The 452,858-nt window shown below is 66.3% G+C and carries 408 protein-coding genes, 5 pseudogenes, 1 CRISPR repeat array and 1 riboswitch (1 of these 415 running past the window's edge); of the genes and pseudogenes, 189 read left to right on the forward strand and 224 right to left on the reverse strand.

The genetic code is table 11. The annotated features are described in order from the left end of the window. The 6 genes from AAFF19_RS00035 to AAFF19_RS00060 form a co-directional block, all read right to left on the reverse strand. Window positions 1–634, reverse strand: partial view of a benzoate/H(+) symporter BenE family transporter gene (locus AAFF19_RS00035; protein ID WP_008905903.1) — the 5' portion only. The gene continues 545 nt to the left of window position 1, outside the view; the window shows 634 of its 1,179 coding nt (coding positions 1–634); it begins with the start codon at window positions 632–634; its stop codon lies beyond the left edge, outside the window. Window positions 635–770: 136 nt separating this feature from the next. Then, on the reverse strand, window positions 771–2,639 hold the full coding sequence (locus AAFF19_RS00040) for a potassium transporter Kup (RefSeq protein WP_008905904.1): 1,869 nt from the start codon (window positions 2,637–2,639) through the stop codon (window positions 771–773). A 187-nt stretch (window positions 2,640–2,826) separates the two neighbouring features. Next, window positions 2,827–4,122, reverse strand: a complete 1,296-nt coding sequence (gene gshA, locus AAFF19_RS00045) for a glutamate--cysteine ligase (protein WP_182120660.1) — start codon at window positions 4,120–4,122, stop codon at window positions 2,827–2,829. Between the two features lie 87 nt (window positions 4,123–4,209). Continuing rightward, a complete protein-coding gene (locus AAFF19_RS00050; protein WP_182120659.1) occupies window positions 4,210–5,676 on the reverse strand; it encodes a potassium transporter TrkG in 1,467 nt (488 codons plus the stop codon). Between the two features lie 21 nt (window positions 5,677–5,697). Continuing rightward, window positions 5,698–7,152, reverse strand: a complete 1,455-nt coding sequence (gene trkA, locus AAFF19_RS00055) for a Trk system potassium transporter TrkA (protein WP_182120658.1) — start codon at window positions 7,150–7,152, stop codon at window positions 5,698–5,700. Between the two features lie 60 nt (window positions 7,153–7,212). Next, the gene (locus AAFF19_RS00060) at window positions 7,213–8,493 is read right to left on the reverse strand and encodes a glutamate-5-semialdehyde dehydrogenase (protein ID WP_182120657.1); all 1,281 of its coding nucleotides are present in this window, start codon (window positions 8,491–8,493) and stop codon (window positions 7,213–7,215) included. 86 nt (window positions 8,494–8,579) lie between these two features. On the opposite strand from AAFF19_RS00060, the gene AAFF19_RS00065 reads away from it, so the two are divergent. Further along, entirely contained in the window at window positions 8,580–8,858 is a 279-nt protein-coding gene (locus AAFF19_RS00065) for a hypothetical protein (RefSeq protein WP_182120656.1), read from the forward strand. A 99-nt stretch (window positions 8,859–8,957) separates the two neighbouring features. On the opposite strand, the gene holA is transcribed toward AAFF19_RS00065, so the two are convergent. Continuing rightward, window positions 8,958–10,013, reverse strand: coding sequence for a DNA polymerase III subunit delta (gene holA, locus AAFF19_RS00070; RefSeq protein WP_182120655.1), 1,056 nt, complete (start codon window positions 10,011–10,013; stop codon window positions 8,958–8,960). A gap of 187 nt (window positions 10,014–10,200) precedes the next feature. Between holA and rocF the strand changes: the two genes are divergently transcribed. Continuing rightward, complete coding sequence (gene rocF / locus AAFF19_RS00075) at window positions 10,201–11,154, forward strand: arginase (RefSeq protein WP_182120654.1); 954 nt, start codon at window positions 10,201–10,203, stop codon at window positions 11,152–11,154. A gap of 153 nt (window positions 11,155–11,307) precedes the next feature. Here rocF and lptE read toward each other — a convergent pair whose 3' ends face one another. From lptE to AAFF19_RS00105, 6 genes are all read right to left on the reverse strand, one after another. Beyond that, a complete protein-coding gene (lptE, locus tag AAFF19_RS00080; RefSeq protein WP_182120653.1) occupies window positions 11,308–11,808 on the reverse strand; it encodes an LPS assembly lipoprotein LptE in 501 nt (166 codons plus the stop codon). Between the two features lie 4 nt (window positions 11,809–11,812). Then, window positions 11,813–14,506: a leucine--tRNA ligase gene (leuS, locus tag AAFF19_RS00085; protein ID WP_342721013.1), complete on the reverse strand. Its 2,694-nt coding sequence runs from the start codon at window positions 14,504–14,506 to the stop codon at window positions 11,813–11,815. A gap of 124 nt (window positions 14,507–14,630) precedes the next feature. Next, entirely contained in the window at window positions 14,631–15,080 is a 450-nt protein-coding gene (locus tag AAFF19_RS00090; protein ID WP_182120651.1) for a biopolymer transporter ExbD, read from the reverse strand. A gap of 23 nt (window positions 15,081–15,103) precedes the next feature. Continuing rightward, window positions 15,104–15,787, reverse strand: coding sequence for a MotA/TolQ/ExbB proton channel family protein (locus AAFF19_RS00095; RefSeq protein WP_008903899.1), 684 nt, complete (start codon window positions 15,785–15,787; stop codon window positions 15,104–15,106). Window positions 15,788–15,919: 132 nt separating this feature from the next. Then, window positions 15,920–16,774 carry a 4-hydroxy-tetrahydrodipicolinate reductase gene (dapB, locus tag AAFF19_RS00100; RefSeq protein ID WP_008903897.1) on the reverse strand — a complete coding sequence of 285 codons (855 nt, stop codon included), beginning with the start codon at window positions 16,772–16,774 and terminating at the stop codon, window positions 15,920–15,922. A gap of 72 nt (window positions 16,775–16,846) precedes the next feature. After that, window positions 16,847–17,407, reverse strand: coding sequence for an outer membrane protein assembly factor BamE (locus AAFF19_RS00105; protein WP_008903896.1), 561 nt, complete (start codon window positions 17,405–17,407; stop codon window positions 16,847–16,849). Between the two features lie 89 nt (window positions 17,408–17,496). Between AAFF19_RS00105 and fur the strand changes: the two genes are divergently transcribed. After that, window positions 17,497–17,913: a ferric iron uptake transcriptional regulator gene (gene fur / locus AAFF19_RS00110; protein WP_008903895.1), complete on the forward strand. Its 417-nt coding sequence runs from the start codon at window positions 17,497–17,499 to the stop codon at window positions 17,911–17,913. Window positions 17,914–18,042: 129 nt separating this feature from the next. Here the strand turns inward: fur and hprK are convergent, their stop codons facing one another. From hprK to AAFF19_RS00130, 4 genes are all read right to left on the reverse strand, one after another. Then, entirely contained in the window at window positions 18,043–18,999 is a 957-nt protein-coding gene (hprK, locus tag AAFF19_RS00115; RefSeq protein ID WP_008903894.1) for an HPr(Ser) kinase/phosphatase, read from the reverse strand. Between the two features lie 34 nt (window positions 19,000–19,033). Further along, window positions 19,034–19,501, reverse strand: a complete 468-nt coding sequence (locus tag AAFF19_RS00120) for a PTS sugar transporter subunit IIA (RefSeq protein WP_008903893.1) — start codon at window positions 19,499–19,501, stop codon at window positions 19,034–19,036. Between the two features lie 114 nt (window positions 19,502–19,615). Continuing rightward, a complete protein-coding gene (gene raiA, locus AAFF19_RS00125) occupies window positions 19,616–19,951 on the reverse strand; it encodes a ribosome-associated translation inhibitor RaiA (RefSeq protein ID WP_008903892.1) in 336 nt (111 codons plus the stop codon). A gap of 238 nt (window positions 19,952–20,189) precedes the next feature. Next, complete coding sequence (locus AAFF19_RS00130; RefSeq protein WP_182120650.1) at window positions 20,190–21,416, reverse strand: MFS transporter; 1,227 nt, start codon at window positions 21,414–21,416, stop codon at window positions 20,190–20,192. 224 nt (window positions 21,417–21,640) lie between these two features. Here AAFF19_RS00130 and AAFF19_RS00135 point away from each other — a divergent pair, with 224 nt between their 5' ends. Then, window positions 21,641–22,567 (forward strand): phosphoribosylaminoimidazolesuccinocarboxamide synthase, encoded by a 927-nt coding sequence (locus tag AAFF19_RS00135; RefSeq protein WP_182120649.1) that lies wholly within the window; start codon window positions 21,641–21,643, stop codon window positions 22,565–22,567. A gap of 19 nt (window positions 22,568–22,586) precedes the next feature. Here AAFF19_RS00135 and AAFF19_RS00140 read toward each other — a convergent pair whose 3' ends face one another. Next, a complete protein-coding gene (locus AAFF19_RS00140; protein WP_182120665.1) occupies window positions 22,587–23,438 on the reverse strand; it encodes an META domain-containing protein in 852 nt (283 codons plus the stop codon). A gap of 10 nt (window positions 23,439–23,448) precedes the next feature. Continuing rightward, window positions 23,449–24,357 carry a thioredoxin gene (gene trxA, locus AAFF19_RS00145; RefSeq protein ID WP_182120648.1) on the reverse strand — a complete coding sequence of 303 codons (909 nt, stop codon included), beginning with the start codon at window positions 24,355–24,357 and terminating at the stop codon, window positions 23,449–23,451. A 155-nt stretch (window positions 24,358–24,512) separates the two neighbouring features. Here trxA and purE point away from each other — a divergent pair, with 155 nt between their 5' ends. The 4 genes from purE to AAFF19_RS00165 all read left to right on the forward strand — a co-directional run bounded on the left by purE (window position 24,513) and on the right by AAFF19_RS00165 (window position 28,242). After that, complete coding sequence (purE, locus tag AAFF19_RS00150; protein ID WP_055395445.1) at window positions 24,513–25,007, forward strand: 5-(carboxyamino)imidazole ribonucleotide mutase; 495 nt, start codon at window positions 24,513–24,515, stop codon at window positions 25,005–25,007. Next, window positions 25,004–26,179, forward strand: a complete 1,176-nt coding sequence (locus AAFF19_RS00155) for a 5-(carboxyamino)imidazole ribonucleotide synthase (RefSeq protein ID WP_182120647.1) — start codon at window positions 25,004–25,006, stop codon at window positions 26,177–26,179. The genes purE and AAFF19_RS00155 overlap by 4 nt, the downstream gene beginning before the upstream one ends. A 16-nt stretch (window positions 26,180–26,195) precedes the next feature. After that, window positions 26,196–27,212 carry an L-threonylcarbamoyladenylate synthase gene (locus tag AAFF19_RS00160; protein ID WP_182120646.1) on the forward strand — a complete coding sequence of 339 codons (1,017 nt, stop codon included), beginning with the start codon at window positions 26,196–26,198 and terminating at the stop codon, window positions 27,210–27,212. Between the two features lie 76 nt (window positions 27,213–27,288). Continuing rightward, the gene (locus tag AAFF19_RS00165) at window positions 27,289–28,242 is read left to right on the forward strand and encodes an SGNH/GDSL hydrolase family protein (RefSeq protein ID WP_182120645.1); all 954 of its coding nucleotides are present in this window, start codon (window positions 27,289–27,291) and stop codon (window positions 28,240–28,242) included. A gap of 137 nt (window positions 28,243–28,379) precedes the next feature. On the opposite strand, the gene ssb is transcribed toward AAFF19_RS00165, so the two are convergent. Together ssb and AAFF19_RS00175 are read right to left on the reverse strand one after the other, a co-directional pair. Further along, the gene (ssb, locus tag AAFF19_RS00170) at window positions 28,380–28,946 is read right to left on the reverse strand and encodes a single-stranded DNA-binding protein (RefSeq protein WP_008903883.1); all 567 of its coding nucleotides are present in this window, start codon (window positions 28,944–28,946) and stop codon (window positions 28,380–28,382) included. A 126-nt stretch (window positions 28,947–29,072) separates the two neighbouring features. Then, on the reverse strand, window positions 29,073–30,251 hold the full coding sequence (locus AAFF19_RS00175; RefSeq protein WP_182120664.1) for an MFS transporter: 1,179 nt from the start codon (window positions 30,249–30,251) through the stop codon (window positions 29,073–29,075). Window positions 30,252–30,401: 150 nt separating this feature from the next. On the opposite strand from AAFF19_RS00175, the gene uvrA reads away from it, so the two are divergent. Next, complete coding sequence (uvrA, locus tag AAFF19_RS00180) at window positions 30,402–33,449, forward strand: excinuclease ABC subunit UvrA (protein WP_182120644.1); 3,048 nt, start codon at window positions 30,402–30,404, stop codon at window positions 33,447–33,449. Window positions 33,450–33,514: 65 nt separating this feature from the next. Here the strand turns inward: uvrA and AAFF19_RS00185 are convergent, their stop codons facing one another. Next, window positions 33,515–34,477, reverse strand: coding sequence for an alpha/beta hydrolase (locus AAFF19_RS00185; protein WP_182120643.1), 963 nt, complete (start codon window positions 34,475–34,477; stop codon window positions 33,515–33,517). A 60-nt stretch (window positions 34,478–34,537) separates the two neighbouring features. Then, the gene (locus AAFF19_RS00190) at window positions 34,538–36,514 is read right to left on the reverse strand and encodes a methyl-accepting chemotaxis protein (RefSeq protein ID WP_182120642.1); all 1,977 of its coding nucleotides are present in this window, start codon (window positions 36,512–36,514) and stop codon (window positions 34,538–34,540) included. 249 nt (window positions 36,515–36,763) lie between these two features. On the opposite strand from AAFF19_RS00190, the gene AAFF19_RS00195 reads away from it, so the two are divergent. Next, entirely contained in the window at window positions 36,764–37,204 is a 441-nt protein-coding gene (locus AAFF19_RS00195; protein ID WP_008903878.1) for a hotdog domain-containing protein, read from the forward strand. After that, the gene (locus tag AAFF19_RS00200; protein ID WP_342721014.1) at window positions 37,201–38,166 is read left to right on the forward strand and encodes an EamA family transporter; all 966 of its coding nucleotides are present in this window, start codon (window positions 37,201–37,203) and stop codon (window positions 38,164–38,166) included. Before AAFF19_RS00195 ends, AAFF19_RS00200 begins: the two co-directional genes overlap by 4 nt. A 92-nt stretch (window positions 38,167–38,258) precedes the next feature. On the opposite strand, the gene pyrF is transcribed toward AAFF19_RS00200, so the two are convergent. The 9 genes from pyrF to def form a co-directional block, all read right to left on the reverse strand. Then, window positions 38,259–39,086 (reverse strand): orotidine-5'-phosphate decarboxylase, encoded by an 828-nt coding sequence (pyrF, locus tag AAFF19_RS00205; RefSeq protein ID WP_008903876.1) that lies wholly within the window; start codon window positions 39,084–39,086, stop codon window positions 38,259–38,261. Between the two features lie 167 nt (window positions 39,087–39,253). Continuing rightward, window positions 39,254–39,811, reverse strand: a complete 558-nt coding sequence (locus AAFF19_RS00210) for a FlgO family outer membrane protein (protein WP_008903875.1) — start codon at window positions 39,809–39,811, stop codon at window positions 39,254–39,256. Then, on the reverse strand, window positions 39,808–40,497 hold the full coding sequence (locus AAFF19_RS00215) for a hypothetical protein (protein WP_342721015.1): 690 nt from the start codon (window positions 40,495–40,497) through the stop codon (window positions 39,808–39,810). Before AAFF19_RS00215 ends, AAFF19_RS00210 begins: the two co-directional genes overlap by 4 nt. A 210-nt stretch (window positions 40,498–40,707) precedes the next feature. Continuing rightward, the gene (locus AAFF19_RS00220; protein ID WP_342721016.1) at window positions 40,708–41,907 is read right to left on the reverse strand and encodes a phosphoglycerate kinase; all 1,200 of its coding nucleotides are present in this window, start codon (window positions 41,905–41,907) and stop codon (window positions 40,708–40,710) included. A gap of 83 nt (window positions 41,908–41,990) precedes the next feature. Beyond that, entirely contained in the window at window positions 41,991–42,326 is a 336-nt protein-coding gene (locus AAFF19_RS00225) for an AzlD domain-containing protein (protein ID WP_008903872.1), read from the reverse strand. Next, a complete protein-coding gene (locus tag AAFF19_RS00230) occupies window positions 42,323–43,147 on the reverse strand; it encodes an AzlC family ABC transporter permease (RefSeq protein ID WP_342721017.1) in 825 nt (274 codons plus the stop codon). Before AAFF19_RS00230 ends, AAFF19_RS00225 begins: the two co-directional genes overlap by 4 nt. Next, the gene (gene fmt / locus AAFF19_RS00235; RefSeq protein WP_342721801.1) at window positions 43,144–44,133 is read right to left on the reverse strand and encodes a methionyl-tRNA formyltransferase; all 990 of its coding nucleotides are present in this window, start codon (window positions 44,131–44,133) and stop codon (window positions 43,144–43,146) included. Before fmt ends, AAFF19_RS00230 begins: the two co-directional genes overlap by 4 nt. A gap of 37 nt (window positions 44,134–44,170) precedes the next feature. Further along, window positions 44,171–44,692: a hypothetical protein gene (locus AAFF19_RS00240; RefSeq protein WP_342721018.1), complete on the reverse strand. Its 522-nt coding sequence runs from the start codon at window positions 44,690–44,692 to the stop codon at window positions 44,171–44,173. Further along, window positions 44,689–45,207 (reverse strand): peptide deformylase, encoded by a 519-nt coding sequence (gene def / locus AAFF19_RS00245; protein WP_342721019.1) that lies wholly within the window; start codon window positions 45,205–45,207, stop codon window positions 44,689–44,691. Before def ends, AAFF19_RS00240 begins: the two co-directional genes overlap by 4 nt. Before the next feature lie 198 nt (window positions 45,208–45,405). On the opposite strand from def, the gene AAFF19_RS00250 reads away from it, so the two are divergent. After that, entirely contained in the window at window positions 45,406–46,620 is a 1,215-nt protein-coding gene (locus tag AAFF19_RS00250; RefSeq protein ID WP_342721020.1) for a LysM peptidoglycan-binding domain-containing protein, read from the forward strand. 88 nt (window positions 46,621–46,708) lie between these two features. Then, window positions 46,709–47,896, forward strand: a complete 1,188-nt coding sequence (gene dprA, locus AAFF19_RS00255; protein WP_342721021.1) for a DNA-processing protein DprA — start codon at window positions 46,709–46,711, stop codon at window positions 47,894–47,896. A gap of 80 nt (window positions 47,897–47,976) precedes the next feature. On the opposite strand, the gene AAFF19_RS00260 is transcribed toward dprA, so the two are convergent. The 5 genes from AAFF19_RS00260 to AAFF19_RS00280 all read right to left on the reverse strand — a co-directional run bounded on the left by AAFF19_RS00260 (window position 47,977) and on the right by AAFF19_RS00280 (window position 57,535). Then, entirely contained in the window at window positions 47,977–50,349 is a 2,373-nt protein-coding gene (locus AAFF19_RS00260; RefSeq protein WP_342721022.1) for a DUF1631 domain-containing protein, read from the reverse strand. 17 nt (window positions 50,350–50,366) lie between these two features. Further along, entirely contained in the window at window positions 50,367–51,317 is a 951-nt protein-coding gene (secF, locus tag AAFF19_RS00265; RefSeq protein ID WP_342721023.1) for a protein translocase subunit SecF, read from the reverse strand. 15 nt (window positions 51,318–51,332) lie between these two features. Then, window positions 51,333–53,222 (reverse strand): protein translocase subunit SecD, encoded by a 1,890-nt coding sequence (gene secD, locus AAFF19_RS00270; protein WP_008903864.1) that lies wholly within the window; start codon window positions 53,220–53,222, stop codon window positions 51,333–51,335. 100 nt (window positions 53,223–53,322) lie between these two features. After that, on the reverse strand, window positions 53,323–53,658 hold the full coding sequence (gene yajC, locus AAFF19_RS00275; protein WP_008903863.1) for a preprotein translocase subunit YajC: 336 nt from the start codon (window positions 53,656–53,658) through the stop codon (window positions 53,323–53,325). A gap of 307 nt (window positions 53,659–53,965) precedes the next feature. Beyond that, window positions 53,966–57,535, reverse strand: a complete 3,570-nt coding sequence (locus AAFF19_RS00280) for an indolepyruvate ferredoxin oxidoreductase family protein (RefSeq protein ID WP_342721024.1) — start codon at window positions 57,533–57,535, stop codon at window positions 53,966–53,968. Between the two features lie 191 nt (window positions 57,536–57,726). Here AAFF19_RS00280 and AAFF19_RS00285 point away from each other — a divergent pair, with 191 nt between their 5' ends. The 3 genes from AAFF19_RS00285 to AAFF19_RS00295 all read left to right on the forward strand — a co-directional run bounded on the left by AAFF19_RS00285 (window position 57,727) and on the right by AAFF19_RS00295 (window position 60,642). Further along, complete coding sequence (locus AAFF19_RS00285) at window positions 57,727–58,212, forward strand: Lrp/AsnC family transcriptional regulator (RefSeq protein ID WP_008903861.1); 486 nt, start codon at window positions 57,727–57,729, stop codon at window positions 58,210–58,212. 154 nt (window positions 58,213–58,366) lie between these two features. Continuing rightward, window positions 58,367–60,106, forward strand: coding sequence for an MFS transporter (locus AAFF19_RS00290; protein ID WP_182120630.1), 1,740 nt, complete (start codon window positions 58,367–58,369; stop codon window positions 60,104–60,106). 104 nt (window positions 60,107–60,210) lie between these two features. Continuing rightward, window positions 60,211–60,642: a hypothetical protein gene (locus tag AAFF19_RS00295; RefSeq protein ID WP_246331064.1), complete on the forward strand. Its 432-nt coding sequence runs from the start codon at window positions 60,211–60,213 to the stop codon at window positions 60,640–60,642. Window positions 60,643–60,718: 76 nt separating this feature from the next. Here the strand turns inward: AAFF19_RS00295 and AAFF19_RS00300 are convergent, their stop codons facing one another. Both AAFF19_RS00300 and AAFF19_RS00305 read right to left on the reverse strand, forming a co-directional pair. Beyond that, window positions 60,719–62,737 (reverse strand): DUF2868 domain-containing protein, encoded by a 2,019-nt coding sequence (locus AAFF19_RS00300; protein WP_182120628.1) that lies wholly within the window; start codon window positions 62,735–62,737, stop codon window positions 60,719–60,721. A 63-nt stretch (window positions 62,738–62,800) separates the two neighbouring features. After that, entirely contained in the window at window positions 62,801–64,024 is a 1,224-nt protein-coding gene (locus AAFF19_RS00305; protein ID WP_182120627.1) for an MltA domain-containing protein, read from the reverse strand. Between AAFF19_RS00305 and AAFF19_RS00310 the strand changes: the two genes are divergently transcribed. Then, window positions 63,957–64,139, forward strand: coding sequence for a hypothetical protein (locus AAFF19_RS00310; protein WP_342721025.1), 183 nt, complete (start codon window positions 63,957–63,959; stop codon window positions 64,137–64,139). The two genes, AAFF19_RS00305 and AAFF19_RS00310, sit on opposite strands and share 68 nt — an antisense overlap. A gap of 137 nt (window positions 64,140–64,276) precedes the next feature. After that, window positions 64,277–64,921 (forward strand): OmpA family protein, encoded by a 645-nt coding sequence (locus AAFF19_RS00315; RefSeq protein WP_342721026.1) that lies wholly within the window; start codon window positions 64,277–64,279, stop codon window positions 64,919–64,921. Window positions 64,922–64,960: 39 nt separating this feature from the next. Here the strand turns inward: AAFF19_RS00315 and AAFF19_RS00320 are convergent, their stop codons facing one another. From AAFF19_RS00320 to AAFF19_RS00335, 4 genes are all read right to left on the reverse strand, one after another. Beyond that, the gene (locus AAFF19_RS00320) at window positions 64,961–65,590 is read right to left on the reverse strand and encodes a response regulator (protein ID WP_342721027.1); all 630 of its coding nucleotides are present in this window, start codon (window positions 65,588–65,590) and stop codon (window positions 64,961–64,963) included. Between the two features lie 94 nt (window positions 65,591–65,684). Further along, on the reverse strand, window positions 65,685–67,658 hold the full coding sequence (locus AAFF19_RS00325) for an ATP-binding protein (RefSeq protein ID WP_342721802.1): 1,974 nt from the start codon (window positions 67,656–67,658) through the stop codon (window positions 65,685–65,687). Between the two features lie 68 nt (window positions 67,659–67,726). Further along, window positions 67,727–68,545 carry a carbon-nitrogen hydrolase family protein gene (locus tag AAFF19_RS00330; protein WP_342721803.1) on the reverse strand — a complete coding sequence of 273 codons (819 nt, stop codon included), beginning with the start codon at window positions 68,543–68,545 and terminating at the stop codon, window positions 67,727–67,729. Then, window positions 68,545–72,714, reverse strand: a complete 4,170-nt coding sequence (locus AAFF19_RS00335; RefSeq protein ID WP_342721028.1) for a YhdP family protein — start codon at window positions 72,712–72,714, stop codon at window positions 68,545–68,547. The genes AAFF19_RS00330 and AAFF19_RS00335 overlap by 1 nt, the downstream gene beginning before the upstream one ends. A 98-nt stretch (window positions 72,715–72,812) precedes the next feature. Between AAFF19_RS00335 and glnE the strand changes: the two genes are divergently transcribed. The 15 genes from glnE (at window position 72,813) to AAFF19_RS00410 (ending at window position 91,742) form a co-directional block, all read left to right on the forward strand. Then, window positions 72,813–75,560, forward strand: coding sequence for a bifunctional [glutamate--ammonia ligase]-adenylyl-L-tyrosine phosphorylase/[glutamate--ammonia-ligase] adenylyltransferase (gene glnE / locus AAFF19_RS00340; RefSeq protein WP_342721029.1), 2,748 nt, complete (start codon window positions 72,813–72,815; stop codon window positions 75,558–75,560). A 113-nt stretch (window positions 75,561–75,673) separates the two neighbouring features. After that, the gene (locus AAFF19_RS00345) at window positions 75,674–76,414 is read left to right on the forward strand and encodes a CerR family C-terminal domain-containing protein (protein WP_342721030.1); all 741 of its coding nucleotides are present in this window, start codon (window positions 75,674–75,676) and stop codon (window positions 76,412–76,414) included. Continuing rightward, on the forward strand, window positions 76,411–77,793 hold the full coding sequence (locus AAFF19_RS00350; RefSeq protein WP_342721031.1) for an efflux transporter outer membrane subunit: 1,383 nt from the start codon (window positions 76,411–76,413) through the stop codon (window positions 77,791–77,793). Before AAFF19_RS00345 ends, AAFF19_RS00350 begins: the two co-directional genes overlap by 4 nt. Before the next feature lie 191 nt (window positions 77,794–77,984). Continuing rightward, window positions 77,985–79,190 (forward strand): efflux RND transporter periplasmic adaptor subunit, encoded by a 1,206-nt coding sequence (locus AAFF19_RS00355; RefSeq protein ID WP_342721032.1) that lies wholly within the window; start codon window positions 77,985–77,987, stop codon window positions 79,188–79,190. 12 nt (window positions 79,191–79,202) lie between these two features. Then, the gene (locus AAFF19_RS00360) at window positions 79,203–82,322 is read left to right on the forward strand and encodes an efflux RND transporter permease subunit (protein WP_342721033.1); all 3,120 of its coding nucleotides are present in this window, start codon (window positions 79,203–79,205) and stop codon (window positions 82,320–82,322) included. 93 nt (window positions 82,323–82,415) lie between these two features. Beyond that, complete coding sequence (locus AAFF19_RS00365) at window positions 82,416–83,621, forward strand: hypothetical protein (RefSeq protein WP_008903846.1); 1,206 nt, start codon at window positions 82,416–82,418, stop codon at window positions 83,619–83,621. Window positions 83,622–83,872: 251 nt separating this feature from the next. After that, window positions 83,873–84,460 carry a glutathione peroxidase gene (locus AAFF19_RS00370; RefSeq protein ID WP_342721034.1) on the forward strand — a complete coding sequence of 196 codons (588 nt, stop codon included), beginning with the start codon at window positions 83,873–83,875 and terminating at the stop codon, window positions 84,458–84,460. 244 nt (window positions 84,461–84,704) lie between these two features. Continuing rightward, window positions 84,705–86,015, forward strand: coding sequence for an FAD-dependent oxidoreductase (locus AAFF19_RS00375; protein WP_342721035.1), 1,311 nt, complete (start codon window positions 84,705–84,707; stop codon window positions 86,013–86,015). Further along, window positions 86,012–86,803 (forward strand): DUF1365 domain-containing protein, encoded by a 792-nt coding sequence (locus AAFF19_RS00380; protein WP_342721036.1) that lies wholly within the window; start codon window positions 86,012–86,014, stop codon window positions 86,801–86,803. The genes AAFF19_RS00375 and AAFF19_RS00380 overlap by 4 nt, the downstream gene beginning before the upstream one ends. A gap of 26 nt (window positions 86,804–86,829) precedes the next feature. Beyond that, window positions 86,830–88,053: a cyclopropane-fatty-acyl-phospholipid synthase family protein gene (locus tag AAFF19_RS00385; RefSeq protein ID WP_342721804.1), complete on the forward strand. Its 1,224-nt coding sequence runs from the start codon at window positions 86,830–86,832 to the stop codon at window positions 88,051–88,053. A 74-nt stretch (window positions 88,054–88,127) separates the two neighbouring features. Continuing rightward, complete coding sequence (locus AAFF19_RS00390; RefSeq protein WP_342721037.1) at window positions 88,128–88,643, forward strand: chalcone isomerase family protein; 516 nt, start codon at window positions 88,128–88,130, stop codon at window positions 88,641–88,643. Further along, window positions 88,640–89,932 (forward strand): MFS transporter, encoded by a 1,293-nt coding sequence (locus tag AAFF19_RS00395; protein WP_342721038.1) that lies wholly within the window; start codon window positions 88,640–88,642, stop codon window positions 89,930–89,932. Before AAFF19_RS00390 ends, AAFF19_RS00395 begins: the two co-directional genes overlap by 4 nt. Window positions 89,933–89,958: 26 nt before the next feature. Beyond that, window positions 89,959–90,501 (forward strand): DUF3833 domain-containing protein, encoded by a 543-nt coding sequence (locus AAFF19_RS00400; protein ID WP_342721039.1) that lies wholly within the window; start codon window positions 89,959–89,961, stop codon window positions 90,499–90,501. Continuing rightward, complete coding sequence (locus AAFF19_RS00405) at window positions 90,498–91,280, forward strand: SDR family NAD(P)-dependent oxidoreductase (protein ID WP_008903838.1); 783 nt, start codon at window positions 90,498–90,500, stop codon at window positions 91,278–91,280. Before AAFF19_RS00400 ends, AAFF19_RS00405 begins: the two co-directional genes overlap by 4 nt. Before the next feature lie 6 nt (window positions 91,281–91,286). Then, complete coding sequence (locus tag AAFF19_RS00410) at window positions 91,287–91,742, forward strand: nuclear transport factor 2 family protein (protein ID WP_008903837.1); 456 nt, start codon at window positions 91,287–91,289, stop codon at window positions 91,740–91,742. Between the two features lie 52 nt (window positions 91,743–91,794). Here AAFF19_RS00410 and AAFF19_RS00415 read toward each other — a convergent pair whose 3' ends face one another. Further along, window positions 91,795–92,409 (reverse strand): glutathione S-transferase N-terminal domain-containing protein, encoded by a 615-nt coding sequence (locus tag AAFF19_RS00415; RefSeq protein WP_008903836.1) that lies wholly within the window; start codon window positions 92,407–92,409, stop codon window positions 91,795–91,797. A gap of 129 nt (window positions 92,410–92,538) precedes the next feature. Between AAFF19_RS00415 and purB the strand changes: the two genes are divergently transcribed. Further along, complete coding sequence (gene purB / locus AAFF19_RS00420; RefSeq protein WP_342721040.1) at window positions 92,539–93,918, forward strand: adenylosuccinate lyase; 1,380 nt, start codon at window positions 92,539–92,541, stop codon at window positions 93,916–93,918. 79 nt (window positions 93,919–93,997) lie between these two features. Beyond that, on the forward strand, window positions 93,998–94,558 hold the full coding sequence (locus tag AAFF19_RS00425; RefSeq protein WP_342721041.1) for a YaeQ family protein: 561 nt from the start codon (window positions 93,998–94,000) through the stop codon (window positions 94,556–94,558). A 78-nt stretch (window positions 94,559–94,636) separates the two neighbouring features. Here AAFF19_RS00425 and AAFF19_RS00430 read toward each other — a convergent pair whose 3' ends face one another. Together AAFF19_RS00430 and AAFF19_RS00435 are read right to left on the reverse strand one after the other, a co-directional pair. Beyond that, entirely contained in the window at window positions 94,637–94,942 is a 306-nt protein-coding gene (locus AAFF19_RS00430) for a DUF2007 domain-containing protein (RefSeq protein WP_342721042.1), read from the reverse strand. Between the two features lie 45 nt (window positions 94,943–94,987). Further along, on the reverse strand, window positions 94,988–95,449 hold the full coding sequence (locus AAFF19_RS00435) for a DUF3717 domain-containing protein (protein ID WP_342721043.1): 462 nt from the start codon (window positions 95,447–95,449) through the stop codon (window positions 94,988–94,990). A 448-nt stretch (window positions 95,450–95,897) separates the two neighbouring features. Between AAFF19_RS00435 and AAFF19_RS00440 the strand changes: the two genes are divergently transcribed. From AAFF19_RS00440 to AAFF19_RS00450, 3 genes are all read left to right on the forward strand, one after another. Next, on the forward strand, window positions 95,898–96,626 hold the full coding sequence (locus AAFF19_RS00440; RefSeq protein ID WP_008903831.1) for a TerC family protein: 729 nt from the start codon (window positions 95,898–95,900) through the stop codon (window positions 96,624–96,626). A 118-nt stretch (window positions 96,627–96,744) separates the two neighbouring features. Next, window positions 96,745–97,197, forward strand: a complete 453-nt coding sequence (locus AAFF19_RS00445) for a hypothetical protein (RefSeq protein ID WP_342721044.1) — start codon at window positions 96,745–96,747, stop codon at window positions 97,195–97,197. Window positions 97,198–97,263: 66 nt separating this feature from the next. Further along, window positions 97,264–97,617, forward strand: coding sequence for a phage holin family protein (locus AAFF19_RS00450; protein WP_342721045.1), 354 nt, complete (start codon window positions 97,264–97,266; stop codon window positions 97,615–97,617). Here the strand turns inward: AAFF19_RS00450 and AAFF19_RS00455 are convergent. Beyond that, window positions 97,585–99,093, reverse strand: a complete 1,509-nt coding sequence (locus AAFF19_RS00455; protein ID WP_342721805.1) for a M48 family metalloprotease — start codon at window positions 99,091–99,093, stop codon at window positions 97,585–97,587. The two genes, AAFF19_RS00450 and AAFF19_RS00455, sit on opposite strands and share 33 nt — an antisense overlap. 157 nt (window positions 99,094–99,250) lie before the next feature. Here AAFF19_RS00455 and moaC point away from each other — a divergent pair, with 157 nt between their 5' ends. Then, window positions 99,251–99,751 (forward strand): cyclic pyranopterin monophosphate synthase MoaC, encoded by a 501-nt coding sequence (gene moaC, locus AAFF19_RS00460; protein WP_342721046.1) that lies wholly within the window; start codon window positions 99,251–99,253, stop codon window positions 99,749–99,751. Here moaC and tfpZ read toward each other — a convergent pair. The 9 genes and pseudogenes from tfpZ to sucC form a co-directional block, all read right to left on the reverse strand. Next, entirely contained in the window at window positions 99,748–100,524 is a 777-nt protein-coding gene (tfpZ, locus tag AAFF19_RS00465; RefSeq protein WP_342721047.1) for a TfpX/TfpZ family type IV pilin accessory protein, read from the reverse strand. The two genes, moaC and tfpZ, sit on opposite strands and share 4 nt — an antisense overlap. 45 nt (window positions 100,525–100,569) lie before the next feature. Continuing rightward, window positions 100,570–101,079: a pilin gene (locus tag AAFF19_RS00470; RefSeq protein WP_342721048.1), complete on the reverse strand. Its 510-nt coding sequence runs from the start codon at window positions 101,077–101,079 to the stop codon at window positions 100,570–100,572. A 207-nt stretch (window positions 101,080–101,286) separates the two neighbouring features. Next, complete coding sequence (locus AAFF19_RS00475) at window positions 101,287–102,078, reverse strand: 3',5'-cyclic-nucleotide phosphodiesterase (protein ID WP_342721049.1); 792 nt, start codon at window positions 102,076–102,078, stop codon at window positions 101,287–101,289. Between the two features lie 12 nt (window positions 102,079–102,090). Next, window positions 102,091–104,248: pseudogene (locus tag AAFF19_RS00480) on the reverse strand (adenylate/guanylate cyclase domain-containing protein). A gap of 86 nt (window positions 104,249–104,334) precedes the next feature. Continuing rightward, window positions 104,335–104,991, reverse strand: a complete 657-nt coding sequence (locus tag AAFF19_RS00485; protein ID WP_034693286.1) for an FHA domain-containing protein — start codon at window positions 104,989–104,991, stop codon at window positions 104,335–104,337. A 44-nt stretch (window positions 104,992–105,035) separates the two neighbouring features. Then, complete coding sequence (locus AAFF19_RS00490) at window positions 105,036–105,824, reverse strand: Stp1/IreP family PP2C-type Ser/Thr phosphatase (protein ID WP_085942508.1); 789 nt, start codon at window positions 105,822–105,824, stop codon at window positions 105,036–105,038. Window positions 105,825–105,841: 17 nt separating this feature from the next. Beyond that, window positions 105,842–108,433, reverse strand: a complete 2,592-nt coding sequence (locus AAFF19_RS00495) for a serine/threonine-protein kinase (protein ID WP_342721050.1) — start codon at window positions 108,431–108,433, stop codon at window positions 105,842–105,844. A gap of 393 nt (window positions 108,434–108,826) precedes the next feature. Next, window positions 108,827–109,723 (reverse strand): succinate--CoA ligase subunit alpha, encoded by an 897-nt coding sequence (sucD, locus tag AAFF19_RS00500; protein WP_008903818.1) that lies wholly within the window; start codon window positions 109,721–109,723, stop codon window positions 108,827–108,829. A gap of 15 nt (window positions 109,724–109,738) precedes the next feature. After that, window positions 109,739–110,899: an ADP-forming succinate--CoA ligase subunit beta gene (gene sucC / locus AAFF19_RS00505; RefSeq protein ID WP_008903817.1), complete on the reverse strand. Its 1,161-nt coding sequence runs from the start codon at window positions 110,897–110,899 to the stop codon at window positions 109,739–109,741. 163 nt (window positions 110,900–111,062) lie between these two features. Between sucC and argC the strand changes: the two genes are divergently transcribed. Continuing rightward, on the forward strand, window positions 111,063–111,995 hold the full coding sequence (argC, locus tag AAFF19_RS00510; protein WP_008903816.1) for an N-acetyl-gamma-glutamyl-phosphate reductase: 933 nt from the start codon (window positions 111,063–111,065) through the stop codon (window positions 111,993–111,995). A 126-nt stretch (window positions 111,996–112,121) separates the two neighbouring features. Here the strand turns inward: argC and recX are convergent, their stop codons facing one another. After that, a complete protein-coding gene (gene recX / locus AAFF19_RS00515) occupies window positions 112,122–112,586 on the reverse strand; it encodes a recombination regulator RecX (protein WP_008903815.1) in 465 nt (154 codons plus the stop codon). Window positions 112,587–112,676: 90 nt separating this feature from the next. Next, window positions 112,677–113,789 (reverse strand): recombinase RecA, encoded by a 1,113-nt coding sequence (gene recA / locus AAFF19_RS00520; protein WP_008903814.1) that lies wholly within the window; start codon window positions 113,787–113,789, stop codon window positions 112,677–112,679. Between the two features lie 141 nt (window positions 113,790–113,930). Between recA and AAFF19_RS00525 the strand changes: the two genes are divergently transcribed. The 4 genes from AAFF19_RS00525 to AAFF19_RS00540 all read left to right on the forward strand — a co-directional run bounded on the left by AAFF19_RS00525 (window position 113,931) and on the right by AAFF19_RS00540 (window position 117,748). Next, the gene (locus AAFF19_RS00525) at window positions 113,931–114,437 is read left to right on the forward strand and encodes a MarR family winged helix-turn-helix transcriptional regulator (protein ID WP_008903813.1); all 507 of its coding nucleotides are present in this window, start codon (window positions 113,931–113,933) and stop codon (window positions 114,435–114,437) included. Window positions 114,438–114,533: 96 nt separating this feature from the next. Continuing rightward, window positions 114,534–115,379 carry an N-formylglutamate amidohydrolase gene (locus AAFF19_RS00530; protein WP_034693315.1) on the forward strand — a complete coding sequence of 282 codons (846 nt, stop codon included), beginning with the start codon at window positions 114,534–114,536 and terminating at the stop codon, window positions 115,377–115,379. 162 nt (window positions 115,380–115,541) lie between these two features. Further along, window positions 115,542–116,216 carry a response regulator transcription factor gene (locus tag AAFF19_RS00535; protein WP_008903811.1) on the forward strand — a complete coding sequence of 225 codons (675 nt, stop codon included), beginning with the start codon at window positions 115,542–115,544 and terminating at the stop codon, window positions 116,214–116,216. Between the two features lie 80 nt (window positions 116,217–116,296). After that, window positions 116,297–117,748: a sensor histidine kinase gene (locus tag AAFF19_RS00540; RefSeq protein ID WP_008903810.1), complete on the forward strand. Its 1,452-nt coding sequence runs from the start codon at window positions 116,297–116,299 to the stop codon at window positions 117,746–117,748. Window positions 117,749–117,816: 68 nt separating this feature from the next. On the opposite strand, the gene AAFF19_RS00545 is transcribed toward AAFF19_RS00540, so the two are convergent. The 3 genes from AAFF19_RS00545 to AAFF19_RS00555 are packed head-to-tail and all read right to left on the reverse strand — an operon-like array spanning window position 117,817 to window position 120,039. Next, complete coding sequence (locus AAFF19_RS00545) at window positions 117,817–118,533, reverse strand: SPOR domain-containing protein (RefSeq protein ID WP_008903809.1); 717 nt, start codon at window positions 118,531–118,533, stop codon at window positions 117,817–117,819. A 46-nt stretch (window positions 118,534–118,579) separates the two neighbouring features. Then, window positions 118,580–119,440, reverse strand: coding sequence for a biotin--[acetyl-CoA-carboxylase] ligase (locus AAFF19_RS00550; protein ID WP_008903808.1), 861 nt, complete (start codon window positions 119,438–119,440; stop codon window positions 118,580–118,582). Next, on the reverse strand, window positions 119,437–120,039 hold the full coding sequence (locus AAFF19_RS00555) for an SET domain-containing protein-lysine N-methyltransferase (RefSeq protein ID WP_008903807.1): 603 nt from the start codon (window positions 120,037–120,039) through the stop codon (window positions 119,437–119,439). The genes AAFF19_RS00550 and AAFF19_RS00555 overlap by 4 nt, the downstream gene beginning before the upstream one ends. Window positions 120,040–120,170: 131 nt before the next feature. Here AAFF19_RS00555 and AAFF19_RS00560 point away from each other — a divergent pair, with 131 nt between their 5' ends. The 4 genes from AAFF19_RS00560 (at window position 120,171) to AAFF19_RS00575 (ending at window position 124,188) form a co-directional block, all read left to right on the forward strand. Then, window positions 120,171–123,113 carry a DNA topoisomerase III gene (locus AAFF19_RS00560; RefSeq protein ID WP_342721051.1) on the forward strand — a complete coding sequence of 981 codons (2,943 nt, stop codon included), beginning with the start codon at window positions 120,171–120,173 and terminating at the stop codon, window positions 123,111–123,113. After that, the gene (locus AAFF19_RS00565; RefSeq protein WP_008903806.1) at window positions 123,110–123,325 is read left to right on the forward strand and encodes a hypothetical protein; all 216 of its coding nucleotides are present in this window, start codon (window positions 123,110–123,112) and stop codon (window positions 123,323–123,325) included. Before AAFF19_RS00560 ends, AAFF19_RS00565 begins: the two co-directional genes overlap by 4 nt. 54 nt (window positions 123,326–123,379) lie before the next feature. Beyond that, a complete protein-coding gene (locus tag AAFF19_RS00570) occupies window positions 123,380–123,730 on the forward strand; it encodes a DUF4124 domain-containing protein (protein WP_008903805.1) in 351 nt (116 codons plus the stop codon). 134 nt (window positions 123,731–123,864) lie between these two features. After that, entirely contained in the window at window positions 123,865–124,188 is a 324-nt protein-coding gene (locus AAFF19_RS00575; protein WP_008903804.1) for a DUF2834 domain-containing protein, read from the forward strand. On the opposite strand, the gene AAFF19_RS00580 is transcribed toward AAFF19_RS00575, so the two are convergent. Then, window positions 124,164–124,997, reverse strand: coding sequence for an AraC family transcriptional regulator (locus AAFF19_RS00580; RefSeq protein WP_342721052.1), 834 nt, complete (start codon window positions 124,995–124,997; stop codon window positions 124,164–124,166). The two genes, AAFF19_RS00575 and AAFF19_RS00580, sit on opposite strands and share 25 nt — an antisense overlap. 128 nt (window positions 124,998–125,125) lie before the next feature. Here AAFF19_RS00580 and AAFF19_RS00585 point away from each other — a divergent pair, with 128 nt between their 5' ends. Next, window positions 125,126–125,881 (forward strand): tyrosine-protein phosphatase, encoded by a 756-nt coding sequence (locus tag AAFF19_RS00585; RefSeq protein ID WP_182120019.1) that lies wholly within the window; start codon window positions 125,126–125,128, stop codon window positions 125,879–125,881. A 36-nt stretch (window positions 125,882–125,917) separates the two neighbouring features. Here AAFF19_RS00585 and AAFF19_RS00590 read toward each other — a convergent pair whose 3' ends face one another. After that, window positions 125,918–127,234: an MFS transporter gene (locus tag AAFF19_RS00590; RefSeq protein ID WP_342721053.1), complete on the reverse strand. Its 1,317-nt coding sequence runs from the start codon at window positions 127,232–127,234 to the stop codon at window positions 125,918–125,920. A gap of 526 nt (window positions 127,235–127,760) precedes the next feature. Here AAFF19_RS00590 and AAFF19_RS00595 point away from each other — a divergent pair. Both AAFF19_RS00595 and AAFF19_RS00600 read left to right on the forward strand, forming a co-directional pair. Then, a complete protein-coding gene (locus AAFF19_RS00595) occupies window positions 127,761–128,270 on the forward strand; it encodes a DUF1993 domain-containing protein (protein WP_008903015.1) in 510 nt (169 codons plus the stop codon). A gap of 122 nt (window positions 128,271–128,392) precedes the next feature. Continuing rightward, entirely contained in the window at window positions 128,393–129,814 is a 1,422-nt protein-coding gene (locus AAFF19_RS00600) for a DUF2130 domain-containing protein (protein WP_034692577.1), read from the forward strand. A gap of 38 nt (window positions 129,815–129,852) precedes the next feature. Here AAFF19_RS00600 and AAFF19_RS00605 read toward each other — a convergent pair whose 3' ends face one another. After that, on the reverse strand, window positions 129,853–130,587 hold the full coding sequence (locus tag AAFF19_RS00605) for an SOS response-associated peptidase family protein (protein ID WP_034692556.1): 735 nt from the start codon (window positions 130,585–130,587) through the stop codon (window positions 129,853–129,855). 198 nt (window positions 130,588–130,785) lie between these two features. On the opposite strand from AAFF19_RS00605, the gene AAFF19_RS00610 reads away from it, so the two are divergent. Then, window positions 130,786–132,084 carry an acyl-CoA dehydrogenase family protein gene (locus tag AAFF19_RS00610; RefSeq protein WP_008903012.1) on the forward strand — a complete coding sequence of 433 codons (1,299 nt, stop codon included), beginning with the start codon at window positions 130,786–130,788 and terminating at the stop codon, window positions 132,082–132,084. A 53-nt stretch (window positions 132,085–132,137) separates the two neighbouring features. On the opposite strand, the gene AAFF19_RS00615 is transcribed toward AAFF19_RS00610, so the two are convergent. The 3 genes from AAFF19_RS00615 to AAFF19_RS00625 all read right to left on the reverse strand — a co-directional run bounded on the left by AAFF19_RS00615 (window position 132,138) and on the right by AAFF19_RS00625 (window position 135,398). Beyond that, complete coding sequence (locus AAFF19_RS00615) at window positions 132,138–133,292, reverse strand: diguanylate cyclase (RefSeq protein ID WP_342721054.1); 1,155 nt, start codon at window positions 133,290–133,292, stop codon at window positions 132,138–132,140. Window positions 133,293–133,431: 139 nt separating this feature from the next. Continuing rightward, entirely contained in the window at window positions 133,432–134,169 is a 738-nt protein-coding gene (locus AAFF19_RS00620; protein WP_342721055.1) for a 16S rRNA (uracil(1498)-N(3))-methyltransferase, read from the reverse strand. Between the two features lie 86 nt (window positions 134,170–134,255). Next, entirely contained in the window at window positions 134,256–135,398 is a 1,143-nt protein-coding gene (locus tag AAFF19_RS00625) for a phosphotransferase (RefSeq protein WP_342721056.1), read from the reverse strand. A gap of 145 nt (window positions 135,399–135,543) precedes the next feature. Between AAFF19_RS00625 and AAFF19_RS00630 the strand changes: the two genes are divergently transcribed. The 3 genes from AAFF19_RS00630 to rsmA are packed head-to-tail and all read left to right on the forward strand — an operon-like array spanning window position 135,544 to window position 140,120. Then, on the forward strand, window positions 135,544–137,913 hold the full coding sequence (locus tag AAFF19_RS00630) for an LPS-assembly protein LptD (protein WP_342721806.1): 2,370 nt from the start codon (window positions 135,544–135,546) through the stop codon (window positions 137,911–137,913). Between the two features lie 18 nt (window positions 137,914–137,931). Next, window positions 137,932–139,344 (forward strand): peptidylprolyl isomerase, encoded by a 1,413-nt coding sequence (locus AAFF19_RS00635; protein ID WP_342721057.1) that lies wholly within the window; start codon window positions 137,932–137,934, stop codon window positions 139,342–139,344. Then, window positions 139,341–140,120, forward strand: coding sequence for a 16S rRNA (adenine(1518)-N(6)/adenine(1519)-N(6))-dimethyltransferase RsmA (rsmA, locus tag AAFF19_RS00640; protein ID WP_182120013.1), 780 nt, complete (start codon window positions 139,341–139,343; stop codon window positions 140,118–140,120). Before AAFF19_RS00635 ends, rsmA begins: the two co-directional genes overlap by 4 nt. A gap of 375 nt (window positions 140,121–140,495) precedes the next feature. Here the strand turns inward: rsmA and AAFF19_RS00645 are convergent, their stop codons facing one another. The 6 genes from AAFF19_RS00645 to AAFF19_RS00670 form a co-directional block, all read right to left on the reverse strand. Then, window positions 140,496–140,921 (reverse strand): barstar family protein, encoded by a 426-nt coding sequence (locus tag AAFF19_RS00645; protein WP_008903005.1) that lies wholly within the window; start codon window positions 140,919–140,921, stop codon window positions 140,496–140,498. Window positions 140,922–141,060: 139 nt separating this feature from the next. Continuing rightward, window positions 141,061–141,468 (reverse strand): ribonuclease, encoded by a 408-nt coding sequence (locus tag AAFF19_RS00650; protein WP_008903004.1) that lies wholly within the window; start codon window positions 141,466–141,468, stop codon window positions 141,061–141,063. 242 nt (window positions 141,469–141,710) lie between these two features. Beyond that, window positions 141,711–144,032 (reverse strand): NADP-dependent malic enzyme, encoded by a 2,322-nt coding sequence (locus AAFF19_RS00655; RefSeq protein WP_342721058.1) that lies wholly within the window; start codon window positions 144,030–144,032, stop codon window positions 141,711–141,713. Window positions 144,033–144,317: 285 nt separating this feature from the next. After that, window positions 144,318–145,835 (reverse strand): CoA-acylating methylmalonate-semialdehyde dehydrogenase, encoded by a 1,518-nt coding sequence (locus tag AAFF19_RS00660; protein WP_342721059.1) that lies wholly within the window; start codon window positions 145,833–145,835, stop codon window positions 144,318–144,320. 70 nt (window positions 145,836–145,905) lie between these two features. Continuing rightward, entirely contained in the window at window positions 145,906–146,535 is a 630-nt protein-coding gene (locus AAFF19_RS00665) for a DJ-1/PfpI family protein (protein ID WP_342721060.1), read from the reverse strand. Window positions 146,536–146,564: 29 nt separating this feature from the next. Continuing rightward, window positions 146,565–147,926, reverse strand: coding sequence for an aspartate aminotransferase family protein (locus AAFF19_RS00670; protein WP_342721061.1), 1,362 nt, complete (start codon window positions 147,924–147,926; stop codon window positions 146,565–146,567). Between the two features lie 129 nt (window positions 147,927–148,055). Here AAFF19_RS00670 and AAFF19_RS00675 point away from each other — a divergent pair, with 129 nt between their 5' ends. Beyond that, window positions 148,056–149,006, forward strand: coding sequence for a LysR family transcriptional regulator (locus tag AAFF19_RS00675; protein ID WP_342721062.1), 951 nt, complete (start codon window positions 148,056–148,058; stop codon window positions 149,004–149,006). A 68-nt stretch (window positions 149,007–149,074) separates the two neighbouring features. Then, window positions 149,075–149,380 (forward strand): flagellar basal body protein, encoded by a 306-nt coding sequence (locus AAFF19_RS00680; RefSeq protein WP_008902999.1) that lies wholly within the window; start codon window positions 149,075–149,077, stop codon window positions 149,378–149,380. 200 nt (window positions 149,381–149,580) lie between these two features. On the opposite strand, the gene AAFF19_RS00685 is transcribed toward AAFF19_RS00680, so the two are convergent. Next, window positions 149,581–149,826, reverse strand: a complete 246-nt coding sequence (locus AAFF19_RS00685; protein ID WP_008902998.1) for a DUF2061 domain-containing protein — start codon at window positions 149,824–149,826, stop codon at window positions 149,581–149,583. Between the two features lie 268 nt (window positions 149,827–150,094). On the opposite strand from AAFF19_RS00685, the gene AAFF19_RS00690 reads away from it, so the two are divergent. The 11 genes and pseudogenes from AAFF19_RS00690 to AAFF19_RS00740 all read left to right on the forward strand — a co-directional run bounded on the left by AAFF19_RS00690 (window position 150,095) and on the right by AAFF19_RS00740 (window position 162,178). Further along, a complete protein-coding gene (locus AAFF19_RS00690) occupies window positions 150,095–151,153 on the forward strand; it encodes an SPFH domain-containing protein (protein WP_008902997.1) in 1,059 nt (352 codons plus the stop codon). 107 nt (window positions 151,154–151,260) lie between these two features. Next, window positions 151,261–152,751 carry a DUF4178 domain-containing protein gene (locus AAFF19_RS00695; RefSeq protein ID WP_342721063.1) on the forward strand — a complete coding sequence of 497 codons (1,491 nt, stop codon included), beginning with the start codon at window positions 151,261–151,263 and terminating at the stop codon, window positions 152,749–152,751. A gap of 41 nt (window positions 152,752–152,792) precedes the next feature. Continuing rightward, window positions 152,793–153,014: a DUF350 domain-containing protein gene (locus AAFF19_RS00700; RefSeq protein WP_034692548.1), complete on the forward strand. Its 222-nt coding sequence runs from the start codon at window positions 152,793–152,795 to the stop codon at window positions 153,012–153,014. Between the two features lie 138 nt (window positions 153,015–153,152). After that, complete coding sequence (locus tag AAFF19_RS00705) at window positions 153,153–153,947, forward strand: UPF0149 family protein (RefSeq protein ID WP_342721064.1); 795 nt, start codon at window positions 153,153–153,155, stop codon at window positions 153,945–153,947. A gap of 76 nt (window positions 153,948–154,023) precedes the next feature. After that, on the forward strand, window positions 154,024–155,169 hold the full coding sequence (locus tag AAFF19_RS00710; RefSeq protein ID WP_342721065.1) for a site-specific DNA-methyltransferase: 1,146 nt from the start codon (window positions 154,024–154,026) through the stop codon (window positions 155,167–155,169). Beyond that, window positions 155,166–156,722, forward strand: a complete 1,557-nt coding sequence (locus AAFF19_RS00715) for a polyamine aminopropyltransferase (protein ID WP_342721066.1) — start codon at window positions 155,166–155,168, stop codon at window positions 156,720–156,722. The genes AAFF19_RS00710 and AAFF19_RS00715 overlap by 4 nt, the downstream gene beginning before the upstream one ends. A gap of 228 nt (window positions 156,723–156,950) precedes the next feature. After that, entirely contained in the window at window positions 156,951–158,648 is a 1,698-nt protein-coding gene (locus AAFF19_RS00720; protein WP_342721067.1) for an NAD(P)-binding protein, read from the forward strand. Between the two features lie 133 nt (window positions 158,649–158,781). Beyond that, window positions 158,782–160,140: an esterase-like activity of phytase family protein gene (locus AAFF19_RS00725; RefSeq protein ID WP_342721807.1), complete on the forward strand. Its 1,359-nt coding sequence runs from the start codon at window positions 158,782–158,784 to the stop codon at window positions 160,138–160,140. Between the two features lie 77 nt (window positions 160,141–160,217). Beyond that, window positions 160,218–160,922, forward strand: coding sequence for a riboflavin synthase (locus AAFF19_RS00730; protein WP_008902991.1), 705 nt, complete (start codon window positions 160,218–160,220; stop codon window positions 160,920–160,922). Between the two features lie 38 nt (window positions 160,923–160,960). Next, window positions 160,961–161,761 (forward strand): annotated as a pseudogene (locus AAFF19_RS00735) (FAD-dependent oxidoreductase); the annotation flags it as partial. A gap of 108 nt (window positions 161,762–161,869) precedes the next feature. Next, on the forward strand, window positions 161,870–162,178 hold the full coding sequence (locus AAFF19_RS00740) for a hypothetical protein (protein WP_114656065.1): 309 nt from the start codon (window positions 161,870–161,872) through the stop codon (window positions 162,176–162,178). 59 nt (window positions 162,179–162,237) lie between these two features. Here AAFF19_RS00740 and AAFF19_RS00745 read toward each other — a convergent pair whose 3' ends face one another. Genes AAFF19_RS00745 through AAFF19_RS00760 form a run of 4 tightly spaced genes read right to left on the reverse strand, consistent with a single transcriptional unit; the run spans window position 162,238 to window position 164,600 of the window. Continuing rightward, the gene (locus tag AAFF19_RS00745) at window positions 162,238–162,927 is read right to left on the reverse strand and encodes a Crp/Fnr family transcriptional regulator (RefSeq protein ID WP_114656066.1); all 690 of its coding nucleotides are present in this window, start codon (window positions 162,925–162,927) and stop codon (window positions 162,238–162,240) included. Between the two features lie 4 nt (window positions 162,928–162,931). Next, complete coding sequence (locus AAFF19_RS00750; RefSeq protein WP_201740994.1) at window positions 162,932–163,564, reverse strand: hypothetical protein; 633 nt, start codon at window positions 163,562–163,564, stop codon at window positions 162,932–162,934. Beyond that, complete coding sequence (gene lepB / locus AAFF19_RS00755) at window positions 163,561–163,989, reverse strand: signal peptidase I (RefSeq protein WP_114656068.1); 429 nt, start codon at window positions 163,987–163,989, stop codon at window positions 163,561–163,563. Before lepB ends, AAFF19_RS00750 begins: the two co-directional genes overlap by 4 nt. Beyond that, window positions 163,989–164,600, reverse strand: a complete 612-nt coding sequence (locus tag AAFF19_RS00760) for a DUF6448 family protein (RefSeq protein WP_291478385.1) — start codon at window positions 164,598–164,600, stop codon at window positions 163,989–163,991. The genes lepB and AAFF19_RS00760 overlap by 1 nt, the downstream gene beginning before the upstream one ends. Before the next feature lie 226 nt (window positions 164,601–164,826). On the opposite strand from AAFF19_RS00760, the gene AAFF19_RS00765 reads away from it, so the two are divergent. Both AAFF19_RS00765 and AAFF19_RS00770 read left to right on the forward strand, forming a co-directional pair. Continuing rightward, window positions 164,827–165,288, forward strand: coding sequence for a hypothetical protein (locus AAFF19_RS00765; RefSeq protein WP_342721069.1), 462 nt, complete (start codon window positions 164,827–164,829; stop codon window positions 165,286–165,288). A gap of 81 nt (window positions 165,289–165,369) precedes the next feature. Beyond that, a complete protein-coding gene (locus tag AAFF19_RS00770; RefSeq protein ID WP_342721070.1) occupies window positions 165,370–165,873 on the forward strand; it encodes a GNAT family N-acetyltransferase in 504 nt (167 codons plus the stop codon). Here AAFF19_RS00770 and AAFF19_RS00775 read toward each other — a convergent pair. Further along, window positions 165,860–166,996, reverse strand: a complete 1,137-nt coding sequence (locus AAFF19_RS00775) for a DUF533 domain-containing protein (RefSeq protein ID WP_342721071.1) — start codon at window positions 166,994–166,996, stop codon at window positions 165,860–165,862. The two genes, AAFF19_RS00770 and AAFF19_RS00775, sit on opposite strands and share 14 nt — an antisense overlap. Here AAFF19_RS00775 and AAFF19_RS00780 point away from each other — a divergent pair. Further along, on the forward strand, window positions 166,953–167,438 hold the full coding sequence (locus tag AAFF19_RS00780; RefSeq protein ID WP_342721072.1) for an NUDIX hydrolase: 486 nt from the start codon (window positions 166,953–166,955) through the stop codon (window positions 167,436–167,438). The two genes, AAFF19_RS00775 and AAFF19_RS00780, sit on opposite strands and share 44 nt — an antisense overlap. Window positions 167,439–167,441: 3 nt before the next feature. Here the strand turns inward: AAFF19_RS00780 and AAFF19_RS00785 are convergent, their stop codons facing one another. Both AAFF19_RS00785 and AAFF19_RS00790 read right to left on the reverse strand, forming a co-directional pair. After that, on the reverse strand, window positions 167,442–168,959 hold the full coding sequence (locus AAFF19_RS00785) for a M20 family peptidase (RefSeq protein WP_342721073.1): 1,518 nt from the start codon (window positions 168,957–168,959) through the stop codon (window positions 167,442–167,444). A gap of 39 nt (window positions 168,960–168,998) precedes the next feature. After that, window positions 168,999–172,178: a DEAD/DEAH box helicase gene (locus tag AAFF19_RS00790; RefSeq protein WP_182119998.1), complete on the reverse strand. Its 3,180-nt coding sequence runs from the start codon at window positions 172,176–172,178 to the stop codon at window positions 168,999–169,001. Window positions 172,179–172,394: 216 nt separating this feature from the next. Between AAFF19_RS00790 and mnmA the strand changes: the two genes are divergently transcribed. Beyond that, a complete protein-coding gene (gene mnmA, locus AAFF19_RS00795; protein WP_342721074.1) occupies window positions 172,395–173,507 on the forward strand; it encodes a tRNA 2-thiouridine(34) synthase MnmA in 1,113 nt (370 codons plus the stop codon). 93 nt (window positions 173,508–173,600) lie between these two features. On the opposite strand, the gene AAFF19_RS00800 is transcribed toward mnmA, so the two are convergent. Next, window positions 173,601–174,662 carry a lipase family protein gene (locus AAFF19_RS00800; RefSeq protein WP_342721808.1) on the reverse strand — a complete coding sequence of 354 codons (1,062 nt, stop codon included), beginning with the start codon at window positions 174,660–174,662 and terminating at the stop codon, window positions 173,601–173,603. On the opposite strand from AAFF19_RS00800, the gene AAFF19_RS00805 reads away from it, so the two are divergent. Both AAFF19_RS00805 and AAFF19_RS00810 read left to right on the forward strand, forming a co-directional pair. Next, the gene (locus tag AAFF19_RS00805; protein ID WP_342721075.1) at window positions 174,633–176,513 is read left to right on the forward strand and encodes an adenylate/guanylate cyclase domain-containing protein; all 1,881 of its coding nucleotides are present in this window, start codon (window positions 174,633–174,635) and stop codon (window positions 176,511–176,513) included. The genes AAFF19_RS00800 and AAFF19_RS00805 overlap by 30 nt on opposite strands. A 17-nt stretch (window positions 176,514–176,530) precedes the next feature. Continuing rightward, complete coding sequence (locus tag AAFF19_RS00810; RefSeq protein WP_342721076.1) at window positions 176,531–177,331, forward strand: 3',5'-cyclic-nucleotide phosphodiesterase; 801 nt, start codon at window positions 176,531–176,533, stop codon at window positions 177,329–177,331. Window positions 177,332–177,456: 125 nt separating this feature from the next. Here the strand turns inward: AAFF19_RS00810 and AAFF19_RS00815 are convergent. Beyond that, a pseudogene (locus AAFF19_RS00815) lies at window positions 177,457–178,158 on the reverse strand (DDE-type integrase/transposase/recombinase); the annotation flags it as partial. A gap of 54 nt (window positions 178,159–178,212) precedes the next feature. Between AAFF19_RS00815 and AAFF19_RS00820 the strand changes: the two are divergent. Further along, window positions 178,213–179,317 (forward strand): annotated as a pseudogene (locus tag AAFF19_RS00820) (IS3 family transposase); the annotation flags it as partial. 73 nt (window positions 179,318–179,390) lie between these two features. Here the strand turns inward: AAFF19_RS00820 and AAFF19_RS00825 are convergent. The 3 genes from AAFF19_RS00825 to dacB all read right to left on the reverse strand — a co-directional run bounded on the left by AAFF19_RS00825 (window position 179,391) and on the right by dacB (window position 182,605). After that, on the reverse strand, window positions 179,391–180,689 hold the full coding sequence (locus AAFF19_RS00825) for a lipase family protein (protein WP_342721077.1): 1,299 nt from the start codon (window positions 180,687–180,689) through the stop codon (window positions 179,391–179,393). Window positions 180,690–180,816: 127 nt separating this feature from the next. Beyond that, window positions 180,817–181,086, reverse strand: a complete 270-nt coding sequence (locus AAFF19_RS00830; RefSeq protein WP_008902984.1) for a SemiSWEET transporter — start codon at window positions 181,084–181,086, stop codon at window positions 180,817–180,819. Window positions 181,087–181,135: 49 nt separating this feature from the next. Next, window positions 181,136–182,605: a D-alanyl-D-alanine carboxypeptidase/D-alanyl-D-alanine-endopeptidase gene (gene dacB, locus AAFF19_RS00835; protein WP_342721078.1), complete on the reverse strand. Its 1,470-nt coding sequence runs from the start codon at window positions 182,603–182,605 to the stop codon at window positions 181,136–181,138. A gap of 86 nt (window positions 182,606–182,691) precedes the next feature. On the opposite strand from dacB, the gene AAFF19_RS00840 reads away from it, so the two are divergent. The 5 genes from AAFF19_RS00840 to corA all read left to right on the forward strand — a co-directional run bounded on the left by AAFF19_RS00840 (window position 182,692) and on the right by corA (window position 186,903). Then, on the forward strand, window positions 182,692–183,708 hold the full coding sequence (locus tag AAFF19_RS00840) for a DMT family transporter (RefSeq protein WP_008902982.1): 1,017 nt from the start codon (window positions 182,692–182,694) through the stop codon (window positions 183,706–183,708). After that, on the forward strand, window positions 183,705–184,418 hold the full coding sequence (gene tsaB, locus AAFF19_RS00845) for a tRNA (adenosine(37)-N6)-threonylcarbamoyltransferase complex dimerization subunit type 1 TsaB (protein ID WP_182119993.1): 714 nt from the start codon (window positions 183,705–183,707) through the stop codon (window positions 184,416–184,418). The genes AAFF19_RS00840 and tsaB overlap by 4 nt, the downstream gene beginning before the upstream one ends. An 8-nt stretch (window positions 184,419–184,426) precedes the next feature. After that, entirely contained in the window at window positions 184,427–184,918 is a 492-nt protein-coding gene (gene rimI / locus AAFF19_RS00850) for a ribosomal protein S18-alanine N-acetyltransferase (RefSeq protein ID WP_008902980.1), read from the forward strand. Between the two features lie 41 nt (window positions 184,919–184,959). Next, window positions 184,960–185,718, forward strand: a complete 759-nt coding sequence (locus tag AAFF19_RS00855) for a uracil-DNA glycosylase family protein (RefSeq protein ID WP_246330959.1) — start codon at window positions 184,960–184,962, stop codon at window positions 185,716–185,718. Window positions 185,719–185,916: 198 nt separating this feature from the next. Beyond that, on the forward strand, window positions 185,917–186,903 hold the full coding sequence (gene corA, locus AAFF19_RS00860) for a magnesium/cobalt transporter CorA (RefSeq protein WP_008902978.1): 987 nt from the start codon (window positions 185,917–185,919) through the stop codon (window positions 186,901–186,903). Window positions 186,904–187,191: 288 nt separating this feature from the next. On the opposite strand, the gene AAFF19_RS00865 is transcribed toward corA, so the two are convergent. From AAFF19_RS00865 to AAFF19_RS00900, 8 genes are all read right to left on the reverse strand, one after another. Next, the gene (locus tag AAFF19_RS00865) at window positions 187,192–187,959 is read right to left on the reverse strand and encodes a 5'-methylthioadenosine/adenosylhomocysteine nucleosidase (protein WP_342721079.1); all 768 of its coding nucleotides are present in this window, start codon (window positions 187,957–187,959) and stop codon (window positions 187,192–187,194) included. 143 nt (window positions 187,960–188,102) lie between these two features. Continuing rightward, window positions 188,103–189,782: a long-chain-fatty-acid--CoA ligase gene (locus AAFF19_RS00870; RefSeq protein ID WP_008902976.1), complete on the reverse strand. Its 1,680-nt coding sequence runs from the start codon at window positions 189,780–189,782 to the stop codon at window positions 188,103–188,105. Between the two features lie 92 nt (window positions 189,783–189,874). Continuing rightward, the gene (gene pntB, locus AAFF19_RS00875; protein WP_008902975.1) at window positions 189,875–191,287 is read right to left on the reverse strand and encodes a Re/Si-specific NAD(P)(+) transhydrogenase subunit beta; all 1,413 of its coding nucleotides are present in this window, start codon (window positions 191,285–191,287) and stop codon (window positions 189,875–189,877) included. Window positions 191,288–191,314: 27 nt separating this feature from the next. Beyond that, complete coding sequence (locus AAFF19_RS00880; RefSeq protein ID WP_008902974.1) at window positions 191,315–192,916, reverse strand: Re/Si-specific NAD(P)(+) transhydrogenase subunit alpha; 1,602 nt, start codon at window positions 192,914–192,916, stop codon at window positions 191,315–191,317. Window positions 192,917–192,980: 64 nt separating this feature from the next. After that, on the reverse strand, window positions 192,981–193,697 hold the full coding sequence (locus AAFF19_RS00885) for a hypothetical protein (RefSeq protein ID WP_342721080.1): 717 nt from the start codon (window positions 193,695–193,697) through the stop codon (window positions 192,981–192,983). Window positions 193,698–193,991: 294 nt separating this feature from the next. Continuing rightward, on the reverse strand, window positions 193,992–195,056 hold the full coding sequence (fba, locus tag AAFF19_RS00890) for a class II fructose-bisphosphate aldolase (RefSeq protein ID WP_008902972.1): 1,065 nt from the start codon (window positions 195,054–195,056) through the stop codon (window positions 193,992–193,994). Window positions 195,057–195,138: 82 nt separating this feature from the next. Next, the gene (locus AAFF19_RS00895) at window positions 195,139–196,530 is read right to left on the reverse strand and encodes a histidine kinase dimerization/phospho-acceptor domain-containing protein (RefSeq protein ID WP_342721081.1); all 1,392 of its coding nucleotides are present in this window, start codon (window positions 196,528–196,530) and stop codon (window positions 195,139–195,141) included. Next, window positions 196,527–197,231, reverse strand: a complete 705-nt coding sequence (locus AAFF19_RS00900) for a response regulator transcription factor (protein WP_342721082.1) — start codon at window positions 197,229–197,231, stop codon at window positions 196,527–196,529. The genes AAFF19_RS00895 and AAFF19_RS00900 overlap by 4 nt, the downstream gene beginning before the upstream one ends. A 94-nt stretch (window positions 197,232–197,325) precedes the next feature. On the opposite strand from AAFF19_RS00900, the gene AAFF19_RS00905 reads away from it, so the two are divergent. Then, window positions 197,326–198,060, forward strand: coding sequence for a phosphatase PAP2 family protein (locus AAFF19_RS00905; RefSeq protein WP_342721083.1), 735 nt, complete (start codon window positions 197,326–197,328; stop codon window positions 198,058–198,060). Between the two features lie 30 nt (window positions 198,061–198,090). On the opposite strand, the gene pyk is transcribed toward AAFF19_RS00905, so the two are convergent. From pyk to AAFF19_RS00920, 3 genes are all read right to left on the reverse strand, one after another. Continuing rightward, on the reverse strand, window positions 198,091–199,527 hold the full coding sequence (gene pyk / locus AAFF19_RS00910) for a pyruvate kinase (protein ID WP_008902968.1): 1,437 nt from the start codon (window positions 199,525–199,527) through the stop codon (window positions 198,091–198,093). A 100-nt stretch (window positions 199,528–199,627) separates the two neighbouring features. Next, the gene (locus tag AAFF19_RS00915; protein WP_182119986.1) at window positions 199,628–200,368 is read right to left on the reverse strand and encodes a CPBP family intramembrane glutamic endopeptidase; all 741 of its coding nucleotides are present in this window, start codon (window positions 200,366–200,368) and stop codon (window positions 199,628–199,630) included. Continuing rightward, the gene (locus AAFF19_RS00920; protein WP_182119985.1) at window positions 200,365–201,753 is read right to left on the reverse strand and encodes an aminopeptidase P N-terminal domain-containing protein; all 1,389 of its coding nucleotides are present in this window, start codon (window positions 201,751–201,753) and stop codon (window positions 200,365–200,367) included. The genes AAFF19_RS00915 and AAFF19_RS00920 overlap by 4 nt, the downstream gene beginning before the upstream one ends. 206 nt (window positions 201,754–201,959) lie before the next feature. Between AAFF19_RS00920 and AAFF19_RS00925 the strand changes: the two genes are divergently transcribed. Next, entirely contained in the window at window positions 201,960–202,721 is a 762-nt protein-coding gene (locus tag AAFF19_RS00925; RefSeq protein WP_182119984.1) for a hypothetical protein, read from the forward strand. 19 nt (window positions 202,722–202,740) lie between these two features. Here the strand turns inward: AAFF19_RS00925 and AAFF19_RS00930 are convergent, their stop codons facing one another. Both AAFF19_RS00930 and AAFF19_RS00935 read right to left on the reverse strand, forming a co-directional pair. Beyond that, window positions 202,741–203,508: a nucleotidyltransferase family protein gene (locus tag AAFF19_RS00930; RefSeq protein ID WP_182119983.1), complete on the reverse strand. Its 768-nt coding sequence runs from the start codon at window positions 203,506–203,508 to the stop codon at window positions 202,741–202,743. Then, a complete protein-coding gene (locus tag AAFF19_RS00935; protein ID WP_182119982.1) occupies window positions 203,505–203,894 on the reverse strand; it encodes an S-adenosylmethionine decarboxylase in 390 nt (129 codons plus the stop codon). Before AAFF19_RS00935 ends, AAFF19_RS00930 begins: the two co-directional genes overlap by 4 nt. A gap of 120 nt (window positions 203,895–204,014) precedes the next feature. On the opposite strand from AAFF19_RS00935, the gene tkt reads away from it, so the two are divergent. The 3 genes from tkt to gap all read left to right on the forward strand — a co-directional run bounded on the left by tkt (window position 204,015) and on the right by gap (window position 208,351). Further along, window positions 204,015–206,081, forward strand: a complete 2,067-nt coding sequence (gene tkt, locus AAFF19_RS00940; RefSeq protein ID WP_182119981.1) for a transketolase — start codon at window positions 204,015–204,017, stop codon at window positions 206,079–206,081. Between the two features lie 35 nt (window positions 206,082–206,116). Further along, window positions 206,117–206,989: a hypothetical protein gene (locus tag AAFF19_RS00945; protein ID WP_008902961.1), complete on the forward strand. Its 873-nt coding sequence runs from the start codon at window positions 206,117–206,119 to the stop codon at window positions 206,987–206,989. Between the two features lie 363 nt (window positions 206,990–207,352). Next, window positions 207,353–208,351: a type I glyceraldehyde-3-phosphate dehydrogenase gene (gap, locus tag AAFF19_RS00950; RefSeq protein ID WP_008902959.1), complete on the forward strand. Its 999-nt coding sequence runs from the start codon at window positions 207,353–207,355 to the stop codon at window positions 208,349–208,351. Between the two features lie 192 nt (window positions 208,352–208,543). On the opposite strand, the gene AAFF19_RS00955 is transcribed toward gap, so the two are convergent. Next, entirely contained in the window at window positions 208,544–209,692 is a 1,149-nt protein-coding gene (locus AAFF19_RS00955) for a mechanosensitive ion channel family protein (protein WP_182119979.1), read from the reverse strand. A gap of 373 nt (window positions 209,693–210,065) precedes the next feature. On the opposite strand from AAFF19_RS00955, the gene AAFF19_RS00960 reads away from it, so the two are divergent. Both AAFF19_RS00960 and AAFF19_RS00965 read left to right on the forward strand, forming a co-directional pair. Next, window positions 210,066–210,443, forward strand: a complete 378-nt coding sequence (locus tag AAFF19_RS00960) for a DUF4398 domain-containing protein (RefSeq protein ID WP_008902957.1) — start codon at window positions 210,066–210,068, stop codon at window positions 210,441–210,443. Window positions 210,444–210,539: 96 nt separating this feature from the next. Beyond that, window positions 210,540–211,481: an OmpA family protein gene (locus AAFF19_RS00965; protein WP_182119978.1), complete on the forward strand. Its 942-nt coding sequence runs from the start codon at window positions 210,540–210,542 to the stop codon at window positions 211,479–211,481. Window positions 211,482–211,676: 195 nt separating this feature from the next. On the opposite strand, the gene AAFF19_RS00970 is transcribed toward AAFF19_RS00965, so the two are convergent. Beyond that, window positions 211,677–212,696, reverse strand: coding sequence for an aldo/keto reductase (locus AAFF19_RS00970; protein WP_182119977.1), 1,020 nt, complete (start codon window positions 212,694–212,696; stop codon window positions 211,677–211,679). A gap of 93 nt (window positions 212,697–212,789) precedes the next feature. Here AAFF19_RS00970 and AAFF19_RS00975 point away from each other — a divergent pair, with 93 nt between their 5' ends. Continuing rightward, window positions 212,790–214,106, forward strand: coding sequence for a flavin-dependent oxidoreductase (locus AAFF19_RS00975; RefSeq protein WP_182119976.1), 1,317 nt, complete (start codon window positions 212,790–212,792; stop codon window positions 214,104–214,106). A 124-nt stretch (window positions 214,107–214,230) separates the two neighbouring features. On the opposite strand, the gene AAFF19_RS00980 is transcribed toward AAFF19_RS00975, so the two are convergent. From AAFF19_RS00980 to AAFF19_RS01015, 8 genes and pseudogenes are all read right to left on the reverse strand, one after another. Further along, complete coding sequence (locus AAFF19_RS00980; protein WP_182119975.1) at window positions 214,231–215,193, reverse strand: Gfo/Idh/MocA family oxidoreductase; 963 nt, start codon at window positions 215,191–215,193, stop codon at window positions 214,231–214,233. A 1-nt stretch (window position 215,194) separates the two neighbouring features. Continuing rightward, window positions 215,195–216,106, reverse strand: coding sequence for a class III extradiol dioxygenase subunit beta (locus AAFF19_RS00985; RefSeq protein WP_050813774.1), 912 nt, complete (start codon window positions 216,104–216,106; stop codon window positions 215,195–215,197). 99 nt (window positions 216,107–216,205) lie between these two features. Continuing rightward, window positions 216,206–216,682 (reverse strand): annotated as a pseudogene (gene ligA / locus AAFF19_RS00990) (protocatechuate 4,5-dioxygenase subunit alpha); the annotation flags it as partial. Further along, window positions 216,576–217,511 carry an amidohydrolase family protein gene (locus tag AAFF19_RS00995; RefSeq protein ID WP_182119973.1) on the reverse strand — a complete coding sequence of 312 codons (936 nt, stop codon included), beginning with the start codon at window positions 217,509–217,511 and terminating at the stop codon, window positions 216,576–216,578. The pseudogene ligA and the gene AAFF19_RS00995, both read right to left, overlap by 107 nt. 20 nt (window positions 217,512–217,531) lie before the next feature. Continuing rightward, entirely contained in the window at window positions 217,532–218,539 is a 1,008-nt protein-coding gene (locus tag AAFF19_RS01000; RefSeq protein WP_182119972.1) for a tripartite tricarboxylate transporter substrate binding protein, read from the reverse strand. 98 nt (window positions 218,540–218,637) lie between these two features. Continuing rightward, complete coding sequence (gene ligK, locus AAFF19_RS01005; protein WP_182119971.1) at window positions 218,638–219,321, reverse strand: 4-carboxy-4-hydroxy-2-oxoadipate aldolase/oxaloacetate decarboxylase; 684 nt, start codon at window positions 219,319–219,321, stop codon at window positions 218,638–218,640. Window position 219,322: 1 nt separating this feature from the next. Next, window positions 219,323–220,357, reverse strand: a complete 1,035-nt coding sequence (locus AAFF19_RS01010; RefSeq protein WP_342721084.1) for an amidohydrolase family protein — start codon at window positions 220,355–220,357, stop codon at window positions 219,323–219,325. 35 nt (window positions 220,358–220,392) lie between these two features. After that, window positions 220,393–221,094, reverse strand: a complete 702-nt coding sequence (locus AAFF19_RS01015) for a substrate-binding domain-containing protein (protein ID WP_342721085.1) — start codon at window positions 221,092–221,094, stop codon at window positions 220,393–220,395. 178 nt (window positions 221,095–221,272) lie between these two features. Here AAFF19_RS01015 and AAFF19_RS01020 point away from each other — a divergent pair, with 178 nt between their 5' ends. After that, a complete protein-coding gene (locus AAFF19_RS01020) occupies window positions 221,273–222,220 on the forward strand; it encodes a LysR substrate-binding domain-containing protein (RefSeq protein WP_342721086.1) in 948 nt (315 codons plus the stop codon). 130 nt (window positions 222,221–222,350) lie between these two features. Here AAFF19_RS01020 and AAFF19_RS01025 read toward each other — a convergent pair whose 3' ends face one another. From AAFF19_RS01025 to AAFF19_RS01060, 8 genes are all read right to left on the reverse strand, one after another. Next, window positions 222,351–223,262 carry a DUF1932 domain-containing protein gene (locus AAFF19_RS01025; protein WP_342721809.1) on the reverse strand — a complete coding sequence of 304 codons (912 nt, stop codon included), beginning with the start codon at window positions 223,260–223,262 and terminating at the stop codon, window positions 222,351–222,353. A gap of 41 nt (window positions 223,263–223,303) precedes the next feature. Beyond that, entirely contained in the window at window positions 223,304–224,236 is a 933-nt protein-coding gene (locus tag AAFF19_RS01030; RefSeq protein ID WP_342721810.1) for a tripartite tricarboxylate transporter substrate binding protein, read from the reverse strand. 40 nt (window positions 224,237–224,276) lie between these two features. Beyond that, a complete protein-coding gene (locus tag AAFF19_RS01035; protein ID WP_342721087.1) occupies window positions 224,277–225,593 on the reverse strand; it encodes a TRAP transporter large permease in 1,317 nt (438 codons plus the stop codon). Continuing rightward, window positions 225,593–226,111 carry a TRAP transporter small permease gene (locus tag AAFF19_RS01040; RefSeq protein ID WP_182119966.1) on the reverse strand — a complete coding sequence of 173 codons (519 nt, stop codon included), beginning with the start codon at window positions 226,109–226,111 and terminating at the stop codon, window positions 225,593–225,595. Before AAFF19_RS01040 ends, AAFF19_RS01035 begins: the two co-directional genes overlap by 1 nt. 132 nt (window positions 226,112–226,243) lie before the next feature. Then, complete coding sequence (locus AAFF19_RS01045) at window positions 226,244–227,281, reverse strand: TRAP transporter substrate-binding protein (RefSeq protein ID WP_182119965.1); 1,038 nt, start codon at window positions 227,279–227,281, stop codon at window positions 226,244–226,246. A gap of 378 nt (window positions 227,282–227,659) precedes the next feature. After that, complete coding sequence (locus AAFF19_RS01050) at window positions 227,660–228,010, reverse strand: HPF/RaiA family ribosome-associated protein (RefSeq protein WP_008902940.1); 351 nt, start codon at window positions 228,008–228,010, stop codon at window positions 227,660–227,662. 143 nt (window positions 228,011–228,153) lie between these two features. Continuing rightward, window positions 228,154–230,154 carry an adenylate/guanylate cyclase domain-containing protein gene (locus tag AAFF19_RS01055; RefSeq protein ID WP_342721088.1) on the reverse strand — a complete coding sequence of 667 codons (2,001 nt, stop codon included), beginning with the start codon at window positions 230,152–230,154 and terminating at the stop codon, window positions 228,154–228,156. Continuing rightward, complete coding sequence (locus AAFF19_RS01060) at window positions 230,126–233,698, reverse strand: TonB-dependent receptor (protein ID WP_342721089.1); 3,573 nt, start codon at window positions 233,696–233,698, stop codon at window positions 230,126–230,128. Before AAFF19_RS01060 ends, AAFF19_RS01055 begins: the two co-directional genes overlap by 29 nt. 286 nt (window positions 233,699–233,984) lie before the next feature. Here AAFF19_RS01060 and AAFF19_RS01065 point away from each other — a divergent pair, with 286 nt between their 5' ends. The 4 genes from AAFF19_RS01065 to AAFF19_RS01080 all read left to right on the forward strand — a co-directional run bounded on the left by AAFF19_RS01065 (window position 233,985) and on the right by AAFF19_RS01080 (window position 237,824). Beyond that, the gene (locus AAFF19_RS01065; RefSeq protein WP_342721090.1) at window positions 233,985–234,860 is read left to right on the forward strand and encodes a type 1 glutamine amidotransferase; all 876 of its coding nucleotides are present in this window, start codon (window positions 233,985–233,987) and stop codon (window positions 234,858–234,860) included. Between the two features lie 151 nt (window positions 234,861–235,011). Next, window positions 235,012–236,286 carry a putative DNA modification/repair radical SAM protein gene (locus AAFF19_RS01070; RefSeq protein WP_342721091.1) on the forward strand — a complete coding sequence of 425 codons (1,275 nt, stop codon included), beginning with the start codon at window positions 235,012–235,014 and terminating at the stop codon, window positions 236,284–236,286. A 15-nt stretch (window positions 236,287–236,301) separates the two neighbouring features. After that, window positions 236,302–237,180, forward strand: a complete 879-nt coding sequence (locus AAFF19_RS01075; RefSeq protein WP_342721093.1) for a TIGR03915 family putative DNA repair protein — start codon at window positions 236,302–236,304, stop codon at window positions 237,178–237,180. Window positions 237,181–237,269: 89 nt separating this feature from the next. Further along, complete coding sequence (locus AAFF19_RS01080; protein WP_008902934.1) at window positions 237,270–237,824, forward strand: response regulator; 555 nt, start codon at window positions 237,270–237,272, stop codon at window positions 237,822–237,824. 36 nt (window positions 237,825–237,860) lie between these two features. Here AAFF19_RS01080 and AAFF19_RS01085 read toward each other — a convergent pair whose 3' ends face one another. The 6 genes from AAFF19_RS01085 to AAFF19_RS01110 all read right to left on the reverse strand — a co-directional run bounded on the left by AAFF19_RS01085 (window position 237,861) and on the right by AAFF19_RS01110 (window position 241,984). Beyond that, window positions 237,861–238,337 (reverse strand): peptidylprolyl isomerase, encoded by a 477-nt coding sequence (locus AAFF19_RS01085; RefSeq protein ID WP_342721094.1) that lies wholly within the window; start codon window positions 238,335–238,337, stop codon window positions 237,861–237,863. Window positions 238,338–238,426: 89 nt separating this feature from the next. Further along, the gene (locus tag AAFF19_RS01090; protein WP_342721095.1) at window positions 238,427–239,506 is read right to left on the reverse strand and encodes a pirin family protein; all 1,080 of its coding nucleotides are present in this window, start codon (window positions 239,504–239,506) and stop codon (window positions 238,427–238,429) included. A gap of 329 nt (window positions 239,507–239,835) precedes the next feature. Continuing rightward, window positions 239,836–240,204 (reverse strand): DUF1428 domain-containing protein, encoded by a 369-nt coding sequence (locus AAFF19_RS01095; protein WP_342721096.1) that lies wholly within the window; start codon window positions 240,202–240,204, stop codon window positions 239,836–239,838. Window positions 240,205–240,298: 94 nt separating this feature from the next. Continuing rightward, window positions 240,299–240,802, reverse strand: a complete 504-nt coding sequence (locus AAFF19_RS01100) for a DUF1579 domain-containing protein (protein ID WP_342721097.1) — start codon at window positions 240,800–240,802, stop codon at window positions 240,299–240,301. Between the two features lie 58 nt (window positions 240,803–240,860). Beyond that, on the reverse strand, window positions 240,861–241,559 hold the full coding sequence (locus AAFF19_RS01105) for a glutathione S-transferase family protein (RefSeq protein WP_342721098.1): 699 nt from the start codon (window positions 241,557–241,559) through the stop codon (window positions 240,861–240,863). Beyond that, window positions 241,556–241,984 (reverse strand): VOC family protein, encoded by a 429-nt coding sequence (locus AAFF19_RS01110; RefSeq protein ID WP_342721099.1) that lies wholly within the window; start codon window positions 241,982–241,984, stop codon window positions 241,556–241,558. Before AAFF19_RS01110 ends, AAFF19_RS01105 begins: the two co-directional genes overlap by 4 nt. A gap of 85 nt (window positions 241,985–242,069) precedes the next feature. On the opposite strand from AAFF19_RS01110, the gene AAFF19_RS01115 reads away from it, so the two are divergent. Beyond that, a complete protein-coding gene (locus AAFF19_RS01115; protein ID WP_342721100.1) occupies window positions 242,070–242,726 on the forward strand; it encodes a TetR/AcrR family transcriptional regulator in 657 nt (218 codons plus the stop codon). A 34-nt stretch (window positions 242,727–242,760) separates the two neighbouring features. Here AAFF19_RS01115 and AAFF19_RS01120 read toward each other — a convergent pair whose 3' ends face one another. Next, complete coding sequence (locus tag AAFF19_RS01120; protein ID WP_342721101.1) at window positions 242,761–243,633, reverse strand: hypothetical protein; 873 nt, start codon at window positions 243,631–243,633, stop codon at window positions 242,761–242,763. Between the two features lie 140 nt (window positions 243,634–243,773). On the opposite strand from AAFF19_RS01120, the gene AAFF19_RS01125 reads away from it, so the two are divergent. After that, on the forward strand, window positions 243,774–244,820 hold the full coding sequence (locus tag AAFF19_RS01125; protein WP_342721102.1) for a serine hydrolase: 1,047 nt from the start codon (window positions 243,774–243,776) through the stop codon (window positions 244,818–244,820). A 27-nt stretch (window positions 244,821–244,847) separates the two neighbouring features. Here AAFF19_RS01125 and AAFF19_RS01130 read toward each other — a convergent pair whose 3' ends face one another. Next, the gene (locus AAFF19_RS01130; protein ID WP_342721103.1) at window positions 244,848–245,432 is read right to left on the reverse strand and encodes a DUF1439 domain-containing protein; all 585 of its coding nucleotides are present in this window, start codon (window positions 245,430–245,432) and stop codon (window positions 244,848–244,850) included. Between the two features lie 141 nt (window positions 245,433–245,573). Then, entirely contained in the window at window positions 245,574–245,825 is a 252-nt protein-coding gene (locus AAFF19_RS01135; RefSeq protein WP_008903545.1) for a hypothetical protein, read from the reverse strand. 257 nt (window positions 245,826–246,082) lie between these two features. Here AAFF19_RS01135 and AAFF19_RS01140 point away from each other — a divergent pair, with 257 nt between their 5' ends. Further along, window positions 246,083–246,736 (forward strand): DNA-3-methyladenine glycosylase, encoded by a 654-nt coding sequence (locus AAFF19_RS01140; RefSeq protein ID WP_342721104.1) that lies wholly within the window; start codon window positions 246,083–246,085, stop codon window positions 246,734–246,736. A 30-nt stretch (window positions 246,737–246,766) separates the two neighbouring features. Here the strand turns inward: AAFF19_RS01140 and AAFF19_RS01145 are convergent, their stop codons facing one another. The 5 genes from AAFF19_RS01145 to AAFF19_RS01165 form a co-directional block, all read right to left on the reverse strand. Then, window positions 246,767–247,642: a PA4780 family RIO1-like protein kinase gene (locus tag AAFF19_RS01145; RefSeq protein ID WP_342721105.1), complete on the reverse strand. Its 876-nt coding sequence runs from the start codon at window positions 247,640–247,642 to the stop codon at window positions 246,767–246,769. A gap of 62 nt (window positions 247,643–247,704) precedes the next feature. Further along, on the reverse strand, window positions 247,705–248,451 hold the full coding sequence (locus AAFF19_RS01150) for a tRNA-uridine aminocarboxypropyltransferase (RefSeq protein WP_342721106.1): 747 nt from the start codon (window positions 248,449–248,451) through the stop codon (window positions 247,705–247,707). After that, window positions 248,448–249,056, reverse strand: a complete 609-nt coding sequence (locus AAFF19_RS01155; protein WP_182120965.1) for a class I SAM-dependent methyltransferase — start codon at window positions 249,054–249,056, stop codon at window positions 248,448–248,450. The genes AAFF19_RS01150 and AAFF19_RS01155 overlap by 4 nt, the downstream gene beginning before the upstream one ends. A 91-nt stretch (window positions 249,057–249,147) precedes the next feature. After that, on the reverse strand, window positions 249,148–249,543 hold the full coding sequence (locus tag AAFF19_RS01160) for a VOC family protein (RefSeq protein ID WP_008903540.1): 396 nt from the start codon (window positions 249,541–249,543) through the stop codon (window positions 249,148–249,150). A gap of 228 nt (window positions 249,544–249,771) precedes the next feature. Beyond that, on the reverse strand, window positions 249,772–252,834 hold the full coding sequence (locus AAFF19_RS01165) for an EAL domain-containing protein (RefSeq protein ID WP_342721107.1): 3,063 nt from the start codon (window positions 252,832–252,834) through the stop codon (window positions 249,772–249,774). Between the two features lie 188 nt (window positions 252,835–253,022). On the opposite strand from AAFF19_RS01165, the gene AAFF19_RS01170 reads away from it, so the two are divergent. Next, on the forward strand, window positions 253,023–253,577 hold the full coding sequence (locus AAFF19_RS01170; RefSeq protein WP_342721108.1) for an adenine phosphoribosyltransferase: 555 nt from the start codon (window positions 253,023–253,025) through the stop codon (window positions 253,575–253,577). Between the two features lie 40 nt (window positions 253,578–253,617). Here AAFF19_RS01170 and AAFF19_RS01175 read toward each other — a convergent pair whose 3' ends face one another. From AAFF19_RS01175 to rpmH, 7 genes are all read right to left on the reverse strand, one after another. Continuing rightward, the gene (locus AAFF19_RS01175; RefSeq protein ID WP_342721109.1) at window positions 253,618–254,541 is read right to left on the reverse strand and encodes a hypothetical protein; all 924 of its coding nucleotides are present in this window, start codon (window positions 254,539–254,541) and stop codon (window positions 253,618–253,620) included. Window positions 254,542–254,651: 110 nt separating this feature from the next. Further along, window positions 254,652–255,143 carry a cyclic nucleotide-binding domain-containing protein gene (locus tag AAFF19_RS01180; RefSeq protein WP_008904717.1) on the reverse strand — a complete coding sequence of 164 codons (492 nt, stop codon included), beginning with the start codon at window positions 255,141–255,143 and terminating at the stop codon, window positions 254,652–254,654. A 122-nt stretch (window positions 255,144–255,265) separates the two neighbouring features. Continuing rightward, window positions 255,266–256,690 (reverse strand): tRNA uridine-5-carboxymethylaminomethyl(34) synthesis GTPase MnmE, encoded by a 1,425-nt coding sequence (mnmE, locus tag AAFF19_RS01185; RefSeq protein WP_342721110.1) that lies wholly within the window; start codon window positions 256,688–256,690, stop codon window positions 255,266–255,268. A 146-nt stretch (window positions 256,691–256,836) separates the two neighbouring features. Further along, the gene (gene yidC, locus AAFF19_RS01190) at window positions 256,837–258,546 is read right to left on the reverse strand and encodes a membrane protein insertase YidC (protein ID WP_342721111.1); all 1,710 of its coding nucleotides are present in this window, start codon (window positions 258,544–258,546) and stop codon (window positions 256,837–256,839) included. Next, window positions 258,543–258,839 (reverse strand): membrane protein insertion efficiency factor YidD, encoded by a 297-nt coding sequence (yidD, locus tag AAFF19_RS01195; protein ID WP_034693951.1) that lies wholly within the window; start codon window positions 258,837–258,839, stop codon window positions 258,543–258,545. Before yidD ends, yidC begins: the two co-directional genes overlap by 4 nt. 2 nt (window positions 258,840–258,841) lie before the next feature. Then, complete coding sequence (locus AAFF19_RS01200) at window positions 258,842–259,354, reverse strand: ribonuclease P protein component (RefSeq protein WP_342721112.1); 513 nt, start codon at window positions 259,352–259,354, stop codon at window positions 258,842–258,844. A gap of 73 nt (window positions 259,355–259,427) precedes the next feature. Next, window positions 259,428–259,562 carry a 50S ribosomal protein L34 gene (rpmH, locus tag AAFF19_RS01205; RefSeq protein WP_005798102.1) on the reverse strand — a complete coding sequence of 45 codons (135 nt, stop codon included), beginning with the start codon at window positions 259,560–259,562 and terminating at the stop codon, window positions 259,428–259,430. Window positions 259,563–259,946: 384 nt separating this feature from the next. Here rpmH and dnaA point away from each other — a divergent pair, with 384 nt between their 5' ends. From dnaA to gyrB, 3 genes are all read left to right on the forward strand, one after another. Continuing rightward, window positions 259,947–261,371, forward strand: coding sequence for a chromosomal replication initiator protein DnaA (dnaA, locus tag AAFF19_RS01210; protein WP_008904712.1), 1,425 nt, complete (start codon window positions 259,947–259,949; stop codon window positions 261,369–261,371). Between the two features lie 130 nt (window positions 261,372–261,501). Next, a complete protein-coding gene (gene dnaN / locus AAFF19_RS01215) occupies window positions 261,502–262,620 on the forward strand; it encodes a DNA polymerase III subunit beta (RefSeq protein ID WP_008904711.1) in 1,119 nt (372 codons plus the stop codon). Window positions 262,621–262,764: 144 nt separating this feature from the next. Then, window positions 262,765–265,383 (forward strand): DNA topoisomerase (ATP-hydrolyzing) subunit B, encoded by a 2,619-nt coding sequence (gene gyrB, locus AAFF19_RS01220; protein ID WP_008904710.1) that lies wholly within the window; start codon window positions 262,765–262,767, stop codon window positions 265,381–265,383. A 152-nt stretch (window positions 265,384–265,535) separates the two neighbouring features. Here gyrB and AAFF19_RS01225 read toward each other — a convergent pair whose 3' ends face one another. The 6 genes from AAFF19_RS01225 to AAFF19_RS01250 form a co-directional block, all read right to left on the reverse strand. Next, window positions 265,536–265,967 (reverse strand): hypothetical protein, encoded by a 432-nt coding sequence (locus AAFF19_RS01225; protein WP_008904709.1) that lies wholly within the window; start codon window positions 265,965–265,967, stop codon window positions 265,536–265,538. Beyond that, window positions 265,955–266,533, reverse strand: coding sequence for a type II toxin-antitoxin system MqsA family antitoxin (locus tag AAFF19_RS01230; protein ID WP_008904708.1), 579 nt, complete (start codon window positions 266,531–266,533; stop codon window positions 265,955–265,957). The genes AAFF19_RS01225 and AAFF19_RS01230 overlap by 13 nt, the downstream gene beginning before the upstream one ends. A 13-nt stretch (window positions 266,534–266,546) precedes the next feature. Further along, window positions 266,547–266,978, reverse strand: a complete 432-nt coding sequence (locus AAFF19_RS01235) for a hypothetical protein (RefSeq protein WP_139019349.1) — start codon at window positions 266,976–266,978, stop codon at window positions 266,547–266,549. A 12-nt stretch (window positions 266,979–266,990) separates the two neighbouring features. Continuing rightward, window positions 266,991–268,670: a restriction endonuclease subunit S gene (locus AAFF19_RS01240; protein ID WP_008904706.1), complete on the reverse strand. Its 1,680-nt coding sequence runs from the start codon at window positions 268,668–268,670 to the stop codon at window positions 266,991–266,993. 11 nt (window positions 268,671–268,681) lie between these two features. Continuing rightward, entirely contained in the window at window positions 268,682–270,160 is a 1,479-nt protein-coding gene (locus AAFF19_RS01245; protein WP_008904705.1) for a class I SAM-dependent DNA methyltransferase, read from the reverse strand. Window positions 270,161–270,259: 99 nt separating this feature from the next. Continuing rightward, window positions 270,260–272,728 carry a DEAD/DEAH box helicase family protein gene (locus AAFF19_RS01250; RefSeq protein WP_342721113.1) on the reverse strand — a complete coding sequence of 823 codons (2,469 nt, stop codon included), beginning with the start codon at window positions 272,726–272,728 and terminating at the stop codon, window positions 270,260–270,262. 115 nt (window positions 272,729–272,843) lie between these two features. Between AAFF19_RS01250 and AAFF19_RS01255 the strand changes: the two genes are divergently transcribed. Together AAFF19_RS01255 and AAFF19_RS01260 are read left to right on the forward strand one after the other, a co-directional pair. Then, the gene (locus AAFF19_RS01255) at window positions 272,844–273,257 is read left to right on the forward strand and encodes a YkgJ family cysteine cluster protein (protein WP_342721114.1); all 414 of its coding nucleotides are present in this window, start codon (window positions 272,844–272,846) and stop codon (window positions 273,255–273,257) included. Between the two features lie 94 nt (window positions 273,258–273,351). After that, complete coding sequence (locus AAFF19_RS01260; RefSeq protein WP_342721115.1) at window positions 273,352–274,170, forward strand: DUF72 domain-containing protein; 819 nt, start codon at window positions 273,352–273,354, stop codon at window positions 274,168–274,170. A gap of 18 nt (window positions 274,171–274,188) precedes the next feature. On the opposite strand, the gene AAFF19_RS01265 is transcribed toward AAFF19_RS01260, so the two are convergent. Continuing rightward, entirely contained in the window at window positions 274,189–274,506 is a 318-nt protein-coding gene (locus AAFF19_RS01265) for an acylphosphatase (protein WP_342721116.1), read from the reverse strand. A gap of 77 nt (window positions 274,507–274,583) precedes the next feature. Between AAFF19_RS01265 and AAFF19_RS01270 the strand changes: the two genes are divergently transcribed. From AAFF19_RS01270 to AAFF19_RS01285, 4 genes are all read left to right on the forward strand, one after another. Further along, window positions 274,584–274,844: a 4Fe-4S binding protein gene (locus AAFF19_RS01270; RefSeq protein ID WP_342721117.1), complete on the forward strand. Its 261-nt coding sequence runs from the start codon at window positions 274,584–274,586 to the stop codon at window positions 274,842–274,844. Window positions 274,845–274,986: 142 nt separating this feature from the next. Next, window positions 274,987–275,424 (forward strand): OsmC family protein, encoded by a 438-nt coding sequence (locus AAFF19_RS01275; RefSeq protein WP_008904699.1) that lies wholly within the window; start codon window positions 274,987–274,989, stop codon window positions 275,422–275,424. A 70-nt stretch (window positions 275,425–275,494) separates the two neighbouring features. Next, on the forward strand, window positions 275,495–275,734 hold the full coding sequence (locus AAFF19_RS01280) for a hypothetical protein (RefSeq protein WP_342721118.1): 240 nt from the start codon (window positions 275,495–275,497) through the stop codon (window positions 275,732–275,734). 136 nt (window positions 275,735–275,870) lie between these two features. Next, window positions 275,871–277,256, forward strand: a complete 1,386-nt coding sequence (locus AAFF19_RS01285) for a homoserine dehydrogenase (protein WP_342721119.1) — start codon at window positions 275,871–275,873, stop codon at window positions 277,254–277,256. 183 nt (window positions 277,257–277,439) lie between these two features. Here AAFF19_RS01285 and AAFF19_RS01290 read toward each other — a convergent pair whose 3' ends face one another. Continuing rightward, the gene (locus tag AAFF19_RS01290; protein WP_342721120.1) at window positions 277,440–278,066 is read right to left on the reverse strand and encodes an FMN-binding negative transcriptional regulator; all 627 of its coding nucleotides are present in this window, start codon (window positions 278,064–278,066) and stop codon (window positions 277,440–277,442) included. A 1-nt stretch (window position 278,067) separates the two neighbouring features. Continuing rightward, window positions 278,068–278,547, reverse strand: coding sequence for an OsmC family protein (locus AAFF19_RS01295; protein WP_182120977.1), 480 nt, complete (start codon window positions 278,545–278,547; stop codon window positions 278,068–278,070). Window positions 278,548–278,613: 66 nt separating this feature from the next. Between AAFF19_RS01295 and AAFF19_RS01300 the strand changes: the two genes are divergently transcribed. The 4 genes from AAFF19_RS01300 (at window position 278,614) to AAFF19_RS01315 (ending at window position 283,145) form a co-directional block, all read left to right on the forward strand. Continuing rightward, a complete protein-coding gene (locus AAFF19_RS01300) occupies window positions 278,614–280,077 on the forward strand; it encodes a PLP-dependent aminotransferase family protein (protein ID WP_342721121.1) in 1,464 nt (487 codons plus the stop codon). Window positions 280,078–280,193: 116 nt separating this feature from the next. Further along, on the forward strand, window positions 280,194–282,062 hold the full coding sequence (locus AAFF19_RS01305) for a B12-binding domain-containing radical SAM protein (protein WP_342721811.1): 1,869 nt from the start codon (window positions 280,194–280,196) through the stop codon (window positions 282,060–282,062). A gap of 97 nt (window positions 282,063–282,159) precedes the next feature. Next, window positions 282,160–282,762 carry an N-acetylmuramoyl-L-alanine amidase gene (locus tag AAFF19_RS01310; RefSeq protein WP_342721122.1) on the forward strand — a complete coding sequence of 201 codons (603 nt, stop codon included), beginning with the start codon at window positions 282,160–282,162 and terminating at the stop codon, window positions 282,760–282,762. Next, entirely contained in the window at window positions 282,759–283,145 is a 387-nt protein-coding gene (locus AAFF19_RS01315; RefSeq protein WP_182120980.1) for a hypothetical protein, read from the forward strand. The genes AAFF19_RS01310 and AAFF19_RS01315 overlap by 4 nt, the downstream gene beginning before the upstream one ends. A gap of 97 nt (window positions 283,146–283,242) precedes the next feature. On the opposite strand, the gene AAFF19_RS01320 is transcribed toward AAFF19_RS01315, so the two are convergent. Then, window positions 283,243–283,539: a hypothetical protein gene (locus AAFF19_RS01320; RefSeq protein WP_342721123.1), complete on the reverse strand. Its 297-nt coding sequence runs from the start codon at window positions 283,537–283,539 to the stop codon at window positions 283,243–283,245. Between the two features lie 152 nt (window positions 283,540–283,691). Between AAFF19_RS01320 and dinG the strand changes: the two genes are divergently transcribed. From dinG to AAFF19_RS01370, 10 genes are all read left to right on the forward strand, one after another. Then, complete coding sequence (gene dinG / locus AAFF19_RS01325) at window positions 283,692–285,854, forward strand: ATP-dependent DNA helicase DinG (RefSeq protein ID WP_182119391.1); 2,163 nt, start codon at window positions 283,692–283,694, stop codon at window positions 285,852–285,854. A gap of 114 nt (window positions 285,855–285,968) precedes the next feature. Continuing rightward, window positions 285,969–286,475 (forward strand): pyridoxamine 5'-phosphate oxidase family protein, encoded by a 507-nt coding sequence (locus AAFF19_RS01330; RefSeq protein WP_182119390.1) that lies wholly within the window; start codon window positions 285,969–285,971, stop codon window positions 286,473–286,475. Between the two features lie 205 nt (window positions 286,476–286,680). Continuing rightward, window positions 286,681–287,103 carry a CopG family transcriptional regulator gene (locus AAFF19_RS01335; protein ID WP_342721124.1) on the forward strand — a complete coding sequence of 141 codons (423 nt, stop codon included), beginning with the start codon at window positions 286,681–286,683 and terminating at the stop codon, window positions 287,101–287,103. Between the two features lie 59 nt (window positions 287,104–287,162). Beyond that, window positions 287,163–288,368, forward strand: a complete 1,206-nt coding sequence (locus AAFF19_RS01340; RefSeq protein ID WP_342721125.1) for a PHB depolymerase family esterase — start codon at window positions 287,163–287,165, stop codon at window positions 288,366–288,368. A gap of 90 nt (window positions 288,369–288,458) precedes the next feature. Continuing rightward, window positions 288,459–289,307: a DMT family transporter gene (locus tag AAFF19_RS01345; RefSeq protein WP_182119388.1), complete on the forward strand. Its 849-nt coding sequence runs from the start codon at window positions 288,459–288,461 to the stop codon at window positions 289,305–289,307. Window positions 289,308–289,380: 73 nt separating this feature from the next. Beyond that, the gene (locus AAFF19_RS01350) at window positions 289,381–289,992 is read left to right on the forward strand and encodes a 3'-5' exonuclease (RefSeq protein WP_342721126.1); all 612 of its coding nucleotides are present in this window, start codon (window positions 289,381–289,383) and stop codon (window positions 289,990–289,992) included. Window positions 289,993–290,221: 229 nt separating this feature from the next. Further along, a complete protein-coding gene (locus AAFF19_RS01355) occupies window positions 290,222–290,479 on the forward strand; it encodes a DUF3297 family protein (RefSeq protein WP_008904685.1) in 258 nt (85 codons plus the stop codon). Further along, window positions 290,476–290,988, forward strand: coding sequence for a ribonuclease HI family protein (locus AAFF19_RS01360; RefSeq protein ID WP_342721127.1), 513 nt, complete (start codon window positions 290,476–290,478; stop codon window positions 290,986–290,988). Before AAFF19_RS01355 ends, AAFF19_RS01360 begins: the two co-directional genes overlap by 4 nt. Before the next feature lie 81 nt (window positions 290,989–291,069). Then, window positions 291,070–291,591: a C40 family peptidase gene (locus AAFF19_RS01365; RefSeq protein ID WP_008904683.1), complete on the forward strand. Its 522-nt coding sequence runs from the start codon at window positions 291,070–291,072 to the stop codon at window positions 291,589–291,591. 168 nt (window positions 291,592–291,759) lie between these two features. Next, window positions 291,760–292,860, forward strand: coding sequence for a 3-deoxy-7-phosphoheptulonate synthase (locus AAFF19_RS01370; RefSeq protein ID WP_342721128.1), 1,101 nt, complete (start codon window positions 291,760–291,762; stop codon window positions 292,858–292,860). A gap of 18 nt (window positions 292,861–292,878) precedes the next feature. On the opposite strand, the gene AAFF19_RS01375 is transcribed toward AAFF19_RS01370, so the two are convergent. Then, window positions 292,879–293,337 carry a PaaI family thioesterase gene (locus AAFF19_RS01375; RefSeq protein WP_342721129.1) on the reverse strand — a complete coding sequence of 153 codons (459 nt, stop codon included), beginning with the start codon at window positions 293,335–293,337 and terminating at the stop codon, window positions 292,879–292,881. Continuing rightward, a complete protein-coding gene (locus tag AAFF19_RS01380) occupies window positions 293,334–293,777 on the reverse strand; it encodes a MerR family DNA-binding transcriptional regulator (protein ID WP_342721130.1) in 444 nt (147 codons plus the stop codon). The genes AAFF19_RS01375 and AAFF19_RS01380 overlap by 4 nt, the downstream gene beginning before the upstream one ends. A 264-nt stretch (window positions 293,778–294,041) precedes the next feature. Here AAFF19_RS01380 and AAFF19_RS01385 point away from each other — a divergent pair, with 264 nt between their 5' ends. Beyond that, on the forward strand, window positions 294,042–298,931 hold the full coding sequence (locus AAFF19_RS01385; RefSeq protein WP_342721812.1) for an EAL domain-containing protein: 4,890 nt from the start codon (window positions 294,042–294,044) through the stop codon (window positions 298,929–298,931). Between the two features lie 943 nt (window positions 298,932–299,874). Here AAFF19_RS01385 and AAFF19_RS01390 read toward each other — a convergent pair. Then, window positions 299,875–300,510 (reverse strand): Spy/CpxP family protein refolding chaperone, encoded by a 636-nt coding sequence (locus AAFF19_RS01390; RefSeq protein WP_342721131.1) that lies wholly within the window; start codon window positions 300,508–300,510, stop codon window positions 299,875–299,877. A gap of 361 nt (window positions 300,511–300,871) precedes the next feature. On the opposite strand from AAFF19_RS01390, the gene AAFF19_RS01395 reads away from it, so the two are divergent. After that, complete coding sequence (locus AAFF19_RS01395; RefSeq protein WP_342721132.1) at window positions 300,872–301,909, forward strand: recombination-associated protein RdgC; 1,038 nt, start codon at window positions 300,872–300,874, stop codon at window positions 301,907–301,909. Window positions 301,910–301,940: 31 nt separating this feature from the next. Here the strand turns inward: AAFF19_RS01395 and AAFF19_RS01400 are convergent, their stop codons facing one another. The 11 genes from AAFF19_RS01400 to AAFF19_RS01450 form a co-directional block, all read right to left on the reverse strand. After that, the gene (locus AAFF19_RS01400; RefSeq protein WP_342721134.1) at window positions 301,941–302,669 is read right to left on the reverse strand and encodes a gamma-glutamylcyclotransferase; all 729 of its coding nucleotides are present in this window, start codon (window positions 302,667–302,669) and stop codon (window positions 301,941–301,943) included. 21 nt (window positions 302,670–302,690) lie between these two features. After that, on the reverse strand, window positions 302,691–303,464 hold the full coding sequence (locus AAFF19_RS01405) for a pirin family protein (RefSeq protein WP_342721135.1): 774 nt from the start codon (window positions 303,462–303,464) through the stop codon (window positions 302,691–302,693). Window positions 303,465–303,774: 310 nt separating this feature from the next. Next, window positions 303,775–304,953 carry an acyl-CoA dehydrogenase family protein gene (locus AAFF19_RS01410; protein WP_342721136.1) on the reverse strand — a complete coding sequence of 393 codons (1,179 nt, stop codon included), beginning with the start codon at window positions 304,951–304,953 and terminating at the stop codon, window positions 303,775–303,777. Between the two features lie 60 nt (window positions 304,954–305,013). Beyond that, window positions 305,014–306,201, reverse strand: coding sequence for an acetyl-CoA C-acyltransferase family protein (locus AAFF19_RS01415; protein WP_342721137.1), 1,188 nt, complete (start codon window positions 306,199–306,201; stop codon window positions 305,014–305,016). A 29-nt stretch (window positions 306,202–306,230) separates the two neighbouring features. After that, window positions 306,231–307,019, reverse strand: a complete 789-nt coding sequence (locus AAFF19_RS01420) for an enoyl-CoA hydratase-related protein (protein ID WP_342721138.1) — start codon at window positions 307,017–307,019, stop codon at window positions 306,231–306,233. Between the two features lie 68 nt (window positions 307,020–307,087). Then, on the reverse strand, window positions 307,088–308,908 hold the full coding sequence (locus tag AAFF19_RS01425) for a long-chain fatty acid--CoA ligase (protein ID WP_342721139.1): 1,821 nt from the start codon (window positions 308,906–308,908) through the stop codon (window positions 307,088–307,090). 172 nt (window positions 308,909–309,080) lie between these two features. After that, entirely contained in the window at window positions 309,081–309,902 is an 822-nt protein-coding gene (locus AAFF19_RS01430; protein WP_342721140.1) for an ABC transporter ATP-binding protein, read from the reverse strand. 161 nt (window positions 309,903–310,063) lie between these two features. After that, entirely contained in the window at window positions 310,064–311,212 is a 1,149-nt protein-coding gene (locus AAFF19_RS01435) for an ABC transporter substrate-binding protein (protein WP_342721813.1), read from the reverse strand. Between the two features lie 85 nt (window positions 311,213–311,297). Beyond that, on the reverse strand, window positions 311,298–312,335 hold the full coding sequence (locus tag AAFF19_RS01440) for a branched-chain amino acid ABC transporter permease (RefSeq protein WP_182119374.1): 1,038 nt from the start codon (window positions 312,333–312,335) through the stop codon (window positions 311,298–311,300). Next, window positions 312,335–313,213, reverse strand: a complete 879-nt coding sequence (locus AAFF19_RS01445) for a branched-chain amino acid ABC transporter permease (protein WP_008904667.1) — start codon at window positions 313,211–313,213, stop codon at window positions 312,335–312,337. Before AAFF19_RS01445 ends, AAFF19_RS01440 begins: the two co-directional genes overlap by 1 nt. After that, complete coding sequence (locus AAFF19_RS01450; RefSeq protein WP_182119373.1) at window positions 313,213–314,085, reverse strand: ABC transporter ATP-binding protein; 873 nt, start codon at window positions 314,083–314,085, stop codon at window positions 313,213–313,215. Before AAFF19_RS01450 ends, AAFF19_RS01445 begins: the two co-directional genes overlap by 1 nt. A 149-nt stretch (window positions 314,086–314,234) precedes the next feature. On the opposite strand from AAFF19_RS01450, the gene AAFF19_RS01455 reads away from it, so the two are divergent. Next, complete coding sequence (locus AAFF19_RS01455) at window positions 314,235–315,044, forward strand: TetR/AcrR family transcriptional regulator (protein ID WP_182119372.1); 810 nt, start codon at window positions 314,235–314,237, stop codon at window positions 315,042–315,044. Window positions 315,045–315,110: 66 nt separating this feature from the next. Here AAFF19_RS01455 and cueR read toward each other — a convergent pair whose 3' ends face one another. Together cueR and AAFF19_RS01465 are read right to left on the reverse strand one after the other, a co-directional pair. Next, window positions 315,111–315,632, reverse strand: coding sequence for a Cu(I)-responsive transcriptional regulator (cueR, locus tag AAFF19_RS01460; RefSeq protein WP_342721814.1), 522 nt, complete (start codon window positions 315,630–315,632; stop codon window positions 315,111–315,113). Between the two features lie 149 nt (window positions 315,633–315,781). Then, window positions 315,782–315,988, reverse strand: coding sequence for a cation transporter (locus tag AAFF19_RS01465; protein WP_182119371.1), 207 nt, complete (start codon window positions 315,986–315,988; stop codon window positions 315,782–315,784). 170 nt (window positions 315,989–316,158) lie between these two features. Between AAFF19_RS01465 and AAFF19_RS01470 the strand changes: the two genes are divergently transcribed. The 3 genes from AAFF19_RS01470 (at window position 316,159) to AAFF19_RS01480 (ending at window position 321,026) form a co-directional block, all read left to right on the forward strand. Next, window positions 316,159–318,492: a heavy metal translocating P-type ATPase gene (locus AAFF19_RS01470; protein ID WP_342721141.1), complete on the forward strand. Its 2,334-nt coding sequence runs from the start codon at window positions 316,159–316,161 to the stop codon at window positions 318,490–318,492. 117 nt (window positions 318,493–318,609) lie between these two features. After that, complete coding sequence (locus AAFF19_RS01475) at window positions 318,610–320,280, forward strand: methyl-accepting chemotaxis protein (protein ID WP_182119369.1); 1,671 nt, start codon at window positions 318,610–318,612, stop codon at window positions 320,278–320,280. 158 nt (window positions 320,281–320,438) lie between these two features. Beyond that, window positions 320,439–321,026: a hemerythrin domain-containing protein gene (locus AAFF19_RS01480; RefSeq protein WP_182119368.1), complete on the forward strand. Its 588-nt coding sequence runs from the start codon at window positions 320,439–320,441 to the stop codon at window positions 321,024–321,026. Window positions 321,027–321,174: 148 nt separating this feature from the next. Here the strand turns inward: AAFF19_RS01480 and AAFF19_RS01485 are convergent, their stop codons facing one another. Then, a complete protein-coding gene (locus AAFF19_RS01485) occupies window positions 321,175–322,278 on the reverse strand; it encodes an alkene reductase (RefSeq protein ID WP_342721142.1) in 1,104 nt (367 codons plus the stop codon). Between the two features lie 432 nt (window positions 322,279–322,710). On the opposite strand from AAFF19_RS01485, the gene AAFF19_RS01490 reads away from it, so the two are divergent. Next, entirely contained in the window at window positions 322,711–323,937 is a 1,227-nt protein-coding gene (locus AAFF19_RS01490) for a YbfB/YjiJ family MFS transporter (RefSeq protein ID WP_342721143.1), read from the forward strand. A 164-nt stretch (window positions 323,938–324,101) separates the two neighbouring features. On the opposite strand, the gene gstA is transcribed toward AAFF19_RS01490, so the two are convergent. The 6 genes from gstA to AAFF19_RS01520 form a co-directional block, all read right to left on the reverse strand. After that, entirely contained in the window at window positions 324,102–324,710 is a 609-nt protein-coding gene (gene gstA / locus AAFF19_RS01495; protein ID WP_008904658.1) for a glutathione transferase GstA, read from the reverse strand. 267 nt (window positions 324,711–324,977) lie between these two features. Continuing rightward, entirely contained in the window at window positions 324,978–325,751 is a 774-nt protein-coding gene (locus AAFF19_RS01500; RefSeq protein ID WP_182119365.1) for a class II aldolase/adducin family protein, read from the reverse strand. A 175-nt stretch (window positions 325,752–325,926) separates the two neighbouring features. Continuing rightward, the gene (locus AAFF19_RS01505) at window positions 325,927–326,388 is read right to left on the reverse strand and encodes a carboxymuconolactone decarboxylase family protein (RefSeq protein WP_182119364.1); all 462 of its coding nucleotides are present in this window, start codon (window positions 326,386–326,388) and stop codon (window positions 325,927–325,929) included. Window positions 326,389–326,512: 124 nt separating this feature from the next. Next, complete coding sequence (locus AAFF19_RS01510; protein ID WP_342721144.1) at window positions 326,513–327,451, reverse strand: RNA polymerase sigma-70 factor; 939 nt, start codon at window positions 327,449–327,451, stop codon at window positions 326,513–326,515. Between the two features lie 153 nt (window positions 327,452–327,604). Further along, on the reverse strand, window positions 327,605–327,895 hold the full coding sequence (locus AAFF19_RS01515; protein ID WP_342721145.1) for a YkgJ family cysteine cluster protein: 291 nt from the start codon (window positions 327,893–327,895) through the stop codon (window positions 327,605–327,607). Window positions 327,896–327,908: 13 nt separating this feature from the next. Continuing rightward, window positions 327,909–328,502, reverse strand: a complete 594-nt coding sequence (locus tag AAFF19_RS01520; RefSeq protein ID WP_182119362.1) for an NAD(P)H-dependent oxidoreductase — start codon at window positions 328,500–328,502, stop codon at window positions 327,909–327,911. 272 nt (window positions 328,503–328,774) lie between these two features. Here AAFF19_RS01520 and mnmG point away from each other — a divergent pair, with 272 nt between their 5' ends. The 13 genes from mnmG (at window position 328,775) to AAFF19_RS01585 (ending at window position 342,306) form a co-directional block, all read left to right on the forward strand. Next, window positions 328,775–330,760, forward strand: coding sequence for a tRNA uridine-5-carboxymethylaminomethyl(34) synthesis enzyme MnmG (mnmG, locus tag AAFF19_RS01525; RefSeq protein ID WP_182119361.1), 1,986 nt, complete (start codon window positions 328,775–328,777; stop codon window positions 330,758–330,760). 2 nt (window positions 330,761–330,762) lie between these two features. Continuing rightward, a complete protein-coding gene (rsmG, locus tag AAFF19_RS01530; RefSeq protein ID WP_182119398.1) occupies window positions 330,763–331,437 on the forward strand; it encodes a 16S rRNA (guanine(527)-N(7))-methyltransferase RsmG in 675 nt (224 codons plus the stop codon). 117 nt (window positions 331,438–331,554) lie between these two features. After that, window positions 331,555–332,169 (forward strand): LysE family transporter, encoded by a 615-nt coding sequence (locus AAFF19_RS01535; protein ID WP_182119360.1) that lies wholly within the window; start codon window positions 331,555–331,557, stop codon window positions 332,167–332,169. Between the two features lie 24 nt (window positions 332,170–332,193). Continuing rightward, window positions 332,194–333,006 (forward strand): ParA family protein, encoded by an 813-nt coding sequence (locus tag AAFF19_RS01540; RefSeq protein ID WP_182119359.1) that lies wholly within the window; start codon window positions 332,194–332,196, stop codon window positions 333,004–333,006. Between the two features lie 34 nt (window positions 333,007–333,040). Next, a complete protein-coding gene (locus tag AAFF19_RS01545; protein ID WP_008904648.1) occupies window positions 333,041–333,580 on the forward strand; it encodes an alpha/beta hydrolase in 540 nt (179 codons plus the stop codon). A 9-nt stretch (window positions 333,581–333,589) separates the two neighbouring features. Then, on the forward strand, window positions 333,590–334,507 hold the full coding sequence (locus AAFF19_RS01550) for a ParB/RepB/Spo0J family partition protein (RefSeq protein ID WP_008904647.1): 918 nt from the start codon (window positions 333,590–333,592) through the stop codon (window positions 334,505–334,507). A 363-nt stretch (window positions 334,508–334,870) separates the two neighbouring features. Next, window positions 334,871–336,226, forward strand: a complete 1,356-nt coding sequence (locus AAFF19_RS01555; RefSeq protein WP_182119358.1) for a hypothetical protein — start codon at window positions 334,871–334,873, stop codon at window positions 336,224–336,226. Between the two features lie 10 nt (window positions 336,227–336,236). Then, a complete protein-coding gene (locus tag AAFF19_RS01560) occupies window positions 336,237–336,980 on the forward strand; it encodes a class I SAM-dependent methyltransferase (protein WP_182119357.1) in 744 nt (247 codons plus the stop codon). Between the two features lie 333 nt (window positions 336,981–337,313). Next, a complete protein-coding gene (locus AAFF19_RS01565) occupies window positions 337,314–338,843 on the forward strand; it encodes a hypothetical protein (RefSeq protein ID WP_182119356.1) in 1,530 nt (509 codons plus the stop codon). A 39-nt stretch (window positions 338,844–338,882) separates the two neighbouring features. Continuing rightward, window positions 338,883–339,269, forward strand: a complete 387-nt coding sequence (locus AAFF19_RS01570; RefSeq protein WP_008904643.1) for a YcfL family protein — start codon at window positions 338,883–338,885, stop codon at window positions 339,267–339,269. A gap of 207 nt (window positions 339,270–339,476) precedes the next feature. Then, a complete protein-coding gene (lpoB, locus tag AAFF19_RS01575; protein ID WP_342721146.1) occupies window positions 339,477–340,091 on the forward strand; it encodes a penicillin-binding protein activator LpoB in 615 nt (204 codons plus the stop codon). A 188-nt stretch (window positions 340,092–340,279) separates the two neighbouring features. Continuing rightward, window positions 340,280–341,242 (forward strand): hypothetical protein, encoded by a 963-nt coding sequence (locus AAFF19_RS01580; RefSeq protein WP_008904641.1) that lies wholly within the window; start codon window positions 340,280–340,282, stop codon window positions 341,240–341,242. Between the two features lie 23 nt (window positions 341,243–341,265). Beyond that, complete coding sequence (locus AAFF19_RS01585) at window positions 341,266–342,306, forward strand: alpha/beta hydrolase (RefSeq protein ID WP_237707236.1); 1,041 nt, start codon at window positions 341,266–341,268, stop codon at window positions 342,304–342,306. Between the two features lie 25 nt (window positions 342,307–342,331). On the opposite strand, the gene AAFF19_RS01590 is transcribed toward AAFF19_RS01585, so the two are convergent. From AAFF19_RS01590 to AAFF19_RS01605, 4 genes are all read right to left on the reverse strand, one after another. Further along, complete coding sequence (locus AAFF19_RS01590; RefSeq protein ID WP_008904639.1) at window positions 342,332–343,435, reverse strand: calcium/sodium antiporter; 1,104 nt, start codon at window positions 343,433–343,435, stop codon at window positions 342,332–342,334. 119 nt (window positions 343,436–343,554) lie between these two features. Continuing rightward, entirely contained in the window at window positions 343,555–344,193 is a 639-nt protein-coding gene (locus tag AAFF19_RS01595; protein ID WP_034693892.1) for a flavin reductase family protein, read from the reverse strand. Window positions 344,194–344,574: 381 nt separating this feature from the next. After that, entirely contained in the window at window positions 344,575–345,894 is a 1,320-nt protein-coding gene (locus AAFF19_RS01600) for a hypothetical protein (protein WP_008904637.1), read from the reverse strand. A gap of 132 nt (window positions 345,895–346,026) precedes the next feature. Then, window positions 346,027–346,983 (reverse strand): helix-turn-helix transcriptional regulator, encoded by a 957-nt coding sequence (locus AAFF19_RS01605; RefSeq protein ID WP_182119355.1) that lies wholly within the window; start codon window positions 346,981–346,983, stop codon window positions 346,027–346,029. 65 nt (window positions 346,984–347,048) lie between these two features. Here AAFF19_RS01605 and AAFF19_RS01610 point away from each other — a divergent pair, with 65 nt between their 5' ends. Continuing rightward, the gene (locus AAFF19_RS01610; RefSeq protein WP_182119354.1) at window positions 347,049–348,320 is read left to right on the forward strand and encodes an MFS transporter; all 1,272 of its coding nucleotides are present in this window, start codon (window positions 347,049–347,051) and stop codon (window positions 348,318–348,320) included. A 167-nt stretch (window positions 348,321–348,487) separates the two neighbouring features. On the opposite strand, the gene AAFF19_RS01615 is transcribed toward AAFF19_RS01610, so the two are convergent. The 5 genes from AAFF19_RS01615 to AAFF19_RS01635 all read right to left on the reverse strand — a co-directional run bounded on the left by AAFF19_RS01615 (window position 348,488) and on the right by AAFF19_RS01635 (window position 357,167). Beyond that, entirely contained in the window at window positions 348,488–350,725 is a 2,238-nt protein-coding gene (locus AAFF19_RS01615; RefSeq protein ID WP_182119353.1) for an NADP-dependent isocitrate dehydrogenase, read from the reverse strand. Window positions 350,726–350,966: 241 nt separating this feature from the next. Then, window positions 350,967–351,674, reverse strand: coding sequence for a ligase-associated DNA damage response endonuclease PdeM (gene pdeM, locus AAFF19_RS01620; protein WP_182119352.1), 708 nt, complete (start codon window positions 351,672–351,674; stop codon window positions 350,967–350,969). Window positions 351,675–351,679: 5 nt separating this feature from the next. After that, window positions 351,680–354,403 carry a ligase-associated DNA damage response DEXH box helicase gene (locus tag AAFF19_RS01625; protein WP_182119351.1) on the reverse strand — a complete coding sequence of 908 codons (2,724 nt, stop codon included), beginning with the start codon at window positions 354,401–354,403 and terminating at the stop codon, window positions 351,680–351,682. Next, window positions 354,400–356,097, reverse strand: a complete 1,698-nt coding sequence (locus tag AAFF19_RS01630; protein WP_182119350.1) for an ATP-dependent DNA ligase — start codon at window positions 356,095–356,097, stop codon at window positions 354,400–354,402. The genes AAFF19_RS01625 and AAFF19_RS01630 overlap by 4 nt, the downstream gene beginning before the upstream one ends. Continuing rightward, window positions 356,094–357,167 (reverse strand): ligase-associated DNA damage response exonuclease, encoded by a 1,074-nt coding sequence (locus AAFF19_RS01635; RefSeq protein WP_182119349.1) that lies wholly within the window; start codon window positions 357,165–357,167, stop codon window positions 356,094–356,096. The genes AAFF19_RS01630 and AAFF19_RS01635 overlap by 4 nt, the downstream gene beginning before the upstream one ends. A 294-nt stretch (window positions 357,168–357,461) precedes the next feature. On the opposite strand from AAFF19_RS01635, the gene AAFF19_RS01640 reads away from it, so the two are divergent. Both AAFF19_RS01640 and AAFF19_RS01645 read left to right on the forward strand, forming a co-directional pair. After that, window positions 357,462–357,983: a BON domain-containing protein gene (locus AAFF19_RS01640; protein ID WP_182119348.1), complete on the forward strand. Its 522-nt coding sequence runs from the start codon at window positions 357,462–357,464 to the stop codon at window positions 357,981–357,983. 60 nt (window positions 357,984–358,043) lie between these two features. Beyond that, window positions 358,044–358,244 carry a hypothetical protein gene (locus AAFF19_RS01645; protein WP_008904628.1) on the forward strand — a complete coding sequence of 67 codons (201 nt, stop codon included), beginning with the start codon at window positions 358,044–358,046 and terminating at the stop codon, window positions 358,242–358,244. A 569-nt stretch (window positions 358,245–358,813) separates the two neighbouring features. On the opposite strand, the gene AAFF19_RS01650 is transcribed toward AAFF19_RS01645, so the two are convergent. Then, the gene (locus AAFF19_RS01650; RefSeq protein WP_182119347.1) at window positions 358,814–359,245 is read right to left on the reverse strand and encodes a hypothetical protein; all 432 of its coding nucleotides are present in this window, start codon (window positions 359,243–359,245) and stop codon (window positions 358,814–358,816) included. A gap of 374 nt (window positions 359,246–359,619) precedes the next feature. Between AAFF19_RS01650 and AAFF19_RS01655 the strand changes: the two genes are divergently transcribed. Continuing rightward, a complete protein-coding gene (locus AAFF19_RS01655) occupies window positions 359,620–361,146 on the forward strand; it encodes an ABC transporter substrate-binding protein (protein WP_246330879.1) in 1,527 nt (508 codons plus the stop codon). Between the two features lie 136 nt (window positions 361,147–361,282). Here AAFF19_RS01655 and AAFF19_RS01660 read toward each other — a convergent pair whose 3' ends face one another. From AAFF19_RS01660 to AAFF19_RS01690, 7 genes are all read right to left on the reverse strand, one after another. Further along, window positions 361,283–361,609 (reverse strand): YnfA family protein, encoded by a 327-nt coding sequence (locus AAFF19_RS01660; protein WP_182119345.1) that lies wholly within the window; start codon window positions 361,607–361,609, stop codon window positions 361,283–361,285. Between the two features lie 130 nt (window positions 361,610–361,739). Continuing rightward, entirely contained in the window at window positions 361,740–363,005 is a 1,266-nt protein-coding gene (locus AAFF19_RS01665; protein ID WP_342720204.1) for an IS256 family transposase, read from the reverse strand. 114 nt (window positions 363,006–363,119) lie between these two features. Then, a CRISPR array of direct repeats spans window positions 363,120–364,295; the repeat unit is 37 nt; unit sequence GTTGTAGCTCCCTCTCTCACCCCGGATAGCTACACTC. Window positions 364,296–364,359: 64 nt separating this feature from the next. Beyond that, window positions 364,360–364,692 (reverse strand): CRISPR-associated endonuclease Cas2, encoded by a 333-nt coding sequence (gene cas2, locus AAFF19_RS01670; protein ID WP_246330877.1) that lies wholly within the window; start codon window positions 364,690–364,692, stop codon window positions 364,360–364,362. 27 nt (window positions 364,693–364,719) lie between these two features. Then, a complete protein-coding gene (gene cas1, locus AAFF19_RS01675) occupies window positions 364,720–365,628 on the reverse strand; it encodes a type II CRISPR-associated endonuclease Cas1 (RefSeq protein ID WP_182119344.1) in 909 nt (302 codons plus the stop codon). Continuing rightward, window positions 365,615–369,007 carry a type II CRISPR RNA-guided endonuclease Cas9 gene (gene cas9, locus AAFF19_RS01680; protein WP_182119343.1) on the reverse strand — a complete coding sequence of 1,131 codons (3,393 nt, stop codon included), beginning with the start codon at window positions 369,005–369,007 and terminating at the stop codon, window positions 365,615–365,617. The genes cas1 and cas9 overlap by 14 nt, the downstream gene beginning before the upstream one ends. 369 nt (window positions 369,008–369,376) lie before the next feature. Continuing rightward, on the reverse strand, window positions 369,377–370,801 hold the full coding sequence (locus tag AAFF19_RS01685) for an FAD-linked oxidase C-terminal domain-containing protein (RefSeq protein WP_182119342.1): 1,425 nt from the start codon (window positions 370,799–370,801) through the stop codon (window positions 369,377–369,379). 185 nt (window positions 370,802–370,986) lie between these two features. Next, window positions 370,987–371,367: an EF-hand domain-containing protein gene (locus AAFF19_RS01690; RefSeq protein ID WP_182119341.1), complete on the reverse strand. Its 381-nt coding sequence runs from the start codon at window positions 371,365–371,367 to the stop codon at window positions 370,987–370,989. A gap of 318 nt (window positions 371,368–371,685) precedes the next feature. Here AAFF19_RS01690 and AAFF19_RS01695 point away from each other — a divergent pair, with 318 nt between their 5' ends. The 4 genes from AAFF19_RS01695 (at window position 371,686) to AAFF19_RS01710 (ending at window position 376,245) form a co-directional block, all read left to right on the forward strand. Then, window positions 371,686–372,258, forward strand: a complete 573-nt coding sequence (locus AAFF19_RS01695; protein ID WP_182119340.1) for a cob(I)yrinic acid a,c-diamide adenosyltransferase — start codon at window positions 371,686–371,688, stop codon at window positions 372,256–372,258. 115 nt (window positions 372,259–372,373) lie between these two features. After that, window positions 372,374–373,636 (forward strand): GGDEF domain-containing protein, encoded by a 1,263-nt coding sequence (locus AAFF19_RS01700; RefSeq protein ID WP_182119339.1) that lies wholly within the window; start codon window positions 372,374–372,376, stop codon window positions 373,634–373,636. Window positions 373,637–373,733: 97 nt separating this feature from the next. Further along, window positions 373,734–375,215, forward strand: a complete 1,482-nt coding sequence (locus AAFF19_RS01705; RefSeq protein WP_182119338.1) for a M20 family metallopeptidase — start codon at window positions 373,734–373,736, stop codon at window positions 375,213–375,215. A gap of 157 nt (window positions 375,216–375,372) precedes the next feature. Beyond that, the gene (locus AAFF19_RS01710; RefSeq protein ID WP_182119337.1) at window positions 375,373–376,245 is read left to right on the forward strand and encodes an alpha/beta hydrolase; all 873 of its coding nucleotides are present in this window, start codon (window positions 375,373–375,375) and stop codon (window positions 376,243–376,245) included. Window positions 376,246–376,321: 76 nt separating this feature from the next. Here AAFF19_RS01710 and AAFF19_RS01715 read toward each other — a convergent pair whose 3' ends face one another. Beyond that, on the reverse strand, window positions 376,322–377,512 hold the full coding sequence (locus AAFF19_RS01715; protein ID WP_008904616.1) for an MFS transporter: 1,191 nt from the start codon (window positions 377,510–377,512) through the stop codon (window positions 376,322–376,324). Between the two features lie 233 nt (window positions 377,513–377,745). Here AAFF19_RS01715 and AAFF19_RS01720 point away from each other — a divergent pair, with 233 nt between their 5' ends. The 7 genes from AAFF19_RS01720 to ubiD all read left to right on the forward strand — a co-directional run bounded on the left by AAFF19_RS01720 (window position 377,746) and on the right by ubiD (window position 383,739). Continuing rightward, window positions 377,746–378,801: a peptidase U32 family protein gene (locus tag AAFF19_RS01720; protein WP_182119336.1), complete on the forward strand. Its 1,056-nt coding sequence runs from the start codon at window positions 377,746–377,748 to the stop codon at window positions 378,799–378,801. Window positions 378,802–379,024: 223 nt separating this feature from the next. Further along, on the forward strand, window positions 379,025–379,987 hold the full coding sequence (locus AAFF19_RS01725) for a U32 family peptidase (protein WP_182119335.1): 963 nt from the start codon (window positions 379,025–379,027) through the stop codon (window positions 379,985–379,987). 18 nt (window positions 379,988–380,005) lie between these two features. Next, window positions 380,006–380,626, forward strand: a complete 621-nt coding sequence (locus AAFF19_RS01730) for a hemolysin III family protein (protein ID WP_182119334.1) — start codon at window positions 380,006–380,008, stop codon at window positions 380,624–380,626. A gap of 17 nt (window positions 380,627–380,643) precedes the next feature. Next, window positions 380,644–381,180, forward strand: a complete 537-nt coding sequence (locus tag AAFF19_RS01735) for an SCP2 sterol-binding domain-containing protein (RefSeq protein ID WP_182119333.1) — start codon at window positions 380,644–380,646, stop codon at window positions 381,178–381,180. A 2-nt stretch (window positions 381,181–381,182) separates the two neighbouring features. Beyond that, window positions 381,183–381,596, forward strand: a complete 414-nt coding sequence (locus AAFF19_RS01740; RefSeq protein ID WP_085942542.1) for a putative zinc-binding protein — start codon at window positions 381,183–381,185, stop codon at window positions 381,594–381,596. Continuing rightward, on the forward strand, window positions 381,589–382,185 hold the full coding sequence (locus AAFF19_RS01745; protein ID WP_182119332.1) for a UbiX family flavin prenyltransferase: 597 nt from the start codon (window positions 381,589–381,591) through the stop codon (window positions 382,183–382,185). Before AAFF19_RS01740 ends, AAFF19_RS01745 begins: the two co-directional genes overlap by 8 nt. Before the next feature lie 66 nt (window positions 382,186–382,251). Further along, entirely contained in the window at window positions 382,252–383,739 is a 1,488-nt protein-coding gene (ubiD, locus tag AAFF19_RS01750) for a 4-hydroxy-3-polyprenylbenzoate decarboxylase (RefSeq protein ID WP_342721147.1), read from the forward strand. Between the two features lie 8 nt (window positions 383,740–383,747). Here the strand turns inward: ubiD and AAFF19_RS01755 are convergent, their stop codons facing one another. Further along, complete coding sequence (locus AAFF19_RS01755) at window positions 383,748–385,733, reverse strand: monovalent cation:proton antiporter-2 (CPA2) family protein (RefSeq protein WP_342721148.1); 1,986 nt, start codon at window positions 385,731–385,733, stop codon at window positions 383,748–383,750. Between the two features lie 124 nt (window positions 385,734–385,857). Between AAFF19_RS01755 and AAFF19_RS01760 the strand changes: the two genes are divergently transcribed. The 4 genes from AAFF19_RS01760 (at window position 385,858) to AAFF19_RS01775 (ending at window position 389,010) form a co-directional block, all read left to right on the forward strand. Beyond that, complete coding sequence (locus tag AAFF19_RS01760) at window positions 385,858–386,859, forward strand: KpsF/GutQ family sugar-phosphate isomerase (RefSeq protein WP_182119329.1); 1,002 nt, start codon at window positions 385,858–385,860, stop codon at window positions 386,857–386,859. A 111-nt stretch (window positions 386,860–386,970) separates the two neighbouring features. Continuing rightward, a complete protein-coding gene (locus AAFF19_RS01765; RefSeq protein ID WP_182119328.1) occupies window positions 386,971–387,531 on the forward strand; it encodes an HAD hydrolase family protein in 561 nt (186 codons plus the stop codon). Window positions 387,532–387,574: 43 nt separating this feature from the next. Further along, window positions 387,575–388,201 (forward strand): LPS export ABC transporter periplasmic protein LptC, encoded by a 627-nt coding sequence (gene lptC, locus AAFF19_RS01770; RefSeq protein WP_008904605.1) that lies wholly within the window; start codon window positions 387,575–387,577, stop codon window positions 388,199–388,201. 26 nt (window positions 388,202–388,227) lie between these two features. Continuing rightward, window positions 388,228–389,010, forward strand: a complete 783-nt coding sequence (locus tag AAFF19_RS01775; RefSeq protein WP_182119327.1) for an SDR family oxidoreductase — start codon at window positions 388,228–388,230, stop codon at window positions 389,008–389,010. A 100-nt stretch (window positions 389,011–389,110) separates the two neighbouring features. Here the strand turns inward: AAFF19_RS01775 and AAFF19_RS01780 are convergent, their stop codons facing one another. Next, the gene (locus AAFF19_RS01780; protein WP_342721149.1) at window positions 389,111–389,683 is read right to left on the reverse strand and encodes an RNA-binding protein; all 573 of its coding nucleotides are present in this window, start codon (window positions 389,681–389,683) and stop codon (window positions 389,111–389,113) included. A gap of 270 nt (window positions 389,684–389,953) precedes the next feature. Further along, a complete protein-coding gene (locus AAFF19_RS01785; protein WP_342721150.1) occupies window positions 389,954–390,340 on the reverse strand; it encodes an RNA-binding protein in 387 nt (128 codons plus the stop codon). Window positions 390,341–390,586: 246 nt separating this feature from the next. Then, window positions 390,587–390,773, forward strand: a riboswitch (yybP-ykoY riboswitch). 12 nt (window positions 390,774–390,785) lie between these two features. On the opposite strand from AAFF19_RS01785, the gene AAFF19_RS01790 reads away from it, so the two are divergent. The 4 genes from AAFF19_RS01790 (at window position 390,786) to AAFF19_RS01805 (ending at window position 394,410) form a co-directional block, all read left to right on the forward strand. Beyond that, complete coding sequence (locus AAFF19_RS01790) at window positions 390,786–391,352, forward strand: TMEM165/GDT1 family protein (RefSeq protein ID WP_008904601.1); 567 nt, start codon at window positions 390,786–390,788, stop codon at window positions 391,350–391,352. Between the two features lie 132 nt (window positions 391,353–391,484). Then, the gene (locus AAFF19_RS01795; RefSeq protein ID WP_342721151.1) at window positions 391,485–392,615 is read left to right on the forward strand and encodes a homoserine O-acetyltransferase; all 1,131 of its coding nucleotides are present in this window, start codon (window positions 391,485–391,487) and stop codon (window positions 392,613–392,615) included. Next, window positions 392,612–393,196, forward strand: coding sequence for a methionine biosynthesis protein MetW (gene metW, locus AAFF19_RS01800; protein ID WP_008904599.1), 585 nt, complete (start codon window positions 392,612–392,614; stop codon window positions 393,194–393,196). The genes AAFF19_RS01795 and metW overlap by 4 nt, the downstream gene beginning before the upstream one ends. An 83-nt stretch (window positions 393,197–393,279) precedes the next feature. Continuing rightward, on the forward strand, window positions 393,280–394,410 hold the full coding sequence (locus AAFF19_RS01805) for a glycerophosphodiester phosphodiesterase (protein ID WP_342721152.1): 1,131 nt from the start codon (window positions 393,280–393,282) through the stop codon (window positions 394,408–394,410). On the opposite strand, the gene AAFF19_RS01810 is transcribed toward AAFF19_RS01805, so the two are convergent. Then, window positions 394,394–395,029 (reverse strand): NAD(P)H-dependent oxidoreductase, encoded by a 636-nt coding sequence (locus tag AAFF19_RS01810; RefSeq protein ID WP_342721153.1) that lies wholly within the window; start codon window positions 395,027–395,029, stop codon window positions 394,394–394,396. The two genes, AAFF19_RS01805 and AAFF19_RS01810, sit on opposite strands and share 17 nt — an antisense overlap. Before the next feature lie 59 nt (window positions 395,030–395,088). After that, window positions 395,089–395,571 carry a MerR family transcriptional regulator gene (locus AAFF19_RS01815; RefSeq protein WP_342721154.1) on the reverse strand — a complete coding sequence of 161 codons (483 nt, stop codon included), beginning with the start codon at window positions 395,569–395,571 and terminating at the stop codon, window positions 395,089–395,091. 192 nt (window positions 395,572–395,763) lie between these two features. Between AAFF19_RS01815 and otnI the strand changes: the two genes are divergently transcribed. Beyond that, window positions 395,764–396,576 carry a 2-oxo-tetronate isomerase gene (gene otnI / locus AAFF19_RS01820; RefSeq protein WP_342721155.1) on the forward strand — a complete coding sequence of 271 codons (813 nt, stop codon included), beginning with the start codon at window positions 395,764–395,766 and terminating at the stop codon, window positions 396,574–396,576. Between the two features lie 186 nt (window positions 396,577–396,762). Next, entirely contained in the window at window positions 396,763–398,757 is a 1,995-nt protein-coding gene (locus AAFF19_RS01825; protein ID WP_342721156.1) for a methyl-accepting chemotaxis protein, read from the forward strand. Window positions 398,758–398,820: 63 nt separating this feature from the next. Here AAFF19_RS01825 and AAFF19_RS01830 read toward each other — a convergent pair whose 3' ends face one another. Then, a complete protein-coding gene (locus AAFF19_RS01830) occupies window positions 398,821–399,243 on the reverse strand; it encodes a hotdog fold thioesterase (RefSeq protein ID WP_342721157.1) in 423 nt (140 codons plus the stop codon). Between the two features lie 201 nt (window positions 399,244–399,444). Between AAFF19_RS01830 and AAFF19_RS01835 the strand changes: the two genes are divergently transcribed. Continuing rightward, window positions 399,445–402,342 carry an EAL domain-containing protein gene (locus tag AAFF19_RS01835; RefSeq protein WP_342721158.1) on the forward strand — a complete coding sequence of 966 codons (2,898 nt, stop codon included), beginning with the start codon at window positions 399,445–399,447 and terminating at the stop codon, window positions 402,340–402,342. Window positions 402,343–402,391: 49 nt separating this feature from the next. On the opposite strand, the gene AAFF19_RS01840 is transcribed toward AAFF19_RS01835, so the two are convergent. Next, window positions 402,392–403,909 carry an acetyl-CoA hydrolase/transferase family protein gene (locus AAFF19_RS01840; RefSeq protein ID WP_182119317.1) on the reverse strand — a complete coding sequence of 506 codons (1,518 nt, stop codon included), beginning with the start codon at window positions 403,907–403,909 and terminating at the stop codon, window positions 402,392–402,394. 186 nt (window positions 403,910–404,095) lie between these two features. On the opposite strand from AAFF19_RS01840, the gene AAFF19_RS01845 reads away from it, so the two are divergent. Further along, window positions 404,096–404,854 (forward strand): zf-TFIIB domain-containing protein, encoded by a 759-nt coding sequence (locus AAFF19_RS01845; protein WP_182119316.1) that lies wholly within the window; start codon window positions 404,096–404,098, stop codon window positions 404,852–404,854. A gap of 192 nt (window positions 404,855–405,046) precedes the next feature. Beyond that, window positions 405,047–405,976 carry a class I SAM-dependent methyltransferase gene (locus AAFF19_RS01850; protein ID WP_139019345.1) on the forward strand — a complete coding sequence of 310 codons (930 nt, stop codon included), beginning with the start codon at window positions 405,047–405,049 and terminating at the stop codon, window positions 405,974–405,976. A 40-nt stretch (window positions 405,977–406,016) separates the two neighbouring features. Here AAFF19_RS01850 and ubiM read toward each other — a convergent pair whose 3' ends face one another. Then, window positions 406,017–407,291, reverse strand: a complete 1,275-nt coding sequence (ubiM, locus tag AAFF19_RS01855; RefSeq protein WP_034693914.1) for a 5-demethoxyubiquinol-8 5-hydroxylase UbiM — start codon at window positions 407,289–407,291, stop codon at window positions 406,017–406,019. 15 nt (window positions 407,292–407,306) lie between these two features. Here ubiM and AAFF19_RS01860 point away from each other — a divergent pair, with 15 nt between their 5' ends. Next, on the forward strand, window positions 407,307–407,447 hold the full coding sequence (locus AAFF19_RS01860) for a hypothetical protein (RefSeq protein ID WP_160165342.1): 141 nt from the start codon (window positions 407,307–407,309) through the stop codon (window positions 407,445–407,447). Between the two features lie 33 nt (window positions 407,448–407,480). On the opposite strand, the gene AAFF19_RS01865 is transcribed toward AAFF19_RS01860, so the two are convergent. From AAFF19_RS01865 to AAFF19_RS01885, 5 genes are all read right to left on the reverse strand, one after another. Then, window positions 407,481–407,915, reverse strand: coding sequence for a hypothetical protein (locus tag AAFF19_RS01865; protein WP_008904586.1), 435 nt, complete (start codon window positions 407,913–407,915; stop codon window positions 407,481–407,483). A gap of 226 nt (window positions 407,916–408,141) precedes the next feature. Next, window positions 408,142–409,701: a BCCT family transporter gene (locus AAFF19_RS01870; protein ID WP_008904585.1), complete on the reverse strand. Its 1,560-nt coding sequence runs from the start codon at window positions 409,699–409,701 to the stop codon at window positions 408,142–408,144. Between the two features lie 400 nt (window positions 409,702–410,101). Continuing rightward, a complete protein-coding gene (locus AAFF19_RS01875) occupies window positions 410,102–411,049 on the reverse strand; it encodes an alpha/beta fold hydrolase (RefSeq protein WP_008904584.1) in 948 nt (315 codons plus the stop codon). A 51-nt stretch (window positions 411,050–411,100) separates the two neighbouring features. Then, window positions 411,101–411,226 (reverse strand): hypothetical protein, encoded by a 126-nt coding sequence (locus AAFF19_RS01880; RefSeq protein ID WP_008904583.1) that lies wholly within the window; start codon window positions 411,224–411,226, stop codon window positions 411,101–411,103. Between the two features lie 156 nt (window positions 411,227–411,382). Next, complete coding sequence (locus tag AAFF19_RS01885; RefSeq protein ID WP_342721159.1) at window positions 411,383–412,006, reverse strand: helix-turn-helix domain-containing protein; 624 nt, start codon at window positions 412,004–412,006, stop codon at window positions 411,383–411,385. A gap of 150 nt (window positions 412,007–412,156) precedes the next feature. Between AAFF19_RS01885 and AAFF19_RS01890 the strand changes: the two genes are divergently transcribed. From AAFF19_RS01890 to AAFF19_RS01900, 3 genes are all read left to right on the forward strand, one after another. Beyond that, window positions 412,157–414,241: an acetoacetate--CoA ligase gene (locus AAFF19_RS01890; protein WP_342721160.1), complete on the forward strand. Its 2,085-nt coding sequence runs from the start codon at window positions 412,157–412,159 to the stop codon at window positions 414,239–414,241. 120 nt (window positions 414,242–414,361) lie between these two features. Beyond that, on the forward strand, window positions 414,362–414,988 hold the full coding sequence (gene pssA, locus AAFF19_RS01895) for a CDP-diacylglycerol--serine O-phosphatidyltransferase (RefSeq protein WP_182119315.1): 627 nt from the start codon (window positions 414,362–414,364) through the stop codon (window positions 414,986–414,988). A gap of 9 nt (window positions 414,989–414,997) precedes the next feature. Beyond that, window positions 414,998–415,840, forward strand: coding sequence for a PhzF family phenazine biosynthesis protein (locus AAFF19_RS01900; RefSeq protein ID WP_182119314.1), 843 nt, complete (start codon window positions 414,998–415,000; stop codon window positions 415,838–415,840). 73 nt (window positions 415,841–415,913) lie between these two features. Here AAFF19_RS01900 and AAFF19_RS01905 read toward each other — a convergent pair whose 3' ends face one another. Continuing rightward, window positions 415,914–416,840: a DMT family transporter gene (locus AAFF19_RS01905; protein ID WP_008904578.1), complete on the reverse strand. Its 927-nt coding sequence runs from the start codon at window positions 416,838–416,840 to the stop codon at window positions 415,914–415,916. A 196-nt stretch (window positions 416,841–417,036) separates the two neighbouring features. On the opposite strand from AAFF19_RS01905, the gene minC reads away from it, so the two are divergent. The 3 genes from minC to minE are packed head-to-tail and all read left to right on the forward strand — an operon-like array spanning window position 417,037 to window position 418,924. Then, window positions 417,037–417,831, forward strand: a complete 795-nt coding sequence (minC, locus tag AAFF19_RS01910) for a septum site-determining protein MinC (RefSeq protein WP_008904577.1) — start codon at window positions 417,037–417,039, stop codon at window positions 417,829–417,831. A gap of 4 nt (window positions 417,832–417,835) precedes the next feature. Beyond that, the gene (gene minD / locus AAFF19_RS01915; RefSeq protein WP_008904576.1) at window positions 417,836–418,654 is read left to right on the forward strand and encodes a septum site-determining protein MinD; all 819 of its coding nucleotides are present in this window, start codon (window positions 417,836–417,838) and stop codon (window positions 418,652–418,654) included. A gap of 3 nt (window positions 418,655–418,657) precedes the next feature. Further along, window positions 418,658–418,924 (forward strand): cell division topological specificity factor MinE, encoded by a 267-nt coding sequence (gene minE, locus AAFF19_RS01920; protein WP_008904575.1) that lies wholly within the window; start codon window positions 418,658–418,660, stop codon window positions 418,922–418,924. A gap of 81 nt (window positions 418,925–419,005) precedes the next feature. On the opposite strand, the gene AAFF19_RS01925 is transcribed toward minE, so the two are convergent. Both AAFF19_RS01925 and AAFF19_RS01930 read right to left on the reverse strand, forming a co-directional pair. Then, window positions 419,006–419,596 (reverse strand): MOSC domain-containing protein, encoded by a 591-nt coding sequence (locus AAFF19_RS01925; RefSeq protein WP_342721161.1) that lies wholly within the window; start codon window positions 419,594–419,596, stop codon window positions 419,006–419,008. Beyond that, the gene (locus AAFF19_RS01930) at window positions 419,593–420,114 is read right to left on the reverse strand and encodes a flavin reductase family protein (RefSeq protein ID WP_034693879.1); all 522 of its coding nucleotides are present in this window, start codon (window positions 420,112–420,114) and stop codon (window positions 419,593–419,595) included. Before AAFF19_RS01930 ends, AAFF19_RS01925 begins: the two co-directional genes overlap by 4 nt. Window positions 420,115–420,210: 96 nt before the next feature. Here AAFF19_RS01930 and AAFF19_RS01935 point away from each other — a divergent pair, with 96 nt between their 5' ends. Together AAFF19_RS01935 and AAFF19_RS01940 are read left to right on the forward strand one after the other, a co-directional pair. After that, window positions 420,211–420,999: an alpha/beta hydrolase gene (locus tag AAFF19_RS01935; RefSeq protein WP_342721162.1), complete on the forward strand. Its 789-nt coding sequence runs from the start codon at window positions 420,211–420,213 to the stop codon at window positions 420,997–420,999. Window positions 421,000–421,074: 75 nt separating this feature from the next. Continuing rightward, window positions 421,075–421,833 (forward strand): YdcF family protein, encoded by a 759-nt coding sequence (locus AAFF19_RS01940; protein ID WP_182119311.1) that lies wholly within the window; start codon window positions 421,075–421,077, stop codon window positions 421,831–421,833. 35 nt (window positions 421,834–421,868) lie between these two features. Here AAFF19_RS01940 and AAFF19_RS01945 read toward each other — a convergent pair whose 3' ends face one another. Beyond that, complete coding sequence (locus tag AAFF19_RS01945; RefSeq protein ID WP_342721163.1) at window positions 421,869–422,444, reverse strand: NAD(P)H-dependent oxidoreductase; 576 nt, start codon at window positions 422,442–422,444, stop codon at window positions 421,869–421,871. Then, complete coding sequence (locus AAFF19_RS01950; protein ID WP_342721164.1) at window positions 422,441–423,091, reverse strand: TetR/AcrR family transcriptional regulator; 651 nt, start codon at window positions 423,089–423,091, stop codon at window positions 422,441–422,443. The genes AAFF19_RS01945 and AAFF19_RS01950 overlap by 4 nt, the downstream gene beginning before the upstream one ends. Window positions 423,092–423,197: 106 nt before the next feature. Here AAFF19_RS01950 and AAFF19_RS01955 point away from each other — a divergent pair, with 106 nt between their 5' ends. Further along, window positions 423,198–423,884, forward strand: coding sequence for a hypothetical protein (locus AAFF19_RS01955; protein ID WP_342721165.1), 687 nt, complete (start codon window positions 423,198–423,200; stop codon window positions 423,882–423,884). Window positions 423,885–423,905: 21 nt separating this feature from the next. Here the strand turns inward: AAFF19_RS01955 and AAFF19_RS01960 are convergent, their stop codons facing one another. Next, a complete protein-coding gene (locus tag AAFF19_RS01960) occupies window positions 423,906–425,243 on the reverse strand; it encodes a D-amino acid dehydrogenase (protein ID WP_342721166.1) in 1,338 nt (445 codons plus the stop codon). A gap of 119 nt (window positions 425,244–425,362) precedes the next feature. Between AAFF19_RS01960 and AAFF19_RS01965 the strand changes: the two genes are divergently transcribed. Together AAFF19_RS01965 and AAFF19_RS01970 are read left to right on the forward strand one after the other, a co-directional pair. Continuing rightward, the gene (locus AAFF19_RS01965; RefSeq protein WP_034693911.1) at window positions 425,363–426,283 is read left to right on the forward strand and encodes a LysR family transcriptional regulator ArgP; all 921 of its coding nucleotides are present in this window, start codon (window positions 425,363–425,365) and stop codon (window positions 426,281–426,283) included. Window positions 426,284–426,415: 132 nt separating this feature from the next. After that, window positions 426,416–427,033, forward strand: coding sequence for a TetR/AcrR family transcriptional regulator (locus AAFF19_RS01970; RefSeq protein WP_342721167.1), 618 nt, complete (start codon window positions 426,416–426,418; stop codon window positions 427,031–427,033). 81 nt (window positions 427,034–427,114) lie between these two features. Here AAFF19_RS01970 and AAFF19_RS01975 read toward each other — a convergent pair whose 3' ends face one another. From AAFF19_RS01975 to AAFF19_RS01995, 5 genes are all read right to left on the reverse strand, one after another. Continuing rightward, the gene (locus AAFF19_RS01975) at window positions 427,115–428,056 is read right to left on the reverse strand and encodes a fasciclin domain-containing protein (protein WP_342721168.1); all 942 of its coding nucleotides are present in this window, start codon (window positions 428,054–428,056) and stop codon (window positions 427,115–427,117) included. Window positions 428,057–428,104: 48 nt separating this feature from the next. Beyond that, complete coding sequence (locus AAFF19_RS01980; RefSeq protein WP_182119307.1) at window positions 428,105–428,560, reverse strand: fasciclin domain-containing protein; 456 nt, start codon at window positions 428,558–428,560, stop codon at window positions 428,105–428,107. 174 nt (window positions 428,561–428,734) lie between these two features. Continuing rightward, entirely contained in the window at window positions 428,735–429,157 is a 423-nt protein-coding gene (locus tag AAFF19_RS01985) for a universal stress protein (protein WP_342721169.1), read from the reverse strand. A gap of 112 nt (window positions 429,158–429,269) precedes the next feature. Continuing rightward, a complete protein-coding gene (locus AAFF19_RS01990; protein WP_008904561.1) occupies window positions 429,270–430,115 on the reverse strand; it encodes a metallophosphoesterase in 846 nt (281 codons plus the stop codon). Window positions 430,116–430,141: 26 nt separating this feature from the next. Further along, window positions 430,142–431,098, reverse strand: coding sequence for a LysR family transcriptional regulator (locus AAFF19_RS01995; protein WP_008904560.1), 957 nt, complete (start codon window positions 431,096–431,098; stop codon window positions 430,142–430,144). A gap of 127 nt (window positions 431,099–431,225) precedes the next feature. Between AAFF19_RS01995 and AAFF19_RS02000 the strand changes: the two genes are divergently transcribed. Next, window positions 431,226–431,666, forward strand: a complete 441-nt coding sequence (locus AAFF19_RS02000) for a hypothetical protein (RefSeq protein ID WP_008904559.1) — start codon at window positions 431,226–431,228, stop codon at window positions 431,664–431,666. A 155-nt stretch (window positions 431,667–431,821) separates the two neighbouring features. Here AAFF19_RS02000 and AAFF19_RS02005 read toward each other — a convergent pair whose 3' ends face one another. The 8 genes from AAFF19_RS02005 to norR form a co-directional block, all read right to left on the reverse strand. Next, a complete protein-coding gene (locus AAFF19_RS02005; RefSeq protein WP_008904558.1) occupies window positions 431,822–433,693 on the reverse strand; it encodes a phosphoenolpyruvate carboxykinase (GTP) in 1,872 nt (623 codons plus the stop codon). Between the two features lie 266 nt (window positions 433,694–433,959). Then, window positions 433,960–434,670 carry a 7-cyano-7-deazaguanine synthase QueC gene (gene queC / locus AAFF19_RS02010; RefSeq protein ID WP_034693875.1) on the reverse strand — a complete coding sequence of 237 codons (711 nt, stop codon included), beginning with the start codon at window positions 434,668–434,670 and terminating at the stop codon, window positions 433,960–433,962. 90 nt (window positions 434,671–434,760) lie between these two features. Beyond that, window positions 434,761–434,907, reverse strand: a complete 147-nt coding sequence (locus tag AAFF19_RS02015; RefSeq protein WP_008904556.1) for a hypothetical protein — start codon at window positions 434,905–434,907, stop codon at window positions 434,761–434,763. Between the two features lie 86 nt (window positions 434,908–434,993). Beyond that, window positions 434,994–436,193 (reverse strand): threonine ammonia-lyase, encoded by a 1,200-nt coding sequence (locus tag AAFF19_RS02020; protein WP_008904555.1) that lies wholly within the window; start codon window positions 436,191–436,193, stop codon window positions 434,994–434,996. A 171-nt stretch (window positions 436,194–436,364) separates the two neighbouring features. Next, on the reverse strand, window positions 436,365–437,045 hold the full coding sequence (locus AAFF19_RS02025; protein WP_008904554.1) for an RNA ligase family protein: 681 nt from the start codon (window positions 437,043–437,045) through the stop codon (window positions 436,365–436,367). A 7-nt stretch (window positions 437,046–437,052) separates the two neighbouring features. Next, complete coding sequence (locus AAFF19_RS02030) at window positions 437,053–437,616, reverse strand: hypothetical protein (RefSeq protein WP_139019344.1); 564 nt, start codon at window positions 437,614–437,616, stop codon at window positions 437,053–437,055. Further along, window positions 437,609–438,898 (reverse strand): DUF3696 domain-containing protein, encoded by a 1,290-nt coding sequence (locus AAFF19_RS02035; protein ID WP_008904552.1) that lies wholly within the window; start codon window positions 438,896–438,898, stop codon window positions 437,609–437,611. The genes AAFF19_RS02030 and AAFF19_RS02035 overlap by 8 nt, the downstream gene beginning before the upstream one ends. A gap of 89 nt (window positions 438,899–438,987) precedes the next feature. After that, window positions 438,988–440,553 (reverse strand): nitric oxide reductase transcriptional regulator NorR, encoded by a 1,566-nt coding sequence (norR, locus tag AAFF19_RS02040; RefSeq protein WP_008904551.1) that lies wholly within the window; start codon window positions 440,551–440,553, stop codon window positions 438,988–438,990. Window positions 440,554–440,741: 188 nt separating this feature from the next. Here norR and AAFF19_RS02045 point away from each other — a divergent pair, with 188 nt between their 5' ends. The 8 genes from AAFF19_RS02045 to yjjJ all read left to right on the forward strand — a co-directional run bounded on the left by AAFF19_RS02045 (window position 440,742) and on the right by yjjJ (window position 450,032). Next, a complete protein-coding gene (locus AAFF19_RS02045) occupies window positions 440,742–443,033 on the forward strand; it encodes a nitric-oxide reductase large subunit (protein WP_008904550.1) in 2,292 nt (763 codons plus the stop codon). 75 nt (window positions 443,034–443,108) lie between these two features. Next, window positions 443,109–443,537 carry a hemerythrin domain-containing protein gene (locus AAFF19_RS02050; protein WP_008904549.1) on the forward strand — a complete coding sequence of 143 codons (429 nt, stop codon included), beginning with the start codon at window positions 443,109–443,111 and terminating at the stop codon, window positions 443,535–443,537. 219 nt (window positions 443,538–443,756) lie between these two features. Next, the gene (locus AAFF19_RS02055; RefSeq protein ID WP_008904548.1) at window positions 443,757–445,775 is read left to right on the forward strand and encodes a ribonucleoside triphosphate reductase; all 2,019 of its coding nucleotides are present in this window, start codon (window positions 443,757–443,759) and stop codon (window positions 445,773–445,775) included. Between the two features lie 97 nt (window positions 445,776–445,872). Further along, on the forward strand, window positions 445,873–446,085 hold the full coding sequence (gene nrdD / locus AAFF19_RS02060; RefSeq protein WP_008904547.1) for an anaerobic ribonucleoside-triphosphate reductase: 213 nt from the start codon (window positions 445,873–445,875) through the stop codon (window positions 446,083–446,085). A 31-nt stretch (window positions 446,086–446,116) separates the two neighbouring features. Next, on the forward strand, window positions 446,117–446,764 hold the full coding sequence (locus AAFF19_RS02065; RefSeq protein WP_008904546.1) for an anaerobic ribonucleoside-triphosphate reductase activating protein: 648 nt from the start codon (window positions 446,117–446,119) through the stop codon (window positions 446,762–446,764). A 177-nt stretch (window positions 446,765–446,941) separates the two neighbouring features. After that, on the forward strand, window positions 446,942–448,039 hold the full coding sequence (locus tag AAFF19_RS02070; protein ID WP_342721170.1) for a thiamine pyrophosphate-binding protein: 1,098 nt from the start codon (window positions 446,942–446,944) through the stop codon (window positions 448,037–448,039). After that, a complete protein-coding gene (locus AAFF19_RS02075; protein WP_008904544.1) occupies window positions 448,003–448,596 on the forward strand; it encodes a thiamine pyrophosphate-dependent enzyme in 594 nt (197 codons plus the stop codon). Before AAFF19_RS02070 ends, AAFF19_RS02075 begins: the two co-directional genes overlap by 37 nt. A gap of 83 nt (window positions 448,597–448,679) precedes the next feature. Next, window positions 448,680–450,032 carry a type II toxin-antitoxin system HipA family toxin YjjJ gene (gene yjjJ, locus AAFF19_RS02080; RefSeq protein ID WP_008904543.1) on the forward strand — a complete coding sequence of 451 codons (1,353 nt, stop codon included), beginning with the start codon at window positions 448,680–448,682 and terminating at the stop codon, window positions 450,030–450,032. 14 nt (window positions 450,033–450,046) lie between these two features. Here yjjJ and recQ read toward each other — a convergent pair whose 3' ends face one another. The 3 genes from recQ to AAFF19_RS02095 all read right to left on the reverse strand — a co-directional run bounded on the left by recQ (window position 450,047) and on the right by AAFF19_RS02095 (window position 452,731). Next, window positions 450,047–451,918, reverse strand: a complete 1,872-nt coding sequence (gene recQ / locus AAFF19_RS02085; protein ID WP_008904542.1) for a DNA helicase RecQ — start codon at window positions 451,916–451,918, stop codon at window positions 450,047–450,049. A gap of 126 nt (window positions 451,919–452,044) precedes the next feature. Continuing rightward, window positions 452,045–452,479 carry a type II toxin-antitoxin system VapC family toxin gene (locus AAFF19_RS02090; protein WP_008904541.1) on the reverse strand — a complete coding sequence of 145 codons (435 nt, stop codon included), beginning with the start codon at window positions 452,477–452,479 and terminating at the stop codon, window positions 452,045–452,047. A 6-nt stretch (window positions 452,480–452,485) separates the two neighbouring features. Next, window positions 452,486–452,731 carry a type II toxin-antitoxin system Phd/YefM family antitoxin gene (locus AAFF19_RS02095; protein WP_008904540.1) on the reverse strand — a complete coding sequence of 82 codons (246 nt, stop codon included), beginning with the start codon at window positions 452,729–452,731 and terminating at the stop codon, window positions 452,486–452,488. Between the last annotated feature and the right edge of the window lie 127 nt (window positions 452,732–452,858).

Below are 452,858 nucleotides of genomic sequence, written 5' to 3' on the forward strand. Positions count from 1 at the left end.
CCAGGCTGAATTGCGGCGCCGTGAATACCGGCATGGCCAGTTCCAGTTGCACGGCGGACCAGGCCATCTGCCCTCTCACGGCCACCAGCGCAACCGCCGCCGCCAGTGTGATGACAACCGCATAGCGGGCCGCCAATTTGCGGGAGACCAGATACACCACCAACATGGTCAGCACCAGGGGCAAGGCTGTCTGGGCGGCAGCAAACGCCTGCAGACCAAAGCGCGCCAGCACACCCGCCAGAAGCGCCGCCGCGATCTCCATGGGAATGCGGTTCATGACTCGCTCGAACCAGCGCGTCACGCCCACCAGGGTGATGAGCGCTGCGCTGACCATGAAGGCCCCCACCGCCTCGCCCATGCTGAAGCCACCGGCCAGGCCCGCAGTGGCCAGCACGGCCGCACCGGGTGTAGACCATGCCACCATGACCGGCTTGCGCAAGATGAGTGAGGGCACCAGGGAGCACAGGCCCATCCCCAGCCCCAGCGCCCACATCCACGATGTGACCTGCGCCGGGGTGGCGCCAAACGCCTGCGCGGCCTGGAACACAATGGCGACAGAACTCGTGAAGCCCACCAGTACCGCGACGAAGCCTGCGGTGAACGCCGACAGGCTCAGGTCTTTGAAGAATTGCATGGGCGCGATTCTGTCATTCCAGCCCGCCGCCGAAGTTCTTGACGTGCCGGCGTTCTGCAACAGTATTGCTACTATTTTAATAGCATGTGGCGCAACAGGGACAAGCGCCAGGGGCCAAAAAGACCAGAAACTCTGTTCAAAGCTCTATCTTCGATCCAAGTTCCACCACCGCATTGTTGGGCAGGTGCAGAAAGTCTGCCGCTCCGCTGGCGTTGTGGTGCATCTGAGCGAACAGCTTCTCGCGCCAGGGCGCCATGCCGCCGCCCATGGTGGGGATGACGGTATCGCGCGAAAGGAAGTAGCTGGTGGTCATGACCTCCAGCTCGCAACCCCGCCCGCGCAGCAGCTCCAGTGCGCGGGGCACGTCGGGGTCGTTCTTGAAGCCGTAGTGGATCGCCACCTGCCAGCAGTCGTGGCCCAGCGGTTCGACCTGCAGGCGTTTGTCCAGGCCGATCCACGGGGTTTCATGGTTGTGCACCGTCACAAACAGGTTTTGCTGGTGCAGCACCTTGTTGTGCTTGAGGTTGTGCAGGAGCGCATTGGGCACCGCACCCGCCTCGGCCGTGAGAAACACCGCCGTGCCCTCCACCCGGGTGGGCGGGCTGATGAACACGGATTCCAGAAAGTCCTTGAGGTCGATGGCATCGGCACGCAGCTTGTTGTTGAGCAGCCTGCGCCCTTCCTTCCAGGTCATCATGAAGGCGAACATGACCCCGCCGATCATGAGCGGGAACCAGCCCCCCTGGAACAGCTTGAGCAGGTTGGACGCGAAGAACGCCAGATCCACCACAAAGAAGCACCCCGTGGCGGCCAGGCACAGCGCCAGCGGGTAGCCCCAGCCGTAGCGGATCACAAAGAACGTGAGCGTGGTGGTGATCAGCATGTCCAGCGTCACGGCAATGCCGTAGGCCGCAGCCAGGTTGCTCGACGAGCGGAACATCACCACCGCCAGCACGATGGCCACAAACAGCCCCCAGTTCACCAGCGGCATGTAGATTTGCCCGGTGTCGCGCACGCTGGTGTGCTGGATGTTCAGCCGGGGCAGGTAACCCAGCTGAATCACCTGCTTGGTGACGCTGAAGGCGCCGGTGATGAGCGCTTGCGACGCGATCACCGTGGCCATGGTGGCCAGCACCACCAGCGGGATCAGCGCCCAGTCTGGCGACATCATGTAAAACGGGTTTTTCACGGCCTCTGGCTCGGCCAGCAGCAGTGCGCCCTGGCCAAAGTAGTTGAGCGTGAGCGCCGGCATCGCCACGCCAAACCAGGCCAGGCGGATGGGGCGCTTGCCGAAATGCCCCAGGTCTGCATAGAGCGCTTCGGCACCCGTCACGCACAGCACCACCGCGCCAAGGATGATGAAACTGGTGCCCGGGTTGGCCCACATGAAGCCCAGCGCGTGGTGGGGGCTCAGGGCCCAGAGTATTTCGGGGTGACCAACGATGTGCGAGATGCCCAGCAACGCGATGCTGACGTACCACACCAGCGTGATGGGGCCGAAGAATCTGCCGATGCCGCCCGTGCCGCGCTTTTGCACGGCAAACAGGCAAAACAGCACGACCAGCGTGATCGGGATCACATACTGCTTGAAGTTCGGTGCCACCACCTCCAGGCCTTCCACCGCCGACAGCACCGAGATGGCCGGGGTGATCACGCCATCACCATAGAACAGCGAGGTGCCAAAAATACCGACCGCGAGCAGTACGCCACGCAGCCTGGGCTTGTCCTTGACGGCCTGCGAGGCCAGCGCCAGCATGGCAACGAGACCGCCCTCACCGTGGTTGTCCGCCCGCAGCACCAGCACCACGTACTTGAGCGAAACAATGACCGTGAGGGTCCAGAAAAAGATCGACAGGATGCCGTAGATGTTGTCCGGGGTGAAAGGCACATGCCCCGAACCAAAGACCTCCTTGACGGCATACAGCACGCTGGTGCCGATATCGCCATACACAACACCGATGGCGCCCAGCGTGAGCGCTGCGAGCGAGGATTTGGAGCTTTGCACTGACGGCACCCGGCATCCAGAGGCTGCCGGGGTCTGTTACTTTTGGGAACGCTATTGTGCGCCTGCCCCCGCCTGTAAATGCGGGAGAGCAGTCTATGTTGCAATGCAGCAACTGGCCTTGGCAGCGCGGGTCAGACGTGGCAGGCCCGGTACCCGCAGGCCGGCGCCATACCTCTGGGCGACGTCCTCAGTCGTACACCTCGGCGTCGGGGTTGGTGGCCTCCAGCTCATAGCTGGCCGCCAGCATGGCCAGCCGTCCCACCACGCCATACATGTAAAAGCGGTTGGGCGCGCTCACGCCCGGGCGCACGCCGGGCTGGGGCATGTGTGTGCTGTGCTCGAACGCCAGCGGCACAAAGCTCGCGCCCGGAGCGTTCAGGTTCTCGTCCACGCCGCGCTCTGCGTGCATGCGGTAGAAGCCACCCACCACGTAGCGGTCCATCATGTAGACCACGGGCTCGGCCACGGCCTCGTGCACGCGCTCCTGCGTCAGCACGCCTTCCTGGATGATGAGGTCGTTGACCGGCTGGCCGTCCTTGATGACGGCCATCTTGTTCTTGGTCTTGCGGTTGACGGCGTCCAGCTCCTTGGCATCGCGCACCGTCATGATGCCCATGCCGTAGGTGCCGTTGTTGGCCTTGACAATGACAAACGGCTTTTCGTTGATGCCGTATTCCTTGTACTTGCGACGCACCTTGGTCAGCAGGGCATCCACCGTGGTCTGCAGCTTGTCCATGCCTTTGTCTTCGGCAAAGTCCACGCCGTCGCACTGGCTGTACATGGGGTTGATGAGCCAGGGGTCGATGCCCAGCATCTTGCCGAAGCGCTTGGCCACCTCTTCGTAGTTCTTGAAGTGGGTGCTCTTGCGGCGCACGCTCCAGCCCGCGTGCAGCGGGGGCAGCAGGTACTGCTCGTGGATGTCTTCCAGGATGCCCGGGGCGCCGGCCGAGAGATCGTTGTTGAGCAGGATGGTACAGGGATCGAAATCCTTGAGCCCCAGGCGGCGCTTGGTGCGCACCACGGGCTCCAGCGTCACGGTGTCACCGTTGGGCAGCTCGATCAGCGTGGGTTTCTTGATGTCGGGGCTGATGGAGCCCACGCGCACGTTGAGCCCGGCCATGTTGAAGATGCGCTGCAGCTGCACCACGTTGGCCAGGTAGAAGGTGTTGCGCGTGTGGTTCTCGGGAATGATCAGCAGGTTGCGCGCCTCGGGGCAGATCTTTTCGATGGCGGCCATGGCGGCCTGCACCGCCAGGGGCAGCATTTCCTTCGTCAGGTTGTTCCAGCCACCGGGGAAGAGGTTGGTGTCCACCGGCGCCAGCTTGAAGCCCGCGTTGCGGATATCGACCGAGGTGTAGAACGGCGGCGTGTGCTCCATCCACTCCAGGCGGAACCAGCGTTCGATGGCGGGCATCGAGTCGAGAATGCGCTGTTCAAGCTCGTTGATCGGCCCGGTCAGGGCGGTGATGAGATGCGGAACCATGGATAGCCCTCGGGAAGCGATTGCGACGAATTGTAGAGAGATGGGGTGACGCGCCGGTTTCGCAAGGCAGCCCGTTCGCGCGCTGCCTCAGCGGCGCCAGAACGCGGGGGTGAGCAAGGCCATGAAACTCAGGATCTCCAGGCGCCCCAGCAGCATGGCCAGCGTGCACACCCAGATCTGGAAATCGGTGAGCACTGCAAAGTTCGACGCCGGGCCCACGCTGCCCAGGCCCGGCCCCGCGCAGTTGACGCTGGCGAGCACGGCAGAGAACGCGGTCACCGGGTCCAGGTCGGTGAGCAGCAGCACCATGCTGAGCCCGAAGATCGTGGCGCCATACACCAGCATGAAGGCCAGCACCGAGAAGATCACCCGGTTGTCCACCACGGCGCCGCCCAACACCACCGGCTGCACCGCCCGGGGGTGCACCAGGCGATTCATCTCACGGCGCGCCTGCTTGACCAGGATGAGCATCCGCACCATCTTGATGCCGCAACCCGTGGATCCTGCACTGGTGGCCACGCCCGACAGCAGCAGCATGAACACCGGTGCAAACACGGGCCAGGCCAGATAGTCCACGGTGGCGTATCCGGTGGTGGAGGCCAGCGACACCAGATTGAACATGCCGTGGCGCAGCGCATCGAGCGGCGCATAAACCCCCTTTATCCACAACAGGCCCGCCACCAGCAGGCCGCCGCCCACCAGAGTGAGCAAGGTGGCGCGCAACTCCGGGTCATGCCAGAAGCCGTGCCAGTTCCCCTTGCGAATGGCCACGAAGTACAGCGCAAAGTTGCAACTGGCCACCAGCATGAAAACGATGCAGATCGCCTCCAGCAGGGGCGACTGGAAGTGCCCGAAGCTCTGGTCATAGGGCGACAGCCCGCCCAAGCTTACGGTAGAAAACATGTGCATCATGGCATCCAGCGGCGCCATGCCGCCGGCCCAGTACGCCCCGGCGCACAAGGTGGAAAACAGCGCATACACGCCCCACAGGCCCTTGGCCGTGCCAGTCATGCGCGGCGTAAGCTTGGTGTCCTTGAGCGGCCCGGCCGCCTCGGCCTTGAACAGCTGGCTGCCGCCCACGCCCAGCAGCGGCAGCACGGCCACGGCCAGGATCAGGATGCCCATGCCGCCCATCCACTGCAGGAAGGTGCGCCACACGTTCAGCGACACGGGCAGGGTGTCGAGGTGCGACATCACCGTGGAGCCCGTGGTGGTCAGCCCCGACACCGCCTCGAAGTACGCATGGGTGAACGACATCGGGCGCCCGATGGCATGGCCTGCGAGCATGAGCGGCAGGGTGGCGCACAGGGGCAGCATCAGCCACACCAGCGACACCAGCATCACCCCGTGGCGCGGCTGCAGCTCCTGGCGGAACAGCCGCAGCCGCCACCACAACGATGCGCCCAGCGCCAGCGTTGCCGCCATGGCCTGCGGGTACACAGGCCAGATGCCGTCCTGGTTCCACAGCGACACCGCCAGCGGCAGCCCCATGGACAGCGAAAAGATCATCAGCAGGATGCCCAGCACGCGCAGGACGGGAAACATGTCCACCATGGTTGTCGTGCAGGCTCTGCGTCAGAAAAAGGTCGCGCTCACACGGAAGAGCTTTTCCACGTCACGCACCAGCCGCTTGTGCGGCAGGAAGAACACCACGTGGTCGTTGCTCTCCAGCACCGTGCTGCTGCGCGGAATGATCACCTGCGGCTCGCGCAGATCGTCGGCCGAGACCTCGGGCGACTCGGGCAGGCCGCGCACGATCAGGCCGATGTGCACATCGCGTGGCAGGCTCAGTTCGCTCACCTTGCGCCCCACCACGCGCGAGGTTTTGCGGTCGCCGCGCACCACAATCTCCAGCGCCTCGGCCACGCCGCGGCGCAGGCTGTGCACGGCCTGCACATCGCCCTGGCGCACATAGGCCAGCAGCTCGCCCAGCATGGCCTGCGCGGGCGACAGGGCAATGTCGATCTGCGTGCCGTGCATCAGGTCGGCATAGCTGCGCCGGTTGATGAGGGCCAGCACGCGGCGCGCGCCCATGCGCTTGGCCAGCAGGCAGGACATGATGTTGTCCTCGTCATCGTCGGTGAGCGCCAGGAAGAGGTCGATCTCGTCGATGCTCTCGTCGCCGAGCAGGTTTTCGTCCGTGGTGTCGCCCTGCAGCACCAGCACGTCGGACGGCAGGCGCGAGGCCAGCTCGATGCAGCGGGCGCCGTCGTCCTCGATGATCTTCACCAGGTAGCGCCCCGGCTCCTTGCCCAGCGCGAGCGCCAGGTGCAGGCCCACCCGACCGCCCCCGGCAATCATGATGCGCCGCACCGGCCGCACCGCCGTGGCGCCACGCCGGTGCAGCGTGGCCAGCACATGGGCAATGTGCTCGCGCGCGGCGAGCACGAACACCTCGTCGCCCGGCTCGATGCGTGTTTCACCGGCGCAGGCCACAAAGCGGTCGGGCTCATCCGGAAAGCGGCGGTAGATGGCCACCAGGCGCACCGCCACCTCGGGCGTGCCGTTGCGCATTTCCGCCACCGTGTGCCCCACCATGGGTGCGCCCGCCCGGGCGCGCACCGACACCAGGCAGGCGCGGCCCCCGGCAAACTCGCGCACCTGCATGGCCTCGGGGTATTCGATGAGCTTGCCGATGTAGCTGGTGAGGGATTGTTCGGGGCAGATGATGCGGTCCACCGCAAAGCCCTCGGGGGCCACCAGGCGCTCCTCGGTCTGAAAGCCGGTGGAGCGCACCCGCGCGATGCGCTTGGGGATGTTGAACATCAGCTGCGCCACCTTGCAGCACACGAGATTGGTCTCGTCCTGCGCAGCGCAGGCGATCAGCAGGTCGGTGTCCTGCGCACCCGCCTCGGCCAGCACCGAGGGCTCGATGCCGTTGCCCACCACCCCCCGCAGGTCGTAGCGCGATTCCAGGTCGCGCAGCCGGGCGGCGTCGGTGTCGATGACGGTGATGTCGTTGCGCTCCGACACCAGGCTGTCCGCCACACTCTGGCCCACACGGCCCGCGCCGAGGATGATGATTTTCATGAGAAATCAGCCTCTAGGGCAATACCATCAAGCGCAAGCAGCTATCAAAATTGCAGCAATTCAACTGCGCACCTCGCCCTCGCCCAGCACCACGTACTTGAGCGATGTGAGGCCTTCAATGCCCACCGGCCCGCGCGCGTGGAACTTGTCGGTGCTGATGCCGATTTCGGCGCCCAGGCCGTATTCAAAGCCGTCGGCAAAACGCGTGCTGGCGTTCACCATCACGCTGGCCGAATCCACTTCGCGCAGAAACTGCTGGGCGTGCATGTGGTCGCGCGTGAGGATGGCGTCGGTGTGGTGGCTCGAATACTGGTTGATGTGCGCAATGGCTTCATCCACGCCCGCCACGATCTTCACGCTGATGATCGGGGCCAGGTATTCCTCGCTCCAGTCCTGCTCTGTGGCGGGCGTGAGCAGCGCGCCCGGCACGTCGGCCAGCAGAGCCATCGCCTCGGGGCAGCCGCGCATCTCCACGCCCTTGGCGGCATACACCACGCCGATCTGCGGCAGAAACTCCGCCGCCACGCCGCGCGCCACCAGCAGGCCTTCGCTCGCATTGCAGGGGCTGTACTTGTTGGTCTTGGCGTTGTCGGCCACCTTCACGGCCATGGCGATGTCGCAGGGGTCGTCCACATAGGTGTGGCAGTTGCCGTCCAGGTGCTTGATCACGGGCACCTTGGCGTCGCGGCTGATGCGCTCGATGAGGCCCTTGCCGCCGCGCGGGATGATCACGTCCACATACTGCGGCATGGCAATCAGCTGGCCCACGGCCTCGCGGTCGGTGGTATGCACCAGCTGCACGCCGTGCTCTGGCAGGCCGGCCTCGGCCAGCGCCTGGGCCACCAGCCGAGCCAGCGCCTTGTTGGAATCAATGGCCTCCGAGCCGCCGCGCAGGATGCAGGCGTTGCCGCTCTTGATCGACAGCGACGCCGCCTCGATGGTCACGTTGGGGCGGCTCTCGTAGATCATGCCGAACACGCCAATCGGCACGCGCATCTGCCCCACGCGGATGCCGCTGGGTTGCTGCTTCATGCCGATGATCTCGCCAATGATGTCGGGCATGGCGGCCAGCTGCTCGCAGCCTTCGGCGCAGGTTTCCAGCACCTTGGGGGTGAGTTTGAGGCGGTCCACCATCGGCTCGGCCAGCCCGGCGGCGCGGGCACGTTCCAGGTCGCGGGCGTTGTCCACCTGCAGCGCGTCCACGTTGTCGCGCAGCAGCCGGGCCAGGGCCTTGAGTGCTTTGTTTTTGATAGCTGCTGGCGCTTTGGCCATCAGCGCGGAGGCCGTTTTTGCCTGCAAACCCAGGGTGTGCGTGTATTCGGCGACGTTAAGGGCATTCATCCGGCGATTTTGCCGCAGATGCCCTGGCACCGGGGACTTCACTGCGGTTACCCTTGCAGCCCCGGCCAACCTGCTCCCACCCTTCCATGACCCGATCCCACCTCGTCACCCCGGTGCAAGACGCACTGACCTCGTTCAGCCAAGGCAGCCTGACTGCGTCTGCCCTGAGCCACACCGCCCGCGAACAGACCGACCTGCTCGCCGCCCTGCCGCCACGGTATGCCGAGGTGCTGCACGGCCTGCTGGACAGGCTGGAATCGAGCGCGCTGTTTTCGGAAGAAAGCTGCTCGTTCAGCCAGAAAGACCTGGTGGACAGCCTGCAGATGTGGGTGGACAAGGCCCGGGCCCTGCTGGAACAGGCCTGAGCACCACAGCCTGACGCTATTCGCTATTTAATTAATAGCTGTCAGCGCTTACCCAGCAAGCGCCAGAGCCCAAAAACCCTAAAATTTTGGCTATATCTCTCACCGCGCCGCCTGCGTCAGCCTGCACATCTGAAACGCCAGCCGCTGCAGCGCCTGCCAGCCATCCGTGGGCCAGTCGGGCTGCTTGAGCCCTTTGACGATGCCGTCCACCGTGTGGGCCGACTGCAGCAGCCGCGCCAGTGCGGCGTCGCTGGCCTTGGGCAGGATGCGCTCGAACAGCTTTTCCTTGGCGCCCCAGATGCGGTTTTCGCGCAGGGCCATGGGCAGGGGGCGGCCGGCGTTCATGGCGTCTTTCACGCGTTTCAGGGCGCGGATGTCTTCGGCCAGCGCCCAGTGCACCAGCACTTCGGCCTCGCCTTCGGCCTGCAGGCCGTCGAGCATGCGCTGCACGCGAGCGGTATGGCCTGAGAGCACGGATTCAGAGAGCTTGAACACGTCGTAGCGCGCCACGTTGAGCACAGCGGCTTCGACCTGGGCCTGCGTCAGTTCACCCGCCGGGTGCAGCAGGGCGAGCTTTTGGATCTCCTGGTGCGCGGCCAGCAGGTTGCCTTCCACGCGGTCGGCAAAGAACTGCAGGGTGCGCTGGCCTTCCTCGCCCGCCACCACGCGCTGGCCCTGGGCGGCCAGGCGCTGGGCGATCCACTGGGGCAGCATGCCGCGCTCGATGGGGTCGATCTGGATCGAGGTGCCGCAAGATTCCAGCGCCGCAAACCACGCGCCGGTGCGGGTGGCCTTGTCCAGGCGGGGCAACATCACCAGGGTGAGCGTGCTGTCGTTGCCGCGCGCCGATTCGGCCACCTGCTGCAGGGCCACGCTGCCGTCCTTTCCGGGCTTGCCCGATGGGATGCGGATTTCGACGATCTGCTTGTCGGCAAACAGGCTGAGTGACCCGCCCGCAGCCAGCACGGCGCTCCAGTCAAAGTGGGCCCCGGCCACGGTGTAGCTGCTGCGTTCGGTGTAGCCCTGGGCCCGGGCCGTGGTGCGGATGGCGTCGGCCGCCTCCTGCTGCAGCAGGGGCTCATCGCCGTGCAGCACATAAAGCGGCGACAGGCCCCGTTGGAGATGCGATGAGAGTTGGGCCAGGGCGACTTGCATGCGGCAAAGTTTATCGCCTGACCCCGGGGCGCCTTGTGCAAACCGCCAGCACCGCAGCGCACATTGCACAGCGGTGGACGCAGACTGGCCAGCTGTTTCGCTGTTCATTGGCGTCCAAAGCCCCGAGAATTCCCCACGGGCGCCTGCGCCCACCCTTTCGCCCACCGCACCAGAAAGCCCGACCACCATGCCACCCAATGCCCTGCGCAGCGCCCAGCCCACCAGCCTGATCGGCGCCCCCACCGATATCGGCGCCGGGGCGCGCGGGGCCTCGATGGGGCCCGAAGCCCTGCGGGTGGCGGGGCTGCAGGCGGCGCTGGAGTCCCACGGGCTGCAGGTGTTTGACCGGGGCAACTTGAGCGGCCCGGCCAACCCCTGGCAGCCTCCCGTGGACGGCTACCGCCATCTGCCCGAGGTGGTGGAGTGGAACCAGCGCGTGTTCGACGCCGTATATGCCGAGCTGCAGCTGGGCCACCTGCCCATCCTGCTGGGCGGCGACCACTGCCTGGGCCTGGGCAGCATCAGCGCCGTGGCGCGCCACTGCGTGGAGGCGGGCAAGAAACTGCGCGTGCTGTGGCTCGATGCGCATGCCGACTTCAACACCAGCGAGCTCACCCCCAGCGGCAATGTGCATGGCATGCCCGTGGCCTGCCTGTGCGGGTTTGGCCCCGAGGCGTTGACCGGGCTGGCCCGGATGCCCGGCGGCGGCCCCGCACTGCGCCCCGACCAGATCCGCCAGATCGGCATCCGCAGCGTGGACGCGGGCGAAAAGCGCTTTGTGCACGCGCAGGGCCTGGAGGTGTTTGACATGCGCGCCATCGACGAAGTGGGCATGCGCCAGGTGATGGAGCGGGCCCTGGCGGGCATGGACGCCCACACGCACCTGCATGTGAGCTTTGACGTGGATTTTCTGGACCCCGACATTGCGCCCGGCGTGGGCACCACCGTGCCCGGCGGCCCCACTTACCGCGAGGCGCAACTGTGCATGGAAATGATTGCCGACAGCGGCCGCCTGGCCTCGCTCGACATCGTGGAGCTGAACCCGGCGCTGGATGTGCGCAACCGGACGGCCGTGCTGGCGGTGGACCTGGTGGAGTCGCTGTTCGGCAAGAGCACGCTGATGCGGAACCGGCCGGTGTGAACGGAATCGGTGCGTACGCGGCAGCGCGAATGCTACCAAAATAATAGCTTATAACGCTTACCTATCCTGCCCAAAGCACCGATTTTGCCCTGATCCATCGGTGCAGCGGCACCGCTCATGGCTCCCGCGGGAAGCAGGCCGGGCAGGATCCGCTCACGCCAAACGGGCCGCAGCCAGACGCCGCATCAGCTGCTGCACCAGATCGGTCTGCATGTTGCGGAACAGCAGGGCCTCTTCGGCCTCCTTGGCCAGCGCGATGGTTTCGTTGTAGCTGATGTCGCGCTGCTGCAGCAGTTCGGTGGGGGCAATGAGCTCGGTCCCCTCCTGCGTGCGCAGGCGGAACCTGATGCGCAGGCGCAGCTGCAGTTCGCGCACCTGGCCCGAGGCGTTCTGGCCCACCACCACGCGCTCCTGCTGCTCCTGCAGCAGGTCCATGATGGCCTCTGCCGTGGGCAGGGCCGCGGGGTCGCGCAGCACCTTCAGCGGACTGCCCGAGCCCTCCAGCGTGCGCTGCAGCTCCCGCGCCAGCGGCGAGCCGGCGGGCGCGGCAATGTACAGCGAGCGGAACCCGAACTCGGGCACGCCCCGCAGCCGGAAACCGCAGGCGGACAGCAGCGCCACGGGCGCGAGGGAGAGCAGCGTGCGCTTGTTCATGGGGCTATACCACCACGTTGACCAGGCGACCCGGCACCACGATGACGCGCTTCGCAGCGGCGCCTGCCGCCTGCGCGATGAAGGCCTCGCTGGCCAGGGCAATGCGTTCGATCTCGGCCTTGTCGGCCTGTGCGGGCACCTGGATGGAGCCGCGCAGCTTGCCGTTGACCTGCAGCATGAGCTCGATTTCGTCCTGCACCAGCGCGTTCGCATCGACCTGGGGCCAGGGCGCATCCAGCAGGTCGCCCAGTTCGGCCGCGTAACCCAGGCCGCTCCAGAGGCTGTGAGCAATGTGCGGGGTGGCCGGGTACAGGCAGCGCAGCAGGATGCCGAAACCCTCGATCAGCGCCACCTGGGCACCGGCCGAGTCGTTGGCCTTGAAGTCTTCGAGCGCGTTGATCATCTTCATCGCGCCCGAGACCACGGTGTTGTACTGCATGCGCTGGTAGTCGTAGTCCACCTGCTTGAGCACGGTATGGATCTCCAGCCGCAGCGCCTTGGCTTCCTTGCCAAATTCAACGTCTTTCAGGCTGCTGGCGCTTGCCACGCTTGCGGTAGCAGCTTCCATATCCATAGCAGACAGCTTGAGGCCGAAGTTCCACACGCGGCGCAGGAACCGGTAGCTGCCTTCCACGGCCGCGTCGTTCCACTCCAGCGTGGCTTCGGGTGGCGAGGTGAACATGGTGTACAGGCGGGCGGTGTCGGCGCCGTACTTTTCGATGAGGTCCTGCGGGTCCACGCCGTTGTTCTTGGACTTGGACATGGTGCCCACGCCCTCGTAGTCGATGGGCGTGCCCACAGGCAGCATGCCATCACCGCTGGTGGCTTGGTTCTTGAGCCGGGCGCCGATGATCTTGCCGTCATCGCCCAGCACATGCTCCACATCGTGCGGCCAGAAGTAGTCCTTGCCGCCCTTGGCGGTGCGGCGGCTGTAGATGTGGTTGAGCACCATGCCCTGCGTGAGCAGCTTGGTGAAGGGCTCGTCCACTTTCACGAGGCCCAGGTCGCGCATGACCTTGGTCCAGAAACGCGCATACAGCAGGTGCAGGATGGCGTGCTCGATGCCGCCGATGTACTGGTCCATCGGCATCCAATAATCGGCGCCCTCCGCGACCATTTTTTCAGCGTTCTTGGGATCGCAGTAGCGCATGAAGTACCACGAACTGTCCACGAAGGTGTCCATGGTGTCGGTCTCGCGCCGTGCGGGCTTGCCGCACACGGGGCAGGTCACGCCGGCGTGAAAGCCCTCGTGCTTGTGCAGCGGGTTGCCCGAGCCGTCGGGCACGCAGTCGGTGGGCAACACCACCGGCAGGTCTTTTTCGGGCACCGGCACGGCGCCGTGTTCTTCGCAATGGATGATGGGAATCGGCGTGCCCCAGTAGCGCTGGCGGCTCACGCCCCAGTCGCGCAGGCGCCAGGTGGTCTTCTTTTCGCCCTGGCCCTTTTGCTGCAGCGCGTGGGCCACGGCGTTCACGGCTTCCTTGTAGGAAAGGCCGCTGAAACTGTCGGAGTTGATGGTCACACCGCGCTGTTTGTCGCCATACCAGTCGTGCCACTGGCGGTAGTCAAAGTGCTCACCATCGACCAGCACGACCTGCTTGATCTCGATGCCGTACTTGAGGGCGAACGCGAAGTCGCGCTCGTCGTGCGCGGGCACGCCCATCACGGCGCCGTCGCCATAGCCCATCAGCACGTAGTTGCCGACCCAGACCTGCACCTTCTCGCCGGTCAGCGGGTGGGTAACGAACAGGCCCGTGGGCACGCCCTTCTTCTCTTGCGTGGCCAGCTCGGCCTCGGTGGTGCCGCCGCTCTTGCACTCTTCGATGAAGGCTGCAAGCTGGGGGTTGGTTTTGGCAGCGTGGGCGGCCAGCGGGTGCTCGGGCGCCACGGCGCAAAACGTCACGCCCATGATGGTGTCGGCGCGCGTGGTGAAGACATACATCTTGCCGTCGCCGATCAGCGCACCATCGTCACCTGCGATGTCATGCGTGAACGCAAAGCGCACGCCTTCGCTCTTGCCGATCCAGTTTTCCTGCATCAGCTTCACGCGCTCGGGCCAGCCGGGCAGCTTGTCGCCGGTGACGAAGTCGAGCAGTTCTTCGGCGTAGTCGGTGATCTTGAGGTAATAGCCGGGGATTTCGCGCTTTTCCACGGTGGCGCCAGTGCGCCAGCCCTTGCCGTCAATCACCTGCTCGTTGGCCAGCACCGTCTGGTCCACCGGGTCCCAGTTCACCACCTGGGTCTTGCGGTAGGCGATGCCTTTTTCCAGCATCTTCAAAAACAGCCACTGGTTCCATTGGTAATAGGTGGGGTCGCAGGTGGCGACTTCGCGGCTCCAGTCGATGGCCAGGCCCATGGCCTGCATCTGCTTTTTCATGTACGCGATGTTTTCGTACGTCCATTGGGCCGGTGGCACGCCATTTTTCAGCGCGGCGTTCTCGGCCGGCAGGCCGAAGGCGTCCCAGCCCATGGGCATGAGCACGTTGTGGCCGTTCATGCGCAGGTAGCGCGTGAGCATGTCGTTGATGGTGTAGTTGCGCACGTGGCCCATGTGCAGCTTGCCGCTGGGGTAGGGCAGCATGGAGCAGGCGTAGAACTTCTTCTTGCTCGCGTCTTCCGTCACGCGGTAGGCGTCGGTGGCGGTCCAGTGGCTGTGCGCGGCACGTTCGACGTCTTGGGGAGAGTATTTGTCTTGCATGGGGGCTCGGGGGTGAGAGAAGTGGGCAGCCGCTGGGCCGCGCTGGGGCGATTTTAGGCTGTCGTGCCCGCCCACCGGCCGGCCACCCGGGCGGGCGCCCGCCTGGCAGTCACCAACGGGCGCCTCAGCGTGCCCGGGCGGGGGCTGAAGGGGCACCGGGCGTCTGGGATTCAGCCACAAAGCCGATGCGCTGCAGCCCGGCCAGGTGGGCCACGCCCATGACCTCGACCACGCGCCCGTACGGCACGGCGGCGTCTGCGCGCAGCTGGATTTCGGTGTCGGGCCGCTCGGCGCCGATGCGGCGCAGGCGCTCGGCCAGCGCGGGCTGGGACAGGGGCTGGTCGTCCAGAAAGGCCTGGCCGGTGGCGTCGACCACCAGCGTGACGAACTGCGGCGCGGCACCGGGCGTGGCGCCCTCGGCGCGTGGCAGGTCGAGCCGGATGGAGCTGGCCATCAACGGCGCCGTGAGGATGAAGATCACCACCAGCACCAGCATCACGTCCACCAGCGGCGTCATGTTGATGTCGCTCATGGGCTGCGGCCCCGTGGTGCGTTCGAGTCTTCCGAAGGCCATGGCGGAGACAACGTTCCTGGCGCTCAGGGCCGGGAATGGGCGGGGACCGCCGTGTCAATGACCAGTTCGCGCAGGTCAAGCGCAAACCCTTCCAGGTCGGCCTCGATGCGGCCGATCAACCGCCCAAACACGTTGTAGGCCAGCACGGCAGGTATGGCCACGGCCAGCCCGGCGGCGGTCATGACCAGGGCCTCGCCCACGGGGCCGGAGACGCGATCAATGGTGATCTGCCCGGCGCCTGCCATGGCGGTGAGTGCATGGTAGATGCCCCACACGGTACCCAGCAGCCCCACAAAGGGTGCGGTGGAACCCACGGTGGCCAGCAGCACCTGCCCGAACTGCAGCCGGCCCAGCACCTGGTGCAGGGCATCGCGCAGCACCCGGGTCAGCCGTTGCGACAGGGTGCCAGAAGCTGCAAGTGAGGGCTGCGCGCCCGCTTCGGGCTGCATTGCTATTGAATTTGCAGCAACAACCAAAGGCAGGACCAGCGCCTCCCTGTCAAAAGACTTCAGACGCTGCTCTGCAAGGTGGAGGGACGGTGCCTGCCAGAACGCGGCCGTGCAGCGCGCCACGTCCACACCGGCACGGTGCATGAGGCGCAGCTTCCACAAAATGACCACCCAGCTTGCCACCGACATGGCCAGCAGGATCAGGGCCGTGCCCTGCGTGACGGCGTCGCCCTGGCGCCACCAGTGGAGTGCGTCCATCAATACCTCGTTACTTGGCGAATCGCCCGCAACTGGCGCGCCCGAAACCAGTGCCACCATGGAACTGGCTTGGCCAGGCTACGGGTGGCGTCCCCCTGGAGGGGGAAGATGCGGAGCATCTCAGAGGGTTTCTCATTGCAGTCCGAGCACGTCGAACATGTCGAACATGCCCGTCCTGTGCCCGGCGAGGAAGCGCACCGCCCGCAGGCTGCCCTGCGCATAGGTGGCGCGGCTGGAGGACTTGTGGGTGATCTCGATGCGCTCCCCGATGCCCGCAAACAGCACGGTATGGTCGCCCACGATGTCACCACCGCGGATGGTGGCAAAACCGATGCTGGACGGATCGCGCTCGCCCGTCACGCCTTCGCGGGCGTACACGGCGCATTCCTTGAGGTCGCGGCCCATGGCGTCGGCAATCACTTCGCCCATCTTGAGCGCGGTGCCCGAGGGTGCATCCACCTTGTGGCGGTGGTGGGCTTCGATGATCTCGATGTCGTAGCCCGTGGCCATGGCCTTGGCGGCCATCTCAAGGAGCTTGAGCGTGACGTTGACGCCCACGCTCATGTTGGGCGCCATGACGATGGCCGAACCCTCTGCAAACTTCGCGATGGCGGCTTTCTGCTCGTCCGAAAAGCCCGTGGTGCCGATCACTGCCTTGACGCCCCGCTGGCTGCACACGGCCAGATGGGCCAGCGTGCCTTCGGGCCGCGTGAAATCGATCAGAACGTCGGCATTCTGGAGGCCGGCGGCGATGTCCGCGGTGATGGCCACGCCGCTGGCGTGGCCGAGGAATGCGGTGGCGTCCGAGCCAATGGCCGGGCTGGCGGCCACGTCCAAGGCCCCGGCGAGCACGCAGTCGTCACTGGCGCGGATGGCCTCGATCAGCATGCGCCCCATGCGGCCCGACGCCCCGGCCACTGCCACCCGGTGGCGGGTGCCGGGGGCAGAGGTCGTGGTGTGCGCGGCAGGCGAGGAAGTCCCGGTCATGTGAGTCCTGTAAGTTGACGTTGGCAACAAGGTGCGGCACACGCCCCAGCGGCGGCCGCACTGCTGCAAGCCCTAGCGCACGGGCGCTTCAAGCGGGGGGTAGCTGACGGAGGCCGGCTCCTGCGGCGCTGCAGGCTGGGGTTCCGACGCACGCTGGGGCGCCGGAAATCGGGCCAGCTGCTCGGGCGTGGCTTCCAGCACAGGAACCTTGCCCTTGGATCCGCGCGAACCCAGGCTGGCAACGAACTCGGTCTCGGTCGGCATCGTGTCGCCTTCCGAGCGCTCCAGCGCGTCCCCCTTGAAGAACACGGTGAGCTTGCGCGTCTGTGGTTCTTCGCCCGGCCGCTTGATGGTGAACACATACTCCCACCGGTCGGCATGGAACAGGCTGGTGACGAGGGGCGTGCCCAGGATCTCGCGCACCTGCTGGCGGCTCATGCCGGGCTGCAGCGCCTCGACCTGCTCGCGCGACACAAAATTGCCCTGCACCACATCCACCCGGTAAGGGTTGACGAGGCTGGCAATGCGGGTGCTGGCTCCGTTCAGGCTGCTGCAGCCAACCAGGGCTGCCGCGCTGACCCCGGCCAGGAAGACCAGGCCCAGACGGGCACTGCAAGGGGCTATGACGGGCATGGATAAAAGGGCTGAGGATATGATCGCGCCATTGTAGCGGCAGGCCTTCCTGCCCCGGGGCCCGGTCCCACCTCCCGAAAGACAACGCCATGACCAACATCGACGAACTCAAAAGCACGGGACTCAAGGCCACGCTCCCTCGCCTGAAGATTCTGGAAATCTTCCAGAAAGGCGGTCAGCGCCACATGACGGCCGAAGATGTGTTCCGGGTTCTGCTGGAGGAGCGTTCGGACATCGGTCTGGCCACGGTCTACCGCGTACTCACCCAGTTCGAGCAGGCCAGCATCCTGATCCGCAGCAATTTTGAAAGCGGCAAGGCGGTGTACGAGCTCAACGAAGGCCAGCACCACGACCACTTCATCTGCACGTCCTGCGGCAAGGTCGAGGAGTTCTACGACGCGGAAATCGAAAAACGCCAGCAGGCAGTGGCCAAGGCCAAGGGCTGGGTGGTACAGGACCACACCATGGCGCTGTATGGCCAGTGCGCCAGTTGCGCCAACAAGTAAGAAAAAGAAGAAACCGGCACGCGACGGGCGTTGGCGAGAAGATCGCACCCTGTTGATGCCGATTGATGCATCAAAAACGGCCTCAGCGCTTACTAGATAAGCGCCAATAGCTACCAAAATAGTAGCAAACTATCCCCCCGTATCGCGCTCCATGGCGCGGCGGTGGCGTTCAACGAATTCCTGGTAGGTATCAATGCCGCGCAGTTGCAAGATGGTGTTGCGCACGGCCGCTTCTACCAGCACGGCAATGTTTCGGCCCGCCACCACCTGGATGACGACCTTGAGCACCGGTACGCCCAGCACGTCCTGGGTGAGCGGCTCATAGGGCAGGCGTTCGTATTCGCGCTCCAGCGTTTCCTTGCGCACCAGGTGCACGATGAGCTTCAGGCGCATCTTGCGGCGCACGGCCGTCTCGCCAAAGATGGCACGGATATCGAGCAAACCGATGCCGCGCACCTCCAGCAGGTTCTGCAGCAGCTCGGGGCATTTGCCTTCGATGGTGGTCTGGTTGATGCGAAACAGGTCCACCGCGTCATCGGCCACCAGGCCGTTGCCGCGCGAGATCAGCTCCAGGCCCAGCTCACTTTTGCCCAGGCCTGACTCGCCGGTGATCATCACGCCCAGGCCCAGGATGTCCATGAACACGCCGTGCATGGTGGTGCGGTCGGCAAAGTGCTTGGACAGGTAGGCGCGCAGCACGTCGATGACAAACGCCGACGACTCGTGCGTGGAGAACATCGGGATCTGCGCGCGCTCGCACATGGACACCAGCTCGTCCGGCGCTGACTGGTTGTCGGCCAGCACCAGCACGGGCGGCTCCAGCGTCACGATGCGCGCGATGCGCCGCTTGCAATCGTCGGGCGATGCGCTGCTGAGGTAGGCGATCTCGCGCTCGCCCAGAATCTGAACCCGGTAGGGGTGGATGTAATTGAGGTAGCCGACCAGGTCTGCGCCAGAGCGCGCCGAGCGCACGGCCACTTCGTCAAAACGCCGCTCGGACGCACCCAGCCCCGCCACCCATTCCCACTTCAGCAGGCCGCGGAACTCTTCGAAAAGGACATCGGCGCTGACAACGTTGGGTTTCACGGAGATTCAGCGGGCGGGTGCTGCGGCGGGCCGATCAGGCCGTCTGGGTGGACTGCCAGCCCGCGATCATGCCGTGCAGCTCGGCCGCATCGGTCGAGGCCTTGAGCCTTTCGCGCAGGGCCGAGTCGCTCAGCAGCTCGGCAATTTCAGACAGGATTTCCAGGTGCTTTTGCGTGGCCGCTTCCGGCACCAGCAGAAAAATGAGCAAACCCACAGGCAGTTCGTCGGGCGCGTCAAAACCAATGGGATGGAGCAGCTGAAACACCGCCGCCATCGGCGCTTTCAGGCCCTTGATGCGGCCATGCGGAATGGCCACGCCGTGGCCCAGGCCGGTAGAGCCCAGGCGCTCCCGGGCAAAAAGGCTGTCGGTGATCAACGCGCGGGAGAGGCCGTGCTGGCTCTCGAACAGCAGACCCGCTTCTTCAAAAGCACGCTTCTTGCTGGTGGCGTCCACGCTCACAAGCACTTGAGCGGAGGGCAGGATGGAGGCGAGTCGGTTCATGGTCAAGGGAAACAATTATGCACATGTTGGCGAAAACCCTGAGCGCTGTGCTGCACGGCAACAAAAAAACCGCCCAAAAGGGGCGGCTGCTGGGCCAGGCTCAGGGCTGGCGCATCAAGCGTGCATTTCGCGCTTGGCGGCTTCGTGGTGGTGGTCCTGCAAGCGGTCCTTGTGGCGCACGACCTGGCGGTCCATCTTGTCGACCAGCTCATCGACCGCCGCGTACAGGTCGGCGTGGGAGCTTTCGGCAAACAGGTCGTTGCCCTTGACGTGGATGTTGCATTCCGCTCGCTGCCTCTTTTCCTTCTCCTTTTGCTTCTCTACCGTCAGCAGTACCTTGACGTCGACAACCTGGTCAAAATGGCGGGTGATCCGGTCCAGCTTGGTGGTGACGTAGTTGCGCAAGGCTGGGGTAACTTCGAGGTGGTGACCGCTGATCGTCAAGTTCATAAATAAGTCTCCTGTAACACGCTCTGTGGAAGAAACGCCGCCCTGGATCAGAGGAGCGGCCCGGCGAACTTGGATGCATCCCGTTGACGTGAAGTCACTATGCTCCCGGCCCTTGTGAAAAGCAATCCCATTTCGCCCCTGCCCGCTGGGTTATGCCCGCCAAGGTGCCAAGCCCCCAAAAAGCGCGCACAATGGCTGAGTTGCCGGGGAGCACCCGCCCCCGTCAGTGGGCGGGTGTTCAGCGTGCCGAAGGCGCTGCACCATGCAGCGTCAACCGCCCGGCCACCACCATCGACAGCAGGCTCGCTGCAATACCCACCAGCGCCGCCATCCAGTAGTTCTGCACCAGCCCCTGCGCGTCGCGGCTGATCAGCAAACCGCCAACCACTGAAGCCACGCCCATGGCGGCCGATTGCACCGAGGCGTTCAACGTCATGAAGGTGCCGCGCAAGGGCGCCTGCGCCGCCGAGGCCACGATCGCCATGCCGGGGATCATGCGGCCACTCACAAAGGCAAACATCAGCGTCGAGACCACCAGCACGCCCCACAGCGGAAGCCCCTGCACCAGCGTAATGGCCAGCAAACAGGGCGCCGCAGACAGGGCGAGCCAGCGAAAGGTTCGCACCTTGCCGCGCCGGTCCGTCAGCCGCCCGAACAGACGCGCGGTGAAAAGGGTCGCGACGCCGCCGCACAGGTAGGCCAGCGGAATCTGGTCGGCGCGGACACCTGCATTGGTCTGCATGTAGATGGTGATGTAGGGGATCACGGTGAATCCGGTGAACATGAGCAGCGCAGAAAACAGAAATGCCCACCGGTGGTTGGGGTCGGCAAGCACCTGGCCGATGCCGCCCAGCGCCGTCCGGCCGCTGGCCGCCTGCACGTGGGCCGTCATGGCCGGCATGGTGCGGGCCGCTAGCAGGGCCAGCACCGCCACCATCGCAGCAATGGCGATGAACGGCATGTTCCAGCCCCCCGCCTCGGCAAGGATCAGCCCCAGCGGGACACCGGCCACCGTGGACACCGAGAAGGACGTCATCACGATGCCCATGGCACGGCCGCGCCGCTCGAAAGGAATCACATCGGCCACGATGGTTTGCGACAGGGCCGACAGCACCCCCCCAAACGCCCCCGCCAGGATGCGCGCCACCATCAACGTGCCGTAGGTGGGCGCCACGCCGCAGGCCAGCGTGGCCAGGCCAAACAGCGCGTACAGCACCAGAAGCAGCCGCTTGCGCCCGAAGCGGTCGATGTAGGTCGAAGCCAGCAGGCCCGACACCCCTGCCGAGAGCGTGTAGGCCGATACCAGCAGCCCGAACTGCGCATCGCTGATGGCAAACAGCTGGGTGAACCGGGGGCCCAGCGGCATCATGATCATGAAATCAAGAATGTGGGTGAACTGGATGCCCGCCAGAGTGAGCAGCAGCCAGAGTTCGCGACGGGGAGTGAGCGCAGAGGTAGAGGGCACAGGGGCGGCCCCAGGGGGCCCGGTTCGGTTGGGGAGCCGCACAGTGTGCCGCAAGGGCGATCAGCGCGCAGGGCAGCAGCGCCGTGCACCTGGGGCACACCGGGCCCGCGCGTAAAATCGGCGGGTTGCGCGCGCGACGGGAAGACATGCTTCACCGCCCGGGCGCTTCACCCCCCTGTTTCGCGGCCTGCCTGCAGCGCACCTTGATCGCCCACACCGACACCATGACCCAGCCCAGCTCCAACGCCCTGCACACCTCTGCCCTCACGTCGCTGCCCCTGCTGGCCCGCGGAAAGGTGCGCGACAACTACGCCGTGGGCGACGACCGCATCCTGATGGTGGCCAGCGACCGCCTGTCGGCCTTTGACGTGATCATGGGCGAACCCATTCCGGGCAAGGGCGAGCTGCTCACGCAGATGGCGCTGTACTGGTTCGACAAGCTGGGGTACATCTGCCCCAACCACCTGACGGGCGACGCGCCGGAAAGTGTGGTGTCCCCGGACGAAGCTGCGCAGATCCGTGGCCGCTCGATGCTGGTGCAGCGGCTGCAGCCCATTCCGGTGGAAGCCGTGGTGCGCGGCTACCTGGCCGGCAGTGGCTGGAAGGAATACCAGGAGTCGCGCTCGGTGTGCGGTGTGCCGCTGCCCGAAGGGCTGACCAACGCCGCCAAGCTGCCCGAGCCCATCTACACCCCCGCCGCCAAGGCCGCTGCGGGTGAGCACGACGAGAACATCACCTTCGAGCGCACGGTGGAGATGATTGGCCTTGACCTGGCCACGCGCATCCGCGACCTGAGCATTGCCATCTACAAGGCTGCTGCCGAGATCGCATTGCCCAAGGGCCTGATCATTGCCGACACCAAATTCGAGTTTGGCCTGGCGCCCGACGGCACGCTGGTGCTGATGGACGAAGTCCTCACGCCCGACAGCTCGCGCTACTGGCCCGTGGAAGGCTACGAAGCGGCGCTGGCCGCCGGCCAGAACCCGCCGAGCTACGACAAGCAGTTTGTGCGCGACTGGCTGGAGCAGGCGCAGGTGAACGGCAAGCCCTGGGACAAGACCGCACCCGCCCCCCGCCTGCCGCGCGAAGTGATTGAAAAGACGGCCGCCAAATACCGCGAGGCGCTGGAGCGCCTGACCGCCGCGTCCTGACCGGCTGGGGGAGGCGCCCTCAGCGCAGCGGCGTTTCGGCGGCCTCAAAACGCAGCAGGGGCTTGCCCTCCCCATCGCGCAGCAGTAGCTGCGTGCCTTGCTGGCGAAAACTCGCCACCGCCGACAGGGCGGATAGGTACCGCGCCTCTGCGGCCCCGGTGTCCAGGCACAGCGTGATGCCCGACACCAGGCGGTCAAACCGAAGGCTAGCCCCTTCCAGGCTGTAGTCGGCCACAAAGCGGTTGCAACCGCCGCCCCCGGCCGCGCGGGCCTCGTCCCCTTGCAGCATCAGGAACGGGGCCGGGCCCGCCTCGGGACCACGGGCAACAGGGTGTTCCTGCACCTGTGCAAGCCGCCAGTGGGTCAGCAGCAGCGGCACACTGGCCTCTACCGTCGCGGGCAGTGCGGGCGGGCGTTGCAACAGCACATCCACGCGGCGGAAAGCCAAATCCTGGGGAACGGGGTGGCGCATCATGGTTGCCAGCAGCAAACGCCCTTCCCACGAGACGGTCGCGCGCACCTCATAGCGCCCCTTGGGCATGAAACGCACTGTGGGGTACGGAATCCGCAAAGCATACGGAGGTTGCCCGGCGAGCTCCTGCCGCTGCCGCCCCAGCACCACGGGCGGCTGATCGGGCTGGGTGACATCGAGCAGCGTTGCCTCGAACACCGAATCCGGTGGCACCAGCACCCGCTCGCGTGACAATGCCACGCCCGTCACTACCGCATCGGGCGCGGGGGGCCGCGTGCCACAGCCTGCGACCAGCAGCGCCAGCGTGGCCACCAACGCGCCGCGCAGCACGCCGGGGTGTACAACCTGGCGCTGTGCGCCAGCCAGCCTGTGAACCCTTACCGCGCCCACAGGCAGCACCAAGAACCTTTCAGCTCAGCACCACGCTCGACAGGCGGCGCCGGTAAGTGGCCACCACCGGGTCCTCGGGGGGAATCTGCCCCTCGGCCACCTTGACCTTGGGCGGCTCGATGATTTCCAGAATGGCCACGTAGGTCTTGCGGGCCGCCTCTTCGTTCCAGACCTTGTCGCGCATGAGGATTTCCAGCAGCTCGTCCATGGCGTCGGTCCAGCGCTGGGCGGCCATGAGCCAGCGGGCGCGGGCGTAGCGGGTGTCGAAATCGCGCTTGTTGGCGGCAATTTTTGCATCAAAATCAGCCTCAGCGCTTTCCCCGTATGCGCCAACAGCTACAAAATCAATAGCATCCATCCAGATCTTGAGCGCGCCCAGCTTGCGCGACGCCGGGGCCTTGGCAATCACGGGGGCAAAGGCGACCTTGGCATCGTCGTCACGGCGCAGCTGCAGCAGCAGCTTGACGTAGTCGAAACGCACATCGTCATTGGACGGGTCGGTGACCACGGCGTGCTGCAGCTTTTCCAGGGCGGTGCCCGTGTCGCCCTCTGCCAAGGCTTCCAGCGCTTGCTCTTCCTCGGCTTCGGCCACGACCTCTTCCGCAGTGGGCACATGCTTGTCGAGGAAGGCGCGCACCTGGCCCTCGGGCAGGGCGCCCATGAAGCCGTCCACGGGCTGGCCGTTCATCAGCAGCACACAGGTAGGAATGCTGCGGATGCCGAACATGCCCGCCAGCTGCTGCTCCTGGTCGGAGTCGATCTTGACGAGCTTGAAGCGGCCCGCATAGTCGGTCTCCAGCTTCTCCAGCACCGGCCCCAGCGACTTGCAGGGGCCACACCAGGGCGCCCAGAAGTCCACCAGCACGGGCACGTTCATCGAGGCAGCAACCACCTCGGCTTCAAAGTTTTCTACGGTGACGTCAATCATGATGGTGTGGGGCCAAGGCCTGCGGAGCGGTTTGCGCGCTATTTTGGCCCATCGAAACAGCCCCATGCCGGGAAGGGGGGCGTAAAAAGTAAAATCGCGGGTTCCACCTACAGCGGCAAAGCAGGCGCCACCTGCCCGCCAGCGCCCTCCACACCATGAAACCCATCCAGATCGGCGTGGTCATGGGTTCCAGCAGCGACTGGGACACCATGCAGCATGCAGTGCAGATTCTTGAACAGTTCGGCATCGCGCACGAGGCCCGCGTGGTCTCTGCCCACCGCATGCCCGACGACATGTTTGCCTACGCCGAGGCCGCTGCCGGCCGGGGCCTCAAAGCCATCATCGCGGGCGCCGGTGGCGCCGCCCACCTGCCCGGCATGATTGCCGCCAAGACCACGGTGCCCGTGCTGGGCGTGCCCGTGGCCAGCCGCCACCTGCAGGGTGTGGATTCGCTGCACAGCATCGTGCAGATGCCCAAGGGCATCCCCGTCGCAACATTTGCCATTGGCACGGCAGGCGCTGCCAACGCCGCGCTGTTCGCCGTGGCCCTGCTGGCCAACGAGAGCCCCGAACTGCGCCAGCGCCTCGAAGCCTTTCGCGCCGAGCAGACGGAAGTGGCCCGCAACATGACCTTGCCGCCTGCTGCATGAGCGCCGACAACACTTTGGCACCGCTGCTGCCTGGCGCCACGCTGGGCGTGCTCGGCGGCGGCCAGCTGGGCCGCATGTTCGTGCACCAGGCGCAGGCCATGGGCTACTTCACGGCAGTGCTCGACGCCGATCCCACCAGCCCCGCCGGGCTGGTGAGCCACCACCACATCCAGACCGGCTATGAAGATCCGCAAGGCCTGGCCGAGCTGGCCCGCCTGTCGGATGCTGTGACCACCGAGTTCGAAAACGTACCCGCTGCCGCGCTGGCCGCCCTGGCTGCGCAACGCCCCGTGTCGCCTGCCGCCAGCGCTGTGTCGGTGGCGCAAGACCGTGCCCGGGAAAAGGCCCACTTTGTGGCCTGCGGCGTGCCCTGTGCGCCGTATGCGGTGATCGAAACGGCTGAGCAACTGGCTGCAGTTTCTTCTGATCTGTTACCAGGCATCCTGAAGACGGCCCGCATGGGCTACGACGGCAAGGGCCAGGTGCGCGTGAAGACGCCCGCCGACCTGGCCGCTGCCTGGGACTCTGTCGGCAACGTGCCCTGCGTGCTGGAGCAAATGCTGCCGCTCGCGCTCGAATGCTCCGTGATCGTGGCGCGCGGCGCCGACGGTGCCACCGTGCACCTGCCCGTGCAGCGCAACCTGCACCGCGACGGGATTCTGGCGGTGACGGAGGTTTTTGAACAAAATCTGCCTCCAGCGCTTATCCAGCAAGCGGTAGCAGCTGCAGTTTCGATAGCAAATGGTTTGCAATACGTTGGCGTGCTCTGCGTGGAGTTCTTTGTGCTACAGGACGGCAGCCTGGTGGTGAACGAGATCGCCCCGCGCCCGCACAACAGCGGCCACTACAGCCAGAACGCCTGCGACGTGTCGCAGTTCGAGCTGCAGGTGCGCACCATGGCCCGCCTGCCGCTCACGCAGCCGCGCCAGCACAGCCCCGCCGTCATGCTCAACCTGCTGGGCGACCTGTGGTTTGCGCACGGCGACGCGGCGCAGACCCCGCCCTGGGCCGAGGTGCTGCAGCTTCCCGGCACCCACCTGCACCTGTACGGCAAGCGCGACGCCAAGCGTGGTCGCAAGATGGGGCACCTCAACATCACCGCAGCCACCCCCGACGCAGCACGTGCCACTGCCCTGCAGGCGGCGGCCCTGCTGGGCATTGCGCCGTTTTGAGGGCGGGTTTCAGACCATGATTCTTGACGGCTCCCAGCCCGCATCCATCGCCGCCGCAGCGCGGGCCGTGCGCAGCGGCGCGCTGCTCGGCCTGCCCACCGAGACGGTGTACGGCCTGGCAGCCGATGCCAGCAGCGATGCCGCCGTGGCGCAGATCTTTGCGGCCAAGGGGCGCCCCAGCGACCATCCCCTGATCGTGCATGTGGCCAACGCCGAGGGCATTGCGCACTTCGCCAGCGAGGTGCCGGGCTTTGCGCAGAAGCTGGTCGATGCCTTCTGGCCTGGCCCGCTCACGCTCATCCTGCCGCGCCTGCCCGGCGTGGCCAGCGCCGCCACGGGCGGTCAGGACAGCGTGGGACTGCGCTGCCCCGCCCACCCCGTGGCCCATGCCCTGCTGCTGGCCTGCTCCGCACCCGGCGACAGCGAGGCCCAGGGCGGCCCGCCCGTGTGGGGCGTGGCAGCCCCCAGCGCCAACCGCTTTGGCCGCGTGAGCCCCACTACCGCCCGGCATGTGCAGGACGAGCTGGGCGCCGAGCTGCTGGTGCTCGACGGCGGTCCGTGCGAAGTGGGCATCGAAAGCACCATCGTGGACTGCACGCGCGGCGTGCCGGTGCTGCTGCGCCCGGGCGCCATTACGCGCGAACAGATCAAACGGGCGTGTGGCCTGGCGCCGCTTTCCAAGGACGACATGCCCGCGCTCACGCCCCGCGCCTCGGGCACGCTGGAGGCCCACTACGCGCCCGCCGCCAAGGTGCGCCTGATGGATGCCAAGGCGCTGCAGACCGGCCTGGACCTGCTGGGCGCCGAGGCCCGCAACATCGCCGTGTACGCGCGTGCGGCGCTGCGCACCAAATCGTCCCAGCTGGTGATGCGCCGCATGCCCGACGACGCCGCCGCCACTGCCCAGCAGCTCTTTGCCGTGCTGCGCGGCTTTGACGAAGAAGGCGTGAAACTGATCTGGATCGAGACCCCGCCCGCCAGCCCCGAGTGGGAGGGCGTGCGGGACCGCCTGCAACGCGCCTCTGCGGCCTGATCGCCCCCAGCCACGACGGCTTTGCCTGCGCTGACGTTGCCCCGCTAAACTAACCCCCACTTTTCTGGAGAAATACATGGCAGCAAATTGGATGCGCCGCACCGTACTGGTCGCCGCATGTGCGTCGGCCGCGTTGCTCGCGGCCTGCAGTTCCAGCACCACCGAATCGGCCATCACGCCCGAGCGCTTCATCGCGTTTGGCGATGCCAACAGCGACGTGGGACAGAACGGCTCGCGCTACACCGTCAACGACGGAAGCGTGAACAACTGGACCTCGGAAGTGGTGGCGAAATACGGCAAATCCCTCACGGCAGTCTCCGCCGGGGGCACGAGCTATGCCGTGGGCAACGCCCGCGTCAACGCCAAGCCCGACGCGGCAGGCAACACGAGCACCGCCACCATTGCCGAGCAGATCGATGCCTTTCTGGCCAGCGGCCGCTTTGGCGCCAGCGATGTGGTGCTGCTCAGTGGCGGCGTGAGCGACGTGATTGCCGGCATGGCCGCCGTGCAGGCCGGCACCCAGACGGACGCCGCCATGCTCGACGCAGCACGCAAGGCCGGTGAAGAGCTGGCCGCGCAGGTGCGCCGCCTGGTGAACGCGGGTGCCAAGTATGTGGTGGTGACCGGCACCTACAACCTCAGCGAAACCCCCTGGGCCAAGACCATCGGCCGCACGAACCTGCTGTCGGACGCCAGCAGGCGCTTCAATGACGGCCTGAAGGTCGGCATCGTGGACCTGGGTGCCAACGTGCTTTACGTGGACTTCGAGTACTACGTGAACCTCTACACCAACGTGCCCGGCAACTACGGCTTCAGCAACGCCACCTCGCCCGTGTGCACGTCGGTGGATGCCTCCAACGGCATCGGCATTGGCGCCGGGCAGGTCAACTCGGCCCTGTGCAACGCCTCCACGCTGGTGCCTGGCGGCACCCCGACCTCGTATGTGTTTGCCGATCCCGTGTACCTCGCACCGTCGGCCCACCGCCAGTTCGGCGTCTACGCCTACGACCGCCTGCGCGCACGCTGGTAGTCGCTGGCCGCTGGCAGCCGCCGCACCCGTCCCCGTGGTGCTTTTGGCGAGTTGCTGCGTTTGAACCCAGCCCCCCCGTAAAGAAAAAGCCCACACCTTGCGGGTGTGGGCCTGGGTTCCATGCGCTGCCGGGGGCTTCAGAATGGAATGTCGTCATCCATGTCGTCAAACCCCGAAGCCGCGCGGGGTGGCTGCGCGACGGGCGCAGGCGCAGCGCGCTGCGCGGGGGCTGCCATGGGGCGCGGTGCCGGGGCCGCGCGGCGGGGGGCCTGGTCGTAGCCACCGCCCTGCTCGCCACCGCCGTAGCCGCCATCGTCATAGCCGCCGCCCTGTTGGCCACCACCGCCACCACCCTGGCCGCCCATGCCCTGGCGGCTGCCCAGCATCTGCATCTGGTCGGCGCGAATCTCGGTGCTGTACTTCTCCACGCCGCTCTGGTCGGTCCACTTGCGGGTGCGCAGGCTGCCTTCCACATACACCTGCGAGCCCTTGCGCAGATACTGGCCGGCGATTTCGGCAAGGCGGCCGTTGAAGACCACACGGTGCCACTCGGTGGCTTCCTTCATTTCGCCAGACTGCTTGTCTTTCCACTTGTCGGTGGTGGCAATCGTCACGTTGGCCACCTGGTCGCCACTGGGGAAGGTGCGCATTTCAGGGTCGCGACCCAGATTGCCGACGATGATGACTTTGTTGACTGATGCCATGGTGCTGTTTTTGCCTTTAAAGGATGAAAGCGCCGGATTTGAAGAAGGATTCCGGGCGCCAAGCGCGACATTGTGCCGCAACCGGCCCGCAATGGAAGCCCGGGCCGGGCGCGGCGCGGCCGCCCTTCAGTGGCCTGCGCGCCCCACGGGCCGCAGGGGCCAGGTCAGCACCAGCCAGAGCGCCGTGAGCGCCGTGGTGACGGCAAACAGCCCCGGGGCACCGGCCCATTTCACCAGGGCGCCGCCCAGCGCACCGCCCGCAAACAGGCCCAGCGATTGCAGGGTGTTGTAGCTGCCCAGCGCCGCGCCGCGAAGCTGCGCCGGCGCCATGCGCGACACCAGGCTGGGCTGGCTGGCCTCCAGCGCGTTGAATCCGCAAAAAAACACAAACAGCAGCGGCCCCAGCACCCACAGCGTGGGGGTGGTGCCCCCGGCGGCCAGCAAGCCCAGCCCCACCTGCACCAGCAGCACCAGCGCAATCGCCCCCAGCAGCGCCATGCGCAGCCGACCCGCACGTTCGAGCGCAAAAAGCCCTCCCATGGCGGCGAACGAGAGCACCACGGCGGGCAGGTACACCTGCCAGTGGTGGTCCTTGCCCAGCCCCGCCTGCACCAACATGGCCGGTACCGCCACCCACATCGACAGCTGCACCGTGTGCAGCACGAACACGCCCAGGTTCAGGCGGAGCAGGTCCGGGTGCGCCCACACATCGGCCAGACGCCCCCGGGGCGCATGGGCGTGCAGTGCGGGCTCGGGCGGCACCCACCACAGCACCACAGCGACACCTGCCAGTGCCAGCGCGCAGGTCAACCCGAACAGGCCCGACAGGCCGATCTGCGCGGTCAGCACGGGCGCCGCCACCAGCGCCACCGCAAACATCAGCCCGATGCTGCCGCCCACCAGCGCCATGGCCTTGGTGCGCACGGCATCGCGTGTCTGGTCGGCCAGCAGGGCCGTCACGGCGGCCGACACGGCACCAGCCCCCTGCAGCGCCCGGCCCACCAGCAGGCCCGTGAGCGAATCGGCAAGCGCAGCCAGCAGGCTGCCCGCCGCAAACACCAGCAGGCCCAGCACGATCACCCGCTTGCGCCCGAACCGGTCAGACGCCATGCCCAGTGGCAGCTGCAAAAGTGCCTGCGTGAGGCCGTAAATCCCCATGGCCAGCCCCACCAGCGCCGGGTCATCCCCGCCGGGGTACTTGCGTGCCTCCAGGGCGAACACAGGCAACACCAGGAACAGGCCCAGCATGCGCAGCGCAAAGATCAGCGCCAGGCTGATGCTGGAGCGGCGCTCCAGCGGGGTCATGGAGGTGGAAACAGAAGAACGTGGCACGGTGGGGGGCGCGGGCGCCGGACGGACGAAGCTGGCATTTTCGCCGATCCCCGATCCCCCGGGATTCCATCAAACGCGCGTGCGCCTATCATGGCGGGTTCCGCCTTTTTTTTGCCCCCGCCGATGCCCGACAACGTTCCCTCCCCCGATGGCACCTACCTCGCCCGCGCCTTGCGCGAGCAGCGCATCAGCATCCGCGGCGCGCGCACGCACAACCTCAAGAACATCGACCTGGACATTCCGCGCAACCAGCTGGTGGTGATCACGGGGCTGTCGGGCTCGGGCAAGTCCAGCCTGGCGTTCGACACGCTGTATGCCGAGGGCCAGCGGCGCTATGTGGAAAGCCTGTCGGCCTATGCGCGGCAGTTTTTGGGGCGGCTGGACAAACCCGATGTGGACCTGATCGAGGGCCTGTCGCCCGCCATCAGCATCGAGCAGAAGGCCACCAGCCACAACCCGCGCTCCACCGTGGGCACGGTGACCGAAATCCACGACTACCTGCGACTGCTCTACGCCCGTGCGGGCACACCGTTTTGCCCGGACCACGGCCTGCCGCTGGCGGCGCAGACCGTGAGCCAGATGGTGGACGCCGTGCTGGCCCTGCCTGAGGACACCAAGCTCATGATCCTCGCCCCCGTGGCGCGGGAGAAGAAGGGCGAGTTCACCGAGCTGTTTGCGCAGATGCAGGCGCTGGGCTACGTCCGCTTTCGGGTGGACGGGCAGATCTACGAGCACGAGAGCCTGCCCGCCCTCAAGAAAACCGAGAAGCACGACATTGACGTGGTGATCGACCGCATCAAGGTACGTGCCGATCTGCAGCAGCGCCTGGCCGAGAGCATGGAAGCGGCCCTGCGCGTGGGTGGCCATGACGGCAATGGCCGCGTGCTGGCACTGGAGATGGACACGGGCCACGAGCACCTGTTCAGCAGCAAATTTGCCTGCCCGGTGTGCAGCTATTCACTGGCCGAGCTGGAACCGCGCCTGTTCTCCTTCAACTCGCCCATGGGCGCGTGCCCGGCGTGCGATGGCATTGGCCAGCGCGAGGTGTTTGACCCGGCGCGTGTGGTGGCCTTCCCCACGCTCAGTCTGGCCAGCGGCGCCATCAAGGGCTGGGACCGGCGCAATGGCTACTATTTTGCGATGCTCGAGAGTCTGGCCAAACACTACGCTTTTGACATCGAGGCGCCGTTTGAATCCCTGCCCGCCCCCGTGCAGCACGCCATCCTGCATGGCTCGGGCGATGAAGAAATCGCCTTCAACTACATCATGGACAGCGGGGCCTCCAAGGGCAAGGTGCACACCAAGAAGCACCCGTTCGAGGGCATCATCCCCAACATGGCGCGGCGCTACCGCGAGACCGATTCGGTGGTGGTGCGCGAGGACCTGGCGCGCTTTCGCAGCACGCAGCCCTGCCCCGAATGCCACGGCACGCGCCTGCGCCGTGAAGCCCGCCACGTGCGGCTGGGCGAGGGCGAGCAGGCCCGCGCCATCTTTGAGGTAAGCCACGCCACGCTGAACACCGCCCATACCTGGTTCAACGACTTGAAGCTCACGGGCGCCAAGGCCGAGATCGCCGACAAGGTGGTGCGCGAGATCGCCACGCGCCTGCAGTTCCTGAACGACGTGGGCCTGAGTTACCTGAGCCTGGACCGCAGCGCCGAGACGCTCAGCGGTGGCGAGGCACAGCGCATTCGCCTGGCCTCCCAAATCGGCTCAGGCCTCACGGGCGTGATGTATGTGCTCGACGAGCCCAGCATCGGCCTGCACCAGCGCGACAACGACCGGCTCATCGCCACGCTGCAGCACCTGCGCGACATCGGCAACAGCGTGATCGTGGTCGAGCACGACGAAGACATGATGCGCGCCGCCGACCATGTGATCGACATGGGCCCCGGCGCGGGCGTGCACGGCGGGCGGGTGATGGCGCAGGGCACGTACGACGAAGTGCGCGCCAATGCCCATTCGCTCACGGGCCAGTACCTGTCGGGCACACGCACGATTGCCGTGCCCCGGCGCCGCACGCCCTGGCTACCGGTGCTGGACCAGCCCGCGCCCGTGGTGGAGGCCAAGACCAAATCGCGCTTTCCACAGACTGAGGCCAGCAAGCGCCGCGCCGAGCGCATGGCCGAGCACCACGCGCGCCAGGGCGCCGTGCAGGCGCTGCGCGTGGCAGGCGCCACGGGCAACAACCTGAAGGGCGTGACGGTGGACTTTCCGGTGGGGCTGCTCACCTGCGTGACGGGTGTCTCGGGCTCGGGCAAGAGCACGCTGGTCAACGACACGCTCTATGCCGCCGTGGCGCGGCAGGTGCACCGCGCGCACGAGGAGCCCGCTGCACACGAAGAGATCGTGGGCATCGAGTATTTCGACAAGGTCATCAATGTGGACCAGAGCCCCATTGGCCGCACGCCGCGCAGCAACCCCGCCACCTACACCGGTCTGTTCACCCCCATCCGCGAGCTGATGGCCGAGACCAACACCGCCAAGGAACGCGGCTACGGCCCCGGGCGCTTCAGCTTCAACGTGTCGCAATCCTCCGGTGGCGGCCGCTGCGAGGCCTGCCAGGGCGATGGCGTGGTGAAGGTGGAGATGCACTTCCTGCCCGACGTGTACGTGCCCTGCGACATCTGCCACGGCCAGCGCTACAACCGCGAGACGCTCGAAGTGCAGTGGAAGGGCAAGAACATCGCGCAGATTCTGGAGCTGACGGTGGAAGACGCGGCGGCGTACTTCAAGGACGTGCCATCAATAGCGCGCAAGCTGCAGACGCTGCTGGATGTGGGCCTGTCGTACATCCGACTGGGCCAGGCGGCAACCACGCTCTCGGGCGGCGAGGCGCAGCGCGTGAAGCTGGCGCAGGAACTGAGCAAGCGCGACACCGGCCGCACGCTCTACATCCTGGACGAACCCACCACCGGCCTGCACTTTGCGGACATTGATTTGCTGCTCAAGGTGCTGCACCAGCTGCGCGATGCGGGCAACACCATCGTGATCATCGAGCACAACCTGGACGTGATCAAGACCGCCGACTGGCTCATCGACATGGGCCCCGAGGGCGGCGCGGGCGGCGGCACTGTGGTGGGCGTGGGCACGCCCGAGGAACTGGTGGCCAACCCGGCCAGCCACACGGGGCGGTATCTGGCGCCGTACCTGCAACGGAAATTTGAATAAAAACAGGCTCCAGCGCTTACACAACAAGCGCCATTAGCTATACAAATAATAGCCTCCCAGCCACCTCACCGCAGTAGCCGCGCCACTTCGGGGTCGAGCGACGCCATGAACCGTTCCACCGCGCGGGTGTAGTCGCCCTCCTCGCCCAGCCGGGCATTGATGTCGCCGTGGGACAGGGGCTGGGGCAGCACCTCGGCACGGCCGCCCTGGGCGTGCACCCTATCTGCCAGGGCTTGTGCCTGCGCGCAGGCGCCGTCGGTGCGCCGGGTGGAGCACACGAGGAGGAAGGGCGGCGCAGGCGCCGGGTTACCCTGCACCGCGTGGTTGGGCGACGCCGCGCGCCAGAAGGCGGGGTCGTCGCCAAACACCCGGTCGTACAGGGGCGGATGGCGCGCGGCCATCACGCGGGGCACATCGAGGGCGGCACTGTCCAGCGCCACGGCACCCAGCCAGGGGCGCGCCCCGGCGGTGTGAGCCAGCGCGGGGTGGGCGTTGAGCAGTGCCACCAGATGGGCACCGGCCGAATGGCCCATCAGGATGAAGCGTGAGGCGTCTGCACCCCACTGCGCGGCATGGCGCTGCGCGGTGGCCAGGGCCGTGGCCACGTCGTGCGCCTGCTGCAGCACGTTCACGGCCGGCACCAGCCGGTAGTTGACCGAGATGACCACCAGCCCGCGCGGCACCCATCGGCCCACTTTCGCGTGCACCACGCGGCCGTGGGCCTTGTCGCCCAGGCTCCATGCGCCGCCGTGCACCATGAAAACGACGGGCGCGCCACGCCCCGGGGGCTGCGGCACCGCGCCGGGCATGGCGCCTGCAGGCACGTACACGTCCATGCGATGGCGCAGATCCAGGCCATAGGGCACATCGCTCAGGCGCCGGGCCCCGGCGGTAGCACCATCCACGGCCCGTCCCGCGGGGCCGGGCCGCAGCGGGGGCGCTTCATCCTGCGCCAGCGCCACCGGCACAGCCAGGGCTACCAGCGCGGTGGCTGCAGCAGTGGCACGTAGCCAGAACGCAAGGTGCATGGGTTTTCACGAGAAAATGGCACTCAGCGCTTATACAGCAAGCGCCAGCAGCTATCAAATTTACAGCAAGGCACGCGGGCGTGCAGCGACCGGGCCACCCCCTGCACCCTCGTCCCCCAGCCGGAACACCGAGACCACATGCACCAGGTCTTCGGCCTGGCTTTGCAGGCTGCTGGCGGCGGCGGCCATCTCTTCGACGAGGGCGGCGTTCTGCTGCGTGACCTGGTCCATCTGCGTCACGGCCTCGCCCACCTGGGCCACGCCCAGCGATTGCTCGTGGCTGGCGGCACTGATCTCGCCCACGATATCGGTCACGCGGCGGATGGAGGCCACCACCTCGCTCATGGTGGCGCCGGCGCGGTCCACCAGCGCGCTGCCCTGCTCCACCCGCTCCACACTGGCGGAGATGAGCGCCTTGATCTCGCGCGCGGCTTCGGCGCTGCGCCCGGCCAGGCTGCGCACCTCGGTGGCCACCACGGCAAAGCCCCGGCCCTGCTCGCCAGCGCGCGCGGCTTCGACGGCGGCATTGAGCGCCAGGATGTTGGTCTGGAAGGCGATGGAATCGATCACGCCGATGATGTCCGCGATCTTCTGCGACGAGGCATTGATGCCGTGCATGGTGTCCACCACCTGCGCCACCACTTCGCCGCCCTGCACGGCCACGGTGCTGGCGCTGGCGGCCAGCTGGCTGGCCTGCTGGGCGCTGTCGGCGTTCTGGCGCACGGTGGCATTGAGCTGCTCCATCGACGCGGCGGTTTCTTCCAGCGCGCTGGCCTGGCTTTCGGTGCGGGCCGACAGGTCGGTGTTGCCCTGGGCGATCTGCACGCTGGCGGTGGCCACGCTCTCCGAGCCGCTGCGCACGTTGCGCACCACCTGCGTGAGTTGCGCGCGCATCTGCTGTAGCGCTTCCAGCAGTTGGCCCACCTCGTTGGTGCCATGGGCAATGGGGGCGCCGCTCAGGTCGCCCTGCGCCACGGCACGCGACAGCGCCACGGCCTGTGACAACGGCCCGGTCATGGAGCGCACGAACACCAGCGCCATGCCGCTGGTGGCCGACAGCGTGATGACCAGGGCCAGCGCCACCCACAGCAGCTTGCGCTGCAGCCCCGCCACGCGCGCCTGCAGGGCCTGGTCGAGGCTGGCCATGGACAGGTTGTTGAGCGCGTTCAGCGCTTCAATGGTGCGGGTGAAGGTGTCGAAATAGTCCTGGGACGCAAGCGTCAACTCACTCGCGTTGATCACATCGCGCTCGGCCATCTGCAGCGATTGCTGGATCTGGCTCTGCACCCCCTGCGCACTGCTGCCCAGCGCACGTTGCAGCTGGGCATTGCCCTGCAGGGCGCGGTCAAGCCCGCGGAAGGTGTCGGCCTGCAGCTCGGCCACGCGCTGCACCAGCACCAGCAGCTGGCCCTTGCCCTGGGGCGTGAGCTCGCGCTTGCCCAGGGCACTGGCGCCCTGGGCGCGCAGCATGCCCAGCTTTTCGCCCAGCATCGGCGCCTGCACCAGCGATGCCTGGATCAGCGCGTGGGTGTCTTCGTCCGGGTCCACCTGCAGGCCATAGGCATGCAGCAGCGATTCATTGAGCTGCAGCAGCGCGGTGATGAGCTGGGTGTGCTGGGCCGTGCTCTGGGCCTGCTCGATGCCGCGCGCGGCCACCGCCTGCTCCAGCGTGCGCCAGGTTTGCTGCGCCTGGGCCCAGGCGGCCATCTGGGCAGCCGGTACCTTGGCTGCGGCAAAGCGGGTGCCGACTTCGCCCACGGCCGCGTTCACGGCATCGCGGGCAGCGGGCCTGCGTGCGGCCAGCGCGTCGTCGCCACCCAGCATGCCCACCGACAAGCCCCGATGCACCTGCATGCGCTGCACCAGGTGCGTCAACGCCTGCGCGGGAGCCACGCCCTGCGACTCGTGGCGTGCATGCGCAATGGCGCGCAGCGCATCGCCCACATACAGGTACGTGGGCAGCGCGCTCATCATGAGGCCGAGGGTGCCCAGGATGAGGAATTTTTCCAGCAGATTCAGGCGGTGTAGCAATGACATGGCAGCAGGCGGGACAGGAAAGGCCCCAGGGGCGGGGTGTCGGCAGCCGCCGACTGGCGTGCGGCACCAGCGGGTAATGCCCGGCGCCGCGCGAGGTGTAACGCAATGTAGGCGGGTGTGGGCCGTGGGGTTTTGACGCAGGTCAATCGGGCGGTGGCCGCGGGCAGCGACCCCTGCCGGTCTGCTGTGCCATGGCAGGCCAGGGCGGGCTGGAGAATAATGGGCCACCCCATTTCCGGAGCACCCTGCATGCACTCGATCACCTTGCGCTTTCTGGCGTCTGACAGCAGCCTTTTGCAGGCGGGCCGGGTGCCCGGCGGCGCCGTGCTGCGCTGGGTGGACGATGCGGGCCATGCGTGCGCCAGCGCCTGGTGCAAAGGCGCGTGCATCACCGAGTTCGTGGGCGGCGCCGACTTTGTCCGCCCCATCCGGCCCGGTGACCTGGTGGAAGTGCATGCGCGCCTGACCCACACCACCGCCGCCAGCATGAACCTGGCCGTGGAGGTGCGCAGCGCGGCCATCCACGGCGAACCGCTGCAGGATGTGGTGCATTGCGTGGCGGTCTACACCGCCGTGGACGCCGACGGCGCTCCCCGCGACATTGACCGGTGGACACCGGAGACCCCTGGCGATATTGCGCTGGCCCAGCGTGCGCAGGCGCACATCGACGCTGCGCGCGCCGCCCAATGACAGCGCAGGTGCAAGGGCCTGCCGCAGGCGCCCTGCGTGCGCGCGACCTGCTCGCCGCGCTGGCGGTGGTGATCCTCTGGGGTGTGAACTTTGTGGCCATGAAGTGGGGGCTGCGCAGCTTCAGCCCCTTTCAGCTGGGTGCCGCACGCTACCTGTGCGCCGCCTTGCCACTGGTACTGCTGGTGCGCCCGCCGCGTGTGCACTGGCGCTGGGTGCTGATGTTCGGGCTGTTCCAGGGCGTGGGGCAGTTCGGTTTTCTGTTCATCGGCCTGCAGGTGGGCATGACGGCGGGGCTGGCCAGCGTGCTGCTGCAGACCCAGGTGTTCTTCACCGCGCTGTTTGGCTTTGCCATGCTGCGCGAGCGGCCCGGTCCGCCCCTGCGCTGGGGCCTGGCGCTGGCGGCGCTGGGGCTGGTGTGCTTTGCCATGAACTATGTGGGCCCCGGCTCTGGCGTGGGTGTGGCGGCCGCCACCACGGTGGGCGGCCTGCTGCTGACGCTGTGCGGTGCTGCCATGTGGGCGTCGTCCAACATCGTGGCGCGCCTGGCACAGCAGCAAAGCCCGGGGTATGACCCGCTGGCGTTTGTGATCTGGAGCAGCGCGGTGCCGGTGCTGCCGTTTGTGGCGCTGTCCGCCATGTTTGACCCCGACGCCGCACGCTGGCTGCAATGGCAGACGCTGGCGAACGTGCCCCTGCTCGCCTGGGGATCGGTGGCCTACCTGGGCTGGGTCGCTACCATCGTCGGTTATGGGCTGTGGACCAACCTGCTGCAGCGCTACCCCGCCAACCGCGTGGCGCCGTTCAGCCTGGGTGTGCCGGTGGTGGGGCTGACCACGGGCTGGCTGGTGCTGGGCGAAGGCGTGGCGCCCTGGCAGTGGGCAGGCATTGCGCTGGTGGTGGCGGCGCTGGCCTGCGTGGTGCTGGGGCCCAAAATACAAGCCAAAATAGCCTCCAGCGCTTGATGGATAAGCGCGATAAGCTATATTTTTAATAGCATTTCACTGAAGACGAACTGCGCTGTGCGAAGCGCACCCCCGTCCAGAAGCTGCGGCTGCTAGCGCGGGCGGGCCGCTTCGAGCACGGCGCGGGTGCGCTGGGCCTCGGTGCGGGCAGCGGCTGCAAAGTCATCGCCCTTGGATGCATACAGGATGGACCGCGACGAGTTCACGATGATGGGCCCGCCTTCGCGCAGCCCGGCGCGCACGGTGGCCGCAGCATCGCCGCCCTGGGCGCCTACACCGGGGATCAGGAGCGGCAACGTGGGCGCAATGCTGCGCACGCGTTCGATCTCCTGCGGGTAGGTGGCACCCACCACCAGGCCCAGCTGGCCGTTCTTGTTCCACGGGCCTTGCGCCAGGCGCGCCACGTGTTCGAACATCAGCGGCTGGCCGTCAACGCTGGCCAGGCGCTGGGTCTGCAGGTCGTCGCCGCCCGGGTTGGAGGTGCGGCACAGCAGAAAAGCGCCCTTGCCGTGGTAGGCCAGGTAGGGCTCGATGGAGTCAAAACCCATGAAGGGCGACAGCGTGACCGCGTCAGCGCCGTAGCGCTCGAAGGCCTCCTTGGCGTATTGCTCGGCCGTGGAGCCGATGTCGCCACGCTTGGCATCCAGGATCACCGGCACGTGCGGTGCGTTGGCGCGCATGTGCTGCATCAGGCGCTCGAGCTGGTCTTCGGCGCCGTGGGCAGCAAAGTAGGCGATCTGCGGCTTGAAGGCACACACCAGGTCGGCTGTGGCGTCCACGATGGCAGCGCAAAAATCGTAGATCTTGTGCGCATCGCCCTGCATCCCCGCCGGGAAGCGCGTGGGCTCCGGGTCTAGGCCCACGCACAGCAGGGAGTTGTTTTGCGCCGTGGCGTCGCGCAGCATGTCGGTGAAAGTCATGGCGGCGATTTTAGGTGCGTCGGCACCGGCCGCCGCAGACAGCCGGCCTGGCCAGCGGGCCGCGACCGTGAAGCATTCGCCGCAGCCATTGAAAAAGGCCGTCGAAACGGCCTTTTCTTTCTATTTGATGCGCAGGGGCAAAGCTGGCTCGCCCCTTATGCCCCGGATTAACGCTGAACAGCCAGCAGGCGCTGCACATCCCGGTCATTGGGAAGTGCGTAGTCGTAACCACGGATGATGCGTGTGTCCTCGGTGCGCACAAGCTTGAGGCTCACGTAGGTGTAGTTGGCAGCGGCCGAATACGTTCCCACCAGCACCATCGAGGCATTGTGGTTGCGTGCAATGTCCTTGAGTTCGCGGGACAGGAGCAGCTCCCCCGTACCTTCACGCACAAACACGTCGCCGCGCAGCTTGATTTCCTTCACGTTGAAACCGCTGGTGGCCATGTGTGACGCGTACTGCTCCGACAGCGTGCGACCCAGGGGGGCCGAGCGGCTCAGATCGTTCACGTTGACGATCGTGGCAACAAGCACCGGGCCACCGCCCGCTGCGGCGACATCAAAGCCTGTCGTCAGCTTGTTCACCGCGTCGCGGCTGCTGGTCAGAAACTGGCTGCTCGCGGCTTCCTGGTAGGTGGGCTCTGTGCGGACAGGCGCGCCGTTGGTGGCGCAACCGGCCAGCAAGGCTGCTGCGGCCAACGTGGTCAGGAGTGCTGCGGATTTCATTGCGAAACTACCTTCATGTTGACGTTCTTGTAGTACGAGGGACGCAGGAACAGCGGCGTATCCGCATTCTCCAGGTAGTACACATCGGTCTTGCGCGCCACATACTGGCCGCCGCGGGTCACGGTCGTGGTCAGGATCAGCTCGGTGTTGGTCGGGCCACCCGAGTTGATGCTGGCACCGTAGTCGGCCAACGAGGCGAGGCCCAACGTGGCCAGCAACTGGGCATCCAGGTGCTCATGGCGCAGACCGTAGGCCGCCATCAGGCCTGCTGCGATCATCGTGAACTGGCCGGGAATGAAATGGGGGCGCGCGCTGTTGTGACGAACCAGCTGCGTGTTGTAGGTCACATTGAGCGTCTGACCAGGATCCTGCAGCACGGGGGCACCGTTTTGCACGAGCTTGGTGATCAGGAAATCGCGGAACGCGAGGTCAAAAGCGCTGGGATTGGGGGGCAACGCGACGTGCAGCTGTGTGCCCGAGGGCATGCCAGCCTTGTCCAGCGTGCTCAGCGTCTGGGCCACCACGTCGTTGGAGACGAGTTCCCAGTGGCCTGCAGAGCGCACCTTGGGTTGCACGGTCAGCTCAAAATTCTCCGCTAGGGGAATCGGCGAACGATAAGCACATCCCGCCAAAGTAGCCACAGCGCCAGCGATCACCGCCAAGCTGACTGACTTTGAAAATTTCATGATTCCCTCCTACGGACTTTGAGAGGCGCGGACATAAACGGATACATCCCACGCGATTGAAAAATAATTCTGGGCGCGATACTCAACAAAAACAAGAAAAAAATGAGGTAACTGCGCCCAGACACTCGCGATTCGTTGTTTTTGGTCACAGTTTGGCGCGGCCGCTTACGACACTGGCGCATTTGATTGCACGCGGTTTCGTAACCGTCTTCACTTTTCAGTAACGGATCGTTTTTCCAGTATCTCGAAGGCAGGAAGCGTTTTGCCTTCAAGCACTTCCAGAAAAGCGCCGCCGCCGGTAGAGATATATCCCACCTGCTTCTCGATGCCGTACTTGGCGATGGCGGCCAGCGTGTCGCCACCGCCCGCAATGCTGAAGGCAGGGGATTCGGCAATCGCCTTGGCCAGTTCGCGGGTGCCGTTTTCAAACGCCGCAAATTCAAACACGCCCACTGGGCCGTTCCAGACGATGGTGCCCGCGGACTTGAGCTGGGTGGCGAGCCGGGCCGCGGTTTCCGGGCCGATGTCCAGGATCAGGTCGTCCTCGGCCACGTCCGTGGCCGCCTTGACGGTGGCGGGCGCGTCCGCGGAAAACGCCTTGGCGGTGACCACGTCGGTGGGGATCGGCACCTCGGCGCCGCGCGCCTTCATGGCAGCGATCACGGAGCGGGCTTCATCCAGCAGGTCCGGCTCGGCCAGGCTCTTGCCGATGGGCAGGCCGGCGGCCAGCATGAAGGTGTTGGCGATGCCGCCGCCCACAATGAGCTGGTCCACCTTGTCGGCCAGGCTCTTCAAGATGGTGAGCTTGGTCGACACCTTGGAGCCTGCCACGATGGCCGCCAGCGGCCGCTGGGGATGGGCCAGGGCCTTGGTCAGTGCGTCGATCTCGGCCGACAGCAGCGGGCCGGCACATGCGATGGGGGCGAACTGCGCAATGCCATAGGTTGTGCCTTCGGCACGGTGGGCGGTGCCAAAGGCATCGTTCACGAAGATGTCGCACAGGGCGGCCATCTTGCGGGCCAGGTCTTCCTTGTTCTTTTTCTCGCCCACGTTCAGGCGGCAGTTCTCCAGCAGCACGACCTGACCAGGGGCAACCGTCACGCCATCGACCCAGTTTGCGACTAGGGGAACATCACGGCCCAGCAGCTCGGCCAGGCGTGCGGCCACGGGGGCCAGCGAGTCTTCGGGCTTGAACTCGCCTTCGGTCGGGCGGCCCAGGTGGCTGGTCACCATGACGGCCGCTCCGGCATCCAGCGCCATGCGGATGCAGGGGATCGATGCGCGGATGCGGGTGTCTTCGGTGATGCGGCCGGCATCGTCCTGGGGAACGTTCAGGTCGGCACGGATGAAAACGCGCTGGCCTTGGGCCTTGCCCTGGGCGCACAGATCGGAAAAGCGGAGGATGTTCATGGGGAAGGCTTCCTGGAGAGGCTCGTGAATCAGGGCCGCCATTTTAGGCGGCGCCCCGGGCGTCCCCGCTGCGGTGAAGCGCCCTACCAGCCCCAGCCAATGTGCAGCGGCAGGTACACCGCCATGCCGACGACGATGGTGCCCAGGATGCCGCGCCGCCAGAAGTAATACGCAGTGGCGCACAGGACCGCGGGGATCCGCGCGTCCATGAAGGTGCCGATGAGCTCGCCCTGCGTCATCAGGATCTCGGGCGCGATCACGGCCGTCAGGGCGGCCAGCGGCGCGTACTTGAGCCCACGCTTGAGCCAGTCTGGCAGGGGCAATTCACGCTCCGGGAGCATGAAGAACGAGCGCGAAACCACGGTGATGACGGCCAGGCCCAGGATGGCGATGGCGGATTCGAGCCAGGCGCCGTTCATGGATGGCGCTCCTCGCGCAGCGGCACCACATCGCCCGCCTCCACCTGCTCGCGCTCTTCGGGCGGCAGCACGCTGTCTGCCGGCAGCAGGACCAGCGCAGGCTTGTGGCGGCGGCGGTCCGCCGCCTCCATCAACAGGCCCGCTGCCACCGCTGCCGCAATGGCGACCAGGATGTTGAGCTTGAGCGGCAATGCAAACGCTGCAATGGCCGCTGTGGCAGCCACCCCGGTGGCCAGCCATGTCGCGCGATCAAACAGCAGTGACAGGAGCACGCCCAGCAACGCCAGCACCCCCGCAAAGCCCAGTCCCCACGACAAGGGGACGGCGTTGGCCAGCAGGATTCCGGCAATCGACGGCACCTGCCAGGCCAGCCAGTTGGTGCTGGCAGCGCCCCAGAAGTACGGCACCTGCTCGGGCTGAGGGCGGGGCTCAGGGAAGCGCTTCATGAAGGCGACATAGATCACATCGCCACTGAAATAGCCCACTGCCAGACGCTGGCGCAGCGGCAAATGCGCAAAGTAGCTGCGCCACATGCTGCTGAAAATCACAAAGCGCAGGTTCACACAACTGGCTGTCAGCCAGATGACCCACAGCGGCGCCCCCACCGCCATCAGCGGAATTACCGCCAGCTGGGCACTGCCCGCGTACACCACCAGCGACATGAAAAGCGCCATGCCCACCGGCATTCCGCTCTTGACCATGGCCACACCGGTGACCAGACCCCAGGCAGCAATACCCAGCGAGGTGCCGGCCATGTCCGTGGCGGCCAGACGGAAATCGGGGTGGCGCAGCGTGCTGCTGACAGCGGCCCTGCGGCTCATGCCGACGTCTTTGCGCGGGATGCTGCAGTGCCCAGCTCCACACCAGGCTGCAGATCAAAGCCCCGCAAAAATTCCGCCGCGGCCAACCGTTTGCCACCGGCGCGCTGCAAGGTTGTCAGGTGCAACGCCCCCACGCCGCAAGCGACGGTCACGCCCCGACTGCTTACAGACAAAATACGGCCGTAGCGCTTGTCTGTATTGGATAGTTCGCTATCAATTTCGCACCCCCACACCTTGATGGTTTCGCCGCCGCAGTCGGTGCTGGCCCCAGGGAAGGGATCGAACGCCCGGATGCGCCGGGCGATGGCCGTGGCAGGCATCGACCAGTCAATGGTGCTTTCCACTTTTTCGATCTTGTGCGCATAGGTAATGCCTTCGGCCGGTTGCGGCACGGGGGTGAGTCCGCCGCAGGCGGCCAGCTCCAGCGCTTCCACAATCAGCCGCCCCCCCAGCGCGGCCAGCCGGTCGTGCAATGAGGCGGTGGTATCTGCGGGCGAAATGACCAGCCGCTCCATCAGGAGCATGGCGCCTGTGTCCAGGCCCGCGTCCATCTGCATGATGGTGACGCCGGTTTCCGGATCGCCGGCCTCGATGGCGCGGTGGATCGGCGCCGCACCGCGCCAGCGCGGCAGCAAGCTGGCGTGGATGTTCAGACACCCTCTGGCCGGCAGGTCCAGCACCCACTGCGGCAAGATCAGCCCATAAGCGGCCACGACCATCACATCGGCCTCCGCAGCCACAAGCGCTTCACGCGCCGCTGCAGCGTCTTGGGGGTATTTGCCATCCAGACGCAGGCTCCGTGGCTGGACAACGGAAATCGCATGCTCCTGGGCCAGCTGCTTGACCGGCGACGCCTGCAACTTCATGCCGCGGCCGGCTGGGCGGTCGGGCTGCGTCAGTACAAGGGGTACGTCAAAGCCTGCGACCAGCAGGTCGCGCAGCGCCACACGGGCAAATTCGGGGGTTCCGGCAAATGCGACGCGCAAGCGGCCACGGCCGCCGCTGGCAGCGGCGCCCTCGGCGTCAGCGATAGCGGCCATCGCTGCGGTCCGTGTCGTCCAGGATTTCCGTGCGCACCACGGCGCCAGCGGTACCAAAATGCAGGACGGCCACGCGCAGATATTGGTTGTCCAGGAACCGATAGGCCCAGCGGGCAGGCTCGGCCCGCTCGACCTGGTCGCGGCCCGCGGGCAACCCAAAGGTACGCTGCACCTCGGCGCGGTGCCAGCCTTCCTTGCCCGCAGCCTCGAAACGCTCGCGCGTGCGTGTCTGCTCGGTGCGGACCAGCCGGTCATTGGCGTCGAAGTCAAACACGTCGGTGCGGTTGGCAACGGGTTCGTTGGTATAGATCAGGCGTCGGCCACCGTCCGGCACGTCATACAGGCCGCGCGGCGTGCCCCAGCGGGCCAGCACAGCGTCGCGGGTTTCGCCTACTTGCGGCATGCGGGCCGCGCCCAGGTTGAGGCTGCCGCCGCCAGCGCAGCCGGCCAGCACGGCGCCCGCCACCAGCACCGCCGCTGCATGCCGCATCGCGGGGCGCGTCATGCGCGGGCTCCGCGTTCGCGCTGCTGCTGCTTGACCATCTTGGTCTTGATGCGGTTGCGCTTGAGGGGGGAGAGATATTCCACAAACACCTTGCCCCTCAGGTGGTCCATCTCGTGCTGGATGCACACCGCCAGCAGGCCGTCGGCCTCGATAACACGGGACTGCCCCTGGGCGTCCAGCGCCCGCACATGCACGGCGTCAAAACGCTCCACCCCGTCGTAAATGCCGGGTACGGAGAGGCAGCCCTCGTCGTTGACGTGCTTTTCGGCACTGGTCCAGACGAGTTCGGGATTGATCAGCACAAGGGGTTGGTCGCGTTCTTCGGACACATCGATCACCACCAGCCGTTCGTGCACGTCGACCTGGGTTGCAGCCAGGCCAATGCCGTGCGCGTCGTACATCGTGGCCAACATGTCAGAAACGAGCGCCCGAATGCGGTCATCCACCGCCTCGACGGGGCGGGCGACCTTGTGGAGCCGGGGGTCCGGGTAACAGAGAATGGGAAGGATTGCCATGGAAGCAGGTAATAGATGTCGCTATTTTCGCCACTTTTAGGGCCGGCCGCCGTGCCGCCAGCCAATAATCGTTGCCGAATCAAGGGCTTGAGCAGAGAATCTAAGAAGGTTTGTAACGTATTTACTCGGTTCGCGTGAGCTCCGCACGCCGAGTTGCCAGCGAGGGGGCGTTTTCCAATGCACGAAAAAAGGAACAACATGTCAGCTTTTACCAGCGTGCGGCGAACCGCCCTGGGCGCGCTCACCATCATCGCTGGCGCGTTGCTGGTCTCACCAGCCCATTCCCAGAACTATCCCATCTCCAGCGGGCAGCGCGCAACAGCGCAGCAGGTGTCCGAACGCGGCATTCCCCTGTCTGAGCTGGCGCCCAATGCACCGGACACCTACACGGTACAACGCGGCGATACGCTGTGGGGCATCTCCGGCATTTATCTCAAGCGCCCTTGGCGCTGGCCAGAACTGTGGGGCATGAACCTCCAGACAATTTCCAACCCGCACCTGATCTATCCAGGGCAGACGCTTTATCTGGACAAGGACGGCAGCTACGCAAGGCTGCGCACCACGCCCCCGGGCATGCAGTCGTCCGAGCCTCAGACCGTGCGCGTCTCCCCCCGCACGCGCAGCGACAGTCTGGCGAACACGGCCATCCCCACCCTCAAGCCGCATCTGATCGAACCGTTCCTGGTGGAGCCCCTGGTGGTGGATGCGGATGTGCTGCAACGCGCGCCCCGCATCGTTGCCACCACCGAAGAGCGCGTGCTGATGGCCAGCGGCGACCGCGCCTACGTCCGAGGGGATGCCTCAGCGCCTGTCCGCGCCGAGCCCGGTGAACCCCGTTACTTCCGTGTTTTCCGTGACGCCGTGGCGCTCAAGGATCCTGTCTCGGGTGAAATTCTCGGCTATGAAGCGCAATACCTCGGCAAGGCGGAACTGGTACGCGGGGAGTCTTTTGAGGACATTCCCAATGGCAAGGGTGGCGTGGTGTCCGAATACATCCCCGCCACGGTAGATCTCTCCGCCACCAAGGAAGAAATCCGTGCCGGCGACCGTATCCTGCCTGCACCTGCCCGCGTCTTTACCAGCTATACACCCCGGGCACCCCACATCGACGTGGAAGCGCGGGTCGTATCCATCTATGGCAGTTTCTCTGCGGCCTACGCCGCACAGAATCAGGTTGTTGCCATCAATATGGGCGCGCAGGACGGCATCGAGCCCGGCCACGTGCTTTCGCTGCTCACCAAGGGTGACCGCATCAAGGACACGACGGACAGCGCAAAAGCCGTGATCAAACTTCCTAGCGAAAGCAACGGTACTGCGATGGTGTTTCGTACCTTTGACCGCGTGTCTTACGCCCTGCTGCTGGAGATTCGCAGCGGCGTGCGCGTGGGCGACCGACTGGTGAACCCGGATTGAACCTGTCGTCCCAGCTGCAGCGTTGAATTTGCACCGCGCGGTGCGGTGCATGGCGCGAAAACCTGTGGCTTGACCTGCTGAATCCACGATGGACCGCGATGAGTTGGCAGCGTGGCTGCGCCTGAGCCTGACCGAGGGGGTGGGGAATGGCGCCGCTCGCCGCCTGCTGGCACGTTTCGGGATGCCACAGACCATCTTCCTGCAAGGTGAACACGCCCTGCAGGAATGCGTCACGCCGCTCCAGGCCCGCGCACTGCGCGCCCAGCCCGCCGCATGGGAGACCCTGGTGGACACCACCTGGCAGTGGCTGGAGGGTGCTGAGCCGTCCGGACCAGCCCGGGCAGTGGTCACGCTCGGCGACACCCGGTACCCGCAGCCGCTGCTGGACACCGAGGACCCACCGCTGCTGATGTATGTCATGGGCCCTGCCCGGCTTGTTGCGCAGGCCCCGTTTTCTGGCCAACGGTGCCTCGCCGTGGTCGGAAGCCGCAACCCCACCGCTCAGGGCGCGGAGAGCGCGCGCCTTTTAGCAAGATCGCTGCGCTCGGCAGGACTCACCATCGTCTCGGGGCTCGCTCTGGGCGTGGACGCTGCTGCGCACGAGGGGGCACTGGAAGGCGGTGCCGACGTTTCGTCGCAGGACAGCCCCGACACCATTGCCGTGGTGGGCACCGGGCTGGATCGCGTCTATCCCCGCAAGAACCTCGATCTCGCACACCGCATCGCCAGCCACGGCCTGCTGGTCAGTGAATATCCTCTGGGTACACCGCCACTGGCGGGCAACTTTCCCAAACGCAATCGCATCATCTCCGGTCTTTCCCAAGGCACCCTTGTGGTGGAAGCGGCGTTGGCGTCCGGATCCCTGATCACCGCCCGCATGGCCGCCGAACAAGGCCGCGAAGTGTTTGCAATCCCCGGCTCCATCCATGCGCCCCAATCACGGGGTTGCCACGCACTCATCCGGCAAGGAGCCAAACTGGTGGAGTCTGCACAGGACGTGCTGGAGGAGCTGCGCCTGCCGCCTGCGCCAGCGCCGCTGGCGCCTTCCGCGGCCGACGGCGCGCAGCCGCACCACAGCAGTAGTAGTGCGGCACAACACCCCCCGGAAACGCCACTGCTGCAGGCGCTCGGGTTCGATCCGATGGGGGTTGATGCGCTGGTCGCCCGCACGGGTATCGATGCGGCGTCGCTGCAGGTTGAACTGCTGGAGCTGGAACTGGCCGGCCACGTGGCCCGTTTGCCCGGAGGGCTGTACCAGCGACTCGGGCGGGCCTGATACGGCGAAGGTTCCCTGCAGTCAGGCAGAGACGCTGCCAAAGCAAACCGGTCGTTCGGCGGCCAGACCCGGGCGGCTCCCTAGTCGAGCAGGCGCTCGGGATTCGCATCCAGCTTGGCCAGGGCATCGCGCGTGGCGCGCAGGGTCAGCCCTTCCTCATCCTGTGCCACAAGCAAGCCGGCTTGCAGGTAGGCCGCCAGCCTGCGCAACTGGATCAGGTAGCTGCTGCCATCGACCGCAGCAAACAGGTGCAGCTGTTTGCGCTGGCTCTGCCACGCATACTGCACCTGGGCCGAAGCACCGTTGTGATCAAGGGTGTACCAGGTGCCAGGCTGCAGTTCCTGGGCCCACACCACCATGGCTTCGTCCACCGGGGCACCGTTGTCGGCAATCACATGGATCGACGAGGCATCAATGCCCAGCATCATTTCAATATTGTCGGCATTGAGCGGCATGTCGCCAAGGACCGCATCGCCGATGAAGTCCTCCAGATTGGCAAGCCGCTTGGCCATCGCATCAATGTGGGCTTGCGGAATCGATGCCGTTTTCGAGAGAAACGCGTCTGCCAACGTGTCTGTGAGCACCTTGATCTGCGCATCCTGGGGCGCACCGGTGACCCCCATCAGGACCAGGCCCTGGCGAAGGCGTTGCAGCAAGCTGGGAAGGTTCTGAATGACCTGCGCCCGATCGCTGCGGTTGGGCTTGGCACTGGCAGCCCAGACCAGATCGGCGGCCGTGCGCTTGAGCGAGATCGTGTCGGCATGCTGCGGGCCGTCACGCACGGCCGACATGGCCAGCACCTCGGCCCAGGTCTTGAAAAGAAACTCCCGGATCTCGTCCCGCACCGGCATGTCGCGCAGCATGGTGCGAAGCTCGATCGTGTACTGGATGGCCAGTGTCTCCTTCTGCTCCACCTGCTGGGCCACAGAGACAAGGCGCGACGTGGCCTGTTTCTCGGTGAGGAACTTGGCGAGGAATTTCTCGAACTCGTCATACACCAGCTGGAACACCCGGCGACCGGTTTCGGGATACTGCTCGATCACCTGCACCACACGGCGGATTTCGGCTTCCAGCGCGCTGCCATTGATGCTGGTGGCGTCAAAACCCATGACACATGCGCCCATGCGGTCGATCAGCTGACGCGCGGGGTGGTTGAGGTTGCTGAAGAACTCCGGTTCTGCCAGTGCCACGCGCAGAACCGGCACCTGCAGCCGCGCAAACCACACGCGCACTGCGGGCGGGATGCGGTCTTCCGCCAGGATGCTCTGGAACATCAGCGCCACCACTTCGATGATGGCTTTTTCCCCGGCGGTGGCGGCCTTTTTCTTGAGTTCGGTCGAGCGTTCGCGCACGACGCCTGCCAACTGCACCACGGCCGCAGGGCTGTAGTCTTCCATCAACGTGGCAACGCCGCTGTAGTAGGTGTCCGCGTGCACACGGTGCGCGGTGAGGGCATGGGCCAGCGCCGCCGAAGCCGGCGGGGCATTGACCATGTCGAACCCGGTGGCAGGCTGGGTCAGCAGCCTGCGCAATTGCCCCATGACCCCATGGGCACGCTGGCGGGCGCGCGCCAGCGGGGTCATGCCCGTGGCGAATGCAGTGGGCATGCCATGGTGCGGGTAGCCCGGTGGCGGCACCCGCGGCGGGTTCGGGTACATGGGGCGTCCACCACCCTGCGGCGGCATACCCCCGCGTGCGGCCGCCATGGCCTCGCGGGTCTGGGCGAGGGCCTGGGAAGCCAGCCCGCCCGCGCCAGATTCGCTGCCGGCACCACTGCCGGTGACTGCCCCTCCGGCCGTGCGCCGTACGCGCGATTTCAGGTCCGCCTGGGGCGTTACGCCCTGCTCCACATAAAACACGTTGACGGCCTGGTACTGCTTCTGGAGGAGGTTGGCCAGTTCCCGCTGCAGCGGGTCCACCACGGTCTGCAGATCGGTGCGCGGCAAGCCCGCCTCCACCCACTGCTCCACCAGGAACAGGCATACCGCTTCGGGACGCAGGATGTCGGTGCTGTCCAGCTCCTGCCCTTCCAGCGATTGCGTGCGCTGGCGCAGCGTGTCGAACTGTGGGCTGACCTGTTCGCTCACCGTCAGGGCCATGCGGGAGGCAAGGATCTTGTTTTCCACCACATCGTCGCTCAGCAACTCGAACTGGGCGCCCGCACCGCCGGTTGCCAATGCACCGCGCGTGGTGCTGATGTGGGGTGCCAGGGCCTCGCGCCAGGCTTTGCCGGTGCGCTCGGTCCAGGCGGCATGGTGCTGCTGGTAAAGCATCCAGGCGTCGCGGCGCGACTGCATTTCACGGGCCGTGCCCGTCTGGGTCATGAGCGTCGTCAGGAAATCCTGGACGGTCTTGTCAAGGTCCGGCAGCCCGGCGCATATGCCCTCTACAAACCGCTGGCGCGCCTGGCGGGCCAGGCGGCGCTGCGGTACAGAAGGGGGCGTGGGCTGCATGTCCCGATATTAGCGGTTCAGACGGTGGCCCCGGCATGGGGATCGTTCGGATCCCCATCTTTTCGGGCAGGCTTGACAAGGTCCTCGCGCTTGACGCCCAGCCACATGGCAATGGCGGCCGCCACAAACACCGACGAATAGATGCCGAAGAGGATGCCGATGGTCAGCGCCAGCGCAAAGTAGTGGAGGCTGGGGCCACCGAAGAAGAACATCGACAGCACCATGGCCTCGGTGGAGGCATGGGTGATGATGGTGCGGCTCATCGTACTGGTGATGGCGTGGTCGATCACCTCCGCAGTGTTCATCTTGCGGTACTTCCTGAACGCCTCGCGGATCCGGTCGAAGATCACCACCGATTCGTTCACCGAGTACCCCAGCACCGCCAGCACACCCGCCAGCACGGCCAGGGAGAACTCCCACTGGAAGAAGGCAAAAAACCCCAGGATGATCACCACGTCGTGCAGGTTGGCAATCACCGCCGCAACGCCGAACTTCCACTCAAAACGCATGGCCAGGTAGATCACGATTCCCAGCACCACCATGCCCAGGGCCATCAGCCCGCCATGCACCAGTTCCTCGCCCACCTGGGGGCCGACGAACTCGGTGCGCCGCAGGGTGACTTCCGGATCCGCGGCCCGGAGGGCTTCCAGCACCAGTTCGCTCTGCTGTGCCGACGTAACACCCTTTTGCACGGGCAGGCGGATCATCACGTCCCGCGACGTGCCGAAGTTTTGCACGATGACATCCGAGTAACCCAGCCCGGACACCGTTTCACGCACCTTGCCGATATCGGCCGTCTGGGTGTATGCCACTTCCATCACGGTACCGCCGGTGAACTCCACGGAAAGGTGAAGACCCCGGGTGATCAGGAAAAAGACCGCCAGCGCAAAGGTGATGAAGGAGATCGCGTTGAGCACCAACGCGTACTTCATGAACGGAATGTCTTTTTTGATGCGAAAGAACTCCATGTTCTTGTTCCTTGTTTAGGGGTTCTTTGAGGTCAAGGCCGTGGCATCGGCCTCAGGCCTCCACACGGTACCGATGGACACCGTCTTGAGCTTCTTCTGGCGACCGTACCAGAGGTTCACCAGCCCGCGTGAGAAAAACACAGCAGAGAACATGCTGGTCAGAATGCCGATGCAGTGCACCACGGCAAAACCGCGCACCGGGCCCGAGCCGAAGGCCAGCAGCGCCAGGCCGGCAATCAGCGTCGTGACGTTGGAATCCAGAATGGTGGACCAGGCGCGCTCATAGCCTGTGTGGATGGCCGCCTGTGGCGACACGCCTGCGCGCAGTTCTTCACGAATGCGCTCGTTGATCAGCACGTTCGAGTCGATGGCAACCCCCAACGCCAGCGCCATGGCGGCAATGCCCGGCAGCGTGAGCGTGGCCTGAAGCATGGACAGCACGGAGATGAGCAACAGTACGTTGACCGCCAAAGCCACCGTAGAGAAAACGCCGAAAAGCGCATAGTAGATGCACATGAATGCCGCGATGGCCACCATGCCCCAGACAACGCTGTCGATGCCACGCTCGATGTTGTCCGCACCCAGGCTGGGGCCAATCGTGAATTCCTCGATGATTTCCATCGGCGCGGCCAGCGAGCCGGCGCGCAGCAGCAAGGCAGTGTCGTTGGCTTCTGCAGTGGTCATGCTGCCGGAGATCTGCACGCGGCCTCCGGCGATTTCCGTACGGATCACCGGCGCCGTCACCACCTCGCCCTTGCCCTTTTCGAACAGGATGATCGCCATGCGCTTGCCGACGTTCTCGCGCGTGATGTCGCGGAAGATGCGCGAGCCCTTGGCATCCAGCGTGAGGTTCACGGTGGGTTCCTGCGTCTGGCCGTCAAAGCCTGGCTGCGCATCGGTCAGGTTCTCGCCGGTCAGGATGACCTGCTTCTTCACGATGACTGCCTGGCCGGTACGCTCCAGATAGCGCTCGGAGCCAAACGGGACCGGGCCACGGCCCGTCTCGGCGGCGCGGGCTTCGGTGCCCTCGTCCACCAGGCGCACTTCCAGTGTGGCGGTGCGGCCCAGAATGCGCTTGGCCTGGGCGGTGTCCTGCACGCCGGGCAGCTGGACCACGATGCGGTCCAGGCCCTGCTGCTGGATCACGGGCTCGGCCACGCCCAGTTCGTTGATGCGGTTGTGCAGCGTCACCATGTTCTGCTTGAGCGCCTGGTCCTGCACCTGGCGGGTCGCCTCGGGCTTGATCGTGGCGCGCAGTTTGAACTCGGTGCCCTCGGGGCTGCTGGTGGTCTGCAGGTCGGCAAACTGGTCGGTGATGAGGTTGCGCACCGCCGTCAGCATGGCTTCGTCACGCACCCGGATGTCCACCGCCTGGCCGTCACGGCTGATGCCGCCATGGCGGATGTTCTTGTCGCGCAGCGCCGTGCGCAGGTCGCCGGCATAAGACTCCGCCTTTTTGGTCAGGGCGGCCTGCATGTCCACCTGCAGCATGAAGTGCACGCCGCCGCGCAGGTCCAGCCCCAGGTACATCGGGTTGGCGTGCAGGGCTTTGAGCCACAGGGGCGAGCGCGAGATCAGGTTCAGCGCCACCACGTACGAGGGATCGCTCTCATCCGGCACCAGGGCCTTCTGGATGGCGTCCTTGGCCTTGAGCTGGGTGTCGGGCGTATCAAAACGCGCACGCACCGAGCCGCCTTCCAGCGCGACAAAGTCGGCGTTGACGCCCGCGGCCTTGAGCGCATCCTCCACCCGCTGCTGCACTGCGGCATCCACCTTGACGGTGGCCTTGGCAGACGAAACCTGCACCGCAGGCGCCTCGCCAAAGAAGTTGGGCAAGGTGTACAGGATCCCCACCAGCAGCACGATCACCAGGATCGCGTATTTCCAGACCGGATATCGGTTCATGATCGCGCTCTTACCTCTCGGAAAGCTTCAAAGGGCGGCGTGCTCGCAAGCCGGCCGCCCCATTGGGTTCACTCAACTAGCCCCAGGGGCTGACTCTTGCTTATTTGACCGAGCCCTTGGGCAGCACCTGCACCACGGCGCTGCGCTGCAGCTGCACTTCCACGCCGCTGGCGATCTCGATGTGCAGGAAACCTTCGGACAGGCGCGTGACCTTGCCAACGATGCCGCCTGCAGTGGCCACTTCATCGCCCTTGGCGATGGCTTCGATCATGGCGCGGTGTTCCTTCTGGCGCTTCATCTGGGGGCGGATCATGACGAAGTACAGCACCACAAACATCAACACCAGGGGCAGCATGCCCGTGAGTGTGGACATCATGTTGCCGCCTTCGGCGGCGGCAGCGGGTGCGGTTTGGGCAAAAGCGGAAGAAATAAACACGGACGGGACTCCACAAACGGATGTTCAAAATTCACGGCACCCACCCCGGGCGCGCACGGGCGCCGTGTGCGGGGCGGAACAGGGCATTGTATGCGGCCCCCCGCCCTTTGCCTCCAAGGGAAGACCCAAGCACGCGCCGGGTGTTAGCGCAACGCTGAACCAGGCCCTCACGCGCCAGGCGCCCTGCAGCAACCGAACCTTCAAAAATATGCATCAAAAACGGCTCTGGCGCTTATCCATCAAGCGCCAATAGCTACATTTTTGATAGCGAATGACGCTGAAACAGCGGGCAAGCGCCCGCCGTGTCTCAGGCCACCTTGCGCGTTGCGGTGGCGCCGCTGCGCCACTGGGCCATCAGGCCGTCCCACTTGGGGCGTGCCGCTTTCAGGTGGCGCTCCTTCACGTGGCCATAGCCCCGGATTTCTTCGGGGATGCGGGCAATCTCTGCCGCAAGCGCCAGGTTGTCGGCATTCAGGCGGGCCAGCAGCTCATCGATGCAGGCGCGGTATTCCACGATCAGCGCGCGCTCCATGCGGCGCTCCTCGGTCTTGCCGAACACATCGAGCGCCGTGCCGCGCAGGCCTTTCATCTTCGCCAGCAGGCCGAAGGCGCTGCGCATCCACGGGCCAAACGGCTGCTTGACCAGCTCGCCCTTGTCGTTCTTCCTGGCCGTCAGGGGCGGCGCCAGGTGGTGCACCAGCTTGTAGTCGCCTTCGAACATGTTCGCGATCTTGTCCGTGAAGGCCTGGTCGATGTGCAGTCGCGCCACTTCGTACTCGTCCTTGTAGGCCATGAGCTTGAACAGGTAGCGGGCCACGGCCTCGGACAACTTTGTGCTGGTGCCCAACTTGGCTTCTGCCGCCTTCACCTTCTCGACAAAGGCCTGGTAGTCGGCGGCGTAGGCGGCGTTCTGGTAGCCGGTCAAAAACTCCACGCGCTTGGCGACCATCTCCGACAGCGACGGCTTCTTCACGAACTGGATCACCTGCGCCGCAGCAAACAGCGCCTGCACCGACGCCAGATCATGCGCGCAGCGGCGGCCCCATTCGAAGGCGGCCTTGTTGTTGTCCACCTGCACGCCGTTCAATTCCATGGCGCGCATCAGCGATGGGAGCGTGAGCGGCACGCGGCCCTTTTGCCAGGCGTAGCCCAGCATCAGCGGGTTGGTGTAGATGCTGTCGCCCAGCAGCTGCGTGGCCACCTGCTCGGCGTCAAAGCTGCCCACCCCACCCGCACCCACGGCAGCGGCAATGGCGGTGTCGCAATTGGCGCCGGGGAACTGCCAGTCCGGGTTGGTCACGAACGCCGCGGTGGGCGTGCTGTGGGTGTTCAGCGCCACAAAGGTGCGGCCCGGCTGCATCACAGCCAGCGTGTACTTGTGCGCCGCCACGATGGAATCACACCCGATCACCAGGTCCGCCTTGGCGGTATCGACCTTGGTGGTGTAGATGGCTTCGGGGCGGTTGGCGATCTGGATGTGGCTCCAGGTGGCGCCGCCCTTTTGCGCCAGGCCACCGGCGTCCTGCGTGATGACGCCCTTGCCATCCAGGTGCGCCGCCATGCCCAGCAGCGAGCCGATGGTGATCACGCCCGTGCCGCCCACGCCACCCACCACGATGCCCCAGGCGCTTTCGGCCACGGGCAGCACGGGTTCAGGAATGGAGGGCAGCGCCGACAGGTCGCCCTTCTTTTCCTTTTTGGGCTTCTTGAGCTTGCCGCCCTCCACCGTCACGAAGCTCGGGCAGAAGCCGTTCACGCACGAGTAGTCCTTGTTGCAGGTGCTCTGGTTGATGCGGCGCTTGCGGCCGAATTCGGTCTCCACGGGCTCGACGGAGAGGCAGTTGGACTTGGTCGAGCAGTCGCCACAGCCCTCGCACACCAGCTCGTTGATGACCACGGTCTTGTCGGGCGTGGCCAGCGTGCCACGCTTGCGGCGGCGGCGCTTTTCGGTGGCGCAGGTCTGGTCGTAAATGATGACCGTGCAGCCCTTGATCTCGCGGAACTGGCGCTGCAGCGTGTCGAGCTCGTCGCGGTGGTGCACCGTCACGCCCTCGGCCAGCGCCACGCCGTCGTACTTGTGCGGCTCGTCGGTCACGATGATCAGCTTGACCACGCCCTCGGCCTTGAGGCTGTTCATGATCTGCAGCACCGAGTGGCCTTCGGGACGCTCGCCGACCTGTTGGCCGCCGGTCATGGCCACCGCGTCGTTGTAAAGCACCTTGTAGGTGATGTTGGTGCCTGCAGCGATGCTTTGGCGAATGGCCAGGAGCCCACTGTGAAAGTACGTGCCGTCGCCCAGGTTGGCGAACACGTGCGCGTCGGTGGTGAACGGCGCCTGGCCCACCCAGGTCACGCCCTCGCCGCCCATTTGCGTGAAGGTGCTGGTGTTGCGGTCGGGCATCCAGTTGGCCATGTAGTGGCAGCCAATGCCAGCCACGGCGCGCGAACCCTCGGGCACGCGGGTGCTGGTGTTGTGCGGGCAGCCGCTGCAGAACCACGGGGCACGCTCGCCGGTGTCCACCTTCAGCTCCGTCATGGCGCGTTCGCTGGCTTCGATGACGGCAATGCGCGAATCCATGCGCGCGATGATGTCGCTCGATACGCCCAGCTTCTTCAGGCGCTTGGCAATCGCCTTGGCGATGATGGCGGGCGTCAGGTCGGCCTTGGCACGCAGCAGCCAGTTCTGACTGGGGTTGGGCATCGACCATTCGCCGCCGGTGGCATCGCCTTCGGGCTCGTCGAACTTGCCCAGCACATTGGGGCGCACGTCGGCGCGCCAGTTGTACAGCTCTTCTTTCAGCTGGTATTCGATGACCTGACGCTTTTCCTCCACCACCAGGATCTCTTGCAGCCCTTGCGCGAAGTCGCGCGTGATGGTGGCTTCGAGCGGCCACACCACGTTGACCTTGTGCACGCGGATGCCCAGCTGGCGGCAGGTGTCGTCGTCCAGGCCCAGGTCCACCAGCGCCTGGCGTGTGTCGTTGTAGGCCTTGCCGCTGGCAATGATGCCGAAGCGGTCGTTTTGGCCTTCGATGACGTTGTAGTTGAGCTTGTTGGCGCGGATGTACGCCAGGGCCGCGTACCACTTGTAGTCCATGAGGCGCGCTTCCTGCTCCAGCGGCGCATCGGGCCAGCGGATGTGCAGGCCGCCCGGCGGCATCGCGAAGTCTTCGGGCATCACAATCTTCACGCGGTCGGGGTCGATGTTGATGCTGCTGGAGGACTCCACCACCTCCTGGATGGTCTTCATGCCCGACCACACGCCCGAGAAGCGGCTCATGGCAAACGCGTGCAGGCCCATGTCCAGAATCTCCTGCACGCTGCTCGGGAAGAACACCGGCAGCCCGCAGGCCTTGAAGATGTGATCGCTCTGGTGCGCGGCGGTGGACGATTTGCTGATGTGGTCGTCACCCGCAATGGCAATCACGCCACCGTGCTTGGCGGTGCCCGCCATGTTGGCGTGCTTGAACACGTCCGAGCAGCGGTCCACGCCCGGGCCCTTGCCATACCAGATGCCAAAGACGCCGTCGAACTTCTTGCTTTGCGGGTACAGGTCCAGCTGCTGCGTGCCCCACACGGCCGTGGCGCCCAGTTCCTCGTTCACGCCGGGCTGGAAGACGATGTTGTTGGCGGCCAGGTGCTTCTTGGCGGCCCACAGCGCCTGGTCATACGTGCCCAGCGGAGAGCCCCGGTAGCCGCTGATGAAGCCGGCGGTGTTCAGGCCCACCATGGCATCGCGCTGGCGCTGCAGCATGGGCAGGCGGACCAGGGCCTGCACCCCGCTCATGAACGCCCGGCCGTGGTCCAGCGCGTATTTGTCGTCGAGCGTGACGGTCTCGAGGGCCTTGCGAATGTGTTCCGGCAATGGGGCGTTCATGGCTATGTCTCCAATGGCTTTTTTTGGGGGATGTGCGCCTTGTGGGCGCACCTGGGCAGCGCAACACGGCCCGTTTAGGGCTGCCGCACTAGTGTGCAGAGAAGTGTATGTCTGCGTCGCTGATATGTCTTTGCGTTCTGTGCCGTGTTTAGGCTATTCTGAGAAAGGATCTTTCTTCTGGCAGCCATTTTGTGAACACTCTCGACAAATTCGACATCGCCATCCTCAACGAGCTGCAGGCTGACGCGCGTCTGACGAATGCCGAGCTGGCCCAGCGTGTGGGCCTCTCGGCCGCGCCCTGCTGGCGCCGTGTGCGGGCGCTGGAGGAGCAGGGTTTCATCAAGGGCTACCGCGCCGAGATCGACCGGCACAAGATTGGCCTGGGGGTGCTGGCCTTTGTGCGGCTGGATGCCGACCGCAGCACCGGCAACCTCACGCGCAAGATGGAAGAAGCCATCCGCCAGATCCCGGAGGTGGTGTCGTGCCACTACATCAGCGGCACCGGTACCTTCGAGCTGCAGGTGGTGGCGCGCGATCTGGACAGCTTCTCCCAGTTCGCACGCGATGTGCTGCTGAACCTGCCGAACGTGAAAGACATGCACACCAGTTTCTCGCTGGGCGAGGTCAAGGCCAGCAGCGCCTTGCCCCTCACGCACCTGGCCAGACCACGATCCTGATTGCTATTTATTTTGTAGCTGTTGGCGCTTTCTGAATAAGCGCCAGAACCTGTTTTGACCATGTTTCTCGATGGGCAAACCATGCCCATGACCCGGTCCGGGTCGCCCCCGGCGCGGCTGCGCTGCACGGCAAGCCGTCGCACAATCGGCGGACATGCCCCCATTGCCGTCCCACGAAAGCACGCGCAGCGTTGCACCTCCGCCTTCGCCTGACCACCCGGCGCAGGACCCGGCCGCAGACCGCGCCGCCCCCTCCCAGGGCAACGACGCCACGGTGAGCGCACAGCTGGAAGAAGGCGCGCCCGCAGCCACCGCCACCACCCCCGCTTCCGCCTCGCTCTCGCCGCTCGCCCCCCTGTCCGTCCCCGTGTTCCGCATGCTGTGGCTCACCTGGGTGGCGGCCAACACCTGCATGTGGATGAACGACGTGGCGGCCGCCTGGCTCATGACCACGCTGACCACCTCGCCCATCCTGGTGGCGCTGGTGCAGTCGGCGTCCACGCTGCCGGTGTTCCTGCTCGGCCTGCCCAGCGGGGCGCTGGCCGACATCCTGGACCGGCGGCGCTACTTCATCGCCACGCAGTTCTGGGTGGCGGCCGTGGCGGTGGTGCTGTCGATTGCCATCGTGTCGGGCGGCATGACGGCCCCGCTGCTGCTGGCGCTCACCTTTGCCAACGGCATTGGCCTGGCCATGCGCTGGCCGGTGTTTGCGGCCATCGTCCCGGAGCTGGTGAGCCGCCCGCAGCTGCCCGCCGCGCTGGCGCTCAACGGCGTTGCCATGAACGCCTCGCGCATCATCGGCCCCTTGCTGGCGGGCGCCATCATCGCCAGCGCGGGCAGTGCCTGGGTGTTTGTGCTCAACGCGGTGCTGTCCGTCATTTCCGCCTTCACCATCATGCGCTGGAAGCGCGTGCACACGCCCAGCCCGCTGGGCCGCGAGCGCCTGACCAGCGCCATGCGCGTGGGCCTGCAGTTTGTGCGCCAGTCGCCGCCCATGCGGGCGGTGCTGTGGCGCATCTCCATCTTCTTTCTGCATGCCACCGCGCTGCTGGCGCTGCTGCCGCTGCTGGCCAAGGGCCTGGACGGCGGCGATGCCGGCACCTTCACGCTGCTGCTGGCCAGCATGGGGGCGGGCGCCATCACGGCCGCCATGTTCCTGCCGCGCCTGCGCCAGGCCATGGCGCGCGATGCGCTGGTGATGCGCGGCACCATGCTGCAGGCACTGGCCACCGCGGCGATGGCCGTGGCGCCCAACGTGGTCGTGGCGGTGCCCGCGATGTTCGTGGCGGGCATGGCGTGGATCACCACGGCCAACTCGCTCTCGGTGTCGGCCCAGCTCGCGCTGCCCAACTGGGTGCGGGCGCGCGGCATGTCGATCTACCAGATGGCCATCATGGGCTCCACCGCCCTGGGCGCCGCCGTGTGGGGCCAGGTGGCCACGGTCAGCGATGTGCACCTGAGCGTGGGCATCGCTGCCGCCACGGGCGTGGTGGCGATGGCGCTGGTGCAGCGCCTGGTGGCCGACCGCAGCATGGAAGAAGACCTGAGCCCTTCGCGCGCCTTCAAGGCGCCCGTGGCCGAGGTGCCACCGGGCGCGGGCCACCTGGTGGTCACCATCGAGTACTTCATCGACCCCGCCCGCGCCGACGAATTTCGCGCCGTGATGCAGGAAAGCCGCCGCAGCCGCCTGCGCCAGGGTGCCCTGGGCTGGCAGCTGCTGCACGACATCAGCCAGCCCGCGCGCTATGTGGAGCGCATCGAGGACGAGTCGTGGACCGAACACCTGCGCCGCTTTGACCGCGTGACCGCCTCCGACGTGGCGCTGCGCGACCGCAAGCTGGCCTTCCACGTAGGCGATGCGCCGCCGCGGGTGACGCGGTGGGCGGTGGAGTAGGCGCCTGCGTGCGCGGGGCCTTCCCCGGCTTCGCCTACCATGGCGGCCTTCCCAGCCTGACCGCGCGCCCCTGGCGGGGCCGCTTCTTTCGCATGCCGAGCTATTTGCGTTCTGTCCTCTGGACACTGGCCCTTGGGGCCCCTGCCATCCACGCTGCAACCGCCGACCCCGCCCTGCTCGGCTGCTGGCGCGCCGCCAAAATTGTGTTGACCACGCCGGAGGGCGAAAAAGCCGAGGACACCTCGGGCCGCTGCACGCTGCGGTTTCAGGAAGACCAGTTCGAATCGATCTGCAAGACCACCAGTGGCACGGCAACCACCACCTACCGCTACCGCATTGCGCGCCCCCAGGTGTACGCGGCAACCATGGCGGCCAGCACGTTCAAAACGGAGATGGTGGGCTCGACGCGTGAATACGAATACCGCATCGACGGCGACCAGCTGCGCACCGTGACGGTGCCCCCGTCCATGGCCTTCGCTGCCGCGGCGTCGGCGCCACGGGTAGAGACCGAAGCGGTCAGGGCGCCGTGCCCCTGAGGGCAGCATTTGCTATTAATTCAATAGCTGTCGGCGCAATACCATCAGTCGCTGGCGGCCTGTTTCATCTTATTTTTTACGCCGACGTCGGGCGGTGCGCTGCGGCCCGGTCCGCAAAGCTGCGCTGCAGGATGCCCATCAGCATGGTGCGCAGCAGCGTCTGCACGGCCTCATCGCCCGGCGCGCCGTTTTTCAGCGCGCTGGCCAGGGCAGCCCCGTGTGCAGCCACGGTGCCCGTCACCTCGGCGGCCCAGCGCGATGCCAGCTGCATGGCTTCATCGGGCGGCACGCGCTGCTGGTGAGCGATGACGAGGTAGTGCGTACACGCCACCTCGGCGGCATGGTGCAGCAGGTCCTGCCGCCCTTCGTCTTTCTTTTGCAGCGCGCGCACCACCCACGCCGTGGTACCGCCCAGCAGCGCGCCCAGGGCGGTGCCTGCGCCCAGGGTGAGGCCGCCCGTGCCCACGTCGATCAGGGCACCGGCCTTGGCGCCGGCCGCAGCCCCTGCGGCGGCCCCGGCGGATGTGCCCACGGCCAGGGCCGTGCTGTCCGCGCGGCGCACCAGCGGCAGGCGCTGTGCCGGGTCGGCCGGGGGCGCCAGGCGCTGCAGGGGTGCTGCAGGCGCGCCATGCAGGGTGCGCAGCGTGGCTTCCAGCGTTTGCACGCGCTGTGCGTACTGCGCGGCGGCAGCTTCCGGCGCCAGGCTGTGCAGGGCGGCACAAGCCTGCAGGTGCTGCGCCAGTGCCTGCAGGGCCTGGCCAAAACGCTGCTCGTTGCGCTCGACCCAGGCGGCCCGCAGGCGGGCCAGGGCGTGGTGGTGGGCGGGCAGGGCCGCGTCCAGACTGTCGAACAGGGCGGGCTCCAGCACCCAGCTGGCGCCAAAGTCGTCCCACCGCAGTGCCAGGCGGGGGGCAGCCTGCCAGGCGGGGGGTGGTGGGCTGGCGGCCCAGGCCAGCACGGCATCCACCGGCTGCGCCGGGTCTTCGGCAAACCCCAGCCGGTCGCCCTGCGGGGTTTGCAGGCCAGCGCCCAGCAGCACCTGCACTTCGCCCTGCGGGCCGTGCAGGCCGATCACCAGGTCGCCCGGCAGGCTGGCGCGCAGCGCATCGAAGGCGGGGCCCTGCGGGTCGATGTGGCCCTGCCACCGGTGTTCACGCCAGCGCGCCCAGGCCGCCAGCGCCAGGCGCGGCAGCACCACGGCCAGCAGCAGCAGGCCCACGTACATCCCCACCCAGCGGCTGCCACCCATGCCGCTTTCCCCCGCAAAGTTTTGCGTGGCGGCGATCTCCTGCAGCGTGAAGGGCGTCAGACCCGTCAGCAGGGTCAGCGGTGCAAACAGCACCGAGACAATGGCGTGCACCTGGGCTGCGTCGAGAAAGGTGCTCTCCCAGCCGAACTGGTAGCGCACCACCAGCCCGCGCAGCAGCAGCGACAGCGCAATGCCTGCGCCCCAGGCGGCGGCGCACAGGTGCAGCACGCACGCTGTGCGCTGCTGCAGCAGGTCGCCCGCATGGGCCCACCAGCGCCGGTGGAAGTCGGCCGCGATGCGCGCCGAGAGCCCGCGCCCCCGTCCGGCCTGGCCGAAGAAGTCCCCCAAGGGGTGGCCGAGCGGGCGCAGCGCCTGTTGAAGCCACGCACCGGGCGGCGAAGAAACCGATCTGCGCCCTGCGCGCCAGGCAATCAGCAGGTAGGCGGCAACGTTCCAGGCCAGCACGGTGAGCAGCGGCGGCGAGAGCAGGTCCACCCGGTGCGCGTTGCTGATGCGGTCTATCGCCAGGCCCAGCAGCAGCGCCGCCAGCGGCAGGCCGCGCGCCACCCAGGGTGCGAGCCCGCCACGTTCGCCATGGCCGGGCTGTGGGTTCAGTGCGGCAACGGTGCTGTCGCGGCCGCTGGCGTGCTGGGCGATGGTGGTGGCGCGATCGAGCATCACCTCGGCCACCCCCACGCGCGGCACACTGCGCGCCCGGGCGGCGGCCACGGCATGGCGCGTGGCCTCCTGCAGCTCCACCGCGCTGACCAGCGTGTGCCCCGCGTCTGCGTGCTCGATGGCCTGCGCGAGCAGCACGGTGCGCAGCTGGGGCTCGGTCACGCGCATGAGTGCTCCTGTTTCAATAGCTATTGGCGCTTATTGGATAAGCGCCAGAGGCTGTTTTGACCATTATTTTGGCCACAGTGCCCACAGCCGCAGGTTCTGCTTGAGCCGCCCGGCAATGTCGCCCGCCTCGGGGCCCCAGCCGGTGAAGAAGTCCGCCCGCACCGCGCCCACGATGGCACTGCCCGTGTCCTGCGCCAGCACCAGGCGGTTGAGCTGCACCTGCGGCCCGCTGGAAGCCAGCCACACGGGCGTGCCGTAAGGAATGCTCTGCCGGTCCACCGCGATCGAGCGCCCGGGGGTGAGCGGCACGCCCTGCGCCCCTCGGGGGCCAAAGCCGGCGTCCATGCCCACCAGGGGTTCCTCCTTGAAGAACACGTAGCGCGGGTTGGTCCACATCAGTTCGTTGGTGCGCTGGGGGTTGGCCGCCAGCCAGGCGCGGATGCCGGGCCAGGTGGCGTCGCGGGTGTAGCCCTGGTCCAGCAGCCACCGGCCGATGCTCCCATAAGGCTGGTCGTTGGTGGCGGCATAAGCCACGCGCACCACCGACACCGAACCATCGGCCTCGGTAACACGCAGGCGGCCCGAGCCCTGGATGTGCAGCACCATCGATTCCACCGGGTCGCGCAGCCACGCAATGGCGCGGCCCGCCAGCGCGGCCTGCGCCTCGGGCAGGGTCTCGATCTGCTGGCGGGTATACCAGGGCTTGCGCGCGCCCAGGCTGGCCGGCACGCGGTAGATGGGCACCGTGAAGCCGTTGCCGGGCAGGCGGCTGGCTTCCATCATCGGCTCGTAGTACGCCGTGAGCAGCCCTTCGGCGTTGCCATCGGCCGCCTCCACCCGATACGGCTGCAGCCGCGCAATGAGCCAGGCGCGCTGTTCGTCGGTGGTGGCAATGCTGAGCTGGCGCACCTCGCTGCACAGCGCAGTGAAGGGCGGCTGGGGGCGTTCGCAACTCTTGATCCAGGCGTTCCATGCCTCGTGCAGCGCATCGTCGGCAAAGCCCGGCAGCTCGGCCCAGCGCACGGGCATCCAGCGGCTCTTGGGCTGCGCCATCGGGGGGGGCAGCGGGCCGGTGTCGCCGGGCAGCACCACCGAGGCGGGGGGTGGCGGCGCGGGGATGGCCCCGGGGCGGGAGGGAATTGGGGCCGGGGGCGTGGAGCAGGCAGCCAGCGTTCCTACAATCAGCGCCGTTCCCACAGCGCGCAGGAGTGTCAATTTCATGGGTCTGATTTTGCTTGAAGCGCTGCTTGCGCTGGTGCTGCTGGTGGCCATCGTGTGGTGGACCATGTTTTCGGGCCGCAAGGGGGGTGAACTGCCGCCGCCGCAGGCGCCGGCGCCCCCTCCTTCGGCACCCCCGGTGCCAGTGACAAAAGCCCCCCCACCGGCCCCGAACAACGATTAAACAGCGCCCCGTCCTACACCCGGTGTGCAAATGGACCGATGGCGGCATGCTCTGCCCGGCAACATGATGGCGGTGAGCCGGGGCTCGGGCAAGGCCCGCAGTGCGCGGCTGACCTGAATCTATCCAAGGAGCACACCATGCGCAAAACCATTCTTCTCGGCAGCACTGCCGCCCTTCTTCTTGTTACCGGCTGCGCCAGCATGGACGACACCCAGCGCCGCACGGCCACAGGCGCCGGCGTGGGCGCCCTGGCGGGTGCCGTCATCGGCTCGGCCACAGGCGGGAATGCCGGCACGGGCGCGGTGGTGGGTGCGGGTGTGGGCGCCCTGGGCACCTACATCTGGTCGCAGAACATGGAACGCCAGAAGCGCGAAATGGAGCAGGCCACACGCGGCACCGGTGTCGGCGTGACGCAGACGGCCGACAATCAGCTCATGCTCAACATCCCGAGCGACATCTCGTTTGCCGTGGGCCGCTCGGACATCCAGCCCAACTTCGCCCCCGTGCTCGACCAGTTCGCCATGGGGTTGCGCAACAACCCCAGCACCGACGTGCGCATCGTGGGGCACACCGACAACACCGGCAGTGACGCCATCAACAACCCGCTCTCGGTGGACCGTGCTGCCAGCACGCGCAGCTACCTGGTGGCCCGGGGCGTGGATGGCCGACGCATTGCCATCGACGGCATGGGTGAGCGTTACCCCATCGCCAGCAACGACACCAACGATGGCCGCTCGCGCAACCGCCGGGTAGAGATTTTTGTGGGCGAGCGTCCACGTTAAGCAGCCTCAGCCGGAGCGCCGCCCGCACGGTGGGCGCGCCTACGGGCCTGCGCGCAACAGGTTCGCCAGTTCTACGGCCGATTTGACCTGCATCTTGTCAAACACCCGTGACCGGTGAACCTCCACCGTGCGCACACTGATGACCAGCTGGTCGGCAATGAGCTTGTTGGGAAGGCCTGCCACCACCAGATCCATCACGTCACGCTCGCGGTCGGTGAGCTCTGCCAGCCGCACCTCCAGATCACTGCGCTCGCGCAGTTGCGCAAGGTGCTGGGCCGATTGCGTCAGCGCCTGCTCCACGCGGTCGACCAGCGCGTTGTCGGAAAATGGCTTTTCGCAAAAATCGAATGCGCCGCGCTTGACTGTGTCCACCGCAGTCGGCACATCGGCGTGCCCGGTCAGAAAGATGACCGGCATGGCAGCCAGGTCGCCACGCACGGCCAGCCGGTCGAACAACGCCAGCCCGCTCATGCCCGGCATGCGCACGTCCAGCAGCAGGCAGCTGGGCTGGCGCTGGGACGTGCGGCTGTTGAGCGCGGCTTCGAAGGCTTCCGCGCTTTCAAACGATTCGCTCAGGAGCCTGCGCGAGCGCAACAGCCAGGCCAAGGCTTCGCGCACGCTGGCGTCGTCGTCGACGATGTACACGGTGGCGTTGGTGATGGGCTCCATAGTTCAGCTCAGTTATCCCTGTTTTTCGACGCCCTGGTGCCGATGAAACCGGCGCACCGCAGGGTGACCCCGCCGTGCGGGCTTGCCCCAAGAATTACGGGGTTGCTGCGGGCAAGGTAAAGGTGAATACCGTACCACGCGGCTCGTGGGGCGCAAAGCCCAGGTACCCGCCGTGCTGCTCGATCACCGTGCGGCACAGCGAAAGACCCAGCCCCATGCCCTCGGTGCGGGTGGTGAAAAACGGGGTGAAGAGCTTCTCGGCCACGTCGGCGGCAATACCCGTCCCCACATCGGTGACCGCAAACTCGACCCAGCCGCTGTGCTGGTTGGATGCGGCGCGGCGCACGCGAAGATCCAGCACGCGCCGGGGCAGGGACGGGTCGTCCATCGCCTGCATGGCATTGCGCGCAAGATTCAGCAGCACTTGTTCCACCATGGTGCGATCGCACAGCACCGGCGGCAGGTGGGCTTCTACCGAGGTGTGCACGCGCACGCCAAGCTTGCGGGCCTGCAGGCTGACCAGCGGAAGGATGGCGTCGAGCAGCTGCTGCGCCTGGACGGCCTCGCGCGCCTGGTCGCGGCGGCGCACGAAATCGTGCACGCTCTTGATCACCTTGCCAGCACGCTCCGCCTGCCGCGCAATGTGCTGCATGGCCATGCGCACGTCCTTCAGCTGCCCGGCACTGGCGGCGGGGGCGTCCTCTGGTCCGGCGGCGGCAGACGCCTCCAGCAGGTTGATGGAGCCGGTGGCGTAGCTGGAGATGGCCGCCAAGGGCTGGTTCAGCTCGTGGCTGAGCAGGGAGGCCATCTCGCCCACCGTGGCAAGGCGTGCGGTGGCCTGCAGGCGTTCTTGGGACGCCCGGGAAATCTCTTCGACCCGGCGCTGCTCGCTGATATCGAGAAACGCACTCATCCAGCCCGTGTGCTGGCCCAGGGCATTGATCAGCGGGGCTTCGATGATCAGCACCGGAAAGCGTGTGCCGTCCTTGCGCATGAACTCGGACTCGAAGCCCTCGCGCGGCGGCACGGTGCCCGCAAAACGGATCGCCTGGCGCTGGCGGTATTCCTCCACCCGCTCGGGGGGCCAATAGGGCGCCGTCACGCTCTGGCCCAGCAGCTCCTGGGCGCTGAAACCCACCATGGCGCAAAAAGCCGGGTTCACATAGGTGATGCGGCCCTCCAGATCGCGGGCGCGCAACCCCGTGACCAGGGAGTCCTCCATCGCCTTGCGAAACGCGAGCGCGTCGGCCAGGTCGCGCTCTGCGCTCAGCCGCCTGCGGTTGTCGCGCACAAGAACCACCATCACCGTGACCAGTGCAATCGACATGGCCGTAACCAGCGCCGTGAGCACATTGGGGAACAGGCTGGGCGCGCTGTGCCAGGCGTCCATGCGCAGCACGAGCGTGGTGCCGGACAGATCCAGCAGCTGTTGCGCCATGAACATGCGCGAGCCCCGGCGCGCAGCGCCGAGCACGGCAAGCCGGGTGCCATCGGCTTCAGTAAACGACGCCTCTTGGTTGCGTGTGAGGCTGGGGGCCACCAGGTTGAGCAGCATGTCCTGCAGCGAGTACGTGGCCACCAGGAAGCCGGTGGTGCGCCCGCCCGAGGTCAGCGGCAGGCACAGCTCCATCATCTCCGAGCCCAGCCCGTCGCCGTAGGGCTGGAAATAGCTGCTGGAATAGGCGGGGCTGCTCAAGCGGCGCGCGTTGGCGCAGGCGATGCCCGCATCGGACTGGCTGCCGTCGCGCAGACGCAGGTCCCAGGCCACGGGGCGATACGGCGACTGGGCATGGGTGCGCACGCGCAGGTTGGCATCGCGCCACTCGATACGCACCAGCTCGCGCCGGTTGCGCAGGAGCTCGGTGGCTTCCACCTCCCAGGCCAGGTCGCCGGGCTCACCCGCGTTCAGGGCCTGCAGGCTTTGCAGGTTGCGGGTGAGTGCGACCCGGATATCCGATACGGCGTCGGCCGTATCGCGCTCCAGGCGCGACTGCACCTGGCTGGCCTCGTAGCGCCCGGCCAGCCAGACCAGCGTGGCCAGCATGGCAAACACCAGAATGCCCAGCATCGTCCACAGCGACCAGCGCCGCCATGCGCCGCGCCAGCGCCGCAAGAGGGTGCGTTGTTGCGGGATCCTCACAGCAGGCGGTGCGAGAGCGCAGGCAGCTGCAGCCGGACATCGCGCAGGCGCTGGGGATCGAGAGCGCCCGAGACCACGCCCGCGCGTGCCTCCTGCTGCTGGGCAAGCACCTGCCCCCACGGGTCCACCAGCATGCTGTGGCCCCAGGTGCGCCGGCCGTTCTCGTGCGTGCCGCCCTGGGCGGGCGCCAGCACATAGGCCAGGTTTTCCACGGCACGTGCGCGCAGCAACACCTCCCAGTGCGCCTGGCCCGTGGTGTGGGTGAAGGCACTGGGCACCAGCAACAGGTCGGCCCCGGCACGTGCGTGGGCGCGGTACAGCTCGGGAAACCGCAGGTCGTAGCACACCGAGAGACCGACCTTCCAGCGGTGGCCGGAGCGTGACGGCAGCTCGAACTGCACGGGTGTGTTGCCGGCCTCGATCACGCGGCCTTCATGGAACTGCTCGCGGCCATTGTCGAAGTGGAAAAGATGGATCTTGTCGTAGCGAGCCACGCACTCGCCGGCCGGGTTGAACACCAGGGTGGTGTTGCGCACCTGCTCGGGCGTGGTGGCCACAAGGGGCAGGGTACCGCCCACGATCCACATCTGCAGATCGCGCGCGGCGCTCGCCAGAAAGCGCTGGATCGGGCCGTCGCCCGGTACCTCGCGCAGTGCGAGCTTGTCCGTATCCTGGTGGCCCATCACGCAGAAGTATTCGGGCAGCACCGCCAGCTCGGCGCCGGCGCGGGCCGCCTGCTCCAGCAGCGCACGGGCGTCGCGCAGGTTGTCTTCGAGCCGGGTGCACGACACCATCTGGATCGCGGCAACGTTCATCATGGGGGTTCTCCGGTGCCGCCCGGGCTGGGCGGGAGGGCGGGGTCCGTGCGGACGGGGGCTTCGGTTGCCGGCGGGGCATCGCGGCCGCGGCGCGGAACGCGCACCACGCGCGGGTCGGTCCAGGTGCCATCAATGCGGAACTCCTGGGTGGCCGCCTCGATCAGCGGGCCGCGCAGAAACACCTGCGCCAGAAAGCTTCCCAGCCCAATGACGGGATTGATGGCGGTTGCCACCAGCGAGGCCGTCATGGCATTGATTTCGGGCACCACCACCACCCGCAAGTCCTGGGTTTCGTGGTCGATATTGGCGCTGCCCTCCATCAGCACGGCGGCGTTGACGCCCTTCATCTGAAGGTTGTTGGTGGTGGCCACCCCCTGCTCGATGCGCACATCACCCCGCACAAAGTCAAACGCAAAGCCTTCGCTGAACACGTCGCGAAAATCCAGCGTCAGGCGCCGGGGAAGTGATTGCAGGCTCAGCACACCCAGCAGCTTGGCAAGGCCGGGATCGGCCTTGAGGAACTGGCCCGACTCCACGTTGACGTTGATCTGCCCGGTCATGGTCCGGTAGTCGGGGCTGAAGGGGGCGCCAATCCAGGCCACCTGGCCCTCCAGGCGACCTTTGCCCCGCCGGACCACGTTGGCCATGCCCATGCGGGCAAGCAGGTCACCCGAGTCGCGGATGTCCAGCCGGAAGCTGAGCACCGTGCGCCGCTGTGCAGGCCGGGGGCCGGGGGCCGCTGTGTTGAGCAGGGCCCAGTTGCCACTCGCGGTGAGGCTGGCTTCGGGTGCGAGTATGTTGAACTTTGAAAGACGCCATTCGCGCTGCGCCCCATCACCGCCGCGGTTGCTGGCCTCCATTTCCACGCGCCCCAGGCGCCGGCCGCGCAACTCGAAGTCGTCCACGATGATGTCCAGGGCGGGCAAGGCCCCGGGCTGCTCGTCCAGCAGCGCCTCCACCTGGCTCACGTCACTTTGTGGCATGTTCACCCGCGAGAGCCGGGCAAACAGCAACCCGTTGGGGTGGTCGAAGCTGCCCGGCTGGCGGTATTCGAGATAGCCGTTGAGTTCGGTGGCATCCAGGTTGGCGCGCCATGTGGTGCCCTCGCGCAGGGCGCCCGCCACAATGTTGTGCAGGGTCCGGCCTTGCAGGGTGAGTTCGCGGGCACGCACAGCCATGGTGGAGGGCAGGTAGTCCTGTGCCACCCCGGGTGGCCCTGCTGCAGGGGCGGGCGCCGAAGGGCGCGCAGCGGGCTCGGCGGCTGTGGCTTGCGCCAGCACATCTTCCCAGGCATCCACATCAATTTTCCCCTGGCTGATGTTGGCGGCCACGCCCTGAGCGGGCAGCGGGGCGGACTCGCCCGCCGCCAGACCGATGCCGATCGCCCCCCGCAACACCCGCGCCTGCGGCCCGCTCACGTCGCGCACATAGGTTGCCGACCCCACCACCCCCAGATCCAGCGTGATCTGGTCGTGCAGAGGCGTCGTCTGCGCGCCATTGCCTGACTGTGTGAGCCCCACCAGCGACTCGCGTACGACCTGACTTTCAAAGCGCAGGGGCAAACTGGTGTCTGCCGTCTTTCCCAGGGGCGCCGGCAATGACAGCGCAAGGCCCTGGAGGCTGGTGGTGACCTGCAACTCGGGAACACCCCGCCGAAAGGCGAGCGTCATCGCGTAAGGCGTGCTGCCCGCTGCGCGGCGCGCGAGCTGCGACAGCATGCCCAGCTGCGTGGCTTGCTGCAGCCCCTCGGCCGTGGCAGTGCCCTGGGCACGCAGCTGCACGGCCGATTCCGTCGCGGGGGCATTGGCAGGCAGTGCGCGCATGCCCCCTTCCAGCCGCACCGGGCCGCCCAGCGCCTGGGCCTGGACGGCTTGGAGGGAGAAGCCGGATTCGGTGAACTGGACGACGCCCCGCGCCCGGCTGAGGGTGGGGGTGTCCGGAGTGATCCGCAGCTCATTGCCTGCCAGCGTGACGCTGCCCTGCACCTTGGATTTGTCGATGTCGCTGATGGGCAGGGCAAGTCGAAGCTGGAAGTCGGCATTGCCCGTGCCCGTGGCCCGGTCCAGCGCATTGCCTGTCATGCCGCCCAGCGGCGATGAAGTCATCAGGGCCAGCAACTCGGCAAGCGGCCCCCGCGCATCGGCGCTGACACTGACAACGGTGTGTGCCAGATCCGGGATCTTTGCCTCCACCCGTGACAGCCGCAGCCCCGGACGTCCGGCAAAACTGCCACTCGCGCCGCGCACCTGCATGGAAGAGCGCTCGAAGACCAGCTCGCCCGTGAGCTCTGTCAGCGCCGGCCAGGGCAAGGTGTTGGCCGGTTGCAGCTGCGGCGGCACATAGGCGTAGATGACATCCTTGACGCGGGCAGCGATGCGGAATTCACCCTGCTTCGGATCGTTGAACGGAAGATCGTGCAAATCGCCCTTGACCCTGAACTGCACATTGCTGGCACTGCCAGCCACCACCGCATCGCGCACGTAGTGCCGCGACTCTGCGGGGATGGACAGCGGCAGGTAGCGGTGCACACGCGTTCCGTCCGCCCGGGTCAGTACGCCCGTAAGGTCAAGCACCCCCGGATAGCGTGCGCCGTGCGCCACCTTGCCGGGATCGCTGGTATGCCAGGTGGCCCGGGCCTCTCCCTGCGCATCCGCGTTGGCAAACTGCACGTCGTTGGCCTGTACGGCCACACGGTCTCCGTCTATCTGCCATCGCATGTCGGCACTGAGACGGTCCAGCGGCAGCACCGGGTCCTCAAAAACGCCCGGCAGCAGGAGGGCACCCGAGGCAATGGTCAGCGCGGCCTTGCCCCCGGCTTGTGTCATGTCGATGTCCACGCTGGCACCGCGCAACCCCAGCTGGGCAGGAACCCCGCCCGCGCTGCCCCTGCCCAGCGCCAGCCCGCGGATGCGGCCCCGCACCTGGTACTGCTGCAGTTTTTCCAGCGGCCCCTTCCAGCTGGCCTGGATTTCGTCCACGAGACCGTGCGGCGCATAGGCGCGCAAGGCATCATGGGCCGGGGCGCCCAGCGGCAACCGGCTAGCGACCTGGGCCAGCGCCGCGAGATCCAGTCGATCGGCGCGCAGCTCGCCCTGCTCCGGCACCTTGCCCCGGGGGGCGGTGTGCACCAGCCGAAGGTTGCCACCCGGCCAGACCAGGCCGTCATCGGTCTCGAACTGCAGGCCCTGGGTCAGAAACTCGAAGCCACCATTCAAGCGGCGCCCGCCCAGACGCCCTTCCACCGAGGGCAATACCAGCGCCTGCAAATCCGGCCCCAGCCTGGCATTGACATTCGCGAGCGCCAGGTCGGCAGTGCCGCCCACAATCTGCCCGCGCTGCACATCCGCCCAGGCGCGCAAGGCGCCACGGCCCGCGGCGATCTCCACCCCAACGTCCGCGTGGTGGCGCAGCCGCGAAACGTCTACCCGGGAAAAGTGGGCGAACACCTGCCCGGTCCAGTGCTTCCAGTTGCCGTCACGCGCGCGCAGCAAGGGCGCACGGAACAGCCCCACCACCGTGAAGCGATCCCCCCAGGCCTCGGGCGGCGTGGCGTCCAGGCGCAGGTGGTGGTCCCAGTTCCCGTTGCGCAGCAGCACATCCACCTTCTGCAAGGCCAGCTCCGGGGCGCCGCGCTGCTCGTCGGTCCACCGCACCGTGCCCCCACGAATGAACACCTCATCCTGGGAGAAAAGCCAGTCCGCTGCGGCGCTGTCTTCGCCGGGCTGCGGCGAGAATTCAAGGCCCGCCACCTGGATCCGCCCGTCCACGGTGCGGCGCACATCCAGGTCAGGCTCTTCGATATAGAGCTGCTCGAAACCGCCCTTGAGCAGCGACCGTGGTGACAGCGCCACCACCACCCGGGGCAGGCGCAGCGCAGAACGCCCGGCAGTGTCTAGCAGGGCGACATCCGACAGCTCGATGGAAGGTATCAGGCCTTCGGTGCGGGCAGCGATCGCTCCGATCTGGACCGGAACCCCCAGCACGCGTGCGGCATGTGCCTCCAGCTGCGGGCGAAAATCACCGATTCGCGGCACAATCCAGCCATGAAGTGCCCCCCACGCGATGGTCAGCAGCAGCCAGAAGGCCAGCAGCAAACCCAGAGACCACCGCGCGAGACCTGCCACAGTTTTCAGCAGGCGGGTGGGATGGGTGGTGGGATCGATCATGGTGGGATTGAATGTGGCAGGAATTATGACCCGCAGGATTAGCGCGGGTTCACTACAAACCGGTGTTCTTATGTACGCAGCACCACGCTGCGGCCGCCATGTCCGCGCCGCATCCTGAATCCTCCTGCAATCCCTCCGCGACCTTTGTTCACGGGGCGGCGCACTCGCGTTTCTATCAGCGCCTGCACCGCCGCTACGAGGCCGACCTGGCATTGCTCCCCCCCGGTGTTCCCCGGTGGCCCAGCATGGAGCAGGCCTACGAAGCGCTGCGTGCACGCGGTTGCGACACGGGCACCGCGCTGCGGGTGCTGCGCCAGCTGGTCATGGAGCGGCTGATCCGGATGGACTGCGAGGCGCAGGCCCCGCTGGCAGACATCACCAGCGCAGTGACCGAACTAGCCGAGCTGGCACTGGACCGCGCCTGCCAGCACGCCCGCCAGGAGCTGAACGAGCGCCACGGTGCGCCGCAAGGACCGGAAGGCCAGCCCGTGCAGCTGTGGATCATCGGCATGGGCAAGCTGGGGGCGCGCGAACTCAACGTCTCCAGCGACATCGACCTCATCTACGTGTACGAACACGATGGTGAAACCGCTGGCACGGCCGACGGCCGGGGGCGCATCTCCAACCACGAGTATTTCGCGCGCGCGGTCAAGTCCATCTACAGCATGGTCGGAGACACCACCGAACATGGCTTCGTGTTCCGCGTCGATCTGGCGCTGCGCCCCAATGGCAATTCCGGCCCTCCTTCGGTATCGCTGGCAGCGCTGGAGGAGTACCTGCAGCTGCACGGCCGCGAGTGGGAGCGTTTTGCCTGGCTCAAGAGCCGGGTGGTGGCACCGCGCAGCTGCATTGGCAGTCCGGAAGTGCAGGCCCTGCGCAGCGTGGTGCTGCCTTTTGTGTTCCGCCGCTACCTGGACTACAGCGTGTTCGATGCGCTGCGGGTGCTGCACCGCCAGATCCGGGACCACGCGGCCAAGCGCAGCGCAGGCCACCCCGAGCGTGCCAACGACGTCAAGCTCTCGCGTGGCGGCATCCGCGAGATCGAGTTCACCGTGCAACTGCTGCAGGTGGTGCGGGGCGGCCAGTTCCCCGAGTTGCGCCGCCGGCCCACGCTCGATGCGCTCACCCGCCTGGCCCAGGCGGGCCTGATGCCGCAGGAGACGGCCGACGCGCTCGCGCGGGCCTACGTCTTCTTGCGCCGCGTGGAGCACCGCATCCAGTACCTGGACGACCAGCAGACCCATGTGCTGCCCACGCGCGACGACGATCTTGCATGGATCGCGCACACCCTGGGGTATCCCGATTGCTGCGCTTTCCTGCACGAGCTGGATGCGCACCGCGAGCTTGTGGCGCAGGAATTTGACACGCTGCTGGGCGGAGCCGGCAAGAAGCAGTGCAATGGTGGCGGCTGCGGCGGCCCCCGCGCTGCGGCAGCAGCCCCCCCCGAATTCGAAACGCTGCTGGAACAGTTGCCGCCCGGGTTCCGCGAACGCGTGGCCGAATGGCGCAACCACCCGCGCGTGGCAGGGCTGCGCGACGAAGCCCGCGCCCGTCTGTTCAGGCTGGTGCAACGCACCGCACTGTGGCTCAAGGAAGGCCGCGTGACCCAGGAGGCCGCCCTGCGCCTGGCCAACTGGCTCGAGCCCCTGCTGCGCCGCGAGAGCTATCTGGCCCTGCTGCTGGAGCGCCCCTCTGTGCACGAGCAATTGCTGCACCTGCTGGGCGCGGCCAAGTGGCCCGCCCGCTACCTGCTGCAACACCCTGGCGTCATTGATGAACTGGTGGGGGATTCGCTGCTGACCGAGCGGTTCGTGGTGGCCGACTTCGAGCGCGAACTGGCCGTGCGGCTTGCTTCGCTGCAGTCTACCGGCGAAGACGATGACGAAACCCTGCTCAACCTGCTGCGGCGCGCCCAGCATGCGGAAACCTTCCGCACCCTCGCGCGCGACGTGGAGCGGCGCATCACCGTCGAGCAGGTGGCGGACGATCTTTCTGCGCTGGCCGACAGTGTGCTGCGCATCACGGCCCAGTGGTGCTGGAGCCGGCTCAAGACGCGCCACCGCGAGAGCCCACAGTTCGCCATCATTGGTTACGGCAAGCTGGGCGGCAAGGAGTTGGGCTACGGCAGCGACCTGGACATCGTCTTCGTGTTCGATGACGACGATGAGCGCGCCCCCGAGGTCTACGCTGCCTTTGTGCGCAAGCTCATCAACTGGCTCACCGTGAAGACGGGCGAAGGCGACCTGTACGAGATCGACACCGCCCTGCGGCCCAACGGCAACTCGGGCCTGCTGGTGACGAGCTTCGAGGCCTATGCGAACTACCAGCAACGGCGCGGCAGCAACACCGCGTGGACCTGGGAGCACCAGGCCATGACGCGCGCGCGTTTCGTGATGGGCAGCGAGGCCCTGCAGGCGCGCTTCGACGCGGTGCGCGAGGCCGTCATCACCTCGGAGCGCGACCCTGCGGCCCTGCGTGAAGAAATCGTTCTGATGCGCGAGCGCGTGCGCGCTGCCCATCCGGCGCGCGACGGAAAATTTGACGTCAAGCACAGCCCGGGCGGCATGGTGGATGCCGAATTTGCCGTGCAGTACCTGGTGCTTTCGCAATCGGCACAGCACCCCGAACTGCGCGGCAACGTGGGCAATATTGCGCTGCTGCAGCGCGCCGAGCAGGTGGGGCTGCTGCCCGCTGGCGTGGGTGTGGCGGCAGCGGATGCCTACCGCGAACTCCGGCGCGTGCAGCACGTGGCGCGCCTGGACGAAGCGCCCACCCAGGTCACCCCGCCCGCGCTGCAGGCGCAGCGGGATGCGGTGCTGGCGCTCTGGAAATCAGTCTTCGGGTGAGCGACCCGCCACCAAGGGCGTGACGTTTCGTTGCACCTTTTTCAAGCGAATCGGAGGGCACAGGGGCAGTCAATTCAAACAGTTGTTTGAATTCTGGTGTGTAATCCGGTGCCATGAGTTCTGGCACCCCCCTGATTCCTGCAGCCCTGCGCACCGCCCGCAGTGATGGTGAAGACACGCGGATTCGGCTGCTCCACGCGGCGCTGCAGCTGTTTGCCGAGCGGGGCTTTGCACAGACCTCGGTGCGTGCCATCGCCCAGGCGGCCGGCACCAACGTGGCGGCGATCGCCTACCACTTTGGCGACAAGGCCCGGCTCTACACCGCCACGTTCTACGAGCCTTTTGGCAGCGGCAGCGACCTCATTCCGGTGTTTGCCGATCCTGCGCTCACCTTGCAACAGGCGCTGACGGCCTACTTCAGCGGCTTTCTGGAACCGCTCAAGCACGATGATCTTGTGACGCAGTCACTGCGACTGCATGTGCGAGAACTGCTGGAGCCAACCCATGTGTGGCCTGAACTCATAGAGCGCGAATGCCGCGCCCCCCACCTGGCCATGCTCCAGGTGCTGGGCCGTCACATGGGCGTTACGCAAGTGGATGACGATATGCACCGGCTGGCCTTCAGCCTGGCGGGTTTGATCATGCAGCTCTGGACGCAGCGCGATCCCCTGCAGGCCATTGCACCCCGGCTTGCTGGCCCGGAGGCGGTGGACGGCTGGGTGGAACGCCTGACAGGTTATGGCCTGAGCATGGTGCAGGGCGAAATGGCGCGGCGACGTGCGCCCCGGCACCCTGCGCACCGCACGACGCAACACAACCCAACGACTCCCCGCGAGAAGGCCCCGAAACCATGACCTTGAGCACCCCACGACTCCTCTGGGCCTGCCTGCCGCTGACGCTGGGCGCGTGCGCCATCACACCGCCCCCGGCGCAGGTGCCGGCACCACCGCCGCTGGCGTGGCAAGCGCCCTTGCCGCACCAGGGCTCAATGGGCGATCTGACGCGGTGGTGGACGCAACTGGGCGACCCGCTGCTGGTGGAGCTGATCGACGCGGCCCAGGCCGTGAGCCCCGGGGTAGCGCAGGCCCAATCCCGCATTGCGCAGGCCCGCGCCACGCAGGTGGCGAGCCGCGCCGCGCTGCTGCCGTCGCTGGATGCGCAGGCCAGCGCCAGCCGGGGTTTCAATGAGCAGCTCGCGGGCAACGCCACCACGGCGCAGGCCGGGCTGCAGGCGAGCTGGGAGATCGACCTTTTTGGTGCGAACCGCGCTACCAAGACCGCTGCCGATGAGCGGCTGGCAGGCGCACAGGCGCTGTGGCACGAAGCGCGCGTGAGCGTGGCCGCCGAGGTGGCGCAGCAGACGAGCAGCCTGCGCACCTGCCTTGCGCAGTTGCGCGTGGCCGAGCGCGACGCGCAATCGCGCGGCGAAACCGCGCGGCTGTCGGACCTGAGCGAACGCGCCGGGTTCACGGCACCTGCCACCGCGGCCCTGGCGCGTGCCAGCGCCGCCGAAGCACAGGCCCGCGCTTCGCAGCAGCGCATGCAGTGCGAAGTGGAGATCAAGACCCTGGTGGCGCTCACCGGCTGGGACGAAACCGCGCTGCGTGCGCGCCTGTCCACCCCGGCATCCGCCGCGCCGCAAGCCCTGTTCGCCATTGCGACCTTGCCGGCCCAGGTGCTCGCCCAGCGCCCCGACGTGTACAACGCCGAGCGCGAAGTCGCCGCTGCCAGTGCCGAGGTGGGCAGCGCGCAAGCGCAGCGCTACCCGCGCTTGGGCCTGAGCGGCTCCGTGGGGGCCGCCTGGGTGCGCAGCGCGGGCGTGACGACCGACCTCACCACCTGGAACATTGGCCCGCTGGCGCTCAGCGTGCCGCTGTTTGACGGCGGCCGCCGCGGTGCGCAGGTGGAGGCAGCGCAGGCGCGCTACGACGAAGCCGCCGCGCTCTACCGTGCCAAGGTGCGCCAGGCCGTGAGCGAGGTGGAGCAGGCGCTGGTGCGGCTGCAGGGCACGGCCGAGCGCAGCGCCAGTGCACAGGCAGCTGCCGCCGGCTACCGCGCGTCGTTTGATGCCACCGAGGCACGCTGGCGCGCCGGGCTGGCGAGCCTGGTCGAGCTGGAGGATGCGCGCCGCACGGCCCTGGCCGCCGACAACGCGGTGATTGCGCTGCAGCACGAACGCCAGGCCGCCTGGATTGCTTTGTACCGCGCCGCCGGTGGCGGATGGGAGCTATGAGCCCCCCCCCTGAGGCCCTGCGGGCCTTCCCCCCGCTCTCGCTGCGCTGCGCTACGCGGGCAGGAGGACGCAGCCCTCGCTGCGGGGCGGCCCTTGCTTGGCTGCCCTCGTCTGCGCATCGCCAGTTTCGAGCGCAGTGGACCACGCCCAACACCATGCACAGCTGATAAGAATTCTTCAGGACGAAGCCCATGCAACACTCCTCTTTCCCCTTCAAGTTTTCCCCCACCGCCTTCGCCTTGATCGCCGCGTGTGTGCTGGCCATGGGCGGTGCCCTGGTTTTCTCGGGCACATCGCGTGCGGCCGATGAACCCAAGGCGGGCCAGGCGCGCCCTGCCATGACCGTGACCACCGCCCAGCCCCAGCGCACCGCCGTGCCCCTGCGTCTGGCCGCCAACGGCAATGTGGCTGCCTGGCAGGAGGCCAGCATTGGCGCAGAGAGCAATGGCCTGCGCCTGACCGATGTGCGCGTGAATGTGGGTGACGTGGTCAAGGCCGGTCAGGTGCTCGCCACGTTCTCGGCCGATACCGTGCAGGCAGATGTCGCCCAGGTGCGCGCCAGCCTGCTTGAAGCGCAGGCCAATGCCGCCGAGGCCGCCGCCAATGCCGATCGGGCCCGTTCGTTGCAAGCCACGGGCGCGCTCAGCCAGCAGCAGATCCAGCAGTTCACCACCGCCGAGCAAACCGCCAAAGCACGCGTGCAGGCGGCACAGGCCACGCTCAATGCGCAGCAACTGCGGCTCAAACACACCCAGGTGCTTGCGCCCGACAGTGGCGTGATCTCGGCCCGCACGGCCACCGTGGGCGCGGTGGTGGGCGCAGGCACCGAGCTGTTTCGCATGGTGCGCAAAGGGCGCCTCGAATGGCGCGCCGAAGTCACGTCTACCGAGCTGCGCCGCATTGCGCCGGGCGCCAAGGTCAGCGTGACAGCGGCCAGTGGTGCGGTGGCAGAAGGCACGGTGCGCATGATTGCGCCGACGGTGGACCCGCAGACGCGCAATGCGCTGGTGTACGTGGATCTACCCCTGAACGCGGACTTCCGTGCGGGCATGTTTGCGCGCGGTGAGTTCGCACTGGGCGCCAGCGAGGCGCTGACCGTGCCGCAAGAAGCGCTGGTGGTGCGCGATGGCTTCGCCTACGTGTTTGTGGTGGGCGGCGACCAACGGGTACAGATGCGCAAGGTGCAGACTGGCCGGCGCGTGGCCGACCGGGTCGAAGTGCTTTCAGGCCTGGAAGCAAATGCGGCGGTGGCTGTGCGCGGCGCAGGCTTTCTGAACGACGGCGATCTGGTGCGCGTGGTGAGCACGCCACCCGCCAGCGGCACGTCGCAGGGACCGGATTTCGAGCAAAAAATGGCCCTGGCGCTTACCAGTAAAGCGCCAACAGCTATTAATTAAGGAGCATTCACCATGAATGTATCCACCTGGTCGATCAAGAACCCCATACCGGCGCTGATGCTGTTTGTGCTGCTGACCTTCGGCGGCCTGCTGTCGTTCAACGCCATGAAGGTGCAGAACTTTCCGGACATTGACCTGCCCACGATATCGGTGACCGTGGCGCTGCCCGGCGCCTCGCCCGCACAGCTCGAAAACGATGTGGCGCGCAAGATCGAGAACAGCATTGCCACGCTGCAGGACCTGAAGCACATCTACACCAAGGTGCAGGACGGGGGCGCCACCATCACCGCCGAGTTCCGGCTGGAAAAGCCCACGCAGGAGGCACTGGACGACGTGCGCTCGGCCGTGGCCCGTGTGCGCGGCGACCTGCCGGGCGACGTGCGCGACCCCATCGTGACCAAGATGGACCTGGCCGCCCAGCCCGTGCTGGCGTTCACCATCGCGTCCAACCGCATGGACGACGAGGCGTTGTCGTGGTTTGTGGACGATGCGGTGGCCAAGAAGCTGCTGTCCGTGCGCGGCGTGGGCGCGGTCACCCGCGTGGGCGGCGTGGACCGGCAGGTGCATGTGGCGCTGGACCCCGTCAAGCTGCAGGCGTTGAACGCCACGGCAGCCGATATATCGCGCCAGCTGCGGCTGGTGCAGACCGAAAGCGCGGGTGGCCGCACCGACCTGGGCGGCAGCGAACAGCCCGTGCGCACGCTGGCCACGGTGCAGTCCGCGCAGGAGCTGGCCGGCCTCACGCTGGCGCTGTCCGATGGCCGCCATGTGCGGCTGGACCAGGTGGCCACGGTGACCGACACCGTGGCCGAGCCCCGCGCCATGGCCCTGCTCAACGGCAAGCCGGTGGTGGGCTTTGAAGTGGCCCGCAGCAAGGGCGCCAGCGAGGTGGAAGTGGGCGCGGCCGTGCAGGCGGCGCTGAAAGAACTGCGCGAGCAGCACCCTGACCTGGAGGTGACCGAGGCCTTCAACTTCGTGCAGCCGGTGCAGGAGGAATACGACGGCTCCATGCACCTCTTGTATGAAGGCGCGCTGCTGGCCGTGCTGGTGGTGTGGCTGTTCCTGCGCGACTGGCGCGCCACCTTTGTGTCGGCCGTGGCGCTGCCGCTGTCGATCATCCCGGCGTTCATCGGAATGCACCTGCTGGGTTTTTCCATCAACGTGATCACGCTGCTGGCGATGTCGCTGGTGGTGGGTATCCTGGTGGACGACGCCATCGTGGAGGTGGAGAACATCGTGCGCCACCTGCGCATGGGCAAGTCGCCGTACCAGGCCGCGATGGAAGCGGCCGACGAAATTGGCCTGGCCGTGGTGGCCACCACCTTCACGCTGATTGCGGTGTTTTTGCCCACCGCGTTCATGAGCGGCATTGCGGGCAAGTTCTTCAAGCAGTTTGGCTGGACGGCGTCGCTGGCCGTGTTTGCCAGCCTGGTGGTGGCGCGGGTGCTCACGCCCATGATGGCGGCCTACATCCTCAAACCCATCGTAGACGAACACAAGGATCCGCGCTGGATGACGGTGTACCTGCGCTGGGCCGCGTGGTGCATCAAACACCGCTGGATCACGTTCGTGGCCACGGCGGCGTTTTTCATCGGCTCGCTGGCGCTGATTCCGCTGCTGCCCACGGGCTTCATCCCGCCAGACGACAACTCGCAAACCCAGGTCTACCTGGAGCTGCCGCCCGGCGCCATGCTGGCGCAGACGCGCGCGGTGGCCGAGGACGCACGCCAGCGCATCGCCCGGGTGGACCATGTGCAAAGTGTGTACACCACCATCGGCGGCGGCACGGCGGGTGGCGACCCATTTGCAGGCATGGGCAACGCCGAGACACGCAAGGCCACGCTCACCATCCTGCTCGCCGAACGTGGCGACCGGCCACGCAAGCAGGGCATCGAGAACCAGATTCGCGCCGCGCTGGAGACGCTGCCCGGCGTGCGCAGCAAGGTGGGCCTGGGCGGATCGGGCGAGAAATATGTGCTGGTGCTCTCGGGCGACGACCCGCAGGCCCTGACCACGGCCGCGCTGGCGGTAGAGAAGGACCTGCGCACCATCCCGGGCCTGGGCAGCATCTCGTCCACGGCCAGCCTGGTGCGCTCCGAGATCGCGGTGCGCCCCGACTTTGCCCGCGCCGCCGACCTGGGGGTGACCAGCAGCGCCATTGCCGAAACGCTGCGCATCGCCACCGTGGGTGACTACGACGTGTCGCTTCCCAAGCTCAACCTGGCCTCGCGCCAGGTGCCCATCGTGGTCAAACTGCAGGACGACGCCCGGCAGGACCTGTCGCTGCTGGAGCGCCTGTCGGTGCCCGGCAGCAAGGGCCCGGTGATGCTGGGGCAGGTCGCCACGCTGGAGTTCAGCGGCGGCCCGGCGGTGGTGGACCGGTATGACCGCGCGCGCAACGTGAACTTCGAGATCGAACTCTCGGGCCAGCCGCTGGGCGATGTGACCAAGGCGGTGGAGGCGCTGCCCTCCATCCAGAACCTGCCGCCCGGCGTGCGCCAGATCACCATTGGCGACGCCGAGATGATGGGCGAGCTGTTTGCCAGCTTTGGCCTGGCCATGCTCACCGGCGTGCTGTGCATCTACATCGTGCTGGTGCTGCTGTTCAAGGACTTCCTGCACCCGGTCACCATCCTGGCTGCATTGCCGCTGTCGCTGGGCGGTGCCTTTGTGGGGCTCTTGATTGCGCAAAAGAGCTTCTCGATGCCCTCGCTCATCGGGCTCATCATGCTGATGGGCATTGCCACCAAGAACTCCATCCTGCTGGTGGAATACGCCATCCTCGCACGGCGCGAACATGGCCTGACCCGTTTTGAGGCGCTGATCGACGCCTGCCACAAGCGGGCGCGGCCCATCATCATGACCACGCTGGCAATGGGTGCGGGCATGCTGCCGATCGCCATCGGGTTTGGCGCGGCGGATGCGAGCTTTCGCTCGCCGATGGCGGTGGCGGTGATTGGCGGGCTGATCACGTCCACGCTGCTGAGCCTGCTGGTCATTCCGGCGGTCTTCACCGGGGTGGACGACGTGGGCCAGCGACTCGGCCGGCTGCTGCGCCGCGTGACCGGCGCCCACCCGGGCCCGGCAACGCCCGCAGTGCCCGCAGTGCCGAAGCCACCGCCCGCGCAATGAGCGGGCTCCCATGGTTGCCCGAAATAACAGGCAATCACCGGGGTTTCGCACACTTTGGCAGCGCCGTAACCGTCAGATAATGTAACGAGCGCCATGAACCTCGTCAGCCTCAACATCGAAACCATCCAGCTTGGACACCCGCTGCCCTTTGTGCTGCGGGGTGCGGATGGGGTGTTGCTGGCACAAAAGGGTTATGTCATCCGCAACCGCGATGAACTGGCCAAGATGGTGGAGCGGGGACGCCAGCTGTGCGTGGACACCGACGAGTCGGGCGACAGCCACCGTGCCTACCTTGCGCAGCTCCAGCGCATGCTGATCTCGGACACCAATCTTGGCGAGATTGCCGCGATGAAGATGACGGCCGGGGACGACGCCACGGGCCGGGGACGCGGTGACAAGGCCCTGCCCGACTGGACCGACCTGCAGCTTCGCACTACCCGGCTGCTGCGCGCACCATCACCCGCCGACTTTGGCGACCGCTTCCGGGCCCTGTACGACGAGCTGGCCCGCCACGGTGAGCAAACGCCCGACGCCACCCTGCTCGCCCTGATCTACCTGTCGGCCCAGGAAACCCGCATGTACAGCGCCACGCACTCGATGCTGGTGTGCTGCGTGTGCACGGTGGTCGCGCGCGAAATGCTGCGCTGGCCAGAGGCCCGCGTGCAGCAGCTGGGGCATGCGGCCCTGAGCATGAACATCGCCATGACCGAGCTGCAGGACATGCTGGCCCAGCAGACCCACCCCCTGACGGCCGACCAGATTGCGGCCGTGCAAAGCCACGCGGAGCGCTCGGAGGCGCTGTTGCGCAGCCTGGGCGTTGCAGACGCCGACTGGCTGGAGGCCGTGCGCTGCCACCACCACCGCGGGCCCGGCCCTCTGGCAAAAAAGACCCCCGCCCAGCAGATGGCCCGCCTGCTGCAGCGCGCAGACATTTTTGGCGCCCGCATGGCGCCCCGTGCCGCGCGCTGGCCCATGCCGGTGACGGCGGCCATGCAGGCCAGCTACTACGACGAGGAACACCAGGTGGACGAGGCGGGCGCGGCACTCGTGAAGACCCTGGGCGTTTACCCGCCAGGTGCGTTCGTCCGCCTGGCCAGCCAGGAGGTCGGCGTGGTCATCCGCCGCGGCACGACGGCCACCACCCCGCGCGTAGCCGTGGTCACCAACCGCGAGGGCATGCCCACCGGCGAGCCCATCCCGCGCGATACCGGCATGCCCCCCTGGAAGGTCACCGGTGTGGTGGCTTTCAAGGATGTGCGGGTCAAGCTCCCGCTGGAACGCCTGCTGCAGCTGGGCTGACCTGCGGCGCGCTCCCCCGATGGCAGGGGAGACGCAAACCTGCCATCGCTGGCACCCCTTTCCTGGTAACCCCGCGCCACGCGGCGTATTTCGCTCAACCTGAGCCTCCACACGCCAAAGACCCTCATTTCAGCGGGGGAATGAATCCGCATGGGCCTGCACAACGTAAACCGAATAGTACAAATAAAAACTCATGTGGACAAAAAGTGATGAAACGGTTAAATTGAGCACTCTCCTGAGGACATATACCCATGAAAACCTCCCTCTACTCCTTTGTCACGGCTGCCAGCGTCGCGCTTTTGGCGGGGGTTGGTCATGCGCCCGCGGCCCGGGCGGCCGAGCTTGAAAGCTGCCCTGCAACCCTGCGGCACACCTTCCCGCGCCTGCAGGACGAAAAGCCCCAGTCGCTGTGCCAGTACAGCGGCAAAGTGGTTCTGGTGGTCAACACGGCCAGCTTCTGTGGCTTTACCGGCCAGTACAAGGGGCTGGAAGAGCTGTACGCCCGCTACAAGGACAAGGGCCTGGTGGTGCTGGGCTTCCCGTCCAACGACTTTTCCCAGGAAAAAGGCAGCAACCAGGAAATCGCCGACTTCTGCGAAAACACCTTCGGGGTGAAATTCCCCATGTTTGCCAAAAGCAGCGTGAAGGGGCCAGAGGCCTCGCCGCTGTACCAGCAGCTGGCGCAGCTGTCGGGCACAGCGCCGCGCTGGAACTTTCACAAATACCTGCTCGCCCGCGACGGCAAGCTGGTGGACCAGTACTCCAGCATGACCGGGCCGGACAACAAGGGGCTGGTGCGTGCCATCGAACAGCAGCTGGCCCTGCCCACACCCCGGTGAGCGCCATGATTTCTTTACATTTCTTGAAAAAAAATACAGGGGGCCTCTGGAACTTCGCCAGCGCGGCCTCACTCTATCCATTGCGCAAGACGATTGCGCAGCGTACAGTTTTAACGTTGCGAAGCCTTTCGGGCCCCCGGGTTCCGACTGACCTCCTGGAGCGCTTCTCCTCCCTCCCTCTCTTATTCGTTTCGGGACGCTTCGCAACCTTTTTATTCCGTGCACCGGCCAGAGGGAGCTGGTCATGAAAATCGCCATCATCGGCTCCGGCATTTCCGGGCTCTCCGTCGCGCACCAGCTGCGCGGCCAGGCGGACATCAGCCTGTTTGAAGCAGGCGACTACTTCGGCGGCCACACCCACACGGTGGATGTGACGCTCCCAGATGCGTCGGGCACCCCCGTCACCCACGGCGTGGACACCGGCTTTCTGGTGTTCAACGAGCGCACCTATCCCCACCTGATCCGCCTGCTGGCCGAGCTGGGCGTGGAGACCGCCAAATCCGACATGTCGTTCTCGGTGCAGGTGCCGGGCGCCCTGTCGGGCCATCGCACCCTGGAGTGGAGCGGCACCAACCTCAGCACCGTGTTTGCCCAGCGCTCCAACCTGGTCAACCCGCGCTTTCTGGGCATGCTGCGCGACCTGCTGCGCTTCAACAAGCTGTGCACGCGCATTGCCGAAAAGCAGGCCGATGCCGCGCTGATGCAGCCGCTGGGCGACTTTCTCAAAGACCACCGCTTTGGCGACGCGTTCCGCGACTGGTACTTCCTGCCCATGCTGGGCTGCATCTGGAGCTGCCCCACCGACCAGATGCTGAAGTTCCCCGTGGCCACCATGATCCGGTTCTGCCACAACCATGGCCTGATCCAGGTGAGCAACCGCCCGCAATGGTGGACGGTGGCCGGTGGCGCACGCCACTATGTGGACAAGATCGTGGCGGGCATTGCCGACAAGCGCCTCGCCACCCCCGTGCGCCGCATCGAGCGCGATGCCGCCGGTGTGCGCGTGGTAACCGCGGGCCACACCGAACACTTCGACAAGGTGGTGCTGGCCACACATTCGGACCAGTCGCTCGCGCTGCTGGCCCAGCCAACGACGCAGGAACGTGCGGTGCTCGGCTCGATCCGCTACCAGGCCAACCGCGCTGTGCTGCACACCGATACGTCCGTGCTGCCCCAGCGCCGCGCCGCCTGGGCCGCGTGGAACTACGAGCGCGCGCAGCAGCGCAGCCGCGAGTCGGCCCGCGTCTGCCTGCACTACCTTATCAACCAGCTGCAGCCCGTGCCGTTTGCGCAGCCCGTGGTGGTGTCGCTCAACCCGGTGCGCGACATTGCGCCCGAGCACGTGATCGGCAGTTACGAATACGCCCACCCGGTGTTCGACATGGCCGCCATCCGCGCCCAGCAGCAGGTGGGCAAGCTGCAGGGCCAGCAGCACACCTGGTTCTGCGGCGCCTGGACGGGCTACGGCTTCCATGAAGACGGCCTCAAATCGGGCCTGGCCGTGGCCGAGCAACTGCTGGCAGCCCTGCCAGCGCCCCTGGCGGAGGCTGCGTGAGCCACGCCCCGGCCCCACCCGCAGCGCCCCTGATCGGCTTCGGCCAGGTGCGCCACACGCGGCTGCGTCCCCGGCGGCATGCGTTTGCCTACCCCACGTTTTTCCTCATGCTGCCCATGCGCAGCCTGCCCGGCCTGCACAGCGACCTGGCCATCAACCGCAGCGGCGCCATCAGCTTCCATGACGTGGACCACGGCGACGGCCGCAGTGCCGCGCAGGGCGGTGCGCTGGCCTGGCTCGACGAGCTGCTGCGCACCGAAGGCATCACCGACGCCACGGGCGAGGTGTGGCTGCACTGCTACCCGCGCGTGCTGGGTTACACCTTCAAGCCCGTGAGCTTCTGGTACTGCCACCGCGCCGACGGCCACCTGCGCGCCATCGTGGTCGAAGTGAACAACACCTTTGGCGAGCGCCACTGCTACCTGCTGGATGCGCCGCAGTACGGCGTGGAACAGCAGGCGCGCAAGGTGTTCCATGTGTCGCCGTTCTGCGAGGTGAACGGCGGTTACCGGTTTCGCTTCATGCGCACCGGGGCCGGCGCACAGGACGCAGGCCGCACCGTGGTGCGCATCGACCACGACGACGACACCGGCCCGCTCATCCAGACCAGCGTGAGCGGCACCCTGCAGGCCATCACCCCCCAGACCTTGCGCCAGGCGCTCTGGGGCTACCCCGCCATGACCCTGGCCATCATTGCCCGCATCCACTGGCACGCGCTGCAGCTGTGGCTCAAGCGCGTGCGTTTCCACCGCAAGCCCGAGGCGCCTGCATCCATCGTGACCCGTTGATTTCCATGACGAACGAGAACGCCGCCATGAACTCCACCACCGCCCCCCGCACCGCCGTGGCCCTGCCCGCAGGCACCCCGGCTGCAGCCCGCACAGCGCTCAAGCTGCTGCAGCGCCTGCAGCATGGCCACCTCACGGTGCAGCTGCCCGACGGCACCTTGCAGCACTTCGGGCATGGCAACGGCCCCTCGGCCGCGATCACGCTCAAGAACTGGAACGTGTGCAGCGCCGCGCTCAAGTCCGGCGACATCGGCTTTGCCGAGAGCTACATTGCGGGCGACTGGACCACGCCGCACCTGACCGACCTGCTCAAGCTCTTCATCGCCAACCGCCAGCAGGTCGAAGGCGTGATCTACGGCACCTGGGCGGGCCGGCTGCTGTACCGCATCAAGCACCTGCTCAACCGCAACACGCGCGCCAACAGCCAGAAGAACATCCACGCCCACTACGACCTGGGCAACGCGTTCTACGAACTGTGGCTGGACGACACGATGAACTACTCGTCCGCCTGGTTCGAGGGCGACGCGGGCGGCGACATGCGTGCCGCCCAGCACGCCAAGGTGCGCCGTGCGCTGCGCATGGCCGGCGTACAGGCGGGCGACCGCGTGCTGGAGATCGGCTGCGGCTGGGGCGCCCTGGCCGAGATGGCGACCACCGAGTTCGGTGCATCCCTCACCGGCGTCACGCTCTCCACCGAGCAACTGGCGTTTGCGCAGAAGCGCATGGCGGCGCACGGGGTGCAAGCCAAGGCCGACCTGCGCCTGCAGGACTACCGCGACATCCAGGACGGTCCGTACGACGCCATCTGTTCCATCGAGATGGTCGAAGCCGTGGGCCGCGAATACTGGCCGACCTATTTCCAGTCCGTGAACCGGCTGCTCAAGTCCGGCGGCAAGGCCTGCATCCAGAGCATCGTCATCGACGACAGCCTGTTCGAGCGCTACATCAGCTCCACCGATTTCATCCAGCAGTACATCTTCCCCGGTGGTTGCCTGCCCTGCCCGCGCGAATTCCGCCGCGAGGCCGAGGCCGCAGGCCTGCGCGTGGTGGACGAGTTCGCGTTTGGCCAGGACTACGCCGAAACCCTCAAGCGCTGGCGCGAGCGCTTTCTGGCGCAGCGCACGCAGATCCTGCAGCTCGGGTTTGACCAGCGCTTCATGCATATCTGGGAGTTCTACCTCGCGTACTGCGAGGCGGCGTTTGCCATGAGCAACATCGACCTGGTGCAGTACACGCTGGTCAAGGACTGATGACCACTATGAAAAATATAGCTGCTTGCGCTTTACTGATAAGCGCTGGAGCCTTTTTTTATTCAAATTCTGCCTTGGCCCAAGCCGTGCCTGCGGCCCAGGCGGCAGAGGCGCCGCCCGCCATGCCCCTGCCGGATGTGCGCCTGGCCGGCCAGGGCGTGCTGCGGTTTCTGGGTTTTGAGATCTACCGCGCCCGCCTGTGGGTGCAGCCCGGCTTTGATGCCGGCAACTACGGCGCACAACCCCTGGCGCTGGAGCTCACGTACCACCGCGACTTTTCCGCCGAGGCCATCGCCAGGCGGTCGCTGGAGGAGATGCGCCGTGTGGGCAGCTTCACGGCCGAGCAGGCCACGCGCTGGCAGCAGGCGTTGCAGGCAGCGCTGCCGGACGTGAAGTCGGGTGACCGGCTGCTGGGCATTCACCAGCCCGGCGTGGGCGCCACCTTCAAGATGGCCGGGCGCGTGGTGGGCGAGGTGCCGGACGCCGAGTTCTCGCGCCTGTTCTTCGGCATCTGGCTTTCGCCCCAGACCTCCGAGCCCGGGCTGCGCCAGGAGCTGCTGGCCGCCACCCGCACTGCAGGCCAGCCATGACCTCCACGCAGCCCCTCCGCGCCAGCGCAGGCCTGGCCTACGGGCTGCTGGGCCTGCCGCTGGCGTTTGTGGCGCTGCCGCTGTACGTGCTGCTGCCCAACCACTACGCGCGCGAATTTGGCATGCCGCTGGCCACGCTGGGCGCGGTGCTGCTGGCGGCGCGGCTGTTCGATGCGTTCACCGACCCGCTGCTGGGCCGCCTGGCCGACCATCTGTTTGGCCGCTCGGTGCGCGCCGTGCTGGCGGTGGGCGCGGTGTCGGCGGTGGTGCTGGCGCTGGGGCTGACCAGCCTGTTCTTTCCCCTGGTGCGCGGGGCCGATGCGCTGATTGCCTGGGCGCTGGTGGCACTGCTCATCACCTACACCGCCTACAGTCAGCTCAGCATTGCGCACCAGTCCTGGGGCGCGCGCCTGGGCGGCGACGAGTTGCAGCGCGGCCGCATCGTGGCCTGGCGCGAAGGCGCTGCGCTGGTGGGCGTGGTGCTGGCTTCGGTGCTGCCTGCGCTGCTGGGCCTGCCGATGATGCTCAGTGTGTTTGCCATCACCCTGCTGCTGGGCTGGTGGGCGTGGACGCGCTCCCCGCGCCCCACCGCCCATGCGGGTGCTGTGGCTGGTGTGTACCGACCCGCGCAGCGCGCCAGCCTGTGGCGGCCCTGGGGGCGGCCCGCCTTCCGCCGCCTGCTGGCGGTGTTCATGCTCAACGGCATTGCCAGCGCCATCCCGGCCACGCTGGTGCTGTTCTTCATCCAGGACCGTCTGCAAGCCCCGCCCGCGCAGGAGCCGATGTTCCTCGCGGCCTACTTTGTGTGCGCAGCGCTGTCCATCCCGCTGTGGCTTCGCGCCGTGGGGCGCTGGGGCCTGGCGAGCACCTGGTTCACAGGCATGCTGCTGGCGATTGCCGTGTTTGTGTGGGCCGCGTTTCTGGGCGCGGGCGATGTCGTGCCGTTCATCATCGTCTGCGCGCTCTCGGGTGTCGCGCTGGGCACCGACCTGGCCCTGCCCAGCGCCCTGCTGGCCGGCGTGATTGCCGCCGAAGGCGACGGCGGCCAGCACGAGGGCGCGTACTTTGGCTGGTGGAACTTTGCCACCAAGCTCAACCTGGCCCTGGCCGCGGGCCTGGCGCTGCCGCTGCTGGGCTGGTGGGGCTACACGCCCGGCACGCGCAGCGACGACGGCCTGCAGACCCTGGGCCTGGCCTATGCCGTGCTGCCCTGCGTGCTCAAGCTCACTGCGGCGGCAGCGCTCTATCTCCTCATCCTGCGGCGCCCGCGTGGCGCGGCGATTGTCTGAATTCGAACCGACCAAGGCCCACCACCATGATGCACAGACGTATTCTCCTTTCGGCCGCCGTGGCGGCGCCCGTGGTGCTGTCCGGCTGCGCCAGCCAGAGCCTGGATGGTTACGCCAGCGAAAAGCCGGTGCTCGACCTGGCCCAGTATTTCAACGGCACCATCGACGCCTACGGCATCTTCCAGGACCGCAGCGGCCAGATCGTCAAACGCTTCACCGTGGTCATGGACTGCACATGGAACGGCAACGAGGGCGTGCTCGACGAAGCCTTCACCTACTCCGACGGCACCACGCAACGCCGCATCTGGCGCCTGACCAAACACGCCGACGGCCGCTACACCGGCACGGCCGACGACGTGGTGGGCACCGCCAGCGGCCAGACGCGCGGCAATGCCTTCCGCTGGACCTACACGCTGGCGCTGCCGGTGGATGGCAAGGTCTACAACGTGGATCTGGATGACTGGATGTACCTCATCGACGACCGCGTGATGCTCAACCGCGCCACCATGAGCAAATTTGGCGTGCGTCTGGGCGAGATCACGCTGTCCTTCACCAAGCGCGCGCCATGAGCCTGAACCCGCCCCTGCGCGACTGGCGCGGCCGCCGGGCCTGGCTGATCGGAGCCAGCAGCGGCATTGGCCGGGCCACAGCGGCGGCGCTGCATGCGCGCGGCGCGCAGGTCATAGTCTCAGCCCGCAGCGCTGATGCGCTGAACACCTTTATCGTGCAGCACCCGGGCAGCACGGCGCTGGCGTTTGACACCGCCGAGCCGGCACAGGTGCAGGCCGCCGCCGCGCAGGTGCTGGCCGGTGGCGCGCCCGACCTGGTGTGCTACTGCGCGGGCTACTACCGCGACATGCGCGCCACCGATTTCGACCTGGCCGTGATGCTGCGCCACGAGCAGGTCAACTACAACGGCGTGTTGCTGGTGCTGGCTGCCGTGTTGCCCGCCATGCTGGCGGCCGCGCAGGCCGGGCGGCCGGGGCATGTGAGCCTGATCAGCAGCGTGGCGGGGTTCCGGGGTCTGCCCAAGAGTCTGGCCTACGGCCCCACCAAGGCCGCCCTCATCAACCTCGCCGAAGCGCTGTACCTGGATCTGCACGATCTGGGCATGGGCGTGAGCGTGATCAACCCCGGCTTTGTGGCCACACCGCTCACAGCGGGCAACGACTTCACCATGCCCGCGCTGATCTCCCCGGAAGCCGCCGCAGCGGCCATCGTGCAGGGCTGGGAGCGTGGGCATTTCGATATCCACTTCCCCAAACGCTTCACGCGCGTGATGAAGCTGCTGCGCCTGCTGCCCTACCGGTGGTATTTTCCGGCGGTTCGCAAGTTCACGGGACTTTGAGCTTCCATGCAAACGCCCTACACATCGCCCTTCACCGAAGACGCCGTCACGCGCTTCATTGCGTTCTTTGAAAACCTCTCGCCCGCAGACGTGGCAACCCTGGGGCAGGTGTATGCCCCCGATGCACGCTTCAAGGATCCGTTCAACGAGGTGCAGGGCGTGCCCGCGATCCAGGCCATCTTTGCCCACATGTTCAGGGCGCTGGATGAACCCCGATTTGTGGTCACCGGCCGCGTGGTGCAGGGCAACCAGTGTTTCCTGACCTGGGATTTCCTGTTCGCCTTCCAGCGTTTTGACAAGGGCGTCACGCAGACAGTGCGCGGCGCCTCGCACCTGGTGCTGGATGGACACGGGCTGGTCACCCTGCACCGCGACTACTGGGACGCCGCCGAAGAGCTGTATGAAAAGCTGCCCGTGGTGGGCGCGCTGATGCGCTGGCTGCGCCGGCGGGCCAATTCCTAGCACCCCAAAAAGCCGTTGCGCCACGTGCAGGCGCAACCGCCGTGGCGTGCGATCAGGACGGCTTCGTGTCGGCGAAGCTCGGGCGCAGCATGAGCTTGTCCATGAGCTTGCCCAGGTTGGGGTATTCGTTGCGCCAGGCGATCTCGGGAAAGCGGAACTCCAGCCAGCCCAGGGCGCAACCCACGGCGATGTCCGACAGGCTCAGGTGGATGCCGCTGCAAAACGGCTTGTCGCCCAGGCCCTGGCTCATGGACTTGAGGCCGTCGTTCACCTTGACGAGTTGGCGGTCGATCCAGGCCTGGCTGCGTTCGCTGTCCTTGCGGTGGGCCCAGGTGGCTTCCAGGCGCGCCAGGATGCCGGCGTCCATCACACCGTCGGCCAGCGCCTCCCAGGTCTTGACCTCGGCGCGTTCGCGGCCTTGCGACGGGATCAGCTTGCCCACGGGCGACAGGGTGTCGAGGTATTCCACGATCACGCGCGAGTCAAACACGGCCTCGCCGCCTTCCATTACCAGACACGGCACCTTGCCCAGAGGGTTGGAGGCTGCGATGTGGGTGTCCTCCGCCCAGACGTTCTCCTGGACGAACTGGTAGTCGAGCTTTTTCTCAGCCATCACGATACGTACCTTGCGCACGTAGGGGCTGGTGGTGGCTCCGATCAATTTCATGGTGTGTCTTCCAGTGCGCAGGGGCTGAACAATTCGGGTTTGATTCTATCGACAGCCGCCCTGCGCAAGGCTGACTGATGCGCCGCCCCCACAAACCGCGCGCACCCGCCCCGCCTACAATGGCGCGCCATGAGCCTGTCCACCATCACCGCCCTGTCGCCGCTTGACGGCCGTTACGCCAGCAAACTTGCCGCCCTGCGCCCCATCATGAGCGAGCACGGCTACATGCACCGCCGCGTGCAGGTGGAAGTGGCGTGGTTCATCGCCCTGTCAGACGCCGGATTTGCCGAGTTCAAGCCGCTGACCACCGGAGCACGCGCTTACTTGCTGGGCCTGGTCAAGAACTTCTCCGAGGCCGATGCCGCGGCCATCAAGGAGATCGAAAAGACCACCAACCACGACGTGAAGGCGGTCGAATACTGGATCAAGAGCAAGTTCGAAGCCCGCCCCGAGCTGGAAAAGGCCGCCGAATTTGTGCACTTTGCCTGCACCAGCGAAGACATCAACAACACCAGCCACGCGCTGCAGCTGCGCTCGGGCCGCGACCAGGTGATCCTGCCTGGCCTCGACCGCATCGTGCTCAAGCTGCGCGAAATGTCGCACGCCTTTGCCGACGTGCCCATGCTCAGCCGCACCCACGGCCAGACCGCCAGCCCCACCACCGTGGGCAAGGAAATGGCCAACGTGGTGATGCGCCTGCAAACGGCCTGCGAGAAGATCGCCGCCGTCAAGATCATGGGCAAGATGAACGGCGCCGTGGGCAACTACAACGCCCACCTGTCCGCCTGGCCTGAGTTTGACTGGGAAGCCTTCAGCAAGAAGGTCATCGAAACGCCCGAACCCTTGGGCCTGGGCCTGACCTTCCAGCCGTACTCGATCCAGATCGAGCCGCACGACTACATGGCCGAGCTGTTTGACGCCGTGGCCCGCGCCAACACCATCCTCATCGACCTCTCGCGCGACATCTGGGGCTATGTGAGCCTGGGCTACTTCAAGCAGCGCCTGAAGGCGGGCGAGATTGGTTCCAGCACCATGCCGCACAAGGTCAACCCCATCGACTTTGAAAATGCCGAAGGCAACCTGGGCCTGGCCAACGCGGTTTTGAAGCACCTGTCGGAAAAGCTGCCCATCAGCCGCTGGCAGCGCGACCTGACCGACAGCACCGTGCTGCGCAACATGGGCGTGGCCCTGGGCTATGCCGCGCTGGCCTATGCCTCGCTGCTCACGGGCCTGAACAAGCTCGAAATCAACGAAGAAGCGCTGGCCGAAGACCTCGACGCATCGTGGGAAGTGCTGGCCGAGCCCATCCAGACGGTGATGCGCCGCTTTGGTGTGCAGGGCGCTTACGAAAAGCTCAAGGACGTCACGCGCGGCAAGACCGTGACGGCCGAGGCGCTGCATGGGCTGATCGCCTCGCTGGAGATCCCGCAGGCAGAGAAAGACCGGCTGCTGGCAATGACGCCCGGCAGCTATGTCGGCAAGGCGGCCGAACTGGCGCGACGCGTTTAACCGGCAGATTTATAGCCTTTTTGGCCTCCAGCGCTTGTTGGTCAAGCGCTGGCAGCTATCTATTTAGTAGTGAGGCTGCATGGCCATCAAATCCACCATCTTCAAGGCGAACCTCCAGATCGCCGACATTGACCACGGCTACTACGCCGACCACGCGCTCACCCTGGCGCGCCACCCGAGCGAGACCGACGAGCGCATGATGGTGCGGCTGGCCGCGCTGGCCATCCAGGCGCACCAGCTCAATGACCTGTGCAATGGCGATGGCCAACTGGCTTTTGGCGCGGGCCTGTCCGACCCGGACGACCCGGACGCCTCGCTGACCGATTTCACCGGGCGCAAGCGCGTGTGGATCGAGGTGGGCCAGCCCGAGGACAAACCGCTGACCAAGGCCTGCAGCAAGGCCGATTCGGTCATCGTCTACTGCTTCAACCACGCGGCCGAGATCTGGTGGAAGGGCATTGAAACCAAGCTTTCGCGCCTGGAAAAACTGCAGGTCTGGCGCATTCCCACCGAAGCCTCGCAGGCGCTGGCCCAGCTGGCCGAGCGCAGCATGCAACTGCAGGCCACGGTGCAGGAGGGGGCCATCACCCTGAGCAGCACGCAGGGCAGCGTGCATGTGGAGCCCGTTCGCTGGAAGTAACTCGGGAAATACACATCAAAATGGCTGTTGGCGCTTTACTGGCAAGCGTTTGCAGCTATCAATTCGGTAGTTTCCGACTCAGTCCCTGGGCATGAGCGTGCCGCACTGCCAGCACTGCTCAAACCCGCCCTCCACCATCTCGCCACACCGGCACATCCAGCGGCGCTGGGGCAGGTCTTGCAGCTCCTGCAGCAGCGCGCGGGCGCGGGAGGCGTGTTCTTCGTGGTCCAGCCAGATCTCGGGCAGACATTGGTCGGGCGGCAAATGCCCGGCGGCGGCACCCAGGTACTGCCGCTGCACCGAGGCCGCCATCCCGGCCTCGCACAACAGGTCAGCCCACAGCGTGGCAATGGCAATGTTCGGGGCTTGGATGAGGCGCAGCATGGGCCCACCATACAGGGTTGGGCGCTGCGCGTACAGGGCCGGGGCTCAGCGGGGACCGGCGCCTTGCACGGGGGTGTGTGGCACAACCGGCTTGTCCGAAGGGCCCTCGGCGGCGCGCTCCGCATAGCGGTTAAACCGCCAGGCCGTGTGTTCGAGCGTGATGCGGCGCCACACCCCGCGTTTTTCGGCGGGTGTCATCGCCGGCCAGAACTGCACTTCATCAAACGTGCGGCCACAGCCCTTGCACAGGTCGTCCCCCTGGCTGGTGGAGCAGATGGCAATGCAGGGGGTGTCAGGGGTGGCGTCGTACCATCCCAGCCAGGCCGCCAGCGCCTCGGGCGGCAAGGCGTCTTCGTCCACCGCATCGGCATGGCGGAACACCATGAGCGCATAGGCCTCGCCCAGCGCGCGCAGCTCGGGCGCCAGCACGATGCCATCGGGCGACGGCGTGCGGCTGCGCCAATAGTTGATGGCAGCTTCGATGTCGGTGATGTGGATGGCGGCCATGGGGTGCGGTAACGCAAAGGGGCTGGATCATAGCCCCACCTGCGGTGCGCAGACGGCAATGCGTGCGGCGTGTGTACGCACTATCCACAATCGCCGCGCACTTGCGCGGCAGCGCGGGCGATGTTCCAATCGACGCTTCGAAGGGGAGTAGCTCCCGACATGCCTTCCGGCCGCGCCCACCAGTGGCGCCGCGATGCATGCCATCGGTACCGTCGTCAGTACGAAGCAACGCTTCCGGCGGTCCGGGCCCAGTGCACACCGCAAGGCAGGCACTGGGCCGAGCAAGACCTTTGATGGCCCGTTGTGGGCTGTTCAAGGCCGTTCCCTCGCATTCTCAGCCCCTGCGGCACGCCCTTGATCTGCCCATTGCAGACCCCTATCCCCGGGTTGGACTCGGCGCTACAGTGGCAGCCCATCCGCCCTTGTGCCCATTGATACTGAGGAATTTATGGACTTTTTGTCTTCGCCTGCATTCTGGCTAGCGCTTGGCCAGATCATCATCATCGACATCCTGCTGGGTGGCGACAACGCGGTGGTCATCGCCCTGGCCTGCCGCAAGCTGCCTCCCGCCCAGCGCACCAAGGGCATCATCTGGGGCACGGCCGGCGCCATCGTCCTGCGCGTGATCCTCATTGCCTTCGCCATGACGCTGCTGGCGCTGCCCTTCCTCAAGTTTGTCGGGGCGCTTTTGCTGGTGTGGATTGGCGTGAAGCTGCTGGCCCCGGACGAGGACGGCCACGGCGACGTGCAAGGCAGCGACAAGCTGTTTGCCGCCATCAAGACCATCATCGTGGCCGACCTCGTGATGAGCGTGGACAACGTGATCGCGATTGCCGGTGCCGCGCAAAACGCGGGCGAGCACCAGTTCCTGCTGGTGGTGCTGGGTCTCCTGATCTCCATTCCGATCATCGTGTGGGGCAGCCAGCTCGTCATCAAGCTGATGGAGCGCTTCCCCATGATCATCACGGCCGGCGGCATGCTGCTGGGCTGGATTGCGGGCGGCATGCTCGTCAGCGACCCCGTGTTTGCCAACCCTGAAAAGTGGCAGTGGATGCTCAAGATCGCGCAGACCGACGTCATCAAGTACGGTGCCAGCGTGGCAGGCGCGCTGCTGGTTCTGGCCGCAGGCAAGGTCATCCTGGCGCGCCGCGCGGCGTCGGCACCCGCCCAGGGCTGACGTTTATCGGGCCGCGCACGCACACCGAAGGGTTGGCGGCGCGGCGGATGCCTGTGTGAAGGGGGCCTGCCTGGCGGTAGCGCCCCCTTTTGTCGTTCAAGGCTTTGCAGGAGGTGGTATGAACAGAGTCATCGTGTATGTGGACGATGCGGCCAGTGCGCAGCAGGTGCTGGCACCCTTGCTGGTGCGGGACACGGCGGGCGACACCCTGTGGGTGCTGGTGGCCTGCGCGCCGCGCATGACGCACCGGATCAGCAAATGGGTCAGCCACCGCGCCCGGGAAAACTGGCGCGACAAATGGGCAGACAAGCTGTTTGCCCAGATCCTCCCGCTGTTCCCCTCACCCTCCGTCAAGGTCACCACGGTGCTGGCCAAGGGGCCATTGGCTGAAATCACCGATGAATTGCACGCCGCAGGAGCGAGCCCTGCGCAGGTGGTGGATGCCCGCCGGCCCCGGGCGGAAAGCCCGGACGTTCCCGCGTCTTCAACTCGCCGCTGGACGCCTCTGCCAGGCACATTGGGCAGCCTGCTGTCGGGCGTCGGGGCGCTGTGGGTGCTGGGGCTTGAATAAACTGCAGGCGGCAATTGCCTGAATTTGCGCTTCCGGCGCGCGTGGGGGCGGTGCTATTCTCCGCCCATGAAACTCCTACTCAAATGGCTGCTCAGCGCGGCAGCGCTGCTGTGCGTAGCGTATGTGTACAGCGGTGTCTCGGTTCAGAGCTTCACGTCTGCGCTGATCGCGGCCTTTGTCATCGGCCTGTTCAACGTGGTGCTGCGCCCTGTGCTGGTGGTGCTCACGCTGCCGGTCACGATTGTCACGCTCGGCCTGTTCCTCTTCATCATCAACGCCCTGATGTTCTGGGCCGCCGCCAGCGTGCTGGACGGGTTCCACGTCAACGGCTTTGGCGCTGCACTGCTGGGTTCGCTGATTTATTCGCTGCTTGGCATGCTCATCGAGTCAGCGCTCGGCGGCCTGTTCACGAAGAAGTGACTCCATCGCGCGCAGCCGCGTGTCGATGATGGACGCCTCGATGTGGTCCACCTGCGGCCCGCCGCGCCGTGCCAGGTCCTGCCCCGCCTTGAACCGGTCTACCGCCGCCGCATAGTCATAACGGGCCGCATGCGCCTCGGCCTCGGCCCGCACCGCCCGCAAACCCTGGCCCTGCGCCAGCCAGGCCGAGGCCAGCAACTGCCACACCGTGGCATCGCGCGGGTGGTTGGCCACCCAGGTTTGCAGGGCACTGGTCACCTCGGCCGGGCGCCCGGCGCGCAGCAGGGCCTGGGTGCGCAGCACCAGCTCGGGCCGCCGCTGGGCGCGGGGCGCCCCGGCCCCCAGCGCACTGACGGCATCCACCGCTGCCACCGCATCCCCTGCCGCCAGCTCGATCTCGGCGGCCAGCAGCCTGGCCAGACGATGGGCAGCCGCGTCATCACGCACCAGGGCTTGCAGCCGCCCTGACGCGGTACGGGCCGCTGCCGCATCGCGCAGCTGGCTGCTGCCCAGCGCCGCGGCGTAGAGGGCAGCGGCCTGCCTGGGCAGGGCCTGCGCACCAAATCCGCTGCCCTGGGGCTCTGCAATCCACTGGCGCAGCGTATCCACCCCCGGGTTGGCCAGCACCCGGGCCCGCGCCGCCACCAGGGCATGTTCCAGCGTGGGCGCCGATGCAGCGCCCCCCCCGTGCGGGTGTGGCGCACCGGGCGGCGTGCGCGACTGCATGTCGGCCATGCGCTCGGTGGTGAGCGGGTGGCTGCGCAGGTAGGGCCAGGAGCCGTTGTCGTTGAGCCGGTTGGCTTGCTGCAGCTTGTCGAACATGCTCACAAAACCCTGGGGCGCAAACCCGGCAGGCTCCATCAGCCCGTAGCCGATGCGGTCGGCCTCACGCTCCATGTCGCGCGAAAAATTGAGCTGGTTCTGAATCGCCAGCGCCTGCCCGCCCACCATGATGGCCTGCGTGGCACCGGGGTTCTTGCTGACGGCCAGGGCCCCCAGAATCATCGCGCCCAGCAGCAGCGGCGTCTGCTTGTTCTGCTGGGTGATCAGGCGCGAGATATGGCGCTGGGTGACATGGCTGAGCTCGTGGGCCAGCACCGAAGCCAGCTCGTCGCGGGTGGCAACGACACCGATCAGCCCCAGATGCACGCCCAGATAGCCGCCCGGCAGCGCAAACGCGTTCACCGTGCGGTCGCGCCCCAGCAGGATCTCCCAGGCAAAGCGCTCGTCCAGCTCGGGCGAGAGCTCACCACGCGCCTTGGCGGCAGCCATCAAAGGGCGCCAGATGCCTTGCACATAGTCGGCAATGACGGGGTCGTCGATGTAGTCGGGGTCTCTGTAGAGTTCGCGGATGATGCGGTCACCCAGGCGGCGCTCGGCGCTGGTGGTGAGGTCGCTGGGGTCGCCGAGGGTGGGCAAGGCCGTCTGGGCACTCGCCACTGGTGCGTACAAAATGCTGTTTGCTATAAAAATTATAGCTACTAGCGCTTTCTGAACAAGCGCTACAAGCCATTTTTGTTGAAATTTTTGCACGAAGGTCCTTTGTCCACCCTCAGGGCCATGCACATGCGTTGCCCGGTACGGCTAACGCCTTATGATGCCTTCGCCCCAAAAACGTTTCGCTCCATTGTCCATGTCCACCCCCGCCTCACCCCTCACCCACTTCGATGCCCAAGGCCAAGCCCACATGGTGGACGTTGGCGCCAAGGCCGCCACCCACCGCGTGGCCGTCGCAATTGGCCGGATCGAAATGTTGCCTGCCACCTTGGCACTGATTGAGTCCGGAACTGCCAAGAAGGGCGACGTGCTGGGCGTTGCGCGCGTCGCAGGGATCATGGCAGCGAAGAGGACAAGTGAGCTAATTCCGTTATGTCATCCATTGGCGTTGACGAGGGTGGCTGTGGAATTTGAAGTCCTGCCCGCTCGCAACTCAGTGCAATGCACTGCGACAGTGGAAACGGTGGGTCCGACGGGTGTGGAAATGGAGGCGCTCACCACTGTGCAGGTGGCACTGCTTACCATTTACGACATGTGCAAGGCAGTAGACCGAGGAATGTCAATGCATGGGGTGAGAGTGATTGAGAAGCGAGGGGGCAAATCTCTGGATTTTCGGTCGCCCCCCCATTGCGTTTAATCCCAAGCATCTAACGCAAGGTACGCTTTTGGTTGTCCATCTGTCAAACCAATGATTACTGTCCACTCAAGCGTTCCTTCTGCCAACAGCGGCATGTAGCCCAATTGAGTCAGCTGCGAATTGTTTTTAGCGGCAATCTCATCCAAAGCAATTCTCTGCGCCGGGTACTTCTGCAATAAATTTCCTATTGGTCTAGAGGCCTTGATGACATCTCGCACCTGCGTTTCGTAAGGAACCCAACGTGCAGGTCGAAACGCTGGGGGCTCGCCATTCAATGCGAGGAAGATGCTGTCTTTAAAATCGGCATCTGAACTGGTCGCCAATCGGACTCCCACCAACTTGGGGCCGGTGAAACTCAGGCGTTGCAACGGTGCTGAGGCCAGATGCAGCTGATCTAGGTTAATGTCTGGAACGCTAACGATTCGAAACCTGTCGCCTTCAAACGCAATCCAGACTGGTCTGGCATTCATCAGGCTTGATACTCCATAACCTAATGCAGAAATTTGAATCAGACCGATTGCTGCCAAATCTCGCCACAGCTCTGATTTTGGCTTTTTCTGATCAAAAACTATGAATGTTAATAGTGGTCCACATATAACATCAACGGTCATCACAAGCAGAAAAATCTCCCGCCCTCTAGCCAACTCATCGAAGGGAGAAGGGTACCAGAAACCAAATACCAAAGCCGCGCATAATACTGCAATGGCAATGCTCAGGAATAGGTGGGTAGCCGACGCTTTGAGAGCTGTCTTAAATCGAGTACGAAAAAACATATAAAAAAGGGCGCCGAGGCGCCCTTCGATAAGCGGTAGCTGAGATTATTTGCACTCGGCAGGGGCAAACCGAGCCGGAAGCGTACCAGCGGTTTGACCAACCGCCAACGGTGTTGCACCGACAGCAGCACAACGCCACTTAGCGGAATCTGCTGGTGGTGTAAAGGTTGCTGTACCAACAGGCAATGCGGTACCTGGCAGAGCGGCGCCCAAATAAGGCATGAGGGTCAGTGTACCGTTGCCTGCGTTAGCTGTGGTGGTAACGGTAATCAAACCAGTAGCAGGAGCAATAGTTACGCTAGTCAAATTCCGCGAAGCGGTTGGCGAAGTAAAGCCCAAGTTGTAACCTTGAGCAGATGCATTCGGGTTGCCAGAAGACAAAACATCCGCAACGTTAATTTTGGCCGCAGAAGCGGCTACGAGACCTTCAGTGACGCGAGCACGCACTGTGTAGTCTTGGTAGGCAGGTAGAGCCACAGCTGCCAAGATGCCAATAATCGCCACCACGATCATCAGTTCGATCAGGGTAAAACCTTGTTGCAGGGTACGCTTCATAAAATTCTCCTAGGAGCAGTTTGCATGTGAACACCTGTCGAACAATTCTTCAGGTTGCCAACCTATAAGCAGTTTGCGTGCCACCTTCCTTTCACTGCGTTTGCCCCCCCCGAAGCTTGCTTGCTTTGCTATCCCCTGGCCACAAAGTGCTGCAGTTGCTGCTTATGACAATTTTGTTCCATCATCATTGTCATTTACGGCATTTTGTTACAACTCGAAAATCTGCCCTGCTTCTAACCACCGTATGTCGTGCGCTCCGCCCCCGTCAAGCAGCGGCACTACATCGAACTGTCGAATCTCATCCATGATAAGTGCCGTTTCAGATGGCTTGGTGTGGGTTATGTAAATGGGAAAGGCTCGGTCTGCACGAAGCTGCGAGAGTTCTTGAGCGAGGGTGCTCGGTGAGAGATGCAGGCTCTTTGCTGCAAGTTGGCTCTCCCGGTTGCTGAAAGCCGTTTCAACAACCAGAAGAGATACCGGCACGGAGTTCACCCATGCCCAGAAGGCAGGGTTTTTGCCGGTGTCACCGCTGAAGACCCACCAGCCGGTGCCCCCACGGATTGCATATCCAACTGCTGGAACCGTATGTAATGCAGGCAGTGCCTCCACAAGTCGTGCCCCAATCGTTATCTGCTGGTTCACTGCAAGAGGGGCGTATTGAAGAAGCGGTTGAGCTGCGGTGGGGATGGTGCTGAAGTCCGGCCAGATAATGTTGTTAAACACATGGGCTTGCAGCGCTGCGATCGTTTCTGGCAGGGCATAGACCATCACTGGTGTAGCGCGCAGCGATGACACCGCATCCAGCATCAGTGGCAGCGCTGCAATATGGTCCAGGTGCGAATGGGTGAGAAACACATGGTCGATCTTGCGCATCTCGTCCAAGGTAAGGTCGCCAACGCCTGTACCCGCATCGACCAAGATGTTGGCATCGACAAGGAACGAGGTGGTCCGGCAGTCTTTGGCGATGGCGCCGGAGCAGCCCAGCACGCGAACCTTCATGGGCCAACCTGTCTATTTGGTGTCGAAATTGGTGGCGCCGTCCCATTCTGGATCGACGGCCTGCCCCTGGAGGGTTTGTACACGGGCGGCATACAGTTCGTAGAGGGTGGAGGGCGCGGTAGTTTGCTGTAAGTTCACCAGCAGTTTGCCGCATTGTGCCCAGTCCTGGGCGCGATAGGCGTCCAGGAAGTGTTTCCATATGGACAATTCCTCCACTTTGCGCGGCATTCCGGTCTGCAGCGGGGCAACTGGCGAATAGATAGCCACAGCCTGGGCTTTGCCCTTGACGCGCACCAAGTCCAGCTCTTGCCAGATGAAATCCGGTGCCTGGGCATGGGTGGATTCACTCACCACGGTGCGCACGCCATAGTGTTTGGACAGGCCTTCCAGGCGCGAAGCCAGGTTGACGGCGTCACCGATCACCGTGTAGCTGCGGCGAATGTCTGAGCCCATGTCGCCCACGCACATGGTGCCGGTGTTGAGCCCGATACCGATGCCAATTTCAGGGAGCCCACGTTCGCGGTTGGAGGCGTTGAACTGCTCGACCGCGCGCTCCATGTCCAGCGCGGCGTGCACTGCACGCTGGGCGTGCTCCTGCATGGGCACCGGGGCGCCCCAGAACGCCATCACGCAATCGCCCATGTACTTGTCAATGGTTCCCTGATGGCTGCGGATGATGTGGGTGAGCCGGCTGAAAACGTCGTTGAGCAGGGCCTGCAGCTGCAAGGGGTCCATTTGCTCGGACAGTGCGGTAAAACCCCGCATGTCGCAGAACATCACCGTGAGCTCGCGGCTGGCCGCCTGCATGCTGTAGTTTTCCGGCTGCTTGACCATCTCGTCCACCAACTCGGGGGGTACGTAGGTTCCAAACAGCGCAGCCAGTTCGCGCTTGGCCCGGCTTTCCACAAAGTAGCCGTAAACCATGTTCAGTGCGAAGGCAGCGAAGATTGACGCCCGCAAGCATGGCAACTACCGCCACACTGAGCAGCACTGCCCACGTGGCGGAAAGCAGGGGCAAGGCAATGGCCAAAAGGACGCCCGTGCAAAACAGTTGGGCGGCGTCAAAGCCCACTGCATAGTCCGGGCGGACGATGCTCTTGCCATCGAGAAACGCAGAAAGCATGTTGGCATGCGCTTCCACGCCCGGGTAGGTTCTGCCAACGGGTGTTACACGCAGATCGAGCAAGCCCGGAGTTGTCGAGCCGACGAGCAACAGCTTTCCCTGAAGACTGCTGGCAGGCAGCCTTCCATCCAGAACGTCGGATGCGGAGACATACCGGAATGACCCCCCATCCACATCGCCGGGACCGCGAAAGGGGATCAGCGTTGCAAGCTTGTCGTCCACCGGGAGCGCAAGCTCCCGGCCATGCTGGCGCAGCACAATGCTGCGCAGCGTATCGTGCGCGCCCTGGGGGTTGGCATTGACGTAGTCAGGGTGGATGTCGGGCAGCTCCAGCAGGGCACGAAACATCGCCAAGGCCAGCGACTCGTAGTATTTGCCCTGATACTCCGCGAGCAAGGGAAGTGATCGGACAACCCCGTCGTCATCGGTGATGGAGTTGAAGAAACCTGCCACTGGAACTGCACGCGCCAGTTCTTGGATGTTGCTCCCGTAGCCGCCCCAGGATGTTGCACGCAAGGGCAGGTCGCGAAGTCTCTCGGCGGGCAAGGCGGGCGCTGGTAAAGATCCTTTGGCTCTTCCGTCCCGGTCACTGGTGAAGTAATAGCCCAAAACTGCAGGCCGCCCTTGAAGGGCGCTGGCAAAGAGGGCGTCATAGTTCAGTGAGGGGGCCAGTTGCTCCAGCTGTTCGCGGAACCCCGCCTGGTCCCGCAAAGCCCCCTGTGCGAGGCGCTGGAGGTTGGGGAGGCCCGAGCTGCCGTCAGCTTCGGCAAAGAGGACGTCAAAGCCCACTACCGCCGCCTGCTGGCGTTCAAACAGTTCGTGCGCCAGAGCCGCCAGTTTGTCCCGCCCCCAGGGCCAGTGCCCGACGCGCTCCAGGCTTTCTTCATCGATGTCGACGATGACGATGCGCTCATCCAGCGTACGCGGCATGGTCGCGCGCAGCCGGGTGTCGTAAATGATGTTTTCCAGCCGCTCCAGCACCTGCAGATGCAGGGTGCCGGAAATATGCAGCAGGGCGAACGCCAAAGGGATCAGCGTCACCAGCATGCGCCGCCCATGTCGCCGCAACATTGGCCAAGGCTGCAGGGTCATGGTTTTTGGCGCGGTGTCCGGACGTGCCGCCCGCTGGGCGATCAGCCGTGCTCGAACTGCATCTCCGTGCCTGCCAACTCCAGCCGGTCTCCGTGCTTGAGCGGCACGGGCGACGCTCCGATGGATGCACCGTTGAGCAATGGCATTTCGGGGCCTTCAACGTGGGCCAGCACGAATCCCTGGTGGCGCTTGGTGATGGAGGCTACCGCTACACCCGGCTTGCCGATGGTGGTGACCACTTTTTGCAACGACACTTCGCGGCCGGCTGCGGCGCCCGACATCACCCGGATCACGGCCGAAATGGGTGCCGCAGCAGGCGCGGCAGCCAAGGGGGCGGGGCGCGAGGCCGTGGCCAAGGGCGGCACCATGCCCGGCTTGAAGATCATGGTCTTCTCGAAGTTCTGGCCTTCCGCTTCGTGCAGGAAGCGGATCTTGTACTTGCCCACTTCCACGGTATCGCCATTGCGCAGTTCCTGGCGCTTGACGGCCTTGGCGTTGACGTAGGTGCCGTTGGTGCTGCCCAAGTCTTCAATTTCCACGTCATCGCCCGTCATGTGGATGACGGCGTGCTCGCCACTCACCGCGAGGTTGTCGATCACAATGTCGTTATAGGGACGGCGACCGAGCGTGGTGCGCTCTTTGGTCAGCTGCACCTCCTTGATGACGACGCCGTCGATTGAAACGATCATTCTGGGCATGATCCACTCCTGATGTGATGAGTAATTGTTGTAGTCGGGGCCATTCAGGCGGCACCCAGCAAACGAGACATGAGGCCGCGCTTCTTGCCTGCAGCGGCCGCTTGCACCAGCAGCACACTGACATTATCACGACCGCCATTGGCATTGGCGGTCTCGATGAGCAGGGTTGCCTTTTCTTCGAGGGGCAGCGGGGCGCGCACCAGTTCCACCAGATCCGCGTCGGTGACCATGTCCGTGAGCCCGTCCGAGCACATCAGGAACAGGTCGTTCGGTGCCACCTGGAACTCGTTGACCTCCATCATCACGTTGGGCTCTACGCCCAGAGCGCGGGTGACAAGGTTGCGGTTGGAGGAAAGCGCGGCCTGTTGCGCCGTGAGAAGCCCCGCATCGACCTGCTCCTGCAGCCAGGAATGGTCGCGGGTGATCTGTTGCATCTTGCCGTCCCTGAGGCGGTAGCAACGCGAATCACCGATATGACCCAGGATCAGCCGGCTGCCATGAAACACACCGACCACCAGTGTGGTGCCCATGCCCGCGTACTGCGGGTTGGAAAGCGACGCGCCCAGAATGGCGTGGTTGGCGTTCTCGACGCAGATCTCCAGAGCCCGGCGCACGTCCGTGGATTGCGGCGTCGGGCCTGCCTGCCCCAGCCAGCGCGCCATTTCCGTGCGGATGAAGGTGGTGGCCATGCCGCTGGCCACTTCGCCTGCGTTGTAGCCGCCCATGCCGTCGGCGAGGATGGCCACCTGTGCCTCCCGGTCGACCGCCACCGCATCTTCATTGTTGGTGCGCACGCGTCCCTTGTCGGTTCGCGCAAAAAATTCGTAGGTCATGGATGTGGGTGCGAGCGTCATCGGGCGCCAGGTTTCGGCAGGGATGCTGCACCTCGTCCAGCGGGTGTCTCCATCACGGTTTTCTGAAAATCCGCCATTTCCTGCCCTGTTGCATCGCGGAGCGCATCATAGACGACTGCCCCCGGCCTGGGCGACCCCGCCTGTCCGTCCGCAGCGCCCGCCTGCCGCAGGTCGGCGGCGAATTGCCGACCCGTCTGGTAGCGGGCCTCCGGGCGCTTTTGAAGGGCAAGCGCCACCACGCGCGCCACGGCGGGCGGCAGCTCCGGACGGAGCTCGCGGATGTCCGGTGCGTCCACGGTGGCGATCTTGTGCATGAGCTCGGTCATGGATTCGCCACGCAAGGGCAACGAGCCGGTGAGCAACTGGAACAACATGACGCCCAGGGAGTACAGGTCGGACCGGCCATCCGCCTTTTTACCGGCCAGTTGCTCGGGTGACATGAAACTGGGGGTTCCCAGCACCAGACCCGTGCGGGTCTTGCTGGAGTCCGTAATGCGGGCGATTCCGAAATCCGTCACCTTGACGGCATCAGTGGCAGCGTCAAACATGATGTTGGCCGGCTTGATGTCGCGGTGCACCACCTGGTGTGCATGGGCGTAGTCCAGCGCGTCGGCCACGCGCGACACGATAGAAAGAACTGTGCCGACCGGCAACAGCTGCCCGGCGCGACACGCCTGCGTGAGGTCTGCGCCCTTGAGGAATTCCATGGCGATGTACGCCAGGTCGTGCTCCTCACCCGCATCGAAAATTGTGACGATGCAGGGATGCTGTAGGCGCCCTGCGGTTTCCGCCTCGCGGAAAAAGCGCGCCCGTGCATCAATGAGCGCCTCGCCCTCGAACTCCTCGCCGAGCGCCAGCGTTTTGATGGCCACCACGCGCCCGATCTTGGGATCGCGGCCCAAATACACCACCCCCATGGCACCCTTGCCGAGTTCCTTGTCGATCTGGTAGCGGCCCAGCATGGGCACGCCGGGAGCAGCGTCTCCGGGCAACCGCGCGCTGGTGGTGCCGGGCGGGACCGACGCTGGCGTACTGGAGGGCGTGGCTCCCGCCTCCTGGTGCAGTTGCGCCCGCACACGCCGGTAGCGCACGTAGGCATCCTTGAATTCGCGGTTGTGCTGCAGGATGTGCTTGTAGACCGACTTGGCTTTGGCAAGGTTGCGCTTGCGCTCGAAGTCCTGGGCCAGGTGGTAGAGGTTGTCCATCAGCGCATCGCTGGGTGGCACCCGGCGCAGGCGGTCAAAGGCCATGTCCAGCTGCCCTTGTCCCTGCAAGGCGAGCCCCATCATTCGATCGGTCTCTGCCGTTTCGCCAGAGGAGTGCGTGTGGGCTTTCGCCAGGGTCTGCAGCGTTGTGAACGCTCCAAATCCTGCCAGCAGGGCCAATGCGCCTGGCGCCACTGGCACCCACCACCCCGCATGGCGCAGAAGGGCCCAGCCCGTGGCCACCAGAAGTAGCAACAGCGAAACGCTCAGAACCCCGCCCACCCTGTGCGAAAGCCGGGGCAGCCCGAGTGCCACAAACATCAGCGCGCACAGCGCAATACCCCACGATACGCCCGCTGCCCATGCGGGCCGTTGCACCACCAAGCCCTGCCGTATCGCAGAAAGGGTGTGCGCAAGGACCTCCACCGGGTACAGGGTGCCCGCGCTCGTGGTCACCCGCGACTCCACCAGCGCGTCGCTGGTTTCGCCCACCAGAACCACCTTGTCCTTGAAACTGTGGGCGGGCACCTTGCCGTTGACCACGCTGGCGAACGACAGAACGGGAAACGCCGGCACACCGTCCTGCGCAGCATGAAAGCGCGGGCGCATGAAGGCCAAGTCATCCGTCGCAATGTTCAGCCCGCCGATGCGCACGGAGTTCGGCTCGGTCTGGGTGCTGAGCTGATCCTGGCCAAGATGAAGGCTGTGCCGGGCCACCAGCAGGGCCAAGGCAGGGATTCCCACGTTGTCGTACCGCAGGGCCAGCGGCACACGGCGCAGGCGTCCATCTTCATCTTCGACCAAGGTGTGGTGGCCCACACCCGCCGCCACCGATCCAAGGGCTGGCACGGGATACTGTGCCGATGTTGCGGCGAGCGCCAGGCTGGCAGGGTCAGGCAGCACGCTGCGGTGGGCATAGGCCGGCAGCGGCGCGCCAGCCCCGCCCGCCAGTGCATGGCGCGATGTCAGAAACACGTTGCCTGCCCGCTGGATGCTGGCCGCAAGGCGGGCGTCGGCATCCAGCGCCTTCTCCGCCTCGTCCACCGTTCGGGCAAGTTCCGCGGCCAACGGTGAGGGGTCTGCTGCGCGCACAAGGGTTTCGCGCATCTTTCGCAGATAGGCAAGACCCTGATCGGGCTGAGGCTGTGCAAGGGACGGCGTCAGTGCGATGGTCCGAGCGCCGGCTGAAGAGAGCTGGTCAATCAGCCGGGCATACAGGTCACGAGACCATGGCGGGCTCCCCAGAGAAGCCAGGCTGGCGTCATCGATGCCGATGACGGCAATTTCCGGCAACGGAGGCGGTGCAGTGATGCGGGTGGCGGCGTCATACACCCGGAAGTCCAGCCACTGAAGCACCCCAGTGGCCCCACACAGCGCAACCATGGCAGCAGCAGCCAGCGCGCCACGCAGCCCTTCGGTGCGCCCCCTGCCAAGCCACCGTACCGATCTTGTTCGTCCCACTTGCTGCTGTTCCACTCGCTGTATTGGTGGCACTTAAAAGCAATATTTACGCCGGGGCTGGCCGGGTGTGGTGCAGCGCGCGGGCAGCGGTGCAGACACACAGGCGGCAAGACGCACTGTGCCGTTCTTGTCGCATCCCGCAGCGGAACCGGAGGCCCATGCCATTTTTGTCACCGAAAGTAACAGGCATTGAAAACGGTCAGAAGCGAAAAAGCGTCCGCAACCTTGCGGTTGCAGACGCTTTTTCGTGGCTCCTACGGCCCCAACCCATGCCTTGCGGCGTGTCCAGAGCGGGTGAAGCGGGAGGCCCGGGGATTACTTGAGCTGTGCCTTGAGCAGCTTGCCCAGTTCCGAAGGGTTGCGGGTGATGATGAAGCCCGACTCTTCCATGATGGCCAGCTTGGCATCAGCCGTGTCGGCACCACCGGAGATCAGCGCGCCAGCATGGCCCATGCGCTTGCCGGGAGGGGCGGTCACGCCAGCGATGAAGCCTACGACAGGCTTCTTCATGTTGGCCTTGCACCACTGCGCGGCTTCGGCTTCGTCGGGGCCGCCGATTTCGCCGATCATGATCACGGCGTCGGTGTCTGGATCGTCGTTGAAAGCCTTCATCACGTCGATGTGCTTGAGACCATTGATGGGGTCGCCACCAATGCCCACAGCGCTCGACTGGCCCAGGCCCACTTCGGTCAGCATGGCCACGGCTTCGTACGTCAGCGTGCCCGAGCGGCTCACTACGCCGATACGGCCTTTGCGGTGGATGTGGCCGGGCATGATGCCGATCTTGATTTCGTCAGGCGTGATCAGGCCAGGGCAGTTGGGGCCCAGCAGCAGCGTCTTCTTGCCGCCGGCGGCTTCCTTGGCCTTCATCTTGTTGCGCACCATCAGCATGTCCTTGACCGGAATGCCTTCGGTGATGCAGATCGCCAGGTCCAGATCGGCTTCCACAGCTTCCCAGATCGCGTCCGCAGCGCCTGCTGGGGGCACGTAGATCACCGAGACGGTAGCGCCGGTCTGCTGGGCGGCTTCCTTGACGGAGGCGTAGATCGGGATATTGAAGATCGACTCGCCCGCCTTCTTGGGGTTCACGCCTGCCACGAAGCAGTTCTTGCCGTTCGCGTATTCCTGGCACTTTTCGGTGTGGAACTGGCCCGTCTTACCCGTGATGCCCTGGGTGATGACCTTGGTGTCTTTGTTGATGTAGATCGACATGTGTGTTCTCCGGGCTTACTTGACGGCAGCAACGATCTTGGTCGCAGCTTCGGCCATGGTGTCTGCAGCGATGATGGGCAGGCCGGACTCGGCCAGCATCTTCTTGCCCAGCTCTTCGTTCGTGCCCTTCATGCGCACGACCAGCGGCACGTTCAGGTTCACGGCCTTGCAGGCGGTGATCACGCCGGTGGCAATGGTGTCGCACTTCATGATGCCGCCAAAGATGTTGACCAGAATGCCTTCGACCTTGGGGTTCTTCAGCATGATCTTGAAGGCTTCAGTCACCTTCTCGGGGGTGGCACCGCCGCCCACGTCCAGGAAGTTGGCTGGCTCGCCGCCAAACAGCTTGATGGTGTCCATGGTGGCCATGGCCAGGCCCGCGCCGTTCACCAGGCAGCCGATGTTGCCATCGAGGCTGATGTAGGCCAGGTCGAACTTGGAGGCTTCCACTTCGGCCGGATCTTCTTCGTCCAGATCGCGGAAGGCCACGATTTCAGGGTGACGAAACAGGGCGTTGGCGTCAAAGTTGAACTTCGCGTCCAGGGCCATCAGGTTGCCCTTGGAGTCGCAGTTCAGCGGGTTGATTTCCACCAGCGACGCATCGGTATCCATGTAGCACTTGTAGATCTTGGCGAAGATGTCCACGGCCTGGTCGATCGAGGCGCCACTCAATCCGATGGCTGCTGCCACCTTGCGGCTCTGCGCTTCGGTGATGCCGGTCAGCGGGTCGATCATCTCGGTGATGATCTTCTCGGGCGTGGAGTGGGCCACTTCCTCGATGTCCATGCCGCCTTCGCTGGACGCGATCAGGGCGACCTTCTGCGTGGCGCGGTCGGTGACCAACGACACATACAGTTCGTTCTTGATGTCGGCGCCGTCTTCGATGTACAGGCGGCGGACCTTCTGGCCTTCGGCGCCGGTCTGGTGCGTGACCAGCTGCATGCCCAGGATTTCGCTGGCGCGGGCCTTCACGTCGTCAATGGATTTGGCCACCTTCACGCCACCACCCTTGCCACGGCCACCGGCGTGGATCTGGGCCTTGACCACCCACACGGGGCCGCCGAGCTTCTGGGCTGCTTCCACGGCTTCTTGCACCGTGAATGCGGGAATGCCACGCGGAACGGGCACACCAAAATTGCGCAAGATTTCCTTGCCTTGGTATTCGTGAATCTTCATGAGGTCTCTCTCAGGGAAGGGTGGTATTTACCCGTTTACCATGGACAACAAAATGTCTGGCCGCGGGCTGGGGACATGGCAACCGGCGACTGTATCATGTTGCAACGCACCATCCCTTGTGCCAAGCTTACAGGCGCATCCACCCCATAGCAGGAGCATTCCGATGTCCAGAATCTTTATTGATGGCGAAGCCGGCACCACGGGCCTGCAGATCCGTGAACGGCTGCAGGCCATGCCGCAGGTGGAGCTGGTGAGCATTGCGCCCGAGTTGCGCAAGGACCCCGCTGCCAAGCGCGACCTCATTGCGGGCGTGGATCTGGTGGTGCTGTGCCTGCACGACGATGCCGCGCGCGAGACCGTGGCCATGGTCGATGAGATCGAAAAGACCACCGGCCGCCAGGTCAAGGTGATCGACGCCAGCACAGCGCACCGCACGGCACCCGGCTGGGTGTTTGGCTTTCCCGAGCTCGCCGCAGGCCAGGCGCAAGCCGTGCGCGATGCGCTGCGCGTTTCCAACCCCGGCTGCTATTCCACCGGCGCCATCGCCCTGCTGCGCCCGCTGGTGGATGCAGGCCTCGTGCCCCATGATTTCCCGCTCGCGCTGCCCGCCGTCAGTGGCTATTCGGGCGGCGGACGCACCATGATCGAAGCCTATGAGCAAGGCCAGGCGGCGCCGTTCGAGCTGTATGCACTGGGCCTCGCGCACAAGCACCTGCCCGAAATTTTGAAATACACCGGGCTCACGCGCCGACCCATTTTTGTGCCGGCCGTGGGCAACTTCCGCCAGGGCATGCTGGTGCAGTTGCCGCTGCATCTGGATCTGCTGCCCGGCCAGCCCAAGGCCGCAGACCTGCACGACGCGCTGGCCTCGCACTATGCAAAGAGCAACACGCCCGCGCAATGGGTGAGCGTGCTGCCACCCACGGACGACGGCAAGCTCGAGCCCACCGCGCTGAACGACACCAACAAGCTGGAGCTGCGGGTGTTCAGCAACGAAACCCACCGCCAGGCCGTGCTGGTGGCGCGCCTCGATAACCTGGGCAAGGGCGCCAGCGGGGCCGCAGTGCAGAACCTGCAGCTGATGCTGGGCCTGTAAACCGACACGCCCTGCAATGGCAGGGCATGATTGCTATTGATTTAGTAGCTATTGGCGCTTGCTGGTAAAGCGCTAGCGGCCATTTTCACCCTTATTTTGGCGATCGCAGCCCCACAGGCTGCGCGGTCACAGGGCGTCGTCTTCCTCAGGCCCGCCGCCGCGCACCACGCGGCGCACCACATCGCCCGCGAACCCGCGCGCGGCCAGAAAGCGCATCTGCCGCGCCCGCTCCTTGGCGTCGTCGGCCACGCTGCCAAAGCGCTGGCGCCACACGGCGCGGGCGCGCTCCAGTTCGGTGGCACGCAGTTGTTCAGCAGTGGCGCGCACCAGGTCGTCATCCAGCCCCTTGCTGCGAAGCTCCTGCACCAGGCGCTGGGTGCCCAAGCGCGCGGCGCGGCGGTGCACCAGCGATTCGGCCACGCGATGGGCGTTGATGAAGTCCTTGGCCTGCAGGTCATCCAGCACCGCGTTGAGATCGTCGCCCTCCTGCACGTGGCGCGCCAGCTTGGTGGCCAACTCGGCGCGCGAATGTTCGCGTTGCGACAGCAGCCGCAGCGCGCGGCCCTTGAGGGAGAGGGTGCCAAAGCCCATCGCCTTTTGCTCTCATATAAGTAGCGGTTAGCGCTTTACCAGCAAGCGCCAGCGGCCCATTTCATCAAAACAGGCCGCGCATCCGCCTGCTTACTTGTTGTTGTCTTCCTTCTCGCCCTTGGCAACCTTGGCGGGCTTGTCGGCAGGGGCGGCTTCCAGGGCCGCGGGCAGCAGGGCAATGCCCAGGCTCTCGCGCACCTTGTTCTCGATCTCGCGGGCGAGGTCGGGGTTCTCGCGCAGGAACTCGCGGGCGTTGTCGCGGCCCTGGCCGATCTTTTCGCCGTTGTAGGCGTACCAGGCGCCGCTCTTTTCCACGATCTTCGCGTTCACGCCCATGTCGATGATCTCGCCCTCGCGGCTGATGCCCTCGCCGAAGAGGATGTCGAACTCGGCCGTCTTGAACGGCGGGCTCACCTTGTTCTTGACCACCTTGACCTTGGTTTCGTTGCCGATGGCCTCTTCACCCTTCTTGATGGTGCCGGTGCGGCGGATGTCCAGCCGCACCGAGGCGTAGAACTTGAGCGCATTGCCGCCGGTGGTGGTTTCGGGCGAACCGAACATCACGCCGATCTTCATGCGGATCTGGTTGATGAAGATGACCATGCAGTTGGTCTTCTTGATGGTGGAGGTCAGCTTGCGCAGCGCCTGGCTCATCAGGCGGGCCTGCAGGCCAGGCAGGCTGTCGCCCATTTCACCCTCGATTTCGGCCTTGGGCGTGAGCGCGGCCACCGAGTCCACCACGATCAGGTCCACGGCGCCCGAGCGCACCAGGCTGTCCACAATTTCCAGTGCCTGCTCGCCGGTGTCGGGCTGGCTGATCAGCAGGTCAGACAGCTGCACGCCCAGCTTCTGGGCGTATTGCACATCCAGCGCGTGTTCGGCATCGACGAACGCGCAGGTGCCGCCCTGCTTTTGCATCTCGGCAATGACCTGCAGCGTGAGCGTGGTCTTGCCCGACGATTCAGGGCCATAGATTTCAACCACCCGGCCGCGCGGCAGGCCACCCACGCCCAGGGCGATGTCGAGGCCCAGCGAGCCGGTGGAGACAACCTGGATGTCCTCGATCACCTCGCCTTCACCCAGGCGCATGATGGTGCCCTTGCCAAACTGCTTCTCGATCTGGGCGAGCGCGGCGGCCAGGGCCTTGGCCTTTTCGGTGTTCACTGGCAATGCCGGGTTGGTGCCTTTGACTGCGACGTCCATGAGAAAACTCCTTGAAAAACAACAGGTTGGATGCTTGCATCGCTCTGCGGTTAATCACAGGCTGGATGCTTGAACAGTAGTTTATGCGAGTGATGCAATCAAAACAAAGCGATATTTGGTCAGTTTGCCTGACAATTTACCATGACCGATTTTTCTCGCTCCGGCCTGCCTGCGGCGGCCGACGACGGCTGGCGGCAAACCCACCTGGGTCGCCTCATGGGCAGCGCGCTGCGCCGCTTCGACGCCCGGGTGCTGCAGCTCATGGCCCGCAATATCGAAGTGCCGCTGGCGCTGTCCAACCTGGCGGCACGTGACCAGGTGACGGCTGCGCACGTGCACATCACCCGCCACCTGGCCTTGCAGGGCGACCGGCTGACCGACCTGGCCCAGCGCGCGGGCATGACCAAGCAGGCCATGGCCCACCTGGTGGACCAGTGCGAGGCCTGGGGCCTGGTCACACGCGAGGCAGACGCGCTGGATGCGCGCGCGCGGCGCGTGCGCTTCACGCCCACGGGCCTGGCGTGGTTGCAGGCGTTTCACGATGCCGTCGCGCAGGCCGAGGCGGAGTTCCGCGATGAAGTCGGCGCCGAGGTGGCCACGGTGGTGGCCATCGGGCTGGAGGCCTACGCGGGCGGCGCCCCGCCCTGACCCGTCCGCAGGCACTACACAAGGGAATGCGCCATGGACGCCCGCTGGCGGATTGCGCACACTGGCACCCTTGCCGACTGCGTTACCCTCGAAGCCATGTCCTCCGAAGTCACCCACCTGCCCGGCCGTACCCCGCTGGTGCTCGATTCCCCCCACAGCGGCACCCGATACCCCGCTGATTTTGGTTCGGCCTGCGATCTGCCCACCCTGCGCCGCGCCGAAGACACGCATGTCGAGAAGATCTACGCCTTTGCCCCCGCCCTCGGCGTGGCCTGGATCGAAGCCCATTTCCCGCGCATCTACCTGGATGCCAACCGCGACACCACCGAGCTGGACACCAGCCTGCTCGACGGCGAATGGACCGAGCCGGTCTCCACCGAGCCCGCGGTGCTCAGCAAGGTGCGCCTGGGCAAGGGGCTGATCTGGAAGTTCACCGACGAAGGCGAGCCGATCTACAACCGCCAGCTCTCTGTGGCCGAGGTGCGCGCGCGCATTGAGCGCTGCTGGCGCCCCTACCACGCTGCCGTGCAACAGGCCATTGCCGCCGCGCACGCGTGCCACGGCTACAGCATCCACATCAACTGCCACTCGATGCCCGCCGTGGCGGGGCGCTTTGCCACCGAATTTCCGGGCCTGGTGCACGCCGACTTTGTGGTGGGCGACCGCGACGGCACCACCGCAAGCCCCGCGCTGTCGGCCCTGGTGTGCGAGCACCTGCGCGGCTGTGGTTACAGCGTGGAGCACAACCACCCCTACAAGGGCGTGGAGCTGGTGCGGCGCTACAGCAACCCGGCAGAGCACCGCCACAGCATCCAGCTGGAGATCAACCGCCGGCTGTACATGGATGAGCACACGCTGGCACAGCACCCCGAAGGCATGGCGCGCCTGCAGGCCGACCTGAAGGCGCTGGTGCACAAGCTGCTCGCCACCGATCCACGCTGACCGTCCAGCGCCTGCCAGGTCACAGCCAAACCTGCGCCGCACCGGCGCAGGACCACTGCGGCGGCCCGATGTGCGCGATGGATACGCCAGGCCCGAGTGCCTCCTAAAATCGCGGCACAGGCGCGGCGCCAGACCACAGCCACCCACCAGGAGACAACCCCCATGCGCATCCTCATTGCCGAAGACGACCAGGTGCTGGCCGATGGCCTGCTGCGCACGCTGCGCGCATCGGGGGCCGTGGTGGACCACGTCGCCAGCGGCAGCGAGGCCGACGCGGCCCTGCTGACCAACAACGAGTTCGACCTGCTCATCCTCGATCTGGGCCTGCCCCGCATGCACGGGCTGGAGGTGCTGAAAAAGCTGCGCGGCCGGGGCTCGGCCCTGCCGGTGCTGATCCTCACCGCGGCCGACAGCGTGGAAGAGCGCGTGAAGGGCCTCGATTTTGGCGCCGACGACTACATGGCCAAGCCCTTTTCCCTGCAGGAGCTGGAGGCGCGCGTGCGTGCGCTCACGCGCCGGGGCATGGGCGGCACCAGCAGCGCCATCAAGCACGGCCCGCTGGTGTACGACCAGGCGGGCCGTGTGGCCACCATCGACGGCAAGATGGTCGAGCTGTCGGCGCGCGAGCTGGGCCTGCTCGAAGTGCTGCTGCAGCGCGCTGGGCGCCTGGTCAGCAAGGAGCAGCTGGTGGAGCGCCTGTGCGAATGGGGCGAAGAGGTGAGCAACAACGCCATCGAGGTCTACATCCACCGCCTGCGCAAGAAGATCGAGGGCGGGCCCATCCGCATCGCCACGGTGCGCGGCCTGGGGTACTGCCTGGAGAAGATTCCCGGATAGTCAAAAAAATGATAGCTACTCGCGCTTGATGGATAAGCGCCAGAGGCCAATTTCATTCAAAACCCACCACGGCGACTGCCTTGAAAATCTTCCAGCGCGAGCAGCGCTCCCTGTTTGGCGAGATCCTGGACTGGATGCTCACGCCGCTGCTGCTGCTGTGGCCCGTGAGCCTGGCGCTGACCTGGCTGGTGGCCCAGGGCCTGGCCAACAAGCCTTTTGACCGCGCACTCGAATACAACGCCCACGCGCTGGCCCAGCTGGTGAGCGTCTCGCGGGGCAAGGCCCAGTTCAACCTGCCCCAGCCCGCCACCGAAATCCTGCGGGCCGACGATTCCGACATCGTGTACTACCAGGTCATCGGCCCTGGGGGTGAATTCCTCTCGGGCGAACGCGAACTGCCCCAGCCGCCTGCGGATGAAATTCCCCAGTCGGGCGAGGTGCGGCTGCGCGATGCGGAGCTGCGGGGCATCGATATCCGCATCGCCTACATCTGGGTGCGGCTGCCGCTGGAGGACACGCCCGTGGCGCTGGTGCAGGTGGCCGAAACCCGCGAAAAGCGCAGTGTGCTGGCCACCGAAATCATCAAGGGCGTGATGCTGCCGCAGTTCGTCATCCTGCCGCTGGCCGTGCTGCTGGTGTGGCTGGCGCTGGCGCGCGGCATCCAGCCGCTGAACCAGCTGGAGCAGCGCATCCGCGCGCGCAACCCCGACGACCTCTCGCCACTGGACGACCGCACCGTGCCGCTGGAGGTCGCGCCGCTGGTGTCGTCGGTGAATGATCTGCTCACACGCCTGAACGACTCGCTGGCCACGCAAAAGCGCTTTCTGGCCGACGCGGCCCACCAGCTCAAGACCCCCCTGGCAGGCCTGCGCATGCAGGCCGACCTGGCCCAGCGCGAAGGCACCAGCACCGAGGAGCTCAAGCGCTCGCTGCAGCAGATCGGCCGCTCGAGCATCCGCGCCACGCACACCGTCAACCAGCTGCTGGCGCTGGCGCGCGCCGAGGGCAGCGGCGTGGGCATTGCCCGCCAGCCCTGCGACCTGGCACGGCTGGTCATCGAGGTGGTGCGCGACTCGGTGCCGCGCGCGCTGGAAAAGCACATCGACCTGGGCTACGACGGCGCCGAGCCCGGCTCGCCCGGGATGGTGCTGGACGGCAACCCCACCTTGCTCAAGGAGCTCGTGCGCAACCTGGTGGACAACGCCATCAACTACACGCCCTCCACGCCCGACAAGCCCGGCGTGGTTACCGCACGCGTGCTGGCCGACACCTTTGGCCATGTGCTGCTGCTGCAGGTGGAAGACTCGGGCCCCGGCGTGCCCGAGGCCGAGCGCGAGCTGGTGTTCCAGCCCTTCTACCGGGCGCTGGGCAGCGAGGCCGATGGCTCGGGCCTGGGCCTGCCCATCGTGCTGGAGATCGCGCGCAAGCACGACGCCGAGGTCACGCTGGAAGACGCGCGCCCCGGGCACCACCCGCCGGGCGCGCGCTTCAGTGTGCGCTTTGCAGCGCGCGATACCGTTGTGCCGGGCTGATCGCGTCGCGGCCAAGGGCGGACATCAACGGTGCGGGAACGCCTGCGCCCCGCCGTACCGCCTATCCGTCAGCTGCAGGCCCGCAGCGTCTTGCCGGCCATGGCGGTGCGCAGGGGTTCGAGCTGCGGGCGCAGCGCGTCCGTCACCGCGGGCAGGCGCAGCGTGAAGCCGGTGGCGTCCGGCCGCTCCTGCAGCACACGCGCCGTGCGCACGCCCTTGTTGGCCAGATTGGTGAGCTCGCGCTCGGCCGCTTCCTTGGACGAGAAACGCCCCAGCGACAGGCCGTATTCCAGCGTGCCACCGGCGCGGTCGTGGTCCACCTTGCGGGCGCGCAGCTCGGCGCGCTTGCGGTCCATCGTCTCCAGGTCATCAAAGCGCCCCATGTACACCATCCAGCGGCCGGGGATGGGGGTGGGGTCCAGCTGCCAGCTGCCCTGCGGCAGCGGGGCCAGCGTGGCGCGCAAGGTCTCGGCCTGGCGCTCGTCAAACACCCCCGCCTGCAGGCATTCCGCGGCGTCGGATGCAGACGGGGACGACGGCGCAGAACTGGCGTTGCTGCTGGCCACCGCCACGCCGGAGGGCGCAGACTGCGAGGACGATGAGGGCGCAGTGCGGCTGGGGTTCACACGCAGGATCTGCAGCGTCTCGGGCCGGATCTGCTGGTTCATGCGCTGGGGCTCGGCCTGCTCCTCAGGGGCAAAGCCCCAGTCCTTGAGCAGCCCCTGCGACCACGCGTAGTAGCCCGCGTTGGCCAGCAGCAGCACGATCACGGCAAGTCGGAGCATGGGGCGCAGCCTTTCAGGAACATCGGAATCAACAAAAGCAGCATCTTCACACCGGTGGCACCGCAGTGGGCCGCACGCTGATTTCAGCGCTGGTGATGGCCTGCATGCCGCCCGCCGTATGCACCAGCAGCGCACCATCGTCGCCCACGCCATGCGCGGTGCCGGTGTGGCCGTCGCTCAGCGTCACTGCGCGGCCCTGCAGCACGTCGCGTGCCGCAAAGCGGGGCTGCATGGGGCCAAATCCGTAGCCTTCAAACGAGCGCAGCATGGCCACCAGCGGCGGCACGATGCGCAGCAGGGCGGTGGGCGCGTCCATGCCCGGCTCCACCTCCTGCAGGCTGCCGGGCGGCATGCTCATGCCCTCGGCACTGCGCGGCAGCACGTTGATGCCAATGCCCACCACCACATAGCGTGCGGTGCCTGCATGGCCTGGTGCAATCGCCGTCTGGGGCGCCACAAAACTCGCAGTCTCCACCAGAATGCCGCCCAGCTTGCGGTCGCCCGCCACGCCGCCCAGCCAGAGGTCGTTGGGCCACTTCAGGCCGACGCGGGCCGGCTGGTGAGTGCCCAGCGGCGGCAGCACGGGCTGCAGGCTCTCGGCCACGCTCACGCCCACGGCCAGCGACAGGCCGGACCAGTCCTTGGGGGCCAGCGGCAAGCCCAGGGACATCATGAGCGAAGCCCCGACGTCGCTTTGCCAAACCCGCCCCAGCCGCCCGCGCCCGGCCGTCTGCTGCTCGGCCACCAGCAGGGTGGGGTCGCACTGGCCGTTGCGCGCGCGGCGCATCAGCTCGGTGTTGGTGGAGTCGATGGTGGGCAGCACCTCGACGGTAAAGCCCGGCAGCAACGGTGACACCGCCTCCCAGATGGCCTCGGCGGGCCAACGGATCGGGGACGTGGCGTTCACTGGCTGCGGCCCCGCGGCTTGGTCTTCTGGGGCGCCTTGGGCGCCTTGGGGGCCTTGGCAGCCTTTTTGGAAGAAGACGGCCTGGACGGCGGCAGCGGCACCGGCGGCGCCCAGCCGCGCTTGGGCGCCAGCAGCGTGCCCCGGCAGTTCTTGCTGCCGCACCAGCAGGGGTATTCGGCCTTGAGCTTCGGGGTGTAGCGCTCTTCAATGATCAGGCCGTAGTCGTAGTTCAGCTCTTCGCCCGCCTGGATGTTGCGCAGCGCGGTGATGAAAATGCGGCCGTCGCGTTCGTCGGCGTAGCAGTTGGGGTTGCAGCTGTGGTTGATCCAGCGCGACGAATTACCGCCGAACTTTGCGTCGATCACGTGGTCTTCATCCACATGAAAGTAGAACGTGTGGTTGGGCTGCAAGGGGTCGTGCGGGTGCCGGTCCTGCGCCTCCTGCCAGCCGATCACTTCACCCGTGTATTCGACAAGGACTTCGCCCTCTGCAATATCCTGCACGGCAAAAACGCCCTTGCCATGCACGCCCGAGCGCCGGGTCTGGATGCGACGCCCCTGCGCGGGGGTCGGGGTTGCAGGCGGTGCGGTGCGGGGCATGGCAAAAACTCTGTTAACTTGATAGTGCACACATGTGTGCGTGCGCGTGTATGCGTGTGCATGCGCGTGAGAGACGAATTGTAGAAGCGCCCGGAACCCGGGCAACCAGAACGACTGGCGAGAGCCCCAAAATGACCAAGACCCTGGTAATTGCAGAGAAACCCTCGGTAGCGCAAGACATCGTGCGCGCCCTCACGCCCGTGGCGGGCAAGTTTGAAAAGCACGACGAACACTTCGAAAACGACCGCTATGTAGTCACCAGCGCCGTGGGCCACCTGGTGGAGATCCAGGCGCCCGAAGAGTTTGACGTGAAGCGCGGCAAGTGGAGCTTTGCCCACCTGCCTGTGATTCCGCCGTACTTTGACCTCAAGCCCGTGGACAAGACCAAGACGCGCCTGAACGCAGTCGTCAAGCAGGCCAAGCGCAAGGACGTGACCGAACTCATCAACGCCTGTGACGCGGGACGCGAGGGGGAGCTGATCTTCCGCCTGATCGAGCAGTACGCCGGGGGCAGCAAGCCCGATGGCAAAGGTCTTGGCAAGCCCGTCAAGCGCCTGTGGCTGCAGTCCATGACGCCCCAGGCCATCCGCGATGGCTTCGATGCGCTGCGCAGCGAGCAGCAGATGGCAGGCCTGGCCCACGCCGCGCGCAGCCGGTCTGAAGCCGACTGGCTGGTCGGCATCAACGGCACCCGCGCCATGACGGCCTTCAACTCGCGCGACGGTGGGTTCTTTTTGACCACCGTGGGCCGCGTGCAGACACCCACGCTCTCGCTGGTGGTGGAGCGCGAAGAAAAGATCCGCAAGTTCATCAGCCGTGACTACTGGGAAATCCACGCCACCTTTGGCGCCCAGGCCGGTGAATACCCCGCCAAATGGTTCGACCCCAAATGGAAAAAATCGGAAGACGTGGAAGCCCGCGCCGACCGCGTGTGGTCTGCATCGGAAGCCCAGGCGATTGCCAACGCCGTGCGCGGCAAGCAGGCGACGGTCACCGAAGAGAGCAAGCCCACCACGCAGGCGTCGCCCCTGCTGTTCGATTTGACCAGCCTGCAACGCGAGGCCAACGGCAAGTTCGGCTTTTCTGCCAAGACCACGCTGGCGCTGGCGCAAAGCCTGTACGAGCGCCACAAGGCCCTGACCTACCCGCGTACCGACTCGCGCGCGCTGCCGGAAGACTATCTGCCCGTGGCCAAGCAGACCTTCGAGATGCTGGCCGACAGCGGCATGCGCCACCTGGCGCCGCACGCGCTCACCGCGCTGAACAACAACTACGTGCGCCCGTCCAAGCGCATCTTCGACAACAGCAAGGTGAGCGATCACTTTGCCATCATCCCCACGCTGCAGGCGCCCAGCGGCCTGAGCGAGGCTGAGCAGAAGCTGTACGACCTGGTCGTGCGCCGCTTCATGGCCGTGTTCTTCCCAAGCGCCGAATACACCGTCACCACGCGTATTTCCACTGTGGCTCCACACAGCTTCAAGACCGAAGGCAAGGTCTTGGTCAAACCTGGCTGGCTGGCCATCTACGGCAAGGAAGCGGCTGACGAAGTCGAAGGCGGCAAGGACGGCGACAAGGGCCAGAACCTGGTGCCCGTGAAGCCTGGTGAAATGGTCAACACCCTGCAGGTGGACCCCAAGGGCCTCAAGACCAAGCCCCCCGCCCGCTACTCGGAAGCCACGCTGCTCGGTGCCATGGAAAGCGCTGGCAAGCAGATCGACGACGACGAGCTGCGCGAAGCCATGCAGGAAAAAGGCCTGGGCACGCCCGCCACGCGCGCAGCCATCATCGAAGGCCTGCTGACCGAAAAATACATGCTGCGCGAAGGCCGCGAGATCATCCCCACGGCCAAGGCCTTCCAGCTCATGACGCTGCTGCGCGGGCTGGAGGTGGAAGAACTGTGCCGCGCCGACCTCACGGGCGAATGGGAGTTCAAGCTCGCACAGATGGAAAAGGGCCTGCTCACGCGCGAATCCTTCATGCAGGAGATCGCCGCCATGACCGAGCGCATGGTGAAAAAGGCCAAGGAATACGACCGCGACACCATCCCCGGCGACTACGCCACACTCGAATCGCCGTGCCCCAACTGCGGCGGCGTGGTCAAAGAGAACTACCGCCGCTTTGCCTGCGTGGGCAAGCCCGGCTCGGAAGGCTGCGGCTTCAGCTTCGGCAAATCGCCCGCAGGCCGCACCTTTGAAACGGCCGAGGCCAACGCGCTGCTGCGCGACAAGAAGATCGGCCCGCTGGAAGGCTTCCGCTCCAAGGCGGGCTGGCCTTTCACGTCCGAGATCGTCATCAAGTACGACGACGAGGCGCACAACTACAAGCTCGAATTCGACTTTGGCGACGACAAGAAGGGCGAAGAATCTGGCGAGATCGTGGAGTTTGAAGACGCATCACTCGGCGCGTGCCCCATTTGCGGCTCGGAAGTGCATGAGCACGGCAGCAACTACGTGTGCAGCAAGGCCGTGCCCACCGCCGCCCAGCCCACGCCCAGCTGCACCTTCAAGAGCGGCAAGATCATCCTTCAACAGCCTGTGGAGCGCGAGCAGATGACCAAGCTGCTCGACACCGGCAAGACCGACCTGCTCGACAAGTTTGTGAGCATGCGCACCCGCCGCGCCTTCAAGGCCCACCTGGCGTGGGACAAGGAGGCGGGCAAGGTCAACTTCGAGTTTGCACCGAGCAAGTTCCCGCCGCGCCCAGGCGCTGCTGCAAAAACAGGAGCTGGTGGCGCAGGCAGGACAAGCGCTGCAGCCAAAAGAGCCTCAAAGCCTGCTGCCGCCAAGAAGGCCCCGGCCACCAAGACCGCAGCCGCCAAGGCACCCCGCAAGGCCGCCGCAGGCAAGGCCCCCAGTGCTGCCCTGGCTGCCGTGATCGGCTCCGAACCGGTGGCCCGCCCCGAGGCCGTGAAGAAGATGTGGGAGTACATCAAGGCCAACAACTTGCAGGACCCCAAGGACAAGCGCACCATCGTCGCCGACGACAAGCTGCGCGCCGTGTTCGGCAAGGACAGCGCGGGCATGTTCGAGCTGGCCGGCATTCTGGGCAACCATCTGGGAGGCGACGCAGCATGAAACACCACCACGACTTCGCCCGACACAGCGCCACCAGCGTCAGAGCATCCGGCTGGCGTAGGCTGGTGCTGGCTGTTGCTGCTGCGGCGGCACTTGCGGGCTGCGACAGCCTGCCCGCACGCACCAGCGCTGGTGACGCAGCCGGTGCGCGCGAGCCCTCGGGCATCACCGTCTACGGCACCATGGACGTGGGCGTGCAGCGCCAGCGCTGACGCCGCTGGCTCCCGCCCCGGTCTGTCGTCGGTCCTGATCCGCCACACCCCCGCATGCGCAGCCGCTCGGAACGCACGGTCCTCACCGCCATAGCGGTGATTCTCGTTGCCGCTGCCGCCGCCGCGTGGTGGACGCACGACCAATGGTTGCCCCACGCCGGGCCCTGGGCCGAGCAGGCCTGGAAAAAGATCACCCGCCCGGGCCCCGAAACGCTGCCGCCCGGCAAGCAGCAACCTGCTGCACGGGCCGGCGCCGTACAGGGTGGGGCATCCCAACCGCTGGCTGCGCAGCCTCGCAAGTGCGTGCAGGACGGCCGCACCACCTACACCGACCAGCCTTGCCCCAAAGGGGCGCAGGAGCAGCCGGTGGACGGCGCCGTCACATCGCTCCCCCGCGCGCAGTAAATACGTGCACTGAAGAGTTCACGGCCGGCCTGCGCGGACAAGTCGCATTTTTCCTAGCCGTCCACAGGGTGTGCGGATTCAATCGGTGCATTGATCCACTGTCCGGGCCTCCACGTGGGAGGCCCCATACAACAATGCACAACCACCGGTACCTGCGCACCTTTTTTCTTCTCCTGGCTCTTGCCGGCCTGGCAGTCCCCTGGTATTTCAACGCGGTGTATTTCCTGTCGGGGGGCAGCGTGATGCCCGGGGTTTTCTGGAGCGATGCCTTCGCCAACCCGCTCACCACGGCCATCACCCTGGATGTGTACTTGGCGGCTGGGGCGTTCTCCGCCTGGGTTGCCGCTGACGGCACCCGGGGCGCCTGGCGCTGGGCCTACATCGCCGCCTGCTGGTGCCTGGGCCTGGCCTTCGCCATGCCGCTGTACCTGGCTCAGCGTCTGCGGACCAATTCCTGATCGCCTTGCAGGTGCGCCAGCGCCTGCTGCGCCTGCACACCGATCTTCATGGGCCATTGCGCACTGACCGGGGTGCGCGTGCCTTGCACCAGCGCCCGCAACGGGTGGCCCGCGAGCCTGCGCACGTCGCGCCCCATGTGCGACTGGTCGTAATAGCCTTCGTCGGCTGCCAGCTCTGCCCCGGCAACCGTACTTCCCGGCGCGGCAAGCGCATGCCCCAGCGCGCTGTTCATGCGCGCAATCACCTCAAACTGCTTGGGCGCCATGCCCCAGTGCGCCACAAAGCGCCGTTCGAATTGCCGCTGGCCCAGGCCCATGCGATGGCCCATCGCAGCCAGCAAGGCCAGCCCCTGCAGCCGTTGCGATTCACAGGGCGACGGCGGTGCAACCGTTTGCCGGACAAACTGGCACAGCACCTCCAGCCGCGCGCCATCGCCTGCTGTGGCCCTCACTGCGTGCTCCACTTCGGCCCACCGGGGGCCAGCCAGTTCCGCCAGCGGGCGCGCTGTGTTGACCTGCCCACGCGCGTTGGCAAAAAGCGCCGCCGCTGCCGCAGGCTGCAGCACCAGCCCCACTGCTCGCACCGGGCCGCCGTGCTCGTACACGGTGGGCGTGGTGCTGGCGCTGATCCAGGCCGAAGGTGGCACCAGCGCGCCACGGCAGTGCACTTGGCCCGCCAGCCGCACCACCAGCATGCTCGACACCATCGCCGGGAAATGCGACTGCGCCAGCGTTGCCGGGGCATCGACCACCACCGCGCCTACCAGCCAGGGTTGCAGATCAGGGGGTACGGGCACAAAACGCTGCATGGCCGGATTCTGCACACCCGCGCCAGCCAGTGGCCGAACCAGCCACCCGTGCGACATGTGCCTGCGGTACCGCCCGTCTATCCTTGGCGGTTCAGCACTCGCCCCACCGCACCTCAATCCCACGCACCATGCAGCAAGCGCAAACCCCCACCCGATCCCTCCCCCTCGCAGGCGCCACCAATTTCCGTGACCTCGGCGGCTATGTGGGCCACGGCGGGCGCCCGGTGAAATGGCGCCGCATCTTCCGCTCCGACCACCTGGCGGGCCTGACGCCCGAAGACCAGGCCCTGCTGGCCCACCTGGGCGTGGCCCGCGCGGTGGACTTTCGGGGCCAGGCCGAAAGCGCCGCCTATGCCTATGCGCTGCCCGGCGTGGCCTACCACCCGCTGCACATCGAGCCCACCGTGGTGCAGCGCGCACTGGAGCTGCAACGCACCGGCCGCCAGCTCACCGCGCAAGACGCCGTGGGCCTGATGCAAGACACCTACCGCGGCTTTGTGCACGACAACGCGCCGCGTTTTGCCGAGCTGTTCCGCCTGCTGCTGGCCAGCGATGCACCCACCGTGTTCCACTGCACCGCAGGCAAAGACCGCACCGGCTTCGCCGCCGCCCTCATCCTGCTGACACTGGGCGTGCCGCGTGACGTGGTCATGCACGACTACCTGCTCACCAACGCGCTCTACCAGCGCCCGCCCGGCATGGGCAGCCACGCGCCTGAAGAAGTGCTGCGCGTGCTGTGGCGCGTGCAAGAGGAGTTTCTGGACGCCGCCCTGCACTTGGTGGACAACGACTTTGGCGGCGTGCAGCCGTATCTGGTGGATGTGCTGGGTGTGGACGCCGCCGCCCAGAAGGAGCTGGCGGGGCGTTACCTGCAGGCGGCTTGAGCTGCCGATGGCGCCTGCTGGCCGCGCCTGCCCGGTTTACCCCGGGCTTTGCTGCGGCTGCGCCGTCACGGCGCGCTGTTGGCGCACGCGCCAATACAGCCACCCCACAATCGACAGATTCAGCAGATTCCACCCCATGCCGTTGATGAACGCCGCCTGGTAGCTGCCCGTTACGTCAAAAATCCAGCCCGACATCCAGCCCCCCAGCGCCATGCCGATCAGCGTGGCCATGATCACCGCGCCCACGCGGGCACCGGCCTCCTGCGGGGCAAAGTACTCGCGGACGATGATGGCGTAGGCGGGCACGATGCCGCCCTGGAACAGCCCGAACATGGCCGAGATCACATACAGCGGCACCAGCCCGTCAAACGGAAGAAATAGCGCCAGCCCCACGCCCTGCAAGGCCGAACCCAGCAGCAGCGTGCGCACGCCGCCAATGCGATCGCAGATCACGCCCGACACCAGGCGGCTGACAATGCCGCACGCCAGCATCAGCGACAGCATCTCGGCCCCCCGCGCCGCGCCAAAACCCAGGTCGGTGCAATAGGCCACGATGTGCACCTGCGGCATCGCCATGGCCACGCAGCACGCCACACCCGCCACGCACAGCAGCAACTGCGCGTGCACCGGGCGCAGGCCAAACGGGCGGCTGCGGTCGAGCCACAACGCTGTGGGCGCCACACCGTCTGCCGCACCATGCGCCGACGCGGCCGGTGCAGGGGCCGCATCCATCTGCACCACCGGCGCGCGCTGGCGCATGCGCAGCGCCAGCAGCAGCATGCCCACGCCACACACCAGCCCCATCAGCACATAGGTGTGGCGCCAGCCAATCGACTCGATGCCGTGCTGCACGATGGGCGGCCATAGCGCGCCCGCAATGTAGTTGCCGCTGGCACAGATCGCCACCGCAATGCCGCGCCGCCGGTTCCACCACAGCGCCGTGTCGGCCAGCAACGGCGCAAACGTGGCCGACGCACCAATCAGCCCCATCAACCCGTGCGCCAGCCCAAACCCCCAGATGCTGCCCGACAGCCCCGCCCACACAAACCCGCCACACACGGCCACCGCGCCCACGCACAGCACCGGCATCAACCCGTGCCGGTCGGCCATGCGGCCCGTCCAGATGCCGCCCAGCCCCAGGCACACCATCATCAGCGTGTAGGGCAGCGACGCATCGGCACGGCCCACGCCAAACTCGGCCTGCACGGCGGGCAGCACCACCGACACCACATACATGCTGCTGTTGCCCAGCACCACCAGGCCCAACGTGGTCAGCAGGCGCCACGCGGCCGTGCGCGAATCAATCAGGGATGCGGGGGCGGCGACAGAGGAGGACGAAGAGGAGTTCGGCATGCGGGGCAATTTACCCCACGGCACTGCGAGGACTTGCAGGGCGGCGCCAGTGCTCGCTGAGTGCAAGTACGCAGTGCGTTGATAGATATTATTTTTATAGCTGTTGGCGCTTGCTGGATAAGCGTCAGAGGCCAATTTGGCTCCAAACCTGGCGCTTGACCCCCGCCTCAAGCTGGCTGCGCACGGCCAGCACGAACGCCGAGTCGCGGGCCTTTATGGAGTAGTACAGCGCCACGCAGGTGCGCGCGGCGGCGGGCCGATCACCCGTTTGCGCTCGCCGTCTTGCACGGGGCGGCCGATCTGATGGAGCCGACAGCGCCAGGCACGTGAAGCCCTCTGGTAAGGCAAGGGTGACATCGCCCCGGAGGCGCCGGACCCTGCAGGCGGGTTAAAGTGCCCGGCGGCGCAACAGGCGGCGCGAACCAGTCGCTTCCAAACCCATTCCACACGAGCCTGGCAGCCCTCGGCCTTTTGGCGCGACGGCACCCCTGGCTTTTCCCCTTTTCACCACTCACCGGACCACCCCATGACCAGCCCCATGTACTCCCACTCGGTTCCCGTCCTCAAGCAGATGCTGACCGCGTTGAAATCCATTCTTGCGCAAGCGAGCGAATACGCAACCACCAAGTCGATCGAGCCCGACGCCTTGCTGCAGGCACGGCTGGCGCCCGACATGTTTCCGTTGCTCAAGCAGGTGCAGATTGCCGCCGACTTTTCCCGCGGCATCGCGGCGCGGCTGGCGGGGGTGGATGTGCCGGTCTTTGCAGGCGAAGAAAAAAGCTTTGCCGATCTGGATGCGCTGCTGGCGCAGACCCTGGCCTTTTTGGACAGCGTGAACGCAGCACAGTTTGAAGGCAAAGAAGGTGTTGAGATCGTCCTGCGCCCTGGCACGCCGAAAGAGAAAAAGCTCAGTGGGCAGGCCTACCTGGCGAACTATGGTCTGCCGCAGTTCTTCTTTCATGTGACAACGGCCTACGACATCCTGCGCCACAACGGGCTGCCCATTGGCAAGCGCGACTACATGGGCGCTTATTGATGATCTGAACATGTTCGGCACGGCGCTTCACAGAACGTTGTGCTGGGCATTGCGGCCGGGCTTTGTGCAGGTGCTGCCCGCTATGCTCCCCCACCAACGAAACACGCTACACGGTGACCGCCATGCACGACATCATCTGCCCCCACTGCAACAAGGCGTTCAAGGTGGACGAAACCGGGTATGCCGACATCCTCAAGCAGGTGCGCGACGCGGATTTCGCAGCGCAGCTGCACGAGCGGCTGGAGCTGGCCGAGCAGGACAAGCGCAATGCGGTGGCGCTGGCACAGGCCCAGGTGGCCAATGAGCTGCAAAAGGCGGCAGCGGCCAAAGATGCCGAGATTCTGGCCCTGAAGGCCCAGCTGGGCGCGGGCGCGGTGGAGCGCGACCTGGCGGTGGCGCAGGCCCTGAGCGCAGTGGAAAAGCAGCGCGATGCGCTGGAAAACAAGCTGGTGAGTGAGCTGGAGCGCGCGCGGCAGGCGCAGCAGGCAGCGGACCAGCTGGCACAAGCACGGCTGGCGCAAGAGCTGCAGGGCGTGGCTGCCAAAAAAGACGCGGAGATTCAGCAGCTCAAATCACAGCTGGACGCTGCCGAAGTGGCGCGCAGATTGGCGGTGACCGAGGCGGTCACCGTGGTGGCCCGCGAGCGCGATGAGATCAAGAACGACCTGAACCTGGTGGTGGTGAAAAAGCAGCTGGAGGAGGCCGCCATCAAGGAGCAGTACGCCTTGCAGCTGCGCGACCGCGATGGCGAGATTGCGCGCCTCAGGGACATGAAGGCGCGCCTGTCCACCAAGATGGTGGGCGAGACGCTGGAGCAGCACTGCGAGACGGAGTTCAACCGCATCCGCGCCACGGCATTCCCCCGCGCGTATTTCGAGAAGGACAACGACGCACGCAGCGGCAGCAAGGGCGACTACATCTTTCGCGACGCGGACGAGGCGGGCAACGAGATCGTCTCGATCATGTTCGAGATGAAGAACGAGAGCGACGAAACCGCCACCAAGAAGCGCAACGAAGACTTCCTCAAAGAGCTGGACAAGGACCGCAACGAAAAAGGCTGCGAGTACGCGGTGCTGGTGTCGCTGCTGGAGCCCGAGAGCGAGCTGTACAACACCGGCATCGTGGACATGTTCTACCGCTACCCCAAGATGTACGTGGTGCGGCCGCAGTTCTTCATCCCCATCATCACGCTGCTGCGCAACGCTGCGATGAAGTCGTTGCAGTACAAGTCGGAGCTGGCGCTGGTGAAGGCGCAGAACCTGGACATCACCAGGTTCGAGTCGCAGCTGGAGGAGTTCAAGGGCGCGTTCGGGCGCAACTGGCGCCTGGCGTCCGATGGGTTTGAAGAAGCCATCAAGCGCATTGACGAGGCGATCAAGGACCTGGAGAAGACCAAGGAGGCGCTGCACAAGTCGGCCAACAACCTGCGCCTGGCCAACGACAAGGCCGAAGACCTCACGATCAAGAAGCTGACCCGCGGCAACCCGACGATGGCGGCCAAGTTTGCGGAGCTCAAGCAGTTGGGGATTGCGGACGGCCAGTGATGCAGGGCCGGGCACTCATTGCCAGCGCCCGCGGCACCCTACCAGGCACGCGGCACCTTGTCGGCCTTTTTTTCCACCGGGTTGGCCAGCAGCCAGTTGGCGGCGTACTGGCGCATGAATTCCTTGGCTTTTTCGGGCCGCGCTGTCAGCCAGGCGTCGTAGGCGCCTTCGTTCAGGATGGCGGGCATGTTCTTTTCGCTGCCCGGCTGGCCGTAGCGGTGCAGCAGGGCGTGGTTGTTGGCGTTTACCGTGAGCAGGCAGTAGCTGATGATGACCTCGCCATCGGAGTCCTGCCAGCGCGCCCACAGGCCCGCCACGCCCATGGGCTTGCCGTCCACGCGGGCGATGCGCGTGGGCACGGCCTTGCCGCCGTTGCGCAGGTCGTCTTCGTAGAACGCCATCATGGGCACGATGCAGCGCTGGCCGTTCAGCCACGCATCGCGGAACGCCGTGCCCGTGGATGCGGTGTCGGACTTGGCGTTGACCAGCTTGGGCGCGCGCAGCTTCGCGTCGGACGCCGACTTGACCCAGTGCGGCACCAGGCCCCACTGCCCAGTCACCAGCACGCGGCTGGGGTTGGCGTCTGCGGCAGCGGCCTCGGGCACTGTGGCCGAGGGCGGCTGCGCAATGGCGGCCGCCGTGGCCGCATGCACGATGAAGCAGCCCGGCTTGCGCGGCCACAGATGGCGTTCGACCGCCAGGTCGGCGGGCTCGACCGCGAAGGCCTCGCGGTAATTGTCGGCAGCGGGCAGGGTTTCGTAGTGGGTGGTCATGGGGCGATGGTAGCGCGTGGCGCACAAGCAATTTGCATCAAACAGGCCTCAAGCGCTTGTCTGACATGCGCGAACAGCTATGAATATCGTAGCTTTTGCAGCCGTGTGAACCCGCAGCACCGGCCGTTGCGTGATGTACATCAAGCCGGTTGTCGCCTGCGTTGTGACGTGCGTCGGCGGTGTTTTCACAATGGCTGCATGGACTTCGCACCTTCTCCCCTGGCCCGGCAACTGCGCGATCGCCTAGTGGCGTTCATGGACCGCTACCTTCTGCCCTACAACGCCGCCTGGCATGCCGCAGTGCAGGCCGGCGACTACCCGCCCCCGTTTCTGGAAGACCTCAAGGCGCTCGCGCGCGAGGAGGGGCTGTGGAACCTGTTTTTGCCCACGCTGCGCGATGACGAGCCCGGCACGCGCCTTGCCAACCTGGACTACGCGCCGCTGGCCGAGACCATGGGCCGCCTGCCCTGGGCGGCCGAGGTGTTCAACTGCCATGCGCCCGACACCGGCAACATCGAGCTGCTGCACCGCTTTGCCACGCCGGCACAGCGCGCCGCGTGGCTCACGCCGCTGCTGGAGGGGCGCATACGCTCGGCCTTTGCGATGAGCGAGCCCGATGTGGCCTCGTCCGACCCCACCAACCTGCAGACCACGGTGCGGCGCGATGGTGGCGACCTGGTGCTCAACGGCCGCAAGTGGTTCATCACCGGGGCCGCGCACCCGCAGTGCCGGCTGCTCATCGTGCTGTGCCGCAACGCCGATGCAGATAGCGCCGACAGCCACCGCCGCCACAGCATGGTGCTGGTGCCCGTGGACACGCCGGGCGTGCAGATCGTGCGCAACATCAGCGTGCTGCACCACCATGCGCCCGAGGGGCATTGCGAGATCCTGTTGCAGGGCGTGCGGGTGCCTGCGGACCACCTGCTGGGCGACTGGGGCGCGGGCTTTGCCATGGCGCAGGCGCGCCTGGGGCCGGGGCGCGTGCACCACTGCATGCGCACCATCGGACAGTGCGAGCTGGCCCTCACCCTGGCCACCGGCCGTGCGCTGGAGCGCACGGCGTTTGGCAAGCCGCTGGCCGAGCAGGCCAATGTGCAGGAGTGGATTGCCGAGTCGCGCATCGAGATCGACCAAGCGCGCCTCTTGGTGCTGCACGCGGCCTGGCTGCTGGACCAGGGCGAATCAGCCGATGGGGCCGATGCCCGGCAGGTGCGTGCCCAGGTGGCCGCCATCAAGGTGGTGGCCGCGCGCCTGCAGCAGCGTGTGGTAGACCGTGCCATGCAGATATTTGGCGCCATGGGCCTGTCGCCCGACACGCCGCTGGCGGCGTTCTGGACATGGGGCCGCGCGCTGCGGCTGATGGACGGGCCGGACGAGGTGCACCTGCGCACCGTGGCGCGGCACGAGCTGGCGCAGGCGCGTGCGCAGCTGGGCGGCTCGGCGGCTTGGTTCACCACGCCCGAGCAGTTGCGCGCGCCGCCGCACCTGAGCGCGTAGGTCAGGAGGGCCTTGCGCGCGCCCCCGCGCGGGTGTGGCAAACCGGGCAGACGTCAGGACTGTGCGCTGTGCGCGGCTGCAGCGCGCGGTGCCGAGGGCGCCAGCACCACCCGGTTGCGCCCCAGCGACTTGGCGGTGTACAGCGCCTGGTCAGCACGCTCCAGCGTGTGCTCGATCGTGTCACCGGGCAGGTGCAATGCCAGTCCTGCGGACACCGTCATGCGCAGCACGCCCGTGGCGTGCGGGATCTCCATGGCCGCCACGGCCTGGCGCACACGCTCGAGCAGCTCGCGCGCATCGGCAAGGCGGGTGTCGGACAACAGCAGCACGAACTCTTCGCCCCCCCAGCGCGACAGCACATCGGTGTCGCGCACACTGGAGCGCACCACGCCCGCAAAGGCCTGCAGCGCGCGGTCGCCCGTGGCGTGGCCGTGGTTATCGTTCACGCGCTTGAAATGGTCGATATCGAGCTGCGCCAGCACCATGGGCCGCCCGCTGCGCTGGCTGCGGCGGCGCTCCAGGTCCATCAGGTCCTGCATGGCGCGGCGGTTGGCCAGGCCGGTGAGTTCGTCGCGGGTGGCCAGCTCGCGGTTGACGGCCAGCGCCTGGGCCAGTGCCTCACGCTTCTCATGCAACCGTGCACGGATGCGCTGGATGCGCAGGTTCAGCGTGATGCTGCCGCCCAGCACGATCAGCACCATCAGGGCGTAGGCGGTATCCAGATAGCCCGATGGGCTGGCGTTGAAACGCATCGTGGCGGCCACCGCACACATGAAGGCGAGCAGCACATACACGCCGATGCCGATCACCTCCGCCACGGTCAGGCCGAACGTACCGAAGAAAAGAATCATGGCCAGCACGGCGGGCACCACCCCGCGCGCATCACCGGCAATCACGTAGGCCACGGCGCCGCTGGTGATGGTCCAGACCATCTGGGGCACGGTCAGGGACGGGTCGTTGAGCCGGGCGGTTCCGCCCGAACGGATGAACGCGGTCATCACCGCCAGGCCGCCCACGGACAAAGCCACCCACCAGTTGACCGCCACCGAACTCACGGAGCTGCTGTACGCCGCCACCATGAGCATGACCCCCGAGCTGCAGACCATCAGCACGAGGGCCAGCAGCGCCATGCCCACCAGCGTACGCCGCTGTGGATCGGTGGAGAGGATCACATCCGTGATGCGTTGCCAGCTGGAACGTGTGCGCAAGGGGTGCTCCTGTCGAAGCGGTGACGCCATGGGGGTCGGGGGGCTGGCACTGTGGGGCGGTGCGATAACCGACGGTTTTAGTCCGCCATTCTAGGCGCGGGGGTGGCCTGCGTACAGCCCCACGCCTGCGGCGCGCTGCCTACGACTGCAGCGTGAGCGCCGCCAGGGCTGCCAGCGGCGCCGTCTCGGCACGCAGCACCCGCGGGCCCAGCGTGACCGGTGCAAAGCCATGCTGCAGCGCCAGGTCTTCTTCGGCCCCACTCAGCCCGCCTTCCGGGCCGGAGAGGAACACCACCGGCCCGGAAGGCGGGCTCAGGGCGGCCGCCGTGTGCAGCGGCGCCGTGCCCGCGCGCAGCGACAGCAGCAGGCGCTGCACGTCCAGCGCGGGAGCCTGGACCTGGGTGCGCGCCCAGCCTGCCAGGTCCACGGCGTTGTGCACCACCGGCACGCGGTTGCGGCCGCACTGCTCGCAGGCGGCCACGGCCACGGCCTGCCAGTGGGCGATTTTTTTCTCGGCCCGCTCGCCCTTGAGCTTGAGCACGCTGCGCTCGGCCACCAGCGGGGTGATGCTGGCCACGCCGAGTTCGGTGGCTTTTTCCACCAGCCAGTCCATGCGCTCGTTGGCGGTGATGCCCGCCAGCAGATGCACGGCACGGGGCGCCTCGCGTTCCACCGCGTGGTGGGTGCCTACCAACACGCGCACGTCGCTGCGGCCCATCTTCAGCACGGTGGCCTCAAATTCGCCGCCCTCGCCGTTGAAGAGCATCAGCGCGTCGCCCGGCTGCAGGCGCAGCACCTGCACGTGGCGGGCGGCGCCCGGCGGCAGGTCCAGTTCGAGACCGGTGGCCAGGGGGGCGGGGCAGTGAAAGCGCGGCATTTGCTAGCTTATTGATAGCTTTCAGCGCTTGTCACATAAGCGCTGGAGCCTGATTTTTCTTGAAACTGTGCTGGACCTTTGCCAGGCTACATGCGGCCGTAGGCAAAGCCGGTGACCGGCTCGGTGCCTTCGATCTGATCGAGCATCTTGAGCAGCGGGCCCAGCTGGCGGTAGCGGTTGGCGGTGGCGCGGATGTAGGCCATGAACCGCGGCGCGTCGGCCAGGTACTTGGGCTTGCCGTCGCGCAGCGTGAGCCGCGCAAAGATGCCCGCCACTTTGAGGTGGCGCTGCAGGCCCATCCATTCCACCGCGCGGTAGAACTCGCCAAAGTCATCGCCCCAGCCGCTGGCGCTGCTCGCGCCCAGCAGGCCGGCCTTGCGCGCCTTTTCCCAGTAACGCACGGTGATGTCGATGACGAATTCTTCTTCCCAGCTGATGAAGGCATCGCGCAGCAGGCTGGCGATGTCATAAGTGATGGGGCCGTAGACGGCGTCCTGGAAGTCCAGCACGCCCAGGGGCCCGCCCTGTTCGGTGGGGGCCATCAGGTTCCGGGTCATGAAGTCGCGGTGCACATACACGCTGGGGGCAGCCAGGTTGTGCGCCACGATGGCGTCAAAGGCGCTGGCCAGCGTGGCCTGCTGCTTGTCGTCCAGGGTGACGGCACGGTGCCTGGCCAGGTACCAGTCGGGGAACAGCGCCAGCTCGCGGCGCAGCAGCGCCTCGTCGTAGGCGGGCAGCACGCCGGGTTGTGAGGCTTTTTGCCACTGCAGCAGCACATCGGTGGCCTGCTGGTACCACGCGTAGGCGTCCTGGGGTCTTTCGGGGTTCAGCCGCTCGATCACGGTCTGGTGGCCCAGGTCGGTCAGCAGCATGAAGCCGGTGGGCTCATCCCAGGCCAGGATCTGCGGCACGTTCAGCCCGGCGGCGGCCATCAGGCCCTGCACCTGCACGAAGGGCTTGCAGTTCTCCTTGTCGGGCGGAGCATCCATCACGATGCGGCTGGGACCCGTGGCGCTGTCGATGCGCAGGTAGCGCCGAAAGCTCGCGTCCGCCGAGGCCGGGCGCAGCGTGGCGGGCAGCAGCTGATGCGGGCCCGCCAGGGGCGCCAGCCAGGCCTCAAAGGCCGCCTGGCGCGCCGGGTCGGGCCAGGTGACGGAAGCTGCTGAAGGGGTTGCCACGGCCGTGCCCAAGGGCGGGCAGGCGGGAGAGGGGGAGGATGGGTGGCTCATGGATAATCTGATTTTACAAACCCGCTCCCCCAGCCTCTGGGGTGGGCGGGTTCCTCCGTTGATCTGCCCCTGCCCATCGCCCCACGTGCCACGCTGCCACCCCCCCACCGTGCAGACCTCCTTCCTCCGGCCCCGGCCCGCACGGCTGCGGCCACCCGTTCCCCAGGTTCTGGCCTGGGGCGTGGCGCTGGCCTGGTGTGGGCTGCCGGTGCAGGCCCTGGCACAGGCGGGGCAGGTGCCGCCCGCCAGCGCGTGGGATGCGCCCGTGGCGCTCAAAAGCTCGCCCCTGCTCCAGGAAAAGATTCCCGAGGCCGTACGCCCCCAGTTGCCGGTCTTCGTGACCGGTGACCGCATCGAAGGCCAGACCGACCTGAACGCCGTCATCGAGGGCAACGCCGAGCTGCGCCGGGGCGACACGGTGATCCGCGCGGACCGGCTGGACTACAACGTGCCCGAAGACCTGGCCCGGGCCCAGGGCAAGGTGCGCATCAACCGCGCCGGCAATGTGTATGAAGGCACAGCGCTCGAGCTGCGCGTGGACGCTTTCGAGGGCTTTTTCAGCGACGCGCGCTACCAGTTTCTGGCCACCCAGGCGCACGGCGACGCCACGCGCGTGGATTTCATCGACCGCAACCGGGCCGTGGTGCACAACGCCACCTACACCACCTGCGAACGCGGCAATGAAGACAGCTGGCAGCCCGACTGGGTGCTGCGCGCCGCCACCATCCGCATCGACAACGTGGAAGAGGTGGGCACGGCCGAAGACGCCGTGCTGGAGTTCAAGGGCGTGCCGATCCTGCCCGTCCCGTACATCACGTTTCCGCTGTCGGAAAAGCGCAAGTCCGGCCTGCTGCCGCCCACCATTGCGCTCGACAGCCGCGACGGCCTGGCCTACCTGCAACCCTATTACTGGAACATTGCGCCCAACCGCGACGCCACGCTGCGCGCCGCAGTGATGACCAAGCGCGGCGCCAACCTGGGCGGCGAGTTCCGCTACCTGGAGCCCAGCTATACCGGCCAGATCAGCGGCGACGTCATGCCGTCTGACCGCTTGCGCGACCGCCTGCGCTGGAACTTCTCGGGTCAGCACCAGGGCCACTTCGACACCGCCATCGGCGCGCTGGGGCTGAACCTGAACGTCAACCGCGTGAGCGACGACAACTACTGGCGCGACTTTGGCCGGGCCGCCGAGCCACTGCGCCAGCGCCTGCTGCCGGGCGATGCCTCGCTGCACTGGGGGCGCGATGACATGACGGCCTCGGTGCGCACCCTCAAGTGGCAGACCCTGCAGGACGTCAACTCACCCATCGTGCCGCCCTATGACCGGCTGCCGCAGCTGCGGTGGCGCTATGCGCCTTCGCAGCTCGGTGGCGGGCTGGATGCCAGCGTGGAACTGGACACCACGCGATTCCAGGCGGCCCGCGAGCTGACGGGCCAGCCCAATGCGAACCGCAGCTATGCGATGGCGCAGGTCAGCCGGCCGTTTCTGGCGCCTGCGGGTTTCATCACGCCGCGCCTGCAGGTGCACGCCACGCAGTACCAGTTTGATTCGGCACTGTCGAACGGGCAGCGGTCGGCCCAGCGCACCCTGCCCACCTTCAGCTTGGACAGCGGGCTGGTGTTCGAACGCGATGCCGCGTACTTTGGCCGTGCCTTCTTGCAGACGCTGGAGCCGCGCGCCTTCTACACCTACACGCCCTACCGCGACCAGAGCATGCTGCCCGTGTACGACACGGCCGCCAACGACTTCAACTTCGCCACCATCTACACCGAGAACGCCTTCGGCGGCAACGACCGGCTGGCCGACAACAACCTGCTCACCCTGGGCGTGACCACCCGCCTGCTGGACCCGGACACCGGTGCCGAGGCAGCGCGTTTTGGCATGGCGCAGCGGCTGCGGTTCTCGGACCAGAAGGTCACGCTGCCCGGCGGCGGGCCCGTGAGCGAGCGCCTGTCCGATTTGCTGCTGGGTGCCGGCATCAACTGGACGCCGCAGTGGGGCTTTGACTCCACCGTGCAGTACAACCCGAAGACGCGCCGCTCGATCCGCTCCACCATCGGCGCGCGCTACAGCCCGGGCAACTACCGCACCGTGAGCGCCGCCTACCGCCTGCAGCGTGGCACCAGCGAGCAGATCGACATCGGCTGGCAGTGGCCGCTGAACGACCTGTGGGGCGACAAGGGCAAGGATCTGGGTGCGGGCCGCGGGCAAGGTGGCGGGCGCTGGTACAGCGTGGGCCGCCTGAACTACAGCCTGCAGGACAGGAAGCTCGTGGACACCGTGGTGGGCCTGGAATACGACAGCTGCTGCTGGATTGGCCGTGTCGTGCTGGAGCGCCTGCAAAGCAGCGTTACCACCTCGAACACACGCCTGCTGTTCCAGATCGAGTTTGTGGGCTTCTCGCGCCTGAGCCTGGGCGCAAGCCCGCTGGAAACCTTCAAGCAAAATGTGCCGCGCTACCAGAACCTGCGTGAGCAGGTCACCACGCCCAGCCGTTTCAGCAACTACGACTAACGCAAAACGCTCAACGCCATGAATCACCGTGTCATTGCCCTGGCCCTTGCCACCCTGGCCTCCCTGCTGTCCCAGGGTGCCCTGGCCCAGGGCCTGCGTCCCTCTGGCGCTCCGTCGGCCTCCGGGCTGACCACGCGTCCGGCGGCCACGCCCTCCATCACGCTGCCAGCCCCCACCCAGGGCAGCAGCAGCTCGGCGCCACGGCAGGCGGATTACATCGTCGCTGTGGTCAACTCCGAGCCGGTGACCAACAACGAAGTGCGCTCGCGCCTCGCACGCGCCGAGGCGCAGCTCGCACAGCAAGGCGGCGCCATGCCACCGCGCCAGTTGCTGGCCCGCGAGGTGCTGGAGCGCATCATCGTGGAACGCGTGCAGCTGCAGCAGGCGCGCGAGCTGGGCGTCAAGGTGGATGACTTTGCGATCTCGCAGACTGAGCAGGCCGTGGCGCGCCAGAACAACCTGTCGGTCGAGGACCTGCTCCGCCGCCTGGCGCGCGATGGCATCACCCAGGAACGCTTTCGCGAGGACCTGCGCAACCAGTTGCTGCTGCAGCGCCTGCGCGAGCGCGAGGTGGAAGCGCGCGTGAAAGTGACCGACCTGGATGTCGACCAGTACCTGCGCGAACAGCAAAAGGGCACCGACGTCACGTCGATGGAAATCAACCTGGGCCATGTGCTCGTCCTGGTGCCGGAGAACGCCACCCCCGTGCAGGTGGCCGAGCGCCAGGCACGCGCCCAGAGCGCGGCCGACAAGGTGCGCGCAGGCGAAGACTTTGCGGCGGTGGCCCGCGAGTTTTCCGACGCGCCAGAGGGGCAGCGTGCGGGCGGCCAGCTGGGCCTGCGCCCGGCCGACCGGTACCCCGAGCTGTTTGTGACCTCCACGCTGGGCCTGCCCGTGGGCAGCATCGTTGGGCCCGTGCGTTCGCCTGCAGGGTTCCATGTGCTCAAGGTGATCGAGCGCGTCACGGCCGGCGTACCCTCCACGGTGGCGCAAAACCGTGCGCGCCACATCCTGCTGCGCACCGGCCCGCAACTGTCTGAATCGGCGGCCGCCGAGCGCCTGGCCGAATACCGCCGCCGCGTGCAAATGGGGCAGGCCGACTTCGCCACGCTGGCCCGCGAGCATTCGCAGGATGGAAGCTCCAAGGAGGGTGGGGACCTGGGCTGGGCCACGCCGGGCCGGTATGTGCCTGAATTCGAGCAGGCCCTGAACGCGCTCAAGCCCGGCGAGATCAGCGAACCCGTGGTGTCGCGCTTTGGCGTGCACCTGATCCAGCTGCTGGAGCGGCGCGAGGCCAGGCTGAGCCAGCGCGAACAGCGTGAGATGGTGCGCGACACCGTGCGCGAAAAGAAGCTCGACGAGGCCTACGCCACGTGGGCGCAGGAGCTGCGCGGACGGGCCTATGTCGAGTACCGCGACCCGCCACAATGAAGCATATTCCCCGCAAGCGCTTCGGGCAGCATTTCCTGTCCGACAAGGGCATCATTGAAGACATCGTGCAGGCCATTGCGCCCCAGCCCGGCCAGCCCATGGTCGAGATCGGGCCGGGCCTGGCGGCACTGACCCAGCCGCTGGTGGAGCGCCTGGGGCGGCTCACCGTCATTGAGCTGGACCGTGACCTGGCCTTGCGCCTGCGGCTGCATGGCCAGCTCGACGTGATCGAGTCCGATGTGCTGAAGGTCGATTTCACCGCGCTGGCACAGGCCATGCGGGAAAAAACCGCGCAGCCCGCCCTGCGGCTGCGGGTGGTGGGCAACCTGCCCTACAACATTTCCACACCCATCCTGTTCCATCTGCTGGACCATGTGCAGGTCATCGAAGACCAGCACTTCATGCTGCAAAAGGAAGTAATCGACCGCATGGTGGCAAAACCCGCCACCGGCGACTACGGGCGCCTGTCGGTGATGCTGCAGTGGCGCTACGCGATGGAAAACGTGCTCTTCGTGCCGCCCGAGAGCTTTGACCCGCCCCCGCGCGTGGACAGCGCCGTGGTGCGCATGGTCCCGCATGCCGAACCAGCACCGTTGTCGATGCCACTGCTGGAAGAACTGGTGCAGGTGGCCTTCAGCCAGCGCCGCAAGCTGCTGCGCCACACGCTGGGCCGCTGGCTCGAAGCCCGCCAGTTTGCCGGCCACTTCGACACCCAGCGCCGCGCCGAAGAAGTGCCCGTGGCCGAATTTGTGGCTCTGGCGCAGGAATGCTCATAAATCAATAGCTATCAGCGCTTACTGAATAAGCGATGAAGCCTAATTTGACCAAAAAGCGTAGCAACTAGCGCGCCCCAAGCCTGCGACCGCCGCGCAAGGGCCGCCCCGCCGCGCTGGCGGTGTCCCCCTTCCCGGCGAAGCCGAGAGAAGGGGGAAGGCGCAAAGCGCCTCAGGGGGATGGTCCGAGTTACGCGGCGTTCAGCCAGTAACTCGCATTGAAAGGGCTGCTCATGCGCAGCGCCATGGGCGACACATCGACCAGTTTGTCGGTGGGCATCTTTTCCACGGGCTCTGCGCCCATGTCGATACCCTGTACACCGTGGATGTCGCTAGCCTCATTCGCCCGTTCTGCTTGGCTGGTGGATGCAGAACGGGCTACAGAAAAGAATAGAAACACCTGAACGGTATCTTGCGGTCGCCCCAGTAATCGGCAGCGTCGCGGAAGATGTCGAGCAGCTGCTCGCGGGCTTCCTTGTCGAACTTGCCCGTGGCGGGGATCTGCTCCAGCACCACGATGAAACCGGGCTGCGGTCCCGATTTGTGCAGAGGGTCCGTCATGCAGTCGTACAGCGCATCGAAGTTCTTGCCGAAGTGCGACGGAAAAGTGAATTGCCCGGCAATCAGGTCCAGCACATCCTGCTTGGACTGCGCGTGGGCCAGGTTGGCGTACAAGAAATGGTGACCCATGGAGGTGGCTGCATCCTGCAGGTCCTGCACGCGGAAGGCGCGAATGGACTGCACGATGTTGGTGCGCACGCCACGCAGTGGCGTTTCCTGGTCTTTACGAAGTGGCGTCTGCATCTCCGCTACTCTTTCTTTTTAAAGTCCACAAACTTCTGGCATTTCGCAGGACTGCGGGATGCAGCCTGCGGGTGGGGGATTCAAGGGGGCGCGCTGACCGCTGCCAGCGTATCTCTGGCCTGCGTGCAGCGCAACGGGGTCACTCGACGATTTCGCGAAAACTGGCGTAGTGATCGCTGGTGTAGTAGCAGGCGTCCGGCGTCCGGGGCTTGCCGCCACACACAATGCGCCGGGCTCCCCGGTTGCGCGATCCTGGTGTTCTGACGGTGTACTCACGGTAGTAACCCCGCTTGTGGGCGGGCAACAGCCGCTCGCGATTGCCAAAAACCGTTCCGTCCTTGTCATACGGAAAGGGCCCTCCTTCATGAATCAGCGCGTAGGTTGCGCGCCCTTGGGGCGGCAACTCGGCCAATGCAATGGGGGGAATGGAGCCGGTGGTGGACGGGGAGTTCCGGGCATGCCCCGCAACCGGGGACAACACGAACGCAACACCCAGAACACACAAAAACCCTGCTTTGCGCGCCCGGGTGGCTACAGCCTTCAGCATCAACGAACCTTTCACACGACTTATGCAATTCGGGGACGGGCAGTCGCTCATCCTCTAAAAACGCACTTCATACGCCCTTGTTTGCATAAGTCCAGCGTCCAGAAACCTACGGGTTAACCCGAAATTTCGAGCCGCTAGTGTCGCTCAACAGCCCCCAAAAAGCAAGCGCCTGCACAAAGATTGGGCAGGCGCTGAAGGGAAAAGCAGGCACTTAAAGTTAGTGCTTGCTATTGTTCACAGGCTTATCTTGACGCGTTGGCGTCCGCCACCGTCAAAGCTGTCATGTTGACAATCCGGCGCACCGTGGTGCTGGCCGTCAGGATGTGCACCGGCTGTGCCGCACCCAGCAGCACCGGCCCGATGGCGATGTTGCCGCCCGCCGCGGTCTTGAGCAGGTTGTAGGAGATGTTGGCGGCATCAATGTTGGGCAGCACCAGCAGGTTGGCATCGCCAATGAGGTCACTGTGCGGCATGAGGACCGCACGTGCCTTGCCGTCCAGGGCCACATCGCCATGCATTTCGCCATCCACCTCCAGCCAGGGAGCCTGCACGCGCAGGAGCTCCAGCGTCTGGCGCATCTTGACCGCGCTGGGCTGGTTGCTCGAGCCAAAATTGGAATGCGACAGCAATGCCGCCTTGGGCTTGATGCCAAAACGCATCATCTCCTCGGCCGCCATGACGGTGATCTCGGCCAGCTGCTCTGCGGTGGGATCGTAGTTGACGTGCGTGTCCACCAGGAACACCTGGCGGTCAGGCAGCAGCAAGCCATTCATGGCAGCGTAAACGTTCACGCCGGCGCGCTTGCCAATCACCTGGTCGATGTAATTGAGGTGCAGCGCCGTGTGGCCCCACGTGCCCACAATGAGGCCGTCCACCTCGCCCTTGTGCAGCAACATGGCGCCGATGAGTGCCAGACGGCGGCGCATCTCGATCTTGGCAATGGAGACCGTCACACCCTTGCGCTCGGTCATGCGGTGGTAGGTCTGCCAGAAATTGCGGTAGCGGTGGTCCTGCTCGACGTTGACGATGTCGTAGTCGCGCCCTTCCTGCAGGCGCAGGCCAAACTTTTCGATGCGCTGGGCAATGATGGCGGGGCGCCCGATGAGCGTTGGGCGGGCAATCTTCTCGTCCACCACGATCTGCGCGGCACGCAACACGCGCTCTTCCTCGCCCTCGGCATAGGCCACGCGCTTCTTCACGGCGGCCTTGGCAGCGGTGAAGATGGGCTTCATGGTGGTGCCCGAGGCATAGACGAAGGTCTGCAGGTGGTCGCGGTACGCATCCATGTCCGGGATGGGACGCAACGCCACGCCACTGTCTGCGGCCGCCTGGGCTACCGCGGGCGCAATCATCATCATCAGGCGCGGGTCAAACGGCTTGGGGATGAGGTAGTCGGGCCCGAACGCCAGCGGTTCGCCCACGTAGGCGGCGGCCACCACCTCGCTCTGCTCGGCTTGGGCCAGCTCGGCGATGGCGTGCACCGCGGCAATCTCCATCTCGGGTGTGATGGTGGTGGCACCACTGTCCAGCGCACCCCGGAAGATGTACGGGAAGCACAGCACGTTGTTCACCTGGTTGGGATAGTCGGTGCGGCCGGTGGCCATGATGGCGTCGTCGCGCACAGCCTTCACATCCTCGGGCTGGATCTCGGGGTTGGGGTTGGCCAGTGCAAAGATCAGCGGGCGCGGGGCCATCTTGCGCACCATGTCCTGCTTGAGCACGCCACCGGCCGACAGGCCCAGGAACACGTCAGCGTCAGCGATCACCTCCGACAGCGTGCGCGCTTCGGTCTTCTGGGCAAAGACGATCTTGTCCTCGTCCATCAGCTCGGTGCGGCCCTCGTACACCACGCCGGCCAGGTCGGTGACCCAGATGTTCTCGCGCGGAATGCCCAGCTTGACCAGCAGGCCCAGGCAGGCCAGTGCGGCGGCCCCGGCACCGGAGGTGACCAGCTTGACCTTGCAAGGATCCTTGCCCGCCACCTTGAGCCCGTTGAGGATGGCCGCGCCCACCACAATGGCGGTGCCGTGCTGATCGTCGTGGAAAACCGGGATCTTCATGCGCTCGCGCAGCTTGCGCTCCACGTAGAAGCAGTCGGGCGCCTTGATGTCTTCGAGGTTGATGCCGCCAAAGGTCGGCTCCAGGCTGGCAATGATCTCGACCAGCTTTTCGGGGTCTTTCTCGTTGATCTCGATGTCAAACACATCGATGCCCGAGAACTTCTTGAACAGGACGGCCTTGCCCTCCATCACCGGCTTGCCCGCCAGCGGGCCAATGTCGCCCAGGCCCAGCACGGCCGTGCCGTTGGTCACCACCCCTACCAGGTTGCCCCGGCTGGTGTATTTGAAGGCGGCATTGGGGTCCTTGACGATTTCTTCACACGGGGCCGCCACGCCGGGTGAATAGGCCAGCGCCAGATCGTGCTGGTTCACCATCTGCTTGGTGGCCGCAATGGCGATCTTTCCGGGCTTGGGGAATTCGTGGTATTCGAGAGCGGCACGGCGCAACTGGGCGCGCTTGTCGGGGTTATTGTTGTTGTTCTGGGCCGTGGTGTTCTCGGGCATTCAATGTCTCCAACTCAGGATGGGTGCGAAAACCGGTCTCCAAGGGGCGCTGCAGCTGGCAGAACGGCTTCGCTAGGGTCTGCGATTGTAGGACGCGGGTCGTGAAAACCCTAGTAAGCGAATCTGCTTACGCGGGTGGATCAGTGTTGACCTGATGTGCACCAATCCGGCCGCCATGATGCGGCGCAATGCAAACGCCCCACAGCCTTTGGGGCTGTGGGGCGTTTGCAGGGGTGCGAAACGGCGGCCCCGCACTGCGGAGCCCACGCACGTCTTGGCCAGGTCTCAGCGGCTGCTCGGAAAGCTGAACACCGCCCCCTCGCGCACACCGGCACTCGGCCAGCGCTGGGTGATGGTCTTGCGCTTGGTGTAGAAGCGCACGGCGTCGGGACCGTAGGCGTGCAGGTCGCCAAACAGGCTGCGCTTCCAGCCGCCGAACGAGTGGTAGGCCACAGGCACGGGCAGGGGCACGTTCACACCCACCATGCCCACCTGGATGTGGTCGGTGAAGTAGCGGGCTGCTTCGCCGTCGCGCGTGAAGATGCAGGTGCCGTTGCCGTATTCGTGGTCGTTGATGAGCTGCATGGCTTCCTGCAGCGTCTTCACGCGCACCACGCCGAGCACGGGGCCGAAGATTTCTTCCTGGTAGATCTTCATGCCGGGCTTCACGTTGTCGAACAGGCAGGCGCCCAAAAAGTAGCCTTCCTCATGGCCTGCCACCTTCACGCCACGGCCATCCACCACCAGCGTGGCGCCTTCAGCCACGCCCTGGTCCACATAGCCCTTCACCTTCTCGAAGTGCGGCTTCGTGACCAGCGGGCCCATGTCGTTGCTGTTGTCGGTGCCGGGGCCGACCTTCATCTTGGCTATTTCGGTCTTGAGGCCCGCGATCACGGCGTCACCCACCGCGTCGCCCACGGCCACCAGAAGCGGAATGGCCATGCAGCGCTCGCCGCACGATCCGTAGGCCGCGCCCATCAAGGCGCTCACGGCGTTGTCCACGTCGGCGTCGGGCATGAGCACGGCGTGGTTCTTGGCGCCGCCCAGGGCCTGCACGCGCTTGCCGTGTTTGCAGCCTTCGCTGTAGATGTATTCGGCAATCGGCGTGGAGCCCACAAAGCTCACGGCCTTGACGCGTGGGTCTTGCAGCAGAGTGTCCACGGCCAGCTTGTCGCCGTTGACGACGTTCAGCACGCCGGGCGGCAGGCCCGCCTCCAGCGCGAGCTGGGCGATGAACAGCGTGGAGGACGGGTCGCGCTCCGAAGGCTTGAGCACAAAGGTGTTGCCACACGCCAGGGCCATGGGCCACATCCACAGCGGCACCATGGCCGGGAAGTTGAAGGGCGTGATGCCGGCGGTGACGCCCAGCGCCTGGAACTCGCTCCACGAGTCAATCGACGGGCCGACATTGCGGCTGTGCTCGCCCTTGAGCAGCTCGGGCGCGTAGCTGGCGTATTCCACGTTCTCGATGCCGCGCTGCAGCTCGCCGTGCGCATCGGCCAGCACCTTGCCGTGTTCGGCGGTGATCAGGGCGGCGATCTTGTCGGCGTTTTCTTCGAGCAGGACTTTCAGCTTGCTCATCACGCGGGCGCGCTTCAGGGGCGGCGTGTTGCGCCAGGCCGGGAAGGCGGCTTCGGCCGAAGCAATGGCGGCCTCCACAGTAGCCTTGCTGGCCAGCGCCACGCTGGTGGTCGACTGGCCCGTGGCGGGGTTGAACACCGGCTGCGTGCGCGCCGTGTCCGCAACGATCTTGCCGTCAATCAGGTGGCCGATGGTGGAGGTGACGTTCTTGTCGTGGTTCATGGTGATTTCAAGCAAAAAGTGCCTCTAGCGCTTATCCATCAAGCGCCACAGGCTATGAAAAAATGAGTAACTAAGCACTCTCGGCCTGCACTTGCAGTGTGGGGAGCACATGGCCCAGGGCCCGTTCGACGTACTCCTGCTTTTCGCCCACCGGGGCAAAGTAATGCAGCACCTCGCGCGCGGCATCCAGCCCCTTGAGGCGGGCGATGAGCCAGGCGACCAGGTATTGCGAGGCCAGGCAGCCGCCCGCCGTGGCCACGTTGCTGCTGGCGGCGAAGGGCCTCGGCACCACGGCCACGCCCGCCTGAACCACCCAGGGTTTGCTGGTCAGGTCCGTGCAGGCAGGCACGCCGCCGAGCAGGCCCAGGCGGCCCAGCAGATAGGTGCCCGAGCACTGCGCGGCCAGCAGCTGGCGCTCTGGGTTGAGCACGCGCAGCTGCTCCATGATGGCCGCATCGTTGGCCACCTCGCGCGTCTTCATGCCGCTGCCCACCAGCACCGCATCGGCCTGGGCCAGCTGACTCAGGTCTTCATGGGCATCGATGGTCAGGCCGTTCATGGACGTGACGCGGCGCGCGGGACTGGCGATGCGCACCTGCCAATCCAGGTCCCCCAACAGGGCGATGCGGTTGAGCATGCCAAAGGCCACCAGGGAGTCGAGGTCGTTGAAGGCATCGAAGGTCAGGATGGCGATGTGCATGGCGGGCAAGGGGCTTGTGGGGCGGAGGCTCAGGCCGTTTCGGCCAGGGCATCGCCCAGGGCGTTGACCAAGCGGTCGATCTCGGCACGTTCGCTGATGAACGGTGGCGCCAGCTGGATGGTGTCGCCGCCGTAGCGCACGTAAAAGCCCTTCTTCCAGCAGTTCATCGCGATCTCGTACGGGCGCTTGGCGGGTTCGCCTGGCACCGGTGCAATGGTGAAGCCCGCAGCCAGGCCAAAGTTGCGGATGTCCAGCACATGCTTGGCGCCCTTCAGGCTGTGCACAGCCTGCTCAAAGTACGGCGCCAGCGCCTTCACGCGGCCGATCATGTCTTCCTTTTGCAGGATGTCGAGCGCCGCAATGCCCGCCGCGCAGGCCACGGGGTGGGCCGAGTAGGTGTAGCCGTGCGGGAATTCCAGCATGTACTCGGGGCCGCCCGCCGCCATGAAGGTGTCGTAGATCTCCTTGGTGGCCACCACGCCGCCCAGCGGCTGCGCGCCGTTGGTGACCTGCTTGGCAAAGTTCAGGATGTCGGGCGTCACGCCAAAGGCCTCGGCACCCGTCCAGGCGCCGCTGCGGCCAAAACCGCTGATCACCTCGTCAAAAATCAGCAGGATGTTGTTTTGTGTGCAGATCTCGCGCAGGCGCTGCAGGTAGCCCACGGGCGGGATCACCACACCGGCCGAGCCCGAGAAGGGCTCGACGATCACCGCGGCGATGTTGCTGGCATCGTGCAGCGCAATCACGTCCAGCAGGCGGTCGGCCAGCTCTTTGCCGGTGGGAGGCATGCCTTTGTGGAACGAGCCTGCGGGCGGCTGGGTGTGGGGCAGGTGGTCGGCCTCCACACCTTGGCCAAACAGCTTGCGGTTGGCCACGATGCCGCCCACCGAGATACCGCCAAAGTTCACGCCGTGGTAGCCCTTTTCGCGGCCAATCAGGCGCGTCTTGGTGCCCTGGCCCTTGGCGCGCCAGTAAGCGCGCGCCATCTTGAGGGATGTGTCGGCCGACTCGGAGCCCGAACCGGTGAAGAACACATAGTCCAGGCCCGCAGGCGTCAGTTCCTTGATTCGGTTGGCCAGCTCGAACGACAGGGGGTGGCCGAACTGGAAGGCGGGCGCGTAGTCCAGCTTCATCGCTTGCTTGCCGATGGCCTCGGCGATCTCGCGGCGCCCATGGCCCAGGCCCGCGCACCACAGGCCCGAGAGGCCATCAAAAATCTTGCGCCCGTCCGCATCGGTGTAGTAGGCGCCGCTGCCCTCCACGATCATGCGCGGGTTGGCCTTGAACTGGCGGTTGGCCGTGTAGGGCATCCAGTGCGCGTCCAGCCATTCGGCGTCCATGCGGGGGCCTTCGGCGCCAGCGGCGGGTTTTTCGATGTTGACGAAGCTCATGGGGTTCTCCAGTGCAAAGACGGCGACACAAGGCGGGCAGCCCCCAAGGATGGAGGCAGGACGTGGGCCATTGTTGCGCTGCCTGTTAATCTCTCCAATACTCCAATATCAATGTTTACTTGACGGTTTATGCAAGTAAAAACACCTGCACCCCACCCTTCCCCCAAACACCGCGCCGTACTGGGCCAGCTCAGCGACATGGACCTGCGTCTGCTGCAGGTGTTCAAGAGCGTGGTCGAGTGCGGCGGCATGTCGGCCGCCGAGCTGGAGCTGAACATCGGCACCAGCACCGTCAGCCGCCACATGAAAGACCTGGAAACCCGCCTGGGCCTCACCCTGTGCCGCCGGGGCCGCGCGGGCTTCGCGCTCACGGCCGAGGGCCAGCGGGTGTATGACGAAACCCTGCGCCTGCTGTCGGCCGTGGATGCGTTTCGCAGCAGCATCGACGACATCCACCGCCGCATGGGCGGGCGCCTCGACGTGGCGGTGTTCGACAAGACGGCCAGCAACCCGGCCGCGCACATTGGCGATGCGATTGCGCTCTTTGCCAGCCAGGCGCCCGAGGTCAGCCTGCAGATGCATGTGGCGTCCATCCCGGCCATCGAGCGCGGGCTCATCGACGGCAGTTTCCATGTGGGCATCATCCCGGCGCACCGCACGTCGCAAAGCCTGGTCTATGCCGATCTGTTCGCCGAAACCATGCTGCTGTACTGCGGCGCGCGCCACCCGCTCTTCGGCCAGGACCATGCTGCGCTGACCTGGGAGTCTCTGCGCGCCTACCAGTTTGCGGGCCTGGGCTACCACTCGCCCAACATGGAGCTGAGCCACAGCACCCGCCTGCCGCGCAAGGCCACGGGCTTCGACCAAGAGTCGATTGCCACGCTGATCCTGTCAGGCCGCTACCTGGGCTTTTTACCCGACCACTACGCCGAAAGCTTCGAGCGCCAGGGGCTCATGCAGGCGGTGCTGCCCGCACAGTTTCACTACCGCTGCCAGTTTGTGAGCGTGCTGCGCAAGTCGCCGCAGCCACCGCGGGCGGCGCAGGCGTTTGCGCAATGCCTGCTGCAGGCGCATGGTTGATGGCTTGCCCGCGCCGCAGCGCAGGCAGACAATGCCAGCTCTTTCGGCGCATTTTTTGTGGGGCACACATGGCAAACATCTCTTCGATTGGCAGCTCTGGCCTGCAGGCCGCTCAGTTGCGGCTGGATGCCTCGGCCAACAACGTGGCCAACATGAACACGCCCAGCTACCGCCGCCAGGTAGTGCAGCAGGAAGCGGCTGCCGACAGCGCGGGCGTGCGTGCCACGGTGCAGCGCCAGCAAGAGGCCGAAGCGGTGGCGCTGGAGAAAGAAGCGGTGGAGCAGATGTCGGCCACCTACGCCTTCAAGGCCAACCTGCAGACCATCAAGACGCAGGACGACATGATGGGCTCGCTGCTGAACATCAAAGTCTGATTCGGCCCGCCCCGGAGCCAACCAACGAGTCAATGCCCCGCATGCGGGGCATTGCTGTTTTTGCGGCAGGGGCAGTGCGTCAGGCAGTCGGCGCAAGCCCTGCCAGGCGCCGGACCAGCCAGCGCTGAAAGGCCAGCCCCGTCGCCGTGCGGCTGTGCAGTGGAATCGTGACCATGGTGTTCTCCTTGACGACAAAAGATTCACGCCGCCTGCGGGGCATTGCGGCCGGAGGCACGGCGCGCTGCGCGGTCCCAGGCTTTTTCATGGAAGAAGAAGGCCACGGCCTGCACCGTGGGTTCGAGCAGGCTGAGCGTGAGCGAAGCCCACAGGTTGCCGGTGACGGCATAAGCGACCAGTGCCGCCACACAGATGTGGATGATGTAGTAGCTGCCGGTTTTCATCAGCATCGTTTTGTTCTGGCGGGCGGCGCGGCGGATGTGGGACATGGCGTATTCCTTTTCTTCTCAACCTCCCTGCCGTGGCGGGAAGGGCTGTTGAAATGATAGTGATTCTCAATAGAAATAGCCAATTGATACTCACTAATCCGCAGATAGCAGCTATCAAAAGGCGCCGCAGCCGCCCATGCAGATACGCCGTGCCGCATGCGTGAAACAGTTCACACAATGCGCCCAAATTTTGCCGGGGTGCGCCATGCCCTCGTTGCTATGATGGCCGCTCTTTTGCCCAACCCCTTACTACCAACGGGAGCACCGCATGGCCCTCATGGACTTCATCAAGAAACAGTTCATCGACATCCTGGAGTGGACCGAGGACGGCGATGGCACCCTGGCCTGGCGCTATCCGATGGCGGGGATGGAAATCCAGAACGGCGGCACGCTGGTGGTGCGCGAGTCGCAGATGGCGGTGTTCGTCAACGAAGGCCAGGTGGCCGACGTGTTCGGCCCCGGCACCTACAAGCTGACCACGCAGACCCTGCCGGTGCTGACCTACCTGAAGAACTGGGACAAGCTGTTCCAGTCGCCCTTCAAGAGCGACGTGTACTTCTTCAGCACGCGCCAGCAGATCGACCAGAAATGGGGCACGCCCCAGCCCATCACCATCCGCGACAAGGACTTTGGCGCGGTGCGCCTGCGTGCGTTTGGCAACTACGCCTACCGCATCGCCGACCCCAAGCTGTTCCACACCGAAATCTCGGGCACGCGCGACAGCTACCCCGTGGCCGACCTGGAAGGCCAGCTGCGCGGCATGGTGCTGCAGAACATCAGCAACGCCATTGCGGGCAGCGGCCTGCCGTTTCTCGACCTGGCCGCCAACCAGGTGATGTTTGCCGAGGCGCTTGCCAAGGAACTCACCCCGCACTTTGCCAAGATTGGCCTGGTCATCGAGAGCCTGACGGTGCAGAACGTCTCGCTGCCCGAAGAACTGCAGAAGATCCTCGACCAGAAGATCGGCATGGGCATGGTCGGCAACGACATGGCCAAGTTCATGCAATACCAGACGGCGCAGGCCATTCCCAAGTTTGCCGAAGGCGGCGCGGGCGGTGGCGGCAGCGGTATTGCGGGTGACGCCATGGGCCTGGGCGCCGGGGTGGCACTGGGCCAGGTGCTGGCGCAGAACCTGGCACAAGGCCTGCAGACCCCCGTGGCACCCGCAGCGGCAGCGGCCGCCCAGGCCGCGGCGGCCCCGGTGGGCGTGAAGCCCGAGGACGTGATGGCCACGCTGGAGAAGCTGGGCGAGCTCAAGTCCAAGGGCATCCTGACCCAGGAAGAGTTCGACGCCAAGAAGGCCGAACTGCTCAAGAAGCTGGTCTGAACCCGGTCACTATAAAAACAATAGCTGCTTGCGCTTGAGGGATAAGCGCCAGAGGCCAAGTTGGCTTCGAACCGACCGTGCTGAACGGTGCAGGCAGCCCCCGCCCGATGGCCACCGACCCCACCCAGCGTTACTACCGGGCGCCCTGCCCGGGCTGCGGCGCGCCGGTTGAATTCCGCAGCGCGCAGTCCACGCACGCCGTCTGCGGCTACTGCCAGAGCACCGTTGTGCGCAGCGGCGACGTGCTCACGCGCCTGGGCAAGATGGCCGAGCTGTTCGACGACCACAGCCCCCTGCAGCTCATGGCCAGCGGGCGCATCCAGCTTGACGGCAAGGATGTGCCCTTCACCCTGGTGGGTCGCCTGCAATACAAAGGCGATGCAGGGGTCTGGACCGAATGGGCCGCCTTCCTGAACGATGGCACGTTGGCGACGCTGGGCGAGGACAACGGTGCCTACGTCTTCACGCGCCCCATCGACCCCGGTCGCGAAATGCCTGAGCCCGAGCGCTTTCGCATCGGCACCACCACCGCCATCAACGGCAAGCCCTACAGCGTGGCCTACACGGGCCAGGCGTCGCTCATCTCGGCCCAGGGCGAGCTGCCCAAGCTGCCCCCGCTGGGCCAGCCCTTCGGCATGGTGGAGCTGCGCAGTGCCGATGGCGAAGTGGTCAGCATCGACTACGGCCACACCCCGCCCGGCGTGGAACGCGGCCGTGCCGTGCTGCTGGACGACCTGCAGCTCCAGGGCCTCAAGGACGAATCCGCCAAGGACGAGAAAGGCCGCCAGTTCAACTGCCCGCACTGCGGCGCGCCCGTGCAGGTGCAACTGGCCACCACCAAAAGCCTCACCTGCCGCTCGTGCGCCAGCATCATCGACCTCAGCAGCGGCGTGGGCGGCGAACTGCGCTCGGCCGAGCAGGACGAGCCCGTGCGCCCCATCATCCCGATGGGCAGCAAGGGCCAGTTGCAGGGCGTGCACTGGCAGGTGGTGGGTTTTCAGCACCGCATGGGCGTGGAGCCGGGCGACGACGAACACTTTGGCTGGAGCGAATACCTGCTCTACAACCAGAAGCGCGGCTTTGCCTTTTTGGTCGATTCGGAAGAAGGCTGGAGCATGGTGCGCCCCACCACCGGCGCACCACAGATGGCGGCCAATGGCCGCAGCGCCACCTACCTGGGCACCAAGTACGACCTCAAATACAGCTACGAGGCCGAAACCACCTACGTGCTGGGCGAGTTCTACTGGCAGGTCACGCGCGGGCAGAAAACCAGCAACCGCGACTTTGCCAGCGCCAAAGGCCTGCTGTCGATGGAGCAGACCCCGAGCGAGGTCACCTGGTCAAGCGGCGACAAACTGGCTAGCGACACCGTGGTTCAGGCCTTCAAGCTCCAGGACAAAAAAGACGTGCTCCAGCGCGACGACCCCGGTCCCTTTGTGGCCGCCAAGGGTGTGGGCTGTGCCACCATCATCCTGATCGCTGTGGTCATCCTCATCCTGCTCATCATCCTGAGCAATTGCTCCGGCTCGTCGGGCAGCGGCTACCGCAGCTCGGGCGGCTCTTTCGGCGGCTACTCGTCCGGCGGCAGCCACAAGTAGCGTGCGTCCATGTACACCAACGTTTTCAAGGAGATCACACCATGATGGGAATCGAATGGCTCCGGCCCGCAGCCTTCCTCGGGTCCATGCTGTATGCGCTGATTGGCGTGGTCATCTTCTGGGTGTGCTTTGTCATCATCGACAAGATCACCCCCGCCGACCTGTGGCGCGAAATCGTCGAGAAGCAGAACCAGGCCCTGGCCATGGTGGTGGCCGCGATGTGCCTGGGGATCAGCATCATCGTGGCGGCGGCCATCCACTGAGGCCGATGGGTGGGTACTGCCACCCCACCCGTGTGAAAATCCTGGCGCGCCACACTACACCACGGCGCAGTCCCCGCGTGACGGTCCCGGTGCCGCATGCCGTGCAATGTCCCCCGCGCCGCTTCACACCCCTTCCCCATGAACGAATTCCTCTCGTGGAACCTGCTCCACCACCGCCCGTGGGACACCCAGCCCCGCCTCACCGACGCCGAAACTGACGAACTCTTCGAGCTGATGGGCGACCCATCGCTGAACGACGACGCCATGAGCATCGACATGGCCGACGGCTACATGACGGCCATCGCAGCAGGCCCGTCCCCCGTGCTCGTGCATGTGTGGCTGGAAGACATCTTTGCCCAGCCCACGCTGCCCCTGCCGCACGACCCGGCGCGCCAGCAGCGCCTGCTGCAACTGCTGATGCACCGCTATGCCGACATCCAGGCGGCCCTGGCGGTGCGCCCGGCTGAAGCCTCGGTAGACGCCCTCTACACGCCGCTGTCGTCGGTGGTGGCCGAGGGCGACTGCATCACCCCTTACCAGCTCAACGCCCAAGGCGATCGCACAGGCGACTGGGAGCTGAAAGACTGGGCCGAAGGCTTTCGCCGGGCCGTGGCCACCGATGAAGAATGGGAGCCCTTGATGGCAGACCCACAAGCTGCGGCCCTGCTGGCCCCCGTGGTGCTCTACGCCATGGGCTACAACCCCGACCGCCCAGAATTCCAGCTTGAAGCCGAGAGCGCAGAACTCTTGCCCGCACTCATTGCGTCGGTGTACGGCGTGCGCGACTGGTGGCGCAGCTACTGGCGCACCCACGGCGCCGGCTCCGCGCACCCCGTGAACCTCCCCACCGTGCACGACACCCCCAAAGTTGGCCGCAACGACCCCTGCCCCTGCGGCAGCGGCAAAAAATTCAAGAAATGCTGCGGCGCCTGAGAGGCCCTTGACAGATTGACGCCACCACGCACGGACCCGCCAAGCCTCCTCCGATCGCCCCTGAGACCTACCCCGCATGCCCACCCTCGACTGGCTCCACCGCGCCGCCGCCTTCTCTGTTGCCGATCAGGTGCCCTACCGCCTGCTGGAAACCGTGTCGCACCACGGCAGCAGCGGCCAAAGTAGTCAACGCAACAGCACCGACAACCTGTTCATCCACGGCGACAACCTCGAAGCGCTCAAGGCCCTGCTGCCCTTTTACCGGGGCCGCATCAAGTGCATCTTTATCGACCTTCCCTACAACACCCAAAGCGCGTTTGCGCACTACGACGACAAGCTCGAACACAGCCAGTGGCTCAGCATGATGCTGCCCCGGCTGGAGCTGCTGCGGGATTTGCTGAGTGAGGACGGCTCCATCTGGGTGACCATTGACGACAACGAGCTGCACTATCTCAAGGTGTTGATGGATGAGGTGTTTGGGCGGGGGAATTTTGTGGCGAATGTGTTCTGGCAAAAGACACATACGCGTGAAAATCGGACAGACATTTCTGCAGTGCACGACCACCTGATAGTGGTTGCCAAGAATCGTGAAGGGTGGAAGGAAATCAGAAACATGCTGCACTCATCGGAAGAGCAGCTAGGCCGATTCACCAATCCAGATGACGATCCTCGTGGCGTTTGGGCCTCTCTGCCTGCGCACGCGAAGGCAGAGAAAGGGCGGCGTGAAGCGCAGTTCTTCACGATCACGACACCTTCGGGACGAAAGATTGACCCACCTCCGGGCCGTTGCTGGAAGCCCGGCCGTTACCCCGCGCCGGTTCTGTCGCGCTACGCAGGGCGCTATCAATTCGCCAAACACTACTTTCCGGTGCTGGCCGAGCTGAAGGACGGTGGGGAAGAGTTTGTCTGCGCGCAGCAGATCGACAAGCACCCGCAAGTCAAACACTGGGTACGCAATCTGGACACGGCCCCTTGCGGATTCGGTCTGCCCACATCGCGCGGGCGTTTTTACGCCGACTTTGTGGCCGAGCTGGCGGATGGCCGCGTGGCCTTGCTCGAATACAAAGGCGCCCATTTGCTGAACGATCCGTATGAGATCGAAAAGAGCCAAGTGGGTGCGTTGTGGGCGCAAACCAGCGGCGGTCGCGCGGTGTTCGGCTGGCTGACCAAGCAACAGGGCGGCAAAGACCTTCAGCAACAACTGGACGTGGTACTTGCATGACAGAGCCGCAGTCTGCGCCGCTGCAGGCACAAGGTCCGGCCCCCTCCGGCCCCCGCCCCATCGAAGTCGCCCTGCTCATCAGCGTGTTCGTGGTGGCCGCGTGCGGCCTGCTGTACGAGCTGGCGGCGGGCGCGCTGGCTTCCTATGTGCTGGGCGACTCGGTGCTGCAGTTCAGCACCATCATCGGCACCTACCTGTTTGCCATGGGCGTGGGCTCGTGGCTGTCTCGATATTTTGAGCGGCAACTGCCCGCGCACTTTCTGCGCATCGAGCTGCTGGTGGCGTTGATTGGCGGGCTGCTGCCGGCCACGCTGTTTCTGGCCAATGCGTACACGCCCGGCGCGTTTCGCTTTTTGCTGTACGGCATGGTGCTGATGGTTGGCACGCTGGTGGGCCTGGAGATTCCGCTGGTCATGCGTATCTTGAAGCGCAACGTGGCGCTCAAGGACCTGGTCTCGCAGGTGCTCACGTTTGACTACCTGGGCGCGCTGGCGGTGTCGATGGCGTTTCCGCTGCTGCTGGTGCCGCACCTGGGGCTCATCCGCACGGGGCTGCTGTTTGGCGTGATGAACGCGGCCGTGGCGGTGTGGGCGGTTTGGCTGTTCCGGCACGAGCTGCGGCGCGTGAAGGCGCATGTGGCGGCGTGTGTGATGGTGCTGGGCATTCTGCTCGCGGCGCTGGCGGGCGCCGAGCACATCACGAGTTTTGCCGAAGACAAGTTTTATCAGGACCGCATCGTGTTCAGCACCGCGTCGCCCTACCAGCGGATTGTGGTCACGCAGGGGCGTGCGGGGCACCGGCTGTACCTGAACGGCAACCTGCAGTTTGCGCAGGCCGACGAGTACCGTTACCACGAGGCCCTGGTCCACCCCGCGATGGCATCCCACGGCGCGCCCAAGAAGGTGGCAGTGCTGGGCGGCGGCGACGGCATGGCGGTGCGCGAGATATTGAAGTACCCCTCGGTCGAATCCGTGACGCTGGTGGAGCTGGACCCGGCGATGACGACGATCTTCAGCGAGAACCCCACGCTCGCGCGGCTCAACGACCATGCCCTGCAAAACCCCAAGGTGAAGATCGTCAACACCGACGCGTTTGGCTGGCTGCAGGAAGGCCAGGACATGTTTGATGTGATCGTGGTGGACTTTCCTGACCCCACCAATTTTTCCATCGGCAAGCTGTACACCAACAGCTTTTACGCGCTGCTGGACAGGCGCCTGGCCGCCAGCGGCTATGCGGTGGTGCAGACCACGTCGCCGCTGGTGGCACGCCAGAGCTACTGGACAGTGGCGCAGACCATTGAATCCGTGGGCCTGCGGGCAGCGCCGTACCACGCGCACGTGCCCAGTTTTGGCGAATGGGGTTTCATCATCGCCAGCCGCAGGCCCTGGCGGTTGCCTGATGCGCTGCCCGCAGACCTCCGGTTTCTGAGTGCCGACACATTGCCGCTGCTCTTTGACTTTCCGCTCGACATGGCGCGCGTGCCTGCCGAGGTGAACCGGCTGTCGAACCAGGCGCTGGTGCACACCTACGAACGGGAATGGGGGAAACACTGAGAAGCCTCCCTGAGCCGCTGTGTGTCGCCGTTATCAGCGAGCGTATGAAGGACGCGGCCGAATGCCAACGCCCGGAAATCCAACAATCCGTTCACGCTGAGCTTGTCGAAGCGCGGCGCAAGGCTTCGACAAGCTCAGCCCGAACGGTGGTGGGTGGTTCAAGGCACTCAGCCCCCACGGTGTTGGATGATTGACTGCAGATCCCTTTAAAAAAAGACACTCCACGCCATGCAACGCCGCCATTTTCTCGCCACCGCTGCCGCCTCGGCCGCCATGGGCGTGCTGCTGCCAGGCTGCGAGCGCGCACCGCGCGCGCTGCAGGGCGGCTTCACCGGCATCGACATGGCGCGCGGGCACCAGCTACGCGACCTGCTCCAAACCGGCAACTTGCCGGCGCCCACCGTGGTGCGCCGCGCGCAGGTCATCATCGCGGGCGGTGGCGTGGCGGGGCTTGCAGCGGCACGGTCGTTGCGGCTGGCGGGGGTGAACGACTTTGCACTGCTGGAGCTGGAAGACACCCCCGGCGGCAACAGCCGCGGCGGCGTGGTCAGCGGCATCGCCTGCCCGCTGGGCGCGCACTATCTGCCCGTGCCCGGCGACGACGCGCGCGAGGTGCAGGACCTGCTCGAAGAACTGGGCCTGCGCCGCCGGGTGGCCGGGCGCTGGCAGTACGACGAACGCCACCTGTGCCACAGCCCCCAGGAACGGCTGTTTTTTGACGGCGAGTGGCAGGAAGGCCTGCTCCCCGTGCAGGGCGTGGGTGAGGCCACACTGGCGCAGTACCGGCGCTTTGCCGTGGCGGTAGAGCGTGAGTCGAAGGCCGCGCGGTTTGCCATGCCCGCACTCAAGCTTTGGGGCACAAAACAACCGCTGGCGCCCGCCCATCAAGCGCTGGACGCTATTATTTTCAGTGTCTGGCTGGCGCAAGAAGGCTTGGACGACGAGCACCTGCTGTGGTACCTGAACTACTGCTGCCGCGACGACTATGGCGCGGGCACCGACCGGGTATCGGCCTGGGCGGGCATCCACTACTTTGCCAGCCGCCACGGCTTTCACGCGCCCGGCGATGCGGTGGACGAAGCGCGCGAGAGCGTGCTGACCTGGCCCGAGGGCAACGGCTGGATCACGCACCGGCTGGCCGAACCACTGCACACCGGGGGCCAGTTGCGCACCGCCACCAGCGTGCTGCGCATCACCGAAAGCCGCCATGGCGTGCAAGTGGACGCCTTCAACCACGCCACTGGCAGTGTGGAACGCTGGCAGGCGCCGCGCTGCATCGTGGCGCTGCCGGTGTTTGTGGCGGCGCGGGTGGTGCAGAGCCCGCCCGCGTTCCTCGCCGCCGCCGCGCAGCGCCTGCAGTGGGCGCCCTGGCTGGTGGCCAACATCCACATCGACAGCCCGCTGACCGACCGCCCCGGCGCAGCGCCTGCATGGGACAATGTGCTCTACGCCGACCCCACCGCAGGCGGCCTGGGCTACGTGAACGCCGGGCACCAGCGGCTGGACGTGGGCGCCGCCATGGCCGGGCCCACGGTGCTCAGCTACTACCAGGCGCTGGGCGATGTGCCCGATACTCGCCAGCAACTGGCCACGGCGCCCTGGCAACAGTGGGCCGACGCGGCGTTGACCGCCCTGGCCGTGCCGCACCCCGACCTGCGCCAGCGCGCCACGCGCGTGGACATCACCCGCTACGGGCATGCCATGTCCATCCCGGTGCAGGGTACGCAGAGTTTTTTAAGCCAAATTGGCCTCCAGCGCTTATCTGGCAAGCGCAAACAGCTATCAAATGGTGAGCAAGCTGCCTGGATACCCACCCCCGCCACAGCGAGGCTCGCGTTTGCGCACAGCGACTGGTCGGGCTACTCGGTGTTTGAAGAGGCCTTCACGCGCGGGCATGGGGCGGGGCTGGTGGCAGCATCGGCCTGACTGGCACCACCGCGCCCGCGCGCGTGACGAGGCCGCGCCGCGTGGGCGTCAGAGTCGCGGTGAGAGTTGCGTCATGGCAGCGTCACGCAGCATCGGCATCGTGGCGGCTTTCCATCTGCCGTCATCCACCACCATGTCCCGACTCTCTGCCCTTGCCGCCTGCGCCTTGCTGGCGTGCACCGCCACCAGCCCCGCAGCCATCGCCCAACAGGCCTACCCGGCCACGTTGTCAGGCCACGCCCTGCTGCCCGCCCTCACCATGATCGCCGCACCCCAGGACGCACCGCCGGATCTGCGGGTGGCGGGCAAGTTCACCACGCCCCGCCGTGTGGACGCCGTGGGTTCGGTACCCGGTCTCTCGGGTGGGCGCAACACCGGTGTTGCGCTGCCTTTCCAGGGGCAGCCTGTGCAGGGCCACTCGGGCATCAAGCGCATGGCCGATGGCAGCTTCTGGCTGCTGGCCGACAACGGGGCCGGCAGCAAGGCCAACTCGCCCGACTTCATGCTGCACCTGAGCCACTACACCGTGGACTTCCAAAGCGGCCAGTTCCAGCGCAAGAACACGGTGTTCCTGCACGACCCCGACAAGAAGGTGCCGTTTCGCATCACCCACGAAGGCACCGACAAGCGCTACCTGACGGGCGCCGACTTTGACCCCGAAAGCTTCCAGTTCGCCGGGGGCGCGCTGTGGATCGGCGAAGAGTTTGGCCCCTTCCTGATCAAGGCCGACCTGAACGGCAAGGTGCTGGCCGTGTTCGAAACCCAGGTGGACGGCAAGGTGGTGCGCTCGCCCGACGCCCCCGGCGTGTTGATGCCCGGCGCGCCCGATGCCAAACCCACACCGTTCGCGGTCAAGCGCTCCAAGGGTTACGAAGGCATGGCAGCGTCCAAGGACGGCAGCAAGCTGTATGCGATGCTGGAAGGCGCGCTGTGGAACGAGGACGCCAAAGCGTATGAAAACGTGGGCGGCAAGCAGTACCTGCGCGTGCTGGAGTTCGACGTGAAAAGCGAACAATGGACCGGCCGCCACTGGAAGTATGTGATGGAGGCCAACCACCACGCCATCGGCGACTTCAACATGATCGATCAGACCACCGGTTTGATCATCGAGCGCGACAACGGCGAGGGCACGGCCGACAGGGCATGTCCTGCAGACCAAAAGCGCACGGACTGTTTCCACGACCTGGCCAGGTTCAAGCGCGTCTACAAGGTCGAAATGAGCGACGCCAACGTGGGCGGCGAAATCCGCAAGGTGGGCTACATCGACCTCATGAACATCCAGGACCCCAAGCGCCTGGCCAGGAAGCCGCTGAACAACGGCGTGTTGACCTTCCCGTTCTTCACCATCGAGAACGTGGACATCGTGGACGGCACCCACATCGTGGTGGGCAACGACAACAACCTGCCTTTCAGCAGCAGCCGCGACCCCAACAAGGCGGATGACAACGAGCTGGTGCTGCTGGAAGTGGGCGGGCTACTGCAAGCCAAGTAACCCGGCGCCAGCGCGCGGCGGGGGCCGGGTGGCAAAATTCCCGGTTCCCGTTCCAACGCTCCACAAGCCGCGCCACCATGTTCACAGGCATCGTCCAAGCCACGGCAGGCATTGCTGCCATCCACGACCGCGCAGGCCTGCGCACCTTCACGCTCGACTTCCCCGAGGGCTTCTGCCAGGACCTGGCCATTGGCGCCAGCGTGGCCACCGATGGCGTGTGCCTCACGGTCACCGAGATCCTGTCGCCCACGCAGGCCAACTTCGATGTGATGCTGCAGAGCCTGAACATCACCACGCTGGGCAGCTACGGCGAGGGCGACCGTGTGAACGTGGAGCGCGCGGCCAAGGACGGTGCCGAGATCGGCGGCCACCCGCTGTCGGGCCATGTGGACTTCACCGGCACGCTCATCGAGCGGCGCGAGTTCGACAACAACCTGGTGTGGCGCGTGGCCGTGCCCGAGGCGTTTCGCCGCTACATCTTTGCCAAGGGCTACATCGCCATCCACGGCGCCAGCCTGACGGTGGCCGAGGTGAACCGGCAGGAGGGCTGGTTCGAGATCTGGATGATCCCCGAGACCCGCCGCGCCACCGTGTTTGAAGCCAAGAAGGTGGGCGACCGCCTGAACATCGAAATCGAGCGCAGCACCCAGGTGGTGGTGGACACCGTGCGCGAGGCCGTGCAGGAAAGCCTGGGCCGCCTGCAACCGGTGCTGGAGGCGCTGCTCAAAGAAAAGGGCCTGTCGCTGGACGACTTCGTGCAGGCGCCCGTGCTCCCCCACTGATCGGTCGCTACGTTTCCATGTCTGCAGTGGTGCGCCCGCTGACGCGCCGCCTGGCCGAACCCCTGCGCGCGGGCGGCCAGCTGCGCACCGGCTGCAGCGTGCTGCGCATCACCGAGGGGCGCCACGGCGTGGAAGTGGACGCCTACAACCACGCCAGCGGCAACGTCGAGCGCTGGAAGGCACAGCGCTGCGTGGTGGCCCTGCCAGTGTTGGTGGCGGCCCGCGTGCTGCCAACACCCCCGGCCTTTCTGCGCGAGGCCGCGCAGCGCCTGCAGTGGGCGCCCTGGCTGGTCGCCAACATCCACATCGACGCGCCGCTGCAGGACCGCCCCGGCGCCGCGCCCGCCTGGGACAACGTGCTGTACCAGGACGCCAACCCCGGGGGCCTGGGCTATGTGGATGCAGGGCACCAGCGGCTGGACCCACGCTCCACGCTCACCGGCCCCACGGTGCTGAGCTACTACCAGGCGCTGGGCGACCTGCCGCAGGGCCGCGAACAACTGGCCACGCGGCCCTGGACGCACTGGGCCCATGCCGCACTGGCCACGCTGGCCGTGCCCCACCCCGACCTGGCACGCCGCGCCACGCGCGTGGACATCACGCGCTACGGCCACGCGATGGCCATCCCCACGCCGGGTTCGCTCGGTTTTTTCAGCCAGATCGGCCTGCAGCGTCCGGCTGGATTGCGCAAGCCGCTATTGAATGGAGAGCGCGCACCCTGGCTGCCCACGCCCACCACGGCACGGCTGGTGTTCGCGCACAGCGACTGGTCGGGCTACTCGGTGTTCGAGGAAGCCTTCACGCGCGGGCATACGGCCGGGTGGGTGGCGGCCGGGTAGGTTGACCCACATGAACGGCCTTTGAACACGCTGTTCAGCACCGGTTCATCGCCACCGGCGCACACTGCAGGCACAGTCACTTCCGACTGGCGTTCTCAGGAGAGTGCCATGAACACCACCGCATTGATTTCCGCCGCCCTGCTGGCCTCGCTTTTCTCGGCCCCGCTGCTGGCGGGGCAGCACGACGGGGGCCAGCAGCGCGATTCGGCCCACCACCGTACGTTGGCAGACAAACGCAGTCTGCAAGACATGCAGATGGTGCCCACCCGCGTGAACGCCCAGGAGGCTGGCCACGGCTGGCAGTTTTTCTCCGACCCGGCCACGCACCACGCCGTGGCCATCAGCCCCCAGGGGGACTATTACTTCAGCCGCGGCAAGGGGCTGCACTGGGTGGCTGCCGATCTGTCGGGCCGCTGAGCGGCGGGGCTGGCAGTGCGCAGGTAAGGCGCGGGCAGGACGCGGGCGGGCGTGCCAGCTCACCCCCGCAGCCATGCGCTGATGAGCCGTTCCGGCCGGGGCACCGTGATCTTGCGGCCCTTCATCTGCAGCAGCCCTGACTGCTGCAGCTCTTGGAGGATGCGCGAGAAATGCTCAGGGGTCAGATTCAGCTGCGAGGCGATGGCGTTCTTGGTGGTGGCAAGGGTGGTTTCAAACGGCACGCCGACATTTTTGCAAGAGTGCATCAGGTAGGCCACGAACCGCTCGGTTCCGTTGCTCAGGGATTGCCGCTGCAGTTCGCGTACCAAGCCCTCCACCCGCAGGCTCAGCCCGGCGATCATGGCGCGCACAAACCGGGGGTTGCGGTCCAATTCATCAAAAATCGCTTCACGGGAGATGCGCAGCAGCAGCGTGTCGCTGGCGGCCTCAGCGGTCACCACGGCCGCCCGCTCCAGGAACATCACGGACTCGCCAAAACACTGGCCCGGCCCTACGATGCCGCTCAACCGCTTGTCTCCCTTGGGCGTGCAGCCCCACAGCCTGACCTCGCCATAAACCACCATATACATACCGTTGACCGGGTCGCCCCGTCTAAACACCGGCTCTGTACGCTCAAACATGTGCCGCGTGGCCGCCGCCGCCAGGCGCGCAAGCGTTGCGGTGTCCAGCGTCTGGAACAGGGGCAGGCGTGCCAGGAGCACTTCGCTGGGGATCTCGCGCCGCGCCATGGGTTCAAGCCACCGTGACTTCGACCCACTCCACCGCGGCGCCAGGGTGGACGATCTGCGCAACCCGTTCACCCCAAGCCTGGGCGAAAGCGCGCCGGTCGTCTTCGGATGCCTGGGGGCCCAATGCCTGGCGCAGCAACTGGCTCAGTGCGGCCGGGTGCGGTGCCGGGAGCCCCCGGCGCACAAACTCCACCGCCTGCGCGGTATCCACGCGCGTGAACCGGATGTCGCCGTCCAGGGGCACATCGAACTGCAGCAAGTCCCTGCGGCCAAAATGACCGGCCAGGCCCTTGAAGCCCCCCGCGTTGGCAGCGCCAGTGACCAGAGCCGCCACGCTGGCGACGACACCTGTCACGCCTTCGTCCAGCGGCTGGCGCAGCTCCACCCTGATGCCGCCGCGCCGCGGCGTGCCGCCCGGGTACAGTCGCTCCATAGCACACCGCGTCATCAGCCAGGCGCCGGCCACCGTGGGGCAGGAATGCCCGGTCAGCTTGACTGCGTCGATGTAGCGGTACTCGATCAGGCCCTCCTCGGCAGAGCCGAGTAGCCGGGCCAGCGGGTCCATCATCACGATGGCGGGCACAGCGTCGTAGTAGGCGGGGTAAGCGGGTTGGGCGGGGTTTTGCATTGTTGTCATGCCTGCGTGAGTTCTTGCGCTTGCCGCGCCCAGGGCCATCGAAGAATGCGGCCCAGGATGGCGTTGCGAGCAATATAGGGCTGGCGCCAGGTTCGGCTGTCACTGGAGGTGTCGCGGTTGTCCCCCAGCAAAAAGTAGTGCCCGGGTGGCACCCGGTAAGTGTCGCTGAACACCGATGGGCTGGCATAGGGCTCCGCAAGGGCGCGGTCATCAATGCAGACCTGGCCGTCCCTGATCGCCACCGTTTCCCCGGGCAGGCCGATGATGCGCTTGACCATGGCCTGGCCCAGCTCACGCGAGTCCATGACTACCAAGTCCCCCCGGCGAACGGGGGCGCCGCGCCCCAGCCTGCGCGTCAGCGCCAGGCTGCCATCGAACAGCGTGGGTGCCATCGAGTGCGACCGAACCCGGGTGAACCAGAGCATCAGTGGTGCCCGCAGCCGCCCGCAGCATGGCCGTGCGCATGGCTCGCATGGTCATGCCCGTGGTCATGGCCCTCGGCGTATTTGAAGAACGACACGTAGGCGTCCATGTAACCACGCGCCGCCACCAGGTCGTCGGCATCAAAGTTCTTGAGCGCCAGGGCGTGGTTGAAACGCTTTTCCAACTCGGCCCAGCGCGGCGCCTCGATCAAGCCGCGCAAGGGCTCGATTGTCCCTTGGTCAAGCGCCTCGTCCGCAGCGCGCACCTGCGGGGGAATGACGGTACCGGAGGGCTTAATGCCGTCGTACCCCGCGCCTTCGCCTGCGCGGTGGATGCGCACCAGGTTTTCCAAAAACCACTGATCGGCCAGCGATGCCGCCTCACCGCCCGCTGCGCGAACCCTGCCGGCGCGCTCAAAGGCCGCGCGCACCTCGGTTTCGTCTTCGGCACGCACCCATTTCAAGGCGATGTTGACATTGCCCAAGTCCAACGCCCGGCGTCCGTCGAGGACCGCCGGACCATCTGCGGTGTCGCAGTGGGCAGCAGCGGGGCGAACGATCAGGCGGCCAAGCGAGCCGGCGAGCTTGCGCACCAATGTGATGAGTGTTGTCATGGTCTTCTCCTTGCGTGATGGATGAATGGCAGAGGTTTGTGCCCCTGGATGCCCGGCAAATCCGCCTGCACGCCAAGTGAGTTCGGCCAACGGCTCAGGCGTTCAAACCAATGCAGCTACCCTTAGCAAATATCAAGACTGCCAAGTCCGTGCAGGCAGCACGTGTATCACGCCAGCGCGGTTGTTGCGTTCCATCATTAGCCCATCGCCCACTCCCTGTCCGCATATGAATCATGCCCCCGCTTTCTTTAACCACCAGCACGCGCAGCTTGACGCGCAGTTACACGCCCATTTGCTGGATGTCGCGGGCGCGGACTTTGGCAGTGCGCTGCAGCGCCTGCAGCGCTGGCGCACCGACCTGGCGCAGCACATCGAGGTGGAAAACACCCGCCTGCTGCCCCATGTGCCCGAGGGCGCGCGCTGGGCGGCGCGGGTGTACCTGCTGGAGCATGAGCGCATTGCCCTGCTGGCCGAGGAATACATCGCGCGCGTGCAGGCGGTGGTCTGCCACCCGCCACCGGACGAAGCCGCCCGGCGCCGCACCGTGTTGATGCTGATTGACGCCGCCCATGCGCTGCGCCATGTGCTGGAGCACCACCACGAACGCGAACACACGGCCCTGGCCCATGAACTCCCGCTGGACCTGCAGGAGGCCGCCTGGCGCGGGGTGGAAGGCGCCGGAGCATGAGGGCGCCGGTTTTTGCGGTGAAATATGGCTTGAGCGCTTATCCAGAAAGCGCAAGAAGCTATCAAAACAAGAGCTACTGACATGACGCCCCGCCCCCTCACCGTGGACGACCTGCCCGGTCTGCTGGACGTGCAGCGCGCCTGCTACGGAGACGAATACGTCGAAAGCGCCGAGGTGTTCACGCGCCGCCTCGCCAGCCCGGCGCAGTGCTCGCTGGTGCTGGAAGACGGCGGGCGCGTCTGCGCCTACCTCGCGGCCTACGACTCGCGGCTCGGCAAGGTCACGCCGCTGCACGGCGACTTCGAGGCCGTGCCGCAGGCCGACACGCTGTATCTGCACGACATGGCCGTGCTGCCCCGGCTGGCCGGGCGCGGGCTGGCGCGCGCACTGCTGGATCCGTTGTGGCAGCAGGCGACGGCACGCGGCCTGCGCCAGTCGGCGCTGGTGTCGGTGCAGGGCTCGCAGGGCTTCTGGGAGCGCCATGGGTATGCGGCGCAGCCGCTGCACGACGCCGCGCAGAGCCAGCGGCTGGCCGCCTACGGCGCGGGGGCTGTGTACATGGTGCGGGGGCTCAACTTCCCTTGACCAGCGCCATGATCTGTCCGGCATCCAGCGTGCTGGCGCGCTGCTGGATTTGCGGCAGATACTGCGTCTGCAGGTTTTGCGCAGGGCCCAGCAGGCTCTGGTAGGTCGAGCGCAGCAGGGCGGCGTCCATCACGCGGCCGCCGGCGTAGTAGCGCTTGGCCAGTTGCCCCAGTGCGTACGTGGTGGCGAACGAGAAGGCCATGCCCGTGGCCGCGCCGCCCACCTTGCCCATGGTTCGGCCCAGCGCCTTGCCGATCAGGCCGCCGAGCAGCTTGCGGCCAAACTGCTCGATGTACTGCGAAGTCATGCCGATGCCGGCAGCGGCGATGAATTCCTTGATGTGGCCCTGGTCCAGCTCCACGCCGTGGGCCTGGCCGATGCGGTAGACCAGCCGGATCTGCAGCGGAATGATGGCCATCGAGGCCCACGACTGCGGCAGCAGTTCGAGCGCACCGTTCAGGATGGCGGCGTTCAGGATGGTCTTGTCCAGTTCGGCGTCCTGCGCGGGCGCCGGGGCTGTGGTGGCAGCAGCAGCGGTTGCCGCACCCGTGCGCCAGGACGGGGGCGCGCTTTCCGTCTGCGCAGCCACGGCGTCGGCCTGGGCCTCGAAGTCGCGCAGGCCGGCGTTCTGCTCCAGGCCCAGCTGGCGGCGCAGGTAGGCCAGAAACTGCTGTTCTGCCGCGCTCTGGCTGCCGTCGGCGTCGCACACGCACACGGCCATCTCATAAGCCAGCTGGCGGTGTTCAGGCTCGCGCAGCGCCGCCACCGCGCCCGGCACCGTCACGCGCTTGAGCAGCACGTCCTGGTACAGGCTGGCCAGGGGGTGCCCGCCCTGGTCGTCGGCGAGCGAATCGGCCAGGTTGCGGATGGCCTCGCGCTCGCTGTCGGCCTTGTGGCCATCGGCAAAAGCGGCAAACAGGGCCAGGGTGAGCAGGGCGCGCTGGGATTCGGGGTTCATGGGGTGAGATTCCTTGGGCAAAGGGGGACAGGCACATTGTTGACCACACCCACTGACCCGCGCCAGCGCGCCAGGTTCCCCGGTACCGCAAGCGTCACAGGCCATGGCGATAATGCGCGCCATGCCCCACCGCTGGAAACCCAACGTCACCGTGGCCGCCCTCATCGAGCGCGATGGCCGCTTTCTGCTGGTCGAGGAAGAAACCACCGACGGCCTCAAGCTCAACAACCCGGCCGGCCACCTGGACCCTGGCGAGTCGCCCATCCAGGCCTGCGCCCGCGAGGTGCTGGAAGAAACCGCGCACGACTTCGAACCCACGGCGCTGATCGGTGTGTACCTCAACCGCTTTACCAAGACGCGCACCGGCGACGACATCACCTACCTGCGGTTTGCCTTTGCAGGCACGCTGGGCACGCACCATGACTGGCGCAGCCTGGACGCGGGCATCGTGCGCGCCCTGTGGCTCACGCCCGACGAAATCCGCGCCTGCCCCGAACGCCACCGCAGCCCCTTGCTGCTGCGCTGCCTGGAGGATCATCTGGCGGGGCAGCGGTTTCCGCTGCATCTGGTGCACACGGATGTGAGCGTCACCAGCCCGGCCGACTGAACATCACTGCGCCGGCAGCACCGCCACCTGCGGAATGAGCCGGTGGTAGAAGCGGATGGCGTCCTGGTAGTTCGCCACGCTCAGCCGCTCGTTGGTGCCGTGAAAGCGCTTGAGGTCTTCGCTGTTCGCGCGGATGGGCGAAAACTTGAAGATGTGGTCGCTGATGGCGCCGTAGTGGATGGAGTCCGTGCCCGCCACCATCAGCCCCGGGGCCACCAGCGCGTCGGGAAACACCTCGCGGATGGTCTGGTTCAACACCCGGTATTGCGCCGAATCGGTGGGCGCCACCTTGGACGCATCCACCGCCCCGGGCAGCGCCACCAGTTCGAATTTGCCGCCCGGCGCCGCATCGGCCACATGGCTGTGCACATGCGCCAGCACGCCCTCTTTGGTGTCGCCCGGCAGGATGCGGAAGTTCACCGTGGCCTCGGCGCGGCCGGGCAGCACGTTCTCTTTGTTGCCCGCGTTGACGATGGTCAGCGCCGTGGTGGTGCGCAGCATGGCGTTGGTGCTGCCCGCGCCTTCCAACTGCTTTTGCACCACGGGGCCAAACAGCCACAGGTTGGACAGCGCCACGCGCGCAAAGCCACTCATCTCGGGCGCCAGGGTGTCGAACATTTCAAACGCCACGCCCCGGATGCCGGCCGGCAACTGTTTGTCCTCCAGGCGCGCGAGCGCCGCGCTCATCATGGCAATGGCGCTGGTGCCCTTGGGCGGCGGCATGGACGAATGCCCCGGCGTGGCCGACACCTTGAGCACCACCGACATGTAGCCCTTCTCGGCCACGCCGATGAGCGCCGTGGGCTTGGCAATGCCGGGCATCAGGCCTTCAAGCACCAGCAGCCCCTCGTCAAGCACAAAGTCGAGACGCACGCCGCGCTGTTGCAGCAGCGCGGCAATCTGCTGGGCACCGCGCGCACCACCCACCTCCTCGTCAGCGCCGTAGGCCAGGTAAATGGTGCGCGGCGGCTGGTAGCCGCTGGCCAGCAGCATCTCGACGGCCTCCATTTGCGAAAGCAGGTTGCCCTTGTCGTCCCACGAGCCACGGCCCCAGATGAAGCCGTCTTTGACCTCACCGGCAAACGGCGGCACCTCCCAGTCGCCCTCGGTGCCGGGCGCCACGGGCACCACGTCCTGGTGCGCCATCAGCATGATGGGCCGGGCCTGCGGGTCGGCGCCCTTCCAGGTGTAGAGCAGACTCAGGTCGCCCACCACCTCACGCTGCAGTGCGGCATGCACGCGCGGAAAGCGCGCCTGCAGCAAAGCGTGCAGCGCCTTGAACTGGTCGGCACTGAGCTGCGCGTCGTCGCGCGAGGAAAGGGTCTGCAGGCGCACCGCCTCGGCCAGGCGCGCGGCCACAGCCGTCGCATCCACGGCCACCGGGGCGAGGGGCTCCACCTGCAACTGGCGCGAGCCTTTGCGGACGGTGTTGATGCCGACTGCCGCCACCAGCAGCACGAACAGGGCCAGCAGGCCCCACAGGGTTTTCTTGAGCATGGGGGTTGTCTCCTGGAAGCGCATCGTAAACCGCACCGGCACGGCGGGTCGTGCCGACCAGCGCTACACCCCGCGCAGCACACTGAACTCTCTGAACAGCCGCGCCGGCAGCGGCGTGTCAAGCCGCCAGACGATGCTCATCGGTCGGTCACCCTCTGCCGACTCCAGCGTGACAGGGCCACAGGCACGGTAAGCCTCGCCTTTGCGCGGCCGCACGAAGAGTTGGAACTGCCAGCCATTGGTCGCGCTTTCGAGGTATCGCCGGCCACCTGGCGTATCCGGGCCAGCGCTGTTCTGGCTTTGCCAATGGAATCGCTCCGCGCTGATCGCATAGTCGTGGTACGCGATGCGGTCGTGGTAGCCCTCGCTCTTGTCGAGTGTGACGAACAACAGCTCGGTTTTGCGGCTGATCAATGACAAGGTGCCCGCCTGGAAGGGTACGCGGCGCGACGCTGTCAGCCAGCCCACTGCGGTGAGGATTTCACGCGCACCATACGCAGCGTGCAGGCACAAGGGCGTATCTTCGAGACTGGGAATCGGATGCGCGCCCAAGGTGCTGCGGGCTTGCAGTAACGCAGACAACTCCACCAGCTCGGCCGCAATGGCGGGGTGCTGCGCCACGCGCGCCATGAAGGCCTCGTGCCCGCCGGCCTGCTCATGGCGCCCATCTATCTGGTAGGCCAGCATTTGCACGCCCAATGCTTCCTCTGCCGTGGGCACCTGCGAATCTTTGTGACGCGTGCCGACTGCGGCCATCACATCGAGCCGACGTGGATCGTCCACATGCAGCAGGTCGCCAAAGCGGCGGCTGAAGTAATCCTCCTCCGGACCTGGCTCTGCCACCATCAGGCCTGCATCGCGCTTCAGTGCCGTCCAACCACTACGGCCTTGACCGGTACCAGCGCGGTAGACGTCTTCCAGCTCCAGTGCCTGGTCGTGCACAAAATCGGCCAACTGCACGGTCGAGCGGCCACGCAGCGCGGCGTAGGTCTGCAGCTCGGTCTTCAGACGACGCCAGTTCTGCGATATCAAGGCCCGCAATCCTTGCAGCACCTGCTCGCGCGTCTGGCGCTGCAGATGAATATGACAGCCGGGCGGCAAACTGCCGAAGCCGTTCTCCACACCGTCCGTCAGCTCGCGGCGAGACAAGCCGGTCAGACTGGACAACAGACGGTCAAACCGAAACTCCGTGCGGTGCTGACCCACAAAATCGAGCACCAGACAGCTTTCCTTGCCGGGCGCCAGACGCAGGCCGCGGCCAATCTGCTGCTGAAACAGCACCGGGCTTTGCGTGGGCCGCAGCAACAACAGAGTGTCTACCATCGGCAGGTCGATGCCTTCGTTGTAGAGATCCACAGTCACCAGCGCACACAACTCGCCGCTCAGCAGACGCTGCGGCGCTCGGCGCCGCTCTTCGCTGGCCGTTGCACCGACCACACAAGCGGCAGGAAGCCCCGCGCGATTGAGCCAATCGGTCATGAATTCGGCGTGGGCCACCGACACACAGAAAACGATGGCCCGCGACTGCCTTGCGTCAGACGCCAAGCGGCGCCATTCATTGATGACGAGTCGGGCGCGCACGTCGTTGCCCGTGACCAGGTTGTCCACCGCCTCCCGTTCCCCCGGCCGGTCCCAAGGCACTTCCGAGAAGTCGGTGGCATCGTCGCAGGCGTAGTACTCAAACGGCGCCAACAGTTGCAGGTCCAGCGCATGCCACAACCGCAGCTCGACCGCCGGGCTGCCGTCTGGCCGTGCATCGAAATACTGCGCGATGGGTTGGCCGTCGCTGCGCTCAGGCGTGGCTGTCAGCCCAAGCAACACGCTGGGGCGAACTGCTTTGGCTAAAGTATCAAACCGGTCAGCAGCCAAGCGGTGGCATTCGTCCACCACCACCGTGTGCCAGTGATCGGCACCCACGGTGGCCACAAGATTGCGGCTGGTCAGGCTGTCGATGGTGGCAAACAGGTGATCCCAGCGCTCGGGTTGGTGGCTCCCGGTGAGCAGCTCACCGAAATCAGGGGCGCGCAACACTTCACGGTAGGTGCGCAGGGCCTGGCGCAGGATTTCCTCGCGATGGGCAACAAACAGAAGGCGCGGGCGCCCGCCTTGCCTGCGGCAGGTGTTGCGGTAGTCGAACGCCGCGACCACCGTCTTGCCGGTACCCGTGGCTGCCACCAAGAGGTTGCGGCTACGGCCATGGGCACGCTCGGTGGCCAGCTGCTCCAGCATCTCCTGCTGATACGTCTTGGGCTGGAGGTCAAAAAAGCTGCTGGTGGTCGAGGGTTCGCCGCCAAACGACTCGCGGCCCAGCGCTGCCGCCAGGGCTTGCCGGTGTTCAACGTTGCCCGGGTCGTAGCGCTGAAACTCGCTGTCCGCCCATAGCGTCTCGAAATGGGCCACGGCCCGGGCAAACAGTGCCTCTTGCGCACGCTGGGTCAGTTTGACGGTCCACTCCAGGCCGCCGGTCAGCGCCGCACCCGAGAGGTTGGCACTGCCCACATACGCCGAACCGAAGCCGCTCTTGCGCTGGAACAGCCAGGCCTTGGCATGCAGACGGGTGCGCCGGCCATCGAGCGACACGCGCACTTCGCACCCAGGCAGGCGCGCCAGCTCGTCCAGCGCACGCGCCTCGGTCGCGCCGGTGTAGGTGGTGGTGAGGATGCGCAGGCGGGTCTTGCGTGGCGTCTGCCCTGTTGGTTGCGCGCCCATGGCCGTGATCTGCTGCAATACGTCCTGCAACTTGCGCACGCCGGAGACGGTGATGAAGCTGACCAGAATATCTACCTGGTCGCTGGATGCCAGCTCACGGCGGATTTCCTGCAGCAGCGAAGGCGAGCCTTTTCCGGCGGTAAAGAGCCAGGGAACCGCCAGACCTATCTCCGGCGACGCCGGGAACTGCTGGTCACGCTGGACCGCGCGCAGGACCCGCAACGGAGAGGCAATCAGGTCAATGACATCCGCGGATGGACCAGAACCCGTCGAACCATCGACACCGGAGAGCCGTTGGCGCAGCATCACCAGCAGCCCGTTGACCAGTTCCAGTTGCGCTTTGACTTTGTCTGCATCGTCGCCGGACATGTCGCCAAGGAGGGTCGCGAGCTGGCGCGTGATAGCGTCGATCAGGAGATCGGCCGCTCCGCCCTTTATCGCCGACACATTGGCCCGGGACGGGTCCAGCTCAGCGAGCGATCGGGCCAGGCCCTCGGTCAATAGCAGGTCGTACAAACCATCGGGCAATGCCATCGTCGTCGTCCTTGGTGTGGGTGCGGCTGCCTTGATTGTCCTGGCAAGACGCCCTCTGGAGCCTGTCGCCGCAGAACCATCGCAAGCATGGGGGAAAGTTGTTGTGCTATTTGGCATAAAAACAGCCTCCAGCCCAATCCCAGCATGCGTTAAAAGCTATTTTTACAATAGCGCTATGCTCCCCATTTGTTCAGCGATAGCCGGATAATCCTGCCCATGAAAAAGCAACGCGTTGTCGTGGGCCTCTCGGGCGGGGTGGATTCCGCCGTCACCGCCCACCTATTGAAGCAACAGGGCCACGAGGTGGTCGGCATCTTCATGAAGAACTGGGAAGACGATGACGACAGCGAATACTGCTCGTCGAACGTCGATTTCGTGGACGCCGCCGCCGTGGCCGATGTGATCGGCATCGAGATCGAGCACGTCAACTTTGCCGCCGAGTACAAGGACCGCGTGTTTGCCGAGTTCCTGCGCGAGTACCAGGCCGGGCGCACGCCCAACCCCGATGTGCTGTGCAATGCCGAGATCAAGTTCAAGGCCTTTCTGGACCACGCCATGCGCCTGGGCTCCGAGAAGATTGCCACGGGCCACTATGCCCGTGTGCGGCAGAACGCGGCCACGGGCCTGTTCGAACTGCTCAAGGGGCTCGACGCCTCGAAAGACCAGAGCTACTTCTTGCACCGCCTGAACCAGGCGCAGCTGGCCAAAACGCTGTTCCCCGTGGGGGAGCTGCACAAGACCGAGGTGCGCCGCATTGCCGAGGAGATCGGCCTGCCCAACGCGAAGAAGAAGGATTCGACCGGCATCTGCTTCATTGGCGAGCGGCCGTTTCGCGAATTCCTCAACCGCTACATCAGCCACGCGCCCGGCCCCATTCAGGATGACCGGGGGCGCAAGCTGGGCCGGCATGTGGGCCTGAGTTTCTACACGCTGGGCCAGCGCCAGGGCCTGGGCATCGGGGGTGTGAAAGAGAAGGGCGCGCAGCGCGGTGCTGGCGACCATGCGCCCTGGTTTGTGGCCCGCAAGGATCTGGAGAAAAACACCCTTCGTGTGGTGCAGGGGCATGACCACCCCTGGCTGCTGTCCCACCAGCTGGATGCTCAGGACGCGAGCTGGTGCTCTGGTCAGGCGCCGCTGCCGGGCGCGTACGCAGCCAAGACCCGCTACCGCCAGCAGGATGCCGCCTGCACCGTGGTCAGCGCCGATGGCGGGGGTTTTCGTTTGGATTTTCCGCAGGCGCAGTGGGCGGTCACCCCCGGTCAGAGCGCGGTGCTGTATGACGGCGAGGTGTGCCTGGGCGGGGGGGTCATCGTGGATGCCACGCAATGACGGCGCCACTGCAATCGTGGCGCGGCAACCTCGACAGTAAGCATTCAACAGAAAGGGCGACCGGAGTCGCCCTTTTTTGAGTGCTTCAGGCGCTTATTTCACCGCATCGAACAGTGCGCGGGCCTGTGCATGGCAGAACGGAGGCTCGTAGGTACCGTGGTAGGCGCCATAGTAGGTTGCAAACGCTGCCGATGTCGGGTCGGTCGGGGCCTGGCCACCCGGCCCGAAGGTGGCCTGGATGGCGGCATCGACATCCACCGACGTCACATTGGTGAGGCCGCGGCTGTCGAAGTCGGCCTTCATCACCTGCTGGTGCACCGCCGGCGGAACGGTGGGATCACCAGCACCGCCGCACAGCAACACGCGCGCCTTGGGGTTCCAGCCCAGAAGGTCGTTCTTCTTGGCGGCCAGATACAGGGGGTGGGTGGTGCTGGTCTGTGAGCCCTGGATGAACTCGGGCTGGAACAGTGCGTCACGGGCCTGGTTGGGAGTCCCGCCGGGCAAAGTGCCGGACGTGACCAGGGTGGTGTAGTTCAGCGTGGGGCTGGGCAGCAGGTTTTCGACATAGCCCGAATACGGGGCCTTGAAAACCTGCTTGACGTCGGTGTAGACGTTGCCATAGACCTTCTGCCAGGCTGTTACCAGGTAGGGTACGAAGAACTGCACCCCGGCAATGGCGTCGGGAATGCGCAGGGAACCCGACAGGTTGTAGGGGCCCGCGAGGTGAGCGCCCGCAACCACGTTGAATTCGGTGCCGTAGTCGCGCTCGGCGGCACGGTGGGCCGCCATGGACGAGTGCCCGCCTTGCGAGTAGCCCGTGAACATGACCTTGCCGGAAAGATTGGCGCCCACCGCTCCTGCGGCGTTGCGGGCCGCACGCACCGAGTCGATGACGGTTGTGGCTTCCGAATCAGCGTGCAGATAGGGGTGGTAGCTGTAGCCCGATTTGGCAAATCCCAGGTAGTCGGTGGCTACCACCGCATAGCCTTGGGCCGCATACATGGCAGCGAGGAGAAAGGTCTCGCTGTCCTGGGGGTTGGCCAGGGTGCGCAGCTTTTGCACGTCGGTGCCCTTGGCATAGGCCACCAGGGGCGCCCCAACCTCCAGCGCCTCGCACAGGGGGCTTTGCGGGACCAGGCGGGGTTCCGCGAACAGCTGGAGCAACTGGCCCCCTCACTGAACTATGACGCCCTCTTTGCCAGCGCCCTTCAAGGGCGGCCTGCAGTTTTGGGCTATTACTTCACCAGTGACCGGGACGGAAGAGCCAAAGGATCTTTACCAGCGCCCGCCTTGCCCGCTGAGAGACTTCGCGGCCTGCCCTTACGTGCAACATCCTGGGGCGGCTACGGAAGCAATATCGAAGAACTGGCGCGTGCAGTTCCAGTGGCAGGTTTCTTCAACTCCATCACCGATGACGACGGGGTTGTCCGATCACTTCCCTTGCTCGCGGAGTATCAGGGCAAGTACTACGAGTCGCTGGCCTTGGCGATGTTTCGTGCCCTGCTGGAGCTGCCCGACATCTACCCTGACTACGTGAATGCCCACCCCCAGGGCGCGCACGATACGCTGCGCAGCATTGTGCTGCGCCAGCATGGCCGGGAGCTTGCGCTCCCGGTGGACGACAAGCTTGCAACGCTGATCCCCTTTCGCGGGCCCGGCGATGTGGATGGGGGGTCATTCCGGTATGTCTCCGCATCCGACGTTCTGGATGGAAGGCTGCCTGCCAGCAGTCTTCAGGGAAAGCTGTTGCTCGTCGGCTCGACCACTCCGGGCTTGCTCGATCTGCGTGTAACACCCGTTGGCAGAACCTACCCGGGCGTGGAAGCGCATGCCAACATGCTTTCTGCGTTTCTCGATGGCAAGAGCATCGTCCGCCCGGACTATGCAGTGGGCTTTGACGCCGCCCAACTGTTTTGCACGGGCGTCCTTTTGGCCATTGCCTTGCCCCTGCTTTCCGCCACGTGGGCAGTGCTGCTCAGTGTGGCGGTAGTTGCCATGCTTGCGGGCGTCAATCTGTGGCTCTATTTCGCACAGGGCCTGGCGCTGCCACTGGCAACGGTGACGGTGATGGCGATCGCTGCCTTCGCACTGAACATGGTTTACGGCTATTTTGTAGAGAGCCGGGCCAAGCGCGAACTGGCTGCGCTGTTTGGAACCTACGTACCCCCCGAGCTGGTGGACGAGATGGTCAAGCAGCCGGAAAACTACAGCATGCAGGCGGCCAGCCGCGAACTCACGGTGATGTTCTGCGACATGCGGGGTTTTACCGCACTGTCCGAGCAAATGGACCCCTTGCAACTGCAGGCCCTGCTCAACGACGTTTTCAGCCGGCTCACCCACATCATCCGCAGCCATCAGGGAACCATTGACAAGTACATGGGCGATTGCGTGATGGCGTTCTGGGGCGCCCCGGTGCCCATGCAGGAGCACGCCCAGCGTGCAGTGCAGGCGGCGCTGGACATGGAGCGCGCGGTCGAGCAGTTCAACGCCTCCAACCGCGAACGCGGGCTCCCTGAAATCGGCATCGGTATCGGGCTCAACACCGGCACTATGTGCGTGGGCGACATGGGCTCGGACATTCGTCGCAGCTACACGGTGATCGGTGACGCCGTCAACCTGGCTTCGCGCCTGGAAGGCCTGTCCAAACACTATGGCGTACGCACGGTGGTGAGTGAATCCACAAAGGTCCAGGCGCCCCGGTTCGCCTGGCAGGAACTCGACCGTGTGCGCGTCAAAGGTAAGGCCCAGGCGGTCGCCATTTATTCGCCGGTCGCGCTGCAGGATTCGCTAACCCCCCAAAAAACCCGGGAAATCGCCATCTGGCAGCGGTGTCTTGACGCCTACCGTGCTCAAGACTGGGCAGAATGCAGCAAGCTGCTGACGGACTTGTGCCAGACCGCTGTGCCCACCGTCCTCTACGACCTGTACACCGCCAGGGTCAAAGGCCTGGAGGGACAAGTCCGCGACCCCAATTGGGATGGCTCCACCACTTTTGACACCAAGTAGATAACAAGGATGAGCCCATGAAGGTACGCGTGCTGGGCTGCTCCGGCGCCATCGCCAAAAACTGCCGCACCACTTCGTTTCTGATCGACGAGAGCGTTCTCATCGACGCGGGGACGGGTGTGGGCGACTTGACGCTGGACGAAATGCGCAAGATCGATCACGTTTACCTCACGCATTCGCATCTGGATCACATCGCGGCGTTGCCGCTGATGCTCGACGCTGTATCTTCGCTGCGCCAGACACCCGTGCAAATTCATGCGTTGCCCCAGACCCTGGAAGTGCTGAGCAAACACATCTTCAACAACGTCATCTGGCCAGACTTCTCGTCCATCCCGTCGGCCGCGAGCCCTTTCATGCGGTTTTGCCCACTGCATGTGGGCGAGCAACGCGCCACAGCAGGGGTGGTTGTCGAGGCGCTGTCAGCTGTGCACACGGTACCCGCAGTAGGTTATGCCGTTCGGGGGAGGGATCGCAAAGAATGGTGGGTGTTCAGCGGCGACACCGAAAGAAACCCGGCCTTCTGGGGGCGCGTGAACGAGTTGCCCGTGGCCATGCTCGTCATGGAGACTGCCTTCAGCGAACGCGAGAGCGCCCTGGCCCGCCGCAGCCTGCACCTGTCGCCACAGAGCTTGTTGGCGGAGCTGCGGCAATTCAAACAGCGGAGATGTCCGGTGTACATCACGCACACGAAGCCTGCGGAAACGGACATCATCATGGGCGAAATCGGTGACTTACTTGTCAACCAGATTGCAAACCCGCCTGGGGGCGCCTCACTCAGTGTGCGGTGGTTGCACGCAGGACAGGAGTTCACCATGTAGCCAGCGGTGTTTGCAGTTCCATTCTCCCTGAATCACCTGGGCTTGATGAGGCTCTTCTCTCTGAGAGGAGTGAGCCATGAAGAAGTCGAACAGGTCGGCGCGCGTCAAGGTAGTTGTCGCCTGAGTCACGCAGCTTTGAGCTGAGTATGTTGAACGCAGGTAGCCAGCTTGACCACCTCGTCTCGTTCTGGATTGGGTCGCCACGTTGATGAGCGACCAGTCCCGAGTGGCCCCCGACCAGCAAGCTGGATGGCGCTGTCAGGCCTGGCGGTACAGCGTGTGCCGTGCCGCCAAGATGGCCTGGTCTTGTCCGGTGTGACGCTGCTGTGGATGCCGCTGTGGCGGTGCTCCACGTTGTCCCAACGCACGAATTCAGCAGCCCAGGCGCGGGCACCGTCCAGCGTCTCAAAGCCCTGCGCCGGGAATTGCGGGCGGTACTTGGCTATGCGGAACAGCGACTCTGCAAACGCGTTGTCATCGCTGACACGAGGCCACGAGTACGAAGGCTTGATGCCCATCCAGTTGAGCATGGCCAGCACGGTGGTGGCCTTCCGGGTAGAACCGTTGTCGCCATGCAGCACGGGTTTGGTGCCCATCGCCGCGATGCCCTCAGTCAACGCGGTGCGCCGCACCAGATGCACAGCATGCTCGGAGTCGTCGCTCTCGTGCACCTCGGCGCCCACGATCTTTCGGCTGTACGGATCCACGATCAGGTACAGGTGAAACCACATGCCCATCACCTTGGCCGGCAGGTAGGTCATGTCCCAGCACCACACGTGGCCTAGGGCGGTGGCGATGTGGGTGGTGGGTGGCTTTTTTTGCCCTGGGTGACCCGTCCTGCCAGAGGTTGACACCTTTTCTAGAAGGAAATGGCAAGTCTCATGGAATCAGGCAAGAAGCGAACCCAGCGGGACTACACGCTGATTTTTAAGCTGGCGGTGGTCGAGCAGGTAGAAAAAGGCGAGCTGACCTACAAGCAGGCGCAGGCCCGCTACGGCATCCAGGGTCGCTCCACAGTCCTCGTATGGCTGCGCAAGCACGGTCGCCAGGGGTTGGGCAGGCCCAATTGTTCGAAGCGGTCCTGGACGTCCTGAAGAAGGACTATGGGGTGCGCGTCGTAAAAAAGCCTTCGGGCAAGTCCTCGCGCAACGGCTCGTCCAAGGGCTGAGCGTGACGAGGGCTTGCCGTTATGTGGGGCAAAGCCGCCAAGCGTACTACCAGGATCAGCAGCGCCACGCCCAGCGCGAGAGCCGAGCCCAGGCGGTGCTGGTGTTGGTACGCGATCATCGCATTCGCCAGCCGCGCTTGGGAACGCGCAAGCAGCACCATGTGATGCGCGAGCAGCTGGCGCACGAGGGGATCCGACTGGGGCGCGATGCGCTGTTTGACGTGCTGCGCAACGCGCGGATGCTGGTGCCCCCCCAGGCGGGCGTATCACTTGACCACCGACAGCCATCACCGGTTTCGCCGCCATCCGAACTTGCTCAAGGCGGGTGAACAGCAGGTGCAGGCTACGGCCAGCGAGCAGGTATGGGTGGCTGATATCACCTCCCTGCCCACGGCCGACAAGTTCGTCTACCTGAGCCTGGTGACCGACGCCTACTCGCGCAAGATTGTGGGCTGACATGTACATGACAGCCTGCAAACCGAACCGGTAGCCCACGCCCTGAAGATGGCCTTGCGCGCGCGTCAAAGCGACCAGCCCCTGGTGCATCACTCGGACCGGGGCATCCAGTACTGCTCAAGCTACTACCAGGCGATCCACCAGCGGCACGGCGTGCAATGCTCGATGACCGATGGCTACGACTCCTACCAGAACGCGCTGGCCGAGCGGGTCAACGGCATCCTCAAGGGGAGTTGTTGCTGCAGCGCCCCGCCGACCTGGAACAGGCCCGGCACATGGTGCGCCAGTCGGTGCAACTCTACAACGCCGAGCGGCCGCATCTATCGTTGAAAATGCAAACGCCCGATGCGGTGCATCGGGCGTCATTGGCTGGCATCCGCCGGATTGAATCACCGTCACAGGTGTCAACCCAATCCAAGACGGGTCACCTGCGCCTTATTTCACCGTGTCAAACCAGCCTTTGGCCTGAGCAAGGCAAAGTGGTGGTTCGTAAACGCCGTGATAGCTGCCGTAATAGGTGGCGAAGGCAGCGGACGTTGGATCCGTTGGGGCTACGCCATTGATCCCGTAAGCCGCTTGCACATAAGGATCCACATCAACGGAAACGACGTTGCTCACCCCTCGTCTGTCGAAGTCTGCTTTCATCACCGCCTGATGTAGCGCTGGTGGAACTGTGGGATCTCCCGAACCACCGCACAGCAGCACTTTGGCCTTGGGCGTCCAGCCAAGCAAGTCGTTTTTCTTCGCGGCCACATAGAAAGGCTGGCTGTCGATGGTCCTCACGCTGTCCAGATACCCGGGCTGGAACAATGCATCCAGTGCAGCGCTGGTCGTACCTCCCGGAAGCAGGCCGCTCGCCAGCAATGCGGTGTTGCCCATCGTCGCGTTTGGCATCAGTGTCTCGATATAACCTGCGTAAGGTGCCTTAAATACTGTCTTCACATCGGTGTAAACATTTCCGTATACCTTTTGAAAGGACGTCAGCATGTACGGGGCAAATAGCTGGGCGACCGCTGCTGGCTGCGGCGACCGAAGTGAGCCAGAGAGGTTGTAGGGGCCTGCCAGATGAGCACCGGCGGCTACGTTGAACTCGTTACCGTAGTCACGCTCTGCAGCACGCTGTGCTGCCATGGAGGCGTGGCCGCCTTGGGAGTATCCCGTGAACATGACCTTACCGGACAGGTTGGCAGCCACTGTTCCAGCCGCGTTGCGCGCAGCGCGCACCGAGTCAATCACGGTCGTTGCCTCAGAGTCTGCATGCAGGTACGGATGGAAGCCATAGGACGACTTCGCGTAGCCCAGATAGTCGGTGGCAACCACGGCATAGCCATGCGCAGCAAACATCGCCGCCAAGAGGAAGGTTTCAGGATCCTGCGGATTTGCGAGGGTGCGGGTTTTCAGGACGTCGGTGCCGCGAGCGTGAGCCACCAGCGGCGTAGGGCCGGTACAGGCCCCCGCAGGAACCAGCATCACGCCGGATGCATTAGAAATCTCGCCCGCTCGCGCGCCCGGCGTGGCGTAGTTCAATGCAACCACCTTCACATCGCAAGTGGCCTTGCCCACCAGTGCTTGCAGTCCGGAGCTGGCGGTGGCGGCATCTATCTGCGGCGCAGTTAGCGTCGTGACCACCACAGCAGGGTCCACCAGCTCACCGCGGTCCGGATCGTCGGAGCCGCCGCAGGCGACGAGCATTGCCGCAGCAGCGGCGACACAGGTAAGACGGAAATAGTTCATGGATGGATACCTCAGTGCAAGAAACAACGCCGCATCGTGCGCGCACCTGCACTGCAGCATCCATTGGGGATAACGCGGGCCACACCCCACCGCAGACACCTAGGTGACAGCGATTGGCCGCCAGCCTTCAATGGCGTTTGCGTGCTCCGTACGCCAGCTTCATGCCCAGGATGGTGCCCGCCAGCACCAGCGTGATGGCGTTGGCCACCACGATGGGCCAGGCCGACAGCGCGAGGCCATACACCAGCCACAGCGCAATGCCGACCGTGAACACGCTGTACATGCCCAGCGAAATGCCGCTCACATCCCGCGTGCGAAACGTGTGCAGCGCCTGTGGCACGAAGCTGCAGGTCGTGAGGGCGGCGGCCAGATAGCCGATCAGGTCAGAGATTTGCATGGGTGGTGACGGTCGAACGCTCGCTGCGCGGCAGGGTGGGCCTGGATTTTCACTGGTCGCGGGCTGCCCAGTCGGTCAGAGCATCCAGCACGGGCCGGGCGCCACCCGCATTGGCGTGATTGACCACGGCGACCAGCACGTACCGGCGCCCGCTGGCTCCGTGCACGTAGCCCGCCACGGCCATCACATCGCGCAGGCTGCCCGTCTTGAGGTGAGCGGTACCCGCACGGCTCTGGCTGCGGCGAAGGGTGCCATCCACCCCCGCTATGGGCAGCGAGGCCACCAGCTCCGGCATCACCGGGGACGCCCAGGCCACCTGCAGCATGCGGGCTAGCGCCTGTGCCGTGATGCGCGCGTCGCGGCTCAGCCCCGCACCGTTGTCGGCCAGGGGCAGCTCCGCATCGCCCATGCGGGCCACCCACCACTGGCGCAGGGCCTCGCGGGCACCGTCAAAGGTGGCGACCCCGTTTTTTTGCAGCGCAAGGCTCAGGAACACATGCTGCGCCATCACGTTGTTGCTGTGTTTGTTCACGTCGCGCACCACCTCGGCCAGCGCTGGCGAGGTGACCACAAACGCAGGCTTGAGGCCCGCTGGCACCTTCCCATCGCGCACGCTGCCGGTGAGCTTGCCGCCCAGCTCACGCCACATGCCTTCCACCGCCCGCATTGCAAACGCGCGGGGGTCGGCAGCGGCCACGGGCCATGCCCGCTCCCCGCAGGCCGCCGGATAGACACCCTGAAAGGCCACCTTCACCGGGTCGCCCAGCTCGGCACGCAGCCCACCCCGCCAGTCGCCACACTCGGTGCCCGGCGCCGCCAGAGCCACCGTGGCCTGGCGCTGCACACCCGCCAGCGGCGGGTCGTACTGGACGCGTGCCAGCCCCGCTGCGGCATCGGGCACAAAGGTCATCACCGACGACTTGTAGTTGAGCAGCAGCGCATCGGGCGCGGCGTTGTAGGGGCGCAGGGGCTCGCCGTCAAAACGGGCCGGGTCGTGTTCGGGCACATCAAAGGCCGACCGGTCGAGCACGATGTCGCCCACGATCACCTGGATGCCCTGGCCCTGCAGGCGCCGCATCAGCAGCCACAGGCGCTCCATGACCAGCTTGGGGTCCCCCTGGCCCTGGATGTAGACATTGCCCCGCAGGCTGCCCTCCTGCACCGTGCCCTGCAGGTACACCGGCGTATTCCACACGTACGCAGGGCCCAGTTGTTCAAGGGCGGCATAGGTGGTCACCAGCTTCATCACGGACGCAGGGTTGACGGGCACCTGCGCCCGGTGCGCAAGGCGCGGGGACGCGCGCCCGCCTTGGGCGTCGACCACAAGCACCGACAGCGCATCGCGCGGCAGCCTGGCGCGCGCGAGTGCTGCTTCCACTTCAGCGGGCAGCGGGCCGGAAGCAGCGGTGGCGGTGGCGGTTTGGGCCGCGGCGGGGAGTGTGATGGCGGCGGCCATTGCAGAGATACCGCAGACGCCGCACCGCAGGAGCTGGCGCCAGAAATCAGGAAAAGGCAACATGGCGGAAGTCTATCGTCCGCCCCGCCACCCGGCCCCCGTCCAACCCGCAGCCTGCACAGCCCGGGGCAGGCACCGATAATCCCCCGATGCGTTTTTCTCCCCGCGCCATCGGCCTGCTGGCGGCTGTTGTCACCGTCATCATCTGGACGGGCTTCATCGTCATCGCCCGCGCCTCGGCCCAGCGCACGCTCACCCCTTTCGATATTGCCCTGCTGCGCATCACCGGCGCCAGCCTGGTGCTGGTGCCGTGGGGGTGGTGGATGGTGCGGCGGCGCCAGGCCTCCCAAGGCGCTCAGGCACCGGCTTCCAGCCTCTTTGGCATCTCCCCGTTGCCGCTGCGCACCACCGCGCTGCTGGGCACCTTTGGCGGTCTGCTTTACGCACTGCTGGCCTATGCGGGCTTCTTTCACGCCCCGGCCACCCATGCCGCCGTGCTCATGCCCGGCAGCCTGCCGCTGTGGACAGCGCTGTTGGCCGCCGTGGTGCTGCGCGACCACATCACCCCGCTGCGTGCCGCCGGGCTGGCGCTCATCGTGGCGGGCGACCTGCTGGTAGGGGGGCGCAGCCTGCTGGCTGCGTTTTCAGGCGGCGACGTGTGGAAGGGCGACGTGCTCTTCATGCTGGCCGCATCGTGCTGGGCCACCTACAGCGTGCTGGCCCGGCGCCACGCAGTGGATGCCGTGCAGGCCACCATCGCGATTACCGCCTTCGCCTGCCTGGTGTATGTGCCCGGCTATGCGCTGCTGGTGGCGCTGGGTGCAGTGACCAGCCACCTGTCCATCGCCCCCTGGAGCGAGATCGTCTTTCAGATGGTGTTCCAGGGCGGCGGCTCGGTGGTGATCTCGGGCATCAGCTTCACGCGCATGATCCAGCACTTTGGCCCCGTGAAGTCCACCATGATCACGGCACTGGTACCCGGGCTTTCGGCCATTGGTGCGGTGGTGTTTCTGGATGAGCCGATGTACTGGAACCTGTTTGCCGGGCTGCTGCTGGTGACCGCCGGAATCCTGCTGGGCGTGCTGCGCAAAAGCCAGGGCCCTCGCCCCGCTGGATCTGCCGCACCAGCCGTACCGTCCCCGCAACCATCGTCCTCTGCCCCATGAACCTGCTTGCCTTCGACACCAGCACCGACACACTCTCCATCGCCGTGCAACATGGCGACGCCGTGGTGCAGCACACGGGCCCGGGCGGGGCCCAGGCTTCGGCCACGCTGATCCCCGAGGTGCGCCGCCTGCTGGCGCTGGCGGGTCTGTCGTTCGACACGCTGGACGCCATCGTGTTCGGGCGCGGCCCGGGCTCGTTCACCGGCCTGCGTACCGCGTGTGCAGTGGCGCAGGGCCTGGCGTTTGGCGCGCGCGGGGGCCAGGGGGTGCCGGTGCTGCCGGTGGACACCCTGCTCGCCGTGGCCGAAGAGGCGCGCCATCAAACCGGCTGCACGCAGGTGGTGGCCGTGCTGGATGCACGCATGGACGAGGTCTACCACGCCCGGTGCGAGTGGCGGGGTAGCGATCATGTCTGGCAGACCGATGCCGATTTCGGGCTGGGCGCGCCTGAGACGGTGTTGCCCCCCGCCGGATGGACGGTGGCGGGCAACGCGCGCGCACCCTACGGCCACCGGCTGGCCCCTGCCGCGCCCCACGTGGTGGCACTGCCCAGCGCCACCGCACTGCTGCGCCTGGCGCCCGCCCTGCTGGCTGCTGGCGGCGGCATGCCTGCCAGCGATGCACTGCCCCGCTATATCCGCGATAAAGTGGCACAGACCACGGCAGAACGCGCTGCCCTGCGCGCCCAGGCGCCGGTCGCCAACCCCTGAGACATTGCATGAGCGCCCTCCCCACGTCCGCCAACGCCCCGCTGGCCACACGGCCGCAAGCCCGCTTCGAAGCGCTCACGCTGGCACAGCTGGATGCTGTCCTGGCGGTGGAGCAGCGTGCGTATTCCCACCCCTGGACACGGGGCAACTTCACCGATGCCATGGCCTCCGGGTACCAGGCCCAGGTGCTGATGGCCGGAGACCACCTGCTCGGATACTTCGTGGCCATGATGGGGGTGGATGAGGTGCACCTGCTCAACATCACCGTTGCCCCCGAGTTCCAGCGCCAGGGCTGGGCCCGCGTGCTGCTGGATGCGCTGGCCCTGTGGTCGCGCGGCCGGGGCGCGCAGTGGCTGTGGCTGGAGGTGCGCGCCAGCAACCTGCGGGCCCAGCACATCTACCAGACGCACGGTTTCCGCCGGGTGGGCGAACGCAAACGCTACTACCCGGCTGACCAGGGCCAGCGCGAAGATGCGGTGGTCATGAGCCTGCCGCTGTAATGTCCGCCCCCCCAACCGCTCACCATCCTGCACCCGACCGTATGAGCCTTCACCTCAATGCACGACAACGTGCCATGCTGCAAGAAATGGGTATTACCGTGTGGGCCCCGGTTCCTGCGGAGACCGCTGCAGCCGTCGGCCTGGGCCACCCGGGCCCTGCGCGGGGGGCTCCCGCGCCAACCGCAGCCATGCCACAGCCCGCAGCACCCGCTTCTGTGCGCCCTGCGGCCCCGGCGCCTGCACGAACCGCATCACCCGCGTCCCCTGCGGCCGCCGCCGCCGCACCCGCGCTCCGGCTGCACCCCGCCCAGGCGCTGTACCCCGGCGCCGACCCAGCCCAGGTGCCTGCCGGGTTGGGCGCAGGCTGGCTCATCGTGACCGAAAGCCTGACCCCTGCGGACCCGCTGGGCGGGGACGCCGGGCGTCTGCTGGACAACATGCTGCGCGCCCTGCAACTTCACCGCCATCCGCGCGTCTTTCTGGCAGCGCTGGAGCGTGCTGGGCCGGGCAGTGACAACGGGGGTACCGACATCGCCGCAGCACTGGCCGACACCGTGACGGTGCTGGGCCCCGCGATGGTGCTCGTTCTCGGCCACGTGGCCGCCCGCGCAGCGCTGGGCCGCACCGAGCCCCTGGGCCGCCTGCGCGCAGAACCTCATCAGGTGGCTGGCTGCCCGGCCGTGGTGACCTACGACCCTGCGTTCCTGCTGCGATCACAGGACAACAAGGCGGCAGCCTGGGCCGACCTGTGCCGTGCGCTGGCCACGGTGCGCACCACACCCGCTGCGCGGGGTGGCTGACGCGGCGAACGCACACCGCTGTCATCCCTTCGCCACCACGCGGTGCCATAATCCGCCGCTTGCCCATTTATACGGAGACAGCTCCTTGGAAACCTACCCCAGTTGGTAGCTTTCAGCTCCCCGGCCTGCATGCTGCGGGGGGTTGAAAGCACCCCATGCCCCCGCACCGCAGACGCCATATAACAAGGGAGTGAGCCCATGCTCAACATCTTCACGCTCGCCAATGGCCGGCTGTTTCAGGAAGAAATCGAGTCCCTGGAAGAGCTGACCCGCTTCCAGCCGATCTGGGTGGACCTGGAAGCCCCCACGCTCGAAGAAAAACGCTGGATCAAGCAGCACTACGGCCTGTCCATCCCCGAGGATGCGATGGACGAGGACATCGAGGAATCCGCCCGCTTCTACGAAGAAGACAACGGCGAGCTGCACATCCGCAGCGACTTCCTGATCGACGACGACGAAGACCCCCGCTCGGTGCGCGTGGCTTTCATCCTCAACCAGCACAACGCCAACCTCAAGAGCCGGGGCGTGCTGTTTTCCATCCACGACGAAGACGTGCCGGTGTTCCGCCTGCTGCGCATGCGCGCGCGCCGCGCACCGGGGCTGATTGAAGACGCCAAGGAAGTGCTGCTCAAGCTGTTCGATGCCGATGCCGAATATTCGGCCGACACGCTGGAGAACATCTATGACGAGCTCGAGCAGGTGAGCAAGCAGGTGCTGGCCGGAGACGTGACCGACACCCGCGCCGGTGAAGTGCTGGCCGCCATCGCGCGCCAGGAAGACTTGAACGGCCGCATCCGCCGCAACGTGATGGACACCCGCCGCGCGGTGAGCTTCATGATGCGCTCCAAGATGCTCAACTCCGAGCAGTTCGAGGAAGCCCGCCAGATCCTGCGCGACATCGAGTCGCTGGACAACCACACGGCGTTCCTGTTCGACAAGATCAACTTCCTGATGGACGCCACGGTCGGTTTCATCAACATCAACCAGAACAAGATCATCAAGATCTTCTCGGTGGCCAGCGTGGCGCTGCTGCCGCCCACGCTGATCGCCAGCGTGTATGGCATGAACTTCAAGTTCATGCCCGAGCTGGACTGGGCGCTGGGGTATCCGTATGCCCTCGGGCTGATGGTGGCCAGCGCGCTGGGGCCCATGTGGTACTTCCGCAAGCGCGGCTGGCTTAAATAGGTTCCCCCTGTGGCGCTGCGCGCCTTCCCCCTGAGGGGGACGCCTCCAGTGGACCGGCGAAGCCGGATCCGCGGTGGCGCTGGTATTTCGGGCGCGCCGGTTTCACTGCGCGGTGGCGGAACTGGTCGCCGCTGGCGTTTTGACTCCCCAAGCCCACGCCCCGCCCGTTCGGGCTGAGCTTGTCGAAGCCTGTGCAAGCCTGATGGCGGATTCAGCAGTCAACCCAGCGAAAATATGAATCAAATCGCCCTCTAGCTCTTACCCATCAAGCGCTAGCAGCTATTAATTTCATAGTTTTTGCATCAACGTCAGCACCATGTGTTCGGCGTAGCGGCTGGCGACCGTCTGCACAAAGCGGGGGAAGTCCACGTGCGCGGTGTCGTCGGCGCGGTCGGAGATGGTACGCATGGCGGCGAAGGGGATGCCGTAGTCGTGACACACCTGGGCGACGGCGGCGCCTTCCATTTCCACGGCCAGCACGTCGTGGCCGGCGTCGCGCAATGTGGTGCGCAGGCGGTGGGCCTCGTCAGCGGCTGAGACAAAACGGTCCCCGCTGGCAATCAGGCCGTGGTGGGCGCGGTGCGCGGCGCCCTCTATGCCGCCTTGCGCCATGTTTTTAAGGTCAAATCGGCTGCTAGCGCTTGATACACAAGCGCTAGCAGCTCCCAAAAGCAGAGCAGACAGCGTGACATCACAGAGCAGTCGGCTGCGCGCGTAGCCAGGCACCTCCCAGCGCGGAAACAGTGGCGAAGCATCCATGTCGTGCTGGAGGTAGTCCTGCGCCACCACCACGTCGCCCACGTTCACGCCATCGCCCACGCCCCCCGCCACACCGGTGAACACCACGCGCGCCACGCCAAACCGCTCGATCAGCGCCGTGGCCGTGGTGGCCGCCGCCACCTTGCCAATGCCCGAGAGGGCCAGCACCACCGCGCGGCCAGCCAGTTCGCCGCGCCAGAAGGCACGTCCCGCATGCATCAGGCGCTGCGGGTGGACGAGGTGGGCGACCAGGGTGCTTTGTTCGTCGGGCAGGGCGCTGAGGATGGCGGTAGTCACTGCGCCATATGGTTAAAACTGGCACACCCCAGACCAGCGGACGCCGCGCAAGGGCCGCCCCGCCGCGCTGGCGTCGTCCCCCTTCCCGCTGCGCGCAGCGCATCGAGAGAAGGGGGAAGCCGCGAAGCGGCTCAGGGGGATGCTCACTTTTTATCCCGCAGCTCTCGGCGCAGGATCTTGCCCACCGGGGTCTTGGGCAGCTCGGTACGGAACTCGATCACCTTGGGCTGCTTGTAGCCCGTGAGGTTGGCCTTGCAGAACTCCTTGACCTGTGCTTCGGTCAGCGACGGGTCTTTCTTCACGATCACGAGCTTGACGGCTTCGCCGCTCTTCTCGTCGGGCACGCCCACCACGGCGCATTCGAGCACGCCGGGGCAGTTGGCCACCACTTCCTCGACCTCGTTGGGGTACACGTTGAAGCCGCTGACCAGCACCATGTCCTTCTTGCGGTCCACGATCTTGAAGTAACCGCGCTCATCCATGATGCCGATGTCGCCAGACTTGAAGTAGCCGTCATCGGTCATGACCTTGGCGGTCTCGTCGGGGCGCTGCCAGTAGCCCGCCATCACCTGCGGGCCCTTGATGGCGATCTCGCCAGGCTGGCCGAGGGTGGTGACTTCGTTGCCTTCGTCGTCCAGCAGCTTCATCCAGGTGCCGGGAATCGGCACGCCAATGGTGCCGGTGAATTCCTTGGCAGTAACCGGGTTGCAGCTGGCCGAGGGGCTGGTCTCCGACAGGCCATAGCCTTCGCAGATGGGGCAGCCCGTCTTCTCGAGCCACAGCTTGGCCACGGCGCCCTGCACGGCCATGCCACCGCCCACCGAGACCTTGAGGTTCTTCCAGTTGACGGTGTTGAAATCGGGGTGGTTGGCCAGCCCGTTGAACAGTGTGTTGACGGCCGGGAAGCTGTGGAACGTGTGCTTGGACAGTTCCTTGAGCACGGCCGGCAGGTCGCGCGGGTTGGGGATCAGGATGGTCTTGCCGCCCGTGCGCATGCTCAGCATCATGTTCACGGTGAACGCGAAGATGTGGTACAGCGGCAGCGCGCAGATGCTGGTGGGCTGCTCGTTTTCCGGCACCTTCTTCATCACCGGGGCGTTCCAGGCTTCAGACTGGAGCACGTTGGCAATCACGTTGCGGTGCAGCAGCACGGCGCCCTTGCTCACGCCCGTGGTGCCGCCGGTGTACTGCAAGAGCGCAATGTCGTCGGGCTTGATGTCGGGCTTCTTGAGCGTGCCGCGCGTGCCCTGGGCCACCGCCTCATTGAAGCGCACGGCGCCTGGCAGGTTGTAGGCGGGCACCATCTTCTTGACGTTGCGCACCACGTAGTTGACAAGGGCGCCCTTGAGCAGGCCCAGCTGGTCGCCCATGGCGGCCAGCACCACGTGCTTGACGGGTGTGTTGGCAATGCAGCTTTGCAGGGTGGCGGCAAAGTTTTCGATGATGACGATGGCCTTGGCGCCCGAGTCCTTGAGCTGGTGCTCCAGCTCACGCGGTGTGTACAGCGGGTTCACGTTGACCACCACAAAGCCCGCGCGCAGGATGGCGGCCACGGTGACCGGGTACTGCGGCACATTGGGCATCATGATGGCAACGCGGTCGCCCTTGACCAGACCCAGACCCTGCAGGTAGGCCGCAAACGCGCTGGAGAGCGAGTCGGTCTGGCCATAGGTCACGTCCTTGCCCATGAAGCTGTAGGCCACACGGTTGGCGTACTTGGTGAAGGCCTCGTCCATCAGCGCCACCAGGGAAGGGTACTGCGAGGTGTCGATGTCAGCAGGCACGCCTTGCGGATATGCACTCAGCCAGGGGCGATCATTCATTTGCGTTGTCTCCTATCGGTTTTATGGGTGTCATGAGAACCGTGTCGATTTTTCAGCACGGTCGTGCTTTTTCTACTGGGCAATTATGCCCGTCAGCCCTTGAGCGCGGCGAGGACCTCGTCGAGCATTTTCTTGGCATCGCCAAACAGCATGCGGTTGTTGTCCTTGTAAAACAAAGGGTTGTCCACGCCCGCATAGCCCGAGGCCATGGAGCGTTTCATCACGATCGAGGTACGGGCCTTCCACACTTCCAGCACCGGCATGCCGGCGATGGGGCTGGAGGGGTCATCCAGCGCGCTGGGGTTCACGATGTCGTTGGCGCCGATGACCATCACCACGTCGGTATCGGGGAAGTCCTCGTTGATCTCGTCCATTTCCATCACGATGTCGTAGGGCACCTTGGCCTCGGCCAGCAGCACGTTCATGTGGCCCGGCATGCGGCCCGCTACCGGGTGGATGCCAAAGCGCACATTGACGCCTTTTGCGCGCAGGGTCTGGGTGATCTCGTTGACCGTGTGCTGGGCCTGGGCCACGGCCATGCCGTAACCGGGAACGATGATGACGCTCTTGGCCTCGCGCAGCAGCTCGGCGGTTTCGGCGGAGCTGACGGGCACGGCCTCGCCCTGCGGCTCGGCTGCATCACCCTTCTTGGCGGGTGTGCCAGCACCTGAGCCAAAGCCGCCCGCGATCACGCTGATGAAGTTGCGGTTCATCGCATTGCACATGATGTAGGACAGGATGGCGCCCGAGGAGCCCACCAGCGCACCGGTGACGATGAGCAAATCGTTGGACAGCATGAAGCCCGTGGCGGCGGCCGCCCAGCCCGAGTAGCTGTTGAGCATGGACACCACCACCGGCATGTCGGCACCGCCAATGGCCATCACCATGTGGATGCCGAACAGCAGGGCGATCACGGTCATCACGACCAGCGGCAGCATGCCCTGCTCGATGGTTTCGGCCCGCAGAAACTCGCGGCCAAACCAGATCACCACCAGCAAGCCTGCAAGGTTGAGCCAATGGCGCGCGGGCAGCAGCAGCGGCTTGCCGCCGATCTTGCCGTTGAGCTTGCCAAAGGCGATGAGCGAGCCCGAGAACGTGACGGCGCCGATCAGGATACCGACGTAGATTTCAACTTCGTGGATGGTTTTTTCCACTCCTTGCAGCTGGATCGAGGTGTCCACATAGCTGGCAAAACCCACGAGGCAGGCCGCCAGGCCCACCAGGCTGTGCATGAGAGCGACCAGCTCGGGCATCTGCGTCATCTTGACGACCCTGGCGGCATACAGGCCGATGCCGCCGCCAATCACCAGCGCGCCCACGATCCAGGCGATGCCCGAGGGGCTGACACGCGGGCCGAATACTGTGGCGAGCACGGCCAGCGCCATGCCGACCATGCCGAACAGATTGCCGCGGCGCGAGGTCTCGGGGTTGGAGAGCCCGCCCAGGCTGAGGATGAAAAGAATGGCCGCGCCGAGATAGGCGACGGTGGCAAGACTTGGGGACATGTTCGTCTTTCCTCGTTGTTGTCGTTGTTATTTGCGGAACATGGCGAGCATGCGGCGCGTGACCGCAAAGCCGCCGAACATGTTGACAGCCGTGAGCACCAGCGCAGCGAAGGCCAGCCAGAGAATCAGACCATCTGGGCGCCCGTTGATGCCCGCGTCCGGCGGGGCGATCTGCACCAGCGCACCGATGGCAATGATGCTGGAGATGGCATTGGTCACGCTCATGAGCGGCGTGTGCAGCGCGGGTGTGACGTTCCACACCACCATGTAGCCGATAAAACAGGCGAGCACGAACACGGTGAAGTGCCCCAGGAAGGCCACGGGCGCATAGGCACCAATGGCCCAGAACAGCACGGCGAGCACGGCAAACACGATGGTCAGCGTCTTGGCGGACATGGGCTCACCAGGGCCATGGCTCGATTTTTTGACCGCTACGGGAGCAGCGGACACCTTGGGCGCCGGTGCCGCTGCCTGCTTGAGCGGTGGGGCAGGCCACGTGATGGCGCCGTCCTTGACCACGGTGAGGCCGCGGATCGCGTCGTCCTCCATGTTGACCACGGCCACGCCGTCCTTCGCCTTGCACAGCTCTTCGGTCAGGCGCAGCAGGTTGGTGGCATACAGCGTGGAAGACTGCTTGGCCAGGCGCGAGGCCAGGTCGGTGTAGCCGACGATGGTCACGCCATGGCGCACCACGGCCTCGCCGGGCACCGTGAGTTCGCAGTTGCCTCCCTGCTCGGCGGCCATGTCCACGATCACGCTGCCGGGCTTCATGCTCTGCACCATTTCGGCCGTGATGAGCTTGGGCGCGGGCTTTCCCGGGATCAGCGCGGTGGTGATGATGATGTCGGCATCCTTGGCCTGCTCGGCGTACATCTGGCGCTGCGCTGCCTGGAAACCCTCGCTCATGACCTTGGCGTAGCCGCCGCCGCCCGAGCCTTCTTCCTCGTAGTCCACCTTGACGAACTCACCGCCCAGCGACTTGACCTGGTCGGCAACCTCGGCGCGCGTGTCGTTGGCGCGCACAATGGCGCCCAGATTGGCCGCCGTGCCAATGGCCGCAAGACCCGCCACGCCAGCGCCTGCAATGAACACCTTGGCCGGCGGCACCTTGCCTGCGGCCGTGATCTGTCCATTGAAGAAGCGACCAAAGGCATTGGCCGCCTCAATGACAGCACGGTAGCCCGAGACACCGGCCGTGGAAGTCAGTGCATCCATCTTCTGGGCCCGGCTCAGGGTGCGAGGCAGGCAGTCGATGGCCAGCACCGTGGCGTTGCGGGCCGCCAGCTGCTGCATCAGCTCGGGGTTCTGGGCGGGCCAGATGAAATCGACCAGCGTGGTGCCCTCGCGCATCAGCGCGACTTCTTCGCTGCTGGGCGGGCGCACCTTGAAGACGATGTCGGATGCCGACCACAGCCTGGCTGCGTCAGACGCGATTTCGGCGCCCGCGGCGCGGTAAGCGTCGTCACTGAAGTTGGCAGCATCCCCAGCCCCAGACTCCACCGTGACAGAAAAGCCCAGCTTGATCAGCTTCTCCACCACATCGGGCACGGTGGCCACGCGCTTCTCGCCGGGAAAGGTTTCCCTTGGCACGCCGATACGCTGCGGCTGCGGGACTGGGCTTGTCTGCATCAGAGGTCTCCTCGAGTTTTGAAATCGTTGTGCAAGGCCGCCAGGCCATGGGGAGTGGCGTGCCTCAAGGACTGGAATCGGGTGCAGGGAACGGGAACGGCGGAATGGCGAGATAGCCGTCCATCATTCCGACGCTCATGCGCGCAGCGTGGGCCAGGTCCTGCCCCCATTGCAACGCAGGCCGCCCGGCAACCAGAAACTCTTCGTTGTTGCGGGTTTTGGGGCGCAGCAACCGCTGGTCCACCAGCGCATCCACGGTCACCCAGACGCCCGCTTCCGTGACGTAACGGTAATTCACATGGGAGTACGGAACGTTGAGCGCGATCTGGTGGCTGCGCAGCCACTCCACGAGGTCTGGCCGGTTCTTTTCCAGCCATTGCGCGCTGCTGCCCCACCGCTTGAGGCGCAGACAATCCGCGCGCACCGGGCTGCCGGCGGTGGCATCTTCCACGGTGACATCCTGCTGGGGAGGGCAATGGCCCACCCCGGCCGGCGATCCGAGAAGGTCCTTGGTGCGGTTGGTCTGCACGCGCAACACGGCCTGCCAATCGCCCTGCGCACCACGCAGCCCCACAGCGCGGGTTTGCAGCCCCATGCTGGCACCGCCCGGGCCCGTCACGGACTCGTTGGAAGTACCCAGGTCCTGCCATGCACCCGGTGGCAAAGCAAGACGAGCGCGGCCCACCGGATATTCTTCCTTGGGCGGAACGCTCAGCGGTGCACACGCAACCGTGAGAGCCGCCATCGCGAGGGACATCACCCGCCAGAATTTCGAAATCATCAAGGTCATAGAGATAGGTTTATGCAGATTCGCGTCAATCATCCCATGGCGTTCATGCCAGGCATTTCGAAATACCGTGCAATGTGTCCAACCCTGTCACCAGTTCAGCGCAGGCCTTGCACGGCCCCATGATGCGAGCCCCGGCACAAGCTGACCGCGAGCTTACATGAAGAAACTCTTATGGCTGTCGCCTTTGTCTGATGTAGAGGGAACTCCCCAGCGGGCCTGCTGCCCAGGCAAAAAAAAGCCTGGTCGCTGAGAGCAACCAGGCCTGACGGGACGCTGCCGCAGTGATCAGTTCACCACTTGGGCCAGCGCACCCGAGGCGTACTGGGCCGCTACGGCCTGCAGGCTCAGGCCCTTGATCTTGCTGCCCTGGCCTTCGCAGCCAAATTCCAGATACCGCTGCTTGCAGACCTGCTTGGCGGCTTCGCGGGCAGGCTTGAGCCATTCACGGGCGTCAAACTTGTCGGGGTTCTCGAACAGGAACTTGCGCACCGCGCCGGTCATGGCCAGACGGATGTCGGTGTCGATGTTGATCTTGCGCACGCCGTGCTTGATGGCTTCCTGGATTTCCTCAACCGGCACACCGTAGGTTTCCTTCATCTTGCCGCCGTACTGGTTGATGATGGCCAGCAGTTCGGCGGGTACCGAGGAGGAACCGTGCATCACCAGGTGGGTGTTGGGGATGCGCTTGTGGATTTCCTTCACGCGGCTGATGGCCAGGATGTCGCCCGTGGGCTTGCGGCTGAACTTGTAGGCACCGTGGCTGGTGCCGATGGCAATGGCCAGTGCGTCCAGCTGCGTGGCTTTCACGAACACGGCGGCCTCTTCGGGGTCGGTCAGCATCTGGCTGTGGTCGAGCTTGCCTTCGGCGCCAATACCGTCTTCTTCACCGGCTTCGCCGGTTTCCAGGTTGCCCAGGCAGCCCAGTTCGCCTTCGACCGTGACGCCCACCTTGTGCGCCATGTCCACCACCTTGCGCGTCACCTCGACGTTGTAGTCGAAGGACGAAGGCGTCTTGCCGTCTTCCATCAGCGAGCCGTCCATCATCACCGAGCCAAAGCCCAGGTCGATCGCACCCTGGCAGACCTTGGGAGAGGTGCCGTGGTCCTGGTGCATGACGAGCGGGATGTGCGGGAAGGCCTCGACCGCAGCCTGAATGAGGTGCTTGATGAAGGGCTCGCCCGCGTACTTGCGTGCGCCAGCGCTGGCCTGCAGGATGACAGGCGCACCGACTTCGTCTGCAGCGGCCATCACGGCCTGAACCTGTTCCAGGTTGTTGACGTTGAAAGCGGGGATGCCGTAGCTGTTGGCGGCGGCATGGTCGAGCAGTTCGCGCATCGAAACGAGGGGCATGGTCGTGGTGTCCGTTCAGGGTTGATGGGGGAGGCGCCGTACGCCTCGCAATGCGGTGGTAACCGCTTGGTAACCGGCAATTTTAACCGGCGTAGGGCGCTGGGTGCCCGGGCAAATCCAGCCGGTAGCAGGTGGTAAAGGGCGCAGGCGCAGGGACTGCACCAAAGTGCCCCCCGTGAATATCCGCCACGCGACGCAGGATTTCATGCCCCAGATGCAGGCTGTCCACCGGCACCACTTCCGTGCGGCCGGCCGTGCCACCCGCCTGTTGGCGAGCCCCGTCGTCACACACTTGGAGCCAAGCGCCACCGTCGGTGGCGGAGCCTAGCTGGACCGCGATCTGGGTGCCGTCGGGCGTGTGCTTGAGCGCGTTTTCCACCAGATTGCGCAGCGCAATGTCCAGCAGCACCGCATGGCCGGGCACGGTGAGCGCGGGCGGGGCTGACAGGGCCAGGTCGTCGCCCCGTTTCCATGCCGCCTGGGCATAGTCGGCGCACACCGACCGCGCCAGCGCGCTCAGATCCGCGGGCGCCTTGGCTTCGTGCAGCTCAGCCCGGCTGGCGCGGGCCAGGGCCAGCAGCTGGTTGAGCACATGGCCTGCGCGCAGGGCATCCTGGCCGATGCGCGCCAGGGCCTGGGCCCGGGCCTCTTCCGTCAGTTCCCCCGCCAGGGCACTGGCCTGCAGGGTGATGGAGGACAGCGGCGTGCGCAGTTCGTGGGCCACTTCATTGGCCAGGCGGCGCTCACGCACCATGGCGACCTGCTGGCGGTCCAGCAAGGTGTTGATCGACGCCACCACCGACTCGAACTCGCTCCAGGCGTGGCGCGAGGCCAGGCGCTGGGCACTGGCCGGGTCCAGCGCCGCCACATCGGCCGACAGCGCATACAACGGCCGCAAGCCGCGCCAGAGTGCCAACCCCAGGGCCAGAGCCACCACGGGCAGCAGCCACAGCCCCGGCTCGATGAGCTGCCCCGCAATGTCATCCGCCAGCTCGTCCCGCTCGCGCAGCTCCAGCATCACCATGATCTTGCGGGTACGCGCGGCATCCCATTGCGAGAAACTGCGCCAGACCACCTTGTCAGGACCGAGCGTCAGGTTGGCAAACCCTTCGGCGTCGCTGAAAGGCGGCTCGGACACCGAGCCCGTGATGGAAAGCACCCGCCCCTGCGCATCCCACTGCACCACGCTGATGGTCTGCTGGTAGTCGTGCGACTTGAGCCAGGGCATGGGGCTGCGCTCGGTGCGTTTTGGGCCCTCCATTTCCTCGGTCGCCCGCAGGTTGAGCAGCAGCGCGGCCACACTGGCCAGGTGCCCGTCGGTCAGCTCATCGGCCTCATGCACACCGGTCTGGTAGCCGATGAAAACGAAGCTGCCCCAGACAATGGCCAGCGCGCCCAGCGACCACAGCAGCAGCTGCCGGGTGAGCGACGGGCGGCGCCCCGGCGCCGGGCGAGGGCCCGCAGGCGCGTTCACACGTGCTTCTCCTGCGGCATGAAGTAACCCACCCCGCGCATGGTCTGGATGCACGCACTGCCCAGCTTGCGGCGCAGGTGGTGGATGTGGACCTCGACCGCGTTGCTCTCCACCGCGGCATCCCAGCTGTACAGGCGCTCCTCGATCTGCTGGCGCGACAGCACCCGGCCACGCGCCTCCAGCAGTACCAGCAGCACCGAAAACTCGCGCGGCGACACCTCCACGGGTTTGCCTTGCTGGCGTACCGTGCGGGTCGCGGGGTCCAGCTCGATATCGCCCAGGCGGATGGTGGGCGACGCCCGCCCCGCCGCGCGCCGCAGCAGCGCCCGCAGGCGTGCGTCGAGCTCATCCACATCAAACGGTTTGGTCAGGTAGTCGTCGGCGCCCTGGTCCAGCCCGGCGATGCGCTGGTGCACCTGATCACGTGCCGTGACGATGAGCACGGGCGTAGCGGGGTCCGGCAAGGCGGGCGACGCGGCCCAGGTGGCGGGCGGGCTCAGGCGCAGGCGCCTGAGCAGTTCGCTGCCGTCACCGTCCACCAGCCCCAGGTCCAGCAGCACGGCGTCAAAACGTTCGGCACGCAGGGCGCTCCAGGCGCTGACGACGCCGTCACTGACATCCACCGCATAGCCGCGCTGTTGCAAGTTGCTGCGCAGGCCACTGGCTATGCCCGCATCGTCTTCGACCACGAGTATTCGCATGCAGGCATTGTCGCAGCCCGTCCGGACCGCACAGGGACAGGGGCAGCACGTGGTTTTAAGGCGGTGTTAAGTGCGGCCGTCTAACTTCCGGTCCATGCAGCATTCGCCACTCACCCCATCCTCCCCGCCACATCGGCACAAGTTGCTGTTCTGGACCTTGGGCGCCCTGGTCTGTGTGGTGGCGTGGGATGCCGCAGGGCAAGACCTGGCGTTGGCCCAGGTGTTCGGCTCGTCTGACGGGTTTCCAATGCGGGACCAATGGTTTTTTGTGCAGGTGCTGCATGAAGGCGCCCGCCGCGTGGGATGGCTGCTGGTGCTGCTGCTGGCCTTGAGCGTGTGGTGGCCACGTGGCTTCCTGCGAAAGCTGGACGCCAGTGAACGCCTGCAGATGGCCGTAAGCGCCCTGCTCTCGCTGGCCGTGGTCAGTATCACCAAAAACCTCAGCGCCACCAGTTGTCCCTGGGACCTGGCGCAGTTTGGCGGCGTGGCACGCCACGTGTCGCACTGGGCGCTGGGCGTGCTCGACGGCGGCAGCGGGCGCTGCTTCCCGGCGGGCCATGCATCGGCCGGATTCGCTTTTCTGGGCGGCTACTTTGCATTGCGCCACAAGGCGCCGACGGCCGCGCGCTGGTGGCTGGCGGTCGCGTTGCTGGCGGGGTTTGTATTGGGTGCGGCCCAGCAGGTGCGCGGCGCGCACTTCATGAGCCACACGCTATGGACAGGCTGGCTGTGCTGGACCACCGGCTGGCTCTGCGACCTGGCGGCCACCGCATTGCGCCCACGCTTTCCGCATTTCGCCAGCACCACCAAGGCCACCGCTGGCCCGTAGTGGCGTTCGGTAGGCGCTCTGCCCTGCAGCTCAGCCCGCCACGCAGATCTTGAGCATGTTGGTCCCGCCCGGGGCACCCATGGGTTCACCGCAGGTGATGGCGTAGACGTCACCTTTTTGCACGATGTTGCGGTTTTTCAGGTGGCGCTCCGCCTGTTCCAGCGCGGTGTCGCGGTCTGCGCTGGTGTCCATGAGCAAGGGACGCACGTTGCGGTACATGGCCATCTTGCGCTGGGTGGCGACCTTGGGGGTCAACGCATAAATGGGGATGCTGATGCTGTGCCGGCTCATCCATAGCGCCGTGGCGCCGCTGTCGGTCATCGCCACGATGGCTTTGGCGCCCAGATGGTGGGCCGTGAACAGCGCCCCCATGGCAATCGACTGGTCGATGCGGCCAAAGGTCTGGCCGGTGAAGTCGGCATCGAGCTGGTGGTCTTCCGCGGCCTCCGCCGCAGCGCAGATGGTGGCCATCTCTTCCACGGTTTCGAGCGGGTAGCGACCTGCAGCCGTTTCGGCGCTCAGCATCACTGCGTCGGTGCCGTCCAGCACGGCGTTGGCCACGTCACTCACCTCGGCGCGCGTCGGCACGGGGTTGGTGATCATGCTCTCCATCATCTGCGTGGCGGTGATCACGACCTTGTCCAGCTCGCGCGCCATGCGGATCATCTTCTTTTGCAGCGCGGGCACGGCCGCGTTGCCCACCTCCACCGCCAGGTCGCCACGCGCCACCATGATGCCGTCAGAGACCCGCAAGATGGCTTCGAGGTGCGGTATGGCTTCGGCGCGTTCGATCTTGGCGATCAGGCCGGGCTTGTGGCGGTACTCGGAGGCCGCCACATTGCACAGCTGGCGCGCCATTTCCATGTCGGTCGCGTTCTTGGGAAAGCTCACAGCCACATAGTCGGCCTGGAAGCTCATCGCCGTGCGGATGTCTTCCATGTCCTTGGCCGTGAGGGCCGGTGCCGTAAGGCCGCCACCCTTCTTGTTGATGCCCTTGTTGTTCGACAGCTCGCCACCCACCTTGACGGTGGTGTGCACCTCTTCGCCGCGCACGGCATCCACGGTGAGCACGATGAGGCCGTCGTTGAGCAGCAGCAGGTCGCCTGCCTTCACGTCACGCGGCAGCTCCTTGTAATCGAGCCCCACGCCATGGATGTCGCCCAGCTCGGTGCGTGATGCATCCAGCACAAACTGGGCGCCCGACTCCAGCAGAACCTTCCCCTCGGCAAACTTGCCCACGCGGATCTTGGGGCCCTGCAGGTCGGCCATGATGGCCACCTCGCGGCCCGCGCGCTGGGCGGCTGCGCGCACCGTGGCAGCGCGGTCAATGTGGTCCTGCGCCTTGCCGTGGCTGAAGTTCAGGCGCACCACATTCACCCCCGCACGGATCATCGCCTCCAGCAGTGCTGGGTCGCTGGAGGCGGGGCCCAGGGTGGCAACAATCTTGGTGGCGCGGCGGGTTGGCATGGTCTGTCTCTTTCTTCTGGGGATGTAATCGAGTTTCAATTTTCACACGAAGCGGTTACCACCGGGTTACCCGGGGAGTCAGCGCAGCTCCGACCGTCGTTCAGAGCAGGGGGTGTGACAGCAGATGGGCCAGCAAGTGCGCGATGATGGCGGCCTCCAGGCCGTGGCGCGCATAGAGCCAGCCCGCCACCAGGCCGAATGCGCTGTTGCCCGCCAGCACGAATGCCACCACCGGCGGGGTCAGTTCCCCGGCCATGGCCTGTGCGGCCGGCAAATGTCCCAGCGCAAACAGTACAGCACTGAGCAGCACCGCCGCTACCACCAGCGCATTGCCCGGACGGCCCTGTCCGCGCTGCAGCAACCGCCAGCCTACCCACAGCACAAGCGTCATCACGCCCCAGCGAACCAGCAGTTCTTCGGTGATACCCCCGTACAGCAGCTTGACCAGCAGAGGCATCACGCTCCCGGGGTCCGAAGGCTGCAAAGCCGCAGGCGCCACCAGCGCCAAGGTCCACAGCCACACAGCGCCAGCAACACCGCCCAGCGCGCCAGGCACCGCCTGGGCGCGCAGCGCAGGGCCGATGGACTCACCGGCGGCGCAGTACGCTGCAGCGGGGGCCCGCAGGCCTACCTTGGGTGCCAGCCACACGCCCGCCGCGACGCACAAGGCCAGCAGCACGGCGGTCTGCAGCCCGCTGAGCAGCACCATCGCCCACAGGGGCAGCGGCAGCAAGGCCTGGTTGGCCGCCAGCGGCGGCACAAGCGCCCACACCACCGCCACCACACCCGGCATGCCCAGCAGCCACAGCAGGGCGCCCAGGCGCCACCTGTGCTGGCTCATCGCATCAGCGCCTCGATCTCGTCAGCCTTCACCGGCACACCGCGCGTGATCAGCTCGCAGCCCGACTCGGTCACGATGGCATCGTCCTCAATGCGGATCCCGATGTTGTGGAACTGCTCGGGCACCCCGTCGGCAGGGCGCACGTAGATGCCGGGCTCGATGGTCAGCACCATGCCGGGGCGCAGGATGCGGCTGGGGCGGTTGGTGATCGTCTCCCCCGACAACGGGTCCTTGCGTTCGCTCACCTGGCCCACTTCGCCGGGCTCCACATAGCTGCCGCAATCGTGCACGTCCATGCCCAGCCAGTGGCCGGTGCGGTGCATGTAGAACTGAAAGTAGGCCCGCTTGTCGATCACGTCCTGCGCCGTGCCCACCTTGTTCTTGTCGAGCAAGCCCAGGTCCAGCATGCCCTGGGCCAGCACGGCCACGGTGGCGTCGTGCGGGTCCGTGAAGCGTGCCCCTGCCCGGGTGGCCGCCACGGCGGCGTCCTGGCTGGCCAGCACGAGGTCGTACAGCGCGCGCTGGGGCCCGGTGAATTTTCCGTTCGCGGGAAAGGTGCGGGTGATGTCGCTGGCATAGCCATCGAGTTCGCAGCCCGCGTCGATCAACACCAGCTCGCCGTCGCGCACTGGCGCGGCGTCGGCGCGGTAGTGCAGCACGCAGGCGTTGGCGCCCGCCGCCACGATGGAGCTGTAGGCCGGGTACTGGGAGCCGGCCTCGCGGAAGGCGTGCAGCAGCTCGGCATCGAGGTGGTACTCGCGCACATCCTCGCCTGCGCGCAGCATGCGGGCCGAGCGCTGCATGGCGCGGATGTGGGCCTGCGCGCTGATGGCGCTGGCGCGGCGCATGATGTCCTGCTCATGGGCGTCCTTCACCAGGCGCATCTCGTCGAGCAGCGTGCAAACGTCGTTCTGTTCTGCCGGGCAGATCGCGCCATAGCGCACCCGCCCGCGCACCACGTTGAGCCAGCCCTCCACCCGCGCCGCCAGGCCGGTGTGTGTGGCGAACGGGTACCAGACGCAGCCGGTGTTTTCCAGCAGGCGAGGCAGCAAGGTATCCATCTCGGCCATCGAATGCGCTGCATCCACCCCTAACGTGGCGGGCGCAGCGGCCGGGCCCAGGCGATAGCCGTCCCAGATTTCACGTTCCAGATCCTTGGGCTGGCAAAACAGCGTGCTGCGTCCGTCGTGCGTGAGCACCAGGCAGGCGCCAGGCTCGGTAAAACCGGTGAGGTAATAAAAGTAGCTGTCGTGGCGGTACAGGAAGTCGGAGTCGCGGTTGCGCGGGCGCTCGGGCGCAGTGGGGACGATGGCGATGCCGCCTTCACCGAGCAGGGAAGCCAGGCGGGAGCGGCGCTGTGCGTAGGGGGAGGTCTGTGGGCTCATCCACACATTTTGGGTCCATCCGCGACGCATGGGCCGGGCTGGGGGCCAATCTCCCTCGTGGTGTGCGGCGTTGCCGGGCAGCGCCACACCGCCCGGTAGCGCCCCGGACCGCTGCGCAAAGGCAGCGGTACAACCCGTGGCAGACTCTGGCCAGCCTTGGCACCGACCTGCCCCATGGTGGAAAAACCCGCCCCGCCCCAAAACCCATGCCCGTCCTGCTTCCAACCCTGCTGCACTTTTTTCTGGCCACGTTTTTGCCCATGTTGGGGCTGCTGCTGACCAGCGGCCTGGTGATTTATGCGGTGTACGTGCGCTGGATCGACCTGCCGCACAAGTGGCTGCTCGCCCCCCGTGCCGTCCAGGTTCTCATCGGCGTGGCGTTGCTGTGCAATGCATGGACGGGGGTGCGGCTCTATCTGGCGCACAGTGCGCAGCAGGCATGGCAGGACAGCGCCGGGGTCCGCGCCAGCCGCGAGCGGTTTGTGCTGCCGCAGGATTATCAGTATGGCGAGATCCTCATCCCCGCCGGCAGCCTCATCAACCGGAGCGACCCGTTCGACAAGGGCGAGCCCGGCCGACCGCTGGCACTGCACGGGCTGCAGGCCGTGCGCTTTGCGCAACCGGTAGAGATGGCAGGGGTGTGGGCCAGTGCGCTGCAGATCCTGCCTGCGCGGGTGGAGCTGGCGCAGGACCAGCACCTGGGCCCGGTGCACCGCTATGACAACGCCAGCCAGAGCTGGGTGCCGAACACCGTCATCTCGGGCCTAGCCTGCAAAAAAGGCCAGATTGCGCTGTTCCAGGTGCCCCATGTGCCCTACGACGTGCAGGCCGAGCTGGGCAAGCCCGCCCCCGACGGGCCGGATGCCCGATTTCTGCCCAGCCAGTGGCTGTTCCGCACTTGTGAGAACGGGCCGCCCATCACCCTGGAGCCCGCACACGCCACCACGGCACCTGCCGCTGCGCAATAGGGCAGTGCACCGACCGGGCTTACCGGTTCAGGTCCGCCAGACGCTCGGGTGTTCCCACGTCCGTCCACCGGCCGGTGTACAGCGATGCCGACACGCGTCCCGCATCCATCGCCCGGCGCAGCAAGGGGGCCAGCGCCGCCTTGACGCCACCGGGGTTGCCGCTGGCGATGTCGCACCAGGGCGGCGCGAACAGCTCGGCGCGCAGAAGGGCGATGGTGCTGTAGGTGTAGCGCGGCGCGGGGTCGTCGGCAGGCAGGTTCAAGGCCAGGCCCTGGGCCGACAGGCCAAAGTCACCCCGCGGGTTGTGTGCCGGGTTGGGCACCAGCCACAGATGGGCCAGCTGGCCGCTGGCAGCAAAGGCCTGCACCGCCGCGCTGTCAAAGACAAAGTCGGGGGCAAACACATCACCCGCCGCCAGCCAGAACACCGGGCCGAGACGGGGCAGCGCCCGCGCAATGCCACCGGCGGTCTCCAGGGCGCCGCCAAAGTCCACCCCTTCGTGAGAATATGAAATTGATAGCTGCTTGCGCTTATCCAGTAAGCCATGGAGCCCAAAAACACTTGAAAAGCGGTTGCTGATCTGCTCACCCAGCCAGGCGGTGTTGATCACCACCTGCTCCACGCCGGCTTGGCACAGCGCCTGCAGGTGCCATTGCAGCAGGGGCTTGCCGTGCACTGGCAACAGCGGCTTGGGCGTGTGGTCGGTCAGCGGGCGCATGCGTTCGCCCCGGCCAGCCGCCAGCAGCAGGGCGGGAACCGGGGGGTGCATCGGCGTGCTGGCGTTCATGCGGCCACCGCCTTGACTTCACCGCGCTGCAGCGCATGGCGCTCCACCGTGGTGGGCTCGAACAGGGCGAGCAGCGCGTCCATCAACATGTGCGCCTTGTCCGAATGGTCGGCGCCGAAGTTGCAGACATAGACATCCAGCGTCACGGCGCGCTGCTCGGGCCAGGTGTGCACACACAGGTGCGACTCGGCCAGCAAGACAGCCGCTGTCACGCCGCCCGGGCCATGGGCGGACGGCGGGAAACCATGCACCAGCTCCCCCACAGCCTGCAGCCCGGCCTGCACCACGGCATCCTTGCACGCGCGCCCCAGGGCGGCGGCGTCCAGCAGCCACGCGGGGGCGCAGCGGCAGCCATGGAGGTCAGCGGTCAGGTGCAGTCCTTGCATCGCCCGCACTGTAGTGCATCGCTGCTGCGCGCCCGCCACGCGGTGGCCAAATCGGGGACTCGGGAGCCGCCCCGGTAAAATGCCGGGTTTCCCCTGAACCCCCCACCTGAACCCATCCCCATGGCCAATACCCAGCAATCCCAACAGATGGCAAATGCGATCCGCGCATTGGCCATGGACGCCGTTCAACAAGCCAATTCCGGCCACCCCGGCGCCCCCATGGGCATGGCCGACATGGCCGTGGGCCTGTGGGCTCGCCACCTCAAGCACAACCCGACCAACCCGCAGTGGTTTGACCGCGACCGGTTCGTGCTGAGTAACGGCCACGGCTCGATGCTGCTGTACGCGCTGCTGCACCTGTCGGGCTACAACCTGCCCATTGGCGAGCTCAAGAACTTCCGCCAGCTGCACAGCAAGACTGCCGGCCATCCCGAAGTGGGCGTGACCCCGGGCGTGGAAACCACCACCGGCCCGCTGGGCCAGGGCATCACCAACGCCGTGGGCTTTGCGCTGGCGGAAAAGCTGCTCGCCGCCGAGTTCAATCGCGAAGGACATGCCGTGGTGGACCACAACACCTTTGTGTTCCTGGGCGACGGCTGCCTGATGGAAGGCATCAGCCAGGAGGCGATTTCGCTCGCAGGCGCGTGGAAGCTCAACAAGCTCGTCGCGCTGTACGACGACAACGGCATTTCCATCGACGGCCAGGTCCTGCCCTGGTTTGCCGACAACACCGCGCTGCGCTTTGTCTCGGCCGGCTGGAACGTCATTGGCCCCATCGACGGCCATGACGCCGACAAGGTGGCCGACGCCGTCGCCGAAGCCAAGAAGCAGTCCGAGCGCCCATCGCTCATCATCTGCAAGACGCACATCGGCAAGGGCAGCCCCAACCGCGTGAACACCGCCAAAGCCCATGGCGAGCCCCTGGGCGCTGAAGAGATCGCGCTGACGCGTGAAGCCCTGGGCTGGAGCAGCGAACCCTTCGTGATCCCTGAAGACGTGTACGCCAGCTGGGACGCCAAGTCCAACGGCCAGAAGGCCGAAGCCGCCTGGAACGACCGCTTTGCTGCTTACAGCAAGGCCTTCCCCGAGCTGGCCGCCGAGCTGACGCGCCGCATGAACGGCGACCTGCCCGCCAACTTTGCGCAAGTGGCCGTGGACACCGTGGTGGCCGCCCACACCAAGGGCGAGACCGTGGCCAGCCGCAAGGCCAGCCAGCTGGCGCTCGAAGCCTTCACTGCCGCCCTGCCCGAACTGCTGGGCGGCAGCGCCGACCTGACGGGATCCAACCTCACCAACACCAAGAGCACGCCCAACCTGCGCTTTGACATGCAGGGCGCCGTGGTCAAGACCGAAGCCGCGAATGGCGACAAGGTGGGTGGCCGCCACATCAACTACGGCGTGCGCGAATTCGGCATGGCGGCCATCATGAACGGCGTGGCACTGCACGGCGGCTTCATCCCCTACGGCGGCACCTTCCTGACCTTCAGCGACTACAGCCGCAACGCCATCCGCATGGCTGCGCTGATGAAGCAGCGCGTGATCCACGTGTTCACGCACGACTCCATCGGCCTGGGCGAAGACGGCCCCACGCACCAGTCCATCGAGCACGTGGCCAGCCTGCGCCTGATCCCCAATCTGGATGTGTGGCGCCCGGCCGACACGGCCGAGACCGCCGTGGCCTGGAGCGTGGCCCTGAGTAACCGCAACAAGCCCACTGTGCTGGCACTGTCGCGCCAGAACCTGCAGCACCTTTCCGCTTTGGCGCCCAAGCGCAACCTGGGCGACATCTCGCGCGGCGCTTACGTGCTGAGCGAGCCTGCCGATGTGGGCATCAAGAAGAAGCCCGTGGCCGTGATCATCGCCACCGGCTCCGAAGTGCAGCTGGCCCTGAAAGCCCAGCGCCTGCTGGCCGACAAGAAGGTGCCGGTGCGCGTGGTCTCCATGCCCAGCACCACCACCTTCGACCGCGAAGACGCCAAGTACAAGAGCAGCGTGCTGCCCGCCGGAGTGCCCCGCGTGGCCGTGGAAATGGGCGTGACCGACGGCTGGTGGAAATACGGCTGCGCCGCCGTGGTGGGCATCGACACCTACGGCGAATCGGCACCTGCGCCCGTGCTGTTCAAGCACTTCGGCTTCACCGAAGAGAACGTGGCGGCCACCGTGCTGGCGGTGTTGCGCCGCCGATAGAGACGGACGCCGAAGTACTGCTGAACGGAACGCACATGTGGGTACTTACAGAGGCTGCCGATTGGTTTGATCGTCAGCGCGGGGAAAGCGAACAGATTCTGGATCGCTGGGTGGAGGACTCGCAGTACTCCGTAGGATCCATGGTGGGAGCATCGGCGACCAAGGCACTGATGACCTTTGGCGGTGGCTTTGTCGACCTTCTGCGTCTGGGCGATGGTCTCAGACAAGGGACCCTCAGTGGAGCGGGAACTGATGCACTGCGTTTCGCTGCCGTCTTTCCCGTCGGCAAAGCCGTTAGTTTCCTGAAGACCACGAAGGGAATCACAGCCGCGCGATTCGTTGCCGACACCGGTGGTCCCAATTGTTTCTGGGTGGCATCTGCAAAGGCTTTGCGCCAATTGCATCACTCAACCAATGGCCGTTTGCTCGTGGGGGTCGAGGACCTGGCCAAAGCGCTCGGAATGCCGATGAACGCGCTTTGGACGATCCCGAATCTAGCGACCGGCATCGGATATCTGCAGCGGCTCGGCGCCAGAATTGGTGCTGTCACCAAGGTTGCCACTGCCCGAGACATCGAACGCTTGCTGCCCCGTGACGGCAGTGTACTCATGCTGGCAGTTCGGGTGGAGCAGGCCGGCAAGGTGATTGGCGGACACGCGATTTACGCGTTCCGCAACGCATTGGGCCAAGTGCGCTATATGGACCGCACCGTCGGCGGAAAATTCAGTGGTGCCATTCAAGGAACCTACAAAAGCATTGCCGAAATTGCGCCCATGTATGGAGCTTCTGCACTGGTCCCCTATGAAGCGGCGCTCATCCACAACTTGCTTGTGAAATCCGTGCTGCATGAAACACCCCGGCTGTTCATCCCTGTGCTGGGACTGATTGCCGAGGAGCGCGCCAGATGAACCCGGCCCAGTGCAGCGTGTGCGGCATACACGCAACCCAAGAGACCGGGGCGCGCAGGGGCGAGTGGCTTTCGTTTGCAGACTACCAACCGGCGGACGCTGCCATGTTGTCGCATCCGCAGGGACTCGCGTACTTTTGCTCGGAGCATTTGGCTTCCGCACACGCACTCAGGCATCTGACAGCGGATGAAGCAATTGTCCAGTTGCGTGAACAGACCCGGACTGAAGCCGTTTTGTGCGAAAGCACTTCACCTAAACCAGCCAATGGTGTGAGACGACTCATCCAGTGGCTCAAGGCGTGACACCAGCGCGCCTACTCAAATTGCGCCAGACCCTATTCATTTCACTACCCTGGAGAAAAGTATGACCATCAAGATTGGTATCAACGGCTTCGGCCGCATCGGCCGCAACGTGCTGCGCTCGGCCATCCAGAACTTCAGCGACATCGAAGTCGTGGGCATCAACGACCTGCTGGAGCCTGAGTACCTCGCGTACATGCTGCAGTACGACTCGGTGCACGGCCGCTTCAAGGGCACCGTGGCGGTCGAGGGCAACACCCTGATCGTCAATGGCAAGAAGATCCGCCTGACGCAAGAGCGCGACCCCTCCAACCTGAAGTGGAACGAAGTCGGCGCCGACGTGGTGATCGAATCCACCGGCCTGTTCCTCGACAAGGTCACCGCGCAAAAGCACATCGACGCCGGCGCCAAGAAGGTCATCCTGTCGGCCCCCTCCAAGGACGACACCCCCATGTTCGTGTTCGGCGTGAACCACGACACGTATGCTGGCCAGGCCATCGTGTCCAATGCCTCGTGCACCACCAACTGCTTGGCCCCCGTGGCCAAGGTGCTGAATGACAAGTGGGGCATCAAGCGCGGCCTGATGACCACCGTGCACGCAGCCACCGCCACACAAAAGACCGTGGACGGCCCGTCCAACAAGGACTGGCGCGGCGGCCGCGGCATTCTGGAAAACATCATTCCTTCGAGCACCGGCGCTGCCAAGGCCGTGGGCGTGGTGATCCCTGCGCTGAACAAGAAGCTGACCGGCATGTCCTTCCGCGTGCCCACGTCCGACGTGTCGGTGGTGGACCTGACGGTGGAGCTGGACAAGGCTGCCACCTACGAAGAAATCAAGGCCGAGATGAAGGCCCAGTCCGAAGGCGCCCTGAAGGGCGTGCTGGGCTACACCGAAGACAAGGTGGTGGCCACCGACTTCCGTGGCGACACCCGCACTTCGATCTTTGACGCCGACGCCGGCATCGCCCTGGACGGCACGTTCGTGAAGATCGTCAGCTGGTACGACAACGAATGGGGCTATTCGAACAAGTGCCTGGAAATGGTTCGCGTGGTCTCCAAGTAAACACACCTTGCGCGAACGCGGGGCAGGCCCCATGCTTGAGCGCGGTGCGCAACGGCAACCCTCTTCGTCGCGCACCCGGATGAGCGTTGAACAAGCGCTGACAGCAACTACCCTGTTCAAGCAGGTCGCCTGCAAAGGCGACCTGCTTTTTTTTTACGTGCCCCACACGCGGCGACGCGGAACACCCGGGATTCAACGGCTACCCACCGATTGCTCTGCGACTGAAGCCGTGGCCACTGGCACGGGCGCGGGTGCGGGTGCCTGCACGGGGGCGCTGGCGATGTGCACCGTGCGGGTAGGGAACGCAAACTCCACCCCCAAGGCCTTGAGCTCGCGCATCAGGCCGAGGTTCAATGCCTGCTGCATGTCCATGTAGACGCTGAAAGCCGGGTCTTCGACGATATAGACCACTTCGTAGTCGAGCGAGCTGGCACCAAACGCCTTGAAATGCGCGCGGTCAAAACGCAGTTTGGGGTGGGCCTCGATGAGCTTGCGCACGATACCCGGGATGGCCTCGGCCTGCTCGGGTGTGGTGTCGTAGGTCACCCCGAAGCCGAACACGATGCGCCGGCGCTCCAGCATGCGGAAGTTGCTGATGGTCTGCTTGAGCAGGTCGGTGTTCGACATCACGATCTGCTCGCCCTGCAGGCTCCGGATGCGGGTGGTCTTGAGGCCAATCACCTGCACCGTGCCCGACACACTGCCCACCACCACAAAGTCGCCCACTTCAAACGGCTTGTCCACTGCGATGGCAAGTGAGGCAAACAGGTCGCCCAGAATGTTCTGCACCGCCAGGGCCACAGCAATGCCGCCCACCCCCAGGCTGGCGATGAAGGCCGTGATGTTGACGCCCACGTTCGACAAGATAGCCAGCAGCACCACGCTCCACAGCAGCGTGCGCAGGCCCCAGGACATCAGCGTGGCCGATGCGCTCACCTGGGTCATGCCGGTGGAAGAGTGCCGTTGCACGTAGCGGCGCACGCCGATGCCGATCGCGCGCATTCCCCACAGCCCCATCTGCAATGCCACTGCCACAAACCACAACTGACTCAGGCGGCTCTCCCACCGACCGGGCAGGTCCAGCAGGCTGGCGCCCACAAGCAGCGCCACCACCAGCATCAGCGTGCGGCTCGTGCCCTTCAGCACATCCACCACCGTCATGGCCATGCCGCTTTGCGACTGCGTGGCCCATGCCTTGGCACGGCGTGTGATCAGGTACAGGGCCACCAGTATGGCCACATAGGTGGCGGTGGCGGCCGCTACGGCCACGAGAAGGCTCCACAACGGTATTCCGGCGAAGGTGGTCTCCTGAACCCAGGTGAGAAAGGTGGATGGCTGCATGCGGGGTGCTCTCCTCTTCGTTGTGCTGTAGCGGAAATGGCGGGGCGCGGGGCCAGAAAGGTCCGACCTTCGCGATGTGTGGATGGGTGGTGACTCAGCGCCTTGAGCGAAGCACCCGGACGGTGTCGCCCTCTGATCGAGACACCCGGCAAGTCAGAGTTCCCGAAGGAGGGGCAGACCTTGGCCGTCACACAGAGGCTCGGGCAACACACGCAACGGTTCGTAAGACATGCCCCACAGCCATACAGAGGCAGGGCCTACGCCTGTGGGGTGCGCACGCACCAACAATGCATCAACACCAGAACACCCCTGGCTGCCCGCCCGACACCTCGCGGCGGCATCTCCCACAACCTCCAGAGGAGTCCATCACACCATGCATTCATTCGCACCGATCCGTACCGCCGCAGCGGTCCTCGCACTGGGCGCACTGGCCGCCTGTTCCTCCACTCCGGCACCCACCGAGCAGATGGCCGTCAGCCGGACCACCGTGAACCGCGTGGCCTCAGCGCCTGCCGTAGCCACCACTGCACCGGTGGAGATGAGCCAAGCGCGTGAAAAGCTGATGCAGGCCGAAAAAGCCATGGTGGCGGAAGACTATGTGACGGCACGCCGTCTGGCTGCTGAGGCCGAAGTGGATGCGCGCGTCGCCGAGACCCGCGCTGACGCTGCCAGCAACGCTGCCAACCTCGCGCAGGTGCAAGACGGCATCCGCGCGCTGCAAGAAGAAATCAACCGCCGCTCGCCCCGCTAAGGGCGTGGGGCGCTTGCGCCCGCCCTGGCCTCGCCTCAGTCAGCCACTGCTGAGGCGCTGCGATTGCCCAGCATCCATTTCAAGGAACCACACACCATGCATCCTATTTTTCGCCGCACCACCGCCTTGTGCACCAGCCTGATTGCCGTCGGCCTTCTGGCCGCATGCGCCAGCACCACACCATCACCCGCGCTGGAAGAAGCCCGCACCGCAGTGAGCAGTGCCGCCGGAAATCCCGCCGTCAACCAGTATGCACAGCTGGAGCTCAAGCAGGCGACGGACGCCCTGGCCAGGGCCGACCGCGTCTGGGCCGACGACCGTGACACCGCTGAAACCAACCACCTGGCGTACCTTGCCCGCCAACACGCCGAGATCGCTACCAACACCGCCCGTGCACGCCAGCTGGATGCCAACATCAAGCAAGCGGGCAGTGAAGCAGACCGCATTCGCCTGCAGGCACGCACCGAGGAGGCCGACGCCGCCCGCCTGCGTGCCGAAGCACAAACCCGCAATGCCCAGATCGCCCAGCAGCAGGCCCTGAGCGCCGAGCAGCGAGCCGCACAACAGCAAGCCCAGGCCGCGGCGGCCATGGCCCAGGCCAGCGCAGCGCAAGACCGGGTGCGCGCCCTCGAGGCCCAGCTGCGCGACATGGAAGCGCAGCAGACCGAACGCGGCCTGCTGGTCACCCTGGGCGATGTGCTGTTTGCCTTCAACAAGGCCGAGCTGTCGGCCCAGGCTGGCCCGCGCCTGGACAAGCTGGCCAGCTTCCTCCAGCAGTTCCCCGACCGCAAACTGCTGATCGAGGGTTACACCGACAGCGTGGGTGGTGACAGCTACAACCAGGAACTGTCAGAACGCCGCGCCCAGGCCGTGCGTGATGCACTGGTGCAGCGCGGTGTGGACTCCAGCCGCATCACTGCACGCGGCTACGGCAAGGCCCACCCCGTTGCCGATAACGCATCACCCGAGGGCCGCGCCATGAATCGCCGCGTGGAGATCGTGATTGCGGATGACAAGGGAAACCTGCGCGGCAGATAAAGTACACCCCCCTGAGGCGCTGCGCGCCTTCCCCCCGCTCTCGCACCGCTGCGCGTTGCGGGCAGGGGGACGCCGCCATCGCTCGCTAGCGAAGCGCCGCCCGTGCGGCTTGGCGGCCCTTGCGCGGCGGCCACTGGCTTGAGCCACGCCGGTTTCTGCGGCCTATATCAACAAACCAGTCAAAGACCGCGCCGCTTACGCGGCGCGGTCTTCAAACGTTTCGGTGTCCACTTCGCGCGCGCTCTGGGCGTTGTAGCGATTGCCCACCACCGTGCGCTCATTGATCAGCGCCCCCAGACGCTCCATGGTGGCCGCATCCAGTCGCACGTTCACGGCACCCAGATCGTCGTGCAGATGCTCCACGTTCGTGGTTCCTGGGATGGGGATGATGTGCTCGCCTTGGTGCAGCAGCCACGCCAGGGCCAGCTGGGCGGGTGTGCAGCCCACATCGCGTGCAATCGCCTGGTAGCCCTCGAGCAGCGTCAGGTTGACGGCATAGGCATCGGGCGCGAACCGGGGCATGGCGCGGCGGATGTCCTTGGCGTCCAGGGTGGTGACGTCCTTAAGTTCGCCGCACAGGAAACCCCGCGCCACGGGGCTGAAGGCCACAAAGGCCACGCCCAGTTCGCGGCAGGCGTCGAGCACGGCGATCTCGGGGTTGCGTGTCCACAGCGAATACTCGGTCTGCAGCGCCGCGATGGGGTGCACCGCGTGGGCACGGCGCAGGGTCGCGGCGGACACTTCAGACAGCCCAATGCTGCGGATCTTGCCCGCGCGCACCAGGTCGGCCAGCGCGCCCACGCTGTCTTCAATGGTCACGTTCTTGTCCCAGCGGTGCAGGTAATACAGGTCGATCACATCGGTCTGCAGGCGGCGCAGGCTGTCCTCGCAGGTCTGGCGCAGGGTGGCGGGGCGGCCATCGATCACGCGCACCAGCTTGCCATCGCCGTTCACATCCACACCCTGCATGCCACATTTGCTGGCCAGCGTGAAGCGGTGGCGGTGCGGCTTCAACACACGCCCCACCAGATTTTCGTTGGCGCCAAAGCCATACAGCGTAGCGGTGTCGAACAGCGTGACGCCCGCATCCAGCGCAGCCAGCAGCACTCGCTCGCCCTGCTCGGCGGACACCGGCGCGCCGTAGGCGTGCGAGAGGTTCATGCAGCCCAGGCCAATGGCCGAGACGGTGAAAGGTCCAAGGTTTCTTTGTTGCATGCCGCAAGCTTACGGCAAGCGCAACCAGACACCCACGGCGATCCAGCACCGTCCGTGACAGGCCCTGCCCGCCATTGCATGGACAATCTGCGCATGTCTGGCACACCGTCTCACTCACACCCTTCGTCCCTGAGCCCCGTGCTGATTGCCGGCGGCGGCATCGGTGGCATGGCCACGGCCCTCACCCTGCACCAGATCGGCGTGCCCTGCGTCGTCTTTGAAACCGTGCCCGAGCTGCAACCGCTGGGCGTGGGCATCAACCTGCAGCCCAATGCCGTGCGCGAGCTGCACGACTTGGGCTTTGGCAACGAGGTGCTGGACACCATTGGCCTGCAGGCGCGCGAATGGGCGCTGGTGGGGCGCAACGGCAACGAGGTGTACGCAGAGCCACGCGGCCTCGCGGCGGGCTACCACTGGCCGCAGTATGCGGTGCACCGGGGGCAGCTGCAGATGATGCTGTACCACGCCGTCAAGGCGCGCCTGGGCGACGCCGCCGTGCAACTGGGGCAACGCGTGGTGGGCTACCGGCAGGATGCGAACGGCGTCACCGCCATCGTCGAGACACGCGATGGAGACAAGCGCGAAGTGACGGGATCGCTGCTGATTGCCGCCGATGGCCTGCACTCGGCCGTGCGGGCGCAGATGCACCCCACGCAGCCACCCATCCAGTGGGGCGGCGCCATTATGTGGCGCGGCACCACACCGGGGGTGCCGGTGCGCACGGGCGCTTCGTTTGTGGGCGTGGGCTCGCTGCGGCACCGCGTGGTGTTCTACCCCATCACGCCGCCCGACCCGGCCACGGGCCTGGCCACCATCAACTGGATTGCCGAGATCACGGTGGACAACCAGGGCGGCTGGCAGCAAGGCGACTGGAACCGGCGTGTGGCGCTGGAGGAATTCGCTCACCACTTTGACGGCTGGAACTACAGCTGGCTCGACGTGCCCGCCATGCTGCGCGGCGCCACGGACATTTTTGAGTACCCCATGATCGACCGCGACCCCGTGCCCACCTGGGTGGACGGCCGCGTGGCGCTGCTGGGCGATGCGGCGCACGTGATGTACCCCGTGGGCTCCAACGGTGCCAGCCAGGCCATTGTGGATGCGCGCGTGCTGGGGGCGCAGTTGCTTGCGCATGGCGTGGGACCGCAGGCGCTGCGCGCCTTTGACGACAAGCTGTGCAAGGACATCTCGGCGCTGGTGCTGCGCAACCGGGGCTCTGGCCCCTTTGGCCTGCTGGGGCTGGTGGACGAGCGCTGTGGCGGGGTGTTCGACCACATCGACGACGTGCTGCCGCGCGAGGAACGCGAAGGCTTCATGGCCCGCTACAAGGCGGCGGCGGGGTTTGCGATCGAGACGCTGAATGCGGCGCCGCCCACCATTGCACCGGGGCTGCGCGTGACCATGGGCTGACTCGCCATGGGCGCGCATCGTCGCGCACAGGCGGAGTGGGCCGGGTCGCACGAGTCCCCTCAATATCAATTTGATAGCTACCAGCGCTTACTGGATAAGCGCTAGAGGCCTATTTGACCCCAAATCAACCGGCGTTCAACTGCTGTTCCAGCTGGTGCAGCACCTGGTAGCACGCCAGCACCCGGCCTACGCTGGCGTTGGGTTCGCGGCCTTCTCGGATGGCGGCAAAGAACTCGCGGTCCTGCAGTTCGATGCCGTTCATCGACACGTCCACCTGGCTCACGTCGATCTTCTCGTCCTTGCCGTTGTACAGATCGTCGTAGCGTGCCAGGTAGGTGGCGGTGTCGCCGATGTAGCGGAAGTACGTGCCCAGCGGCCCATCGTTGTTGAAGGAGAGCGACAGCGTGCAGATGGCGCCGTTGGCGGCCTTGAGCTGGATGCTCATGTCCATCGCAATGCCCAGCACGGGGTGGATGGGGCCCTGGATGGCGTTGGCCTGCACGATGGGGCTGCCCGCCTGGTAGGCAAACAGGTCTACCGTGTGGGCAGCGTGGTGCCACAGCAGGTGGTCCGTCCAGCTGCGGGCCTGGCCCAGCGCGTTGGTGTTGGTGCGGCGAAAGAAGTACGTTTGCACATCCATTTGCTGGATGTTGAACTCGCCCGCCTGGATCTTCTGGTGCACGTACTGGTGGCTGGGGTTGAAGCGGCGGGTATGGCCGCACATCGCCACCAGGCCGGTCTGCTTTTGCAGCGCCACCACCTCTTCAGCACCCTTCAGGCTGTCGGCCAGCGGGATCTCGACCTGCACATGCTTGCCCGCCTTCAGGCAGGCAATGGTCTGCGCGGCGTGCATCTGCGTGGGCGTGCACAGGATCACGGCGTCCACCTCGGGCAGGGCCAGGCTGTCGGCCAGGTCGGTGGTGACATGGCCGATGCCGTACTTGTCGGCAACTTCCCGTGTCTTGGCCAGGTCGCGGCTGATGAGGGAGACGACCTCCACGCCGTCGATGTTCTTGATGCCGTCCAGGTGCTTAATGCCGAAAGCGCCTGCGCCTGCGAGGGCGACTTTGATGGTTGCATTGCTCATGTCAGTGGTTCTCCAGAATCAGATGGCCCACGGCCGTGTTGCTGGCGGGCACGTGGAAAAAGCGGTGTTTCACGGTGGGTGCGGGGCCGCCGGCCACGTCGGCCATGGCGCCGCGGGCAATGAGCCACATCACGAGTTCGATGCCTTCGCTCCCCGCTTCGCGCACGTATTCGATGTGCGGCACCTTGGCCAGCTCGGCGGGCTCGGCGATGAGGCGGTCGAGGAACCTGTTGTCCCACTCCTTGTTGATGAGGCCGGCGCGCGGGCCCTGCAGCTGGTGGCTCATGCCACCTGTGCCCCAGATCTGCACCTTGAGCGGTGCGTCGAACGACTCGATGGCGCGGCGGATGGCCTGGCCCAGCGCAAAGCAGCGCTGGCCGGACGGCACGGGGTACTGCACCACGTTGACGTGGAAGGGAATCACCTTCACCGGCCACGCCTCGGGCGAGCCGAACAGCAGGTTCATCGGTACGGTCAGCCCGTGGTCCACCTGGAGATCGTTGACGATGGTGAGGTCAAAGTCCTGCTGGATGACCGACTGCGCGATGTGCGATGCCAGCTCGGGATGGCCCATGACCTTGGGCACCGGGCGCGGGCCGTAGCCTTCGTCGGCGGGCTCGAACTCGGCGGCGGTGCCGATGGCAAACGTCGGGATCACGCCCAGGTCGAAACTGGTGGCGTGGTCGTTGTAGACCAGGAAGACCACGTCAGGCCTGTTTTCCTCCATCCACTTCTTGGAGGGTTCGTAGCCCGCAAACAGAGGCTGCCAGTAAGGCTCGCCGGTCTTGCCCAGGTCGATGGCGGCGCCGATGGCGGGTACGTGCGAGGTGTAGACCGATGCGGTAATGCGGGCGTGGTCTGCGGCTGGCGCTGCATCGGACGGGGCCGACTGCTGCGCAGCGTGGTCGCCCAGGATCTGCGCGGCCAGGGCTTCCTGATGGGTGAGCTCCCACTCCTTCCACGCCTGGGATTGCGAGGCCGGGCCCTGCGCGTTGCCGCCCTCGCCCAGGTAGCGGTTGCCTTCAGCGCTGCGCCCCCCGGCAATCATCATGTCGCGGTACTGCTGCTCGCTCATGCCGGTCATGCTGCCCGCCATCTGCTGGAACGACAGGCCATCCGTCGCGCCCAGCTTGGCCAGAAAGTAGATGTTGCCGCCGGTGCGCATGGCCCAGTTCAAATCGCGTGCGCGCACTGCCGCGCGCTGCTCGTCGGTCATGGGCCATTCGGCCAGGTAGGCGTCTTCGTCGGCCTTGAAGCGCGCGCGGTTCTCGGCCTTCATGAGGCTCATGCAGAACTGGTTGAGCCAGTAGCCCTTGCGGCTCTGGTCGGCGTCGAAGATGGTCGTGCCGGGCACGTTCTTGTAGGGTTTGTCCAGGGCCATTTCAGATCTCCTCGGGCCAGTACAGGCGCATGGGGTTGGTGACAAGCAGTTTGTGCTGCAGCTCCGCCGTGGGCGCAATGTGGGGAATAAAGTCCACCAGCAGGCCATCGTCGGGCATGTGGTCCTTGAGGTTGGGGTGCGGCCAGTCGGTGCCCCACAGCACGCGGTCGGGGAACTCCGCAACCACCTTGCGGGCGAACGGCACCACGTCCTGGTAGGCATTCTGCTCGCCACCCAAAGCCTTGGGGCCAGTCACGGAGAGGCGCTCGGGGCAGCTCACCTTGCTCCAAACGTTGGGGTGTTGGCGCATGAATTTCAGGAACAGCTCGAACTCGGGGCCGTCCACCGGCTTGCTCACATCGGGGCGGCCCATATGGTCCACCACCACGGTGGTCGGCAAGGCGGTGAAGAAGTCCCACAGCTCGGGCAGGTCCACCGCCTCGAAATAGATCACCACATGCCAGCCCAGCTTGGCGATGCGCGCGGCAATCTCCATCAGCTCGTCCTTGGGCGTGAAGTCCACCAGGCGCTTGACGAAGTTGAAGCGCACGCCCCGCACACCGGCGTTGTGCATGGCCTGCAGCTCCTCGTCGGTCACCGAACGCCTGACGGTGGCCACACCACGCGCCTTGCCGCCGGAATGCACCAGCGCATCGACCATGGCGCGGTTGTCGGCCCCGTGGCAGGTGGCCTGCACCACCACGTTGCGCGCAAAGCCCAGGTGGTCGCGCAGCGCGTACAACTGCTGCTTGCTGGCGTCGCAGGGCGTGTACTTGCGCTCGGGCGCGTACGGGAACTCGGCGCCCGGGCCGAACACGTGGCAGTGGGCGTCCACGGCGCCTGCGGGCACCGTAAAGCGGGGCTGGCTGGGGCCGGCGTACCAGTCCAGCCAGCCGGGGGTTTTGGTGAAGCCTTCGGGTTGGGTGAATTCGCTCATGCTGCGTGCTCCTTGCTCGCTCAGTCGAGAGAAACCTTCGCCTGGCGGATCACCTCACCGAAACGCTGGCTCTCGTCCTTGACGAACTGGTTGAACTGCCCGCGTGTGGTGGGGAACTGCTCGTAGCCAAAGGTCTTGAACTTCTCGGCCACGTCGGGGCCGGTCAGGGCCTGCTCGATGTCCTTGCGGATCTTGTCGACCACGGCAGCGGGCAGGCCGGGCGGCACGGCAATGGCATTCCAGCCCGTGACGGCAAAGTCCTTGGGGCCACCCGATTCAGCCACGGTGGGCACATCGGGGAACTCGGCCGAGCGCTGGGGCCCGGCAAACGCCAGCAGGCGCAGCTTGCCCGCGCGGTGCAGCGGGCCTGCGGTGGCGGCGCTGCCCAAAGCGAAGTCGATTTCACCGGTGGAGACCGAGGTGTAGAGCTGCGTGGTCTCCTTGAAGATCACATGTTCCATCTGCGCGCCGGTGGCCGATTCGAACAGCTCCGAGCCCAGGTGCACCGGGTTGCCCACCGACCAGCTGCCGTAGTTGAGCTTGCCGGGGCGCGCCTTGGCGTCGGCCATGATGTCGCCCACCGACTTGTACTTGCTGCCCGTGCCCACGGTGAAGAAGAAGTGCGTCTTGAACAGCGGCAGCAGCGTGTCGAAGTCCTTGGCCACGTCGTAGGGCAGCTTCTTGAACAGGCTGGGGTAGGCGGCCAGGTGCACGTTGTCCAGAATCAGCAGGTCGTGGCCGTCCTTGGCGCCGCGCTTCCAGGCGTCGATGGCGATGAAGCCGTTGCCGCCAGGGCGGTTTTCCACGATCACGCCCGTACCCCAGGTACGCGAGAGCTTGTCGGCCACCAGGCGGGCCACGCCATCGGGGCCACCGCCCACGGGGAAGGGGCTGATGATGCGCACCTGCTTGGCGGGGAACTGCTGAGCGGCAGCGAATTGGGGCGCCAAAGCTGCGGCTGCGGCCACGCCGAATGCCATGGACAACGTGCGGCGGAGACGGAAAGAGGAAGACACAGAGAACGTCATGGAATACAGAATCAGAAAAAAGAAAATTGCTATGAAATTAATAGCTGTTAGCGCTTATTGAATAAGCGCTAGAGGCCAAAAAGACTTAAAACCGGGGTTCAGTCGATGTACCTGAGGCCCGCCTTCTCCAGGCCGGGGCGCATGTTGTACATATCGAGGCCCAGCACGCCGCTGGCCAGCTTGGCCCGTTTCTCGCCTTCAAAGCTTTCGCGCTTCTGGGCGGCGGCCAGGGTCTCGACCGCGCGGGCGGCGGGCACACACACCACGCCGTCGTCGTCGGCCACGATCACGTCACCGGGTGTGACCAGTGCACCGGCGCACACCACGGGGATGTTGACCGAGCCCAGCGTGGCCTTGATGGTGCCCTTGCTGCTGATGGCGCGGCTCCACACGGGGAAGTTCATCTCCTGCAGCGTCTTCACGTCGCGCACACCGGCGTCGATGATGAGCGCGCGGGCGCCACGGGCCTGGAAGCTGGTGGCCAGCAGGTCCCCAAAGTAGCCGTCGGTGCATTCGGAGGTGACCGCCGCCACCACGATGTCGCCGGGCTGGATCTGCTCGGCCGCCACATGCATCATCCAGTTGTCGCCGGGCTGCAGCAGCACGGTGACTGCGGTGCCGCTGACCTGCTGGCCGCTGTAGATGGGGCGCATGGTGGGCTTGAGCAGGCCCACGCGGCCCATGGCCTCGTGCACGGTAGCCGAGCCGAGAGCCGCCAGGCCGTCGGCGGCTGCGCGATCGGCGCGGGTGATGTTGCGGTAGACAACGCCAAGTTCAAACATGTCAGAGCCCCTTTGCCTTCAGGCGTGAATCGAGTCGGGAGAACACGCGGCGCGTGTTGGCTTCGTAGATCTGGTGCTTGTCGTCGGCGCTCAGGATGGTGGAGGCCTCGATGTAGCGCTTGGTGTCGTCGTAGTAGTTGCCGGTGGTGGGGTCGATGCCCCGCACCGCGCCGATCATTTCGCTGGCAAACAGCACGTTCTTCACCGGGATCACGGTGTTGAGCAGGTCGATGCCGGGCTGGTGGTACACGCAGGTGTCGAAGTACACGTTGTTCATCAGGTGCTCGTCGAGCAGCGGCTTCTTCATCTCTTGCGCCAACCCACGGAAGCGGCCCCAGTGGTAGGGCACCGCGCCGCCGCCGTGCGGAATCAAGAACTTGAGCGTAGGGAAGTCCTTGAACAGATCGCCCTGGATGAGCTGCATGAAGGCCGTGGTGTCGGCGTTCAGATAGTGCGCGCCGGTGGTGTGAAAGCACGCGTTGCAGCTGGTGCTCACGTGGATCATGGCGGGCAGGTCGTACTCCACCATCTTTTCGTAGATGGGGTACCAGTGCCTGTCGGTCAGCGGGGGGCTGGTCCAGTGTCCCCCCGAGGGGTCTGGGTTCAGGTTGATGCCCACGGCGCCGTATTCCTTCACGCACTTTTCCAGCTCAGGAATGCAGGTGGCGGGGTCCACGTCAGGGCTTTGCGGCAGCATGGCCACGGGCACAAAGTGGTCGGGGAACAGCGTGGAGACGCGGTAGCACAGCTCATTGCAGATGGCCGCCCAGGTGCTGGACACATTGAAATCGCCAATGTGGTGGGCCATGAAGCTGGCGCGCGGGCTGAACAGCGTGATGTCGCTGCCGCGCTCTTTCATCAGCTTGAGCTGGTTGGTCTCGATGGACTCGCGCAGTTCGTCGTCGCTGATCTTGAGGTCTGCCACTTTGGGCATGGCCGCCGGGTCTTTGATGCCGGCGATCTGCGCATTGCGCCAGTTCTCCAGCGCCTTGGGGGCCGTGGTGTAGTGGCCGTGGCAGTCGATGATGAGGCTCATGGGTTGGTGCTCCTGGAAGGTGTTCTTGTGATCGGTCAGGCAGGTGTCATGCCCTGCTTGCGTTTGGCTTCGGCAGCGGCCGGAGAGGCCAGGTAGGCCAGCAAGGCGCGGGCAGCATCCACCTGCTGCGACAACGCGCCGACGCCCGCTGAAAACGTGGTGGTGATCTGGATAGCGGGCGGCAACGGGCCCACGATCTGGATGCCCTGCACATGCAGCAGCTCGCTCAACTGTTGAAAGCCCAGCGCCACCTCGCCCTTGGCCACCAGCGAGCCCACGGGCACACCGGGCGGCGCCTGCACCATGCGCGGTGCGATCTGTTCGGCAATGCCCCAGCGCTCGAACAGCTTGGCCAGCGCCACGCCGCTGGGGCCCGTGGACAGGCTGATGCTGCGCGCGGCCAGCACGGCATCGCGCACGGCGTCTTCGGTGCCAAGGTCGGGCAGCGGTGCCCCCGCAGGCACGGCCACGGCCACGCCGGAGTGCACCCAGTCCACCTTGCTGCCGGGCAACAAATGGCCTGCGGCCAACAGCTTGTCGATGGCGTCGGAGGCAAGGATGACCATGTCAAAGGCTTCACCGGCTGCCACACGTTTTGCGACCTCCACGCCGCCCACGGATTCGATCTGCACCGGTCCCGCCTGGGGGGCACGGGCGGCATAGGCCGCCGTCAGTTCGGCCAGCACCTGGCGGGTGGCCATGGAAGAGATGCCGCGCAGTGGCGGGGGGCTGGTCATGGGTGGGTCTCCTGCGGGCTCTGCGCAGCCGCATGGAAAACGGAGGCTGCCGGGGGCTTTGCGTGGCACCGATTGTGGAGAGCGCGGCCCGGTTCATGAAGTCGGCGCCCGCACTACCAGCTATATCATTCCGCGATCGTTGACTTGGAGCTATTGCAATTAGCAGAGAGCATTCCGGATGGACCTCAAGCAGATCGAATACTTTGTGCGCGTGGCCGAGCTGGGCAGCTTCACGCGCGCCTCGGTGGTGCTGGACATTGCCCAGCCCGCCCTGAGCCGCCAGGTGCGCCTGCTGGAGGTGGAGCTGCGCCAGAACCTGCTGGTGCGCAACGGCCGGGGCGCCACGCCCACCGAGGCGGGCAAGCTGCTGCTGGAGCACGGGCGCGGCATCCTGCACCAGGTGGAGCGCGCCCGCGAAGAGCTGGGCCGCGTGCGCGGCGCCCTGGCCGGGCGTGTGGCCATTGGCCTGCCGCCCAGCATTGCCAAGGTGCTGACGGTGCCGCTGACCCGCGCCTTCCGCGTGAAGCTGCCCGATGCGGCGCTGGCCATCAGCGAAGGGCTGTCGGTGGCCATGCGCGAGTCGCTGACCACGGGCTTGCTCGACATTGCGCTGCTGTACAACACACCCCCTGCGCCGGGCATCGAGATCACCGCGCTGCTGGAGGAAGACCTGTTCCTGGTGCAGCGCCGCCCCGCAGGCCAGACGGATGCCGAAGCCGATGCGCTGGCGCGCGTGCCGGTGTCGCTGGACGAGCTGACGCGCTTTCCGCTGGTGATTCCCACACGCCCCAACTCGATCCGCATGCTGGTGGAATCTGAACTGGCAGCGCGCGGCAAACGCCCGCAGATCAGCCTGGAGATCGACGGCGTGGCCGCCATCCTGGACCTGGTGGCCGATGGCGCGGGCTGCGCGGTGCTGCCGATGAATGCGGTCACCACATCCGGCAAGCCCGAGGTATTCAGCACCCGGCCGATCCTGGGCGCCAGCGTGGATGGTGAGGACGGCGCGCGGCTGCGCAGCAAGCTCTTTTTGGCGGTGAGTTCGCAACGCCCCGCCACGCTGACGCAGCAGGCGATGGCGGAGTTGATACGTGCCACTCTGCAGGCGCTCTACCACGCCCCTTGAAGAAGGGCCACGCCCGCTGTGTACTCCCGCTCAGAAGCTTCCAGCAGCGGCAACACCGGTGCATTGCATCCAGAAAGATGCACCCACAGGACCGTTGATTGTGAAAGCCGGCGCTGCGAAACGTGCCCCATCAACCCTCGGGGGGCTTGGTGTGCACATGGGCCAGCAAGCGGTCTGCATAGTCTTGCCATGAGGCGCCCTTGGGCACACCATCGAACACGCCATCGCGCGCCAGGTCGGCCACCCACTGCTGCTTTTCGGCAATGGCCGATGCCATCAGCGGATCCATGCCTGCCTCGCGCACGGTGTGTGCCGACTCGCGCATCTCTTCGGCGCGGCGCTGGCCATGCTGCACCACGCGACTGAAGAAGTAGCTGCCCTGCTGCTGCCAGTCGATGGACGGAAAGGTTTCGGCCAGCGTGGGCAGCACATGGTCTTGCACACCGTAGTGGCGGGCCGTGGCGTAGCTCTCGATCACCAGCGCCTCCAGCCCCTTGATCATCACGCTGCGGCACATCTTGATGGCGCTGGCCACGCCCAGCTGGTCGCTGACCGGCTTGGCGTCCATGCCCCAACCGTGCAACACGGGCGCCAGCATTGCGGCGTGAGGGCCACCGAGCAGCATGGGCACGGCGATGCCATAGGGCGGCACCGACGTCATCACGCCCGCCTCGACATACCGGGCCCCACGCGCATGGATCAAAGCTGCGGCCTGTTGCTTGGTGCCCGGCGAGGCGGAGTTGAGGTCCAGAAAGAACGCGCCAGGCGCAATGTGCTGCGCCACCGCCTCGGCCACCGCCAGCGTGCTGCTGGCCGTGACGGCCGAGATGATGAGCTTGCGCCCGGCGCACAGCGCGGCCACGCTGTCGGCCGCGTGCACGCCTGCGCCCTGCGCGTGGGCGCGCGGATCGGCCTGCTGCGCCGCATCGGTGAACTTCAGGTCCCACACTGCCAGATCGCGCACGCCGGTGGCACGCAGGCCCGCGGCAAAAATGCGGCCCACCTCGCCATAGCCCACGATGCCCAGGTGGTCCATGCGCAGCAGGTCATCGGTTTGTTCGGTCGGCACGGTGCGGCTGGCCTTCACTGTCTGGGAATGCCCGCGCGCTCGATCACGGCGCGCCATCGTTCGATGTCGGTCTTGAGCAAGGCAGCGGCTTGCTCGGGCGTGGAGGTGCGCGGCTCCACGTTGAGCGCGCGCAACTGCTGCTGAACGGCGGGCGTTGCCACAGTGGTCACCACTTCGCGCTGCAGCCGTTCCACGACCGGGCGCGGCGTGCGCGCGGGCACGGCCAGCGCGTTCCACGACGCAGCCACAAAGCCCTTCACGCCCAGCTCCACCGCGGTAGGCGCGTCGGGCAACACCACAGAGCGCCGCTCGCCGGTGACGGCCAGCACGCGCAGCGCCCCCGCGCGCACCTGCGGCAGGGCAGGGCCCAGAATTTCCACACCCACATCCACCTGCCGCCCGCGCAGCGCGGTGATGAGGGCCGGCGTGCCGTTGAACGGCACCACCTGCGCGTCGATGGCTGCGCTGCTCTTGAACAGCTCGGCCGCCAGGTGTTGCGTGCTGCCGATGTTGATGCTGCCGATATTGAGCTGGCCGGGGCGGGCCCGCGCATGCGCGAGCAGCTGGGCCAGTGTGCCGTGCGGCGAATCGGCAGGCACCAGCACCGCAATGTCAAAAAAACCCAGCGTGCTCACCGGCGTGAAGTCGGCCAGTGTGTCGTAGGGCAGCGACTTGAACAGGCTGGCAGACACCGCCGTGCCGTTCGATAGCAGGAACAGCGTGTGCCCATCGGGCTCGGCACGCGCCACGCTGTCTGCGGCCACCACACCGCCGGCGCCCGGGCGGTTGTCGATGACCACCGGCTGGCCCAGCCGTTCGGCCAGGCCTGTGGCCACCGCGCGGGCCGTGAGGTCGCCCACGCCGCCCGCCGCAAAGGGCACCACGATGCGCAGCGCCTTGGACGGGAATGCGGGCTGCGCATGCACCCCCAGCGCGGTCAGCGCCATCGCGCTCGCGCCGGTCAGGAGGATGCGGCGTCGGACCATCTCAAAACCGCAGAACAAAAACCACGATGCCCGGGAAGGCCACCAGGATCGCGGTGCGCAGGAAATCGCTGGCCACGAACGGCAGGATGGCGCGGTAGGTGGCCAGGATGGGTACGTCCTTGGCCATGCTGTTGATGACGAACAGGTTCATGCCCACCGGCGGTGTGATGAGCCCCACCTCGACCACGATCAGCACCAGGATGCCGAACCAGATCGCGAACTCTTCCGGCGTCATGCCGAAATCCAGCGCGGTGACGATGGGAAAGAACACGGGAATGGTCAGCAGGATCATGGACAGCGAATCCATGAAGCAGCCCAGCACCACATAGATGACCAGGATGGCAACGAGCACCACCATCGGGCTCAGGCCCGAGCCGGCCACCACCTGCGCGGCCTCCTGCGGCAGCTGCGACAACGCCAGAAAGGTGTTGTACACGCCCGCGCCCAGCACGATCATGAAGATCATGCCGGTGGCCACCGCTGTGCCCATCACGGCACCCACCAGGGTTTTGCGGTTCAGGCCGCCCGACATCCAGGCCGCCACACCGGTGCCAAAGGCCCCGACGGCCGCGCCCTCGGTGGGCGTGAAAAACCCGAGGTAGATACCGCCCACCACCGCCAGAAAAATCAGCAGCACGGGCCAGACCTTGGCCGTGGCTTTCCAGCGCTCGGCCATGGGCATGGGGGCGACGGTGCCCATCTCCTGCGGGCGCCACCGGGCGTAGAGCGCGATCACGATCACGTAGCCAATGGCCGCCATGATGCCCGGCACGAACGCGGCCAGAAAGAGCTTGGCAATGTTCTGCTCGGTCAGGATGGCGTAGATCACCAGCACCACCGAGGGCGGAATCAGGATGCCCAGCGTGCCCCCGGCCGCCAGCGTGGCCGTGGAGATGCCGCCCGCGTAGCCTGCCTTTTTCAGCTCGGGCAGCGCCACCTGGCCCATGGTGGCCGCGGTGGCCAGGGAGGAGCCGCAAATGGCGCCAAAGCCTGCGCAGGCGCCCACGGCCGCCATGGCCACGCCGCCCTTGCGGTGGCCGATCCAGGCCTCCGCCGCCTTGAACAGCGCCTGCGACAAACCGCCCAGCGCCGCAAACTGCCCCATCAGCAGGAACAGCGGAATGACCGACAGCGAATAGCTGGAAAACGTGCTGTAGGTCACCTGCTTGAGCTGGTTGAGCACGGGCGCCGTGGTGCCATACACCAGCCAGGCGCCCACCAGGCCACACACCAGCATGGCCAGGCCGATGGGAATGCGCACAAAGATGAGGAGCAGCAGGATCGGGAACGACCAGGCTGCGAGTTCGAATCCGCTCATCAGTGCACCCCCGCTTCCGTGGTCCAGCCCGCGGGCTCCTTGCCCAGGCCGAACAGCGTGGCGGTGCGCGCCAGATAGGCCAGGCAGCCAATGACCGCACCCACCAGGCAGGCGGCATATGCCCACCACAACGGCATCTGCAGGATGAAGGTGGTTTCCATGTATTGCTTCTTCTCCAGCATGCCTTCAGCCAGCTTCCAGGTGAGCAGCAGCCAGACGGCCAGCATGAGCAGATCGCTGATCATCAGCACGCCCCGCCGGGCCCAGGCGGGCAGGTGGGTGTACAGCAGGTCCACGGTGGCATGGCCCCCCTTGAGGTACGTCCAGGGCAGGAACAGCAGCACCGCCACAGCCGTCCCCATCTCCACCAGTTCAAAATCACCGGGAACGGGCGCAAGGCCCAGGCCGATCAGGGACCGGCCGACGATGCTGGCGACGATCATGGTGGTGAGCGCGACCAGCACGATGCCGCCCACGATGGCCGCCCAGCGGGCCAGGCGGTAGATGAATGCAATCATGCGGAACTCTTCCTGCAGGGAGCCAAAAGGGGAGGGTATTTTGAACCTCAAGACCACCGCCCGGCCCAATAAAAAGCCGCCCCTGAGAACACGTTCACAAGGACGGCCGCAGGGCCACCAGGCGGGGCCGGTTTACTTGCTGTGCTTGGCGATCAGCGCGCGGGCTTCAGCAGCCAGCTTGGCGCCGTCAATGCCTTTGCCCTTGACCTCGTTGATCCAGTCGGTTTCCACGCTGGCCGCGGTGCGGCGCCAGCGCTGGGTTTCCGCCTGGTCCAGCGCCACGATGTTGTTCTTGGCCTTTTCCGCAATCTCCCGGCCCACCCGGTCGCCCTCGTCCATGGCACGGCCAAACATGGCGGCCGTCTCGATGCCGGAGTTCTTGTCGATCACGGCCTTGAGGTCGGGCGGCAGCTTGTCGTAGCTGGCCTTGTTCATCGAGAACGCGAAGGTCTGCGTGTACAGGCCTTCCTTGCCGGCAAAGGTGGTGTGGTTCTTCACCAGCTCGGTCACCTTCAGCGACGGCGTCACCTCCCACGGAATGGTGGTGCCGTCGATCACGCCCTTGGACAGCGCCTCGGTCACGCCCGGCACGGGCATGCCCACCGGCGTGGCGCCGAGCTTGGTGAGCATGTTGTTGATGATGCGCGAGCCGCCACGGATCTTCATGCCCCGCAGACTTTCCAGGCCGGTCACCGGCGCCTTGGTGTGGAAAAGCCCCGGGCCGTGGGTGTGCACGGCAATGAGCTTGACGTCCTTGAACTCGTCGGCCGCGTACTTCTCCACATATTCCTGGATGGCGCGCGACGAGGCTTCAGGTGCGCCGATCATGAAGGGCAGCTCGAAAACTTCGGTTTTCGGAAAACGGCCCGGCGTGTAGCCCAGCACCGTCCAGGTCAGGTCCACCACGCCGTCGCGTGCCTGGTCAAACAGCTGTGGGGGCGCCCCGCCCAGTTGCATGGCGTGAAACAGCTGCACCTTGATCCGGCCGCCCGAATCGGCTTCGACCTTCTGGGCCCAGGGCACCAGGGCCTTGGCGGGAATGACGGCCTGGGGCGGCAAAAACTGGTGCAGTCGCAGGGTCACCGTCTGGGCTGCAGCCGTGGTGGCCAGGCTGGCCAGGGCCACCGCCCCCATCACCGCCACGGCGGTGCGTCGCTTCAGGAAGGTCATTGTCTTGTCTCCGATCTGTCTGTTGGAATCCGTGCCGCGCCTCGCGGGGCGCCTTTCGGGCATGGGCGGCGATGTTCACCGGGCCCCCACACTGTGCATGGGGTCAGGCCCACATGCTAGTTCTATGGCGGACTTTCAGCTATGCCGTTATGTTATGTAACCGGTGAAACCCGAACCCGGGCCTGCATGGGCGCCGGGCGGGGCCACGCAGCCTGGACTGGCCTGGCGTGCAGCGGTGCACGTCCGATGGCTGCAGGGGCGGGGATTACCGGGCGGCGGCGCGGCGCACACCGGCGCAAGACCCGCCGCCGTAACCTACAAAATTGATAGCTGCCAGCGCTTATCCATCAAGCGCTGGAGGTCAATTTGACCAAAAAATCACTCTTCCATGCCGGCCCGGATGGTGTCGCGGCCGTTGCGGTCCTTGACGCGGCCCAGGTCGGTATCGAGTGCGCGGGCCAGCTTGTCCACGGCACCGATGAAGGCGTTGGCCATCTTGTCGGCCTCGTCGGTCACGGTGACCGGCTGGCGGCCCGTGACCCGGGCCTCGATGCGGCAACGCTTGTCGTTGGCGCCGGACTTGCCGGCATCCAGGTCGGTCAGAAACACCTCCAGCCGTGTGATGTGGTCCTGAAAGCGGTTGAGCCGGCTCTTGGACTCGTCGGTGATCCATTGCGCCAGCGACTCGCCGCCGTGGATGTGGTCATCGGTGTTCACTTGTACTTGCATGGTGATGCTCCTTGAGAGGGGTTCCAAGAGAGGGCGCCGTGTGCCGGGAGCCAGGCGCTGCGGCAGCCCCGAGAACCCCCATGGTCGCACTTTTGCACGGGCTGCCCGTAAGAACCTGTGAGTTGCCGGGGTTTAGTCGGCCGTCAAAGCTTGTCCAGCGCCACGGCAGGCGACCAGTCGGCCCCTGGCGGCAAGGCGCGGGCCTGCGCCACCCGTGCCGACAGGCGCAGCGCCGCCACGTCACCGGGCGCGCGCTGCAGCACCTGCTCCAGCGCCTGCAGGGCGCCGTCCCAGTCGCGTGCATGAAAGGCTTCGAGAGCGGCCAGGCTGGCCTGGCACAGCACGGTGTCATCGCAGGGGGTGAACACGCGCACGGGCTCCGTCTTGCCCTTGACGATCACGTCGTCCAGCGCACGCAGCGCCGCTCCTGGTGGCAGCTGCGCGGCCGTGGCGGCCGACAGCAGGATGCTGGTGCCGAAAGCCTTGTTGGCGCCCTCCAGCCGGGCGGCCAGGTTCACCGCATCGCCGATCGCCGTGTACGAAAAGCGCTGCTCCGATCCCACATTGCCCACCACCACCCGCCCCGTGTGCAGACCGATGCGCATGTGGATGGGTGGCAAGCCGCGCGCGTGAAGGTCGGCCACCAGCGGCTGCATGGCCTGCTGCATCGCGATGGCGGCCGACACGGCGTGCGCGGCATGCTGTGCGTCGTCCAGCGGCGCACCCCAGAAGGCCATCACCGCGTCGCCGATGAACTTGTCCACCGTGCCGCCCGTAGCGTGCACGATGGGCGTCATGGCGTTGAAGTAGCCGGTGAGCACCTCCACCGTCTGCTCGGCGCTCAGCTGCTCGGACAGCGTGGTGAAGTTGGCCAGGTCGGTGAACATGAGCGTGACCTCGCGCGCCTCGCCGCCCAGGCGCATCAGATCAGGCTGCGCAATGAGGCGCGAGACCACGGCGGGGGGCACGTACTGCGCAAACATGGCCCGCGTCTGCCGGGCCCGCTGGCGCACGATGGCGTAGCCCACCAGCGCGGCCGCGCCATACACGGCCACGGCCGCCACTGCGGGCAGCAGTGGCGGCCACCAGAGCCTGTGCGCAGCGAACAGCCACCACGACACCGCGCCCATGGCCAGCACCAGCGCGGCTGTGAGGCTTGCCGCAGCGGCGGGGTGCCAGTGGCGGCTGGCCCACAGAAGCAGGGGCAGCAGCAGCGCGGTGAGCGCGAGGGTCCAGCCTTCGGGCACGCTGCGCAGCCCGCCCCCGTTCAGGTAGTTGTCGAGCAGGGTGGCCTGCAGCTCCACGCCGGGAAACAGCCGCTCGCCCCCTGCTGTGCCAAACGGGGAGTTGAACAGATCGGCCTGCGAACGGGTGAGCTCGGCCGCGGTGCGCACGGAGCGCCCCACCAGCACGATCTTGCCCTTGAAAAACCCCTCGGGCAGCAGACCCGGCTCCAGCGCCTGATAGTACGAGCGCGTGTCGAACGTGCCGCGCGGGCCGCGGTAGCCGATCCAGTCGAAATGGCGCAGCGCGGGCGCCTGCCCACGCGCCTCGGCCGCGCGCTGCGCCAGCCGCAGCGCAAAGCTCTCGCGCGCTACGGGCGCCCGGCGCACCACGAAATCATCGTCTGGCTCCACCCCGGCGTCTCCGGCATCGGCACCGGCATCCAGAAACCGCTGCAGCGGCTGCACCTCCATCCACAGCGCAGCGTTGGCGCTGTCGATCTTCTCCCGCGTCGAGGCGAGCACCACAGGCCCCACCTGGGCAATGGCACGCGCCAGGGCCGCATCTTCCGCCTCGGAGGAGGGGTCGGCAAACACGATGTCCAGCCCCACGGCGGCGGCGCCTTCGTCGTGAAGGCGCTGGAGCAGCGCCGCGTGCATGCTGCGCGGAAACGGCCAGGGTTGCTGCAGCTCCTGAAAGGTGGGCTCGTCGATGGCGAGGATGACCACGTTCAGACCAGTGCGCTGCGGCGCGGTGAGGGCCGTGAGCACATCGAAGGTCTTGAACTCCAGCGCATGCCAGGGTCGGCTGAACGTGGCCGCCCCCACCAGCAACAGCGCCAGCAGCGCCGCCGCCAGCGCCAGCCCGCGCTGCCGACGCCGGTCTGCGGGCTCAGAAACGGTAGCGCGCGTCCAGAACATACCGGGCCTTTCGGCGGTCTGACTTCGGGGCCCACAGGTTCAGTGCGGCCACACCCACCACCCAGTGCTTGTCCTGCGATTCCCAGAACCCCATCAGGTCCACACCCCATCCGGGGGCCATGCGGGTGAAGTTGTCCTTGTCCTCGAAGCGCTCTGAGCGGTACACCGCCCGGCCGCTCAGGTAGATGCGCTGCGGGCTGGCCCAGGTCGCGCCCAGCACGGCGGTATGGCGTGGAATGTAGGGTATGCGCCCCACGGGCGCGCCGGCATCAAAACTGCGGCTTTCGCTGTCCTGGTACAGGTATTTGGCATAGCCTGACCAGCGGCGGCTGAACATGTGGTTGATGCCCGCTCCCAGGGCCTTGAGGGTGCCGGTGTCAAAGCTGGGCGTGTCCTCCAGCAGGTCGGTGGTGGACAGGTTGACCAGCTGGGCGTTGCGCATTTCTTCCAGGAACGGCAGGCTGGGCGTGCGCAGATCGACCCCCACCGTACCGGGGTTGCGCACGCGCAGGTGGTCGGCGCGGAGGTTCACAAAGGTGCTGGGGCCCAGCTCCATGGCCAGTTGCGCCACCGCGCGCTTGTGGCGTCCGCCCGCCTCCACCAGCCGGTCCTCCACCGGAATGCCCGCCGTCTCCACGCTGGTCAGGGTGGAGACACTCAGCGGCCGCAACCAGTCCTGATAGGCCATCCGTACGGTGGTGCCTGCGGCGGGTTGCCACACCACCCCCACGCGGGGCGTGACAACACGCTCCATGTCGGCGCGCCGCGAGGCTTCCTCGCTGTATTCCTCCAGGTTCACCAGATAGCTCTGGGTCAGGCCGTCGACGCGGTGGCGGATCTGCTGCAGCCCGAGCGCGGCATCCACATGCAGCGCCGCGCCCAGCCGCTGGGTGGTCGCCAGGGTCAGCGCGGTGTAGCGGCGGTCCACATGGTTGTAGCCGCCCACCACAAACACATCGCGGTAGGTGCCGAGGCCGGGAATCTCGGCGGCCACGGCGGCGGCGCCTCCGATCAGATTGTTCTGCCGCTCGCGCACATGTTCCAGCGCGACGCTGAAGCGGCTGCCCCGCGCAGTGTCCACCGTGTGGCGCAGCTGCAGGTCGCTGAACTGCTTTCGGGGTTCGCTGCTCACGCCCATCAGGCTCACGAAGGGGGGCAGTACATACAGCGTGGGGTAGTCGCGCAGCACGATGTTGTCCACGCTGCGGCCGAGCTTGATCCAGGTCTGCTCGGTGGGGCCCCAGCGGTAGGCCATGCCCAGCGCCCCCTGAGTGCTTTGGTTCTCCAGCACCGTGTCGAACCGGAACAGGTTCTCCCCCCGCAGGCGCATGTCGAAATGGTTCACATAGGCAAACAGGTTGATGCGCTCGCTCGGCTGCATCCCTGCGCCCAGCGTGACCGCCTGGGCCCGCACATCGCCATAGCCTGCGCGCAGGGCCGGCCCGGCGTTGGCCTGCAGGTCAAACGGGAAACCGCTGGCGTGGGCCGACTGCGCCTTGAAGAACCACGACACGGGCACATGGGTGTTGTCCATGCCATTGAGCGTGAGAGCGGGCGCCCGCATGCGGTACTGGTCATGGTCCAGCGTCACGCCCACGGCACCATGGGCCCCCGGTTTCTGCAGCAGCGACGCATACCGCTGGCTGGCGCCGAAGGCCATGGGGTCGGTCAGGAAGCCCTGGAACAGGGCGGAGTTCTTGTTGAACTCGCCCGGGTAGCGGTCCGCCAGAAACAGGTGGCTGCCACCCCAGTAGGGATAAAAGCTCTGCTGCGCCAGCTCCAGCGCCCAGTCTTCCATGCCAAAGAAAGCGAGCGACGCGCCCAGGTTGGCGTTGCCCTTCTGGTCGTTGGCCACCTGGTTGAGCGACTTGAGGTAGGGCATGCGCTGCACCGCAGCGCGCGCGGCCTCCACGGCTTCGCCGGGCTGAAAGAGGTCGGTGTGGATCTGTGCCAGAAGCATGTAGGGCACGGGGTCCTTGTCGTCCAGGCTGCTGGCCTGACGCAGCGTGGCCAGCGCGTCCTGGTGGCGGCCAAGCTGGTAGTACGCCACGGCCGTCCAGGTTTTGGCGCGGGCGTAGCGGGGCTCCATCACACCGGCGCGCAAAAAGGCATCCAGCGCGGCCTCGGGCTCGCCCTGCTTGAGGTGCAGCAGCCCCTGGCCGGTGAGCGCCACGTAGTCCGCCGGGTTGTCGCCCAAAGCGGTGGCAAAGGCTTGGCCCGCCTCGGTGAACTGGTTGGTGAAGGTTTCGAGCGTGCCCAGTTCGCCCCAGGCGCCGGGGCTTTGGGGCGACAGGGCCAGTGCCTGCTGCAGATTGGCACGGGCGGGGCCCGCATCCTCGCGTTCAGTGTGGGCGCTGCCCAGGCCCTGCCAGCCCCGGGCGTCTTGCGGGGCCAGCTGCGTGGCCTCGGTGTACGCAGCCAATGTGGCGGGTGCATCGCCACGGCGCCGGGCGAGCTCGGCGCGCACCATTGCCAGCTCTGCATGCGCAGTGCCCTGCGCCGGGGCCAGCGTGGCGGCGGCCTCATCCACGCGGTCGCTCAGCAGTTGCACCCGGGCCAGCTGGGCCACCAGGGCCGGGTGCGCGGGCCAGCGCTGCATGGCGGTGCGCAAGGTGGTGGCTGCGGCAGCTGCATCGCCTTCCATGAGCTGCACGTCCGACTGCATGAGCCAGACCGGCAGCGGGGCCGCCGCCGAAGCCACCTGGCGGGCCAGCTGTTCGCGCGCAGCGAGGACATCGCCCGCCTGCAACGCGATGGCGGTTTCCATCACGGCCACCCAGGGTGCGGGGGCAGCGCCGCGAGCCGGCGCCAAGGCGGCGCGCGCGGCGGGCACATCGCGGGCTGCCAGCGCGGTGCGCACCGGGGCCAGCGCTTCGGGCACGGGCTCGGCGGCCAGGTGCGGCAGCGGGTCGGCGCGCAGGGCATTCACCCACTGGATGCGGTCGCGCGGCTGGCTCAGCACCAGCTTGACCGGGGCCTTGCCCACCTCGGCATAGGCGGCCTCGTTGGCGCCCACCGACACTTGCCCCTGTGCATTGGAAAACTCCACCGTGCCCGACAGCACGGTCAGCAGGGTGCGGCCGTCGTCCTCGACGCTGATGTCCCAGTCGGTGCCGCGGATCGCGGCTGTGGCGGCCGGGGTCTCCAGGTTCAGGCGGGAGCCGTCGGCCCGCCGCGTCTGTGTCCAGGCGCGCCCGGCGTTGAGCAGCAGGGTGGTGACCGGCTGGGCAGGCGTGGCCACGCCCTTGACCTGCAGCACCGTGTTCTGGTGCAGGCGCAACTGGGTGTCGTCGGCAAAGAGCAGGGCCATCCGGGCGGCCTGGCGGGTGCGCACGAAATCGCCCGTGGCCAGGGGCTGGGCGGGGCGCGCGGGCTGCCAGTCGGCCGCCGCGGCGGCGCGCTGGTCGCCCGTGCCTTGCAGGCTGATGATTTCGGCGGCGGCGCCCGCAGGCACCGCGGCCAGCGCCTGCGCCGCCGGCCAGGCCAGGGCCAGCACGGCCGCCAGGGCGGTCACGGTGGGCCGATGCACTTTGTGATGGGACATGTTGTGGCTTTCGGGAAGGCGTGGAACCGTCGCCGTGCCCCTCCCTGGCCTGCGGCGATCCAAAATTATCGCGAGCGCCGCGCCAGAAACCGCCGCCCGCCCGCCCTGCGGCCGCCGCATTTCATGAAGAAAGCCACGTTTTGGCGCACCGCACGGAACCGGTTGCCGATGCAAAGCCGCCGCACGGCCCTTTCCTACACCGGGGAATGGGGTGGGGTGCTACAAAGATACATCCCCGCCCTGCAATGAATGGCGCGCTTTCCGTGCGCCCCTGGAGCTTGCCCCCATGCCTGCCGCCCGCCGCCTCAAGATTGGTTTGTCCGCCTGTTTTCAGCACGCCGACCCCGCCCGCCCGCTGTTCACCGGCAAGACTCTGCAGTATGTCGAGCAGTCGATTGCCCACTGGATCATGTCGGCCGGTGCCATGGTGGTGATGGTGCCCTGCCCCACGGGCGAGACGGCGCGCGGTGATGTCACGCTCGACCACTATGCCGAGTGGCTTGACGGCATCGTGATGCACGGTGGCGCCGACGTATGGCCGGGCAACTACGGTGAGGAGCCCCTGCGCGAGGAGTGGGTGGGCGACCGCGTGCGTGACCTGTACGACCTGGCCGTGGTCAAGGCGTTTGCCCAGGTGGGCAAGCCCATCTTTGGCGTGTGCCGCGGCCTGCAGCTCATCAACGTGGCCTTTGGCGGTGCGCTGTACCAGGACATCGAAACCCAGCACCCGGGCGCACAGCAGCACCGCAACGCCAGCACCTATGACCAGCACTTTCATGACATCCAGATCGTGGAGGGTTCGCACATGGCCAAGCTCTACCCCAACACCCCGCGCGCGCGCGTGAACAGCATCCACCACCAGGGCATCAAGCGCGTTGCGCCGGATTTTGTGGTGGAAGCCTTGAGCGAGCCGGACGGCGTGCCGGAAGCCATCCGCCTCAAACCTGCGCCCGGCCGTGGCTACATCGCGGCCACGCAATGGCATCCCGAGTTTCACAAGACCGGCTCGGACACGCTGGACGACACCGCCATCCTGCAAGACTTCCTGACTGCCTGCGAACTGGCCAAAGCCCATCCGCGCCCGCCTGTGCGCCACCCGTCGTCGCCCCTGCGCGAGAGGGCTGCGCGGCTGCTGCGGCGGGCGCTGGCCAAGCAGTCCTGAGGTGATTCCACGGCGGGCACACAAAATTGGGTGTTTTTGGCCTTCAGCGCTTACCCATCATGCGCCAACAGCTATTAAATATGTAGCATAAAGCTGCTGTTGCATGCCCCCAGGCTGGTGTCGGGCACTGCAATTACTGTAAATTCATCCAGTGAATTTACAGTCCAAACTCGCCATCCTGGCCGACGCCGCCAAGTACGACGCCTCGTGTGCCTCCAGCGGCGCTGCGCCGCGCAACTCGGTGGGCGGGCGCGGCATGGGCTCCACCGAGGGCATGGGCATCTGCCACAGCTACGCGCCAGATGGCCGCTGCATCTCGCTGCTCAAGATTCTGCTCACCAACTTCTGCCAGTACGACTGCCTGTACTGCGTGAACCGCGTGACCAGCAACGTGCCCCGCGCACGCTTCACGGTGGGTGAAGTGGTGCAGCTCACGCTGGACTTTTACCGCCGCAATTGCATTGAGGGGCTGTTCCTCTCCAGCGGCATCATCCAGAGCCCCGACTACACGATGGAGCAGGTGGTGGAGGTGGCCCGCGTGCTGCGCGAGGAGCACGACTTTCGCGGCTACGTCCACTTGAAGACGATCCCCGACGCATCACCCGAGCTGATGGAACGCGCCGGCCGCTATGCCGACCGCCTCTCCATCAACATCGAACTGCCCACCGCCGAAGGCCTGACTGCGCTGGCCCCCGAGAAGGACAGCGCCGCCATCGACCGATCCATGGCCCGCATGGCCGTCCACATTGGCGAGGCACGCGCCGCCCGCAAAGAGCAGACCGCGCAAGCCATCGTGTCCATGCCGCAATCGCGCACCACGCGCCGCGCCAGCGTGCCGCACTTTGCGCCGGGCGGGCAAAGCACGCAGATGATCGTCGGCGCCGATGCCACCAGCGACCGCACCATCCTCGCCACCAGCGCGCGGCTGTATGGCGTGCACCGGCTGCGGCGGGTGTACTACTCGGCCTTCAGCCCCATCCCCGACGCGGCGCGCGCCCTGCCGCTGACCGCCCCGCCCACGGTGCGCGAGCACCGGCTGTACCAGGCCGACTGGCTGATGCGTTTTTATGGCTTCACCCATGACGAGATCGTGCCACCCGCTCAAGTCGGCATGCTGGCGCTGGACATGGACCCCAAGCTGGCCTGGGCGCTGGCACACCGCGAGCGCTTTCCCGTCAACCTGAACACCGCCCCGCGCGAGCTGCTGCTGCGCGTGCCCGGCTTTGGCGTGCAGACGGTGGAGCGCCTGCTGGCCGCCCGCCGCGTGCGCCGCCTGCGGCATGCAGACCTGGCGCGGCTGCATGTGCCGCTCAAGAAAGTGCTGCCTTTTGTGGAGGCGGCCGACTACCGCCCTGGCCCTGCGCTGGACGCTGCCGACCTCGCCGCGCAGTTGACGCCGCCGCCGGTGCAGCGCAGCCTGTTTTGAGCCGGAGAGACCCGCATGCAGCGCCACTCCATCACGCTCGCCCATCCCACCGACTGGCCCGGCTTTCGCCATGCCGCACGAGCCCTGGTGTTGGCCAACGTGCCCCCGCAGGCGGTGGACTGGCGCTGCCAGGCAGATGTGGCCGACGACCTGTTTGCGCCCGAACCTACCGCTAGCAACACCCTGCCCAGCGCGGCGCTAAATGCGCCCACGCTGCGCGTGCCACCCGACTTTGTGCGCCTGTGCGAGCAACTCATCCTGCACCGCGACCCCACCCGCTTTCCATTGATGTACCGCCTGCTGTGGCGCATGGCGCATGGCGGCGCTGAGGGCGAAGCCGCACGGCACGACCCGCTGGACGCAGACCGCATGCTGGCCCACCACATGGCCCGCGCCGTGGCGCGCGACAAACACAAGATGCACGCCTTCGTGCGCTTTCGCCCCGTGGTAGAGCAATGTGGCCAGACCCTGCACATGGCCTGGTTCGAGCCCGACCACCACATCACCGTGGCCAACGCGGGCTTCTTCATCCGCCGCTTCACGCAGATGCGCTGGGCCATCCTCACGCCCGACGCCAGCGTGCGCTGGGACGGCCAGCAGCTGCACACCGGCCCCGGCGCGCAGCGCAGCGACGCGCCGCCGCCGGATGCGGGCGAGGCGCTGTGGCTCACCTACTACCGCCACATCTTCAACCCCGCGCGACTCAAGCTGAACATGATGAAGAAAGAGATGCCCACGCGCTACTGGCACAACCTGCCCGAGGCCGCGCTGATCACCGAGCTGGCCCACACCGCGCACGAGCGCAGCGCGCGCATGGTGGAGGCCGAGCCCACCGTGCCGCGCCGCCGCATCAGCCCGGTGGTGCAGCGGCCCCGGGGCGGCACAGCGGGCTGAACCGGTCGCAGCTTCTGGAATACTCACGGCTGGAATGGCGTCACCCTGACGGTCTGAGGCCACGAAGAACGAAACACAGAGGCAACACCATGAGCATCTTCGACCGGCTTCTGGCCAGTGTGCGCAAGCCGACGGAACGCACCGACACGTTGGGAGCGCAGCCGAGCGGGCCCGTGGAACGGCGCCAGCGCAAGCGAGTGAACGCGCGCAAGGGCACCCGGGTGCTGATCATTGACGACTCGCCCACAGTGGTGGCCGTGCTGCGCAAGGTGCTGCGCTCGGCCGGCTACGAAACCCGCGAGGCGCTGGATGCCGAGCAGGGGCTCGCCCTGATTGCGCAGGACCCGCCCGAGCTGGTGTTTCTTGACATCATCCTGCCGGGCATGAACGGCTTCAACGCGTTGCGCGCCATCCGCAAGCTGCCCGCCTCGCAGCACATCCCGGTGATCATGATCAGCGGCAACGAACACGCCACCGAGCAGTTCTACGCCAACCGCATCGGCGCGGACGATTTCATGAAGAAGCCGTTCTCGCGCCACGAGATCTTCGCGCGCATCGAGGCCTTGCTCGATGCGGACTTCATCCCCCGGCGCAAGGCCGAGGCGCCACCGGCGGCTGCCAGCGCGCCCGCCACGCCGGACTAGCTCGGCGCCCCGTGCGCAGGGGCTGCACCGGGGTGCTCAGTGCTGGTGCCCGTGCGCCCCGTGCACATGCCGGTGCGCAATTTCTTCCGCGCTCGCGGCACGCACTTCGGTGACCTTGCAGCTGAACTTCAGCGCCTGCCCGGCCAGCGGGTGGTTGCCGTCCAGGTGCACTTCGGGGCCCTTGATCTTGACCACGTTGAACACGGCCGGCTGGCCGTCGGCGCCCACGCCCTGCAGCTGGCCGCCTACCTTCACGCCTGGGGGGAACTCGGTTTTGGGGATGGTGCGCACCAGGCTTTCGTCGCGGGCGCCGAAGGCGTCTTCCACGGCCAGGTCCAGTGCGGTGGTAAAGCCCACGGCCTGGCCTTCCAGGGCCGCTTCGACCTTGGGGAAGATGTTGTCATAGCCACCGTGCAGATACGACAGGTTGCCCGCGTCCAGCGGCTTGCCCTGCGGGGTGGTGACCTTGTACGTGATGGTGACGGCGGTGTCTTTGGTGATGGTGGTGGCCATGGTGTGTCTGCTTGCGCTAAAAGCGTGCATTGTCCACGAGGCGCCCGGTGGCCGCCGGGCGCCTCGGAGGCGGGGCGTGCCGCCCCGGCTTACGCGCCAGCCGTCGCCTCTGCCGGCCGCTCTTCCTGCGTCTGCCCCGGATACCGCGCAAACCGCCTTGCCTCGGTGCCATGCACCGGGTCCTGCTGGGCCCAAGGCCACCCGCCGAACTGGGTGCGGCGGTAGTCGTTCATGGCCTGCATGATCTCGGCCTGGGTGTTCATCACGAACGGGCCGTACTGCGCCACGGGCTCGCCAATGGGGCGGCCCTGCAGCACCAGGCATTCGACGGCGGTGGGGCCGGTGTTGGTCAGCACCCAGTCTTCGGTAGCCCGCACCTGCAGCGCGGCATGGCGGTCCACGTCCTGCGGGCCCACGCGCAGGCTGTCGCCCACAAAGAAGTACAGCATGCGCTGCGTGGTCTCACCCTTCGCCGCAGGCAGTGTCCATTGCGCACCGGGCTCCAGGTGGAGCGTCCAGATGGCGACGTCGCCTTCGGGCTGGGAGGCCCAGGATTCGGGCGGCGGCGACAGCGGATCGGGCGCGCCGGGCAGCGCACCGGCCACCACCGTCACCGTGGTGGCGCGGCCTGCGGCGTCGTGGTGCACCAGGCGCGGAATGCGCTCGTCCCACAGCATGGTGAAGTGCGGCTCGACCATCTTGTTGCGTGCGGGCAGGTTCAGCCAGATCTGAAAGAGCTCCAGCGGGTTGGGCTCGGTGGCGTTGAGCAGCGGGAACATCTCGGAGTGCACGATGCCCTTGCCGGCCGTGACCCACTGCACGTCGCCACCGCCAAAGCGTGCGGCGGCGCCCAGCGAGTCGGAATGGTCGATGAGCCCCTTGCGCACCAGCGTCACGGTTTCAAAGCCCCTGTGCGGGTGGCCCGGAAAGCCCGGCACGGTGTCGCCGTGGTACATGCTCCAGCCGTCCTTGTCGCTGAAATCGCTGCCGATCTGGCGATCCTCAATGGGCACGGCCGGGCCAAACGCGGCGTTGCCTGCGGGATAGGCATCGTCGTGGTGCGCGCAGAAAAGAAACGGGTCGAGTGTGGGCCACTGCTGACCGAGCAGCTGGGCGCGCACGATGGGCACCAGGGCGGTGGTTGCTGCAGCAGGTGTGGACGACGACATACGGGGGCTCCTCATGTTGTGTTCCGCCACGATCGGGCGGTGTGCCTGTGGAATATGAAGCCAGTGTCGTTCGAACGGAAGTGCGGCCCGTGGAACAGTGCGGTGCGGCGGGCAGGACAGTGGGGGGCTTTGCCTCCCGTGTTTTGCCAGAAAAGTTGAGTCTAATTCGGCTCTAGCGCTTATCTGTCAAGCGCTGACAGCTACTGTTTTAATAGCTTTCTATCCGTACGATTCCTGATCGCAAGCGTTGTGCATCGCAGCCGATGCTCCTTGGGCCGCGCAGACTGCCAGCAGGCGGCAGGCGGCCAGCGCGACGGTAACCGCGCTGCTCACGCCTTCACCTCGACCACGGGTTCGAAGCCGCCGAAGATCATGCGTTTGCCATCAAAGGGCATGGGCGGGTTGCCGGGTTGGGACGGGTCCATGCGGGGGTCTTCCATCATCTTCTTCATGCCCGCGTCGCGCGTGGCTTTGTCGGGCCATTCGACCCACGAAAAGGCCACCGTCTCCTCGGCCGTGGCCTGGACCGCGCGGCGGAAATCGGTGACTTTGCCGTCGGGGACGTCGTCGCCCCAGCTTTCGATCACACGGATCGCGCCCAGCTCGATAAACAACGCGTCGAAATGGCGCGCGTGCTCAATGAACTTCTGCTTGTTGGCGGTAGGGACCGCGATCACGAAACCATCGATGTAGGACATGGCTTGACTCCTGTGAGGTTGACCAAGGGATGCGCCCGCCTGTGGGCGCCACGTATTCGTTCGGCGAACGCGGACCCGAGCCCGCCCCCATCCATCACTTGCGCCGATAGGTCGCCTGCATCATCTGCGACCAGCTGCCATCTGGCTGTAGCGCGAACGATGTCAAGGTGCGTTCGTTTGCGCTCACCAGCGTGATCACGTCGCGGTAGCGGGCGGTCTTGCCGTCGTCCTTGAAGCTGGGGCCTTCGGTCTCCAGGGTCAGCACCTTCTGGTCGGCATCGAGCACGCCTTCGTACACGAACATGTGGGTCATCATCGAGCCCACCCAGGTGCCGCGGAACACGCTCTTCTCGGGGTCGTAGCCCAGCGTCATCAACATGTGGGCTTCGCCCCCGCCGGGCATGGTGCCCGTGCCTTCGCACAGCACCCACAGGTCGCCCAGGGCGCGCACATGCTCGGAGCCGGTGGATTGCTCTTGAGCGGGCGCGTCGGACTCGCCGGACTCGCCGGGTGGGGCGTCGCAGTTGGCGTCGCTGGTCCAGTCGCCAATCAGCTGCTGCAGCCAGCGGTGCATGGCGTGGGGTTCGGCATTCATCATTTCGGTCTCCTAGGTGGTTGGGGTTTGGCAATTCAGTCAACTTGGGTGGTCGATCCCGTCAATCACGGTCTGGCGCCCCGAGCGGAAAGTAGTGGCGGTAGGGGCGGCCGCCCTCCACGGCCTGCGCAAATGAGGGCCGCGCCAGCAGTCGCGCGCGGTAGGCGCGCAGCAGGGGGTAGCTGGCGGCAATGGGGTGCGTCCAATCGGCATAGAACAGCGCGGGCGCCGCTGCGCAGTCGGCCATCGTGAAACCGTCGCCCGCAGCCCAGGTGCGGCGGGCCCATTCGCCTTCCAGCCATGCATAGGCCTTCTCCAGCTTGTCAGCGGCCCAGGCCACGCCGTCAACGCGCTTGGCGGGGTCGCCAGTCAACGCAGCGTTCACCGCGTGCTGGACGGGCGCCATCACGTGCAGGTCAAAGAACCGGTCCATGAACCGCACCTGCAACGCCGCTGCAGGGTCGGCCGGTATCAGCTGCACAGGCCCCGGGTGGGCCAACTGCAGGTGCTCGATCACGATGCTGCTCTCCACCACCGTGTGATCGCCATCCACCAGAAGCGGAAATTTCGCCAACGGCCAGCGGCGCAGCCATTCGGGCGCATGGTTGCCCGGCGCAGCGGGGTCGAGATTGCGCAATTCAAAGGGAGTCCCGTTTTCATACAGCGCAGTCAGCACCTTCTGGGTGTAGGACGAGAAAGGGTGTCCATAGAGGGCAAGCATGGCCGCACCTGCGTTGGGGTTCTGCGGCGCAAGGCTCATTCGGGCGCCACCACCATCCACGGCACACCAAAGCGGTCGGCCACCATGCCGAAGGCTTTCGAAAAGAACGTTGAGGCCAGTGGCATGTGGACCTGACCGCCATCGGCCAGGGCGTTGAAGAGCCGCTTTGCCTCGGCTTCATCCGCCGGGCTCAGCGCCAGCGAGATGCCCTGGAAGCTGGTGGTGCCCGACCCCATGCCGTCTGACGCCATCACTGTCGTCTCGCCCACGGTGAATTCGGCGTGCATGACCATGTCGGGCGCGGGGCCCGGGCCGCCGCCTTCGCCGCAACCGGGCGCCCCGGCGGGCTCGGGGTTTTCCTTGAAACGCATGAGCGTGGTGACTTTGGCGCCCAGCGCGCTGCGGTAGAAGTCCAGCGCCTCTTCACAGCGGCCTTCAAACATCAGGTAGGACTCGACTTTCATGGGTGCTTTCCTTAGGGATGGTGGAGGGGTGAAACCGGTATCGGCATTCAATTGTGAACACCGTCCACAAAAGATAGCAGAGATAATGAACAGTGTCCACATTTCGACGTTCATGACTGCAACCAACCGCAACACGTACCGCCACGGTGACCTGCGCCGCGCCCTGCTGGACGCAGGCATCGAACTGGCCCGCGCCGGCGGCCCCGACGCCGTCGTGCTGCGCGAGGCCACCCGCCGCGCGGGCGTGGCGCCCAATGCGGCGTACCGCCACTTCGCCAACCGGGACGACCTGCTGGGCGCCGTGCGCGCGGCGGCCGTGGCCGCGGCGGCGCGGTTCATGGAGGCGGAGCTGGAGCGCGTGCCCCTGCAGGGCAGCGCCACCGAGCAGGCACGCGCCAAGGTGCGCGCCGTGGGCGCGGGCTACATGCGGTTTGCGCAGGCCGAGACCGGCCTGTTCCGCACGGCGTTCGGGGGCCAGTTCAGCGTGCAGCAGCAGCCCGACCCGGCCATGGGGGGCGCCACCGGCCGCAACCCGTTTGAACACCTCAGCGCGGCACTGGACGCGCTGGTGGCAGCAGGCGCGCTGCCCGCAGAACGCCGGCCCGGGGCGGAATACCTGGCCTGGTCCACCGTGCACGGGATGGCGCTGCTGAGCCTGGATGGCCCGTTGCGCGGCGTGCCGCCTGCCATGCTGCAGGCGCTTGGCCAGCGTCTGCTCGACATGGTGGAACGCGGGCTGTAGCACGGCCCGCCCGGGGAGCGCCGGGGCCCGAAGCTCAGTTGCCCTTGGCCTCGAAGAAGGGCTTGCCCTGGATGGCCTCCAGGCCCAGCGTGAAGGTTCTCAGCGGCTCCAGGGGCTTGTCCTGACCTTTTTTCACAGGCCGTGGCACGTTGGGGTTGAGGGCGGGCTCCACACAGCCTGTGCGCACCGCCTGCTCCACTTCGCGGCTCAGTGCCCGGCGCTGGCCCAGGCGGCTGCCCGACAGGAACAACATGTCGCCCTGAAGCTCTGCCCGCTGGTCCATGGGGGGCATGGCCTGGAGCTGATCGAACCCCACGCGCACGGAATTGGCACCGTCCAGGCGGTATTGCACCACCTTCACCACCGGCGCCTTGCCCGGTGCTCCGTCCACCACCTCGCCCAGGTAGAAGGTGCGCACCGCCTGCGCGGGCAAGGCGGGCAACTGGTAGCTCTCCGACCAGGTGCTGTTGTCCGCGACAAACAGCGGCCGCAGCGTGGCGGGGGGCTGGTCGTCGGCCGACACCGCAAACACCGGCGCCCGGGCGTTGGACAGCGAGCGGCCGTGAAAGTCGAACTCGACCCGGTCGCCCAGCGCCGCCACCTTGCGCGCAAAGGCCGGAAACAGGGTCTGCTCCGGCCGCACCTGCTGCAAGCGAACGCCGGTGCCCTCCGACTTCCAGCGGCCCGCCATCAGCATGTCCAGCGCGCCGCCCGTCACCGCAAAGCAGAACGTGTTGTCCGCCAGCAGTGCGAGCTGCGTGACGGTGTCCACCGAGCCACCGCGGTAATCGCCCACATAGCGCGCCTCGGCGGGCGTGGCGGCGTGGGTGGCAAAGCTGGCCGCCAGAGAGACGAGCGCAGCAGCCAGCGTGCAGGCGCTGCGCAAGGGGCGAAGGGTGTGGTTCACGACGTGCGTCCAGGAGCAAGGGTGGACCACTATATCGCCGCAGCACCCGGTGGTGCTGACGGCCTGCAGGCACCACCCGGTTCCGGTCTTTCTGCCTACACTGCATGCACCATCGACTGCCGATCGCCGCAAGGAGCACCATGCGCCACCGTTCACTCTGGATCGCCCTGAGCCTGCTAGCCTGCCTGGGGCCGGGCGCCGCGCACGCACAGTCTGCGGGCCACGCTTGGCGCACCAGCGCCACCCCCACAGAACAGGCCCTGGATGCCACGGCGTTCCAGGGGGCGGGCGAGGTGCTGGCGCAGCAGCTCACCGATGTGGAAAGCGCCGTGGTGGTGTTGCGCGGCCGGGTGGTGTACAGCTACTACCGCGATGGCGATGCGGACAGGCTGCGCGACACCCAGTCGGCCTCCAAAAGTGCGCTGTCGGCGCTGGTGGGCACGGCCATCGCGCAGGGCCGCATCGCCAGCGTGGACCAGCGCGTGACCGAGCTGGTGCCGGAATGGGCACCCCTGAACAGCGACCCGCGCGCCGCCACCATCACGCTGCGGCATCTGCTGACCCTGACGCCGGGCTTCTCGCAGGCCGACACGCCCCGCACCCGCGCAGGTACCGCTGCCCCGCTGCCCCCGCAGGAAGCCTGGGCGCGGCCGCTGGCGGCAGAGCCGGGGCAGGTGTTCGCGTATGACAACTCCGTCACGCCGCTGGTGGTGGCTGTACTGGAGAAAACCACCGGCATGCCCCTGGCCGACTACGCGCGCCAACAGCTCGTGGGCCCGCTGGGCTTTGCCGAGCCGCGCTACCAGGGCAGCATCGTGCACCTGCGCACGCTGGACATGGCCAAGCTCGGCCAGCTGTACCTGCAACGCGGCCAGTGGGACGGCAAGCCGCTGGTGCCTGCGGCGTATGTCGATGCCTCGGTGCAGGCCCAGAGCGCGGGCGGCCCTCCCGCGGGATTGCACTACGGCCAGCTGTGGTGGGTGGTGCCGGGCAAGGCGCCACGGGCCACCTTCATGGCCAGCGGGTGGGGCGGGCAGCTCATCTGGGTGTATCCGCCGCTGGACCTGGTGGTGGCCACCACATCCACCGTGTCGGCAGAAAGCGGTCAACGCGGGCAGGCCTTGCAGTGGATTCGCCAGCAGGCCTTTGCCGCAGCCCAGCGCCGTGTGGCGGCAGAGCCGAACTAGCGCAGGACAGGCCCCTGCGCCCCGTGGTCATCCCGGTGCCTTGCCCACAAACGCCACCGTCAGCCCCTCGGCCGTGACGGTGATCGGCCCGGGCTGCAGGCCCAGGCCGTCCAGCACGGCCGTATCCTGCGGGCGCAGCTGGTGCAGGGTGACTTCGCGCAACGACTGCTCGGCCATCGCCGGGGCGTAGGTATTGAGCAGCTGCACCACCGCCGGCTTCAGCGTGGGGAAGTCCAGCCGGCCCAGCCGGATCTGGTGGGCCCGCAGCGTGCGGTCGCTGGCCTCGTAGCGCAGCGCGAACTCCACATCGAACAGGCCCGCATGGCTGCGCCGCAAGGCCGGGCCCGCCGCGTCCACCACCATGGCCGCGCCCAGGCGGTTCACCTCGGGCAGCAGGCGCAGCGCGGGCGCCTGCAGGGTCAGATCGAGCAGGCCCTGCACCGGCACACTGCGCGGAAACCGCTGCGCCGCCATGTCCTGCAGCTGGGCCAGCGGCACGGTGTAGCGGGACTGGGCCCGTGCGCCACGCGCCACCAGCAGCAGCAGCCAGCCCGCCCCGCCCAGGGCCAGGCTGCTGGAAGCGGTGTTCAGAAATCGTCTGCGGTGCAGCATGCGGCAGTCTCCTGGAAGGCCCGTGGGACCGGTTCAGGATGAAAAGGTGCAGCCTGCGTCACCAGGGGTTACAACAAAAACTGCGGGCGCCTGCCATTGCGCCCCGGCGGCGGCGGCTGAAAGGTGCGATGCCCTGTCGCCCTATCGCCCCACCACAGACCAGCCGGCCTTCTGGTTGGATTTGTCGTTTTCGTATTCCCACGCGGTGCCGCAGCGGTCGCACACATAGCGGGTGATGGTGACGGGGCCCGTGTCGCGGTCTTCCTTGCGGTTGCCGCGCTGCACCAGCTCGGCGTGGCCGGGCGCCTTGCGCCAGTTGCGCTGGATGCCTTGGCAGGGCTCGCACAGCGCCATGGGCTTGAGTTCGTTCTGTCGGGCGAGGTCTTTGGTCATGGGGGGCAGCCGTCGGGGGCTGGTGGATGGGTGGGTGGGTTCGTGTACGGCGGGCGGCTACTGTAAGGCACCTGCGGGTGCAAGGGCGCGGCGCGGGGCAACATTTTCAAGCCAAATTGGCCCCCAGCGCTTGCTGGATAAGCGCAAGCAGCTATGAAAAAAAGAGTGTTCCATCAGCCCGTCGTAGGCCGCAGAGCACAACGCCATGCGCCACCTCACCAGGCCAACGCAGTCTGGCGGCCGCTAGCATCACCCCCATGCTGCGCCAGCCCTCGTCTGCCACGACAACGCCATCTCTCGACACTCCGCCTGTATGCGCCGCGATTGACTTTGCTGCGCCAGCGCAGGACGTGGCCAGGCGCCTGATCGGCGTGACGCTGCTGGTGGACGGCGTGGGCGGCACCATTGTGGAAACCGAGGCCTATGACCAGACGGACCCTGCGTCGCACACCTTCGGCGGCGCCACGCCGCGCAATGCCGCCATGTTTGGCCCGCCCGGCTGTGCGTATGTGTACCGGTCGTACGGGCTGCACTGGTGCATCAACACCGTGTGCCGCGAGGCCGGGCACGGCGCCGGTGTGCTGCTGCGCGCGCTGGAGCCCACCCATGGCATCGCCACCATGCAGGCGCGGCGCGGTCTGCAGGACGTGCGCTTGCTGTGCGCAGGGCCCGGGCGGCTGGCGCAGGCGCTGGGCATCGAGGCCAGCATGAACGGGCGGCCGCTGAGTCTGCCGCCGTTTTCGTTGCTGGAGCCGCAGGGGGCGGGGGCCATCGACGTGGTCGCGGGCCCGCGCATTGGCATCTCGAAGGCAGTCGATGTGCCCTGGCGGTTTGGGCTGCGCGGCTCGCGCTACCTCAGCCGCGCGTTTGTGGTGCCCACCGGTGGTGGTCGGCCCAGCGGCGTGGGCTGACTGCCGGGCTGCAGGCTGGGCGGTGGCCGGTCAGCCGGCGGCCATGCGCAGCCTGCGCGCCGCGTCTTCGTCGCGCGCATCGTCGATCTCGCGCAGCACGGCCTCCATGTCCACATCAACATGCTGCGGCGCGTAGTGGCCCGTCAAAGGCGTCTCGTTGCTCAGCAGGCCGCTCTGGTACAGGCTCCAGATCTCGGGGCCGAATTGCGTGCTGCGCAGCTCGGGCGCGAACTGCCCGAAGAAATCGCGCAGGTTGGCCACATCGCGCAGCAGCATGCGCTGGGCGTGGTTGTTGCCCGCAGCGTCCACGGCCTGGGGCAGGTCGATGATGACCGGACCATCGTGGGCGTCCGCGCCGTCTGCGCCCGGCAGGCGCGCCAGCAGGATGTTGAACTCCGACAGGTCGCCGTGCACCACACCCGCACACAGCATGCGCACCACCTCGGCCACCAGCGTGGCGTGGTGGGTGCGCGCGTCTTCGGGGGTAAACCTCACATCGTTCAGGCGCGGGGCGGCGTCGCCGTGGGCGTCGGTCACCAGCTCCATCAGCAGCACACCGTCGTGAAAGTTGTAGGGCTGCGGCACGCGCACGCCCGCAGCGGCCAGGCGGTAGAGTGCATCGACCTCGGCGCTTTGCCAGGCGGCCTCTTGCTCTTGCCGGCCAAGCTTGCTGCCCTTGGCCATGGCACGGGCCGAGCGCGAGTTCTTGACCTTGCGGTTTTCGGTGTAGTCCACCGCCTGCCGAAAGCTGCGGTTGTTGGCCTCTTTGTAGATCTTGGCGCAGAGCGTGTGGTCGCTGTTGCGCACCACAAAAACCATGGCCTCCTTGCCGCTCATGAGCTGGCGGACCACGGTGTCGATCAGGCCTTCCTCGATGAGGGACTGCAGGCGGGGGGGAGCTTTCATCGGTGCATTTTGCCCGGGTGGCGCAATCCCCCGCCCTGCGCCGGTGGACGCAGGGCGTTTCTTTAGCCCGCGCCGCGCAGATCGCGCAGCCGCTGGTGCACCGCATCGCTGCCATCTACCGGTAGCTGGTGCTTGGCCTGCAGGTAGTGGTGGGTGAACACGTCCAGGTAGGCCTCCAGCGTCTGCGCGGCATGCAGCTCGCCCGCCAGTTCCAGGCACAGCGCGCCCACCTCGGAGGTGCAGAAATGGTCCGTGCGGTTGGACCGGCGCAGGTGGTAGCGCGAGAGCTGTTCGGGCGCCAGGCTCAACACGGGCAGGTGGTTGAGGTAGGGGCTCTTGCGGAACATCTTGCGCGCCTCGGGCCAGGTGGCGTCGAGCAGCACAAACAGCGGGCGCTTGCCCTCGGCCTTGGCCACCTGCGTGACGACGCGCGCAGGCTCCACGAACTCGCCGGGGAACACCACATACGGCTGCCACTGCGGGTCGGCCAGCAGCGCCAGCAGGTCGGCGTGCACCTCGGTGCGCGCCCAGCCAAAGGCGTACGTGTCTGCCACCACATCGGCGATCAGCCAGCCGGTGTTGCTGGGCTTGAGCGGCTCGATGTCGGCCATCAGCAGGCACATGCCTGCACGCGTAGTCAGCGTGGGGCGCAGCGCGCAAAGGCAGTGGCTGGGCACCAGGCGGCAGCCCGCGCAGCGTTCGCCTTTGGGGCCGCCCCGGGCCAGAAAGGGCTTGGCGCTGCGGGCGAGGCGCTCCGCGCGCAGGCGCGAGACGGCGTGCGGTGCAGGGCTTGGCGCAGGGGCGGTCACTGCCCGCCCGCCTGCTCCAGCGCAAACAGCGGCAGCTCGGCCTTGCGGCTCAGCCACACGCCGCCACCCAGTTCGATGGCGCCTTCGCGCAGGCCGCGCCGATAGAGCTCGGCGCGGTGGCGGAACACGCGGTTGTCGGTAATCTCTTCGTCGATGATGTCGCGCTCGAAATCCTCGCGCGAGACGGCCTCGACATACAGCGCGCCTGTGGTCAGGCGGCCCAGGTTGAGCAGCGCGGCTTTCAGATCCGGCGGGCTCAGGTAGGGCAGCACGCCCTGGCAGATGACCAGGTCAAACGGCGCATCGGCCACGTAGTCCACCACCGACCCCTGCTGCCACCCGAAGCGCTCGCACAGGTAGGGGCTGAACTCCACGCCCTGGTAGCTGGCGCCCGGAAAGTGCTGCGCCACGATGCCCTTCCACAGCCCGATGCCGCAGCCCACGTCCAGCACACGGCTCACCGGCACGCGCAGGTATTTGAGGTAGCTGCACACAAAGGTGCCCAAGCGCTCCATGTGCGCCGGGTCCACCACGCTGGTCTTTTTGTCAAAGTAAAAGCGCTGGTAGTAGGCCTCGTCAAAAGTGGTGGCGCTGGCGGATTTCAATGGGTGTGTCCTCTGGCATGGATGCGGCGGCGCGAACCGCGCCGGGCCCGGGAGTATCGCCCGCCGCGGTCCGCCGGCTTTCGGCCCGGGCCTACTTGACTGCGGCGTCCTTGGGCGGGCGGTGCAGCGCGCACAGCTTGTTGCCGTCCGGGTCACGCAGGTAGGCCAGGTACAGCTTGCCGCCGGGGCCTTCGCGCCAGCCCGGGGGGTCTTCGCAGGTGGTGCCGCCGTTGGCCACACCGGCGGCGTGGAAGGCATCGGTCTGCTCGGTCGACTGCATGGCAAAACCGATGGTCGCGCCGTTGCCGAAGGTGGCGGGCTCGCCGTTGATCGGGGTGGTGATGCCAAAGGTACCGGTGGGGCCGCGGTAGAAGTAGCGGTTCTTGTTGGCCACCCCGGGCGGCACGCCCAGCGTGCCGAGCACGGCGTCATAAAACTTGCGGGATGCCTCCAGATCGTTCACACCGACCATCACATGACTGAACATTTTGCGTGTCTCCGTTGGGCCCCGGGGGCGGGGCGGTTTGTGGGCGCTGCGATGTTAGCCGCTGGTAGATGCCCCATGCCCGCCGTCGGCGAAAGGGGCGGCTGACAGCGCCGGCCATGCCCCGGCGCGCTGCAGGCCATCGGTCCGAAGCCCATGGGTAATTTCAGAGTAAAATCAGGCGCTAGCGCTTATACAGAAAGCGCCAACAGCTATATTATTAATAGCAAATCAAAGCAGCTCCGCAGGCCCGGGGCGGCCGAACAGGTAGCCCTGGAACTGGCGGCAGCCGTTGCGCAGCAGGAACGCGCGCTGGCCTTCGGTCTCGACGCCCTCGGCCACCACATCCAGGCCCAGGCTGCGCGCCAGCGTGATGATGGTGCAGGCGATGGTGGCGTCGTTGGGGTCGGTGAGCACGTCGCGCACAAAACTCTGGTCGATCTTGAGCTGGTCCAGCGGCAGGCGCTTGAGGTAGCTCAGCGACGAGTAACCCGTGCCAAAGTCATCCAGCGAGAAACCGACGCCCTGGGTGCGCAGCGCCTGCATCTTGAGGATGCTGTCTTCCACATCGTGCAGCAGCAGGCTTTCGGTCAGCTCCAGCTTGAGGCGGGCGGGGTCGGCACCGGCGGCGCGCAGCACGCTGAGCACGCCGTCGGCAAAGTCGGGCTGCCGGAACTCCTGCGCGCTCACGTTCACGGCCAGGCTCCACATCGCCGTCGCGGGCGCTGCTGCCCATTGCGCCAGCTGCTGGCAGGCCAGGGTGAGCACCTGGCGGCCCAGGGGCAGGATGAGCCCCGTCTGCTCGGCAAGCGGGATGAAATCCCCGGGCGACACCATGCCGCGCTGGGGGTGGTGCCAGCGCACCAGCGCCTCGGCGCCCAGCACCTGGCCCGCTTCGTCCACCACTGGCTGGTAGTGGAGCAGGAATTCGCTGCGCAGCAGGCCCTGGCGCATGTCGCCCTCCAGTGCCGATCGGGCCGTGACGGCGGCCTGCATGGCAGGGTCAAAAAAGCACAGCGTGTTGCGGCCCTTGGCCTTGGCCTGGTACATGGCCAGGTCAGCGCGCTGCAGCAGCTCCTGCACGGGCAGCTGCACATCGCGAAACAGCGCAATGCCAATGCTGGGGGTGCTGTGCACTTCGCTGTTTTGCACCGTGTAGGGCTGGTTCAATGCGGTCAGCATCTTCAGCGCGACGGCCTCGGCCTCTGCGCCTGCCGCTTGCAGTTCGGCGTTCAGGCCCTGGAGCACCACCACGAATTCGTCGCCGCCCAGGCGGGCCACGGTGTCGGTGGCGCGCACGCTGGCCCCGATGCGCATGCCCACCTGCACCAAAAGGCGGTCACCCCACTCGTGGCCCATGGTGTCGTTGATGTCCTTGAAGTTGTCGAGATCCAGGAACAGCAGGGCGCCATGGCTGCCCTCGCGCGCACAGGCGCTGGCCGCGCGTTCGAGCCGGTCCATCAGCAGCCGCCGGTTGGGCAGGCCCGTGAGCTCGTCATAGAACGCGAGGCGCTGGATCTCCGCCTCGGCCAGCTTGCGCTCGGTGATGTCGCGCGCCACGCCCCGGTAGCCGGTGAACTGGCCGGCCTCATCAAAGATGGGCTCTCCGCTGATGGAGATCCACACGGGCCTGCCGTCTTCCGCCAGACGCTGCATCTCGAAATCGTGAAACACCTCGTGCGCCTCCAGCTGCCGGCGGTGCTCTCGCCACTGGGCTTCGCTCACAAAGGTGTGGGGCAGCTCCCAGCGCGTGCGGCCGTAGTGCATGTCGTCGGGCACGCCGGCTTCGTTGTGGGGGTTGCCGTCCAGCCGCACAAAGCGGAACTGCGCGTCCTGCTCCCAGTACCAGTCGGAGGACAGCTGGGTGAGGCTGCGCCAGCGGGACTCGCTCAGGCGCAGGGCCTCCAGCGTGCTGAGGTAATCGGTCACATCGGTGAAGGTGCGAACGCGCCCGCCTTGCTCCAGCGCGCGGGTGCGCACTTCGATGTAGCGGCCCTGCAGGTTGCGCCGCACGTAGGTTTCCGGCATGGTGAGCCTGCCGCCGTGGGCCGCGTATTCCGACGCCACGTAGTTGCGCGCCCCCGGCTCGATCAGCTCGAACCCCTGGCCAAAGTCCCCGCGCTCGGCCTGAAAGCGCACCACGTCCTCTACCCGCGGTTGCGTGGCCAGGAGCGACTCGGGCAGGTCCAGCAGCTCCAGATAGCGGCGGTTGTACACGCGGATGCGGCCCTCCACATCCACATTGGTGATGCCCTGCGAGACGCTGGCGAGCGTGCCTTCCAGGGCCCGGGTCTTCTCGGCCAGCAGGGCGCTGGTGCGCTCGAGCTGGGCTTCCACGGCGCTGCGCGCCAGTTCGGCACGGCGCGCCATCTCCAGCTGGCCTACGGTGTTGAGCAGGGGCTGAAGAAACTGCACATCGGCGGCCGAGTAGCCCTCGGCCCGGTTGGCCAGGCCCACCATGGCCACCAGCTCCCCGGCGGCGTGAATGGGCAGCCCCAGGTAGGTGAGCAGCGGCGGATGCCCCCGCGGCGTGCCGGCGCTGCGGTGGTCGCTCCGCGCATCGTTGGTGAGCACCGGCTCCCCGGTCACCAGCGCAGCCCCCACCAGCGAATGGAGGTTGTCGAACACCATGCCACCCTCTGCGTGCTGCGCATACCGGGCGCGGGAGGCTTCGTCCCAGCTGATGTCGGTGATGGCGTGCACCCGCAGGTACGGGCGCCCGTCATCGCCGCGCTGCACCTGGCCCACCATGCCGAACGCGCTTTGGGTGAGCGCCATCAGTTCGTCCAGCAGCGCCTCGAAGGCCGCCCGGGGCCCGGAGCTGGCAATGAACATGGCCTGGGCCCGCGAGATCGCCTGCAGCAGCCTGTGCTGGCGGGCCAGCATGGTTTCTGCGGCGCGCCGGGCCCGGGCGCTGGAACTGCGCTCGAGCACCGAGTCAATCTGTGCGGGCAATGTGAGCAGGTAGTCCAGCGCAGTGTCCTGCACCGCAAAATCATCGAAGCCGTAGCGCATGGCCTGTGCGGCGTGGGTTTCGGCACCCGAGCGCACGATGATCATGGCCGGCACGCCGTCGAGCATGCGCAACAGGTCAAAGGCCGACCCGTCCACCGTGCGCTGCGCCGCCAGCACGATATCGGGCGGGCTGCCCCCGTTGCGGTCCAGGTATTCGCCCGCCTCCCGCAGCGATGCGGCCACCTCCACCCGCCAGCCCGACCAGGGGTCCGCCAGCGCGTCGACCACGGCCTGCGCGTGAAGGGGATCGCTTTCGATCAGCAGGATGGAGATGGGCATGGCCGACCGGCGTGGGGTGATCGAGGGTGCTGTCAGCCCGAAAGTAACAGCGCTGAAACATTATGCGGGTTTCGACCGCACCCCGCGGCCCCGCGGCCAAGGGCCGAAGGCGCCTACTGGATACACTTTGCGCCGCACTCCGCTTTCGGCGCCGTGCCTTTGCCCGGCCCCAACACCCTTCCCCGACCATGCAGCCACTCAGCGTCAACGAATACCTCCGCCAGCACATCCGCACAGTGCCCGACTGGCCCGCGCCCGGCGTGCAGTTCCGTGACATCACGCCGCTGCTGCAGGACCCGAAGGTGTTCCGCGTACTGATCGACGCGTTTGTGCACCGCTACATGGACAAGGCATTGCGCCCCGATGTGGTGGCCGGGCTGGATGCGCGCGGCTTCATCCTGGGTGCCGTGGTGGCCTATGAACTCAACGTGGGGTTCGTGCCCATCCGCAAGAAGGGCAAGCTGCCGTTCACGACCGTGGAGGAAACCTACGAGCTCGAATACGGCAGCGCCACCGTGGAGCTGCACACCGACGCCGTCAAGCCCGGCGACCGCGTGCTGCTCATCGACGACCTCATCGCCACCGGCGGCACGATGATGGCCGGCCGCAAGCTCCTGGAGAAACTGGGTGCCACCGTCACCGAGGGCGCCGCCATTGTGGACCTGCCTGAACTCGGCGGGTCGGCGCGGCTGCGGGAATCCGGCCTGCCGCTGTACACCCTGGTGGATTTCGCGGGGCACTGACGCACCACCCGCGGCGCCCGGTGCTGCGTACCGCCAGGGCTCAGTTCAGTTCGCCGTACTGGGTGCTGCTCAGATCGGGAGAAGGGCCGTCGGCACCGGGCATCTCGGTGTCTTCAAAACCCGTGGGCTGCGCGGGCGGCAGGATGGGGCCGGACCGCACTGGTACGCCCGGCCTGGCGGCCGCCGCAACACCGGCAGCGGTGCCGCCCGCCGCAGAGGCGAGGGCGCGTTTGAATGCCGCCACTTCATCGGCCTCGATGGGCTCAAAGCGCTGCGCCGGACGCGGCGCAACAGCAGGCGTTGCGGGTGCGGGTGCTACCACAGGCTGCGCCAGCGGCGGCCGCACCGGAACGACCGCGGGCGCGGGCGTAGTGGCAGCAGCGGCGGGCAGCGGCGCCGCCGGACGGGCCGGGGCCACCACCGGCGCAGGGGCTGGTGCAGCCACCGGGGCCGGGCGCCGGGGCAGCGATGGCGCAGCCTGCAGGGCAGCGCCCTGGGGTGCCACGCCCTTTTGCGGTATGCCCACCGCCACGTGGTCGTTGATGCGCCAGTAAACGGCCGTCACCAGAATGTCATAGCGGGTCTTGGCGGTTTGCGCGATCAGGGCCTCGATCTCGGACAGGCGCACGGTTTCGCCGCCGTATTCACGCGCCAGATCCATCATCACCAGAAACTGGCGCCCGCGCTGGTCCAGCGAGAGCACCTTGAACTTGTAGCTGGCCGACAGCACCCCTGCACGCACCATGGCGTCACGCACCACGGTGTACAGCAGCTCCCGCCGCTCCATGCGCTCGTTCTTGCGATTGGCAGCGTGTTCGGGGGGCAGGGGCTCCACCAGCGGCTTGCTCTGGCGGCCGGGCGTAAGCGGCACCGTCGCATCGGCGTTCAACAGCCCCGAGGGTTCGGCCAGCGGCCGGGGCTTTGGGGGGGCAGGTTTGCGGCTGAACCAACTGAACAGGGACATGGCTTGCTTTCTACGGGACGGCGCCGGAAAAATCCGAATCGAGTGTAACGTGCCGTACACCCGTTCGAACCCCGAACAAGCCCGCAGGCCGAATCAGCGCGGGTCGCCTGTCAGGTGGCCGCAACGCGGCGGCGGCGGTTGCCCAGCCGCTTGGCCAGCACCGCCCCGGCGGCCATCACCAGGCCCAGTGCGATGGCAGGCTGACGGTTGGTGAGTTCGGTAAAACGGATCGCCGGCAGGCTCCAGAGTTTGCAGGGGGCGCTGGCCTGCACCGTGGCGCTGCGCGTGCGGTGCGAAAAGAACGCGCCTTCCCCCACCACAGACCCGGGCCCCACGATGGCCAGCCGCAGCCGCTCCTTTTCATCCTGGTAGTGCACGCTGAGGCTGCCGCTTTCGACGAGGTACAGCGTGCGGTCGGTCGCGCCCTGGCTGAAAAGGATTTGCCCTGCGGGCAGCACCACAGGCAGCAGGTAGGACGACAGGATGTCCCACTGCGCCGGGGTCAGCGGATTGGTCATGCTGTCATCGGCGCTGGCCTGTGCGATGGCGTCGATCAGACCTTGCAGGTCCACCTTGGAAACAACAGGCGTGGAGGCATTCATGGTGTGCGAAGCTACCCTTGTTACAGATTGCGCACAAGCGCTGTTTACGTCCGTTTACAACATTAGCGACGAGCGGGCGGCGGCGCCCGGCGACCGGGGCTGCACCGCGCTGCCGGTGCCGCCTACTTGCCGATGCAGAAGCTGGAAAAGATCACGCCCAGCAGGTCGTCGGAGGTGAATTCGCCTGTGATGGCGTTCAACGCAGTCTGCGCCAGGCGCAGCTCTTCGGCCAGCAGGTCGAGCGCGGGGCCCTGTGCGTGCAGCTGGTCGGCCGCCTCTTGCAGGTGTACGCCCACGGCCTCCAAGGCCTGCACATGCCGGGCACGGGCTGTGTACAGGCCTTCGGGCGCCGACTGCCAGCCCGCCACGTCCAGCAGCAGGCGGCGCAGCGCGTCCAGCCCCTCGCCCGTGCGGGCGGACAGGCGCACGCCGGGCCGGGTACTTTCAACGGCCGGGGCTGTCGCACCTGGCGCCTTGTCGAGCTTGTTCCAGACATCAATCACGGGGATGTTCTGAGGCATTTTTTGGCCCATAGCGCTTGCTATGACTGCGTCACCAGCTATGTATTCAGGAGCATCCATGCGCTCCAGGTCGTGCAGGAACAGCACTGCATCCGCCCCTGCGATCTCGTCCCACGCGCGCGCAATGCCGATGCGCTCCACCTCGTCGCTGCTGTCGCGCAGGCCGGCGGTGTCAATGATGTGCAGCGGCACGCCTTCGATCTGGATGGTCTGCTGCACCTTGTCGCGCGTGGTGCCTGCAATCGGCGTGACGATGGCCAGCTCGGCCCCTGCGAGTGCGTTGAGCAGCGAACTCTTGCCGGCGTTGGGCTGCCCGGCGATGACCACCTTGATGCCCTCGCGCAGCAGCGCGCCCTGGCGCGTGCGCTGCATCACCGCCGCCAGGGTTTGCTGCAAATTCGATAGCTGTCCGCGCGCATCTGCCTTGCGCAGGAAGTCGATTTCTTCTTCGGGAAAATCCAGCGTGGCCTCGACCAGCATGCGCAGGTGGATGAGCGCGTCGCGCAGGCCATGGATCTCGGCCGAGAACGCGCCGCTGAGTGATCGGCTGGCGCTGCGGGCGGCCGCGGAAGTAGAGGCGTCGATCAGGTCGGCAATGGCCTCGGCCTGGGCCAGGTCGATCTTGTCGTTGAGGAAGGCGCGTTCCGTGAACTCCCCCGGCTGGGCGACACGCAAGCCCCGCAGGCGGGGCTGGCCGGTAGCGGGGTCGGCAGCGGCCCCCGCCTCCAGACAGCGCGCCAGCAGCAGCTGGAGCACCACGGCGCCGCCGTGGGCCTGCAGCTCCAGCACGTCTTCGCCGGTGTAGCTGTGCGGACCCGGAAAAAACAGCGCCAGCCCCTGGTCAATGGCTTCGCCCTGGGCATCGCGAAAGGGCAGGTAGGTGGCTTCGCGGGGCTTGAGGGTGCGCCCGCAAACCGCCTGCATCAGCGCATCCAACCCGCGCCCTGACACGCGCACGATGCCGACGGCCCCCCGCCCGGGTGCGGTGGCAATGGCGACGATGGGGTGTTGGTGGCGGGCAAGCATGTGCGGCGATTTTGGGAATAGAGCGCCAAAAATTGGCGCGGCCCAAGCGCGAGACACCGCGCAAGGGCCGCCCCGCCGCGCTGGTGTCGTCCCCCTTCCCGCGCGCAGCGCGAGAGAAAGGGGGAAGCGGCGCAGCCGCTCAGGGGTTACTTAAATTTCGGCAAGTTAAATTGCGGTGGCACGCCCATGCGGGTGTTGATGATCCACTGCTGTGCAATCGACAAAATGTTGTTCGTCAGCCAGTACAGCACCAGGCCGGCCGGGAAGAAGAAGAACATCACGCTGAAGATCAGCGGCATGAACCACATCATCTTGGCCTGCATCGGGTCTGGCGGCGCGGGGTTCAACGCGGTCTGCAGCAGCGATGACAGCGTCATCAGCAGGGGCAGGATGAAGAACGGGTCGGGCGTGGAGAGGTCGTGGATCCAGCCGATCCAGGGCGCGTTGCGCATCTCGACGCTGGACAGCAGCACCCAGTACAGCGCAATGAACACGGGGATCTGGATCATGATCGGGAAGCAGCCCCCCATGGGGTTGACCTTCTCCTCGCGGTAGATGCGCATCATCTCCTGCTGCATCTGCTGCGGCTTGTCCTTCAGGCGCTCGCGCATCTCCATGATCTTGGGATTGACCGCCTTCATCTTGGCCATGCTGGCGTAGGCCTTGGCATTGAGCCAGTAGAACGCAATCTTGAGCAGCAGCACCAGGCCCACGATGGACCAGCCCCAGTTGCCCAGCAGCTTGTGCAGCTGGTCCAGCAACCAGTACAGCGGCTTGGACAGGATGGTGAGCCAGCCGTAGTCCTTGACCAGCTCCAGGCCCGGATAGAGCTTTTCCATCTGCGTCTCGACCTGCGGACCCGCGAACAGGCGCGCGTCGATGGCTTTGCTGGCGCCCGGTTCAATGCTGCCCAGCGAGGTGAGCATGCCCACGGAGTACAGGTTGGTGTCCACCTTGCGGGTGAACAGTTCACGCTGGGTGCCGTCTGCCAGCAGCCAGGCGGTGGCAAAGTAGTGCTGCACCATGGCCACATAGCCATTGGGCGAATCGCGGGGGATGTCGACCTTGCCGTTCTCGATGTCCTTGAAATCAACCTTCTGGTACTTCTTGGCGTCGGTGAACACCGCCGGGCCCGTGAAGGTGGAATAGAACGAGGACTCACCGGGCGGGGGATTGCCGTCACGCACCAGTTGCAGGTAGAGCTGGGGCGACACGGCCACGTTGCCGGTGTTGACCACTTCGTGCTTGACCGCGATGTCATACGCGCCACGCTGGATGGTCCAGGTCTTGACCAGCTTCAGCCCGCCCTGTTCAGGAGACTCGAAACGCACCGTGATCGCGTCTTGCCCATCCTGCAACTCGCGCGGGCCGGGCACGGCAGTCATCAGGGTCTTGTGCGTGGGGAAGCTGCCGCCAATCAGGCCGGTCTGCGCCACGTACACACGTTGCGCGCTCTCGTCCAGCAGCAGGAAGTTGCGGGACTTGTCGGCCATGTCGATGTGCTGCAGCAACTCGGCCTTGATGAGCGAGCCCCCTTCACTGTCAAAGGTCAGGCGGTACAGGTCGGTTTTCACTTCCACCTGTTCGCGCGCAGCCGGTGCGGCTGCCGGGGCGGGCTGGCCAGGCACGGCCGATACGCCCTGCTGCGAGGCCGCCGCCAGCGGAGCACTGGAGACGGGGACACTGGCGGCACCGGTGGCGCCAGATGCCGCGGTGGCAGCGGCTGGCGCGGTGACCGCAGGCGTGGTGGGGAAAAACGTGGCCTGTTTGCCGTTGTGCAGTTGCCACTTGTCCCACAGCAGAACCATGGAAAAGCCAAAAATCACCCACAGGATGGTGCGGCGAATGTCGTTCATGAAGACTTCTTTGGTGAGGATGGTTGGGTGGTGGAGGATTGTTGCAGCCGCGAAAAAAGCCTCATGCCGCGCGGCAGTTCTTGCGGGACCGGGTCATGCCCCCCATCGCACCAGGGGTGGCAGCGTACCAGCCTGCGCACCGTGAGATAACTGCCGGCTGCAGCGCCATGCTGCTCCAGCGCCTGCAATGAATAGACCGAGCAGGTGGGCTCGAACCGGCACGACGACCCCAGCCAGGGGCTGAGTACCAGCCGGTAGCCCTTGACCACGCCCATCAGCAGACGCTGCATCACCGTCATGGTGCCGCCATCACATGCATGGTTTGCACGGCAGGTGCGGCCGTCGCCGCGGTAGCACCCGGGCGCCGCACCGCATGGGCAAACAGCTGCAGCAGCTCTGCGCGAACCGCCTGCTTGAGCTGGTCCGATGTTGCGCTGACAAACTGTTTGCGGTCAAAAGCGGTGCGAAGGCGCACCACATGGGCAGCGCGTGGCAACTGGGCCTCGAAGGTGGCACCCACGGTGTAGATCTGCCGCTTGATGGTGTTGCGTGTCACCGCCCGGCGCGCCCAGCGCTTGGGCACCATGGCACCCAGCCAGACGCCCTGCACGGCAAACAGGGCCTGCGGCCCTTGCGTTGTCGGCAAGGAACCGGGCCCTGTGGGTGCAGCAGCATTGGCCGGGCTGACAGCGTTGGCGCCGCCAGCCGCTTCCAGCACCAGACGGTGCAGCGCAAAATGCGCTGTGCGGGATACAGTCCCGCCCGCCATGGCTGCCTGGAACTGGGGACGGGTTTTCAGCCTTTGCATGCAAGCGCCCCGTTGGGAACCTGACGGCACAAACCGGCAGCCATCGGGGAGCAGGCCGTAGACCGGAATGGCCTTAGACGGCCAGGCGCTTGCGGCCCTTGGCGCGGCGTGCGTTGATCACAGCACGGCCGCCGCGGGTCTTCATGCGAACGAGGAAACCGTGGGTACGTGCGCGGCGCGTCTTGGAGGGTTGGTAAGTGCGTTTCATGATGCTATTCCTTGAGGTTCAGTTTCGGACGCTGCGCTTGAAGCCCCTGCCGCCTGCATCACCACACACCCTGCAAGGGCACCTTGGCGGCAGACCTGCGGGGCACAAATGTAGGCGCGCCGGGTCAAATCACCCTGAACACATTCAGGGAAACCCGAAATTATCGCAGGCTTGTTCAGTGCTGGCAATGCCTTTTGGCCGCTGGGCCTATCTCCAGGTTGCGTTTCCCTGATCCAGGGGCAGGTCGCATGGCGATGTTGCCACCGGTTCCAAAGCCCCGGCACCCACATCTGGCGCCTTTAAAAAATTGTGGATAACTGTCTGACAAGCTACAATCCGCCGCCCGGACCCGTTCCTCCTATCCACAACAAGAACCACCCTGAAATGACCGAGGAACCCTCCCGCAGCCCCCTGTCGTCACCCGGCTCCGATGCCGGCCAGGGCCTGTGGCAAGCCTGCGTCGAGCAACTGGCGCAAGACCTGCCCGAGCAGCAATTCAACACCTGGATCAAGCCCCTGGTCGCCCAGGTGGCGGAAGACTTCTCCAAGGTCACGGTGCTCGTGGGCAACCGCTTCAAACTCGACTGGATCCGCGCGCAGTACGCGGGCCGGATAGCGGCACTGCTGGAGGGCCTGTATGGCCAGCCCGTCACGCTGGAGTTAGCGCTTGCTCAGCGGGAATCCGTTGTGCGCACTTACGCGCGCCCCGCGCAGACTGAGCCGTCGAACGCCGCGCCACCGTCGGACTCACCCTCCGGCAATGGCGATGACGCCTCGGCCGGGGCTTTCCGCAACCGCCTCAACGCAGCCCTCACCTTCGAGACCCTGGTGGAAGGCACGGCCAATCGCATGGCGCGCTCGGCCGCCATGCATGTGGCGGGCATGCCCGGCCACCTTTACAACCCGCTTTTCATCTATGGCGGCGTAGGCTTGGGCAAAACCCACCTGGTGCACGCGGTGGGTAACCGCCTGCTGCAGGACAAGCCCGACGCCAAAGTTCTCTACATCCATGCCGAGCAGTTCGTGTCGGATGTGGTTAAGGCCTATCAGCGCCGCACCTTCGATGAGTTCAAGGAGCGCTACCACTCGCTCGACCTGCTGCTCATCGACGATGTGCAGTTCTTTGCCAACAAGGACCGCACGCAGGAAGAATTCTTCAACGCCTTCGAGGCCCTGCTGGCCAAGAAGTCGCACATCGTGATGACGTCGGACACGTATCCGAAAGGCTTGGCCAACATCCACGAGCGGCTGGTGTCGCGCTTCGACTCGGGCCTGACGGTGGCCATCGAGCCACCCGAGCTGGAAATGCGCGTGGCCATCCTGATCAACAAGGCCCGCGTCGAAGGCACCGAGATGCCCGAAGAAGTGGCTTTTTTCGTGGCCAAGAACGTGCGCTCCAACGTGCGCGAGCTCGAGGGCGCGCTGCGCAAGATCCTCGCGTACTCGCGCTTCAACCAGAAGGAAATCTCCATCCAACTGGCCCGTGAGGCGCTGCGCGACCTGCTGTCCATCCAGAACCGGCAGATTTCTGTGGAAAACATCCAGAAGACGGTGGCCGACTATTACAAGATCAAGGTCGCCGACATGTACAGCAAGAAGCGCCCGGCCAGCATTGCCCGCCCGCGCCAGATTGCGATGTACCTGGCCAAGGAACTGACGCAAAAGAGTCTTCCCGAGATCGGAGAATTGTTTGGCGGGCGCGACCATACGACCGTTTTGCATGCCGTGCGCAAGATTTCGGGTGAGCGCCAGCAGCTGACCGAGCTGAACCAGCAGCTGCATGTGCTGGAACAGACCCTGAAAGGCTGATAACCGGTGGGAGAGACCCCGAAAAGAGCCCACCCGGTAAACGGGCAAAATGGCGGGTTATACAGCAGGGGGAGGCACGGCCCGTGCCGCTGTCCACGCACCGTCCCAAAAACCACAAGAGGTTGAAGACATGATCGTCCTGAAGGCAACACAAGACAAGGTTCTCGCGGTTCTGCAGTCCGTGGCGGGCATCGTGGAGCGCCGCCACACGCTGCCCATTCTGGCCAACGTGCTGATCCGCAAGACGGGCAACGCCCTGCAGCTGACGACCAGCGACCTCGAAATCCAGATCCGCACCACGGCCGAACTCGGCGGCGACACTGGCGACTTCACCACCACGGTGGGCGCGCGCAAGCTGATCGACATCCTGCGCACCATGCCCGGCGACCAGACCGTGAGCCTGGAATCGCAGGCATCCAAGCTGGTGCTCAAGGGCGGCAAGAGCCGCTTCACGCTGCAGAGCCTGCCGGCCGAAGACTTCCCGCTGGTGCAGGAGTCCGCCGCCTTCGGCCCCGTGTTCGCCGTACCGCAAAAGACGCTGAAGGACCTGCTCGGCCAGGTGAGCTTTGCGATGGCGGTGCAGGACATCCGCTATTACCTCAACGGCATTCTGTTCGTGGCCGAGGGCAAGACCCTGAGCCTGGTCGCCACCGACGGCCACCGCCTGGCCTTTGCCAGCGCCACGCTGGATGTGGAAGTGCCCAAGCAGGAAGTCATACTGCCGCGCAAGACCGTGATCGAGCTGCAGCGCCTGTTGTCTGATGCGGGCGGCGAGAACCAGCCGCACATCGAGATGCAGTTTGCCAACAACCAGGCCAAGTTCACCTTTGGCGGCATGGAGTTCGTCACCAAGCTGGTCGAGGGCAAGTTCCCCGACTACAACCGCGTGATCCCCAAGAACCACAAGAACAGCATCACCTTGGGCCGCGCCCCCCTGCTGGCCAGCCTGCAGCGCACGGCCATCATGACCAGCGACAAGTTCAAGGGCGTGCGCCTGAACCTGGAGCCCGGCACCCTGCGCGTGGCGTCGAACAACGCCGAGCAGGAAGAGGCCGTGGACGAGCTCGACATCGACTACGGTGGCGACACCATCGAGATCGGCTTCAACGTGACCTACCTCATCGACGCCCTGGCCAACATGGGCCAGGACATGGTGAAGGTGGAGCTGTCGGACGGCAACAGCTCTGCGCTGCTGACCATCCCCGACAACGACAGCTTCAAGTACGTCGTGATGCCCATGCGCATCTGAGGCGGCCCCCGCCCTGCTGCACAGCCTGGTCACGATTACTACAATTTTGATAGCTGTTAGCGCTTACTGGATAAGCGCTAAAGCCCAATTTGACCCATATTGACACATCGGAAACACCGGTTTCCACGGATCCCAAGGCCCACCATGACCGTTGACAACAACATCCCTTCCGAGCCCGAAGCCTCCGGCGTCTCCGGCCATGTTGAGCCCACCCTCACCAAGATCGACACCAACCAGGCCGGCGCGAGCGAAGGCTATGGCGAAGGCGCCATCACCATCCTCGAAGGCCTGGAGGCCGTGCGCAAGCGCCCCGGCATGTACATCGGCGATACCAGCGACGGCACCGGCCTGCACCACCTGGTGTTCGAGGTGGTCGACAACTCCATCGACGAGGCCCTGGCCGGGCATTGCGACGACATTGTGGTCACCATCCACACCGACAACTCCATCAGCGTCACCGACAACGGCCGCGGCATTCCCACCGGCGTGAAGATGGACGACAAGCACGAGCCCAAGCGCTCGGCCGCCGAGATTGCGCTGACCGAACTGCACGCGGGCGGCAAGTTCAACCAGAACAGCTACAAGGTTTCGGGCGGCCTGCACGGCGTGGGCGTGAGCTGCGTCAACGCGCTCAGCAAGATGCTGCGACTGACCGTGCGCCGCGAGGGCAAGGTGCATGTGCTGGAGTTCAGCAAGGGCTTCGTGCAGAACCGCATCGTTGAAACGGTGAACGGCGTCGAAGTCTCGCCCATGCAGGTGCTGGGCGACACCGACAAGCGCGGCACCGAAGTGCACTTTTTGCCCGACACCGAGATCTTCAAAGAGAACAACGACTTCCACTACGAGATCCTGGCCAAGCGCCTGCGCGAACTCTCGTTTTTGAACAACGGCGTGCGCATTCGCCTGAAGGACGAGCGCAGCGGCAAGGAAGACGACTTCTCGGGCGCTGGCGGTGTGCGCGGCTTTGTGGAGTTCATCAACAAGGGCAAAACGGTGTTGCACCCCACATCGTTCTACGCCGCAGGCGAGCGCCCGGCTGAGACGTATGGCGGCATCCCCGGCACGCACATTGGCGTGGAAGTGGCCATGCAGTGGAACAGCGCGTACAGCGAGCAGGTGCTCTGCTTCACCAACAACATCCCCCAGCGTGACGGCGGCACCCACCTCACCGGCCTGCGCGCCGCGATGACCCGCGTCATCAACAAGTACATCGAAGAAAACGAGTTCGCCAAGAAGGCCAAGGTCGAAGTGACCGGCGACGACATGCGCGAAGGCCTGTGCTGCGTGCTGAGCGTGAAGGTGCCCGAGCCCAAGTTCAGCAGCCAGACCAAGGACAAGCTGGTGTCGAGCGAAGTGCGCGCGCCGGTCGAAGACATCGTGGGCAAGCTGCTCACCGACTACCTGCAAGAGCGCCCGGCCGATGCCAAGATCATCTGCGGCAAGATCGTGGAAGCCGCCCGTGCCCGCGAGGCCGCCCGCAAGGCCCGCGAAATGACCCGCCGCAAGGGCGTGCTCGACGGCATGGGCCTGCCCGGCAAGCTGGCCGACTGCCAGGAAAAAGACCCCGCCCTGTGCGAGATCTACATCGTCGAGGGCGACTCCGCCGGTGGCTCCGCCAAGCAGGGCCGCGACCGCAAGTTCCAGGCCATCCTGCCCCTGCGCGGCAAGATCCTGAACGTGGAAAAAGCCCGCTACGAAAAGCTGCTCACCAGCAACGAAATCCTCACGCTGATCACGGCCCTGGGCACCGGCATCGGCAAGGCGGGTGGCACCACCGGGGGCGACGACTTTGACGTGGCCAAGCTGCGCTACCACCGCATCATCATCATGACCGACGCCGACGTGGACGGCGCCCACATCCGCACCCTGCTGCTCACCTTCTTCTACCGCCAGATGCCCGAGCTGGTCGAACGCGGCCACATCTACATCGCCCAGCCACCGCTGTACAAGGTGAAGGCCGGCAAGGAAGAGCTGTACCTGAAGGACGCGCCTGCACTCGACGGCTTCCTGCTGCGCATTGCGCTCAACCACGCCAGCGTGACCACCGGCGGCGCCAACCCGCAAACGCTGACCGGCGACACCCTGGCCGAACTGGCCCGCAAGCACCAGATCGCAGAAAGCGTGATCGCCCGCCTGGGCAACTTCATGGACGCCGAAGCGCTGCGCGCCATTGCCGACGGCGTGAGCCTCAAGCTCGACACCGTGGCCGACGCTGAAGCCAGCGCCGTGGCCCTGCAGGCCAAGCTGCGCGAACTGAACACCACCGGCGCCCCCGCCGAAGTGGCTGGCGAGTTCGACGCCCGCACCGACAAGCCCCTGCTGCGCATCAGCCGCCGCCACCACGGCAACATCAAGAGCAGCGTCATCACGCAAGATTTTGTACACGGCGCCGACTACGCCGCCCTGGCCGAGGCCGCAGAAACCTTCCGAGGCCTGCTGGCCGAAGGCGCCAAAGCGATGCGCGGCGAAGGCGACAAGCAGAAGGAAGAAAAGGTCAGCGACTTCCGCCAGGCCATGAAATGGCTCATCAGCGAAGCCGAACGCACCACCAGCCGCCAGCGCTACAAGGGCCTGGGCGAAATGAACCCCGAGCAGCTGTGGGAAACCACGATGGACCCCAACGTGCGCCGCCTGCTGCGCGTGCAGATCGACGACGCGATCGAGGCGGACCGCGTGTTCACGATGCTGATGGGGGATGAGGTGGAGCCGCGGCGGGATTTCATTGAGACGAATGCGCTGCGGGCGGGGAATATTGACGTTTGAGGCGTTTATTCGCCCCAAGGAAAACAACGACTTATCCAAGTCGTTGTTTTTACTGAATTTTTAACTTCCAACGTTGTTGTTATCTTCGGGCATAGATAACAAAACCAACTCAACACCCGCCTCGTTCGGCTTGGTGTCCGCCATAAAAGCTCTCAGTTGTAGGGCAACCCCAGCGGCAGCTCCCGCGCATCCAGCCCCATGGACTGCAGCTCGCGGCGGAAATGGGTCATCGCCAAAGGGAAGGCCTGGGCGACCAGGGCATATTGGTAGTCACGGTCATCCAGCAAGGCATTGGCCGCCGTCTCTTCCAAGCCCGGTGCATAGATGAATCGGGCTTCGTACTCGGCAGCGCAGGTCGCGATGTCGCTTGCATCTGCCTCATTGGTAGCAGTGGCGTCCAGCTTGATCACCACCCCCACCATCAGCGGTGCCTCCGGCGTATTGGGTACTGCCAAACCGACCTCGATCTCTTGCTGCACCGTCAAGCGCATCTTTGCCCCGGCTGCGTCACCCTTGTTTTTGCCGCTCAGCCCCAGCACACGGAAGCTGCGCAGCGTGGGGCGCGGTGTGTTTACTGCAGGCATAGCACGGCTCCATGGCTGAATGAATGGCGGCGGAACTCGCGGGGGTTGTAGCTTGGGTCGGGGCTGCCTACTTCGGAGCGCACCGCAGTGATGGACACCACTTTGCTCATGGAGCGCAGCGGCGCCTGGGGCTTCGCAATCTCTGCCTGCAAGCCCTTTTCTTCCACCAGCGCACAAAAAGCCGCTGGGCTGCGGCGTACCAGGCGCAGCAGCGTGTCCATGGCCTCCGACTGGGCCACATCGTCGTTTTCGTACTTGCTGAATGCCACCGGCCCACCACCAAACAGCTTGGCAGCTTGCGCCTGGGTCAGTTGGTATTGCTTGCGCAGTGCAGTGATTTCATCACCCGTCAGCAAGCCATCCACCTGCTTGCGGAACGCCATCACGATGCGCTTGTTCAGCTTGCTTTCGGCCATGCCTGCAAAGTCAGAGGTACAGGTGTCGCATTGCTGGTAGTGCGAGGGCAGCTCTGCCTTGTGGCCCTTGTATTCGTACTCCACCATCTGCACCGATGCGGTGACATGGCCTTCACCGCAGATCGGGCAAAGCTCTTGTTGTGCGCTCATTGGGGCACTCCTTTCAAGCGTGGCAAGACACGATCAGCACCAGGGCCCCGGTCTTGCTCACTGCAAACTTCACAAAATATTCCATCCGAACAGTTCGCCCGGTGGCTGGAGCGGTCTCCAGCACGTTGACGCTGTAAGCATCACAGGCCGCCCAGGCACCTTTGCCGTTTTCACACCATTCCGAGTCGATGTAATCCCCCGGTTTCAGCGACAGGATCAAATCGCCCACGCGCTCCAAGTCATCGTCAAACCACTTGCGCACATCCTTGCGGCACTTGTCCGTCCAGGCCTTCAGTCGGCTCTCGTCTCGGGCCAGGATATGTACCCGTTCCAACCCATACAGCGGGCCATTGGCAATCTTGACGCGCCCCTGCCCATTTTCCGGAGGATCCCGACTGTACTCCGAAAGGACCATAATTTTTACCATGGTGGTAATTTTAGACAAGGCGGTGGGGGATTACGCCACAGACGCCACCAGCGCCTCGGCCAGGCGGGCCTGCACGGACTGGCGTTCGGCCAGGCGCTGGCGCAGGTCGGCGCACAGGCGGCGCAGGGCGGTGACGCGGGTGTCGATGCGGGATTGCTCGGCGAGGGGCGGCAGCGGAGCAAGAAAGTTTCGCAACGGCCGAATTCCCACTGTAGGTTGCGCGGTACCCGTCAAGCTTCGGGTAGCTTGCGTATAAATGAGCTGCGAAGACAAGAGATAGCTGAGGTATTGCAGACTCATGTGGATCGAGGGTTTCAAAATTCCGATATGCCGCTGCACGCAAAAAGCCCTATCGGAGTCCACAACGACCGCACGGCCATAGCTCGCGCCTACCACGGTATAGAGAATGTCGCCTTCTTGTGGCCGCCGGTACTCAGCAAGCGCATCAAAGTAGTCTTTCGGCACCAACCTACAACCAGCGAAGTTAAGCCTGCCAGCACTGATATTTCCAATCGTGAGAAATGCGATCCCTTCGGCTGCAACGGGTGGGGGTAAATGATCGCCATCAGTAATTACTCGGAATACGGCATCCAAGCGCACCCACTCCCACCCCACCGGCAACGCAAACGGTTTTTCCTCGTCAGTGATGGGCGGCAGGGGTTTGTCGAGTTTGATCTGGCCGGTGGCGATAAGGCGGTCTTTTTCGGCGCGGATTTTTTGCAGCAGGGCGCTGGCGGGTTCGTCGGTGGGGTCTTGGGGCGCGAGCAGGCCGCGCACGGCCAGTTGCAGCAGGGTTTGCTCCAGGGCATCGATGGCTTCGGGGCGGTCCAGCAGCAGGTCGAAGTGCTGGGCCACGCGCTGCCAGTTGTCGGCCAGCTCTTCGGGCGTGGTGCTGGCGGTGAGCGTGCCCAGCAGGGTGCTGACCAGTTGGGCGTGTTGCGCGGCCTCCAGCTGGCCCTTGGCCTCCAGCGCATCGCACAGGCGCATGAGGGCTTCGACACGGGCGACGATGCGGGATTGTTCGGCCTCTGGAGGCAAAGCGATAAGACCCTGGAAAAAATTGGCGTCATTAATTGCAGGGTAGGCAATGCCAACAGCTTTGCTATTCACGTAGTCCGTGAACGGTTGACTGCGCAAGTAATGCAGCAAGTACTGGGGAACAACACCAGAGTGCGGATGCATAACCGCAAACGCTGTGCTCGCAATGGCTCTTGGTGAGTAATCTCGCTCAATTACTGCGATGTTCTTCAAGTACGGACGTATCGTGGAATAAATCACCGTTCCTAGCGCAACATTCTTTCTCGCACGCGAAGGCGCATCGGCTGCTTCCAGAACCTGAATCGCGGAAGCGACGCACCCCTTTAGGTTATCAACCGAGGCAACGTCGATATAGCTAAATGCCCCCGTTGGCTCCCCTTGCCCTAAGTTATGAGTCACCTCGGGTATGCGCACCCACTCCCACCCAGCTGGCAACTCAAACGGCATTTCCTCTTCCCCAATCTCCGCCAGCGCCTTGTCCCGCTTGATCTTGCCCTCGGCGATCAGCCGATCCTTCTCCGCCCGAATCTTCTGCAGCAGCACGCTCGCCGGTTCATCGGCCGGGTCTTGCGGCACCAGTTTGCCTTGCACGGCCAGGGTAAGGATGAGTTCGCGCAGCTTGGCGACGCCACCGGGGGCGGTGGCGATTAGCTCCATATTTGATAGCAGCATGCGCTTATTCCTCAAGCGCTAGCGGCTGTTTTTGCCAGTGACTGGGCGAGGATGCCCTTCAACTCCTCACGCAGGGCCTGGGCTTCGGCCTGCAGGCGGGCGTAGTCGGCCAGCAGCTCGTCGGGGTCGTGGCTTTGCTGCTCGCCGATGTGGGGGTTCTTTTGGTCCAGGTTGTAGCCAGCGGCCTTGATCTGGTCGATGCCAACCTTCCAGGCCCGTTCGTTTTCCACGCGGGCGGCAAATCCATCGGCCTCAGTGCCCCACCAGGCTTTCTCGGCATCGAACTCGTCGATGCGGATGGGCTTGGTCTTGTTGTAGTTCTTCACGCCCGGTGGGTAGGGGTGTTCGTAGTACCAGATGTGCTGCGTGGGCTGGCCTTTGGTGAAGAACAGCAGGTTGGTCTTGATGCCGGTGTAGGGCGCAAACACGCCGTTGGGCAGGCGCACGATGGTGTGCAGGTTGCAGTGCTGCAGCAGTTGTTCTTTGATGCGGGCCTTGGCGCCTTCGCCAAACAAAAAGCCATCGGGCAGCACCACGGCGGCGCGGCCGCCGGGTTTGAGCAGGTGCTGGATGAGCACGAGGAAGAGGTCGGCGGTTTCCTTGGTGCGCACGTCGGCCGGAAAGCCCGCTTCAATGCCCGGCTCTTCAATGCCACCAAAGGGTGGGTTGGTGAGGATGACGTTGACGCGGTCTGCCGCCGTGTAGTCGCGCAGCGGGCGGGCCAGGGTGTTGTCGTGCACGATCTGGCTGGGCACTTCGATGCCGTGCAGCAGCAGGTTGGTGACGCACAGCATGTGCGGCAGCTGCTTCTTCTCCACGCCGCGAATGCTGTTTTGCAGCACGGCTTCTTGCTCTGCGTTGTGCACTTGTTTGCGCAGGTGCTCGATGGCGCAGACGAGGAAGCCGCCGGTGCCGGTGGCCGGGTCCATGACGCTTTCGCCCAGCTGGGGGTTGGTCATGTCCACCATGAACTGGGTGACGGCGCGGGGGGTGTAGAACTCGCCCGCGTTGCCTGCGCTTTGCAGGTCGCGCAGGATTTTTTCGTACAGGTCGTTGAACTGGTGGCGCTCAGCCTGGCGGTTGAAGTCGATGGCGTTGAGTTTGTTGACCACCTGGCGCAGCAGGTGGCCGCTTTTCATGTAGTTGTAGGCGTCTTCAAACACGCCGCGCACCACGTAGCCGCGCGGGTTGCGCTGCGGGTCTGCGCTCAGGCCCTTGAGGGCGGGGAAGAGTTGCTTGTCCACAAAGTCGAGCAAGGCGTCGCCGGTCATGCCCTCGGCATCGGCCGCCCAATGGCGCCAGCGCAGGTGCTCGGCAATGGGGCTTTGGTAGTCGTCGCGGGTGAGTTCGAGTTCCTCTTCCAGCGCGTCAAACACCTTGAGGAACAGCAGCCAGGTGAGCTGGCTGATGCGCTGGGCGTCGCCATCCACGCCGGAGTCCTGGCGCATGATGTCTTGGATGGATTTGATGACGGGGGTGAGGTTAGACATGGGGTGGAAATTCAGAACAAAAACAGGCCCTTGCGCCTGATAGGTAAGCGCTAGCAGCTATCAAAACAGGAGTATCTGGCAGTACACAACGGCACACAGCTAGTGGGCCGGGTGCGTAGCGTACAGCGCTTGCTCCAGCGCCTGCAGTGCGCTCAGATATTGCGGGCGGCCGCCAAAGCTGCGCACCAGCTCTACGGGGCTGCCCAGGTCGGTGAAAGGCTGGAGTTTGAAGACTTCGTTGCTCTCGATGGTGGCGATGCCTTCGTCGGCGTATTTGTCGAGCAGGGCATCGAGCACCTTGCGGGCCACGGGGCCGTATTGGGTGAAGACGTTGCGCTTTTTGACGCGCTGGGCGCGCTCGCGGCGGGTGAGCGGGGGCTGGTCGTAGGCGACGTGCAGCAGCAGGTCGAACGGGTCGAGGTCTTTGCCGACCTCTGCGGCCAGGGCGTCCAGCAGAACCCCTTCGGACTCCAGTTCGGCCAGCAAGGCGGCCTTGCGGTCGGCCTGCTGCCAGGTTTGCAGAAACTGGTCGAGCGAGTCGTACTTTTTGAGCAGGTTGATGCGGGTGTAGTCGCGCAGGCTTTCGGTGATGAGCTTGCCGTCTGCGTTGAGGTACTGCACCCGCTCGCGCGCCACGGCCACGCTGACGTTGTTGCCCAGGGTGTATTTGCGGGGTTCGTCGGTGCCTGCGCCACCCTCGCCAGGGCCTGCGGTGGTGGGCGGCCAAGCGTCAAGGCCCACATCACCGGGCTGGGCGGTGGGGGGCCAATCCACGGGCGGGGGTGGGGCCATGGGCTCACCGGGCTGGGGTTCGTACACCTGCACGGGCTCGCCGTCGAAGTCTTTGTCGGCAAAGAGCTCGGTGGCGCGCTTGAAGTCGAGGATGGTGAACCAGCTTTTTCCCAAGTCTTCGCGCAGGCGGGTGCCCCGGCCAATGATCTGCTTGAACAGCGTCATGGACTTGATGGTCTGGTCCAGCACGATGAGCTTGCAGGTTTGCGCATCCACGCCCGTGCTCATGAGCTTGGAGGTGACGGCAATCACCGGGTAGGGCTTCTCGGGGTCGATGAAGTTGTCCAGCTCGCGCTTGCCTTCGGTGTTGTCGCCGGTGATCTGCACCACGTACTTGGGCTGGCTGGCGCACAGGTCGGCATTGGCGTTGCTGAGGGCTTTGCGCATGCGTTCGGCATGTTCGATGTCTTCGCAAAACACGATGGTCTTGGCGTAGCGGTCGGTGGCCTTGAGGTATTCGGTGACCTTGGCGGCCACGACGGCGTCGCGCTGCTCCATGACGAGCTTGCGGTTCATGTCGGCGCCGGTGTAAATGCGGTCTTCGATGAGGTGGCCGAACTTGTCGCGCTGGCCCTCGGTAGGGCGCCAGCCGAAGGTGTCTTTGTCCAGGTCCACGCGCACCACCTTGTAGGGCGCGAGGTAGCCGTCTTCAATGCCTTGCTTCAAGCTGTAGGTGTAGAGCGGCTCGCCAAAGTAGTCGATGTTGGAGACGTCTTCCGTCTCCTTGGGCGTGGCCGTGAGGCCGATCTGCGTGGCGCTGGCAAAGTAGGTGAGGATGTCGCGCCAGGCGGAGTCTTCTGCCGCACTGCCCCGGTGGCATTCGTCCACCACGATGAGGTCGAAAAAGTCGGGGCTGAACTGCTTGTAGATGTTGCGCTCTTCTTGCGTGCCGGTGACGGCCTGGTAGAGCGAGAGGTAGATCTCGTAGCTTTTGTCGACCACCTTGGTGGTCTTGTTCACGGCCAGGTCAAGGTCTTCGACGGTGACTTGGCCCTGGGCGTCCACCCGCTCCACGCCCTTGGCATGCAGGCTGAGCTTGGCCATGGCGCCCTTGAAGGGGCGGAAGTCGTTGACCATGGTCTGGTCGATGAGGATGTTGCGGTCGGCCAAAAACAGGATGCGTTTTTTGGCCCCGCTTTTCCACAGCCGCCAGATGATCTGGAACGCAGTGTAGGTTTTGCCCGTGCCCGTGGCCATGACGAGCAGCACGCGGTTTTGGCCTGCAGCAATGGCCTCCACGGTGCGGTTGATGGCCCCCAACTGGTAGTAGCGCGGGGTTTTGCTGGGGGCATAGTCGGTGGCGGCAATGTGCTCGACCGCAGGTGTCCAGCCCTTCCAGGCGCAGTACTTGGCCCACAGCTCGGCGGGGGTGGGGAATTGGTCCAACGTAAGGTCGCGCTCCAGCACGCCATCGGACAAGGTGGCATCGCGGAACACAAAGCCATCGCCATTGCTGGCAAAGCTGAAGGGCACGCCCAATAGCTCGGCATATTGAATGGCCTGGGGCATGCCCGCGCCGACGGAGTGCTTGGCGTCCTTGGCCTCCACCACGGCCAGCGGCACGTTGGGCTTGTGGAACAGCACGTAGTCGGCCCGCAGCATGGAGGCCTTGTCGCGGTGCGACGCCTGGCCGCGCACCACGACGCGGCCGGGCCGCAGGGTGTATTCGCGCAGGATGTGCTGTTCCAGCGTCCAGCCCGCTTGCTCCAGTGCGGGTGTGATGAAACGGTCGCAGATGTCGGTTTCGCTGAGATGGCTTTTGGGCGATGCGCTCACTCGTCGGACCTTGTGGTGGGATGGGTGGACAGCAGGGTGTTGGCTGTTTTGCGAGTATGGCCCAAGTGTTACCAAGTGCAGCACCCTGTATTGCACGCAGGCACAATCCCACCCCATGCGCTCCCCCATCGCCATCGTTGACGTCGACCGCCTCGACACCTGGTCCCGCTACCGCGCGGGCCTGTGCGACACCTGCGCGGCCAACTGCTGCACGATGCCGCTGGAGGTGCAGCTGTCGGACCTGGTGCGGCTGGAGCTGGTCGACCCGTTCGAGGCCGAACATGAAGAAATCCGCCACATTGCCAGGCGGCTGCAGAAGGCGCGGCTGATCGACCATTTCAACCACAAGAACGCGGTCTTCACGATGGCGCGGCGGGCCAGTGGGGACTGCAACTTTCTCGACCCCAAGACGCGGCGGTGCACGGTGTACGACAAGCGGCCCGAGACCTGCCGCCTGCACCCGCAGAAGAAAAGCCCCAAGCCGGGCTACTGCGCCTATGGGGCGCGGGATCTGCAACGCCGCGGCTGAGGCCCTGCGGCGCAGCCAGCGCCCGGCATTGCTGTGGAAGCAGAAGGGTCCACTGCTACAGTGGCCGCTCCGTGGACTCGTGAAGGACAACGCCGTGGACACCGATGCCAGCAGCAGTGAGCCCCGCAGCAGCAGCAGCAGCAGCCCCGGGAAACCGCGCATCTGTGTCGGGATTGGCGGCTGGACCTTCGAGCCCTGGCGCAACGACTTCTACCCCGCAGGCCTTGCGCACAGCAACGAGCTGCATTACGCCAGCCGCCAGCTCACAGCCATCGAGGTCAACGGCACCTACTACAGCACCTTCAAGCCGCCCACGTTTGCCAAGTGGTACAGCGAGACGCCCGACGGCTTCATGTTTTCGCTCAAGGCCAGCCGTTTTGCGACGAACCGGCGGCTGCTGGCGGAGGCGGGCGATTCGATCGCGCGGTTTGTAGAGAGCGGCATCGCGGAGCTCAAGGACAAGCTCGGGCCCATCGTGTGGCAGTTCATGCCGACCAAGGTGTTTGAGCCCGGGGATTTCGAGGCTTTTCTGGCACTTCTGCCGCGCGAGGTGGACGGCCGCCGCCTGCGCCATGCGCTGGATGTGCGCCACCCGAGTTTTGCCACGCCGCAGTTTGTGGCGCTGGCCCGCCGATACGGCTGTGTGCCGGTGTGCACGGACTCCGACAAGTTTCCCGCCATTGCGGATGCCCAGGCCGACTTTGCCTACCTGCGGCTGATGCGCAGCCAGGCCGATGTGCCCACCGGCTACACCCCGGAGGCGATTGCCCAATGGGCGCAAGGCGTGCGGGCATGGACCAGCGGCGAGCGGCCGCGCGATGTGTTTGTGTATTTCATCAACGGCGCGAAGGAGCGCGCACCTGTGGGTGCGATGGCGCTGCTGCAGCAACTGGGCATGCGCAGGCGGGCATAGCGCCACCGCGCTTTCGCACTACGCGGTTTCGCGCTGCGTAAAGCCCTGGGGCGGCTCGCCGCCATCGGGCACATTGCCCACCACCACCGCATCCACCCGCGCCGAGGCCGGCCCCTGCTGCGCCCAGTCGATCAGTGCCTGCACGGCGTCTGGCCTGCCCCAGGCGCAGGCTTCGACCCGGCCGTCGTGGCGGTTGCGCACCCACCCCTGCACGCCCAGGCGGGCTGCGGCCTGCACCATGGACCAGCGGTAGCCCACGCCCTGCACATGGCCACTGACGAGCAGGTGCTTGGTGATGGTGTTCGAAGTGTGAGGGGTGGTGTGGTGGTGCGGCATCGGTGGCGGTGACTGTAACGAACTCGCGGGCATGCGGCGGCACGCATGTGCCGCCCGTGCGTACTATGCTGCCGGGCATGTCCGCACCCCGCAAGGCCCTGCCTGCCATTGATACGCAACGCTGCACAGGCTGCGGGTGGTGCGTGGCGGTGTGCCCGCCGCATGTGCTGTCGCTGCAGGTGCTGGGCCCGCACACCTGGGGGCCCAAGCGGTCCACGCTGCATGACGCGCCGGGCTGCACCGGGTGCGCATTGTGTGCGGTGCGGTGCCCGTTTGATGCCATCGCCATGGTGCGGGCGTCGGCCAGCCTCCAGCAACAAAACCCCGTGCCACGGTAGCGGCGTTGTCCCACAGCCGTGCAGGGGCGGGCGTGGTGAGATGGCGGTTTCGTGCAGCGCGGCTACTGCAACCGGTGCCGTTTAGGCCTGCAACGCATGCCCATTGGCTGCAACCACCCCATCATCTGAAGGAGAACCCCCCATGTCTGAAAAGAAAGCCAGCGTTCACTGGGAAGGTGCCGGCAAGTCCGGCCAGGGCCAGATCAGCACCGAGACCGGCGCGCTCGACAAGTACCCCTATGGCTTTGCCAGCCGCTTTGGCGACGACCGCAAGGGCACCAACCCCGAAGAGATCCTTGGCGCGGCGCATGCGGCCTGCTTCACCATGGCGTTTTCGTTTGCTGCCGACAAGGCAGGCTTCAGGACGGAATCCATCGACACCACGGCCGCCGTGCGGCTGGCGAAGGAGGGCGATGGGTTTGTCATCGACCGCATCGCGCTCACGCTCAAGGCCAAGGTACCGGGCATGGATGACGCAGCCTTCCAGAAGCTGGCCGCAGATGCCAAGGCCAACTGCCCGCTGTCAAAGGCACTGGCTGCAGTGCCCGAGATCACGTTGACTGCCAGCCTGGTGGGATAACGGATGAGCAGGCTGCGCTGATTTCAGGCCAAATTGGCCTCTAGCGCTTATGCAGCAAGCGCGAGCAGCTATGAAATTCATACCCAACGGCCCGCAGCAGAGTCTGCCCCGCCCACACGCTGGGCCGCTGGGCCTGGTGCTGCGCTACACTGCGCCCTTCATGTCTTACGCCTTCCGCCCCTTCATCAACGCACGCGCCGCTGCCTTCCAAGGCATGGGCATGATGCCGCCCGCACTCACGCGGTCCAATGGTGAACAGCGGGCACTGGGTGCACGAATGATTACCACCATCACCACCGCGGCCACCTGAGCACGCGCAGGTGGCCGTTTCGGCAGCCACCTGGTGATCGTTCTCTCTTCTCCCCAAGACGAATTGACTGAAACCCAGCTCTGGCAGCTGGGTTTTTTGTTTGTCCGTTCGTTTTGTTCGTTAACCGGAGAAGTCCATGGTCCGCGATCCCGTACCGTCCTTTGTTGAAGCCCCATTGCTGCCACCGTCTGCCACGGCCATGCGCCCCCTGCGTGTGGGCATGATCGGGATTGGCACCGTGGGCGCAGGCACCTTCCGCGTGCTGGCGCGCAACCAGGGGCTCATTGCCGGGCGCGCGGGGCGCGGCATCAAGCTGGTGGTGGTCTGCGCCCGCAGCCTGGCCCGCGCCATGGGCGTGGTGGGCAAGGATGTGGCCCTGACCAACGACCCGATGCAGGTCGCCACCCACCCCGAGGTGGATGTGCTGGTGGAGGCCGCTGGCGGCACCGGCCCCGCGCGCGACTGGGTGCTGGCCGCCATCCGCGCGGGCAAACACGTGGTCACGGCCAACAAGGCGCTGCTGGCCACGCACGGCAACGAGATTTTTGCCGCCGCGCGCCAGCATGGCGTGGCCGTGGCGTACGAAGGCGCGGTGGCGGTGAGCATCCCCATCGTGAAGGCGCTGCGTGAGGGCCTCACGGCCAACCGCATCGAGTGGGTGGCGGGCATCATCAACGGCACCACCAATTTCATCCTGAGCAAGATGCGCGATGAAGGCGTGGGCTTTGCCGAAGCGCTGGCCCATGCCCAGGCGCTGGGCTACGCCGAGGCCGACCCGACGTTTGACATCGAAGGCATCGACGCCGCGCACAAGATCTCGCTGCTGGCGGCCAATGCGTTTGGCATGCCGGTGCGCTTTGCCGATGCGCAGGTGGAGGGCATCACCGCGCTGCAGGGCCTGGACGTGACCTGCGCCGGGCAGCTGGGCTACCGCATCAAGCTGCTGGGCGTGGCACGGCGGCGTGGCGATGAAGGCATAGAGCTGCGCGTGCAGCCCGCACTGGTGCCTGCCACGCACCTGCTGGCGCATGTGAACGGCTCGATGAACGCCGTGATGGTCAAGGGCGATGCCTCGGGCGTGACGATGTACTACGGCGCGGGCGCGGGCGGCGAGCAGACGGCATCGGCCGTGATTGCCGACCTGGTGGACGTGGCGCGGCTGGATGGCACCCACGCGGGCCAGCGCGTGCCGCACCTGGGCTTTCACCCCCACGCGGTGGACGGGCAACTGGCGGTGCTGCCCCGCGCAAAGGTGCACACCCGCCACTACCTGCGCGTGCCGGTGCACAGCGCCCAGCAGATCGAGGCCGTGGGCGCCTGGCTGGCCGGGCAGCACGTGCCGGTGCTGCAGGTGGCATTGGCGCATGACACGGCCTTGCCCCCCGGCACCGGCCCCCAGGTGCTGGTGCTGACGGATGCAGTGGCGCAAGCCACGGTGGACCTGGCCGTGCACGCGCTGGCCGCGCACCCGGCGGTGGCCGGGCCGGTGGTGGCGCTGCGGGTGGAGGTGCTGCAGGGGTGATGCTGTCGGTCAACCCCACGGCCGTTCATGCTGAGCCTGTAGACGCGCGGCACACGGCTTCCACAGGCTCAGCCCGAACGGGTTGGGTCATTGGATGGGGGGGTTAGATTAGTGGTCAAAACAGGCCCTGGCGCTTATCCATCAAGCGCTGGCAGCTATAAAATTTGAATTATCGGCCCATAGTCACACCGCCCGCACCAACGCCGCCACGTCCGCCGCGCCGGGTGTTCCCTCGGCCATCAGCCCCTGCACCACGCCGGCACGGTCGGTGGCGGTGCGGTTCTGGCTCACCTTCCAGACGCCCTCCCAGCGCTCCACCGCCAGCTCGATGCCCATGATGGCGGCCAGCAGCTTGTCGATGTACTCGGGCGGCGCATCGTCAATGCGCCAGGGGTCGGGGCGGTGCGCCTCGTGCCGCTCGCTCAGGGTGTGCAGGATTGCGCGCAGGCGCGCGGGGTCGTCGAACGCGGTCAGGGCGCCGTGGGCGTGCACGGTGGCGTAGTTCCAGGTGGGCACCTGTTTGCCATCGAGGGCCTTGGACGGGTACCACGACGGTGACACATAGGCCTGCGGCCCGTGAAACACCGCCACCGCGGTTTGCGGCAGCAGCGGCCACACGCCGTTGCCGCGACCCACATGGCCCACCAGCGTGCCGTATGGGCCGCGCGAGGGGTCCAGAAACAAAGGCACATGGTTCACATGCAGCGTGCCCGCGTGCGACACCACGAGGGTGGCCAGGGGCTGGGCCTGCACCAGGCCGTGCAGCGCGGCCGGGTCGGTGACCTGGAACTGGCGGTTGGCAATGGTCATGTCAGCCTCCTTCCACTTCCAGCACGGGCGCGCAGTCGATCTGCGTCTTGACCGAGTTGGCCAGAAAGCACGACGCGTGGGCGCGGTGGTGCAGGTCGTCAAGTTGTGCGGCACTGGGCGCGTGCGCCGCGTCAAAGCGCGTGACGGGCCTCAGCTGCACATGGGTGACTGCCAGCTGGCCCTCTGCGTTCTGGGCCATGGTGCCCACGGCCGCGTCGGTGTAGCGGTTGAGCCGGTAGCCCGCGCGGCTGGCAAAGTCCATGAACCACAGCATGTGGCAGCTCGACAGGGCCGCGACATAGGCTTCTTCGGGGTCCACCGCTGCCGCGTCGGAATACGGCAGCGGCACCACATGGGGCGACGACGACGCGGCCACGGTGGCGCCGCCATCGAACTGCCAGGTGTGGGCGCGGTGGTAGCGCTTGTCCAGAAAGTCGTCGGCGCCACGGTTCCAGGTGATGGTGGCGGTGTGCTGGGCCATGGGGGTGGTCTTTCTACAATGGTTCTTCAGTTTATGGCTGCACACGCTGTTTGAAGGAGCCAATTCATGTCACTTGCCGGAGCCAATGCCCACAGCGGAAGCCAAGCCCCGCTGCGCCAGCAGGTGTACGCGCAGCTGCGCCACGCCATCGAGCAGGGCAGCCTGCGCGCAGGCACGCGGCTGCCGCCCTCGCGCGAGCATGCGGCCAGCCTGGGCGTGTCGCGCAACACCGTGCTGTGGGCCGTGCAGCGCCTGCAGGCCGAGGGGTATGTGGAGGCCCGCGTGGGCGACGGCACCTATGTGTCGCAGGCCGTGGCCGCCACACTGCCCGCCCTGCAAGGCCTGGTGGCGCCGCCGCGCGGGCTGTCGCGGCGCGGGCAGCTCATTGCCGACACTGCCGCGCGCTGGCGGCCGCCGCATGTGGCGGCGCGGGCGTTTCGCATTGGCGCGCCCGAGGTGGACACCTTTCCGTTTGCGCTGTGGGACCGCCTCGCGCGCCAGGCCAGCCCTGCCCAGCGCAGCGCCCGCGCGCAGTACCTCGACCCTGCCGGCGACCCCGACCTGCGCCAGGCGGTGGCGCAGTGGCTCTGGGCGTCGCGCGGTATCCGCTGCGATGCGGCGCAGGTGGTGGTGTGCGCGGGCTCGCAGCAGGGCATCGACCTGATCGCGCGGCTGCTGCTGGACGTGGGCGATGAGGTGCTGGTGGAAGACCCCGGCTACCCCGGCATCCGCGCCAGCCTGCTGGGCCACGGCGTGCTGGCGCGGCCCGTGGCGCTGGATGCGCAGGGCCTGCAGATCGACCAAGGCGCGGCCCAGTGGCCCGGCGCGCGCATGGTCGTGGTCACACCCACGCACCAGTTCCCCACCGGCGTGTGCATGCATCTCGCGCGGCGGCAGGCGCTGCTGCAATGGGCGCGCACGCACGACGCCTGGGTGGTGGAAGACGACTACGACGGCGAGTTCCAGTACGGCAAGAACGATGGCGCTGCCCAGCGCGTGCCCGCACTGTGCAGCCTGCCGGGCTCGGAGCGCGTGTTGTACGTGGGCACCTTCAGCAAGACACTGCACCCCGGCCTGCGGCTGGGTTTTGTGGTGGTGCCGCCCGCGCTGGTGGAGGCCTTTGCCATGGCCCGCGCCATCACCGACCGGCACGCGCCCGGCGATGCACAAGCCGTGCTGGCGCGCTTCATTGCCGAAGGCCACCTGCTGCGCCACCTGCGGCAGATGCGCGAGCTGTACCAGGCGCGCCAGCAGATGCTGATCGACACGCTGGCCGACGCGAGCAACGGTGCGTGGCAACTGCAACCCAGCGACCGGGGCATGCACCTGCTGCACGAGGTGGCCCCCGGCACCGACGACGAAACCCTGAGCCGCCAGGCCCTGGCTGCGGGCGTGATGCTGGCGCCGCTGTCGCGCTATGCCATGCAGTCGGCGCGACGCGGCTGGCTGCTGGGGTATGCCGGGTATGACCCCGCCGAAATCCGGGCTGCGGCGCGCGTGGTGGGCGCATTGGCACGCAGGCCGGGATAATCGGCCGCTTCACGATCCCCCTGCGGCGGCACCGCATCGCCCCATTGCCTGCTTTCACCATGTCTGCCGTCGCCCCCGCCTCACCCGCCCAGCGTGTCCTCTCCGTCATCCCCCCGATGACGCAGCTAAACACGCCGTATCCCTCCACCGCCTACCTCACGGGCTTTCTGCGCTCGCGCGGTGTCACAGCCTTTCAGGAAGACCTGGCGCTGGCGCTGGTGCTGCAACTGTTATCGCCCGAGGGCCTGAAGGCCGTGGCCGCCAAGGTGGACGCTTTGCCCGCTAAAAAGCAGAGCCCCGCCGTGCAGAGTTTTGCGGCGCAAAAGGACCGGTATCTGGCCACCATCGGCCCCGCCATTGCCTTTTTGCAAGGCCGCGACAGCACGCTGGCGCACCGCATCGTGGGCCGCAACTACCTGCCCGAGGGGCCGCGCTTTGCCTCACTGGATGTATACGTGGATGACGAAGGCGGCGACCCGCTGGGCTGGGCCTTTGGCGCGCTGGGCCTGACGGACAAGGCCAAGCACCTGGCCACGCTGTACCTGAACGACCTGGCCGATGTGCTGCGCGACGCGGTGGACGAGCGCTTTGAGTTTGTGCGCTATGCCGAGTCGCTCGCGGGCAGCCAGCCCACGTTTGACCCATTGGCCGATGCCCTGGCCGCACCACCCACGCTGGTGGACGAGCTGCTGGAGCAGCTCACGCACGAGGCCATTGCCAAGCACCAGCCCACGGTGGTTCTGCTCTCGGTGCCGTTCCCCGGTTCGGTGTACGCGGCGTTCCGCATTGCCCAGGCCATCAAGGCGCGGCACCCGCACATCGCCACCGTGCTGGGCGGCGGCTTTGTGAACACCGAGCTGCGCGAACTGGCCGACCCGCGTGTGTTCGACTTCTTTGATTACGTGACGCTGGACGCGGGCGAGCGCCCGCTGCTGGCGCTGCTGGAGCACCTGCGCGGCGAGCGCGGCCGCCAGCGCTTGGTGCGCACCTTCGTGCGCGGTAACGATGGCGCGGTGCAGTACATCAACATGATGGAAGCCGACATCGCCTTTGCCGAGGTGGGAACACCCACCTGGGACGGCCTGCCGCTGGACCGCTATCTGTCGCTCCTGGACATGCTCAACCCCATGCACCGCCTGTGGAGCGATGGGCGCTGGAACAAGCTCACCGTGGCGCATGGCTGCTACTGGAAGAAGTGCAGCTTTTGCGACGTGAGCCTGGACTACATCAGCCGCTACGAGGGCGCCAGCGCCGCCGTGCTGGCCGACCGCATCGAGCAGATCGTGCGCGAGACGGGGCAGACCGGTTTTCATTTCGTGGACGAGGCCGCACCGCCCAAGGCACTGAAAGCGCTGGCCACCGAGCTGATCGCGCGCAACGCGGGCATCAGCTGGTGGGGCAATGTGCGGTTTGAAAAAACCTTCACGCCCGACCTGGCCGAGCTGATGGCCGACAGTGGCTGCATCGCGATCTCGGGCGGGCTCGAAGTCGCGTCGGACCGGTTGCTGCAGCTCATGAAAAAAGGCGTGTCGGTGGACCAGGTGGCGCGCGTGACACGGGCGTTCACCGACGCGGGCATTCTGGTGCATGCGTACCTGATGTACGGTTTTCCGACCCAGACCGTGCAGGACACGGTGGACGCGCTCGAATACGTGCGCCAGCTGTTCGCCAACGGCTGCATCCAGAGCGGGTTTTTTCACCGCTTTGCCTGCACCGTGCATTCACCCGTCGGCAAGAACCCCGAGGAATACGGCGTCACGCTGGCACCGCTGCCGCCCGGTGACTTTGCCAAGAACGACGTGGCCTTCATCGACCCCACGGGTGTGGACCACGACGCACTGGGCGGCGCGCTCAAGAAGGCTATCTACAACTACATGCACGGCATCGGGCTGGAGGAAGACGTGCGCAGCTGGTTCCCGTTCAAGGTGCCCAAGACGACGGTGCGGCGCGATCGCATTGAGCGGGCGCTGCGCGAGCGGACTTAGCCGATCGTCATTCCGAACATTGCAAATCGTGACACGGCTTTCGTCCCTCTAACAATCGAATCGTAAAAAGGGCTGCGGTCGAAAATACGATCGATGGATGCTTAAAGTATCACCTGAGGGAATCATTACCGACGGTCGCATCATCGTTCGCCGCTATCTCAATCTGGAACATGGACCATTGAATTCTGTCGTAGCGCTGGTCCTGCACCAAACAGATTCATCGACCGCCCAACAAGCCTTCAACAGCTATGCCACTAGCCCGCATGGCGCGCATTTTCTGATAGACAAGAACGGGCAGGTTTATCAGACCGCAAGTTTGCTGATGCGATGCCAACACGTGGGGCGGCACATTCGTTCCCGATGCCTGGAAATCGACAAGCCTTCATGTGACAGCGTGGCGATGGCTCGTATCCAGGCGATGTCCTGGTCCAACCATGTCAGAGCACTGGATGCCCACGAGCGATCCAAGCCGTATCCACAGCGCTATCCCATCAACGGCGACTCCATCGGTATTGAGATCGTCGGCCGGAGCATTGACGCGAAAACGTATGAGTCGGTAACCTCCGAGCAAAACAATTCATTGCAATGGCTTACCGGAGAGCTTTACTCCCACTTCTCCATTTCAAATAAAGACGTATACCGCCATCCCGCTGTCTCCTACAAGAATCCAGGAGAGGCGGCTACCGCCGTTTGGAAATGAGGATCGCTTATCTTGCTGCGTTGGCAGCACTGGCGGGATTGGTTCTGGGATTCTTTGTATTCATGTTCCAGCCCAAGGTTGTGGTGGGCGATTTCGAGTTTGTCTCCGGAGGTTCGGAAACCTGCCGAAGATTGGATGTCAATTTTTCACGCCTCGAAATTCAAGACTTTTTCTCCAAAGCGGCGGGGGTGAGCAGTCGCCTGATCCACGACGAGTTTGACCTCGCGCCGTGCTACCTAGAAGGCCGCATCATTCATCAACTCAAGTTCTGTACATGGACTTTGCGGCCTGATCTGATTGGAACTCTGGATTGCGCTGGGCAGTTCCAATATCTATTAATGGACGAGCGAGAAAGAATCACTACCCGTCAACACCGGCTTTGAAAGGCGGCGAGACCTGTCGGCTCCGCCATGCTGACACATGTTCTATCGGGCTGGAAAGCCCCGACCAAAATCACGATCGCCTGGCGAGTACCACCTACTATTTCAGCTTCTGGTACGCCTTGTCGGCCGGCGGCCCCCGGTCGGTGTCTTGCAACCCACGCTGCACATCACGGTAGGCCTGCTCGATTTGCGGGTCGGGTTCGCCGTGGGTCATGTCCACCGATTCATCCCGCTCGTGGGGCAGCTTGGGCTTTTCTTCCTTGGCGGCCGACTCCCCGGCTTTCACGGGCCCCTGCGTCCTGGGCCCAGGGGCCTGGCGCTTGGTGGTGTCTACAGAGGGTTCCGGGCCGATCGGGGCCGGGGCGGGTTGATCAGGGGTTGGGGTATGGGGCATGGGGTCTCCGGGTGCTGGCGGGCTATCTGTTGAATCGTAAAAACGCGCACAACCCAGCCCTGTAGGCCCACAGCCCAAAAGCCCGACGGGTGATGGCGACGGCACGCCAAGCCCTTGCAGCCAACGGCCCGCCGAGCATGCGACACTACTGTATGTCTCAACAGGTGTGGGCCGCGCAGGCCCTTGAATCTTTCGATGCGGTGGTGTCGGCCACCGAGGGTTTTCGCAGCCGTGCTGGCCAGCGGCTGATGGCCGAGCAGGTGGCGCACACGTTCAGCAGCGCCACGCTGGGCAAGGTGGATGAAGAAAGCGGCGAGGCCGCGCCCACGCGCTCCATTGCGGTCATCCAGGCGGGCACGGGCGTGGGCAAGTCGCTGGCGTACTGCGCGCCCGCCATCGCCCTGGCGCTGTCGCGCGGTACGCGGGTGTTGATCTCCACGGCCACCGTGGCGTTACAAGAGCAGCTGGTCAACAAGGACCTGCCCGCGCTGGCGGCGCTGATGCCCCAGCCCTTCAAATTTGCGCTGGCCAAGGGGCGCGGGCGCTATGTGTGCAAGCTCAAGCTCGACCGCCTGGCGGGCACGGGCGAGGCCGAGGAAGAGGGCGAAGACGACCTGTTTGCCGAAGAGGAAGCCGCCGCCCGCGCCAAGCGCCCCCGGCACGAAACCGAGGCGTGCATGCAGTTCTACAGCTCCATGGCGCAAACCTTGTCGAAAGGCGCGTGGGACGGCGACCGCGACAGTCTGGACACGCCGCCCGAGCCCGAGGTGTGGAGCCCTGTGGCGGCCGAAGGCGCATCGTGCACCGGCAAGCACTGCCCCGCCTTCAGCCAGTGCACCTACTACGACAAGCGCAAGGAGCTGGTGGGTGCGCAGGTGATTGTGGCCAACCACGATTTGCTGCTGTCATCGCTGGGCGCGCGCGTGCTGCCCGAGCTGGACAACTGCTTCCTGGTGCTGGACGAAGCCCACCACCTGCCCGCCACGGCGCTCGACCAGTTTGCGTGCAGCATGGACCTGTCGCGCATCACCTGGATCGAGCGCCTGTCCAGCCGGGGCCTGCGCATTGGCGCACTGCTGGAGGTCGAAGAAATTGCCGACATCCCCAAACATGCGGCCCAGTTGCGGCAGACGCTGCAGGATCTGGCGCGCATCGTGATGGATGTGTACGGGGTTCAACTCAAAAGCCAGCCCAGCGCCTGGGGCCCGGCGCGCGTGCGGGTGCCGCGTGGCGAGTTGCCCGAGCAGCTCATTGCCCCGCTGGGCCTGCTGGCCGCCAGTGCCGATGGATTCCTCGACGCGCTGCGCGCCATCAGCAAGGCCCTGCGCGCCGAGATGCGCGACAAGCCCGACGAGGCCAAGCGCCTGTCCACGCTGTATGCACAAATTGGCATGCTGGCCCCGCGCCTGGAAGAGCTGCACGCCACGGCCCAGTTGCTGCTGCAGGATGCGCCCGAGGGCGCGGTACCCGCCGCCAAGTGGTTCACGCTGGAGGTGGATGGCGACTTCATCGTGGTCAAGGCGCACGCCAGCCCCATCCTGCCCGGCACCACGCTGCGCAACCACCTGTGGAGCGCGGTGCGCGGTGCGGTGCTCACCTCGGCCACGCTCACCAGTTGCGGGCACTTTGACTTCTTTTTGCGCGAGGCGGGCCTTCATGGCGACGAGGCCACCACCACGCTGGAGGTGCCCAGCCCCTTCAACTACGCCGCGCAGGGCACGCTGATTGCCGCCGAAACCCGCGCCGACCCCAAGAACGCCGCGCAGTTCACCACCGAGATGGTGGACGCGCTGCTGCACGACATTGCGCGCGTGGAATACGGCGCGCTGGTGCTGTTCACCTCGCGCGAGCAGATGCGCCAGGCGGTGGATGCGCTGCCCACCGCCATGCGCAGCGTGGTGCTGGTGCAGAACGCGCTGCCGCGCACGCAGCTGCTCAAACGCCACCGCGAGCGGGTGGACAACGGCGAGCCCTCGGTCATCTTTGGCATGCAGTCGTTTGGCGAGGGGCTGGATTTGCCGGGGCGGCTGTGCGAGTCGGTGTTCATCACCAAGCTGCCCTTCGCCCCGCCCGACGACCCCGTGGGCGAAGCCCGCGCCGAATGGCTGCGCGCCGTGGGGCGCGACCCCTTCAGCGAACTCGTGGTGCCCGCCACCGCCATCCGCCTGGCGCAATGGGTGGGCCGCGCGATCCGAACCGAAGAAGACATGGCGCATGTCTACTGCTACGACAAGCGGCTGACGCGCACCAGCTATGGGCAGCGGTTGCTCAAAGGCCTGCCGCCGTTTGCGCTGGAGCAACGCGCGCCCCTGTGAGGCTGCGCAGTGTCGGACAGGGACCCACGCGCACCCGGGCCGGGGGATGACGCGGCGCGCGCAGCGGGCGCCCTACAGTGGTGGCTACCCCTCCATTCCCCCAGGACACCCCCCATGCAACATCACGAAACCGACGCACAGAACACCTTGTGGAAGCTCATCAAGGACATCCGCTTTGGCATGCTCACGCACCGCACGTCCACCGGCATGCTGCACGCGCACCCGCTCACCACGCAAAACCGCAAGATTGACGAACACAACGAGCTGTACTTCTTCATCCCCAAGTCGGGCGAACTGTATGAACGCCTGCTGACCGATGGCGAGGTGAACGTGTCGTATGCCGACCCCGGCGACGACAGCTATGTGTCGGTCTCGGGCCAGGCGCGTGCCGTGGACGACCAGGGCCAGAAGGAGGCGTTGTGGACACCCATGGCCAAGGCCTGGTTTCCGGGCGGCCCCACCGACCCTGACCTGGCGCTGCTGGCGGTGCGCATCCGCCATGCCGAATACTGGGACGTGGACGAAAGCAAGATGGTGCAGCTCTTCAAGATGGCCAAGGCCGCCATCACGGGCGAAACACCCCGCAGCCTGGGCGAGCACAAGGAGTTGACGCTGTCTTGAGGCTCCCCGTCGCCGGATTACCTATAAAAACAGGCTTCAGCGCTTATCTGTTATGCGCTGACAGCTATTGATTTAATAGCGACACGTCCAAACCAAGGAGCCGCAGGCTCCTTTTTTCTTTGGTGGCGCGGTCTTGAAACCCGCCACCTGGCATCCAATTGCCATCCATACACCATCCATATGGATGTTTAATGGAGTCTCTTTCATGAGCAACATCGTTCCCATCGCCCCCCGCAGCAAGGTGCCCGAGTCGGAAAAGGTCACCATCAACCTCGGTTTTGTGGACCTGGGGCATATCGACCTGCTGGTGTCCGAAGGCTTTTACGCCAACCGCACCGACTTTATCCGCACCGCCATCCGCAACCAGCTGTCGGCCCAGAATGAAGCCGTGCGGCAGGTGGTGGCCCGCAAGATGCTTGTGCTGGGGCTGCAGCGCTTTGGCCGCGCCGAGCTAGAGGCGGTGCAGGCGGCCGGCCAGGCGCTGGAGATCCGCGTTCTGGGCCTGGCCAGCATCGACGACGACGTACCGCCCGCGCTGGCACAGGCCGCCATCGCCTCCGTGACGGTGCTGGGCGCGTTTCATGCAAGTGCCGAAGTCAAGGCAGCGCTGGCGGGGCGCATCCATTGAACCCCGCCACACCGCACCACGGCACGCAGCCTGTGCACCCCACCCCACAAGGAACCCCCATGGACTGGAACATCAACCTCAAGCACCTGATGGGTGAAGCCACCCGGCTGGTGCGCAACGGCCAGCTGGCCGACGCAACGCGGGCCATCCAGCAAACGCTGGGGGGCGGCACGGGCAGTTTTGGAGCCGACGCCCCCGCAGTCGCAGCCCCGCTGCCCGGGCCCGCGGTCAACCTCGCCTCGACATGGCGCAGGGCCGGCACACCAGCCGATGTGGAAGACGCCGTGGTGGTCGAGCGCAGCCCCCGGCAAGCCCCGCGCCCCGCGGCAGGCCCCCCGGTGGCAGAGCCGCCCGGCAGCTTCACGCGTGTGGCGTTTGCCCACCCTGGTGCACGGCACAACCCGCACCACTACCACCTGTACGTGCCGCCGGGCGCCACCGCAGACACGCCCCTGCCCCTGGTGCTGATGCTGCACGGCTGCACACAAAACCCCGTGGACTTTGCCACCGGCACGGGCATGAATGACGCAGCCGCCCCCGTCAACGCACTGGTGCTGTACCCCGAGCAGCCCCACAGCGCCAACCCCAACGGCTGCTGGAACTGGTTTCGCCCGGGCGACCAGCACCGGGGCAGCGGCGAGCCCGCGCTGCTGGTGGCCATGGTGCGTGACGTGATGGCGCGCCACGCGGTAGATGCGCAGCGCGTGTACGTGGCAGGCCTGTCGGCCGGCGGCGCCATGGCCGCTGTGCTGGGGCGCGAATACCCCGATGTGTTCGCCGCAGTGGGCGTGCACTCGGGCCTGCAGGCCGGCGCGGCGCACAACGTGATGGGCGCGCTGTCGGCCATGAAAAGCGGGGCCAGGCCGGGTGCTGCCACCCGTTCCACCGGCAACGCAGGGGCAAGCCCGCCGCCGCCCCTTATCGTGTTTCACGGCGATGCCGACGCCACCGTGCATGCGCACAACGCAGAGCAGCTCATCCAGGCACAGCTCACCGCCCTGGCCACCGCGCAGGGCGGCACACCGCACACGGTGCAAGCCGTGCACAAGGGCCAGTCGCCCAATGGGCGCGGATACACCCGCACCGTCTATGCGCTGCCTGGCGACACTGCAAGCGCCGTGGTGGCAGAGCACTGGCTGCTGCACCACACCGGGCACGCCTGGGCTGGCGGGCACGCGGGCGGCAGCCACACCGACCCCGCCGCCGTGAATGCCACCGCCGAGATGCTGCGCTTCTTCCTGGCGCACCGCCTGACCAGCCAGTGAGCCGCCGGGCCCCGCCGGTGGTGGCATGCGCGCGCCGGGCGGGCCGCCCACGTTTGCTAGGCTCGGGGGCCCACCACCGCGCCGCACGCCATGCCTTTGTCTCGAACCGTCACTCTCACCGTGCTGGCCATGCTGGCGTTTGCAGGCAATTCCCTGCTGTGCCGTGCTGCGCTCCAGCACACCGGGATGGATGCGGCCACGTTCACCAGCGTGCGGCTGGCCACCGGCGCAGCCACGCTGGCGGTGCTGGTGGCATGGCGTAAAAGCGGGCCGGCGTGGCGTGCGGGCAACTGGCCGTCTGCGGCGGCGCTGTGCGTGTATGCGGCCGGGTTCTCGTTTGCCTATGTCAGCCTCACGGCCGCCACGGGTGCGCTGCTGCTCTTTGGTGCGGTGCAGGCCACGATGATCGGCCACGGTCTGTACCGCGGCGAGCGGCTGGGCCCGCTGCCCCTGGCGGGCCTGGTGCTGGCGTTTGCCGGCATCGGGGCGCTGCTGCTGCCGGGCCTGTCGGCGCCGCCGCTGGGGGCCGCCGCGTTGATGCTGCTGGCGGGCGTGGCCTGGGGCGTGTATTCGCTGCGCGGCCGCAGCGGCGGTGATGCCACCGACACCACGGCGGGCAATTTTCTGCGTGCCACGCCGCTGGCCCTGCTGCTGAGCATCGCCACGCTGGGTCACACCGCGTGGGACGCGCCCGGCCTCGCGTATGCGGCGGCGTCGGGTGCGCTGGCATCGGGTGTGGGCTACGCGCTGTGGTACGCCGCTCTGCCCCAGCTTCGTGCCACGCAGGCCGCCACGGTGCAACTGAGCGTGCCCGTGCTGGCGGCCCTGGGCGGCGTGGCCCTGCTGGGCGAGCCGCTGACGCTGCGGCTGACGCTCGCGACCGTCGCCATTCTGGGCGGGATCGGGCTGGTCATCCGCGAGAGGACTCCCCGGGTGTAGTTTCTCCGCGCACAGTTGCAACAGCGATACTGCCGCCCTGTTACCGCTCCTGGCGTTTGCCACACCGCACCCCATGCCCCCCATCGCCGTCATCGACTTTGAAACCACCGGCATCTCGCCCGGCCAGGGCGCGCGCGCCACCGAAGTGGCCATCGTGTTGCTGGAACAAGGGCAGGTGGTGGACCGCTTTCAGAGCCTGATGAAGACCGGCGCGTGGATACCGCCTTTCATCACCCAGCTCACCGGCATCACCAACGCGATGGTGAACGCCGCGCCCGATGCGGCGCAGGTAATGCAGGACGCCGCGCGCTTTGTGGGCGATGCGCCCATGGTGGCGCACAACGCCGCGTTTGACAGCAAGTTCTGGCAGGCCGAGCTCGCGCTGGTCGGGCTGACTGCACCGCAGCCGTTTGCGTGCACGGTGCTGCTGTCGCGGCGCCTGTACCCGCAGGCGCCCAGCCACAAGCTGGGCACGCTGGTGGACTACCACGGCCTGCCGCGCACGGGCCAGGCCCACCGGGCGCTGGCCGATGCCGAGATGGCGGCCGCGCTGCTGGCGCGCATGCAGCACGACCTGCGCACGCACTGGCGGGTGGCCGAGCCCAGCTACACGCTGCTGCAAACGCTGCAGCGCTGCGCCCGGCCCAAGGTGGGCGCGCTGCTTGCGCAGCACGCCGCGGCGTGAGGGCGTTGCGCTGCCGGGTGGTGCCGTATCAATTACTATTAATTTGATAGCTATCATCGCTTGATGGATAAGCGCCAGGGGCACTTTTTACTGATATTTTGCCGCGCTGTGCTCCGGCGGCGCCGCAGGAACGGGCAGGGCCATGGCACCGCGCCGCTGGCACAAATCCCGGAGAATCCGCGCTTTCTGTTTTGTTTCACTCCCGCTTTTCCAACAAAGCGCCCTCTGCATGACCGACGCCACCACTTCCACCACGCCGCCCCCCCTGCCCGACCATCTGTCGGTAGACCCCCGCAGCCCCCACCATGTGGCCGAGGTGTTCAAGCACGACATCGGCATCCGTTTCAACGGCAAGGACCGCACCGATGTGGAGGAATACTGCATCAGCGAAGGCTGGGTGAAGGTGCCTGCGGGCAAGACGGTGGACCGCAAGGGCCACCCGCTGATGATCAAGCTCAAGGGCAAGGTGGAAGCCTTCTACAAGTGACGGCTGCACGGGCGGCCGCACCGGGCCTCCCCAGCCCCTGGGTGATTCACTGCGACGGCAGCGCCTGGCCCAACCCCGGTCGCATGGGGCTGGGCGCGGTGCTGGTGGGGCCCGACGGCACCGTACGGCACCAGATCTCTGAAGCCACCACCTTCACCGGCTGCAACAACGAGGCCGAGCTGCGCGCACTGCTGCGGGCGCTGCAGTGGCTGCAGGGGCAGGCAGCGGCCGCCACCACGGCGGTGCAGGTGTTCAGCGACAGCAGCGTGCTGGTGGAGCAACTGGCCCCACCGGCGGGCGCACCCACCCTGGCCCCCATCGCGCGCCTGGCGCCCCTGTTTGACGAGGCGCGCACCGTGCTGCAGCAGTTTGCACAGGTGAACCTGCAATGGGTTCCCCGCCACCGCAACGGGGCCGCCGATGCGCTGGCACGCGCCGCGCTGGGGCTGGCGCCCAAAGCGGCCACACCGGCCGGGCGCGTGCAGCGCGGGAAGCGCCGCAGGCGCTGACCGGCCCCCTGGCGGCGCAAATCCCCACGCCGACGGTGGTTCGGGCGCCCACACGGCATTCCATCCGTTACCCTTCGGCCCATGCGCGCCTTTCACAGCCTGAGCCTTGCCGCCTGCGCCGCCGCCCTGCTGGTGCTGGGCGGCTGCAGCACGTCGCGGGCCCCTTCAGCTTCTTCGTCCTCGTCTTCCGCGTCACCGCCGGCGCCGATCCGCACCAGCCCGCCGCTGTCTGCCGAGCAGGCGCACGACATCGCCATCCATGCACTGGGCCTGGTGGGCACGCCGTACCGCTATGGCGGCAACACGCCCGAATCGGGTTTTGATTGCAGCGGGCTAATCGGGTACGTGTACCGCAACCAGGTGGGCACACCGCCACCGCGCACGGTGGCGCAGCTCAACCGCTGGGGATACCCGATCGACGGCAGCGAGCTGCGGGTGGGGGACCTGGTGGTGTTTGGCACCGGCCGCCAGCCCAACCATGCGGGCATCTATGTGGGGGAGGGGCGCTTTGTGCACGCGCCCTCCACGGGTGGCACGGTGCGGCTGGACCATTTGCAGTCGCGCCACTGGGCCCGGCAGAACGCGGCGTTTCGCAGGCCGTAGAAACCTCCCCCTGTGTCGCCTTCGGCGCCTTCCCCCGGAGGGGGACGACGCCCTCGCTGCGGGGCGGCCCTTGCTCGGCGTCTATGGCCTCGGCCGCGCCAGTTCCGGACCGTGTATCCACATCCTGGGCCAGCAGACAACGGCGCCTCCGCGACAATCGGGGCCACCATGACCCATGCACACCGCTCCGCACACCCTGTTTCCACCCACGATACGACCCGCATCGATGACACGCGCATCAAGGCCGTGCGGCCGCTGATCACGCCGGCGCTGCTGCAGGAATGGCTGCCCACGCCCGATGCGGCGCTGACCCTGGTCGAATCCAGCCGCGCCGCGATTTCGCGCATCCTGCATGGGCAGGACGACCGGCTGATCGTGGTGGTGGGGCCCTGCTCCATCCACGACCATGGCCAGGCGATGGAGTACGCGCGCCAGCTGAAAGTCCAGGCCGACGCGCTACAAGACGATCTGCTCATCGTGATGCGGGTGTACTTTGAAAAGCCGCGCACCACCGTGGGCTGGAAGGGCTACATCAATGACCCGCACCTGGATGGAAGCTTTGCGATCAACGAGGGGCTGGAGCTGGCGCGCCAGCTGCTGCTGGATGTGCTGGCCACGGGCCTGCCGGTGGGCACGGAATTTTTGGACCTGCTCTCGCCGCAGTTCATCAGCGACCTGGTGAGCTGGGGTGCGATTGGCGCGCGCACCACCGAGAGCCAGAGCCACCGCCAGCTGGCCAGCGGCCTGTCGTGCCCTGTGGGTTTCAAGAACGGTACCGATGGCGGCGTGAAGGTGGCTTCCGACGCCATCCAGGCGGCCCAGGCTTCGCACGCCTTCATGGGCATGACCAAGATGGGCCAGGCTGCGATCTTCGAGACACGTGGCAACCAGGACTGCCACGTGATCCTGCGGGGCGGCAAGCAGCCCAACTACAGCGCTGCCGATGTAGATGCTGCCTGCGCCATGCTGCAGGCGGCAGGCCTGCGCGGGCAGGTGATGATCGACGTGAGCCACGCCAACAGCAGCAAGCAGCACCAGCGCCAGATCACGGTGGCCGGCGAAGTGGCGCAGCAGATTGCGGCGGGGGACGCGCGCATCACCGGCCTGATGATCGAAAGCCACCTGCAGGAAGGCCGCCAGGACATCGAGCCCGGCCGGCCGCTGCAGCATGGCGTGTCAGTGACCGACGCCTGCATCAGCATGGCGCAGACGGTGCCGGTGCTCGAGGGGCTGGCGGCCGCCGTGCGCGCGCGGCGCGCGCGGGGCTGACACCTGCGCGGCGGCGGCCTACCGCTGGGGGGCGGGTTCGATATTGCGTGCCGTCGCCAGGAGCGTGGCGCACAGGGTTTCCTGGCCGTTCCCGTCCACCGCAACGACGTCTGCCGCACAGACGGTGAGCAACCGCCCCGCATCCACCACGCGCCCGCGCGCACGCAGGCAAGCGCCCCGCGCGGGTGCCACGAGTTTCAGGGTGGCGTCCACCGTGGCGTTGGTCCAACCCGGCGGCAGCACAGTGCCCGCTGCCGCCACCGCCGCAAAGTCGGCCACGGCAAACACGGCCGTGGCCTGCAGTTGGCCGGGCCGAAAGCTGAAGGCCTCCGTCACCGGGATTTCCACTTCCACCCTCCCCGCTTCGGCATGGACAAATCGCAGCCCGAGCGTGCGGGCCATGGGCATGGCTTGTACATAGGCCTGCAATGCAGCGAGGGAAGCGGTGGGCGAGGGGGATGGCAAAGGGGTGGTCATGGCGTTTTCCCGGGCGGTGGGGTGGGGGAAGGGGGCTCTACGGTGGCCCTGGGCCGCACGCGCGGCCAGGTGCGGGCAGTCTCGCGCTTGCGTGGCTGTTGCGCCTGCAGCCACGCCTGGTGATCCAGCACCACCTGCTTTTGGGCCTGCAGCTGGCGGATCTGCTCGGCCAGCGCGTCCGCACGCTCCTGCAGGGCGCGCACCATGTCGTCGATGCCCAGCGTGCCCGCGCGGTAGTCCGCAAGCCGCCGTGCAATCTGGGGCAAGGCAAAGCCCAGCTGGCGCGACATGGCGATGAACACCACCTCGCGCTTGACGCTGGCGGGATAGTCGCGGTAGCCGTTGGCCCGGCGGTGCGGGCGGATCAGCCCCAGCCGCTCATAGTGGCGCAGGGCGTGAACGGACACCGAGGCCTGGCGGGCAAGTTCGGAGATCTGCATGGCGCACAGGCTAGCAAGCCTGGTGCTGCGCGAAGGTTGCCTGCGCGACTCTGACGGCCGGCCCCACGCGGTGTAGCATTGCTGCTTTACAAGTTGTCACCCGTCGCCTGCGCCATGGCGCCGGTGTCTGACCGTTCGGCGTGTGCCGCTATACCGACCCCACCCTGTGTTGATACAGCTCCAGCCCCTTTGCAACGCCCCGCAGGCCGCCCTGCGGCTGGAGGGGGGCTGCATCACGCCCACGGGCCAGGAGCGGGCGTGACGATGCTGCCTGCCCACGCTTCCCACGAGGCCGCGCGGCTCCAGGCACTGCAGTCCTACGGCATTCTCGACACCCTGCCCGAAGAAGCCTTCGACCAGCTGGCCACACTGGCCGCACGGGTGTGCGACTGCCCCATGGCGGTGGTCAACTTTGTGGACAGCGAACGCCAGTGGTTCAAGGCCGCCATCGGCGTGCCGTTTGCCCAGACCGACCGTGCCATCGCGTTTTGCGCCTACGCGCTCGATGGCCGCCGCGAGCCGGTGGTGGTGCCCGATGCCAGCCAGCACCCGGTATTTGCCAACAATCCGCTGGTGGTGGGCGAGCCCTGCGTGCGGTTCTATGCCTGTGTGCCCCTGGTCAACCCCGAAGGTTTTGCGGTGGGCACCCTGGCGGTGCTCGACACCGTTCCCCGCAGCCTGGGGGCCGAGCAGATCGAGGGCCTGAGCATCCTGGCCGACCAGGCCATGGTGCAGCTGGAGCTGCGGCGCCAAAAGAGTGCCTTGGCCGAGCTGGTGCAGGAACGCGACCACATGCATGCCGAGCTGCTCAAGCAGGGGCAGGCACTGCGTGTGGCCGGGCAGATTGCGCGCGTGGGCGGCTGGACGGTCGATATCGCCACGCGCCAGCTCACCTGGTCGCAGGAAATTGCCGACGCCTATGGCCTGAGCCATCGCGTCTGCAGCCTGGCCGATGCACTGCAGCTCTACACACCGCCACACCGGGAGACGATGCGCCAGGCCTTTGAAGCCTGCATGGCCCAGGGCACGCCGTTTGATGTGGAAGCCGAGGTGATGATGCCCGGGGGCGCGTGCTACTGGGTGCGAACGGCGGGGCAGGCCGCACGCAACAACGCCGACGGGCAGATCGTGCATGTGCAGGGGGCGTTTCAGGACATCACGGCGCAGTTCCAGGCGCAGCAGGCGCGGCGCGAGAGCGAAGAGCGCTTTCTCCTGGTGTCGCGCGCCACGGCCGATGCCGTGTGGGACTGGAACCTGGTGACCGATCTCATGTGGTGGAACGAGGGCATGCAGAACCTGTTTGGCGTGCCGCTCGACCAGCTGCCGCCCGACAGCACGTCCTGGACGCTGCGGCTACACCCCGAAGACGCCGAGCACACCCTGCACGGCATTCATGCCGCCATCGACAGCACGGCCCACCACTGGTCGGCCGAATACCGCTTCCAGCGTCAGGATGGCAGCTACGCCTGGGTGCTCGACCGCGGCTTTCTGATCCGCGATGCCGACGACAAGGCCGTGCGCATGGTGGGCGGCATGACCGACATCAGTGCCCAGAAGTTGGCCGAGCTGGACGCCCAGCGCGATGCACAGAACCACGCCGAGCTGCTGCAGGTGCAGCAGCGCATATCGTCCATGGACATGCCCCTGCCCGAGGTGCTGCAGCTGGTCGCCAGCACCGTGCTGCGCCAGACGGAGGCGCGCGGCGCGATGGTGGAGCTGCTGGAAGGCCGCCAGCTGGTGGCCCAGGCCTCGGCCGGCGACCATGTACGGCCCGTGGGCAACCTGCTGGCGGTGGACGAGAGCCTGCTGTGGCCCGCACTCAGCCAGGGCCAGACGGTGGTGTGCAACGACACCGAAGCCGAGGGCTGGGACATGGCCTCGATGCCCCACCGCCATGGCGTGCGCTCGGTGATGGCCGTGCCATTGCGTGCCGGCGAGGCGGTGGTCGGTTCGCTCAAGGTGACCTCTGACAAGGCCCACGCGTTTTCGCGGCGCGATGTGGCGCATCTGGAGATCCTCACAGAGTCCCTGGGGGCCATGGTGCAGCTTCGGCATGTGGCCGGCCAGCTCAAGGCGTCCGAGCAGCAGTACCGGATGCTGTTTGACGAGCACCCGCACCCGATGTGGGTGTACGACAAGGAAACCCTGCGCCTGCTGGCCGTGAACCAGTCGATGGAAACGCACTACGGCTACACCGAGGCCGAGCTACTCAACATGCAGATGACGGACCTATGGCCCGCAGAACGGCGCGAGGCCATGAAATCTGCCATCGAAGCCATTCCGATCGACCAGCGCAGGAAGCCCGTTGTCAGTCGCCACCTCAAGAAAGACGGCACGTTCATGGACGTGGAGATCACGGCGGGCGGCATCAGCTTCGATGGCCGGCCCGCCCGCCAGGTGCTGGCCACCGATGTCACCGAACGCCTGCGCACCGAGCGCGAGCTCGCCCGCATGGGCCGCGCCCAGCGCCTGCTCAGTGCCTGCAACGAAACCCTGGTGCGGGCCACCTCCGAAACCGCACTGCTGCAGGCCATCTGCCAGATTGCCGTGGACATTGGCGGCTACCGCATGGGCTGGGTGGGTTTTGCGCTGGACGACGAGCGCAAAACCATTGCCCCCGTGGCCCACGCGGGCCACAACCAGGGCTATCTGGAGCAACTGCAGCTGTCCTGGTCGGCCAACGACCCGTATGGCCGGGGGCCGGCAGGGGTGGCCGTGCGCACGGGCAAGCCCGTGATCGTGCAGGACATCCGCACCGAGGGCAATTTCGCCGACTGGACCGGCCGCATGCTCGACCACGGCTTTCACGGCGTCATCTGCCTGCCGCTGCAGGACCGCGACGGCGGTCGCGACCGCACCTTTGGCCTGCTGTACCTCTATGCCCCGGAGATTCTGCAGATCAGCGCCGACGAGGCCGCACTGCTGCAGGAGCTCGCCAACGACCTGGCCTTTCGCATCACCAGCCTGCGTGCGCACAAGGCGCAGCAGCGCCTGCAGGCGTCGGTGCTCAAGGTGGCGGCGGCAGTGTCAGCCAGCACGGGCACCGAATTTTTTGTGCAGCTGGTGCGCAACATGGCCGATGCGCTGGGCGCCCAGGGCGGCTGCGTGGTGCGCCTGCTGCCCGATGCGCCCGGCAAGCCCCCCCGCGTGGCCACGCTGGCAGCGGTGCTGGACGGGCACATGCTGCCCAACAGCGAATACAGCCTGGAAGGCACTCCCAGCCTGTTGCTGATGTCGCAACGCGAGTACGTGGTGGCCGACAAGGTGCAGCAGCGCTACCCCGATGCCCCCGTGCTGCGTGAGGTGGGTGCCCAGGCCTATGCCGGGCAGCAGCTTTGCAATGGCGATGGCGAGGTGGTGGGCATTGTCTTCGTGCTGTTCCGCCAGGCACTGGCAGAGACGGACTTCATCACCTCCACCCTGCAGATCTTTGCGGCGCGGGCGTCTGCAGAAATCGACCGGCAGCTGGCCGACGCGCGCATCCGCCACCAGGCCTCGCTGCTGGACAAGGCGCAGGATGCCATCCTGGTGCGCGACCTGCAGCACCACATCATCTACTGGAACAAGAGCGCCGAGCGCCTGTATGGCTGGACGCAGCTGCAGGCGCTGGGCCAGTCGATCGAAACACTGCTGTACGACGACCCCACCCACTTCCGCCACGCCACGCAGGCCGTGATGGACCACGGCGAGTGGACCGGCGAGATCGTCCAGCACCACCGGGATGGCAGCCCCATCGAGGTGGAAGGCCGCTGGACGCTGGTGCGGGGCGACGATGGCCAGCCGCAATCCATCCTGGCCATCAACACCGACATCCGCCAGCGCAAGGCCAATGAGCGCGAGATCCAGCGCCTGGCGTTCTACGACGCCCTCACCGGCCTGCCCAACCGCATGCTGCTGATGGACCGCATGGGCCACGCGCTGGCCAATGCCCAGCGGCGTCAGCAGGGCGGCGCGCTGCTGTTCATTGACCTTGACAACTTCAAGACCCTCAACGACACCCTGGGCCACGACCAGGGCGACCTGCTGCTGCAGCAGGTGGCGCAGCGGCTGAACACCTGTGTGCGCAGCGTGGACACCGTGGCCCGCCTGGGCGGCGACGAATTCGTGGTGATGCTGGAAGAGCTCAGCCCCAGGCCACACGAGCTGGCCCTGCACGCGCGTGGCGTGGGCGAGAAGATCCTGTCCATGCTGGCCGTGCCGTACGCGCTGGCAGGCTACCAGTACCGCAGCACGCCCAGCATCGGCATCGCGCCCTTCACGGGCGAGCAGACCACGGTGGGCGAGCTGCTCAAGCAGGCCGACCTGGCCATGTACCAGGCCAAGACGGCAGGGCGCAACACGCTGCGCTTTTTTGACCCCGACATGCAGGCCGTGGTAACGGCCCGGGCAGGCCTGGAAACCGACCTGCGGGCGGCGCTGGCGCAAGAGGAATTTTTGCTGCACTTTCAGCCACAGATGCACCAGTCGGGCCGCTGCGTGGGGGTGGAGGCGCTGGTGCGCTGGGCGCACCCCCAGCGCGGCATGGTGGCGCCTGCGCAGTTCATCCCGCTGGCCGAGGAAACCGGGCTCATCCTGCCGCTGGGCCGCTGGGTGCTGCACACCGCCTGCAAGCTGCTGGCCAGCTGGCAGGACGACCCGGCGCTTTCGCACCTGACCATGGCCGTGAACGTGAGCTCGCGCCAGTTCCGGCACGCCAGTTTTGTGGACGACGTGGCCCGGGTGCTGGCCATCACCGGCGCGCCGTCGTCGCTGCTCAAGCTGGAACTCACCGAAAGCGTGCTGGTGGAAGACATGGAAACCACCATCGCCACCATGGCCGCGCTGCGCTCGCACGGCGTGGGGTTCTCGCTGGACGACTTTGGCACCGGCTATTCGTCGCTGAGCTACCTCAAGCGCATGCCGCTCGACCAGCTCAAGATCGACCAGAGCTTTGTGCGCGACCTGCTGACCGACCCGAACGACGCGGCCATTGTGGATACCATCATCGGCCTGTCGCGCAGCCTGGGCCTGGAGGTGATCGCCGAAGGCGTGGAAACGCCCGAGCAGCGCGAGCTGCTGGCCCGCGCAGGCTGCCAGCTCTACCAGGGCTACCTGGTCAGCCGCCCCCTGTCGGTGGACCTTCTGGACGCCTTCCTGCACGCGCCGGCGGCGTAGGCCCCCCCGCCCAACCGGCCGACCGGCCCCAGAGCAGCTATTACGGCTGCTTTTTTTTCGCGCGGTCGCCGCGACCGGCCAGGGTCACGGGCGTCGCGGAGGTTTCTCCTTTGTCTTCTTCTTAATGTCTCTATAAATACATAGTCGTAGTAGTAGAGGCAGGCCCTGGGTGTGGACAAGTGCGTTTTCCTGAACGCTGGCGCCTACTTGGGTGCGGCCCAACCCTGTGCACCCGCCCCCGCTGCCGCTGTCGTCGCGCCGGGGATAAAACCTGCAAACCTCTCCATGGTGTGGATAACCCCCGGGTTGTGCCAGAACTGTCCCCAGTCTTGTGCACTGGCGGTGGGGTGCGCGGGAATTTCATCAAAAAGAGGCTCCAGCGCTTGATGGATAAGCGCAAGCAGCTATTTATTTCATAGTAAAAAGACGTGGCATGCGCGGCGTGGACGGCGGTCGGGCCAGAAAGCGGCTTCACTTCGCACGGCCCGCAATCCATCCGGGCGGCCAACCGGGCGGGCTGGCGTTTCGTCCGCTCAGGCTTGGGAATCCCGTGAACCAGGCGCAGCCAGTGGCGCGTATCACCCCGGCAGGGCCCGGGCGGGGTTGGGGTTCCGATTGTTCTTCTATAGCTTTATATATAAATAACAGTAGTAGTAGAGCAGGCGCATGGGTGTGGACAAGGCGCTTTTCTCCAATCCTGACAAGGGCTTGCGTTGCCGCAAAGTATGTGGGGCGGCATGCACAAAGCACGGGGCCCGCAGACAACAACTTCGGGCGCGTGCGGTTTTGTGTGGATAACTGCGAGGTTGTGCCACTTCTCTCCACAGCGTTTTCCACAGATGCCGCCCTGATGGCCTACCCATGTACGGAACACAGGCGCAAAAAAACCCGGCGTTCGGGGCAGAACGCCGGGTGGGTGGAGGGCCGTGCCGCTGCCGCGGTGTTACTGGGCCGGTGCGGCGGGCTTGCCGTCGCCACCGCGCATGCCGCCACCCATGCCACCGTGGTGGGCTCCGTGGCCGTGACGGCCTTCACCGCCCTTCATGCCAGCCATGCCCGCCATGCGGTGCCCCCGGTGGGACTTGGCGTCAAAGGTTTTTTGCTGCTCGGGCGTCAGGGCCGCGTAGAAGGTCTTGGTGGCCTCGCCCCGGTGGTCGGCTTCAGCCGCGCGCTGCGCGCGCAGGGCCCGCATGCGGTCGATGCGCTCGGGGGTGGTGAGCTGCTCCATGCCCGAGCGGTCCAGTCGGGCGGCGCGCTCGCCGGGCTGCATGGATGCGGTGAAGGCCGTCCAGGCGGGTTCCTGCGCGGCGGTCAGCTTCAGGTCGCTCTTGAGGGCCGCCAGGTGCTTGGCGCGGTACTCAGCGCGATGTTCGGCGCGGTTGCCGTGGTGTTGGCCACCGGCCTTGTGGCCATGGTGGCGTTCACCAGCGTGGTGGTGGCGGCCGTCCTGGGCGGCGGCACCTGCCGTGGGGGCAGTGGGGGCGGTGGTCATGGCGGGTGGTTGCTGCGCCAGTACGGGCAGGGCGAGAGCCGCCAGAACAGCGGTGGCGGCGAAACGGCGTGGAAGATGGAAAGCCATGGTGTGAGTCCTTTCACAGGGGTTGAACAGTCAACTCGCTGGAACGGTGGTTCCGGCGATTGGGGTTCAGTGTCTGCCCCGCATGTATCGCCGCGGTGCATGCGGGATGAGGCTGTGTAAAGTTGTGACAAGAACTTGGTTGCCAGGCCAGCCATTTTTAGAATGAAAATGGCCGTTAGCGCATGATGAATAAGCGCTAACAGCTATCAAAATAGTAGTGAATGGGTTCTCTTGACCGCCATCAAGCCTGTCGTGTGGCTGGGCGGTTGGAGCGGACCACCGACAATGGCGGGCTGGCGTCTGCAGGCTGCAGGTGCCCCACGCTTTCTCCCATTCCCGAACCCCCCGAAAAAGGTTTTCCGTGTTCAAGAACATGATCGTGTACCGCATTGCGCCGCAATGGCAGGTGAAACTGACGCAAGTGGAAGAGGCCCTGGCCAAGGCGCCCTTTCTGGAATGTGGTGCCACGCAGGAAAAGTCGCTCGGCTGGGTGCCGCCGCGCGGTGATGCGCATGGCCCGCTGGCCGAATCGGTGGGCGGGCAGTGGATCCTGCGCTTCATGGTCGAATCCAAAGTGCTGCCCGGCAGCGTGCTGGCGCGCCGCGTGAAGGAAAAGGCCGAGCGCATCGAGCAGGAAACCGGTCGCAAGCCCGGCAAGAAGGAAAGCCGGGAGCTGAAAGACGAGGCCAAGCTCGACCTGCTGCCCATGGCCTTCACCAAGCAGGGCTCGATGTGGGTGTGGATCGACACCGCATCGCGCCTGCTGGTGCTGGACACCTCATCCCAAGGCCGTGCGGATGAAGTGGTGACGCTGCTCGTCGAGTCGCTGCCGGGCCTGTCGGTGTCGCTGATCAACACCCAGACCAGCCCGCAGGCCGCGATGTCGCACTGGCTCAAGGAACAGGAGCCGCCCGTGGGCTTCACGGTGGACCGCGAGTGCGAGCTCAAGAGTGCCAGCGAAGAAAAGGCCGTGGTGCGCTACGCCCGCCACCCGCTCGACATTGAGGAAGTGCAGGCTCACATCGACGCCGGCAAGCTGCCCACCAAGCTGGCGCTGACCTGGGACGACCGCGTGTCGTTCATGCTCACCGAGGGGCTTCAGATCAAGAAGGTGGCGTTTCTCGACACCGTGTTTGAAGGCACCAAGGCCGATGATGGTGGCTTTGACACCGACGTGGCCATTGCCACGGGCGAGCTGGTCAAGCTGATTCCCGACCTGATCGAGGCGCTGGGGGGCGAGGCCGAGAGCGGTGTGGCCAGTGCAGCGCAGGCGGTGGCCGCAGGCGCTGCGCCGCCCTCTGCGCCATCCGCGCCCGCGCGCAAGGCGGGGGGCGGTGGTGTGGTTACCGGTCCGCTCGAGGTGCCGGTAGATTCCGACCCGGAGTCAGCACCTTTCTGACAGCGGGGTGGAACCCGCTGGGGCGGGTGCTTCAGCGGGAGGCTTCTTCGACCATGCCCGCGAGCGTGTGCACATAGGGGTCCGCGATGCCCAGCACACCGAATTGCGCCACCAGCTGATCAAGGTATTCGCGGTTGCTGCCAATGCGGCCGCAGGCACGCGCAATGATGGCGGCGGTCGCTTGCATCGACAGGTCGCCGCAATGGTGCGGGTGGGCGGTGTTGGCCGTCAGCACCACGGCCTGCACTGTGCCCTGGGGGGTGTGCAGTGGCAGCAGTACCGGGCAGTAGCTGCCGTGGATCATTTCGCGGCGCCACAGCAGGCGCGATTCGGTTTCGACCAGCGCAGCGGGTATGCGAAACGCCAGGCCCTCGCACTGCCCGTTGTCACTTTGCAGGGTGAGCACCAGGCCGGGGCAATCGGGCGTGCCGCGGCCAATGGTGGTGCTCAGCGCAAAGCGGCGCGCAAACCCTTGCAGGCTGGCCCTGCGCACCTCGTCAAAATGAAAGCCCGGGTTCCAGACCAGTGAGCCATAGGCAAACACCCACAGGTCCTCGTGCGCTGCCAGACCGGCCAGCACTGCGTGGCGCGAGCGTTCCACATCGCAGTCGGGCAGGCGCCAGTGGGCGGGCAGTCCCTGGCAGCGGGCCTGTGCGTCCCACTCGGCCAGCACCTCGTCGGTCAGGCGCAGGCCCGAGGCGTGGGGCGGCGTCACCCGGCCTTGCAGCTCGGGCAGGTGTACGAAAGGGTTGCTGGTCATGTCATGGCGCCGCTGGTGTCATTACTTTGGCGCCAGGTCGAACACCAGCACCTCGGCTTGCAACCCGTCGTGGAGGGTCAATGCGGACTCCGCCTCCAGCAAGGCGCCATCGCCGCCCGCCAGCGGCACCCCGTTGACCTTGAGCGTGCCCCGGGCCAGGTGCACGTAGGCCAGACGCTCGGGGTGGAGCGTGTGGGTGGCAGCCTCCTCGGTGCCATCGAACAGGCCGGCCCAGACGTTGGCATCGGCATTCATGCTGACTGAGCCCTCCAGCCCCTTGCGCGACGCAATGCGCACCAGACGCCCGCGGCGGTCGGCCGCAGCAAAATGTTTTTGCTCGTAGCTGGGGCGGATGCCGGTGAACAGCGGCTTGATCCAGATCTGCAGGAAGTGTGTGTCCTGGTCTGGCAGTGCATTGAACTCGCTGTGCTGTACGCCCCAGCCCGCGCTCATGCGCTGCACATCGCCGGGCCGCAGGATGCCGGTAGCAGGCGCGTCGCGCTTGTCACTGTCGGGCTCAGCGCCTGCCGGGCCTACAGGCTGGCGCTGGTGCGTTGGCAGATTGTCCTGGTGGGCCAGCGCGCCATCGAGTACATAGCTCACGATCTCCATGTCGCGGTGCCCATGCGTGCCAAAGCCCTTGCCGGGCGCCATGGTGTCGTCGTTGAGTACCAGCAGGTTGCCATGGCCCTGGTGGCGCAGGTCAAAGTAGGCGCCAAACGAAAAGCTGTGAGCGCTGTGCAGCCAGCCTGTGGAGGAGCGGCCCCGCTCGGAGGATGGGCGGACCGTGATCACGGCGGCGGCTCCCGCAGGGGCCTGGGTGCGGCCGCATTGGTTGACCTCGTGGAGCTGACACAGACGTAGACGCGCGCGCAAGACCAAGTCTTCGGCGGGCGGGCGTGGTGGCGAGGTCTCGGGCGCAGTGTTTCAACCATGGACTGAACTTTAAATGGCGGTGAACCATGGATAAACAGGCGATGGATGAACTCACTGTTCTGGTGGTGCAATCAATGATGGGTGGCGCATGGGTGGCCCAGGCCACGGGTTGTTTCTCTGCCCGGCCAACAAAAGTGCATGGAACATGGGGGCCCTCGGGCCCGGCGCCTCACCGCCCCAGCAGCGAGCGCGCCACCAGCTCTTTCATGATCTCCGACGTGCCGCCATAAATGCGCAGCACGCGCGCGTCGGTCCAGAAGCGCGAGATCGGGTATTCGGCCATGTAGCCGTAGCCGCCAAAAAGCTGCAGGCAGGCATCGGCCACGCGGCTGAACAGCTCGGTGGTGTGCAGCTTGAGCGCGCTCACCGCCTCGGGCGTGAGCATGCCTTGCTGGTAGGCGGCCACGCTGGCGTTGAGGAAGGCCTCGGCGGCGGCGATGTCGCTGGCGCACTGCGCCAGCGTGAAGCGCGTGTTCTGGAACTGGCCGATGGGCTGGCCGAAGGCCTGGCGCTCCTGCACGTATTTCAGCGTGGCATCGAGCGCGCCCTTGGCGCCGTGTACCGCCTGCACGCCGATGATGAGGCGCTCGCGCGGCAGCTCGCGCATCATCTGCACGAAGCCCTGGCCTTCCACGCCGCCGAGCAGGGCGTCTGCCGGCACGCGCATGTCGTTGAAGTACAGCTCGGAGGTGTCGCCCGCGTGCTGGCCGATTTTTTCCAGGTTCTGACCGCGCGTGAAGCCGGGCGTGGCTGCATCGACGAGGAACAGGCTCACGCCCTTGGCACCCAGGGCCGGGTCGGTCTTGGCCGCCAGCACCAGCAGGTCGCAGTTCTGGCCGTTGCTGATGAAGATCTTGCTGCCGTTGATGACGTAGTGGTCGCCGTCGCTGTCACTCACCCGTCGCGCGGTGGTGCGGATGGCTTTCAGGTCGCTGCCCGCGCCGGGCTCGGTCATGCCGATGGCGGCGATGGCCTCGCCGCTGGCCATGCGCGGCAGCCAGTACTGGCGCTGCGCCTCGGTGCCGCAGTGCAGCAGGTAGGGCGGGATGATGTCGTTGTGCACCTGCAGCCCGCCGACAAAGCCGCCGTAGCCCCGGCGCGAGAGCACCTCCACCACGGCAAACGAAAACGGCACGCTGGCGCCCGGGCCGCCATAGGCATCGGGCACGTCGGCGCACAGGTAGCCGTTCTCGCCCATCTTGCGCAGCAATTCGCGCGGCACGCGGCCGGCCTTTTCCCAGGTGCGGTAATGGGGTTCGATCTCGGCGTCGCAGAAGCGCTCGAGCGACTCGGTGAAGAGCTGCAGCTCGGCTTTTTCGTCGGCCGTGAGAAAGGTGTTGGGAAGCATGGTGCTATTGAAAGTAGAGCTGTCAGCGCTTGACCATCAAGCGCTGGAGGCCAAAATGACTCAAACCCTTTCAAAGATGGCGGCAATCCCTTGGCCGCCGCCAATGCACATCGTCACCAGCGCGTAGCGCCCGCCCGTGCGGTGCAGCTCGGCAATCGCCTTGGTGGTGATGATGGCGCCGGTGGCGCCTACGGGGTGGCCGAGCGAGATGCCCGAGCCGTTGGGGTTGACCTTGGCCGGGTCCAGGCCCAGCTCCTGCACCACGGCGCAGGCCTGGGCGGCGAAGGCTTCGTTGGCTTCGATCACGTCCATGTCCTGCACCTTCAACCCGGTGCGCTGCAGCACCTTCTGCGTGGCGGGCACGGGGCCGATGCCCATGTAGGCTGGCTCCACGCCGGCGTGCGCGTAGCCCACGAGGCGGGCCAGGGGCTTCACGCCCAGGGCGCTGATGCGGTCGCCCGCCACCAGCACCACGGCGCTGGCGCCGTCGTTGATGCCCGAGGCATTGCCGGCGGTCACCGTGCCGCCGTCTTTCTTGAATGCGGGTTTCATGCCGGCCAGCACGTCGAGCGTGGTGGAGGCGCGCACATGCTCGTCTTCCTGGAACAGCACGGTGCCCTTGCGGGTCTGGATTTCAACCGGAACGATCTGGTCCTTGAAGTAACCGGCGGCGATGGCGGCGGCGGCGCGCTGCTGGCTGGCCAGGGCCAGTTCGTCCTGCATGGCGCGGGAGATTTTGTAGCGCTCGGCCACGTTCTCGGCGGTGATGCCCATGTGCATCTTCTGCCAGGGGTCGTGCAGGATGCCGAGCATGTAGTCGATGCTCTTGGCGTCGCCCATGCGCGCGCCGTAGCGCGCGGCGGTATCGAAGTAGGGGCCCCGGCTCATGGACTCGGACCCGCCGCCCACAGCCACGTCGCAGTCGCCATAGCCAATGGCCTGCGCGGCCGAAATGATGGCCTGCAGGCCCGAGCCGCACAGGCGGTTGACGTTGAAGGCGGGTGTCTCGATGGGGCAGCCCGCGTCGATGGCTGCCACGCGGGAGAGGTATGCGTCCTTGGTGTCGGTGGGGATCACGTTGCCCATGACCACATGGCCCACGGCGTCGGGCGCCAGGCCCGAGCGGGCAATGGCGGCCTTGACGGCGGTGGTGGCGAGCTGGGTGTTGGGCACGTCCTTCAGGGTGCCGCCGAAGGTGCCGATGGCGGTGCGGGCGGTGCTGACGACGAAGACGTCACGGTGGGTCATGGGGAAGGCTCCAAAAGAAAGAAAAAGATTCAACGGCCCTGGAAAGCGGCGGGGCGCTTGGCGTGAAAGGCCTCGATACCCTCGGGCAGGTCGGCACTGCGCGCACAGGCCACGAAGGCCTCGGCCTCGGCGGCCAGTTGCGCAGGCAGGTCGTGGTCGAAAGCGTTGCGCATCAGGCGGCGCATGTGGCCGTAGGCCAGGGTGGGGCCGCCAGCCAGGCGCTGGGCCAGTGCCTGCACGGCGGCATCGAGTTCGGCGGCGGGCACCACGCGGTTGACCAGGCCCAGGCGCTCGGCGTCCTGGGCGGTGTAGGTGTCGCCGAGCATTGCAATCTCCAGCGCGCGGCGCAGTCCCACCAGGCGCGGCAGGGCCCACGAGGCGCCCACATCGCAACTGGTGCCGAGGTTGATGTAGGCCAGGTTGAAGCGCGTACCCTCGGCGGCCAGCACGAAGTCGGCCTGCAGCATGAGCGAGAGGCCTGCGCCGGCGGCCACGCCGTGCACCTGGGCGATGACGGGGGCGTTCAGTTGCGCCAGCAGCGCCACGGCCTCGTTGAGCGGTTCCAGCAAGTCCTTGGCGCCCTGCACGGGGTCGGCACGCAGCGTGGCCAGGTCGCCCCCGGCCATGAAGCCCTTGCCCGCGCCGCACAGCACCACGCAGCGCACGCTGTCGTCCTGGGCCAAGGAGCGCACGGCGTCGCGCAAGGCGGTGGCCATGGGCACGTCGATGGCGTTGAGCGCGCCGGGGCGGTTGAAACGCAGCGTGGCGATGGCGCCGTTGCGCTCCAGCAGCAGGGGCGGTGGCGTGGTCGCGGTCATATTTGCTCCTGAAACAAGAGCTGCCAGCGCTTGCTGGTAAAGCGCTGGAGCCCTGAAAACCTTTAAATTCAGCGGTACAGCGCCTCGATCTCGGCGGCGTAGGTCTTGTAGATGCTGGAGCGCCGCACCTTCATGGTGGCGGTGACTTCGCCGTCGTCGTGGTCCAGTTCCTTGGTGAGCATGTGGAACTTGCGGATCTGCGCCACCTGCGCCAGCTTGGCGTTGCCGGTGGCGATCTCGGCGTCGATGAGCTGGCGCACCTGGGGGGTCTCGACCAGCGAGCGGAAATGCGTGAACGGAATGCGCTGCGCCTCGGCCCATTTGCCCACGGTTTCGTAGTCGAGCATGACCAGCGCGCCGACGAACTTGCGCCCCTCGGCGACGATGACGCACTCCTTGATGTAGGGGCTGGCCTTCATGGTGTTTTCGATCTCGGACGGCGTGAGGTTCTTGCCGCCGGCGGTGATCATGATGTCCTTGAGGCGGTCCACGATCTTGATCTGGCCGTCCACCAGGCGCACCACGTCGCCGGTGTGCAGCCAGCCATCCTGGATGCTTTGCGCCGTGGCCTCGAGGTTCTTGTAGTAGCCCGCGAACACCATCTCGCCCTTGATCTGGAACTCGCCGCCCATGTCGTCGTCGCTGCCCTTGGCGATGCGCCACTCCACGCCACTGGTGGGCACGCCCACGGTGCCGACCTGCACATCGTCGAGCCTGTGGCCGGTGACCATGCCGGTCGATTCGGTCAGGCCATAGACCTCGACCAGCGGCACGCCGAGCACGCGGAAGAAGCGCACCACGTCCGGCGGAATGGGCGCCGCGCCCGTGAGCGCCACTTTCGCCTCGCGCAGACCGATGAAGTTCTGCAGCGCGCGGAACACCAGCCAGTAGCTGGCGGTGAAGGTGAACATGTCGCCGATGCTCCATTGCGCACGGGGCTTTTCGGCCAGCGGCTGGCAGGCGGCGTAGGCCTTGCGGAACAGCGCGCGGCGCAGGCCGCCGGTTTCCTGCAGCTTGATGCTGATGGCGGCGTGCATCTTCTCCCAGATGCGCGGCACGCCCAGGAACATGGTGGGTGCCACCTCGCGCAAATCCTCCTGCACGGTGCGGATGGATTCGCCAAAGTGGACCTGCGAACCTACGTACACGGGCACGAAGGTGGTGAGCATCTGCTCGGCCACGTGGCACAGCGGCAGGTAGGACAGGTGGGTGGTCTCGCGCGAGAGCTGGAGCCGGTCCACGATGCCGGGCACCACGCCGCGGATGTTGCGGTACGAGACCATGGCGCCCTTGGGCTTGCCGGTGGACCCCGAGGTGTAGATCATGAGCCCGATGTCGTCCAGCTGCTGGCGGGCCAGCGCGGCCTCCACGTCCTGCAGCTTGCCGCCTTGCGCACCCAGTTGCTCCACCTCGTCGAAGGGGACGATGAGGCCGCGCACCCCGGGCGCAAAGCTGCGCAGGCCCTTGGTTTCCATGACCACGATCTTCTTCAGGCGCGGCAGATCGTCCAGGGCTTCGAGCACCTTGTCGGTCTGCTCCTGGTCCTCGCAGACGATGATCTCGATGTCGGCATGGCCCACCACGTAGGCCACTTCCGAAGACGGGCTGGTGGGGTACACGCCGACGGTGACGGCGCCCACCAGGCCCGCGCCCATCTGCGTGAGCACCCATTCGATGCGGTTCTCGGAAATCACGCCGACATGGCCGCCATCGGGCAGGCCCAGGGCGCGCAGGCCCAGGCCGAAGTGGCAGGCACGCTCGAAGTACTGCGCCCAGGTGAAGGGCTTCCAGATGCCGAAGTCTTTTTGCCGGATGGCGACACGCTGCGCATCCTGGCGTGCGCGTTTGCGCAGCATCTGGGGCAGGGTGAGTTCGGGGAGATTCAACATATCAATGATCCATTGCGCATCGCGAACCCATAGCCGTCAAAACTGGCGCTGCAAAAGCCAGGGCCGCCGTGCAAGGGCCGCCCCGCCGCACGGGCGGCGTCCCTCTTCCCGCATCGCGCAGCGAGGCGAGAGAAGGGGGAAGGCGCGAAGCGCCACAGGGGGTTGTTCGCGCTCACGACAGCCAACGCTTGCGGCGTTTGTAGTGCTTGATGTCTTTGAAGCTCTTGGCTTCGCCGCCGCCGCCCATGCCGAGATAGAACTCGCGCACGTCGGGGTCGCCCGCCAGGCGGTCGGCCGTTCCGTCGATGACGATCTTGCCGTTCTCCATGATGTAGCCGCTGTGCGCCACGGCCAGGGCCACAGTGGCGTTCTGCTCCACCAGCAACATGCTGGTACCACGCTCGGCGTTGATGCGCGCGATGATGGTGAAGATGTCTTCGACCAGTTTGGGAGAGAGGCCCAGCGAGGGTTCGTCGAGCAGGATGAGCTGCGGCTGGGCGATGAGCGCGCGGCCGATGGCCAGCATCTGCTGTTCGCCGCCCGACAGATAGCCCGCCAGGCCCTTGCGGCGCTCGTGCAGGCGGGGGAAATAGCTATAGACGATGTCGAAGTCGGGTGGTGCCGCGCCCTTGCGGCCCGTGAGCGCGTAGGTGGCGGCGACCAGGTTTTCCTCAACCGTGAGGTCTTCAAAAACCCGGCGCCCTTCCATCACATGCGACAGGCCGCTGCGCACCAGTTGCTGCGGTGCCAGCGCGGCGGTGCTCTGGCCGTTGAAGAGGATGCTGCCGCTCTCCAACTCGCCATCTTCCAGTGCGAGCAGGCCCGACACCGCCTTGAGCGTGGTCGACTTGCCCGCGCCGTTGCTGCCCAGCAGCGCCACGATCTGGCCGCGCGGCACGGCCAGAGACAGGCCACGCAGGGCCTGCACGACCTTGTTGTAGATGACCTCGATGTTGTTGACTTCGAGGACGTTGTCCGTGTTTTGCTGGGTCATGTCAGTGATCCATCGCGTCGGGTACTACCCGCGGCCTACGAAACTGGCGCGGCCCAGGCCAGGGCCGCCGTGCAAGGGCCGCCCCGCCGCACTGGCGGCGTCCCCCTTCCCACGCGCAGCGTGAGAGAAGGGGGAAGCGGCGCAGCCGCTCAGGGGGTTGTTCACAGTTTTATCCAGTCGGAGGCGGCCACCATTTTTTGCGCCTTCATATCTGCGCGATACACGCGGCCCACGGGGATGGAATTGCCCCGGATGGTGATTGGCACGCCGATCAGGCCGCCGGTGTCGAAGTCCTTGATGGAGTTGAGCGCAGCCTTGAGGTTGGCGCCCGTCATCGGCTTGTTGGCGTCGAGGCAGCGCTTGGCCGATTCGAGGAACAGCATGGCGGCGACGAAGCCCTGGATGTAGGCCGTGCTCTGGTATTCCGGGCGCATGGCGCGGATTTTTTCCAGCATGGGCGCTTTGTCGGTGTCGTAGTAGTAGCGGAAGGGCATCACGCCCATGAAGCCGTCGCCGTCCGGGCCCATCTTCATGACGGTGGAGCTGTCCATGGTCCAGAAGGTGCCCATCCATTTGCTGGTCATGCCCTGCTGCTTGCCCTGGGTGATGAACTCGGGGATGGGCGCGAGGATGTAGCCGTGGAAGATGGTGTAGTCGGGCGCGGCACGGCGCAGCTTGATGACCTCGCCCGAGACGTCCACGCTGCCCGGGGGCGTCATGATCTTCACGACCACGTTCAGGCCCAGCTTCTTGGCCTCGGCCTCGCTCTCGTCGATGGGGTCGCGGCCGAACTCGGAGTCGGAATAGACGAAGGCCACCTTGGCACCGGGCTTTTCCTTGGCGATGTGCTTGAGCAGGATGCCGAACATCTCGGTGTAGTCCGGGCCCACCAGGAACTGGTTGGGGTATTTCTGCGGGTTGTTCAGCTCGGTGGCGAACGAGGCGCCGGCCATCAGGATGTTGCCGTTGCGGTCCAGCTCGGGGTTGATGGTCTTGGCGAAGCCCGTGGAGTCGCCGTAGTAGAGGTTGACCTTGTTCTGGCTGGTGATCTTCTTGAACGCGGCCACCGACACATCGACCTTGTAGCCGGTGTCTTCGGGGACGTACCTGACCTTGCGGCCCTTGATGCCGCCCGCGTCGTTGACGATCTTCACGTAGTCCTGGATGCCGGCGTTGATGCCCACGCCCGCGAAGGCGAACACACCCGTCATGGGGATGGAGCCGCCGATGACGATGTCTTCTGCGCCCTGTGCGAGCACGGACAGCGGGTGCATGAGCGAGGCGGCGCCTGCGGCGGCGGCGCCCAGCATCAGGCTGCGGCGCTGGGGGGAAATGCGTTGGTGGGCCATGCTTGTCTCCTTCGGTTGTGATGTGGTGGCAGGAAAAGGGGTGGCTTCAGTTGCGGAAGGGCCACAGGTGGAAGAAGCGGCGGATGCGCCGCCACACCTCGGCCAGGCCGTGCGGCTCGAACACCAGGAAGCCGATGATCAGCAGGCCGAAGATGATGGTGCGCACGGGCGAGAGGAACACCGTGTATTCGGTGCTGTTGGGCAGCAGGTCGAACACCAGCTTGAGCAGCTCGGGCACCATGGTCATGAACACCGCGCCGAGAATGCCGCCGAGGATGCTGCCCATGCCGCCGACGATGATGGCGGCGAGGAAGAAGATGGACATGAGCAGCGGAAAGCTCTCGGGCGTGACCACGCGGAAGAAGTAGGCCCACAGGCCGCCCGCCACGCCGGCGTAGAACGACGACAGGCCGAACGACAGCAGCTTGTAGCGCAGGAGCGGAATGCCCAGCACCTCGGCCGAGATGTCGCGGTCGCGGATGGCGATGAAGGCCCGGCCGATGCGCGTGCGGAACAGGTTGGCCGCGCCCAGCAGCATGAGAATGGTGACGGGCACGATCAGCCAGTAGAGGCGAAACGAGGTGTCGAGCGGCACGCCGAACAGGCTGGCCGGTGGCACGCTCAGGCCGCCCGTGCCGCCGGTGAACTGCAGGTTGGCAAACAGGAAGTGCGCGATGAACGAGGCGGCGATGGTGGCAATCGCCAGGTACAGCCCCTTGACGCGCAGCGAAGGCACGCCCACGACGATGCCGCCGAGCATGGCCACCACGCCGCCCGCCAGGATGTTGAGCAGGAAGGGCGTGCCCACCTTGGCCTGCAGGATGGCCACGGTGTAGGCGCCCAGGCCCATGAAGGCGGCCTGCCCCAGGCTGACCAGCCCGGTGTAGCCCGTGAGGATGTTGAGCCCTGTGGCGCTGGCCACATTGATGCTGACCAGGCAGGCGAGGTAGAGCCAGTAGTCGCTGGCCATGAAGGGGAACAGCACGAGCAGCGCGGCAGCCACGGCCAGCCACGCCTTTTGCGTGCGCGAGTCGAACAGCGCCGCGTCGGCGATGTAGGTTTCCTTGAGGGTTCCGATGCGCATCAGAGTCTCTCTATCTCGTGGGTGCCGAACAGGCCGTAAGGGCGGACCATGAGGATGCCGACCAGCACGATGAAGGTGGCGAGCAGCTTGTATTCGCCACCCAGGTAGGCGCCGGCCAGAGCTTCGACCAGGCCGATGCACAAGCCGCCGATGAGTGCGCCGAGCACGCTGTCGAGCCCGCCGACGATCACCACCACCAGCACCGACAGGCCGAACACGCCCATGCTGGATGAGATGCCGCCGATCGAGCCGACGATGATCCCGGAGATGGCCGCCAGCATGGCGGATGCCACCCAGGACAGCGAAAACACGCGCGGCACGTTGATGCCGACCGAATACGCGGCGGCCTGGTCGCTGGCCGTGGCACGCAAGGCCACGCCGCCGCGCCAGAAGCGGAACACCAGCAGCACGGCGGCGATGAACACCACCGCGATCACGGCGCCCCAGAACACCTTGGGCGCGAGGAAGGCATCGCCCACCATGATGGGTTGCGTGGGCATGAAGTCTGGCAGGCGGCGCTGGTCGGCGCTCCAGATCATCTCGACCAGACCCACCAGCACCGAGGCCAGGCCCACGGTGACCATGAACACCGAGATGGGTGGCTCGCCCAGCAGCGGCCGGATCATGGTGCGCTCGATCACCGCTCCCAGCAGCCCGGTGCCGAGCACCGCAGCCGGAACGGCCATCCACAGCGGCAGCGCCATCATGGAGGAAAAGGTGAAGAACAGGTAGGCGCCGACCATGAGCATTTCGCCAATGGCGATGTTCACCACGCGCGTGGCCTTGTAGACCATCACGAAGGCCAGTGCCGCCAGGGCGTAGAGGCCGCCGCTGGCAATGCCCGTGAGGCTGATTTCAAACAGATAGGCCCAATCCATCATGCGGCTCCTTGCGCGGTGGGGGCGCTGGTGGCCCCGGCCTGCAGCTTGCGGCGAAGATCGCCCACGTCGCCCGAGCCGAGGTAGGCGCGGTTCACTTCGGGGTCTGCCTGCACCACTGCGGGCGTGCCCTGCGCGATGACCTGGCCGAAGTTCAGCACCACCACATGGTCGGACAGGTCCATCACCATGCCCATGTCGTGCTCCACCATCAGCACCGTCACGCCCCATTCGGCGCGCACGTCGAGGATGAAGCGCGCCATGTCTTCGGTCTCTTCGCGGTTCATGCCGGCCACGGGCTCGTCGAGCATCAAAATTTCGGGTTGCATGGCCAGGGCGCGTGCCATCTCGACGCGCTTTTGCAGGCCGTAGGGCAGGGCCGCGACACTGGCGTGGCGGATGTGGTCGATTTCCAGGAAGTCGATGATGCGTTCCTCGATGTCGCGGCGCAGCTCGGCTTCTTCCTTGCGGGCGCGGCCCAGGTAGAACAGCGCATCGAACACATTGGCCTTGAGGTGGGCGTGGCGGCCGAGCTTGATGTTGTCGAGCACCGTCATGCCGCGAAACAGCGCAATGTTCTGAAAACTCCGGCCCAGGCCCATGCGGGCGCGCTGCGGCGCGGGGATGCGCGTGATGTCCTGGCCCTTGAACCGGATGCTGCCTTGTGCGGGCCGGTAGAAGCCCGAGATGGTGTTGAACAACGAGGTCTTGCCGGCGCCGTTGGGCCCGATCACGGCGGTGATGGAGCCCGGCTGCACGGCAAAACCCACATCGGTGAGTGCCTTGACGCCACCAAACGCCAGCGTGACCCCCTCAACCTGGAGCAGGGGCGGTGGCGGTGCAGAAGAAGGGCCGGAACGGTGGGTTTCCATGGGCTTTCAATGCGGGTTTGTTCTGAGCAGAAAATCCAGGCAGACGCTGCCGAAATTTCCTACTTGTGCGTAAACTGTTTACTCACGAGTAGATTCTGGAAGCCACCCCCCGTATTCGGCATCCGTACTTTCCCGAGGAATCTCCATCCATGCCCAACGCCAAAGTGGCAGCACCCCGCAGCGCAGCGCGCAAGCCTTTGTCCAAGCCGACACCCGTGAAGGCACCGGTACCGTCAGACGCTGACGGCGCCGCAGCGTCGCCGTGGGCGCCCGTGTCGCACCGCGAACAGCAGCGCGAGGCCAAGCGCCATGCCGTGCTGCAGGCAGCGGCGCAGCTGTTCAACGAGCGCGGGTTTCACGCCACCTCGCTCGACGACATCGCCGCACGGCTGAACGTGACCAAGCCCACGCTGTACTACTACGTGAAGAACAAGGACGAGATCCTGCTGCAGTGTGTGCGCCAGGGCCTGGACATGATGCTCGCGGGCATCGAGGCCTCGCGCGCTGCGGGCGGCCAGGCCATCGACCAGCTTGTCACCTGCATGCAGGTGTACGCGCGCATCGTCACGCAGGACTTCGGCATGTGCCTGATCCGCGTGGGCGACGAGCAGCTGCCCCCCCAGAGCCGCAAGGAGCTGCGGCGCCTGAAGTCCGCCATCGACCAGGAGTTCCGGCGCCTGGTGGCCCAGGGCGTGGCCGAAGGGTCGCTGCAGCCTTGCGACCCCAAGATGACGGCCTTTGTGATTGCAGGGGCGCTCAGCTGGATCGGCCGCTGGTACCAGCCCGGCGGTGAATACACGCCCGAGCAGGTGGCGCAGCAGTGCATTGCGACGCTGTGTGATGGGGTGCTGCGGCGGCCTGCGGACAACACTGCGCTGGGCGCCGCCGCCGTGCCCACCCCCAAACGCAGGGCGGCGGGCGGCAAAGCCAGGACCGCTGTCCGGCCCAGCGGGGGCTGATGCGCCTCGGCAGGTTGAAATTCAAGCAAAATTGGCATCTAACGCTTGATGGATAAGCGCGAGCAGCTATTTGTTTGATAGCGTTTTGCGCGGTATCTTGTGGTTGTTGTGTTCTGCCTGCCCCGCCGCCAGGTCATCCAATATCGGGCAGTCCGGCCGGTCGTTGCCCTTGCAGCAGGCCACCAGCGTTTGCAGGCTGCGCTGCATGGCCTGCATCTGGGCGATGCGTTCGCTCAGGTCGTCGATGTGCTGCTGGGCGATGCGTTTGACCTGGCTGCTGGCGCGGCTGCGGTCGTGCCACAGGCCCAGCAGCTCGGCGATTTCTTCCATCGAGAAGCCCAGGTCGCGGCTGCGGCGGATGAAGTGCAGGGCGTGCACGTCGGCCTCGGTGTACTGGCGGTAGCCGCTGTCGGTGCGTGCCACACCAGTGATGAGGCCCAGCGATTCATAGTGCCGCACCATGCGCGCCGAGATGCCTGCGCGCCGGGCGGCGACGCCGATGGGCACGGGCCAGGTGGTGGCGCGGGGCTCGGCTGGTTTTCCAGGCGTGGGGGCCGGGGTGGTGCGTGCGTGCTGGGGCGTTGGCATTGTCATGGAGGGCCCTTTGTGGGGAGGGGGCAGTAGTGCGTGTTCGCGTTCATCCATCGCAACCGTTCGGGCTGAGCGTGTCGAAGCCTCGCGCGGCGCTTCGACGGGCTCAGCGTGAACGGGTTGAGATTTTTGAATACATACCCGTATCAGGCGGCTACGGTGTAGCCTTCTTCGGCAATGGCGGCGGCCAGGGCCTCGCGGGGGGCGGTGCTGTCCACGTCCACCTTGCCGCTGGCGCGGTCGATGCGCACCTGGGCGGCAGGGTCTACCTGCTGCACGGCCTGGGTGACGGCGCGCTCGCAGTGGCCGCAGGTCATGCCCTGTACCTGGAAAGTCGTGGTGGTGGTTGCCATGGGGTGTCCTTGGTAAGGTTGTTGAAAGGAAGGCCGTTGCATCGACCGGTTTGAATCATGAAGCTTGACATCGTGGCAGAGTCAAACGCCGTGCAAGACACTCATGATGTGAGGGTTGATCAGAATCAACGCTTGACCTTGCCACCACGTCAAGGATCACCATCCCCGCCATGAACACCATCACCACCCCTCCCATCTCTTCCTCTGAGGCGATGCACTCGCTGGACCTCGGTATTTCCGGCATGACCTGTGCAAGCTGCGTGGGCCGCGTGGAGCGCGCGCTGCGCAAGGTGCCGGGCGTGCAGGAGGCCTCGGTCAACCTGGCGACCGAATCTGCCCGCATTGCCTTTGTCACGCAGGTGGGCGCTGACGCCACTGCCATGGAGGCGGTGCTGCGCCGCGCGGTGCGCAATGCGGGCTACGAGCCACGCGCGGCGGGGCAGGAGGATGCGCCCGAGGATTTGTCGCCCTGGGCCGGCTTTTTACCCGTGGGCATTGGCCTGCTGCTGTCGGCGCCGCTGGTGCTGCCTATGGTGGGCGACCTGTTCGGCCAGCACTGGATGCTGCCCGCCTGGGTGCAGTTTGTGCTGGCCACGCCGGTGCAGTTCGTTCTGGGGGCGCGGTTTTACAAGGCGGGCTGGCATGCGGCCAAGGCGCTGAGCGGCAACATGGATTTGCTGGTGGCGCTGGGCACCAGTGCGGGCTGGGGCCTGTCGGTGTGGCTGTGGCTCACGGCCCACGAAGGTCATGCGCCGCATCTGTACTTTGAAGCGTCTGCCGTGGTGGTCACGCTGGTGCTGCTGGGCAAGTGGCTGGAGGCACGCGCCAAGCGCCAGACCACGGCGGCCATCCGCGCGCTGCATGCGCTGCGGCCGGATGTGGTGCATTTGCTGACCCAGCAGGGCGAGGTGGATGTGCCGGTGGCCGAAGTGCTGGTGGGCGACCAGCTGGTGGTGCGGCCGGGCGAGCGCATCCCCGTGGATGGCACGGTGCATGAGGGCCACACGCAGGTGGACGAATCCATGCTGACGGGCGAGCCCCTGCCCGTGGCGCGTGATGTGGGCGCGGCGCTGACGGGGGGCTCGATCAACGGCGATGGCCGCATCGTGATGGCGGTGACGGCCGTGGGCGCCGAGACGGTGCTGGCACAGATCATCCGGCTGGTGGAAGACGCCCAGGCGGCCAAGGCGCCCATCCAGCGGCTGGTGGACCAGGTATCTGCCGTGTTTGTGCCCGTGGTGCTGGTGGTGGCGCTGGTCACGCTGCTGGGCTGGCTGTGGATGGGCGTGGGCATGGAGGCCGCGCTGATCCATGCCGTGGCGGTGATGGTGATTGCCTGCCCCTGTGCGCTGGGCCTGGCCACACCGGCGGCCATCATGGCGGGCACGGGCGTGGCGGCCAAACACGGCATTCTGATCAAGGACGTGCAGGCGCTGGAGCTGGCCCACAATGTGGATGTGGTGGCTTTTGACAAGACCGGCACGCTGACGGTGGGCCAGCCCCGGCTGACGGCGTTTGAGGTGGTGCCCGGCCTCGACGATGCGGCCGTGATGGCGGCGGTGGCTGCGGTGCAAAGCGGCAGCGAACACCCGCTGGCGCGTGCCGTGGTGTCGGCTGCGGGTGAGCGGCAGATCAGCGTGGCCACCGCGCAGGACGTGCGCGCCGTGCCCGGGCGCGGCACCGAGGGTGAGGTGGACGGCCAGAGCTACCTGGTGGGCAGCCTGCGCTGGATGCAGGAGCTGGGGGTGGACATGGGCCCCCTTGCAGCGCGGGCCCAGGCGTTGCAGAACGAGGGCGCCACCGTGTCGGCGGTGGCGCAGCGTGCTCCGCAGGGCTTCCAGCTGCAGGCCCTGATGGCCTTTGGCGACGAACCCAAGCCCGGCGCGCGCGAGGCGCTGGCACAGCTCAAGGCGCGCGGCATCCGCACCGTGATGATCTCGGGCGACAACCGGGGCGCGGCCGAGGCCATGGCCCGGCGCCTGGGGCTGGACCCCGATGCGGGCGAGGTGATGGCCGAGGTGCTGCCGGGCGACAAGGCCGCCAAGGTGGCTGCGTTGCAACAGGGCACCGATGGCAAGCGCCATGAGCGCCGCCGGGCCGCCCCAAGGCGCGAAGACCCCCTCGGGGGGCAGCGACCCAGCGCAGCGGCGGAGCGTGGGGGCCACATTGTCGCGATGGTGGGCGACGGTGTTAACGATGCCCCGGCACTCGCGGCCGCCGATGTGGGCATGGCCATGGGCAACGGCACCGATGTGGCCATGCACGCGGCCGGCATCACGCTGATGCGGGGCGACCCGATGCTGGTGGCAGCCGCCCTGGACATCTCGCACCGCACGGTGATGAAGATCCGCCAGAACCTGTTCTGGGCGTTTGCATACAACGTGGCGGGGATTCCGCTGGCGGCGCTGGGCTACCTCAACCCGGTGGTGGCGGGGGCGGCCATGGCACTCAGCTCGGTCAGCGTGATGGCGAATGCCCTCCTACTCAAGCGCTGGCGCATGTGATAAACACGTACGACCCTGCCATGGATGTCTGGCACACTGCAACGTTTTGTTGCAAGTCGGCGGCGCCCAGGGGACCGGCGGCCTGTGTGTACATCCCCATCTGAAGGACGACAGATCATGAACCTCTTTTCGCTCATGCGGCAGTTCACCATACGGTTTCGCATGTTGGGCGCCATTGCCGTTGTGCTGGGCCTGCTGGGCCTGCTGGGCGGCGCTGGCATGCTGGGCATGTTCCGCATCCATGCCATGAGCCAGGACTTCATGGACCACTCGTTTGCCGAGGTTGGGTACATGGCCGAGCTGCGGGGTGAGATGGGCGCCATCCGTCAGTTCGAGAAGGACATGATCATCGGCTACGAAAAGCCCGAGGACGTCAAGGCCGCCCACGCCAAATGGCTGGACAGCCAGGACCGCGCCAAGAAGGTGGCCGGCAAGTTCCTGGAAGGCGAAGAAGATTCGGACAACCCGGTGGTGCGCAACATCGTGAAGCGCCTGGACAGCTACCGTGAGCTGTTCGCGCACGTGGCGCGCCAGCTGGAAGCCAGCGGCTACGACACCGCCACCATCGCCAACCGCATGAGCGCCAAGGCGGTGGCCGAATTTGCGGAGGCCGACAAGCTGATGGCCGAGCTGGATACCGTGCTGCGCAGCGAGGTGGCCAAATCGGTGGCGGAGCAGGGCCAGGTGTCCAGCGAGACCGAGTGGCTGTTTGTGCTGGCGGTGCTGATCACCGTGGTGGTGGTGGTGCCCACCACGCTGATGAACATGAACTCCATCTGCCGCCCGCTGGAAGACGCACGCAAGATGGCGCAGGCGATTGCAGGCGGCGACCTGTCGCAGCACATTGCCGCCGAGGGCAAGGACGAAGTGGCTGACCTGCAGCGCGCACTGCGCGACATGCAGCAGGGCCTGGGCGCGCTGGTGGCGCAGGTGCGGGACGCCAGCGGCAACATCGCCACCGCCAGCCAGGAGATCGCCACCGGCAATCAGGACCTGTCGCAGCGCACCGAGCAGACGGCCAGCAACGCGCAGGAGGCCGTGTCTTCGCTGTCGCAGCTCACGTCCACGGTGCAGCAGACGGCATCTTCGTCGCAGATGGCCAACCAGCTGGCGGCGTCGGCATCGCAGATGGCCACGCATGGTGGCGGCGTGGTGCAGCAGGCCGTGGCCAGCATGCAGGAGATTTCGGCGTCCAGCCGCAAGATTGGCGACATCATCGGGCTGATCGATTCGATTGCCTTCCAGACCAACATCCTGGCGCTGAACGCGGCGGTGGAGGCTGCCCGTGCAGGTGAGCAGGGCCGCGGCTTTGCCGTGGTGGCCAGCGAGGTGCGCAGCCTGGCCCAGCGAAGCGCGGCGGCGGCCAGCGACATCAAGGGCCTGATCCAGAGCAGCGTGACGGCCGTGGACGGCGGCGTGCGCCATGTGGAAGAAGCGGGCACGGCGATGAAGGACATCGTGGGCAGCGTGCAGCGCGTGGGCGACATCATTGGCGAGATCACCGCCGCGGCGTCCGAGCAGTCGGCCGGTATCGGTCAGGTGAACAGCTCGGTGGGCGAGATCGACCGCATGACGCAGCAGAATGCTGCGCTGGTGGAAGAGTCTGCCGCTGCGGCCGATTCGCTGCGCGAGCAGGCCGCACGCCTTTCGCAGGTGGTGCAGCAGTTCCGTCTGGCGGATTCGACAGGGCACGCGTACGCGGGCCCCGGAGCCACGGGCGCAGCACCGCTGGCCCGCACGGCGCAGGCCCTGGGCACCAACGCGGCCCAGCCCCGGCTTGAGGGCTGATACCTGACGCGCCGCACTGCGGTGAAAAAGTAGCCCCGCTGGCTCCGTCTGCGGGGCTTTCTTTATGGGAGAGGGTGGCCGGTTTATTGACCTGCGTCATGGGTTGGCCGCTTCCTGCATGGCAATCTCGGGGCCTGTGCCTAACCGGGGAGCGCGCCATGTCGTCCATCTGTCTGCGAACCATTCGTGAGGAGCATGCGTCGCTGGCGGCGGTGCTGCAGTCGTTGCACCTGATGCTGAACCAGGGCCCGGGCGACGAGCCCGCGGCGTTCTTTGACGTGATGCGGGCCATGCTGTTCTACATCGACGAGTTTCCAGAGCGCCAGCACCACCCCAAGGAGTCGCAGTGGCTGTTCCCCAAGGTGGCCGAGCGCTCACCCCAGGCGGCCGAGGCCATTGCCCAGCTGGAGCGCGACCACGAAGGCGGCGAGGCGGCGGTGCGTGAGCTGCAGCACCTGCTGCTGGGCTGGGAGCTGATGGGCGATGCGCGCCGCGAGGCGTTTGCCCAGGCGCTGGAGCGCTACATCCGCTTTTACCTGGAGCACATGCGCCTGGAAGAAACCGTGGTGCTGCCCGCCGCGCAGGAATCCCTGCAGCCGGGCGACTGGGCTGCCATCGACGCGGCCTTTGCCAGCAACACCAACCCGCTGGCCCCGGGCAAGCCGCGCGACGCGGCGTATGACCGGCTGTTCACGCGCATCGTGATGCGGGCGCCGAGCCCGATAGGCTTAGGTTCACCCCCCTGAGCGGCTTCGCCGCTTCCCCCGCTCTCGCTACGCGGGCAGGGGGACGCCGCCAGCGTGGCGGGGCGGCCCTTGTGCGGCGGCCCGCGCTAGGCCAGCGCCAGTTTCCACCGGCGCGTGAACCCGGACGCGGCACTCCGTTTTTGCCTGCTCAGGCACCCAGTGCCGGATAGTCCGTATACCCCTCGGCCCCGCCGCCATACAGCGTGGCGCGGTTCACCTCGTTGAGCGGGGCGTTGGCCTTCAGGCGCGCCACCAGGTCGGGGTTGGCGATGAAGGGGCGGCCAAAGGCCACGATGTCTGCGCCGTGGGCCAGGGCGGCATCGGCCAGTTCGCGGGTGTAGGCGTTGTTCACCATCCAGGCACCCTTGCCACCGGCTGCGCGGTAGGCGGCCTTGAGGGCGGCGTAGTCAAACGGGCGGCCTTCCACCTCGCGCGGGCCGCCGGTGGCGCCTTCGATGATATGGAGGTAAGCCAGGCCGAGCGGCGCCAGCTCACGCACCACGTGGTCGAACAGGGTTTGCGGGTCGGCGTCCACGATGTCGTTGGCGGGGGTGACGGGCGACAGGCGGATGCCGGTGCGGCCGCCGCCGATTTCCTCGACGATGGCACGGGTCACTTCCAGCAGCAGGCGGGCGCGGTTGGCGATGCTGCCGCCGTAGTCGTCGGTGCGCTGGTTGGCGCCAGTCTTGAGGAACTGGTCGATCAGGTAGCCGTTGGCCGCGTGGATTTCCACGCCGTCAAAGCCCGATGCAATCGCGTTGCGCGCGGCGTGGCGGTAGTCCTGCACAATGCCGGGGATCTCCTCGGCATCGAGCGCGCGGGGCATGGAGGTGTCGGTGAAGGTGGGCACGCCGTCCTTGATCAGCACGGTCTTGGTGTGGGCGCGGATGGCCGAGGGGGCCACGGGGTGGGCGTTGCCCGGCTGCAGGTCGGTGTGCGAGACGCGGCCCACGTGCCACAGCTGCACCACGATCTTGCCGCCGGCAGCGTGCACGGCGCGGGTCACTTTCTTCCAGCCATCCAGCTGCTCGGTGCCGTACAGGCCGGGCACATCGGCATAGCCCTGGGCTTGCGGGCTGATGGCTGTGGCCTCGGAAATGATGAGGCCGGCGCTGGCGCGCTGTGCGTAGTAGGTGGCCACCAGGTCGGTGGGGATGGCCTCGGGCGAGCGGTTGCGCGTAAGCGGCGCCATGGCAATGCGGTTGGCCAGCTGGAGGTCGCCCGCGCGGGTGGGTTCAAACAAAGAGGTCATGACGGGGGTCCTGTAAAGCAATGTGCAAAAAAAGCAGCAAAGAGCCTGTTGACGATCTCCCAGGGGTCGCGCAGCGGTCTTTGCGGGATGGGATGCAAGGCGCGGTGCGCAGTGGATAGCCCCGCTATCCACAAGCGCCGCAACGCCGCAGACCGCCCGCAAAGGCCACTGCCCGAAGGGTTGGAGCGAAATCGGGTGATTGGACGCCCCAGCTGCTTGCATGGGCATGAGCCCATGCGGCGCATCCGAAGCATCCACTCATCCCGATTGCGCTCCAACGCGATCCCCTGCGAGATCGCCAACAGGCTCTTAGAGCTTAATGCTGCAGCGCAAAACGTGCAGTGCACTGGCGTCAACAAAAGCAATGGTTTTGTGTTAGCCCGTCATGGCCGAGCCAGCGGCACCGCAGGTGTTGCATGAGAATGGGTCGCCATGTCTTTTTCACCGCCTATTGCTCCGACCCCCGTCTCCCCGTTGCGCAGCCTGTGGCTGGCTGTGGCCTTGTCGATGGGTGCGGCCATCTCGCTGGGCATCACGCGGTTTGCCTATGCCTTGCTGTTGCCACCCATGCGCGAAGACCTGGGCTGGTCGTACACGCTGGCGGGCGGCATGAACACGGTGAACGCGCTGGGCTACCTGCTGGGCGCCCTGGCCACGCCCCTGCTGTTGCGGCGCGTGGCTCCCGGGGCGGTGCTGCTGGTGGGCGCCGTGATGGCCACGGTGTTCATGGGCCTGAGCGGATTTTTCACGCAGGCATCACCTCTGCTGGTGCAGCGCCTGCTGGCCGGTGGGGCCAGCGCGCTGGTTTTCATTGCGGGCGGCTTGTTGGCGGCGCGGCTGGGTGCCCAGGTGCCGGGGCGCAGCGGCTTGCTGCTGGGCCTGTATTACGGCGGCACGGGCTGGGGCATCAGCCTGTCGGCCTTGCTGGTGCCTGCGGTGCTGGGCGTGGCGCCTGCGCCGCATGGCTGGACCTGGGCCTGGTGGGCGCTCGCGCTGGCTTGCGTTGCGGCCACGGCGGTGCTGCTGTGGCCCGCGCGGGTGTTGCACGGGCTGGCGGCACCCGTGGCCGCCGCGCCCGGAACCACACCGGCGGCTGCAGTGCCCGACCGTGTGCGGTGGCGGGCATTGGCCCCTGCACTGCTGGGCTACGGCCTGTTTGGCGTGGGCTATATCGGCTACATGACGTTTGTGGTGGCGCTGCTGCGCGAGCAGGGCCGGGGCGCGGGCGAGGTGACGCTGTTTTATGCCCTGCTGGGGCTGGCCGTGGTGCTGTCGTCGCGCATCTGGGCCGGGCTGCTGGACCGCAGCCGGGGCGGCGAGGCCCTGGCGCGCCTGAATGGGTTGCTGGGCGTGGCCACGATCCTGCCCGCCATCACGGGCGCGTGGCCGGTGGTGTTGGCCTCGGGGCTGCTGTTTGGCGGGGTGTTTTTGTCGGTGGTGGCATCGACCACGGCGCTGGTGCGGCACAACCTGCCGCAGGCGCTGTGGGCCAGCGGCATCAGCGCGTTCACCATCGTGTTTGCGGCCGGGCAGATTGTGGGGCCCACGGTGGTGGGCTGGATTGCCGATGGCCCTGGAGGCCTGGCGCGCGGGCTGGTGTTCTCGGCCTGCGCGCTGTGGGTGGGGGCGCTGGTGGCGTGGCGGCAAAAGCCGCTGTAGCGCAACTGGAGTTTTGGCCGTGCGTCGAGCTGCGTGCTCCCAATCGATACTGGCGGGGCCTAGGCCAGGAACGCCGAGCAAGGGCCGCCCCGCAGCGAGGGCGTTGTCCCCCTGCCCGCGTAGCGAGAGCGGGGGGAAGGCGCGCAGCGCCTCAGGGGGTGTCCCTATTTCAGCAAGCCTTCCGCCTTCATGGCGGCCTGCACTGCGGGGCGGGCACCCACGCGTTCACGGTAGGCCGCCAGGTTCGCGAGGCCCGAGATGTCGAGCTTGGTGGGTTGGGTCCAGTTGGTCACGGTGAACAGATAGCCGTCGGCCACGGTGAACTGGTCGCCCATCAGGTACTGCTTGCCGGCGAGCTGGCTGTCCACCCACTGCAGGCGCTGCAGCAGGCGCTCGCGCACCATGGGCTTGTAGTCTTCGGGGGTGGCGGGGTTGAACAGGGGGCTGAAGCCCTTGTGCAGCTCGGTGCCGATGAAGGTCAGCCACTCTTGCAGGCGGTAGCGCGCCAGTGTGCCGTTGGCGGGGGCCAGTTGCTTGTCGGGTACCTGGTCGGCAATGTACTGCACGATGGCCGGGCCTTCGCGCAGGCGCTCGCCGTTGTCCAGCTCCAGCACGGGCACGTAGCCCAGCGCATTGATGGTGTAGAAGTCGGTGCCGTCCTGCAGCTTGTGGCTTTTGGTGCTGGCCAGCACGGGGGTGTAGGCCAGGCCGGCCTCTTGCAGGGCGATGTGGGGAGACAGGGAGCAGGCGCCGGGGGAGTAGTAGAGCTTCATGGATCGGTCCTTGAAAACGGTCGGAAACCGCCGATCCTATGCGCTGTGCAGCTTTCTTGCTGGCGGCCTAAGCTGCACAGGTCCCGGAGGCGGAAACTGGCACGGCCCACGTCAGTGCCGCCGTGCAAGGGCCGCCCCGCCGCACGGGCGGCGTCCCCTTGGGGGCTGAGGGCCGCGGCTCCAAGCCTGCCTGCGCAGGCTTGGACGTGACCGAAGAGCTGGCGCCTCTGGCGGCGGCACCGCGGCGCCGAAGGCGACACAGGGGGGTTAGGTGTCGTAGCCTGGAAGGTCGCGCTGCACCTTGCGCAGCAGCGCGGGCCACGCAAAGGCGCCGCCCAGGCCGCCGGTCTGCACGCGCATGGCCTGGGCCACGCCGCTCACGATCTGCGGGTTCACCTGTGTCAGTTCGCCACCGGCCTGCGCGTCAATCTGGATGCGGCAGGTGTTCTCGAAGGTGTACATGGACAGGAAGGCGTCGGCAATGGTCTTGCCCACCGTCAGCAGCCCATGGTTGCGCAGCATGAGGAAGTTGGCCTCGCCCAGGTCGGCCTGCAGGCGCGGCTTTTCTTCGTCGCGGAAGGCCACGCCTTCGTACTCGTGGTACGCCAGCGAGCCCAGCACAAAGGTGCTTTGCTGGCTGATGGGCAGCACGCCGCCCTTTTGCGCGCTGACGGCCACGCCGGCGCGCGTGTGGGTGTGCAGCACGCAGCCCGCCTCGGGCCGGGCCTCGTGCACGGCGCTGTGGATCACAAAGCCCGCCGGGTTCACCGGAAAGGGCGAGTCGTGCAGCTTGTTGCACGCCATGTCCACCTTGATCAGGCTCGACGCCGTGATCTCGTCGAACATCAGGCCGTAGGGGTTGATGAGGAAATGGTGCTCGCCCAGGCCCGACACCGACTCGGGCAGCTTGGCGCTGATGTGGGTGAAGACCAGGTCGCTCCAGCCGTACAGCGCAACAAGCCGGTAGCAGGCGGCCAGGTCGCAGCGCAGCTGCCATTCTTCGGGGCTGACGCTGCCCTGCAGCGAGGGGATGGTGAGCATGGGTGGTGTCTCCGCTGTCTGTGTTGATTGTGGGAGGCACCACTGTAGGCCGATGGGGCGCGGGCGACTGTCAGGCAGGCTACACAGGCGCCAGTCGCATGGGCCGCGCGACGTATAAAAATGATAGCTGCCAGCGCTTGCTGGATAAGCGCTAACGGCCAATTTGGCTTGAACTTTACACGGCCGGTGCTTCTGGAATCGGCGCGCGCATGCCTGCGTTGACCAGGTTCCAGGCATTGATCACGCCCACGGCAAACCCCAGCTCGGAGATTTCTGCTTGGCTGAACACGGCTTGCAGCCTCGCAAATTCCTCATCGCTCGCGTCGCTGTTGGGTGTGGCGGTCAGGATCTCGGCCCAGCGCAGTGCGGCGCGGTCGCGGTCGCTGAAGAACGGCGCCTCGCGCCAGCCGGCCACCGCGTTCAGGTGGCGCGGCTCCATGCCGTTCTTTACCAGCACATGCCAGTGCATGTCCATGCAGTACGCGCAGCCGTTGATTTGCGACACGCGCAGAAACACCAGTTCGGCCAGGCGCGGGCCCAGCGGGCCTTTCTTGATGGTTTCGGACAGGTTCACCAGGCCCATGAAGGCCTTGGGCGACAGCTGGTGGTAGGCGAGGCGGGCGGTGTGCTGGGCCATGGAAAACTCCTGGAGGGTTGGAAAGACAACAAGCTGCTCTGGAAGAAGCCGCAGCGAACGGGCTGTTGCCGCTTTCCATACCCTTCAAGACGTTGCGCAGTGCGCGGTTGTGACAGCGTGGCCTTTAAAAACCGTCGCTTCTTTGGCGCCAGTGTTCGTCCAGCACCGCAGGCACCCGCGTCAGCTTGTCCGGGTTGCGCACTGCATGGATCGCCACGATGCGCTCGCCATCCGTCACAAAAGCCTGCACCGAGTCGAGGCGGCCATTGGCGTAATGCAGCAGACCCGGCTCGCCGTTGATGAGCGCCATGCGGTACACCAGCTGCGCGCCCAGGCGGCGGTGTTGCGCCCAGTACAGCATGGCAATGCGAAACCTACCCACCAGGGGTTGGGGGAACGCGGCAACCTTGCCGCCCCCATCGCCGATGAGCTGCGCGTCTTCGCTCAGCAGTGCCTCGATGGCGTTGCGATCGCCGCTGTGGGCGGCTTGCATGAAGCGCTGCAGCAGCTGGTGGTGCACCTTGCGCGGCACATCAAAACGCGTGCGTGCCTGTTGCACCCGCTCGCTGGCGCGGTGCACCGTCTGGCGACAGGCGGCCTCGGTCTTGCCCAGATGCGCGGCGATCTCGGGGTAGTCGTAGTCGAACACCTGGCGCAGTAAAAAGGCCGCGCGCTCTTCGGGGCCCAGGCGCTCGAGCACGTACAAAAAGGCCACGGACAACTCGCCCGCCAGCTCGGCCGCTGACTCAGGCGTGTTGTGGTGGATGCCGCCGCTGTCAGCGTTGTCGCCCTGCAGCTCCACCAGCGGCTCGGGCAGCCACCAGCCCACATAGGCCTCCCGCTCGGCCTTCAGTGCCCGCAGCCGGTCGATGGCCAGGCGCGTGACCACCGTCACAAGCCAGGCCTCGGCTGACTGTAGCGCAGCCAAGTCCTGCCGGCTCCACCGCAGCCAGGCGTCTTGCAGCACATCCTCGGCATCGGCGCGCACGCCCAGCATGCGGTAGGCGATGCCGAACAGACGGGGGCGCAGGGTGGCGAAAAGATCAGGGGATGTGGGGTTCATCGCTGCGTGGGGGGCGTGCGTGCGAAAGGCTGCAAGGCTTTCATGCCAAGACGTGCCAGCCTGGCGCTGTGTGACAGCGTGCGCCGCCAGCTTTTGTTTTGATAGCTACTTGCGGTTATGGGATAAGCGCTGATGCCCGATTTGATGCAGCTTTTACGGTGAAGGCCACTTCACCGCGCCCTCACCAGGTAAGGGCTGCGTCACCCGCTCCAGCTGCGTGAGATAGGCCAAGGCCTGCGCATTGTTTGTGCCGCACATCTCGACAGAAGGCATCAGCCCCCCGCACACCGCTGGTCGCTCTGGCTGCCCAAAAATGCGGCAGCGTGCATCGTCCCCCAGTTGAATGCAACGCACCCCCGCAGGCTTGCCCAGTGGCATGCCAGGGATGGGTGAGCTGATCGACGGGGCGATGCAGCAGGCGCCACAGCCGGGGCGGCAGTTCATGGGCTGTGCGGCCCTAAGCAGCGGCGGTGGGCTGCAGGCGGGTGGCGGCCCACAGCACCTGGTCCACCACGGCACGCACGCGGTCGCGGTGGGCGGGCTGGATGAGGGCGCCGCTGTCGTCAAACGCGCTGCCTGCCGAGCCCAGGGCAAACGCCTTGGGCGCCAGCCAGCATTCGGCATTGATCAGCAGGGGTGCCAGGTGGCTTTGCGAGCGCAGGCCGCCCAGGGCGCCGGGCGAGGCACTCAGCATGCCCACGACCTTGCCGCGAAAACTCTTGCCACCGTCCTGCCAGTCGGGGTTGCCCTTGACGGGGCTGGAGGCCCAGTCGATGGTGTTCTTGAGCAGGGCGGTGTAGCTGCCGTTGTACTCTGGCGAGCAGATGATCCAGGCCGGGTGCTGCCAGAGGATTTCCTTCAGCCGGATCACGTCGGCAGGCGTGCCCTGGGCTTCGAGGTCGGCGTTGTACAGCGGGATGTTGAAGTCCGACAGCTCCATCAGCGTGACGCTGGCCCCCGCATCGCGCGCGATGGCGGCGGTGGCGTGGGCCAGTTTGCGGTTGAAGGATTGCTGGCGGGTGCTGCCCGCGAAGATGAGAAGTTGGGTCATGCGGCGCATTGGAGCACAAAGCGGTGGCAGGAATACTGCAAGTGAAACACCCTGCAGTGGCAGGTTGTTTCACGTGGAACATGTGGAGGCCGCTCGCGTCGTGACCATGGTTTTGCACAAAAAGCATGCAAAGGTGGGAAAATCGCGGGTTTCCCCCAGCGCCGCCGCCCCCTTGGGGCGTTGCTCGGCCCGTACCTGCAGCCCCTGTCGGATAACGGGCCCCAGCGGGCAGTATTGAAAGACGGGCCATCACCGGCCCCGGAGTGTTCCCCATGTTGTACCCCCAGGAATTTGATGTGATCGTTGTCGGCGGTGGCCATGCAGGCACCGAGGCCGCGCTGGCCGCTGCGCGCATGGGCAGCCGCACGCTGCTGCTCACCCACAACATCGAGACGCTGGGGCAGATGAGCTGCAACCCCAGCATCGGCGGCATCGGCAAGGGCCACCTGGTGAAAGAGGTGGATGCCTTGGGCGGTGCCATGGCGCTGGCCACGGACGAGGGCGGTATCCAGTTCCGCATTCTCAACAGCTCCAAAGGCCCAGCGGTGCGGGCCACGCGAGCGCAGGCCGACCGCATTCTGTACAAGGCCGCCATCCGCCGCATGCTGGAGAACCAGCCCAACCTGTGGCTGTTCCAGCAGGCGGTGGACGACCTGATGGTGGAAGGTGACCGGGTGGTGGGCGCGGTCACGCAGGTGGGCATCCGCTTCCGCAGTCGCACCGTGGTGCTGACGGCGGGCACCTTTCTCGACGGCAAGATCCATGTGGGCCTGAACAACTACGCCGCAGGCCGGGCAGGGGATCCGCCCGCCGTGTCGCTCTCGGCGCGCCTCAAGGAGCTGAAGCTGCCCCAGGGTCGCCTGAAGACCGGCACGCCGCCCCGGCTGGATGGGCGCAGCATTGACTTCTCGAAGTGCACCGAGCAGCCGGGCGACGGCATGCCCGGCGGCGTGAACGAGGGCACGGTGCCCGTATTCAGCTTCATGGGCAATGCACAGATGCACCCCCAGCAGGTGCCCTGCTGGATCACCCACACCAACGAACGCACACACGAGATCATCCGCAGCGGCTTTGACCGCAGCCCCATGTTCACCGGCAAGATTGAGGGCGTGGGTCCGCGCTACTGCCCGAGCGTGGAAGACAAGATCAACCGCTTCGCCGACAAGGACAGCCACCAGATCTTTCTGGAGCCCGAAGGCCTGACCACACACGAGTTCTACCCCAACGGCATCAGCACCAGCCTGCCGTTCGACATCCAGTACGAGCTGGTGCGCAGCATGCCGGGGCTGGAAAACGCGCACATCCTGCGCCCCGGCTACGCCATCGAATACGACTACTTCGACCCGCGCTCGCTCAAGAGCAGTTTCGAGACGCGCCAGATCCAGGGCCTGTTCTTTGCCGGGCAGATCAACGGCACCACGGGCTACGAAGAGGCGGCAGCGCAGGGCCTGTTCGCCGGCCTGAACGCCGCGCTGCAGTGCCGGGGCGACGCCCCTTGGCTGCCCGGCCGCGACGAGGCCTACTTGGGCGTGCTGGTGGACGACCTGATCACCAAGGGCGTGACCGAGCCCTACCGCATGTTCACCAGCCGGGCCGAGTTCCGCCTGCAGCTGCGCGAGGACAACGCGGACATGCGCCTCACGGAAGTGGGGCGCCAGATGGGCCTGGTGGACGATGCGCGCTGGGATGCCTTCAGCCGCAAGCGCGATGCGGTTTCACGTGAAACAGAGCGCTTGAAGGCCACCTGGGTGAACCCGCGCAACCTGCCTGCCGCCGAGTCGCAACGGGTGCTGGGCAAGAGCATTGAGCACGAATACAACCTGTTCGAGCTGCTGCGCCGCCCCGATGTGAGTTACGCCAACCTGATGTCGATGGACGGTGGCAAATACGCATCGGCCGATGTTTCACGTGAAACCCTGGGCGACCTGAGCGAGCCGGTGGTGGAGCAGGTGGAGATTGCCGCCAAGTATGCGGGCTACATCAACCGCCAGAAGGACGAGGTGGAGCGTGCCGCACACTTCGAGAAGCTGCGCCTGCCGCCCGACCTGGACTACATGCAGGTCACGGCCCTGAGCATCGAGGCGCGCCAGGTGCTCACCCGCCACCGGCCCGAGACCCTGGGCCATGCCTCGCGCATCACGGGCATCACGCCCGCGTCGATCTCGCTGCTGATGGTGCATTTGAAGAAGGGTGGGTTCAAGGAGTTCGCCGTGGCACCGGCAACGCCCACCAAGGCAGAAGGCGAAGTGGCAGCATGACGATGACAGTGAGCAACGACACCCTGCGCCAGCAACTGCAGGCTGGAGCAGAGGCTTTGTCTCTGGGTTTGGCCGATGCCCAGATCACGCAGTTGATGGACTTCTTGGCGCTGCTGCAAAAGTGGAACAAGGTCTACAACCTGACCGCCGTGCGTGACCCGCAGGAGATGATGACGCACCACCTGCTGGACAGCCTGGCCGCCGTGGCGCCGCTGCGCAGGCATGTGGCGGGCCTGCAGCAGGGTGGGGCGGTGACAGCGGTGAAACTGCTGGATGTCGGGTCGGGCGGCGGCCTGCCCGGCGTGGTGTTTGCCATCTGCTGCCCGGATGTGGATGTGAGCTGCGTGGACACCGTGGGCAAGAAGGCGGCGTTCATCCAGCAGGCGGCGGTGGCGCTCAAGCTGCGCAACCTGCACGGGGTGCATGCGCGGGTGGAGACGCTGACGACGCCGTTCGATGTCATCAGCTGCCGTGCGTTTGCCTCGTTGCCCGATTTCGTCACCTGGTCGCGCAGCGCGCTGGCCGCGCCCCACGGTGTGTGGCTGGCCATGAAGGGCAAACACCCCGAGGACGAAATTGACGCGCTGCCTGCGGATGTGGTGGTGTTTCACGTGGAACAGCTGGCTGTGCCTGGGCTGGATGCGGAGCGCTGCATCGTCTGGATGAAGCCTGTCTGATGGCATCGGCGCTGCGGCGCCGACTTTTCAGCAGCCGGGACAGGGGGGTCGCGTAAACTCGGCTCCTCACTCGGACGCATCGTTCATCGCGCCCGACCAAAACCCCCGGGAGAAACCATGTTCGGCATCGCAGACTACGGCGCCTTCGTCGCCGCCATTGTGTTGTTCCTCGCCATTCCCGGCCCAGGTAATCTGGCGCTGATCACCTCCACCAGCAAGGGCGGCGTGCGGGGGGGCATGGCCGCCACCCTGGGTGTGATTGCGGGTGACCAGGTGCTGATGTGGGCGGCGGTGGCCGGTGTGGCCACGCTGCTGGCCACGTACCCGGCGGCCTTCCATGCCGTGCAGTGGCTGGGCGCGGCCTACCTCGCGTGGCTGGGCTTCAAGATGGTCACTGCCAAGCCGGGCGCCCAGCCCATCCTGAACATCGAGCCACGCCACTATTTCAAGCAGGCCGGGCTCATCACCTTGCTCAACCCCAAGGCCATCGTTTTCTATATGGCGTTCTTTCCGCTGTTCGTCGATCCTGCACGCCACCAGGGCATGCTGACCTTTGGCGTGATGGCGGCCACGGTGGCCGCGTTGACGTTTCTCTATGGCCTGACGGCCGTGCTGCTCACGCACCACCTGGCCGAGCGCATGCGCGCCAACCCGCGCATCGGCCGCGTGCTGGAGAAAGTGGCAGGCGTCTTCCTGATCGGCTTTGGCATCAAGCTGGCCATCTCTAAATAACACCACACGAACTGCAGCACCCACATGGCCAAGATCTTTTGCGTTGCCAATCAAAAGGGTGGGGTGGGCAAGACCACTACCACCGTCAACCTTGCCGCCGGCCTGGCCAAGATCGGCCAGCGCGTGCTGATGGTGGACCTGGACCCGCAGGGCAACGCCACCATGGGCTCGGGTGTGGACAAGCGCAGCCTGGACCTCACGGTGTACGACGTGTTGCTCGAATCCGCCTCGGTCAAAGAAGCGGCCGTGCTGTCGGAAAAATGTGGCTACTGGGTGCTGGGCGCCAACCGCGAGCTGGCGGGCGCCGAGGTGGAACTGGTGGCGCTGGAGCACCGCGAAAAGCGCCTGAAGGCCGCGCTGGCCGAGGTGGGGGGCGATTACGACTTTGTGCTCATCGACTGTCCGCCCAGCTTGAGCATGCTCACCCTCAACGGCCTGTGCAGCGCCCACGGCGTGATCGTGCCCATGCAGTGCGAGTACTTCGCGCTCGAAGGGCTCACGGACCTGGTCAACACCATCAAGCAGGTGCACGCCAACCTGAATGCCGACCTGCAGATCATCGGCCTGCTGCGCGTGATGTTTGACCCGCGCATCACGCTGCAGCAGCAGGTGAGCGACCAGCTCAAGGGCCACTTTGGCGACAAGGTGTTCAATAGCGTGATCCCGCGCAACGTGCGTCTGGCCGAGGCGCCCAGCTACGGCCTGCCCGGTGTGGTGTTTGACCCGGCCGCCAAGGGCAGTCAGGCGTTTGTCGAGTTTGCGCAGGAGATGGTCGAGCGCGTGCAAACCATGCCTGCGGCAGCGTCTTCCATAGCAAAAATGGCCCCCAGCGCTTGATGGATAAGCGCCAATAGCTATTAATTTTGTAGTAATGAAGGCCTCCAACATCCTGCTGCTGCCCGGCTGGCAGAATTCCGGCCCTGACCATTGGCAAAGCCGCTGGGAAGCGAGCCACGGCTACCACCGCGTAGAGCAGCACGACTGGATGCGCCCGCTGCGCGGCGATTGGTCCGCACGCCTGGAAGAAACCGTGGCCGATGCCGATGGCCCGGTGCTGCTGGTGGCGCACAGCCTGGGCTGCATCCTCACCGCCTGGTGGGCGGCGCACACCCGCCACGCGGCCAAGGTGCGCGGCGCGCTGCTGGTGGCGCCGGGCGATGTGGAGCGGCCCGATCTGGCCGCGCAGATCCACGGCTGGGCGCCCATTGCGCGCCAGCCCCTGCCGTTCCCGGCCGTGCTGGTGGGCAGCCGCAATGATCCGTACTGCAGCTTTGAGCGTGCCGAAGCGCTGGCCCAGGCCTGGGGCGCGCGGTTTGTGGACCATGGCGAGCGCGGGCACATCAATGCCGAATCCGGGCTGGGCGACTGGCCCGAAGGCCACGCACTGCTGCACACCCTTTTGAACGATTGAGAACAAACCATGGTCACCAAAAAACCCAAGGGCCTCGGCCGCGGCCTGGAAGCCCTGCTGGGCCCCAAGGTCGAAGACAAAGTGGAGCAGGTCCAGGCCGCCGAAGCGGGCCTGCCCAGCAGCCTGCCGCTGAGCGAGCTGGTGCCCGGTGTGTATCAGCCGCGCACGCGCATGGACGAAGGTGCGCTGTATGAGCTGGCCGAGTCCATCAAGGCCCAGGGCATCATGCAGCCCATCCTGGTGCGGCGCCTCACGGGCGGGGAGCACGCGGGCAAGTACGAAATCATTGCGGGCGAGCGGCGCTTTCGGGCCTCGCGCCTGGCGGGCCTGGCCGAAGTGCCGGTGCTGGTACGCGATGTGCCCGACGAGTCGGCAGCCGCCATGGCGCTCATCGAAAACATCCAGCGAGAAGACCTCAACCCGCTGGAAGAAGCCCAGGGCCTGCAGCGCCTGGTCAAGGAGTTTGGCCTGACGCACGAGCTGGCCGCGCAGGCCGTGGGCCGCTCGCGCAGCGCGGCCAGCAACCTGCTGCGCCTCTTGAACCTGGCCGAGCCGGTGCAGACCATGCTCATGGCGGGCGACATCGACATGGGCCATGCGCGCGCATTGCTCTCGCTGGACCGCGCCGCGCAGATCACGGCCGGCAACCAGATCGCGGCCAAGAAGCTGTCGGTGCGCGAGGCCGAGGCCCTGGTCAAAAAGATCGGTGCCGAGTTCAGCCTGGTGCCGCAAAAGCCCCAGAAGGAAAAGTCGCGCGACTTGAAGCGCGTGGAAGAAGAACTGTCGGACCTGCTCATGGCCGAGGTCGAAGTGCGCGTGAAAAAGCGCGTCAAGCGCCATGGCCGGGTGGAAGACATGGGCGAGCTGGCGATCCAGTTCGGGTCGCTGGAGGCTTTGAACGGGCTGATCGACCGCCTGCGCGGCTGAATACGCTTCTCCCCCCTGAGTCGCCTTCGGCGCCTTCCCCCCAGGGGGGACGACGCCCTCGCTGCGGGGCGGCCCTTGCTCGGCGTCTCTTGCTTGGGGCCGCGCCGGTTTCATGCGCTGTGCGCAACGCATAGACGGTACTGTCGTTGTCTCTTGCCGACCGATCGGATGCGTGAAATAGCGCACACAAACGGTTTCCACAAGTAACTTGCACGGGCAAAATGCGTCCTTGCGGGGCCTACACTGCGCTGCGTTCAACACACCCGGGTTGACCGCAAGGCCTCATCACAGGGCGGCGACGATGCCGCTTTGTGGCCCACGATGGTTTGCCGGGTGATCCACGTATCTCCTGGAGCAGACCTCATGACAACCTCTTTGCGCTACCTGACCCCCGCCTGCCTTGCCGCCGGCCTGTGCATTGCCAGCCTGGGCGCCCAGGCCCAAAACACCAAAACCCCCAAGGTGCAGTTGTGGATGGACCTGTCCACCGGCACCATGGCGGGGATGCCCGAGATGGACAGCCTGCCCGGTGGCGGCGGCATGCTCGGCGGCCTCATGGGGGGCATGGGCGGCGGTGCGGCGCCGGGCATGGGGGGCGGCAGCAACACGTCGTACGGCAACGCCCGCACCATGTCCATCATGCCGCCGCGCGTCATCGACATCGCCTTGCACAACAGCCTGCGCCCCGGCATCGAGGCCACCCAGTACATCCCGCCCGGCATGCGCATGGGCGAGTTCTTGCCGCTGATCCCGCCGCGCGCCCAGCCCACCCAGACCGAGCCGGGCGAAGTGCCGCGTGAGTACCAGCAACAGCAGCCCAAGGGCCGCATCCTGCTGTACTGGGGCTGCGGTAGCGCAGTGCGTGCGGGCCAGCCCCGCGTGATCGATCTGGCACGTGCCAAGCCCACCGACTACGCCCAGGCCTTCGCGGGCCGTGCCGTGCCGGACCGGGGCCCGCGCGTGGGCCCGGCCTATGCGCTGTACCCCAACGAACGCAACCAGGTCAGCCTGTCGCGCGACAGCTCGGTGGTGGGCGAGCACCAGGTGCGTGGCGACGGCGTGCCTGTCTCCATGAAATTCACCCTGGGCGCGGCGCAGGACCTGATGCCCGCCATCGACCTGCGCACCACCGGCAAGCCGCAGGACAGCATGGGCACCAGCTGGCAGCCGGTGCGCAATGCGCGCGCCTATTACCTGCACGCCATGTCGCAAAGCGGGGACGACCTCATCATGTGGTCCAGCGCCGAGACGCCGGACACCGGCATGGGCCTGTTCGACTACCTCTCGCCCGCCACCATCGACCGCTGGCTGAAGGAGCGCGTGCTGCTGCAGCCCGAGACCACGCAATGCGCGATTCCCCAAGGCATCTTTGCGGGCGGCGGGCGCGATGCCACGCCCATGCTGCGCATGATGGCCTACGGTGGCGAGAGCCACATCGTGTATCCACCCCGTCCTGCCGACCCCAAGGCCGCGTGGGAGCCTGAATGGTCGGTGCGCGTGCGTGTGAAGTCGCACACCATGGCCATGCTGGGCGAGGAGATGCAGGGGCGCCGTGGCGGCATGGGCGCAGCACCCGCTGCACCGTCGGGCGGCACAGGCGCATATTCCAGCGGCATGGGCGGCGCGCCCGCAGGCCAGCCGCCCGCAGGCGATGGCGGCACGGACGCGGGCAACGTGGTCAACCCCGTCAATCTGCTGCGCGGCATTTTTGGCCGCTGAGAACCGAACCATGCTCGCCCTGCGCATGCCCTGGCCCCTGCCCGCACTGGCGGCGTGGGCGTGCGCGTGGCTGATCTTTGTGGCGCTGCAGCGTGCGGTTCCACCCGTGGCCGCGTTGCTGGTGGCCTGCCTGCTGGGCACGGCGGCCAGTGTGCTGGGCGACAGCTGGTGGCGGCGCGGGCTGATTGCCGCCGGGTTCCCGTTGTCGCTGGCGCTGCTGGGGGCGGCCAGCCTGCCCACGTGGGCGTGGCTGGTGCCGCTGTCGTTGTTGTTGCTGGTCTACCCGCTCAATGCCTGGCGCGATGCGCCCCTGTTTCCCACCCCCCGCCACGCGCTGCAGTCTCTGGCCGTGCAGGCACCGCTGCCTTTGGGCGCGCGCGTGCTTGATGCGGGCTGTGGCCTGGGCGATGGTCTCAAGGCCCTGCGCCATGCCTATCCCGCCGGCCAGCTGGAAGGGCTGGAGTGGAGCTGGCCGCTGCGCCTGCTGTGCGCCTTGCGTTGCCCCTGGGCGCAAGTGCGGCGTGCCGACATGTGGAAGGCCGACTGGAGCGCTTACCAGATGGTGTACCTGTTTCAGCGACCCGAGAGCATGGCCCGCGCGGCCGCCAAGGCCCAGGCCGAGCTGGCGCCCGGTGCCTGGCTGGTGAGCCTGGAATTTGCGGTTCCCGGCTGGCTGCCCAGTGCCCAGCTGCGCGCGCCCGGCGGGCGGGTGGTATGGCTGTACCGCATGCCGCGCCAGCAGCAGGGGGGATGACATGCATGCCAACCACTCCACGCGCCAGTGCCTGTGTCCATCTGTGTCGTGGGCCCCACACCGTTACAGAAAAGATACAAGCTTTTGCTACATTGCGCGGCTGGCTACAACCCCATACACAACAACCAAGAAACTCACAGCCAGAGGGGGCCGCACACAGCACGTATCCGCGCCGGGAGGGGGCGCACGGGCTGCAGGCACCCGCCTTGACCGGACTTCCATCACGCACGCCGTATTCACAGCACCCTTCCTCTGGCGGGGTTGTTGCGCGGCTGCGCGTGGTAAGCGCGGGGTGTTTCTGGTGAGCAACTGACCGATCTGCAAGGAGCATCCATGACCGCCCACCCATCCCGATTCCGTCCGCGCCTGCTGTGGGTGCTGGCGCTGAGCGCAGCCCTCACCGGCTGCGCCACCATGCAGAGCCACGACAAAACGGCGACCGACATGCAGACCGCCGGGCGCAGTGGCGGTATCCCCGCCGCGCTGGCCAGCCTGGAGAGCACGGCCAAGACCGAAGAAGAAAAAACGGCGCTTCTCTACAACATGGAACGCGGGGAACTGCTGCGCATGGACCGCCGCTACCCTGACAGCACCAACGCTTTCCTGCTGGCCGACAACAAGGTCAAGGAATGGGAAGAGACTGCCAAGACCAACCCCTCCAAGCTCATGGGCACCGTGGGCGCAGCCCTGGTGAGCGAGCGTCTGAAGGTCTATGAGGGCCAGGACTATGAAAAGGTGTGGCTGACCACCCGCCTGGCGCTCAACCGCCTGGCCGTAGGTGATTTTGAAAACGCCCGTGTGGACATCAAGCGCACGCACGAGCGTGAAGCCATCATTGCCGAGTTCCGCGCCAAGGAAACCCTGGCCGCCGAAGAAGAAGCCAAGTCCAAGGGCGCCACGTCGGGCGGCAAGGAACTCAACGGCTACCCGGTCGAAACGCTCAACGACCCCGAGGTGCTGGCCCTCAAGAACGGCTACTCCAACGCCCTGAGCCACTATCTGGCGGGTTTCCTGTACGAAATGCTCAACGAGCCTGGCCTGGCTGCGCCCGGCTACCGCAAGGCCATCGAGCTCAAGCCCGACACCCCCGTGCTCGAAGAAGGCCTGCGCGGCCTGGACACCCGCACCGGCTTCACCTGGAAGCGCCGCCAGCGCATGACCGACGTGCTCTTCATCGTCGAAGCTGGTGACGCGCCTGCGCGCAAGCCCAAGGCGTTTACATTGCCCGTGCCCACGGGTCGCGGCCTGGTCACGGCCAGCATTTCCTACCCCGTGATCGAGCCTTCTACCGATCCGCTGCTCACCACCATCTCTGCGGCCGGCACCGACCTCAAGCTGGAAAAAGTGGTGGACGTGAACGTGATGGCGCGCCGCGCGCTCAAGGACGAAATGCCCGGCATGGTGCTGCGTGGCTTCACCCGCGCTGTGGCCAAGGGCGTGCTGCAAAACGAGCTTCAAAAGCGCGGCGGCCTGATTGGCGGCATCATCGGTGCGGCGGCATCGGTGGCCACCGAGCAGGCCGACGACCGCATGTGGCGCATGCTGCCGGGCCGCGTGTACGTGGCGCGTGGCTACCTGCCACCGGGCGAGCATGTGGTGACCGTGAACGGCCGCCAGCTGCCCCAGCCCATCAAGATCGACGGCCAGTACGCCCTGGTGCCGTTGCGCATGTACGACAACAGCGTGCTGACCGGCGACGTCGCCATGCTGGGCCAGCTGCCCGCCGTGGCCGCCGCTCCGCAGCCAGCCGTGGCGCAGCCTGCCGCGCCTACGCGCACCACCACGAGCAGTACCCGCGCCCGGTCCGTCCCGCGCTCGGCGGTCAAGTCCACCTCGACGCAGCCTGCGCCTGCCGCCAAGTAAACCCTTTCACCTTTTGAAGACCTCCAAGGAGCCTCTGGCATGAGAACCCGTTTTGCCCTTGCAGCCACCGTGCTGACCCTGGCCACCGCCGCTGGCGCCCAGCAGCACGACCCCGCCACGCCCCCGGCCGTTGCCTCCAAGGTGGCGCTGCGGGGCGAGGCCAACAGCATCGCAGTGCGCGAGATGCGCATCGTTCGCCGCAACGACATCCTGGTGGTGCAGGCCGACATGTCCAACATGGGCCGCACCGACCGCACCGTGTTCTACCGCTTCAAGTGGCTGGACAGCGTGGGCAACCAGGTGGGCGATGGCGAGTCCTGGAAGCAGATGACCGTGCTGGGTCTGGGCCAGCAGACGGTCAAGAGTGTGGCGCCGACCTCTGCAGCCATCGATTTACGCCTTGAAATGAATGTGGAGCCTCGCTGAAGACATGAAGCACCCCCTGAGTCGCTTCGCGCCTTCTCCCTCTCTCACGCTGCGCGTGGGAGGGGGACGCAGCCAGCGCACGCCAGCGAGGCGCCGCATGTGCGGCGGGGCGGCCCTTGCGCGGCTGCCCGCGTATAGAACGCGCCAGTTTTCAAGCGCAGTAGGCCACGCGAAGCGCTTTCGATAAGACCGTAGGAAACCAACACCATGAACCAATATCGCATCCAGCGCACTGCGCTCATCCTGGCCTTCGCGGCCAGCACCCTGGCCCTGTCGGCCTGCCAGAATCTGTCGTCCCCCACCGTGCGTTTTGACCGCCAGGTCAATTACGGCGACGCCAAGGCGGTCGAGCTGGTAACCAACGAGTTCGGCTCCACCGATCTGCAGATGATTGCCGAGAAGATGACCGGCAGCCTGCTGGAAACCGGCATCTTCCAGGGCCGCCCCACCGTCACGCTGGCCCCGGTCAAGAACAAGACCAGCGAGTACATCGACACCAACAACGTGATGAGCTCCATCCAGACGGCCCTCACCAAGTCGGGCAAGGTGCGCTTTGTGCGCTCCATCAACCAGATGCAGCAGGGCGTGGATGAACTGCAGCGCCAGAACCAGAGCGGCCTGTACAAGCAGGGAACCACGGCCCGCGTGGGCCAGATGACCGCGGCCAAGTACCAGCTGGAAGGCGAGCTGACCAGCATCGTCAAGCAGAACAACACCACCAAGGACGTGTACTACAAGTTCACGCTATCGCTGTTCGATGTGGAAGAGGGCACCGTGGAGTGGCAGGACGAAAAGGAAATCCGCAAAACGAGTAAGAGGTGACATCCCCCTGAGGCGCTGCGCGCCTTCCCCCTTCTCTCGGCTTCGCCGGGAAGGGGGACGACGCCCTCGCTGCGGGGCGGCCCTTGCTAGGCGTCCCTCGCCTGGGGCGCGCCAGTTTTTGCCGGCATGAGCACTGCTCGCGTCGGTTGATCGATTCAAGACTTCCTTTAGCTCACAAGGAGCACACCATGCAACGCAGAATCACACTCCACACGGCCCTGGCCGTTATCGCGGCCACCACGCTGGCCTGGGGCACGGGCGCGCAGGCGCAGCAGCCCGGTGCCGCACCCAAGATCGCCGTGACCGACCTGGCCTATGCCCAGCGCGTGTCCGAATATTTTGTGGCCGGCACCTACCAGCACAGCAGCCAGATGAGCGCCCAGGGCAGCCAGGGCGGCAGCCACAGCCACGGCATGTACGGCGGCGGCGGTTCCTACTCGGGCCAGCAGTCCATGCAGGCGTCCGAGCAGGCCAGTGGCACCTATGTGGCCGGGCGCTACAGCTACATCGAGCAGCGCGAGCTCGGTGGCTACACCAACGACATCAAGGGTGCGCTGCTGCAGGGCACGTACTTCCGCCTGGTGCAGGGCAAGGGCTTTGACGCGGGCAAGCCCCAGCCGACCAAGGCCGAGCAGGTGCTCAACCAGGTGCAGGGCGGCAAGATGGCCACGCCCCAGGCGCAGCCCCAGGTCAACAACGTGATCGCCCGCATCAAGAAGGGCGAGTTTGCCGGTGCCGACTACGTGCTCTTCGGCGTGGTCTCCAGCATCGACTTCACCGATGCGCTTTCGCCCCTGCAAGGCACCACCAGTGCCACGCGCCAGTACGGCCTGCAGTTGCTGGCCGACTTCTCGCTCATCAACACCAAGACGTACGAGATCAAGGCCGCGTTCTCCGCCCAGGGCCAGGGCAACGACACCAAAATCCTGTCGATCCGTGGCGACATCGCCCCGCCCAACCGCGCCAAGGTGATCCGCGAGACCTCGCAGTCGCTGGCGCAGGACGTGTACCAGCAACTGGCCACGCAGCTGGGCTACACCGACGCGCACCTGGCCCGCGGCGTGCGACCGCCGGTGGTCTACCAGCAAGGCGGGCAGCCCATGCCGCAGCCCCAGCCGCAGCAGCCCGAGCAGGTGTTGATCCTCAAGTAAACGGTGACCCACCCGTGCCCGCAGTGACGCGCCGCACCGCCACCGCCCTGCGGGGTTCCAAGGCCAGCACCGTGCTGGCCTTTTTCATGCGGGCCTGGCACACAATGGCCCGTGTGCGCCCGCTGGCGCGGTGGTGCGCGCTGGGCCTGCTGGCCGGTTGCGCCACCGTGCCCGGTTCGCCCGAGGCTGTGCCCGGCCTGTCTGGCAGCGGGTTCACCCAGCTGGCCCTGCCGGGCGAGGGCACGGCTGTGGTGCAGGCGCTGCACCGCGTCGAGCGGGTGCCGCCTGTGCGGTACCGCGTCATCGTGGTGCCCGGTTCGGGCTGCGCCGGGATGGGCGCCTTTGCCGGGCGCTACTTTGCCGGCTTGCAGCATGCGCAGGTGCTGGTGCTGCACAAGCCCGGCGTCAGCCCACAGGCGCTTACGGCACCGGGCGACTGCTCCCGTACATTTGTGCAGCACGACCGCCTGTCCACCTGGCTGGCCCACGCGCGGGCCGCGCTGCGCGCCGACGCCCTGGAGCGCCAGGGCCAGGCACCCGTGCCGCAGCTGCTGGTGGGCATTTCCGAGGGGGCTGAGTTGCTGCCCGCCCTCGCACCCGAGGTGCCCGCTCTGGCGGGGCTGGTGCTGATTGCGTCCAGTGGTCTCGACCCGCAGGAGGCGGGCGCGCTGCAGGCGCAGCGCCTGGGCGTGCTGCCGGACTGGCAGGCCGTGGGCGATGAAGTGGCGGGGAATATGCCGGACACGGCGGTGGTGCAGGGCCGCAGCCTGGGCTACTGGCGCGACTTGTGGAGCTGGCGGCTCACCCAGCCCCTGCTGCAGGGCCCCTGGCCGGTGTTGCAGGTGTGGGGCGGCAACGATGCGCTGGTGCCCCCGGCCGCCTACGAGCGATTTGCAACGCTGGCTGCGGCGCGCAGCATGCCTTACTGTGCGCGGCGCTTTGGCGGGGCCGACCACGGCCTGCAAGGCGGCGCGACGGGTGGGGACGGCGTGCAGCGTGTGTGGGCCTGGACTGAGCAATGGGCCCGCAACCCGTCCATCGGGCTGTGCGGCCCGCTGCAATAGCCCGGCGCCAGCCGCCCCCCAGCAGTCACCGCGCTGGCGCCGGGGCCTTACGGATCAGCGACACCACCAGCGTGATCACCGTGAGCGGAATCACAAAACCCATCATCACGGCCGAATAGGTGGGCAGCGCCGCATGTTCCTGCGCCGACATGATGAGGTAGGTGACGTAGGCGGCGTAGTAGGCCAGGAACACGCCCCCTTCCCACCGGGCAATCTCGCGGCCTGAAAGAAAGATGGGCAGCGTGGCCAGCGCCACCGCCAGCATCACCCACATATCGAAGGCCATCAGCGAAGAAGGCACCACCAAACCCGAGCTGCCCGAAACCAGACCAGATAGCCCCAGGCAGCCCAGGATGTTGAAGGTATTGCTGCCAACCACATTGCCTACGGCTATGTCTCTCTCGCCCTTGATCGCTGCTGCGATCGAAGTGGCTACCTCTGGCATTGATGTGCCTGCCGCCACGATGGTCAGACCAATCACCACATCACTCACCCCCAGGGCCTTGGCAAACACCACCGACGCCGTCACCATCCAGTCCGAGCCCACCACCAGGAGCCCCAGCCCCACCACGATCAGCACCAGTTGCACCCACAGGCGCGAGTCCCAGGCGCCCGGCGCAGAGGGTTTTAATTCGGTTTCGTACTCGTTGGGTGTGGCGTGTGCGTCCTGCGCAGCGCGGGTTTCACGGCGCGACTGCATGATGAGAAACACCGTGTAGGCCACCAGCAGACTGAAGAGCAGCGCACCATCCAGCAACCCCAGGCGACCGTCCAAGCTCAGCACCAGCAGCAACAGCGACGCGCCGATGATGATGGGCACCTCTTGCCGGATGAGCTGGATATGCACCACCAGCGGCGCGATTAGCGCGCTCAGCCCCAGAATGAAGAGCACATTGAAGATGTTGCTGCCCACCACATTGCCGATAGCCAAGTTGGTTTGCCCATTGAGAACTGCCCCTACGGACACCGCCATTTCCGGGGCGCTGGTGCCAAAGGCCACGATGGTCAGACCCACCACCAGCGGCGAGATGCCAAACGACAGCGCGAGCTTGGACGCGCCCCGCACCAGCACATCGGCACCGGCCACCAGCGCGGCCAGGCCCGCTGCGAACATCAGAAAGTTGAGCATGGATGCACCTCGCGAGGACAGGATGGAAATTCAGCGGCAAAGACCCGCAGTGTGCCCGCGCGCTCGGCCGGACGGACCAACGAGCCCAGACGGACAGGGGCTTTTAAAGACACCCGTTTTTACCGGGGCCGGTACATCCTGAACAGCTGTTCCGGCCCCACCGTGAAGTAGTCCGCCGGGCCGCCACCGCGCAGGATATGGCCTGCACCCGCCGTGTGGTACACCCCGTCCTTGAGCAGCGCCCGGTCGATGTGCACGGCCACCACTTCGCCCAGCACCAGCCAGGTGTCCACCTTGGCACCGTCCACGCCCTGCAGCTGCAGGATCTGGGTGCTGCGGCATTCAAAGGTGACGGGGCTTTCGGCCACGCGCGGCGGTGCGACCAGGGTGGAGGGCAGCGGGGTGAGACCCGTCAGCGTGAACTCGCTCACCTCGGGCGGCACGGCGGCGCAGCTCTGGTTCATCACCTCTGCCAGGTCGCGCGTGGCCAGGTTCCACACGAACTCGCCGGTCTCCTGCACGTTGCGCACCGTGTCCTTGTAGCCGATGCTGGCAAAACCCACGATGGGCGGCACGTAGTTGAAGGCGTTGAAAAAACTGTAGGGCGCGAGGTTGGTGGCACCGGCTGCGTTTTGCGTGGCAATCCAGCCGATGGGGCGGGGCCCCACGATGGCGTTGAACGGGTCATGCGGCAGGCCGTGGCCCAGGCGGGGTTCGTAGCTGTGGATGCCATCGCGGCGGGGTGGGGAGGTGTTCATGGGGCGCAGGGAGTGGATGAAGTGCACGCCGCAGCGGATGTTTTTTTACCGCGCAGTCTGTGGTGCGCACCATACCGCAGGCTTCTGGCGGAGACAGCCATCCGGTTTTTGCTGTGCTGCAAAAATCATAGCTGCAAGCGCATGCTGGTAAAGCGCAAACACCCTTTTTTATTCGAACAGTTGAGACAACAACGGCGCGGCGCCCCTGGTGGTGATCATCAGGGGGAGCGGCCGGAGCACAGGGCGCCTGTGCCGCTGAGATGCCTCGGTAACAGGGCTAAACGCGTGCCCGAGAAGCGACGAGTCACCGCCCAAAAAAATGGACCTCGAGGGTCCATGGGCAGCCGGCGGTGGGCGGTCGCCGCTGGGGTGTTGGCAGTCTTATTTCTGAAACAGCACCAGCTGGGTCTCTGTCGGCGCCATGCCGCCCCTTTCGGCGGTCATCGTCACTTCGTAGCGGGTGCCCGGCAGCGGGACCTGCGAGGTGAAGCTGAAGGAGAAGTCTCCATTGCCATCGGCCTGAACGCGCTGTGACAGCAGTTCCTGATTCAGGCCAAAAACGCCGACCAGGGTGCCTACCGCATTGACCTTGGCATCGACCACCGCGCCAGGCACGGTGCGCCCACGCACGACCACCGGGCCTCTGTCTACCGTGGCGTGGTTGGCGTGGCTGGTGACCTGCAGCTGCACGGTGGCAGGCGCAGCGTTGACTTGCGAAGCGACGTTGAAGGTCCAGTTCTGGCGCATGCCGTTGCCGGCCATGTCGCGGGCAGTCACCTCCACCGGGTACCGGCCGGTGGGCAGGTCCGCGCGGTAGGTGAAAAACTGCGGCGTGATCTGCGAGGCGGTCGTGACGTCGCGTCCCGCGACCACGATGCGCACGCTTCTGGGGTCCACACCCACACCGCCGACGTCGTCAAACGTGCCGGACACCGAGGTGGCCGCGGTGCGCGGAACCGTCTCCCCATCGCGGGGCGACACATGGCGAATCACCGGCGGCTTGGCATCGGCGATCAACGGCTGGGTCAGGGTGGAGGAGACCGTGCGGTCACCGACACGCAAGGTGGCCACGGCGGGGCGCGAGGGCGCCAGGTTGTCCATGCGGCGGATGGTGTACGCACCCTCGTACACACCGGGTGATACCTCGCGCATCGGCACGTTGTCGATGACCCCGGGAATGTCGAAATCCGCCCTGCCGCCGGGCGCGCCGTTCAGCGTGAAGCGCAATTCGGCGCCGGGCTCCATCTTGTCGATGGGGGCGACCGAGAAGCGGTCTATCTTCAGGCCCGGCGGCGGTGCCACCGCCACGTTGCGGCCGCCGATGTCGGCGGGAAGCGCGTAGTTGCTGGTGATGGTGCGGTTGCGCACCTTCAGCGTGGCGCGCACGGCACTGCCTTCACGGAGCCGGTCCTGGCGGCGAAGGGTATAGCTGCCCGTGTAGACCCCCCGTTCGGTTTCCTGCAGCACGATGCTGCGCGGCACGCCGGCAAGGTTGAGTTGAACCCGGCCCCGCGGTGTGGCTTCTACCGTGAACTGCAGTTCGGCCCCGGCGCGAAGGCCGTCGTCTGACACGACCTGCAGTGACCGCAGCTCAGGCTGGGAGGGCTGCGCCATGACCGTGCCCGGAACTGCCACCAGGGCGGCAGCGGCGGGAAGAAGCAGGAATAGGGCGGCCACATGGTGGCGAATCTGTTTTGTCATGGTGTGCAACCTGGTGCTGGGGTGAAACCAGTCTGGGTGCAACAGATGTTGCCAAACGTAGGCGAGGAGGCCCAAGTGCGAAGGACAACGCGCCGATCCCCTGTCAGGCGACCCCTGTGGCCGGCAGGTGACCTACTGCACAGGGCCGGGCTGCTGCTGCCCCAGAAACCGCCCCGGCGGCTGCCCCACCGACTTGCGCACCATGGCGCTGAAGGCGCTCGCGCTGTAGCCCAGCTCGGCGGCGATCTGGCCCATGGGCATGCGCCCGGCGGCCAGTGACACGGCCTTGGCGAGGATGACCTGCTGTCGCCATTGGGTGAACGTGCTGCCCAGTTCGGACCGGAACAGGCGTGCCACGGTGCGGGGGCTGGCGCCCGTGTCGTGCGCCCAGTCGGCCAGGGTGTCGTGGCGCGTGGGGTCGGCCAGCACGGCCTCGCACAGGTGGCGCAGGCGTTTGTCCTGGGGCAGGTCCACGCCCAGCTTCACGGCGGCGGCGCGGGCGAGTTCTTCGCGCACCAGGGCGCTCAGGTGTTGCTCGCGCCGCAGTTCGGCTGCAGTGAGGGCGGGGCCGTCGTCGGGCGCGGTGGGCATTTCGCGCACCAGGGCGCGCAGCAGGTCGGATACCTCCAGCACGCGGCACTGCCGCCAGGCGCCTTCCTGCCCGTGCGGTACGCCGGGGCCGCACTGGCCGCGCGGCTGGTGAAAGTACAGCGTGCGCAGGTCGGCGTCTTCCACCATGGTCACGGCGTGCTCCACGCCGGGGGGAATCCACAGTGCACGCGAGGGCGGCACGATGTACGTGCCGTGGTTCACCGTGAGCCGGATCACGCCCGTGGTCGATATCGCCACCTGCGCCCAGGGGTGGCGGTGGGGCATCACCTGTGTGTCGGCGGCCAGCCAGCGCAGCTTGGCGCGCACCGGGCGCGCGGGGGTGGGCACAAACAGCTCGGGCGTGAGCGAGCCGACATACGACAGCCCGCGCGGGCCGCCGCGCCCGCTGGCCGGCCTCGGGCCCGGCACCACCTGAGCGGCAAAGTGTTCCACCGCCACTTCGGTGGGTGCCAAGGGGGCGGTGCGTGGTTTTGGCATGTTTGCAATAGAAATTGGCCGCCTATCGTAAACCTGCCGAGCCAGCCCTGCCTAAGATGAAGTCCATGACCGCTTCCTCCTCTGGCACCCCTGCCCAACCCGTCCCCCTGCGGCAAGACGCCCGCACCATTGGCCTCATCGGCCTGGCGCACGGCAGCTCGCATTTTTTTCACATGCTGCTGCCGCCGCTTTTTCCCTGGCTGATTGGCGAGTTCGGCTTCAGCTATTCCGAGCTGGGCCTGCTGGTGTCGGTGTTTTTCGTGATCTCGGGTGTGGGCCAGGCGCTGTCGGGCTTTCTGGTAGACCGCGTGGGTGCGCGGCCGGTGATGTTTTTTGCACTGTCGAGTTTTGCCACCGCGGGCCTGGTGGCGGGCACCGCACAGGGCTATACGGGGCTGCTGCTGGCGGCGGCGCTGGCGGGGCTGGGCAACGCGCCCTTTCACCCGGTGGACTTCACCATCCTGAACAAGCGCGTGTCGCCCCAGCGGCTGGGGCATGGGTTTTCGGTGCATGGCATCAGCGGCAACCTGGGCTGGGCCACGGCGCCGGTGTTCATGGCGGGCATTGCCACGGCCACGGGCTCGTGGCGCACGGCCTGCCTGTGCGGTGGGCTCCTGGCCCTGGTGGTGCTGGCCATCATGGTGTGGAACCGCGACGCGCTCGATGACCGCCAGGGCACATGGGCGCACCAGGCCAAGGGCGCTGCAGGCGTTGCCGCCCAGCCCGAGCACCCCATGGCCTTCCTCAAGCTGCCCTCGGTGTGGCTGTGTTTCTCGTTCTTCTTCTGGAGCACCTGCGCGCTGAGCGCCATCCAGAGCTTTGCCAGCCCGGCGCTGCAGACCATGTACGGCCTGCCGCTCAGCGTGACGGCCATGGTGGTCACCGGCTACATGCTGTTTGGTGCGGCGGGCATGTTGATTGGCGGCTTCCTCGTGGGGCGCGTGCAGCGGCTCGAGAAGATCATCTCGGTGTGCCTGCTGGGCTCTGCGGCGCTGCTGGTGGTGGTGGGCATGGGGGTTTTGCCCGGCATGGCGGCCGTGGTGGTGGCCTCCCTGGCGGGGCTGGGCACGGGCCTGGCGGGCCCCTCGCGCGACATGCTGATCAAGCGCGCCGCGCCCCCCGGCGCCACGGGGCGGGTGTATGGCACGGTGTACTCGGGGCTGGACCTGGGTTTTTGCCTGGCGGCCCCGGCCTTTGGCGCCATGCTGGACCACGGCATGACGTCCGGCATCTTCTACGGCTCGGCCGTCACGCTGGCAGTCAGCGTGGTGTCGGCGGCGCTGGTAGGGGTGGGCGTGGCTGCGCGGGCCGCGCGGCCGGTGGCATCGGCTGCGTGATGAAAATATGAATCAAAAGTGCCTCCAGCGCTTGATGGATAAGCGCGGGCAGCTATTGAATTGGTAGTACATGCCGAAGGCGCGCAGGGCAAAGCTGCCGACAGCCCCCAGCCCATGAAAAAAGGCCCCGCCAGGCGGGGCCTTTGTGTGGGCGCAGTGACGGGCGCTTAAGCGGCGATGGCCTTGAGCGCCTGGTTCAGCGTCTTGCTGGGGCGCATCACGGCGTCCAGCTTGGCCACATCGGGCAGGTAGTAGCCGCCGATATCTGCAGGCTGGCCCTGCACGGCCGCCAGTTCGGCCACGATGGTCTGCTCGTTGTCGGCCAGCTGCTTGGCCAGCGGGGCGAACAGCTTGGCCAGTTCGGCGTCGGCCGTTTGTGCGGCCAGCTCTTGCGCCCAGTACAGGGCCAGGTAGAACTGGCTGCCACGGTTGTCGAGCTGACCGGTTTTGGGCGAGGGGTTCTTGTTGTTGTCCAGCAGCTTGCCCGTGGCGGCGTCCAGCGTCTGGGCCAGGATCTTGGCCTTGCCGTTGCCGGTTTTCAGGCCCAGGTCTTCCAGCGACACGGCCAGTGCCAGGAACTCGCCCAGCGAATCCCAGCGCAGGTGGTTTTCTTCCACCAGCTGCTGCACGTGCTTGGGCGCAGAGCCGCCGGCACCGGTTTCGTACATGCCGCCACCGGCCATCAGCGGCACGATGGACAGCATCTTGGCCGAGGTGCCCAGTTCCATGATGGGGAACAGGTCGGTCAGGTAGTCGCGCAGGATGTTGCCGGTGGCGCTGATGGTATCGAGGCCACGGATCACGCGCTCCAGCGTGTAGCGCATCGCACGCACCTGGCTCATGATCTGGATGTCCAGGCCGGTCGTGTTGTGCTCGTGCAGGTACATCTTGACCTTGGTGATCAGCTGCGCTTCGTGCGGGCGGTACGAGTCGAGCCAGAACACCACGGGCATGCCGGAGTTGCGGGCGCGGTTCACGGCCAGTTTCACCCAGTCGCGGATGGCGGCGTCCTTGACCTGGCACATGCGCCAGATGTCGCCGGCTTCCACGTTCTGGCTCAGCAGCACTTCGCCCGTGGCCAGATCGGTGATGTTGGCCACGCCGTCTTCGGCGATCTCGAACGTCTTGTCGTGGCTGCCGTATTCCTCGGCCTGCTGCGCCATCAGGCCCACGTTGGGCACCGTGCCCATGGTCTTGGGGTCGAACGCGCCGTGCCACTTGCAGAAGTTGATGATCTCCTGGTAGATGCGGGCGAAGGTCGATTCGGGCATCACGGCCTTCACGTCCTTCAGGCGGCCGTTGGCGTCCCACATCTTGCCGCCGTTCCTGATCATGGCGGGCATGGAGGCGTCCACGATGATGTCGTTGGGCGAGTGGAAGTTGGTGATGCCCTTGGCGGAATCGACCATGGCCAGCTCGGGGCGGCCTTCGTGGCAGGCGTGCAGATCGCGCTTGATCTCATCGCGCTGGCTTTGCGGCAGGGTTTCGATCTTGCTGTACAGATCGACCATGCCGTTGTTCACGTTCACACCCAGTTCCTCAAAGGTCTTGGCGTGCTTCTCGAAAGCGTCCTTGTAGAAGATCTTCACGCAGTGGCCGAACACGATGGGGTGCGAGACCTTCATCATCGTGGCCTTCACGTGCAGCGAGAACATCACGCCGGTCTTGCGCGCGTCTTCAATCTCTTTCTCGTAGAAGGCCAGCAGCGCCTTCTTGCTCATGAACATGCTGTCGATCACTTCGCGGTCGAGCAGGCTGACCTTGGGCTTGAGGATGATGGTCTTGCCGCTCTTGGTGATCAGCTCCATCTTCACGTCGCGGGCGCGGTCCAGCGTCATGGACTTTTCGCCATGGTAGAAGTCGCCGGCGTGCATGTGCGAGACGTGCGAACGCGAGGCCTGGCTCCACTCGGCCATGCTGTGCGGGTTCTTGCGCGCGTATTCCTTCACGGCCTTGGGCGCGCGGCGGTCGGAGTTGCCTTCGCGCAGCACGGGGTTCACGGCCGAGCCAGTGCACTTGCTGTAGCGGGCCTTGAGTTCCTTTTCCTTGTCGTCCTTGGGCTGGTCGGGGTAGTCGGGCAGGGCATAGCCCTTGGCCTGCAGCTCGGCAATGGCCGCCTTGAGCTGCGCGACGGACGCGGAAATGTTGGGCAGCTTGATGATGTTGGCATCGGGCTGCAGCGTCTTCTTGCCCAGCTCGGCCAGGTTGTTGGGCACGCGCTGTTCTTCGGTCAGGTAGTCAGGGAACTCACCCAGGATGCGTGCCGCCACCGAGATGTCGCTCTCCAGCACGTTGATGCCTGCCGGCGCCGCAAAGGTGCGAACGATGGGCAGAAAGGAAGCCGTGGCCAGACGGGGTGCCTCGTCGGTCAGGGTGTAGATGATGGAAGGTTGCTGGGTCGTCATGGCTTGTCTCACGAAACAGAGTAGGTAGGTGCCCCCGGCTGCGTCGCAGCGGGGCCAAACGCGGATGCTCTCTGATTCTCCTTGCTCGGGGCTGTCACCGCCCGCTGTTTTTGCAATCGAATCTCACAATGCAAAATTATCATAAGCCCGGGGCACTTTTTTTCACCAAATAGGTGGTAATCACCCTGCGGCGCTCTGCAGTTTGACCGCGTTGGCGGCAGCGCGCCACCCCCTGTACACCCTATGAAAGGCCCCCTGGAACAGCCACCACGCGGCCAGGCAGGACGGCAAACTGCGCCCAGTGCGCGGGCAGGGCTTCGGGCGCCGTTCCGGTGAAAGCCCCGAAGGCGGGCAGGATCAACTGTCCATCGCCCCACCCAAAGCACGGCGCCCGCAGCGCATCCCGCGCCGGGCCGCGCAGCCGCAGCGTGGGGTGCAGGTGCCCGGCAATCACCGTGTGGCCCGCAACGGCCTGCGGGTGGTGGCAGGCCAGCACCGGCACATCGGCGCGAGGCAACCAGAGCTCGTTGACCAGCGCCAGAGCCAGCGTGGCCGGTGGGTCGCCCGCATGCAGGTCGTGGTTGCCGCGCACCAGGGTCATCGCCACACGGGCATGGCGCTGGCGCCAGGGCAGCAACTGCTGCCACAGCGAATCGGCCGCGCCGCTGCGTGCGTGCAGAAAGTCGCCCAGAAACACCAGGTGGTCGGCGCCGGTGGCAGCGAGCACCGCATCCAGCCGCGCCAGGTTGTCGGCCGTGGTGCCATGCGGCACCGGCTGGCCCGCGCGGCGGAAGGTGGCTGCCTTGCCGAAATGCACATCCGCCACCAGCACCATGCGGGCAGCGGGCCACCACAGGGCGCGCTGGGGCAGCAGCTGCAGCGCGGTGCCGCAGGGCAGGGTGATGGCGTGCGCACCGATGGTGTGCGTGGGGGTGGCCAGCGAGGTCATGGTGCTCAGAATCCGTGGCGTCTGCGGGCGCGACGAGGGCTGGCCACGGCCGGGTCTCGGCGCGTGTGCCGTGCCGAGGTCGCGGAGCCTTCAGGGAGGTCCCACGCCATGTCCGTGGATTGCACCGGGTGCTGTGCCAGGTGGGTGCCCGTGGTGGCGTCGGCCGCCTGCTCCAGCGCTTGCACCATGCGCGCCAGCCGGTCGGCCAGGGTCTCGGTGCTCAGGCGCTCGCGAAAGCGTTCCACCATCAGCGGCAAGGCAAACGGGGTGGGGCGCTCAAGCGCGTGGATGGACAGGGTCTGCGCCTGCATGCCGCGCAGCGTGCGGGCCAGGCGCTCCATGTCCAGCTCGTTGGCCAGCAGCTCGGCGCGGGCCTGGGCCAGCAGCAGGTTGCCGGGGTCGTACTGCGCAAACACGTCGTAGTACAGCGACGACGAGGCCTGCAGCTGGCGGCTGCTGCGCTGTTCGCCCGGGTGGCTCTGGAAGATCAGGCCCGCGATGCGCGCGATCTCGCGAAAGCGCCTGCGCGCCATTTCGGTGGCGTTCAGGCTGGCCAGCACTTCGTCTTCGAGCCCGCTACCGATGGTGGTGTGCGTGCCTTCGCCGATCAGGCGCGGCAGCAGCGCGGGCCAGTCCACGGGCTTGGCCGACAGCAGCTCCAGCCCGTAGTCATTGACCGCGATGGAGAAGGTGTTGGGCACCTGCTGCGACGCGCGCCAGCCCAGCAGCCCGGCCAGGCCCAGGTGCACCAGGCGGCCCGCCAGCGGGTACAGGTACAGGTGCCAGCCCTCGCGCGTGTGCAGGGTTTCGGCCACCAGGCGGCCCGGGGTGGGCAGGGCCGACCACGCCTGCTGCAGCTCCAGCAGTGGCCGGGCGCAGCGCATCTCGGGCGTGGTGAACTGGCCGCGCTCAGCCTGCGCCAGCTGCTCCAGCATCGCATCGGCCAGCGTGTTTGACAGCGGCATGCGCCCGCCGCTCCAGCGCGGCAGCGCAGCGCTGCCCTTGGGGGCGATGCGCACATAGGCCGTCATCTGCTGGGTGCGCACCAGCTCCAGCAGGCGGCCCGCAAACATGAACACATCGCCCTTGCGCAACCGGGCGATAAAGCTCTCTTCCACCGACCCCAGGCGCCCGCCGCTCACGAACTGCACCTGCATGCTGGCATCGCTCACGATGGTGCCGATGTTGCTGCGGTGGCGGCGCGCCAGGCGCGCATCGGGCACGCGCCAGATACCTTCGTCGTCGGGCACCACGCGGTGAAAGTCCGGGTAGGTGGCCAGCGATGAACCGCCCTGGCGCACAAACTGCAGCGCCCACTGCCAGTCGTTATCGGCCAAGGCCGCGTAGGCTGGGGCGCGGCGCACTTCGGCCAGCAGCGCATCGGGCACAAAGCCGCCGCCCAACGCCACGGTGACCAGATGCTGCACCAGCACATCGAGCGGCGCACGCGGCGTGCGCCTGTCTTCAATGTGGCCCTGCGCCAGCGCAAGGCGCGCGGCGGCGGCCTCCACCAGCTCCAGGCTGTGCGTCGGCACCAGCGTGATGCTGGAGCTGCGCTCCGGCGCATGGCCCGAGCGGCCCGCACGCTGCACCAGCCGCGCCACGCCCTTGGCCGAACCGATCTGCAGCACCTGCTCCACCGGCAAAAAGTCCACGCCCAGGTCCAGGCTCGATGTGCACACCACGGCCTTGAGCTGCCCGGCTTTGAGGCCTTGCTCCACCCAGTCGCGCACCTCATGCCCGAGCGACCCATGATGCAGCGCAATGGTGCCGGCCCAGTCGGGCCGTGCCTCCAGCAGCGCCTGGTACCAGCGCTCTGCTTGCGACCGGGTGTTGGTGAACACCAAGGTGGACGCTGCCGCTTCGATCGACTGCACCACCTGCGGCAGCAGGCTCAGCCCCATGTGGCCCGCCCAGGCAAAGCGGTCGGCCCGCGCGGGCAGCATCACCTGCACCTCCAGCCGCTTGTCGATGCGGCCTTGCACCAGCACGGCGGGCGGCGGCTGTGGCGCTTCCGCCGTGCTGGGCAAGGGCTGGGGCAGCAAGGTGTGCAGGGCCTCCTCCAGGTTACCCAGCGTGGCCGACATGCCCCACACCTGCAGCGCCGGGTTCCACCCCGACAGGCGCGCCAGCGCCAGTTGCACCTGCACGCCGCGTTTGTTGCCCACCAGCTCGTGCCACTCGTCCACCACCACCAGGCGCACGCTGGCCAGGCGCTCGCGCGCATCGGCGCGGGCCAGCAGCAGCGAGACGCTTTCTGGGGTGGTCACCAGCAACGTGGGCAGGCGGCGGTCTTGCGCGGCGCGCTCGCCGCTGGCCGTGTCGCCCGTGCGCAGGCCGCTGGTCCAGTCGGGCGCGAGGTCGGGCAGCGGTGCCTGCAGGGCGCGCAGCGAATCAGCAGCCAATGCGCGCATGGGCGTGATCCACAGCACGGTGAGGGGTGGTGCCGCAGCGCGGCGGGTGCGCAGCGCGGTGCGGGCGTTGGGGGCTTCTTCGGGCGCTGGTGCTGCATCGGCCCGCGCCAGATGCTGCAGCGCGCCCAGCCACACCGCATAGGTCTTGCCCGCGCCCGTGGTGGCGTGCAGCAGGCCCGAGCGGTCCTCGCCCATCGCGCGCCACACGTCTTGCTGGAAGCCGAAGGGCTGCCACCCGCGCGCCGCCATCCAGGCGGCTGCGGCACTCGGTGCCACCGGGGGCAGGGGCTTGCGCGGGCGGCGTGTCGTGCTCATATGGCCGCGTCCTGCCCCGGCAGCAGTGCCATCAGCGTTTGCAAGGTATCGGCCTCGGCCACGGGTTTGTCTTGCCGCCAGCGCAGCATGCGCGGAAAGCGCACCGCAATGCCGCTCTTGTGGCGCGGGCTGCGCGCAATGCCTTCGAAGCCCAGCTCAAACACCAGCGTCGCATCCACGCTGCGCACGGGCCCGAAGCTCTCGCGCGTGGTCTTGCGGATGATGGCGTCCACCTGCGCAATCTCGGCATCCGTCAGGCCCGAATAGGCCTTGGCAAAGGGCACCAGCTGCCGGTCCGGGTCGTCCTGCGGCCCGGTCCATACGGCAAAGGTGTAGTCGGTGTAGAGGCTTGCGCGGCGGCCGTGGCCGCGCTGGGCGTAGATGAGCACGGCGTCCACGCTCATGGGATCGATCTTCCACTTCCACCACACGCCCACATCCTTGGTGCGGCCCACGCCGTAGTGGGCGCTGCGGTGCTTGAGCATGAAGCCCTCGGTGCCCATGCTGCGCGCGGCCTCGCGCTGGCGTGCCAGGTCTTGCCAGTCGGCGCCATGCAGCAACTCGCTCAGTTGCAAGGTCTTGTGCGGTGCGGGTGCGATGGTGGTGTCATCACGCTGTTGCAGCGTGGCCTCCAGCAGCGTACGGCGGGCCTGCTGCGGCTCTTGGCGCAGGTCCTGCCCGGCGTGTTCGAGCAGGTCGTAGGCCACCAGCACCACGGGCAGCTCGCGCAACAGCTTGGGGGTCAGCGTCTTGCGGCCCAGGCGCTTTTGCAGGTCGGCAAAGGGGCGGGGCTGGGGCTCGCCCGGCAGCCACACCAGAATCTCGCCATCAACCACTGTGCCGTCAGGGAGCTGCTCCATCGCGGCCTCGGCCAGTTCGGGGAAGCGGTCGGTCACCAGCTCTTCGCCGCGGGACCAGATCCACACCGCACCGTCCCGGCGCACGATCTGCGCGCGGATGCCGTCCCACTTCCATTCCACCAGCCAGTCACCTGGCGTGCCCAGCAGTGCGGGCATCTCGGCCACGGGCTGGTTGAACGGGTGGGCCAAAAAGAACGGGTAGGGCTGGCCTGCATCGGCAGCATCCTGCGCGCTTGCCTCGTCGTCCACCGGCGCGATCAGCGCCTGGTAGTCGCTGGCCTGCGGCTGCCGGCCGATCTGCGTGTAGCCCATCAGCCGGTGGGCGATGCGCTTGGGGTCCAGCGCGCTCACCGTGGCCAGCGCCTGCGTCACCTGCAGGCGCGACACCCCCACGCGGAAGTTGCCGGTGATGAGCTTGAAGTACACAAAGCGCTGCTCGGGCGCCAGCATGTCCCATTGCGTGCGCAGCCGGGTATCGGCGTCACCCTGCGGCAGGGTGCGCAGGGGCAGCAGCTGGGCCATCCATTCGGCCAGAGTCAGTTCAATGGGCTGGGCGGGCGGGGGCAGCAGCAAGGCCAAGGTTTCGGCCAGGTCGCCGACGGCCTGGTAGCTCTCTTCAAACAGCCACTCGGGCAGGCCCGCAGCCTCTTGCGCCAGCGCTTTCAGGCGCTTGGTGGGCACCATCTGGCGCGGCTTGCCGCCTGCCAGAAAGTACGTGGCCCAGGCTGCATCGGCGGGCGGTGCCACGCGCAGGTAAGCCACCAGCGCCGCGAGTTTGGCCGACTGCGCGGTGGTGGCGTCGAGCGCCTGGAACAGCTGGGCAAAGGCCCTCATGGCGCGGCCTCGGGTTGCGTGCCCGGCTCCTCAGCAGGGGCCGAAGGGACCATTGTGTTGGCGTCGTCCTCGTTGTCGTCGGCGCCGTATTCAGTCTTGAACACCTGCGCGTCCAGACCCTGTTCGCACAGCCAGCGCACCATCACCTCGGTGCTGCCGTGAGTGACGATGACGCGCTCGGCCCCGGTGGCGCCGATGGCCTTTTGCAGGCTGGGCCAGTCGGCGTGGTCGCTCATCACAAAGCCCCGGTCCACGCCCCGGCGGCGGCGCGCGCCGCGCACCAGCATCCAGCCGCTGGCAAACGCGTCGGAGTGTTCGCCAAACCGCTTGAGCCACGGTGTGCCCGCTGCCGAGGGCGGTGCCAGCACGAGCGCGCGTTTCAGGTCCGCCTTGGTCAGGCCCGGGTCCGTCACGCGCAGCGTGGGCGGCAGCGCCACACCGGCCGCGCGGTACACGGCGTTGAGCGGCTCCACCGCGCCGTGCACCACGATGGGTCCGATGCTGGCGTCCACCCCATGCAGCAGCCGCTGCGCCTTGCCAAATGCGTAGGCATAGAGCACGCTGGCCTTGCCCGCCGCTGCGTTGGCTGCCCACCAGGCATTGATGTCGGCAAACAGCGCGGGTTGCGATGGCCAGCGGTAGATGGGCAGTCCAAAAGTCGATTCGGTGATGAAGGTGTGGCAGCGCACGGGCTCAAAGGGCGGGCAGGTGCCGTCGTCTTCGAGCTTGTAGTCGCCCGAGGCCACCCACACCTGGCCAGCGTGCTCGATGCGCACCTGTGCCGACCCCAGCACATGGCCTGCGGGGTGCAGCGACACCCGCACGCCGTGGTGGTCGATGACCTCGGCATAGGCCAGCGTCTGCAGCGCGATGTCCGCCCCCAGCCGGTTGCGCAGCGTGCCCGCGCTGTCGGTATGCGCCAAGTAGTGGGCCGAGCCCATGCGTGCGTGGTCCGAGTGCGCATGCGTGATCACCGCCCGGCTGACGGGCCGCCACGGGTCAATGTAGAAGTCCCCGGGCGGGCAGTACAGGCCTTCGGGGCGGTGGACGATCAGGTCGCTGCTGGGCATGGGCAAGGAAGCATCGTAGGCGGCACGCAAAAGCCGGGGTGGGGTCCGGGGTTTGCGGCGCGGGCATTTGCGTCGAGAATATGAATAAAAACAACCTCCAGCGCATACCCATATTGCGCTAACAGCTATCAATAACGGAGCAACACACGGCGATCACCTTTACTGCCGATTACGCGTTGCTATGCTCATCATCCTGCGCACAGCCCCGCTGTCTGCAGGCCAAAACCGCTTTGTCTTGCGGTACCAGATCGTGGCCGTGCAACGTCACCGGCCGGGCACCTCAGGGAGCACACCATGCGCGATGTGGGCAGGTTTCTGCGTTTCATGCTGGGGACATCCGCTGTCCTTTGGCCACTGCTGACCTGGGCCCAGGCTGCAGGTAGCCCGCCCCCGCGCACCAACGCCTTCAACGACCCGTTCGTGCAGGTCACCCGCGCGCTGCCGCAATGCCCCGTGCCGGAGGGCCCGCTGTACACCGAGGCTGAGGTGCGCGAACTGGCCCATGTGCGCTCACAGCACGGCGGCAGCTGCCACCGCGTGGGGCGCTGCCGTCTGCCCAACTCCTACCTGTACGACGCCGAGATCATCCCGCGCGTGCAGCGCTACATCCAGCAGGACGGGCGCTTTGACGACACCAGCGTGTGGGTGCTGGGAGAGCGGCGGCTGGTGACGCTGATGGGCTGCGTGCGCTCGCAGGAACAGGCCGAAGCGCTGGAGAAGGCCGTGTGGCTGGTGGACGACGTGATGGGGGTGATCAACCTGTTGCAGGTGGGGACCGAGCGGGGCGGTGTGCGCTACCCGACCTCGAAGCGGTGAAGGGAAGCGATCCTGCCGCGAAAGCGGGCGAAAACGCCTATAGACGCGCGGGCGCTTCAGATGAACAAGGTGGACAACATGTGCATCGGCACAGGCAGGCAGGCCGGGCGTGGCATCCGTCGCCTCGAAGAAGTCCGCGCCTTGCTGGGCGGGACGGATGGACGAAAAGATGGGTGGAAAATGCGGCCGGGTGATGTGGTGCTTCGCCTTGCATTCTTCGCAGGCATGCAGCTTGGGAACAAATTGGTGGTTCTTGCGTGAACCCACTGGGCCCAGGGTGTCCCACACGACGCGTGAAGCTTCGGCCGACACCGGTTTGCAGTGGCCGCGCCAATCGACATTGCCCAGAACTGCCACGTAGAAGCCGAGAAGGTTTGACACGAGATCTTCTTCGCTGAAGCCGCTGTCTGTGAAGGCGGAGAGCGAGGCCTGGACATCCTCAAATCCCATCGATACTTCTTTGAAGATGGCCAGCGCCACAGATCGCTGGGTGGCCAGCGGCAGCCCCTTGCGGATGAAATAGAACTTCGCGAAATCGCGCGAGAGGCCGAATTTGCGCATTCCCTGCCGGTACATCACCACATGGTGGTCCGGACGCCCGGTGACCTGCAAGCCACGCTCCAGCGACACGTCCTTCCATAGATAGGCGGCGCTCGCATGGCGGTTTGCCGGTTACTCGACCGACACAAGGTGACCTATATCGATCCAGCCGCAATTGCACGTGTAGATGAGGCGATTGGGAATGTCAGAGCGAGATGACATGGATGTTCAACGAGGAAGTGGTGAAGAAGAAGGCCGCCCCTTGTGGGAGGGCTGTGTCTTGGGACGAATCAATCAAAGTGAGTGATTTCAAAGCGGATCGACGGGGCGCCCGCATCACTGTCCTGGTAGGTAGTCAACAGGACCAAATCGTGCTTTTCGGAGGTGTATTGCGCCTCCCTGATTCCCGGAGAGACGGTGTTCTTGTTGCTGACCACCGTCGGGTCATTGCCGCCGGTGCTGACGGAGTGCAGGGCCAAGTTTTGCAGTTGCCGGGTCATTTCGTCCCACACCGCATCGGCGGTGTCAGGCGGCACCTTGAAGCTCAATTGCGATTGGGCCGGCTTGTTCCCATCACCGACCGAGCCGAAGTATTCGCGGCCCTGTGCGCCGTCCGGCACCTGGACATCGCGGACCAGTGATGAGATGCCCAGGTAGTACACGGGCGAGCCGGGCCGCGTCACGTAGTCCTCTACGGCAAAGAGATAGCCCAGCGTGGTCATCGCAGCTAGGAGAAGTGAAGCAGCGACAACGGCGGCCAGTCGAAAGACAGCGCGGAGGGTTGGCTCTGGCATTGTGGGATTGGAGTTGTGCAGAGGGGGCCAGTGATTCTGGCCGTGCATTCCAAGGTGGCGATGTAAGAGATGTAATGGACCGTTTTCCTCCTCGGTTGGTTGGCATGCCATGTACATTGTTTGCCCTCTCCTCGTGCCGTGGGAACACCATCCAAGGGATTTCCATATCCGCAGAAGAGGGGAGGTATTGCACATTGCGTGCTACCAACAACTTAGAGGTTTGTATGCCATTACGTTTTCATCGTTTCTCGCGGTTATCAGTCCCCGCATTGGCGGCTGTTTTGACATGCACGGTGCCCACCATGGCTTGGGCAAAACCCTTCAAGTGGGCAGGCTCCAGCGACATCCAGACCATGGACATCCACTCGCAAAACAGCGCCCTGGGCAACGGCATCCACGCGGCGGTGTACGAGTCGCTGGTGATGTTCAACAGCCGCACGCTCAAGGTCGAGCCGCTCTTGGCCACATCCTGGCAGCAGGTCACGCCCACACAAATGCGCTTCAAACTTCGCCAGGCGGTGAAGTTCAGTGATGGCTCGACCATGACGGCCGACGACGTGGTCTATTCGCTGCAGCGCGCTATGAGCAAGACCTCCACGTATTCCATCTACACCCAGGGCATGGACCGCATCGCCAAGGTGGATGGCGAGACCATCGACATTTTCCTGAAGAACCCCAACCCCGTGTTGCTGAATCAGTTGACCGAGCTGCGCGTGATGAGCAAGGCCTGGGCCGAGAAGAACAATTCGGTGGAGCCCAAGGACATCAAGGCCAAGGACGAAACCTATTCGCACCGCAATGCCATGGGCACCGGGCCGTTTGTGCTCAAGGAATGGGTGCCCGACCAGAAGATCGTGTTCACCGCCAACCCCAATTGGTGGAACGCGGGCAAGGCCGAAGGCAACGTGACCGAGATCACCTACACCCCCATCAAATCCGAAGCCACACGCATCGCAGCGCTGCTGTCGGGCGAGGTAGACATGGTGCGCGACACCAGCATCCAGGATTTGGCCCGCATCAAGGCCAACCCCCAGCTCAAGGTCATGGAGATGGTGGAGAACCGTACGGTGTACCTGGCCATGGACCAGTTCCGCGACGAGCTGCCCGGCGGCAACATCAAAGGCAAGAACCCGCTCAAGGACCTGCGCGTGCGCAAGGCGCTCTACCAGGCCATCGACAGCGCCACGCTGCAGCGCGTGACCATGCGCGGCGTGTCCAAGCCCACGGGCGCCATGGTGTCGCCGCTGGTGAACGGATGGACGGAAGCCGTGGACCAGCGCCTGCCGTACGACGCTAACGCCGCGAGGGCATTGCTGGCCGAGGCGGGCTACAAGGACGGCTTCGAGGTGGACTTTGCCTGCAGCAACAACGCCATCGTGCAGGACGAAGAGCTGTGCCAGGCCATCACTTCCATGTGGTCGCGCGTTGGTGTGAAGGCCCGGCTGCGCACGCTGCCCGCTGTCACCTACTACCCCATGGCACAGCGGCACGAGGCCAGCATTGCGCTACTCAGCTGGGGTGTGCCCACGTTCGATGCGCTGTACACCCTGCAATCACTCGTCCGCACCAAGACCACGGGCGGCGACGGCAACTACAACCTGGGCCGCTACACCAATGAACGCATGGACTACATCGTGGACCGTGTGAAGACCGAAACCGACCTGCCCGTGCGCAACCGCTTGCTCACCGAAGGCCTGCAGCTACAGAACGACACCGTGGCACACATCCCTCTGCACAACCAGATGCTGGCGTGGGCCATGAAGAAAAACGTGGAGCTGGTGCAGCGGCCGGACAACCGGATTGACTGGCGCTTGATAAAACTCAACTGAGCCCGGCGCCCCTGCGCAGACTTCTCTCCCAGTGGCCGTGAATATGTGTGGCCATTTCAGCGGCCTCACGTCCGCTGTACTGGGGCACGGAACAGGGTCGCACCGGTTGCGCAGTGTGCAGCGGCTTTTTTTGTGCTCAGCGCGCAGGCTGCAGCATGATGATGGCCATGCCCGCCAGCGCCACCAGCACCCCTGCCACGTCCCATGCCGTAGGCCGGATCCCATCCACCACCCACAGCCACGCCAGCGCCACACCGATATAGACCCCGCCATAGGCCGCGTAGACGCGGCCGGCGCCTGCGGTGTCGTGCAGCGAGAGCAGCCACGCGAACAGCGCGAGGCTCAGCGCCGCCGGCAGCAGCAGCCACGCTGGCTTGCCGTGCTTGAGCCAGAGCCAGGGCAGATAGCAGCCCACTATTTCGGCGAGGGCCGTGGCAATGAAGAGCAATAGGGTATTGGCCATTGCGAGAGTATGAATGTCTTCATCGGGGCAAAGGAGCGTGAGACGCGAAGCTGTTTTTGAGGGCTTGTCCGAATTTTCGTGTGTGAGGCTCATTGAACCTTCACCGATTTTGTGAAGCTGGTTGAAGATCTTACGTGCTCGATTTCGTGAACCGGTCTTCGTAGAGGATCGCAAACTGGTTCATCGCTGATTTCCAGTTGTTGGCCGCCCGCCCCCAGTCCTCGGTGATGTTGCGCAGTACCAGCCAGATCAGCTTGGTGGCCGCGTCGTCGCTAGGGAAATGTCCTCTGGTCTTGATGATCTTGCGCAGCCGCGCATTCACGCTCTCAATTGCGTTGGTCGTGTAGATCACGCGCCGTACCTCGGGCGGGAAGGCAAAGAACGGGATGACCTTGTCCCAGGCCCTGCGCCAGGCGCTGGCGACAGTGGGGAACTTCTGCCCCCACGGCCCAGCCTCGAATGCGTGCAACTCGGCCTCGGCCGCTTCGGCGTTGACCGCTGTGTAGATCGGCTTGATGGCCGCGGCCAGCGCCTTGCGATCCTTCCATGACGCAAAGTCCAGGCTGCCCCGGATCAGGTGCACGATGCAGGTTTGCAGCGTGGTGGCCGGGAACACCGCTCCCAGCGCCTCTGGCATGCCTTTGAGGCCGTCGGTGACAGCGATCAGGATGTCGTTGACCCCGCGGGTCTTCAGATCGTTGAAGACCTTCATCCAGAACTTGGCCCCTTCTGTGTTCTCAATCCAGATGCCGAGGATGTCGCGGCTGCCGTCTGGCAGCACGCCCAGCGCCAGGTACACAGCCTTGGAGCGCACTACGGCGTCCTCGCGAATCTTGACCCTCAAGGCGTCGAAGAACACGACCGGGTACATCGACTCCAGCGGGCGTGTCTGCCAGGCCGTGACCTCGCTCATCACCTCGTCGGTGACGCGGCTGATGAGGTCGGGCGAGACGTCCACCGAGTACATCTCGGCCAGAAAGCCCTGGATCTCGCGCACCGTCATGCCGCGCGCGTACATGGCGATGATCTTGTCATCAAAGCCCGTGAAGCGCCGCTCGTGCTTGCCGATGAGCTGCGGCTCGAACGTGCCCTCGCGGTCGCGGGGAACGTCGATGCGTAAGGCCCCCACGTCGGTCAGCACGGTCTTGGCGCTCTTGCCGTTGCGGTGATTGGCCGCCGCCCCTTCGGGCTTGGCCTGACCGGGCGCGTAGCCCAGGTGATGGCTCATCTCGGCGCCCAGCGCCCGCTCAAGCACCGATTTCTTGAACTGCTGAAAGATACCCTCCAGCTCGGCCGGTGTCACCGGCCCGGGGATGAGTTGCTCGAGCAACTCGGCTGAGAATTGCGGCTGCGCCGCCTTGTCCGCTGATGCGGTGGTCTTCGTCTTGCGTGGCATTCATGCTCCTTGTTGACATGCTATGCCTCACACACAAAATTTCTGACAGGCTCGTTTTTGATTGACCGCGCGAAGCGCTGGCCTCGGTTTGGTGGGTTTACCCGCCAAACCGAGGCCATAGCTCCCTCTCTCACCCCGGATAGCTACACTCGCGCGAATCATGGGGTGTCTCCGGTTGCTTGTTGTAGCTCCCTCTCTCACCCCGGATAGCTACACTCAAACAGGTGCCAGCGTCCCTTTGCTTGTGAGTTGTAGCTCCCTCTCTCACCCCGGATAGCTACACTCTCAGGCCCTTGCGTTGCACGTTGCCCATTCGTTGTAGCTCCCTCTCTCACCCCGGATAGCTACACTCCACCACGGGCAGCGGGCCGCAGGTAACGGGGTTGTAGCTCCCTCTCTCACCCCGGATAGCTACACTCTCGGTGCTGTGCACCTGGCGCGAGTCCGTCGTTGTAGCTCCCTCTCTCACCCCGGATAGCTACACTCTTGGTATCCGGTGTAGAGGGCTTCGCCGCCCGTTGTAGCTCCCTCTCTCACCCCGGATAGCTACACTCGCGGCGGCCGATGGCGTGGCCGTGCAGGACGTTGTAGCTCCCTCTCTCACCCCGGATAGCTACACTGGCAAGTGCGGGTGAGCCGGTGGCAATCCGGTTGTAGCTCCCTCTCTCACCCCGGATAGCTACACTCCATTGAGCCCGTCACCAAGATCACTGCGCAGTTGTAGCTCCCTCTCTCACCCCGGATAGCTACACTCCTTATGCCGAATTTCGCCCCGCTTTAGCGGGTTGTAGCTCCCTCTCTCACCCCGGATAGCTACACTCTGGAGAACGGCCAAGGGCAGCAGCAAAGAGGTTGTAGCTCCCTCTCTCACCCCGGATAGCTACACTCCGGCACGCTGGAGGCCATCCCCGGAGGCCCGTTGTAGCTCCCTCTCTCACCCCGGATAGCTACACTCCGGGGTCTGCTGGGGTGCGGGCGTCGCTCCGTTGTAGCTCCCTCTCTCACCCCGGATAGCTACACTCTCAGCGCGGCGTCAATCGTGTCCACGGGTGGTTGTAGCTCCCTCTCTCACCCCGGATAGCTACACTCGATACCCACCAGATTGCGTGCATCAGACACGTTGTAGCTCCCTCTCTCACCCCGGATAGCTACACTCCAGCTATCTTTCTACCACCCTTACGGTGCAGTTGTAGCTCCCTCTCTCACCCCGGATAGCTACACTCCATTGAACCGGTGACCAAGATCACAGCGCAGTTGTAGCTCCCTCTCTCACCCCGGATAGCTACACTCTGGCCCCCTTGAAACCCGCTCCAGGCCTGGCTTGGAGCGGGTTTCCGTTTTGAAAAACGGCTTTTCAAAACAGCGCAATCTGGGCTGCATTCACCTTTTTTTCCTGAAACAGCGGCAGTCCGACCAGCATCTTCATGCTGGCAAACTGTTTTTCGGTCACTGTCAATACCCGCACAGAGCCTTCTGGGGGCAGGTTCGCGAGCAAGCGCTTCATGTGTTTCTCTTCGGCGTCGCTGCCGTTCAAGATGCGGCCATACACCGAGTACTGGATCATGTCGTAGCCGTCGTTGAGCAAAAAGCGGCGGAACACGGTGTAGGCGCGGCGTTCGGCCTTGGTCACCACGGGCAAGTCGAAGAACACCATCATGCGCATGAATCGTCTCGTGGCCTGGCCCATGGTGGCGATATTGAAGTTCTGCTACGGCTACATCTCAAAGCTGTGCTGGGTCAGGCCTATCAGTGTTGGCAGCTCAAGCACCTGCTCGCTGCCACCATTTAGCAGCCTGGCCAGCGACTCTGCTGCTTGCTCTATGGACGACAGCACACTCATACGTCCCCGCGGCATGGCCACGTCTACGTTCAGAAGGCCCACCAGGGCTACCTTGTCAGCGGGTCGCAATTCACCGTCCGTCTCAGCAGCGCAGGTTTGCGCCACGTGCAAGTCCACTATGGCGCGGTAGGGCTCTATCAGGTCGTCAGCCAGGTTGAAGGCGTTTTGCTCGCTGCAGTGAAATAGCCCCACGCTGGGCAGCAAGCCATGAGCGACCAGCGCCCGGGCACAGGCACCACGCATCACGGCGTAGCCATAGTCCAGTGCGGCGTTGATCCAGCCCTCTTGGCTGCGGTGGAAGCTGCGACCAAACAGTTGCGGAAAGTAGTACGCGCTGGCTTGCGCCTCCATATTTCCGGTGTCGCCCGAGCGCACCCGACGCGCATACGAAGCCAGGCGGTCAGCTCCGGCCACCGCCAGCAGTTGCATGCACCGGGCTTGGTTGTCGATTTTGCTTTGCACGATGGTGGCCCAGGCGCGCTTGGCGGTGGGCTTGTCAATGCTCAGCTGCAGGCGCTGCATGCGGGTGGCCCGGCTGTGCTGCAGAAAGGGCAAGAACACGCCATTGGGCTGGTGGTTGTCGCCCGTGCTGTACATGCCAATGCCGTATTCGGCGCAGGCCGAGAGCACGGGGTGCGTGAGCGTAATTTCACGGTGGTTGAGCACGATCACCGCGATGTCTTCAAACGGTACGCGGGCCGATTGCTCTTGCTCCACCACCAGCGCGAAATGCTCGCGCTTGAGCTTGGCGGGCTTGCTGACGATGACGCTACGCCAGACCATGGCGCTGCTCCGGACGGGAGGGGTGGATGTGACCAAGCACATCAACGTTCAATTTCTCAAAAGATAGAGCGGTTTTGACTCCAATGCCTTCGATCGCTCCCACTTTGGTGCTCACCGTATTTCGGTCATGCAGCCACAGGTTGATATTGCCCGTGCCTCGGTGACAACTGCCAAAGTAGCCCGTCAGTGCCGCTTTGCCCTTTTGTTGGACGCGAACGAGATCGTTAGGAAACAACGAGTACAAAAACTCAAAACTCTCATCCACCAACGTCCACTCTTCCTCGTCCTTGAACGCAACAATTGCCCGGTTGGGCAAGCCAGTCACCCGATGGTGCACATACACCGGCACCAAGTGGAACTTGCCCGCCTTGGTGAACACGTCCACACGCAGCATGGTGTCGTTCTTGGCAATACCACCGCGAACAGGAATGCCACTGAGCTTGTCGATCACCAGCTTGACGGTGCGCACGATGGGGCCTGTGGGGTCGCCGCTCTTGCCGGGCTTGTAGAACGGTTGGTCTGGGCCAAACGCTTTGTCCGATTTGCCGCCATGGGCCTCCAGGCGTGCGCGAATCGCTGCATACAGCTTGGCATTGCGGTGCGGGTCTGCCAGATTGTCCAGGTCCTTGAGGCTCAGGCTTGCTAGCGGTACTTTCTGCACCACGCCGCCTTGCTTGCGCAGGCTTTCAGGCTGGGCGTAAATCGTCTCTTTGTGTGCCGCGCCATCGTTTCGCCGCTGGGGCGCGCGTGACACAAACAGCGTGCGCACCTCCAGCAGGTCCTGCGCTGAATACGTACCCAGCCTTTGCAAATCCTCGCGCAACGCCTGCAATTCGTCCGTGTACAAGCGCGTCTGCAGCTCGTGCCTGAAGTGCGCCCAGGGTTCGGGAAAGTGCTGCACACCGCGCGCATGGGCCTCGGGGTTGAGGATCTCGCCAGTTTCCGGGTCAGGGAATCCCTCCTTCAGGTAAGCCACTTCCCGATTGCGTGCGTAGTCGGCCAGGGCTTTCACCATTGCGTGGCTGCAGGCGGCCACCACGGCGGCATCCAGCGCGTGGTGGCGGTCGCTCTCGCTGCGTACCTTGCTCAGGCCCCATCGGGCGCGTAAGAAGGCCGTGAGTTGACCATTGACCACCACGCAGCGCTTGTTGGCATTGCCATCGGCACGCGGTGCCAGCTGCAGGTGTTCTTCTACATAGTTTTTGAAGAACTTGCAGATATAGCGGGTGTCGTTGAGGTTGCGGTCTTTAAAGCCGCTGGCCTCCTCTGGCCCGTAGTTCTTTCGAAGCAAGCGGTTGCGCTTGGCCATGCGGTAGCTCTTGTTGCTGTTGACCCACGCCGCATAGTTGCGCCAGCGGTCGCCGTCCTCGCCGCCAGCAAAGCTGGTCAGGTACTCATACGCCGTGCGGTTGCCCTTGTTCTGGTTCTCGCGCGTCAGCACCAGCACCTTGTTGTTCTTGCTGTCGTCGTAGCTGCGCGAGTAGGGCAGCGCGTGGTCGATCTGCGCGTAGTTGGCATCGTTGAGCACGCGATCAATGTCTAGGCCTTCCAGCGAGTACGCACACTTGCCATGCTGCTCGCGGTAAAGCATCCACTTTTCAAAAACAATGCCCTTGGGACGATAGCCATGGTCTTGTTCAAAGCTCTCTCGCGCCTTGTCATTGCGATCTCTGAATTCCTCCTGCAGTTTTTTGACCTCGCGCCGCTCATCCAGTGGCCGTGACAGATCTCGCGCCATTTCAATGTGCACTGCGGACAGGCTGCCATGCTTCTTGATGATGGCGTTCACCACCTTGCGCGCCTGGTTCAAGGCTCGTAGCACCACGGGGTTGCGCGGCACGTCGATGTCATCGCGGAACACCATGGAGCCGGTGCTGCTGCGTTCGTCCTTGTAAAACGACGGCAGGTAGCGATTTGTGCCCGTGCCCAGCACCACGCGCTGGCTGTGGTGGCCATAGTCGCCGATTTGCGCGACCGCCTCGTCGTAGCGCAAACCACGCTCCATGTGCGGCACGATCTGGAGCAGTGCTTTGAGCGACAACGCGTGAAACTTGTCAAAGCGCAGCCCCAACAAAACGGGTATGACGGCCTGCGCTTGCGGCAGTGCCAGGGCGGCAAGTTCGCGCTCCACTTCGGCATCGTCCTTGTACACGCTGAGTACCCAGCCAACGCTGTCAAGCCACTGCGGCCGTCCGTCCAAGGCTGCCACGCTGATCTGCCGCCAAGCGTCTTGCAGCCCTGCCTTGTTCAGCGCTCTGCGCAAGTCATGCCAAGCGGGTAGCTTTACCAAAGGCTGGTCTTCGGGGTCTTTGGTTTTGCCTGCTTCCTTTTGTGCCTCGCTGGGATAGGCCAGCCCGCCAAATCGGGCAGTGTCGGGTATGTGACCGGCCTTGACGAGCGCAGTCTTGAGCGTTTTGTACTTGAACTGCTCGGTCTGGTAGGGCAGCAGCAGCGCCAATGCGCGCTCGTCCTGCGTCAGAGCACGCGATGCACCGTCCACTATCACGCGCAGGTTGTTCAACCGGGTCAGCCACACATGGCGCTCTGCGGTGAAGCTGGCCTTGGGGGCGCGAAACTCGGCTTTCTCAAAGGTGCAGTGGCCCAGCATTTTGAGCAAGTCTGCGCCCGCTAATGCGGGCTTCTGGTTCCAGAACAGGCCACTCTTGCGGTCGCCGTCGCCGCGCACGCGCGCTTCAAAATCAGCGCTGGCGTACGGGTTGCCAAATCTGCGCTGGTGCTCGAACAGCAGCGCAAACTCTTTGTCGAGCAGGACCCTTGAAAGGGCCTTGTCGTATTCACCGCGCTTGTTGCGCTGGGCGTGCGGAAACTCGGCCAGCACCATTTCCGCTGCAGTGCGATAGCCCTTGCTGGCAAACTTTGCGGCGGTGTCGGCCAGGCCCTTTTTTACGCGGCCGCCTTCGCCCTTGGCATCCCCTTCGGCCTGCATCTCTTCGGCCTTGCTGGCCCAGTGGAATCCCCGGTGTTTGCACAGGTGATAGATCACACGAGCCCACTCTTGGTTTGACAGCAAACGTTCGAGCGCCTCAACGCGCAATTGCCAGGTGGTTACCGAAGCCGATGGCAGCTGTTTGAAAAACGCAGCGCTATCGATCAAGCCTTGCTGTTTGAGCAGCCGCCCCAGCTTGGTTAGGCGCCAGCTTCTGCGGTACAGCCGCCGCCGCAAAAGGCGGGCTTGGCGCCTGGCCAGGTTCAAAGACTCGCCCTCTTTGGCCGTCTCTGCCTTGTCGAAGCAGCGAACGCCAATGTCCACAATGCGTGCCTCGTTCAAGACGGCCCAACCGACCGAAGCAATGCCAATGTCCAGGCCCAGCGTAAGAAATTGATTGATGGGAGGCGTGTCATTTGCCGCTTGATTCATGTGGTCTCCCTGCTACACTCGCACCGTTTGTAGTTATCCGGGGTGAGAGCCGTTGCTGCAATAAGGAGGGGTCGAATGGCCCCGTCCGTACCCAAAAGCCTGGCAGGGCAACCTGCCAGGCTTTTTCATTGTCTGGGTTCGCAGGCTTTTGTCAAAAAATGTATCTCTAAGTTGAGCCTTGCTCCCTTGCTATTCGCCGACGTGAAGGCTCAAAGGGCATGAAAAAAGCGCCGCAAGCGGCGCTCTTTAAAAAAGCTGCGGTGCTTTTGAGGAGAAAATCCTAGTCAAAACGGCGTCCAGCGCTTATTGGACAAGCGCTAATAGCTATAAAAAACATAGCGTTCCGCCCTGAGCGCATTCAACCTGCGACTACAGCGAAAAAATCTTCCCCGGATTCAGGATGTTCTTCGGGTCCAGCGCACGTTTGATGGCCCGCATCATGTCCACCGCGCCAGCGCCGGTTTCATCCACCAGAAAGCCCATCTTGTGCAGGCCCACGCCGTGCTCGCCGGTGCAGGTGCCGCCCATGCTCAGCGCGCGGGCCACGAGCTTGTGGTTCAGGTCTTCAGCGGTCACGCGCTCTTCAGGGATGTTGGGGTCAAGCAGGTAGCCAAAGTGAAAATTGCCGTCGCCCACGTGGCCGACGAGGAAGTAGGGGATGCCGCTGTCCTCGGCCTCCTGCACCGAGTCGAGCAGGCAGTCGGCCAGGCGGCTGATGGGCACGCAGGTGTCGGTGCTGATGGCGCGGCAGCCGGGGCGGCTTTGCACGGCGGCGAAGTAGGCGTTGTGCCGGGCTGTCCACAGGCGTGTGCGCTCTTCGGGCGTGCTGGCCCATTCAAACGCGTTGCCCCCAAACTCGCTGGCGATGTCCTGCACCGTCTCGGCCTGCTCCTTCACGCTGGCGGGGGAGCCGTGGAATTCCATCAGCAGCATGGGTTCCTCGCGCAGGGTGAGCTTGCTGTGTGCGTTGACCATGCGCACGGTGTGGTGGTCGATGAGCTCCACGCGCGCAATCGGCACGCCCAGCTGGATGGTCTGGATGGTGGTGCGCACGGCCGCTTCAATGCTCGGGAACGAGCAGATGGCAGCGCTCACGGCCTCGGGCAGCGGGTACAGGCGCACCGTGATCTCGGTCATGATGCCCAACGTGCCTTCGCTGCCCACCATCAGGCGGGTTAGGTCGTAGCCGGCGCTGCTCTTCTTGGCGCGCGTGCCGGTGTGGATGACTTCGCCGCCGGCGGTGACCACCTGCAGCGCCAGCACGTTCTCGCGCATGGTGCCGTAGCGCACGGCGTTGGTGCCACTGGCGCGGGTAGCGCACATGCCGCCAATGCTGGCATCCGCACCGGGGTCGATGGGGAAGAACAGGCCCGTGTCCTTGATGGCCTCGTTGAGCTGCTTGCGTGTGATGCCGGGCTGCACGGTCACGGTGAGGTCTTCGGCGTTGATGCTCAACACGCGATTCATGCGGCTCACATCGATGCTGATGCCGCCCTGCACGGCCAGCAGATGGCCTTCGAGCGACGAGCCCGCGCCGTAGGGGATCACCGGCACTTCATATTCACTGGCGAGCTGCACCACATCGGCCACGTCCTGCGTGCTTTCGGCAAACACCACGGCACTGGGCGGTGGGGCCTGCAGCGAGCCCTCGTCGCGGCCGTGCTGCTCGCGCACCGCCTGGGCCAGGGAGCACTGCGCGCCAAAGCGCGCCTGCAGCCCGTCGATGAGGGCCTGTGGCACGTCCCGCAGGTGGATCTCGGGTAGGAGGTGGGCGGCGGCGGTCGGGGCGTTCATGGCATGTCTCCGGAAAGGGCCAAAAAGAATACCACCTGGATGTACTGCGCGACGCTTGGAACGTGCGAAGGCCTGTCCACGCCCTGGAGTTCCAGCGCAGACAGGCCTTCACGGGCTAGCACCCGTCTACGGGGGGAAGGCGTCGGCAGGGCATGGCGGCCCGGGCTGGCGCTTTCCGGGCAGGGTCAGGACTGTGCTCCTTTTTCAAACTCTTCGCGAGACAGCGTACCGTTCTTGTCGGTGTCGAGCTCGTTGAACCTCTGCACGATGGCCGGCAGGCGGGCAACTTCTTGCGCGCTCAGCTGGCCGTCCTGGTTGGTATCCGCCCGCTCGAACGCTGCGGACGCGGCGCTCGCGGTGGCGGGTGCCTTGGAGTTGGCGGGGGCCGGGCCGATGGTGTAGCCAGAGCCACTGCTCTGGGCGTTGCCTTTGCCGCCGGGACCGAACTGGGGGGATGCGCTTGCCGTTTGTGCGTGCAATGCGGCCGCGCCGCCCAAGGCAAGGGCCGCAAAAAGCATCACGCTGCGGGTATCGAACGAATAGCTGCGTCGTTGCAGTGCTTTCATAAGAGCCAGGCTCCTTCGAAGTTGAACAGGGCTTTATTGCACCGCGGCAGCACTGGCAGCGCCAGCACTCTTGCCCGCTGTTGCCCGTGCCAACATTTGCCAGCGCGGTGTAACGCTGTGGGGCCCGCGTGTGAACCTTTGTGGCCGGGTTGTGGCGAAATGTGTAGTCCGGACGACTGGCCCGGTGGCGGCGAGGGCTCTTTAGCCGGAGCAATCACCGTGTTGGCTGGCAGCGGCCACAATGGTCATATTCACCCGAGTGGGCCGCGCGGACCGTGCGCGCTCCTCGCGCCATTACATAACCATCACGAGGTCACCATGGGCAACCGGCTCACACAGATCGCAACCCGCACCGGCGATGCCGGCACCACCGGCCTGGGCAACAACCACCGGGTTTCCAAGAACAGCCTGCGCATTCACGCCATGGGCGATGTCGATGAGCTCAATTCGCACATCGGCCTGTTGCTGTGCGAGCCGCTGCCTGACGCCGTGCGCGGGTTGCTGGTGCAGGTGCAGCACCAGTTGTTCAACCTGGGTGGCGAGCTCTCGATCCCGGGGTTTGAACTGCTCAAGAAAGAGGCCGTGCTGCAGCTGGATGAGGCCCTGGAGGAGCACAACGCTGCACTGCCCCGGCTGCAGGAATTCATCCTGCCCGCAGGCACACGTGCGGCATCACAGGCCCACGTGTGCCGCACGGTAGCGCGGCGTGCCGAACGGGCGGTGGTGGCGCTGGGCAATGAGGAGGCGATCAACGACGCTCCACGCCAGTACCTCAACCGCCTGTCCGACCTGATGTTCGTGCTCGCCCGCGTGCTCAACCGCGTGGATGGCGGCGACGATGTGTACTGGAAGAGCGAGCGCCTGGCCCGGCAGGAAGTCGGCAGCGAGTAGCCGGAACCGCAGCGGGTTGCACCGGGGGCTGGTGCAATTTTTCTGGCTCCGGTTTTGCCCACCTTGGTTTATGCTGGCCTGAAACCCCCCCCATCCTTTGCTGTCCCTGCATTTCATGGCTGCCCACGTTCCCACCATGCTGGCGATGATCATCGTCAGTTCGCTGCTGATGGCGGCCTCCCTGGCCGTGGTGGGCTGGGGGCGACGACGCGATGGGCTGGGCTACTGGGCGGCGGGCCTGCTCGTCAACGCGCTGGGGCATGTGCTGCTCATGCTGCGCGGCCGGGTACCGGATGTGCTGTCCATCGTGGTGGGCAACCTGCTGTGGTCCTGTGTGTTCGTGGCGATGATTGCCGCCATCTACCAGTTCCAGGGGCGCCAGCCCCGCTGGCTGCTGCTGTTGGTGCCGCCGGCGCTGGTTACGGCACTGGTGATCGTGTTCATGGACAACTTCGCGGCGCGGGTGGGCTGGGTCGGTCTCATGATCGGGCTGCAGGCCCTGTGGGCGATGGCCATCGCGCTGGAGCACCGCCGGTCCACCGTGGGGCGCGGGCAGTGGCTGCTGGTGGCCGGGTTTGCGCTGGAAGGCGCGGTGTTGCTGGGCCGGTCGTTGCTGGCCATGGGGTTGCAGGGGGGCGCAGGCGCCACGAACATCCTGCAGGGCAGCGGCCTGCAGACCCTCACCTTTGTGGCCACGTTCACGGTGGTGCTGGTCAGCTCGATAGGGTTTGTGTTCATGTCACGCGACCGCGCCGACGAGAACAACCGCATGATGGCCGCGCTGGATCCGCTCACGGGGGTGGCCAATCGGCGCTCGCTGATTGCCGCGCTGGACCGTGACGTGGCCCGTGCCGTGCGCACCCGCGAATCGATCGCGCTCATGATGGTGGACATCGACCATTTCAAGCACGTGAATGACCGCTACGGCCATCCCGTGGGCGACCAGGTGCTGTGCAGTGTGGTGAATGTGCTCAGTGCGCGCGTGCGGTCGCAAGACCTGGTGGGCCGCTATGGCGGCGAGGAGTTCATGGTGGTGCTCCCCGACACCACGCTGGCAGGCGCCGAGCAGCTGGCGCGGTACCTGTGCAGGGCGGTGGAAGAATCCCGCTGCCCGGTTCGCACCAGCGGCGATGCGGGCGCGGGTGCTGCGAGCGCGGAGGGCCAGACCATTGCCGTCACCGTGAGCATCGGCGTGTTCGGTGGGCGCCTGGAGCCCGGCGACAGCTGGGACATGCTGATAGCGGCGGCAGACCGGGCGCTCTACGAGGCCAAGGAAAAAGGCCGCAACCGCGTGGAGGTGGCCACGGCCTTGCGGCGCCCCGCATCCCAGGCCACCGCCGACAGCTATTCGGGCGCGGACGCGGCATCCCGGTACTGAGCGCGGGCATGTGCGGCTAGGTTGGCGTCTGCACAGACCTTGTGTTGGAATGCAGGTTTCGGTCCACAAGATCACCCGTTTTCAGGAGAGCCTTTTTATGAACGCCCGTGTTCCCCCCAATGTCCTGCAACCTGCACTCGCCCTGGAGCGGGTGAGCCAGGCCTGGGACAACGACATCGTGCGCCAGCTCACCGACTACATCGCCATCCCCGCCAAGTCGCCGATGTTTTCGCCCGACTGGGCCGAGCAGGGCCTGCTGGACACCGTGGTGCGCAACGCCGCCGCCTGGGTCGAATCGCAGAAGGTGGAGGGGCTGAAGCTGGAAGTGGTGCGCCTGGAAGGCCGCACCCCCGTGCTGTTCTTCGAGATCGAGTCCACCCAGGCCGGCGCCACCGACACCGTGCTGATGTACGGCCACCTCGACAAGCAACCCGAGTTCTCTGGCTGGCGCAGCGATCTGGGCCCTTGGACCCCCAAGTACGAGGACGGCAAGCTCTACGGCCGCGGCGGCGCCGATGACGGCTACGCGGTGTATGCCAGCATTGCCGCCGTGCAGGAGCTCAAGCGCCAGAACGTGCCCCATCCGCGCATCGTGGGCCTGATCGAAACCTGCGAAGAAAGCGGCTCGCGCGACCTGCTGCCCTACATCGACGCCCTCAAGCCCCGCATGGGCAACGTGGCGCTGGTGGTGTGCCTGGACTCGGGCGCCGGCAACTACGAACAGCTGTGGCTCACCACCAGCCTGCGCGGCATGGCCACCGGCACGCTCAAGGTGGAGATCCTCACCGAGGGCATCCACTCCGGTGACGCCTCGGGCCTGGTGCCCTCGTCGTTCCGCATCATGCGCCAGGTGCTCGACCGGCTGGAAGACAGCAAGACCGGCCGTCTGCTGCCCCAGAGCTTCCACTGCGAAGTGCCCGCAGACCGCCTGGCCCAGGCCCGCGCCACGGCGGCCATCCTGGGCGAAGAGGTCTACCGCCGCTTTCCCTGGGCGCACTACGACTGCGGCGGCTCCACCACCTTCGCGCTGCCCACCACCACCGACCCGGTCCAGGCCCTGCTCAAGCGCACCTGGGAACCCACGCTCAGCGTCACCGGCGCCGAAGGCTTTCCCGCGCTTCAGGACGCCGGCAACGTGCTGCGCCCCTACACCGCCTTCAAGCTCAGCCTGCGCCTGCCCCCGCTGGTGGATGCAGCCCAGGCCGTGCAGGAGCTGAAAACCCTGCTCGAAGACAACGCGCCCTACCAGGCCAAGGTCACCTTCCAGGGCACCAGCGGCGCTACCGGCTGGAACGCGCCCAGCACCACGCCGTGGTTCGAGCAGGCGCTCAACGAGGCCTCCCAGGCGCATTTCGGCACGTCCTGCGGCTACATCGGCCAGGGCGGCACCATCCCGCTGATGAACATGCTCAGCGAAGGCTTCCCCACAGCGCAGATGATGGTCTGCGGCGTGCTCGGCCCCAAGAGCAACGCGCACGGCCCCAACGAGTTTTTGCATGTGCCTTACGCCAAGCGCCTTACGGCGTCGGTGGCCCATGTGATTGCCGCCATGGCGGAAAACTCGGTTACAACCCCCTGAGGCGCTGCGCGCCTTCCCCCCCTTCGCTCGAAGTCGCTGCGCGGCTTCGGGAAGGAGGACGATGCCCTCGCTGCGGGGCGGCCCTTGCTCGGCATCCCCGGTATTGCGCCCCGCCTGATCCGCGTTTTGTTCCCTTGTCCGACCCAGCCCTTTGACCATGACCCTCGACGACGACGAGCTTGCGCCCTCGACCCTGACCACCTTCACCGCCAGCGATGGCGAGAACCTGGCCGTGCAGGACTGGCCCTTGCCAGAAGGTGAGCCCTGCCGGGGGACAGTGCTGCTGGTGCACGGCCTGGGCGAGCATGTGGGCCGCTACGACGCACTGGCACGCCGCCTGAACGACTGGGGGTTTGCCGCGCGCGGCTACGACCAGTACGGCCATGGTGAATCGGCCGGGCCGCGCGGCGGGCTGACGTCGGACATGCGGCTGCTGGACGACCTTGCCGACCTGGTGGACGCCACCCGGGCGCGCGTCCCTGCAGGCCAGCCCCTGGTGCTGCTGGGCCACAGCATGGGTGGGCTGGTGGCGTCGCGCTTTGTGTCGCTGAAGATGCGGCCCGTGGATGCACTGGTGCTGTCTTCCCCCGCGCTCGACGCGGGGCTGGGCGCCGTGCAAAAGCTGCTGCTGGCCACCTTGCCGCACGTCGCACCCAACCTGCGGGTAGGCAACGGGCTGGACGCGCAGTACCTGTCGCACGACCCTGCCGTTGCCGCCGCCTACTTGGCCGATCCGCTGTGCCACGACCGCATCAGCGCCCGCCTGGCCCGCTTCATCGCCTCCGCCGGGCCCGCCACGGTGGCGCGGGCCGCGCACTGGAGCGTGCCCACGCTGCTGCTGTGGGCGGGCAGCGACAAGCTGGTCAACCCTGCCGGCAGCCGGGCGTTTGCCGCGGCAGCGCCCAAGGCCGTGGTGCAGTCCCACTGCTTCGAGCCCCTGTACCACGAGCTGTTCAACGAAAGCCCGGAACTGGCCGAGCCGGTGTTCGACATGCTCCGGCGGTGGCTGGTGCAGCGTTGTCCCGCGTGACTCAAAGCAAAAATGGGCTCCGGCGCTTGTGTGACAAGCGTTAGCAGCTATAAATAATATAGCATTTGTCCGTTTGTCAGGCTGGTGTCTCCGGCACCGCACGGCGGCGATGCCTTGCCAGCCATACCAGCGCCGCGCCTGTCACCGCAATGGGCACGAGCGAGCCCGCATTGAGCAGCGTCCAGCCCTGCGTGGTGACCAGCACCCCCGATGAAAAGGCACTGAGCGCGAGCGTGGCGTACACGCAGAAGTTGATGGCGGCCTGGGCGCGGTCTTTCTCCTCGGGGCGGTAGGCCGTCATGGCCAGGGCGGTGCCGCCGGTGAACAGAAAGTTCCAGCCAACGCCCAGCAGGAAGAGCGCGATGCCGAAGTGGTGCAGCTCCACACCCATCAGGGCCACGGCCACGCAAGCGAAGTTCAGCGCCACACCCGCGCCCATCACCGGCAGCACGCCCAGGCGCTTGATCAGGTGCCCGGTGAAGAAGCCGGGGGCAAACATGCCGATCACGTGCCATTCGAGCACCAGCGCGGACGCATCAAAGTCAAACCCGCACACCTGCATGGCCAGGGGCGTGGCGGCCATCAGCAGGTTCATCACGCCGTAGCCCAGCGCCGCGCCCAGGATGGCCACCACCATCGCGGGCTGGCGCAGCAGCACAGTCAAGGGGCGCCCCTGCTCGCGCTGGCCCGCCGCGTTGAGTACCACCGGCTGGGCTTCGAAGCGGATCGCCGACATGCACAGCATGGACAACAGCGCCACGCCGATCAGCGCGATGTAGGCGCCGGCAAACGGCACCGGGAACAAGGTGCGCGTGGCGCTGGCCAGATTGGGGCCCGCCACGGCGCCCAGCAGGCCCCCGGCCAGCACCAGCGACACGGCCTTTTCGCGGTAGTCCGGCTTGGCCAGCTCGGCGGCCGCAAAGCGGTACAGGCCGCCGTTGGCGCTGTAGTAGCCCGCCACCAGCGTAGCGGTGCACAGCAGCCAGAAGCTTGCGCTGAACGCCGCCCAGGCACACAGCGCGGCCGATGCCACGGCCACGGCCAGCCCGATCTGGAACGACACCTTGCGGCCCCAGCGCATCTGCGTCCTGGCCACCAGCGGTGTGGACAGCGCACCGCCCACCACATAGCCCATCACCGGCAGCGTGGCCATCCAGCCAAAGGGCGCGAGCTGCAGGCCCACCAGGCCATTGATGGCGATGAAGACAACGTTGTTGGTCAGGAAAAGGCCCTGGCACAGGGCCAGCAACCACAGGTTCTTGTTCACGGCAGGGGAGCGCTCGGGGCGTGCGGTAGGGCGTTGGGAGGGTGGACTGATGCAAGTCAAGGCCGGTCGGCAGGGCGGCGCACCGGGAAGGTAGGGGCACATCAAAACCCGACTGCATTGCTGCGGCATTGTGCACTGCCGTTGATGAAGATCAGCGGATGCGTGCGGCCTCCCCCGTATGGTCGCGCCCAGTGCTGTGGCTCCCTGTCGGGGCCGGCGTTTGAATGTTTGTGATGCAACCCCTGAACCCGATGGAGGCGGTGCGTGCCGACGAGGCTGCAGCCCCCGCCCTGGAACTCGTCTGCCCCGCCGGCAGCCTGCCCGCCCTGAAAGCTGCCGTGGACCACGGCGCCAACTGCGTCTACCTGGGCCTGCGTGATGCCACCAACGCGCGCAACTTTGCGGGCCTCAACTTTGACGAGGCCGCCATCGCCAACGGCATTGCCTATGCGCATGCACGCGGCTGCAAGGTCTTCATGGCGCTCAACACCTACCCGCAGGCCAGCAACCCCGGCCCGTGGCGCAGCGCACTGGACAAGGCGGTGGACCTGGGCGTGGACGCGGTCATCCTGGCCGACCCCGGCCTCATGCACTACGCGGTGCAGCGCCATCCCCGGCTGCGCCTGCACCTGTCGGTGCAGGGCTCGGCTACCAACTACGAGGCCATCAACTTCTACCGCGAGCAGTTCGGCATCGTGCGCGCGGTGCTGCCGCGTGTGCTCTCGATGGAGCAGGTGCGCCAGGTGATCGACCGCACGCCGGTCGAGATCGAAGTCTTCGGCTTTGGCAGCCTGTGTGTGATGGTCGAGGGGCGCTGCGCACTGTCGTCGTACGTGACCGGCGAATCGCCCAACACGCACGGCGTGTGCTCGCCCCCGAAGGCCGTGCGCTGGGTGGAGACGCCGCAGGGCCGCGAGTCGCGCCTGAACGGCGTGCTCATCGACCGCTATGCGCCCGGCGAGAACGCGGGCTACCCCACGCTGTGCAAGGGGCGTTTCGACGTGGGGGATGACGAGAACTACTACGCCATCGAAGAGCCCACCAGCCTCAACACGCTGGAGCTGCTGCCCCAGCTGCTCAAGATGGGCGTGCGCGCCATCAAGATCGAAGGCCGCCAGCGCAGCCCCGCGTATGTGGCGCAGGTCACCCAGGTCTGGCGCGAGGCCATGGACCAGTGCCTGGCCCACCCCCACCGCTACGCGCCCAAGACGCGCTGGATGGCCAGCCTGGACCAGGTGGCAGAAGGCCAGCAGCACACGCTGGGTGCTTACCACCGGCCGTGGAAATGAAATGATCAGGCGACAACCCCCTGAGCCGCTGCGCGGCTTCCCCCTTCTCTCTACGCGCTTCGCGCTGGGGGAAGGGGGACAACGCCAGCGCACGCCAGCGAAGCGCCGCGTACGCGGCTTGGCGGCCCTTGCGCGGCGTCCCCTGGCCTGGATCGCGCCAGATCGAAGGTCGGTGCGCCGCTTTGAATCCGAAATATCACGATGAAACCCCGGAGACCGCCCCATGAAACTCTCTCTCGGCCCGCTGCTGTACTACTGGCCCCGCGACACCGTGTTCGCGTTCTACGAGGCCATGGCCGCCACGCCTGTGGATGTGGTGTACCTGGGCGAGACGGTGTGCTCACGCCGCCATGAGCTGCGCCTGGCCGACTGGCTGGCGTTGGCGCGCATGCTGCGGGACTCGGGCAAGGAGGCGGTCTTGTCCAGCCAGGTGCTCATCGAGTCCAGCGCCGACGTGGGCGTGATGCACAAGATCACGGGCAACGGCGAGTTTCTGGTCGAGGCCAATGATATGGGGGCCGTGAGCTGCCTTGCGCGTGCTCCCGCCGGGCCGCAGGCCTTTGTGGCCGGACCGCACCTGAACCTGTACAACGCGCACTCGCTGCAATGGATGGCGCAGCTGGGCGCCACCCGCTGGGTGATGCCGCTCGAAATGTCGCAGGACGCCCTCTCCGCCGTGCTGGCGCAGCGGCCCGCAGGGTTGGAGACCGAGGTGTTTGCTTACGGGCGCATGCCACTGGCCTATTCGGCACGCTGCTTCACCGCGCGCCACCGCAACCTGCCCAAGGACGACTGCCAGTTCAGCTGCCTCGACCATGCTGACGGACTGCCGCTGCGCACGCGCGAGAGCGAGGGTTTTCTGGTGCTCAATGGCACACAAACGCAATCGGCCCGCGTCTACAACCTGGCCAACGAATTGGCCGCGATGCGCGCCCGGGGCGTGGACGTGGTGCGCCTGAGCCCGCAGGCCCAGCACATGCCGCAGGTGATCGCGGCGTTTGACGAAGCCCGCCGCGCCGTGGCTGCGGGGGATGCTGCCGAAAAGACCCCCGACTTTGTGGAGCGCATGCAGCCCTTCATGCCCGATCTGCCCTGCAACGGCTACTGGTTCGGGCGACCGGGCCTGGAGCAGGGGCTTCACGGCGCTGTGGGCAGTGCAGCCTCGCAGCCTGCCATGCATCCATAACGCGAAGCGAATCACCGCATGTACCCCGGCGAACGTTTCAACAGCATCAGCCACCTGGTGGGCGCCCTGCTGGCCACGGCGGGCACGGCCGTGCTCATCACCCTCGCGGCGCGCCTGGGCGACCCGTGGAAGGTGGTGGCGTTCAGCATCTACGGCGCCATGCTGGTGGCGCTGTACGCCGCCTCCACCGCGTACCACAGCGTGCGCCGGCGCCCCATCAAGGCCGTGCTGCAAAAGCTGGACCACTGCAGCATCTACCTGCTGATTGCGGGCAGCTACACGCCGTTTGCGCTGGTGTCGCTGCGCGGCGCCTGGGGCTGGTCGCTGCTGGGCGTGGTGTGGGGCCTGGCCCTGCTGGGCATTGCGCAGGAGATCTGGTGGGCGCGGGGTGCGCGGGTGTTGTCGCTGGTCATCTACGTGCTCATGGGCTGGCTGGCGCTGGTGGCCGTGGTGCCGCTGTGGCAGGCGCTCACGCCCGCCGGGTTTGCCTGGCTGCTGGCGGGCGGGGCCTGCTACACGCTGGGCATCGTTTTCTATGCGCTGGACCACCGCGTTCGCCACGGCCATGGGCTGTGGCACCTGTTTGTGCTGGGCGGCAGCGTCTGCCACTTCTTCACCGTGTTTTTCTACGTGGCCTGAGGGCCCGTCTTTGACCTATGGCTGCTTTCCCTTCTTCGCCCACGCCTGCCGCGAACCCACGGCTGGTGCCGCCGCCCGTGGGCGCTTTGCTGGCGCGCCTGCCCGCCTACCCCGGCTCGCTGCTGCTGGTGACGGCGCTCAACCTGGCGCTCGCGCGGCACCTGCCCGATGACGTGGGCCGCTTGTTGCTCCACAAGAAGATGCGAGTGCAGGTGCGCGATGCGCGCCTGGCCTTTGACTTTGCCTGGACAGGCCAGCGCTTCGCCCCCCATGCACCGCTGGTGCCGCCGCAGGTGGCCGACGTGACGCTGAGCGCCACGGCCCACGACTTCCTGCTGCTGGCCCAGCGCCAGCAAGACCCGGACACGCTGTTCTTCAGCCGCCGCCTGTCGATGGAGGGCGACACCGAGCTGGGCCTGGTGGTGAAGAACGCGCTCGATGCCATCGAGCTGCCGGTGCTGGACCCGCGCCAGTGGGCGCAGAGGCTGGCACCGCGCCAGGTGCTGGGCCACCTGCGGCGCCGCCTGGACCCCACACCACGCAACGGAGGATAAGCATGGCCACCGACACCCATCCCCAGAACCACCCCTTGGTCTATTCCTGCTCGGGCTGCTCCAGCGCCGCGCAGCTGGCCAACCACGTGGCGCTGCAGCTCGACCGGCGCGGCGTGGCCGAGATGTCGTGCATCGCCGGGGTGGGCGGCGACGTGCCGCACCTGATGAAGACCGTGCGCTCGGGCCGGCCCATCATCGCGCTCGACGGCTGTCCGCTGGTCTGCGTCAAAAGCACGCTGGCGCGCCACGGCATCGTGGCCGACCGGCACTACCAGCTGCAGCAATACGGTGTGAAAAAGCGCGCCCACGAAGACTTCGACCCCGTGCAGGCCGCGCTGGTGCTGGAGCAGGTGGAGGCCGACCAGCAGGCGCAGCCCTTGGCTCGCTCTGCCGCCGTGGAGCCCTCGCATGGCTGATGCTGCCCACACCCGCCGCATCATCGTCGCGATCTCGGGCGCCAGCGGCGCCGTGTATGGCGCGCGCCTCTTGCAGGTGCTGCAGGGCCAGAGCGGCATCGAGACGCACCTGGTCGTCTCCGACGCAGGCTGGCGCAACCTGCAGCACGAGCTGGACATGGACCGCGCTGCGGTGGAGGCCCTGGCGCACCGCGTGCACGACGTGGCCAACGTGGGTGCGGCCATTGCAAGTGGCTCGTTCCAGTGCCATGCCATGGTGGTGGCACCCTGCTCCATGCGCACACTCGCCGCCATTGCGCACGGCCTGGCCGACAACCTGCTCACGCGCGCGGCCGACGTGGCCCTCAAGGAGCGCCGCCGCCTGGTGCTGATGGTGCGCGAGTCGCCGCTGCACCTCACGCACCTGCGCAACATGGTGGCCGTGACCGAGATGGGCGGCATCATCTGCCCGCCGCTGCCCGCCTTCTACCTGCGCCCGCAGACCGTGGGCGAGGTGGTGGACTACAGCGTGGCGCGCGCGCTCGACCTTATCGATGTGCAGCACGACCTGGCGCCCCGGTGGCAGGGTCTGGAGCGGAGTGCTCCATAATTGATAGCTGTTTGCGCTTGTTGTACAAGCGCTAGCGGCCAATTTCATTCAAATTCTGGACCTGATATGGCCTACAGCGACCTGCGCGACTTCATGGCCCAGCTCGAAGCCACGGGTGATCTGCGCCGCGTGGCGGAGCCGGTGTCGCCCCACCTGGAGATGACCGCGCTCAGCGATCGCGTGCTGCGCGCAGGCGGCCCGGCGCTGCTCTTCACCCAGCCCACGGGCCACCGCATGCCGGTGCTCACCAACCTGTTTGGCACCACCGACCGCGTGGCCCGCGCCATGGGCGTGGCCGACCTGCGCGGTGTGCGCGCGCTGGGCGAATTGCTCGCCACGCTCAAGGAGCCCGAGGCCCCCAAAGGCTTCAAGGACATGCTGGGCATGGGCCAGCTGCTCAAGACCCTGTGGAACATGGCCCCGCACACCGTGGCGCGCGGCGCACCCTGCCAGCAGGAGGTGTGGGAAGGGCCCGATGTCGATCTGGCCCGCCTGCCCGTGCAGCACTGCTGGCCCGGCGACGTGGCCCCGCTCATCACCTGGGGTCTGACCATCACGCGCGGTCCGCGCAAGGCGCGGCAGAACCTGGGCATCTACCGCCAGCAGGTGCTCTCGCGTAACCAGGTCATCGTGCGCTGGCTGGCGCATCGGGGTGGCGCGCTGGACTTTGCCGATCACTGCGCTACGTACCCCGGCCAGCCCTACCCCGTGGCGGTGGCGCTGGGCGCCGACCCCGCCACGCTGCTGGGCGCCGTCACGCCCGTGCCCGATGCGTTGAGCGAGTACCAATTTGCAGGCCTGCTGCGCGGCGCACGCACGGAGGTGGCGCCCGCGGTGGGCGTGCCCCTGCAGGTGCCCGCCACCGCCGAAATCGTGCTCGAAGGCCACATCCAGCCCGATGCCCACCACGCGAGCGGCTGGCAGCACGCGCTGGAAGGGCCGTACGGCGACCACACCGGCTACTACAACGAATGCGCCGAATTCCCCGTGCTCACCGTGGATCGCATCACCCTGCGGCGCGACGCGATCTACCACAGCACCTACACCGGCAAACCGCCCGACGAGCCCGCCGTGCTGGGTTTGGCGATGAACGAGCTATTCATCCCGCTTTTGCAAAAGCAGTTCCCAGAGATCGTGGATTTCTACCTGCCGCCCGAAGGCTGCAGTTACCGCATGGCGGTGGTGAGCATCCGCAAGGCCTACGCAGGCCACGCGCGGCGCGTGATGATGGGCGTGTGGAGCCACCTGCGCCAGTTCATGTACACGAAATTTATCGTGGTGGTGGACGACGACGTGGACGTACGCGATTGGAAAGACGTGATCTGGGCTATCACCACCCGCATGGACCCGGCGCGCGACACGCTGCTGGTGGAGCACACGCCCATCGACTACCTGGACTTCGCCTCGCCCGTGAGCGGCCTGGGCAGCAAGATGGGGATGGACGCCACCAACAAATGGCCCGGCGAGACGCAGCGCGAGTGGGGCCGGCCCATGCGCATGGACGAAGCTGCGTCAGCCCGGGCGGAGGAGCTGTTTGCGGCGTTGGGCTTTTGAAAACCCGTTCATCCGCGCAGCAGCCTGTCCTCGGCCAGCGAGAGCGCGGCAGGGTGGCCCGACAACACGAGGGTGTCGCCTTCTGCCAGTTGCGCTTCGTCCACCGCGGGGCTCATGTGCCCATTGCCGCGCCGCAGGTTCACCACCCGCACACCCATCGCCGGCAGGGCCAGCTGTCCCAGGTTGCGGCCCAGCGAGGTGGCGCCGGGCGGCAGGTTGATGGTGGACAGGCGCTCCTGGTCGCGTTCGTGCACCGTGTCGTCGTCCGCGCCATGGAAGTAGCCGCGCAGCAGGTTGTAGCGCGCATCGCGCTGTTCCTGCACCAGCCGCAGCACGCGGCGCATGGGCACGCCCACCAGGGCCAGAGCGTGGCTGGCGAGCATCAGCGAGCCTTCGATGGCCTCGGGCACCACCTCGGTGGCGCCGGCCTCCTGCAGTTTGTCCAGGTACAGGTCGTCCTGCGTGCGCACCACCACCGGCACCTGCGGCGCGTGAGAGCGCGCATTGGCCAGCACCTTCAGCGCGGCGGGCACGTCGATATAGGTCACGGCCACGGCGCTGGCACGCACCAGGCCGGCGGCCATCAGCGCCTGCAGACGGGTGGCATCGCCGTACACCACCGAGTCGCCAGCCGCCGCGGCCTGGCGCACGCGGTCCGGGTCCAGGTCCAGCGCCATGTAGGGGATGCCCTCGTGCTCCAGCATGCGCGCCAGGTTCTGGCCGCAACGGCCGTAGCCGCAGATGATCACGTGCTTGCTGGTGTTGATGGATTTGCGCGCAATCGATGTCATCTGCAGCGACTGCTGCAGCCAGTCGCTGGCCACCAGCTTCATCACGATGCGGTTGCTGTACATGATGAGGAAGGGCGTGGCCAGCATGGACAGCACCATGGCCGCGAGGATGGGGTTTATCAGCGCCGGTTGCACCAGCCCGTTGCTCTGCGTGAGCGACAGCAGCACAAAACCGAACTCGCCCGCCTGCGCCAGGTACAGCCCGGTGCGCAGCGCCACGCCGGTGGTCGCACCCATGCCGCGCGCCAGGACCAGGATGATGGCGAGCTTGAGCCCCAGCGGCACCGTGAGCAGCAGCAGCACCAGGGCCCAGCGGTCCACCAGGATGTGCCAGTCCAGCATCATCCCGATGGTGATGAAGAAAAGGCCCAGCAGCACGTCGTGAAAGGGCCGGATGTCCGTGCCCACCTGGTGCTTGTATTCGGTCTCGGACACCAGCACGCCCGCAATGAAAGCGCCCAGCGCCAGGCTCAGGCCCGCCAGCTCGGTCAGCCAGGCCAGGCCCAGCGTGATCAGCAGCAGGTTCAGCATGAACAGCTCGTCGCTCTTGCGCCGCGCCACCAGCGTGAGCCACCAGCGCATCAGCCGCTGGCCGCCGGTGAGCAGCAGGCCCACGAGCACCGTGGCCTTGATCAGCGCCCACCCCAGCGAGGTCAGCAGCTGGTCGGGCGATGAACCGAGGGCCGGAATCAGCACCAGCAGCGGCACCACGGCCAGGTCCTGGAACAGCAGGATGCCCATCACGCGGCGGCCGTGCTCGCTCTCCAGCTCGGCCCGTTCGGCCATCAGCTTGACCACAATCGCCGTGCTGCTCATGGCCAGCACGCCCGACAGCGCCAGCGCCGTCTGCCAGCCCATGTCCCACACGCCGCCCACCCAGCGCGACAGCACCAGGGCCAGCCCGGTCACCACGGCCATGGTCAGCACCACCTGCATCAGCCCCAGGCCAAACACCTGCTTGCGCATGGCGCGCAGCTTGGGCAGGCTGAACTCCAGCCCGATGGCGAACATCAGGAACACCACGCCGAACTCGCCCAGGTGGCGCACACCTTCGGAGTTTTGCGCCAGTGCCAGTGCGTGCGGACCGATGAGCACGCCGGCGGCCAGGTAGCCGAGCATGGGGGGCAGCTTGAGGCTGCGGCAGACCACCACCCCCAGCACCGCGGCCAACAGGTAAAGCAGTGTGAGGGCGAGCGAAGACATGACAGCGATGCTATCCGAGCCTTGCCCGCCGCGCCTGTCCACCGCGCGCGAAAGCGCTGGCCGAGCCAGTGGGCTTGGTGCACCCTGCACGGTGGCAGGCAGGCCCGGTCGATAGAATCGCCATATGACTCCCGCCCCTGCCGCGTTGCCCCCTTTTGATGCTGATCAGGCCCTGCGTCTGGCCCGTGAGACCTTCGATATCGAGGCGGCGGCGTTGACCGGGCTTGCCGCCCGCGTCGATGGCGTGTTTGCCAAGGCCGTGCAGCTGGTGCTGCAGGCCCGGGGCCGGGTGGTGGTGATGGGCATGGGCAAGAGCGGCCATGTCGGCCGCAAGATCGCCGCCACGCTCGCCTCAACCGGCACACCCGCGTTCTTTGTGCATCCTGCCGAGGCCAGCCACGGCGATCTCGGGATGGTCACCGGCGACGATCTGGTGCTGGGCATCTCCAACAGCGGTGAAAGCGGTGAGCTCACTGCCATCCTGCCTGTGCTCAAACGCCTCGGTGCGCCGCTGATTGCCATCACGGGCGGCCTGCATTCCACGCTGGCCCGCCACGCCGACCTGGTGCTCGACTGCAGTGTGGAGCGTGAGGCCTGCCCCCTGAACCTGGCCCCCACCGCCAGCACCACGGCCCAGCTGGCCATGGGTGACGCCCTGGCCGTGGCCCTGCTCGATGCCCGGGGCTTTCGCCCCGAAGACTTTGCCCGATCCCACCCCGGCGGTGCGCTGGGCCGCAAGCTGCTCACCCATGTGAGCGACGTGATGCGCACCGGTGCCGAGGTGCCGCGTGTGCCGCCCGACGCATCGTTCAGCGGTCTCATGCGCGAAATGAGCGCCAAGGGCCTGGGCGCGTCGGCCATCGTCGATGCCGCCGGGCAGGTGCTGGGCATCTTTACCGACGGCGACCTGCGCCGCCGCATCGAGGCCGGGGCCGACCTGCGTTCCACCACCGCCGCCCAGGTCATGCACGCCAACCCGCGCCGCATCGCACCCGACGCCCTGGCCGTGGACGCCGCCGAAATGATGGAAGCGCATTCCATCACCAGCGTGCTGGTGGTGGACGCAGCGGGCGCCCTGGTGGGGGTGGTGCACATCGGCGACCTGATGCGCGCAAAAGTCATATGACCCCCCTGAGTCGCTTCGCGCCTTCCCCCCGAGGGGGACGCACCCCCTGGCCCGGCGAAGCCGGTTCCACGGGTGCACTCGCTTTGGCCGTCCCTGTTCAAACTCTGTGTAATGACCTCTGACGCAACCTTTCCCGTGCTGCAATTCCCCCCCGAGTTGCTGCTGCGCGCCCAGGGCGTGCGCGTGGCCTTTTTCGACGTGGATGGCGTGCTCACCGATGGGGGCCTGTATTTCAGCGAAACGGGCGAGACACTCAAGCGTTTCAACACGCTGGACGGCCACGGCCTCAAACTGCTGCAAAAGGCAGGCATCACCCCCGCCGTGATCACCGGCCGCGACTCTGCCCCGCTGCGCGTGCGCCTGAAGGCCCTGGGCGTGGAGCATGCGGTGTTTGGCACCGAAGACAAGCGCCCCGCTGCGGAGCAGATGCTGGCCACGCTGGGCCTTGGCTGGGCGCAGGCGGCGGCCATGGGCGACGACTGGCCCGACCTGCCCGTGATGCGCCGCAGCGCCTTTGCCTGCGCGCCCGCCAACGCCCAGACCGAGGTGCGCCACGCGGCGCATTTCGTCACCCAGGCGCGTGGGGGCGACGGGGCAGCCCGTGAGTTGTGCGATCTGCTGCTGGTGGCCACGGGCCGCTATGCGCAACTGCTGGAACAGTACACCGCATGAGCAGCAACGATGACCGCCACACCCTTTTCTGCGGGGCAGCCGCGTGAAGCGCCCGCTGATTCGCCAGGGCTGGGAGCAGCTCTCGCTGTATCTGCCGGTCGTGATCATGGGGTTTCTGGCGCTGGGCACGTGGTGGCTGGTGCGCAATGCACCCATGCCCCAGCTGCCTTCCCTGGAGCGACCCCTGGGACATCAGCCGGACTATTTCATGAAGTCGTTTTCCGTCAAGAGCTTTGACGCCACCGGGCGGCTGCAGAGCGAGGTGCGGGGCGACGAAGCGCGGCACTACCCCGACACCGACACGCTGGAGATTGACCAGGTCCGCATGCGCTCGGTGACGCCGCAGGGCCGTCTGACGGTGGCTACGGCCAATCGTGCCCTGACCAACGCCGATGCTTCGGAAGTGCAGCTTTTCGGCAATGCCATCGTCACCCGCGAGCCGTTGCCGGCCAAGCCGGGCGCGCCCGCCCAGCCCCGGCTGGAGTTTCGGGGTGAATTTCTGCACGCCTATACCGGTACGGAGCGCGTACGGTCCGACCAGCCCGTCACGCTCATCCGCGGCAATGACCGTTTCACCGCAGAGTCCATGGACTACGACAACCTGGACCAGGTGCTGCAGCTGCGCGGGCGCGTGCGTGGCGTTCTCCAGCCCGGCACGGCCAAGCCCTAACCTGCCCGCATCAGCCGCCAGACCGCATGACCACCACACCCCTCGTCTTCATCACCGGCGCATCCAGCGGCATTGGCCAGGCGCTGGCGCTGCGGTTTTACCGCGCTGGCTTTCGCCTCGCATTGGTGGCACGGCGCGCTTCTGAGATAAAAACGTGGGCTGAGGCACAGGGGATAAGCGCCAATAGCTATGAAATTTATAGTGCAGACGTTGCCGTAACAGACAGCATCGTCGCAGCGGGCAAGGACTGCATCGCGCAGCAGGGGGTGCCCGACGTGGTCGTGGCGAATGCCGGCATCAGTGTGGGAATGGACACGGGTGTGCGCGATGACATTGACGTGATGGCACGCACCTTCGCCACCAACAACATCGGCATGGCGGCCACCTTCCATCCCTTTGTCGATGCCATGGTGCAGCGGGGCAGCGGCACCCTGGTCGGCATCGGCAGCGTGGCGGGGATACGGGGCCTGCCAGGACACGGCGCTTACTGCGCCAGCAAGGCGGCTGTCATCAGCTATTGCGAGAGCCTGCGCGGAGAAATGCGGCCCCACGGACTCCGCGTGGTCACCCTTTCGCCGGGCTATATCGACACCCCCCTCACGCGCAAGAATCGTTACAGCATGCCGTTCCTGATGCAGGCGGATGATTTTGCAGACCGGGCCTTCCGCTCCATCACGGCGGGCACCAGCTACCGCGTCATTCCGTGGCAGATGGGGGTGGTTGCGAAATTGCTGCGCCTGGTGCCCAACCCGCTGTTCGACAAGCTGCTGGCAGGGCGCCCCCGCAAGCGCCGCCAGAGCGAGCAGTAGACAAAGCGCGCGCACATCCATTTTTTGTGCAGTGCCAGCCAGCGCCAGGCGTAAAAAAAGCCCCCGAGGGGGCTTTCAGAGAAATCCTGCCGGCGAGGCATCAGTAGCCATTGCCACCACCACCGTAGCCGCCACCACCGCCACTGCGACCACCGCCGCCATTGCGTGAGCCGGATCCATAGGGACTGCGAAAACCGCCTTCGCTGCGGCCGCCGCCACCGCCACCGCCATAGCCACCACCGCCTTCGCGGTTTCCACCATAGCCGCCACCGCCACCACCTTCACGGCCGCCGCCATAGCCACCGCCACCGCCACCGCCACCGCCACCGCCACCGCCGTATCCACCCCCCCCGCTGCGACCACCACCGCCGCCGCCGTAGCCACCACCACCGCCACCAAACCCACCGCTGCGTGGAGGGCGGGGTTCCATGGGGCGGGCTTCATTGACAACAATGCTGCGGCCTCCCAGCGGCTGCCCGTTCATGCCGCTGATGGCAGCCTGGGCCTCTGCGTCGCTGCCCATCTCCACAAAGCCAAAGCCCTTGGACCGACCCGTGTCGCGTTCCATCATCACCTTGGCGCTGGTCACCGCACCAAACTGGCCAAAGGCCTGCTCCAGATCGCCGTCGCGCACCGAGTACGGAAGATTGCCGACGTACAGTTTGTTGCCCATCGAGGGACTCCTCAAAAACACATGGATAAAGCGATGGAGTTCCGAAAACGCAGCCAGCTAATCTCAATGACGCTCTCAGCGAAACTGACGGATCACCGCAAACTTGTAAAGCGCGAAAAATCGCGCCAACTCATTATGCGCCACACTTTTGCGGAAAAGGCAAGCATCAATTTGTGCTGTGGCGTCCATGCTGCGCGGCCATGAAAAAAGGAGCCCTTGGGCTCCTTTTTTTGCCTCAGTCAACCCAGAAGGGTCGACTGAAAGGGCTTTTTAGTAGTTGCTACGGCCACCGCCGTAACCACCACCGCCGCCGCCGCTACGGCCACCGCCGTAACCGCCGCCACCACCACCGCCGTAGCCGCCACCACCACCGCCGCCGCCGAAGCCGCCGCTGCGGGGAGCGCGGGGCTCCATGGGACGGGCTTCGTTGACCACGAGGTCACGGCCGCCAAAGTTGGTGCCATGCACGCCCTGGATGGCGGCTTGGGCTTCAGCATCGCTGCCCATTTCGACAAAGCCGAAACCCTTGGAACGGCCGGTGTCGCGCTCCATCATGACCTTGGCGCTGCCGACGGAACCGTACTGGCTGAAGGTCTGCTGCAGATCTTCGTCGCGGAAAGAATAGGGCAGGTTGCCCACGTAAAGTTTGTTGCCCATGAAGGACTCCTGAAAAAACACAAAAACGCGATGGAGTCCGACGCAATCAACAAACCTGTGACGACTTCAAAGACGCGAAACTGACCATTCACCGCTAAGCTAACTGCTTTCCTGCACGCAGAAAAGCGAACCCATTATTAATCACTTTTATGGGCGTTGTGGGTTTTATTTGTGAGGTTTCCGGTCCAAAGCCCTGTATTGGTGTGGTTTGCAGGGAAATCCCCATAGGGGTCGATGGGATAAAATCGACGCGTCTTTGGGGAGTAGCCCGCCCGGCCGCGCAATGCGCCGGGGGCATGCGTCAACACACTTGGGCTCTGTGAGCCTATGGCGTATGCGGTTTTTGAGCTGGGCGAGACCATTGACTGCACGCCGATCCCAATGGCCGGAGTCGGGGCGCAGTCAATGCGTTTTCCACCCATCCGGCCGGACAGGACCCCCTCCCATGGAAGCCTTCTTCATTTCCACCGCCATCGTTGCGCTCGCCGAGATGGGCGACAAGACGCAGCTGCTCGCGCTGGTGCTGGCGGCACGTTTTCGCAAACCCTGGCCCATCGTGCTGGGCATTCTGGTCGCCACACTGGTGAATCACGGCCTGGCCGGCGCGGTCGGTGCCTGGGTCACCACGTTCCTGGGGCCGCAGATGCTGCGCTGGATATTGGGGGCATCGTTCATCGCCATGGCGGTGTGGATGCTGATCCCCGACAAGCTCGACGAAGGCGAAGCCGACGGATCGCCACGCTGGGGGGTGTTTGGCACCACCGTGGTCGCATTCTTCCTGGCCGAGATGGGCGACAAGACCCAGATCGCCACCGTCATGCTGGCTGCGCAGTACAACGCCTACCTGTGGGTGGTGGCCGGCACCACGCTCGGCATGATGATCGCCAATGCGCCGGTGGTGTGGCTTGGCGAGCGCATCACTCGCCGCGTGCCCATTCGCGCCGTCCATGTGGTCTCGGCGGTGATTTTTCTGGTGCTGGGGTTGGTGGCGATCTTCACGCCCGCCGGGTGAGCAGCAGCGGCCGTTTTGGTATATTTGCCAGACGCGCCGATTTGCCACAGCTTGCGGGCGCTTTATAAATCCTGCTAAAGACCCGTCCGACACATCCGCCCGGCCTCGTTTTTAGCGACGCCGGGTTTTTTTATGTCGTTTTTTGCCACGCCCCAGTCCATGCATTTTCCGGAGGTCCTGCCGCTGCAAAGCGGTGCGTCCATCCGCGACTACCACCTGGCCTACGAGACCTACGGCACGCTCAATGCCGACCGCTCGAACGCCGTGCTCGTGTGCCACGCCCTCAATGCCTCGCACCACGTGGCGGGCGTCTATGCCGGGCAGGACAAGAGCGAGGGCTGGTGGGACAACATGATCGGCCCCGGCAAGCCCGTGGACACCGACCGCTTCTTCGTCATCGGCGTGAACAACCTGGGCTCCTGCTTTGGCTCCACCGGCCCGATGCACCAACACCCCGACACGGGTGAGGTCTACGGCGCGGATTTCCCCGTGGTCACTGTGGAAGACTGGGTCAACGCCCAGGCGCGGTTGCTCGACCGTCTGGGCATCCAGCAACTGGCCGCCGTGCTGGGTGGCAGCCTGGGCGGCATGCAGGCATTGAGCTGGACGCTGCAGTACCCCGAGCGCATGCGCCACGCGGTGGTCGTGGCCAGCGCGCCCAACCTCACGGCCGAGAACATCGCCTTCAACGAGGTGGCGCGCCGCGCCATCGTGACCGACCCGGACTTCCACGGCGGGCACTTCTACCGCCACGGCGTGATCCCCAAGCGGGGGCTGCGCATCGCCCGCATGATCGGCCACATCACGTACCTCAGCGACGACGTGATGAACGAGAAGTTCGGGCGTCAACTGAGAGAAGGCCTGGAGCTGAAATACAGCACGCAGGACATCGAGTTCCAGATCGAAAGCTACCTGCGCTACCAGGGCGACAAGTTCAGCGACTACTTCGACGCCAACACCTACCTGCTTATTACCCGCGCGCTGGACTACTTCGACCCTGCGCGCACCCATGCCGGCAACCTCACGCGCGCCCTGGCCCGGGCGCAGGCCAGGTTCCTGCTGGTGAGCTTCACCACCGACTGGCGTTTTTCCCCCAAGCGCAGCCGCGAGATCGTCAAAGCTCTGCTCGACAACCGCCGCCGCGTGAGCTATGCCGAGATCGACGCGCCCCATGGGCACGATGCCTTTTTGCTCGATGACGCCCGCTACATGGGTGTTATGCGCTCATATTTCGATAGCATTGCCAAGGAGTTGCAATCATGACCGAAAAAGCGGCAATGCAAGCCCTGGCGCGCCTGGTGCCCCCAGGCTCGCGCGTGCTCGACCTCGGTTGCGGCAACGGCGCCATGCTGGACTACCTGCAGCGCGAGCGCGGCTGCAGTGGCTACGGCGTGGAGATCGACGACGCCAACGTGCTGGCCTGCGTGCAGCGCGGGGTGGATGTGATCCAGCTCAACCTCGACGAGGGGCTGGCCATGTTCGACGACAACAGCTTTGACGTGGTGCTGCAGATCGACACGCTGCAGCACCTGCGCAATGCTGAGACCATGCTGCGCGAGACAGCGCGTGTGGGCCGCACCGGCGTGGTGGCGTTCCCCAACTTTGCGCACTGGCCCAACCGCCTGTCCATCCTGCGCGGGCGCATGCCCGTGACGCGGCGCCTGCCCTACCAGTGGTACGACACGCCCAACATCCGCGTAGGCACCTACAAGGACTTCGAAGTGCTGGCTACCAAGAACAGCCTGCGCATCCTCGACTCCTTCGGGCTGCAGGACGGCGAAGAAGTGCGCTGGCTACCGAACGCGCGGGCAGGTACCGCAGTCTTCCACTTCGAACACGCGTAGCGCTTACCGGGGTGTACGCCCCGGCGACACGCCGCTGTCAAGCGCATAGGCTAAGGTGCGGTCTCCGTTTGCAGGAGATCCGCATGAAACGCATTGCACTGCGCGCCGTGACTGCCGCCGCGCTGCTCACCACCTGGGCGCTGGGTGCCGTCGCCCAGGCCTGGCCACCCACCCCCACCGTCATCGCCCACCGGGGCGCCTCAGCCCTGCGGCCCGAGCACACGCTGGCCGCCTATCAGCAGGCCGTTGACGATGGCGCCGACATCATCGAGCCCGACCTCGTCATCACCAAGGACGGCGTGCTGGTGGCCCGGCACGAGAACGCGATTGCCATCCTGGGCGCCGACGGCTCCGTGAAGGAAGCCACCACCGACGTGGTGGACCGCCCCGAGTTCGCAGGCCGCAAAACCACAAAAACCATCGACGGCCAGGCCATCACCGGCTGGTTCACCGAAGACTTCACCCTGGCCGAACTGAAGACCCTGCGCGCCCGCGAGCGCATCCCCGCACAGCGCCCGGCCAACGTGGCCTACAACGGCCAGTTCGAGGTGCCTACGCTGCAGGAGGTGATCGACCTGGCCAAGGCGGCGAGCGCCAAAACCGGCCGGGTGATCGGCATTTACCCCGAGACCAAACACCCCACCTACTTCCAGTCCATCGGCCTGCCGCTGGAGGCGCCGCTGCTGGCCGTGCTGGAGAAAAACGGCTGGAACCACAAAGACGCGCCCGTGTTCGTGCAATCGTTCGAGGTCAGCAACCTGCAGGCGATCCGCAAGCTCAGCAGCGTGCGTCTGGTGCAGCTGGTGGCGCCCTCGGGCCGGCCGTATGACTTTGTGGCCCAGGGCGCGGCCAACACGCGCGCCTATGCCGACCTGATCACGCCCGAGGGCCTCAAGCAGGTGGCCACCTACGCCAACGCCATCGGCCCAGTCAAGACGCTGGTGGTGCCGGTGAAGGATGGCGTACCGGGCGAGCCTACCCCGCTGGTGGCGCGTGCCCGCGCCGAAGGCCTGGCCGTGCACATCTGGACGCTGCGGCCTGAAAACGCCTTCCTGCCCGCCGGGCTGAAAAAGGCCCCCACTACCGACGGCACGGTGCGCGGCGACAGCGTGGCCGAGATCACGGCCTACCTGCGTGCGGGCATTGATGGCTTCTTCACCGACGACCCTGCCGTGGGCCGGGCGGCGGTTCAAGCCTTCACGGCGACGAAGTAACGGGCGCGGGGCGTGGCTTGCGCGGCGCGGCGCGTGCGCCCTGGCGCTCCCCCAGTTGCCGCGCCTTCACCACCCACTGCGCCAGCCGCTCGGGGCTGGCGCTGCGCACCGGGCCAAAGCTGTGTACGCGCACGGGCCGGATGCCGCAGAACTCCAGGATGGCCTTCTTCATCTGGTGGTGGCCGGGCATGCGCGTGACCCAGCGGAAGTACCAGGGCGGGGAGTCCATGGTCACCAGCAGCTCCGCCGAGCGGCCGGCCAGCAACTTGTCCCACAGCGACGAGCCCTTGCGGTACCTGAAGGCGTAGCCCGGCAGGAACGTACGGTCAATGAAACCCTTGAGCAGCGCAGGCATGGCGCCCCACCAGATGGGGTAGACCCACACCAGGTGGTGCGCCCAGGTAATGTCGGCCTGCGCGGCCAGCAAGTCAGGCTCCAGCGGGGCGGCGGCGCCGTAGCCTTGAAACAGCGGGTTGAACGCCAGCTGCCCCACGTCCAGAAACCGCACCTGTGCCCCTGCTTGTTGCGCGCCGTCGGCATACGCGCGTGCCATGCCAGCGCACAGGCTGTCGGCAGCGGGGTGGCCCAGGATGACCAAAATGTTTTGCTGCTCTGTCACAGATGCTCCCTCACGGTGGTGTTGATGGCGCCATCGTCACCTTGCCCCACGGGGCAGAGTCAAGCGGTCAGATCAAGTCGGGGCGAATCTCGCGGCGCCCCCGCGTTAGCTGCGCCAAATAGCGCGGGGTTGTGTGTGGGGGGAGCCACCGTCAGCGCGGAAGGTGTGGCGCAGGCTTCGGGCGCCACGGGCACGGCCAGCGTGTCGCAGGTGTGCAGTTCAGCTTCAAGCCCCGCAAGAGCTTCGTCCAATGCAGCAAGGCGCGCCAGCTCTTGCGCCACGGCCGCCCGCCGCCCGGCCACCAGCTGGGCCATGCGTTCCCAGCCAGCGGCCGTGTCGATGTGGGGCAGGTCGTTCAGTTCCGACAGCCGAAAGCCCAGCGCCTGGGCCCGGCGGATCAGCAACACGCGGGCCAAGTCGGCCTCGCCATAGTGGCGATAGCTGCCCGCGCGCGCCACCTTGCCCAGCAGGCCGCGGGCTTCGTACAGCCGGATGGCCTTGGGTGTGGTGCCGGTGCGTTGGGCGAGTTCTCCGATGCGCATGGGTGGCTTTCAGGAAGCGATAAAACTATGAAATTAATAGCTGTTAGCGCTTGCTGTATAAGCGCTGAGGTCCAATTTGACTCATATTTTTGGTGCAGGCCAGCGGGTTGATGCCGGGCAAGGACCGCAGGGTGCTCCAGGCTGCACGATAAGCTGCTGCGCTCTGATCTCACCTTCTGTCCCTGCCCCGCCATGCCCCAGTTTGCCGCCAACCTGAGCCTGATGTACACCGAGTTGCCGTTTCTCGACCGCTTTGCCGCTGCGGCGCGCGACGGATTTGCGGCGGTGGAGTTTCAGTTTCCCTATGCCTTCGAGCCCGCCGACATCGCCGCGCGGCTTGCGGACAACGGCCTGCAGCTGGTGCTGTTCAACGCTCCGCCTGGCGGCACCGACCGCGCCAGCTGGGCCAGCGCGTGGGAGCTGCAGGCGCGCGGCACGGCGGCGCAGCCGGGGCGCGAGGCCGAGTTCCGCGCCGGGGTGCACGAGGCGCTGCGCTATGCCGAGGTACTGGGCTGCCCGCGCATCCATGTGCTGTCGGGCATGGTGCCGCCGGGGGTGGAGCGTGAAGCGCTCAAGGACCTGTGCGCCAGCAACCTGCGCTGGGCGGCCACCGAGGCTGCGCACGCAGGGCGCGACATCCTCATCGAGCCCATCAACCTGCGCGACATGCCCCGCTACTTTCTGAACCGGCAGGACCACGCGCACGAACTGCTCGATGCCGTGCAGGCCCCCCACCTCAAGGTGCAGATGGACCTGTACCACTGCCAGATCGTGGAGGGCGACGTGGCCACCAAGCTGCAGCGCTACCTGCCCACCGGGCGTGTGGCGCACATCCAGATTGCCGGGGTGCCGGGCCGCCACGAGCCCGACCACGGCGAGCTGAACTACCCCTTCCTGTTCGACACCATCGACGCGCTGGGCTACACCGGCTGGGTGGGCTGCGAGTACAAACCGGCAGCTGGCACTACGGCAGGGCTGGGCTGGATGCACCGGAAGACGCGCTGAACCGTTTGTGTGTCCTCGCGCAGCCCAGCGGCCGCGCGCAAGTACGCAGCTTTGCGTAAGGGAATGCGTGAATAAATGTAACAAGACTCTGGCCGTAGAGTGAAGAAGGGCGTTCCCTCGCGCCGGGACCCCTTTCCAAGACCGGCTCAGCCGGCTATTAGCATTCATTTTCAGGAGACTTCCCCCATGGCCGCATCCCTCGCGAACAACCGGTCCGTCGCGCGCCAGGTCACGCTCACGGCCATCACACTGGTTGCCGTGGTGCTGGTGCTGGTGGGGCTGGCGATTGCCGTGCTGACCGAGCGCAGCACCCGGGCGCAGGTGGTGTCCAGCGTGGGCAACACGGCGCAAAGCGTGGCCCAGTCGCTGGACGCAGCAGACAACACCAACCGTGAACTGGTGCAGCTCACCATGAGGGGCTTTCAGCGCTATTTCGAGGCCAACATGCACCTCGACGAGGCCACGGGCGAGCTGCGCAGCTACGGGGCGCTGGTCAACGAGGACTACGGCTCGGTCGACAAATTTGCCAGCGAAACCGGTGGCATCGCCACGGTGTTCGCCAAGAAGGGCGACGACTTCATCCGCATCACCACTTCGGTCAAGAACGACAAGGGCGAGCGCCAGCAGGGCACCCCGCTGGGGCGCACCGACCCGGCCTACGCCAATGTCTCCAAGGGCGAGCCTTACACCGGCGTCACGGTGGTGGGTGGCAAGCCCTATATGGGGCACTACCTGCCGGCCAAGGACGCCTCGGGCAAGGTGGTGGGGCTTCTCTTTATCGGCAACGACATCAGCGTGTTCCACGCCATGCTGCAAAAGCAGGTGACGCAGACGAAATTCTTCGAGCATGGCGGCACCTACGTGATCAACCCCGGCACTTCGCTGGACCAGGCAGCATTCGTGTACCACCCCACGGCGAGCGGCAAGCGCGTGCTGGAAGCGTACCCCCAGGCACGCCCGTTTTTTGAAGCCCTGGCCGCATCGCCCGACGGCTTCGTGCGCGAAGCCGCCCCGGTTTTGGGCTCCGACGCACAGGACCCCTGGGCCCTGATGCGCAAGACCAGCGGCGGCTGGTGGGTGGTGGCCGAGGTGCCCGACGGCGAGGCCATGGCCAGCCAGCAGCGCGTGACGATGGCGGTGTGGGCCCTGATGGCGGTGGCGGTGGCGTTGCTGGCCATCGGCCTGTTCCTCATGCTGCGCCGCAGTGTCAGCCGCCCCCTGCAGGACCTGACCCAGGCCATCACCCTGGTGGCGCAGGGCGACCTGACTGAAACCTTCCGCACCACGCGGCGCGACGAGATCGGCGCGCTGGTGCAGGAGGTCGAAGGCATGCGCCAGCGCTACACGCAGATGCTGCAGCAGGTGCGCACGGCGGTGGACAGCATCACCACCGCCAGCGCCGAGATTGCCAGCGGCAACCAGGATCTGTCAGCGCGCACCGAGGCCACGGCCAGCAGCCTGGCGCAGACGGCGCAGAGCATGGACCAGCTCACCGCCACGGTGCGCCAGTCGGCCGACGCCGCACGACAGGCCAACCAGCTGGCCAGCACTGCCGCCGAGGTGGCCGCACGCGGCGGCAAGGTGGTGGGCGAGGTGGTGACCACCATGGGCGATATCAACCAGAGCTCGCGCAAGATCGCCGACATCATCGGCGTGATCGACTCGATAGCGTTCCAGACCAACATCCTGGCGCTCAATGCGGCCGTGGAGGCCGCCCGCGCGGGTGAACAGGGCCGGGGCTTTGCGGTGGTGGCCAGCGAGGTGCGTTCGCTGGCCGGGCGCAGCGCCGAGGCCGCGCGCGAGATCAAGGCGCTGATCGGCGCGTCGGTGGAGCGGGTGGAGTCGGGCGCGCGCCTGGTCCAGAACGCGGGCAGCACCATGGACGAGATCGTGGGGTCCGTCAAACGGGTGGGCGACATCATTGGCGAGATCACTGCGGCCTCGGGCGAGCAGTCCGACGGCATCGGCCAGGTCAACACCGCCGTCAACCAGCTCGATCAGATGACGCAGCAGAACGCCGCGCTGGTGGAGGAATCCGCCGCCGCCGCACAAAGCCTGCGCGAGCAGGCCACGCGCCTGGCCGGGGCGGTGCAGGTGTTCAAGCTGTCGCAGGCGGACGATGGCGAAGCGCTGCACACCTTGCCAGCGCCGGCTCCCATGCGCTCGATCACGTCGGGTTAGGCGCTGCCCGAGCGGCGCCAAGGCGCAGCAAAAGACGCGTGGCGCGGGCTGGGCGTCGCAGGATCAGCGGGGCGCCAGGATCGCCATCGTGAGGCGCGACACGCAGGTCAGCTCGCCCGCATCGTTGGCCATCTCGATCTGCCACACCTGCGTGGTGCGGCCAATGTGCACGGGCCGTGCGGTGCCCGTGACCCAGCCGCTGGTGGCCGAGCGCAGGTGGTTGGCGTTGATGTCCAGACCCACCGCATGGTGGCCTTCGGGGCTGGCGTAGTAGGCGCCGATGGAGCCCAGCGACTCGGCCAGGACCACGCTCACCCCGCCATGTAGCAGACCAAAAGGCTGCACCGTCCGGTGGTCCACCGGAACACGGCCCCGCACAAAGTCATCGCCCAGCTCGGTGATCTCGATGCCCAGGTGCTCGGCAGCGGTGTTGTGGTTGGCGGCGTTGATGATGGCCAGGGTGGCGGGTTTTTTCCAGATGGGCATGGCGGGAGGGTTGCGTGGGGCCAGAGTCTTGCAAAGGAGGTTATTGTGCCCAAGCATTGGGCGCGCGTGGGTGGGCCAGGAATGGAGGCAGCGCACCGGTGCATACAATTTGCTCAACCTTGATGACCCGGCTTGGGCCATGATTTCGGCGCCCGTGTGGGCCTGTGGCGGTCAACCAGCGAAAGGCGGTCAATGGATCGGATGGCGAAAGATAGGGACGGCACAGGGCCTGATCTGGCGGCTTGCGCACTGCAGGTGCTGGCGGCCACCACCGTGCCTGCAGCTGCCAGTGCAATACTGAGCAGCCTTGCCGAGTGTGGACTGCACGCCGATGCGGTGCTCTGGCAGACGGGGGATCATGTGGCATGCGAGCCCACCACGGCGGAGTTGCCATTGCCGCTCCCGTCCACGCTGGCCGCGCTGCTCCAGGCGCAAGGAGTGTCTTGCCACGTTTTGCACTCTGACGCCGATGGCCCGCAGGCCGTGCTGGTGGCGGCGCCAGACTCGCTCAGCCAGATCAGCCCAGCGGCGGCAGGTGTATTGCGCCTGGGCACACAGCGGCTGGCAGAGCTGCTGACGCTGCAAAACCTGCAGGCCTCGGTGCAGCACCTGGAGCAGTCGCGCCAGTTGCAGCAGGCGCTGTTTGCCATGGCCGACCTCGCCTCTTCCGATCAGGACATGGACAGCATGCTGCGCGGCCTGCACGACATCATCGGCAGGCTGATGTATGCCCGCAACTTCTTCATTGCGCTGTATGAGCCGCAGCGTGACAGCCTGCGTTTCATTTACTTTGCGGACGAGGTCGACGAGGGCATGTACGACCCCGAGCAGGAGATTCCCGCCTCCGAGCTCAAGGAAAGCTTCACGTTGGCCATCATCCGGCAGGCGCGCTCCGTGCGTGGCCCGGCATGGGAGGTGGCGCGCCAGCTCGGCATCGTGCGGGGCCCGGTGATGGGCACACCCTCGGTGGACTTCATGGGCGTGCCCATGCGCCGGGGCGCCGAGGTGCTGGGCGCCATTGCGGTGCAAAGCTACCGCGAAGGGCTGGGCTACACCGAATCGGACAGCGCGGTGCTGGGCTTTGTGGCCGAGCACGTGCTGACTGCGCTGGAGCGCAAGCACGGGCGCCAGGCGCTCGAGCGGCGTGTGCAGGAGCGCACACGCGAGCTGGCGCAGGCCAACGAGCAACTGCAGGCGCAGGTGGCCGAGCGCGAGCGCGCCGCCCACCTGCAGGCCACGCTGTACCGCATTGCCGCGCTGGCCAACGGGCAGGAAAGCGATGACCAGTTCTACCGCAGCCTGCACGCGGCCGTGGGCGAGCTGATCAACGCCGAGAACTTCTATATCGCCCTGGTGTCCGAGGACGGCAGCACCCTGCACTTTCCCTACTGCGTGGACGTGGCGGGCGAGGGCGGGAAGACCCGCCCTATGGCACGCGGGCTGAGTGAATACGTCATGCGCCAGGGGCAAACCCAGCTGGTGGACACGGGCCGGCTGGAGCAGCTGCGTGCCAGCGGTGAGGTGGCGATCCAGTCGCAAACAGGTACAACGGCCACGGTGTGCTGGCTGGGCGCGCCCCTGCTGGGTGCCCAGGGCGTGATGGGCGTGGTCACGGTGCAAAGCTACCGCCCCGACCTGATGTTTGGGGAGCAGGATGCCGCGTTGCTGACCTTTGTGTCGCACCAGATCGCCACCAGCGTGCAGCGCCGCCAGCAGGCGGAGGCCCTGCACGCGCTCAACAGCGAACTGGAGCAGCGGGTGCAGCAGCGCACCCAGGAGCTGCGCCAGGAAATCGCCATGCGCGAGCAGGTCGAAGCGCGTCTGCAGCACGAGGTGATGCACGACCCCCTCACCGGCCTGCCCAACCGGGTGTATCTGCGCGACCGCCTGGAGCGGGCGCTGGCCACCCACCGGCGCGATCCGCAGCGCGGCTTTGCGCTGCTGTACCTGGACGTGGACCGATTCAAGCTGTTCAACGACAGCCTGGGCCACCAGGCTGGCGACATCGTGTTGCGCGAGGTGGCGCGCCGCCTGCTGCAGTGCGTGCGCACCCCCGACGTGGCCGCCCGCCTGTCGGGCGACGAGTTCGCCATTCTTCTGGAGGATGGCCCGCAGCCGGCCACGGCCTGCAAGATCGCGCAGCGCATCCAGACCTGCATGCAGGAGATGGTGCAGGTGGGCGATCGTGCCCTGCGCCTGTCGGTCAGCATCGGCATCGCAGTGGGCCGCACGCACCACAAGACCATCGACGAGCTGCTGCACGACGCCGATGTGGCGCTGTACCGCGCCAAGGAGGGCGGGCGCCAGCGGTTTGTGCTGTTTGATGACCGCGAGCAGCGCGCTGCGATGGACGTGCTGCAGGTGGAGCAGGAGCTGCGCGATGCGCTACAGACCGCGCAGATCGTGCCGCATTTCCAGCCCATCGTGCGCCTGGCAGATGGTCAGGTGGTGGGCTATGAGACGCTGGTGCGGTGGCAACATCCGGTGCGGGGCTTGCTGGCCCCGGGCGACTTCCTGCCGATTGCCGAGCAGACCGGGCTCATCGAATCGGTGGACTGGCATCTGTACGGCCTGGCCTGCGAGGCCGGTGCACCCCTGGTGCACGAAGGGGGGTTCCTGACCCTGAACGTATCGGCGCGCCACTTTGCCAATGGCGACTTCGACCGGTCGCTCCTGGCGCTGTTGCGGCGCACGGGTTTTGATCCGGCCAGGCTGCACATCGAGGTGACCGAAAGCACGCTGCTGGGCGACCCCGCTGCCGTGGCTGCGATCCTGCAGCGCCTCAAGGACGCAGGTGTGGGCACGGCGCTGGATGACTTTGGCACCGGCTATTCATCACTGGGCCATGTGCACCGGTTCCCGCTGTCCATGATCAAGATCGACCGCTCTTTTACCGGCGAGCTGGACAAGGCCCAGCCGTCGCGCAGCGTGGCCATCATTGATGCGGTGCTCAGCCTGGGGCGGGCGCTCAACCTGGACGTTGTCGCCGAAGGCGTGGAGACCGATGCCCAGCGCCAGGTGCTCCTGGCCATGGGCTGCGTGTACGGCCAGGGGTACCACTTCGGCCGCCCCGCGCCGGCGGCGCACTGGGTCAGTTGAAAGGACTGACCCGCACACACGCCGCACCGCGTGAAGGGCGGACGCCTCGTCACAGGCGCATGCTGCCCGTTTCCACATAGCGCTGGTGCCACGACAGCGCCTCGTTCAGCAGGTGCGGCGTGTGCTGGCCCACCGCGCCGCGTTTTGCGCGGGCCACGTAGTCGTGCAGCGCGGGCCGGAAGTCCGGGTGCGCGCAGCGTTCGATGATGATCTCGGCGCGCTGCGAGGGCGAATGGCCGCGCAGGTCGGCCAGGCCTTGCTCGGTGACGAGGATCTGCACATCGTGCTCGGTGTGGTCCACATGCGAGGCCATGGGAACGATGCACGAAATGGCGCCGTTCTTGGCCAGCGACGGCGTCATGAAGATCGACAGGTAGGCATTGCGCGCAAAGTCGCCCGATCCACCAATGCCGTTCATGATGGCCGAGCCCATGATGTGCGTGGAATTCACGTTGCCGTAGATGTCGGCCTCGATCATCCCGTTCATCGCGATCAGGCCCATGCGCCGGATCAGCTCGGGGTGGTTGCTGATCTCCTGCGGGCGCAGCACGATGCGCTCTTTGTAGAAGTCGATGCGCTCGTTGAAGTCCTGCATCGCCGCGGGGCTCAGCGACAGGGCGGTGGCCGAGGCGCTGGCCAGCGTGCCCGAGCGCAGCATGTCCAGCATGCCGTCCTGCAGCACCTCGGTGTAGGCCGTGAGATTCTCGAACGGCCCGTTGTTCAGCCCTGCCAGCACCGCATTGGCGATGTTGCCCACGCCCGACTGCAGCGGTAGCAGGTCTTTGGGCAGGCGGCCCTTCTTTACCTCGTGCTGCAGGAACTCGATGATGTGGCCCGCGATGCGGTTGGAGGTGTCGTCGGGCGCGGCGTACACACTGTTGCGGTCGGGCTGGTTGGTCATCACCACGGCCATCACCTTGCTCGGGTCGCAGTGCAGGTAGGGCTCGCCAATGCGCTGGTTGGGCTCCGTCATCGGGATGGGCTTGCGGTGGGGGGGCACGTCGGTGCCGTAATAGATGTCGTGCATGCCCTCCAGGCCCGGGTTGTGCCACGCGTTCACTTCCAGGATCACCTTGTCGGCCTGGTCCAGCCAGGTCTTGTTGTTGCCCACCGAGGACGAGGGGATCAGCCGCCCGTCGGGCAGCACGCCCGCCACCTCGACCACGGCCACGTCGAGCTTGCCCAGAAAACCGAACCACACAAACTGCGCCACATGCGACAGGTGAATGTCCACATACTGCATGTGCCCCGCATTGATCTGGCGGCGCACCGTGGGGTCGGACTGGTAGGGCAGGCGCATTTCGATGCCGTCCACCTGCGCCAAGGCGCCATCCAGCTCGGGCGCGGTGCTGGCGCCTGTCCACAGCCCGATCTTGAAGCCCTTGCCCTGGGCGTTGAGGCTCTCGATGCGGCGGGCCAGCGCCCCGGGGACGGCCTTGGGGTAGCCCGCGCCGGTGAAGCCGCTCATGCCGACATGGGCTCCGGCAGGGATCAGCGCCGCGGCCTCGTCGGCGGACATGGTGCGGGAAAGAAAGTCTGGGTACAGCACCCGATCGGCGAAAGACATAGGCGCGCGCGCTCCGTGGGGTTCGTTCAGCAAAGCCTCCATCGTAACAAGCCGCCCTGGCCCACTACGGGTTTACCCTGAAATCATGCGGTGCCCGGCTCTGCCTGAGAAGCGCGGCCCCGGTGCGTGGCCACCCCACGCAGGGCGCCGATGACCCCTGGCCGCTGCGGGTTAGCATCGGCGCCCATGACCTCTGCCCCGTCCTGTCCCTCATGCCGCCAGCCCATGCAGATCCACCGGTTCACCAGCAACCAGGGCGAACCGCTGGAGCTGGACATCTGCTTTGCCTGCCAAGGCCTGTGGTTTGACCGGCACGAGAACCTCAAGCTCTCACCCGCATCGGTGGTGGAGCTGTTCCGCGTGCTGCACGAACACCGCACCGACCAGCACCAGCCACTGGCCGACCCCATGGCCTGCCCGCGCTGCAACACCACGCTGGCCAAGGGCTTTGACGTGGTGCGCAGCGGGCGCTACATGATCTACCGGTGCGGGCGCCAGCACGGGCGTTTCAGCGCCTTCTCGTCCTTCATGGTCGAAAAAGGCTTTGTGCGCCACATGACGCGCCCCGAGATCGACGACCTGGCCCAGCGCGTGGGCGCCATCTACTGCACCAGCTGCGGCGCACCGGTGGACATCCGCAAGGACCACGCCTGCCCCTACTGCCGCGCCGCGTTTTCGCTTATCGACCCGCAGGCCGTCATGCGCGCAATGGAGGGCTACGCGCAGGCCAGCGCCCGGGTGCCTGCGGGCACGCCGTCGTCCCCGCCGGTCGACATTGGCGATGCCCTGGTGGCCCTGGAGCGCGACCGCACGCGGGCAGAGCGCGAGCGGCATAAAAATGCGTTCGGCCACACTGCCAGCGCTGCGGATGCCGGGTTCACGGGCGACCTGCTGGCGGCGGGGGTGGAGATGGTCTGGGCGTTGATCAAAACCAGAAGCCACTGAGAGGCTAGCGTCTCAGCCTCCGGGGTCGCTCGCGCTGCAGTAGATCGCCGCGCGGGCCGCGCCATACATGATTGCCGGGCGCGGAAATTGCCCACGCGCGGGGCGATGGCGTCCACAATGGGGCAGGCCTGTGCCCAGGGCCACCCGCATCCCACCCACCGTGGCGCCTTCTCGCCACCCGAGGAGAGCCCCATGCCTCAGCCGCCGCCCCCGAGCCGACGCCGCCCCGCCCACCCGCAGCGCGCACGGGCCACCCCCGCGCAACACGGTGACTGCGGCACCGACCAACCCTGCCTGCTGGAGCGCGCCCAGCTCCACGCGGTACCCAGCACCCTGCTCATCCCCCTGGCCGCCCGCGCGCATGGCGGGCGGTACTTTGCCTGGCTGGCTTGCCAGGACGCGGTGGCCACCCGCCTGCTGGCCGGGCTGGGGGCCAACGTCAATGCGTACCTGGACGACCTGCCCACCGTGCTCAACGTGCTGTGGCGCACGCGCGCCATCAAGGAGGCCGGGCGTGCCTTCTTTGCAGAGCACCCGCAGGCACTGGGCGTCAACCTGGGCTGTGGGCTGACGCACTATTTTCAGTGGCTCGACACGGGCGCCAACCGTTGGCTCGATGCCGACCTGCCCGAGGTGATGGCGCTGCGCGAGCAGCTGCTGCCACTGCACTGCCCGCGTGCGCAGCAGGCGCGCGTGGATCTGGCGCAGCCCGGCTGGTGGAAGCGGCTGGGGCTGCCCGGCAAAGCCGGCACGCACCCGGTGCTGCTGGTGTGCGAGGGCGTATTGATGTACCTGCAGCCCGGGCAGGTGCAGGCCGTGCTGGCAGAGTTTGCGCAGTGCGCGCCGCCGGGCTCGCGCATGGTGCTGGACGTGCTCACCCGCCAGGCCGTGGGGCATGCAGCCACCCACCCCAGCGTGGGGCGCACGGGCGCAGAATTCTGCTGGGGCGTGGGCCGCATGGCCGAGCTGGAACAGGTGCACCCGCGCCTGACGCTGCTGCGCGAGCAGAGCGTGGCGGAGTGCTACGGCTGGACAGGCATTGCGCTGGACATGCTGTGGCGCCCCTGGCTGGGCGCGCCGCTTTATGGCATGGCCACACTCGGGGTGGACGCCGACCGCTGAAACCGCGGAAATCCTCCGGCGACCACGGCCCCTGTGGTCGCTACGGCGCCAGCCACCGCGCCCAGGCCGGCGGGCGCCCTGTCAGCTGCCCCACGATGGCGGCCTGCAGCGGCGGCAGGCGCCGCGCGCCCTGCAGCACCCACTGGCGCAGCAGGCGCGGCACGGGGCGCGGGTCGGTGTACAGCCGCACGATGGCGTTGGTGCCCTGGTAGATGGGCCAGGCGTGGCGGTGGTGGGCGCGGGCATACGCGGCCAGCGCGTCGGCGCTGCCGATGTCCTGCCCGCGCTGGCGGGCGTCCACCAGGGCGGCGGTCAGCCGCTCCACCCCCGCCAGGCCCAGGTTGTAGCCATGGGCCGTCACCGGGTGCATGCCCACGGCGGCATCGCCCAGCAGGGCGCAGCGCGGGCCGGCAAATCGCTGGGCATACACGGCGACCAGCGGGTAGGCGTGGCGCTCGCCCTCCAGCTGCATGGGCCCCAGCCGTGCGCCGAACTGGGCCTGCACCTGCGCCGCAAAGGCCTCGGGGCTGAGCGCCATCAGCGCGGCGGCGTCGGCGGCAGCGGCCGTGACCACCACCGAGCACAAGGGGTGCCCGCCCACCGGGTCGTCGGGCAGGGGCAGCACGGCCAGCGTGCGTTCGTAGCCAAAACACTCATGCGCCACACCGCCATGGGGCAGGGTGTGGCGCATGCGGCAGACGATGACCGTGCGGCCAAAGTCGGTCATCTGCGCGCCCATGCCCAGCTGGCGGCGCGTGGCAGAGAAGCGGCTGTCCGCCGCCACCAGCAGCGGGGCACACAGGCGCCGGGGCGCGGCGGCGCTGTCGTCGGCCGCCACGTAATCCAACTCGGCCTGCGCACCCAGCGTGGCTACGCGGGTAACCTGGGCGCGGGTAATGATGCGCACGCCCGGCGTGCGGGCTGCCACCGCGTAGGCACTGCGGCGCAGTGCGTGGTTGGGCACGATGAAGCCCAGCGCGCCGGGCGCCGTTTCCGCCGCGCCACCGTGGGAGCCGCTGGCCGCGTCCAGCTGCAGCGCACTGTGGTGGCCCAGCGGGCCGTCGTGCACCTGGGCCTGGGCGATCTGGCCCACCTCGTGGTGGGCCAGGTGCGCCCAGGTGCCCAGCCGCTGCAGCGTGGCGCGGCTGGGGTGGGTCAGCGCAATCTCGCGCCCGTCCGGTGCGGGCTGCGCCAGTGCGGTGTCGGCCTGCTGCTCCACCACCGTGGCGGTGAAACCGGCCTGCGCCAGGGAAATGACCAGCGACAGGCCTGCCGGGCCGGCGCCGACGATGAGAACGTCGCTGTGAGGGGTCATGGCAAGAACAACGCAATGGCGGAGCGTGCCATTGTGGGCGGGCGCACTGGCGCGGGTTTTGCCCTGCGTCAACCGGCAATGCCTTGGGGAATTTTGCTATCAATAAAAGAGCTTTTGGCGCTTGATGGAAAAGCGCTGGAGGCCAAAAACACTTGAATTCCTGGCAGTGGCCAGCGCAGTGCCAGTTTCTCAGGCCCTGGCTGTCTTGCGCGGGGCCTTGGCGGCCTTCCTGCGTGCGGGGGACGACTTCCGGGGCCCGCGCAGATGCAGCGCCCAGGTCACCACCAGCCACAGGTACGACAGCGGCACGCCGCACGCCGCCACCCAGGCCAGCGAACCCGGCGCCGCCGTCAGGGAGCGCGGGTTGGCGATGGTCATGAGAAGCTGCAGCGTGCCCGTGCCCAGCACCGGGTTGGCCTGCGCGCTGCCCGAGCGCGCCATGCGTGCGGCCATGAAGATGAAGAACTCCATCAGCAGCGCGCCCACCACAAAACACGCCAGCAGCACCAGAAGATGGCCCAGGGCCCGCCGGTCGCCCTTGACCAGAAAGTACAGGGCCGACACCAGCGCCAGCGCGGGCAGCAGCCAGACCAGTGCGGGCCAGGCGGAGATGAGCATGTGCATGGGAGGGTCTGACGTCGCAGCAGGTGAAGAAAAGGCACCGCGCGCCGGTGGCGCACGGCGGGTGTGGCTGCGGATGATAGACGCTGCGGCTGGCAACCCGGCCAGCGCGGGAGCGCGTTGTTTCCGGGATCGAAACGCACTATGCTTTTAATAGCTGCCAGCGCTTGCTGGTAAAGCGCCAGGGGCCTGAAACACTTCAAACCTTGGCACACACCCCTTGCCACCTTCACGGCGCCCGTCGGGTGGGGGCGTTGGGTGCCTCGCTGCCGGGGCTTGCCACCATCTCGCGCATGCGCCGCCGCAGTGCGCGGTCCCGGCGTTCATCGGCTTCCCAGTCGGCCTTCACGCCGCGCCACAGTGCCAGCGCCATCAGCAGGATGACGCCGGTGAACGGCAGCGCGAACACGATGGTGGCGGTCTGCACCGCCTTCACGCCGCCCGCCAGCAGCAGGCTGATGGCAATGCCGGACACCAGCACGCCCCAGATGATCTTGACGCGGGCCGACGGGTTCTCCTGCCCGCCGGTGCTCATCATGCCCAGCACCAGCGTGGCCGAGTCGCCCGATGTGACAAAGAACACCAGCACCAGCAGCGTGGCCACAAACGACATCACGGCGCCCCAGGGCAGGGCGTTGAACATGGCAAACAGCGCGGTCGATACATCGGCCTTGACGGCTTCGGCCAGCGGGATGCCCTGCATGATCTCCATGTGCAGCGCCGTGCCGCCAAACACCGAGAACCACACAAACGCCGCCAGCGTGGGCGCCAGCACGGTGCCCAGAATGAATTCGCGGATGGTGCGCCCGCGCGATACGCGTGCAATGAACAGGCCCACAAACGGCGACCAGCTCACCCACCAGGCCCAGTAAAACACCGTCCAGCCGCCCACCCAGCCGCTGTCGCGAAAGGGCGTCATGCGCAGGCTCATGCGCACAAACTCGGTGAGGTAGCTGCCCAGCGTGTTGGTGAAGGTGTCAATGATGGCCACCGTGGGCCCCAGCACAAACACCGCCAGCGCCAAGAGCGACGCCACCACCAGATTGATGCTGGACAGCCACTTGATGCCGCGTGTCACGCCCGTCACCGCCGACGCCAGAAACAGCACCGTGGTCACTACGATGATGCCCACCTGCGACGCGGCCCCCACCGGCAGCCCGAACGCGCCGTGCAGCCCGCTATTGATCTGCAGCGCCCCCATGCCCAGCGACGCGGCCACGCCAAACGCGGTGGCGATCACCGCCAGGATGTTGACCAGCGGGCCAATGCGCTGCAGCGGCGCCCAGGGCAGGGCCATGACCGCGGTGCTGACCAGCGCCGAGCCGCCCTTGCGGAACTGAAAGAACGCAATCGCCAGCGCCACGATGCTGTACACCGCCCAGGGGTGCAGCCCCCAGTGGAAGAAGCTGTAGCGCATGGCCGCGTTGGCCGCTTCGGGCGTGTGGGCTGCAATGCCCGGCGGTGGCGCACCGTAGTGCGAGATGGGCTCCGCCACGCCCCAGAACACCAGGCCAATGCCCATGCCTGCCGCAAACAGCATGGCAAACCAGGCGCCGATGGAGAACTCGGGCTCGTCGTCCTCCTGGCCCAGCTTCAGGTCGCCATAGCGGCTGAAGGCCAGCACCAGCGCCATCACCACCAGCCCCAGCACCACCCACAGGTAGAACCAGCCAAAGTTGCGCGTGATGGCCGCCAGGGCCGTGTCGAACACGGCGCCCAGCGAATCGGGCGCAAGCACCCCCCAGAGCACGATGGCGAGGATCAGCCCCGCCGAGATGAGAAGTTCCATGGATCACCTTTCTTCTGCTGCTTGATCGACCAGGAGATGCGCAGGCCCCGCCGCCCGCCGCGCAGGGCCCGGGGCGCAGCGTGCCACGGGGGCCGGATCGACGCAGTGGGGGCTCGGAACGCCAGCAAGGCGGGACGGGGCGGATGCCGACTTCGGCGGCAACTGCACAGCTCCGGAGTGAAAGCGGGCCGTGTCGCAAGGATAGTGCGAGGACGCGGCCCGGCGCCGATGCGCGCTTGGGGACCAGCGGCGCGGCAAGGCAGGGCATTGGCGCGCCCCGCCGTGTGCGGGGCTCAGGGCCCCGGCGGGGCGTGCGCCAATGAAGAGGGGGGCGAGTGTAGACAACAGGCGCGCTGCGACGCGGGCAATACCGCAGTCAAGCGCAGGGACGTTGGGCCCGTCAGCGGGCGGCGGCCGCCGGGGCCGCTGCGGACGCCACGCCGTCGGCCACAAAACCGGCCACCGCGTGCAGCACCTCGGCCTGCTGCAGGATCTTGCGGTGGCCCAGGCCTTCGGTGGCCAGCAGCGTGGCGCCGGCAATGTGGTCGCGGTAGGACTCCCCATCGGCAAAGCGGTTGATGCGGTCACCCCGGTCGTGCACCACCAGCGTGGGCAATGCAATGCGTGGGCCCACGGCCGGGGGCTCGAACTGGCGCATCAGGATGCCCTCCCGCGCCTCGATGCGCCGCTGCATCGCCGCGCGCGTGCGCTCGGTCAGCCCGAACACCTGCGCAAACAGCCGCGTGTATTCGTGCGGAGATGCGGGCGGTGCCAGCAGCACCAGCCGCCCCGTGGCCAGGCCCCGGCTGGCGGCGTGCGCAGCGGCGTTGGCGGCCAGCGAATGCGCCACCACGGCAGCGGGCGCCAATGCCTGCGTATGCAGGCGGGCGGTGGCGTATTCGATGGCGCGGGCGAACTGCGGCAGGTTGCTGACCCGGCCGCGGCTGCCGCCGTGCGCGGGCAAATCCAGCAGCACCGGGCGCAGGCCGCGCGCGGCCAGGGCCTGGGCCAGCGGCAGCATCTGGCGCGCATGGCCGCCCCAGCCGTGCAGCAGCAGAACGGCAGGGCCGTGGGGTTGGGCTCGCGGGGTGTAGACGGTGATCTCGGCGTCTTCAAACGGCCAGCGCTCGGTGCGCCAGTCTGCGCCCGGCGCCGCGCTGCGCCCGGGCCGGCGCAGCGGAAGCGGCGTGCCGAACAGCCGGTAGGCCGCACGCACGGCCAGCGCAGGCCACAGCCGCTCGGTGGCGCCCAGGCCCGCGCGCAGCAGACGCATGGCGGGGTGCTCGCCGTAAAAGCTGGAGGTGGCCTGCAAGGCCGAGGCGGCAGACGGGGAGGGGGTGGAGGTCATGGTGGGGCTCCAAAAAAAGGGGAACAAGGCAGGCGCACGGGCAGGCCGCGCTCAGTAAAAGATCCAGTCGCGGTTGCTGCGCGGCAGCCGGGCCAGCGTGGCGCGCACCAGCTGCACCAGGCAGGCCAGGGCGGCCAGCCCGGCGACAGCGGTCACAGTCCAAAAAATCGGCAACATGGGGCTCTCCTTTCTTCGCACGGTTGTGCGAAATTGGGGTGAAGAAAAACGATGGCCATCGTTGTGGGGAAGCAAAAGAAAAAGGGAGGTCAGCAGCGGCCTGCGCGGCCGCGCTGGTCAGCGTTTCGGCGGTACGGCACCCAGCGCGGGTGCGGTTCAGCGAGCGGGGGCCGGGGTGTCGTTGGCATAACTTTTCAGCAGGCGCCCCCACGACGCCTCGGTGCGCGGCACGGCCTGCGGGTCGCGCAAAAAGCGCACGTCGTGCAGCAGGCCCATGATCATGGAATAGATCTCGCCCACCAGCTGGTCGGGCGGTGTGCCGGCGGGCAGGTGCCCGGCATCGATGGCCTGGACCACCGTGCGGCGCAGCGCAGCGCGCCAGCGCGTGATCTCGCTGTGCAGCAGGTCGCGCAGCTCGCCCTCGCGGTCGTCCAGCTCGAAGGCGCCGGCCGTGTAGATGCAGCCGGTGAAGGCCTCCACATCGCGCGTGCGGGCGATCCAGCGCCGCACGATGTCGTTGAGCCGCGGCAGACCCTTGGGCTGCTGCATGGCGGGCACGAACACATCGGCCAGAAAGCGCCGGCCAAACTCCTCGATCACCGCCTTCTGCAGCGCCTCGCGCGAGCCAGCACGCGAGAAGACGCCGCTCTTGGACAAGCCCACGCGGTCCGCCACCGCCTGCAGCGTGATCGACTCCAGCCCCTCGGCCGCAGCCAGGTCCAGCGCGGCGCCGACGATGGCGGCGCGGGTGAGTTCGGCCTTTTGGGTTTTCGCGTCCATCGGCGCAATTTAGCACAATCGTGCGAAACAGTGCAACCCCGCTAGCGGGGTCAGGACCACAGAACACAAGCTCACGGTGCCGCGCGACCTGTCAAGCCCGCGACGCACCCGGCTGGCCCACCCGCCGCCCGGCTGGTACGCTGCGTCGCCATGGAGACAACAGCACACACCCCGCCGCCCTTCATTCCCCAGATCCGCCTGTACCGGAACTGGCTGCGCGACCAGCGCGGCCTGCAGTTCGACAGTTACGACGCGCTCTGGCGCTGGTCCACCACCGATCTGGACGCCTTCTGGCAAAGCGTGTGGGACTATTTCGAGATCGAGTCGCCCACGCCCCACACGGCCGTGCTGGCCCACAACACCATGCCCGGTGCGCAGTGGTTTCCGGGCGCCCAGGTCAACTACGCGCGCCAGGTGTTGCGGCATGTGGATGCCGCGCACGCCGCGGGCCTGCCCGCCATCATCAGCCGCAATGAAAAAGGTCAGCACCGTGAACTCTCCTGGCCCGAGCTGCGCCGCCAGGTCGCGTCGCTTGCGCTGCACCTCAAGGCCCAGGGCGTGCAGCCCGGCGACCGCGTGGCCGCCTACCTGCCCAACGTGCCCGAGGCCATGGTCGCCTTCCTGGCCACCGTGAGCATCGGCGGCGTGTGGAGCATCTGCGCGCCCGACATGGGCACGCACGCAGTGCTCGACCGCTTCCGCCAGATCGAGCCCAAGGTGCTCATCAGCGTGGACGGCGTGACCTACGGCGGGCGCGACCACGACCGCACCGGCGTGCTGGCCGAGCTGCGCGCCGCGCTGCCCAGCGTGCAGCATGTGGTGCTGCTGGGCAACCTTGATGCTTCTGTTTTGATAGCTGGTTGCGCAACCTGGGCAAGCGCTACAGACCAAAATGATGCTCAAACCGCAGCGTTCGAGCCGATGTGGCTGCCGTTTGACCACCCGCTGTGGATCGTCTATTCCAGCGGCACTACCGGCCTGCCCAAGCCGATCGTGCACGGCCATGGCGGCACGGTGCTGGTGGCGCTGCAGCTCAAGGTGCTGCACAACGACATCGGCTGCAGCTACGCGCCCAACAGCCTGGGCGAGCGCTACCACTGGTACAGCTCCACCGGCTGGGTGATGTGGAACGCGCAGCTCAGCGGCCTGCTCTCGGGCACCACCTGCGTGATCTACGACGGCAACCCTGGCGGCAGCAAAGACAACCCGGACTGGGGCGTACTGTGGCGCTTTGCGGCCGAAACGGGCGTGACCTTTTTCGGTGCGGGCGCGGCGTTTTTTGCGAACTGCATGAAGGCGGGCATCACGCTGGCCGACTACGGCGACCTGAGTCGGATCCGCGCGCTGGGCACCACGGGATCGCCGCTGTCGCCCGAGGTGCAGCAATGGGGCACGGCGCAGTTCGAGGCGCTGGGCACCCATGACATCTGGTGGAACAACATCTCCGGCGGCACCGATTTTTGCGGCGCCTTCATCGGCGGCAACCGCGAGATGCCGCAGGTGCCCGGCGAGATGCAGTGCCGCATGCTGGGCGCTGCCGTCGAGTCCTGGAACGCCGAAGGCCTGCCGGTGATGAGCGAGGTGGGCGAGCTGGTCTGCGCGCAACCCATTCCGTCGATGCCGCTCTACCTGTGGGGCGACAAGGACGGCAGCCGCTACCTGTCGAGCTACTTCGACATGTACCCCGCAGGCCACGGCCGACAGCCCGGCGGAGGCGACGGCCCCGCCAGCATGGGCGCGGTCTGGCGCCACGGCGACTGGCTCAAGATCGGCGCCAACGGCGGCTGCGTGATCTACGGCCGCAGCGACGCCACCATCAACCGCCACGGCCTGCGCATGGGCACGAGCGAGATCTACAGCGCGGTGGAATCACTGCCCGAAGTGCTCGACAGCCTGGTGGTGGACCTGGAATACCTGGGCCGCGAAAGCTACATGCCGCTGTTTGTGGTGCTGCGCCCTGGCAGCGTGCTGGACGACGCGCTGCGCGGGCGCATCAACGGCGCGGTGCGCACGGCGCTGAGCCCGCGGTTTGTGCCCGACGACATCTTTGCCGTGGCCGAGGTGCCCCGTACCCTGAGCGGCAAGAAGCAGGAGCTGCCCATCAAGAAGCTGCTGCTGGGCCAGCCCATCGAGAAGGTGGTGAACAAGGACGCCATGGCCAACCCGGCGTGCCTGGACTGGTACGTGGCGTTTGCGGCCCAGCGCCATGCCGCGGGCGGGGGCCAGCCCGGCTGAGCCCGACAGGCGGCCATCACCTACACGCAGGGGCCGCGTGTGGGGGCAGACTGTGCGCTGCTGCGCCCCGCCATAATGCGCGACCCCGCCACGCGCCCGCCCTGCAGGAGAGACTTGCCCATGACCACCCCTTCCCACCCCAAGCGTTTTTCGATGATCCGCGAGTTCCACCTGGCCGACTGGTTCACGCTGGGCAATGCCGTGTGCGGCGTGGGCGCGCTGTTCTCGACCATGACCTACCTGGAAACCAGCGACGTGCGGCACGTGTATTTTGCCTGCGCGCTGGTGCTGGCCGCGCTGATCTTCGATGTGTTCGACGGCCGCATTGCGCGATGGCGCCAGAAGAGTTCGGCCATGGGCCGCGAACTCGATTCGCTGGCCGACGTGATCTCGTTCGGTGTGGCGCCCGCCATCATTGCCTACGGCTGCGGCATGCAGGGGCTGTACGACCGCATCGTGCTGGCGTACTTTGTGGCCTGCGGCGTGTCGCGCCTGGCGCGCTACAACGTCACGGCCGAAACGCTGTCGGGCGACGATGGCAAGGTTAAATACTTTGAGGGCACGCCCATCCCCACCTCCATCGTGCTGGTGGGGCTCATGGCACTGGCAGCCTACCTGGGCGCCGTGCGCGAGAACCTGTGGTTTGGCCAGGTGATGCTGGGTGGTTTTGTGCTGCACCCGCTGGTGCTGGTGTTTGCGGTGTCGGGCTCGCTGATGATCAGCCGCATCAGGATTCCCAAGCTCTGAGGCGCCACCATGCCGCTGCAGAAGATCGCTGCGTTTTCCGATGGCCCCGTGGGCGGCAACCCCGCCGGGGTGTGGACAGGCGATGCCTTGCCGCCGCCTGCCGAGATGCAGCGCATCGCAGCCGAGGTGGGATTTTCAGAAACCGCATTTGCCGCGCCGCAGGGCAGCGGCGACTGGCGCGTGCGCTACTTCTCCCCCGAAACCGAGGTGCCCTTTTGCGGGCACGCCACCATTGCCCTGGGCGCAGCGCTGGCGCGGCGTGAGGGCGACGGGGTGTTTGACCTGGCGCTCTCCCACGCCCGCATCACGGTGGAAGGCCGCCGCAGCGGCGACCTGGTGCAGGCCGCACTGCAGTCGCCCCCCACACGCAGCGGGCCGCTGCCCGCCGGCCTGCTGGACAGCCTCCTCGCGCTGTTTGGCCTGGCACCTGCCGACCTTGACCCGCGCATCCCGCCTGCGCTCATCCACGGCGGTGCAGACCACGCCGTGCTGGCCTTGCACAGCCGCGCACGGCTGGCGGCCATGCACTACGCGCAGGACGCGGGCCGCACGTTGATGCTGGCATCCGGCCTGGTCACGGTGGTGCTGGTGGTGGTGGAGTCAGACCAGCTCTTTCACACGCGCAACGCATTTGCCTCGGGCGGGGTGCTGGAAGACCCCGCCACGGGCGCTGCCACGGCGGCGCTGGCGGGCTACCTGCGCGACCTGGGCTGGCCCCATGGCGGGACCATCGACGTCGTGCAGGGCGAAGACATGGGCATGCGATCACGCCTGCGGGCCGAGATCGGGCCGGTGCCCGGCAGCTCCATCCGTGTGTCGGGCACGGCGCGGTGGATGCGCAGCGATGAATAAATTACTATAAATAAGATAGCTGCTGGCGCTTGATGGGTAAGCGTCAGCCCCATTTTTGACCATTATTTCTGAATCAGCCCCCCGCTGCGGGCCGCCGGTTCACCAGCACGATGCCCGCCGCCACCAGTACCAGCGCGGCCACCAGCCCTGCGGTGATGGGCTCGCCCAGCCACCAGGCGCCAAACAGCAGCGCAAACACGGGGGTGAGAAACACAAACACCGAGATCTTCGTGGCCGGGTAATGCGCCAGCATCCACATCCACGCCAGGTAGCTCACAAACGCACCCACCAGCGCCTGCACCAGCAGCGAGCCCCAGGCAAATGCGCTGAACTGCCAGTTCCACGGCTCTCCCAGCGCCAGCGACAGCCACGGCAGCGCGACGGCGCTCACCCCCACCTGGTAGAGCAGCTGCTTGGCGGGCGCCACGCGCGCCAGCGGCGTGGTGCGGATGACCACCGTGGTCAGCGCCCACATCAGGCCCGCCGTCAGGCCCAGCAGATCACCCAGCCACGCCTGCGGCAGCGCCGCATTGGCGGGGCCCAGCAGCCCGTCGCCCAGGGCCAGGCCCACGCCCACAAAGGCGGCGGCCAGGCCCAGCCACTGCCAGCCCTTCAGGCCCTCGCCCGGGATGAAGCGCGGCAGCAGCACGGCCACCCAGAACGGCGCGGCATACAGAAACACCGTGAGCCGCGAGGCGGTGGTGTACTGCAGGCCCAGGTAGATGCAGGCAAATTCGCCGGCAAACAGCACGCCCGCCAGCAGCCCGGCGCGCAGGGCACCCGCGGGCTCCGCGGCGCTGGACAGCTGCACCCCGCGCCACATGCACCAGACCGCAACTGCCACCGTGGCCAGCGCAAACCGCACAAACGCCTGGAACACCGGCGCCACCTCGGCCACCGTGGCCTTGACCAGCACCTGCTGGAAACCCCAGAACATGCAGCAGGCCAGCAGCAGGGAAACGGCGAGGGAGTCGAGGTGGGTTTTGCGGGTGAAAGGCATCGGGCGATTATCAAAGGGCTTGCCGGTGGTGCGCGTCGCCTGCGCGGCCTCGATCGGCTTCGAGCGGCCCTGGTGCGGGGCTGTTGCAGGCCGCCTGTCCCGTGCGCCCGGCCCAAACAGGCGCTTACACGGGCCCACGGTACACTTTGCGCCTTCTGAAACCGCTTTCCGCGCCTTCTCTCCCCTACCCGCATTCATGGCCCTTACGACGGCGGCCCAGGCCCGCACCAGCTTTGACCTCAAAAGTGCCTCGCTGCCCGTAGTGGCCGTGGTGCTCAAAACCACCGACGCCGCGCAGTTCGCTGCCGATCTGGCCGAGCGTGTGGCCGATGCACCGGGCTTTTTTGACAGCGACCCCGTGCTGATCGACCTGGCTGCCGTGCGCGAGGCCGAGGCGCCCATCGACTTTGCCGCCATCGTGGCCGCGCTGCGCCGCCACAGCACGCTGCCCGTGGCCGTGCGCGGCGGCAGTACCGCGCAGATGGACGCGGCCCGTGCCGCCGGGCTGGCCCCGGCCCCCGACGCACCGCCCGCCCGCGCCGATGTGCCGCCCGCAGCCGCCGAGGTGCGCGAGGTGGTCCGCGAGGTCGAGGTGGAAGTGGTGCGCGAAGTGCCCGTGGCAGGCCCGGCCACCCTGGTGGTCGACAAGCCGCTGCGCTCCGGGCAGCAGGTGTATGCGCGGGGCGGCGACCTGGTGGTGATGGCCGTGGTGAGCTTTGGCGCCGAGGTCATTGCCGACGGCAACATCCATGTGTATGCCCCGCTGCGCGGCCGTGCCATTGCCGGCGCACGGGGCAACACCGAAGCCCGCATCTTTTCCACCTGCATGGAGCCGCAGCTGGTGTCCATTGCCGGCATTTACCGCACCACCGAAACCGCGCTGGCCGCCGAAGTGGCAGGCCAACCGGCGCAGGTGCGGCTGGAAGGCGAGAAGCTCATCATCGAGCCGCTGCGCAACCCTGTACGTATCAACCCCAGAGAGACTCAGTAAACCCATGGCCAAAATCGTTGTTGTGACTTCCGGCAAGGGTGGTGTGGGCAAGACCACCACCAGCGCCAGCTTTGCCTCCGGCCTCGCCCTGCGCGGCCACAAGACCGCCGTGATCGACTTTGACGTCGGCCTGCGCAACCTGGACCTCATCATGGGCTGCGAGCGCCGCGTGGTGTATGACCTCATCAACGTGATCCAGGGCGAGGCCAACCTGAACCAGGCCCTCATCAAGGACAAGCAGTGCGACAACCTGTTCGTGCTGGCCGCCAGCCAGACGCGCGACAAGGATGCACTCACGCAGGACGGCGTCGAGAAGATCCTGAACGACCTCGCCGGCATGGGCTTTGAATACATCATCTGCGACTCGCCCGCCGGCATCGAAAGCGGTGCGCTCATGGCCATGCACTTTGCCGACGAGGCGCTGCTGGTGACCAACCCCGAGGTGTCCAGCGTGCGCGACTCCGACCGCATCCTGGGCATGCTGGGCAGCAAGACCAAGCGGGCCATCGAGGGCGGCGAGCCGATCAAGGAGCACCTCCTCATCACCCGCTACAACCCCAGCCGGGTGGAAGACGGCCAGATGCTGAGCCTGGAGGACATCCAGGACATCCTGCGCATCAAGCTGATTGGTGTGATCCCGGAGTCGGAGGTGGTGCTGCAGTCGTCCAACCAGGGCACGCCCGCGATCCACGCCCAGGGCAGCGATGTGTCCGAAGCCTACAAGGACGTGATCGACCGCTTCCTGGGCGCCACCGACAAACCCCTGCGCTTTATCGAGGCCGAGAAGCCCGGCTTCTTCAAACGCCTGTTCGGGAGCAAATAAGCCATGGCTTCTTTCCTGTCCTTCCTGCTTGGCGAAAAGAAAAAGACTGCCAGCGTCGCCAAGGAGCGCCTGCAGATCATCCTGGCGCACGAACGCAGCGGCCGCAATGCTGCCGAGCCCGACTACCTGCCCGCGTTGCAGCGCGAGCTGGTGGCCGTGATCTCCAAGTACGTCAAGATCAACCCCGAAGACCTCAAGGTGCACCTGGAGCGCCAGGACAACCTGGAAGTGCTGGAAGTCAAGATCGAGCTGCCTGAGGCCGCGCGCTAGGTCGCTCCAAATTTTGGGTCATTTTGGCTGCTGGCGCTTATCCAGCAAGCGCTAGTGGCTACAGTTTTGGTAGCAATTGAATCAGCGGGCGTGCTTTGCCCACTTGCCGGCCAGCGCCTGCGCAATGCTCAGCCCGCGCTGCCCGGGCACCACGATGGCGGTCTCTCCGGCCGCGAGGGTGCCTGGCTGTTCCACGGCCAGGTAGTAGCCGCAGCAGCCGGCCAGGGCCATCGCCCGGCCCGCCTGGGCGAACCCCATCACGGCGTTGAACTTGTAGCAGGGCTCGCGCGGCGCGGTCACGCGCAGCACGCAGTGGGGGAAATGCCATTCGTCGCCCACAAACACGTCGTGTTCCAGGGGCCCGTCGATGGTGAGGTTCTCCCCCATGAAACCCGGTGGCAGCGCCTCGTCGAACAGGCTCACGCCCCGGTCCCGGCGCTGGGCCTGCCAGAACGCATAGTGCACGGCCGGGTAGGCGTACACGGCCTTGCCCAGGCCGCCATGCACGCTCAGGTCGGCCTGCTCGTCACCCGCCAGGCCCAGCGGCCCCACCGCCACGGGGCCGGCGACGGGCGCCTTGCCGATGCCAGTGAGCACTGATCGTTCGCCCATCTTGAGGCGCCGGGCCGTGCCGATGTTCACGTGGCGCACGACCACCGTGGCCGCGCTCACAGCGGGTGCTCGGTGTAGAACTTGCCCCCGTGGTACAGCAGGGGCGATGCGCCTTCGCGGTGCTCGCAGCGTTCGACCTCGCCCACAAAGATGGTGTGGTCGCCTTCCTTGTACTGGCTGCGGTTGAAGCACTCGAACGTGGCGGCCGCGCCGGCCAGCAAAGGGGCGCCGCTGATGCCGGGCCGGTGCGCGAGGCCCGCCCAGCGGTCAATGCCACGGGTGGCAAAACGCTCGGCCAACGCCTTCTGGTCTGCGGCCAGCACATGGATGGCGTAGTGCGAGCCATCGGCAAAGGTGGGCAGGGTGCTGGCACCGTGCGAGAGGCTCCACAGCACCAGCGGCGGTGCCAGCGACACCGAGTTGAACGAGCTGGCCGTGAGCCCCACCAGCTCGCCCGTTGCGGTGCGGGCGGTGACGATCGTCACACCGGTGGCAAACATTCCCAGCGCATCGCGAAACTCGCGTGCAGAGAAACTGGGCGGCAGGGCAAGAACAGGACGGGGGGGCAAAGGGTTCACAAAAACGGCGCCAGCGGGGGCAGCAGGGGGATGCAACTATTATCAGGCGCCACCCACCGCCGCGCTGTAGCGGGGGTTACCACCCCCCATCCCCCCATGTCTGCACTACCTACCTTCTCCTCCCTGGGCTCGGGCCCCACCGTGCTCATGCTGCACGACGCCGATGGGGGCCACCTCAGCTTCGCGCCGCAGGTGGAGACCCTGGCCACAGCGGGCTACCGTGCCGTGGCCTGGAACATGCCCGGCTATGGCCACAGCGCACCGGTGGAGCCCTACACCTTCAAGGCGCTGGCCCAGAGCGCCGTGGCCCTGGTGGAGGCCCTGCAGAGCGGGCCGGTGACGCTGGTGGGGCACGGCATGGGCGCCATGGTGGCGCTGGAGCTCGCGGTGCGCCACCCCGCGTTGGTCCACCGCCTGGTGCTGATTGCCGGGGGCCCGGCGCTGGATGACGCCGCCCTGCAGGACTGGGTGGCGCCCCGGTTGCACGCGCTCAAAGCGGTGGACGCGGGGGGCAGCATGGAACAGCTGGCGCAGACGCTGGTGCCGCAGTTCATCGGCACCGGCGCACTGCCCGAGGGCGTGCGGCTGGCCGGCCACGCGCTGGCGCAGGTGTATCCCGGCGCCTACCGCCGTGCCCTGCAGGCCCTGCCCACGTTCGACCGGGGCGCGGCCGCACTGGCGCGCCTGGCCATGCCCACCCTGCTGGTGGCGGGCGGGCAGGATCGCTGCACGCCGCCCGTGGCCCTGGAGGCGCTGGCACAGGTGCTGCCCGATGCGGCGATGGTGCTCATGCCGCATGTGGGCCACTGGCCGCAGCTCGAAGACCCGGAGGGTTTCGACGGCGTGCTGCTGGACTTTCTGGCCCAGCGCCGCACCCTGCATTGAGCCGACTCGGGCGTGTGCCGCGTGCCCGGGCACCCCGGCAGGCGTGCGCAATTTTGATTTCCACCGTTTGACCCCATGCTGTTTGCCCTGAAAAAAGTCCTGTCTGCACTGTTGCTGCCCCCGGTGTCGAGCATCCTGCTGGCGCTGCTGGGCCTGTGGCTTGCGCGCTACCACCGGCGCACCGGGCTCACGGTGGTGGTGCTGTCGTTGCTGTCGGTGCTGGCGCTGTCCTGGCCGCCGGTCTCGGGTGCGCTGGTGCGCAGCCTGGAGCGCTACCCCGCCGTAACGCCCCGGCAGCTGGCCCAGGCGCAGGTCCAGGCCATCGTGGTGCTTGGCGGGGGCCCCGATACCGTGGCACCGGAATACGGGGTGGAGATGCTCAGCAGGGGCTCGCGCGAACGGGTGCGTTATGCGGTGCACCTGCAGCAGCAGACGGGGTTGCCCATGCTGGCCACGGGCGGCTCCAGTGGCGGCACACGGGCCGAGGCGCTGGTGATGAAAGAGGTGGTGGAGCGTGAGTTCAGGGGGCGGGTGCGCTGGACGGAGGTGGAATCCCTGGACACCCGTGGCAACGCGGAAAAATCCGCGCGCCTGCTCCAGGCTGCCGGTGTGCAGCGCGTTGCGGTGGTCACCCACGGGTGGCACATGGTGCGCGCGGTCCGGGCCTTCGAGCGCGCGGGCCTTCAGGTGCTGCCTGCGCCCATGGGCTTCAAAAGCGGGCAGGGGCGCAGGCTGTACCGGGTGTTGCCCCGCGCCTCCGCGCTGGCCGACAGCAGCCTGGCGCTGCATGAATGGCTGGGCATCCTCGCCCAGCGCTGGTCACTCAACGCCTGAAGGGAGATCGGCGGGGCGCCGGTGCGCCTTGCCCATCACGGCGCAGCGTGCGCCCGCAGGAAACCGCGGGCCTGTGTGAGTGCCTGTGCGTCGGCCTCTACCGCGCCCGGCGGCCCGCCTTTGCCCCAGAGGGCGCCGCCCCAGGCCATCGACAGAAACTGCGCACACAGCGCCACCGAGTCGATCATGGGCTGGGCCTTGGTGCGGTCGCCGCTGGTGGTGATGAGCGACAGCGTCTTGTGGCTCATCGCGTCCTTGAAATCCAGGCCCGGCACCCGCATCCAGGCGCTCCAGTGGTCCAGATACGTCTTGAGCGGCGACGGGATGCTGTACCAGTACACGGGTGCCACAAAGACGATGTGGGTGGCTGCAAGGGTGGCATCGAGCAGCGTTTTCATGTCGCCCTCGGGGGGCGCGTAGGTGCCCGTGGTGTGGCGCTGGTCCACAAAAGGCGGCAGGTCCATGCGTGCCAGGTGGTGCCAGGTTTGCCGGGTGCCTGCAGGCAGCGCAGCGGCGGCCTGGCGGGCCAGCCATTCGGTGTTGCCGATGTGGCCGGGCGCGCGGGTGGAGGTGGTGAGGAACAGGTAGTGCGGTGTGGGCGGCGTTGTCATGGCGCGATCGTAGCGCTGGCCTGCGCGGGCCCCAGGTACGCCAGGCACAGCGCGACCAGTGCATCCTCAAACTCTGCGCTGTCCAGCAGCGGCGACTGCTCCAGCGATGCGGCCCGCACGGCACCCATGAAGGCGCGCGTGAGCACGAACAGCCGGGCCGCCGACGGCGCTTGCAGGTGGTGCTCGTCGGCCATGCGCTGCAGGTGCAGGGCGATGCGTTCGCTGGTGCCCCGCACCGACACCAGCATGGTGGCGCGGTAGTCCTGCTTCCACGACAGGCGGGCGAGCGCCCGCAGCTCCTGCGGCCCGCCTCCAAACGCCTGCAGGTAGTGGCGCACATAGTGGCGCACCTGCTGTTCGGGGGGCCAGCACTCGGCGCGGGCCCGCGCCAGCAGTGCGTCCAGCGCCAGCATCACGCGGTCGCAGTGCTGGTCCAGCATGGCCACCAGGATGGCCTCCTTGCTGGGGAAGTACTGGTAGAGCGAGCCCACGGACACACCCGCCAGCTCGGCGATGCGGTTGGTGGTCAGGGCAGCTTCGCCCTGCGTGGCCACGATGCGGGCCACGGCCTCAAAGATGGCATCCACGGTGACCTGGGAGCGTTCCTGCCGGGGCGTGCGGCGGGGGGGTGGGGTGGTCGGGGGCATGGGCAAACCTGAGCGCAATGCGAGTAGGCGGCGGGGCCGGGGCGGCCTATTCTGCCGCCATCGGCCCAATCAACCCAACCCAATCCATCACCCGGAGAAGACAGACATGAATGAAACCACCCAGCTCGCCCTGGGCGCCACGGCCATCGGCCTGGCGGGCACCTGGGTGTGGCGCCAGCGCCCGGCCCTGCGCACGCTGCACCGCGCCAGTGCCATGGCGCTGGCCCTGTTCCTGGGTGCGCATGTGCTCGGGCACCTTGCAGGCCTGGCAGGGGCCGCCGCACACCAGGCCGTGCTGGAAGCGCTGCGCAGCATCTACCGCCAACCGGTGGTCGAGGGGCTGCTGCTGGCCGGTGTGTTGTTCCAGGCGGGCAGCGGGCTTGCGCTGTTGTGGCGCGGCTGGCGCCAGCGCAAGGGGGTTGTGGCGTGGGCACAGGCGCTATCGGGGGCGTACCTGTCGCTGTTCCTGATGATCCATGTGGCGGCCGTGCTGGCGGCGCGCCAGCAAGGGGTGGACACCAACTTGCAGTTTGCGGCGGCGGGCATGCACACGCCGCCCTGGCAGTGGTTCTTTGGGCCGTATTACTTTCTGGCGGTGCTGGCTCTGTGCACCCATGTGGGCTGTGCCCTTTACTGGAACCTGTCCCGAAGCCAGGGCGCCCCGGCGTTGGCGGCCGCCCTGTTGGTGGGTCTCGTGCTGGCAGCCATTTTGGTGGTGATGCTGGCAGGCGGCTTGCAGGGGCTTGCGATCCTGCTGGCCACCGGGCCCAGCAACATGCCGGCAGTGGCCTGAAGCGACCCCGTCGTGGGCGACTCAGGCCGCCTTGACCGACAAGGTGCTGTGGCCATGGTCCATGCCGCAGAAACCGAAGTTCATGGCAGGCACCTGGCCGCTGATCAGCTCTGCCAGGGCCTTGCCCGATCCCGCGCCGTGCGTCCAGCCCAGGGTGCCGTGCCCGGCGTTGACCCACAGTTTGCCCACGCGCGTCTGCCCGATGAAGGGGATGTTGGTGGGTGTGGCGGGGCGCAGGCCGGTCCAGTACTGGGGGTCGCCACCCTGTTCGGGCGTGCGGGTGTCGCACACGCCGGGCAGGATTTCTTCGATGCGGCGCGACAGCATGTGGCAGCGTGCCCGGGCCACGGCGCTGTCCAGCGACAGGTCATACCCGCCCAGCTCGATGGTGCCGGCCACGCGCAGCACGTTGCCCAGGCGACTCATGGCGATCTTCTTGCCGTCGTCGATGGTGGAGACCATGGGCGCACCTTCGGGCCTGAGCAGCGGGAAGGTGGCGCTGTAGCCCTTGCCCGGATAGATGGGCAGATCCACGCCCACGCTGCGCAGCAGCGGCGCGCTGTACGAGCCGCAGGCCACCACCACGGCATCGGCTTTTAGTATGAAGTCTTTTTTGCCTCCGGCGCTTGACTGGCGATGCATGACAGCTACTGAATCAATAGCGTTGCCGATCTTGTTGAGGCGCAGCACATCATGGTCGTAGAGAAACTGGGCACCGCGTGCCACGCAGCGGCGCGCCAGTTCCTGGGTGAAGACGCGCGCGTCGCCGCTCTCGTCGGTGCTGGTGTACGTGCCGCCGGTGATGTGGTCGCCGTAGGCCTTGAAGGCCGGCTCGATCCTGAGCAGCTCTTCGCGGCTGACCAGCCGGCGTTGCACGCCGTGCTTACGCATGAGCTCCACGGCGTGGCCCGCCGAGTCAAAGGATTTCTGGTCGGTGTAGAAGTGGGCAATACCGCGTTCGAGCCGGTTGTAATCGATTCCGGTGGCATGGACCAGGTCCTTCAGGGCCGCATGGCTGTAGGCGCCCAGCGCCACGATCTGCTGCACATTGCGTTCGAACGCGGCGTCGTTGCACTGCGCCAGAAACTGCAGGCCCCATCGCCATTGCTGCCAGTCCATCTGCGGGCGAAACAGCAGCGGCGCCTCTTTGTCGAACATCCACTTGAGCGCCTTGAGCGGAGCCTCGCGGTTGGCCCAGGGTTCGCAATAGCTCACCGAAATCTGCGCAGCATTGGCAAAGCTGGTTTCGAGGGCGGCATCGGGCTGGCGATCGACGACGGTCACGTCATGACCGCGCTCCAGCAGGTGCCACGCTGTGCTGATGCCGATGATGCCGGCGCCCAAGACAATGGTTTTCATGGGGCGCAGTGTGCGTGACATTGCTTTCAATAAAAAGCAAAATTAAACTTGATCCAAAAACATCAGCGTGCCTTATGGAGGGCGCTGGCCAGGCACAATTTTCAGCTTCCGAGACGACCATGAGCTCCTACGATCCTGCTGCCCTTGAATGCCTTGCCGCCATTGTGGAAGAGGGGGGGTTCGAGCGCGCCGCACAGCGCCTGAACGTCACCCAGTCGGCGGTATCGCAACGCCTGCGCGCGCTGGAGGCCCAGGTGGGCTCGGTGCTGATCGTGCGCAGTCGCCCGCTGCGGCCCACCTCGGCCGGGCAGTTGTTGCTCAAGCACACCAAACAACTGCGCCTGCTGCGCGCCGACCTGGAGCGCGACCTGCACGAGCTGGCGCCGAGCGCGCCAGGGGGTACACGGGAAGACGAGCGCATTGCCATCGCCATCAACGCCGACAGCATCGCCACATGGGCCATGGGCGCGCTGCACGACCTGGTGCGCCAGCGCCTGCCGCTCGAAATCATCGTGGACGACCAGGATTTCACGCAGGAATGGCTGCGCTCAGGGCAGGTGCTGGGCTGCGTCACCACGCTCAAGCAGGCCCTGCGCGGCTGCAAGATGGTGCCGCTGGGGGCCATGCACTACGTGGCGGTGGCTTCTGCCAGCTATGCGCAGCAGCACCTGCCGCAAGGGCTTACGCCGCACAATTTTCGCGACGTGTCGTTCCTGTCGTTCAACCGCAAGGACGATATGGCCGCCGAGTTTGTGGCGCGCGCGTTCGGGCTCAAACGTGTGGCACTCAACCATCTGTTCGTGCCGGGCTCCGAGGCGCAGATGCGTGCGGTGGCTGCAGGCTGGGCGGTGGGGGTGATTCCGGAACTGATGGCGCGCGACGCGCTCTCGGACGGCAGTGTGGTCAACCTCGCACCCGGCCACTCGCTTCCGATCCAGCTCTACTGGCACTGCTGGAATCTGGAATCGGCCGTGCTGGACGCCCTGACCGACGCCCTGACCGCCACCGCTGGGCGGACCCTGGAGGCGCCGGCTGCCTAGGGGGCACGGTGAGCAAGGGGCCACGGCGCTGATGCGCCGTTAAACGCCCGGAGCCCACTAAAATCGTAAACGACGTAGTTGCATTGCAACTTAGTCATTTATTTTTATACTGCAATGTATAAAATAGCGGGCATGCAAACGCCGCAACCCAAAGTTTCGTTCAAAGAACAGATGCACCAGGCGCGGGAGGAAGCCATCCTGCAGTCCACATGTCAGCTTCTGGGCGAAAAAGCCTTTGATGCCATGACCATGGACGACGTCGCCAACGCCGTGGGCATTGCCAAGGCCAGTCTGTACAAGCACTTCTCCAGCAAGGAAGAGCTGTGCAGCGCCGCCATGGTGCAGATCCTCGGTCGTGTACGGGCGTACCTGGCCGAACTGCCCGAGGCCATGCCGCCGGTGGACAAGCTCCACGCGCTGGTGCGCTGGTCGCTGGAGCGGTTGCTGGCCAACGAAATGCCGTTGCTGCCGAGCCGCAACTCCACACTCCGGGCGGTGCTGATGGCCAACAAGGATTACCTCAACGGCCTGGTCGCCGTGAGTGACCAGATTGGCGAGTGGATCACGCTGGCCCAGTCCCAGGGCGTGATCAACCCCACACTGCCACCCCTGGTGGTGCTGTACACCCTGTATGCGCGCGCATGTGATCCGGTGGTGAGCTTTCTCAAGGAAAGCGGCCAGTACTCGGACGCGGAGATCGTGGATCTGGTGGTGCGCACGTGTTTCGACGGCCTCGCCGCCCGCCCTTGAACGCGGGCGCGTTCTGCGCCGCAGCCCCAAAGAAGAAAGCCCGGCATGCCGGGCTTTCTCGCATTCAGACCCAGGCCTGCATCATTGGGGCAGGATCACCTTGTCAATCACGTGAATCACGCCATTGCTGGTGAACACATCGGCAGTGGTGATGTTGCTGGTGCGCATGTTCTGATCGGTGATGACCAGGCTCGCGTTCACCGAGAAGCTCTGGCCCTGGACGGTCGCAATGGCCGTGTTCAGGGGCACTTCGGCCTTGAGCACCCGCGCGGGAACCACGTGGTAGGTGAGTACCTTGGTCAGCAGGGCCGTGTCGGCCAGCAACGCTTCCTTGGTAACCCCGAGCTCAGACAGCAGGGCCGCAAAGGCCGCGTTGGTGGGTGCAAACACCGTGAACGGGCCGGGCCCCTGCAATGTGCTGACCAGCCCGGCTGCCACCACCGCCTCCACCAGAATGCTGAAGTCCGCAATGGACGACGCGGTGGCGACGATGTCCTTGTCTGCCGGCAGCAGCACCCGGTCTACCAGATGCACCACGCCGTTGCTGGCCTGGATGTCGGTGGCCGTGATGGTGGAGACGCGGTTGCGGCCATCGGTGATCTTCAGGCCGCCCGACGACTCCACCTTGAAGAAGCCACCCGACACCGGCGCAATCGCCTTGCCCACGGGAACATCCGCCAGCACGACCTTGCTGCCCAGCACGTGGTAGGTCAGCACCGCCGTCAGCAGGGGCTTGTCGGCCAGCAGTGCCTCCTTGGTGACGCCCAGCTCCCCCAGCAGTGCCGCGAAGGCGGCATTGGTGGGCGCAAAGACGGTCAGGCTGCCGGTGCTCAGCGTGGGGGCGAGCCCCGCAGCCACGACGGCTTCCACCAGGATGCTCAGGTCGGGGTTGCTCTGGGCGAGCTCCACGATGTTGCGCTGGGGTTCGTCATCGTCGCTGCCGCCACAGGCCTGTAGCAGGGTGGTGCTGGCGCCCAGCGCAGCGGCGAGCAAAACGGTACGGCGGTTGAATACGGTGTTCATGGGCTTCTCCTCGCAAAGGGTGTTGGGTGAAGGGCGTGGGTGCGATGCTTATTTGGGCATCAGAACGGTGTCGATGGCATGGATCACGCCATTGCTGGCCGCAACGTCTGTTGCGATGACCTTGGACTGGTCGACCATCACGCCCATGCTGGTGGACACCGTGAGTTCCTGGCCCTGCACGGTCTTCACGGCACCGGCTTTCACGTCTTTGGCCATCACCTTGCCTGGCACCACGTGGTAGGTCAGCACCTTGGTAAGGGCCGCCTTGTCAGCCAGCAGGCCATCGAGCGTTGCCTTGGGAATCTTGGCAAAGGCTTCATCGGTCGGCGCAAACACGGTGAACGGGCCGGGGCCCTTCAGGGTGTCGACCAGACCGGCTGCCTGAACGGCGGCCACAAGGGTTTTGAAGTTGCCGGCCTTCACGGCGGTATCCACGATGTCCTGGGCCATCACGCTCAGGGAGGCACCTGCGGTCAGGGCCAATGCAATCAGGGTCTTCTTCATGGGGTGCACCTCGGGTTGGGTGGAAAAAAGCACGCCAGGATGGGCGTGACGGGAATGTATAACCAATTGGTTTAAAAGTAAACCACATGGTTATACATTAACCAATCGGTCGCGTTCGGGCAAAAAAAAGCCCCGCGGTGGCAGGGCTTCTTGGGGCGCTGAACGCTCGCGGGGCTAGCGCACGATCAGCAGGGGCACCTTGCTGTTCGCCAGCACCTGCGTCGTCACCGAGCCCATCACCAGCGTGGCGAGTGCGCCGTGGCCGTGCGAGCCCATCACCAGCAGATCGAACTTGCCGGTGTTAGCCACCTTGGCAATGTTCTCGCCCACCGAGCCCACCTTGAAAATGCGCTTGGCATCCACGCCGTGGCGCGCCAGAAACTTGCCCACGGGCGCGAGGATTTTTTCGGCCTCTTCAGCGTGGTAGGTGTCGACCACTTCCTTGCCCAGTGCTGCACGCGCGCGCGTTGGCAGCGGGGCCTGTACGGTCAGCACGGTGTACTGGTGGGTGCCGGCCAGCAGCTCCTCGTGGGTGGCCAGGTAGGCCAGCATCTTCTTGGTGTAGGCGCTGCCATCGACAGCGAGCAGGATATTCATGAGGTTCTCCGAAATGGGATGGGGCAGACTACTCTGCGCGGGGTCCTGTTGTCTTGACCTGAGTCATGGTTTTTGTCCTGCGCGCGGCGGTGTCCAAGGCGCCGCCGCGCGATCATACGGCGATCACGCACTGGGGCTTGAAACTCTCCTGTTCGCCTTTGCGGGCATAGCCCAGGGGATTTGCCACCACGCGGCACTGCCACAGGGTCCCGTCTTGCGCCTCACCCCGCACCGTGTAGTCGCTGGGGGCATGCAGATGCCCGTGCAACCACAGCCGCGCGCGCGGCAGCAGGCGATCCAGTGCGTTGCAAAAGCCCGCAGTGCCGGGCACCAGGCCGTAGCGCGGGTCAGCGCTCAGCAGGCTCGGTGCGAAATGCGTGACCGCGACAGTGGGCCCCGCAAAAGGAGCGGCGAGCGCGTCAGCCAGCCACTGCTGGCAGGCCAGTGCCTGGTCACGAATGGCTTCGGCCAGAAAGGGCTCGGCGTTGCGGGTGCTGCCCGTCTTGCGCAGGTAGAAATTTGCGGCCCTGAAGGCCTTCTCGCGCAGTTTCAGCCGCCTGCCCAGGTCGGTGTTTCCCTCATGGTCTGCGAGCGCATCGAAATCGCTCCAGAGGGTGGTGCCGACAAAACGCACGCCCCCCACCACCAGTGTTTCACGCTCCAGCCATGCAATGCCCAGACGATCGCAGGTGCTGCGCAGCCGCGTGTGGGCCTCATCAAAATCCTGCGCGTCGTATTCGTGGTTGCCCGGTACGAAAAGCACCGGGGTGGGCCACCCGGCCCCTCGTGGCAGAGGCGAGAACCGGGCCAGTCCAAAGTCCTGATCGGCCAGCTGCGAACCCTCCTGGTATGAGCCCACATCGCCGGCCAGGACGAGAACATCGGCGCCTGGCGCAGGTTCAGGGAGGAAGTGGGGATGCGCCTCAAGGTGCAGGTCGGAAAGCAGCTGAATGTTCATGCACCGCTGAGTCTACGGGCAGGGCGCTAGACCGGGAAGGTCCGCCGCGCGGAGCGCGCCAAGGCGTGCAGCAGCCAGTTCATCGCTGCCTGCTGGGGGCCGCGCCGGCGCCAGAGCGCGTCCACATGTACGGGAGGCACATCCAACGGGAGGGCCCTCTGCACCAATGCGTCTGCAATTCCGGTGACGGGAACGAAGTGACGCGGCAGCACCGTGAGCAGGTCCGAGCCGGAGACCACGCGCCCCGCGGTGAAAAACTGGTTGACCGTGATGACCACCTTGCGCTCGCGTCCCAAAGAGGCCAGCGCCTCGTCGATGAATCCATAGGGGCGGCCCGAGAAGCTCACGAGCATGTGGCGTGCTGCGCAATAGGCATCCAAGGTCAGGGGGGCATTCGCCAGGGGGTGGCCCTGTCGCATCACGCACACATACTCGCCGTCGTAGAGGCGGCGGCTGTCGAAAGCGACAACGCCGCCAGTCTGTGCGCGGGCGGTCAGGTCTGCCAGCACCGAGGGAAAGTAGCCCACGGCCATGTCGGCAGCCTCTTCCTCCAGCAGGCGACGAGGGTCGCGGGTCGTCAAGGGGAGTACCCGGATGGAAATGCCCGGTGCTTCCCGCTCGATCGTTTCCACCAGGCCCGGAATCAGCGTGGCGGCCGTGGCGTCGGCCATCGCCAGCACGAACGTGGACTCGGCGGTGGCGGGATCGAAGTGGCCCGGCGCCAGGCACTGCTCAAGGTGTGCCAGGGCCTCGCGCACCGGGGGCCAGAGGGCCAGCCCACGCGGTGTCGGCTCCACCCCCTGGCCGCTGCGTACCACCAGTTCGTCGCCGATGACATCCCGCAGTCGCCGCATGGCGTTGCTAACCGCCGGCTGGGTGAGCGCCAGCTTGTGCGCTGCCCGCGTCAGGCTGCGTTCGGCCATGACCTCATCGAACACACGCAGGAGATTCAGATCCAGAGACCGGAAATTGATGGGGTCCATGGCCAAATTATCACTGGTATGAATATTAGTGATTCAAAATATAAACTTGAACAAACAAAGGGTTAACCCTAATATTCCCCCATAGCGCGCGGCAATCCAGCCCAGCGCCAAGAAAGGGAAATCAAAAATGACCAGCTTCGCCCACGTTGACCATCCTGCCGAACATCCTGGTGTTGTCCGTGCGGAGAACGCTGCCGCAGCGCTCCGGCAGATTGCCGCGAATTTCGATGGGGCGCGCGGTGCCGCAACCCTTTTGCTGGCAGCCGTAGTCTCGGCATTGCTGGTGGTGGCCAACCAGATGATCGACACCTGGAGCGAAGGCCACCTGCTGGCTGCCTGGATGGTGCTGTGGCTGGTAGCTTTTGCGGCGCTGGCCTTGCTCAGCGCCCCGGCCCGCCGTGCCGGGGCAGCGCTGCGTGTCGCAACCCGTGCCTGGGCGGAAGGCCGACGCCGCGCGGCGGAAGACGAGCGGACGTGGCAGGTTGCAGTCCGGGATCCGCGTGTCATGGCCGAACTGCACCACGCCATGGGCGTTGCCACAGTGCAAGACATCCGTCCTTATCACTGAAGCGTGCGGCGCCCCTGGCGCCACCGGATCAGCACCTGAAGCCGTGGCGATTGCTCGCCACGGCTTTTTTGTTGCGGCAGGGCGCTCTGCGGTGGACGAAAAAAAACCGCCCGTCGGATCGAACGGGCGGTTGGCAGGATCAGGCAAGCGCGGAATCAGCTTGCCAGTCGTTGCTCCAGGGCAGCTTTGGTGTCGAGCAGAGCCTTGGGCAGGTGGTAGGCCAGCTGCTCGAAGTGGGCATCGTGCAGCTTGAACTCTTCGGTCCATGCCGCTTTGTCGATGTTGGTCACAGCCTGGAACTGCTGGGCACTGAAGTCCAGCCCCGTCCAGTTGATTTCGCCGTACTGTGGAGCCACGCCAAACATGGTCTCCTGGCCGGGGGCCTGGCCTTCAATGCGATCGATCATCCACTTGAGCACGCGCATGTTGTCGCCGTAGCCAGGCCACACAAACTTGCCGGCCTCGTCCTTGCGGAACCAGTTCACGCAGAAGATCTTGGGCGCAGCCTTGCCGGTGGCAGTGACCTTGCCTTCCATGTTCAGCCAGTGCTGGAAGTAGTCGCTCATGTTGTAGCCGCAGAAGGGCAGCATGGCGAAGGGATCGCGGCGCACCACGCCTTGGGCGCCGAAGGCGGCGGCGGTGGTCTCGGAACCCATGGTGGCAGCCATGTACACGCCTTCGGTCCAGGTACGGGCTTCCGTCACCAGCGGCACGGTGGTCGAGCGGCGGCCGCCAAAAATGAAGGCATCGATGGCCACGCCGTTAGCGTCGTCCCACTGCGCATCCAGGGCAGGGTTGTTGGTAGCCGCCACCGTGAAGCGCGAGTTGGGGTGCGCAGCCTTGGCGCCGGTTTCCTTGGCGATCTGGGGCGTCCAGTCCTTGCCCTGCCAGTCGATCAGGTGATCGGGCAGCTTGCCGGTGTCCTTTTCCATGCCTTCCCACCACACGTCCCCGTCATCCGTCAGGGCCACGTTGGTGAAGATCACGTCCCTGTCCAGGCTCTTCATGCAGTTGGGGTTGGTGTGCATGTTGGTGCCGGGGGCCACGCCAAAGTAACCCGCTTCGGGGTTGATGGCATACATCTTGCCGTCGGCATGGGGCTTGATCCAGGCGATGTCGTCACCGATGGTGGTGACTTTCCAGCCCGCGAAACCAGCTTCTGGTGGCACCAGCATCGAGAAATTGGTCTTGCCGCAGGCGCTGGGGAAGGCTGCAGCCACGTGGTACTTCTTGCCCTCTGGGTTGGTCACGCCCAGGATGAGCATGTGCTCGGCCAGCCAGCCTTGGTCCCGGCCCATGGTGGATGCGATGCGCAGCGCCAGACACTTCTTGCCCAGCAGCGCGTTGCCGCCGTAGCCCGAGCCGTACGACCAGATCTCGCGCGTTTCGGGGTAGTGCACGATGTACTTGACCTTGGGGTTGCAAGGCCAGCTCGTCGTGTCCTTTTCGCCTTCGGCCAGGGGTGCGCCCACCGTGTGCATGCAGGGAACGAACTCGCCTTCTACACCCAGCACGTCGTACACGGCCTTGCCCATGCGGGTCATCAGGCGCTGGTTTACGGCCACGTAGGCGCTGTCGGTCAGCTCCACGCCGATGTGGGCAATATGGCTGCCCAGCGGGCCCATGCTGAAGGGCACCACGTACATGGTGCGGCCCTTCATGCAACCGTCGAACAGCGGCTGCAGCGTGGCGCGCATTTCGGCGGGGGCCATCCAGTTGTTGGTGGGGCCGGCGTCTTCCTTTTGGGCCGAGCAGATGTAGGTGCGGTCTTCCACGCGGGCCACGTCCGATGGATCGGACCAGGCCAGGAAGCTGCCAGGGCGCTTGGCGGGGTTGAGCTTCTTGAAGGTGCCAGCATCGACCAGCTGCTGGCACAGGCGGTCGTACTCTTCCTTGGAGCCATCGCACCAGTAAATGGTGTCGGGTTTGCACAGGGCGGCCATGTCGGCCACCCAGGCGAGCAGCCGGGCGTTTTTGACGTAAGCGGGGGCGTTGAGATTCAGGCCCTGCATGGTGGGTGCGTTCATCGGGGAGCTTCCTAAGTTGAAAAACAGTTTTTTCAAAGGAAGCGGACCGGGGGAGATCGCGGCAAGGCCTTGCGCAATTGCGGTGCTGAGCGCTGCCTTTGAAAAAACGGCTTTCGTGCTCAGTCGGCGGGCGGGAGCGTGAATCAGCCCCACGGGTGGAGGCTAGTTCCACGGATTCCGCGGGTCGGCTGGGATGTCGATTTTATGAATCTGCCGCCGGCTTGTCTGTCAGACAGGGGGTAAATCCATGCAAAATATGCATGGGGTTATGCGTGATTTGAGACGCTCCGCCAGCGTTCGTAGCCGTTCCTGCGCAGCTCGCAGGCGGGACAGGTGCCGCAGCCATAGCCCCAGGCGTGGGGGGTGTCACGCACACCGTGGTAGCAGGTGTGGGTGTCGGAAACGATCAGCGCCACCAGGGCCTCGCCTCCCATCGCCCGCGCCAGCTCCCAGGTGTCGGCCTTGTCCAGCCACATGAGCGGCGTCTCGAAGGTGAACCGCTGCCCCATGCCCAGCGACACGGCTACCTGCAGGGCCTTGAGCGTATCGTCCCTGCAGTCCGGGTAGCCTGAAAAATCCGTTTCGCACATGCCACCCACCAGCGTGTGCAGGCCGCGCCGGTAGCCCACGGCCGCCGCCAGGTTGAAGAACAGCAGGTTGCGCCCGGGCACGAAGGTGTTCGGCAGGCCGGACTCGGTCATCCGGATTTCGGTCTCGCGGGTCAGCGCCGTATCGCTGATGTTTCCGAGCACGGCGAGATCCACCATGTGGTCCGCGCCCAGCCGGGCCGCCCAGTGGGGGAACTGCCCGCGCAAGGCGGCCAGCACGGCCTGGCGGGCCTGCAGCTCCACGCTGTGGCGCTGGCCATAATCGAACCCGATGGTTTCCACATGGGCAAAGTGTTCCAGCGCCCACGCCAGGCAGGTCGTGGAATCCTGCCCGCCAGAAAAAAGGACGAGTGCGTGTCCGGGTCTCATGAAGCTTCTCGCGATAAAAATGGGGCGGACGTAAAAAAGCCCCGCATTGCGGGGCTGTGCGCGATGGTGATGGTTGCCGGGGCCGCCCGATCAGGCCATCGTCACGGCGATGAAGGCCAGCAGGAACATCATGATGCCGCCGACCACCGGCAGCACCACGGGAACCAGATGAACCACGTTTTCCACGGGGTCGTTCGATGGCGTTGCGGGGGAGTGCGAGGTGTTGTGGTCAGACATGGTGGGCTCCAGATGCTTAAAACTTGCGCAATTCTAGCCGCGGCAGCGCGAGCGGAGTGCAAAACCCCGCACGGCATCACTTCAGATCAGATCAGGTCGGCCTGCATGCCGGCTGTGCGCAGCTGGGCCAGCACTTCATCCACGTGCGCCTTGCCCCGGGTCTGCAGCACCAGTTCGATCTCCACGTTCTGCGCGGCCAGCATGGTGAAGGCGCGCTGGTGGTGCACCTCTTCAATATTGGCGCCCGCGTCGGCCACCGTGGCGGTGATGCGTGCCAGCACGCCGGGCACGTCGCGCGCGCTCACCTTGATGCGCGCCAGGCGCCCGGAGCGCACCATCCCGCGCTCGATGATGGCGGCCAGCAGCAGCGGGTCGATGTTGCCGCCGCACAGCACCAGGCCCACGCGCTTGCCCTTGAAGCGCTCGGGGTAGCGCACCAGTGCGGCCAGCCCGGCGGCCCCCGCACCCTCCACCAGCGTCTTTTCGATTTCGAGCAGCATCAGCACTGCCTGCTCGATGTCGCCTTCGTCCACCAGCACCAGGTCGTCCACCAGGCGCCTGACCACCTCCTGCGTGATCTTGCCCGGCGTGCCCACCGCAATGCCCTCGGCAATGGTGGATGTGCCCTGGGGGTGGTGCGTGCCCTTGACGGCGTTCACCATCGCCGGAAAGCGTGCGGTCTGCACACCGACGATCTCGATGCCGGGCTGGATCGCCTTGGCGGCGGTGGCCACGCCGGCAATCAGCCCGCCTCCCCCCACGGCGATCACCAGCGTGTCCAGGTCGGGCACGGCCTGCAGCATCTCCAGCGCCAGCGTGCCCTGGCCCGCAGCCACGGCCTCGTCGTCGTAGGGGTGCACAAAAGTCAGGCCCTGTGTGTCAGACAGCATGTAGGCGTGGGCGCGCGCTTCTTCCAGCGTGTCGCCGTGCAGCACCACCTCGGCGCCAAAGCCGCGCGTGCGCTCCACCTTCACGCCGGGCGTGAAGCGCGGCATCACGATCACGGCGCGCAGGCCCAGCCGCTGCGCGTGGTAGGCCACGCCCTGGGCATGGTTGCCCGCGCTCATGGCCACCACGCCGTGCGCGCGCTCCTCGGGCGTGAGCAGCGTGAGCTTGTTGCAGGCGCCGCGCTCCTTGAACGAGGCAGTGAACTGCAGATTTTCGAATTTGAGGAACACCTGCGCGCCCACGATCTGCGAGAGCGTGCGGGATTCCACACACGGCGTGTCCAGCACCTGGCCTTGTAGGCGGGTGGCGGCGGCCTGGATGTCTTGAAGGGTGATCATGTCCGGCATTGTGGCGGGGAATGCTGCGGGCCGGGCCACTGTTCAACTGGCGCTACCAAAATAATAGCTATTGGCGCTTGATGAGCAAGCGCTTGAAGCCGTTTTGACCAAAACTTTATGCCGCCCGAGCGGCTGGGCGTGCTGGCACGCCGGATGGGTTCGTTCCCTTCCTCACACCACCCGGTTCCACTCCAGCGCCCGTGAGCGCCAGTGCGCATCAATCGTCTGCGTGAAGTCCGCCCGCACCAGTTTGGCGCGGTTCTCCAGCCAGTCGGCGTTTTCGCGCCGCACCACGATGCCTTCGAGGTGGCCCTGGCGGAACTGGCTGTCGTGGGCGTGCACCCAGTCGCGCAGCTGGTCCAGCGTGACCTCGCCCGCGTACAGGCAGGGCACGGTGTTGAAGCCCATCTGCGCGGCCCAGGCGTTGCGCCGCTGGGTGCTCCAGAAGCGCTGTTCCTGGCGGTCGTACACGTCGAACAGCATCCACCAGTCGGGCAGGGTGGCGTAGTCGAGCGAGTGGCGCGCGGCGCACCATTCGCCAAAGGCCACCAGGTGCGTCCCCAGGGCGTCGAACAGCTTGTCTTCGTGCGCGGCCAGCCAGGGGCCCAGGCGGGCGAACTGGCCGTGGAAGGGTTGGGGCAGGTACTGGCCCCGGTTCTGGGCGCGCAGCACGCCGTCGGGCGAGACCGAGAAGCCCAGGTTGGCGCCGTCGAGCTTTTCCTCCAGCACCACAGGGCCGCTGAGGATGTCCTCGGCCTCGGCGGGCGAGAGCACTTTGTCGTCGCGCGGCTCGCCCGTGGCCAGCCAGGCGATGTGGGGGGTGTGGGGGAAGCGGAAGAAATCTTCGGACATAGGTGTTCTATTTTGCGCGCCGCGCGGGCGGGTGTTTCTGGCGCCAGCGGGCTTGCAACCAGTCGGGCAGCAGGTTTTCCACCTCCAGCCCGACGTCGTGCAGGGCCTGGCGGCAGTCGATCCAGTCGGTGTCGGCGGCGTTGGTGATTTGGGTTGCGTGGCCTGCGTCCAGCGCGGCGAGGGCGGCGGCCACCATCTTGCGGTCGGCCAGGTCGGTGACGGCCTCGGCCAGCTCGGGCGGCAGCACGGCGTTGCCATTCTTGTCGAGCAGCACATCGACCCACACCACCTCGCCGCGATCCATCTTGTGCATCAGGGCCAGCCAGCCGTAGTCCTGCTCGGTGAGCTTGTGGCGGTATTCGCCGCAGACATGCCAGTCCACGTCGAGCACGGCGTGGCGCGTGGGGTCGGCCTCGAAGGCTTCGAGCCAGTCGAACACCTGCTGGCGCAGCGCGGCTTCTTCCACGGGGGTGGCGTCCTGGCGAAAGGGCGAGCCCTCGTCGACCGCGCTGGCGACGATGAGCACATTGGTGTCCACCAGGCGGGCCTGCATCGCTCCTGCCTCAGCCATCGGCGGTTTCCCTTAAACGCAGTGCGCGTGCCCGGGCCTGCTCGCGCGCCTCGCCCATCGCGTCGCCAAAAAAGCGCGGCGGCCAGTTGCGCACGGCGCCAAATTCGTCCACGTCCAGCGGCACCAGCACGGCATCGGCCCCCTTGCGCTCGACGAACAGCATGCGGCACTGCGCGGTGCTGGTCTGGCGCCGGGCGATCAGGGTTTGCATGCGGCGGAACAGGTGCTCGGAATGGGTTTCGACGAGAAACTGCACCTGGCGCTGCTGGCTCACCTCGGCAAACATTTCGGCCAGCACGGCCTGGGCCAGCGGGTGCAGGTGGATTTCGGGCTCTTCCAGCAGCACGGTGCTGCCCGGCGGTGCGCAGTAGGCCACGGCCAGCACCGGCAGCACCTGCGACACGCCCACGCCCACGTCGCGCAGGTTGGCCACCACGCCGTCGTGGTGCACCAGCACCTCGTAGCGGCCCGATCGGCCCACGGCGCGCACGCTGAGCTGCTCGGCCATGCCCATGCGCTGCAGCCAGTGCGACACGCTGCGCAGCACGCTGCCCTGGTGCTCGGACGGCAGCAGGGTGTTGGCCAGCAGCGCGTCGATGGCCTTGTGGCCGTCGCTGCCCACCTCGCCGGGCGCCGTCTTGTTCCACACATAGTCGCGCTCGGGGCGGCGGCGCAGCGGGCCGAGGTAGACGATGCCCTCCAGCTCGCGGCGCAGGGCCAGGCTCAGGTCCTGCAGGTGGGCGCCGTCGCTGCCCAGCAGGGCCAGGGCCTCGGCAGGGAGGGCGATGGAGCGCTCGGGCGCGAGCTGCGGGCCCTTGCCGCGCGGGCGGGGCTCGTCGTCCACGTACACCGCGTAGGCGCCGCGCTCGCGCCGCACAGCCCGGAAGCGCCGCGCCACGGTGGACAGCTCCAATTCCTGGATGGCCACCGCCCCGCTGGCCGTCTGCCCGTAGCTGCAGGCAAAGCGCCCGTGGCGCACACGCTCGCCCTCGGGCCGCTGGAAGCTGAGTGCGATGGAGAACTGGCGCGGTGCGGCCGCGCCGCGTGCCAGCACCGCATCAAAGCCGCCAAAGTGAAAGTAGTCGTTGGCCTCATCCCCGCCCAGGTTCAGGTGGATGGTGCGGTCGGGCGAGGCCACGGTCTGCTTGAGCAGCAGCAGGCTTTGCAGCAGCGTGGACTTGCCCGACGAGTTGCTGCCCAGCAGCATCGTCACGGGCGCCAGTTGCACCGGGCCGCTGTCGCGCCAGGCCTTGAGGTTCTGCAGGTGGAGTTGGTCGATCATGGCAAGGGCATCTTACGCGGCGTGCAGGTTTGAATAAAAACGGCCTACAGCGCTTATCTGACATGCGCAAACAGCTATCAAATATGTAGCTAATCCTTGAGCGCCAGACGGCGCGCCAGCTTGTGCAGGTTGCTGGCGTCGATGTCCAGCTCGCGCGCGGCGCGCGCCCAGTTGCCGGCGTGGCGGGCCAGGGCGGCCTGGATGCAACGGCGCTGGCAATCATCCACCGCGTCGCGCAGCGTGCCCGGTGCCTCCGGTGCGGGCCCGGTGGCGGGCGCCACGGGGGGCAGGGCCGGTGAGGTGCCCGGGGTGCCGGGGCCTTGCAGGGCATCCAGGTCGAGCAGGGCGGCCTCCAGGGTCACGATGTCGTTGCGCGCAGCGCCGCGGCTCAGGGCCTTGAGCGCGGCGCGGCTCACCACGTGTTCCAGTTCGCGGATGTTGCCAGGCCAGGGGTAGCGGCGCAGCGCGTCCTGCGCGCCGGGCGACAGGCGCAGGCTGCGCAGGCCCAGCCGGGCGCGGTTCAGCTCCAGAAAGCGGCCCGCCAGCAGCAGCACATCGTTGCCGCGCTCGCGCAGCGGCGGAATGGGCACGGGGTACACCGAGAGCCGGTGGTACAGGTCTGCGCGGAAGTCGCCCGCAGCCACCTGCTCGCGCAGGTTGCGGTTGGTGGCTGCTACCACGCGTACGTCCACGCGGCGCGGGCGGTCGGCGCCCAGGCGCTGGATCTCGCCGTTCTGCAACGTGCGCAGCAGCTTGGCCTGCACGGCCAGCGGCAGCTCGCCCACTTCGTCGAGGAACAGGGTGCCGCCCTCGGCGGCTTCAAAGCGCCCGGGCCGGTCGGTGACTGCGCCCGAGAACGCGCCGCGCACGTGGCCAAACAGCTCGCTTTCGGCCAGCGACTCCGGCAGCGCCGCGCAGTTCACGTGTACCAGCGGGCGCGCAGCGCGTGGCGACTGGCGGTGCAGCAGGCGCGCAAAAAGCTCCTTCCCCACACCGGTCTCGCCCAGCAGCAGCACCGGCAGGTCCGAGCCCGCCACCACCTCCAGCTCGTGCAGCAGGCGCAACAGGGGCTCGCTCTGGCCGACGATCTCCATGTCGCCATCGCCTGCACGGGTGGTGCGCCCGTCGTCGGCGCTGCGGGTGGGGGGGGCGCTGCGCAGCGCCTGCACCTCGCGCTCCAGCCGCGAGATGCGCACGGCCGCCTCCACCAGCACCTTGCAGTCGGCCAGCGCGGCGCGTGCGGCTTCGCCAAAGGTGCCGGTCTGTAGTGCGTCGAGCGTGAGCACACCCCAGGGCTGGCCGTCCACCTGCAGGCTCACGCCCATGCAGTCGTGCACGGGCAGGGGCTCGCCCACCAGGGTGTCGAGCAGGCCGTCGTAGGGGTCGGGCAAGGTGCTGTCGTGGTCAAAGCAGGTCACCTCGCGCCGCGCCAGGATGGCCGCCAGCCGCGGGTGCTGGCCCACGGCAAAGCGGCGCCCCAGCGCCTCGCGCACCAGGCCCTCCACGGCCACGGGGCGCAGGTGGTCCTGTTCCAGCTGCAGCAGCGCCACAGCGCCGCAGTGAAAGCGGGCCCGCAAGTGGTCCACCAGCCGCTGCAGGCGCACGGCCTGGGGCAGGTCGGTCGAGAGGTCGGCCAGAAGGGGAGTGTCGGTCATGGTGATAAATACCCTTTGCGGGTGAAATGTACCCGCAAAACAAAAGGTAAAAAACACCCTGGATGCTGCAAGTGATTGTTTTGCAAGGCAACCGGTGCTGGCGTGTGGCTTGCAACAAGAGCGTGTGTTTGCTTTATCTGAAACCACAACCATGAATTCACGCCACGCACTGCATTGGGAGGCCCGCCATGGGTAACTATCGAAAACTCTGGTTCACGCTGATTGGCGTGCTCATCGTCACTTTCAGCCTGCTGGGTTACTACGGCGCCGAGGTGTACCGCACGGCGCCGCCGATCCCGGCAAAGATCACGACGGCTGGGGGGGAGGTTCTGTACACGCACGACAGCATCCTCGATGGCCAGACCGCCTGGCAATCGGTGGGTGGCATGCAGCTGGGCTCCATCTGGGGCCACGGCGCCTACCAGGCACCCGACTGGACGGCCGACTGGCTGCACCGCGAGCTGCTCAACTGGCTGGAAGTGGCCGCCGAGCGCAAGCACGGCAAGTCGTTTGCCGAGCTGGACGCCAGCGACCAGGCGGTGCTGCGCGACCGCATGAAGACCGAATACCGCACCAACACCTACAACCCCGAAACGGGTGAGGCCACGGTGTCGTCCACACGGGCCGATGCGATATCGATGACGGCGCTGTACTACGACCGGCTGTTCAGCGATGCGCCCGAGATGCAAAAGACGCGCGAGAACTTTGCGATGAAGGAGAACACCCTGCCCAGCGCCGAGCGGCGCGCGCAGATGACAGGCTTCTTCTTCTGGACCGCCTGGGCCGCCGCCACCGAGCGCCCGGCCGACGTGGGCGGCAGTGGCGCCACCTACACCAACAACTGGCCGCATGAGCCGCTGATCGGCAACAAGCCCACGGCCGAGAACATGGTCTGGTCGGTGATGAGCGTGGTCGTGATGATGGCGGGCGTGGGCTTCCTGGTGTGGGGCTGGGCCTTCCTGCGCAAGCACGATGAGGCCGACCCCGAGCCGCCCAAGCACGACCCGCTCTCGCGCGTCCCGCTCACGCCTTCACAGCGCGCCCTGGGCAAGTACCTGTTCCTCATCGTGGCGCTGTTCAGCTTCCAGGTGATGCTGGGCGGCTTTACCGCGCACTACACGGTGGAGGGGCAGCAGTTTTACGGCATCAACGTGTCGCAGTGGTTCCCCTATTCGCTGGTGCGCACCTGGCACATCCAGAGCGCGCTGTTCTGGATCGCCACGGGGTTCCTGGCCGCAGGGCTGTTCCTCGCGCCGCTCATCAACGGTGGCAAGGACCCGGCCTACCAGAAGCTTGGTGTGGACATCCTCTTCTGGGCGCTGGTCGTCGTCGTCGTCGGCTCGTTCGCCGGCAACTACCTGGCCATCGCGCAGATCATGCCGCCCGAGTGGAACTTCTGGCTGGGCCACCAGGGCTATGAATACGTGGACCTGGGCCGCCTGTGGCAGATCGGCAAGTTCACCGGCGTGGCCTTCTGGCTGGTGCTGATGCTGCGCGGCATCGTGCCCGCCTTCCGCCAGCCCGGCGACAAGAACCTGCTGGCGCTGCTCACGGCGTCGGTGGTGGCCATCGGCCTGTTCTACGGCGCGGGCTTCTTCTACGGCGAGCGCACCCACCTGTCGGTGATGGAGTACTGGCGCTGGTGGGTGGTGCACCTGTGGGTCGAGGGCTTCTTTGAAGTGTTCGCTACCACGGCGCTGGCCTTCATCTTCTCCACGCTGGGCCTCGTGTCGCCACGCATGGCCACGGCTGCCAGCCTGGCCTCGGCATCGCTGTTCATGCTGGGCGGCGTGCCCGGCACCTTCCACCACCTGTACTTCAGCGGCACCACCACGCCGGTGATGGCGGTGGGTGCATCGTTCAGCGCGCTCGAAGTGGTGCCCCTGGTGGTGCTGGGCCATGAGGCCTGGGAACACTGGCGCCTGCAGCACCGCGCGAAGTGGATGGCCAACCTCAAGTGGCCGCTGATGTGCTTCGTGGCCGTGGCCTTCTGGAACATGCTGGGCGCGGGCGTCTTCGGCTTCATGATCAACCCGCCGATCGCGCTGTATTACCTACAAGGTTTGAACACCACGCCGGTGCACGCCCATGCTGCGCTGTTCGGTGTGTATGGCTTCCTGGCGCTGGGCTTCACGCTGCTGGTGCTGCGCTATATCCGCCCGCAGCTGGTGTTCAGCGAACGCCTCATGAAGACGGGCTTCTGGTGGCTCAACGCCGGCCTGGTGCTGATGATTGCCACCAGCCTGCTGCCGATTGGCCTGTTCCAGTTCCACGCCAGCGTGAGCGAAGGCCTGTGGTACGCCCGGGGCGAGGGCTTCATGCAGCAGCCCTTCATGCAGACCTTGCGCTGGGTGCGCACCTTCGGTGACGTGGTCTTCATCGTGGGCGCGCTGGCGATGGCCTGGCAGGTGGTGAGCGGGCTGTTCGGCTCGCGCGCACCGGCAGAGGCGGGCCCTTACCTGGCGCAAGCGCGTCGCTGAAATCAATGCACCGTGCGCGGCAGCCGCCACCAGCGGCAGCCGCGCACACCCCTGAGCAGCCCACAAGGACGGACCATGAACATCGACAAATTCAAGCACCAGCACACCGACATCCTGCGCGGCATCGCCATGTTGCGCGCGCTGGCGCAATCGGGGGTGGAGGCCAACGCCAGCGCCATCGCCCAGGGCATCGTGGCCATGAGCGGCACCATCAAGCTGCACCTGGCCGTGGAAGACCAGGTGCTGTACCCCGCGCTGCAGCGCGGTGGCAACGCCGAGCTGGCCCGCATGGGCCGCCAGTACCAGAGCGAGATGACTTCCATCGCCAGCGCCTACGACGCCTTTGCGCGCCGCTGGAACACCGCCGACGGCGTGCGCCGCGATGCACAGGGTTTCCGCAACGAGGCCAACGTGGTGCTGCGCCGCGTGTTCGAGCGCATGCAACGCGAAAACCATGACTTCTATCCGCGCATCGAGGAGGAAGAAGCCACCGCCTGCCATTGAGCAGCACCCTCCTGCACCCCACTGCATGCCTGCGCATGCACCTCTGATCCATCGGTAGGGCCTGACGGCACCTTCCTTTCTGCCGGTCCCTGTGCCGGCATTTTTTTACCCCTGCTTACCGCCCCAATTGTGTTGAATCAAACTACCTATAGTGTTTGATGGGTATCGTAGACACCATAGGTAGTGTTTTTTAACCCGTTCCACAGATTGGTCGAACCCATGGCGTCCACCCTTGCCACCTTGCCCCGCGAAGTCGTTTTGCGCAGCGGCCAGCGCGTTCCGTTTGATGCCGAACGCATCCGCGCCGCGCTGGCCAGCGCCGGGCAGGCCTCGGGTGAATACGGCGCCGACGAAGCGGCATTGCTAACCGCCCAGGTCACCAAGGTGCTCATCCACCGCTTCCACGGCCAGGCGCCCACCATCGAGCAGATCCAGGACGTGGCCGAGCAGACGCTGATCGCCGCCAACCACCTGGCCACCGCGCGTGCCTACATCGTCTACCGCGAGCAGCACGCCACGCTGCGTGCGGACAAGCAGACGCTGGTCGATGTGGAAAGCTCCATCAACGAATACCTCACGCGCGCCGACTGGCGCGTGAATGCCAACGCCAACCAGGGCTATTCGCTGGGCGGGCTGATCCTGAACGTCGCGGGCAAGGTCACGGCCAACTACTGGCTGTCGCACGTGTACACGCCCGAGATCGGCGATGCGCACAGGAGCGGCGACCTGCACATCCACGACCTCGACATGCTCAGCGGCTACTGCGCGGGTTGGTCGCTGCGCACGCTGCTGCACGAGGGCCTGAACGGCGTGCCCGGCAAGGTGGAGGCGGGGCCGCCCAAGCACATGAGTTCGGCCGTGGGGCAGATCGTGAACTTTCTGGGCACGCTGCAGAACGAGTGGGCGGGCGCGCAGGCGTTCTCGTCGTTCGACACCTACATGGCACCGTTTGTGCGCATCGATGCCATGGACTACGCCGCCGTGCGCCAGTGCATCCAGGAGCTGGTCTACAACCTCAACGTGCCCTCGCGCTGGGGCACGCAGACGCCGTTCACCAACCTCACCTTCGACTGGACCTGTCCCGAGGACCTGCGCGAGCAGGTGCCCGTGATCGCTGGCAAAGAGATGCCCTTCGCATACGGCGACCTGCAGGCCGAGATGGACCTTATCAACCGCGCCTATATCGACGTGATGACCACGGGCGATGCCAAGGGCCGCGTGTTCACCTTCCCCATCCCCACCTACAACATCACCAAGGACTTCCCCTGGGAGAGCGAGAACGCGCAGCTGCTGTTCGACATGACCGCCAAGTACGGTCTGCCGTACTTCCAGAACTTCATCAACTCCGAGCTGGAGCCCAACATGGTGCGCTCCATGTGCTGCCGCCTGCAGCTGGATTTGCGTGAATTGCTCAAGCGTGGCAACGGCCTGTTCGGCAGCGCCGAGCAGACCGGCAGCCTGGGCGTGGTGACGATCAACTGCGCGCGGCTGGGCTACCTGCATGCGGGTGATGAAGCAGGCCTGCTCGCCGCGCTCGACCGCCTGATGGAACTGGGCAAACAAAGCCTGGAGACCAAACGCAAGCTCATCCAGCGCCTCATGGACCAGGGCCTGTTCCCCTATACCAAGCGCTACCTGGGCACCTTGCGCAACCACTTCAGCACGCTGGGCGTGAACGGCATCAACGAGATGGTGCGCAACTTCACGGCGGACCAGCACGACATCACCAGCGACTGGGGCCATGCGTTTGCCGTGCGCCTGCTCGACCACGTGCGCGAGCGCATGACGGCCTTTCAGGAGGAAACCGGCCACCTCTACAACCTGGAGGCCACGCCCGCCGAAGGCACCACCTACCGCTTTGCCAAGGAAGACAAAAAGCGCTGGCCCGGCATCCTGCAGGCCGGCACGGAGCAGCAGCCCTACTACACCAACTCCTCGCAGCTGCCTGTCGGCTTCACCGACGACCCGTTCGAGGCCCTGATGCGGCAGGAGGCGCTGCAATCCAAATACACCGGCGGTACCGTGCTGCATCTGTACATGGGCGAGCGCTTGTCCAGCGGTGCGGCCTGCCGCGATCTGGTGCGGCGCGCGCTCACGCGCTTTCGCCTGCCCTACATCACCGTCACGCCCACGTTCTCGATCTGCCCCACACACGGCTACCTGGCGGGCGAGCACCCGTTCTGCCCGCGCTGCGACGAAGAGCGGCTGGACGCCAAGCGGCGGCGTCTGGTCGCCTAGATTTTGAGCAAAAGTGGCCCTGGCGCTTGATGGTCAAGCGCAAGCAGCTATCAAAACAGAAGCAAACCATTTCCTCCACCCCCGAAAGGACCCCGGCATGAGCCATTTCTCCGCCACCGAACACACCGCCATCTCCAGCGCCGCCGCCGTGCAGCTCACCGACGACGAGCGCCAGCCCTGCGAGGTCTGGACCCGCGTGATGGGCTACCACCGCCCCGTGGCCAGCTTCAACACCGGCAAACAGGGCGAACATGCCGAACGCCGCTTCTTCGCCGAAACGCACCGTGGCTCCAGCCGCAACGGCTGCTGAGCCTAGTGCCGCCGCCCTGCGCCTGGGCGGCATGACACCGCTGACCACCATCGATTTCCCCGGCCGCCTCGCGGCCGTTTTCTATTGCCAGGGGTGCCCCTGGCGCTGCGGGTATTGCCACAACCCCGGGCTGCTGGACGCCACCACGCCTCCCGCGTTGCCGTGGAACCAGGCGCTGCAGTTTTTGCACAGCCGCCGGGGCCTGCTCGATGGCGTGGTGTTTTCGGGCGGCGAGCCGACGCTGCAGGCCGCGCTGCCCGCTGCGGTGGACGCCGTGCGCGCACTGGGCCTGCAGACTGCGTTGCACACCGGCGGCATGTACCCCGGGCGGCTGGCGGCACTGCTGCCGCGCCTCCACTGGGTGGGGCTGGACATCAAGGCCCTGCCGCAGCGCTACGACGCCATCACCGCCACCCACGGCAGCGGCGCGCGCGCCTGGGCCGCGCTCGATGCCATGCTGGCCCATGGCATCGACCACGAATGCCGCACCACCTGGCACGCGGGCCTGTTTGGTGTGGACGAACTGCTGGAACTGGCCCAGGCCCTGGCCGCGCGCGGGGTGCGGCATTGGGCGCTGCAGGAATGCCGGGTGCTTGACGCCCCGGCCTGGGCGCTTACGCCCGCACACCAGCAGCAACTGGCCGCGCTGTTTTCCGGATTCACCTTGCGCCGGGTGTAAGCGCCGGGTGTGAGCGCCGGGCGCAGATTTCCTGCGTTGCAATGGCCTGCATGAAATGAATCTGCAAATACTTCGGTTGTTGCACACGCTTTGATGCGCATCAGAGGTGATTTCCGCTACCAGCATGGACCATCCTTGCCATCGCCCCACAGGCACCACCAAGCAAGGAAATCCTCCATGAACCCCCTCGGCCTCCAGCTGCTGCAAGCGCTCAAAACCCACGGCGCGCGCGAAATTTTCGGCATCCCCGGCGACTTCATCCTGCCCCTGTTCAAGCAAATCGAGGAAAGCGGCATCCTGCCGCTGGTCACGCTCAGCCACGAACCCTCGCTGGGTTTTGCCGCCGATGCCGCCGCGCGCATGCACTGCGGGCTGGGCGTGGTGGCCGTCACCTACGGCGCGGGCGCGCTCAACGTGGTCAACGCGGTGGCGGGGGCCTATGCCGAGCGCTCGCCGCTGGTGGTGCTGGCCGGCTGCCCCGGCGAGGTCGAGGCGCACTCGGGCCTGGTGCTGCACCACCAGGTGCGCCATGTCGATTCGCAGTGGCGCATCTTCCGCGAGATCACCTGCGACCAAGTGCGCCTGTCCGACCCCGCCACCGCGCCAGCCGACCTTGCCCGCGTGCTGCGCAGCTGCCGCGAATACTCGCAGCCCGTGCTCATCGAGGTGCCGCGCGACATGACGCTGCACCCCATGGCCGAGGTGCCGGTGCTGCCCCCCAGCCCGTTCAACGCAGCCGCCGTGGCCGAATGCGCCGACGAATGGATGGCCCGCATCCAGGCGGCCCGGCGCCCCGTGCTGGTGGTGGACGTGGAGGTGCGCCGCTTTGGCCTGGAAGCCCGCGTGGCCGAACTCGCGCGCCGCCTTCAGCTGCCCGTGCTCACCACCTTCATGGGCCGGGGCCTGCTGGCCGAGGATGCGGGGCATGCCGGCGTGCCCTTCCACGGCACCTACCTGGGCGTGGCGGGCGCACCGGAGACCAGCGCGCTGCTGGACGACTCCGACCTGCCCGTGATGCTGGGCGCCATCCTGTCGGACAGCAACTTTGGTGTGAGCGCCCAGCGCATGGACTTCCGTCGCGCGCTCATTGCCGCGCACCGCGAGGCACGCGTAGGCCACCACCTGTACCAGGACATCCCCCTGGCCGCGCTGGTAGAGGCCCTGCTGGCGCGCGCCCCGGCCGCGGGCAGCCAGGCCCTGCGCACGCTGCCCCCCCGCCCGCCTACCCCGACGGCCTGGTGGCCGACGACACCCCTGTGTGCGCCGCCGACCTGAGCCGCGCCCTCAACGACCGCATCCGCACCCACGGCCCCATGAACATCGTGGCCGACATCGGCGACTGCCTCTTCGCCGCCATGGAGCTGCTGCCCACGCCTCTGGTGGCGCCGGGCTACTACGCGTCGATGGGCTTTGGCGTGCCGGCCGGCATTGGCGCCCAGGTGGCCACGGGCCAGCGCAGCCTGATTCTGGTGGGCGACGGCGCCTTCCAGATGACGGGCTGGGAGCTGGGCAACTGCCCGCGCCTGGGGCTAGACCCCATCGCCATCGTGCTCAACAACCAGACCTGGGAGATGATCCGCGCGTTCCAGACCGAATCGCGCTGCGCCGCCCTGGGCGACTGGCACCTGGCCCAGGCGGCCGATGCGCTGGGCGGGCGAGGCCACCGCGTACACACCCGCGCCCAGTTCAAGGCGGCGCTGGACGCAGCCTTTGCCGAGCGCGGGCGCTTCCAGCTCATCGAGCTGATGGTGCCGCCGGGTGACAGCACGCCCACGCTGCGGCGGTTTTCCGAGGGCATCCGGGCCTTGCGGGCACGGGCGACAGCGGGTTGACCGTAAACAGTCGGCAATATCTATTCAAAAACTCCCACCCACAAAGGAATACCTGGTAAATTTATCTATTCATATAATGATTCATGAGCCGTCCCTCCCCACACGCTGAGAACCTCCTTCGGGCCCTGCGCCGCCAGGGCGGTGTCGCCACCAGCGCCGAGCTGGTCACCGCCCTGGGCGTGAGCCAGCCCACGGTGTCGCGGGCCCTCATGCCGCTGGTGCGTGCGGGCCAGGTGCGCAAGGTGGGCGCGGCGCGCTCGCAGCGCTACCTGCTGCCGCGCGCGGTGGGCGAGGTGGGTGACGACATCCCCATCCTGCGGGTCAACACGGAGGGCGTACCCCAGCCGTTTGGCCGCATGGTGCCCCTGGCGGGCGGTGCCTACTGGGTGGACGAGGAGGATGGCGTGAGCGAGCGCCACGACAGCCTGCCCTGGTTTCTGGCCGACATGCGGCCCCAGGGCTTCATGGGCCGCAACTTCGCGCAGCTGCACCCCGACCTCTCGCTGAACACGGACCCGCGCCACTGGTCCGACGACGACGTGCTGCGCGCCCTGGCCCTGCGCGGCGAAGACCTGCCGGGCAACCTGCTGGTGGGCCAGGCATCGCTGGCGCGCTTTCATGCGCTGGGCCCGCGCCTGGCGCGCGCCGCCTCGGCCGATGACTACCCTGCGCTGGCCCGCAGCGCTTTGCAGGGGCAGCTGCCGGGCTCATCCGCCGGGGGCGAGCAGCCCAAGTTTTGCTGCGTGACCGCAGGGCGCAGCGTGATCGTGAAGTTTTCGAGTGCAGGCGTGAGCCCGGCCGACCAGCGCACGCGCGACTTGCTGCTGTGCGAGCACCTGGCCCTGCAGGTACTGGCGCAGGCCGGCCTGCCCGCCGCGCACACCGAAGCCTTTGTGCGCGACGGCCGGGTCTTTCTCGAATCCCAGCGCTTTGACCGCTGCTCGCCCTGGCAAGGCGGCCCCGCGGGCGCACCGCCCGGGCGCATCGGCATGGTGTCGCTGATGGTCTATGACGCGCAGTACGTCGGCGAAATGGACCACTGGGCCGCCACAGCGCAGCGCATGCAGGCCCGCGGCCTGCTGACCGCCAACGACGCCCGCGCCCTGCGCCTGCTGGAGGCCTACGGCGTGCTGATCGGCAACACCGACCGGCACTACGGCAATATCTCGCTGGTGCTGGTGGACGACGATTGGCGCCTGTCCCCCACCTACGACATGCTGCCCATGCTCTACATGCCCATCGCGGGCGAACTGGTGCCGCAGGACCTGGGCCTCCACAAGAAGGCGCCCACAGCGGCCACGATCGACGTGTGGCCGCAGGCCTGCGCGCTGGCAGGGGCTTTCTGGCGTGCCGTGGCCAGTGAGGGCCGGGTATCCGAAGAGTTCCGGGCTATTGCACAGGCCCATGCTGCCACCCTGGCGGCCCTGCACGGCTGAGGTCGGGCAAGCCCTCAGCCCGCGCCCACCACCCGCAGCACCTCGGCCCCATAGGCCTCCAGCTTCTTCGCCCCCATCCCGCTGATGCCCTGCAGGTCGTCGAGCGTGGCCGGGTTGCGCTCGGCAATCGCGGCCAGCGTGGCGTCGTGAAAAATGACGTAGGCGGGCAGGTTGTGCTCCTTGGCCACCTCGGCGCGCCAGGCCTTGAGGTTGATGAAGCGCACCTGCGCATCAGGCCCCAGGTTGGCGGCGGCGGCCGGGGGGGCGCTGCCCGTGCCCTTGCGGGTGCGCGTGCGCTTGGCCGGTGCGGCGGCGGTGGATTCGCGTAACTGCACCGGCACCTCGCCCTTGAGCACGGCGCGCGAGCCTTCGGTGAGGCACAGGGTGTCAAAGCTGTGGCCGCTGTCCAGCATCACCTTCTGCAGGCCCAGGGCGCCCGTGGCGATCAGCTGGCGCAGCACGCCGCGCAGCTGGGGCTCGGTCAGGTCCGCGCCGATGCCGAAGGTGGAGATTTTTTCGTGCCCAAACTGCGCGACCTTCTCGGTCTTCTTGCCGCGCAGGATGTCCATGATGTGCCCCGTGCCAAAGCTGATGCCGCTGGCCTGGTTCACGCGGTAGATGGTGGAGAGCAGCTTGCGTGCCGCATCCGTGGCGTCCCACACCGCAGGCGGGTTCAGGCAGTTGTCGCAGTTGCCGCAGGGTGTGGACTGCTCGCCAAAATACGCCAGCAGCCGCACGCGGCGGCAGTCGGTGGCTTCGGCCAGCGCCAGCAACGCATCCAGCTTGCCGCGCAGCGCCTGCTTGAACTCCTCGCCCGCCGGGCTCTCGTCGATCATGCGGCGCTGGTTGACCACGTCGTTCAGGCCATAGGCCATCCAGGCATCGGCGTTCAGCCCGTCGCGGCCCGCGCGGCCCGTCTCCTGGTAGTAGCCCTCGATGTTCTTGGGCATGTCCACATGGGCCACAAAGCGCACGTCGGGCTTGTCGATGCCCATGCCGAACGCGATGGTGGCCACCATCACGATGCCTTCCTCGCGCAGGAAGCGATCCTGGTTCTTCTGACGCACTTTCGTGTCCAGACCCGCGTGGTAGGGCAGGGCCGTGATGCCCGCGTCGCACAGCGTGGCGGCCAGCTCTTCCACGCGCTTCCTGGACTGGCAATACACCACGCCCGCCTCGCCCGCATGCTCGCGTTCGATGAAGCGCAGCAGCTGCGTGGTGACGTCCTTCTTTTCCTCAATGCGGTAGCGGATGTTGGGCCGGTCAAAGCTGCTGATGAACAGGCGCGCGTCTTCCAGCTGCAACCGCTCGATGATGTCGGCGCGTGTGAGGTCGTCGGCCGTGGCGGTGAGCGCAATGCGCGGCACGCCCGCATACCGCTCGTGCAGCACCGTGAGCGCGCGGTATTCGGGGCGAAAATCGTGGCCCCACTGGCTTACGCAATGCGCCTCGTCGATGGCAAACAGCGACAGGTGCCCGCCCTGGTACAGGCTGTCGAGCAGGCCCAGGAACCGCGGCGTGTTCAGCCGCTCGGGCGCAGCGTACAGCAGCGTGATGTCGCCGGTCTGCAGTCGCAGCTCCACGTCCTGCGCTTCGTCAAAACTCAGCGTGGAGTTGAGAAACGCGGCAGAAACCCCCGCCTCGTGCAGTGCCCCCACCTGGTCGTGCATCAGCGCAATCAGCGGCGACACCACGATGGTCACTCCACGCCCCTGCTGCTGGCGCACGATGGCCGGCACCTGGTAGCACAGGCTCTTGCCGCCGCCCGTGGGCATGAGCACCAGGGCGTCGCCGCCGCCAATCACATGCTCGACGATCGCTTGCTGCGGGCCGCGGAACTGTTCGTAGCCGAAGACGTCCTGCAGGACGGTGTGGGCGGGAGACAAAGCGGGGGACAGGCGGGAAGACAAGCAAATACTCTGAAATTGATAGCTGATAGCGCTTGTATATCAAGCGCTAGAGGCCAATTTGACCAATAATTTCGCGGCGAGTGTGCCCGCTCGCGAAGGGGCCTATTGTGCGCCGGGTGCCATGTCCCAAGGATTGATCAGCACCACGGGTGCGCTGGCAAAGTCGCTCACGTTGCGCGTGACCACGGCCAGGCCATGCTCCAGCGCCGTCGCGGCAATCAGCGAGTCGAAAGCCGCCATCGGCTTGCCCGCTGCCTCGGCCTGCGCGCACAGGCGCGCCCAATACCCGGCCGTATCCCGTGTGAAGGCCAGAGTCCGCTGCCCAAACCCCGCCTGCACACTGGCGAGCCAAGTGGCCAGTTCGCTCTGGCGGCGCGAAGGCGACAGTCGCACAATGCCCCGCTCCAGCTCGGCCAGTGTCAGAGCTGAGACAAACAGGTCGGCAGACGTGCGCGCGCCCATCCACTCCAGCACTGCGGGATTGGGCGCGGGCCGCACCAATTCAGACAGCAGGCAAGTGTCCAGCAGGTACTTCACTTCAGATCACTCCAGCGCCAACGTGCGAATGGGTTCGGCTGACCGTGCCGTATCCAGCGGCTCCCCACGTGGCGCCTGCAACAGCAGGGACACCAGTGCATCCTCGCCCGCCAGCCGCCGGTACTCGGGCGCGGCCATCAGCACCACGGCGTCGTTGCCACGCCGGGTAACCAGTTGGGGGCCTTCATTCAGTGCGCACTCCACCAGTTCGCTAAAGCGGCTTTTGGCGTCTTGTAGTTGCCAAGCATGCATAAAGGCTCCTTTTATTGATCTGACTAGACTGACTAGTATGATTGGGTGGCGTGATGCTGTCAAATCAAGAGGGCCTTGCCAATCACCGGCTTACAATTTCGCACGGTGCCCACCCTGCTTGCACACG

It is taken from the genome of Acidovorax sp. FHTAMBA, assembly GCF_038958875.1.
Lineage (GTDB): Bacteria > Pseudomonadota > Gammaproteobacteria > Burkholderiales > Burkholderiaceae_C > Acidovorax.

Coding starts and splice junctions, on each gene's coding strand:
- gshA (WP_182120660.1), bottom strand. CDS start 4,122: ATGGTTCCGCATCTCATCACCGCCCTGACCGGGCCGATCAACGAGCTT.
- AAFF19_RS00050 (WP_182120659.1), bottom strand. CDS start 5,676: ATGGTGGACATGTTTCCCGTCCTGCGCGTGCTGGGCATCCTGCTGATG.
- trkA (WP_182120658.1), bottom strand. CDS start 7,152: ATGAAAATCATCATCCTCGGCGCGGGCCGTGTGGGCCAGAGTGTGGCG.
- AAFF19_RS00060 (WP_182120657.1), bottom strand. CDS start 8,493: ATGAATGCCCTTAACGTCGCCGAATACACGCACACCCTGGGTTTGCAG.
- AAFF19_RS00065 (WP_182120656.1), top strand. CDS start 8,580: ATGACCCGATCCCACCTCGTCACCCCGGTGCAAGACGCACTGACCTCG.
- holA (WP_182120655.1), bottom strand. CDS start 10,013: ATGCAAGTCGCCCTGGCCCAACTCTCATCGCATCTCCAACGGGGCCTG.
- rocF (WP_182120654.1), top strand. CDS start 10,201: ATGCCACCCAATGCCCTGCGCAGCGCCCAGCCCACCAGCCTGATCGGC.
- lptE (WP_182120653.1), bottom strand. CDS start 11,808: ATGAACAAGCGCACGCTGCTCTCCCTCGCGCCCGTGGCGCTGCTGTCC.
- leuS (WP_342721013.1), bottom strand. CDS start 14,506: ATGCAAGACAAATACTCTCCCCAAGACGTCGAACGTGCCGCGCACAGC.
- AAFF19_RS00090 (WP_182120651.1), bottom strand. CDS start 15,080: ATGGCCTTCGGAAGACTCGAACGCACCACGGGGCCGCAGCCCATGAGC.
- AAFF19_RS00095 (WP_008903899.1), bottom strand. CDS start 15,787: ATGGACGCACTCCACTGGTGGCGCCAGGGCGACGCCGTCACGCAGGGC.
- dapB (WP_008903897.1), bottom strand. CDS start 16,774: ATGACCGGGACTTCCTCGCCTGCCGCGCACACCACGACCTCTGCCCCC.
- AAFF19_RS00105 (WP_008903896.1), bottom strand. CDS start 17,407: ATGCCCGTCATAGCCCCTTGCAGTGCCCGTCTGGGCCTGGTCTTCCTG.
- fur (WP_008903895.1), top strand. CDS start 17,497: ATGACCAACATCGACGAACTCAAAAGCACGGGACTCAAGGCCACGCTC.
- AAFF19_RS00120 (WP_008903893.1), bottom strand. CDS start 19,501: ATGAACCGACTCGCCTCCATCCTGCCCTCCGCTCAAGTGCTTGTGAGC.
- raiA (WP_008903892.1), bottom strand. CDS start 19,951: ATGAACTTGACGATCAGCGGTCACCACCTCGAAGTTACCCCAGCCTTG.
- AAFF19_RS00135 (WP_182120649.1), top strand. CDS start 21,641: ATGACCCAGCCCAGCTCCAACGCCCTGCACACCTCTGCCCTCACGTCG.
- trxA (WP_182120648.1), bottom strand. CDS start 24,357: ATGATTGACGTCACCGTAGAAAACTTTGAAGCCGAGGTGGTTGCTGCC.
- purE (WP_055395445.1), top strand. CDS start 24,513: ATGAAACCCATCCAGATCGGCGTGGTCATGGGTTCCAGCAGCGACTGG.
- AAFF19_RS00155 (WP_182120647.1), top strand. CDS start 25,004: ATGAGCGCCGACAACACTTTGGCACCGCTGCTGCCTGGCGCCACGCTG.
- AAFF19_RS00160 (WP_182120646.1), top strand. CDS start 26,196: ATGATTCTTGACGGCTCCCAGCCCGCATCCATCGCCGCCGCAGCGCGG.
- AAFF19_RS00165 (WP_182120645.1), top strand. CDS start 27,289: ATGGCAGCAAATTGGATGCGCCGCACCGTACTGGTCGCCGCATGTGCG.
- ssb (WP_008903883.1), bottom strand. CDS start 28,946: ATGGCATCAGTCAACAAAGTCATCATCGTCGGCAATCTGGGTCGCGAC.
- AAFF19_RS00175 (WP_182120664.1), bottom strand. CDS start 30,251: ATGACCCCGCTGGAGCGCCGCTCCAGCATCAGCCTGGCGCTGATCTTT.
- uvrA (WP_182120644.1), top strand. CDS start 30,402: ATGCCCGACAACGTTCCCTCCCCCGATGGCACCTACCTCGCCCGCGCC.
- AAFF19_RS00185 (WP_182120643.1), bottom strand. CDS start 34,477: ATGCACCTTGCGTTCTGGCTACGTGCCACTGCTGCAGCCACCGCGCTG.
- AAFF19_RS00190 (WP_182120642.1), bottom strand. CDS start 36,514: ATGTCATTGCTACACCGCCTGAATCTGCTGGAAAAATTCCTCATCCTG.
- AAFF19_RS00195 (WP_008903878.1), top strand. CDS start 36,764: ATGCACTCGATCACCTTGCGCTTTCTGGCGTCTGACAGCAGCCTTTTG.
- AAFF19_RS00200 (WP_342721014.1), top strand. CDS start 37,201: ATGACAGCGCAGGTGCAAGGGCCTGCCGCAGGCGCCCTGCGTGCGCGC.
- pyrF (WP_008903876.1), bottom strand. CDS start 39,086: ATGACTTTCACCGACATGCTGCGCGACGCCACGGCGCAAAACAACTCC.
- AAFF19_RS00210 (WP_008903875.1), bottom strand. CDS start 39,811: ATGAAATCCGCAGCACTCCTGACCACGTTGGCCGCAGCAGCCTTGCTG.
- AAFF19_RS00215 (WP_342721015.1), bottom strand. CDS start 40,497: ATGAAATTTTCAAAGTCAGTCAGCTTGGCGGTGATCGCTGGCGCTGTG.
- AAFF19_RS00220 (WP_342721016.1), bottom strand. CDS start 41,907: ATGAACATCCTCCGCTTTTCCGATCTGTGCGCCCAGGGCAAGGCCCAA.
- AAFF19_RS00225 (WP_008903872.1), bottom strand. CDS start 42,326: ATGAACGGCGCCTGGCTCGAATCCGCCATCGCCATCCTGGGCCTGGCC.
- AAFF19_RS00230 (WP_342721017.1), bottom strand. CDS start 43,147: ATGAGCCGCAGGGCCGCTGTCAGCAGCACGCTGCGCCACCCCGATTTC.
- AAFF19_RS00240 (WP_342721018.1), bottom strand. CDS start 44,692: ATGACGCGCCCCGCGATGCGGCATGCAGCGGCGGTGCTGGTGGCGGGC.
- def (WP_342721019.1), bottom strand. CDS start 45,207: ATGGCAATCCTTCCCATTCTCTGTTACCCGGACCCCCGGCTCCACAAG.
- AAFF19_RS00250 (WP_342721020.1), top strand. CDS start 45,406: ATGTCAGCTTTTACCAGCGTGCGGCGAACCGCCCTGGGCGCGCTCACC.
- dprA (WP_342721021.1), top strand. CDS start 46,709: ATGGACCGCGATGAGTTGGCAGCGTGGCTGCGCCTGAGCCTGACCGAG.
- AAFF19_RS00260 (WP_342721022.1), bottom strand. CDS start 50,349: ATGCAGCCCACGCCCCCTTCTGTACCGCAGCGCCGCCTGGCCCGCCAG.
- secF (WP_342721023.1), bottom strand. CDS start 51,317: ATGGAGTTCTTTCGCATCAAAAAAGACATTCCGTTCATGAAGTACGCG.
- secD (WP_008903864.1), bottom strand. CDS start 53,222: ATGAACCGATATCCGGTCTGGAAATACGCGATCCTGGTGATCGTGCTG.
- AAFF19_RS00280 (WP_342721024.1), bottom strand. CDS start 57,535: ATGAACGCCCCATTGCCGGAACACATTCGCAAGGCCCTCGAGACCGTC.
- AAFF19_RS00290 (WP_182120630.1), top strand. CDS start 58,367: ATGCCCCCATTGCCGTCCCACGAAAGCACGCGCAGCGTTGCACCTCCG.
- AAFF19_RS00300 (WP_182120628.1), bottom strand. CDS start 62,737: ATGCGCGTGACCGAGCCCCAGCTGCGCACCGTGCTGCTCGCGCAGGCC.
- AAFF19_RS00310 (WP_342721025.1), top strand. CDS start 63,957: ATGGGTCTGATTTTGCTTGAAGCGCTGCTTGCGCTGGTGCTGCTGGTG.
- AAFF19_RS00305 (WP_182120627.1), bottom strand. CDS start 64,024: ATGGTCCACCACACGATGGCCACCAGCAGCACCAGCGCAAGCAGCGCT.
- AAFF19_RS00315 (WP_342721026.1), top strand. CDS start 64,277: ATGCGCAAAACCATTCTTCTCGGCAGCACTGCCGCCCTTCTTCTTGTT.
- AAFF19_RS00320 (WP_342721027.1), bottom strand. CDS start 65,590: ATGGAGCCCATCACCAACGCCACCGTGTACATCGTCGACGACGACGCC.
- AAFF19_RS00325 (WP_342721802.1), bottom strand. CDS start 67,658: ATGCTGGGCATTCTGGTGTTTGCCATGCTGGCCACGCTGGTCTGGCTG.
- AAFF19_RS00330 (WP_342721803.1), bottom strand. CDS start 68,545: ATGAACGTTGCCGCGATCCAGATGGTGTCGTGCACCCGGCTCGAAGAC.
- AAFF19_RS00335 (WP_342721028.1), bottom strand. CDS start 72,714: ATGATCGATCCCACCACCCATCCCACCCGCCTGCTGAAAACTGTGGCA.
- glnE (WP_342721029.1), top strand. CDS start 72,813: ATGTCCGCGCCGCATCCTGAATCCTCCTGCAATCCCTCCGCGACCTTT.
- AAFF19_RS00345 (WP_342721030.1), top strand. CDS start 75,674: ATGAGTTCTGGCACCCCCCTGATTCCTGCAGCCCTGCGCACCGCCCGC.
- AAFF19_RS00350 (WP_342721031.1), top strand. CDS start 76,411: ATGACCTTGAGCACCCCACGACTCCTCTGGGCCTGCCTGCCGCTGACG.
- AAFF19_RS00355 (WP_342721032.1), top strand. CDS start 77,985: ATGCAACACTCCTCTTTCCCCTTCAAGTTTTCCCCCACCGCCTTCGCC.
- AAFF19_RS00360 (WP_342721033.1), top strand. CDS start 79,203: ATGAATGTATCCACCTGGTCGATCAAGAACCCCATACCGGCGCTGATG.
- AAFF19_RS00365 (WP_008903846.1), top strand. CDS start 82,416: ATGAACCTCGTCAGCCTCAACATCGAAACCATCCAGCTTGGACACCCG.
- AAFF19_RS00370 (WP_342721034.1), top strand. CDS start 83,873: ATGAAAACCTCCCTCTACTCCTTTGTCACGGCTGCCAGCGTCGCGCTT.
- AAFF19_RS00375 (WP_342721035.1), top strand. CDS start 84,705: ATGAAAATCGCCATCATCGGCTCCGGCATTTCCGGGCTCTCCGTCGCG.
- AAFF19_RS00385 (WP_342721804.1), top strand. CDS start 86,830: ATGAACTCCACCACCGCCCCCCGCACCGCCGTGGCCCTGCCCGCAGGC.
- AAFF19_RS00395 (WP_342721038.1), top strand. CDS start 88,640: ATGACCTCCACGCAGCCCCTCCGCGCCAGCGCAGGCCTGGCCTACGGG.
- AAFF19_RS00400 (WP_342721039.1), top strand. CDS start 89,959: ATGATGCACAGACGTATTCTCCTTTCGGCCGCCGTGGCGGCGCCCGTG.
- AAFF19_RS00405 (WP_008903838.1), top strand. CDS start 90,498: ATGAGCCTGAACCCGCCCCTGCGCGACTGGCGCGGCCGCCGGGCCTGG.
- AAFF19_RS00410 (WP_008903837.1), top strand. CDS start 91,287: ATGCAAACGCCCTACACATCGCCCTTCACCGAAGACGCCGTCACGCGC.
- AAFF19_RS00415 (WP_008903836.1), bottom strand. CDS start 92,409: ATGAAATTGATCGGAGCCACCACCAGCCCCTACGTGCGCAAGGTACGT.
- purB (WP_342721040.1), top strand. CDS start 92,539: ATGAGCCTGTCCACCATCACCGCCCTGTCGCCGCTTGACGGCCGTTAC.
- AAFF19_RS00425 (WP_342721041.1), top strand. CDS start 93,998: ATGGCCATCAAATCCACCATCTTCAAGGCGAACCTCCAGATCGCCGAC.
- AAFF19_RS00430 (WP_342721042.1), bottom strand. CDS start 94,942: ATGCTGCGCCTCATCCAAGCCCCGAACATTGCCATTGCCACGCTGTGG.
- AAFF19_RS00435 (WP_342721043.1), bottom strand. CDS start 95,449: ATGGCCGCCATCCACATCACCGACATCGAAGCTGCCATCAACTATTGG.
- AAFF19_RS00440 (WP_008903831.1), top strand. CDS start 95,898: ATGGACTTTTTGTCTTCGCCTGCATTCTGGCTAGCGCTTGGCCAGATC.
- AAFF19_RS00445 (WP_342721044.1), top strand. CDS start 96,745: ATGAACAGAGTCATCGTGTATGTGGACGATGCGGCCAGTGCGCAGCAG.
- AAFF19_RS00450 (WP_342721045.1), top strand. CDS start 97,264: ATGAAACTCCTACTCAAATGGCTGCTCAGCGCGGCAGCGCTGCTGTGC.
- moaC (WP_342721046.1), top strand. CDS start 99,251: ATGTCCACCCCCGCCTCACCCCTCACCCACTTCGATGCCCAAGGCCAA.
- tfpZ (WP_342721047.1), bottom strand. CDS start 100,524: ATGTTTTTTCGTACTCGATTTAAGACAGCTCTCAAAGCGTCGGCTACC.
- AAFF19_RS00470 (WP_342721048.1), bottom strand. CDS start 101,079: ATGAAGCGTACCCTGCAACAAGGTTTTACCCTGATCGAACTGATGATC.
- AAFF19_RS00475 (WP_342721049.1), bottom strand. CDS start 102,078: ATGAAGGTTCGCGTGCTGGGCTGCTCCGGCGCCATCGCCAAAGACTGC.
- AAFF19_RS00485 (WP_034693286.1), bottom strand. CDS start 104,991: ATGCCCAGAATGATCGTTTCAATCGACGGCGTCGTCATCAAGGAGGTG.
- AAFF19_RS00490 (WP_085942508.1), bottom strand. CDS start 105,824: ATGACCTACGAATTTTTTGCGCGAACCGACAAGGGACGCGTGCGCACC.
- AAFF19_RS00495 (WP_342721050.1), bottom strand. CDS start 108,433: ATGGTTGCGCTGTGTGGGGCCACTGGGGTGCTTCAGTGGCTGGACTTC.
- sucD (WP_008903818.1), bottom strand. CDS start 109,723: ATGTCGATCTACATCAACAAAGACACCAAGGTCATCACCCAGGGCATC.
- sucC (WP_008903817.1), bottom strand. CDS start 110,899: ATGAAGATTCACGAATACCAAGGCAAGGAAATCTTGCGCAATTTTGGT.
- argC (WP_008903816.1), top strand. CDS start 111,063: ATGTCCAGAATCTTTATTGATGGCGAAGCCGGCACCACGGGCCTGCAG.
- recX (WP_008903815.1), bottom strand. CDS start 112,586: ATGGGCTTTGGCACCCTCTCCCTCAAGGGCCGCGCGCTGCGGCTGCTG.
- recA (WP_008903814.1), bottom strand. CDS start 113,789: ATGGACGTCGCAGTCAAAGGCACCAACCCGGCATTGCCAGTGAACACC.
- AAFF19_RS00525 (WP_008903813.1), top strand. CDS start 113,931: ATGACCGATTTTTCTCGCTCCGGCCTGCCTGCGGCGGCCGACGACGGC.
- AAFF19_RS00530 (WP_034693315.1), top strand. CDS start 114,534: ATGTCCTCCGAAGTCACCCACCTGCCCGGCCGTACCCCGCTGGTGCTC.
- AAFF19_RS00535 (WP_008903811.1), top strand. CDS start 115,542: ATGCGCATCCTCATTGCCGAAGACGACCAGGTGCTGGCCGATGGCCTG.
- AAFF19_RS00545 (WP_008903809.1), bottom strand. CDS start 118,533: ATGCTCCGACTTGCCGTGATCGTGCTGCTGCTGGCCAACGCGGGCTAC.
- AAFF19_RS00555 (WP_008903807.1), bottom strand. CDS start 120,039: ATGCCCCGCACCGCACCGCCTGCAACCCCGACCCCCGCGCAGGGGCGT.
- AAFF19_RS00560 (WP_342721051.1), top strand. CDS start 120,171: ATGACCAAGACCCTGGTAATTGCAGAGAAACCCTCGGTAGCGCAAGAC.
- AAFF19_RS00565 (WP_008903806.1), top strand. CDS start 123,110: ATGAAACACCACCACGACTTCGCCCGACACAGCGCCACCAGCGTCAGA.
- AAFF19_RS00570 (WP_008903805.1), top strand. CDS start 123,380: ATGCGCAGCCGCTCGGAACGCACGGTCCTCACCGCCATAGCGGTGATT.
- AAFF19_RS00575 (WP_008903804.1), top strand. CDS start 123,865: ATGCACAACCACCGGTACCTGCGCACCTTTTTTCTTCTCCTGGCTCTT.
- AAFF19_RS00580 (WP_342721052.1), bottom strand. CDS start 124,997: ATGCAGCGTTTTGTGCCCGTACCCCCTGATCTGCAACCCTGGCTGGTA.
- AAFF19_RS00585 (WP_182120019.1), top strand. CDS start 125,126: ATGCAGCAAGCGCAAACCCCCACCCGATCCCTCCCCCTCGCAGGCGCC.
- AAFF19_RS00590 (WP_342721053.1), bottom strand. CDS start 127,234: ATGCCGAACTCCTCTTCGTCCTCCTCTGTCGCCGCCCCCGCATCCCTG.
- AAFF19_RS00595 (WP_008903015.1), top strand. CDS start 127,761: ATGACCAGCCCCATGTACTCCCACTCGGTTCCCGTCCTCAAGCAGATG.
- AAFF19_RS00600 (WP_034692577.1), top strand. CDS start 128,393: ATGCACGACATCATCTGCCCCCACTGCAACAAGGCGTTCAAGGTGGAC.
- AAFF19_RS00605 (WP_034692556.1), bottom strand. CDS start 130,587: ATGACCACCCACTACGAAACCCTGCCCGCTGCCGACAATTACCGCGAG.
- AAFF19_RS00610 (WP_008903012.1), top strand. CDS start 130,786: ATGGACTTCGCACCTTCTCCCCTGGCCCGGCAACTGCGCGATCGCCTA.
- AAFF19_RS00620 (WP_342721055.1), bottom strand. CDS start 134,169: ATGCCGCGCTTTCACTGCCCCGCCCCCCTGGCCACCGGTCTCGAACTG.
- AAFF19_RS00625 (WP_342721056.1), bottom strand. CDS start 135,398: ATGAGCCACCCATCCTCCCCCTCTCCCGCCTGCCCGCCCTTGGGCACG.
- AAFF19_RS00635 (WP_342721057.1), top strand. CDS start 137,932: ATGAATCACCGTGTCATTGCCCTGGCCCTTGCCACCCTGGCCTCCCTG.
- rsmA (WP_182120013.1), top strand. CDS start 139,341: ATGAAGCATATTCCCCGCAAGCGCTTCGGGCAGCATTTCCTGTCCGAC.
- AAFF19_RS00645 (WP_008903005.1), bottom strand. CDS start 140,921: ATGCAGACGCCACTTCGTAAAGACCAGGAAACGCCACTGCGTGGCGTG.
- AAFF19_RS00650 (WP_008903004.1), bottom strand. CDS start 141,468: ATGCTGAAGGCTGTAGCCACCCGGGCGCGCAAAGCAGGGTTTTTGTGT.
- AAFF19_RS00655 (WP_342721058.1), bottom strand. CDS start 144,032: ATGCCCGAGAACACCACGGCCCAGAACAACAACAATAACCCCGACAAG.
- AAFF19_RS00660 (WP_342721059.1), bottom strand. CDS start 145,835: ATGAACCACGACAAGAACGTCACCTCCACCATCGGCCACCTGATTGAC.
- AAFF19_RS00665 (WP_342721060.1), bottom strand. CDS start 146,535: ATGCACATCGCCATCCTGACCTTCGATGCCTTCAACGACCTCGACTCC.
- AAFF19_RS00670 (WP_342721061.1), bottom strand. CDS start 147,926: ATGAGCTTCGTCAACATCGAAAAACCCGCCGCTGGCGCCGAAGGCCCC.
- AAFF19_RS00675 (WP_342721062.1), top strand. CDS start 148,056: ATGCAAGTAAAAACACCTGCACCCCACCCTTCCCCCAAACACCGCGCC.
- AAFF19_RS00680 (WP_008902999.1), top strand. CDS start 149,075: ATGGCAAACATCTCTTCGATTGGCAGCTCTGGCCTGCAGGCCGCTCAG.
- AAFF19_RS00685 (WP_008902998.1), bottom strand. CDS start 149,826: ATGTCCCACATCCGCCGCGCCGCCCGCCAGAACAAAACGATGCTGATG.
- AAFF19_RS00690 (WP_008902997.1), top strand. CDS start 150,095: ATGGCCCTCATGGACTTCATCAAGAAACAGTTCATCGACATCCTGGAG.
- AAFF19_RS00695 (WP_342721063.1), top strand. CDS start 151,261: ATGGCCACCGACCCCACCCAGCGTTACTACCGGGCGCCCTGCCCGGGC.
- AAFF19_RS00700 (WP_034692548.1), top strand. CDS start 152,793: ATGATGGGAATCGAATGGCTCCGGCCCGCAGCCTTCCTCGGGTCCATG.
- AAFF19_RS00705 (WP_342721064.1), top strand. CDS start 153,153: ATGAACGAATTCCTCTCGTGGAACCTGCTCCACCACCGCCCGTGGGAC.
- AAFF19_RS00710 (WP_342721065.1), top strand. CDS start 154,024: ATGCCCACCCTCGACTGGCTCCACCGCGCCGCCGCCTTCTCTGTTGCC.
- AAFF19_RS00715 (WP_342721066.1), top strand. CDS start 155,166: ATGACAGAGCCGCAGTCTGCGCCGCTGCAGGCACAAGGTCCGGCCCCC.
- AAFF19_RS00720 (WP_342721067.1), top strand. CDS start 156,951: ATGCAACGCCGCCATTTTCTCGCCACCGCTGCCGCCTCGGCCGCCATG.
- AAFF19_RS00725 (WP_342721807.1), top strand. CDS start 158,782: ATGTCCCGACTCTCTGCCCTTGCCGCCTGCGCCTTGCTGGCGTGCACC.
- AAFF19_RS00730 (WP_008902991.1), top strand. CDS start 160,218: ATGTTCACAGGCATCGTCCAAGCCACGGCAGGCATTGCTGCCATCCAC.
- AAFF19_RS00740 (WP_114656065.1), top strand. CDS start 161,870: ATGAACACCACCGCATTGATTTCCGCCGCCCTGCTGGCCTCGCTTTTC.
- AAFF19_RS00745 (WP_114656066.1), bottom strand. CDS start 162,927: ATGGCGCGGCGCGAGATCCCCAGCGAAGTGCTCCTGGCACGCCTGCCC.
- AAFF19_RS00750 (WP_201740994.1), bottom strand. CDS start 163,564: ATGACAACAATGCAAAACCCCGCCCAACCCGCTTACCCCGCCTACTAC.
- lepB (WP_114656068.1), bottom strand. CDS start 163,989: ATGCTCTGGTTCACCCGGGTTCGGTCGCACTCGATGGCACCCACGCTG.
- AAFF19_RS00760 (WP_291478385.1), bottom strand. CDS start 164,600: ATGACAACACTCATCACATTGGTGCGCAAGCTCGCCGGCTCGCTTGGC.
- AAFF19_RS00765 (WP_342721069.1), top strand. CDS start 164,827: ATGAATCATGCCCCCGCTTTCTTTAACCACCAGCACGCGCAGCTTGAC.
- AAFF19_RS00770 (WP_342721070.1), top strand. CDS start 165,370: ATGACGCCCCGCCCCCTCACCGTGGACGACCTGCCCGGTCTGCTGGAC.
- AAFF19_RS00780 (WP_342721072.1), top strand. CDS start 166,953: ATGCCCCACCGCTGGAAACCCAACGTCACCGTGGCCGCCCTCATCGAG.
- AAFF19_RS00775 (WP_342721071.1), bottom strand. CDS start 166,996: ATGAGGGCGGCCACGGTGACGTTGGGTTTCCAGCGGTGGGGCATGGCG.
- AAFF19_RS00785 (WP_342721073.1), bottom strand. CDS start 168,959: ATGCGCTTCCAGGAGACAACCCCCATGCTCAAGAAAACCCTGTGGGGC.
- AAFF19_RS00790 (WP_182119998.1), bottom strand. CDS start 172,178: ATGGCATTGCCCGATGGTTTGTACGACCTGCTATTGACCGAGGGCCTG.
- mnmA (WP_342721074.1), top strand. CDS start 172,395: ATGAAAAAGCAACGCGTTGTCGTGGGCCTCTCGGGCGGGGTGGATTCC.
- AAFF19_RS00810 (WP_342721076.1), top strand. CDS start 176,531: ATGAAGGTACGCGTGCTGGGCTGCTCCGGCGCCATCGCCAAAAACTGC.
- AAFF19_RS00825 (WP_342721077.1), bottom strand. CDS start 180,689: ATGAACTATTTCCGTCTTACCTGTGTCGCCGCTGCTGCGGCAATGCTC.
- AAFF19_RS00830 (WP_008902984.1), bottom strand. CDS start 181,086: ATGCAAATCTCTGACCTGATCGGCTATCTGGCCGCCGCCCTCACGACC.
- dacB (WP_342721078.1), bottom strand. CDS start 182,605: ATGTTGCCTTTTCCTGATTTCTGGCGCCAGCTCCTGCGGTGCGGCGTC.
- AAFF19_RS00840 (WP_008902982.1), top strand. CDS start 182,692: ATGCGTTTTTCTCCCCGCGCCATCGGCCTGCTGGCGGCTGTTGTCACC.
- tsaB (WP_182119993.1), top strand. CDS start 183,705: ATGAACCTGCTTGCCTTCGACACCAGCACCGACACACTCTCCATCGCC.
- rimI (WP_008902980.1), top strand. CDS start 184,427: ATGAGCGCCCTCCCCACGTCCGCCAACGCCCCGCTGGCCACACGGCCG.
- AAFF19_RS00855 (WP_246330959.1), top strand. CDS start 184,960: ATGAGCCTTCACCTCAATGCACGACAACGTGCCATGCTGCAAGAAATG.
- corA (WP_008902978.1), top strand. CDS start 185,917: ATGCTCAACATCTTCACGCTCGCCAATGGCCGGCTGTTTCAGGAAGAA.
- AAFF19_RS00870 (WP_008902976.1), bottom strand. CDS start 189,782: ATGAATGATCGCCCCTGGCTGAGTGCATATCCGCAAGGCGTGCCTGCT.
- pntB (WP_008902975.1), bottom strand. CDS start 191,287: ATGTCCCCAAGTCTTGCCACCGTCGCCTATCTCGGCGCGGCCATTCTT.
- AAFF19_RS00880 (WP_008902974.1), bottom strand. CDS start 192,916: ATGCAGACAAGCCCAGTCCCGCAGCCGCAGCGTATCGGCGTGCCAAGG.
- AAFF19_RS00885 (WP_342721080.1), bottom strand. CDS start 193,697: ATGATTTCGAAATTCTGGCGGGTGATGTCCCTCGCGATGGCGGCTCTC.
- fba (WP_008902972.1), bottom strand. CDS start 195,056: ATGCCCCTCGTTTCGATGCGCGAACTGCTCGACCATGCCGCCGCCAAC.
- AAFF19_RS00900 (WP_342721082.1), bottom strand. CDS start 197,231: ATGCGAATACTCGTGGTCGAAGACGATGCGGGCATAGCCAGTGGCCTG.
- AAFF19_RS00905 (WP_342721083.1), top strand. CDS start 197,326: ATGCAGCATTCGCCACTCACCCCATCCTCCCCGCCACATCGGCACAAG.
- pyk (WP_008902968.1), bottom strand. CDS start 199,527: ATGCCAACCCGCCGCGCCACCAAGATTGTTGCCACCCTGGGCCCCGCC.
- AAFF19_RS00915 (WP_182119986.1), bottom strand. CDS start 200,368: ATGAGCCAGCACAGGTGGCGCCTGGGCGCCCTGCTGTGGCTGCTGGGC.
- AAFF19_RS00920 (WP_182119985.1), bottom strand. CDS start 201,753: ATGAGCCCACAGACCTCCCCCTACGCACAGCGCCGCTCCCGCCTGGCT.
- AAFF19_RS00925 (WP_182119984.1), top strand. CDS start 201,960: ATGCCCGTCCTGCTTCCAACCCTGCTGCACTTTTTTCTGGCCACGTTT.
- AAFF19_RS00930 (WP_182119983.1), bottom strand. CDS start 203,508: ATGAACGCCAGCACGCCGATGCACCCCCCGGTTCCCGCCCTGCTGCTG.
- AAFF19_RS00935 (WP_182119982.1), bottom strand. CDS start 203,894: ATGCAAGGACTGCACCTGACCGCTGACCTCCATGGCTGCCGCTGCGCC.
- tkt (WP_182119981.1), top strand. CDS start 204,015: ATGGCCAATACCCAGCAATCCCAACAGATGGCAAATGCGATCCGCGCA.
- AAFF19_RS00945 (WP_008902961.1), top strand. CDS start 206,117: ATGTGGGTACTTACAGAGGCTGCCGATTGGTTTGATCGTCAGCGCGGG.
- gap (WP_008902959.1), top strand. CDS start 207,353: ATGACCATCAAGATTGGTATCAACGGCTTCGGCCGCATCGGCCGCAAC.
- AAFF19_RS00955 (WP_182119979.1), bottom strand. CDS start 209,692: ATGCAGCCATCCACCTTTCTCACCTGGGTTCAGGAGACCACCTTCGCC.
- AAFF19_RS00960 (WP_008902957.1), top strand. CDS start 210,066: ATGCATTCATTCGCACCGATCCGTACCGCCGCAGCGGTCCTCGCACTG.
- AAFF19_RS00965 (WP_182119978.1), top strand. CDS start 210,540: ATGCATCCTATTTTTCGCCGCACCACCGCCTTGTGCACCAGCCTGATT.
- AAFF19_RS00970 (WP_182119977.1), bottom strand. CDS start 212,696: ATGCAACAAAGAAACCTTGGACCTTTCACCGTCTCGGCCATTGGCCTG.
- AAFF19_RS00975 (WP_182119976.1), top strand. CDS start 212,790: ATGTCTGGCACACCGTCTCACTCACACCCTTCGTCCCTGAGCCCCGTG.
- AAFF19_RS00980 (WP_182119975.1), bottom strand. CDS start 215,193: ATGAGCAATGCAACCATCAAAGTCGCCCTCGCAGGCGCAGGCGCTTTC.
- AAFF19_RS00995 (WP_182119973.1), bottom strand. CDS start 217,511: ATGAGCGAATTCACCCAACCCGAAGGCTTCACCAAAACCCCCGGCTGG.
- AAFF19_RS01000 (WP_182119972.1), bottom strand. CDS start 218,539: ATGACGTTCTCTGTGTCTTCCTCTTTCCGTCTCCGCCGCACGTTGTCC.
- ligK (WP_182119971.1), bottom strand. CDS start 219,321: ATGTTTGAACTTGGCGTTGTCTACCGCAACATCACCCGCGCCGATCGC.
- AAFF19_RS01010 (WP_342721084.1), bottom strand. CDS start 220,357: ATGAGCCTCATCATCGACTGCCACGGCCACTACACCACGGCCCCCAAG.
- AAFF19_RS01015 (WP_342721085.1), bottom strand. CDS start 221,094: ATGACCAGCCCCCCGCCACTGCGCGGCATCTCTTCCATGGCCACCCGC.
- AAFF19_RS01020 (WP_342721086.1), top strand. CDS start 221,273: ATGGACCTCAAGCAGATCGAATACTTTGTGCGCGTGGCCGAGCTGGGC.
- AAFF19_RS01030 (WP_342721810.1), bottom strand. CDS start 224,236: ATGGCGCTGACCGCGCTGGGGGTGCATGCGCAGCCCGCATTCCCGTCC.
- AAFF19_RS01035 (WP_342721087.1), bottom strand. CDS start 225,593: ATGAGCGGATTCGAACTCGCAGCCTGGTCGTTCCCGATCCTGCTGCTC.
- AAFF19_RS01040 (WP_182119966.1), bottom strand. CDS start 226,111: ATGATTGCATTCATCTACCGCCTGGCCCGCTGGGCGGCCATCGTGGGC.
- AAFF19_RS01045 (WP_182119965.1), bottom strand. CDS start 227,281: ATGACCTTCCTGAAGCGACGCACCGCCGTGGCGGTGATGGGGGCGGTG.
- AAFF19_RS01050 (WP_008902940.1), bottom strand. CDS start 228,010: ATGCAAGTACAAGTGAACACCGATGACCACATCCACGGCGGCGAGTCG.
- AAFF19_RS01055 (WP_342721088.1), bottom strand. CDS start 230,154: ATGTTCTGGACGCGCGCTACCGTTTCTGAGCCCGCAGACCGGCGTCGG.
- AAFF19_RS01060 (WP_342721089.1), bottom strand. CDS start 233,698: ATGTCCCATCACAAAGTGCATCGGCCCACCGTGACCGCCCTGGCGGCC.
- AAFF19_RS01065 (WP_342721090.1), top strand. CDS start 233,985: ATGCCTGCCGCCCGCCGCCTCAAGATTGGTTTGTCCGCCTGTTTTCAG.
- AAFF19_RS01075 (WP_342721093.1), top strand. CDS start 236,302: ATGCAGCGCCACTCCATCACGCTCGCCCATCCCACCGACTGGCCCGGC.
- AAFF19_RS01080 (WP_008902934.1), top strand. CDS start 237,270: ATGAGCATCTTCGACCGGCTTCTGGCCAGTGTGCGCAAGCCGACGGAA.
- AAFF19_RS01085 (WP_342721094.1), bottom strand. CDS start 238,337: ATGGCCACCACCATCACCAAAGACACCGCCGTCACCATCACGTACAAG.
- AAFF19_RS01090 (WP_342721095.1), bottom strand. CDS start 239,506: ATGTCGTCGTCCACACCTGCTGCAGCAACCACCGCCCTGGTGCCCATC.
- AAFF19_RS01095 (WP_342721096.1), bottom strand. CDS start 240,204: ATGTCCTACATCGATGGTTTCGTGATCGCGGTCCCTACCGCCAACAAG.
- AAFF19_RS01100 (WP_342721097.1), bottom strand. CDS start 240,802: ATGATGAATGCCGAACCCCACGCCATGCACCGCTGGCTGCAGCAGCTG.
- AAFF19_RS01105 (WP_342721098.1), bottom strand. CDS start 241,559: ATGAGCCTTGCGCCGCAGAACCCCAACGCAGGTGCGGCCATGCTTGCC.
- AAFF19_RS01110 (WP_342721099.1), bottom strand. CDS start 241,984: ATGAAAGTCGAGTCCTACCTGATGTTTGAAGGCCGCTGTGAAGAGGCG.
- AAFF19_RS01115 (WP_342721100.1), top strand. CDS start 242,070: ATGAACAGTGTCCACATTTCGACGTTCATGACTGCAACCAACCGCAAC.
- AAFF19_RS01125 (WP_342721102.1), top strand. CDS start 243,774: ATGCGCCACCGTTCACTCTGGATCGCCCTGAGCCTGCTAGCCTGCCTG.
- AAFF19_RS01130 (WP_342721103.1), bottom strand. CDS start 245,432: ATGCTGCACCGCAGACGATTTCTGAACACCGCTTCCAGCAGCCTGGCC.
- AAFF19_RS01135 (WP_008903545.1), bottom strand. CDS start 245,825: ATGACCAAAGACCTCGCCCGACAGAACGAACTCAAGCCCATGGCGCTG.
- AAFF19_RS01140 (WP_342721104.1), top strand. CDS start 246,083: ATGCTGCGCCAGCCCTCGTCTGCCACGACAACGCCATCTCTCGACACT.
- AAFF19_RS01145 (WP_342721105.1), bottom strand. CDS start 247,642: ATGAAAGCTCCCCCCCGCCTGCAGTCCCTCATCGAGGAAGGCCTGATC.
- AAFF19_RS01160 (WP_008903540.1), bottom strand. CDS start 249,543: ATGTTCAGTCATGTGATGGTCGGTGTGAACGATCTGGAGGCATCCCGC.
- AAFF19_RS01165 (WP_342721107.1), bottom strand. CDS start 252,834: ATGCCCATCTCCATCCTGCTGATCGAAAGCGATCCCCTTCACGCGCAG.
- AAFF19_RS01170 (WP_342721108.1), top strand. CDS start 253,023: ATGCAGCCACTCAGCGTCAACGAATACCTCCGCCAGCACATCCGCACA.
- AAFF19_RS01175 (WP_342721109.1), bottom strand. CDS start 254,541: ATGTCCCTGTTCAGTTGGTTCAGCCGCAAACCTGCCCCCCCAAAGCCC.
- AAFF19_RS01180 (WP_008904717.1), bottom strand. CDS start 255,143: ATGAATGCCTCCACGCCTGTTGTTTCCAAGGTGGACCTGCAAGGTCTG.
- mnmE (WP_342721110.1), bottom strand. CDS start 256,690: ATGCTTGCCCGCCACCAACACCCCATCGTCGCCATTGCCACCGCACCC.
- yidC (WP_342721111.1), bottom strand. CDS start 258,546: ATGAACGACATTCGCCGCACCATCCTGTGGGTGATTTTTGGCTTTTCC.
- AAFF19_RS01200 (WP_342721112.1), bottom strand. CDS start 259,354: ATGCAAAGGCTGAAAACCCGTCCCCAGTTCCAGGCAGCCATGGCGGGC.
- rpmH (WP_005798102.1), bottom strand. CDS start 259,562: ATGAAACGCACTTACCAACCCTCCAAGACGCGCCGCGCACGTACCCAC.
- dnaA (WP_008904712.1), top strand. CDS start 259,947: ATGACCGAGGAACCCTCCCGCAGCCCCCTGTCGTCACCCGGCTCCGAT.
- dnaN (WP_008904711.1), top strand. CDS start 261,502: ATGATCGTCCTGAAGGCAACACAAGACAAGGTTCTCGCGGTTCTGCAG.
- gyrB (WP_008904710.1), top strand. CDS start 262,765: ATGACCGTTGACAACAACATCCCTTCCGAGCCCGAAGCCTCCGGCGTC.
- AAFF19_RS01225 (WP_008904709.1), bottom strand. CDS start 265,967: ATGCCTGCAGTAAACACACCGCGCCCCACGCTGCGCAGCTTCCGTGTG.
- AAFF19_RS01230 (WP_008904708.1), bottom strand. CDS start 266,533: ATGAGCGCACAACAAGAGCTTTGCCCGATCTGCGGTGAAGGCCATGTC.
- AAFF19_RS01240 (WP_008904706.1), bottom strand. CDS start 268,670: ATGCTGCTATCAAATATGGAGCTAATCGCCACCGCCCCCGGTGGCGTC.
- AAFF19_RS01245 (WP_008904705.1), bottom strand. CDS start 270,160: ATGTCTAACCTCACCCCCGTCATCAAATCCATCCAAGACATCATGCGC.
- AAFF19_RS01255 (WP_342721114.1), top strand. CDS start 272,844: ATGCGCTCCCCCATCGCCATCGTTGACGTCGACCGCCTCGACACCTGG.
- AAFF19_RS01265 (WP_342721116.1), bottom strand. CDS start 274,506: ATGCCGCACCACCACACCACCCCTCACACTTCGAACACCATCACCAAG.
- AAFF19_RS01270 (WP_342721117.1), top strand. CDS start 274,584: ATGTCCGCACCCCGCAAGGCCCTGCCTGCCATTGATACGCAACGCTGC.
- AAFF19_RS01275 (WP_008904699.1), top strand. CDS start 274,987: ATGTCTGAAAAGAAAGCCAGCGTTCACTGGGAAGGTGCCGGCAAGTCC.
- AAFF19_RS01280 (WP_342721118.1), top strand. CDS start 275,495: ATGAAATTCATACCCAACGGCCCGCAGCAGAGTCTGCCCCGCCCACAC.
- AAFF19_RS01285 (WP_342721119.1), top strand. CDS start 275,871: ATGGTCCGCGATCCCGTACCGTCCTTTGTTGAAGCCCCATTGCTGCCA.
- AAFF19_RS01290 (WP_342721120.1), bottom strand. CDS start 278,066: ATGACCATTGCCAACCGCCAGTTCCAGGTCACCGACCCGGCCGCGCTG.
- AAFF19_RS01295 (WP_182120977.1), bottom strand. CDS start 278,547: ATGGCCCAGCACACCGCCACCATCACCTGGAACCGTGGCGCCGACGAC.
- AAFF19_RS01300 (WP_342721121.1), top strand. CDS start 278,614: ATGTCACTTGCCGGAGCCAATGCCCACAGCGGAAGCCAAGCCCCGCTG.
- AAFF19_RS01305 (WP_342721811.1), top strand. CDS start 280,194: ATGACGCAGCTAAACACGCCGTATCCCTCCACCGCCTACCTCACGGGC.
- AAFF19_RS01310 (WP_342721122.1), top strand. CDS start 282,160: ATGCTTAAAGTATCACCTGAGGGAATCATTACCGACGGTCGCATCATC.
- AAFF19_RS01315 (WP_182120980.1), top strand. CDS start 282,759: ATGAGGATCGCTTATCTTGCTGCGTTGGCAGCACTGGCGGGATTGGTT.
- AAFF19_RS01320 (WP_342721123.1), bottom strand. CDS start 283,539: ATGCCCCATACCCCAACCCCTGATCAACCCGCCCCGGCCCCGATCGGC.
- dinG (WP_182119391.1), top strand. CDS start 283,692: ATGTCTCAACAGGTGTGGGCCGCGCAGGCCCTTGAATCTTTCGATGCG.
- AAFF19_RS01330 (WP_182119390.1), top strand. CDS start 285,969: ATGCAACATCACGAAACCGACGCACAGAACACCTTGTGGAAGCTCATC.
- AAFF19_RS01335 (WP_342721124.1), top strand. CDS start 286,681: ATGAGCAACATCGTTCCCATCGCCCCCCGCAGCAAGGTGCCCGAGTCG.
- AAFF19_RS01340 (WP_342721125.1), top strand. CDS start 287,163: ATGGACTGGAACATCAACCTCAAGCACCTGATGGGTGAAGCCACCCGG.
- AAFF19_RS01345 (WP_182119388.1), top strand. CDS start 288,459: ATGCCTTTGTCTCGAACCGTCACTCTCACCGTGCTGGCCATGCTGGCG.
- AAFF19_RS01350 (WP_342721126.1), top strand. CDS start 289,381: ATGCCCCCCATCGCCGTCATCGACTTTGAAACCACCGGCATCTCGCCC.
- AAFF19_RS01355 (WP_008904685.1), top strand. CDS start 290,222: ATGACCGACGCCACCACTTCCACCACGCCGCCCCCCCTGCCCGACCAT.
- AAFF19_RS01365 (WP_008904683.1), top strand. CDS start 291,070: ATGCGCGCCTTTCACAGCCTGAGCCTTGCCGCCTGCGCCGCCGCCCTG.
- AAFF19_RS01370 (WP_342721128.1), top strand. CDS start 291,760: ATGACCCATGCACACCGCTCCGCACACCCTGTTTCCACCCACGATACG.
- AAFF19_RS01375 (WP_342721129.1), bottom strand. CDS start 293,337: ATGACCACCCCTTTGCCATCCCCCTCGCCCACCGCTTCCCTCGCTGCA.
- AAFF19_RS01380 (WP_342721130.1), bottom strand. CDS start 293,777: ATGCAGATCTCCGAACTTGCCCGCCAGGCCTCGGTGTCCGTTCACGCC.
- AAFF19_RS01385 (WP_342721812.1), top strand. CDS start 294,042: ATGCTGCCTGCCCACGCTTCCCACGAGGCCGCGCGGCTCCAGGCACTG.
- AAFF19_RS01390 (WP_342721131.1), bottom strand. CDS start 300,510: ATGGCTTTCCATCTTCCACGCCGTTTCGCCGCCACCGCTGTTCTGGCG.
- AAFF19_RS01400 (WP_342721134.1), bottom strand. CDS start 302,669: ATGACCAGCAACCCTTTCGTACACCTGCCCGAGCTGCAAGGCCGGGTG.
- AAFF19_RS01410 (WP_342721136.1), bottom strand. CDS start 304,953: ATGCTTCCCAACACCTTTCTCACGGCCGACGAAAAAGCCGAGCTGCAG.
- AAFF19_RS01415 (WP_342721137.1), bottom strand. CDS start 306,201: ATGACCCACCGTGACGTCTTCGTCGTCAGCACCGCCCGCACCGCCATC.
- AAFF19_RS01420 (WP_342721138.1), bottom strand. CDS start 307,019: ATGACCGCGACCACGCCACCGCCCCTGCTGCTGGAGCGCAACGGCGCC.
- AAFF19_RS01425 (WP_342721139.1), bottom strand. CDS start 308,908: ATGTTGAATCTCCCCGAACTCACCCTGCCCCAGATGCTGCGCAAACGC.
- AAFF19_RS01430 (WP_342721140.1), bottom strand. CDS start 309,902: ATGACCCAGCAAAACACGGACAACGTCCTCGAAGTCAACAACATCGAG.
- AAFF19_RS01435 (WP_342721813.1), bottom strand. CDS start 311,212: ATGCTGGGCGCCGCCGCCGCAGGCGCCGCCTCGCTCATGCACCCGCTG.
- AAFF19_RS01440 (WP_182119374.1), bottom strand. CDS start 312,335: ATGCGCATCGGAACCCTCAAGGAAACCTACATCGCCGACGCGGCGCTG.
- AAFF19_RS01445 (WP_008904667.1), bottom strand. CDS start 313,213: ATGGATTGGGCCTATCTGTTTGAAATCAGCCTCACGGGCATTGCCAGC.
- AAFF19_RS01450 (WP_182119373.1), bottom strand. CDS start 314,085: ATGGAAACCCACCGTTCCGGCCCTTCTTCTGCACCGCCACCGCCCCTG.
- AAFF19_RS01455 (WP_182119372.1), top strand. CDS start 314,235: ATGCCCAACGCCAAAGTGGCAGCACCCCGCAGCGCAGCGCGCAAGCCT.
- cueR (WP_342721814.1), bottom strand. CDS start 315,632: ATGCCAACGCCCCAGCACGCACGCACCACCCCGGCCCCCACGCCTGGA.
- AAFF19_RS01465 (WP_182119371.1), bottom strand. CDS start 315,988: ATGGCAACCACCACCACGACTTTCCAGGTACAGGGCATGACCTGCGGC.
- AAFF19_RS01470 (WP_342721141.1), top strand. CDS start 316,159: ATGAACACCATCACCACCCCTCCCATCTCTTCCTCTGAGGCGATGCAC.
- AAFF19_RS01475 (WP_182119369.1), top strand. CDS start 318,610: ATGAACCTCTTTTCGCTCATGCGGCAGTTCACCATACGGTTTCGCATG.
- AAFF19_RS01480 (WP_182119368.1), top strand. CDS start 320,439: ATGTCGTCCATCTGTCTGCGAACCATTCGTGAGGAGCATGCGTCGCTG.
- AAFF19_RS01485 (WP_342721142.1), bottom strand. CDS start 322,278: ATGACCTCTTTGTTTGAACCCACCCGCGCGGGCGACCTCCAGCTGGCC.
- AAFF19_RS01490 (WP_342721143.1), top strand. CDS start 322,711: ATGTCTTTTTCACCGCCTATTGCTCCGACCCCCGTCTCCCCGTTGCGC.
- gstA (WP_008904658.1), bottom strand. CDS start 324,710: ATGAAGCTCTACTACTCCCCCGGCGCCTGCTCCCTGTCTCCCCACATC.
- AAFF19_RS01500 (WP_182119365.1), bottom strand. CDS start 325,751: ATGCTCACCATCCCCTCGCTGCAGGGCAGCGTCAGCCCCGAAGAATGG.
- AAFF19_RS01505 (WP_182119364.1), bottom strand. CDS start 326,388: ATGGCCCAGCACACCGCCCGCCTCGCCTACCACCAGCTGTCGCCCAAG.
- AAFF19_RS01510 (WP_342721144.1), bottom strand. CDS start 327,451: ATGAACCCCACATCCCCTGATCTTTTCGCCACCCTGCGCCCCCGTCTG.
- AAFF19_RS01515 (WP_342721145.1), bottom strand. CDS start 327,895: ATGAACTGCCGCCCCGGCTGTGGCGCCTGCTGCATCGCCCCGTCGATC.
- AAFF19_RS01520 (WP_182119362.1), bottom strand. CDS start 328,502: ATGACCCAACTTCTCATCTTCGCGGGCAGCACCCGCCAGCAATCCTTC.
- mnmG (WP_182119361.1), top strand. CDS start 328,775: ATGTTGTACCCCCAGGAATTTGATGTGATCGTTGTCGGCGGTGGCCAT.
- rsmG (WP_182119398.1), top strand. CDS start 330,763: ATGACAGTGAGCAACGACACCCTGCGCCAGCAACTGCAGGCTGGAGCA.
- AAFF19_RS01535 (WP_182119360.1), top strand. CDS start 331,555: ATGTTCGGCATCGCAGACTACGGCGCCTTCGTCGCCGCCATTGTGTTG.
- AAFF19_RS01540 (WP_182119359.1), top strand. CDS start 332,194: ATGGCCAAGATCTTTTGCGTTGCCAATCAAAAGGGTGGGGTGGGCAAG.
- AAFF19_RS01545 (WP_008904648.1), top strand. CDS start 333,041: ATGAAGGCCTCCAACATCCTGCTGCTGCCCGGCTGGCAGAATTCCGGC.
- AAFF19_RS01550 (WP_008904647.1), top strand. CDS start 333,590: ATGGTCACCAAAAAACCCAAGGGCCTCGGCCGCGGCCTGGAAGCCCTG.
- AAFF19_RS01555 (WP_182119358.1), top strand. CDS start 334,871: ATGACAACCTCTTTGCGCTACCTGACCCCCGCCTGCCTTGCCGCCGGC.
- AAFF19_RS01560 (WP_182119357.1), top strand. CDS start 336,237: ATGCTCGCCCTGCGCATGCCCTGGCCCCTGCCCGCACTGGCGGCGTGG.
- AAFF19_RS01565 (WP_182119356.1), top strand. CDS start 337,314: ATGACCGCCCACCCATCCCGATTCCGTCCGCGCCTGCTGTGGGTGCTG.
- AAFF19_RS01570 (WP_008904643.1), top strand. CDS start 338,883: ATGAGAACCCGTTTTGCCCTTGCAGCCACCGTGCTGACCCTGGCCACC.
- lpoB (WP_342721146.1), top strand. CDS start 339,477: ATGAACCAATATCGCATCCAGCGCACTGCGCTCATCCTGGCCTTCGCG.
- AAFF19_RS01580 (WP_008904641.1), top strand. CDS start 340,280: ATGCAACGCAGAATCACACTCCACACGGCCCTGGCCGTTATCGCGGCC.
- AAFF19_RS01590 (WP_008904639.1), bottom strand. CDS start 343,435: ATGCTCAACTTTCTGATGTTCGCAGCGGGCCTGGCCGCGCTGGTGGCC.
- AAFF19_RS01595 (WP_034693892.1), bottom strand. CDS start 344,193: ATGAACACCTCCCCACCCCGCCGCGATGGCATCCACAGCTACGAACCC.
- AAFF19_RS01600 (WP_008904637.1), bottom strand. CDS start 345,894: ATGACAAAACAGATTCGCCACCATGTGGCCGCCCTATTCCTGCTTCTT.
- AAFF19_RS01605 (WP_182119355.1), bottom strand. CDS start 346,983: ATGCCAAAACCACGCACCGCCCCCTTGGCACCCACCGAAGTGGCGGTG.
- AAFF19_RS01610 (WP_182119354.1), top strand. CDS start 347,049: ATGACCGCTTCCTCCTCTGGCACCCCTGCCCAACCCGTCCCCCTGCGG.
- AAFF19_RS01615 (WP_182119353.1), bottom strand. CDS start 350,725: ATGACGACCCAGCAACCTTCCATCATCTACACCCTGACCGACGAGGCA.
- pdeM (WP_182119352.1), bottom strand. CDS start 351,674: ATGACCTCGCTGGCCACCCCCACGCACACCATCGGTGCGCACGCCATC.
- AAFF19_RS01625 (WP_182119351.1), bottom strand. CDS start 354,403: ATGAGCACGACACGCCGCCCGCGCAAGCCCCTGCCCCCGGTGGCACCG.
- AAFF19_RS01630 (WP_182119350.1), bottom strand. CDS start 356,097: ATGAGGGCCTTTGCCCAGCTGTTCCAGGCGCTCGACGCCACCACCGCG.
- AAFF19_RS01635 (WP_182119349.1), bottom strand. CDS start 357,167: ATGCCCAGCAGCGACCTGATCGTCCACCGCCCCGAAGGCCTGTACTGC.
- AAFF19_RS01640 (WP_182119348.1), top strand. CDS start 357,462: ATGCGCGATGTGGGCAGGTTTCTGCGTTTCATGCTGGGGACATCCGCT.
- AAFF19_RS01645 (WP_008904628.1), top strand. CDS start 358,044: ATGAACAAGGTGGACAACATGTGCATCGGCACAGGCAGGCAGGCCGGG.
- AAFF19_RS01650 (WP_182119347.1), bottom strand. CDS start 359,245: ATGACCACGCTGGGCTATCTCTTTGCCGTAGAGGACTACGTGACGCGG.
- AAFF19_RS01655 (WP_246330879.1), top strand. CDS start 359,620: ATGGCTTGGGCAAAACCCTTCAAGTGGGCAGGCTCCAGCGACATCCAG.
- AAFF19_RS01660 (WP_182119345.1), bottom strand. CDS start 361,609: ATGGCCAATACCCTATTGCTCTTCATTGCCACGGCCCTCGCCGAAATA.
- AAFF19_RS01665 (WP_342720204.1), bottom strand. CDS start 363,005: ATGCCACGCAAGACGAAGACCACCGCATCAGCGGACAAGGCGGCGCAG.
- cas2 (WP_246330877.1), bottom strand. CDS start 364,692: ATGGGCCAGGCCACGAGACGATTCATGCGCATGATGGTGTTCTTCGAC.
- cas1 (WP_182119344.1), bottom strand. CDS start 365,628: ATGGTCTGGCGTAGCGTCATCGTCAGCAAGCCCGCCAAGCTCAAGCGC.
- cas9 (WP_182119343.1), bottom strand. CDS start 369,007: ATGAATCAAGCGGCAAATGACACGCCTCCCATCAATCAATTTCTTACG.
- AAFF19_RS01685 (WP_182119342.1), bottom strand. CDS start 370,801: ATGAACGCCCCGACCGCCGCCGCCCACCTCCTACCCGAGATCCACCTG.
- AAFF19_RS01690 (WP_182119341.1), bottom strand. CDS start 371,367: ATGAAAGCACTGCAACGACGCAGCTATTCGTTCGATACCCGCAGCGTG.
- AAFF19_RS01695 (WP_182119340.1), top strand. CDS start 371,686: ATGGGCAACCGGCTCACACAGATCGCAACCCGCACCGGCGATGCCGGC.
- AAFF19_RS01700 (WP_182119339.1), top strand. CDS start 372,374: ATGGCTGCCCACGTTCCCACCATGCTGGCGATGATCATCGTCAGTTCG.
- AAFF19_RS01705 (WP_182119338.1), top strand. CDS start 373,734: ATGAACGCCCGTGTTCCCCCCAATGTCCTGCAACCTGCACTCGCCCTG.
- AAFF19_RS01710 (WP_182119337.1), top strand. CDS start 375,373: ATGACCCTCGACGACGACGAGCTTGCGCCCTCGACCCTGACCACCTTC.
- AAFF19_RS01720 (WP_182119336.1), top strand. CDS start 377,746: ATGCAACCCCTGAACCCGATGGAGGCGGTGCGTGCCGACGAGGCTGCA.
- AAFF19_RS01725 (WP_182119335.1), top strand. CDS start 379,025: ATGAAACTCTCTCTCGGCCCGCTGCTGTACTACTGGCCCCGCGACACC.
- AAFF19_RS01730 (WP_182119334.1), top strand. CDS start 380,006: ATGTACCCCGGCGAACGTTTCAACAGCATCAGCCACCTGGTGGGCGCC.
- AAFF19_RS01735 (WP_182119333.1), top strand. CDS start 380,644: ATGGCTGCTTTCCCTTCTTCGCCCACGCCTGCCGCGAACCCACGGCTG.
- AAFF19_RS01740 (WP_085942542.1), top strand. CDS start 381,183: ATGGCCACCGACACCCATCCCCAGAACCACCCCTTGGTCTATTCCTGC.
- AAFF19_RS01745 (WP_182119332.1), top strand. CDS start 381,589: ATGGCTGATGCTGCCCACACCCGCCGCATCATCGTCGCGATCTCGGGC.
- ubiD (WP_342721147.1), top strand. CDS start 382,252: ATGGCCTACAGCGACCTGCGCGACTTCATGGCCCAGCTCGAAGCCACG.
- AAFF19_RS01755 (WP_342721148.1), bottom strand. CDS start 385,733: ATGTCTTCGCTCGCCCTCACACTGCTTTACCTGTTGGCCGCGGTGCTG.
- AAFF19_RS01760 (WP_182119329.1), top strand. CDS start 385,858: ATGACTCCCGCCCCTGCCGCGTTGCCCCCTTTTGATGCTGATCAGGCC.
- AAFF19_RS01765 (WP_182119328.1), top strand. CDS start 386,971: ATGACCTCTGACGCAACCTTTCCCGTGCTGCAATTCCCCCCCGAGTTG.
- AAFF19_RS01775 (WP_182119327.1), top strand. CDS start 388,228: ATGACCACCACACCCCTCGTCTTCATCACCGGCGCATCCAGCGGCATT.
- AAFF19_RS01780 (WP_342721149.1), bottom strand. CDS start 389,683: ATGGGCAACAAACTGTACGTCGGCAATCTTCCGTACTCGGTGCGCGAC.
- AAFF19_RS01785 (WP_342721150.1), bottom strand. CDS start 390,340: ATGGGCAACAAACTTTACGTGGGCAACCTGCCCTATTCTTTCCGCGAC.
- AAFF19_RS01790 (WP_008904601.1), top strand. CDS start 390,786: ATGGAAGCCTTCTTCATTTCCACCGCCATCGTTGCGCTCGCCGAGATG.
- AAFF19_RS01795 (WP_342721151.1), top strand. CDS start 391,485: ATGTCGTTTTTTGCCACGCCCCAGTCCATGCATTTTCCGGAGGTCCTG.
- metW (WP_008904599.1), top strand. CDS start 392,612: ATGACCGAAAAAGCGGCAATGCAAGCCCTGGCGCGCCTGGTGCCCCCA.
- AAFF19_RS01805 (WP_342721152.1), top strand. CDS start 393,280: ATGAAACGCATTGCACTGCGCGCCGTGACTGCCGCCGCGCTGCTCACC.
- AAFF19_RS01815 (WP_342721154.1), bottom strand. CDS start 395,571: ATGCGCATCGGAGAACTCGCCCAACGCACCGGCACCACACCCAAGGCC.
- otnI (WP_342721155.1), top strand. CDS start 395,764: ATGCCCCAGTTTGCCGCCAACCTGAGCCTGATGTACACCGAGTTGCCG.
- AAFF19_RS01825 (WP_342721156.1), top strand. CDS start 396,763: ATGGCCGCATCCCTCGCGAACAACCGGTCCGTCGCGCGCCAGGTCACG.
- AAFF19_RS01830 (WP_342721157.1), bottom strand. CDS start 399,243: ATGCCCATCTGGAAAAAACCCGCCACCCTGGCCATCATCAACGCCGCC.
- AAFF19_RS01835 (WP_342721158.1), top strand. CDS start 399,445: ATGGCGAAAGATAGGGACGGCACAGGGCCTGATCTGGCGGCTTGCGCA.
- AAFF19_RS01840 (WP_182119317.1), bottom strand. CDS start 403,909: ATGTCTTTCGCCGATCGGGTGCTGTACCCAGACTTTCTTTCCCGCACC.
- AAFF19_RS01845 (WP_182119316.1), top strand. CDS start 404,096: ATGACCTCTGCCCCGTCCTGTCCCTCATGCCGCCAGCCCATGCAGATC.
- AAFF19_RS01850 (WP_139019345.1), top strand. CDS start 405,047: ATGCCTCAGCCGCCGCCCCCGAGCCGACGCCGCCCCGCCCACCCGCAG.
- ubiM (WP_034693914.1), bottom strand. CDS start 407,291: ATGACCCCTCACAGCGACGTTCTCATCGTCGGCGCCGGCCCGGCAGGC.
- AAFF19_RS01860 (WP_160165342.1), top strand. CDS start 407,307: ATGGCGGAGCGTGCCATTGTGGGCGGGCGCACTGGCGCGGGTTTTGCC.
- AAFF19_RS01865 (WP_008904586.1), bottom strand. CDS start 407,915: ATGCACATGCTCATCTCCGCCTGGCCCGCACTGGTCTGGCTGCTGCCC.
- AAFF19_RS01870 (WP_008904585.1), bottom strand. CDS start 409,701: ATGGAACTTCTCATCTCGGCGGGGCTGATCCTCGCCATCGTGCTCTGG.
- AAFF19_RS01875 (WP_008904584.1), bottom strand. CDS start 411,049: ATGACCTCCACCCCCTCCCCGTCTGCCGCCTCGGCCTTGCAGGCCACC.
- AAFF19_RS01880 (WP_008904583.1), bottom strand. CDS start 411,226: ATGTTGCCGATTTTTTGGACTGTGACCGCTGTCGCCGGGCTGGCCGCC.
- AAFF19_RS01885 (WP_342721159.1), bottom strand. CDS start 412,006: ATGGACGCGAAAACCCAAAAGGCCGAACTCACCCGCGCCGCCATCGTC.
- AAFF19_RS01890 (WP_342721160.1), top strand. CDS start 412,157: ATGGAGACAACAGCACACACCCCGCCGCCCTTCATTCCCCAGATCCGC.
- pssA (WP_182119315.1), top strand. CDS start 414,362: ATGACCACCCCTTCCCACCCCAAGCGTTTTTCGATGATCCGCGAGTTC.
- AAFF19_RS01900 (WP_182119314.1), top strand. CDS start 414,998: ATGCCGCTGCAGAAGATCGCTGCGTTTTCCGATGGCCCCGTGGGCGGC.
- AAFF19_RS01905 (WP_008904578.1), bottom strand. CDS start 416,840: ATGCCTTTCACCCGCAAAACCCACCTCGACTCCCTCGCCGTTTCCCTG.
- minC (WP_008904577.1), top strand. CDS start 417,037: ATGGCCCTTACGACGGCGGCCCAGGCCCGCACCAGCTTTGACCTCAAA.
- minD (WP_008904576.1), top strand. CDS start 417,836: ATGGCCAAAATCGTTGTTGTGACTTCCGGCAAGGGTGGTGTGGGCAAG.
- minE (WP_008904575.1), top strand. CDS start 418,658: ATGGCTTCTTTCCTGTCCTTCCTGCTTGGCGAAAAGAAAAAGACTGCC.
- AAFF19_RS01935 (WP_342721162.1), top strand. CDS start 420,211: ATGTCTGCACTACCTACCTTCTCCTCCCTGGGCTCGGGCCCCACCGTG.
- AAFF19_RS01940 (WP_182119311.1), top strand. CDS start 421,075: ATGCTGTTTGCCCTGAAAAAAGTCCTGTCTGCACTGTTGCTGCCCCCG.
- AAFF19_RS01945 (WP_342721163.1), bottom strand. CDS start 422,444: ATGACAACGCCGCCCACACCGCACTACCTGTTCCTCACCACCTCCACC.
- AAFF19_RS01950 (WP_342721164.1), bottom strand. CDS start 423,091: ATGCCCCCGACCACCCCACCCCCCCGCCGCACGCCCCGGCAGGAACGC.
- AAFF19_RS01955 (WP_342721165.1), top strand. CDS start 423,198: ATGAATGAAACCACCCAGCTCGCCCTGGGCGCCACGGCCATCGGCCTG.
- AAFF19_RS01960 (WP_342721166.1), bottom strand. CDS start 425,243: ATGAAAACCATTGTCTTGGGCGCCGGCATCATCGGCATCAGCACAGCG.
- AAFF19_RS01965 (WP_034693911.1), top strand. CDS start 425,363: ATGAGCTCCTACGATCCTGCTGCCCTTGAATGCCTTGCCGCCATTGTG.
- AAFF19_RS01970 (WP_342721167.1), top strand. CDS start 426,416: ATGCAAACGCCGCAACCCAAAGTTTCGTTCAAAGAACAGATGCACCAG.
- AAFF19_RS01975 (WP_342721168.1), bottom strand. CDS start 428,056: ATGAACACCGTATTCAACCGCCGTACCGTTTTGCTCGCCGCTGCGCTG.
- AAFF19_RS01980 (WP_182119307.1), bottom strand. CDS start 428,560: ATGAAGAAGACCCTGATTGCATTGGCCCTGACCGCAGGTGCCTCCCTG.
- AAFF19_RS01985 (WP_342721169.1), bottom strand. CDS start 429,157: ATGAATATCCTGCTCGCTGTCGATGGCAGCGCCTACACCAAGAAGATG.
- AAFF19_RS01990 (WP_008904561.1), bottom strand. CDS start 430,115: ATGAACATTCAGCTGCTTTCCGACCTGCACCTTGAGGCGCATCCCCAC.
- AAFF19_RS01995 (WP_008904560.1), bottom strand. CDS start 431,098: ATGGACCCCATCAATTTCCGGTCTCTGGATCTGAATCTCCTGCGTGTG.
- AAFF19_RS02000 (WP_008904559.1), top strand. CDS start 431,226: ATGACCAGCTTCGCCCACGTTGACCATCCTGCCGAACATCCTGGTGTT.
- AAFF19_RS02005 (WP_008904558.1), bottom strand. CDS start 433,693: ATGAACGCACCCACCATGCAGGGCCTGAATCTCAACGCCCCCGCTTAC.
- queC (WP_034693875.1), bottom strand. CDS start 434,670: ATGAGACCCGGACACGCACTCGTCCTTTTTTCTGGCGGGCAGGATTCC.
- AAFF19_RS02015 (WP_008904556.1), bottom strand. CDS start 434,907: ATGTCTGACCACAACACCTCGCACTCCCCCGCAACGCCATCGAACGAC.
- AAFF19_RS02020 (WP_008904555.1), bottom strand. CDS start 436,193: ATGATCACCCTTCAAGACATCCAGGCCGCCGCCACCCGCCTACAAGGC.
- AAFF19_RS02025 (WP_008904554.1), bottom strand. CDS start 437,045: ATGTCCGAAGATTTCTTCCGCTTCCCCCACACCCCCCACATCGCCTGG.
- AAFF19_RS02030 (WP_139019344.1), bottom strand. CDS start 437,616: ATGGCTGAGGCAGGAGCGATGCAGGCCCGCCTGGTGGACACCAATGTG.
- AAFF19_RS02035 (WP_008904552.1), bottom strand. CDS start 438,898: ATGATCGACCAACTCCACCTGCAGAACCTCAAGGCCTGGCGCGACAGC.
- norR (WP_008904551.1), bottom strand. CDS start 440,553: ATGACCGACACTCCCCTTCTGGCCGACCTCTCGACCGACCTGCCCCAG.
- AAFF19_RS02045 (WP_008904550.1), top strand. CDS start 440,742: ATGGGTAACTATCGAAAACTCTGGTTCACGCTGATTGGCGTGCTCATC.
- AAFF19_RS02050 (WP_008904549.1), top strand. CDS start 443,109: ATGAACATCGACAAATTCAAGCACCAGCACACCGACATCCTGCGCGGC.
- AAFF19_RS02055 (WP_008904548.1), top strand. CDS start 443,757: ATGGCGTCCACCCTTGCCACCTTGCCCCGCGAAGTCGTTTTGCGCAGC.
- nrdD (WP_008904547.1), top strand. CDS start 445,873: ATGAGCCATTTCTCCGCCACCGAACACACCGCCATCTCCAGCGCCGCC.
- AAFF19_RS02065 (WP_008904546.1), top strand. CDS start 446,117: ATGACACCGCTGACCACCATCGATTTCCCCGGCCGCCTCGCGGCCGTT.
- AAFF19_RS02070 (WP_342721170.1), top strand. CDS start 446,942: ATGAACCCCCTCGGCCTCCAGCTGCTGCAAGCGCTCAAAACCCACGGC.
- yjjJ (WP_008904543.1), top strand. CDS start 448,680: ATGAGCCGTCCCTCCCCACACGCTGAGAACCTCCTTCGGGCCCTGCGC.
- AAFF19_RS02095 (WP_008904540.1), bottom strand. CDS start 452,731: ATGCATGCTTGGCAACTACAAGACGCCAAAAGCCGCTTTAGCGAACTG.